Source organism: Nonomuraea sp. NPDC001699, assembly GCF_053596455.1.
This window is the reverse complement of record NZ_JBSFGF010000007.1, coordinates 1-450,367: the sequence shown is the minus strand read 5'-3', so window position 1 is coordinate 450,367 and position 450,367 is coordinate 1. Positions and strand designations below refer to the sequence as shown.

Genomic DNA, 450,367 nt, shown 5'->3' with positions numbered 1-450,367 from the left:
CGGCATCGCGAATGGATGTTCATGACGTCGGCTCGGCAGGTGGGCGAGCGGCGGGTGGAGGCCTACACCGGGGTGCGGCCGGTGGGGTTCCTGGACACGATGACGATCCTGGTGTGGGAGCCGCCGTCGTACGTGCTGATGGAGCACACCGGGCGGCTGGTGCGCGGCCGGGGCGCGATCCGGGTGCGGCCGTGGCGGGGCGGCAGCCGGGTGATCTGGGCCGAGGAGCTGCTGCTGCCGCTGGGCCCGGCCGGACGGGCGTTGTGGCCGGTGGCGCGGCCGATCGTGACGGCCCTGGCCCGGCTTTCGCTGCTCCGGCTGGCACGCCTGCTGCCGCCCGGCCCGGACTAGGTGGCGTCGTGGACGACCAGGGCCAGCTGCACCCGGTTGTCCAGGCCCGCCTTGGTCAGGATGCGGGAGATGTACCCCTTGACGGTGCCCACGCTCATGTGCAGCTCGCCGGCGATGACCGCGTTGGGCTTGCCCTGCCCGACCGCGAGCGCCACCTGCCGCTCGCGTGCGCTGAGGGCCGACAGCACGCGGCGGGCCTCGGCGCGCCGCCGGTCGTCCTCCTCGGGCATCAGGTGGGCGATCAGGCTGCGGGTGACGCTGGGCGACAGGCTGGGCTCGCCGGCCATCACCCGCCTGATCGCCTCGACGATGCCCTCGGGAGGGGTGTCCTTGAGCAGGAAGCCGCCGGCTCCGGCGCGCAGCGCCCGCAGGACGTGCTCGTCGGCGTCGAAGGTGGTCAGGATGATGACGTGCGGGGCGCCGGTGCGGGCGCGCAGACGCCGGGTGGCCTCGATGCCGTCGAGGCCGGCCATGCGGATGTCCATCAGCACCACGTCGGGGGCGTGCTCGCCGACGGCGGCCTGGACGTGGGCGCCGTCGGCCACGGCGGCGACCACGCGCAGGTCGGGGGCGCCCTTGAGCATCAGCGTCAGCCCGGTGCGGACGAGCGCGTCGTCGTCGACGATCAGCACCCGGATCGGGCCGGGCACACTCGGCGGCTCACTGGGCGGCTGGCTCACGGGGCCATGGTAGCCGTGCGGCCAGCCGGAACCCGCCGTCCGCGGCCGGTCCCCGTTCCAGCCGGCCGCCGGCCAGGGTGACGCGTTCCTCCAGTCCGGCCAGCCCGGCTCCGGCGCCGGTGGCGGCCAGCGCCGGAGCCGGCCCGGCGGGCGCGGGGTTGCGCACCTCGACGGTCAGCTCCCGGCCGGCGGCGCCGCCGACCTCGACGGTGACGGGACGGCCGGGGGCGTGCTTGCGGGCGTTGGTCAGGCCCTCCTGCACGACGCGGTAGGCGGTGCGCCGGGTCGCCTCGGGCACGTCGGCGAAGCGTACGCCGTCCTGGCGCAGGTCCACGCGCATCCCGGCCCGCCGTGACTCCTCCACCAGCGGCGCCAGGGCCGCCGGCGCCGGCGGCGTGGACGGGCTCTGCCGCAGCACCCCGATGACGCCGCGCAGCTCCTGCAACGCCTGGTGGGCGCTGGAGCGGATGACCTCGGCCGCCTCGGCGACCTCACCGGGGGTGGCGGCGGCGTTGAAGCCCAGCGCCCCGGCGTGCACGGCCAGCAGCGACAGCCGGTGGGCCAGCACGTCGTGCATCTCGCGGGCGATGTCCAGGCGTTCGGCACGGCGGGCCTCCTCGGCGCGGCGCCGCTGGTCGGCCTCGGCGCGGCGGGCGCGTTCGGCCAGCGAGGCCAGCAGTTGCCGCCGCGTCCTGGCCAGGATGCCCCAGCCGGTGACCGCCCCGCCGAACAGCACGGCGACCAGCGCCCACACCGGGTACGGCGCCAGCCCCGGCGGCCGCAGCGCGAACCTGGCCAGCGAGGCGGCCACCCACGCCAGCCCGACCGCGACGGCGGCGGGCGGGCGCCGGTGGAGCGCGACCAGGAGCGTGGCGATCCCGGCCGCCACCGACGCGGCGGCCGCCGGCACCGACAGCGCGACGGCGACCAGCCCGGCGGCCACCGGACTGCGGCGGCACCACCACAGCGCCGCGCACGCCGCCGCCCCGCCCGCCACATCCGCCCACAGGTACCAGCCGGGCGTGCCGGGGGTCAGGTCTCCCCCCACCACCGAGGCGGCCGCGGCCAGGGCGAGCACGATCCCGCCCGCGGCGGCCGCCCCCGCCCGCCACGACCGCCCGCCGACCTGCCCCACCAGCGCCCGTCTCCCCGCCGCCTGCCCGGCCTGATCCTCGCCGCCCGTCTGCGGGCCGCCCGCCCCGAACACCATGGCCGATCGTAGCCCGCGCCCGCCGAGCCGGCCGGCAACCCCGGTCACCGGCCATGACAACCAAAGTCACCTCCGGCTCGCGACCGCGGTGGCCACGGACCGGCCGCAAGGCAGCAGCGCCGAGCCCCCGCCGCGGGCGAGCGTGGGGTCATGGTCTCCCTTCGGGCACGCGGCCGGTGGGCCGCGCTTGTGCTGGCCGGGCTCACCCCGGTCCTCGCCGAGCTGACGCTCGGCAATCCGCCGCTGCGCCAGGCGTGGCTGCTGCTGGTGTGGACGCCCATCTACGGCGCCGGCACCCTGTTGATCCGCGACCTGGTACGCCGGGCCGGCCGCGGATGGGGGTCGGTGCTGCTGCTGGGGGCGGCGTACGGGATCGTGGAGGAGGGGCTGGCGCTGCAGGCCCTGACCAGCCCCACCCTGTACGGCGCCGCGGGCTGGGCGCCGCGCGTCCTGGGCCTCAACAGCGCCTACGCCGAGCTCAACATCCCCTACCACGCGGTGTTCAGCGTGGCGCTGCCGATCCTGCTGGCCGACCTGCTGTTCCCGTCGCTGCGTGAGCGCCCCTACCTGGGGCGGGCCGGGCTGGCGGCGACGGGTGTGGTGTTCGTCCTGGGCGGGCTGCTGCTGCGCTGGACGGCCACCTTCATGGACCCCGGCTACCTGGCGCCGTGGCCGATGACGGCGGGGCTGCTGCTGGCGGTCGCGGCGCCGGCCGTGCTCGCGCTGCGGGTCCTGCCGCCGACCGCACCCCCGCCCGCCGGGGTTGCGGGGGACGTTCCCGCCCCGGCGGTGGTCGCGGCCGGGGCCGCCGTCGTCGCGTTCGGGTACCTGGCGCTGCTGTTCCCCTTCGGCGGCGCCCGCCATCCGGCCTTCACCCAGGGCGGCTGGGTGGTGGCGCCGATGGTGGCCGCCGCGCTCCTGGCGGTGACGGCAGGGCTGCTGCTGCGGCGGTGGGCGGTGGGCGGCGCCTGGCGGGACCGCCACAGCCTGGCCCTGGCCGGTGGCGCGCTGGCCGGGCACACCGCGTTCGGGGTGCTGGCCAATGCCGAGACGGTCGCCGACCGGGCCGGGCTGGCCGTGCTCGGGCTGGCGGTGGCCGCCCTGCCGGCGCTCCTGGCCCGCCGCAGCCGCTGACCCGGCTGCGCTCAGGAGACGGGCACCGGCGGGTGGGCGTGGCGGCGTACGGCGGCGGCGAACGCGCCGATCAGCGGGTGCGGCCGCCGCCCGTCGCCGGCCAGCTCCGGCTGGAACAGCGTGCCGACGAAGAACGGGTGCCCGGGCAGCTCGGCCACCCGCACCATGCCGTCCTCGGCGTGGCCGGAGAAGACGAGCCCGTGCCCGGCCAGCGTCCGGCGGTAGGCGTCGTTGAGGCCGTAGGAGCAGCTGTAGGCCTCCACGACGGAGGTGGCCCCCATGATCTGCTCGACCCGCGAGCCGGGGGTCAGGCGCACCAGGCCCTCGTGCCCGACCAGCGAGCACGACAGCGGCTCCACCAGGAACGCCTGCGCGGCGCCGGGGGTGTTCTCGGCGTGGGCGACGTCCAGCCCGCACACGTTGCGGCCGTACTCCAGCAGCATGTGCTGGAAACCGCCGCACGTGCCCAGGAACGGGATGCCCAGCTCCCGGGCGGTGCGGGCGGCGTTGACCGCGCCGGCCTCGCTGACGTACGGGCTGCCGGGCACGATCCAGATGCCGTCGAAGCCGCCGAGGTCGTCGGCCTCGGTGCTGGGGATCCAGTACGGGTCCAGGGCGATGCCGTCACGCTCACGCAGCGCCTCGATCAGCCGGGGGATGCGGACATGCGAACGGACACTGGGAGAACGGTCTCCCACCAGGGCGATTCTCATGCCCCCATCGTGGCCCCCACCCCCGCTTAAGCGCCAACGATGATGTCTGCACCTGCTATAAGCATTACTGATGGACCCGAATCTGTTGCGCACCTTCGTGACCGTGGCCCGCCACCGGTCCTTCTCGGCCGCCGCCCACGAGCTCGGCTACACCCAGTCGGCGATCTCCCAGCAGGTCGCGGCGCTGGAGGCCGACCTGGGCCTGCCGCTGCTGAACCGCCGCCCGGTGGAGCCCACCGCGGCCGGCGAACGGCTGCTGGAGCACGCGGCGCCGCTGCTGCTGCGCCTGCGGGCGGCACGCGCCGACGTGTTGCGGGCGGCCGCCCAGCCGGCCCACCGCCTGCGCCTGGCCGCCACCCCGCTGGCCGTCAACGCCGTGCTGGCCGAACGGCTGGCCGCCGCGCGCGCGGCCCAGCCGCGCCTGCACGTGGTGGTGCGCACCTGCGGCCGGGAACACCTGGCCGAGCTGCTGGCCGAGGGCGAGGCCGACCTGGGGCTGGCTGATGGCATCGCCGCCCCCAGCGACCCGCTGCGCCTGCCGGAGTCGGGGCCGATGACCACGGTGGGGGTCGGCGAGGAGGACCTGGTGGTGGCGCTGCCGCCGGGCCATCCGCTGGCGGGCAGGCGGGCCCTGCGCCTGGCCGACCTCGTCGACGCCCGCTGGCTGCAGACGCCGCTGTGCCCGTTGCCGCGCCTGCGCGACCTGGCCGGTGACGGCTTCGCCGCCGCGATGGTCTACGAGGGCGACGACGTGCACACCGTGCTCAACCTGGTGGCCGCCGGGCACGGGCTGACGCTGCTGCCGGCCTCGGCCGGGCCGGGGGTGCCGCTGGTGGCGCCACGCCTGGTGCACCGGGTGGAACTGCTGCACGGCACGCTGCCGCCCGGCCCGGCCGGCGCCCTGGCCCGGGCGCTGGCCGGCCCGCCGGGCTGACGCCCTCCCCGACGGGCAGACGAGCCGAAGGGCTCAGGCGTGCCAGCCGGTCACGCCGCCCGGCACCGGCGCGGCCGGGTCGTAGGGTTCGCGGGTGAAGACGAACGTGTTGAGGTCGAGGTGGTCGGCGGCCACGCGCAGCGTCTCACCGGCGTAGTAGCCGTCCAGCCCCAGCCATGTCCCGTCGTCCTGGGGCACGAAGCGGGAGGCGCGCCCGCTGCCGTCGACGGGCGCCAGCGACAACCCGCGCCCGGGCAGCAGCCGCAGCGCGTACGGCTTGGGCCCCCAGTGCCACAGCCCGGTCAGCGCCAGCAGGGCGGGGTCGGCGGGGGCGGGCTGCCACTCCTCGGGCAGGCGCGGCTCGTGCTCGTCGAGGATGTCGAGCAGGTCGGTGGGCAGGGTGTAGCTCATGCCGCTGGTGGTGTTGGCCATGAACAGCACGCCCACGCCTTGGGCCGGGTCGGCCCACACGGTGGCCAGGAACCCGGGCATGGACCCGGTGTGCCCGGCCAGGCGGCGCCCGCCGGCGCGGGCCAGTTGCAGGCCGAGCCCGTAGCCGGCGGTCCAGGAGTCGCCGTCGGCGACGCCGGCCGGTTCGCGCATCTCGGCCAGCGTGTCGGGCGACAGCACGCCGCCGGTGTCGCCGCCGACGAAGGCGGCCCAGCGGGCCAGGTCGTGCGGGGTGGACCACAGCTGCCCGGCCGGCCCCATGGCCACCGCGTCGTGCTCGGGCTCGGTCAGCACGACGTCGGCCCACGGGTGGACGGCGTAGCCGGTGGCGTGCGGGGCGCGGGGACGGGCGGTGGTGGCGTTCATCTCCAGCGGCGCCAGCACCTCCTGCCGCACGGCCTGCTGCCAGCCGGTGCCGCGCAGCCGGGCCACCAGCTCGCCCAGCAGCGCGAACCCGACGTTGGAGTAGTGGTAGAGGCGGCCGGCCCGGTGCTTGACCTGGTCGGGGCCCACCTGCTTGAGCAGGTCGGGCACGTCGAGGCCGGGAGTGCGCTCCCACCATTCGGTCGGCGGCTCGGCGGTCAGGCCGGAGGTGTGCGACAGCAGCTGGGCGATGGTGGCCTGCCCGGCGGCGGTGCCGGGCACGTGGCGCTCCAGCGGGTCGGTCAGCGCGATCTTGCCCTCGTCGCGCAGCCGCATGACGGCCACGGCCACGATCGACTTGGTGATCGATCCCAGCCGGTACTGGGTGGCCTGGGTCGGCGGTCCGTCGCCGACGCGGCCCCGGCCGCCGAACCACACCGTCCGCCCGTCGCGGACGATCGCCGCCGTCAGCGACGGCACCCTGCACTCGGCCTGCTCGACGGCCAGCCTGCGCAAAAGCGCGCGGGCCGTCACCTGTCCCACCTGACTCATGGCGACAGACTAGCGGCGTCGACCGTCCACCCGGTGCGCACCCGTCGGCTCGCCCCCGTGGGCCTTTCCCCGGGACGGCCGGTGGGCGGTCAGTGGGCGGTCAGTGGGCGGGGGCGCGGTCGAAGGTGTCGAGGATGAGCCGGCTGGCGTCCAGGTCGCGGGCGGTGTGGCCGAGCCGGGGCACCTCGATGGGGCCGGGCCAGGTGTGGCCGCCGCCCTCGACCGTGTACAGGCGCAGTGTGGCCCCCCGCGGGCAGGACGCCCACACGCGCAGCCGGACGCGGGGCTGAGGGCTGGTGGTGGCGGGGGGCGAGCAGCGCTGGGCGGCGGCCCAGGCGTCCATGGTCTGCTCCACGGGGGGCAGCACGACGAGCGCGGCCAGGTTCCTGAGCTCGCCGCCGGTCTCGGGGTGGCCGCCGCCGTAGGGGACCAGGCGGTCGGCGGTGCCGTGGAAGGCGACCATCGTGGTGGGGGCGGGGGTGCGGCAGGGCTGGGCGATGGGGATGCCGGCCACGGCGGCCACCCCGCTCAGGCGGCCGTCCAGGGCGCAGACCAGGGAGGCGGCCAGGCCCGCGCCGTAGGACAGGCCGGCGGCGAACTCACGGCCGGGGTGGACGCACTGGCGGCCTTCGACCTCGTCGAGCAGGGCGGCCAGGTAGGCGGCGTCGTCGGGGCCGGCGGTGTGCGGCAGGGTCCAGGCCAGCCGTCCGGGGGCCGATCGGGGGGTGATGACGATGTAGCCGCGTTCGGGGCCGATCCGGGGCAGGCGGCTGTAGGCGGCCTGTTCGGCGGCGTCGGAGCCCAGGCCGTGCAGGTTGAGCAGCACCGGGTGGGGGCCGGGGGAGTCGGGGACGGCCAGCAGGTAGCGGCGGGTCAGGCCGGCGAAGGTGAGCTGGTGGGAGCCGGAGGTGAGCCGGTGCGCAGAGGCGGCGCACCCACGGCTCACCGTGGCCCGCAACCGCTCCCGCGCTCGGCCTTGTGCCTGGGCCGGCGCGGATGCCCGGCCCGGCAGCGAGGTGGCGGCCGGGGACCGCGGCCGGCCGGTGCCCGGCCGGGAGGGGGTCGCGCAGCCGGACGGCAGCACGCCCAGCAGGAGCATCAGCAAGGCCGTGGCGGCGGCGCTCCTGCCCATCTCGCCCCCTTGCGCGTGCCGATGGTCCTACCGCCAGTCTGCCTTGCGCCGCCGGCCGGTACGCGCGCGCCCCGAGGCCGGCCGCCCCCAGGGTGCCTGAGGGGACGGCCGGCCTCGCGGGCGGCTGGTCAGCACACGATGAAGATGCTCTTCCAGCCGACAGGCGTGCGCTGCTCGGCGTTGCGGTTGGAGGCCAGCTCGAAGTGCATCACGCCGGTGGCATTGGGCTGGTTGTACATGCGGCCGCTCTGGCCGTCGCCGTACCACTTGTAGGAGCCGTGGTAGGGGATGTTGGACACGCCGCAGGCGTCCAGGACGACCGAGCGGCCGGTGAAGCCCCGGCCTTCGTAGGCGACGTATTGGGAGGCGTACGCGGCGCCGGCCGAGGCCAGGACGAGACCGGCCGTGATCGCGGGGACGAGAAGGATCTTCTTCAACGTGTTCTCCTTCGGGGTTCCTGACGAATGCCTACGGCCAGTCATCGTATGGCAACCCTCCGTGCACGTCGAGGCGTTTTCGCTGATGGCGACGGCAAAGGCCGGCCCAGCACCGTTCGGCGGACCGCAAAACAACAGCCGCTCACCGCCGCGAATGGTTCGGCGGCGATGAGCGGCTGGAAGACGTCCCGGAGCCGGGGAAGCGAAGGGGAGCGAGGGGGAGCCGGCGGGAACGGGGGAGCGGTCAGGCCTTGGCGTTCAGGGCGCTGCCCTTCTTCCACTGCGAGAAGGGCATCTGCCAAAAGCCCCAGCCGTTGTTCCACTCCAGCTTGCGGTCGGTGCCGGAGATGTCGACGACGTCGCCGCGCTGGAAGTTGTCGTAGAACCACTTGGCCTGGTCGGGGCGGGAGTTGATGCAGCCGTGGCTGACGTTGCGCGTGCCCTGGGCCCAGACGTTGTCCTTGGCGTGGACGTACTCGCCGGAGTTGGAGATGCGCACGGCGTGGTCGATCATCACGTCGTAGTAGCCGGGGTCGCCCTTCTTGCGGCCGGGGGAGATCATGCGCACCGGGTTGCCGCGTTCCATCGTCAGATGGACGCCGGAGGTCGTGGTGTACTCGCGCGTGGTGGCCATGCCGGCGCTGATGCGCATGGTCTGCACGCGCTTGCCGTCCTTGTAGACGTACATCATGTGGGTCTTGGTGTCGACCTTGCTGATGACCTTGGCGCCGATCTTCAGGTTGGCGGTGTAGTCCTTCACACCGTACAGACCCTCGCCGGCCTTGACGCCGGTGATGCGGGCGTTGAGGGTGACCTTCTGGTGGGCGGGCCAGTACTTGGCGGTGCGGTAGATGACGGTGGTGTCGTTGATCCACCGCCAGGCGCCGGCGACGGGCTTGTCCGCCTCCACCTCAAGGGCGCGCTCGATGGCCGCCTTGCCCGTGACGGGCTGGTTGAAGGTGACGATGATCGGCGCGCCGACGCCGAGGGTCTCGCCCTTGGCGTTGGGGGTGACGTCGGCGACCTGCAGCTCCCGCGCGGGCTTGACCGTGGTGAAGGTGCTGGTGGCGTCGGTCGCGCCGGCCTTGGCCGAGACGTTGTAGTTGGTGGAGGGCTTCAACGGCGTCCGCGAGACCCACTTGGTCTTGTCGGCGTTGAATTTGCCCTCGACCGTGTGGCCGCCGCCCTCGACGGTCACCTGCTCCAGCGCGCCGCCGGCGGAGGTGACCACGACCTTCTTGTCGGGGCTGACCTTGGCACTGCCTTCGGCGGGGCTGATGGTGACGGTGGGCGCCTGCGGGGTGGCCACGGTGGTGGCATCGGGCGCCTCGGGCCCGCGCGAGGCGGCGTTGCCGCTCGAGCAGGCCGTCAGGGCCGCCACCGCCAGCAGCGCGAGGCCGGCGGCAGACTTCGTCCATGCGGGCGCAACGTTCAAGACTGTCCTCTCCCCCAGGGCGGCAAACCCACCCCAAAGACTTTAATGCTCCTGCATGTATGACGCAGAATCATTTAGGAGAGTTCGGTCACATTTGCATCACTAATTGCTGTCAACCCCAGGTCAACCGGGGTCAACGCGCCGATCAACACGGCGTCAGGGCCGCTCCAGCCGATGGGTCAGGCTCGTGTGCCGCCGCCCGGCCCCCTTGGTCCGTACGGCCTGGGCCAGCGCCCGCCGCGACCCCACGATCACCACCAGCCTCTTGGCCCGGGTGATCGCGGTGTAGAGCAGGTTGCGCTGCAACATCATCCACGCACTGGTGGCCAGCGGAATCACCACCGCCGGATACTCACTGCCCTGACTGCGGTGGATGGAGACGGCATAGGCGTGAGCCAGCTCGTCCAGCTCGTCGAAGGCGTAGTCGACCTCTTCGTCCTCGTCCGTGCGCACGGTGAGACTGTGGTCGTCGGGACGGATGCCGGTGACGATCCCCACCGTCCCGTTGAACACCCCCGCCGCACCCTTGTCATAGTTGTTGCGCAACTGGGTGACCTTGTCACCCACCCGGAAGACCCGCCCCCCGTAACGCCGCTCGGGCATGCCCTCCCGCGCCGGCGTCAACGCCTCCTGCAACGCCATGTTGAGCGCGCCCGCCCCCGCCGCACCACGATGCATCGGCGCCAGCACCTGCACCTCACGCCGGGCGTCCAGCCCGAACCTGGCCGGGATGCGCCGCGCCACGACATCCACCGTCATCGCCGCGATCTCCTCCGGCTCCTCACACGGAAACAGAAAGAAGTCCGACATACCGGCCAGCACCGGATGATGCCCGGTGTTCACCCGGTGAGCGTTGGTGACCACCCCCGACTCCTGCGCCTGACGGAAGATCTGCGTCAACCGCACCCGGGGCACGTCCGCGGCCGCCAGCAGATCCTTCAGCACCTCCCCGGCCCCCACCGACGGAAGCTGGTCCACATCACCCACCAGCAACAGATGCGTGCCCGGCGCCACGGCCTTGAGCAGCTTGTTGGCCAGCAGCAGATCCAGCATCGACGCCTCGTCCACCACCACCAGGTCCGCATCCAGCGGATTGTCACGATCGAACGTGGCCTCCCCACCCGGCCGCAACTGCAACAACCGGTGAACAGTGGTGGCCTCGTGCCCGGTCAGCTCCGACAACCTCTTGGCCGCCCGGCCCGTCGGCGCCGCCAGGATCACCCTGGCCCGCCTGGCCCTGGCCAGCGTCACGATCGACCGCACGGTGAAACTCTTGCCGCAACCCGGCCCGCCGGTCAGCACCGCCACCTTGCACGTCAGCGCCAGCCGCACCGCCTGACGCTGCTCCGGCGCCAGCTCCGCGCCCGTCCGGGCGGCCAGCCACCGCTCGGCCCGCTCCCAGTCGACCTCGGCGAAGGCCCGCAACCGGTCATGACCACTGTGCAGCAACGACAACAACCCCCCGGCCAGCGACACCTCGGCCCGATGGAAGGGCGGCAGATACACCGCCGGCACACTGTTGTCCCCGGCCGGCACCTGCTCACGCACCACCCCCTCCTCGGCCGCCAGCTCCTCCATGCACCGCGCGGCCAGCTCCGCCGGCACCTCCAGGATCTTCACCGCGTCGGCGACCAGATTGGGCGAGGGCAGGTAACAGTGACCGTCATCGGCCGCCTGCGACAACGTGTACCGCAGCCCCGCCTTGACCCGCTCAGGACTGTCGTGCGGGATGCCGACGGCCTGAGCGATGGTGTCGGCCGTCTTGAACCCGATACCCCACACCTCATCGGCCAGCCGGTACGGCTGCTCACGCACCACCGAGATCGACGACTCACCGTACTGCTTGAAGATCCGCACCGCGATCGAGGTGGACACCCCCACCCCCTGCAAAAAGATCATCACCTCCTTGATGACCTTCTGCTCCTCCCACGCGGCCGCGATCATCTTCGTCCGCTTGGGACCCAGCCCCTGCACCTCCACCAGCCGCTGCGGCTCCTGCTCGATCACCTCCAGCGTCCCGGTACCGAAATGATCGACGATCCGCTCGGCCATCTTCGGCCCGATCCCCTTGATCAGCCCCGACCCCAGATAACGCCGAATGCCCTGCACCGTGGCCGGCAACACCGTCGTGTAGGACCACACCTCGAACTGCCGTCCGTACCGAGGATGAGACGTCCACCGCCCCCGCAACCGCAGCGACTCCCCGACCTGCGCCCCCAGCAGCGGCCCCACCACCGTCAACAGCTCCGCCCCCGACCGCTCGGTGGCCACCCGCGCGATCGTGTACCCCGTCTCCTCACTGGCGAACGTGATGCGTTCCAGCACGGCGGAAAGCTCGGTACCGACGACACCAGACGCACTCTCGCCCACCGCTCGCCCCTCCCACCGATACACCTGCGGTGCCAGGGTAGAGGAATCACCACTTATGAGAACCGTGACCACCCGCCCCCCAGCCGCCGATCCCAAGGCGACCGCGAGACAGGGGAGAGGGCGCGACGACAGGCACACCCGGGGCACCGGTGATCGAGGCCGGAGGAGTGCACCCTGAGGGCCTCGACACGCAATCAGGACCCGACGACCACCCCGTCAGCACCCACCCCCGACGGCACCCCTTACAGTGACACCGGTGAAGATCAGACAAGGCCGCCCCGGCGACGACGCGCTCCTCCTGACCATGTTCGACAGCGCCGTGCAATGGCTCGTCAGCCAGGGACGCACCGGCCAATGGGGCACCCGCCCCTTCACCGGCGACCCCCGCCGCACCCAGCAGGCCACCGACTGGCTGGCCGGCGGCGGCATGCGCATCGCCGAACTCGACGGCGAGCCGGCCGGCTGCATCGTCGTCGGCGACGCCCTGCCCTACGTCACCCCCGCCACCGAACCCGAGCTCTACGTCCAGGTCCTCGTCATCGACCAGCGCCACTCCGGCCGAGCCGTCGGACGGCACCTGCTGCAATGGGCCTTCCAGGAAGCCCGCGACCGCGGCCTCGGACTCGTCCGCGTCGACTGCTACGCCGGCGACGACGGCCGCCTCGTCTCCTACTACGAAAGCTGCGGATTCACCCGCGAGGCGCCCTTCACCGTGGGGGAGTGGCCCGGCATGATCCTCCACCACCGCCCCTGAATCCCGCCCCCCGGCCCGACCCGGGCCAGGGCCTCACACCAGCGCCAGCTGCGCCGCCCGCGGCCCCCGCCCCACCGGCTCCGGCGCACCGCACCGCATCCCATAAACCCGGCACAACTGCGCGATCTGCCCCGTGATGCGCTGCTCATAGCCCGGGGAGGGCAAACCCGCCCGATCGTAGAGCTCCTCATAACGCTCCACCAGGTGCGGATGCGCCCCGGCCAACCACCGCAAATACCACTGACGCGTCCCCGGCGGCAACCGCAACACCACCGGCTCCACCGCCACCGCCCCCGCACCCGCGATCCGCCGCACCGTCGCCGTCAACTGATCAGCGGCATCACTCAGCAACGGCAACACCGGCCCCATCAGCACCCGGCACTCCACCCCGGCCTCCACCAGCGCCGACACCAACTCCAACCGCGCCTGCGCCCCCACCGCCCCCGGCTCCACCGCACGCCTGATCCGCTCGTCCACGAACGCGATCGACACCGCCACCCGCGCACCGGCCCCCGCCAGCACGGACGCGTCCCGCAACACCAACGCACTCCTGGTGTACACCGTGAACGGCACCCCCGCCGCCCCCAGCGCCCCCACCACCCCCGGCATCAACCGGTACCTCTCCTCAGCGGCCTGATAACAGTCGCCACCCACCCCCACCGCCAGCGGCTCACCCGCCCACCGCTCCAGCTCCGACCGCAACCGCTCCACCACGTTCGCCCGGACCACGATCCGCGTGTCGAAATCAGCCCCCGCGTCCAACCCCCACCTGCGATGACCGTCGCGCGCCCCGCACCCCAGACACGCATGCGCACAACCCCGATAAGGCGAGACCGCCCACCGCTCGGCGATGCCCGCACTCCCCGGCACCCGCTCGATCACCGTACGGGCCTGCGTCTCATAGAAACCGTCACGCACCACCGCACGCCGCTCGATCAGCGGCCGGTCGTCGACGGCCTCGACAAGCGCCAGCGCATCCCAACCCACCCGACCAGTGGAACACGCATTCGACTGCCTTTTCAAGCGGAACCCCCCCACTAAACTGGCACACCCGTCCCACTTACCCGCCCCCGAGGAACCCCCATGGCCTGGATCCTGCTCGCCTTCGCCATCGCCTCCGAAGTCCTGGCCACCACCGCACTCAAACTCAGCAACGGCCTCACCCACATCGGCTGGACCATCGCCGTCGCCACCGGCTACATCACCTCCTTCGTCCTGCTCGCCCGCGCACTCAAACTCCAACTCGACATGGGCACCGCCTACGCCATCTGGTCCGGCGCCGGCACCGCCGCCATCGCCCTCATCGGCGCCACCCTCATGGGCGAAACCCTCACCCCCCTCAAAATCGGCGGCATCCTCCTCATCATCGGCGGCGTCATCGTCCTCAACCTCGCCGGCAGCCACTGACAAGCAGACACCCAGGCCACCCGGAAAACGCGTTGAACACCCCCCACCCCCTCCCTACACTGCCCCCCGTGCTCACACCCGAATACCCCATCACCACCCCCCGCCTCCACCTACGCCCCTTCACCCCCGACGACCTCGACGCCCTCCACGCCTACGAATCCCGCCCCGACGTCGCCCGCTACCTCTACTGGGAACCCCGCGACCACCACACCACCGCCACCTTCCTCGACAAGAAGATCACCCGCCACAGCCTCCACGACGAAGGCGACGCCCTCGACCTGGCCATCACCCTGCGCACCACCGGCCAGCTCATCGGCAACACCCTGCTCATCTGGACCAGCAGACAACACCGCCAAGGCGAGATCGGCTACGTCCTGCACCCCGACCACCACGGCCACGGCTACGCCCCCGAAGCCGCCCGCCCCATGCTCGACCTCGGCTTCACCCACCTCGGCCTCCACCGCATCACCGGCCGCCTCGACGCCCGCAACAAACCCTCCGCCCGCGTCCTGGAAAAACTCGGCATGCGCCACGAAGCCACCCTCGTCGACAATGAGATCGTCAAAGGCGAATGGACCAGCGAAACCATCTACGCCATGCTCGAAACCGAATGGACCCCATGACCGTCCACCACCTCGCCCTGCGAACCGACTGGGAACACGCCCAGCAAGCGGGGGAGTACCGCATCTCCACCCTCGGCCACACCCTCGACGACATCGGCTTCATCCACCTCAGCCGCGACCACACCCAGCTGCGCACCGTCCACGACACCTACTACACCGCCGTCACCCAGCCGCTCCTCGTCCTCGACATCGACCCCACCGGCCTGGACATCCGCACCGAGAACGGCTACCCCCACCTGTACGGCCCCCTCCCGCTCACCGCCGTCACCGCCACCCACCCCTACACCCCCTGACCGCCCGTCCACCCCATCGACCGGAACAACCGCAACACATGCGGCGGCGTCCCCACCACCTGCGTACGCCCCGCCCGGCACGACAGCACCAGCAGCCGCGCCCCCTCCACCCCCAGGAAAGCCAGCCCGCTCACGTCCACCACCAGCGACTCGTCGATCCGCCGCGCCCGCTCCAGCGCCTCGGCCAGCGCCGCCTGGTTGGTCGCGTCCACCTCGCCCACCAGCGAGATGATCGACGGCCCGGGCATCGGGCAGCACGTGATGCGCAACTGGTGGTCGACGTAGAGGAGTTGGGGGAGGGACGCGCACCCGAGGGGGTCCGGGGTATTCACGACAAAGCCGCCATTCCCGGGCTCTCACATGCCCGGCTTCGCAAACAGGGGAGTGGACCGTGGACCGTGCGGCCGGTGAGCCCCACCGAGGCCGCCACCCCCCAAGGACCAAGGCAGCCCCACCGAGGCCGGAGGGGTTTCACGCCCCCCATTCACACACCCGCACCCCGACAGCATAGAGCAGCCGTCCGACCGCCGTGCGTAATCGCCGGGATCTCCAGAACGGGACGACCAGCGCTTTTTAAGGACGATTTACCCAAACCAAACAGAATCCACGTTCTGTACGGTATGAGCAGTTTGTCCAGCTAGAGGCGGTTCACGAAGCGGGAGGCGGCCCGCTGGCTCATGCCGGTCTCGCCGCGTACCAGGAAGACGGCTTCCTGGATCTGGCCGACCGCCTTCAGCTCGCGGGCCTGGTCGACCAGGTCGACACTGGGGTTGGGGCGATTTCGGGGGCTCTTGGTGAGCCGGACGGCCAAGATGATCAGCCAGATGACGGCGGCGACGACGACGGCGGTGAGTGCGACGAGGCCGGCCGTCGAGACCACCAGGGCCGTCGGCGCCGTGAGGATCCGGCTGGACGTCGTCAGGCTGGACATGGCAGGAATCTGCCCGGCGTGTGACCGTTCATGCGGGGTGTTTTTGCCGGGTCGTGGTGTGTGGCTGGTTGCTCGATAATGAACATTATGTCAAGTAGATCGGATGGAGGGCCTCCTCCGCCTTCCGGTCACGGCCCGGGGGCGGCCTCGGGCCGGCGGGCGTTGCCCGTGGGGAAGCTGTGAAGTTTTTTCTGCCGTTCCCGCCCCCGTCGTGATCTTGGCGGCCGGATCGGGGTGCGGCGTGATCTGGGGTTTCGTGGGTCCGGCGGTGCTCCCCTGGGTGCTGACGGGGTGTTTGACGCTGTGTTGATTCGCTGTCTTTGTCATGGTGGGTGGATTTAGGGTAGAGCTCCTGCCTATTCGCTCAGCGAGAGGAGCAGCACGTGGGGACCGAATCGGTTTTATGTCCGGTGTGTCAGGGGGTTCTGCCCGCTTCGGGCAGGGAGGCGTACACCCCGCTGCGGGGCCGGTTGATCGTGACGAACGGGTACTGCGCGGGCGGGCACGCCGAGGGGCGTGCCGAGGCGGCGCAGGTCGAGCAGGAGCAGACGCGGCAGGTGGCGCGTCCGATGCCGGCCCAGCCTGTGGTGCAGGGTGTGGTGGCGCCGGTGCCGATGGGGCGGCGCTGAGTTTCGGCTGAGCCTCGGCCGTGTCTCATCGGTGGCCGGGGGTGGTGTGCCAGTAGTCGCGGGTCTGTACGGCCAGCCCGTCGGGGTTGAAGCGGGCGAAGACGCAGCCTGCGAGGGTGACGGGGTGGCCGTTGTCGAGGGCGTGGACCCGGTATTCGATGGCGGCCCGATCGCCGTCGACGATGGGGGTGGTGAAGGTGACGTGGGGGTCGCTTTCGCCGGTGAAGGATTGCCGGATGTAGTCGGCGATGGCGTGTTTTCCGTGGTGGGGTGGGCGGAAGGGCATGCTGGTGTGGGTGGCGTCGTCGCTGTAGAGGGCGATGATGGCGGTGGTGTCGTGGTGGGTCCAGCCGTGTTGCCAGGTGTCGGCGAAGTGCTGGGCGGCTGTCTGGGTGTCCATGGGGACCATTGTGGGTGGGTTGGGGTTCCTGGTCGGGGTTGAGGTGCTCTCCCCCGCCGGGATTTTCCGGGCATATCAGGGCAATATGGCTGCTCAGCGCAGGTGTCTGTGGTGATTTGTCAGCATCGGTGGAAGATTCGTGTCAACATCTAGAGATGTCTGGGCCTCATGGGACTGCCGTTGACGGCGGTACTGGTGGTGTTCCTCCGGTCGCGACCGGTTGACACCCCCGCTCCCCCCTTGCCCGCTGCCCCCTTGACGTCTCCGCGAAGGAAGTTCCGCGTTGCGTATCCTGCTCCTTTGTTCCTCGTTCAACGGCCTGACCCAGCGTGCCTGGCTGGAGCTGCGGCGGGCCGGCCATGACGTGAGCGTCGAGCTGGCGGTCTCGGAACAGGCGATGGTGGAGGCGGCCGAGCTGGCCAAGCCGGATCTGGTCATCTGCCCGTTCCTGAAGGAGCGGGTGCCGCAGGCGTTGTGGCGCGGGCACCGTACGGTGATCATCCATCCGGGGCCGCCCGGTGACCGCGGGCCCTCCTCGCTGGACTGGGCGATCGCCGAAGGCGAGCGCGAGTGGGGGGTGACGGCGCTGCAGGCGGTGGAGGAGATGGACGCGGGCCCCATCTGGGGGTGGCGGACGTTCCCGATGCCGCCGGAGCCGCCGCGCAAGTCGGCGCTGTACAACGGGCCGGTGGCCGACGCGGCGGTGGAGCTGGTGGCGGAGGTGGCGGTCAAGGCGGCCGACCCGCTGTTCGCGCCGGTGCCGCTGGACTACCGCTCCCCCGAGGTGACGGGACGGTTGCGGCGTGCGATGCGGCATGCCGACCGGGAGTTCTCCTGGGAGCAGCCGGCCGAGGAGATCGTGCGGGTGGTGCGGGCGGCCGACGGTTCGCCGGGCGGGCGGGCGCGGTTGTGCGAGCTGCCGGTGCGGGTGTTCGACGTGCACCGGGGTCCCGATCTGGCGGGTGCGCCGGGGGCGGTGGCGGCGCGGCGTGAGGGGGCGGTGCTGGTGCACGCCGGCTCCGGGACGGTGTGGGTGGGTCATCTGCGCCTGGAGGAGGGCGGGGTGAAGCTGCCGGCGTCGATGGTGCTGGGTGAGCGGCTGACGGGGGTGGGTGAGCGGGCCGGTTACCGGGAGATCGCCTATGAGCGGGGCGAGGACGTGGGGGTGGTGAGTTTCGACTTCTACAACGGCGCCATGTCGACCGATCAGTGCCGGCGGCTGGCGGCGGCGTTGCGGTACGCGGCGGCGCAGGACACGCGGGTGCTGGTGGTGCGCGGTGGTGAGGTGTTCTCCAACGGCATCCATCTGAACGTGATCGAGGCGGCGCGTCATCCGGAGCTGGAGGCGTGGATGAACATCAACGCGATCAACGCGGTGTGCCGGGAGATCGTGGCGTGCACCTCGCAGCTGGTGGTGACGTCGATCGCGGGGAACGCGGGGGCGGGCGGGGTGATGATGGGCCTGGGGGCCGACCGGGTGATCGTGCGGGAGCCGGTGGTGCTCAATCCGCATTACCGGACGATGGGGTTGTTCGGCAGTGAGTTCTGGACGTACGTGCTGCCGCGGCGGGTGGGGGCCGAGCGGGCGCTGGAGCTGACCGGGCGGGCGTTGCCGGTGGGGGCGTCGGAGGCGGTGGAGCTGGGGCTGGCCGACCGGGCGGTGGGCGGGTCGCGGCAGGAGTTCGAGCGGCGGGTGCTGGATTACGCTCATCGGCTGGCCCAGGACTCCTCCTATGAGGGGTTGCTGGCGGCGCGGCGGCAGGTGCGGGAGGCCGATGACCGGCGTAAGCCGCTGGACGCCTATCGGGCCGAGGAGCTGGCGGAGATGAGCCGGGACATGTTCGACGATCGTCACGGGTTCCGGGCGGCGCGGCGGGCGTTCGTGGGGAAGGTGAAGGCGTCGGCCACTCCCCCGCATCTGGCGGGTGTTCGGGAGTTGTCCGGCGCGTCGGACCCCTCGGTCCCGTTCGCATCTCATATGTGAGATATGGTCTCGTGTTGTGGCAGATGATTATCTTGTGCGGATCGGCAGGCTCATCCGGGACGCGCGTCAGCATCGCGGTTGGACGCAGCTTCAGCTGGCTGACGCGCTGGCGACGAGTCAGAGCGCGGTCAACCGGATCGAGCGCGGCAACCAGAACATCAGTCTTGAGATGATCGCCCGGATCGGGGAGGCGCTCGACAGCGAGATCGTGTCCCTGGGGTATGCCGGTCCGATGCATCTGCGGGTGGTGGGCGGGCGGCGGCTGTCGGGCAGCATCGACGTCAAGACGTCCAAGAACGCGTGCGTGGCGTTGCTGTGCGCGTCGCTGCTGAACAACGGCCGGACGATCTTGCGTAAGGTGGCGCGGATCGAGGAGGTCTACCGGATCCTGGAGGTGCTGGCCTCGATCGGGGTGCGGGCGCGGTGGATCAACGAGGGCAACGACCTGGAGATCGTGCCGCCGGCCCGGCTGGAGCTGGAGGCGATGGACACCGAGGCGGCCCGCCGTACCCGTAGCGTGATCATGTTCCTGGGTCCGCTGATGCACCGTACGGGCCAGTTCCAGATCCCGTACGCGGGCGGCTGCGACCTGGGGACGCGTACGGTGCAGCCGCACATGTCGGCGCTGAAGCACTTCGGGCTGGACATCACCGCGACGGGCGGTTTCTACCACGCCAAGGTCGACGGCGGGGCGGCTCCGGCGCGGCCGATCGTGCTGACCGAACGCGGCGACACCGTGACGGAGAACGCGCTGCTGGCCGCGGCCCGTCATCCGGGGGTGACGGTGATCCGCAACGCCTCCTCCAACTACATGGTGCAGGACCTGTGCTTCTTCCTGGAGCAGCTGGGCGTGCGGGTGGAGGGCATCGGCACCACGACGCTGACGGTGCACGGGCTGGCCTCCATCGAGCGGGACGTCGACTACTCCCCTTCGGAGGACCCGGTCGAGGCGATGAGCCTGCTGGCGGCGGCGGTGGTGACCAGTTCGGAGCTGACGATCTGCCGGGTGCCGGTGGAGTTCCTGGAGATCGAGCTGGCGGTCCTGGAGGAGATGGGGCTCGACTGCGACCGGACGGGTGAGTACTGGGCGGCCAACGGGCGTACCCGGCTGGTGGACCTGACGGTGCGGCCCTCCAAGCTGGCCTCCCCCATCGACAAGATCCATCCGATGCCGTTCCCGGGGCTGAACATCGACAACGTGCCGTTCTTCGCCGCGATCGCGGCCGCGGCGCAGGGGTCGACGCTGATCCACGACTGGGTCTATGACAACCGGGCCATCTACCTGACGGAGCTGACCCGGCTGGGCGCCTCGGTCAAGCTGCTGGACCCGCACCGGGTGCTGGTGGAGGGGCCCACGCGCTGGCGCAGCGCGGAGATGATGTGCCCGCCGGCGCTGCGTCCGGCGGTGGTGGTGCTGCTGGCGATGATGGCGGCCGAGGGCACGTCGGTGCTGCGCAACGTGTACGTGATCAACCGCGGCTACGAGGACCTGGCCGAGCGGCTGAACGCGCTGGGGGCGCGCATCGAGACCTTCCGCGACATCTGATTTTCGTCGGTGGCGGCCGCTACCGTCTCCTCTGCAGGCAACATCATCTGCATGCGTCGCCAAGATGTGAGGAGGGGAGCCGGTGCGGCCCGCGGAGCTCGACAGGTTGACGGTGGGACAGGCGGCTGACCGCTACGTGGAGCTGGTGGTGGCCAAGACGTCCACGGGGGCGCTGTCCCCGGCCACGGCCGAGGTCTACGCGCGTGACGTGGCCACACTGGTGGCGCTGGCCGGCGCGGAGGTGGTGCTGGACGACCTGACCGGCGAGGACGTCGATGCGATCTTGCTGGCGTTCGCGCGCAAGCCCGACGCGCGGCAGGCGGCCGCCCCCAGGTCCGGTCCCGGGTCAGGGTCGGGGCAGTCGCCGTCCTCGCAGGCGCGGTTCCGGCGGTCGATCTCGGCGTTGTTCAAGCACGCCACGCTGGCCGGGTGGGTGCAGATCAACCCGATGACGGCGGCCACGGTGACGGCCAAGCAGCGGGGCGGGCTGCGTCCGGAGCGGCGGGCGCTGACGCGGGAGCAGGCCCAGGGGCTGATCGGGGCGGCCCGGCAGTTGCGGGAGGCGCCCGAGCAGGACGGCAAGCGGCGCGACCAGCGCACGCAGCTGCGTGACGCGGTGATCGTGCTGCTGTTGTCGACGGTGGGGCCGCGGGTGTCGGAGCTGGTGCGCGCCAACGTGGAGGACTTCTACACCAACGACGGGGTGCGCTACTGGCGGATCTTCGGCAAGGGCGGCCGTACGCGTGACGTGCCGCTGCCCGACGACGTGGCCGAGGTGTTGCAGGCCTATCTGGCGCGGGGCCGGGGGCAGGTGGCCGGCGCCGACGGTGACAAGGCGCTGCTGCTGTCGTGGCGGGGGCGGCGGCTGGCGCGGGGTGACGTGCAGGCGGTGATCGACCGGGTGCAGCGGCACGTCGATCCCGACCAGCGGCGTTCGGTGACCCCGCACGGGCTGCGGCACACCACGGCCACCCATCTGCTGGCCGACGCCGTCGACATGGACGCGGTGCGGCGGGTGCTGGGGCACAGCGACCTGTCGACGCTGGGGCGCTACCGCGACGAGCTACCCGGGGAGCTGGAGGTGGCCATGCGGTCGCATCCGCTGCTGCGTGACAAACCCTCCCGGTGAGCGGTCACCGGGACTTGCGCGGGCCGGTGATCGGGATGGTGATCGGGATGGTGATGGCGGCCATCGGTCCGGTGATTGGCCGGGAGGCGGGCGGGGCTGGTTGGCTCGGCGGCGTGAACGCACAGATCACCACCGGATGGGTGGACATCGCGGGCATGACGGCCTACACGGCCCTGCCCGTGGGAACGCGGCGGCCTGTGGGCGTGCTGGTCGCCGGTGAGATCTTCGGGGTGAGCCGGTACGCGCGGCGGATGGCCGACCGGCTGGCCGGGCTCGGGCACGCGGTCGTCGTGCCCGACTTCAACCACCGGCACGACCTGGGGCCTGCCGCCGATCCGGCGACGGACGTCCCGTGGGGGCGGGTGGTGGAGCTGCCCGCCGACGCCGCCGGTCGGGAGCGGGGTCTGGAGCTGGCCTGGCTGCTGCGACGCGATCAGGTGCTGGCCGACGCGCGGGCCGCGTCGGAACACCTGCGGAGCCTGGGGGCCTTCCCGGCGGCGGCCGTCGGGTTCAGCCTGGGCGGGCACGTCGTGTGCTCGGTGGCGGGCGAGCTGGGGTTGTCGGCGGCGGTGGCGCTCTACCCGGGCTGGCTGACGGGCACCGACCTGCCGCTCAGCCGGCCGGAACCGACACTGGAGCCGGCCGCGCGGGCGCCGGGACGGCTGGTGGTGCTGCTCGGCGCCGACGACCCCATCATCGACGCACGCCAGCAGGAGGCGATCGGCGAACGGCTGGAGACGGTGGTGTATCCGGGCGCCGGCCACGGGTTCGCCGCCGACGAGCGCGACAGCTTCCACCCGGCCTCGGCGCGCGAGGCCTGGCGGCTGATCGAGGACGTGCTGGACCAGGTGCGCCGCTCACCGCAGACGGCCGACTGACCTTTCAGGTGCGGGCGGGGGTGGCGCGCACGGCCAGACGGTCGAGGGAGATGCCCAGCACGTCGGCCAGCGAGGCGATGGTGAAGAACGCCGGCGTGGCGATGCGCCCGGTCTCGATCTTGCGGAGGGTCTCGGCGGACATACCGGCGGCGGCGGCGATCTCGACGATGCTGCGCTCGCCTCGGGCCTGACGCAGCATGTGGCCGAGCTGCTCGCCGCGCAGCCGCTCCTCGGGGGTCAGCGGGGATCGCACCATGCCCCCAGCCTACACCCCCGGGATACTTATACCGGTATTGTTATCGCCCCCGCGGGGGTCGGGTCAGGGGATGCGGGACACCTCCGGGAAACCACCACCCGACCCCTCGAACAGGCGCGTCGCCTTCCCCCGCAGGTGCAGATCGAAGAACGCCCCGACATAGGCGCGCTGAGCCGCCACCGACCGTCGCGCATCGATCGTCCCGACGAAATCGGCCACCGCCACCCCGCCCTTGGGCAGCGCCGCGGCGACCTGCGGCAGCAGCACCTGCAAGTCGGTGAACGAACCGTGCGCGGCGCCCTTGAACCGCAGCTCCCGCTTCCACCCGGTCGAGGCCCGCCAGAACGACCTCCAGCTCGGCTCGCTCTCGCGCGTGTGCGCCTCGGCCGCCAGCTGCAGGAACGGCCTGGCCACCCCGGTGACGGCCACCGGCCCCACATAACCGCCGTCCAGATTGACCCCCGCCACCACCCGCCGGTCGTCGTGGACGAGCTGGGCCGCCACCGACCCGCCCAGCGACTGCCCCAGCGCCCCCACCCGCGACAGATCCGGCGCACCCCGCAACCCGGCGGGCAACGCCACACCCCCGATCGCCTCCCCCCGCCCCAGAGCGGCGACCCGATCCAGCACGAACCGCATGTCGGCCAGCCGCGCCCGCGCATGCCGCTCCAGCAACCCGGCGATGACCCGCGGCGTCAGCTTGGCCGGCAACGGCAACGCCCGCACCACCCGCCCACCGGGGAACTCCACCTGATCGGCCTCAAAGGTGTGATCCACCGTGACGACGAGATAGCCGCGCGAGGCCAGATCCTGCACCAGCGCCGTGCCCAGCGTGCGCGGCCCGCCGTCCCCCGAACCGAACAGCACCACGGGCAGCCTGCCTCCGCCGCGCTCCACCGGCGCGCCGGAACGCGCCGCGGTGACGGTGGCGGCCCAGTCGACCGCCCCCTTGGCGATCCCCATGGGCGGCGCCGAACGACGATCCCAGTCGGCGGCGGCCAGCGGCGCCATGTGCGGGGCCGGCGGCAGCGCGCTGCGCACGGCCGGGTACCACAGGCTGACCATCAGCTCCCGATACCGCTTCGACCTCACCAGCGGGTCGGGACGCGACCGGTCGACCAGCCGCACGGCGACCGTCCCCACCGGGGAAGGACCAGCGGGTGCGGGCAGGGTGAGCGTGACCGCGGGCCGCCCTTGCTGCTCCTGCACGGCGGTGGCGGGCGCGAGGGCCAGGGCGGCGACGGCCAGATGAGCCGCGTACGTCATCACGGACATGCCGGTTCTCCTCCAACGGAACGACAACGGGGATGTGCGCCGACACTGGCAGCCGCGCCCGCCGACCGGCCAGCGGCCACAGGCTGACCTGCGGGTACGACTTTCGGATGAGAGCCCCCGATGTTCATCCCCGAGGAGGATGGGGGGCGCCACGGCCCGGCCTCTAGGGTGGGCGCATGAACCCGGCCGCCCGCCTGACCACGACGATCCGCTCGGTGCCGCCCACGGCCGCCGACGCACTGCTGGCCGCCGTCATCTTCACCGTCACACTGGGCCCCGGACGGGTGACCGAAGGCGGCCCGCACACGCTCGCGCTCCAGGTCGCCCTGGTGGCGCCACTGGCATGGCGGCGGCGCGCCCCGATACTCGTCCTGTGCGCCACCGGCGGCGCGGCCGCCCTCCAATGGGTTGCCGGCGTGCAACTCCCCGCCGACGCCGCCCTGCTGGTCGCGCTCTACACGGTCGCCGCCCACCGCCCCTGGCGGGCCGCGCTGGCCGCCACGCTCGCACTGGAGACCGGCGTCGTGCTGGCCGCCACCCGCTGGGCGCCACCGGGACAGACGCCGTTCACGGTGGCCGCGCTCAGCGCGATGTCGGCCGCCGCCCTGGCCGCCGGCCTGTGGACGCGGGCACGGCAGACCCACCTCACCTTCCTCGAACGCGACCGCGACCAGCGGGCCCGCCTGGCGGTCGCCGAGGAACGCGCCCGGATGACCCGCGACATGCACGACATCGTCACCCACAACCTGTCGGTCATGGTGGCCCTGGCCGACAGCGCCGCCTACGTCCACGACCGGGCACCCCACCAGGCCGCCGCCGCCATGACCCAGATCGCCGACACCGGCCGCCAGGCACTGCGCGACATGCGCCGCTCCCTCAGCGCCGACCACGGGGCCGACCAGGAGACCGGCCAGGAGAGCGACCAGGAGGAGGCCGCCCTCCACCCGGCGCCCGGCATCGCCCAGCTCCACCCCCTGGCCGACCGCATGCGCGCCGCCGGCCTGCCGACCCGCCTCCACATCACCGGGAACCCCGCCGACGTCCCCGCCGCCGCCCAGCTCACCCTCTACCGGCTGGCCCAGGAGGCGCTGACGAACACGCTGCGGCACGCCCCCGGCGCCCACGCCCACGTCCAGGTGCGCCTCACCCCCGCACGGGCCGACATCGAGGTCACCGACGACGGCCACCACCCCACCACCCCCCAACCCGCCGGGAGAGGACTGGCCGGGATGCGCGAACGCGTCACCGCCTACAACGGCACCCTGCACGCCGGCCCCGCCCCCGACGGCGGCTGGCAGATCACCGCCACCCTCGACCTGACCGCCCCGGACACGCCATGACCATCCGGCTGCTGATCGCCGACGACGAAGCACTCCTGCGCATGGCCTTCCGCATGATCCTGGACGCCGAACCCGACCTCCACGTCGCCGGCGAGGCCACCGACGGCGACCAGGCCACCCGCCTGGCCCGGCACCTGCGCCCCGACGTCATCCTCATGGACGTCCGCATGCCCGGCCTCGACGGCATCCAGGCCACCCGGCAGATCGCCCGCGACTGCCCCACCTCCCGCGTACTCATCCTGACCACCTTCGACCTCGACGAGTACGCCTTCGCCGGACTCAAAGCCGGCGCCGCCGGATTCCTGCCCAAGAACACCCCGCCCGCCGACCTGCTCAGCGCCATCCGCAACGTCGCCGCCGGCGAAGCCGTCCTGTCGCCACGCGTCACCCGCCGCCTGCTGGAGAAATTCGCCCCCCAGCTCACCCCAGACCCCCGCGAACAGGACCGGCGGCTACGACAGCTCACCGCCCGCGAACACGACGTCCTCGTCCAGGTGGCACGCGGACTGTCCAACGCCGAAGTAGCCGCCTCACTGCACCTGGCCGAAGCCACCGTCAAGACCCACCTCAGCCGCGTCCTGCTCAAACTCGGGCTGCGCCACCGCGCCCAGGTCGTGGTCTTCGCCTACGAGAGCGGACTCGTCCGCCCCTCCTCCTGACCCCGCTCCGCCCGCTCCACCAACGCGGCGATCCGCGCGCTCACCAGCGGCCACACCCCCGGCGGAAACCCATGCCCCATGCCGTCCACCAGCAGGAACTCCGCCCCCGCGATCGCCTGCGCCGTGGCCCGCCCACCGGCCGGATCGGCGACGGCATCAGCCGCGCCATGGATCACCAACGCCGGCACCGCCACCCCGCCCAACCCCTCCCGCCGGTCACCCGACCCGATCACCGAGGCCGCCTGCCGCAACATGCCCGCCAGCGACCAGCCCCGATCCCACACCCGCCCCGCCAACGCCCGAACCGCCTCCACATCGGCCGCCACACCACCGGTCACGGCCCCGGCCACCATCCGCTCCACATACAACTCCCGCGTCGTCGGCGGCGGCCCGGCAACAGGCGGCCGGGCACCCGGACGCGGCGGCGGCGTCATCCGGTCACCGGCGGTGGACATGATCGACGTCAGCGACCTGACCCGGCCCGGATGCCCGATCGCCACCGCCTGAGCGATCATCCCGCCCAGCGAGGCGCCCACCAGATGCACGCCGTCCAGCCCCAGAACATCCAGCAACCCCACCGTGTCGGCCACCAGATCGTCCAGCGTGTACGCCAGCGACGACAGATCACCCGCCAGCGCCGCCCCGAAATCCGGCTCCCCCGCACCGTCGAACCGCGTCGAGCGCCCGCAGTCACGACCGTCGAAACGGATCACCTGCAGGCCATGCCCCACCAGCGCCGCACACAACCCGTCAGGCCAGCTGATCAACTGCCCGCCCGCCCCCATGATCAGCAACACGGGCGGCGCGCCCCGATCCCCCAGCCGCTCGTACACGATCTCCACCCGGGAAGGCCCCACCCCGAACGCCCGCTCCTCATCCATCCGCTCCCCCCTCCTCCCGCACCGGAACCAGCAGATCCGTCACCAGCTCCTCAACCGGCGTGCACGCCGGATCCGACACGTACACCTCCCGCAAAGGCCCGCTCACCGCCAGCCCCCGCTCGGCACACCACGCCAGAACGGCATGCACCGTCAACGAGATCTGGTCATAAGGCCCCACATGAGTGGCACGCGCGAACACCCCACCCGGCAACACCCCCACCTCGGCCCCGCCACCGGGCTCGGCGTCACCTTCCAGAATCAACCCCACCCGGACCTGCACCACCTCGCCCACATCCACCGGGAACAACCCCACCAACCGAACCGGCCCCCGCACCCCTTCAAGCAACCGCGCCACCGCCGCGGACGTAGCCCGCCCCACATCCTCCAACCCCGCCGCCCGCTCACCCACGAACGCCGCCCGCCACCCCGGCTCCCGCACCAACCCCACCTCAGGCGCCGGCAACCCCTCAGCCAGCACCCGCTCCAACGACGCCAACGTCCGCCGCCGCCGCGCCAACTCCGCCTCCAACGACACCCGGACCGACTCCAGCGCCCCCGTCTCCCCCGACAACACCCGCCCCACCACCGGCAACGGCACATCCAACGACCGCAACAACCCGATCGACAACGCCTCCCGCGCCTGCCCAGCCCGGTAATACCGATAACCCGTCCCCGCATCCACATACGCCGGACGCAACAACCCCAACTCGTCGTAATGCCGCAACTGCTTCACACTCAACCGACCAAGCCGCGCGAACTGCCCAATCGACAGCAACTCCTCATCCACCAGCACACACCCTCACGTAACGTCAGACCCATGACCCTGTCCATCGGCCAAGTCGCCAAACTGGCCGGCATCACCGTACGAACCCTCCACCACTACGACGAGATCGCCCTCCTCACCCCCAGCCAACGCACCACCGCCGGCTACCGCCGCTACACCGACCACGACCTCCTCCGCCTCCAGCAAATCCTCCTCTACCGCGAACTCGGCTTCCCCCTCGAAGAGATCACCGACATCCTCGACCACCCCCACACCGACGAACTCACCCACCTCCACCGCCAACACGAACTCCTCACCCGCAAAGCCCAACGCCTCCACCACGTCATCACCAACGTCGAACGCGCCATCCACGCCCACACCCAGCGCATCACCCTCACCCCCCAAGAGCGCTTCGACATCTTCGGCGACTTCCACCCCGAAGACCACCAACCCGAAGTCCAACGCCGCTGGGGCCACACCGACACCTACGCCGAAAGCCGCCGCCGCGCCGCCACCCACACCAAAACCGACTGGCTCCACCTCACCACCCAAGCCGCCGCCATCGACGACGACCTGCAGGCCGCCCACACCCGCGGCCACGCCCCCGACAGCCCCCACGTCATGGACATCGCCGAACGCCACCGCGCCCACATCACCCGCTGGTTCCACGACTGCACCCCCGAACACCACCGGCGCCTCGGCGACCTCTACGCCACCGACCCCCGCTTCACCGCCCACTACGACCGCCTCGCCCCCGGCCTGGCCGCCTACTACCGCCAAGCCATCCACGCCAACAGCACCCGGCAGCAGAAGTAGCAGGGCCCGCGTGACCCCGCCGTCCGCCGGCCCGGGGAACGCGGCCGGCACTCCTCAACCACCAGGACTGCCGGCACAACAATGAGAACCCCGCGACGCACACCCCACAGACCGAGGAGCGCCGCCCTCCTGACCTCGGTGGTGGGTTTGTGTTGTTTACTTTATGATCTTGTGCAAGCCCATCAGCTTTACAATGTAGATTCCTAAGCTCCGAGATCCAGAGCCGCGGCCGTGAGCGCCCGTGCCCGGCGCGGTGAGGTCACCAGCTCCACCGTGTCCGACAACTGATCGATGCACCCCGCCACCGGCAACCCCCTGATCACCGGGTCCGTCACCGACTCCATCAACGCCCGCGCGAACCGCTCCCCGCCGATCACCTGGAACGGCCGGTCGAAGAACCCCCGCACCCCCTCCTCCAGCCGTCCCGTCAGCGCCATGCGGTTCTGCAGCGCGGCCAGCCGTCCGTAGGCCGCCGTCAGGCCCTGCTCGCGCTCCCGGAACGAGCGCGCCGCCATCGCCGCCTCCAGCGCCTCGCCCAGCTCGGCCGAGCCCGGCAACCGCGCCAGCGCACTGCCCAGCCATTTGGCGTACGGCGGATAGCGGCGCCGCAGCAGCAACGCCAGCCGCATCACCTCCCGCGCCAGCCGCGCCCCCACCACGGCAGAACCGAGCTCGTCCCCGACCTCCGCGCACCGCCCCGGGAACGGCTCCTCCTGGCCGATGCGCTGCCACTGACAGGCCAGGACGTAGCGCCACACGTCCTGCGGATACCAGCGCAACGCCTGCCGGACCGCCTCCAGCCCCTCGCCCGGCAGACCGTCGCAGAACACCTCGCCCCCCGTCACCTCGGCCAGGCTCTGCCACGGCACGGACAACCAGTCCAGCAGCGACACCCCCTGGCGCGGGTCGAACCCGAGCCGTCCCACCAGCCACTCCCCCAGCTCGGCGACCACGACGCCCGGCTGGCGGACCCCGTGATACTCGAAGACCGTGTCAAAACCGCCGAACCGGTCGGGCAGCCCCGCCGTGACACGCTCGCGTACCGGCTCCACCTGGCCGGCGGGCACGAACAGCAGGACCCGCGGCCCCCAGTCGTGGTCGGCCGAGCGGGCCGTGTCGAATTCGAGCACCTCCGACCCCGGGCCGATCAGCGCGGCGCTGTGCCGGACCCCGGGCAGCAGCGGCGCCACGACCTCGCCGTAGAAGGCGCGAGAAAGCTCAATACCAGGCACAAAGTTGGACATCACGCCGTCAACTCTGCACGAGCACCGCCCGAACCTCACCCGGTTTTCCCGCCGCCGGTGACAGCGTGGTCCGCGACCGGACACGCCAGGGGGAGGGACCCGTTGAGCAAGGTCGTCGCCGACATCTCCGTATCGCTGGACGGCTACGTCACCGGCCCCGACCCCGGCCTGGAGCACGGCCTCGGCACCGGCGGGGAACTCCTGCACGCCTGGGCCCGCCAGCCCACCGACGTCGACGCGCGCGTCCTGGGCGGCGCCGTCCGCGCCACCGGAGCGGTCATCATGGGACGGCGCACCTTCGACGTGGTCGACGGCCCCTACGGCTGGGGCGACCCGCTCGCCTACGGTTCGGCCCGCGACCAGCCGCAGGCGCCGCCCGTGTTCGTCGTCACCCACGTCCCGCCCTCGGCGGTGCGTCGGCCCGAACTGTTCACCTTCGTCACCGACGGCCCCGCCGCGGCCGTCGAGCAGGCCCGCACCGTGGCGGGGGACGGCGACATCGTCATCATGGGCGGCGCCGACCTGATCGGCCAGGCCGCCGACGAGGGGCTGCTCGACGAGTTGCGCCTGCACCTGGTGCCGTTGCTGCTGGGCGCCGGCACCCGTCTGTTCGCCCGGGTACGTCCGCGCCAGTGGGAGCCGGTCGAGACGCACTTCTCCCCGCTGGCCACCCACCTGACCTATCGCGCCATCATCTGAACCCCGGCGGGATCGGGGCCGGTCACCTGGCAGGCCAGCACCGGCCTGCGGCGGTACCCGATCCGCTCGTACACCTTGATCGCCGCGGTGTTGACGTCGTCCACCATCAGGGCCGCGCGTCCGTGCGTGGCCACGAGCTGGGACGACACCCACCCGCACACCCGCTCGGCCAGCCCCCGCCCGCGGAAGCGGGCGGCGGTGGCGACCCCGGCCAGCAGCCCCACCGACGGCGCGGACCACGCGTCGGCCGCCACCGCCGCCAGCTCGTGCCCCACGCGCACACCGGCCCACCGCCGCACGCCGGGCGCACCCGGCACCGCGTACGACGTGGGCGCGTCACCGGCCAGCAGGGCCGCGACCTCCTGGTCGGCCTCACCATCGAGCCAGCCGACCTCCGGCGGCGGCGCGGCGGGCGCGGCGGGCGCGGCCTTGAGGCTCATCCAGGAGAACGCGCCGCTCTCCCGCACGCCCTCCAGCCCCGCCGCCACCCGCCGCATGAGCTCGCGCTCGCCCAGCGGCCGGTAGGTGGGGCCCAGTTCGGCCAGCGCGTGCCGGACCAGTTCGACGGCGTCGTCCGGATCGTCCGGGTCGCCCCACACCGCCAGCCGGTCGTGCAGGGAGATGCGCGGCGCGCTGGCCACCACCGCGTTCCCCAGCGCCCAGGCGCGGGCCTGGCCGCGCAGGTCCTGGGCGGTCCACATGACCAGGTCGTCGTCGCCGCACGCGGCGCGCAGCCCGTCCAGGTCGCGCAGCCGGTGGATCACAAGATCTCGCCGGGCCGGTACGCGGCGGCCTCCGGGTGCTCGGTCACGACCTGGGACACCAGCCGCACCAGCTCCTCGACCTGCGAGGCGGCCGCGCCGGTGAAGGACACCCGGTCGGCCAGCAGCGCCTCCAGCTCGCCGCGGTCCAGCGGAAAGCGCTCGTCGCCGCCCAGCAGGTCCAGCAGCTCGTTGGACGCGCCCCGCGACCGCATCGCCAGCGCCGCGGCCACCGCGTGCTCCTTGATCAGCTCGTGGGCCTGCTCGCGCCCCACGCCGGCGCGGACGGCGGCCATCAGCATCTTGGTCGTGCCCAGGAAGGGCAGGTAGCGGCCCAGCTCGGCCGAGATCACCGCCGGGAACGCGCCGAACTCCTCCAGCACGGTCAGCATCGTCTCCACCAGCCCGTCGAAGGCGAAGAACGCGTCCGGCAGCGCGACCCGGCGCACCACCGAGCAGGACACGTCGCCCTCATTCCACTGGTCGCCGGCCAGCTCGCCCACCATGGAGGCGTAGCCGCGCAGCACCACGGTCAGGCCGTTGACGCGCTCGCAGGAGCGGGTGTTCATCTTGTGGGGCATCGCCGAGGAGCCGACCTGCCCCTCCTTGAACCCCTCGGTGACCAGCTCGTGCCCGGCCATCAGCCGGATCGTCTTGGCCAGCGAGGACGGCGCGGCGGCCAGCTGCACCAGCGCCGAGACCACCTCGAAGTCCAGGGAACGCGGGTAGACCTGGCCGACGCTGGTCAGCCGCCGCGAGAACCCCAGGTGGGCGGTGACCTTGTCCTCCAGCTCGGCCAGCCTGTCCTGCCGGCCACCCAGCAGGTCGAGCATGTCCTGGGAGGTGCCGACGGGGCCCTTGACGCCGCGCAGCGGGTAGCGCGCGATCAGCTCCTCCAGCCGGTGGTAGGCCACCAGCAGCTCGTCGGCTGCCGACGCGAACCGCTTGCCCAGCGTCGTGGCCTGCGCCGCCACGTTGTGGGAACGTCCGGCCATGACCGTGGCCGTGTGCTCCCCGGCCAGCGAGGCCAGGCGGGCCAGCAGCGCCACGACGCGGTCGCGTACCAGCAGCAGGCTGTCGCGGATCTGCAGCTGCTCGACGTTCTCGGTCAGGTCGCGCGAGGTCATGCCCTTGTGCACCTGCTCGTGCCCGGCCAGCGCGTTGAACTCCTCGATGCGCGCCTTGACGTCGTGGCGGGTGACGCGCTCGCGCGCCGCGATGGACTCCAGGTCGACCTGCTCGACGACCTTCTCGTAGTCGGCTATCGCGCCCTCGGGCACCGCCACCCCGAGCTCGGCCTGCGCCCGCAGCACCGCCAGCCACAACCGCCGCTCAGCGATGATCTTGTACTCGGGAGACCACAGGCGGGCCAGCCCGGGTGAGGCGTAGCGGGCGGCCAGGACGTTCGGGATGCGCGGCTTGGAAGTCACGTTGGACAAGTGTATTCACACCCCGTTACCGGCACCGCATCCAGTCCGCACGGCCCGTCCCGCGCCTGCGGTCACCGCGGGGGTCACCGGTTCCCATGCGGCCCCGCCGGCCTCGCGAACGGCCCCTGACCAGCACCGTTCTGCATACGGCCGGACCGGAACCATGTTTCCGCCTGTCCTGGCCGGTAAGTACAGGAGGTCGCGAGGAAACGACCAGAAAGGCATGAACATGAGCACCGACGACAAGATCCGTAACAAGGCCCAGGAGCTCAAGGGACGCGCCAAGAAGAACGTCGGCGACGCCACCGACAACGAACGGCTCCAGGCCGAAGGCCGCGCCGACCAGACCAAGGGCGGCCTGAAGCAGGCGGGCGAGAAGGCGAAGGACGCCGGCAAGAAGGTCAGGGACGCCTTCAAGAAGTGACCGCACGCTCCTGGCTGTGAACCGCGCCGGCCACCCGCCGCCGCCCGGGACGGACAGACACCGGACCCGCCGTGCCGCGATCGGCTGCCGCAGATCGGCTCGATGTTGCCGATCCGCAGCAGCCGACAGGCCGCACGGCGGGTCACGTCCACCATCCGGCAGGCGGCGGGGCCGCGTGCGGACGAACCCGCCGGCCTCTGACGCTGCCCGCCGGACGGGCGGCCCCTCGCTCAGCGGGCCGTGCCACCGATCGGCGGCACGGAGGGGGCGGCACGGCGGGTCACGCCGACTCCGCACCCCGCCTTCCGGCCTACGAGACCGTCGCCGGACGCCGGCTGTCGCACTCCGCTAGCTGTTGCACTCCCTGGACAGGACCTTGCCGGTCTTGGCGTCCGTGCAGGTCTTGCAGGTACGGTTCGGGCTCGCCGGGAGCGGTTCCTTGGTGGTCGTGCACTCGCGCTCGGTGGACTGCTCCTGCTTCTGGGTCTTCTGCTCGCAGTACTGCTTCTTGAACCCGCCGCCCTTCATGTCACGGCAGTAGTAGCACCTCTTGTTGCCCTCCTCCAGCCACTTGCACTTCGGAGCGCGACCGGTGGCACTGGCGGCGGCACAGTCGGCGAGCGCGACGGACGTGGTGGGCATGGTGGGTGTGGTGGCGCCGGTGTGGGCTTGGGCCCCCAGCGCCTGCGAGGCCATCGAAGGGGCGAGGGCGGCGGCGACAAGGGCGCTGACAGCGCATGCTTCCTTGAACACGTTTCCTCCCGCAGGACATCTTCCTCTGGCCCCTCCATCGTGGCCCGCCATTGTGGGGACGCGTCAATACACAAGCCCGGAATTTATTCTCCGCCGCCGAACGCATGTTTTCACCCGAAACGCTGAATCGCATTTCTCGTACGCCGCCGAAGCCGTCACCAGAAGCCTTCTTTGCTTTTCCTGGCCGCTTTATCTCGTCGCTCTGCCGTACGCTTCACACGTGTTTCCCCGCCCTGGCATGAGCCAGGCTCACTTACGCCTTCTCGTCCGGACAGCCGATGGGCTGGTCCGACATCCCCGTCAACGGCACCCCAGGGGCGGCCGGCGGCGCACAGCTGACCACCCGCGCCGTCATCCACGAGAGCCTCGCCCCCTTCAGGACGCTGTTCGACCAGAGCGTCACCTACAACGACGTGTAACACCGCCGCGCGAGATGTTCTCCGTACCGTCCGGCAGGTGGTGGTGATCGCCAGAAAATGGATCGAGGTCCGACGACTGATCCGCTAGCGTTTGTTTCGCAAGTCCCCCTCAGATCCGTCGGGTCTGGTGAGGGCACGGGTCGAAGTTCGTCGGTTACCACTTCTAATGGGGCGGTCGCAGGTTCGAGTCCTGCCCGGGGCCAACGCTCCGGTAGCTCAGTCGGCAGAGCACCTGAACGCCGGTGAACGTCCCACATCCGTGTCCTCTCCAGGCCTCGCCGGTCCGTCAAGTCAGCATGGCCCGGTGGCACGGGTCGAATCCGGTCGGTTACCACAGGGTTCGATTCCTTCCGGCCCCTCCTCATGGGGCCGGCCGCCCAGATCGGCTGGGCACCCGGTCGGAAACCCCACATCCGTGCCGTCGGCCGGCTGACGACGGATCGACGGCGGGTTCGTTCGGTCATCTCCGGCGCCGGCGGTCGCGGGGTTCGAGTCCCCGCTGCGCGAGTTCTCGCGCACAGCTCAGCGGTGGAGCTCCGGTCCTGACCCGGTCGACGCACCCATGTCCGCCGTTCCCTCACATCCGCCGCCTGGCGGGTCGAACACCCTTGTGGAGGCACATCCATGACCCGCAACCGCGACCCTCTGGCCGGCGTCTCCGCCATCGCGACGCCGCAGACCCGGCCCATCCCCGGTCGCCCCGACCAGGTTCGGAACGCGGCCGGCGGCCACGTCTTCGCCAAGGACGTGTGGCGCAAGCTGGAGGACTTCCTGATCCTCGGCACCACCGGCGGCACCTACTACGTGGGCGCGGACAAGCTGACCGCCGACAACGCCGGCGTGTTGTTCCAGGCGATCGCCGAGGACGGTCCCCGCGTGGTCGAGCTGCTGACCGCGATCTCCACGGCGCGTCCGCCCCGAGCGCCGAAGCAGCGTCCGGCCCTGTTCGCGCTGGCCGCCTGCTACGCCAAGGGCGACGCCGACACCCGCCAGGCCGCCAAGGTGGCCCTTGCCAAGGTCGCTCGCACGACTGACCATCTGGCCCAATTCTTCGGCTACTACAAGAACCTGGGCGGTAAGGCGACCGCCCGCGGTGTCGCGCCGACGGCGGGCCGTTCGCTGCGGACCGCGCTGGGCTCGTGGTTCCTGAACGGGACCGCCGACGACGTGGCCTTCAAGGCGTGCAAGGCCCGTCAACGCAGGACCCCGCAAGGTGAGGCGTTCGACCTGCGCGACGTTCTCCGCATCGCCCACCCGGCAGCGGACGGAGAGCAGCGCAGGACCCTGTTCGGGTGGATCGCCGGCAACGTCGGCGACGAGCGGGCGCGCGAGGCGCTGCCCGCGGTGGACCGGTTCCTGACCGCGAAGGCCGTCACGAGTCCGTCCGAGGCGGTACGGGTCGTGACCGCGGAGAAGGTGCCTTGGGAGTTCCTGCCCGACGCCATGCTGCGCGAGCCCGCCGTGTGGGAGGCCCTGATCGAGACAGTCGGCATGACGGCGCTCATCCGTAACCTGGCACGGATGACCCGCCTGGGCACGCTCACGCCGACGGCGGCGGCGACGTCGCGTGCGGTGCTGCGGCTCACCGACCGCCAGGCGGTCCTGCGGGCCCGCATCCACCCCATGGACGCCTGGCTCGCCCTGCGCGTCTACGCCTCCGGGCAGGCTCAGCCGAACCCGCGCGCGGGCCGCCAGACCTGGCATCCCGTCCCGGCCATCCTGGACGCGCTGGAGGAGACGTACGAGGCGGCGTTCGGCACGGTCGAACCGTCCGGGAGGCGACTGCTGGTCGCGGTGGACTCCTCCGGCTCGATGAGCTGGGGCGGCGGCGTCCGGCTGGGCGGTTCGCCGATCGGGTCGCCGTACGAGGTCGGCAACGCCATGGCGGTCATGCTCGCCCGCATCGAGCGCGGCAACGTGCACGTCATCGACGTCGACACCGGCGTCCACGCCTCGAAGGTGACCCCTCGCACCAACCTGCGTGAGATCGCCTCATGGCAGCCGTCCGGCGGTGGCACCGACCTGTCCCTGCCGTTCCGGTGGGCGCGCGAGCAGCGCATGCGGACGGACGGGATCGTCGTCTTCACCGACAACGAGACGTGGGCGGGCCGGGCTCACCCGTCGCAGGAACTGGACGCCTACCGCCGTACCGTGGCCCCGGAGGCCCGCGTGATCGTGGCCGCGATGACCGCGGCGGGTTACTCGATCGGCGACCCCCAGGACGACGGTGTGCTCAACGTGGCAGGCCTGGACGCCTCACTGCCACTGATCGTCAACGGCTTCCTCCGAGGCTGACCGAGTTCTGGCTCCTCCCCAGGGTCCGGCAGCGCCTGCACGAGGTGCTGCCGGACCGGTGCCGCGCGAGGAGATCGCGTCCATCACCATCACAGATCAAACGCACGACTGCTGCGGCAAGACCTTGACCGTTGTGCCGGTGATCCGAGCGACCTCATCGGGGGGATGCTCACGCACATTGCACACCTCCTTCATGGGGGTCACGGTCCCGTCACCCCACAACTGCCAGGCGCCTGGCACGCGCATCATCAGGCCTATGGCCAAGAAAAGCTCGAAGCGGTGGCCCCGACGGTGAGGCCCTCGTCGATCGTCGTGGCAGCGCTGGTGCTCCTGGCGGTCCCGACCTTGGTATGGATGCTCGGTCCGGGAGCTACCTGGGTGCTGGAGAACCTGGACGGCGTCACCCTGAACGACGACGTTTTCGCGCCGGCGACCCTGCCTCCCGATGAGCTGCTCGGCAAGGATTGGGCCGCTGCCGTCGCGGCCGTCCGCGGCAACGTCCTGGCCATCGCCACCGGCCTGGCCGCGCTCTTGGCGGTGTTCTACACCGCACGCAACGCCGACACCGCACGCCGCACCTTTCAGCTTGGCGAGCGCGGTCACGACACCGACCGCTTCAGCAAGGCGGTCGAGCAACTCGGCAGCGGCCAAGCCCCGGTCCGGCTCGGCGGCCTGTACGCCCTCGAACAACTCGCGGAGAACAACCCCGCGCTGCGCCAGACCATTGTGGACGTCATCTGCGCCTACCTGCGCATGCCGTGGAAAGCGCCGGACGTCCAGGACCGGTCCCAGCAGGTCCGCGCCGCCCAGCGCGCTGCCCGTACCTCGGCTTCGGGCCGTGCTCAGGCGCGGGCGGGCAGGGACCCGAACGAGGAACGACAGGTCCGGCTCACCGCCCAGCGTTTCCTCACCGACCACCTACGCTGCTACCGGCGCCGCTGGTGGCAGCGCCGCACCGCCGTCAACCCGCACTACTGGCCCGGCATCAGCCTCGATCTCACCGGTGCCGTGCTCATCTCCTTCAAGTTGACCTCCTGCCGGATGCATCGGGCGCACTTCAGCGAGGCGCTCTTCATTGGGGACGCCGACTTCATGGGGGCGACCTTCACCGGCGAGGCCACGTTCAACGGAGCGATCTTCGCGAGCCATACCGACTTCGACGGGGCGATCTTCGCCACCTACAGCCGCTTCAATGGGACCGCCTTCACTCGTGGTGCCACGTTCAGTCGGGTGAGCTTCGCTGACAACCCCGGGTTCAACCACACCCGGAACTCGCGCATCTACGTAGCGAATGCGCGGATTGGCAGGCAAGAGTGGGGAACAGCCTCGAACGTGGTGACCGGCCCCGCCGGTGAAGTACTGAAGCCCACCCACCCGCCCGCCGAGAAGGCCCCGCGCTCCCGGAGCCACGGCGAGGGGCAAGGTAACTCGCCGGCAACTTAGAGATTCCGGCTCGTGACGCCCTCTCCACAGCCGCCTGACGACCTGCCGTCCGCCGCCCGGGCCCGCGGCCGGATCGGGGGCCGGCCCACCGTGGTCAGGCCTGAACAGCTGCGGGCGGCCCGGACCCGCTGCCCGACCCCGAGCGCTCCATCACCTCGATCGCGCGCCTGCTCGGCGTGAGCCCCGGCACGCTCTGCAACCACCAGCCGACCGGCGGCGCTGGATCCGATAAGTCGCTGGATCTCCGGCATATGATCATGCGCCTATGAGCGACATCACCGAACCCCCGATCGCCCGGGTGGACGTCGTGCGCGAGACCCTCCACGGCCTCACACTTGAGGATCCCTACCGGTGGATGGAAACCGAAGGCGAGGAGTTCCACCACTGGCTGGACGGCCAGGCCAGGCACGCCCGCGAGCACCTGGACGCCCTGCCGCACCGCGCCGGCCTGCTGACCCGGATCCGCGAACTGGGCAGCGCGCTCACGCGCTACTTCGGCCTGGTGATGGCAGCCGACAAGGTCTTCGCCCTGGTACGCGAGCCGGACGCCCGCCTGCCGGTGCTGACGGTGACCGAGGCCGACGGAGCGAGCAGGGTCCTGTTCGACCCCGGCACGGTGCCCGGCGACGGGCATCACGCCATCGATTGGTACGTGCCCTCCCCCGACGGCCGCCACGTCGCCTGCGCCGTCTCCGACTCCGGGTCGGAGGACAGCTCCATCCACGTGATCGACGCCGACTCGGGGGTTCTCCGGGAGACGATCCCGCCCACGACCCGTTTCGCCTTCCTGAGCTGGCTGGAGGACGGCCGGTCGTTCGTCTACCACCGCTACGCGGAACAGCACCTCTTGGACAGCCGCTCCTTCCTGCATCGGCTGGGCGCCGACCCGGCGCAGGACACGGTGGTGTTGGCCCGCGGCCTCAACCCCCACGTCGAGCTGACCCCGCGGGACCGGCCTTTCCTGGTGGTGCCGCCGCACGGCGAGTGGATGCTGGCGATCATCTCCCACAGCGCGCTCAGCCCCTGGCCCTGGACCAGCGAGCAGCTGAGCGACTGCACGGTGTACGTGGCGCCGCGCGCCGGGCTGGCCGACCCGGCCGCCTGCCCGTGGCGGCTGGTCGCGGGCGTGGCGGACGGCGTAACCGCCTTCGCCACCAGCCACGACACCCTCTACCTGGTCTCCCATCGGGACGCGCCGCGCTCCCGTGTGCTGGCCGTTCCGCTTGCCGCACCCGATCTGTCCCGAGCCCGAGTGGTCGTACCCGCAGGTGAGCGGGTGGTGGAGTCGGTGCGGGTGGTGGGCGACCGGCTGCTGGTGCGCGATCTCGACGGCGGCGTCAGCCGGGTACGGCACGTACCCCTGTCCGGCGGCGAACCCGCCGACCTCCCGATGCCGGTGGACGGCGCCATCGTGGAGTGGACCACCCACCCGACGCGGCCCGAAGCCCTGCTGCTGGTGGCCGGCTGGACCCACGCGCCGCGGCTCTACCGCTACGACGGCCGGTCACTCCAGGACACCGGGCTGGCGCCCTGCTCACCGGTGCACTTCGGCGACGTGCACGTCCGTACTCTGCACGTGCCCGCGAGGGACGGGACGCCGATCCCGCTCACCGTCATCCACCACAAGGACCTGGAGCTGGACGGCGACAACCCTGCCGTGCTCACCGGCCACGGCTCCGGCGGGCTCATCGACCTGCCGGAGTTCCGTCCCGAGATGCTCGCCTGGTACGAGCGTGGCGGCGTCTACGCCGTCGCGCATCTGCGCGGTGGCGGCGCCTACGGCCGCGAGTGGCACGAGGCCGGGCGCGGCGAGCGCAAGGAGGCCACCATCACGGACTTCATCGACTGCGCCGAGCATCTCATCGCCCTCGGCTACACCCGTCCGGGTCGGCTGGCCGGCGAGGGCGTCAGCGCCGGCGGCATCCCCACCGGCGGCGCGTTGGTGCGGCGCCCCGATCTGTGGGCGGCCATGGCGATGCGGGTGCCGACGGTGAACGCCACCCGCAACGAGTTCACCGAGAGCGGGCCGGTCAACGTGCCCGAGTTCGGCAGCGTCACCACTGAGGAGGGCCTGCGTGCCCTCCTGATCATCGATGCCTACCTGCGGGTCCGGGACGGCGTGCCGTACCCGGCGGTGCTGCTGACCACCGGCCTGCGCGACGCGCGGGTGCCGCCGTGGCAGCCGGCGAAGCTGGCCGCCCGCCTGCAGGCGGCCACCGCCTCCGGCCGGCCGGTGCTGATGCGCGTCGAGGAGCACGGCGGGCACGGCGCCGGCTCGAACCGAGACCAGGAGCAGGCCCTGCTCGCCGATGTGCTGGCCTTCATCCTGCACGCGTCCGACGGGTCATGACGACGACAGACCTGTCAGGTACGGCACGCGCACGCCCCCTCAGCCACGTCGCGGCCCGGTCGATCCCGGGCTGTGGGTGACGCTCAACCTCCATCCCGACCGCCCGGTGGGCGAGTCGGCGATCCTCGACAGGCCGGCAAGGACGGCGTCTACCGGTCCCGGTTCGTCACTGAGACCGGCAACGGCGGCCTGACCGCCCATCCCGGCGGGGACAGGTGGCTCTGAGAGGGCCGCATCTTCGCGCGGGCGCCGACGACGAGGCGCCGCCGCGCGGCAAGGTTGAGCAGGCCGCCACCGCATGGGTGGCGGCGCGCCGTCACGACGTCGTCTACCACGGCAGAGCCGTCAAAGGGTCGCGGTGACGAGGACCAGGAGGAGCAGAAGATGCGGTCGGGCGACGCCGGTGAGGGCATCGACAGGGCAGGTGCTTGAGCAGTCAGAGCGCACCGGCGTGAACAGGCGTCTGACGTGGCGTGGTGCCCTGCTGGCTGTCGCAGCCGGACGGCAGGTCGTCGAGGGGAAGGCCCTGAGATGCGGTGAGGATGGGCCGCCTGGGGGAAACCTGGCGCGGGTGCACAGAGGGCAGGGTCGGACGGTCGCGTCCGGGGCCAGTTCATGCGAGTCCGGAGCCCGCTCGCCTCACCTGGGACCGTTTGCCCAAATATGAGCGCCAGCCCCTATTTGCTGCCGAATATCTGAAATGATGGCTTTTTTATTTGCCTTTCGATATTCCTTACCTTCCACAGAAAACTGACGCGCTTTATCGCTACATCGAAGGGGGTACCTCAAACGCGCAACCATTTAGGGCCAGCACTTGGCCCCTTTCGTTCGAATCTGGCATCTACAGGGGAAACACGTGGCTCAACACCAGAGCGGGCGCGCTTCGCACCCACTCAGCATCACACGTACGCTGGCGTTCGCCGTTGCCGCTACGGCGACCAGCGCACTCACGGCTCTTTCCATTCCAGCGCCGGCCTCTGCCGACGTCCAGACGACATCGGTCGTCAGCGGTCACGGCCTCGCGGATGCCAAGGTCGCGAAGGCAAACCATCACTCCTTCCCCCTCGGGGTGGACGACGACAACGCTGTCGCGATCGACTCGGCCTTCCAGGGGGACCCGGAGGACGAGGAGAGGCCCCCGACCAAGTTCGTGGGGGTCGTTCGGGAGGACAAGGTACTGATCAGGGATCCGCGGTCGACCCCACGGTGGCACGACCTGTCCTCGCGGCTGCCCAGGAACTTCGGCCGCCTGGTCGACATCACTCTGGCTGCGCCCGACGAGGGGACGACAGTGCACGTCACCGTGCTCAACGCACACTCCCGCATAGCGCAGAGCACGTGCGCCGTCTTCCCGCCTCCGGGCACCATGACGACGCGGCCCTGGCCTGCCAACTGCAGCCCCTTCGTCGACATCACGCCGCCCGCCTGAGTCGACCGGATCTGATCCGCTGACGCCACTTGCCGTGCCCTGGAACGTCCGGGGCACGGCATTCACGTTTACCTCTGTGGTGGCGGGCTGCTTGAGCTTGCAGACGATGCGGCGGGTGGCCTGCTCGATACTCGGGATCCTGGACGCGGAGCAGACCCGCGGCGAACCCCTGATCCACGACCTGACGAAGGATCGCCCCGGCGCCGCACGAGGTCGGCGCCGGGGCGATCCTGTCAGGAGGTGGGGGCGAGGACCCTGGCCTCGTGCTTGGGCGGCGACGGCCTGCGCCGCATCCGCCCCTTCGCCCGCTCCACCACCGTGTACAACGTCGGGACGCGCAGCCTTGCGTGCCTTGTACCAGTGATGTGATGTGTGGCAGGGCAGACCTTAGGCGGCCAAGGTTCCCAGTGTGACTATGTGTTGTTTGTGATAGAGAATTTCTCTATGGCCACACGTGACGAAGCCCTCGCCGCCGCCGGCCACGTGCCGGCCAGAGCGCGCGTCGCAAGGGATGCCCTCTCCCCCGAAGCCGCCGGGCGGCCCCTCCATCGACGAGCTCACGGGGTTGATCCGTGAGCAGCGAGCCTTGGCTGTCGATGCGGGTGTGGCAGCTTGATTCTTCGATGATCAAGATCCGGCCCCTCACCTTTACAATGTAGATCAGAGTCATCTGTCAGGTTGGTCGCTCGACTACCGGCGCTCCTGCTTGCGGGCGGCCTGCTCGGCCGCCCGCTGCTGCACCGACCATGGGGTGACGAGTTGTCCGGCGGGGATGATCCACACGGACAGGCGGTGTCGAATCCAGCCCGGCAGCCACTGTGTCCTGTGGGTGCGAATCCATGGGCTGCCGTCGGGCCGGTGATCGAGCGCGTGCCGGATGTCGCTGACGGTCGCGCCGAGGTCGAACGCGATCCGCAGCAGGGAGCGGAGATGCCGTGCTGACAGCTTCCGGAGCGGGGGCAGTTCCGCCCGCAGCCGTTCACACGCGGCGAGTCGGTCCTTCTTGGTGACCGGCGTGACGGTCGCCCGCCACTCACCGGTCGGTGTCGTGCGTGTGGCCGGTCGCGCCTCGCGCGCGTGGGGAGAGTCATCACCTACAGGAGTGGGTGGGGGTTGGGGGGTGAACGATCTTTCCACAGGGGTTTGGCCTGCGAAAACGACGTGGGGTGCGGGCGGGCGATGGGGGACGGTTTCACACGGCCACGGCACGTCTTCCTCATCGGCGGGAGCCACCGACGCGGCGGGAGCGACCTCGTGTTCGCTGTCGTCGGCCTCGAGGATCGCCTGCGGCACGATCAGCAGGTACTGGGCGGCTTCGTTGCCGCGCCCGTCGTCGTTCAGCCCGCACCGCGTGCCCTTGCGGTAGCGGACGGTCGTGCCGGGTGTGGCGCGGGCCAGCAGGCCGGCGTCGATGAACCACGCGTACAGCCTGGCGATGGTCCGCTGCGACAGGCCGAGCTCGGCCGCCAGGTGCTGCCAGGTGGCGCCCTTCTTCGGCGCGGTCAGCATCGCCCACGTGGAGCGGCGCATGACCTGCCAGGCGAACCGCAGCGCGTTGCGGGTCCAGTCAGCGCGCCGGTTCGCCGCCTGCACCAGGTAGTGAACGGCGTCATACCAGAGGGGGTGGGCGGGCGCCACGATGTGCTCGGCCGGGACCAGGGGGCCACTCCCCCGCCAGCCATGGGGGCGGGGGGTGGTGAGGGGGCGACTGTCTCGCACGCCGCGGATTCAGGTTCCGGGTATGCCGAGATGGCCGCTTGGCGGCGTACTGTGGTCGGCCCCAAGCGTCACGGTTTTGGCGCGCGAAAGCCCCCGCAACGCGCGCGAGAGCACCGTCAGGCACGTTGTGGTGTTGTGGAGGCCGGAACGGCGACTCGGCTGCTCAGCTCGATGAGGTTGACCGCCTGGAGCTGAGCGATCTGGTCGCGGGTCTCGACCTCGGGAAGGCCGCGCACTGCGCGGCTCTTCTCATCTCCGGGCCCGCTTCCCCCGCCGGACAGGCGGCCGGGGCTGGCGGCGGTAGGCCGAGACGGTTCTCTTCGGCGCGCGGGCGCATGGCGCACACCTCGCGACCTCGCCCACCAATGCGCCCGCTGTCCGCGACACGGATTTCCTTCTTCTTGGCCTGGGTACCCACCGCGGTGAGGTGGAACGTTCCGGTGGCCCAGCCTCCGGCGTCGTAGACGGCGTCCTGGCTGACGCGTGGTGGATGGTGAGCTGGAGCGCGGGCCTGGGTTGAACCGACCTCCACGTGAACGAGCTCGCGGCCACGTCGTAGGTCCAGTCCGGCTGCGGCCAGTCCTCGACGTCGTAGTGGCAGGTGACGGCCACGAGCTGGCGCTTACGGCGGCGGACCGCCTTCTGCGGGGCGTGCGAGGCGATCCGCGCGACCTGCCGGTCCACCACACTGGTGAACTCGTCGATCACGACCAGGTCCCTGGACTCGGCCAACGCCCGCGCGAGCCCGGCCCGGAACGCCTCGCCGTTCGAGAGCGTCGCATAAGGCCCGAGCCACGCTGGCGGCGAGTTCGGTCCGACCGCGCTGAGCAGCCCGACGACGTCCTTGATGGACATGGCAGTCGGGAAGTCGTCCACGAGCGCCCGATCGCTCCACTCCTGGGCGCCGACGAGCGCGTCCGGCCAGAGCCGGCGGGCGATCGTGGACTTGCCCGACCCGCTGGGGCCGACGAGCAGGCCGACATTCCACGGCCGCTCCTCGATCGACAGGTTCACGCTCCACGAACTGGCCAGTTTCTCGCTGACGGGCACGTCGAACAGGCCCTGAGGCTGGAGCACCCGTGCGCTGTACCTCACGAGTGTCGACAACGTGATCTCAGCTCGCATGCTGTCCCTCCAAAGGAGTGGTACGGCAACACGCCGGCGAAGGCGAACAGCACGGCCTTTTCGCGGATGCGATGTCGCTGTCCCACAAAAGCACCACAGCTTAGGCGCTTCGTGGATAAAAAGAACTCATTGCCGTTTCTGGGCGGCGAATATAGATATGTGGTAGTTGGTCTTGCGGCATGCGCAGGCAACTCGGAACACGGTCAACAAAGGAGACGGGCAATGACTGATACTGACTTAACTCATCGCAGTACCAAAAACTCGGCCGAGGCACGGGGCGCCACGGGTACGCCTACGCGAGGCGCCATTACCATCCGCCGAGCAGGCGCAATCATCGGCACCCTCCTGCTGAGCGCATCTCTGCTGGTCGGAGCGACCACCCCCGCTCAAGCGGCTGGCGGATGCACCGACAGGTCGCAGAACGACTGGGTTATCCGGCTCTGCGCGAATAGAGACGGTGCGGTCGTCACCTCGGATCTGTACATCATCGCCAAGGGGTGGACGGGCAACGGATGCAGAGGTAGTGGATACGGCACCATCAACGGCGGGCAAACATATGCCGACCTCACTGGCTGTTCCAACATCAACGTCAACAATTACTACCGCCCTGCCAGGGAGTGGGTGATTGGGAGTGCGCAAGTAACAACCCGTGTAGTGATATTTGAGGATGTCTGGCCCTTCCGGACCATCTTCGACCAGAGCGCTACGTACAACGACGTGTAACGGAAGGGGCTGCCCTCTCATGACTGGCAAGCGGGCAGCGTCAAACCAGCAGAGGTAGTTCTGGTCTACACGAGGGCGCGGACCTGCCGTCCTTCGTCGGCCAGGCTCTCCAGGAGGCGGGTCTGCTCGTCCTCGTTGTCGCAGGTGACGATGATGCCCCACACCTCGGGGCGGACGTCCTCGTCGGCGTCACCCGGCTCGGGTAGTTCTTCCTCGGGCCGGTGGTCGTCGGCCGCGACCATCCGGGTGAGGTCGTCGGCAGTGTAGCCGGTCGCCGCGAGCAGGTCCGGGGCGGCGTCGCGGACGTCGGCCAGGACCTCGGCGAGCATCCGCTCTTCCCAGCCGCCCTTCTCGCTGCTGCGGTTGTTCGCGATCAGGTACGCCTCGGCACCCGCGTCGCTGCGGCTCGACCAGCCGCGCACGATCGGCACCAGCCACGCCCCGTCGTCGTCGAGCAGGATGCCCTCGGGCGGGGACTCCTGCTCGGCAGCCATCTCCTCCAGGACCTGGAGGCGGCCGTGGCCGACAACGAGCCGCCCTGTCCGCTCATCCGGCTCGCCGGCGACGACGGCCCCGAACGCCTCGATCGAGGCGCGGATGCCGGGGAGGTCGTGCTCTTTGGGGTTGCGGACGGCACGCGGGATCGCGTGCAGGCGCATGTGCTCGATGCGGCGCATCAGCCCTCCGTGTTCTGCGCGCGGTAGCCGTACTGGGCTCGCTCGTCGCTGAGCTGGCGGGCGATGAGCGCGCACGCGAGCACGTCCCAGGTGTGGGTTTCGACGGCTTCGTCGAGGATGCTCACGGCCGAGACGGTGATCCGGTTCCGGCCGTCCGCCTTGGTGGGGATGCCGCCGTTCGGGGTCTTCCATTCCACGGTCCACGCCCACTTGGCCCGCTTCAGCCGGGGTCGGCCGAGGCGTTGCCGCTGGCGGGTGAGCTGCACCTGACGGGAGTCCCCCTCGGGCATCTTGATCCAGCCGAGCACCGGCCCGTCCACCGTCTCGTAGCTGTACCGCTTCGGGCCGAACAACTTCTCGACGAGGTCGAGGCTGATCCGGCCGCGCATCCACCACGGGTCGTCACGCGACCAGGAGTCTTCGCGCGCCCACCACTTCCAGCGGATCGCCCACTCGCCGACGGACATGTTGATGACGCGGGACTCGTAGCCCTCCGGGATGAGGCGGCGCTGCAACCACGCGCCGAACGCCTCAGTGTGGAGGTAGAGCGCGCCGAGCGGCCACACCCGCAGATGCCCGGACGCGGGGTGCTCGGCCCCGGCCGCGCCGATCGTGATCTGGGCGGAGAAGACGCCGAACGTCTTGCCGAGGACGAGCTCGCCGCCGAGGGGGCCGGTCGGTTGGTCGGGCCACGGGCCAGGTCCCCATGTTGTGGAGCCGAGAGCCTGCATGGCCTGGGTGAACTCAGGCGAGTACATCTTTGCCGGTGTAGGGCTGGCCGACGTCGTAGTGCGGCACGGGGAGGTTGCCTTTGCGGGTCGGGGCGGACACCGCACCGGTCGCAGGCCACCCAGCGGACCGCGTCGGTGCTGGGCGGGGTCGGCCCGTACCCGTCGACCACAGGCTTGTGGCCACGGAGCCGGCACCAGAGCATGAGGCGCGGCACCTGGTGCGCCCAGAACCCGCGGTGAACAAGCATGCCGCGCTGGCGGCCGTCCCGCTTGAGGTAGTCGGTCGAGTGCCACCACGTGATCAGGTCTCCGAGGGGTGAGAGGTGTCAGGCGCAGGGCAGCCAGTGCCAGGTGCCGGGCTGGTCGCCCTTGATCCGGCTGGTGACCCAGTAGAGGTCGTTGCCGTCCAGGTGGACCTGGAGGTTGGCGTGGGCGGTGCCGGACGTGCTCACGACCATGGCGGGGAAGACGTCGCCGGCCATGACTCGGGAGCCGTCGTGCGCGACGTGGCCGTCCCTTCCGGGCTGTCCGGGGAGTGCGGGCGTGCGGCCCCGCTGGAATGCCTCGTAGTCGTCGCGGCGCCGGTTGATGGCGTCGGCGTCTTCGTCGATGAGCTGGTAGTGGGCGATGCAGCCGATGATCGGCGCAGCGCTCATGCGGAGGGCTCCTGTGCTGGTTGAGGGCATGCGAAAGGCCCTGGACCGGGGAGTATCCAGGGCCTAGCTCGCTATCTTGAATCTGAGGGGGGTGACGTGCGGAGGGTACCCGAGGTATCGGGAGGGTTGCGTTTGCGCGGGAGAGACGCTCTCAGCGCGTCATCCAAACCGTGCACGCGGTCGGAAATCGGTGCGTACCTACACGAATTCCAGATTGATCAAGAGGCTACACACGGTCGTCAAGCCTGGCAAGTGGCCCGATGGAGCCTCTGAGCTGCGACTGTGTCGCCATGACTTCGCATGGCTCTTCTTGTGCCTCTCTCCAAGGCCGTACGCCTAGCAAGGACTGCCAACTAGCAAGTAGGTAACCTAGCCGCCCTCTAGTAGTGCCGATTGGCACTCCACTACAAGTGGTACTTCGCTAGTGCGTTGCCGCAAGCTCCCGAAGGAAGTCGTATAAGCCGGCCACTTTAGGTTCGAAGATGGAAGCCTATCTATCGCCAGCATTAAGATAGCCAGGAGTCTCGATATCACTTATGGATGACGACTGATAGCCGACCAAAGCAGTGCGGGATAGTTATCCTGTTGCTAGGATAAGAACGAAACCCCCGGAGAGAGGCCGGATGGCCTTCCGCCGGGGGTCCGAGACGATGGTCTCATGGCTGTTTCAGGTCATCCTGAGACCCATCGTCCGCTTCGTGCGGGGGCTCATATGAGCCCCCGCACCCTGAGATATATGTCGATCGAGAGCAGTAGCGCCTGCGTCAGCAACGCTAGTGTGCCCCAGTCAACAGAGTTCTCAGGTTCTTCTGGGCCGCTGGGCCCGTTAGTGCTCGGGGACATGATTGCCTCCCTTCGTGGATGGTCCCCCGATGACCACCCTCACGGGAAGCGTCTCAGCGACGAGCCTAGGTGCCATCGTAGCGCGTGAGTGGCGGCCCAGGTGCGTTTTTGCGCTTTTCAAGATTGTCGCATCAATGCGACAAGGCCGCGCATTGATGCGACAAATGCATAACGCTACTCGGGGGCCCTCACCAGGCTTTATGAATCGATGGCGCGCGGCCTACATAGCGACAGCTATCCCTTTTCATGCAGAAAGTCGCTTATGTGGAAACGGGTTCAATGGCTGCCGCCTCCTCTCCGCCGACTGCTACGGCGATCAGACGGAAGGGCCGTCATCCAGTCTCCTGGCGGCCGTCAGGTAGATGTCCGTGGTCGAGGACTGAGCGTGATCCAGCGCCTCCTGGATCTTCTTCACGCTGACGCCCGCCTCCTCGGCGAGCGTCGCAAACGTGTGCCGCAGCTTGTGCGGGTGCACTCCCTCGATCCCGGCCTGACGACCGACGCGCCGGACCAGCTCGTACACGTCCTTGCGGTCGAGCCGCCGCCCCGTGGCGGACGCGAACAGCGGGCCGGTCAGCTCCGCCACCGCCACCCCGGCCCGCTCCGCGCGGTCGGCCAGGTACACGTCGATCGCGTGCGCCGCCGCCGGCGGGACCTTGCGCGTCTTCGGCTTGTCGCCCTTGCCGACGATGCGCAAAGTGCGGTGACCGCGCTCGTACCCGAGGTCGTCGATCTGGGCGGCCAGGGCCTCGGTCTCCCGGATGCCGGTCTGCAGGAGCAGCCGGATCAGCGCCGCGGTGCGCAGGCGTTCCCGGCCGTGGTCGTGGTCGGCCGCATGGAGCACGTCGCGGGCTTCGGCGCGGGTGAGACCGACCGTCTCGGAGTACTGCCGGTTGACCTTCGGGCGCTTCACCCTGTCGAACGGGTTGAAGTCGGCCGCCTCCTCCTCGACCAGGTAGCGGTACCAGGACGACACGGTGGCCAGCCGCCGCGCGAGCGTCTTCGCTGGCAGGGGCTTGTGGGCTTGCAGGTCGAGCCACCGCTTGTAGACGTCGCCGTGCGGGCGTCGTACCTCGGCGATGTCGAGGTCGTGTTCGGTGAGGAAGTCGAACCACATCTCGATGTCGCGCCTGTAGGCGGCGCGGGTGTTCGCGGAGTTGTAGCTGAGGAGCCACGCCTTCGACAGGTCCTGGACGTACCCGAGCAGCTTGGGCGGGAACGCCACCTCGCCGCTGTGCCGCGGGGCCAGCTCGGCCGTCACGGCGCGTCTCCGAAGAAGTCTTCGGGGCGGTAATCGGCAACGATCACTCCCCTGTGCCGGATCTGCACAGCCTCGACCTGAACGTCGACGCGCATGAGATGTGACTTGGCCAAGAGTTCGGCAGGCCGGCGCATGGGCAAGGCGCAGACGATGGTCCAATCCCGCGTGCCGTCCTGGTGTTTTACCAGGACGGCAACCTCATGGAGGTCGTCGCGAGATGCAGGAGTTTCAAGAGTGGGAGGCCGAAGAGACGCATCTGCCTGTGGGGGTAGACCGTGAGGGTCGCTCATGATCAGTTGCTCTCTCGCGGGTATGCAACAGCGATCATGCTATACCCCCATAACGTGGATTATGAGGGGTCGAGAGGAATCATGAAGACACACCCCGACCACACAGCGCCATCCGCATGATCCCGGATCCCGGCTTCGATACGTGCGCATGCCGGACGGTGTTTGATCACAGCAAGCCCCGTTCCTCAGCAAGCAAGGCCGTCTGAAACCGAGTCCTGGCACCGAGCCGCTGCATTACATTCGCCACGGCGCCTCGATAGGTCCTCTAACTGACACCCAGCGCCTCACCCGACCTGACAGAGAATCGCAGGTCAGCGACAGATCGTTACCGGTCAAAGCTCCAACCGGTAACCTGCTGAGCTGCTGCAGAGCGGTCAGTCGCCGCCGTCGCCCCCATCGCCACCGAAGCCTTCGCCGCCCCGGCCCCCGCTGTATCCGGCGCCCCCCTCGGCCTGGCGGGACTTCCTCACAAGGTTGTCGATCTCCCGCGCGCGCTTCCGTTGGACCCGCCTCGCGTACCTGTTGGCGCTGCGGGTGCTGCCGACCGAGCTACCGCCGGAGCCACTGCCTGAGCCACTGCCTGAGCCGTCCATCGCCCAGATGACCAGACCGATCAACAGCAGTACCGCTAGAACTTCCACGGTCCACCTCCTCCAGCCACCAAGTCGGCGGCCTTGCACTGAGCTGGTATCCGCATCATCACACAGGCGTGCCTAGTACAGGGTTGGATCGCTCTCCACGGGGCGAACCCGCCGTAGGTTCGTTGCGGGGCGCGCAAGCCTCGCTGCTGCTGGTGAAGACCCCAACTCCTGGCCCAGCCGCCCCAGCTCGTCTGCGGCAGCACGCCGCTCCACATCATCCCGGCGCCGGAACTCCTCGACATCCGCCCGCGCCACCCGCCATTCACCGTCCTCCACCCGCGCAGGGATCACGCCCTCCTCCAACAACGTCACCGCGAACGCCGGCGACACGTCCAACATGTCCGCCGCCTGCTGCACCGACAGCTCTCCACGCACATCCGCCACCACAACACCCCCTCCCCTGCAGCGTCTTCCAAGACACGAGACAAACGCAACCACCCCCACCTGCCCCACGAAACGTGGCAGACTGGATGGCGCAGCACCAAATACCAAGGGCCAACGCCGTCCCTTCCAGAACCTGGAAGGGACCAGCATGCCCTCCGCTGTTCAGGCCACCCGCGAAGCCATCGACCAGCTCATGCTGCTCATCATCGCCATCGGCGGCCTCATCGCACTCACCCTCGTCATCACCCACCTGACGATCGGCACCTACCGCGCCCTCTTCCCCACCGGCCGCGCACCCCGATTGCAGCGCCGCGCCCGCACCGCACGCTCCACCTGCAACAACCGATCAACACGCACCACCCGCCGGCCCGACGCATGCAACCGCGTCGTCACCCGCCCAGCCGCGTCCGGCCCAAACCACCCCTCCCCCACCCACCGCCGAACCGATCCCACCGACACCCCACACCGCGCAGCCGCACCCACAAGATCCACCCACACACCACCAGCATGAACCAAAACTCGACACCAACTCCAGGCGGGGGGTGGGGGGTGGGGGGCTCGCCGACACCCGAAAGCCGCGCGGCCAAGGACCGCGCGGCTTCCGGTTTGGCACAGCTGGTCGGCGTAGCGCTTCACGCGTTGGATGGCGCGCTGCTGCGCGATCCCCTCGCGGCGGACAGCGAAGCGAGACAGTGTGCCGACAACTCCGGCCATCTCCGATGGCGGCGTCTCGTGGTTCTCGCACATGCGGATGAAGCCGGTGAATCTGCGCTCGGGATCATGGATGCGGAGCAGGCCGGCAGCGAACCCCTGATCCATGACCTGGCGAAGAGTCTCGGCGCTCCACGGCAGACCACCCTCGGAGGTGTACCCATCCCGGTTGAGCCTGTGGGCCAGGTAGGCGAAATTCTGATCCGCCATATTGTCTCGTAGCAGCCAGCTGATGCCTCTGCCGCTCCGGAGCCGATGTCGGGTACGTAGCGTTCTTCGCCATCGGCGGGGTTTCGCAGCGTGCGCTTCGGATCCAGCGGATGAGGCTGCCGGCCTCGGCGCACGTACCCGAAGTACTGAGCGCCGAACGGCGGCAGGCCGCGGGCGAGGCGGTTGTGGTACGCCTCAGCCCACTGCTCACCAGATCGGTCGTCTCGAACGCGGCCAACTCCATCAGCATGCCGCGGGTCAGCTTCCCAACCGCAGTGCTGGCGTCCACCTCTTCGGTCGCCGACAGCAGCTCGCCACCGGCGGTTTCCACCCTGGCGAGGTTGAGCTGATTGCCGGTCCGATTCCGGCCCAAACGCGAGTACTTCCAGACGAGGATCGCCTTGGCCAACCCCGATTCGACGTGGGAGACGGCCTCCATGATTGTCCGTTGGAAGCTCCTGCCGGACACGTCCAGGTCTTCAATCCAGCCGCCGTCCGGCCATGCGCCCGGCGGGATGTAGTAGCCCCGCCGGGCGGCTAATGCCTCAATGGCGTCACGCCGGATGGCCGGCGAGATCTTTTCCTCCAGCATCATCGACACTCTCACGTAGCCGATGGCCGGAATGAGTCGGGCGCGGTCCTCGATCGCGCTTCCGAGTTATAGCAACATAGAGGGTAGGCACCAGCACCAGCGTCAGCAGCGTCGACGACACCAGGCCGCCGATCACCACGATCGCCAGCGGCTGCGAGATGAACCCGCCCGACCCGGTCACCCCCAACGCCATCGGCGTCAGCGCGCAGATCGTGGCCACCGCCGTCATCAGGATCGGCCGCAACCTGCGCCGGCCGCCCTCGATCACCGCCTCCACCACGCCCAGCCCCTGCTCCCGATACTGGTTGATCAGGTCGATCAGCACGATCGCGTTCGTCACCACGATGCCGATCAGCATCAGCATGCCGATCAACGCCGGCACGCCCAACGCGGTGTCGGTCGCCACCAGCAGCCCCACCGCGCCGGTCGCCGCGAACGGCACCGACACCAGCAGGATCAGCGGCTGGACGAAGCTCCGGAACGTCGCCACCATGATCATGAACACGATCGCGATCGCCGCCAGCATCGCCATGCCCAGATCGGAGAACGCGTCCGCCTGGTCCGCCGACGCGCCGCCGATCTCGTACCGGGCGCCGGCGGCCAGCGCCACCGAGTCCAGCTTCGTCGTCAGCTCCTGCGTCACGGTGCCCAGATCGGCCGCTTCCACCTTGCCCGACACCGTCGCGGAACGCTCACCGTCGATCCTGGTCACCTGCGTCGGACCGGCCACCTGCTTCACCTCGGCCACCGACGACAACTTCACCAGACCCGCCGCCGTCGGCAGCTTCAGGCCCTCGATCGCCTTGAGGTCATCGGGAGCGTCACCACCGCGCAGCACCAGGTCGCTGCTGCGGCCGTCCAGGGTGATCTGGCCCAACGGCGCGCCACGGAACGCCTGCGCCACCGCCTGACCCACCTGCGCCTCCGACAGCCCCTTGGCCGCCGCCTTCTCCCGGTCGACCGCGACCTCGATGCGCGGCGCGCTGGCCTCCAGGTTCGACGACAGGTCACGCACACCCTTCACCTGACCCATCGCGCTCTTGACCGAGTCGGTCGCCGTGCGCAGCGTCTCGGCGTCGGGCGCCTGCACGATCACGCTCACCGTGTCGGAGGAGAACCCGCCCCCACCGGCGCCGCCGACGGTGACCTCACCGACCCCGGACAGGCCCGTGATCTTCTCCCGGAGCTGCTGCTCCACGGTCGCCGGCTCGACGCCGTCCTTGACCGTCACCGAGTACGACGCCCGGTCCGCGCCGCCGCCCACGCCACCCTGCATGGCGTTGCCGCCGCCCACGTTCACCTGGTACGTCTCCACACCGGCCAACCCCGACAGCACGCCCTCCACCTTCTCGGCGGCCTTGTCCGTCGTGGCCAGATCGGTGCCGACCGGCATCTTCTGCGTCAGCGAGATCGTGTTCTGCCCGGAGGAGTCCAGGAAGTTCGTCCGCAGACCGCCCGCCAGGCCCATCGTCCCGACGAACACCGCCACCCCGATCAGCACCGTCACCAGCTTGAACCGCGTGGCGAACCGCAGCACCGGCAGGTACGCCCGCTGCAACGGGCTGCGCAGCTCCTTGGCCTCGGCCTCCTCACGCTGGGCCCGCGCCTGCTCCGGCGACAACGCCGGCGCCTTGAGGAACCAGAACGCCAGCACCGGCACCACCGTCAGCGACACCACCAGCGAGGCCAGCAACGCCACCGCCACCGTCACCGCGAACGGCCGGAACAGCTCGCCCACCATGCCGCCCACGATCGCGATGGGCGCGAACACCGCCACCGTCGTCAGTGTCGAGGCCGTCACCGCCCCCGACACCTCCCGCACCGCGGTCAGGATCGCCTGCAGCTTGGCCTCGCCGTAACCCAGATGGCGCTTGATGTTCTCCAGCACCACGATCGAGTCGTCGACCACCCGGCCCACCGCGATCGTCAGCGCGCCCAGCGTCAGCATGTTGAGCGAGTAGTCACCCGCCCACAGCGCGAGCAGCGCGATCACCACCGACAGCGGGATCGACACCGCCGTCACCAGCGTCGAACGCACCGACAACAGGAACACCAGGATGACCAGCACCGCGAACGCCAGCCCCAGCAGGCCCTCGGTGGTGAGGTTCTCGATCGACTCCTCCACGTACGGCGCCTGGTCGAACACCACCGACACCTGCGTGTCGGAGGAGTCGCCCAGCGACCGTGTCAGCTCCGGCAGCTTCTCGCGGATCTCACGCGAGATCGTCACCGCGTTGCCGTCGGGCGTCATCGTCACCGACACGCCGAGGCTCGTCTTACCGTCGGTACGGGTGATCGTCGAGGCGTCGGCCAGGCCACGCTTGATCTCGGCCACCTCGCCCAGCTTGACCGGCTTGAGCGGCTTGGGACGCACCGCCTGCTGCGGCACCGCCGTCCGGCCCGTCTGCGCCGGCTGCCCGGCCTGCGGGCGGCCCTGCGTCTGAGGCTGCTGAGGCTGCGAGGGCTGGGCGACCTGCGGCTGCGCGGGCGTCAGGTAGAGGTTCTTCAGCTTCTCCAGCGAGTCGACCCGCGAACCCACCTGCACGGTCAGCGACCTGCCGTCGGCGGTCAGCGACCCGGCCGGGATCGGCGTGCCGTTCGCCTTGAGCACCTCGGGGATCTGCGCCGCCGACACCCCGGCCAGCGCCATCTTCTTCATGTCCGGCTCGATCGTGACGACCTCGTCGCGGGTGCCGGTGACCGCCGCCTCGCGCACCCCCTCGACACTCTGCAACTCCGGCACCATGATCCGGCGCAGCTTGTCGGCCATCGCCCGCTCGTCACCGCCGTCGCCCACCGCCAGCACCAGCACCGGGATGTCATCGGTGTTGCCCGCCACCACCTGCGGATCGACGCCCTGCGGGAGCGTGATCCTGGCGACGGCCTGCTGCATCTTGTTCAGCGACGCCTCGATGTCGGTGCCGTACTCGAAGGCCACCTGGATCTGGGCCAGGCCCTCCTTCGACGTGGAGGTCATCTGCTCCATTCCGGGAATCCCCTGGAAGGAGTCCTCGATCGGCTTCGTCACCTGATCTTCGACGATCTCCGGCGAGGCGCCGGGGAAGGGCGCGATGACGAACGCGCCCGGGAACGCCAACGACGGCAGGAGCTGCTGCTTCAACTGCGGAATCGTGAACGCGCCGAACGCGGTGATCACGACCGCCACCAAGATCACAAGACTGCGGTTGACCAGACTCAACCGGGCGAAAGCGGTCATAGGCTCCCCTCCAAGAGTTCGCCCCAGACTAACACTTTGCCTAATACGAATATTTAGCGTGACCTGACTTTCCTGATAACCTTCTCAGGAAGCGAGAGGTGAGCGTGGACGACGAACGCGAAGACCTGATCCGACGGATCACCGAGACACAGCGAGACCTGGGAAAACTGTTCACACAACAGCAGTCCCCCCTGTTCAGCTCCAATCTCACCATCCGCCAGCTCCACGTCGTCATGCAGCTGTCCACGCACGGCTCCGCCTCGGGCCAGGACCTCGCCCACACCCTCGGCGTCAGCCTGGCCACCGTCACCGGCATCGTCGACCGCCTGGTCGCCCAGGGCCTGGTCAGCAGGCATGAAGACCCCAACGACCGCCGGGTGCGCCGGGTCGAGCTCACCCCCGCCGGCGTCACCCTGATCGCCGAGATCAATGACGCCGGCCTCAGACACTACAAGCGCATCATGTCCCACCTGGACACCGAGGCCCTGCGCGCCCTCGACCACGCCACCCGCCGCATCCGCGAGGTCGCGGACAAGCTCTACAACGAATGACCCGCGCGGCGCGCTCCCGGTAGCCGCTGGATTTTCGGGGTGTTCGAGGTGAATTTCCACCAGCCCAGCGGCTTTACATTGTAGATTTTCAGGTCAGGCGGGACAACATCGCCGGAAGGTCGCCCTCGTAGGCCACCGTCAGCCGCCGCGTCGCCCGCGTCACCGCCACGTACAGGTCGTGGCCGCCCATCGGCGACTGCGCCAGGATCCCGGCCGGGTCGACCACCACCACCCCGTCGAACTCCAGCCCCTTGGCCTGCGTCACCGTCAGCACCACCAGCGGCGCGTCCAGATCCTCCGCCCCCGGGAACAGCGCCGCCACCCGCGCGTGCAGCCCGTCGGACGTGACGATCCCCAACCGGCCGCCCGCGCCCGGCCCGGACAGCTCCGCCAGCTCCGCCGCCACCAGCGCCGGCAGCTCCGCCACCGGCACCCGCACCGCGCGCGGCTCGTCGCCGCCGTCGCGCACCGACTCCGGCGGCTCCTGCCCCGGCGCCACCGCCGCCAGCACGTCGGCCGCCACCCGCATGATCTCCAGTGGCGTCCGGTAGTTGACCAGCAGCCGCTCCTCCCGCCAGCGCCCCTCCAGATACGGGTCGAGCACCTCGGCCCACGACCGCGCCCCCGCCGCCGACCCCGTCTGGGCCAGGTCGCCCACCACGGTCAGCGACCGCGCCGGAACCCGCCGCACCACCATCCGCCAGGCCATCGGCGACAGCTCCTGCGCCTCGTCCACGATCACGTGCCCGTACGCCCACGTGCGGTCGGCCGCCGCCCGCTCGGCCGTCGTCAGCCCCGTGCCGTCGTCGGCCTGCCGCTCGGCCAGCACGTCGGCCCGGTCGAAGACGCCGCCCTCCAGCAGGCCGGTGCTCTCCAGCACCTCGCGCGCGTACAGCTCCTGCTCGGCCCACTCCTCCCCCGCCCGCCGCGCCGCCACCCGGTCGGCCGAGTCGTCGTGGCCCAGCAGCTCGGCCGCCTCGTCCAGCAGCGGCACGTCGCCGACCGTCCACGGCGACTCGCGGGGGCGTACCAGCGGCGTCCAGTCCAGGCCCGGCGGGCACACCGACCACAACGTGTCCGGCGCCGAGAGCAGATCGGCGACCAGCTCCTGCGGCGTCAGCTCCGGCCACAGCTCCGCCACCGCCCGCCGCACCGGCTCCTCGCCCCACAGCCGCCCGGCCGCCAGCGCGATGTCCGTCTCGTCCAGGTCGCCCTCCAGATCCAGCGGCTCGGCCAGCTCCGGGTCGTCGACCGCCAGCTCCTCCAGGTGCAGCGACTCCTCCAGCGCCCGCGCCTCCGCCCTGGCCAGCTCCTTCAGCAGCTCGGTGACGTACAGCTTGCGCGCCATGTTGTGGGGCAGGCGCACCGCCCGCGCCCGCTCGCGCAGCCGCGCGCACACCGCGTGCGGCACACGCAGCCGCAGACCGTCGAGCTCCACCTCCAGATCCCCCACCGGCACCCGCTGCCGGTCGGCCACCGCCGCGGCCACCACCTCGGCCATCCGCAGGTCGCCCTTGACCACCGCGACCTCCGGCGGATCGGCGGCCACCGCCCGCACCCCCGGGAACAGCTCGCCCACTGTGGCCATCACCACCTGCGTCTCCCCCAGCGCCGGCAACACCTGCCCGATGTAGCGCAGGAACATCGGATTGGGCCCCACCACCAGCACCCCGCGCCGCTCCAGCGTGTCGCGGTGGGTGTAGAGCAGGTAGGCGGCCCGGTGCAGCGCCGCGACGGTCTTGCCGGTGCCCGGCCCGCCCTGCACCACCAGCGCCCCCTGCAACCCCGCCCTGATCACCCGGTCCTGCTCGATCTGGATCGTGGCCACCACGTCGCCCATCCGGCCGGTACGGCCCCGCCGCAGCGCCGCCAGCAGCGCCGCCTCGCCCACCAGCGTGCGCCGGTCGCCGTCGGACATGCCGTCCAGGTCGAACACCTCGTCGTCGATGCCGACCACCGTGCGGTCCTTCAGGTGCAGGTGCCGGCGCCGCACCAGGCCGCCCGGGTCGGTCGCGGTGGCCACGTAGAACGGGCGCGCCGCCGGGGCCCGCCAGTCGATCAGCACCGACTCGTGGTCCTCGTCCCGCAGCCCGATCCGGCCGACGTACGTGCTGAGGCCGCCGGAGCCGTCGATCCGGCCGAAGCACAGGCCGCGCTCGACCGCGTTGAGCTGGGCCAGCCTGCGCGCCTGCTCGGAGGCGGTCACCTCGCGCTCGACCCTGGCCTGCCGGCTGCCCAGCGCGCCGCCCCCGGCGTACACCTGGCGCAGCGTGGCCTGCGCCCGCTCCCTGGCCGCGTCGAGCCTGGCGTACAGCCACTGGACCGTACGCTGCTCGCTGTCAAGGGCTTCCGCGAGACCATCTTGACGATTAGCCATTAGCTGCTATACTCCTTTACGGGAGCTCTGTGGAGCCGCTTGCAGAATGTCGAGCTCACGAGCTTAGCCCTCCTTCGCCTGTCCGGCAACCGGCACCGCCCGTCCACCCCTGGACGGTTGCTGCTAGCTTGAACGGTCGTGTCGGACTATCTGCGTGACCTGTTCTCCCTGCACGGCCGCCGCGCCCTCGTCACCGGCGGCAGCTCCGGGATCGGCCTGGCCATGGCCGAGGCGATCGGCCGGGCCGGGGCCGAGATCGTGCTCGCCGCCCGCCGCCCCGCCGAGCTCGAACAGGCCGCCGACCGGCTGCGCGCCCACGGCGTCACCACCTCCGCCGTCAGCGCCGACCTGCACGACCGCGACGACCTCGCCCGCCTGTGCGCCGCCGCCGGCGAGATCGACATCCTGGTCAACGCCGCCGGCAACAACATCCGCAAACCCATGGCCGAGCTCACCCCCGGCGACTACGAGCAGACCATCGCCGTGCACCTGACCGCCCCCTATCTGCTCGGCCAGCACTTCGGCCCCCGCATGGCCGCCCGCGGCTGGGGACGCGTCATCAACATCGGCTCCCAGCAGACCATCAGCGCCTTCGGCCACAGCGGCGTGTACGGCGCCGCCAAGGCCGCCGTCGCCGGCCTCACCCGCTCCCAGGCCGAGGCGTGGTCGGCGCGCGGCGTCTGCGTCAACACGATCATCCCCGGATTCGTGCTCACCCCGCTGACCGAACCCGCCCAGGCCGTCCCGGGCCGCGTCGAGGAGCTGGCCGCCCGCCACATGACCGGCCGCAACGGCCTGCCGGCCGACTTCGCGGGCGCGGCGGTGTTCCTGGCCGGTGACGCCTGCGCGTTCGTCACCGGCCAGATGCTCTTCGTCGACGGCGGGTTCTCCGTGCACTGACGGTCCCGATCACGAGGGCCCAGCGCCTTTACGTTGTAGATCAGGTGCGGCGGCGGGCGCGGTAGGCGCTGGCCTTGGCACGGTTCTGGCAGGACAGGCCGCAGAACCGGCGCGAGGCGTTGCGGGTGACGTCGAAGAAGACCACGTCGCAGGACGCCGCCTCGCACGAGCGCAGCCGCACCCCCTGGCCGACGCCGATCACCATGGCCAGGGCCGTGCCCGTGTCGGCCGCCCAGGCGTCCACCAGGTCGGCGTCCGGGCTGTGGAAGGCCAGGACGGGCGGGTCGCCGTGCAGGTTGGGGACGGCGCCGTGCCGTATCAGAGCCTGGTTCAGCACGGCCGGAGCGGCGGGACCGGCGGCGAAGGCGGGGTGCAACTCGGCGGCCACTCCGGCCAGCCGGTCGGCGTCGGCGCCCGTCAGCGCCCTGCTGGGAACCCACCCGTGCTGGACGAACGCGGCGTCGAGCGCGGCACGCCGGTCGGCGGGCGGCATGACGGGACGGCCGCGCGCCTGGGTGACGGCCAGTTCGTTGACCAGCACGACGGCCAGATCCACCCACCTTCCGACATAACTGTCTATTTGCGATTGACCAGTGATGCGCCACGCGTCTATCGTCACTGGCGTAGCTTACCTAGACAGTGAGGTGTTCCGCCGTGAGCGCATGGTCCCGACTTTCCCGCCGCATGTGGCACCAGATCGAGCCGCTGCACGCCGTGCTGTACTTCGCGCCCGAGGCGTTCGCCGAGGCCGCCGCGCTGGGCTACGACGTCGAGTCGCGCTGGCCGAGCTATTTCGCCTACCGCACCGCGCCGCTCGGCCGGGCGGGGACGCACCTGGCGACGGCCGCGTACCACAGCTTCAGCCCGCGGACGGTCGGCGAGCACGTGCCGGGCGTGTGGCAGACCGCCTCCCCGGAGCAGGTGCTGCGGGCGCGGCTGGTGGCGATCGACCGCGTCTGCCGCGGGCTGCTGGGTGACCGGCTGGACGGTCCGGAGCTCGCCGAGGCGGCCGGGCTGGCCCGGCGGGCCGCCGAGAGCGTGACGGTGGCGGGACGGCCGTTCGCCGCCGCCAACCTCGACCTGCCCTGGCCCGACGAGCCGCACCTGGTGCTGTGGCAGGCCGCGACCGTGCTGCGCGAGCACCGCGGCGACGGGCACGTGGCGGCGCTGCTGACGGCCGGGCTGGACCCGTGCGAGTCGCTGGTGTCCTTCGCCGCCATCGGGGCCGCGCCGCCGGAGAACTTCGCCGGACGCGGCTGGAGCGGCCAGGAGTGGGCCGAGGCCGCCGAACGGCTGGCCGCGCGCGGCCTGGTGGATGCCGCCGGTCAGGCCACCGAGCGCGGCCGGGCACTGCGCGACCAGGTCGAACGCCTGACCGACGAACTGGCCGCGCAGCCCTGGCAGCAACTCGGCGAGGAACGCGCACAGCGGCTGGCCGACCTGTGCGCGCCGCTGCTGGGCGCGGTGTTCGGGGCCGGCCTGCTGCCCATGACCAGCACGCTCGGCATCACCACGGTCAAGGCCCCCGACTGATCCCGTGAGCGCGCGGGGGTCTCACTCGAAGCCGGGCGCGGGCTGCCACAGGCTGATCTCGGTGCCCTGGTCGTCGGTGCAGGTGCAGCCGCGTCCGGACTTGCTGTCGTAGACCTCGCCGGTCGTGCCGCCGAGCTCGCGCACCCGCTCCACCGCGGCGTCGATGTCCTCGACGTGGTAGTAGAGGTTGGGCTGCGAGGACGGGCCGAAGGCGTTCAGGCCCATGGGCACGGAGGTGTTGGTGACGTGCAGGTAACGCTCGTGCTCGCGCCTGAACTCCCAGCCGAACAGCGGCCCGTAGAAGGCCGCCGCCCGCTCCAGGTCCCGTACGGACAGGGTGTAGTAGCCCAGCTGGACACTCATGTACGCCCCCTCGCAATAATTGCCTCTACCGTTAAGGATCCACACCTTAACGGAAGGAGGCAAAGATTAACAATAACGTTAACGACCTGGACGCCACGCTGGCCGCCCTCGCCGACCCGACCAGACGCAAGGTGATCGACCTGCTGCGCGAGGGCCCGCGCCCGGCCGGCGAGCTGGCCCAGGCCGTGCAGATGAGCGCCCCCGCGCTCAGCAGGCACCTGCGCGTCCTGCGGGCCGGCGGCCTGGTCCAGGCGGAGGCGGGGGGCACCGACGCCCGGCTGCGGCTCTACACCCTGCGCCAGGAGCCGTTCGCGGCCCTGCAGGCGTGGCTGGACCAGGTGCAGGCGTTCTGGGCCGAGCAGCTCGGCTCGTTCAAGGACCATGTGGAGCGCAAGCGGTGAACGCCGTACGGGCGGCGGTCGTCGTGCCGGTCGATCCGGCGACCGCGTTCCGCATGTTCACCGACGAGATCGACCAGTGGTACGTGCGCGGCCGCCACAGCTGGGTCGACCCCGACCGCGCGGTGGCCATCCGCTTCCAGGACGGCTACCTGCGCGAGCTGTGGGACGACGGCGGCCACGCGGACATGGGCCGGATCGTGCGCTGGGAGCCGCCCCGCCGCCTGGTCTGGGCCGACCTGCTCAACCCGGGCGGCCGGATGGAGATCGAGGTGGCCTTCACCGCGGTCGAGGACGGCACCGAGGTGCTGCTCGAACACCGCGGCCTGGACACCCTGCCGCCCGAGGTGGCCGGGCGCATCCGCCGCGGCTACTCCTGGAACCTCGTGCTGGGCTGGTTCGCCGCACGGTGGCCGCGGGGGTGATCAGCGCCGGCCGTACTTCTTGTGCACGGCCTGCTTGCTGACGCCGATCGCGTCGGCGATCTGCGCCCAGGGCAGGCCCGCCACCCGGGCCCGCCGCACCTGGACGGCCTCCAGGCGCTCGATCTCGCGCCGCAGGGCGGTGGTGGCGTGCAGGGCGAGCAGCGGGTCGTCGTCCTGCGCCTGCCTCATCAGGGACGCCAGGTCGTTGGTCATGCCCTAAAGGTAGTCCACGATCTCCCGTCCGCTCAGTGGGTCTCAGTGGGTCTCAGTGGGTCATCGTGCGTCCAGGACCAGGCGCACGCCCAGGCCGATGAGCACGACGCCGGAGATCTGCTCCAGGCGGCGCCTGACGGCCGGGCGGCCGAGGAAGTCCTTGGCCTTGGCGACCGTCCAGATGAGCAGGCCGTACCAGACGGTGTCCACCAGCACCCACACGACGGCGAGGGTCACCAGCGTCAGGGGCACGTTCTGCCCGGACGGCACGAACTGCGGCAGGAACGACATCGCGAACACCGCGGCCTTGGGGTTGGCCAGGCAGGTGCCCAGCCCCGACAGGTACGACCCGCGCAGCCCGGCCACCGCCTCGCCCTCCGCCGGCGGCGACCCCTTGCGCGCCTGCCACAGCGCCTGGACGCCCATGACGACCAGCACGACGGCGCCCGTCACGCGCATGACGTCGTAGGCGACCTGCGAGGCCACCAGCAGCGCCGACAGGCCGAACGAGGCGGCCAGCGCCCACAGCAGGATGCCGGTCTCGTTGCCCAGGGTGGCCGCCAGGCCGGAGCCGCGGCCGGAGCGGAGCGTCTGACGCAGGATGATGGCGGTGCTCACGCCGGGGACCATGGCCACCAGAAAGCAAGCGCCGACGAAAGCCAGAAGGTACATGGTCGGCATGTTGACAGAGAAGACGTCGGGCTTTCCGCTGATTTATCGGGAGAGCTTGCGGAGGGCGTCATCCGTACAGCTTGCCGAGGCCGGCCACCGCCTCGGCCATCAGCACCCGCAGCTCGGCCGGCTCCAGCACCTCGACGTCGGCGCCCATGCGCAGCAGCAGCCAGCGGGCGTGCGTGAGCGACTCGACCGGCACGGTGAGCACCCGCCACCCCTCGGGGTCGGGCCCGCCCGCCGCGGCCAGCGCCGCGGCGACCACGTCGGACCCCATCGTGTACGCCAGCAGGTCTTCCTGGCCCGGAGCCAGCCTGATGACGGCCTCGGCGGTGTACATGCGCTCGCGGAACTCCTTGGCGTACGCCCGCCAGAACGCCGCCAGGTCGAAGTCTTCCGGCCTGAGGAACCGGCCGGGAAGCTGCTCGACGGTCAGGATGCGCGAGACCCGGTAGGTGCGCGGGGAGCCGTCGGGCGGCGCGGCGACGAGGTACCACGAGCCGCCCTTGAGCACCAGCCCGTACGGGTGGATCACCCGGTCGACCACCTGCCGGCCCCACCGGCGGTAGGTCATGCGCAGCGGCCGCCGCTCCCACACCCCGTCGGCCACGTCGCTCAGGTGCGGCACGTCGTCGGCCGAGCGGTACCAGCCGGGCACGTCCAGCAGGAAACGCTCGCGCATCCGGGAGGCGTGCGAGCGCGGCTCGGGCGGCAGCGCGGCCAGCAGCTTCAGCTCTGCGGCGGCCGCGACCTCGCCCAGCCCCAGCTCGGCGGCGGGCCCCGGCAGCCCGGCCAGGAACAGCGAGGACGCTTCCTCGGCCGTCAGCCCGGTGAGGCGGGTGCGGTAGCCGTCCAGGAGCTGGTAGCCGCCCGCCGGTCCGCGGTCGGCGTACACCGGGACGCCGGCCGCCGACAGGGCCTCCACGTCGCGGTAGACCGTGCGGATCGACACCTCCAGCTCGGCGGCCAGCTCGGGCGCGGTCATGCGGCCGCGCGCCTGCAGCAGCAGGAGGAGGGAGAGCAGACGGCTGGCGCGCATATCCGTCATTGTATTGCGCACATTGTCCGTGTTTGTATGAACACGTGGAACGTTTGACAGCCATCATGAACGCCCTGCGCGCCCACGACAGCGTCTCGGTGGCCGAGCTGGCCGAGGAACACGGCGTGTCGGAGATGACGATCCGGCGCGACCTGGACGAGCTGGCCCAGCAGGGCGTGGTCCGCCGGGTCAGGGGCGGGGCGCTGTCCCTGCTGCTGCGCGGCGAGGAGCCGCCGTTCGGGGTGCGCGAGCGGGAGGCGGTGGAGGCCAAACGGCGGATCGGCCTCCAGGTCGCGGCCCTGATCGCCGACGGGGAGGCGGTCGTGCTGGACGGCGGCACCACCGTGCTGGAGGTGGCCCGCGCCCTGACCGGACGGCGGCTGACCGTGCTGCCGCTGGCGTTGCAGGCGGTCTCGCTGCTGGCCGCCGCGCCGCGGGTGCGCCTGGTCCTGCCCGGCGGCGAGGTCCGCAAGGGCGAGCTGAACGTCATGGGCCCGCTCGCCGAGAGCTCCATCGCGGCGCTGCGCTTCGACACCGCGGTGATCGGCTGCTGCGGGCTGTCGGCCGAGCACGGCCTGACCGCGCACGACCTTCCCGAGGTCGCGGTCAAGCGGGCGGCCATCGCCGCCGCCCGGCGGGTGATCGTGGCCTGCGACTCGGGCAAGTTCTCCCGTACGGCCTTCGGCGCGGTCTGCCCGATCTCCCGCCTGGACGTCGTGGTGACCGACGAGGGTGTGCCGCCCGAGCAGCGTGACGCGCTCGTCGCGGCCGGGGTGAGCGTCAAGGAGGCCCGGTGAGACGCGAACGGACGGCCGTCTACCTGCTGTTCTTCCTGGCCGGCATGGCCATCGGCACCTGGACGGCCCGCATCCCCGCCATCAAGGAGGGCCTCGGCCTCGACGCGGGACGGCTCAGCCTGGCGCTGCTGGCCATCGCCGCGGGCGCCGTCGCGGGCATGACGACCGTCGGCCGCCTGGTGGACCGCTACGGCAGCAGCCGCGTCATGATCCCGGCCGCCCTGCTCCAGGGCGTGGTGCTGGTGCCGCCCGCCCATGCCCCGAACCTGGGCCTGCTGGCCGCCGCGCTGCTGGTCTTCGGCGTCGTCCACGGCATCCTGGACGTGTCCATGAACGCCAACGCCGTCGAGGTGGAACGCGCCTATGGGCGGCCGGTCATGTCGTCCTTCCACGCCGTCTACAGCATCGGCGGGTTCGTCGGGGCCACGACGGGCGGGGCGTTCGCGCAGGCCGGGCTGCCGCCGTCGGTGACGTTCGGATGCGTGGGGGCGGTGATCGTCGTGCTGGCGGTGTGGGCGTGGCGGTGGGCGCTGCGGTCGGTGCCCGCTCCCCTTCCGGCCGGCGGCACGGGGTCAGGCCGGCCCAAGGGCATCCTGTTCCTCGGCGTGCTGGCCTTCTGCTGCCTGGTGGGCGAGGGGGCGGCGGCCGACTGGAGCTCGGTCTACCTGCGCGAGAACCTGGCCTCCTCGGCGGGGTTCGCCGCCGCCGGATACGCCGCGTTCTCGATCATGATGACCGCGGGACGGCTGGCGGGGGATCGGCTGGCGGCCCGGTTCGGGCCCGTGGCGCTGGTGCGGTGCTGCGGGCTGCTGGCGGCGGCGGGGCTCGGGCTGGCGCTGCTCGGCGGGGGGCCGGTGGCCGGGGTGGTCGGGTTCGGCTGCTTCGGGGCGGGGTTGTCGTGCATCGTGCCGCAGGTGTTCTCGGCCGCGGGGCACCGGGACCCGGCCTTCGCGGGACGGGCGCTGGCGCGGGTGGCGTCCATCGGTTACCTGGGGTTCCTGTCGGGGCCGGTGATCATCGGAGGGGTGGCCCAGCTCGCGGGGTTGCCGCGGGCGCTGGCCGTACCGGCGCTGATGGCGGCGTTCGTCGCGATCACGGCCCCCGCCCTGCGCACCCCCGAGCCCGCCTGACCGCGCTGCGTGTTCACGCACCGGCCGCCTGATCCCTGGCCGCCTCTCGCGGTGGCGGCGTGGCGGAGGTCAGCCGAACTGCTGCCAGCCGAGCCTGACCACCATCGCCACCACCACGCACAACAGCACGACCCGGACGAACGCCGTGCCGCGCCTGATCGCCATCCTGGCGCCGAGCTGGGCGCCCGCCACGTTGCACAGCGCCATGCCGAGCCCGAGCGCCCACTGCACGTGCCCCTGCAGCCCGAACACCGCCAGCGCCCCGAGGTTCGTCCCCACGTTGATGATCTTCGCTGAGGCGGAGGCGGAGACGAAGTCCAGGCCGAGGATGGTGGTGAAGGCGATGATGAGGAACGTGCCGGTGCCCGGCCCCATGATGCCGTCGTAGAAGGCGATGCCCACGCCTGCCACGGCCACGGCCGTCACCACCCGGGCGTTCGTCCGCAGATGCGGCTGCGGCAGCGCGCCCATCGAAGGACGCAACGTGACGAACGCCGCCACGCCGAGCAGCACCACCATCACGACCGGGCGCAACACGTCGGCCGAGATCGCCGCGGCCGCCCATGCGCCCAGCCCGGCGCTCACCACGGCCAGCGCCGCCCCCGGCAACGCCACCTGACGGTCGGTCTTGGTGGAACGCGCGTACGCCACCGCCGCGGAGGCCGTGCCGAACACCGAGGAGAACTTGTTGGTCGCCATGGCCTGGACGGGCGGCATGCCGGTCATCAGCAACGCCGGCAGTTGCACCAGTCCGCCACCGCCGACGACGGCGTCCACCCACCCGGCGCCGGCCGCCGCCGCCAGCAAAACCACAACCTGCTCCAGCGGCACGCCAACCCCCTATTTCCCCCAAGAAACGCCCAGAAGACTACAACCCCTCCCCCACCACCCACCCCATAGCCATGCCACAACGGCAGCGGGAGACAGCGGGGACAGTGCCGCGACAGCCGCCCCGGAGCCGAACGAGGTCGGCGGCGAGGAGGTCAGGTGGCCAGGAGGCGGAGGAAGAGGTTGCGGGGACCCCGAAGCCCTGGCCGACTACGGCCTCGACAACCTCGACGCCTTCCTGCGCGACCTCGTCCACACCGTCTACCCACCGCAGGCATGAGCGACGAGGGCCCGCCCGGCTTCCGGCGGACCGCGTGACTGAGCGGCCCCCGAGGTCCGGCTCACCTCGCGCGGACGAAGACCGGCGGGCCGCACGCCCTTGACACCCGTGCCGTACGGCAGAGGCGGCAAGGGCGGGCAGCCCGCCGGCAGAGCCCCCGCGATCAGCGGGCGGGCACCAGGGAGCGCTTCCTGGAGGCGTAGATGTCGTCGATCAGCCGGTGGCTGCGCGCCTGCTCCGCGGTGAAGATGCGGTCGCGCTCGATGTCCTTCCTGATCTCCAGCACCCCGCGCCCGGTGTGGCGGGCCAGGATCTCCTCCTGCTGGTCGCGCATCCGCACGATCTCCCTGGCGTGGATCTCCAGGTCGCTCGACTGCCCCCGGCCGCCCTCGGTGGCCGGCTGGTGGAGCAGGACGCGCGCGTGCGGCAGGGCCGCCCGCTTGCCCGGCGTGCCCGCCGCCAGCAAGACGGCCGCCGCCGACGACGCCTCGCCGATGCAGACCGTGTGGATCTCCGGCCGGACGAACTGCATCGTGTCGTAGATGGCCGTCATCGCCGTGAACGACCCGCCCGGCGAGTTGATGTACATGTTGATGTCCTGATCGGGATCGAGCGACTCCAGCGTGAGGAGCTGGGCCATCACGTCGTTGGCCACCGTGTCGTCGATCGGGGCCCCGATGAACACCACCCGGTCCTCGAACAGCTTGTTGTACGGGTTCATCTCCCGCACCCCGTACGAGGTGCGCTCGGTGAAGGAGGGCAGCACGTAACGGCCGCTCATGGTCAGTTCATCCCTTCGGCGATGTGGTCGACGAACCCGTACTCCAGCGCCTCCTTGGCGGTGAACCACCGGTCGCGGTCGGAGTCGGCCTGGATGCGCTCCAGCGGCTGGCCCGTGTGGTGGGCGATGATCTCGGCCATCCTGCGCTTGGTGTAGAGCATGTTGTCGGCCTGGATCTGGATGTCGCTGGCCGAGCCGCCGATGCCGCCCAGCGGCTGGTGCATGACGACGCGGGCGTTGGGCAGGGCGTAGCGCTTGCCCGGCGCGCCCGCGGTCAGCAGCAGCTGGCCCATGGAGGCGGCGAAGCCCATCGCCACCGTCGCCACGTCGCACGGGACGAACTGCATCATGTCGTAGAGCGCCATGCCGGCCGTCACCGAGCCGCCCGGAGAATTGATGTACAGGGTTATGTCCCGCTTGGGGTCTTCGGCCGCCAGCAAAAGCAGCTCGCCACAGAGCCGGTTGCAAATCTCGTCGTCGACCTCCTGGCCGAGAACCACGATGCGTTCCTTCAGCAGGCGCTGACCGAGCTGTTCAGGCCAGGCCGCACGCTGGGTCTCCGTCATTGACGTCGCCTTTCTGTCGAAACTCATTCCGGGAAAAACGCTAGACCCGGCGACGGCGAATTCCGGCCCTTTTTCGCTGGGGGCGCATTTCACTCACGGCGCATTACTCCCAGCGCGAAAAAGCATCGACATACAATCCCGGATGTGAGAAGGAACCTCCCCCGCCGATGGGCATGCCTCATCCTGGGCGGCGCGCTGCTGATGCCGTACATGATGGCCGGGGTGCTGGTCGCCGGGGTGTGGAGCGGGGTGTCGGCCGACCTGCTGATGCCCATCCAGATCGGGGTGTTCGTCGCGGTGCTGCCGGTGGTGGCGGTGACCGGGCTGTTCCTGCCGGTGCGCGGCCTGGAGGTGAACGCCGCCCAGGGGCTGCTCGGGGCGCGCGTGGAGACGCCGCCGCGGCAGGCCCGCAGGTCCTGGCAGGAGCGGCGGCGCACCGCAGCGTGGTTCACGTTGCATCTGGCGGTCGGCGGCGTGGTGAGCGGGTTCACGCTGGCCGTGGTGCCGTTCACGGCGTTCACGCTGGCGTTGCCGTTCGTCGGGGAGCCGATGCCGGTGCTGGGCCTGACGGCCGAGCCGGGGTGGCCGTCCCTGCTGTGGGCGGCGGCGGGCGTGGCGGCGCTGGCGCTGCTGGTGGCGGGCGCGGCGGGCGCGGGCGCGCTGCTGGCCGCCCTGGCTCCCCCGCTGCTCGGCCCCACCCCCGCCGAACGGCTCGCCGCCGCCGAGGAGCACGCCCGTACGCTGGCCGAACGCAACCGGCTGGCCCGCGAGCTGCACGACTCGGTCGGGCACGCGCTCAGCGTCGTCACCCTGCAGGCCGCCGCGGCCGGACGCGTGCTCGACCGCGACCCGGCCACCGCCAGGACCGCCCTGGCGGCCATCGAGCAGTCGGCGCGCGCCGCGCTGGAGGACCTCGACCACGTGCTCGGCGTCCTGCGCGAGGACCGCCGTGAGAGCCACCATGAGGACGGCCAGGAGGTGGAGGCGCGGCGGGCGCCGCAGGCGACGCTGGCCGACCTCGGCGCGCTGGTGGCCGCCTCCGGCGCCGACGTGCGGCAGGAGGTGGGCGACCTGTCCGGGGTGCCGGCCGTGGTCTCCAGGGAGGCGTACCGCATCGTGCAGGAGGCGCTCACCAACGCGATCAGGCACGGCGGCGGCCCGGTGCGGCTGGCCGCCGCCGTCCAGGGGGACGACCTGCGGCTGGAGGTCAGCAACCCCGGCTCGGGACGCGGCGGGCGCCGCCCCCGGGGCGGCGGCCGGGGCGTGGACGGCATGCGCGAACGCGTGCGCCTGCTCCGCGGCGACCTGCGCACCGGCCCCGACGAAGGCGGCTGGACGGTGTCGGTCCGCCTCCCGCTACGGCCGAGCCCGTGACACCCGCACCGCAGCCGATCTCCTGACACGAGAAACCCCGCCGGTCCCCTCCCACCAGGATCGAGCCCGTGACACCCGCAACCCCCGGCCGGGCCGGCCACCTCTAAGGTCGTGCGCATGACACTCAAGGTCGTGATCGCCGACGACGAGGACCTCATCCGCGCCGGTCTGCGCGTCATCATCGACTCCGAGCCCGGCCTGGCGGTGGTCGGCGAGGCCGGAGACGGCGCCGCGGTCCTGCCGGTCGTGCGCCGCGAGCGCCCCGACGTCGTGCTGATGGACGTCCGCATGCCCGCCGTGGACGGCATCCAGGCCACCCGCCGGCTGCTGGAGCTCGACGACCCGCCCAAGGTCCTGGTCGTGACCACGTTCGAGAACGACGACCACGTCTACGACGCCCTGCGCGCCGGCGCCAGCGGCTTCCTGCTCAAACGCACCAGGCCGGACGACCTGATCCAGGCGATCAGGCTGGTGGCGGCCGGCGAGTCGCTGCTGTTCCCGGCCGCGATCCGCACCCTGGCCGGCCGCCGCCCGCGCGGCCACGTGCCGGGCATCGACCGGCTCACCGGCCGCGAGGGCGACGTGCTGCGGCTGATGACCAAGGGCATGTCCAACACCGAGATCGCCGCCGAGCTGGTCGTCAGCCAGGAGACCGTCAAGACGCACGTCGGCAACGTGCTGGCCAAGCTGGGCGCGCGCGACCGCACCCAGGCCGTGATCGCCGCCTACGAGTCCGGATTCGTCTCCCCCGGCTGAGAACGGCCCAGCAGCCGCGCGGCCGGCAGCAGGGTGGCCTCGGCGGCGCTCAGCCCGGTCTCGGCCAGGGCCCGGTCCACCAGCCGCAGCCCCACCGCGTAACCGGCCATGTCGGGAATGCCGCGGGGCTCCTGCCCGAAGAGCCGCATGGCGCTGTCGCCCAGCACGTACGCCGGCGTGTTCCCCATGCCCCGCACGTCGAACGCGTCCATGATCAGCTCGTGGGCGCGATCCAGCTCCGCCCCGGTCACCATCCGCGACCAGGGGCCCATGGCCTGCGGCCCCGACAGCTCCCGGACGAACGCCTCGGCCAGCCCCTCGGCCACCACGTGCTCGCCCACGGTCACCGTCCCGGGGTCCCACTCGACGTTGGCGTAACGCACGTTGTGGTGGAACTCGTGCACCGCGCAGTGCGCGATCCTGCCGATGACCTCCTCCGACGGCCAGCCCAGCAGGTAGAGCCAGCCGGGCGGGCCGCCCATCCCGTAGTAGCCGCCGCTGACCTTCATCAGGTGCTCGTTGCCCGGGTCGCCGAGCACGAACATCACCTGCAGCGAAGCAGCCTGCCTGGCCTCCTTCAGCGCGTGGGAGGCGCGTTCCAGCTCCCGGCGCACCTGGCCGAGCACGTCGGCCTCGATCATCGCCCGTACGGCGGGCAGGTAGCGGGGGTCGTCGGCGTCGACGCGGAAGCCGCCGCCCTGGTGGTGGATGTCGACGATGTCGCCGGGCATCGGGATCGCCGGCCGGATCGGCGCCAGCATCTCCCGCAGCGCCTCGGGCCGGTCGGCGAGCGGCCGGGCGAGCAGGTCGGCCATGGCCGTGAGGGTGTCGTGAACGATGAACTCCATGCCGCGGACGCTAAAGCCTCACGTAACGTCAGGCTCAACCGCATTTCAGAGCGGCGACTCGCCCAGTTCGTCACCCGGCGACCGCCCCGGCGTACCGGGACCGGTACGCGTCGGCAAGGAGGACTGCGACGGCGAGGGCTCCGGCACCGGCGTGGCGGGAGTGGGCGGCGGTGTGGGCACGAACACCGTCGGCGGGAGCTGCCGGGGCATCTGCTCGCTGTCGCGCCTGCCGAACAGCAGCAACAGCAGGATCGTCGTGACCAGCACCAGCAGCAGCGCCAGCGCCAGCGCGGCCAGCAGCACCCGCCGGCGCGTCTCGGTCAGCGGCAGCCGCCGCAGCAGCGGCCCCGGCAGCGCGGGCGCGCGGTCGGTCAGCCAGTACGGCACGAAGTCCGGCCCGTGCGCCTGCCCAATGAACGTCCCGCCCACCATGACCGGGTCCAGGAAGCGCTCGGCCCCCGGCTGCCCCGGCGCGTACGGCACCGCCACCCACGGCGCCGGCCCGTCGTGCACGTCGAGCACCTCGGGCGTCCCGTCGAGCACCGACGCGCGCGCCCGGCCGAGCCCCAGCCACCCGCGCCCGCCCGAACGCCCCGACGCCTCCTTGATCGCGGTCATGAACCGGTCGCGCGCGGCGGCGTCCAGGGCCGCGCCCCGCGTGAGCACGGCCAGCGACACCGCGCGCCCGTCGGGCCCCTGGCCCAGGTAGACGAACCCGGCCGGAGCCGTGTGCAGGCGGGCCTGCACGACGTAGCGCCCCAGCCGGGGCGGATCACCGTACTGCAGGGGACTTGCCACGTTTGCCATGAAAGCACAGACGTGGCGTCGTGCACGTTCGCGGCGCGTTTGGTGGAATGGCGTCATGAGCGTCGCCGAAGAGTTGCCAGGCGGAAACGACGCGGCACTGCTGCGTCAAAGTCTCGACGAGGTCCGGCGTGTCATCGTGGGACAGGAGCACATGGTCGAGCGGCTGCTCGTGGCCCTGCTCGCCCGCGGTCACTGCCTGCTCGAAGGCGTGCCGGGCGTCGCCAAGACCCTCGCCGCCTCCACCCTGGCCACCGTCGTGGGCGGCACGTTCGCCCGGATCCAGTTCACCCCCGACCTCGTGCCGAGCGACATCGTCGGCACCCGCGTCTTCCACCCCTCCAACGAGAAGTTCGACGTCGAGCTCGGCCCGGTGTTCGTCAACTTCCTGCTGGCCGACGAGATCAACCGCGCCCCGGCCAAGGTCCAGTCCGCGCTGCTGGAGGTGATGGCCGAGCGCCAGGTCACGCTGGCCGGCGTCACCCATCCGCTGCCCCGGCCGTTCATCGTGCTGGCCACCCAGAACCCGATCGAGTCCGAGGGCGTCTACCCGCTGCCCGAGGTGCAGCGCGACCGCTTCCTGTTCCGCGTCCGGGTGCCCCATCCCAGCGCGCACGAGGAGCTGGAGATCCTCCACCGCATGAGCGTCACGCCGCCCGTGGCCGACCGCGTGCTCGACCCCGGCCGGCTGCTGGCCCTGCAGCAGGCCGCCGAGCAGGTCTCGGTGCACCAGCTCGTGGCCGACTACGTGGTGCGCCTGGTCATGTCCACCCGCGCGCCCGCCGACTACGGGCTGGGCGACCTGACCGAGACCATCGAGATCGGCGTCAGCCCCCGCGCCACGCTCGGCCTGGTCTCTGCCGGGCGCGCGCTGGCCCTGCTGCGCGGCCGCGACTACCTGCTGCCCGACGACGTGCGCGACGTGGCGGTCGACGTCATGTCCCACCGGCTCATGCTGACCTTCGACGCGCTGGCCGACGGCGTCGATCCCGAGCAGGTGGTCAAGCAGATCCTGCACGCCGTGCCGCCGCCCCTCGTCGTCTGGAACCAGAACCGTTGAACACCGCCGAGCAGGCGCTGCGGCGGCTGGAGCTGACCGTCACCCGGCGGCTCGACGGCCTGCTGCACGGCGCCCACCAGGGCCTGCTGCCCGGCACCGGCAGCGAGGCCGGCGACAGCCGCCTGTACGTGCCCGGCGAGGACGACGTGCGCCGCATGGACTGGGCCGTCACCGCCCGCACGACCGTCCCCCACGTCCGCGACCTGATCGCCGACCGGGAGCTGGAGACGTGGGCGCTGGCCGACCTGTCGGCCAGCATGGACTTCGGCACCGCCGACACCGACAAGCGCGACCTGGTCGTGGCCGCCGTCGGCGCGATCGGCTTCCTGGCCAGCCGCATGGGCGACCGGTTCGGCGCGCTGGTGCTGCACGAGGAGTACATCCACCGCATGCCCGCCCGCACCGGCCGCCCGGCCCTGTACGGCCTGCTCAACTCCCTCATGGACGCCCCGCGCGGCCGGGTCGTGCCGGACGCCCCCGACCTGGCCGAGGGCATCGACGTGCTGGCGGCCACCCGGCGTCGCAGGGGCCTGCGCCTGGTCGTCTCCGACTTCCTCGACGCCCGGCCCGAGCTCGACCCCGACGCCGAACGCCCCTGGGAGCGCCCGATCAGGCGGCTGGCCTCCCGCCACCAGGTGCTGGCCGTGGAGGTCATCGACCCCCGCGAGCTGGAGCTGCCGGACGTCGGCCGGGTGGCGTTCACCGATCCCGAGACCGGGAACGTACGTGAAGTGCACCTTTCTCCCAAAGTCCGGCAAGCATATGCAGAAGCCGCCGCCCTCCAGCGTGAGGGCACCCGGCTGGCCCTGCGCCGCGCCGGGATCGCCCACCTGGTGCTGCGGACCGACAGGGACTGGGTGTTCGACGTGGCGCAGTTCGTCCTGCGCCAGCGCCGCATGAGCCACCTCGCCCACCGGAGACCCGTATGACGTTTCTCGCCCCCGGCTGGTTGTGGCTGCTCGTGCTGGTGGCGCTGCTGGTGGCCGGATACGTCGTGGCGCAGTTCGCCCGCCGCCGCTACACCGTGCGCTTCACCAACCTGGCGCTGCTCGACCTCGTGGCCCCCGCCGGGCCCAGCTGGCGCCGGCACGTGCCCCCCGCGCTGTTCCTCGTCATGATGTCGCTGCTGGTCGTCGGCGCCGCCAAGCCCGCCGACCAGGTACGCGTCCCCCGCGACCGGGCCACCATCATGATCGCCCTCGACGTCTCCCTGTCCATGGACGCCGGCGACGTCCAGCCCAACCGGATCAGCGCCGCCAAGGCCGCCGCCCAGGCGTTCGCCCGGGAGCTGCCCGACCGCTTCAACGTCGGCGTGGTCTCCTTCGCCCGCTCGGCCAACGTCGTCATCTCCCCCACCACCGACCACCAGGCCGTCGTCACCGCCATCGGCAACCTGACCACCCGCCCCGGCACCGCGATCGGCGAGGCCGTCTTCAACTCCCTCGACTCGGTGCGCTCCTTCGACCAGCAGGCCGCCACCGACCCGCCGCCCGCCGCGATCGTGCTGCTGTCCGACGGCGACAACACCTCCGGCCGGTCGGTGAACGAGGCCATCGACGCCGCCCAGCAGGCCCGCGTCCCGGTCTCCACCATCGCCTACGGCACCCAGGAGGGCACTGTCGACATCGACGGCAGGCCCGTGAACGTCCCGGTCAACAAGCAGACGTTGCAGTCGCTGTCCGACGGCACCAGCGGCCGCGCCTACACCGCCGAGTCCGGCAGCGAACTGCGCGACGTCTACGAGCAGATCGGCACCTCGCTCGGGTTCAAGCTGGTCAGCCAGGAGATCACCCAGTGGTTCATCGTGGCCGCGATCGTGATCGGGCTGCTGGTGGCCGGCGCCGCGGTCTTGTTCGGCACGCGCATCCCGTAACGTTTTCCCACGTGGCCCACTACTTCTCCGAACAACCCGAGACCGCGAGCAGGCCGGGCACGGTCGACCTGGTCCTGCCCGACCTGCATCTGCGGCTGGAGACCGACAGGGGCGTGTTCTCACCCGACCGGGTCGACGTCGGCACGCGCGCGCTGCTGGAGTCCGTCCCGCCGCCGCCGCAGGAGGGCGATCTGCTCGACCTGGGCTGCGGTTACGGGCCCATCGCGTTGACGATGGCCTCGCGGGCCCCTGAGGCGACGGTGTGGGCCGTCGACGTGAACCGGCGCAGCCTGGAGCTGACCGAGCGGAACGCCCAGGCCGCCCGCCTTTACAAAGTAAGACCAGTTCATGTCGATGAAGTGCCGGATGACGTGAAATTTCGGGCCATCTGGTCCAATCCCGCCATCCGGATTGGCAAGCCGGCTCTGCACGAGATGCTCACCAGGTGGCTCACCCGGCTGACGCCCGACGGCGTCGCCTACCTGGTCGTCCAGAAACACCTCGGCTCGGACTCCCTGCAGCGCTGGCTCGGCGAGCAGGGCTGGCAGGCCTCCCGAGAGGCCTCCCGAGCCGCCTACCGCATATTGAAGGTGGCCCGATGAGAAGGCAGCTGCGCCCCACCGACGTCAAGCGGCTCAACCGCACCTGGCGCAGGAACACCGACAACCGGCTCGCACTGATCCTCGAGTCGGTGACGGGCCCGTTCAACGTCGGCTCGATCTTCCGCAGCGCCGCGGCGTTCGGCGTCGACCAGATCTGGCTGGCGGGCAACGCCACGCCCCCCACCAACCCCAAGGCGGGCAAGACGGCGCTCGGCACCGAACGCCTGGTCACCTGGCACGAGCCGGTCCCGGCCACCGACGCGGTCAAGGCCGCCAAGGAGGACGGCTACACCGTGCTGGCCATCGAGCTGACCGGCGAGGCCCTGCCGCTGCACCGCGCCGACCTGGCCCGCGACGTGTGCCTGGTGGTCGGCAGCGAGGACCACGGCTGCTCCCCCGCCCTGCTGGAGGCCGTCGACGGCGTCTGCTACATCCCGCAGGTCGGGCGGGTCGGCTCGTTCAACGTGTCGGTCGCCGCGGCCATCGCGCTGGCCGAGGCCCGCCGCCAGGAGTGGGAGAATCTTCCCGAACCGTGACCGAACCATCCAGCTCCGGAAGGGACACCCCGGTCGTGCTCAGCCGTCGTTTCGCCTTTCTCGACCATCCGGGCCCGCTGGCCTTCGCCCACCGCGGAGGCGCGCTGGAGGGCGCCGAGAACTCCTTCGCGGCCTTCGAACGCGCGGTCGCGCTCGGCTACGACTACCTGGAGACCGACGCGCACGCCACCGCCGACGGCGTGCTGCTGGCCTTCCACGACCACACCCTCGACCGGGTGACCGACCGGCGGGGCCGCATCTCCGAGCTGCCCTACCGGGAGGTCCGGCAGGCCCGCATCGCCGGCGTGCACGAGATCCCGCTGCTGGAGGACCTGCTCGGCACCTGGCCGCAGGTGCGCTTCAACATCGACGTCAAGGAGGCCGCGGCCATCGCGCCGCTGGCCGAGGTGATCCGCCGCACCAACGCCTACGACCGCGTCTGCCTGACCTCCTTCTCCGACGAGCGCCTGGTCATGGCCAGGGCCGCGCTGGGCCGGGAGGTGTGCTCGGCGCTCGGGCCGCGCGGCGTGGCCGCGCTGCGGGCCGCCGCCACCACCTCCGGCTACGGCCGCCTGCTGGCCCGTCTGTCGCGCTCCGGCATCCCGTGCGCGCAGGTGCCGGTCGGCTTCCGCGGCCTGCGCGTCACCACCCGCCGCCTGGTCCGCACCGCCCACGCCATCGGCATGCAGGTGCACGTGTGGACGATCAACGACACCGTCCGCATGGAGCACCTGCTCGACCTCGGCGTCGACGGCATCATGACCGACAACGTCACCGGCCTGCGCGACGTCCTCGACCGCAGGGGCCTGTGGCACCCGCGCGGCATGGCGGCCTGAGCGGCCCGGCGGTCGTGACCTTCCTCTCATGAGGTGATCACTGTAAGGTCATGGGCACGACACGTGGATGTGACCCACGACCTGCGAAGACAGCCACTTCGTCAGGCTTGACCCCACCCCCCCGTTGCCGGGCAGCGCGAGGCCCGCCGGCCGCCCGGCCGCAGAGGAGCGACACGACACCATGGCCTCCACCGCATCCCCCGCGGAGCTCGACGACTCCCCCGCGGCCCGCCGCCGCGAACAGCGCGGCTGGTACTTCTACGACTGGGCCAACTCGGCCTTCTACACCACGGTCATCTCGGTCTTCCTGGGCCCGTACCTGATCCCGGTCGCCAAGACCGCCGCCTGCGCCAAGGACTTCCCGGCGCTGGCCTCCGACACGTGCGTGTCCCAGTTCGACACGCTGGTCCTGCGCCACCCCGGCCTGGGGTACGTCGACGTGCTCGGCGCCGACATCAGGCCCGCGGCCTTCTTCGGGCTGACGCTGACGGTGGCGGTCTTCCTGCAGATCGTGTTCCTGCCCATCGTGGGCGCGCTGGCCGACCACACCGGCCGCAAGCGGGAGCTGCTCGGCGGGTTCGCCTACGTCGGCGCGCTGGCCGCCATGTGCCTGTACTTCGTCGAGGGCGACCGCTACCTGCTGGGCGGCGTGCTGTTCGTGGTGGCCAACCTGGCCTACGGCTCCTCGGTGGTGGTCTACGACTCCTTCCTGCCGCAGATCTCCACCCCCGAGGAGCGCGACGGGGTCTCCTCGCGCGGCTGGGCGATCGGCTACCTCGGCGGTGGGCTGCTGCTCCTGCTCAACCTGGCGCTGTTCCTGCAGCACGACAGCCTCGGGCTGAGCGAGGGCATGGCGGTGCGCGTCAGCATGATGTCGGCCGGGCTGTGGTGGGCCACCTTCACGGTCATCCCGCTGCTGCGGCTGCGCAACCGTCCGGTGGCGGCGCACGAGACCACGACGCTGCGCTCGGTGGGCGGCAGCTTCCGCCAGCTCGGCCGTACGCTGGCCGAGCTGCGGCGTTACCCGCTGACACTGCTGTTCCTGGTGGCCTACCTGGTCTACAACGACGGCGTGCAGACGGTCATCGGCAACAGCGCGGCGTTCGCCTCCGAGGCGCTCAAGCTGGACAAGACCGTGCAGATCACGGCGATCCTGATGGTGCAGTTCGTGGCGTTCTTCGGGGCGCTGCTGCTGGGGTGGCTGGCGCGCGGCTTCGGCACCAAGCGCACGGTGCTGGCCAGCCTGGTGGTGTGGACGGCGATCGTGGTGGTGGCGATGTTCGTCGGCGAGGGGCAGGCGCTGCAGTTCTACCTGATGGCCTTCGCCATCGCGATCGTGCTGGGCGGCACGCAGGCGTTGTCGCGGTCGCTGTTCTCGCAGGTGATCCCGAAGGGGCGGGAGGCGGAGTACTTCAGCCTGCTGCAGATCAGCGACAAGGGGTCGGCGTTCATCGGGTCGCTGACCGTGACGATCGCGCTGCAGGTCACCAACAGCTACCGGATCGCCATCGTGTCCATGATCATATTCTTCGTGGCGGGCTTCGTGCTGCTCGCCCTGACGAACCTGCCCAAGGCCATCAGGGCGGCAGGCAACGAGGTCCCCTCCCGGATCTGACCCCCGTCAGGGGCCGTAGCGGCGCGAGAGCCAGTACGAGGTGCCCACCAGGGCGCCGGTGCCGAGGATGGCCAGCAGCACCATCGGGCCGACGTGCCCGCCGCCGGTCGTGGTGCCGCTCTCCAGCCGGATCTCGGCCTGCCTGGGGGCCTCCGCCGGGCCGCTGACGGGGGCGTGGGGCCGGGGGTCGCGCGCCTCCAGGCCGGGGATGCCCTCGACGTCGTCGTCGCCCCGTGGGGCGTGCGCCTGCCTCCTGGCCGGTTCGCCCCGTCCGGACCGAGGGGCGGCCTCGTCATCGTCATCGTCGTCGTCGCCCTCGTCGTAGGCGGCGGCCAGGACGAGGGCCGCGGAAGGCCCGGCCGCCGCCTGGGCGGGAAGGACCATCCCTCCCCCGCCGAGGACGAACGCGAGCGCGGCGGCCAACGCCGGCCACCGTGGCATGAGATCCATCTACGCCTCCTGATCGACGTCGCGGTCCCCTCAGCCTGCGGGGCCGCCGTGGGGCGGCCGTGAGCGGGCGATGAGAGTCCTCTCACGAAGGGTCGCGCGTCAAACACGGGACGTCACAGATCGGCGGCCAGGACCATGGTGCCCGGCCCCCGGGCGGCTCCCGGGCCGGGCAGCGGCAGCACGGTCTCGGCGGTGGCCTCGCCGCCGCAGTGGGGGCAGGTGACGACCGGCGTGAACTCCCGCCCGCAGGAGTGGACCAGCAGCGCGGGCGGCCCGCCGGGCGGGGTGGACCAGCGGTCGCCCCAGGCCATGAGGGTCAGCAGCGCGGGCACGACGTCACGGCCGGCCTCGGTCAGCAGGTACTCGTGCCGCACCGGACGCTCCTGGTAGGGCCGCTTCTCCACGACCCCCGTGGCGACGAGATGGTCGAGCCGGCGGGCCAGCAGGTTGCGCGAGATGCCCAGGTCCTCGGCGAGGTCGTCGAACCTGCGCAGGCCCAGGAACAGGTCGCGCAGGATCAGCGGCGTCCAGGGCTCGCCGATGACGCCGACGGCCTGGGCGATGGAGCAGTGCATCTCACCGAACCTGTTCATGCACCCACGATAGTGGGTGGATAAAGTGAACCCATGACAGTTCACATTCAGGACTCACCCGCCGCCGCCTACCGCCAGGCCGGCGAGGCACATGACGTCGAAGCGCTCAAGGCCACGCTCGCCGACGACGTGGTGTTCCACTCCCCGCTGAGCTACCGGGCCGGATTCAACGGACTGAAGCAGGTGGGGACGCTGTTCGAGGCCGTCTTCGACGTGCTGTCGGACCTGCGCTACCAGAGCGACCTCGGGGACGCCCGCACCCGCATGCTCACCGCGACCGCCCGGGTCGGCCGCCAGCCGCTGAACGAGGTCGCCCAGCTCGAACTGGACGAGGACGGCCTGGTCCGGGAGATCACGATGTGGATCAGGCCCCTGCCCGGACTGACCGCGCTGATGGCCGCCCTGGGCCCCCGCCTCGCCAGGGACAAAGGCAAGCCCGGCCTTCCGCTGCTGGTGGGGGCGGCCTCCGCGCCGCTGGCGGCGATGACCCGCCTCGGTGACCGGACGCTGGTGCCGCTCCTGGCCTGACATGCACGGAGGTAGGCGACGCTCTGAACAGAGAGCAGTGCTCTTGACACGGGGACCCCGTCACGAGAGCATTGCTCTCATCAAAGAGCAACGCCCTCCTCAAGGAGCATTGATGACCTCCCCCCGCCTCACCTCCGCCGCCTTCGCCCTCACCGGCGTCCTGCTGTTCGTGTATCCGGTGGTGCGGCCGTCCACCGACGACGCCGCCGCCATGGCCTCGCCCGAGTGGGTCGCCGGCCACCTGGCCGCGATGCTCGGGTTCGTGCTGCTCGGCCTGGGCGCTCTCGGGCTGCACAAGGTGCTCGGCGACCGCCTGTCCCTGCGCGCGGCCGCGGTGACCTGGACCGGCGCCGGCCTGACGCTCCCCTACTACGGCGCCGAGGACTTCGGCCTGCATGTCATCGCCGAACGTTCCCTGCGCGACGGCGCGCCCGCGCTGATGGAGCTGGCCACCCTGTTCCGCTACAACCCGCTCGCGATCACCATGTTCGCCGCCGGGCTGGCGCTGATGGGCGTCGGCGGGGTGATGGCGGCCGTGGCCGTGTGGCGCTCGGGAACCCTGCCCAAGGGGGCCGGGACGGCGCTCGCGCTGGGCCTGGCGCTGTTCATCCCGCAGTTCTTCAGCCCGTACCCGCTGCGGATCGCGCACGGCGCGCTCATCATGATCGGCGGGTTGTGGCTGGCGGCGAGCCTGCTCAGAGCCCCGCGGACGGCCTCCGCGGCCTGAGGACGCGGCCCCCGTAAGAGCGGGCTCGAATAACCGAGGCCCCAAGCGCGATTGGATCACCCCGCGGGTGGGAATCCCATCACGGTACCAAGCGTTAGACACCGTGGGAGACAGACCCCCCACGTATGGGGGCCCTGTAGGAGGCATTTAGACATGGGCGAGCGCGCGCTTCGTGGCACCCGGCTCGGGGCAACCAGCTACGAGAACGACCGTAACACGGATCTGGCCCCACGCCAGGAGGTGTCCTACACCTGTCCTAAGGGCCATCGCTTCGAGGTTCCGCTTGCCGCCGAGGCCGAGATCCCCGCGACCTGGGAGTGCCGCATGTGCGGCGCGACCGCGGTTCGGGTCGACGGTGAGCAGCCGGAGTCGAAGAAGACCAAGCCCCCACGGACCCACTGGGACATGCTGCTGGAGCGGCGGTCCATCGAGGACCTGGAAGAGGTGCTCAACGAGAGACTCGCGGTCTTGCGCGCCCAGCGACGCAAGAGCGCCTGACCACTTCTCACGGTGAAAACCCCCGGGCGACGCCCGGGGGTTTTGCTGTGCCCGCGACGGCTACCAGCGGTTGCGGGCCTCCTCGGCCCAGCCGGTCAGGCCGTCGAGGTCCACCCACACGCCGTCGTCGTCCTGGACGCGGCCGGAGAAGTGGCCGAAGCACTGGTGGGTCTCGCTGCCCACCACGACGAGCTGGGTACGGGCCACCTTCTCGTGGAAGGGCCGGAACTCCACTTCGACCCGCGGGCCGGTGATCCGCCACGGGCGCAGCCAGTCGCCGCGGTCGTAGGTCCACTCCAGCTCGTCACCGATCTTGTGCAGCCGGCCGCCGGTGAACAGGGCGTTCTCGGTGACGCCGGTGCCGTCGGTCCACTTGCCGCCGAGCTGGACGGCCCTGCCGGGCCCGCTGCCGGCCGCCCAGTTCCAGGTGACCGCGTACGGCCACTTCCCCCGGCCGTGGTCGAGCACGGCGAAGGAGTCCGCGTCGTCGATGGCGAACTCCTTCGTCCCGAGCCGCAGCCGGCCGCGCGCCGGGCGGCCGACGTCCTTGACCGTGTACTGGAACCGGTCGGGCCCCCAGGGCACCACGACGCCGAGCGACTCGTGCCCTTCCGGCAGCGGCACCTCCAGGTCGAGGCGCACGTCGGGGGCGGCGGCGCGGATCACGGTGCCTGCCGGGTCCTGCCGGATGTCGATCGCCAGCCCGGCCCCGCGCACGGACACCGTCCCGGCGCCGCTGCGGTCGGGGAAGACGGCGCCGCGGGCCAGCGGCACCACCACGTCCTTGGCGAACTCCACGCCGGTGGCCCGGTCGAGCACGTAGAGGCCGTGCACCCCGGCGTAGTCCAGCGAGGAGGCCACCAGGCCGATGATGTGGGAGGGGGTGACGACGCCCCAGTACTCCCAGCGCTTACGACGTCCCCAGCCGCGCAGGACGGCCCGGTGCAGCGGCGTACGGGTCCAGCCGACCGCGGCGGGGTTCAGCCGCCCGCCGGGCAGGCACAGGTCGGTCGGAGCGGTGATCTCCCGTTCATGGGTGGTCATGGAAGGCGAGCCTCCTGGTGACGGAGCGGACGAGGTCGGCGGGCAGCTTGAGCTCGGCCCTGTCGTAGGTGAGCAGGCCGTTCAGCTCGTCCTCGACGTCGGAGAGCTGGGTGTAGACGGTGGCGCTCAGGCCCTTGGCGATGGCCGGGACGATCTGCTCCTCGTGCAGCCGGACGAACGCCGCGCCCAGCTCCTCGGCCGTGCGGTGACGCCGGTAGCCGAACTCCTTCTCGCCCCAGGTGTGCCCCTCGACGGGCAGGCTGTAGCCACCGTACTCCGACAGCACCAGGACGCGGCCGTCCGGGCGGGGCGGGCGGAAGCGGCGGAAGTACACGTGCAGGCTGAGCAGGTCGCCCGCGCGCTGGTCGTGCCAGCCGCTGGCGTGGTCGATCGTGCGGGTGGGGTCGAGGCGGGCCAGCTCGGCGGCGATCCGGGCGGCGTCGAACTGGCCCCAGCCCTCGTTGAACGGCACCCAGACCGCCAGGCTCACCACGTTGCGCAGGTGCTCGACGGTCTCGCGCAGCTCGGCCTCGAACGCGGCCCGACCTTCGGCGTCGGCCCGGCCGAAGCGGTGGTGGCGGCGGTCGTCCAGGCGCAGCGGCAGCAGCGCCGGGGTGGTGATGACCAGCGGCCGGTAGGTCTCGCCGCCGTTGACCAGGTCCTGCCAGACGAGCATGCCGAGCCGGTCGCAGTGGTGGTACCAGCGCAGCGGCTCGATCTTGATGTGCTTGCGCAGCATGGTGAAGCCGAGCCGTTTCATCATGACGATGTCGTCGACCATGGCCTCGTCCGAGGGCGGCGTGTACAGGCCGTCCGGCCAGTAGCCCTGGTCGAGGATGCCGGCGTGGAAGTACGGCCGGCCGTTCAGCAGCAGCCTGGGCACGCCCTCGGCGTCGGGGCCGACGGAGAAGGAGCGCATGCCGACGTAGCCGCGGACGCGGTCGTCGCCGAGCGAGACGGTCACGTCGTACAGGAAGGGGTCCTCGGGGCTCCACGGTCGGGCGCCGGGCAGCGGGACGCGCACCGGCCGCCCGGCCGGGACGGTGGCGCGCGCCGCCACCTGCCCGCCGGCGAGGATCTCCACCTCGGCCTCGCCGCTCGCGGCGTGCACGGTCACCTCGACGCACTCCTCGGCGAGCACGGGCGTCAGCGTGAGCCGTTCCACGTGCAGGGCGGGCACGCGCTCGGCCCAGACCGTCTGCCAGATGCCCGACTGGGCGGTGTACCAGATGCCGCCGCGGCGCAGCCGCTGCTTGCCACGCGAGTGCCACCCGGTGTCGGTGTCGTCCCGCACGGCCACGTCGAGGGTGTTGGCGCCCTCGGTCAGGGCGTCGGTGACGTCGAAGGAGAACGGCAGGTAGCCGCCGCTGTGGCCGCCGACCTCGACGTCGTTGACCCACACCCGGCAGGTCTGGTCCACCGCGCCGAAGTGCAGGATCACCCGGCCGTCGGCGGGCCCGGGAGGCGCCTCGAACGAGCGGCGGTACCACAGCGTCTCCCCCGGCTGCAGCTGCCGGCCCACCCCCGACAGCGGCGCCTCCGGCGAGTACGGCACGAGGATGTCGCCGTCGTGGGTCTCCGGCCGCGAGCCGTCGTTGATCGCGTACCGCCAGCGGCCGTTGAGGTTGACGTAGCTGTCACGGACGAGCTGGGGGCGCGGGTACTCCGGCAGCGGGATCGGGTCGGCGGTCACGAGAGCCACACTGCCGTGTCGGCGGGCAGCGTGCCGCCGTCCAGGGGGCCGCTGGCCAGCAGGACGTCGTGGTGCGGGGGCAGCGGCACCGCGCCGGGGCCGAAGTTGACCATGAGGGTGAAGCCGGGCTCGCGGGTGAGGGCCAGCACGCCGGGCGGGGCGTCGAGCCAGGTCAGGTCGCCGTCGCCGAGCGCGGGGTGCTCGCGGCGCAGGGCGATCGCGCCGCGGTAGAGGGCGAGCGTGGAGGCGGGGTCGTCCCGCTGGGCGGCGACGGTGAGGGGGGCCCAGTCGGCCGGCTGGGGCAGCCAGGTGCCGCCCGTGCCGAACCCGTACGGCGCGGACGTGCCCGACCAGGGCAGCGGCACGCGGCAGCCGTCCCGGCCGATGAAGGCACGGCCGGTGCGCTCGAACATCGGGTCCTGCCGTGCCTCGTCCGGGATGTCCAGGTACTCGGGCAGGCCCAGCTCGTCGCCCTGGTAGAGGTAGGCGCCGCCGGGCAGGGCGAGCAGCAGCAGCGCGGCGGCGCGGGCGCGCCTGAGGCCGAGCTCGCGGTCGACGGCGATCCTGCCGAGCAGCACGTCGGCGGTGGGGGCGCGGACCAGCTCCTGGTCGATGCCGAACCTGGTCGCCATGCGCGGCACGTCGTGGTTGCCCAGCACCCAGGGGATCGAGCCGCCCGTCTCGCGGGCCAGCAGGTGGGACTCCTCGATGACCGCGCGGAACTCGCCGGCCGACCACGGCAGGGGCATCAGCCGGAAGTTGAACAGCTGGGCCAGGCCGTCGCCGGTGAGGTAGGGCCGGGCCTGGGCGGGGTCGCCGAACCAGATCTCGGCCACCGTGCCGCGCGGGCCAGGGTAGGAGGCCAGGATCTTGCGCCAGGACCGGTACAGCTCCAGCAGCTCGGGCTGGTGCTCGTACGGCACCGCCGACTGTCCGGGCGCCAGCGGGGCGCCCTGGCTGCCGGGGACGACGTCCGGCAGGCCGTCCTGCTTGAACAGCATGGCGGCCACGTCGATGCGGAAGCCGGACACGCCGCGGTCCAGCCAGAACCGCAGCACGTTCTCGAACATGGCGGTCACGCCGGGGTGCCGCCAGTTCCAGTCGGGCTGGGCGGAGTCGAACAGGTGCAGGTACCACTGGCCGTCGGGCGCCTGGGTCCAGGCGGGGCCGCCGAACATGGACTGCCAGTTGTTGGGCTCGTCGCGGAAGACGAACCACTCGCGTTCGGGGCTGCCGGGGCCGGCCGCCAGCGCCTGCTGGAAACGCGGGTGGGCCGAGGAGCAGTGGTTGGGCACGATGTCGATGACGACCTTGATGTTCCTGGCCGTGGCGGCGGCGACGTAGGCGTCGAAGTCGGCCAGGGTGCCGTAGCGGGGGTCCACGTCGGTGTAGTCGGCGACGTCGTAGCCGCCGTCGGCCAGCGGCGAGGGGTAGAACGGGCTCAGCCAGACGGCGTCCACGCCCAGGTCGGCCAGGTGGTCCAGGCGGGCCAGCGCGCCGGGCAGGTCGCCCTGGCCGTCGCCGTCGGCGTCGGCGAAGCTGCGGGGGTAGATCTGGTAGACGACGGCGTCGCGCCACCAGGCGTCGCCGTCGAAGGCGGCGGACACGGCTCTGTCGGATGCTGCGTTGTCGGTTGCTGCGGATTTATCGGACACTGCGGATTCTCCAGATGAGGCAGGCGCCGAGCGCGGCGAAGGCCGCCGCGACGGCGTACATGAGCGGGTAGCCGCCCGCGGAGGTGACGAGGGGCGCGGCGATCACCGGCCCGAGGGTGCTGGAGGCGGAGTTGGCCAGGCTGACGATGCCCAGGTCCTTGCCGCGGTCGGCGTCGGCGGGCAGGAGCTGGGTGACCATGGCCTGGTCCACGGCGGCGAACATGCCGTAGCCCGCGCCGAGCAGGACGCTGGCGGCCAGCGCGGCGGGCCAGCTCGTCAGGAACGCCAGCACGAGCCCGGAGGCGGCCATCGTGAGGCCGCCGATGAAGACGGCCGGCCGGCGGTTGCCTGACCGGTCCGACAGCCAGCCCGCCAGCAGCGTGGGCACGACGCTGCTCAGCGTGAAGACCGCCACCAGCACCACGACGCCCTGCTCGACGGTGGAGCCGGGGAAGAGCGCCTCGTAGCCGACGCCGTCGCGCAGGTAGTACTGCAGGTAGCCGATGGCCATGGCGAGGGTCAGCGTGATCAGGAAGCGGCTCAGCCAGGCCCAGGCGAAGTCGGGATGCCTGCGCGGGCTGATGCGGAAGCCGCGCAGGAGTGAGCGCAGGTCGAAGGGGGGCAGGTCGGCCGGCGCGGTGACGGGCTCCCTGGTGAACAGGCTGAACGGCAGCACCAGCAGCAGGATCAGGATCGCCATGGCCACGAACCCGGCCTGCGAGCCGGTCGCCACGACGGTGACGACGACCCCGCCGAGCAGCGGCCCGGCGAGCTGGCCCACGCCGGCCAGCGCCGAGGCCTTGCCCCGCTGCTGGATCGGCACCAGGTCGGGCACGGTGGCGATGGCGGTGGCGAGCGCGGCGGTGAAGGCGAGCTGGGCGACCGCCCAGCCGACGACCAGCCCGGCCAGCGAGTCCTGGCGGGACAGGAAGACCAGGGACGCGGCGCAGACCAGCGCGCCGCCCGCGACCCAGGGGCGGCGCCGGCCCATCCGGGAGCGGGTGCGGTCGGACAGGGCGCCGAACAGCGGGTTGGCCACGATCGTGCACACGGCGGCGACGGCGAACACCACCGCCAGGGACGCCTCCTTGTGCTGGGGGTCGATGCGCGCCACGTGGGAGGGGAGCAGGATCTGGTTTCCGACGGTCATCGCCATGATGACCCCCATTTGGGCCAGTGCCAGCAGGGACATCCAGCCTGCGGTGACCCGTTTCTCAGGCGCGAGGCGCATTTCGGCCATGCATGTCCTCCGGGGGGAACGTGAGAGGATGTCACGTTAGAACATGACAGGCCGTTATGTTAAGACTTGTCCGTGGAGAACCCGGGCATCCGGCGGCGGCCGGTCCAAAGGCGCAGCATCGACAGGGTCGAACGCATCCTCGACGCCTGCGCCCGCCTGCTGGACGAGGTCGGCCTGGACGCCCTCACGATCTCCGACGTCGCCAGGAGCGCCAAGGTGCCCGCCGGCACCATCTACCAGTTCTTCGACGGCAAGCCCGGCATGCTGCGCGAGCTGGCGCTGCGCAACCTGGAGGTCCTGCTGGCCCGGCTGCGCGCCCGGGTCGCCGAGGAGCCGCCGCTGACCTGGCCGCGGGCGGCCGAGCTGGTGCTGGCCGAGACGGTGGCGATGCGCAGGAGCGTGCCGGGCTTCACCGTGGTCGACTTCGCCGACACCCGGCCGGGCGGCGCGTCGTTCCTGCCCGCCGGGAGCGTGCAGGAGAGCGGGGACGTGCTCGCCGAGCGGCTCTACCAGTTCGCGCTGGAGGAGGCGGGGCTGCCGCCGCTGCCCGATCCGTACCGGGTGATGCGGCTGGCCATCCAGTGCACGGCGGCGGTGCTGTACCTGACGTTCTCGGCGACGCAGCAGGGCGATCCGGCCATGATCGAGCAGGGACGCACGCTGCTGCGGGCCTACTTCGTGGACGTGGCCTCAGAAACATTCCGGTAACAAGGATTGACCGTTCAAAACCGGACGAACTACCGTCTTCCACATTCTATAGAAAGCAGAATGCAGGAGGCGGTGCATGGACGCGACGGCACGCGCGGCGATCGTCACCGACGTCGCGGGAGCGGTGGAGGTGCGCGAGTACGCCCTGCCGGAACCCGGCCCGGGGCAGTTCGTCCTGGAGGTGGAGCTGTGCGGCATGTGCGGCACGGACGCCCACATCTACCGGGGACGGCTGGCCAGCGTGCGGTTCCCCGCGCTGCTCGGGCACGAGATCGTCGGCCGGCTGGCGGCGCTCGGCGACGGCGTCGGGACCGACCACGCCGGCCGGCCGGTGACCGTCGGCGACCGGGTCGGCGTCTTCCCGTCGCTGAGCTGCGGCCGGTGCTTCGAGTGCCAGGTACGCCGCAGGCCGGGGAACTGCCCGGACCGGCGGCCGTCCTACGGGTTCGCCTCCCCCGCCGACCGGCCGCCGTACCTGACCGGCGGTTTCGCCACCCACCTGTACGCCTCCAACGCGGGAACGGTGTTCTACCGGACCGACCTGCCCGCCGAGGTCGCCGTGCTGCAGGAGCCGCTGTCGGTGGCCCTGCACGGCGTGGAACGTTCCGCGATCCGGATCGGCTCCACCGTCGTGGTCCAGGGCGTCGGCGCGATCGGCCTGATGGCCGTGGTCGCCGCCCGCGCCGCCGGGGCGGCCAGGGTGGTCGCCGTCGGCGCGCCCGGCGCCCGCCTGGAACTGGCCGCGCTGCTCGGCGCGGACGCCGTCGTCGGCCTCGGCGAGGAACCCGCCGCGCGCCGCCGGGCGGTCTTCGACGCGCTGGGACGCGAGGGCGCCGACGCCGTCATCGGCACGGCGGGCTCGCCCGAGGCGTTCACCGAGGCGCTCGGTCTGGTCGCCGACGGCGGCGTACTGGCCGAGCTGGGCAACTTCACCGACCGCGGCGCCGTCCCCTTCAACCCGTACAGCGACCTGCTGAAGCGGGACCTCACGATCGCCGGCGTCTACGGCGCCGGCCCCGACATGCAGCGCCGCTACCACCAGGCGCTGACGATCCTGGAACGCGGCGGCAGCCCCTTCGAGCGCGTGGTCAGCCACCGCGTGCCGCTCGGCCGGGTCCGCGAGGCGCTCGAAGCCCTGGGCTCGGGCCACCCGCTGGACGGCCGGGACGTCGTCAAGCTCGCCGTCGCCCCCTCCGCCTGAAATCCCCCATTCCCCTCCGGGAGGACACAAGTGTTGAACAACACCCGGCTCGTCACGGCCGCGGCCGTGCTCGCGCTCAGCGTCGCCGCCTGCGGCTCGCCGTCGGAGGAGGTCGCGGCCGACGGCGGCGGCCTCGGCACGGCGCAGGCCCCGGTGTCGATCCGCGTGATCGCCAACGACGCGTTCGCCAAGCAGTGGCAGGACAAGCTCGTGCCGGAGTTCACCAAGAAGTACCCCAACATCAAGGTCACCGTCGACGGCGCGCCCTACAACGACCAGCTCCCCAAGACGATGCTGGAGCTGACCGGCACCACCGCCACCTACGACGTGGTGCTCGCCGACGACCCCTGGCTGCCGCAGCTCGCCAAGACCGGCGCCCTGTACGACCTCAAGGGCCCCGAGCTGGCCAAGTGGAACGATCCCGGCTACGACTGGGCCGACTTCAACGCCTCGCCGCTGGCCGCCGGGGAGTGGGAGGGCAAGCAGTACGCCGTGCCCGTGCGCTCGAACCTGCTGCTGATGTTCTACAACAAGGCGCTGTACAAGAAGGCCGGGGTGGCCGAGCCGACCGCGCAGACGACCTGGGAGCAGTACTTCAAGGACGCCCCCAAGCTCGTCCAGGACACCGACGGCGACGGCAAGACCGACTCCTGGGCCGTGGGCACGTACTTCACCAAGGACCCGCTCACCCCCACGGTGTGGCAGACCGTGCTCAACTCCGACGGCGGCAAGATCCTCGACGGGACGAAGGTCGCCTTCGGCACCCCCGCCGGCGTCAAGGCCCTGCAGACGCAGGTGGACCTGCTCAAGTACGCGCCGCCCGGCGCCAGCACGTACCAGTTCAACGAGCCGCTGGAGGCCTTCCGGCAGGGCAAGACGGCCACCATGTTCATGTGGGGCAGCGTCTTCAAGGGCACCGCCGTGGACAAGGAGACCACCACCCTGACCCCCGAGCAGGTGGGCATCACCACCCTGCCCGCCGGGTCGGCCGCCCCCGGCGCCCACCGCGGCATCTGGACGGCGGGCATCTCCAAGAAGTCCACGCACCCGGCCGCCGCCTGGACGTGGCTGCAGTGGGTGACCTCCAAGGAGGGCGAGCAGTTCACCGGCAAGGCGTTCGGCACCTTCCCCGCCCGCAACTCCAGCCTCGACGGCACGCCGCCGGCGGAGTGGGCCGGCCCGGTCTACAAGGCGCTCAAGGACGGCTACGACGTCGTCTCCAAGGGTGAGATGTGGCGGCCCAGGCTGCCCGAGTCCGACGCCGTGCAGCAGATCCTGGCGCTGCAGACCAGCCGGGCCATGTCCGGTCAGGCCACCGCGCAGCAGGCGATCGACCAGGCCGCCAAGGAGGTCACCGACCTGCTGAAGTCCAAGGGCTACAACCAGTGAGGCGTGCCCGACTGGGAGAGCCGGGCACGGCCTGGCTCTTCCTCGCCCCCGCCCTGCTCCTGCTGGCGGGCATGCTGCTCTACCCGGTCCTGTACACGGCCTGGGTCAGCGTGTCCGACTTCGACCTGGCCTCCTTCCAGCCGTCCGGATGGGTCGGCTGGCGCAACTACGAGGCCGTGCTGCACGATCCGGGCTTCCTGGACTCGCTCAAGGTCACCGGGGTCTACCTGGTGATCGCGCTGCCGCTGCAGATGGTGCTCGGGTTCGCCATCGCGTTCCTGCTCAACGTCGCCTGGCGGGGGCGGGGCGTGCTGCGCGCCCTGTTCCTCATCCCGATGGTGGTGGCCCCGGTGGTCGCCGGCGGCGTGTGGCGGATGTTGCTCGACCCGCTGTGGGGCGTGGTCAACTACACCCTCGGCCTGGTCGGCGTCGGGCCGGTGGAGTGGATCGGCGACCCGACGCTGGCCATGGTCAGCCTGATCGTCATCGACACCTGGCGGTGGACGCCGTTCGTGGTGCTCATCGCCTCGGCCGGGATCATGGCCCTGCCCGGCGACGTGTACGAGGCCGCCAGGTCCGACGGCGCCGGCCGCTGGGCGATCCTGCGGCGCATCACGCTGCCGCTGCTGGTGCCGGTGATGGCCGCCGCGTTCGTGGTGCGCTGGCTGGGCGCGGTCAAGATGTTCGACATCGCGCTGGCGGCCACCAGGGGCGGGCCGGGCAACTCGACCAACGTCATCAACCTCTACATCTACGAGAAGGGGTTCCGGAGCCTGGAGTTCGGCTCGGCCTCCTCGATGGCGACGATCGTGCTGGTCCTGACCATGCTGATCACCTTTGTCCTGTTCCGCGTGACCCGGCGTCTGGAGAACCGATGGTGAGACGGTACGCGGCCGTCACCGGGGCCGTCCTGGTGACGCTGGCCTTCCTGTTCCCCGTGCTCTACATGGTCTCGATCTCCTTCAAGCTGCCCAGGGACATCTTCACGGTGCCGCCGCGGTGGCTGAGCGAGTTCACCCTCGACAACTACGTCAGCTACTTCCAGCAGGCGCGCATCCTGCCCCGAATGATCAACACGGTCATCGTGGCGGCGGGCGCCTCGGCCATCTCCATGGTCGCCGGCTCGATGGCCGGGTACGCGCTGTCGCGGCTGCGGATGCGCGGCGCGGGCGTGGTGGGCGGCCTCATCCTGGCCTCCCGCGCGGTGCCGCCGATCGCGCTGGTGGTGCCGCTGTTCCTGGTGGCCAGGAAGCTCGGGCTGACCGACCAGTACATCACCGTGATCCTGGCGTACGTGACCTTCCTGGTGCCGTACGTGGTGTGGCTGATGCGGGCCTTCTTCCGCGGGCTGCCCAAGGAGCTGGAGGAGGCGGCGATGATCGACGGCTGCTCGCGCTTCGGCGCGTTCTTCCGCATCATCGTGCCGACGAGCCTGACCGGGCTGGTCTCGACGTTGATCTTCTGCATCATCCTGGCCTGGGAGGAGCTGCTGTTCGCGCTGATCCTCACCAACGACCGGGCGGTCACCATCCCCGTCGCCATCGCCGGGATCGCGGCCGACACCGAGAAGGGCGGGATGTGGGGGCCGCTGGCCGCGGTCGGCGTGCTGACCGTGCTGCCCGTGGTGGTCTTCGCGCTGCTGGTGCAGAAGTACCTGATCAAGGGTCTCGCGGACGGCGCGACCAAGGGGTGAGGAGCCGATGAGGATCACAGACGTCCGCGCGCGGGTCATCGAACTGCCCTACCCCAGGCCGTTCGTGCCGTCGTGGGCCCCGGAGGGCGCGCACCGGGCGATGTCGGCGGTCATCGTCGAGGTCGAGACCGACGAGGGCATCGTCGGCGTGTCCGGCGGCGACATGGGGCACGGCACCGGGCCGATGCTGCTGGAGGCGATCCACGGCTGGATCCGCCCGCAGCTCGTCGGCCTGGACGCCTTCGACACCACGCACGTCGCCAACCGGCTGCGGTACGTGGCCGAGTACGTCTTCCCCCGGCCGTGGGTCGTCGGCGTCGCCGTGTGGGACGCCGTCGGCAAGGCCTGCGGGCAGCCGCTGTACAAGCTCTGGGGCGGACACTCGGGAGCTGTCCGCGCGTACGCGAGCTTCGGCGAGCTCCGCGACCCGGCCCAGCGGGCCGAGGACGCCCTGGCCGCCGTCGAGCGGGGCTTTCAGGGGATCAAGCTGAGGGTGCACGCGGCCACCGTCGCCGAGGACGTGCGGCAGGTCGCCGCCGTGCGCGAGGCGGTCGGCCCCGACGTCGCGATCATGGTGGACGCCAACCAGGCGGCCGCCCGGTGGCGCTACGCCCCCGACGGCACCCGTCTCATCTGGGACTTCGAGCGCGCCCTCACCACGGCCAGGGAACTGGCTGGACTCGGTGTGGCGTGGCTGGAGGAGCCGCTGCCCCGGCACGACTACCGCGCCCTGTGCGAGCTGACGGCGGCCTCGCCGATCCCGATCGCGGGCTGCGAGCACAACCGGGGCATCGGCCAGCTCGTGCGCATGCTGGAGGATGGTTGCTTCGACATCTTTCAGCCCGACGCGAACGAGAGCGAGGAGATCGGCGCACTGCGCGACTTCGGCGCCATGGCCGCCGCCCGGCAGCGCAAGGTCATCCCGCACGCCTGGGCCACCGGGCTGGGCGTGGCGGGCAACCTGCAACTTTGCGCCTCCCTGCCGAACTGCGACTGGCTGGAGTACCCCTACGATCCGCCGGTGATCGTCCCGGAGGTGTTCCACGCCATGCTGACCGAACCGCTGCTGCCCGACTCCCGCGGTCTCGTCGCCGTTCCGACGGGGCCCGGAATCGGTGTAGAGCTGGACCACGCGGCGATCGAGCCGCTCACCGTCCAGCGGGTCTGAAGGGCTCCTCAACCATGGCCGAATCGCGTTCCCCCTTCCGCACCAAGGCGGATCTGGCGGCGGAGCACATCAAACATCTGATCATGAGCGGCGAGGCGCCTCCCGGCACGAAGATCACCACCCGGGTGGTGGCCGAGGCCGTGGGCATCAGCGAGACGCCCGTGCGCGAGGCGATCAAGCAGCTGTGCTCGGAGGACTGGCTGGTCGAGCGGCCGCACGTCGGCGCCGTGGTCGCCGAGCTCACGGTGGCCAACGTGCGCGAGCTCTACAGCGTCCGGGCCGCGCTCACCGCGCTGGCGCTGGAGCTGGGCGGCGTGCCGCTGGAGGGCGCGCGGCTGGCCGAGGTCGACGCGGTGCTCGCCGAGTGCGAGACCGCCGTCGCCCGCGAGGACGTCGCCGCCTTCGCCCGCCTCAACCGGCGCTTCCACTCCCTGCTGTGCGACACCGAGCACAGCAAGCTCACCCACCGCATGCTGCAGAGCCTGTGGTCCCGTACGGAGACCGCCCAGCGCGGCTTCCGCCTGGTGCCCTGGCGGCTGCCCAAGTCGCACGCCGAGCACATCGCCATCAGGAACGCCCTGGTGGCGGGCGACATCCCGCTGGCGGGCAAGCTGCAGCACGCACATGAGATGGCCGCCATGAAGGCGCTCATCGAAGGAATCCAGGAGACACATGGCTGACATCCGCAAGGCTCTCGTCGGAGCCGCATGGCAGGAGGCCGACCAGACCTTCACCGTCCGCTCGCCCGCCACCGGCGAGCCGCTGGCGCAGGTCGCCGACTGCGGTCCCGAGCTGGCCACGCAGGCGATCGACGCCGCCGCGGCCGCGCTGCCCGGGTGGCGGGCCATGCCCGCGCACGAGCGCGCCGACCTCATGCGGGCCGCCGCGCGCGAGCTGACCGAGCGGGCCGATCAGATCGCCGCGATCATGACGGCCGAGCAGGGCAAGCCGCTCGCCGAGGCGACCGGCGAGGTGCTCTCGGGCGCCGACCACCTGCTGTGGGCCGCCGAGGAGACCCGCCGTCTGTACGGCGAGACCGTGCCCGGCGCGCACGAGGGCAACCGCATCTGGCTGCTGCCCGAGCCGGTCGGCGTGGTGGCCGGCATCACCCCGTGGAACTTCCCGGTCTCGATGATCACCCGCAAGCTCGGCCCGGCGCTGGCCGCCGGGTGCACGGTCGTGCTCAAGCCGGCCGAGCAGACGCCGCTCTCCGCGATCGCGGTGGCCGAGGCGTTCGTCGCGGCCGGGCTGCCGCCGGGCGTGTTCAACCTGGTCACCACGTCCCGCCCGGCCGGGTTCGGCCAGGCCGTGATGGGCGACCCGCGGGTGCGCAAGGTGTCCTTCACCGGCTCCACCGAGGTCGGCCGCGAGCTGATCAGGCAGAGCGCCCACGACGTCAAGCGGCTCAGCGTCGAGCTGGGCGGGCACGCGCCCGTGCTGGTCTTCCCCGACGCCGACCCGGTCGCCGCCGCCCGCGCGGTGGCCCGCAGCAAGTTCCTCAACGCCGGGCAGGCCTGCACCTCGCCCAACCGCATCTTCGTCCACTCCTCGCTGGCCGCCGACTTCACCGCCGAGCTGGTACGCCAGGCGCGGGCGGCCGAGCTGGGCCCGCTCATCGACGAGGCGGCCGTGGCCAAGGTCGCCAGGCACGTCGAGGACGCCGTCGCCCGCGGCGCGGCCGTCCTGACCGGCGGGAGCCGTCCCGAGGGGGCGGGCACCTACTACCCGGCGACCGTGCTGGGCGGGGTGAGCGAGGACATGCTGGTCTGCCGCGAGGAGACGTTCGGGCCGGTCGCGCCGGTGCTGGAGTTCGACGACTGCGACAAGGTCGTCGAACGCGCCAACGCCACCCCGTACGGGCTGACCGCGTACGTATGGACCAACGACCTGACCAGGACCCTGCGGGTGGCCGAGGAGCTGCAGTTCGGCATGGTCACCGTGAACGGCGGCCCGCTGGCGCCGCCGCAGGCGCCCTTCGGCGGCATCAAGAGCAGCGGCTACGGACGCGAGGGCGGCCACCACGGGGTGGCCGACTACCTGGAGTACAAGTACCTCAGCGTGGGGCTGGGACGATGACGGAGAGCACGATGAAGACGAGCCCGCGCGCGGTCGCCGAGCGCGAGATCACCCGCCGGGTCGACCTGTGCCTGCCCGACGGCCGGCTCAACCCGGCCGCGGTCGGCTGGAGCCGCACCCCGCTCCACCGCGCCAACATCCGCGGCTGGGGCCGCACCATGCGCTGGGACTACTGGTGCGTCACCAGCCCCGGGCACGTGTTCGCCTTCAGCGCCAGCAGCCTCGACTACCTGGCCGGCGAGTCGGCGTTCTTCCTCGACCGGCGCACCGGCGAGCAGGTCTCCAGCCGGGGGCTGCTCGTCCCGGCCAGGGGCGTGTCCTTCTCCGAGCGCGGCGGCGAGGGCAGCGTGCGCATCGGCGCCGGGCCGGTGCGCATCAGCGTCGACGAGACCGCCGACGGCACCCGGCTGCGGCTGAAGTCCGCCGAGATCACCGCCGACGTGCTCGTGCGGCGGGTTCCGGGCCGCGAGAGCCTGTCGGTCGTGGTGCCCTGGAGCCGTCGCCGCTTCCAGTACACGGTCAAGGACGTCGGCCGGCCCGCCGAGGGCACCGTCCGCGTCAACGGGGTGACCCACGAGTTCGACCCCGCCGACGCCCTCGCCACGCTCGACCTCGGGCGCGGGCGCTGGCCCGGCGACATCCGCTGGAACTGGGGTGCCGCCGCCGGACGGCCCGGCGGCCGCGACGTCGCCCTGCAGATCGGCGGCAAGTGGACCGACGGCACCGGCAGCGTGGAGAACGGCCTCATCCTCGACGGCCGCCTGCACAAGATCAGCGAGGAGCTGGTCTGGCGGTACGACACCTCCGACTGGCGCGCGCCCTGGCACATCGTCGGCGACCGCGTCGACCTGGAGTTCGTGCCCGAGCACGTGCGCGAGGCCGACGTGCGGCGCGCGTTCTACATGCGCAGCCAGGAGGCCCAGGCGTTCGGCCACTACCGCGGCACGGTCGTCGCCGACGACGGCGAGAGCGTGACGGTCGACGGCCTGTACGGCTGGGCCGAGGAGGTCTACCGGCGCTGGTAGCGCAGGGTCAGGCGTCCTGGTCGTCGCGGATGACCTCGCCGTGCACGACCCTGCCGCCCTGCGGAGCCCGGTCCACGCCGGGCGACGACGGGAACAGGTTCGCGTACGGCGAGGCCGCCGCCATCCGCTTGACCCGCCGGTCGAAGAACCACGACGACAGCCGCCGCATCAGTGGCCGGGTGAACGGCAGCACGAAGACGAAGCCGACGAGGTCGGTGAAGAAGCCCGGAATCATCAGCAGCACGCCGCCGGCCAGCACCAGGCCGCCGTCGGCCAGCTCGCGCTCGGGCACCCGGCCCTCCGACAGGGCCGCCTGCAGCCGCCGCCAGGCCCGGCGGCCCTCGCGGCGCACCAGCCAGGCGCCCAGCAGGGTACCGGCGACGAGCAGGCCCACGGTCGGCCAGCCGCCGATCATCGATCCGACCTGGATCAGCAGCCAGACCTCCAGCACCGGGACGCCCAGCAAGGCCAGGAACAGCAGCAGCCGCATCGTTTCCTCGATTCCGCGCACACGTACATCAGGAACAACGTCCGGCGGGCCGCCCGCGTTCCTGGACGCGGATCCCGGTGCCGGTCAGCCGCGCGTGCGGCGCAGGCGGCGGGGCAGGCCGGTGACGCCCCACATGCCGATGCGCCACAACGCCTCGGACATGACCTTGCCGTTCATCTTGCTCTTGCCGACCGTGCGCTCGACGAACGTGATCGGCACCTCCACCACCCGCAGCCCGTGCCTGGACGTGCGGAGCGTGAGGTCGACCTGGAAGCAGTAGCCCTGCGACTCGACCCCGGACAGACCCACCTTCTCCAGCGTGGAGGCCCGGTAGGCGCGGAATCCGGCGGTGGCGTCACGCACCGGCAGGCCGAGCATCACGCGGGTGTAGACGTTGGCGCCCTTGGACAGCAGCTCGCGCCGGTGCGGCCAGTTGACCACCTTGCCGCCGGGCACGTAGCGGGAGCCGATCGCCAGGTCGGCGCCGTCTGCCAGCGCCTGCAGCAGCTTGGGCAGCTCCTCGGGCTGGTGGGAGCCGTCGGCGTCCATCTCGACCAGCACGTCGTAGCCCTCGCCCAGCCCCCAGCGGAACCCGGCGATGTAGGCCGCGCCCAGCCCCTGCTTGCCCGGCCGGTGGAGCACGTGGACGTGCTCGTCGGCCTCGGCCAGGCCGTCGGCGACCTCGCCGGTGCCGTCGGGGCTGTTGTCGTCGGCCACCAGCACGTGGGCGTCCGGCAGGGCGGCGCGGACGCGCTCGACGATCGCGGGCAGGTTGTCGCGCTCGTTGTAGGTCGGGACGACGACGAGCACCCGGCCGAGAGTCTCCATCATGAGCCGTTCCCCATTCGGTCGCCTCGCCTGCCGCGCAGTGCGGCGACTCCGACAGCCACCGCTCCCATCAACATCAATGCCCATTCAGGAAGCTCGCCCACCTTTGTGGCGATCGTTTCCTGGGTGCGTACGGGCACCGTGACCACGTTCATGTCGGGGACAAGTTCACGGGTCTGCCAGGAGACTTTACCGTCAGGCGTGACATATGCGGAGATCCCAGTCGTGGCGGCGGTCACGACGGCCCTGTTGTGCTCGACGGCGCGCAGCTTGGACATCGCGAGCTGCTGCGGCGGCAGGTTGGACAGCGCGTAGCTGGCGTTGTTGGTCTGCACCACCAGCGGGGTGCCGCCGGCGCGCACGGTGCCGCGCACGGTGTCGTCGTAGGCGACCTCGTAGCAGTTGACCGCGCCGATCGTGACCGGGCCGAGCTTCAGGTCGCCCGGCTTCGTGCCCGCGACCGACTGCCTGCCGACCAGGTTGGCCCGCTCCCACAGCGCCAGCACGATCTCCTTGAACGGCGTGTATTCCCCGAACGGCACCAGGTGCTGCTTGTCGTAGTAGGCGCCGGGACCGGTCACCGGGTCCCACACCAGGCTGCGCGTGGCCCGGTTCTCGTCGCCGATGGCCACGACGGCGCCGACCAGGGTGGGGACGCCGACGTACCTGACCGACTCGTCGATGACCTGGCGGGCGAAGGCGCTGGTGTAGGGGTCGATGTCGGTGGAGTTCTCGGGCAGGACGACGAGGTCGGGCCTGGGCAGGGTGCCGGCGCGCACGGCGTCGGCCAGGCGCTTGGTCTGCCCGGCGTGGTTGCGCAGGACGACGGCCGGCTCGTCGCCGAGCGGGTGCATGCCGCGCCCCGGGACGTTGCCCTGCACGATGCCCACGTTGATCGAGCGGCCCTCGTCGCCCGGCCTCGGCAGGACGAGCGTGAGCAGCGGCACGGCCAGCGCCAGGGCCACCGGGACGGCCCTGCGCAGGGCGGCCGCGGGGCGCACCAGGACGGCGTGGGCCAGCAGCGCGCCGCACAGGGCGACGGCGAAGGACACCAGCGGCGCGCCGCCCAGCGCGGCGTAGGAGGTGAACAGGGACTCGCCCTGGCTGAAGGCCACCCGCGCCCACGGGAAGCCGCCGACGGGCACCAGGCTGCGGGCCCACTCCATCATCACCCACAGCGCGCCGAACCACAGCGGCCACAGGCGCAGCCGGAACACCAGCGCCGCCAGGGCGGCCATGACGGCGTAGAACACGCTCTCGGTGGCCACCAGCATGACCCAGACGTCGTCGCCGATCGTGCGCACCCAGGCGAGGGTGGGGAACAGGAACACGGCGGCGCCCAGGTAGCCCAGCCACGCGGCCCGGCGGGGACGGGCGCGGTGGAGGGCGGCGACGATCAGGCCGATGCCGACGGGGGCGCACAGCCACCAGTCGAGCGGCGGGAAGGCGGTGTAGAGCAGCAGCCCGCCGGCGACCACGGCCACGACCCGCGCGGCCAGGACCCACCGGCTCTCGCCCTTGGCGGGCACGCCCTTGCCCGCGGAGGGGCCGGTGTCAGCGCCCCCTTCCGGCGCGGTGCTCTCGGGAGCGGCGCCCTCCGGCGCGGTGTTCTCCGGCGCGGTGTCGTTCAGGGCGGTGTCTTCCGGAGCGGTGTCGGAGGCGTTCGCCTCGGGAGCCGGTTCGCGCCCGGGGACGGGCGGAAGGCTCGTCTTGTCCTGAACCACGCCGGGTCTCCTCGCAAAATCGCACGCCTGCTTGCGAAAACGCTACCGCCCCGGGGCCGCGCTCAAGCCAGCGGCGCACACCGAGATCGAAAACAGCCGCTCGCAGGCGGTCGGGCGGCCGGCTGGGTGATCCCGTTCGGGACGGGATCACCCGGCGCGATCCGCGATCCAGCGCACGAGAGCGGGAAGAGGGCCCGGAAACCCTTCGGACCGGACCCGTCTCGTCGGCGGCGAGCGCGGAATTCCGTTGTCTACTGGGCTCCCGGACCCGTCCCGGGTCCAACCCCCCAACCGGTCGGGGTGCCCCGACTCGACGGACCGACGGCCCTGCACCTGGCTGTGTGGACGAAGTCACGCTCCGTCACGGACGCAGGATCCGACGATGTCAGAGACGGCCAACCGGCCAAGTCCCGTGCTGGACTGCGCAGCAAACTACCGACTCCACCTCAGATGTCAACCGTGTCCCGATCAGCGGGAACATCAAGTTTCCGCAGGTGGGGCATGTTCGGCCTGCCATCCTAAAGCGGGTCAAAGCCCATTTGCCGACGTCGAGGGCCTGCCCGGCAGCCCCGACAGAGCCTCCGACAGCGGGCCTTCGTGGACGACGCCCAGCCGCTGCGTGGACCGGGTCAGAGCGACGTACAGGTCGCTCGGGCCGCGTGGCGACTGGGCGGCGATGAGGTCCGGCTCGGCCACGATCACCGAGTCGAACTCCAGGCCCTTGGCGTCGGCCACGCCCATCACCGCCAGGGGCGCGTCCAGGGCGGCCGCACCGGCGGCGCGTCCGGCGCCGGGCGTGACCACCGCGGCGCCGTCCACGGCCGCCACCAGCCGCGCGCCGATGGTGTCCAGCAGCGCGTCGGGCACGACCACGGCGACCTTGCCGCCCTGCTCGACCTCCGCCCCGGCCAGCCCGTCCAGCGCGGCCAGCGGTGCCGTCCACGGCCGCGCGCCGAGCTCGCGCACGGACGCCGGCGCCTCCAGGGCGGGGTCGATGGTGGCCAGCACCCGTGCGGCCACCTCCATGAGCTCCACGGGCGTGCGGTAGTTGACCGTCAGCCGCTCCTGACGCCAGCGCCCGGCCACGTACGGGTCCAGCACCTGCGCCCACGACCGCGCCCCCGCCGCCGAGCCGGTCTGGGCGATGTCGCCGACGATCGTCATCGACCGCGTCGGGCAGCGCCGCATGACCGCCCGCCACGCCATCGGCGACAGCTCCTGGGCCTCGTCCACGATCACGTGCCCGTAGGCCCAGGTGCGGTCGGCGGCGGCGCGTTCGGCGGTGGTGAGGTAGGGGCCGTCGCCGCGCTGGCGCTCGGCCAGGCGCTCGGCCTCCATGACGTCGGACAGGCCGGTCAGCTCCAGCACCTCGCGGGCGTAGGCCAGCTCGGCCTCGCGCTGGTGCTCCTCGGCCTGGCGGGCCGCGGCCAGCTCCTCCTCGGCCTGCATCGCCGAGGCGCGCAGCACGTGCTCGTCGATGTCGCCGAGCAGTTCGGCGGCCTCGTCCAGGAGCGGGACGTCGGCGTCGGTCCACTCGGCCGACTCGCGGCGCAGCAACGCCCTCTCCGCGGGGCTGAGGACGCCCCCCGCCGCCTCCAGCCGGTCGGGCGACCCGTACAGGCCGAGCAGCAGCCGCTGGGGCGTCAGGTACGGCCACAGCCGGTTCAGGGCCGCCTTGACCACCGGCTCGGTGCGCAGTTCCTCGCGCAGGTCGGCCAGCTCGTCGTCGTCGACGAGCCCCTTGCCGATCTTGCGGGCCTGCTGCCTGGCCAGCGCGTTCAGCAGCGATCTGACGAACACCGCGCGCGCCTGGTTGTGCGGGCGACGCGAGCGCACGGCCTTGTTCCTGGCGGCGTCGAGCATGTTGCGGTCGACAGTGAGCGTCAGCCGGCCCACCGTCAGCTCGATGGGCTTGCGCGGCACCTTCTGCCGGTCGCGCACCGCGCGCTCGATCACCCCGGCCATCCGCGCGTCGCCCTTGACCGCGGCCACCTCCGGACGGTCGCGCCGGGTGGCGGTCACGCCCGGGTACAGCTCCCCCACGGTGGACAGCAGCACGTCGGTCTCGCCGAGCGAGGGCAGGACCTGCTCGATGTAGCGCAGGAAGGTGAGGTTGGGGCCGAGGATGAGCACGCCTCGGCGCTCCAGCCGCTCCCTGTGGGTGTAGAGCAGGTAGGCGGCCCGGTGGAGGGCCACCACGGTCTTGCCCGTGCCGGGGCCGCCCTGCACGACCAGGACGCCGTTGAGGTCGCCGCGGATGACGCGGTCCTGCTCGGCCTGGATGGTGGCGACGATGTCGCGCATGCGGCCGGTGCGGCGCTCGTCGAGGGCGGCCAGCAGCGCGGCCTCGCCGTTGAGGGTGGCGCGGTCGTCGTCGGTGAGCGCGTCGAGGTCGAGCAGGTCGTCGTCGACGCCGATGACGCTGCGTTCCCTGGTCTGCAGGTGACGGCGTCTGGTCAGGCCCATGGGCGCGGCGGGGGTGGCGCGGTAGAACGGCTGCGCGACCGGCGCCCGCCAGTCGATGAGCAGGCGGCGCTGCTCGTCGTCGGTGAGGCCGAGCTTGCCGATGTAGAGGCGCCCCTCGTCGACGTGGTCGAGCCGGCCGAAAACCAGGCCGCGCTCCACCGCCCAGAGCCGGGCCAGGCGGCCGGCGTACATGTCGGCGAAGGAGTCGCGCTCGGATCTGTTCTGCATCGTGCCGACGGCACCCGTGGCCAGCACCTCCTTGAGCCGGCGCTGGGTGCGCTCGCGCAGCTCGTCGAGGCGGTCGTAGAGACCGGTGACGTACGACTGCTCCTTGGCGAGCTCCGTTTGACGAGTTGCCGCCTGACCATTATTGTGGTTAATGGGACACTCCGGGCCATTCTGCTTGTTGTTGCGACAAACGATGACATTAGCACGCCTGTCGAGGCACTCCCATCTTCCCTTCCCCTTCCCGGGTCACGGCTTGGTTTCGCCCTCTTGACCAGCACGGGAGAACTCCCTATGTTCCGGAGTTAGGAAAGTTTCCTAACTTCGACGAAGGAGTCCACCTGATGACCGGTCCGGTTCCGGGAACGCCCAGCCTGCTGCGCGCGATCAACGACCGCGCGGCCCTGCGGGCGCTTCTTGAGCGCGGGTCGCTGACCCGTCCGGAGCTGGGCGCCCTGACGGGCCTGTCCAAGCCCACCGCCTCCCAGCTCCTGTCGCGCCTGCAGGAGGCCGGGCTGGTCGTGCTGGACGGCATCAGGGAGGGCCTGCCGGGCCGTACCGCCGAGGTCTACCGGATCAACCCGGCGGCCGCCTACGTGGGCGCGCTCGACGTCACCCCCGACCGCATCGAGGCCCGCGTCGCCGACATCACCGGCACGGTCGTGGGCTCGTACACGCTGCCGACGCCCCGGCGGCCGGGCGGCGAGCTGGTCGACCGCCTGGGTGCGGCGCTGTCCGGCGCGAACCCGCCGGACAAGCTGCGCCGGGTCGTGATCGGCGTGCAGGCGGCGATCGACCCGGCCACCGGCCGGCTCGGCTACGCCGCCGCCAAGGACGTGCCCGGCTGGCAGATCGACGACCTGGTGCCCACCCTCAGCGCGGGTCTCGGCGTGGCCGTGGACGTGGAGAACAACGTCAACCTCGTGGCCCTGGCCGAGCAGGCGCACGGCGCGGCGCGCGGGCATTCCGACTTCGTGCTGCTGTGGGCCGACGAGGGCATCGGCTCGGCCATCGTGCTCGGCGGGCGCATGCACAGGGGCGCGACCGGCGGCGCGGGCGAGGTCGGCTACATGCCGACGCCGGGCGCGCCGACGGCCCGCGAGGCCGGCCGCTACGCCAACCACGGCTACCAGGCGCTGACCGGCGGCCCGGCCGTGCTGCGGCTGCTGCGCTCCTACGGCGTGCACGGCACCGACTTCCGCCAGGCCATCGCCAAGGCGGTCCGCGTGGCGGAGGGCTCGGGGCAGAAGGCCGACGACGCCAAGGCGGGGCTGCGTGACATCGCCGCCCGCCTGGCGGTGGGCCTGGCGGCCATCACGTCCGTCATCGATCCCGGGCTGATCGTGCTGACCGGCGGCGTCGTGCTGTCGGGCGGCGAGACGCTGCGCGAGCTGGTCGAGCACGAGCTGCACGCGCTGACCATCCCGCGCCCGGTCGTGCGGCTGTCGCACGTGGAGGGCAACCCGGTGCTGGCCGGCGCGCTCGACCTGGCCCTGGACACCGTGCGCGACGAGGTCTTCAGCTCGACCGTCCCTTCGTGAGCCATCTCTTCCCGTTCCACCCTCACTTCATGATCCCCCCAGCGGCAGGAGGCACCCCCCGTGCGCTTCGTCCCCCTGGCGGCCGTCGCGATCCTCGCGCTCACCGCCTGCACCGCCGGCAGGGAGGCCGGGCCCTCGCTCGGCTCCCAGCCCAGGCCCTCGGGTTCGGCCTCCGCGGCCCTCCCGGCGGCCACGATCCAGCTCTGGCACGGATTCTCCACCGACGCCGAGGTCAAGGCGTTCGAGGAGGCCATCGCCGGGTTCCAGGCCAAGTTCCCGCAGATCACCGTCAAGGCCACCAAGGGCGTCCAGGACGACCAGATCACGCAGGCCATCCGGGGCGGCAACGCGCCGGACGTGGCGGCCTCGTTCACGACGGACAACGTCGCCCAATGGTGCAGGTCGGGATCGTTCCAGGACCTCACCCCGGTGATCAAGCAGGACGGCATCGACCTGTCGGTGCTGCCCGAGGTGGCACGTTCCTACACGGGCTTCGGCGGCCGGCAGTGCACGCTGCCGCTGCTGGCCGACGCGTACGGCCTCTACTACAACAAGGCCCTGATGAAGGGCAACCAGCCCCCCAGGACGCTGACCGAGCTGGCCGACCTGGCCAAGAAGCTGACCGTCCGGGACGCGAACGGCGACATCAAGGTGGCCGGGTTCGTCCCCAGCACGCAGTACTACGAGAACAGCCCCAGCCATCTGGCCCCCATGGTCGGCGCCACCTGGTACAACGCCGACGGCACCTCGGCCATCGGCACCGACCCGGCCTGGAAGGCCCTGCTGCGCTGGCAGAAGGACCTCATCGACTGGTACGGCTACGACAAGCTGGAGAAGTTCCGCAAGAGCCTGGGCGACGAGTGGAGCGCCGACCACCCGTTCTACAAGGGCAAGATCGCCATGGTCCTGGACGGCGAGTGGCGCAACGCCATGATCGCCAACGACGCCAAGAAGCTCGACTACGCCACCGCTCCCCTGCCGGTCGCCGACGACAAGCCCGACCTGTACGGCAGCGGCTTCACCGCCGGCACCGTCATCGGCGTCCCCAAGGGCGCCAAGAACCCCCAGCAGGCGTGGGAGCTGGTCAAGTACCTGACCACCGACACCAGCTCGCTGGTGACGCTCTCCAACGCCCTGCGCAACGTGCCCACGACCAAGGCCGCGATGGAATCGCCCGACCTGGCCAAGGACGCGAACTTCGCCACCTTCCTCGACGTCTTCGCCCACCCCAAGACCTCGACGCTGCCGCCGAGCGTCAACAGCGTCTTCAACCAGGAGGCGCTGGCGACCTTCGTCGTCAAGTGGGAGAAGGGCGCGGTCACCGACCTGGACGCCGGGCTCAAGGGCGTGGACAAGCAGATCGACGACAAGCTGAAGCTGTCCGGGGGCTGATCGGCGATGGTCTCCTCCCCCCGCGCCGCCCCCCATGCCGCCCCCCACGCCGCGCCGTCGAGGTGGCGGCGCGGCGAGGGCCTGCGCGCCCTGCTGTGGCTGTCGCCGTGGATCGCCGGAGTGTCCATCTTCTTCGTCTATCCACTGCTGTCCACGGTGTACTTCTCCTTCTACCGCTACGACATGACCAGCACGCCGGAGTTCATCGGGCTGGACAACTACGCGTACCTGCTGCACGACCCGCGGGTGGCGATGTCGGCGAAGAACACGCTGTGGCTGGTGGCGATCATGGTGCCGGCCACCGTGCTGTTCTCCCTGGCCCTGGCCCAGCTCGTGGTCAGGCTCAAGGCCGGGGTCGGCGTCCTGCGGACGATCTTCTACCTGCCGTCGCTGGTCCCGCTGGCGGCCGGGACGATCACGTTCGTCTTCCTGATGAACCCGGCCACCGGGCCGTGGAACAAGTTCCTGGCCCTGTTCGGGATCCACGGCCCCGACTGGTTCGGCGACCCGGCCTGGTCCAAGCCGAGCCTGACGCTGCTGTCGCTGTGGAGCTGCGGCCAGCTCGCCGTGATCTTCATGGCGGCGCTGCTGGACGTCCCCAGGCACCTGTACGAGGCCGCCGCCATCGACGGCGCCGGGGCCTGGCGGCAGTTCCGCAGCGTGACGCTGCCGACGATCGCGCCGGTGCTGATGTTCGCCCTGGTCACCAACGTCATCTACGCCCTGCAGTACTTCACTCAGGCGATGATCGCCTCCCGGGTGGCCTCGGGCGCGACCGACTCCCCCGGCTCGACCTTCACCCCCGGCTACCCGGACGAGTCGCTGCTGACCCTGCCGCAGTGGCTCTTCCAGTCCGGCTTCCGCGACTGGACGATGGGCTACGCGTGCGTGCTGGCGCTGCTGCTGTTCGCCACGTCCATGATCTTCACGTTGATCCTGCTGCGGCAGTTCCGCCGGGCCGAGGAGGCGATATGAGCGCGACCATGACCGCCCCCGCCCCGCCCGCGGCGCCCGCGCGGCGGCAGGGGGCCAGGGCCCGGCGGCGGCGCACGCTGGTGTGGATCGCCACGCACGCGGTGGCGATCGTGCTGGCCCTGATGTTCCTGGCGCCGGTGGTGTTCCTGACGCTGACCGCGCTGATGACCGACGAGCAGGCGCTGACCGGCGACCTGTGGCCGCGCACGTGGAACTTCGACAACTTCGTGGTGGTGTTCGAGAAGTCGAAGCTGCTGCGCTGGGGGATCAACACGCTGCTGTACGCCGGCCTCGGCACGGTGTTCACGCTGCTGTCCTCCGTCCCGGTGGCCTACGCCCTGGCCCGCTTCCGCTTCCGGGGGCGGCGGGCGGCCTTCCTCCTGGTGATCACCGCGATGATGCTGCCGCCGCAGGTCATCGCGGTGCCGATCTACCTGGTGTGGGCCCGGCTGGGGCTGACCGACAGCCTGTGGCCGCTGATCCTGCCGATGTTGTTCGGCGACGCGTTCTCGATCTTCCTGCTCCGCCAGTTCCTGATCACGATCCCGCGCGAGTACATCGACGCGGCGAAGGTGGACGGGTGCTCGGACTTCAGGACGCTGGTCCGGGTGATCCTGCCGATGGCCCGGCCGGCCGTGGCCGCCGTCGCCCTGTTCCAGTTCTTCTACTGCTGGAACGACTACTACGGGCCGCTGCTGTACGCCGGCGTCGAGCAGGAGGGCTGGACGCTCTCGCTCGGCCTGGCCACGTTCAAGGCGTTCCACAGCGTCCAGTGGAACCTCACCATGGCCGCCACCCTGCTGGTGACCGCGCCGGTGATCATCGTGTTCTTCTTCGCCCAGAGAGTGTTCATCGAGGGCGTGACCTTGACAGGAGTGAAGGGTTGAAACTCGCCGTGGTCGGGGGCGGCTCGACGTACACGCCGGAGCTGATCGACGGGTTCGCGCGGCTGCGTGACGAGCTGCCCGTGACGGAGATCGCCCTCATCGATCCGGATCCGTCCCGTCTTGAGCTGGTGTCGGGGATGTCGCGGCGCATGCTGGCGCACGCCGGGCATCCGGCGCGCGTGCTGGCCACCTCCTCGGTGGCCGAGGGGGTCGCGGGGGCCCAGGTCGTGCTGTTCCAGCTCCGGGTGGGCGGGCAGGCGGCCAGGAACGTGGACGAGACGCTGCCGCTGGAGTGCGGCTGCGTGGGCCAGGAGACGACCGGCGCGGGCGGCCTGGCCAAGGCGCTGCGCACGGTCCCGGTCGTGCTGGAGCTGGCCGAGACCGTACGCCGGGAGGCCCCCGACGCCTGGATCATCGACTTCACCAACCCGGTCGGCATCGTCACCAGGGCGCTGCTGGACGCCGGCCACCGGGCCATCGGCCTGTGCAACGTCGCCATCGGGTTCCAGCGCCGCTTCGCCGCCGGACTGGGCGTCGACCCCGGCCGCCTCTCGCTCGGCCACGTCGGGCTGAACCACCTGAGCTGGGAGCGTTCGGTCCATCTCGACGGCCGGGACGTGCTGCCCGAGATCATCGACCGGGCCGGCGAGGAGATCGCCGAGGCGCTCGGGCTGCGGGTGGAGCTGATCCGGCGGCTGGGCGTCATCCCGTCCTACTACCTGCGCTACTTCTACGCCCACGACGCGGTGGTGCGCGAGCAGCGCGCCAAGCCGTCGCGGGCGGCCGAGGTGGCGGCGATGGAGACGCGGCTGCTGGAGATGTACGGCGACCCGTCGGTGGTGACCAAGCCGGAGCTGCTGGACCAGCGGGGCGGCGCGTTCTACTCGGAGTCGGCGGTGGCGCTGATCGCCTCGCTGCTCGGCGACCGGGGCGACGCCCAGGTCGTCAACGTGCGCAACCAGGGCACCCTGCCCTTCCTGGACGACGACGCGGTCATCGAGGTGCCCGCCGCGATCACCGCGTCCGGCGCCGCGCCGCTGCCGGTGCCGCCCGTCGAGCCCCTGTACGCGGGGCTGATCGCGCACGTGTCGGCGTACGAGACCCTGGCCCTTGACGCGGCCCGCCGGGGCGGCGCCGACCGCGTGCGCGACGCCCTGCTGGCGCACCCGCTGATCGGCCAGGACGACGCCGCCGAGCAGCTGACCGGCCTGCTGCTGGAGGCCAACCGGGAGCACCTGCCCTGGACGGTGGGCTAGTGGCCCGCCCGCGCCTGCTCCTGGCCGTCGACGGCGGCAACAGCAAGACCGACGTGGCAGTGGTCGCGGACGACGGCGAGGTGGTCGCGACCGGCCGCGCGGGCCCCTTCGAGCCGCAGAGCGCGGGCGTGGCGGCGGCCGTGGACGTGGTGGCCGAGGCGGCGGCCCGCTGCGGCCTGCCGGTCACGGCGTTCGACCACGTCTCGGCCTGCCTGGCCGGGGCCGACTTCCCGGTGGAGGAGGAGGCGCTGGCCGCCGAGTTCACCGCCCGCGGGTTCGGCGACGTGGTGGTGCGCAACGACACCTTCGCGCTGCTGCGGGCCGGCACGTCGGCCCCGTGGGGGGTGGCGGTGGTGTGCGGCGCGGGCATCAACGCGATCGGCGTCTCCCCCACCGGGCAGGTCGCCCGCTTCCCCTCGCTCGGCCGCATCAGCGGCGACTGGGGCGGCGGCCAGGGCGTGGCCGAGGACGCGCTGTGGCACGCCGTGCGCGCCGAGGACGGCCGTGGCGCGCCGACGGCCCTGACGGACCTGGTCACGTCCCACTTCGGCACCGCGACCGTCGAGGAGCTGGTGCTCGGCCTGCACTTCGGACGGGTGGACGAGGGACGGCTGCACGAGCTGGCCCCCGGCGTGCTGGCCCTCGCCGCGGCCGGGGACGCGCTCGCCCGGTCGCTGGTCGAACGGCAGGCCGAGGAGGTCACCGTGATGGCGGAGGTGTGCCTGCGACGGCTCGGCCTGCTGGAGACGCCGGTCGAGGTGGTGCTCGGCGGCGGCCTGCTCACGGCCCGGGACCCGCTGCTGACGCCGCTGCTGGAGTCGGGGTTCGCGGCCAGGGCGCCGCAGGCCAAGCTCGTGGTGGCGGACCTGCCGCCGGTGGCGGGGGCGGCGCTGCTGGGGCTGGAGCACCTGGGCGCCCCGGAGCCCGCGCTGAGACGCCTGCGCGCCCACTTCGAGCTCCCGGTCACCCGCTGAGGCGGCGGACGGGTCAGGCGGAGGCGTTCTGGTCGGGCTCGGCCGGCGTGACGTCGGAGGCGACGACGGGGGCGCGGTGCTCGTAGGGCGTGCTCAGGACCACGGTGGTGCGGGTGGAGACGTTGGCCGAGGCGCGGATCTGCTGCAGCAGGTCCTCCAGCGCCACCGGGGAGGCCACGCGCACCTTGAGGATGTAGCTCTCGTCGCCGGCGACGCTGTGGCAGGCCTCGATGGCGCTCAGGTGGGCCAGCCGCTCGGGGGCGTCGTCCGGCGCGGCGGGGTCGATCGGCTTGATCGAGACGAACGCGGTCAGCGACAGCCCGATCGCGTCGTGGTCGATGACGGCGGCGTAGCCGCGGACGACCCCGCGCTTCTCCAGGCGGCGTACGCGCTGGTGGACCGCGGAGACGGAGAGCCCGGTCTCCCTGGCCAGGTCGGTGAAACTCATGCGGCCGTCGTGGGCGAGCAGCGTGACGATCCGGCGGTCGATCTCCTCCATCGGTCAAAGGTAGCCGGTGATGGTCACGACATGGTCCCGACGGGAGCGACCCCTCGGTTCATCGCGTGCTCGACCAGGGTGATGAGCACCTGGCGGCCGGAGTCGCGCCTGCGGGCGTCGCACAGCACGATGGGGACGTCCGGCTCCAGCCCGATGGCCGAGCGCACCTCGCCGACGGTGAAGGGCCTGGTGCCGTCGAAGCAGTTGAGCGCGATGATGAACGGCTGCTCGCGCTTCTCGAAGTAGTCGACCGCCGGGAAGCAGTCGGCCAGGCGGCGGGTGTCGGCCAGCACCACGGCGCCCAGCGCGCCCATGGCCAGCTCGTCCCACACGAACCAGAAACGTTCCTGGCCCGGGGTGCCGAACAGGTAGAGCATGTAGTCGTCGCGGATGGTGATGCGGCCGAAGTCCATCGCGACGGTCGTGGTGAGCTTGCGCTCGACGCCCGACAGGTCGTCGACGTGCGTGCCGACGTGGGTGAGCGCCTCTTCCGTGCGCAGCGGGCGGGTCTCGGAGACGGCGCCCACCATGGTGGTCTTGCCCGCGCCGAATCCGCCGGCGATCAAGATCTTGATCGCGGTCGGCAGCCGCCAACGGTCGACGCGACCGAATTCCATCCAGCACCGCCCGTACAGGTCCCGCGCACGTGCGGCCTTCGCGCTTGGTCAGTGTCATCTGTCAAGACGTGTGGTGAAGGCCGTTCGACGTGCCTGGCATCGAGCCACCCTAGCAACGCCACATTTTCCACTCAAGGTACAAACTTTTACAAGGAACAAAATGTCACGATTTATCGCCGCTAGTCCTATAAATCGCCTACGCCTTGCGCGGCGGTCAAGGGACTTGTCAGCTTATTCGACGGGATCGTTAGGTAGCGGGGTCGAAGTCCGAAATACCGGTGAAGCCGGCATTGAAGCCGATCCGTCGGCGCAGGTAGGCGGCCGTACGCGGGCTGCATCCGCGCAGCGTCTCGATCAGGCCGCTCGCCTCGCGGGCCAGGCCGGCCATCGCGTCGGCGACCTCGCCGCCGGCGACCCCGAGCGCGAGCGCGTTGAGGTCCCCCCAGCTCAGGTCCCTGCGGTAGGAGGCGAGGTCGCCGAGCAGGTGCAGGTAGCGCTGGACCCGGCGGCTGACCGCCCACAGCTCGTCCAGGTGACCCGTGGTCCAGCCGTCGCCGGTGTAGATCCAGTGGGACAGGTCCACGAAGCAGGAGCCGCGGCTGTCGGCGTTGTCGAGGTAGCGCTCCAGCGTGGGCACCGCCCGCGTGTCCCGCCACACCCAGGCCCTGGCCATCCCGGACAGCGTCCTGGCCAGCTGGTCGCGCCAGAGCCGCTGGGCCACGCCGAACCCCTCGGCGGTGGCCAGCTCGTCACGCAGGTCGGCCAGGAAGCGGGTGACCGGCGAGCGCGGCACCGCGCCGCCGGCGACCGCCAGGCACTCGCCCGTCAGCCGGTCGACCTGCTCGCGGGTGGTGGCGGCATGGTCCACCAGGCGGTCGACGGCCAGCACCCACAGGGCGCTCCGGTTGACCGCCCTCAGCCCGCCCGCGCCGGCCCAGGGGGCACTGAAGGCGGTGGCCAGGGTCAGGGCCTGGTAGAACTCGGCGTCGAAGGCCGCGCCGGGGAACAGGCCGTCGTACAGCTGGGCGCAGCGCCGCAGATCCCTGCCGCACTCGGCGGCCAGGGCGCAGGTGCGGCCGAGCCTGAACGCCTCGTCCAGCTCCTCGCCGGGCACCCTAGGGCCACCCGCACGGTACGCAGCTCATGGGCGACGCCCCCCCAACGGCCGGACGAATGCACCTGCCGGAGAATTGTTTCATGATCACGTAAGGCCGATCAAGGCGTCCCCGCCCTCACCCGCCCACCCCACCGATACCCACGAACGCCCTCCTGCCCTCGCACCCCCCTCCTGGGACGCCAACTCACGGCAGACAGGTGGGAGGCGGTCAGGGGGTGGGCGGGAAGGCGGCCCAGAGGGCGGTGGCGTCGTCGTGTCGTTTGCCGCGCACCGCTCCCCGCTCGACCTCCAGCCCCCGCACGGCCGCGATGAGCGCCCCCGGCCCCCCGCCGGTCAGCTCGGCCAGCACGGACTCCCAGCTCCACCCGTACCACTCCACGAGCCGGGTCACCCCGTCGGTGAACAGCCCGGCCCCCAGCAGCCCGGACGCCTCCACGACCCCGCTGACCGCCTGCCCGGCGGCCTCGGGACGGGTGGAGGCCACCCAGAACCCGCCCTCGGCGTTGCGCATGCGCCGCACCAGCTCCGGCGAGTACGGCCGCCCGCCCGGCAGCCGCTCGACCCGGTCGTCGCCGATGACCTCGGCCCCGCCGCCGGCCCGCGCGAGGACGACCGGGGAGTCACCCAGCACCAGGTACTCCACCACTCCCGCGCCGAAGCGCAGCATGGCCACGGTCGCGGACGGCGAGTCGGGGTCGCCCAGGTCGCACGTGCCGGAGTGGGCGCCCATGGTGACGGAGATGGCCTCGGCCAGGATCTCGCCCAGCGACGAGCGCCCGTCGGCGGCCAGCCCGGCCGCCAGCGCCCCGCCGAGCCGCCCGACCAGCCACGCGACGTCGTGGGCGCACCCGCCGCCGGCCCCGGGCGCCGCCGTGGCCCCGTCGAGCACGACCGCCCACGAGGGCCCGGCCACCGCCAGGTCCTCGTTGGGGTGCGCCGACCCGGGGCGGGTGGCGTACCTGACCTCGGTGAACACGACCGTTACGGCTGGACGATCACCAGCTCGCGCGGCGTGTTGTTCAGCCGCTCGCCGCCGGTCTCGGTGCACACGACGATGTCCTCGATCCGGGCGCCGTGGCGGCCGGGCAGGTAGATGCCGGGCTCGACGGAGAAGGCGAACCCGGCCTCCATCGGCTCGTCGTTGCCCGAGACGATGTAGGGCTCCTCGTGCGTCTCGATGCCGATGCCGTGGCCGGTGCGGTGGATGAAGTAGTCGCCGTAGCCCGCCTCGGCGATGACGTCGCGGGCCGCCGCGTCGATCGACTCGCACGACACGCCCGGACGCACCGCGGCGCAGGCGGCGTCCTGGGCCCGGCGCAGCACCTCGTAGTAGGCGGCGAACTCGGCGGGCGGCTCACCCACGCTGTAGGTGCGCGTGGAGTCGGAGCAGTAGCCGTTGTGGAGCTGGCCGCCGATGTCGACCACGACCGGCTCGCCGGCCTGGATCACCCGGTCGGACACGTCGTGGTGGGGACTGGCGCCGTTGGGCCCTGAGGCGACGATGACGAAGTCGACCGTGGCGTGGCCGGCGGCCAGGATCGCCTCGGCGATGTCGCGGCCCACCTCGCGCTCGGTACGGCCGGCGCGCAGCAGATCGGGCACCTGCCGGTGGACCGCGTCGATGGCCTCGCCCGCCTCGCGCAGGGCCGCCACCTCGGCCGGGGACTTGCGCATGCGCAGGTCGCGCAGCACCGTGCCGGCCAGCACCTGCTCGGCCTCCGGCAGCACCTCGCGGAAGCGCAGCGACGACATCGCCCACATGCGGTCGGCCAGGCCCACCTTGGCCACCCGGCCCAGCCGGGAGGCGGCGATGCGGTAGGGGTCGTCGGTCTCGTCCCAGGCCACGAACTCCAGCCCGAGCCGGGCGGCGGGCGAGGCCTGCGCGGCCGGCAGCTCCAGCCGGGGCACCATCATGTACGCCTCCCCCGAGGCGGGCACCACGAGGCAGGTCAGCCGCTCCAGCGGCTTGGCGTCGTAGCCGCTGACATAGCGCAGGTCGGGCCCGGGGGTGAGCAGCAGGGCGTCGAGACCGGCCTTGGCGGTGGCCTCCTGAGCGGCGGCAAGACGGGACACGGGATACAGGTCTGAGGACGTCACGAGCCAAATCTACTCGGACGGCCGGCGGCCTCACTCCAGCAGGCCGCTTGTCCGCCGAGGGCTAAAATCCGCGAAAACTTCTCACAACAAGAGAGCCCATGGCTACACTCCGTTGCACGTTGATCACGTATTGTGGGGTCAATTGTCCAGTTCCACTGCACTTTGAGAGTGAGGCCATGGTCGACTTCGCAGGCGCGGCAGAGCTGGTCAGGCAGGGAGCGCCGCACGGGCGGGCGCGCGGGGCCGGCGCTGAGCTGCTGGCCGTCCGGCTCGCCCACGCCGAGCGGCTGGGCAACATGGGCTGGGCCGAGTGGAACCTGCGCACCGGGGCGGCGCTCTGGTCCGACCAGGTCTACGCGATCTTCGGAAGGGACCGCGAGGAGGGGCCGCTGTCCCTTCCCGACCTGGCCGTCATGGTGGAGCCCGCCGACCTCGACGCGCTCGACCGGCTGCTGTGGCAGGTGGTGGAGGGCGTCGAGGCCGTGCACGCGGAGTTCCGCGTCCGGCGCGGCACGGGCGAGCTGCGCGACCTGCGCGTCGTGCTCGAACCGCTGATGTCCGCCGGCGGCCCGGTCGGCATGCACGGCGTCATCCAGGACATCACCGGCCGCCGCAGGGCCGAGCGCATGATGTCGGAGTCGCGCCGCCAGCTCCTGGAGGCCCGCGAGCAGGCGGCCGAGGAGCGCAACGTGATGCTGGCGCTGCGCGAGGCGATCCTGCCCGCGCCCACCGGCTGCCTCGACCTGCCGGGGGCCCGGATCGCCGTCCGCTACGTGCCGGCCGAGAAGACCGCGAGCCTGGGCGGCGACTGGTTCGAGGCCGCGACCACGCCCGACGGCCGCCTGCTGCTGGCCATCGGCGACGTGTCGGGCCACGGCCTGCCCGCCATCGCCCACATGGCCCACCTGCGCCACGCGCTCGTCGGCCTGACCATGACCGGCCGGCCCGCCGACCGCCTGCTGTCCTGGCTCAACGACCTGGTGCTCCACCAGCTCAAGGACACCACCGCCACGGCCGTCATCGGCCACCTCGACCCCGGCACGCTGCTGTTCACCTGGGGCCAGGCGGGCAACCTCGACCCCATCCTGGTGCGCGACGGCCGGGCGACCCCGCTGGGCAGGCCGCGGGGCGTGCTGCTCGGCGCGGTCTCCGGGCGGCCCTACGAGCTGGCCCACACCCGGCTGCGGCCCGGCGACCTGCTGCTGATGTTCACCGACGGGCTGGTCGAGCGGCGTACACGCGACATCGACGTCGGCCGGGAGCTGGTCCTGGCCGCCGCCGCCGGTCTGTCCGCCCACGACCTGGAGGCGGGGCTCGACCGCCTCCTGGCCGACATCGGCGGGCCCAACCCCGAGGACGACGCGTGCCTGCTGGCCGTCGCCGTCCCGGAGCCGGACGGGAGGGCGGCGGGAGTGCGACCATAGACGGGTGCTCATGCTTCTGGACACACCGTCCCTCTACTTCCGCGCCTTCTACGGCATCCCGGAGTCGATCAAGGCGCCCGACGGCTCCCCGGTCAACGCGGTGCGCGGCCTCATCGACATGATCGCCACCCTGGTCCGCCGGCACTCCCCGGCCGCGCTCGCCGCGACCATGGACGCCGACTGGCGGCCCGCCTTCAGGGTGGCGGCGATCCCGACGTACAAGGCGCACCGGGTGGCCCACGGCGACGCCGAGGAGGTGCCCGAGGCGCTGGTGCCGCAGATCGCCGTGATCAACGAGGTCCTCGACGCCGTGGGCATCGCCCGTCCCGAGTCGCCCGGCTTCGAGGCCGACGACGTGATCGGCACCCTCACCCACCAGGCCGAGGGCGCCGTCGAGATCGTCACCGGCGACCGCGACCTGTTCCAGCTCGTCGACGACTCGCGCCCGGTCCGCGTCCTGTACACCGCGCGCGGCATCCGCAACCTGCAGTTCGTGGACGAGGCGTTCGTCACCGCCAAGTACGGCATCCCCGGCCGCGCCTACGCCGACTTCGCCACCCTGCGCGGCGACCCCAGCGACGGCCTGCCCGGTGTGCCCGGCGTCGGCGAGAAGACGGCGGCGGCCCTGATCACCCGGTTCGGCTCGCTCGCCGCGCTGCTGGAGGCGCTCGACTCCGGCGTCACCGAGGGGTTCCCGGCCGGCAGCCGCAACCGCCTGGCCGCCGCCCGCGACTACCTCGACGCCGCGCCGGCCGTGGTCGAGGTGGCCTCCGAGGCGCCGCTGCCCGCCGCCGACCTGACGTTGCCGGACAAGCCGCGCGACCCGGAGGCCCTGGTGGCCCTGGCCGACCGCTACGGGCTCGACAGCCCGCTCAACCGCCTGCTGGAGGCGCTCAGGAGTTGAGGAACTCCCGCACGGCGTCCTGGGCCGCCTCGCGCAGGCGGCCGTGCACGGCCGCGTTCTCCTCGCGGTCGGTGCGCACCTCCACCACCCGCGGCCCCTCGCCGCGCATCGCCTTGGGCAGGTCGCCGACGTCCCCGAGCAGCGTGTACGGCGTCCCGGTCGCGGCGGCGGCGTAGGCCAGGTCCACGCCGTGCGGCGTGCCGAAGACCCGTTCGAACGAGTCGCGCACCGTCGCCTGCGGCAGCAGCGAGAAGATGCCGCCGCCGTCGTTGTTGACGACGACCAGGCACAGGTCGGGCCGGGGCTCGCGCGGGCCGAGGATCAGCCCGTTCTGGTCGTGCAGGAACGACAGGTCGCCGAGCAGCGCGTACGAGGGTCCGTTGTGCGCCAGCGCGGCCCCCATGGCCGTGGACACCAGCCCGTCGATGCCGGAGGCGCCCCGGTTGGCCATCAGCCTGATCCCGCGCCGCGGCCGCATGGTCTGGTCGAGGTCCCTGATCGGCATCGAGGAGCCGCAGAACAGCAGCGCGCCGTTGGGCAGCGCGTCGACCAGGTCGCGGGCCAGGCGCGGCTCGGTGGTGCCGGAGACGTCCAGGACGGCGTCGAGGCCCGCCCGGACGGCCGCGTCGGCCTGCCGCCAGGCGTGCAGCCAGCTGTCGTCGCCGGAGGCGACCGGGATCTCCACGGCCTGCGCGACCTGCGTGGCCGATCGGGTCGGGTCGGGCCAGCGGTCGAGGTCGGGAGCGACCACGATGTGCTCCTCGGCCCGCTTCAGCCACGACAGCAGCGGGCGCGACAGTCCGGGGCGACCCAGCGTGACGACCACGTCGGGGCGGTGGGAGTCGGCGAACTCGGGGGTGCCGAGCAGGTAGTGGTAGCTGGAGATGGAGTGGTCGCCGTAGCGGGCGCCGCCGTTGGGCTCCGACAGCACCGGCCAGCCCGCCATGCCTGCGGCGGCCACGTACCGCCGGACGTTGGCCGCGCCGTCGCCGACGACGAGCACGCCGCGCCGGGTGGGCGGGATGTGCAGGGCGATGGGCGGGGGCGCGACGCGGGCCCGCACCCAGGGGCCGTTCGCGCCGCCGTCGAGCGCCTCGGACCAGCTCGTGTCGCCGTCGGGGATCAGCGGCTCCCTGAAGGCCATGTTGAGGTGCACCGGGCCGGGGTTGGCCGGGCCGGAGGCGCGCTGGTAGGCGCGGCAGGCCAGCGAACGCCAGTAGGCGACCATGCCAGGACGGTCTTCGGGCACGCCGACCTCGGCGAACCAGCGGGTGGCGGTGCCGTACAGCTTGACCTGGTCGATCGTCTGGTTGGCGCCGGTGCCGCGCAGCTCGGGCGGGCGGTCGGCGGTCAGGACGAGCAGCGGCACGCCCGACTCGTTCGCCTCGATCACCGCCGGGTGGAAGTTGGCCGCGGCCGTGCCGGAGGAGCAGATCAGCGCCACCGGCCGCTCGGAGCGCTTGGCCAGGCCGAGCGCCAGGAAGGAGGCCGAGCGCTCGTCGACGCGCACGTGCAGGCGCACCCGCGACTCGGCGTGCAGCGCCAGGGCGAGGGGGGCCGAGCGCGAGCCGGGCGCGAGCACCACGTCGGTCAGGCCACAGCGCACCAGCTCGTCCACGAGCACCGTGGCCAGCGCGGTTGCGGGATTCAACGTGACGCCTCCTGCATCCGGCGAAGCCACTGGGGAGATTCGATCTCAAATTCCGACAAATGCTGAAAATTCACCGACGGGCGTCGTACCGGGAGCCAGCCGTCCACGGGCGTCAGCGAGTCCTCCACCACGTCGCCCGTCAGCAGCGACATCGTGCCGAGCCCGCACGCGTACGGCAGCGACGGCAGCGCCGCCGCCAGCGCGACCCCCGCCGCCAGCCCCACGGACGTCTCCACGGCGCTGGAGACCACGGCCGGCAGCCCGCAGGACTCCACCACCCGCAGCGCGGCGCGCACCCCGCCCAGCGGCTGCACCTTGACCACCGCGATGTCGGCCGCCTCGGCCGCCCTGACCCGCAGCGGGTCCTCGGCGCGCCGGATCGACTCGTCGGCCGCGATCGGCACGTCGACCGCCCTGCGCACCGCCGCCAGCTCCTCCAGCGTCGCGCACGGCTGCTCGGCGTACTCCAGGCCGAACCGGTCGAGGCGCTTGAGCCGGGTGACGGCCTCGTCGACCTCCCAGGCGCCGTTGACATCGATCCTCAGCAGCCCGGACGGCCCCAGCGCGTCGCGCACCGCCTCCACCCTGGCCAGGTCGTCGGTGAACGTCTGGCCGCGCTCGGCCACCTTGACCTTCGCCGTGCCGCAGCCCGAGCGTCTCACCAGCTCATGGGCCTGCCCGGCGTCGACCGCCGGGACGGTGGCGTTGACCGGGACGCGGTCGCGCACCGGCTCCGGCCACCCCTCGAAGGCGGCCTCGCGGGCGCACGCCAGCCAGCGGGCGCACTCGCGCGGGCCGTACTCGGGGAACGGGGAGAACTCCCCCCAGCCCGCCGGACCGTGCAGCAGCACGCCTTCTCTGACGGTCTGCCCGCGAAACCGCGTCCGCATCGGAATCCGGAAGACCACGGGAGAACGCGTCACGACCCTACCCTGCACCTGTGTCCGACCTGTCGCCATTAACCTTACGAGCATGTGGAGGAACCCGTCGCATCCGGACCGTCCGCTGCATGCCATTGTGCAGCCTCCGGGACCCGGCCTTTTCACCGCGATCCGCGACGCGCTCTCCGGCGACGGCCCCGCCGTCCTGCCGCTCCAGCCGGGCCACGAGCACCAGGTCCTCCAGGCACTGCGCCCCACGCACGTCGACGGCGAGCCGCGGCCCGGCGGCGCCGGCGTCCCGGACGACGTGGCGGTCGTGATCGCCACCAGCGGCAGCACCGGCGTCCCCAAGGGCGTGCAGTTGTCGGCGTCCGCGCTGCGCGCCTCGGCGTCGGCGTCGCTGAGCAGGATCGGGGCCGGCGAGGGCGACCGGTGGTTGTGCTGCCTGCCCGTCTCCCACGTCTCGGGGCTGCAGGTGCTGGTCCGCGCCCTGCTGTCGGGCAGTGAGCCGATCATCCACCCCGCCTTCGACATGCGGGCCGTGCTGTCCTCCGGCGCCGACCACGTCTCCCTGGTGCCGACGCAGCTCCACCGGCTGGTCGAGGCGGGCGCGGACCTGTCGGTGTTCCGCACGATCCTGCTCGGCGGCGCGGCGCCCCGGTCGGGGCTGGTCGAGCGGGCCGTGGAGCTCGGCGCGCGGGTGGTCACCACGTACGGGATGAGCGAGACATGCGGCGGCTGCGTCTACGACGGCGAGCCCCTTTACGATGTAGATCTCAAAATCGGCGAGGACGGCCTGATCAGGATCGCCGGGCCGGTGCTCTTCTCTGGCTACCGCTTCGCCGGCCAGACGCCGCTCGACGGCGACTGGTTCGTCACCTCCGACCTCGGCGAGCTGAGCGACGGCCGGCTGCGCGTCCTCGGCCGGGCCGACGACGTCGTCAACACCGGCGGCGAGAAGGTCGTGGCCGCCGTGGTGACCGCGGTGCTCGGCGCGCACCCCGAGATCGCCGACGTGGCCGTGGCCGGCCTGCCCGACCCGGAGTGGGGTGAGGCGGTCACCGCGTTCGTGGTGCCGTCCGACCCGGCCGCGCCGCCCACGCTGGCCGAGTTGCGCGCCTTCTGCCGCGACCGGCTGCCCGCCCACGCCGCCCCGCGCGGCCTGCGCCTTCTCCCCCGCCTGCCGCTGCTGCCCAACGGCAAGACCGATCTCGTACGGCTGCGTACAGGAACCTGACGCGCCGCGGCTGCGTCATAACGGGGAGAAGGAAGGGAGCCTTCATGAACCAGACCCGCAAGATGTGGGCGTCCGTGATCGTCGTCGGCGTGATCGTCGTCGGTGGCGCGTCGGTCGCGGCGGCCGCCTCGGCGGGCAGGCTCGACGCGGTCGCGAGGAAGACCCAGGCCGAGATCGAGCAGGCGCCGCCGACCGGCCGGCCGATCCCCGCGCCCGACCGCACCGAGGGCATCGTGGTCTCCACGGAGGTCAACCCCGACCCGCGCGAGGTCATCGACTACTGGACCGGCAACCGCATGGAGGAGGCCGAGCCGATGCCCATGCCCGAGGCGACCGGAAGCTTCGAGGTGGCGGAGTAGGTTTCCGCCTTCCCGAGGGGTGGCGCGCCCTGCGGGCGTTCCGCCCCTTTTTCATCACCCCGGGAACAAATAGCGATGAATGGCGTTATTGATACTGGTGCGCCGTGCGGAGTGACCACCGCCCCACCACAAACTGCCTGATCGCTTCGACTCCGTACGGAGGAGGTGTCCTCATGCCCAGAACCGCCGTGGCGACCCCGCCCGCGTCTCTCGACCAGCTCATTGAACGAGGGCGAGCCCAGGGTCACCTTTCTCTGGCGGAGCTGCGTGACGCGTTCGCCGAGGCCGGCATCAGCCCCTCTGAAGGCCGCACGATCCTGCGCGAGCTGTCGGAGGCCGGTGTGAGCCTGGCCGCCGAGAACGAGCCGTCCCTGGCCAAGACCGCTGCCAAGAAGACCACCCAGAAGAGCGCTCCGAAGCCGAGGAAGGCTTCTGGGGCAAAGGCTACCGGCCGTACCGCCGCCGAGGCAAAAAACCCGGCGGACGGCAAGCCGGAACACGAGGAGGACGTGGCCCCCGACGACCTCGAACTGACCGCCGAGGACGTCGAGATCGAGAACGACGCCAATGACCTGGACGACAACCAGTCCGTCATGGGCGACTCGGTGCACACGTACCTGAAGTCGATCGGCCGCCGGACGCTGCTCACCGCCGCCCAGGAGGTCGAGCTGGCCCGCCGGATCGAGGCCGGCCTGTACGCCGAGTACAAGCTGGACTCCGACCCCGACGTGCCGTCGTCCGTACGCGACGACCTGCACCTGGTCATCGAGGACGGCCGGCAGGCCAAGGACCACATGCTGGAGGCCAACCTGCGGCTGGTGGTCTCGGTGGCCAAGAAGTACACCGACCGCGGCATGTCCCTGCTGGACGTCGTCCAGGAGGGCAACCTGGGGCTGATCAGGGCCGTGGAGAAGTTCGACTACACCAAGGGCTTCAAGTTCTCCACCTACGCCATGTGGTGGATCCGGCAGGCCATCCAGCGCGGCTTCGCCGACTCCGCCCGGACGATCCGGCTGCCCGTGCACGTGCTGGAGATGCTCTCCAAGCTGTCGCGGGTCGAGCGTGACATGCACCAGAGGCTGGGCCGCGAGCCCACGCCCGAGGAGCTGGCCGTCGAGCTCGACAGGACGCCGGACCAGATCGAGGAGCTGCTGCGCACCAGCCGCCAGCCGATCTCGCTGAACGCGACCATCGGCGAGGACGGCGAGACCACGATCGGCGACCTCATCGAGGACGTCGACTCGCCGGAGGCGTCGGAGATCGTCGACCGCCAGCTGCTGGGCGACCAGCTGCGCGGCGTGCTCGACAACCTCTCGCCCCGCGAGGCGAAGATCATGGCCCTGCGGTTCGGCCTGGTGGACGGCAAGCCGCACACCCTGGACGAGATCGGCAAGCACCTCGGCCTGACCCGCGAGCGCATCCGCCAGCTGGAGAAGGAGTCGCTCTCCAAGCTGCGCCACCCGAGCAACACCCGCCCCCTGCTCGACTGGGCCAGCTGACCCACGACCGCCCCCGGCGCCTGCCCACAGAGCGCCGGGGCCGCACACGGAGCCCCGGCATGACGCCGGGCTCTGCTCAAAGCCCCGGCTTCCCACCGAGGGATCCGGAACGCACGAAGAGCCCCGGCGCGCGAGGCGCCGGGGCTTTCGTGTGCCTGTGCTCAGGCGGTGGCGGGCACCGGCCGGGGCACGCGCGGGATGCCCCACATGCGGTTCTCCTCGCGCAGCGTGCGCAGCCGGTCGACCTCGGCCGTCCACAGGGCCCCGGGGGGCGTGGCCTTGGCCTTGCGGCGCGCGATGCGGTCGTCGTAGGACCGCACGCCGAACGTGGCCCGCTGCCCGGCCTCCGCGGCCCGCAGCGCCTCGGTCAGCGCGACGTCGAACGCCCGGCCCGCCGCCAGCAGCTCGATCTCGTCGGCCGCGGCGGCCCGCAGGTCGCGCACGATCGCCTCGGCCTGCCTGGCCTTGTCAAGCAGCTGCGGGAAGCCCTTGGAGATCTCCTGGTCCGCGTGGTAGCGAACCTCGGCCTCACGGCTCACCCGCGGACGGAAAAACGCCATCGACCCTGCCCTTCACGCAGTCTTTGCTGTTCAACCCACAAGGGTACGCCGTCCGACACCGCCTCCGAACACCGGGCGACGGGCGGGGCCGCCCAGTAAGATGATCACCATGCCCGCAAAGAGACCGCCCGTCCCACTCTCCCGCGAGCGCATCATCGAGGCCGCACTCCACATCGCCGACAGCCAGGGGCTGCGCCGGCTCACCATGCGCCGGCTGGGCGACGCCCTGGAGGTGGAGGCCATGGCCATCTACCACCACCTGCCCCGCGGCAAGGAGGCGCTGATGGACGCGCTGGCCGAGCACGTCACGTCGGTGCACGTGGAGCAGGCGGCCACCTGGCAGGAGACGGCCAGGGCGTGGTGCCGGGCGGGCCGGGAGCTGCTGCGCGAGCATCCGGGCGTGCTCGCGCTGGCCCTGACCAAGCCTCCCAAGGGCGCCACCGCCGTCGCCATCAGGGAGCAGACCGAACAGCTCGCCGACGGAGGCCTGGGCGACGCCCCGGAGGCCGTACGGGCGCTGCGGGCGTTCGTGTTCGGCAGCGTGGCGGTCGAAGTCCAGCAATCAGGATGGGCTGACCCAGAAGTTGATGAATGGGTCAGGCGGGACGAAAGGGCTGATGTGGACTTCGAAAGAGGGCTCGACGCTTTGCTCAAGGGGTTGCAAACGTAGTGCGCGTGTCGCGCTTGGCCCGTTATCCTGCATAAGGCACGCTGTGTCGAAGGTCACACGACCGGGGGATCCTCCTGTAACAGTCCGAACGGGCTATGTCGGACCGTGTGACGCACGTCGCACACTTGCCAGAACAACAAACCCGAGCCGCTCCCGTCCCTCTCCCGGGAGCACCCACGAGATATCGGAGGCACGCCGATGTGCCCGCACGACCCGGCCTGTCCGTCTGCCGAGGCGCCGGACCGCGAGGCAGCACGCACCCTCGCATGCCACCCCGAGCAGGGGTGGAGCCTTCTCTGCAACGGCGTCGTCCTGTTCGAGGACACCGGGGAGCTCCTGCCCAGCGGCACCGTCATCGCGCCGCACCGGCCCGACCCCCTGGTGGGCGCCGCCTGACGGCGGCGTAACCACCGATCCACCGGGCCACGACCTCGCCCACCCGGGCGGGGTCCCGCTTCAGGTCGTGGCCCTCGCCCGGCAGCACCACCAGCCGGGCGCAGTCGGCGGGATCCGGCACTCCGAACGGATCCCGGTCCCCGTTGACCACCAGCACGTCCACCCCGGCCCCGCGCAGCTCCTCGGCCCTGGAACGCTCCGGCTTGCCCGGCGGGTGCAGAGGGAAGGCCAGCGCCACCACCGCCGCCGCGCCCACCGCCGAGGCCGTACGGCAGGCCACCCGGGCGCCGTTGCTCCGGCCGCCCTGCACCAGCGGCAGCCCCGGCCACCTGGCGCGCAGCTCGCCCAGCACGATCTCCCAGGCCTCGTCCTGCCTGGCCGCCGAGCCCGGCGCCCGCGCCCCCGCGACCCGGAACGCCTGCGACACCCTGGCCACGGTGGCCCCCGCCCCGAGCGCGGCGTCGCGGACGGCCAGCAGATCGGGCGCGTCCACTCCCCCGGCCGAGCCGTGGGTCAGCACCAGCAGCAGCCGCGGCTCGGCCGCCTCCTCGACCTGCACCAGCGCCGGCCCCCGCGGAGTCATGATCTCCATGGCAGCACCGTACCTGGGGAGGATGCGCCGTTGGCCCCCAGGTACGATGACGGCGCGCCGCACAACCGCCATGATGGTTCTCATGCCAGAGATGCGCCCCATCCGCGATGACCTGCAGGCCACCCTCGACGCCCGCCGCGACCTCGGCCCCGACTACGAGGCCGCGCTCGTCGAGTCCTTCGTCGAACGGCTCGACGCCACCATCGCCGCCCGCGTCCAGGCCGAGCTGGGCGGCCACGGCGTGGCCCCGGTCAAGCCCCGGCAGCGGCAGGGCAACGGCGCCGCCATGATCCCCATCGCGCTGGGCTCGATGGGCCTCGGCATCCCACTGACCGCCATCGCGGTCGGCAACTCGGGCCTGGTGGGCCTGACCATCACGTGGCTGGCCATCGTCGCCATCAACGTGGCCGCCGCCGTGGCCATCATGCGGCGCGGCTGAGCCCTCAGGGGGCCGGGGTCAGGCGTCGCGGTGGAAGCGCAGCCGCACCTCGGCGGCCATGGTCTCGTCCTCGTGTTCGAGGCCGTAGGTCCACACCTGGCCGGCGTCCTCGGTGCGCCCGCGCAGCGGCAGCGTGCGGGCCAGCAGCTCGATGGCCAGCGCTCCCGTCTGGGGGTCGGCCCCGCTCTCGACGGCCTCGGCGAACTCCGCGCAGGCCAGCTCCAGGTGCGCGATGCCGAGCAGCACCCGCAGCCCCGGCAGCTCCCGCGCCGGGGCGAACTCCAGCGCGTCCAGCAGCAGGCCGGCCGCCTCGCCCGGATCGCCGTGCTCCAGCATCGTCTCGGCGAGCTGGCGGGCCGCGTGCGCGGTGGCCTCGGCGTCGCCCACGTCGATGCCCGCGTCGAAGGCGGCGCGCAGCTCCTTGTCGGCCTCCTGCGGGCTGCCGGCCAGCCGGGCCAGCGCGAGGTGGGCCAGCGGCACGTAGGCCGGCGTGCCGACGCCGAGCACGGCCTGCCAGGCGGCCCTGGCCTGGTCGTCGCGGCCCTCACGCTCGAAGCCCTGGGCCAGGTGGCAGGCGGCCTGGGCGGCGTACTCGGGATGGCCGGTGGCCAGCGCGGTGCGGGCCGCGGCGCGGGCGGCGTCGGTGTCGCCGCGTTCGTCGAGCACCACGGCAAGCCCCACGGCCGCCTGGGCCCGGTCGGGGCTGTCGGGGTCGGCGACCAGCTCGGTCAGTATCGCCGCCGCACCGTCGAGGTCGCCGCCCTCGGCCAGGCGGCGGGCGGTGTCGAGAGGCGGGGTCTCCAGCTCTGAGAACGTCAAGAGAGCTCCTTCGGGCGACGGATCGCACCGAGCCTAACGGCTCGTCGCGATCATGTCTGCTCACTTGACGGTGTGGGACTGGGCCGTGCCGGAAGCGGGCCCCCGGGCGGGGACCCGCTTGCGGGATCAGTCCTCGTACGCCTCAAGAGGCGGGCAGGAGCACACCAGGTTGCGGTCGCCGTACGCCTGGTCGATGCGGCGCACCGGCACCCAGTACTTGCCCTCGCGCAGCGAGGCCAGCGGGTAGGCCGCCTCGGTCCGCGAGTACGGGTGCGGCCACTCGTCGGCGGTGACCGACTCGGCCGTGTGCGGCGCGTTGCGCAGCGGGTTGTCGGTCTTGTCGTAGTCGCCGGAGGCCACCTTGGCGATCTCGCCGCGAATGGCGATCATGGCGTCCACGAACCGGTCGAGCTCGTTCAGGTCCTCGCTCTCGGTCGGCTCGATCATCAGCGTGCCGGCCACCGGGAACGACATGGTGGGCGCGTGGAAACCGTAGTCGATCAGGCGCTTGGCCACGTCGTCGACGGTGACGCCGGTCTCCTTGGTGATCTGGCGCAGGTCCACGATGCACTCGTGCGCCACCAGGCCGCCGCGGCCGGTGTAGAGCACCGGGTAGTGCGGGGCCAGCCGCCTGGCCAGGTAGTTGGCCGACAGGATGGCCTGCTCGGTGGCCGCCGTGAGGCCCTCGGCGCCCATCATGCGCACGTACGCCCACGAGATCGGCAGGATGCCCGCCGAGCCGTACGGGGCGGCCGAGACCGGGCCGACCGGGCCGCCGTCGCGCAGCGGGTGGCCGGGCAGGTAGGCCGCCAGGTGGCCGCGGACCGCGACCGGACCGACGCCGGGGCCGCCGCCGCCGTGCGGGATGCAGAACGTCTTGTGCAGGTTGAGGTGGGACACGTCGGCGCCGAACTCGCCGGGCTTGGCCAGGCCGACCAGGGCGTTGAGGTTGGCGCCGTCGACGTAGACCTGGCCGCCGGCCTCGTGCACCTTGGCGCAGACCTCGGTGATCGACTCCTCGTACACGCCGTGCGTGGACGGGTACGTCACCATGATCGCGGCCAGCCGCTCGCGGTGCTTGGCGATCTTGGCGTCGAGGTCGGCCAGGTCGACGTTCCCGTCGCTGTCGCAGGCCACGACCACGACCCGCATGCCCGCCATGACGGCGCTGGCCGCGTTCGTGCCGTGCGCCGAGGACGGGATCAGGCACACGTCGCGCTCGGTGTCGCCGTTGGCCTGGTGGTAGGCGCGGATGGCCAGCAGGCCGGCGAACTCGCCCTGGGAGCCCGCGTTCGGCTGGATGGAGACCGCGTCGTAGCCGGTCACCTCGGCCAGCCAGCCCTCCAGCGTGCCGATGAGCTCCCGGTAGCCCTCGGTCTGGGCCTCCGGCGCGTACGGGTGCACGCCCGCGAACTCCGGCCAGGTGATCGGCTCCATCTCGGTGGTCGCGTTCAGCTTCATCGTGCAGGAGCCGAGCGGGATCATCGAGCGGTCGAGCGCGATGTCCTTGTCCTGGAGCCTGCGCAGGTAGCGCAGCATCGCGGTCTCGGAGCGGTGGCTGTGGAAGACCGGGTGGGTCAGGAAGTCCGACTCGCGCAGCAGGTCGGCCGGCAGCGCGTCGGCCGCCAGGTCCACGTCCGCGTCCGCGCGCTCGACGCCGAAGGCGGCCCACACCTTGACCAGCTCGGCCGCGCCGGTCTTCTCGTCACAGGCGACGGAGACGTGGTCGTCACCGGCCTGCCACAGGTTGACGCCCCGCTCGGCGGCGGCGGCGACCACCTCGGCGGCCCGGCCGGGCACGCGGACGAGCACGGTGTCGAAGAACTCGCCGTGCACGACCTCCAGGCCGGCCTCGCGCAGCCCGCCGGCCAGCGCGACGGCGTGCCGGTGCACCCGCCGGGCGATCCGGCGCAGGCCCTCGGGGCCGTGGTAGACGGCGTACATGCCGGCGATCACGGCCAGCAGGACCTGGGCGGTGCAGATGTTGCTGGTGGCCTTCTCGCGGCGGATGTGCTGCTCGCGGGTCTGCAGGGCCAGCCGGTAGGCGGGGTCGCCGTCGACGTCGACCGACACGCCGACCAGGCGGCCGGGCATCTGCCGCTGCAGGCCCTCGCGTACGGACATGTAGGCCGCGTGCGGCCCGCCGAAGCCGAAGGAGACGCCGAAGCGCTGGGAGGAGCCGACGGCGATGTCGGCGCCCAGCTCGCCGGGGGCGGCCACGAGCGTGAGGGCCAGCAGGTCGGCGGCGGCCACGACGAGCGCGCCCGCCTCGTGCGCCCTGGCGGCCACGTCGCGGAAGTCGCGCAGGCGGCCCGAGGCGCCCGGGTACTGCACCAGCACGCCGAAGCACTCGGGCAGGTCGCCGTCGAGGTCGTGCTCGACCAGCGTGATGCCGAGCGGCTCGGCGCGGGTGGCCAGCACGGCCTTGGTCTGGGGCAGCGTGTCGGCGTCGACGACGAACACGTCGCTCTTGGACCTGCCCGCCCGGCGGGCCAGCGTCATGGCCTCGGCCGCGGCGGTGCTCTCGTCCAGCAGGGAGGCGCCGGCGACGTCGAGGCCGGTCAGGTCGGAGACGACCGTCTGGAAGTTCAGCAGCGCCTCCAGGCGGCCCTGCGAGATCTCCGGCTGGTACGGCGTGTAGGCGGTGTACCAGCCCGGGTTCTCCAGCAGGTTGCGCCGGATGACGGCGGGCGTGACGGTGTCGTAGTAGCCCAGTCCGATCATGGAGGTCAGCACCCGGTTGCGGGAGGCCAGCTCGCGCAGCTCGGCGATGGCCTCGGTCTCGCTCGCGGCGGGCGGGAGCTGGAGCCGGTCCTTGGCCCTGATGGCCTCGGGGACGGCCACGGCCACCAGATCGCCGACGGACTCGAAGCCCACGGCCTCGAGCATGCGCTGCTGCTCGGACTCCGATGGGCCGATGTGCCGGGACGAGAACGGCGGAGCGGACAGGTCGGTCATGGAGGTTGCCTCCTGAGGCGTGGAGACCGGCGCCGGGGCGCGGGCGAGTGCCGGATCTCCCCCTCTGTCAGCGCGACGTCATCGCGACCTGAGAGCTTCACCCCGCCGTGGGGCTTGCACCGTCGGTGAGGTGCGCCTGGCGGACGCACCTGCTTTCCAGAGTTGCCTCGCCCGAGCGGTACGGGATGCCTGAGAGATTCCGGGGAGGGTTGCTCCTTCGGCGCCCCAGGACCGAGGCCCAGGGACTCTCCCGCACGGGGTCGTCAGCCTTACTCTGTCCTAGATTACTACGGTGTGTTCAGCGGTTCAGCTCACCCCGTGCGGCGTGCGCGGCGCCGCTTGGCGAGCTCGTCAGTGGGATGGTCGGCCGGGACGCTGTCCTCGACCGCCGCCCGTTCCCCCGGCAGCTCCGCGAGGGAGCCCTCGACCTCGCGCCAGACCCGGCCGAGCGCGATGCCGAACACGCCCTGCCCGCCCTGGAGGAGATCGATCACCTCGTCGGCCGAGGTGCACTCGTAGACGCTGACTCCGTCGCTCATGAGCGTGATCTGCGCGAGGTCGGCGACCCCGCGGTCACGCAGGTGCTGCACCGCGGTGCGGATCTGCTGCAACGACACGCCCGTGTCGAGCAGCCGCTTGACGACCTTGAGCACCAGGATGTCGCGGAAGCTGTAGAGCCGCTGCGAACCCGAGCCGTGCGCGGCTCTTATCGTGGGCTCCACCAGGCCGGTACGCGCCCAGTAGTCGAGCTGCCTGTAGGTGATGCCGGCCGCCGAGCAGGCCGTGGGCCCGCGGTATCCGATGTCGGCGGGCAGCGTCGTGGGCTGCTCGTCAAAGAGCAGGCCCTGCTCTCCGGCACGCTGCCGCGCGCTCTCGCGCCGCACCGGATCTTCCTGGCCGGCCGTCTTTCCCTCGCCGCTGCTGACCGCCACGCGGACCTCCGGCTTTCTCTCATCCCGCGGCCTGATCTGGGGGTTCGTAAAGGGCGACCACGGGTTTCACTTGCACCGTAGGACCGTGACCATGCTCAGTCAACGATCCGGCTCGGCGCGTCGTGAAGCGTAAATGCACTGAAATACCTACCCCGCCCTGCCGAAGTCCTCGGGAGTGATCGTGTCAAGGAACTCCCTGAACTTCTCCACCTCGTCCTCCTGGTCGTCCGGGATGATCACACCGGCCTCCTGGACCACCTCTTCGCTGGCGAAGATGCGGGCGCCGGTGCGCAGGGCCAGGGCGATCGAGTCGGACGGCCTGGCGCTCACCTCCACGCCGTTGGAGAACACAAGGTCGGCGAAGAAGATACCGTCACGCAGGGCCACGATGTTGACCGCGCGCAGCCCGACGCCGAGCGCGCTCAGCACGTCCCTGAACAGGTCGTGGGTGAGCGGCCGGGGCGGCGGCTCCTCGGCCTGCGCCAGGGCGATCGCGGTCGCCTCGGTCATGCCGATCCAGATCGGAAGGAACCGTTCCCCGTGTGCCTCCTTGAGCAAGACGATCGGCTGATTTGTGGGCATCTCAACTCGAACGCCCACGACCTCCATCTGCAACACGGGCTGCTCCGTATTCGACCGGCCGGTCGCCCGGCACAGCTGTTGACTGGGTCGCTTCTGCTACACGCTTATGCATTTCAACGTAACACCCGGCAGGCCTGGAATGTGCCCCGGCCTTCCAGCTCTGTGCCCTCAGCGGCCCAGGACAGACCTGACCCCGCTGCGCACCAGAGAGGCGTGCAGGTCGAGCAGGAGCTGGGACAGCTCCCTGGCGGCCTCGTCGGCCTCGCCGATGGCTCCGGGGGCGCGCCGCTTGAGTATGGGCGCGACGGTCTGCTCGACCAGGCCGCACTCCCGCTCGGCGGCGGCCTTGACCGCGCGCAGGTGGCGGGCGTGCAGGCCGAAGCGGGCCAGGGCGCCGACGCTGCGCGCGACCTTCAGCGCCTCCTCGTCGTAGCGCCTGGCCACGGGGGCGAGCAGGCCGTAGTCCTCCAGCTCGGCGAGGGTCTCCTCGTCGATGCCGGCGGCCTCCAGCAGCTCGGCCCGGTCGAACCGGATCTCCTGCGTCTGCTGCACCGCGCGCGGAAGGCCGAAGCTCTCCGCCATCCTGTCCTTGATCACCCGCAGCGGCAGGTAGTGGTCACGCTGCTCGGTCAGGATGAACCGCAGTTGCTCGACGTGAAGGTGGGTGAACTTGCGGTAGCCCGAGGGGCTGCGCTCGGGCTCGATGAGCCCCTCACCTTCCAGGAAACGGATCTTGGACACGGTGACGTCGGGGAACTCGCCCTGCAGCAGGGCGAGCACCTCCCCGATGCTCATGTGCGAGCGTGCCGCCTGTGAGCTCATGCGCCGGCGTTGACCCTCATCAGGAAGACGAGGCGGAACTTGCCGATCTGCACCTCGTCTCCGGAGTGCAGGGGGACCTCCTCGATGCGCTCCCGGTTGACGTAGGTGCCGTTGAGGCTGCCGACGTCGCGCACGGAGAACTGGCCGCCGCGGTGGCGGTAGAACTCGACGTGGCGGCGGGAGACGGTGATGTCGTCGAGGAAGATGTCGCTCTCCGGGTGGCGCCCGGTCGTGGTGAGGTCCTTGTCGAGCCGGAACCGGCTCCCCTGGTTGGGCCCCCTGGTCACCGAGAGCAACGCCGTGCCGGGCGGGAGCTGTTCGACCAGCGCCCGTTCGGCCAGGAGCATGTCGCCTGTCTCAGCCTCGTACGCCTCGATTCCCGCGACCGAGATCGTCGATGTGGTGTCCCCGGCGACCTCGGGTCTGGTCAGCGGTGACCCACAGCGGGAACAGAAACGGGCATCCTCGGGGTTGGCGTGCCCGCACTGCGTGCAGTAGACGCTCGGCATCGATCGGCTCGGCCTCCTACCGCGAAGACGCGGCGACGGTGCTGGGGACGCGCCTGCCTTCGCTCTTCAAGTTTGCGAATGCCGCAACTTACGCTGATCAGCGGCAAAGGTCAAGGCGGGGCGCTGGACTGTTGGTTCGGACGCTGACAAAGTTACCGCCGCCCCCACCCCGTGGTCCATGCCGCCGCGCGTTTCTACATTACGATCTTGCGGCACTCCGCGCGCACATCGCGTGCGAAGGGTTTTTCGCTACTCTACGTGATCAGACGGCTGCCTGTTCGACCACGCGGGCCCAGCGTTCGAGCAACGCCTGGGCGCCGTCCATGTCGGGGGCCTCGGCCCACAGGTCGGTGACGGGCTCGGCGGCGGCGGGCAGGATCAGCACCCACGAGCCGTCGTCGCGGGCGACCCGCACGCCGTCGGTGGTGTCCACGCGCCAGCCGCCGGGCTCGGCCTCGGCCGCCTCGATGACCGAGCGCATGACCGCGCCCTTGGCCGCCCACTGGGTGGGGACGCTCCGCCGGAGCAGTTTGACCTCGGGGATCCTGGCGTCGATCTGGCTGAGCGACAGCCGGGTGCGGGCCACCAGCCCCAGCAGGCGCATGAACGCGGCCAGGCCGTCGATGGCCGGGCTGAACTCCGGCACGACGAACCCGCCGCGCCCGTCCGCCGCGAAGATCATGTCGGGGCCCTGGGCGGCGGAGGTCAGGGCGTCCAGGGCGGTCGAGGTCCACTGCACCTGCACGCCGTGGAAGCGGCAGACCTGCTCGGCGACGCGCGTGGTGGTGACCGGCAGGGCCACCCGGCCGCCCCTGCGCTCGGCCGCCACCAGGTCCAGCACGACGAGCAGGGCACGTTCCTCGCTGATGAGCTGGCCGGTCTCGTCCACCAGCGCGATGCGTTCGCCGACCGGGTCGAAGCGCACGCCGAAGGCCGCCCGCGAGGAGCTGACCAGCTCCGACAGGCGTTGCAGGCCGCGGCGGCGCTCGGCCAGCGTCTCGGTGGGCGAGACGTCGTCCAGGCGGGCGTTGACGGTGAGCACCTCGACGCCGGCCCGGCTGAGCAGCGTGGGCATCACCAGGGAGGAGGTGCCGCCGGCGCAGTCGACCACGACCTTCATGTCCTTGACGCCGGTCACGCCGATGGCCCGCATCAGCTCGTGCGTGTAGCCCTCGACGGCCCTGGCCGGGTAGTGCAGCTCGGCGATCTCGCCGGGGAAGGCCCGCCGGTACTCCTGGCGGGAGAAGACGCGCTCCAGCTTGCGCTGGGCGGCCGGGGGCAGGTCGGCGCCGCGGTCGTCCATGATGACGATGTCGGCGCTCTGCGGGTCGCCCGGCGTGGTGCGCAGGGCGATGCCGCCGGCGGCCGACTCGCGGGCGGTGTGGAAGCGGGCCACCGGCAGCGGCGCGGCCTCCAGGTCCAGGACGTTGATCGCGGCGGCGGTCAGCGCGCCGATCACGGCCCGTTTGAGCGCCCTGGCGGCCAGGGAGCAGTCGCGGGAGGTGACGACGTAGGCGCCCTTGCGCAGGGTGGTGGCGTAGGCGCCGGCCAGCCGGACGCACAGCTCGGCGGTGATCTCGACGTTCACCAGGCCGCTGACTCCGCGGGGGCCGAACAGGTTGCGCTGGCCGCGCGACTCCCAGATGACGCTGGTGTTGACGACCGCGCCGGCCTCGATGGTCTTGAACGGGTAGACCTTGACGCCGCTGGAGACGTACGCCTCGGCCTCGATGACGCATTCGTCGCCGATGACGGCGTCCTCCTCGACGCGGGCGCCGCCCATGACGTCGGTGCTCTTGCCGATCACACAGCCGCGCAGGTGGGCGCCGGGGCCGAGGTAGACGTTGTCGTGGACGACCGCGCGGTGCAGGAAGGCGCCCTCACGCACGACCGCGTTGTTGCCGAGCACGGTGAACTCGCGCAGTTCGGCGCCCGCCTCCACCTTGGCGTAGTCGCCGATCAGCAGCGGGCCCTTCAGGACGGCGTCGGGGTCGACCGTGGCGGAGTCGGCCACCCAGACGCCCGGGGAGAGCTCGAAGCCGCCGATGTCGAGGCGGACCCGGCCAGACAGGGCGTCGGCCTGGGCCTTGAGGTAGCTGGCGTGGGTGCCGACGTCCTCCCAGTAGCCGTCGGCGACGTAGCCGTAGATGGGGGCGCCGCGTTCCAGGAGGGCGGGGAAGACGTCTGATGACCAGTCGACCGGTTCGCCGTCGGCCACGGCGTCGAGGACCTCGGGCTCCATGACGTAGATGCCGGTGTTGACGGTGTCGGAGAAGACCTGGCCCCAGGTGGGCTTCTCCAGGAAACGCTGCACGCGCCCGTTCTCGTCGAGGATGATGATCCCGAATTCGAGCGGGTTGGGGACGCGTTTCAGGCCGATGGTGACAAGAGCCGAATTTTCGCGATGAAAACGGATCATGTCGGATAAGTCGATATCCGTGAGGGCGTCGCCGGAGATGACCAGGAAGCGGTCGTCGCGGAGGCGGTCGGCGGCGTTCTTGACGCTGCCCGCGGTGCCCAGGGGCAGGTCCTCGGTGGCGTACTGGAGGTTCATGCCCAGCTCGTCGCCGTCGCCGAAGTAGTTGCGCACGAGGGCGGCCAGGAACTGGAGGGTGACGACCGTCTCGGTGATGCCGTGCCGTTTGAGCAGGCGCAGGACGTGTTCCATGATCGGGCGGTTGACCACGGGAAGCAGGGGCTTGGGCTGGTTGGCGGTCATCGGACGCAGCCGAGTACCCTCCCCGCCCGCCATGACGACCGCCTTCACCCGATCACTCCTTCGTGGTCGCGGTTACGAGTTGGCGCACCTGCACCACGTACAGGATCCCTGCCCACCAATACAGGCCCGTGCCCCACAACGCGAAGGCCCACCCGGCAATTCGCGCTATTTCGGCATACCACCCGGTGTGGGAGGCGAGGAAGAGCAGCGGGAAGGCGTACATGAGGTTGAACATGGCGGCCTTGCCCAGGAAATGCACCTGAAGTGCCTTATAGCCATGTTTGCGTAGTACGGGGAACGAACAGGCGACGAAGAGCTCCCGCGCCACGATGACGGCCACCAGCCACCACGGGATGACCTCCCGCAGCAGCAGCGCCAGGATGGTGGCGAAGACGTACAGCTTGTCGGCGGCCGGATCGATCACCCGGCCGAGCTTGCTGGTCTGGTTGAACGCGCGAGCGATCTTGCCGTCGAGCCAGTCGGTGAACCCGGCCACGATGAGGATGGCGATGGCCCACCCGTCCGCCCGGGGGCCCAGGACCAGCCAGAGGAACACGGGGACGCCCAGGAGGCGCAGGAAGCTCAGCAGGTTGGGAACCGTCCAGATCCGGTCCTCGGCGGAAGTTTCGCTCACGCAGAGACCCTACTGCGTGGAACTCCGGCACAGACGCCCCACCAGCGACCATTCCCCGCGCGCGGGGAGGGCGGGGCGGGAGGAGTGGGCGTTTCGCGGCTTGTGACGGCGGGAAAAGGCTGGGTGATCGATCCCCCCGCGGTGCCGGCCTGGCTTGGGGGGATCGGATGTGGCCCTGGGAGTCCGGCGTGCTGCGGGGCGCGCCGGAGATCGCCTTGTTCCTCTGCCTGGCCCTCGGGTTCGCCCTGGGCCGGATCAGGTTCCGCGGGGTGGCGTTCGGAGGCGTGGCCGGGACGCTGGCCGCGGCGCTGGCCGTCGGGCTGCTGACCGGCGGCGTCACGGTCCACCAGCAGGTGCGCGTGATCGCCTTCGCGATCTTCGCCTTCACCCTCGGCTACACCCTCGGGCCCGCCTTCTTCGCGGCGTTCGCCGGGCGCAACCTGCGGTACCTGTGGTTCACGGTCGCCGAGGTCGTGGGGGCGCTGGCGGTCACGGCGCTCGTGGCCGACGCGTTCGGGCTGGATCCGGGCACCACGGCCGGGCTGATCGCGGGGGCGGCGGCCGGGCCGGTGGCGCTGGGGACGTCGGCCGACGCCCTGCAGGCCGCCGGGGTCGCGCAGGGCGCGCTCGGGCCCGCGTACGTCCTGTCCTATCTCTTCGCCCTGGTCACGATCGCGCTGCTGACCGGCCGGGCCGCGCCTGCGGTGCTGCGGTTCGACCCCGGCGAGGAGGCCGCGGCGCTGTGGCGGCGGCTGGACGGCGCGGAGGAGACGCCGCCGCCGGCGGTGCTGGGCAAGGCCCACCAGGTCACCACCGGCGAGGGCAGGACGGTCGGGCAGGCGGAGATCGCGATGGGCACCCGCGTCTCGGTGGAGCGGCTGCGCAGGAACGGCCGGCCGATCCCGTTCGGCCCGGACACGCTGCTGCAGCGGGACGACGAGGTCGTGGTCGTGGGCGTGCGGCAGGACGTCGTCAACGCGGGCGCGGTGGTCGGGCCCGAGGTGCCCGGCGGGCGGGAGCTCGACCTGGATCTGGAGGTGGCCGACGTGACGCTCGCGGGCCGGCCGCCGGCGACCGTGCGGGACCTGCGCGCCGGGCTGTCCGGCCAGGGGGTGCAGGACCTGCACGTGTGCGAGGTGACGCGGGTGGGGTGCCGGTTGCCGGTCCGGCCGGGCACGGAGCTGTGCGCCGGCGACGTGGTGCGGGTGACCGGGATGAAACGGGACGTGGACCGGGCGGCCGCCTGGCTCGGGGCGCGGACGGACGCCGGACGCCGGGCCGACGTCGTCTACCTGGCCGCCGGGCTCGTCGCCGGGCTCGTGGCGGGGGTGGCGGGCGGCCTCACGGTGTCGATCGGCTGCCTGGTGGCCGGGCTGGTGTTCGGCCGGGCGCGGGCGGGACGGGCCCGCTTCGGGCAGTACGACGCGGGCGCGGCCCGGGTGGTGGGCGAGGTGTCGCTCGGCGTGTTCGTGGCGGCCCTCGGGCTGTCGGCGGGGCCGGCGGCGGTGGAGCTGGTGGGGCGGCACGCCTGGCAGGTGGCGCTCGGCGCGGTCGCCACGGCCGCGGTGCCCGTGGTGATCTCGCTGGCCATGGGGGCCAAGCTGATGATGTCGCCGCCGCCGCTGGTGCTCGGCGCGGTGACCGGGCAGCACGGCCTGACGACCGTCCTGGGCGCGGTGCGGCGGATGTCGGGGAACGGGACGCCGCTGCTGGCGTACACGGTCGTGCACGCGCTGTCGGGAGCCGTGCTGGCCCTGCTGGGCCCCGCCGCGGTGGCCCTGGCCCGCTCGGTGGGCGCCTGACCGGGCCGCCGGCTTCGCGGAAGGGTCAGGTGCGCAGGAAGGCGTGGGTGTGGCCCACAGGGACGAAACCGAGCCGGCCGTAGAACTCGCGCGGCCAGTCGTCGGCGTCGGCGACCAGGAACGTCAGCTCGGCGCCGGCCGTGGCGGCGAGCAGCGCGGTCAGCAGCGTGCGGGCGAAGCCCCGGCCCCGGTGGCGCTCGCCGGTGTAGACGTTCTCGATCTGGGCGACGCCCTCGTGGACGTAGAGGTCGGCCCGGGCGGCGACCTGCCCGTCGGGGGCGCGTACGGCGTGGAACTCGACCAGGTCGGCGCCGGCCGGGCGGGCCGCAGCGCGCGCGGCGAGCCCTTCGACCACGCCCTCCTCCGCCTGCGGCAGCGACTCGTGCCACTCCTCGCGCAGCACGGGCACCAGCTCGGCCAGGTCGAGCCGCTCGGTGGCGGCGGCGGGCGCGGCAGGGCGGGGGCCGTGGAAGGCCATGACGACGTTCGTCTCGTGCTGGTAGCCGGCGGCGCCGAACGCGGGCCGGAACTCCTGCCCCAGCCGGTCGTCGTCGACGCACACCAGCCGGTGGCCGAGCCCGGCGAGCCGCTCGTCGGCCGCCGCAAGCACCGGCCCGGGGGCGCCGCTCCAGACGATCAGCCTGTTGTCGTCGTGCGACATCGGGTAACGCTCGTCGAGCACCGCGAACCCGCCCGGGACCGGCGTGACGACGGGCGCCTTGCGGCGGGCGAAGTCGTGCACGAAGCCCAGGGCCCGCGACAGCTCGTCAGCCACCGCGGGCGGCCCGGAGGAAGGCCCTGATCAGGGCGGAGTCCTTGACCCCAGGCGCGGTCTCGACGCCGCTGGACACGTCGACCCCCCACGGGCCGGCGGCCTCGACGGCCTCGGCCACGTTCGACGGGTCGAGCCCGCCGGCCAGCATCCACCGGCCGGACGGGCGGCCGCGCACCGCCGCCCAGTCCCACGGCTCCCCCGAGCCGGGGCGCGGGGCGTCGACGATGAGCAGGTCTTCGTCGTGGGCGCCGCACCGCAGGTCGGCCGCGGCGTCGACGGCGCGCACGAGCGGGCGGCCGAGGTCTTTCAGCGCGGTGAAGTCGGCGTGGGGGTGGTTGCCGTGCAGCTGGACGGCGCGCACGCCCGAGGCCAGCGCCGCGGCCCGGACCGTCTCGGGGTCCTCCCCCCGGAAGACGCCCACGGTGAGCACGTGGGCCGGGATCGCCGCGGCCAGCTCGGCCGCCCGCTCCGGCGTCACCCTGCGCGGGCTCCGGGTGAGCACGAACCCGATGGCGTCGGCGCCGGCCTCGACGGCGGCCTCGACGTGCTCGGGCTCGCTCAACCCGCAGATCTTCACATACACACCACAGACCTTAGCGGCGCCGGGACGCCGACGGCGACCAGGACCAGATCAGCAGCGCACCGATGAGGCCGAACAGCAGCACCCCGTTGGGCACGTGGGCGCCCAGCCAGGACCAGGTGAAGTGCTGGAGGAGGCCGACGACGAGCAGTGCGACGCTGGCCCACACCGGCCAGCCGGCGCCGCGGCCCGGCCGCCAGACCAGGACGGCCAGCACGATCTGCACGAGCGCAACCAGGTGGACGACCATGCCCGCCATGACGTGCGTCTCGGACAGCGCGCCGCCGCCCGCCGCCACGGCCTGTCCGGCGAACGAGGCGGCCACGAGCAGCGCGGCGGCCTGGGCGATGATGACGACGCGCAGGCTGTACAGCAGCCCCGCCGGCACCTGTCGTGTCGTGCCGGGGCGCGGCATGACCTGAGTCTCCCCCATGATGTGCATCCTTTCTGCGAACGAAGGACCCACATCGTGTCGAGGGCGGCCCCACAAGGTCGTCAGCCTGCGGGATGACCCCCCGGTCCCCCACGTGGCGGACGGACCGGGCGGAAGGCGGCGTCCACCAGACCGGCGCGGTGGGCGACCACGGCGGCCTGGATGCGGTTGCGCAGGCCGAGCTTGTCCATGGCGGCGGCGATGTGCGTCTTGACGGTGGTGACGCCGACGTGCAGCTGCTCGGCGATCTCGGCGTTGGACAGGCCGGTGCCGACCAGGGCGAGCACCTCCAGCTCGCGTTCGGTCAGCCCGGACGGCGGCGGCACGGCGGCCTGCTCCTCGGAGGCGAGGAACCGTTCGACGACCCGGCGCAGCACCGAGGGGGCCAGCAGCTGCTCCCCCGCGGCGGCCCTGCGCACGGCGTCGACCATGCGTTCCGGCTCGTCGTCCTTGACCAGGAAGCCGACGGCCCCGGCGCGCAGGGCGGCGTGCACGTCGGCGTCCTCGGCGAACGTGGTGAGCACGACGACGCGGGCCGCCGGGCGGGCCGCCAGCACCCGCCTGGTCGCCTCCAGGCCGTCGACGCGGGGCATGCGCAGGTCCATGAGGATGACGTCGGGCACGTGGCGTTCGGCCAGGCGGACGGCCTCGGCGCCGTCCTCGGCCTCGCCCACGACCTCCATGTCGCCCGCAGCCTGCAGCAACATGCGCACGCCCGCGCGGACCAGCGCCTGGTCGTCGGCCACCAGCACGCGGATCACGCGGCGCTCCTGGCGGGCAGGCTGGCCAGCAGCAGCCAGCCGCCGTCGCCGTCGGGGCCGGCGCTGAGGGTGCCCCCGAGGGCGCGCACGCGCTCGCGCATGCCCGCCAGGCCGCGGCCGGAGGAGGGCAGGCGCTCGATGACGGTGGGCGGGCGGCCGTTGCGGATCTCGATGGACAACCCTTCCTCGGCGGGGGCCACGATGACCCGGACCCGGGTGCCGGGTCCGGCGTGTTTGAGCACGTTGGTGAGACCTTCCTGGACGATGCGCGCGGCGGAGGCGCGGGCGATGAGCGGGGCGCGGTCGCTGGCCGGGTCGAGGTCGAGGTCGACGACGAGCCCGGCGGCGGCCATGCGTTCGGCGGATTCGCGGACCACGTCGGCGGGGTTGGCCAGCAGGTCGGGGCCGCGGTCGGGGTCGCGCAGCAGGTCGAGCAGGTCGCGCAGGTCCTGGAGCACCTGGTGGCCGGTCTCGCGGATGTCGGACAGCGCGTCGGCGACCGGCCCGTCGGGCGCGGTGAAACGGGCGGCGCTGGCGCGCAGCACCATGGCGCCGACGTGGTGGGCCACGATGTCGTGCACGTCGCGGGCGATGCGCTCGCGCTCGGCGAGCTGGTCGGCGCGCACCTGGGCGACCGCGAGCCGGGCCGACTCCTCGGCGCGCAGGCGTTCGGCGGCGGCGGCGGCACGCCGCATCCCCAGGTAGCGGCCGATCGCGATGGGCGTGGCCACCAGGGTCATCAGCACGCCGACGCGGACAGGGGTGATCTCGGTGCCGTCCCCGACCACGGCGATGGCCGACAGCAGGCAGCCTGTCAGGTACGCGGCCGCCGTCCAGGCCCAGGAGGCCACGCGCATCGCGAACACGCCGATGGCGATGAGCGTGAGGATCAGGCAGGTGTTGACGGCGTCGTTCAGATAGCTGTCGGCGGCGATCAGCAGCACGGCCTGCAGCAGGAGGACCAGGCCGGGCAGGCGCCTGGCCACGCCCAGCGACAGCCCGCCGACCACGGCGAGCAGGCCGATCACCCACACCGGAAGGGCTCCGCTGTGCCAGGAGGTCCAGGTGCTGAGCACGGTGATCGCCACGCCTCCGGCGGCCAGCAGCGCGTCGGGCGTGACGTCGCGCTCCTCCAGCCGCTCGGCCGAGCTGCGCAGGTAGGCGCCGAGCACGGTGGGGAAGACGGGCAGCAGCACCGAGTAGATCCAGGTGTTGCCGGTCAGCGCGATGCCGGGGTCGGCGATGTTGACCGCGGTGGCCAGGACGGTGGCGCCCACGCCGAGCAGGGCGGGCTTCCAGGCGACGCGGAAGCCGACCACGCCGAGCGCGACGCAGATGAGGATCTGCGCGGTGTTGGAGGTGTAGGAGCCGAGCTGGTCGCTGAGGACGAGGAAGACGGCCAGGTAGAGGGTGACCGGCAGCGGCCATCGCCGTACCATCCCCATGGGCAGGCCCACCAGGAGGGCCATGGGGATGTTCATCGCCGCCGGCAGGTACGCGGTGTCGCCCGCGTGGGTCGTCGTCAACAGGTCCAGGCCCACACCTGATACCGCGAGCAGGACATCGAGCGGCACACCACGCCAACGCATGGGCTCACGCTATCCACCCTCGCCCCTTAGCTGATCCTCCGCGCGGAGGACCCCGTCTCCTCCTAGTGGCCGCCGGTTCGTCCAAAGGAGGGAGCACAGGGGGTGATCTTCCCTATACGTTCGGGGCCATGTCCAACGACACCGCAATGTTCCTCGGCCAGTTCCTGCGCGCCCCCGCCGTGATCGGCGCCGTCGCCCCGAGTTCGCGCCGGCTGGCCTCGGCCGTCTGCGCGCCGGTCCCGGAGCGCGGCGAGCCGACCGTGGTGGAGCTCGGCCCCGGCACCGGCCCGTTCACCGCGGAGATCCAGCAGCGGCTCGGCGGGCGTGGCCACCACCTGGCCGTCGAGGTGAACGGGCGGCTCGCGGCGCTGCTCGCCGAGCGTTTCCCCGGCGTGGACGTGGCCCACGCCGACGCGGCGCGCCTGGGTGAGCTGCTGAGCGGGCGCGGGCTGAGCCACGCCGACGTGGTGGTGAGCGGGCTGCCGTGGGCGGCCTTCCCCACGGGGCTGCAGCACGAGCTGCTGGACGCGGTGACGTCGGTGATGAGCCCCGGCGCGGCCTTCACCACCTTCTCCTACATCCACGCCATCCCGCTCAGCTCGGCCCGCCGGTTCCGGGCGTTGCTGGCCGAGCGGTTCGAGGAGGTCGTGCCCGGACGTACGGTGTGGCGCAACACCCCGCCGGCCTTCGTCTTCCACGCCCGCAGACCTCGACCCTGAACAGAACGAACTTCTACGATGGCGTGATGGATTTCACCCTTCCCGAGAGCGCCCAGGCCGTCCAGCGCGGTGTCGCCGAGATCTGCGCCCGCTACGACCTCGACTACTGGCAGCGGTGCGAGAGCGACAAACGCTGGCCGGAGGAGGTCTGGGCCGACCTCGCCAAGGGCGGCTGGCTGGGCCTGGCCGTGCCGGAGGAGCACGGCGGGGGCGGGCAGGGGCTGCTGGAGCTCGCGGTGGCCACCGAAACGCTGGCGAGCTCGGGCGCGGCGGGCGGCTCGGCCTTCACGTACGTGCTGACCCCCGGTTTCGGCGCGCTCACCCTGGCCCGGCACGGCACCGCCGAGCAGCGGGCCGAGCTGCTGCCCCGGCTGGCCACGGGCGAGATCGAGACGTGCTTCGCCCTGACCGAGCCGGACGCCGGCTCCAACTCCCTGGCGATCACCACCTCGGCCCGCCGCGACGGCGGCGACTACGTGCTCAACGGCCAGAAGATCTGGATCACCGGCGTGCAGCGGGCCACCTGGATGTTGCTGGTGACCAGGACGGTCCCGGCGTCGGACGCCAAACCGCGCACCCACGGGCTGACGGTGTTCCTGGTGAACGTGCCCGAGGCGGTCGCCGCCGGGCAGCTCTCCTACCGGCCGATCCCCAAGATGGGCGCGAACACCACGCCGTCCAACATGGTCTTCCTCGACGACCTGCGGGTGCCCGCCGCGAACGTGGTCGGCGAGGTGGACGGCGGCGCGGCCGTGCTGTGGGACATCCTCAACCCCGAACGGGTGCTGCTGGCCGCCTCCGCGCTCGGCGGCGCCGAGGTGGCGCTGCGGGTGGCGGTCGGCTACGCCAAGGAACGCGAGGTGTTCGGCCGCCCGATCGGCGCCAACCAGGCCATCGCGTTCCCGCTGGCGCAGGTCAAGGCCAAGATCGAGCTGGCGCGGCTGATGCTGTACAAGGCGGCCTGGTCCTTCGACCGGCGGCTGCCGTGCGGCACCGAGGCCAACATCGCCAAGCTGACCGCCTCCCAGGCCGCGTGGGAGGCGGCCGACGCCGCGTTCCAGACGCACGGCGGCATGGCGTACTCGCTGGAGTACCCGGTGGCCAGGCTGCTGGCCGACGCCCGTATCGGAAGGGTGGCACCCGTGACGGAGGAGCTTCTGCTCAACTTCCTCGCGACACAGGTGCTCGGGTTGCCCCGGAGTTTCTGACGGCTCTCAGGCCCTGCCCGTCGCCTTGCGGATCACGTCGCGGGCCCTGTCCATGATCGCGGCGGGCGGGCCCGCCAGCAGGTTCTCCGGCGCGGTCTCGACGCCGGCGTGCGGGTGCGTGGGCGCGATCGCCTCGGCGGCTTTGACCCCGAGCGCCATCGCGCGCAGCTCCTTCTCGCCGGCGGCCTGCCTCAGCCTGGGGAACTCCTCGCGCTCCTCGGCCTCGGCGTGCTCGACGACGGCCTTGCGCAGCGTGGCCAGGTCGGCCGCGAACTGCGGGTCGTCGACGCCCGCCCGCTCCATCTGGGTGAGCATGTCCTTGGCCGCGTTCTCCTCGGCCAGGCGCTCGTCCACCAGGTCGTCGCCGTCGTCGACGTGGCGGCGCGCGTACGGGTGGACGATCTCCTCCTCCGCTGTCTCGTGGACGGCCAGCAGGCGCACCAGCCTCTGGAAAGCCGCTGCTTTGTCCTCGGGGGCAGCGTTCTCGACCTCCGTGAACTGGCTCCTGATCTGCTCGTGCTGGCGCACCAGCAGGTCGACCACATCGTTGTCCGTCATGAGGGTGCGCCTACCCGAGGCCCGGACAAGCACACGCGCCCGCTCAGCCGAACGACGGCGGCCGCTTCTCGCGCACCGCGCGCACGCCCTCGACCACGTCGGGGCCGGTGAAGCCGAGGAACTCCATCGCCAGCGAGGCGTCGAAGGACGGGCCGGCCAGGCGCAGCCAGTTGTTGAGCGAGTACTTGGTCAGCCGGATGGCCTCCTGGGAGCCCTGGGCCAGGCGGACCGCGATCTCCATCGCCTTGTCGTGCACCTGGTCGTCGTCGACGCACAGGCTGACCAGGCCCATGCGCTCGGCCTGCTCGCCGGTGACGGGCTCGCACAGCAGCAGGTGGTACTTGGCCTTGGCCATGCCGCACAGCAGCGGCCAGATGATCGCGGCGTGGTCGCCGGCGGCGACGCCGAGCCGGGTGTGGCCGTCGATGATCCGGGCGGTGCGGCCGGCGACCGAGACGTCGGCCAGCAGCGCCACCGCGAGCCCGGCGCCCACGGCGGGGCCCTGGACGGCCGAGACGATCGGCTTGGAGCAGTTGAGCACGTTGTAGACGATGTCGCGGGCCTCGGCGAACACCCGCATGCGGGTGGCGTGGTCGCGGGTCATCTCCTCGATCATCGACAGGTCGCCGCCGGCCGAGAACGCGGTGCCCTCGCCCCGGACGACGATCGCCCTGACGGAGTCGTCGCGGTCGGCCTCGCGCCAGATCTCGCTCAGCTCGCGGTGGCCGGTCATGTCGACGGCGTTGAGCCGGCCGGGCTCGCTGATCGTGACGCGCAGCACGCCCTCGGCCGGGGTGTCGAGCTTGAGCTTGTCGAAGGTCACAGGTGCTCCCGCAGACGGTCGGCGATGTACTGCCTGGCCTCGGTCGCCTGGTCGAACAGGCCGGGCAGGCCGAAGAAGCCGTGGACGGCGCCGTCGAACCTGCGCGCCTCCACCGGCACGCCGGCGTCGGCCAGGCGGCGGGCGTAGTGCTCGCCCTCGTCCCTGAGCACGTCGCACTCGGCGGTCAGGACGGTGGCGGGCGGCAGGCCGGTCAGGTCGGCGATGCGCAGCGGGCTCAGCAGCGGGTCGGCCGGGTCGGCGCCGGAGGCGTAGCGCTCGGCGAACCAGGCCATCTCGGCGGCGTCGAGCCCGAAGCCCTTGGCGTAGGCGTGGTAGCTCGGGGTGTCCATGGCGGCGTCGAGCACCGGGTAGACCAGCGCCTGGTGGGCCAGCCGGATGCCGGACCCGGCGGCCCGCCAGGCGGCGACGGCGGCCAGGTTGCCGCCCGCGCTGTCGCCGACGACGGCCACGCTGCCGTTGCTCTGGTAGAAGGCGGGCCTGGCGAAGACGTCGCGCACGACGGTCCAGGCGTCGTCGGCGGCGGCCGGGAAGGCGTGTTCGGGGGCCAGCCGGTAGTCGGCGGAGACGACCACGGCGCCGGTGCGCAGGGCCAGGTCGCGGCCGAGGGCGTCGTTGCGCCTGACGCTGCCGAAGACCCAGCCGCCGCCGTGGAAGTAGACCACGACGGGCAGCAGGCCGTCGCCGGGGTCGGCGCGGTAGATGCGGATCGGCACGTCGCCGGCGAGCTCGTCGCGGACGAACGGGAGCGTGGTCAGGGGGCCCCGCTGGGCCGCGAAGCCGTCGTGCGCGCGCATCTCCTGGATGGTGGCCAGGTCGAGCGTGGCCAGGTCGGCGTTGAGGTCCGACGGGTAGAGGGCGACGTAATCCCGCGCCTGGGGGTGCAGCGGCATGAGCGCAGCCTAGCGGGCCGCCTCGACGAACGCAGCGAAGAGCCGATTGTCCCCGCCGCGTTCGGGATGCCACTGGAGGCCGACGGCGAACCGGTGGCCCTGCAGCTCGACGCCCTCGACGATCTGGTCCTCGGCCCAGGCCACCGCGAGCAGGCCGCCGCCCAGCCGGCGGACGGACTGCCGGTGCGGCGCGACGACCCGGACGTGGTCGCCGACGGCCTTGCCCAGCCTGCTGGACACGCTCACCCGGAGGTCGTGGACCCCGCCGGGCTGGCCGTGCCGGTCGTGGCCGAGCACCTCGGGCAGCCACGGGATCAGCGTGCCGCCCTGGGCGACGTTCAGGACGTGCATGCCGCGCGCGATCGCCAGGATCGGCAGGTCGGCCCGGATCGCGGCCCCGGCCAGGGCCAGCTCGAACCGGTCGCGGTGGGCCTGCGGCTCGGGGGCGCGTTCGTCCGGCTCGCCGCCGTAGGTGCCGGCGCCGAGGTCGACGCCCCCGGCCAGCAGGACGCCGGACAGGCCGCCGACGTAGTCGCCGATGCCTCGGGGGCCCAGCGGCGGCAGCACCACGGGCGCGCCGCCGGCCCGCTCGATCGCCTTGGCGTAGGAGGGCGGTGACAGCACGGCCTCGCGTACCCAGTCGCCCCAGCGGGCGGCCTCCAGGTAGGCGGTGATGCCGATCAGCGGTCGGGACATGCGGATCTCCAGGGGCGAGGTCAGGGCCGGCGGGTGCGCGCGCCTTCCCAGGTCACCCGCCTGGGGTGGAGGACCGCCATGGCGGGATGCTACGCCTCCGTCGCGCGGCGGGAAACAGCGGAAACAAAATGCGAAAATCACTTTTATTCGTTTTCTTCGCCAGAAAACCCCATACCGCATTTCGGGTGAATCGGTTGCGACGCATCAGAGGTGGTGTAAGGCTCATTTTCGAGCGCGCCGGAAGTGCCGGGGCACGCCGCGCGTTCACGACCCGGAGCTGCCAGGAGGTGGAGGAGGCGGCCGGAATCGAGTGTCCGGCCCAATAGCGTGGGGTTGAGTGCATGTCGTTGAATCCGCGACTGGTGAAGGAGAGCTTCTCACTCGTCGAGCCCGTGGCCGACAAGGCGACCGCGTACTTCTACGGACGGCTGTTCGCCGCGAGCCCGCACCTGCGAGGGATGTTCCCGCCCGCGATGGACGTCCAGCGCGACCGGCTGTTCGGCGCGCTGACCCGGATCGTGTGGAGCCTGGACAGCCCGGACGGCCTGGCCGCCTATCTGGGGCAGCTCGGCAGGGACCACCGCAAGTACGGCGTGGTCGCCGAGCACTACACGGCCGTCGGCAACGCCCTGCTGGCCACGATCCGGCGCTTCGCCGCCGAGGTGTGGAACGACGAGATCGAGGCGGCCTGGGTGTCGGCGTACACGGCGGCGGCCAATCTGATGATCGAGGCGGCCGACTCCGAGGCGGGGGTCTCCCCGGCCTGGTGGCCGGCCGAGGTCGTCGACCACGAGCTGCGGCGTCCCGACATCGCGGTGGTCACGCTGCTGCCCGCGCAGCCGCTGCCGTACACGGCCGGTCAGTACGTCACCGTGCAGACCGCGCGGTGGCCGCGGGTGTGGCGCACGTTCTCGATCGCCAACGCGCCGCGCCCGGACAACACGGTCAGGCTGCACGTGCGCTCGGTGCCGGGCGGCTGGGTGTCCACGGCGCTGACCAGGCACACCAGGATCGGCGACACGGTCATGCTCGGGCCGCCGATGGGCACGATGACACCGCGCGAGCACAGCGCCCGCGACCTGCTGTGCGTGGCCGGCGGCACCGGGCTGGCGCCGCTGAAGGCGATCGTCGAGCACGTCATCGCCTCGGGCCTACGTCCGCGGATCCACCTGCTGCACGGCGCGCACACCGTGGACGAGCTGTACGACCTGCCCGACCTGCTGGCGATGCAGGCGTCCTTCCCCTGGTTGCAGGTGCTGCCGGTGGTCTCCGGCGACCCCTCCTACACCGGGATGCGCGGCCGGCTGTCGGAGGTGATGGGACGCTTCCACTCCTGGTCCGAGCACGACGCCTACGTCTGCGGCCCGAGTGGCATGGTGGACGCGACCGTGCGCCGCCTCCAGGCCGACGGCGTGCCGCTGTCGCGCATCCACCGCGACGTCGTCCCCGGTGAGCGCTAGGAGGCCGCCGGGTCGCGGCGGAAGGCGGCGGCGGTCTCCTCGTCGGCCGGCCAGAACGTCTCGATGGCCAGCTCCGAGACCGTCACGTCCATGGGCGTGCCGAAGGTGGCGATGGTGGTGAACATCGACAGCACGCGGTCGCCGTCGGCGATGCGCAGCGGCAGCAGGATGTCGCCGGGGCCGGGCACGTGGGCCACGTTGAGGTTGACGCCGGGGTAGGTGTAGGCGGCCAGCTCGTCGTGCAGCTCGGCCAGGCGGCCGTCGGCCGACGCCTCGGCCTGCCTGCGCAGCTGGTGCAGGAGGTAGGCGCGGACCTCGGCCAGGTTCAGCAGCCTGCCGCCCATCGCGTCGGGGTGCAGCGACAGCCGCATCACGTTGACCGGCTCGGCCAGCAGCTCGGCGGGCACGCCGGCCATGAACATGGCGGCCGCCGAGTTGGCCGCCACCAGGTTCCACGCCGCGTCCACGACCAGCGCCGGGTACGGCTCGTGCCCGGCCAGGATCTTGTCCAGCGCCTGGCGTACGACGGCCATCTCCGGGGCGCGCACCTCGCGCTCGGGGAAGACCGGCGCGAACCCGGCCGCGACCAGCATCCTGTTGCGGTGGCGCAGCGGCACGTCCAGCTCCTCGGCCAGTCTCATCACCATCTCGCGGCTCGGCCGGGCGCGGCCGGTCTCCAGGAAGCTGACGTGCCGGGAGGAGACGTCCGCCTCGATGGCCAGGTCGAGCTGGCTCACCCGCCGCCGCTGCCGCCACGAACGCAACAAATCACCAAATGTCTCTTCTTGTATCGCAAGTGCTCCCATGCCGGAAAACCTACCGGTGACAGGGAAGCGTCACGATTACCTGCCGGGTAATGCCCGTCCTGTTCCCGTCGTCCACTGGCGGCGGGACGGTCGGCGTGCGGCAAATCTCCCAGTGCTCGGCACCGCCGCCGCCCGCGTGGCACGATGGCGGGAAGCGAACATGGGAGCGATGCTATGACTGACGCAGTCCTCGCGATCGGCACCCGCAAGGGCCTGTTCCTCGCCCGCTCGGCGGGCGGCGGCCCGTTCGAGATCGAGCCGATCCGGTTCTCCACGGTCGCGGTGCCCTCGGTGGCCATCGACACCCGGGGGCCCGCACCCCGGCTGCTGGCCGGCATCGAATACGGCCATTTCGGTCCGTCCGTGATGTATTCCGATGATCTCGGCGAGTCCTGGGGCGAGGCGCCTCAGCCGCCCATCGCCTTCCCCGACAAGACCGACACGACGCTGGCCCGGGTGTGGCAGCTCACGCCCTCGCCGTCGGAGCCGGGCGTGGTGTGGGCCGGCGTCGAGCCGGCCGCGCTGTTCCGCTCGGAGGACCACGGCGTCACCTACCGCCTGGTCGAGGGCCTGTGGGACCACCCGCACCGGCCGCAGTGGCAGCCGGGCGGCGGCGGGCTGTGCCTGCACACGATCGTCCCCCACCCCACCGACCCCGAGGTCATGGGCATCGCGGTCTCGGCGGCCGGCTTCTACCGCACCCGCGACGGCGGCATGTCGTGGGAGGCGGCCAACCAGGGCATCCGCGCGCCGTTCCTGCCGGAGGGGCAGCAGTACCCCGAGTTCGGGCAGTGCGTGCACAAGGTCTGCCTCGACCCCGCCCGGCCCGACCGGCTCTACCTGCAGCACCACTTCGGCGTCTACCGCAGCGACGACTTCGGCGGGAGCTGGCACGACATCGGCTCGGCCCTGCCCTCCGACTTCGGCTTCCCCATCGTGGTCCACCCCACCCGCCCCGACACGATCTTCGTGCTGCCGCTGACGGCCGACATCGACCGCACCCCGGTCGGCCACCGCTACCGGGTCTGCCGCAGCCAGGACGCCGGCGCCACCTGGCAGGAGCTGGGCGACGGTCTGCCCGAGGGCCCGGTCCACGCCACCGTGCTGCGCGACGCGATGACCGCCTCCCCCGCCGGGCTGTTCTTCGGCACCCGCGACGGCGAGGTCTACTGCTCGCGCGACGACGGCGAGAGCTGGTCGCAGGTCGCCCGCCACCTGCCCGACGTGCTGAGCGTGCGTGCGGCGGTGCTCTGACCGATGGCCAGGTCATTCACCAAGCCCGTGACGATGGTCGTGTTCGTGCTGCCCAGCTCGCTGCGGCGGTGGGTGAGCGGGCGCACCGAGGTGAAGGTGTTCGCGGTCGGCGCCGACCGCGACTCCCCGCCCACGCTCGGCTCGGCGCTCGACATGCTCCGGCGCACCCATCCGCTGCTGGAGGAGCGGCTGCGCGACGACTACGGCCGCATCCGCCGGCACATCAGCATGATCGTGTGCGGGGAGAACGCCCGCGGGCTCGGCGGCCTGGACTGTGCCCTGCCGCCGGGCGCCGAGGTCTACGTGCTGCCCGCCCTCGCCTGACGCCTCAGACCTTGCGCCACCCCGGGACCCAGGCCCCGTCCTCGACGACGTAGTCGCCGAACAGGGCGGGCGCCTCCTTGCGCATCAGCTCGCCGATGCGCTGGAACAGCAGGCGGATCTCCTCCTCCGCGCCGACGGCGGTGCGGGCCTCGATCGTGTGCCGCAGCGTGCGCACGTTGGCCGTCCAGACCAGGCCGGTGGCCAGCCCCTCGGGGGCGAACCTGCGCATGAACGAGGTGCGGTGCTTCTTCTCCGAGAACGGCACGCCCTCCTCGTCGAGCCCGAAGTGCCCGGCCATCCAGAGCTGGAACTGCTCCAGCTGCTCCAGCACGGCCGTGGCCCGCTTCATCAGCTCGGGGTCCTGCTGGGCCCACTCGGGGAACCAGAACGGCAGCTCGTCGAGCCGGACGAAGCGCAGCGACTCCTGGGAGATGGCCACGCCGGGCCGGTGGCGCACCAGCTCGTGCGTCAGGACGCGGCTGACGTTGTGCAGCACGAAGCTGAAGCTGACGTGTTCGAGGACCGAGCCGTGCGCGCTGGCCAGGATGTTGCGCAGGTAGTCGTCCTGGTTCTCCCTGATGCGCACCACGTTGGGGTTGAGGCCGGGCTCGAAGGACCGGTAGCAGAGCCGGCCGGCGAACTCGGCGAGGTTCTGGGCGTCGAGGTCGCCGCGGTCGAGCCGCTCCAGCCAGCTCTCGCCGCCGACCTCGCCCAGGTAACGGGCCAGCTCGTCGTAGTCAAGCTCGGGACGGGCGACGATGAAGACCTCGGGTTCGACACTGCGCATATGGGAGCCCCCCGCTCGGGTTCTGTGGTTTGTGACGGGCTCAAGCAAACCAGCTCGCGGGGCTGCGCGCGACTCGGCGCCCGCCGTCCCCCTCCGGAGGCACGGCGGGCGCCGAGCGGACACCCGTGGCAGGTCAGCAGCGGTGTGCGGGCCTGTCGCGAGTCACGAGGTCGGTGTCGCCGGCGGTCCCGTCGATCCACAGGACGCGGCCCGCCGAGCCGGCGGCGAACAGCGACTGCTCACCCCGGTTGCAGGAGTAGCGCTCCAGGGCTCCGCCGGTGACCGCCACCTGGTAGATCTTGGGCAGGTTCGCGTTCTCCAGCGTGGTCCCGCCCGGCTGCACGCCGACGGTCACCCGCGACTCGCTCGCGTCGAGCCAGTTCGGGTAGGGCGCCTGCGGCCCGTCCGCCACGACCGGCGTGCTGCCGGTGCCGTCCAGGGCGGCGCGCATGATGCCCATGCGGCCGTCGCGGTCGGCGTCGTAGAGCCAGACGACGTGCTTGGCGGTCAGCGCCGGGTAGATCGACATCGACGGGATCGTCCGGGTCGGCGGCACCTCGGGCACCACGACCTCGTTGCCGGTCGCCAGGTCGTGCACGACGGGCGTGCTGTGCGTGCCGCCGGTGCCGAAGCTCACCCGGACGTAGACGAGCCTGCCGCCGCTGACGGACGGCATGTACCCGCCCACGCCCTTGTCCGCGGTGAGGTTGACCGGGGCGGCGTTCCCGCGCTTGAGCCACAGCTCGGTCTCGCCGGTCGCCGGGTCCTCGCCGGACCAGGCCACGGCGTCACCGGAGACCACGACGGAGTAGACGTAGCCGGTGCTCTCGTGCAGGACGGTGGAGGGCGCCGAGGCGTCCAGCGGGCGGCTGCGGATCTGCATGACGCCCGCCGCGGGGTCGAGGGCGACCCAGACCGCGCGCCTGCCGTCGGTGGCGGGCGTCCAGTCCCAGCGGCCGTCGTCGGACACGACGGTGGCGCGGCCGCCGCTGACGCGTCCGGTCCGGATGGAGGTCGGGCCGCTCGCCTCGGGGGTGTTGTCGGTGACGACGTACCGGTCGCCGGCCAGGGCGGGCGGGTCGATGGCGTCGGTGAGCCCGTCGATGACGACGCGGCTGTCGGTGCGGATCAGCCGCTCCCAGCCCGGCCTGATGCCGTGCCGCTCGAAGGCCAGCGCGATCGCGAGCCGGTCACGCGCGGGCAGCCCGGCGGCGCGGGCGGCCGACTCGACGGCGCGGCGGCCGTCGGCGAAGTCGTCGAGCGGGGTCATGTACTCGGTCAGCGCCTTGTAGACGACCTTGTCGAAGCCGGCGCCGAGCTTCTCCCTGGCGTCCCACAGCGCGCCGGAGAAGATCGTGGAGTTGAGGTGCACGCCGCCGGCGTCACCGGCGACGGTGACGCCGAGGTAGTCCTCGGCGGCGTTCCGGTCGTCGTCGAGGTCGCGGGTGGCGCACTGGACGGGCGGGAGGCTCTTGCACAGGTCCTCGCCGAGCAGGCTGGCGTCCGGGTCGCTCATGGGGATGCCGAGCGCGCTCGTCTGGATGGCGTTGCCGAAGTAGTCGGCCAGGCCCTCGTTCATCGCGCCCGACTGGCCCTGGTAGACCAGGTCGGCGCTGTGGGTGATGACGCCGTGGGTCATCTCGTGGCCGACGACGTCGAGGCTGGCGGCGAAGGAGTGCAGGTCGGCGCCGCCGCCGCCGTAGACCATCTTGGTGCCGTCCCAGAAGGCGTTCTCGAACGGGCCGCCGTAGTAGGTGACGTTCACCACCGAGTACATGGTGCCGCCCTTGCCGTCTAGCCCGTCACGGCCGAGCGACTTGTAGAACTCGTAGACCTTGCCCGCGCCCCACTGGGCGTCCACGGCGCCGCTCTCGGTGTGCTCGGGGCCAAAGGCGGGCGTGGGCGACTTGGCGAGCTCGGTGCCCGCCGGCACGCCGGGGTCGAGGAAGTCCTGGACGTCGGCGCCGGCGGCGTCGTAGGTGAGGATCTCGCCGGTGGTGCCGTTCCACATCGGGCGGGCGCGGTCGCGCAGCTCGTAGGCGCCGTCGGCCCGCTGGTAGGCGTTGAGCGGGACGTTCTTGCCGTGCGCGGTCTGCCCGCTGCCGGCCGCCGGGCCCTCCATGCGCAGCCGGTCCAGGGCGAACAGCGGCTGCCCCGAGTGGGCGTCCACGTACGCGTCCAGCAGGACGGGCCGCTTCTTGACCGCGTCGGCGCCGGAGAGCGTGACGTGCCAGGCCAGCACGCCCTTGCCACGCGGGACCACGAGCAGTTCGCCGGGCGTGGCCTTGATCGTGCCGCGCACCTGGTCGTCGCGGACGAGCCGGGAGCGGGCCAGCTTGGCCGCCAGCGCGGGGGTGACCGTGGGCGTGGGGTTCACGTCGAGCTCGGTGAGGAAGCGGCCGCCGGCGCCGGTCACCTCGCGGCTTGCGCCGTCCGTGCGGAAGCGCACCAGGTACTGGGCGCCGAGGACGGGCAGGTTCCGGTAGCGCTGGGCGAACCTGACGGTCTCGTCCTGGCCGTTCACGACCGTGCGCAGCGGCACCAGGTCGGCGGGGTCGAGGTGGTAGCGCGGGTCGGCCAGGTGGGTCTTGGCCGCGGCGACGGGGTCTCCGGCGGCGGCGGGCTCGGCCAGCCCGCTCACCTCGGCGGGGGCCCGGGTGCCGGCCCGGGACTCGACCTGCGGCTGCGGCGGATCATCGGCCGCCGCGACACCGGGGACGGCCAGCGCGAGCGACAGAGCCGCGGCCGTGAGAACGAAGGGACGCCAGGACACGACACCTCCAGGTGTGGCGTAGGGGGTCTGGCGTCCTCGATCATCACAGCAATATTGACAAACAGACAAATCACAATTTGATTACCGGAAATGTAAATTTCCGATTAACGAAGGAAATATTGTGAATTAATGACTTTTTGTGTCGGCGTCGGCGTGCCGGCCCATTCCGCTGTGAGCGAGGTCAGAGCCGGTACACCCGGCGGGCGTTGCCCGAGCCGATCATGTGGGCGACCCTGGCCGCGTCGGACGGGCTCCACTCCCCCGCCTCCAGCCTCGCCAGCAGGGCCGCGCCCAGCGCCTGCCGGTAGTACAGCGCGCCGAGGTAGCCGGTCTCGGCCACGCCGTGGCAGTCGGAGCTGAACAACTGCTTGTGGAAGGGCGCCAGCTCCAGCAGCTCGTCCATGACGCGGGCCGAGGCGGCGGCCGTGCGCGGCAGGGCCAGGCCGACGTCGACGTAGACGTGCGGGTAGACGCCCGCCAGGTAGGCGGCGGTGCGGTGGTAGGGGTAGCAGTGGAGCAGGATGACCGGCACGCCGAGGGGCTGCAGCGCGTCCATGAGGGCGCTGAGCCTGGCCGGGTCCGTACGGTGCAGACCGGGGCCGCGCCCGCCGAACCCGGCCTGGAACTGCACCGGCAGCCCCCGCTCGCGGGCCACGTCGATCGCGCTCCACAGCAGGTGGCGCAGCAGCACCGGGTCGGTCAGCGTGCGCTTGGGGTCCGACAGGCGGCGGTTGGCGGCGGCGATGACCGAGCCGGTGCTCGGCCTGGCCGGGTCGAGGTCGAGCCCGCAGCGCGCGGCGATGACCGTCTTGAGCCCGACCGCCCTGGCGGCCCTGGCCGACAGCTCCTCGGCCAGGCCGTCGAGGTAGTCGACGGCGATCTGCGCCGACTCGGCGACGTCCTGCTCGATCTGCTCGATCCGCACGATCTCGTCGGCGGCGGCGCCGCCGTGGCGGCCCATCTCGGCCGCCGACAGCAGATCCATGTCCTCGTCGCCGGTGTCCACCAGGAACGCCACCACGCCGGCCCCGGCCAGCAGGCGCCGGTTGACCTCGCCGGCGCCCAGCTCGGCCCGGCGGGCGAGGTAGACCGCCGGGGGCGCGTGCGGCTCCAGGTCGAGCAGCGGCGCGCACCAGCGGCGCAGGCCCATGCCGAACGGCGAGTCGAAGTGCGTGGTGCCGGGCGGGGCCGCCGCGCCGCCGGCGTTGATCAGCGGCTCGAACCGGGCCCGGGTCAGGTCGTCCCGGTGCACCCCGTGGCAGTGGTGGTCGACGAGCGGGGCGAGCAGCGCGTCACGCACCGTGTCGGGCAGGGCTACGGGGAGCATGCGGAGACTCTAGGGGAGCTCCGCACGCCCCCGTGGACGTTTTAACCTACGACAGGAACACCCTGCCCGTTCCCAGACGAACCGGCCGGGTCAGCGCCGGGTGAGGCGCAGCACGTTCGCGATGATCTTCGCGCCCGCGCCGCCCTCCTGGGTGAGGATCGACTCCGGGTGGAACTGCACGGCGAAGCGCCGCCGCTCGACGTCCTCGATGGCCATGACGTTGCCGTCGGGCGTGAGCGCGGTCGGGGTGAAGCCGACCACGCCGGGCCGCTTGGCGTGCAGCGAGTGGTAGCGGGCCGCGGTGAACTCGTCGGGCAGCCCGTCCAGCAGTGCGCTGCCGCCGAGCCGGGCGACCTGGCCGCGCTTGCCGTGCTCGGGGTAGTCGAGCAGCTCCAGCGCGCCGCCGGCGTGCTCGACCATGGCCTGCAGGCCCAGGCACACGCCGAAGACGGGCAGGTCGCGGGCGTAGATCTCGTCGATGAGCGCCGCCATGCCGAAGTCGGACGGCCAGCCGGGGCCGGGCGAGAGCACGACCAGGTCGGGCGCGACGTCGTCGATGGTCTGGGCCGGGAAGCCGTGGCGCAGCGTCACCACGTCGGCCCCCTCCTGGCGGAAGTAGTCGGCCAGGGTGTTGACGAAGGAGTCCTCGTGGTCGACGAGCAGCACCTTCATGCCCGCGCCCGGCTGCTCCCTGACCACGGCGGGCGGGACGGCGTCGGGCTGGTTGACCGCGGCCAGGGCGCCGAGCAGGGCGCTGGCCTTGAGCTCGGTCTCGCGCTCCTCGGCCTCGGGGTCGGAGTCGAACAGCAGGGTCGCCCCGGCCCTGACGGTGGCCACGCCGTTCTTGATCTGGGCGGTGCGCAGGGTCAGGCCGGTGTTCATGGAGCCGTCGAAGCCGATGAAGCCGATGGCGCCGCCGTACCAGCGGCGGGTGGTGGCCTCGTGGTCCTCGATGAACTGCATGGCCCACGTCTTGGGGGCGCCGGTGACGGTGACGGCCCACATGTGGGTGAGGAAGGCGTCGAGGGCGTCGAACTCGGGGCGCAGGCGGCCCTCGATGTGGTCGACGGTGTGGATCAGGCGCGAGTAGAGCTCGATCTGGCGGCGGCCGATGACCCTGACCGTGCCGGGGACGCAGATGCGCGACTTGTCGTTGCGGTCGACGTCGGTGCACATGGTCAGCTCCGACTCCTCCTTGACGCTGCTCAGGAGGGTGCGGATGGCCTCGGCGTCCTCGACCGGATTGCTGCCGCGGGCGATGGTGCCGGAGATGGGGCAGGTCTCGACGCGGTCGCCGTTGACCCGGACGTACATCTCCGGCGAGGCGCCCACCAGGTGCTCGCCGTCGCCGAGGCTGATGATGAACTCGTACGGCGCCGGGTTGCTGTTGCGCAGGCCGCGGTAGAAGGCCGACGGGTCGGTGCAGACGGCGTGGAAGACCTGGCCGGGCACGACCTCGAACAGGTCGCCGCGCTTGAACCGCTCCTTGGCCGCGGCCACGACCTTGGCGTACTCGCCGCGCTCGGGGTCCTTCGGCAGCTCGCCGGGGACGACCTGCGGGACGGAGGAGCCGGTGCGCTCAAGGCCGCGGGTGGTGGCGCCGTCGACGGTGAACTCGTAGCGGTATTCGACGCTGGTCTCGCGCTGCCGGTCGATGACGACGATCCGGTCGGGCAGGTGGAGCACCAGGTCGCGCTGGTCGTCGGGACGGGCCAGCTCCTGCCGGATGGGCTCGAACTGGAAGGCCAGGTCGTAGCCGAAGGAGCCGTAGAGGCCCAGGTGGGGGTCGTCGCCGGCGAAGGCGGCGATGACCTCGCGGATCGCGGTGAAGACGGTGGGCCGGCGGCTGCGCATCTCCTCCGGCAGCAGGTCCTCCGACTCCGGGACGTGCACCTCGACGCGGTCGGGCGTCGGCTCGCTGACCGGCTTGCCCGCGGCGAGCAGGCAGGAGGCCACGGCGGGCAGCACGACCCTGCCGCGCTCGTTGAGCGCCGTCGCCGAGATGACCCGGCCCTTGGCGACCAGTTCCAGGCAGGGGTCGACGTAGCCGAAGGCCCATCGGCTGTAGCGGCCCGGGTAGTCCATGCCCGACGAGAAGGCGCCGCCGCGCCGCTCGCCGAGCGCGGTCACGATTTCTTCCAGCGCCTCCTCGGAGACATCGCGTGCCTCACGCTCGACGCCGACGCCCCCGGCGGTGGTATATCCGCTGCTCTCCACTTGCTGCCCCTTACCACGTCACATCATGAGGCCCCGGGGGCGGACACGAGAAAGGCCGCCATCCGGGGCGGCCGTCCTTTGAGAGGAATGCGAAAAACGCGCCGCTTAGGAGCGGCGCCACCACTGGATCTGAGGGCGATTTCGCATGCCCACAGGTTAACCGCCTGACCAAGATCGCGCAACGCGACATCCCGCTCGGGCAGTGACAGATCGAGAGGAAGGACCTAGCCTCTGCGTTCATGGAGCGGCCCTGGGCGTGGCGTCCGGTGACGGTGACCGCGGTGCTGACCGCCGGGGCGGCGCTCGCGCTGAGCCCCTGGTACGGCTACCACCGCGACGAGCTGTACTTCCGGATCCTGGCCGGCCATCCGGCCTGGGGGTACGTCGACCAGCCGCCGCTGACGCCGATGCTGGCCAAGGCCGCGCTCGGGCTGTTCGGCGACACGGTGACGGCGCTGCGGGTGTTCCCCGCGCTGGCCGCGGCGGTCGTGGTCGTGCTGGTGGCGCTGGTGGCGCGGGAGCTGGGCGGCGACCGGCTCGCCCAGACGATGGCCGCCGTGGGCGCGGCGACCGGGGCGTACACGCTGATCGCGGCGCACACGCTGCTGACGGTCAGCTTCGACCTGCCGCTGTGGACGGCGGCGATCCTGTTCGCGCTCAGGGCGTTGCTGCGCGGGCAGCCGCGCTGGTGGCTCGCGGCGGGCGCGGTGATCGGGCTGGCCACCTACAACAAGCACCTCATCGTGCTGCTGGTGCTGGGCCTGGCCGCGGGCCTGCTGATCGCCGGGCCGCGGCGGGCGCTGGGGAGCCCGTGGTTGTGGGCCGGGGCGCTGGTGGCCGCCGTGCTGGCCGCGCCGAACCTGCTCTACCAGGCCACGCACGGCTGGCCGCAGCTCACGATGGCCGCCGCGCTCAGCGCGGACAAGGGCGCCGAGATGCGGGTGATGTTCGTGCCGATGCAGCTCACGCTGTTCGGGCCGGTGGTGTCGGTGATCGCGGCGCTGGGGTTCGTCCGGCTGTGGCGCGACCGGCGGGTGCGGGCGGTGGCGGTGGCCTATCCGGTGACGGCGGTGCTGACGCTGGTCACCGGCGGCCGCTTCGACTACACCGCGGGGCTGATCGTGGCGCTGTTCGCGGCCGGGTGCGTGAGCGTGTCGCGGGCGCGGGCCGGACGGGTGCGCGCGGCGTGGGGCTTCCTCGCGGTCAACGCGCTGGCCTCGGCGGTGCTGGCGCTGCCGCTCGTGCCGGTGGGCGAGCTGGCGGGCACGCCGGTCCCGGCGATCAACGAGGTGGCCCGCGAGTCGGTCGGCTGGCCGGGCTTCGCCGCCGCCGTCGGCGGCGTGCTGCGGGCGCTGTCGCCGGACGAACGGGCCCGCGCGGTGGTCGTCACGGGCAACTACGGCGAGTACGGCGCCCTCGACCGGGCGGGCCTGACCCGCGTGTACTCCGGCCAGAACCAGCTCTGGGAGTACGGCCCGCCGCCGGACGACGGGACCGTGGCGATCCTGGTGAACGCGGGCGGCCGGGCCCGCGCGCTGTTCGGCTCCTGCGAGGAGAAGGCCCGCGTGGACAACGGCGTGGACGTCGACAACGAGGAGCAGGGCATGCCGGTGTGGTTGTGCCGCGACCCCCGGCAACCGTGGTCCACCACCTGGCCGATGTGGCGACACTTCAGCTGACCACATTACATTTCGGGATTTTTCCGAGCTTGTTAGGATCAGCGCCCTTGCTTTCCCGACAGGATCTCTTCACCCTTCTCGACAGAGGCGGAAAGATCACCTCTTCCTCACCGTCGTGAACGTCGTGAAGGAGAGCACGTGCGCAACACCCTCACCTGGCGTGCGATCCTGACCGGGATCGTCACCGCCGCCGCCCTGGCCGTCCCCCAGGCCCCGGCGCACGCGGCGCCCGAACCCGGCAAGATCTCCCAGGCCGTCCGGGCCGACCTGGACCAGGACGGCAAGGCCACCTTCTGGGTCCGGATGAAGGGCAGCGCCGACCTGGCCGCCGCCCGCCGGGCCGCCACCAAGCGGGCCAAGGCCGAGCTGGTCTACGAGGCCAAGACCGAGCGGGCGAAGACCTCGCAGGCCGGGCTGGTCAAGCTGCTGGACTCCCAGAAGGCCGACTACACCTCGTACTGGATCGTCGACGCCGTACGGGTGACCGCGGACGCCAAGCTGGCCGCGGCGATCAGCGAACTGCCCGAGGTGGACCGGATCGACCCGGTCACCGTCGTCTCGCTGCCCAAGCCCGCGCCCGGCCGGGCCGAGGCCAAGGCCGGCGCGGTCGAGTGGAACATCGACCGGATCGGCGCCCCGCGCGTGTGGAGCGAGCTGGGCGACCGGGGCGAGGGCATCGTGGTCGCCTCGATCGACTCCGGCGTCCAGTACGACCACCCGGACCTGGCCGCGAGCTACCGGGGCAGGAACCCCGACGGCTCCTACACCCACGACTACAACTGGTTCGACCCGGCGCGCATCTGCCCGTCGGCCGCGCCCTGCGACAACAACGGCCACGGCACGCACGTCATGGGCACGATGGCGGGCGCGAACGGCATCGGCGTGGCGCCCGGCGTGCGCTGGATCGCCGCCAAGGGCTGCGAGGTCAACACCTGCACGGACGCCTCGCTGCTGGCCGCGGGCCAGTGGGTGCTGGCCCCGACCGACCTCGCCGGCGGCAACCCGCGGCCCGACCTCGCGCCGGACATCGTCAACAACTCCTGGGGCGGCAACGGGTTCGACCCCTGGTACGTCGAGACCGTCCAGGCGTGGGTGGCCGCCGGCATCTTCCCCGCCTTCGCCAACGGCAACGAGGGCCCGGCCTGCCGGACCAGCGGCTCGCCCGGCCAGTACGCGATCAGCTACAGCGCGGGCGGCTTCGACGTCAACAACGCGCTGTACAGCAGGTCGAGCAAGGGCGAGGGCCAGGACGGCGAGATCAAGCCGAACATCGCGGCCCCGGCCGTGAACGTGCGCTCCTCGGTCCCGGGCGGCGGCTACGACTCCTACACCGGCACCTCGATGGCCTCGCCGCACGTGGCGGCCACGGTGGCGCTGATCTGGTCGGCCGCGCCCCGATTGCAGGGCGACGTGGCCGCCACCCGGCCGCTGCTGGACCGCACGGCGATCGACGTGGCCGACACGAGCTGCGGCGGCACCGCGGCCGACAACAACGTCTGGGGCGAGGGCCGGCTGGACGCCTACGCCGCCGTCCAGGCCGCCCCGGACGAGGGGCTGGGCGAGCTGCGCGGCACGGTCACGGCGGCCGGCGAGCCGGTGCCGGGCGTGACGCTCCAGGTCACCGGGCCGCTCGCGCGCACGGTCGTCACCGGCCAGGACGGCACGTACACGATCCCGCGCCTGCTGCCCGGCGAGTACACGATCACGGCCGCGAAGTTCGGCTACGACCGCGGGACCGCCACCGCGACCGTCACCGCCGAGCAGGTCACCACCGGGGACGTGACGCTCACCCGGCAGCCGTCCGGCACGCTGTCCGGCACGGTCACCACGGCCGGCGCCCCCGAGTCCGGCGCGACCGTGACCGCCGGCGGCACGCCGGTGAGCGCGGTCACCGACGCCTCCGGCCGGTACACGATGACGCTGCCGCGCGGGACGTACACGCTGACGGTCACGCCGGTCTCGCGCTGCTCCAGCGGGGCGAGCGCGCAGGTGGCCGTGGACGGCGACGTGGTCAGGGACGTCGAGCTGCCGCTGCGCGGCGACGGCTTCGGCTACACCTGCCGGGCGGCGGCGCAGCCGTACGTGGCCGGGACCGAGAAGCTGGCGCTGACCGGCGACGACGAGGCCGTGCAGGTGACGCTGCCGTTCGCGATCCCGTTCTACGGCGCCGGGCAGGCCAGGGCGTGGATCAGCACGAACGGGTTCGTCACCTTCGCCGCCGACCGGGTCACCACGGGCAGCAACAGCCGCCTGCCGGGCACCGGCACGCCGAACCACGCGGTCTACCCGTACTGGGACGACCTGAAGGTGGACGCCGAGGCGGGCGTCTACACCGGCGTGGTGGGCACGTCCCCGCACCGCCAGTACGTCGTGGAGTGGCGCAACGTCACCTTCTACAGCGAGGCCGGCGAGCGGGTGTCGTTCGCGGCGCTGCTCGGCGAGGACGGGTCGGTCTCCTTCCGGTACAAGGACATCGAGAGCGAGCGCGACCAGGGCTCCAGCGCCACGGTCGGCATCGAGAACGCCTCCGGCACCGACGCGCTGCTGTACTCCTACGAGGAGGCCGCGCTGGCCACCGGCCGGGGCGTGACGTTCACCGCGAGCCGGCACGGCCTGGTGACCGGCGTGGTCACCGACGCCAACGACGGCGAGCCGCTGGCCGGGGCGTCGGTGAAGCTGGGCGACGCGGCGTCGTTCACGACCGGCGCGGACGGGTCGTTCTTCGGGCAGGTCCCGGCGGGCGACCACGACGTGGTGGTGGCCAAGGAGAACTACGGGACCTTCACCAAGCCCGTCACGGTCACGCCCGGCACGCTGACCAGGATCGACACCGCCCTGGTCACCGGACGGGTGAGCGCCTCGGCCGCCGAGGTGACCGCGGTCATGCCGGCCGGGGCGACCCGGACGCGGACGCTGGAGCTGACGAACCTGGGCTCGCCCACCGCCTACACGGTGACCGGCGACGCCGCCTGGATGTCGGTCACGCCGCAGGCGGGCGAGCTGGCCAAGGGCCAGAAGGCGACGCTGAAGGTGACGGTCTCCGGCGCCGGGGTGACGCCCGGCGGGACGCGTACCGGCAAGCTGGTCGTCAAGTCCGCCAGCGGGCGGCAGCCGGCCATCGAGATCAAGGTGACCGTGGTGGTGCCCAAGTTCCAGGTGGCCGTCGACGCCGGCGGCTCGAAGGCGCTGACCGACGCCGACGGCGACGCCTGGACGCCCGACCGCCGCTACGCCCAGGGCGGGTACGGCTACGTGGCGACCTCGACCAAGACGGCGAGCACGTCCAGGACCATCGCGGGCACCGCCGACCAGGAGCTGTTCAGGACGGCCAGGGAGGGCATGCTGGAGTACCGGTTCGACGGCGTGCCCGCCGGGACGTACACGGTGGAGCTGGACTTCGCCGAGGTGAAGAGCACGCAGATGGGCAAGCGGGTCTTCGACGTGCTGGTCGAGGGGCAGCTCGCGATCCCGGCGCTGGACCTGGCGCTGGAGGCGGGCACGTACACGGCGGTGGCCAGGCAGTACACGGTGAAGGTGACCGACGGTCAGCTCAACGTGCGCTTCGCCGCCCGGCGGGGGGCCACGCTGGTCAGCGGCGTGCGCGTCTCCGAGCGCCCGGACAAGGCGCTCCCGTGACCGCCCGGGGTCCCGCCGTCCCTGGTGCGGCGGGTCCCCGGGTCTCCGCGCTCAGGCGGCTCGGCCGGGCGTCCCTGATCAGTGGTCAGTGGTCGGCGGTCGTCAGCGGGGCGAGGTCGGGGCGCTTGGGGAGGACCCCGTCGCCCGAGGAGCGCCGGTTGATGCGCCTGCCGATCCACGGGCCGAGGTAGGTCCTGGCCCAGCGCAGGTCCTCGCGGCGGGCGGCCGTCCAGACCGGCGGCCGCCTGACCGGGTACGCCTCGCGCCAGTCCTCGCCCACCGGCACGCCGAGCACCTCGGCGGCCCGCAGCGCCACCCGGCGGTGGCCGTCGGGGCTGAGGTGCAGGCGGTCGGCGTTCCAGGCGCGCGGGTCGCGCAGGACCGGCATCGGCCACAGGTCGACCAGCAGCGCGTCGTAGCGGCGGGCGATGTCGTGGATGTGCAGGTTGTAGACCTCGATCTTGGAGTGCGCCAGCCGCATCACCGGCACGTGCCGCAGGTCGAAGCCGGTGAACATGAGCACCCGGCTGCCCGCCTCGGTGAGCGTCCTGACGCCCTGTTCCAGCCGCCTGGCCACGGACGCGGGCCCGCTGCCCGGCCGCAGGATGTCGTTGCCCCCGGCGCACAGCGAGACCAGGTCGGCGCCCAGCTCGACCGCCTTCGGCACCTGCTCCGCCACGATCTGGTCGATCAGCCGGCCGCGGACGGCGAGGTTAGCGTAGCGCAGGCCGGGCTGCCGGGCCCCGAGGTCGCCGGACTCTGCGTTGTCGGCCGCGATGTGCTCGGCCAGCCGGTCGGCCCAGCCGCGGAAGCCGTACTCGGCCGGGTCTTCCAGTCCTTCGGTGAAGCTGTCCCCTAGGGCGACATACGAGGTGATTCGTCCCATGACCGGATAGTTTGCCAAGGAGGTTCTCCTTACGCGACCGTAACCCCCGGCTACCGCCTATCCGGCCCCATCTGTTACTGGTTATGACATGAGACGCGTGCGGCTCCGGCGGGACATCCCCGTCCCGATGCCCGACGGTGTGACGCTGCTGGCCGACCACTACGCCCCGGCTCACGGCCGGCCGGCCCCGGCGGTGCTGATCCGCTCGCCCTACGGCCGGCGCGGCCTGTTCGGCTGGATGTACGGCCGCGGCTTCGCCAGGAACGGCTTCCACGTGCTGATCCAGAGCTGCCGGGGCGGCTTCGGCTCCGGCGGCAGCCTCGACCCGCTCGGCGACGAGCACGACGACGGCCTGGCCACCATCTCCTGGCTGCGCGAGCAGCCCTGGTACGGCGGCTCGTTCGCCATGTTCGGCCCCTCCTACCTCGGTTACGCCCAGTGGGCCGTCGCCGCCGAGGCCGGGCCCGAGCTCAAGGCCATGGCCACGCAGATCACCGCCTCCCAGTTCAGGGACGCCGCGTACGTGGGCGGCGCGTTCGCGCTGGAGTCGACGCTGAGCTGGACCACGCTGACCGACACCATGACGCGCCGCTTCGTCGGCGGGGCCGCGATGCTCACCGCCCCCAGGGTGACCCGCCGGGCCGTGTTGTCGGGGCGGCCGGTGGCCGAGCTGGACGTGGCCTCGGCGGGCCGGCCGCTGCGGTTCTTCCAGGACCTGCTGGCCCACCACGCCGATCCGGCCGTGCCGTACTGGCACAAGCGGGACTTCTCTCCCAAGGTCGGCGAGGTGGAGGCGGCGGTCACCATGCTCGGCGGCTGGTACGACGTCTTCCTGCCCTGGCAGCTCAAGGACTACGCGGCGATGCGGGCGGCCGGGCGGCGGCCGTACCTGACGATCGGGCCCTGGTACCACGTCGACTCCCGGCACGGGCGGCCCTCGAAGGCCGAGGCGCTGGCCTGGTTCCGCGCGCACCTGATGGGTGACCCGTCCGGTCTGCGCCCGGACCCGGTGCGGCTCTTCGTCACCGGGTCCGGCGAGTGGCGCGACTACCCCGACTGGCCGGTGCCGGGCATGCGGGAGCAGCGCTGGCACCTGCGGTCCGGCGGTGGACTGGCCACGCGGGAGCCGGAGGAGGCCGGGACCGACCGGTTCCGCTACCACCCCGCCCATCCCACGCCGGCGATCGGCGGGCCCGTGCTGCTGGCCGACTCCAGGCCGCGCGACCAGCGGCGTCTGGAGGCCCGGCGCGACGTGCTGGTCTACAGCTCGGCGGCGCTGGAGTCGGACGTGGAGATGATCGGCCCGGTGCACGCCGACGTGTACGTGCGCTCCAGCACGCCGTACGTGGACGTGGTGGTCCGGGTGTGCGACGTGCACCCCGACGGCCGCTCGCTCAACCTGTGCGAGGGGGTGCGGCGGCTGGGCCCGCGGGCGACCGGCGACGGGGACGGCGACGGCGTGCGCCGCGTACGGGTGGAGTTGTGGCCGATCGGCCACCGGTTCCGCCGCGACCACCGGATCCGGGTGCACGTGGCGGCCGGCGCGTACCCGACGATCGCCCGCAACCCGGGCACCGGCGAGCCGGTGGGCGCGGCGGGCGGCCCGATGACGCCCGCCGACGTCGAGGTGTTCCACTCCCCCGCCCGTCCCTCGGCCGTGGTGCTGCCGCTGTGCGCGCCGCGCGGCTGATGTCGCTGGTCCTGCTGTTGCAGGCCAGGGGCGGGATGACGGCGGCCGAGCTGGCCAAGGAGCTGGAGGTCTCCGAGCGCACGGTGCACCGGGACGTGCTGGCGCTGTCGGAGGCGGGCGTGCCGGTCTACGCCGACCGGGGGCGCGGCGGCGGCTACCGGCTGCTGGACGGCTACCGCACCCGGCTGACCGGGCTGGACCGGGCCGAGGCCGAGGCGCTGTTCCTGTCGGGGGTGCCCGCGGCGCTGCGCGAGATGGGCATGCAGGAGGTGGCCGCGACGGCCCGGCTCAAGGCCGCCGCGGCGCTGTCCCCCTCGCTGCGCGACGCGCCCGCCACGGCCGCGCAGCGTTTCCACCTGGACGCGCCCGGCTGGTACGCCGCCGACGTGCCGCCGCCCCCGGCCCTGGCGCCGCTGGCCAGGGCCGTGTGGAACGACCTGCCGGTCACGGTGGTCTACAAGGAGCGCACGCGGGAGCTGGACCCGTACGGGCTGGTGCTGAAGGCGGGCGCCTGGTACCTGGTGGCCCGTCTGGGCGAGCGGTTCCTGATCTTCCGGGTGGACCGGATGGGCGACGTCCGGGCGCGCGAGCCGCGCTTCGAGCGGGCGGCCGGCTTCGACCTGGCCGCGTTCTGGGCCGGGCAGGCGGCCGAGTTCAGCCGCTCCCTGCTGAGGGACGTGATCACGTTGCGGCTGACCTCGGCGGGCCGGCGCATGCTGCGGTACGTCGCCGACCCCGCCGCCCTGGACGACGCGCTGGCCTCGCTCCGGCCCGACGGGACCGTGCGGCTGGCCGTGGAGTCGGTGGAGGTGGCCTACACGCAGGTGCTGCGGTTCGGCCCGGAGGCCGAGGTGCTGGCGCCCGCCGAGCTGCGCGCCCTGGTCGCCGACGCCGCCGCCCGCACGGCCGCGCTCTACGAACGCTGACCGGCGGGCGCCGACCGCCGGGCGCTCGACCGTGGGCGCCGAGGGGGATCGCCGTCCGGGGGCGCCGTGCGCGTCAGCGGTAGTTCTCCCAGCTGCCGTCGCCGCCCTTCTCGCCGACCTCGTCGAGGTAGCGCCACACCTGCGGCCGGCTGCCGTCCACGTCGGTGATCCCGTACGCCTCGGCCAGCTCGCCGCTGGTGACCGACGATCCCGACCACCGCCGCCGGTCGGGGTCCTGGGCCAGGGCGGCCACGCCGCGGCCGGCGTAGGCGGGGGTCTCGGAGACCATCCACGCGCCGTCCGCCTTGGCCTCGCGCCAGTTCTCCTCGGTGACGCCGAAGCCCTCCAGCATCGCCTCCGAACGCAGGAAGCCCGGCGTGACCGCCACCGCCGTCCCACCGTACGGGCGCAGTTCGTGGGACCAGGCGAAGGCCAGCCGGTTGACCGACACCTTGGCCAGGTCGTAGTAGACGTTCCCGCGGTAACGGGTCCGGTTGAACTCCCAGGTGCCGTCGGTGATCTCCACGACCAGGCCGCCCTCGTGCCGGATCAGCAGCGGCAACAGGTGCCGGGCGCTGACGAGATGGGTGTCGACGGCCAGCCTGAGCAGGCGCAGGCCGTCGTCCTGGTCCTGCTTCCAGACGGGGGTCTCCCACTGCCACAGGTGGTCGCCGCCCCACACGTCGTTGACCAGCACGTCCAGCCGGCCCTGCTCGCGCTCGACGCGGGCGGCCAGCTCCGCCACCTGCGCCGGGTCCAGGAAGTCGACGGGGACGGCGATGCCCGTCCCGCCCGCCGCGCTCACCAGCTCGGCGGTCTCCTCGATCGTCTCCGGACGGTTCATCTCCGAACGCCGCTCCCGCGTACTGCGTCCGGCGCAGTAGACCGTCGCCCCGGCCGCCCCGAGGGCGACCGCCATTCCTCGTCCCGTTCCGCGGGTCGCGCCCGCCACCACAACAATCACGCTGACGATCGTGTCCCGGATACTCGCCATCCTCTGTCATGTTTTACGCATGAACGCTGTGATAAGTAGTTGATTACTATGAACAGCGAATTCGAGCTCCGCGGGGTCAACCACATCGCCCTGGTCTGCTCGGACATGAAGCAGACCGTCGACTTCTACTCCGGCGTGCTGGGCATGCCGCTGATCAAGACGATCGAGCTGCCCCTGGGCTGGGGCCAGCACTTCTTCTTCGACTGCGGCGGCGGCAACGCGCTGGCCTTCTTCTGGTTCCCCGACGCCCCCGAGGGCGTGCCCGGGGTCTCCGCGCCCAGGAACCTGCCGGACCGGGGCGAGCTGCTGTCGGCGGTCGGCTCGATGAACCACATCGCCTTCGACGTGCCGCCCGAACGCATCGAGGAGTACCGCGACCGGCTGGTGGCCAAGGGCATCGACGTGGGCGTGCTGCTCAACCACGACGACAGCGAGTTCGGCGTGGCGGCCGAGATGCACGAGGGCGTGTTCGTCCGGTCCATCTACTTCAAGGATCCCGACGGGATCCTGGTGGAGTTCGCCGCCTGGACCCCCCCGGACGGACGGCCGGACGGGCGGCCCGGCGACGTCCGGCACGAGCCCAAGACGGCCGCCGACAGGACCGTCTGATGCCGCGCCTGCGCCGGGTGCCGCCCGAGGAGGTGACCGACCCCGTCGTCCGGTTCTTCCACGACCGGCTGCTGTCCCCCGACGGCACGGGGACCGCGACCGGCTCGCCGGGCGACTGGTGGACGGTGTTCGCCCTCGACCCCAAGATCTTCCGCCACTGCGTCAAGGGCTTCCAGATCTACCGCGAGTCACGGCTCGACCCGGTGCTGCGCGAGCTGGGGCAGACCAGGGCGGGCTGGGCGCGGCAGAGCCAGTTCGTCTACTCCCAGCACTGCAAGCAGCTCAGGGCGCTCGGCGTACCGGAGGAGAAGGTGCGGGCGGTCGCCTCCTGGCAGGTCAGCGACCGGTTCGGCGAGGTGGAACGGGCGGTGCTGGCCTACACCGACGGGCTGGTGCTGGACGGCGGCCGGGTGCACGACGAGGTGTTCGCCGTGCTGCGCGCCCACCTGCCCGACGAGCAGATCCTGGAGCTGACCTACATCGTCTGCCTGTACGAGATGCACGCCACCATGGCCCGGGCGCTGCGGCTGGAGTTCGACGACCGCCCCGACCCGATCACCGAGGTGCCCGCCCCCGAGGGCTACGGGACGCGCGACATCGCCGACGAAGTGACCGTTCATCGCGAGTAGCCGACCATTCGCCGATCGCCCGGTTCCGCGCGACGCGGTGGCGACTTAACGTGCCGGGTGCGAGGGGTGGGCTTTGGTCTCGCCTGCCGAGAGTTGATCTCGACATTTAGGCCAAACTGTGATGTTCCGGACATTGGGTTTAATACCACCGGAAAGCTAATCTCCCTCCATTGACTACGTTGTCAGGGGCCGGTCAACAAGCCGCCCCTGATCCCCCCAATCGGAGGGTCGATGACTACCGGGGAATCCGGGCAGCCGCCGCGTACCGACCGCAGCCCATGGAACTGGCTGCTGGTCGTGCCGATCGTGCTGCCGCTGCTGACGTTCCTGTTCAACTCCGACGAGCCGCGCCTGCTCGGCTTCCCGCTGTTCTACTGGCTGCAGCTCGCCTTTATCGTGATCGGCGTCGGCTGCACCACCATCGTCTACAGGATGACCAAATGAGCGGGCACGTGACCGAGCTGGTCGTCTTCGCGCTGCTGTTCGTCCTGGTCAGCGGCATGGGCTTCGTCGCGGCCCGCTGGCGGCGGCCCACCGACCTGGCCAGCCTCAACGAGTGGGGCCTGGGCGGCCGCAGCTTCGGCTCCTGGGTCACCTGGTTCCTGGTCGGCGGCGACCTCTACACCGCCTACACGTTCGTGGCCGTGCCCGCGCTGGTGTTCAGCTCCGGCGCGCTCGGCTTCTACGCGCTGCCCTACACCGTGGTGGTCTACCCGCTGGTGTTCCTGGTGCTGGCGCGGATGTGGTCGGTCTCGCACGTGCACGGGTTCGTCACGCCCGCCGACTTCGTCCGGGCGCGCTTCGGGTCGCCGACGCTGGCGCTGCTGATCGCCATCACCGGGCTGGTGGCCACGATGCCGTACATCGCGCTGCAGCTCGTCGGCATCGAGGCGGTGCTGAAGTCGATGGGCATCACCGGGCACCTGCCGATCATCATCGCGTTCGCGATCCTGGCGGCCTACACCTACCAGTCGGGCCTGCGCGCGCCGGCGCTGATCGCCTTCGTCAAGGACGCGCTGATCTACATCGTGATCCTGGCCGCGGTCATCTACATCCCGGCCAAGCTGGGCGGCTGGGGCAACATCTTCGACATGGCCCAGGCCAAGTTCGACAAGACCCCCGCCCCCGGCGACGGCATCCTGCTCAACGGCGCCAACCAGCTCCAGTACGTCACGCTGGCCTTCGGCTCGGCCCTGGCGCTGTTCCTCTACCCGCACAGCCTCACCGGCGTGCTGGCCTCCAAGAACCGCAACGTCATCAAGCGCAACATGTCGGCGCTGCCGGCCTACAGCTTCGTGCTCGGCCTGATCGCGCTGCTGGGCTTCATGGCCATCGCGGCCGGCACCAAGCCGGTCGACGGCGACCCGAACACGATCGTGCCGAACCTGTTCGACCAGCTCTTCCCCGACTGGTTCGCCGGCGTGGCGTTCGCGGCCATCGGCATCGGCGCGCTGGTGCCGGCGGCGATCATGTCGATCGCGGCGGCGAACCTGTTCACCCGCAACATCTACCGCGAGTACATCAACAAGCAGGCCACCGACGCCCAGGAGGCCAAGGTCTCCAAGGTCGTCTCGCTCGTGGTCAAGGTCGGCGCGGTGCTGTGCATCCTGCTGCTGGACCCGCAGTTCTCGATCGACCTCCAGCTCATCGGCGGCGTGATCATCCTGCAGACGCTGCCGTCGGTGGCGCTCGGCCTGTACACGCGCTGGTTCCACAAGGGCGGCCTGATGGCGGGCTGGGCCCTGGGCCTGGCGGCGGGCATGTGGATGCTCTACCTCATCCCCAACCCGGCCAAGGGCAAGGAGCACTTCGGCGGCTCGGCCTTCAGCATGGCGAACCTGGGCCTGGACACCAAGATGACGATCTACGCGGGCTTCCTCGCGCTCATCGTCAACCTGGTCGTGGCCGCGCTCGCCACGCTGATCTTCCGGGCGGCCAAGGTGGCCGACGGCACGGACACCACCCGGCGCGGCGACTACTTCGCCGACGAGGGCGACCCGGACGTCAAGGACCTGGACCTGGCCGGGTCGCACTGACGCTCACGGCCGCTGGAGGTAGCCGGGATCGGCCACCTCCAGCTTGGCCCGTACGGCCTGGACCAGCGCGGCGGTGAGCGCGTCGTCGCCGTCGAAGCGGCCCGCGCGGACGGCGGCGGCCAGCTCGGCGTCGTCGGCCACACCCAGGGCCGCCAGCCGCGCGGCGTGCTCGGCGGCCTGGTCCGGGCCCAGCTCGATCTCCCGCTCCACCATGGCCAGCACGTTGATCGCCACCCGCGTGTGGAAGCGCACCCGCCCCTCGGCCGCGGGCAGCACGTCGTCGCGCAGGAACTCGCGCACGGCCGCGACGAGCTGCGCGGCGGTGGGCACGTCATGGGGCTGCGCCATCGGCGGCACTCCCGTCACCTCGCTCCGGAGCCGTACGCCCGCGCACGGCCTGTCGTGAGCCCAGGCATAAAGATCACCGCCCTCCCTGTCAAGGCCCCGGCGCCCGGATGACCTTTCTCCACCCCCGGGACGACAGACCTCCCCCCGCGATCGGCGTGTCTCTACCGGACCGCCGACACCCCCGGTGGCGGGCCCGCGCGCGACGATGACACGCTTCTCGAGCGGCCCGGCCCTCCGGGGTCACGCGGACGGCCCGGACGGCTGGGAAAGTCGCCCGGCGCAGCTCCCAGGCCCCCGGACCCCCGGGCCGCTCAGCCGCAGTCAACCCGAGGGAGCGCAGCATGAACGACGACGTACGCGTCAAGGCCTGCCGCATCAACGACCACGTGGAGCTCATCCACGACTCCTCCCCTGACGTGGTCCTGGAGATCCCGCGCCGCGACTGGCTGCACTTCCTGGAGGCGGTCAGGTCGGGGGCGTTCGAGCTGGAGGTCCTGCCCCGCAAGGCCGAGGAGAACGCGGCCTGACCCCCCGTCCCCTCCGAAGGGCCCGGCGGCCGCTGCCGGGCCCTTTCCCGTCCCGCGCGCCGGCCGTTGACCGCGCAACGGATTTCGGTTGAGATCACCCCATGAGCTTCGCCGTACCCGGGCATGTCCGGCCGATCCGCGACGCCGTGCGCGCGTTCATGACCGAGCGCGTCGAACCGGCCGAGGAGGTGCTGCACGAGGGCGGCCCCCGAGCCGCCGCCACCCTGGCCGGGCTGCGGGACGAGGCCAGGAAGGAGGGCCTGTGGGCCCTCGGCCACCCGCGCGAGCTGGGCGGCGGCGGGCTGCCGTTCCTCGACTACGTCTACGTCAACGAGGTCCAGGGCCGCAGCGAGTACGGGCAGCTCGCCCTCGGCTCGTTCACCCTGCAGGACTCGCTCATGCTGCACGAGCACGCCTCCCCCGAGCAGCGCGAACGCTACCTGGAGCCGCTGGTGCGCGGCGACATCTCGCCCAGCTTCGCGATGACCGAGCCGGAGGCCGCCGGCAGCGACCCCACCCGGATCACCACCTCTGCCGTGCTCGACGGCGACACCTGGGTGATCAACGGGCACAAGTGGTTCACCACGGGCGCGTCGGCGGCGGCGTACACGACCGTGATGTGCCGGACCGAGCCGGACGCGCCGCCCCACCGGGCCTTCTCCATGATCCTCGTGCCGACGGACACGCCCGGCTACACGATCGTGCGCGAGACCCCGGTGCTCGGGCTCGGCGGCGCCCACTGCGAGGTGCGCTACGAGGACGTGCGGGTGCCCGCCGCGAACCTGCTGGGCGAGCGCGGGCGCGGCTTCGTCATCGCCCAGCAGCGCCTCGGGCCCGGCCGGATCTTCCACTGCATGCGCTGGCTCGGGCAGGCGCAGCGGGCCTTCGACCTGATGTGCCGGCGGCTGCACGCGCGCACCGCGTCCGGCGAGCCGCTGGCGGCCAAGCAGCTCATGCGGCAGCACGTGTTCGACTCCTACGCCGAGATCCAGGCCGCCCGCCTGCTCACCCTCCAGGCCGCCGAGGCCGTGGACGCCGGCTCGCAGGCCCGCGTCGAGATCGGCGCGATCAAGGTGGTGGGGGCGCGCATGCTGCACAACGTCATCGACCGGGCCGTCCAGGTGTACGGCGCGGCCGGCCTGACCCCCGACACCCCGCTGGACCGCATGTACCGGCACGCCCGCGCCGCACGCGTCTACGACGGCCCCGACGAGGTGCACGTGGACGCGGTCGGCCGCCGCCTCCTGGGCGAGTACGCGGCCGGCGGCAACTGGGAGTTCGGCCTGCGATGAACCGTGCCGAGACGATCGCCCGCCAGGTGTACGGCCCCGGCGCGGCCGTCCCGTACGCGGTCCGGCTGCCCGGCGGGGCCTCCAGGGAGACCTGGGCCCTGGACGTGGTCACCCCCGGCGGCGACCGGCACGAGCTGGTGCTCCGGCTCGACGGGCCGGGGGCCGTCCTGGAGGTGGGCGCCGGGCTGGCCGCCGAGGCGCGGCTGATGCGGGCGGCGGCCGACGCCGGGGTGCCCGTGCCGCACGTCGTGGCAGCCGCCGATCCGCCCGCCGATCCGTACATCCTGATGACGCGGGTCCCCGGCGAGACCATCCCGCGCAGGATCCTGCGTGACGAGGAGTACCGGGAGGCCAGGGCCGGGCTGGCCGCCGAGTGCGGCCGGACGCTGGCGGCGATCCACCGCATGCCGCTGTCCTGCCTGCCCGCCACCGACGCGGAGACCGGAGCCGGGGCGGAAGCCGGGGCCGGGCCCGGCGACCCGCTGCGGCGCTGGCGCGACGTGCTGGACCTGACCGGCGAGCCGCACCCGGTGTTCGAGCTGGCCCTGCGCAGGCTCGCAGCCGACCGGCCGCCCGCCGCCCCCACGGGCGTCGTGCACGGCGACTTCCGCAACGGCAACCTGATCGTCGGCCCGGAGGGCATCAGGGCCGTGCTCGACTGGGAGCTGGCCCACGCCGGCGACCCGCTGGAGGACCTGGGCTGGCTGTGCGTCAAGGCGTGGCGGTTCGGCTCGCCGCTGCCCGTGGGCGGATTCGGCGGCTACGCCGAGCTGACCGCCGCCTACGAGGAGGCCGGCGGGCGGCACGTCGACCTGGACGCGCTGCGCTGGTGGGAGACGTTCGGGGTGCTGAAGTGGGGGATCATCTGCGTCATGCAGACCATGCGGCACCTGCGCGGCGGCGCGGCGTCGGTGGAGCTGGCCGCCCTCGGCCGCCGCGTCTGCCAGACCGAGTGGGACCTGCTCGGCCTGCTGGCCTGACCGCGGCGCTCAGCCCCCGGCGACGGCCGCGCCCCGGCGGCCGGGGGCCATGGCCGCCGCGATCACGTCGACCAGCCCCTCCACCACCTGCGAGCGGTCGACCTCCGGATGCTCCAGCCACCAGTCGCCCGTCGCCTGCACCATGCCGACGAACGCGTGGCCGAGCACCTGCGCCCGCACCGGGTCGGGCACCACCCGCTCGGCCGCCAGCACCTGGCCCAGCTCCTCGCCCAGGCCGCGCACGAGCGAGGTCATGTGGGAGCGGATGCGGGTGTCCTCGGCGCCGGCCCGGTGGAACAGGAAGCGGTAGAGGTCGAGGTTGGCCGAGATCAGGTCGAGGTAGACGCCGATGGCGGCCCGTGCGCGGGCCCGCGGGTCGGCGCCGGGCCCGGCGAACTGGGGGCGGAGCCGGGCGATCACCGTGCGCACGTGGCGGTCGGCCAGCGCCTGGTAGAGGCCGCTCTTGTCGCCGAAGTGGCGGTAGAGGATGGGCTTGGTGACGCCGGCCTCGGCGGCGATGGCCGCCATCGACACCTCGGGGCCCTCGGCCAGGATGGCCCGGTCGGCGGCGTCGAGCAGCGCCCTGCGCCGGTCGGGGTCCCGTCTGCTCATCTGCTCAGGATAGATCGCAGGCGACGCGGCAGCAGCGCCGAGAAGACCAGTAACGCGCCGGTGTAGGCGTACAGGCCGGTCGCCCCGGCGAGGGTGCCGGGCGGCTCGGCCCACGGCGGCTCCCACAGCCCGGGGAGCACGCCCGCCAGGCCGATCGCGGCCCGCAGGTCGAGGGCGAACAGCACGCCCGCCACGGCCAGCGGCAGCCCGCAGGCCAGCGCCGCCGCGGGCCAGGCGGCCAGCACGGCGACGATCAGCGCCGCGGCCGCCAGGAAGCCGAGCCCGGCGGGGGCCGGGGCGAAGGCCGCCTGGCCGGTCCGCAGGGCTCTGGCGCCCGCCTCGGTCAGGTAGTAGACGGGGGGAACGGCGGTCAGGCCCGCGCCGACGCCGATCAGAGCTCGTACCTCACCGGTCACAGAGCCCATCGTCCCCCGCCTGCGCGCGGCTCACTCGGCGGTTAGGTTTTTCGTCATGAAGAACAGTGGCACAGGCCCAGGCGCCATCACCCCCGACGGATCCCCTGTCGACTTCTACACCCTCCTCCGGCCCGGCCGGGACGCCGACCTCGTGATCCAGGAGACCCCGCCCGGCGGGTCCGTCCTGGAACTCGGGGCCGGCGTCGGCAGGGTCACCCACGCCCTCGTCGAGGCCGGGTTACAGGTCGTGGCCGTGGACGAGTCCGCCGAGATGCTGGCGCACGTGCGCGGGGCGGGGACCGTGCACGCGCGGCTCCAGGAGCTGCGGCTCGACCGCCGCTTCGACACCGTCACGCTGGCCTCCCAGCTCGTCAACGTCGTCGACGGGGAGGTCAGGCGCGCCTTCCTGGCCGCGTGCGCACGGCACGTCGAGCCGGGCGGGGCGGTGCTCGTCCAGTGGATGCCGGCCGAGCGGCACGACTCCTGGCGGGCCGGCTCGGGCAGGGCCGACGGCGACGTCACGATCACGCTGGCCGAGGTCGAGGAGATCTCCCCCGGCGTGTTCGCGGCGACGATGCGCTACGAGCACGGCGACCGGGTGTGGACGCAGTCGTTCACCTCGCGGCGGATGACGGACGACGACCTGGCCGCCGACCTGGCCGCCGAGGGGTTGCGGCTGGAGCGGTTCCTCACCGAGGACCGCACGTGGTTCCTGGCCCGGCCCTTTACAAAGTAGATTTCAGTGTAAATACTGGGAAATACTGGAACTGTTGATACCCTCGCGCCATGAGTGACCGGCTGGACGAGCTGGAGCGGCGGATCGACGGGCTCCGGGCCGGCGTGCGCAAGGCCATGCGCGTCAAGGACGGCGCGACGGCCCGCGTCCTGCGCGCCGAGCTGCGCACCGCCGAGCGTGCCTGGGACGCCCTGGTGAGCGGCGAGCAGCCGCGCGGCAGGGCCGAGGGGCCCCGGCTGGTCACCGTGCGCGAGCAGGTGCACCAGGCGCTCGCGCTGCTCGGGGCCGCCGCGCAGCCGCGCCTGGTGGTGGCGGTCAGCGGCGCGTTCTTCGCCGGCACCATCCGCAGCGCCCAGCTCACCAGCCTGCGCCGCGACGAGGAACGCTCGTTCCGGTCCACACCGCACGGGCGGCCGTACTACCTGTGCGCGGCGCTGACCGACCGCCTCTCCCCCGCCCGCGGCCTGCTGACGCTCAGCACCTGGCCGCTGGAGCGGCGCGTCGTCGGCCCGCTCAGCCCCCGCGTCGACTTCCTGACCTGCGCCATCGCCGTGGCCTCGCACGAATGCGAGGACGAGCGGGCGCTGCGCTTACTGGCGCGGATGGCCAGGAACGTCCCCGGCGCCACGGCCGCCGACCTCGGCCCGCCCGACCGCCGGCGGATCGCCGAGGCGGCCGGGGCCGAGCTGGCCGTGCACGCGGAACGCGACACGCGCGACCGCGCCGAGCTGGCACGACGCGCCACATCCCAGCTCGGTGACGTGGCCAGGCTGTTCGGCGCCGCTACGCTGGGCACGATCAAGGAGGAGACAGCGACGTGAGCGGCTTGAGACGCGAGGACGGCCCGGCCCACCGGCTCGACGCCCTGCGCGGCACGACCCCGCCCAAGCCGCACGACGCCCGGGCGATCGCGGCCCTGGCCGCCAACCCCGGTTGCGCCCGCCGGGCCCTCATGGACGGCGCGGGCGTCGACAAGGACGCCGCCGCCCGCCATCTGGGCTTCCCCGCGCCGTTCGGCCAGTCGCCGTTCGCGATCACCCGCGGGAACGCGTTCGAGGCGCTGGTCAAGGCCGACGGCTGCGCCGAGCTGCTGCGCCTGCTGAGGGAGGTGCTCGGCCTGCCGGTCGCCGAGGTGGCCTACCACGACGTGGAGAACGTCGGCGCCCACCTGCGCCACACCCACACCCGGGCTCTGTTCGACCGGGCGGCGCGCGGCGACCAGGACGCCGGCACGCTGTTCGACCACCCGCTGCTCAGCCTGGAGATCGCCGGCCACACCGCCTTCCTCGAACCCGACGTGGTGGCCTTCCAGCTCGGCGGCCGCTTCCACGTGGTCGAGATCAAGTCGTTCGCGGTGGTGGACGGGCAGGCCGACCCCGGCGCGGTGGCCGCCGCCGCCCGCCAGGCCGCGGTCTACGTGCTGGCGCTGCGCACGATGCTGGAGGAGCTCGGGCACGACCCGCGTACCGTCTCCCACGACGTGGTGCTGGTGTGCCCCGAGAACTTCGCCAACCGGCCCGTGGCGACCCTGGTCGACGTGCGCAGGCAGCTCGCCGTGCTGCGCCGTCAGCTCACCCGGATGACCGGCCTCGACCGGCTGCTCGCGGCGCTGCCCGACGACCTCAGCTTCGACCTGCGGCCCGGCGAGGACGGCCGGCCCACCCGCCCGGTCGCCGAGCTGACCGACGCACTGCACAGGACGACCGCCCGCTACGCCCCCGACTGCCTGTCCACGTGCGACCTGTGCTACTTCTGCCGCGACGAGGCCCGCCAGGAGGGCGCCTCCGACCTGCTGGGCCGCCAGGTGCGCGACGAGCTGGGCGGGGTCGCCTCGGTGACCGAGGCGCTGGGCCTGGCCGACGGCCTGCGCGACCCGGCCGACGGCCAGGAGGAGATCGCCGGCCTGCTCCGCAACGCCGAACGCCTGCGCAGGGAGTGCCTCAGTTGAGCCTGCTCACCTCGCTCGCCCGGCTGCGCGCCCTGCAGGAGGGCATCGCCCAGCCCGTCGCCACGGTCCGCCACTGTCACGTGGGCGCTCGGCCGATGGTGTTCGTCCCGCTCAAGCTGTCGGGCGAGGCAGCCGCGCCGCTGGCCGCCATGCTCGGCACCGACCGCGACCGGCCGCGCCTGCTCGTCGTCACCCAGCCGCGCAACCGTGACCTGCGCTTCGCCTGGGCCGCCGAGCTGGCCGGGGTGCTGCTGCCGTACATCGAGTCGTTCACCGCCGACACCGAGACGGTGGAGCGCAAGAACGCCGACCCCTACGAGCGGGCCCTCGACGCGCCGCAGCTCGTCGTGCCGAACCAGGCGGGGGTCGCCTTCGCCAGGCTGCTCGGCCGCTCCACGCGCTTCCGCAGGCCCGACGGGCCCTACCCGGTGCCGCCGGAGGTGCCGCTGCTGGGGCGGTGGCTGACGTACTTCGGCGAGCGGGCCGCCTACCCGGGCTCGTCGCTGACGCCGGCCGTGACCGAGGAGCTGGGCCGCCACTGGGCCAGCGGGCAGAGCGCGCTGGAGGACGCCAACCTGGCCGCGCTGCTGTCCTGGATCACCCAGGGGCCCTCCGACGACGCCGAGGATCCGCTGATCTGGCCGCCCGCCGGGCCCGCGACCGATCCCGGCTTCGACGCCGAGGTGCTCGCCCCGGCCATCGAGAGCGAGTCGCCCGAACGGGTCGCCGAGGCGCTGCGCACCCAGCTCGAACCCACCTGGCGGCTGATGTGGCAGGCGCTCGACCTGCTGTCCGGGCTGGAGCCGGGCGCGAGCGTGGCCCAGCGCTGGGAGCAGGACCGCGGCTCGTTCAGCGCCATGGCCGCCCACATCGCCGAGGGCGCGCCGCCGCAGGCCAGACGCGACGGCGCGGTGGCCGCCGCGGCCAAGCTGGCCCGCATGGAACGCGCCCAGGCCGCCTACGACGTGCAGCGCGCCTACGACGACCCGCTGGTGATGGCCGAGTACCGGCTGACCGGTGAGGCGTTCGCCGGCGAGGTGGTCGAGACCGTGCCCGACAACGTCGAGGGCGAGGGCCGCTCGCGCAAGCTGCGTCCGCTGGTGGTGCTCAAGACCGACGACCCGGTGCGCCTGGCGCCCGGCGCCTCGCTCGGCACCCCGGAGCGCCGCGGCCAGGGCGCCGAGCTGGTGGAGGCCCGCGATGGCCTGGTCACCCTGAAGATCACCAAGGGCATGGGCCGGGGGAAGACGCCCGTTCCCGGCGCCGTGCCGGAGGTCGGCGAGCGCGTCTGCTACACCTCGCTGACCGACGACTTCCAGGGCTCGCCGACGCTGCCCGAGGCCGAGGCCACGCCGTGGACGCACGGCGGGCCGCCGCAGGAGTACATCCCCGACGACGAGGACGCGCAGGAGGAATGGTCGTGAGCGAGAGCCCGGAGCAGGTGATCGCGAACGTCCTGGCCGACCTGCCCAGGAACCGCGGCGTCGTGGTCGACTCCCCGCCGGGCGCGGGCAAGTCCACCCTGGTCGTGCGCGCCGCCGCGCACATCGCCGCCACCGGCGAGCCGCTGATGATCGTCGCCCAGACCAACGAGCAGGTCGACGACCTGGTGGCCCGCATCTCCGACAAGCACCCGCACCTGAAGGTCGGACGGCTGTCGGCCGGCGGGTACGTGCCCCACCCGCGCATGCTGGAGCTGGCGGGCGTCACGATCGGCACCAGGATCCAGGACCTGGGCGACCCCGACATCGTCATCGCCACGGCCGACAAGTGGGCGTGGATCTCCGGCCGGGTGTGGCCGTGGGCGATCGTGGACGAGGCGTACCAGATGCGCTCGGACAAGCTGCTGCGCATCGCGGGGCTGTTCGAGCGGGCGCTGTTCGTGGGCGATCCCGGGCAGCTCGACCCGTTCTCGATCGTCGACGGCGACCGCTGGTCGGGGCTGTCGTGGGACCCGTTGCAGAGCGCGGTGGCGGTGCTGCTGCGGCACAACCCGGGCCTGCCGGTCCACCGGCTGCCGGTGTCCTGGCGGCTGCCGGCCTCGGCCGCGCCGGTGGTGTCGCAGGCGTTCTACCCGTTCACCGGGTTCCGGTCGGGCACCTCCGAGGGCGACCGGCGGCTGGACCTGACCGCCGGCGGCATGGGCACCGTGCACGACCGGGCGCTGGAGGAGGCCGCCCGGTCGGGCTGGGCGCTGCTGGAGCTGCCCAACCGGCACACCGTGCGCACCGACGGCGAGGCCGTGCAGGCCGTGGCGCTGCTGGCGGCGCGGCTGCTCCAGCGCGGGGCCGTGGCCACCTCCGAGCAGGGCGAGCGGCCGGTGACCGCCGACCGGATCGCGGTCGGCGCGGCCCACCGCGACCAGGTCGCGGCGATCAGGAACGCCGGGCTGCCGCCGGAGATCACCGTGGACACCGCCAACCGCCTCCAGGGCCGCGAGTACGACGTGACGATCGTGCTGCACCCGCTGTCGGGCCGCCGCGACGCCACCGCCTTCCACCTGGAGTCCGGGCGGCTGTGCGTGCTGGCCTCGCGCCACCGGCACGCCTGCGTGATGGTGGCGCGGGCGGGCATCGCCGAGCTGCTGGACGCCCACCCGTCGGCCGAGCCGGTGCAGCTCGGCGTGCCGGTGAAGTTCCCCGACGGCTGGGAGGCCAACCAGTCGGTGCTGGAGCACCTGGCCCGCCACCGGGTCTGACCCCGGAGCCGCGCACGGGTCAGAGGCGGCGCCGCCACACGTCGATGGCCAGCACGCGGCGCATGCCCGCCGACTCGTACAGGCCCAGCGCGGGGGTGGTGTTGTTGCTGTCGACGTGCAGGATCGTGCCCTTGCGGCCTCTGGCGGCGTCGGCGGCGAAGGCGTGGCGGAGCAGGAAGCGGCCCAGGCCCCGGCCGCGGAAGCCCGGGTGCACGGCGAGCGTGGCGACGTAGCCGCAGTCCTCGTCGGAGACGAACTGGTTGCTGCCGATCAGCACGCCGGCGGGCTGCCCGTCGATCCTGGCCAGGGTGAGCTGGCTCCAGTCGGTGACGCTCTGGGCCTGGCGGCGCTCGTACCAGTGGTCGTAGTCGACCGCGACGAAGCCGAAGTGCTCGGCGAAGCCGAGCTGGTGCACCTGGTGCGCCGCGCGGCGCGTCTCCTCGCTCTCGCCCGTGTGCAGGGTGAGGCCGGGCAGCGGGACGGGCGGCTCGACGGGGGCCGCGTGGTCGACGCGCATGCGGTGGAAGCTGGTGCCGGGCTCGAAGCCCTGCTCCTTGGCGTAGGACTGCTTGTCCTGGTCGTCGCGGTAGATGCCGATGTCGATGGTGACGCCGTCGTGGCCGCGTTCGCCGCCCAGCTCGCGGGCGCGGTCGGTGACCGTACGCCACAGCTCCTCCCGCAGGCCCGTCAGGCCGGCGCGGGTGATGACCTCGATGTTGACCAGGTCGCTGTCGCCCACCCGGCACGCCCAGGCCCACCCGGTCAGCAGGCCGGTCTCGTCGCGGGCCAGCCAGCCGTCCCTGTCGAGGTCGAAGCCCGGCTCGACCAGCTCGTCGGCGACGTCGTCGAGGGTCATGTCGGGCGACCCGATGACCTCGGTGTCGTAGGACGCGACCAGCTCGTGGATGGCCGCGGCATCGTCCACCCGGGGGCGGCTGAAGGTGTGCATGGGGCCGATTGTGCACATATGCCCGCCCCCGCGCCTCCCATTTTTCCGGTGGTGGCTAAGCTGGGCGGGTGGTCGACAGAAAGCCGCTGCACATCGAGGTCGCCACGCCGGGCGCGACGACCGTCTCGCTCGCGCTCAGCGGCGACCTCGACTACGAGTCCGTGAGCCGGCTGGCCGAGCTCTCCGTCCCCGCGGGCTGCACCGCGATCGACGTCGACCTGTCCCGGCTGACCTTCGTCGACTCCTCCGGCCTGGCCGGGCTCGTCCGCCTCCAGTTGCAGGCCGCGGACGCCGGCGCCGTCGTACGGGTGGTGGCGCTGACGCCCTATCTGCGCAGCCTGTTCCTGCTGACGGCGATCGACCGGCTGTTCACCCTGCCGCCGGACTGACCGCCTCCGCCCTTAGTTGATCTTGCTTACTTGCCGACCGGCAAGCCTAGAATGGGCGGGACATCAACTTGCCGACCGTCAAGTCGAAACAGGTGGGAAGTGCGGGAAGACACGCGGGCGCGGATCCAGGAGATCGCGCTGAGGCTCTTCACGGAGCAGGGTTACGAGGCGACCTCGCTGCGCGAGATCGCGGAAGAGCTGGGCGTGACCAAGGCCGCGCTTTACTACCACTTCAAGACCAAGGACGACATCGTCGGCAGCTTGGTCGACCTCCGGGTGGCCGAGCTCCAGGAGCTGCTCGACTGGGCCAGGAGCATGCCCAAGACCCCCGAGACCCGCCGCGAGCTGCTGGCGCGTTACGCCGAACGCCTCCGTCAGCCCCGCTACCTGGCCGTCGCCCGCTTCCTGGACAGCAACCAGACGGCCATGCGCAGCCATCCCAAGCTCGCCAAGATGCGCGACACGATGATGGAGCTCACCGCCGAGATGAGCGGGCCCGGCGCCACGCCCACCGAGCGCGTCAGCCGGTCGCTGGCGCTGTTCGCGCTGCACGCGGGCAAGTGGCTGACCATGGCCGGCGAGGGGCTCACCGACGAGGAGATCGACAAGGCGTGCATGGAGGTGGCGCTGCGGCTTCTGGAGCAGTAGCCGCCCTCCCGGGCTCCTGATGCCACAACGGACGATTGGCGCCCGGGATCCGGGGAAGAAGGCTCGCACGCATCCAGACGGGAGGAGACGCAGTGGAGGCGACGATAGCGCTCCGACTGCCCAGGGATGCGGCGAGCGTCCCGCTGATCAGGAAGATGCTGGACGGCACGCTGCGGTCGCTCGGCGTCGAGGCCCAGGTACGCGACGACATCGAGCTGATGCTGACCGAGGCGTGCGCCAACGTGGTCAAGCACGCGGCTCCCAGTGACGACTACACCGTCAGCGCCTGCGTGCGCGACGATCTGTGCGTCATCAAGGTCGTCGACACCGGGGGCGGTTTCGACCCGCACAAGGTGCTCGAACCCGGCCCGGGGGCCGAGCACGGCAGAGGACTGCAGATCATGCGCGCGCTCGCCGACGACATCCGGTTCACCAACGTCCGCGAGAACGGCGCGATGGTCTGCCTGGAGAAGAGGCTGCGCTTCACCCCAGGGGCGGCGGGGCAGCATCTCATCGCCAGGTGACCCGCACGAAAGGGGCCGGGGCCGCCGCTCTTCGCGGCGGCCCCGGCCCCTTTCTCACTGTTCTCTCACTGTTGGCTGCCGGGAACGGCGGTCATCGTGAGGTGAGACCGGAGGGCCTGCGAAGGCGGGCGCTCCGGCCGGGACGGCTCACGTCGGGCCGCCGGTCGCCCCCGCGGACCACGGGGGCGAGGCGGATGCGGCGGCTCACCAGGGGCGTGCCGCCGCTCAGCTTCGCCCGCAGCCGCGCGGGCATCTCGGGGGCGCTGAACTTCAGCGGCAACCGTGCCCCGCGGCCGGACAGCCGCCGCCACAACGTGTGCCAGTCCACCAACGTTCCGGCCAGCGCCGCCAGCACCAGCATCGCGACCACCGCGATGACCAGGACGGCCAGGACGATGAGGACGAAGACGATCACCAGGGAGCCGATCGTACCGAGGACTGTCAACATTGGGCAAAAAGTGCCCGCTCACCAGCAAACTATGCCGATTTTCTGGGATATATCGGCCTTACTCGGCAATTCCAGTGGACTGGTCCAGTCGTCCCGGCAGGACGTCGAGCCGGCGCAGTATCACGCCCTCGCGCAGCGCCCACGGGCACACCTCCAGCCGGTCCACCTCGAACAGGTCCATCGCCGCGTCGGCCACCAGCGCCCCGGCGGCCAGCTGCGCCGCCCGCCCCTCGGACACCCCGGACAGCTCGGCCCGCTCGGCGGACGTCATGCCGGTCAGCCTGGCCGCCCAGCGGGCCATGTCCTCACGTGAGAGCGCGCGCGAGACGTACGCGCCCTCGCTGGTCGGCGCGGCCCCGGAGATCCTGGCAAGCTGCTTGAAGGTCTTGGAGGTGGCCACGGCGCGGTCGGGCTCGCCGTACCTGGCGACGTCGCCGACCGTGCGGGCGATCTCCGTACGGACGTGCCTGCGCAGCTTGCGCACCTCCTCGGCGGACGGCGGGTCGCCGGTGAACCAGTCGCGCGTCAGGCGTCCGGCGCCCAGCGGCAGCGACACGGCCACGTCGGGCTCCTCGTCCACCCCCGCGGCGATCTCCAGCGAGCCGCCGCCGATGTCGAAGGCCAGCAGCCGCCCGGACGACCAGCCGAACCACCGGCGCACCGCGAGGAACGTCAGCCGGGCCTCGTCACGCCCGGACAGCACCGCGATGTGCACGCCGCAGCGCTTGTCGATCTCGGCCAGCACCTGCTCGCCGTTGGCCGAGTCGCGCACCGCCGAGGTGGCGAAGGCGAGCAGGTCCTCCACCCCCTTGTCCTCGGCCAGGCGCACGGCCTCCTCGACGAACGCGCCGAGCCGCTCGATGCCTTCGGAGGCGAGCCTGTTGTCCGCGCCCAGGTACTGCGTGAGGCGCAGCTCTTCCTTGTGGGAGTAGGCGGGCATGGGCCGCGCGCCCCGGTGGGCGTCGACGACGAGTAAATGGACGGTGTTCGAGCCGATGTCCAGCACGCCTAGTCGCATGGGAAAACGCTACCGGTCTGCGGCTTTTCGGGCGAAGCCGACTCCGGCCCGGCCGAGCGGGGCGGACCCGGCCGGCCACGCGGCCCGGACCCGGGACGGCCGCGTCATCGTACGCATGTTCAGGGGACTACCCTTCCCATGGTGACATGACACGTTTGGGGGGTTTCGTGAGCGCGTGCTGTGGTCCGAGCAGAGGGGCCGCCGCCCCGCCGCGCCAGGTCGAGGTGATCACGCGGCGGACGGCGCCGCGCGGCATGGTGCGCATCCCCGGCGGCGCCTTCCTCATGGGCGGGGACGACCCCGACGGCCGCCCGGAGGACGGCGAGGGCCCGGTGCGCGAGGTACGCCTCGACCCGTTCATGATCGACCCGGCCTGCGTGACGAACGCCCAGTTCGCCACCTTCGTCAAGGAGACCGGGTACGTCACCGAGGCCGAGCGCATCGGCTGGTCGTTCGTGTTCGCGCAGTTCGCCAAGGCCGGGATCATGGACGCGAGCGTGCCGCAGGCCCCCTGGTGGACGGGCGTGGAGGGCGCGACGTGGCGCTCCCCCGAGGGGCCCGGCTCGACGGTCGGCGACCGGCAGAACCACCCGGTCGTGCACGTGTCGTGGAACGACGCCAACGCCTACGCCGCCTGGGCGGGCAAGCGCCTGCCGACCGAGGCAGAGTGGGAGATGGCCGCCCGCGGCGGTCTCGAACGCGCCCGCTACCCCTGGGGCGACGAGCTGACCCCCAAGGGACGGCAGCGGTGCAACATCTGGCAGGGCCACTTCCCGACCGCGCCGAGCAAGGGCACGATGCCGGTCAAGTCGTTCCAGCCCAACGGCTACGGGCTCTACAACGTCTCGGGCAACGTCTGGGAGTGGACGGCCGACTGGTGGGGCACGGCGTGGGAGCCGTCCGCCGACAACCCGGCCGGTCCGGCGGACGGGACGGCCAAGGTGATCCGGGGCGGGTCGTACATGTGCCACGATTCCTACTGCAACCGCTACCGGGTGGCCGCGCGCACGTCGAACACGCCCGACAGCTCGACCGGGCACACGGGCTTCCGCTGCGCGGCCATAGTCTGATCGCATGTCACGAACCCTGCGACTGTTGATCACCGGCGGCGGCACCGGCGGTCACACCTATCCGGCCCTGACGACCCTGTCGGCCGTCCAGCGACGTCAGGTGCCGCACGACGTGCTGTGGGTGGGCACCGAGAACGGCCTGGAGGCCCGCATCACGGCCGAGCACGGCATCCCGTTCAAGGCGATCACCACGGGCAAGCTGCGCCGCCGGCCGAACATCAAGGAGCTCGGCACCAACATCGCCGACGTGTTCCGCATCCCCGTCGGGGTGTTCCAGGCCGTGGGGCACGCCGCCCGCTACCTGCCCGACGTGGTGCTGTCCACCGGCGGGTACGTGGCGGTGCCGATCGGCGTGGCGGCCAAGCTGATCCGCCGTCCGCTGGTCATGCACGAGCAGACCACCGTGGTGGGCCTGGCCAACCGCATCCTGGCCAGGCTGGCGACCCGGATCGCGCTGTCGCACGAGTCGTCGCTGGAGTACCTGCCGCCCTCGGCGCGGGCCAAGGCCGTGGTGACGGGCAACCCGGTGCGGCCGGAGCTGCTGCAGGGCAACCGGGCGGCGGCCTACGACCTGTTCGGGCTGACGTTCGAGGTGCCGCTGATCTACGTGACCGGCGGGGCCCAGGGCAGCAAGCAGATCAACACGCTGATCGCCGAGATCCTGCCGCGGCTGCTGCCGCACGCGCAGGTCGTCCACCAGTGCGGGCCGGCCTGGATCGACCAGATGCGGGCGGTCGAGGTGCCGCCCGGCCTGGCCGACCGTTACCACCCGGTGCCGTACGTGGGGACCGAGCTGCCCGACCTGTTCGCCGCGGCCGACGTGGTGATCTCGCGCAGCGGTGCGGGCACGGTGTCGGAGCTGACCGCGATCGGCAAGCCGTCGCTGCTGATCCCGCTGATCCCGACCGGCGGCGACGAACAGCGCAAGAACGCCGGCTACCTGGTCTCGGCGGGGGCCGCGCGGGCGCTGCTGGAGCCGCGTCCGACGGCGGAGGACCTGCTGGCCGAGCTGATGCCGATGCTGGCCGATCCGGGGCTGCGCGCGGCAATGGGGCAGGCGGCGGGCAAGCTGGGCCGCCTCGACGCCGCCGACGCCCTGTGCGACCTGCTCCTGGAGGCCGCCCACGGCGGCCAGGGCGGCCACGGCGCCGGCGGGCCCGGCTTCGGAGGTCAGGGCGCGGGCGGGCAGGGCTTCGGAGGTCAGGGGACGGCCGGTCACGGGCCGGGCGGGCCGGGCTCCAGGTAGCGGAAGGCCTCGTGGGCGGAGCTGACGCTCCGCCTCAGCGCCTGGTCCAGGCGGTCGGCGTCCTCGGTCAGGCGGGTCAGCTCGTCCGTCGTGGCCTCGTCGGCGCCGGTCTCGGCGACGAGCTCCTCGTACTCGTGCAACCGCGCCCGCAGCTCGGCGATCTGCTGCCGGGCCCGGTAGGCGCGTTCGGCCTCGGCGACGTTGGCGGCGTACCGTTCCAGGGCCTCCACCCGGCCCAGGACGGCGTGCTCGCTGCTGTCCAGCGCCTTGGTGAGGGGTTCGGCCACGGCCGCCACCTCGGGCGTGCTCTCCCCCGACAGGGTCTGCCGGTGCCTGGCGCGCAGCCCGGACAGCTTGGCCAGCAGGCGGGCGATCTCCCACTCCTGGGCGGGCAGCATCACCGCGTTGCGCACGTCGTCCAGCAGCCCTTCGGCGTTGACCCGCGACTGCGACACCGCGGCGACCGCCCGCTGGGCCCGGCGCAGCAGCCTGCGCGAGGGCTCGTCGAGGTCGTCGATGAGCACGTACCGGCCCTCGTGGCGGACCGCCTGCGCGTGGACCCGCCGCTCGTGCTCGGCCTCCTCGCCCTCCGGCGTCTCGGTGCGGACGAACGTCACGATCATCAGCGGGACGGCGAGGAGCACGAGTAACAGCGGCCCCAGGGAACGGCCGAGCCCGCCGGCACCGAGCAGCAGGCCGAGGCAGACGGTCGCCCCGCACACCGCGCCGAGCCGCCAGTACGGCGCGGCGGCCAGGCTCGGGCCGGAACGGTCCGGGACCCACCCCCTGCGCGCCCTGATCAGCAGCCGCCGGTTGTCCCGCAGCAGCCGCGCGTCGGCCGGCGGCAGGGCGGGGTCGACGATCACGTCCGCCATGATGTCGGATCGGATGGGGATTCACCTCCTGCGAGGGCGGAGCACCTCCCGCGTGTGTCACATGGTCCGATGTCAGCTCTCCAGGTACCGGAACGCCTCGTGCGCCGACCGCACGCTGCGCCGCAGCACCTGCTCCAGCTGGTCGGCGTCCTCGGCGAGCCGGTCGATCTCCGGCACGGCCAGCGCGTCGGCGCCGGTCTCGGCCAGCAGCTCCTCGTAGCGCGGCAGGCGCGCGCGCAGTTCCTCGATCTGGCCGCGGGCGTGGTAGGCGCGTTCGGCCTCGGCGACGTGCTCGGCGTAACGTTCCAGGGCCTCGACGCGGGCGATCATGGCGGCCTCGCTGGTGGCCAGGGCCCGGTCCAGCGGCTCGATCACCGCGGCCACCTCGGGGGCGATGCCCCGGGACAGCAGGGCCTCGTGCTCGGCGCGTAAGGCCGACAGCTTGGCCAGCAGGCGGGCGATCTCCCACTCCTGGGCGGGCAGCATCACCGCGTTGCGGGCGCCGTCGAGCAGCCCCTCGGCGTTGACGTGCGAGCGCAGCACCGAGCCGATGGCCCGCTGCGCCCTGGTCAGCACGTCGGCGGCGTCCCGGTCGAAGTCCTCGGGCAGCAGGTAGCGGTCGCGGTACGGGCGGGCCCGCTCGTACACCTCGCGGTCGCGCGAGCGGTCGTGCTCGGGCAGCTCGCTCATCGAGGCGATCTTGACCAGGACGACGAAGACGAACGCCCCCAGCAACGTGAACCCGGCGGCCGGGTGCGACCAGGCCAGCAGCACGGTCATGAGCGCGACCACCGCGGGCGTGGCGGCCAGCAGCGCGACGCTGGAGACGTTCCTGAACCGGTCCGGACGCACGTCGGCCGGCGGCACCCAGCCCGACCGCATCCTGGACAGCAGCGGAGCGTTGGCCCGCAGCAACCCCGCGACCTCCGGAGGAACCCCCGGCTCGACGACCACACCCACGCTCTGTCCCGGCACCTTGGCGCCCCCAACGCTCGTGATGCAGTGGATATTACGTATTTTTTCGGAAGGATGTCAGCCTCCGCGGGGTCAGGACGGGAAACCACCAGGCCCGCTCCCCCAGCACCTCCATGACCGCGGGCACCAGCACCAGGCGCACCACCGTGGCATCGAGCAGCACCGCGACGGCCGACTACGCAGGTCCGCGGCGGGCAGCGCGATCGTCCTCATGCCGGGACGGTAGTGCCCTCCTGCTCCGCGCGACACCGCCGTCGCCGTACGCCGGCTACGGCGAGCGCGGCGGACACGCAGGCGAAGGGGATGGCCGGCAGGACGTAGCGGTGGTCGAAGTCGAGGGCGGCCACCGGGGCGAGGAGCAGGAACGCCGCCATCGTCCACGGCAGCAGGGCGGCGCGGCGGCGTCCGGCCGAGCCCAGGCCGCCGATCAGGAGCAGCACGCCGAAGGCCGTGCCGTGCAGGAACCACGGGTAGGGGTAGGCGGCCAGGATCGAGGCGTACGGCTCGACGGAGGTCATGCCGCGGATGCCGGGGTCGTACTCGGAACGCACCTTGGCGACGAGGGCCTGCTGCTCGGGCAGCGGCCAGGAGCCGCGCGGGAAGGTCGTGGACGGGCTCATCCGGCGCGGGTGGGCGACCGGCTGCCAGGTGAAGGCGAGTGAGGTGTCGCGGGCCACCTCGCGCAGGTAGTCCAGCGGCTGGGCGGCGATGGCGCGCAGGGCGAAGGACCTGGCCAGGTCGTTGTAGGCGAACCGGTCGCCGGGGAGCCGGTTGAGTGAGGCGCCGGGGGCCCAGACGTACTCGGAGGCGGCGTCGGCGACGGTGCCGTTCGGGCAGAGCGGGGCCTCGGCGGGCGGCGGCTCGATGATCGAGCAGTCGGCGAAGGTCATGGTACGGGCCCACAGGGCGACGCCGTCGGAGCCGCTGAGGGCGAAGCGGCCGTGATGCTGGGCGTACCAGCCGGCGTAGGCGGCCAGCGGGAGGGCGCCGGCCAGCAGCAGCGCGGCCACCCGCCGCCAGTGCGCGCGGCGCAGCACCAGCCACCCGGCGGCCAGGGCGATCAGCGGCACGGCCGCGGTCCTGGTCAGCCCGGCGAGCGCGAGCAGCAACCCCGCCACCGCCGCCGCCCGCACCGACGGCACACCCGGCCACAGCCCCCCGGACGGGCCGTGGCGCCACATGAGGACCGCCAGCGCGGCGGTGATCAGGAAGATGACCTGGAGGTCCGACAGCACGGCGTGCTCCAGCCGGAGGAGGGCGGGGTCGAACAGCACCGGCACGGTCGCCAGGGTCGCCCCCCAGCCGGGCAGCGAACGGCGGCGCAGCAGCGCGTAGATCATGACGCCGATCGCGAGGCCCATCGCGTGCTGCACCCCGGCGACCAGCTCGACGCTGTGGAAGGGCCGCAGCGCCCACAGGAACCACGAGTACCCGGCGGGGTGGAAGGCCGCCTGGGGCCGCAGGTGCACGGCGGTGTCGAGGTAGGTGAAGGAGTCGTACCAGTAGAGCTGCGCGGTGTCGTAGCCGAGCATGACCAGCACGCGCAGCGCGGCGGCCAGGGCCAGTGCGCAGGCGAACAGTCCGTGGCCGGGCAGGCGGCGCGCGGCGGGCGCGTGCGGGCGCGTCCGCGCCAGAGTGACTGCCATGGACTTCTCCCCCGTCGGCGACCGGGCCGGTCCCGGTCGTTCGGAGGGCAGTCCAGCGATCCGCCGATAACCTTGGCGTCACCTGAAATGGTTATGCCCGCGTTATGAGGTCTGGTCCAGACTTGGGGGCATTTCGTGATCTTGTTGGGGGCTACGAGTGCGGGTATTGATCGCCGAGGACGAGCGCATGCTCGCCGACTCGATCGCCGAGGGGCTGCGGGGCGAGGCGCTGGCCGTCGACGTCGCCTACGACGGGGAGGCGGCGCTGGAGCGGCTCGGGGTGCACGACTATGACGTGCTGATCCTCGACAGGGACCTGCCGGGGGTGCACGGCGACGAGGTGTGCCGGACGGTGGTGGAGCAGGATCGGCTGGTCAGGGTGCTCATGCTGACCGCGTCCGGGGACGTGCGGTCGCGCGTGGCGGGGTTGTCGCTGGGGGCCGACGACTACCTGTCGAAGCCGTTCGCGTTCGAGGAGCTGGTGGCGCGGGTGCACGCGCTCGGGCGGCGCGCCCGCCGGGCCGACCCGCCGATGCTGGAGCGGGCGGGCGTGCGGCTGGACTGGGCGCACCGGCAGGTGTTCCGCGACGGCGTGTACGTCCCGCTGGCCCGCAAGGAGTTCGGCGTGCTGGCCGAGCTGCTGCGCGCGCAGGGCGCGGTGGTCTCGGCCGAGGTCCTGCTGGAGAAGGTCTGGGACGAGCACATCGACCCGTTCACCAACACCGTGCGGACGACGATGATGAAGCTGCGCAAGAAGCTCGGCGAGCCCCAGGTCATCGAGACCGTGCCGGGATCGGGGTACCGCATCCCATGACCGTGCGCATGCGTTTCGCCCTGGCCTGCGCCGGGGTGTTCCTCTTTCTCGGCGGCCTGGCGGTGACCGGGGTGTACTTCGTCGTCCGGTCGCAGCTGGAGTACCGGATGGACCTGATCAAGCCCGACTTCCCCCGGGAGTACTACGGCGACTCCTACGACCGCGCCTACCTCAACGGGATGCGGGTGCGCGCGGCCTACCAGCGCGAGACGCTGAGCGGCGTGCGCACCGTCGGCGGGATCATCGTGCTGGCCGCCACCGCCGCGGCGTTCGGGCTGGGCTGGCGGGCGGCGGGATGGGTGCTGCGGCCGGTCAAGACGGTGACCGAGACCGCCCGCCGGGTCGCCCAGAGCCACGACCTCACCGAGCGCATCGCCTACGAGGGCCCGCGCGACGAGGTCAAGGAGCTGACCGAGATCTACGACACCATGCTCGGCCGGCTGGCGCGCTCGTTCGACGGGCAGCGCCGGTTCGTCGCCAACGCCTCCCACGAGCTGCGCACCCCGCTGACGATCAACCGTACGCTGGTGGACGTGGCGGTGCGCCGTCCCGACGCCACCGACGACGTCAAGCGGCTCGGCGAGTCGCTGCTGCTGGTCAACACCCGGCACGAACGCCTCATCGACGGCCTGCTGGCCCTGGCCGAGGGCGAGCAGGCGGTGCTGGACCGGCGGCCCTTCGACCTGACCGACGTCGCCGAGCACGTGCTCGACCAGGCCGGGGAGGAGGCGGCCGAGCGGGAGGTGACGATCCACCGGCTGCTGGACGCGGCGCCGACGACGGGCGAGGCGGTGCTGGTCGAGCGGCTGGTGCAGAACCTGGTGGAGAACGCCGTCCGGCACAACCACCCCAAGGGCGAGGTGTGGGTGACGACGCGGCGGCGGGCCGAGCAGGTCGAGCTGGTGGTGGCCAACACCGGGCTGCACGTGCCGCCGTACGAGATCGAGACGATCTTCCAGCCGTTCCGGCGGCTGCACGGCGACCGGCTGCGCTCGGAGCGGGGCAGCGGGCTCGGCCTGTCGATCGTCCGGGTCATCGCCGAGGCCCACGACGGCACGGTCACCGCCAGGCCGCGCGACGAGGGCGGCCTGACGATCACCGTGGAACTGCCGGTGGACCAGTCGGCCCCCTGACGATCACCGCGGAGCCGGTGGACCGGTCGGCGCCCTGAGGACCGTCGTGGAGCCGGTGGGTCAGTCGGCGCCCAGGCTGATCTGCCAGAGCTCCTCCTCCGGCACGCCCGCCCTGACCAGCTGCTCCCACGTGGCGACGCGCTCGGTCGGGTCAGCCAGCACCAGGACCAGCAGCGGGCGCAGCTCGGCGTGGTCGGCGCCGTCTTCGCGCCACAACGCGCCCAGCGCCCGGTGCACCGCCGGGGACCGCACCTCCCCGGCCTCCAGCAGCTCCCGCAGGACGGCCACCCGGTCGCGGAAGCGCAGGGCGCGCCCCTCCCCCACGGCGAGCATCAGCAGGTCGAGCAGCCTGCGGTGGCGGGGGGCGTGGCCGGTGGCGGCGGCGACGATCACGTCGCCCATGGCGGTGCCCTCGGTGCCGCCGAGGATCACCTCCTCCCGGCCCTGCCCGGCGACGCGGTGCGCCGACAGGGCGTTGACCAGGCCCGTCCAGCCCTCGTGCCCGAGCTGGCCCTTCCACAGGTGGCTGAAGGAGGCCCAGCGGCCCAGCGGGTCGGGCCCGCCCAGGATGTGCGAGACGGGGACGGGCTCCTGCGAGGCGGCCACGATGAGCAGCGCCAGGTTGGCCGAATAGGCGGCCAGGCGGCGGGTGACGGGATGGCGTACGGGCTCGAAGCCGGTGAAGCAGCGGCGGCGGCGCTCGTACAGGGACCGGCGCAGCAGCCCGGCCAGGTGGGTCACGCACCGGGCGCGTACGGCCGGCGGCACCTCGTCCAGCAGCTCCAGGATGAACCCGACCGTCGGCCCGCGCTCGGCCAGGCAGGAGAACGACGTGACCGCGTACAGCAGGTCGTCGTCCACGCTCTGGGCCAGGGCCAGCGGCTCGTCCCCGGCCAGGCGGCGGCGCCGGTCGAGGTCGCGCAGCGCGTACACGGTCAGCCACGCGGTCAGGAACTCGCCGAAGGTGGAGTGGAGGAAGGAGTGGCCGTCGCGGCGGATGAAGAAGAAGCGCTCGGTGGCCCGGCGGGCCCAGTCGACGGGCGGGCGCGGCTCTTCGGGCTCGTCCTCGCCGCCCTCGCACAGGGCGGGCAGGTCGCGGCCGAGGTCGTCCTCGGTGATGACCTGGCGGCCGCGGGCGAGCATGGACAGGGCGACCGTGCCGAGCAGGACGAGCTCGCCGTCGATCAGCACCCGTTGCGGGGTGGCGGTCTCGCGTTCGGTGAAGTCGCGCAGCAGCACCTCGTACAGGCGGGCGCGGCCGATCGGGCGGTGCTCGCGCTGGAGCGCGTTGCCGCCGGCGTCGTAGAGGGCGAGCAGCAGCAGGAGCAGCGGCTGCCTGGCCATCTCGCCGTGGGCCAGGGCGGTCGCCGCGGGCAGGGGCTTCAGGTCGCGCCGGGCCAGCAGGGCGCGGTTGGCCTGGTCCCAGATGTCCAGCCACTGGCGCACCTGGTCGTCCTCGAACGGCTGGAGCTGCAGCGCCAGCAGCCCGTCGGGGAACCTGATGCGGTCGGCCACCACGGTCCGGCTGGTCACGATCACCACGACGGGCCGCCCGAGCGCGGCCTCGCGGCGCTGGAACTCCTGGACGTGCCCGAGGTAGTCGTAGCGGTTGACGCCGCCCTGCAGCAGCTCGTCGAAGCCGTCGAGGAGGATCACCGGCAGCGCGCCGTCGCCCGCGGCGACCAGGTCGGCGTAGGCGACGTCCTCCTCCAGCACGGCGGCGACGGCCTGCTCGATCTGCTCGGTGACCGGCGCGCGCGGCGAGACGCGCGGCAGCTCCACCCTGATCGGCAGGAACTCCGACCTGGCCAGGCGGGCGCCCAGCACCTCGGTCAGCTTGGACTTGCCCGAGCCGGGCTCGCCGAGCACGAGCAGCGGCGCCTGGGTGGCGCGCAGCGAGGTGAGGTGGCCGACGAGGAACGCCTCGGCGTCGGGCAGCACGCGCTGGTCCCGCCACCAGCCCACGGAGGAGGGGTCGGACTCGTGGGTCAGCTCGGCGACCCGGCAGCGCGGGCTGAGATAGCCCTCGCCGAGCAGCGGGAGCGAGACGTCCTCGGGGAGCTTGCCCGCGGCCAGCAGGGGCCGGTCGAGGGCGTTCGCGGCCATCCTGGCCCGGTGGATCATGGGACGGTCGCCGACCCGCGGCGGGGCCAGCTCGGCCAGCAACCAGGCCACCCGCGACAGGCCGGTGCCCGGCGTCTGGCGGTCGGTGACCAGGCTGCGCACGCCGAACTCGTGGCTGTCCAGGGACAGCGAGCGGAAGTCCTCGTCGTAGATGCGCAGGGCGTGCGCGGGCGGGCCCTCGGCGAGCATCCGGGGTAACAGGAGCTGGTCGTCCACGGGCAGCTCGTCCCACACGCTGAGGCCGCCGACGAACCCGGCCATCACCTCCGACATGCGCAGGTGGGCGCGTTCGACGGCCTGGCGGGTCTCGGCGAAGGGCACGTGCGGCTCGGGGGTGGGCAGGCGTTCCATGAGGAGACCGGCCACCAGGCGGGCGAAACGCTCGGGGGTGGGCACGCCGTGGGAGATCTTGTCGGCCCGGTCGAGCTGCTCCAGGGTGAAGGGCAGCTTGGCCTCCCCGAGCGCCTCGAACCAGGCCGAGACGACGATCACGGCGTGCGCGGCGGCCAGGCGCTGGGTGCGGGTGTAACGGTCCACGCCGCCCTTCAGCTCGGGCATCCGGCGGATGACCTCCTCGCCGTAGCGCACGACGTCGGAACGCATGTCGGCCAGGCCCATGGTGAGCAGCCCGCCCCCGGCCAGCGCCCAGCCCGTACGGGCGGCCGCCGCGGCGAAGCCGACCACCTTGACGAGCCTGCCCTCCTTGCAGCCGAGCACCCTCAGGGCGTCGGCGTAACTCGGGGTCTCGATCATCAGCCTTCTCTCCGGGACCGGGAGGTCCCATCATGCGCCGGGCCGCGCCCCCGGCGCCGCCCTGATGCACGCTCCGCTATGGGCCTTTCACGGCGTCGGCGATCTCCGGCAGCACGCCGGGGTCCTCGATGGTGGACGGCGTGGCGTACGGCCGGCCGTCGGCGATGTCGCGCATCGTGGCGCGCAGGATCTTGCCCGAGCGCGTCTTGGGCAGCCGGGCGACCACCACGGCCCGGCGGAAGGCGGCGACCGGCCCGACGCGCTCGCGCACCAGGGCGGTCAGCTCGCGCTCGACGTCGGCCGGGTCGCGGGCGGAGCCGGACTTGAGCACCACGAACCCGACCGGGAGCTGCCCCTTGAGCGCGTCGGCCACCCCGATCACCGCGCACTCGGCGACGTCGGGATGGGCCGCGAGCGCCTCCTCCAGCGCGCCCGTGGACAGGCGGTGGCCGGCCACGTTGATCACGTCGTCGATGCGGCCCATGACGAAGAGGTAGCCGTCGGCGTCGATGTGGCCGCCGTCGCCGGTCAGGTAGTGGCCGGGATAGCGGGACAGGTAGGAGGCCGTGAAGCGCTCCTCGTCGCGGTAGAGGGTGGGCAGGCAGCCGGGCGGCAGCGGCAGCCGGACGGTGACCGCGCCCTCCACGCCGGGCGGGCACTCGCGGCCCTCGGCGTCGAGGACGCGCACGTCGTAGCCGGGGACGGGTTTCGTCGGCGAGCCCGGCTTGATCGGCAGGGTCTCGATGCCGACGCAGTTGGCCGCGACGGGCCAGCCGGTCTCGGTCTGCCACCAGTGGTCGATGACCGGGACGCCGAGCAGGTCGCTCGCCCAGTGGTAGGTGTCGGGGTCGAGGCGCTCGCCGGCGAGGAAGAGATGCCGCAGCCCGGACAGGTCCCACTCTTTCGCGAAGTTTCCGGCGGGGTCCTCCTTCTTGATGGCCCTGATCGCGGTGGGCGCGGTGAACAGCGTGCGCACGCCGTGCTGGGCGGTCACCCGCCAGAACGCGCCGGGGTCGGGCGTGCCGACGGGCTTGCCCTCGTACAGGACGGTCGTGCAGCCGGTCAGCAGCGGCGCGTACACGATGTAGGAGTGGCCGACGACCCAGCCGACGTCGGAGGCGGCCCAGAAGACCTCGCCGGGGGCGGCGCCGTAGACGTTGGTCATGCTCCAGCGCAGGGCGACGGCGTGGCCGCCGTTGTCGCGCACCACGCCCTTGGGCAGGCCGGTGGTGCCGGAGGTGTAGAGCACGTAGAGCGGGTCGGTGGCGGCCACGCTCACGCACCCGGCGGGCTCGGCGGCGCGTACGGACGCGTGCCAGTCGAGGTCGCGGCCCGGCGTGAGCCCGGCCGGGCACTGCGGGCGCTGGAGGATCACGCAGTGGGCGGGCCGGTGGGCCGACTGGTCGAGGGCGGCGTCGAGCAGCGGCTTGTAGGCGACGGTCCGGGCCGGCTCGACGCCGCAGGAGGCCGAGAGCACCACCTTGGGCTCGGCGTGCTCGATGCGCAGGGCGAGCTCCCTGGCCGCGAAGCCGCCGAACACCACCGAGTGCACCGCGCCGAGCCGCGCGCAGGCCAGCATCGCGACGACCGCCTCGGGCACCATCGGCATGTAGATCACGACGGTGTCGCCGGCCGTCACGCCGAGCGCCTTCAGCATGCCCGCCGTCCGGGCCACCTCGTCGAGCAGCTCGGCGTAGGTGATCGTGCGGACCGTGCCGGTGACCGGGCTGTCGTGGATCAGCGCCGCCTGCCCGCCGCGTCCGGCCGCGACGTGCCGGTCGACCGCGTTGTGGCAGGTGTTGAGCCGTCCGTCGGGGAACCAGCGGCTCCCGTCGGTGACCACGGCGGGCGCGACGTCCCAGTCGATGTCGCGTGCCGCCTCGGCCCAGAACTCCTCCGGGTGCGAGATGCTGCGCCGGTAAGCCTCGTCATAGCCGCCCACTTTTCGATCAGATCAGCCGCCGGCCCCCGAACGCAAGCCCCGTGGGAGGGTGTCCGGATGAACTCTGACCTCATCCTGTCCGTCGTGACGGGCTCCCGGGCGTACGGGCTGGAGACCGAGGGCTCCGACACCGACCGGCGCGGCGTGTTCGCCGCCCCCACCGCGGACTTCTGGCGGCTGTCCAAGCCGCCCACCCACCGCGACGGGCCGCTGCCCGAGCAGTTCTCCTGGGAGGTGGAGCGCTTCTGCGTGCTGGCGCTGGAGGCCAACCCGACGGTGCTGGAGTGCCTGTGGTCGCCGATCGTGGAGGTCGAGACCCCGGCCGGGCGGCGGCTGCGCGAGCTGCGCGGGGCGTTCGTGTCGCGGCGGGCGCGGCAGACGTTCGCCGGGTACGCCGACGACCAGTTCCGGCGGCTCGACCCGCGGGCGCCCAAGTGGAAGCAGGCCATGCACATGGTGCGGCTGCTGCTGAGCGGCCTGCACCTGGTCCGGCACGGCGAGCCGCTGGTCCAGGTCGGCCCCCACCGGGCACGGCTGCTGGCGGTCAGGCGCGGCGAGGTGCCGTGGGCCGAGGTGGACGCCTGGCGGGGGGAGCTGGCGGCGGAGCTGGCCGCCACGCCCTGCGTCCTGCCGGAGCGGCCGGACCGGGAACGTGTGGAGGACTTCCTGGTGGGCGTGCGGAAGGAGCACCTGTGAGCGCGTTGCCGTCCTGGCTGCCGGAGATCCCCGGCGAGCAGCCGTACCCGGTGGCGTTCGCCACGGTGAGCGGCGCCCACCTGTACGGCTTCCCGTCCGTGGACTCCGACGTGGACCTGCGCGGCGTGCACGTGCTGCCGGCCGAGGAGGTGGTCGGGCTGCGCACCGGGCCGCAGACGCTCGACCGGACGTGGACGCGCGACGGCGTCGAGGTGGACCTGGTCACGCACGACCTGGTCAAGTTCTGCCGCCTGCTGCTCGGCCGGAACGGATACGTGCTGGAACAGCTCCTGTCGCCGCTGGTGGTGACCTCCTCGCCGCTGCACGACGAGCTGGTGGCGCTGGCGCCCGGATGCGTGACGCGGCACCACGCCCACCACTACCTGGGGTTCGCCCGTACGCAGTGGCGGTTGTTCGGGCGTACCGGGGAGCTGAAGCCGCTGCTGTACACCTTCCGGGTGCTGGCGACGGGCACCCATCTCATGCGCAGCGGGGAGCTGGAGGCCGACCTGACGCGGCTGACGGCGTACGGGCCGGCGTACCTGCCGGAGCTGGTGGCGGCCAAGAAGGAGGCCGAGCACGGCCCCGCGCCCCAGGTGGCGGGCGTGGCCGACGACGTGGCGCGGATGACGGCCGCGCTGGAGGCGGCGTGCCAGGAGTCGGCGCTGCCCGAGCGGGCCGTCGCGGACGACGCCCTGCACGATCTGGTCGTACGGGCGCGCCTGGCGGCCCGTCCCTGACGGGGGACGCCGTCAGGGACGGGCCGGAGGGTCAGGCGGCGGCGGGATCGGCCGACAGGACGAGCCGGACCGAGACGTTCTCGTACCCGGCGCGCTCGAACGCCCGCGCCATCGGGACGTTGCCCGCGTCGGTGTCGGCCATGATGCCCGGCACGCCACGCTCGGCGTGGAAGCGGGTGATCTCGCCGAGCAGCTCGTCGACGTAGCCGCGGCCCCGGTGCGCGGGCACCACGCCGAGGTAGCCGACCACGGGCCCGGCGTCGTTGGCGGAGGGCAGCGCGACGCCCACCAGCTCGCCGCTCTTGTCGTAGGCCAGTCGCCACCAGGACCGCTCGCCCCGCATCGAGCGGTTGTCGCGGACGTCCTCGCGGGCCTGTTCCACGGGGTCCATGGTCATCAGGGCTTGGCGGGTGTGGAAGTCGAGGGTGCCCTCGGCGACCTGGCGGAAGGCGTCCACGAACACCTCGTCGTCGTCATCGCCGCGGAAGACCAGCCGGTCGGACGGCTCGGGCACCGGCGAGCCGGGCGTCCAGGCGTAGCGCAGGCGTTCCAGCTCCTCGGTCAGCCCGGCGCGGCCGGCGGCCTCCCAGCGCCAGGCGATGGCCGCCGACGCCTTCGGGTCCTCACGCCAGCCGTTGGAGACGAAGACGTGGTACTCCGGCGTCCGGCCGAACGCGGCGTGCGCGTGGCGCAGCAGCTCGGCGGCCAGGCCCACACGGTCCTCGACCGAGGGGTGGACGTAGACGCAGTCGAGGGCGAGCGGTCGCTCCTCGCCGGCGAAGCCCCACCAGACGGCGCGGGCCAGGATCTCGCCGTTCTCCTCGGCGACCCAGATGCGGTCGTAGCGGTAGTTACGGCTCTCCAGGAAGGAGAGCAGCCGGTCGGGATGGGCCCAGCTGATGGATTCGTCGACGACGCAGCTGAGCAGACGGTCGAGGTCAGCCTCGACCGCGGGACGGAAAAGCACAGTTCCTCCGAGAAATGAAAATCACACTTACACTGCGAAACATCTCAGTGCCTCCCTTCTCCCGACATTTCGCAGCACTCTAGCCCAGCTTGCCGTCGCCCGCCCACCGTTTTCCCGGACGTGATCTTTCCCTCGTGGCCGGAGGACGACGTGAGTACGCTGGACCGCGTCCAGTTTCCGGCGTTTCGCGATCCGGCGGGACGATTCCGATCCGGCCGACGATGAGGACAGGATGGGCTCCGTGAGGTCCTACGACGACGACACGCTGCCGCTGCAACCGCCGATCCGGCTCCCCGACGCCGCCACCCTGGCCGCCGCGGTCCGCGCCGCCCCGCTCTCGGGCGAGCTGAAGGCGCTGCTCGACAGGCAAGACGAGCGCGCGGGCGGGAGCGAGGGCGGGAGCGAGGGCGGGAGCGGCGACGACGCCCGGGTGCTGGAGGCGTGGGCCGAGGTGTGCCGGGCGCGGCTGGCCGCCGACCAGCGGCTGCTGCTGGAGCTCATCCGCATGTTCCTGTCCAGGGAGCCGGTCGCCGGGCGGGTGCCGCGGGCGCTGACCGATCTGGGGCTGGTCCGGCAGGCGGAGCCGTACACGCTGAGCTGGCTCGGGCTGTGGGTGGCGCGGCTGATCATCGCCGAGACCGCCGGGCAGGAGATCCCCGTCATGGGGACGCTCGCCGACGCCGACGCCGCCACGCTGCTGCACGGCCTGCGCTCCTACCCCGAGGCCGAGCGCGGCGAGGAGCTCGCGGGCTGGCTGGCCGGACGCGACCGCGAGCGGGCCGCGGCCGAGATCGCCGGGGCGCTGCCCGGTGTGAGCCCGCTGAGCAGGGCGGTCGGCGTGGAGCTGCTGTCGTCGGGCCTCGGTGAGGAGGGCCGCCGGGCGCTGCGCGGGCTGCTGGAGGAACCCCGCCTGGGCGCGGTGGTCGCGGCCAGGACGGGCCGCGAGGAACGGCGTCCCTCTCCCGACGAGATCGCCTGGGTGCTGGTGGACATGGCGGCGGCGCTGCTGGAGTTCGGCGGCGGCGAGGCGGGTGAGGTGATCGAGTCGATCGCCATGGGGATGGACGCCGAGGAGCAGGCGGGCACGATCGCGATCCTGGCCTTCGGCGACCACCCGTGGACGGGACGGGTGCTGCGGGTCATCATCGACCACCACCCGGACGAACGCGTCACGGCGTCCGCCCGCAAGGCCCTGCGCCGCCTGCACGGGCTCGCCGACGTCCGTGCCTGACGGGACGCGGGCCCGCGGAAGGGGCGGCCGGGGCCGGTAGAGTCGGCTTGATGACGAAGCATACGATCTCGCCGCAGAGCGGCATGCTGGGCGACGGCTTCGGCTGCGACTGCGGCGCGCTGCTGGCCGGACGGATGGCGGCCGAGCTGCACGCCGCCGAGAACGGCCAGTGCTCGGCCTGTCTCGGCTCGGCGGTGGAGCAGGTGGCCCCGGGCCTGACGCGGGGCTGCACGGTCTGCGCGGCGACCGGGGGCCGTAAGGAGCAGATCACCTGGCAGCTCGCCCACACCGAGGCCGAGGAACTGATCACGATGACCGTGGTGCGCGGCATCGTGGCGGGCCTCGACGGGCCGTTCCACCTGTCGGAGATCGCCGACACGGTGCGGGCCGGGTTCGGGCTGCCCGCCGGGCGGCTGCCGGTGGGGCCGCGGGTGCGCGACCTGCTGCTGCAGCTCCAGGCCGCAGGCGAGATCGCCATGCTGTCGGCCCCCGACGAACTGCTGGGCACCGACCAGGTGCTCTACCGCGACCCCCAGTGGCAGCGCACCCGCACCCTCGGCCTCTGACCCGACGGCCCGCCCGGTGGCCCGTCCGGCGGGTCAGGGGCGGCAGAGGATCTCGCCGTGCAGGACCGAGAGCCAGGCGTCGTCGTCGGCGGCCCATTCCCGCCAGCCGTCGGCCATGCGCCGCAGGTCGGACTCGGTGGCCGCGCCCGTGGCGAGCGCCTGCCGCGCCATGGCCGACTCCCGGACGCGGTCGGCCCACATGCCGCCCCACCACGCGCGGTCCTCGGGGGTGGCGAAGCACCAGGTGGAGGAGGTGGCGGTGACGTCCTGGAAGCCGGCGGCGCGGGCCCAGGACAGCAGGCGCCGCCCGGCGTCCGGCTCGCCGCCGTTCTCGCGGGCGAGCCTCTGGTAGAGGGCCATCCAGTCGTCCAGGGCGGGCAGGCGCGGGTACCAGGCGAAGGCCGCGTAGTCGCTGTCCCTGACCGCGACGTACCCGCCCGGCTTGGTCACCCGGCGCATCTCGCGCAGCGCCCGCACCGGGTCGCCGACGTGCTGGAGCACCTGGTGGGCGTGGACCACGCAGAAGGTGTCGTCGGGGAAGTCGAGGGCGTGCGCGTCGGCGACGGCGAAGTCCACGTTCCCCAGCCCCCGCGCGGCGATCTCGGCCCTGGACAGCGCCAGCGCCTCCTCGGTCACCTCCGACGCCGTCACGTGCGCCACCCGCGCGGCCAGGTCCGCGGTGATCGTGCCGGGCCCGCTGCCCACGTCGAGGACCTTCATCACGGGCTTGAGGTGCGGCAGCAGGTAAGCGGCCGAGTTCTCCGCGGTGCGCCACCGGTGCGAGCGCAGGACGGACTCGTGATGCCCATGGGTGTAGACGGCGTCCATCGAAAGACTCCTTCACGACGATGTGTACTCCGCACATTAGCGCGCATCTCATCGTTCGAGAGGATATGTCTTGTTATATGAGACTGGATCGACCGGCGCGGCGTCGCTCATAGACTGGTCGCGGCAAAGTCAGGTCAAAAGGAAGGCGTGGTCGTGGGAGAGGTCCGGCCGATCGTGCACGTGGGCGATCCGGTGCTGCACAATCCGTGCGAGCCGGTGACCCGGTTCGACGGCGAGCTGGCGGCGCTGGTCGACGACATGTTCGCGAGCATGTACGCGGCCGACGGCGTGGGCCTGGCCGCCAACCAGATCGGCGTGCCGCTGCGCGTGTTCGTCTACGACTGCCCCGACGCCGAGGGCGTCCACCACAAGGGCGTCGTGGTCAACCCCGCCCTGGAGCTGCCCGCTCTCGGCGAGCGCCGTCTCGACCCCGACGAGGAGGGCTGCCTGTCGGTCCCCGGGCAGTTCGCCCCGCTCCCCCGTCCCGACCACGCCGCCGTCCACGGCTTCGACGCCGAGGGCGCGCCCGTCACGGTCGAGGGCACTGGCCTGCTGGCTCGCTGCCTCCAGCACGAGACCGACCACCTCGACGGCTACCTGTACATCGACCGCCTGTCGGCCAAACGCCGCAAGCAGGTTCTCGCAGGCTACGAGGCAACGAAGTCCGCTAAAGAGGATATTTCTCCGCTATAGTGGAGGAATGCAAGGTGAAGGCATCCTGTCCGGCGGCCTGTCCCTGGCCGAACTGGGCGGGCGCATCCGCGCCGAGCGGCGCGGGCGCGGGCTGTCCGTCGAGCGGCTGGCCGAGCTGAGCGGCATCAGCCGGAGCATGGTCTCCGACGTCGAGCGCGGCGCCAAGTCGCCGACCGTGCTGGTGCTCGACCGCCTGGCCACGGCCCTCGGCACGTCGATCTCCCGGCTCCTCGACGAACCGGCGCACGAGGCCGTGCGCGTGCTGCGGCACGACCGGCAACGGGTGCTGCGCGACCCGTCGGGCTGGGAGCGGCGGGTGTTGTCGCCGGTGCTGGCCGACGTGGAGTTCGAGTTCATGCGGACCACGATCGGCCCCGGCGTGGACGCGGGCGAGTTCGCGCCGCACGCCCGGGGCTCGCGCGAGTACCTGGCCGTCGAGCGCGGCACGCTGCGCCTGACGATCGACGACCGCCCGTACGAGCTGGAGGCCGGCGACTCGGCCTCCTACCCCGGCGACCACCGGCACGCCTTCGCCAACGACGGGACCGCCGACTGCGTCTTCTACCTGGCCATGGAGCTGAGTGGCGGCGGCCACCACGAGACCTGGCACCACGAGACCCGGAGGGAATCCCCGCATGGATGAGCTGCGCCGCGCCGGCGTCAGGGCGGCCGAGATCGCGGCCGCCCACCTGGAGGGAGTCGCGGCCGGGCCGGTCTGGCAACCGGTGCCCGCCGCCGAACGCGCCTGGCTGGGCGAGCTGCCGCTGCCCGCCGCCGGGCGTCCGCTCGGCGCGCTGCTCGACGACGTGCGCGCCCACGTGCTGCCGTACCCGATGGGCAACGGGCACCCGCGCTTCTTCGGCTGGGTGAACTCGCCGCCCTCCCCCGCCGGCGTGGTGGTCGAGCCGCTGGCCGCCGCGCTCAACCCGAGCTGCGCGGGCGGCGACCACGCGGGCCCGCTGCTGGAGCGTACGGTGGTGCGCTGGCTGGCCGAGCTGGTCGGCTTCCCCCATCCGCCCGGCGGCGGCCTGCTGACCAGCGGCGCGTCCATGGCCACCATCGTCTGCCTGGCCACGGCCCGCCAGCACGCCGCGCTCGCCGACGGCTGGGACGCCCGCGAGGACGGCCTGCACGGCCGCCCGCCCATGATCCTGTACGTCACCGAGGAGGGCCACAGCTGCCTGCACAAGGCGGCCCAGCTCCTCGGCCTCGGCGCCCGGAACGTCCGCAAGGTCCCGGTGGACGCCTCCTTCCGCATGGACGTCGGCGCCCTGCGCACGATGATCGCCGACGACCTGGCGGCGGGCCTGCGGCCGTTCTGCGTGGCGGGCAGCGCGGGCACGGTCAACTCCGGCGCGGTGGACCCGCTCGACGCCATCGCCGACGTGGCCGCCGAGCACGGGCTCTGGTTCCACGTGGACGGCGCCTACGGCGCGCTCGGCGTGCTGGACGCGGTGTCGGCGCCCGCCTACGCGGGGCTGGACCGGGCCGACTCGCTGGCCCTCGACCCGCACAAGTGGCTCGGCGTGCCGGTCGGCTGCGGCTGCGCGCTGCTGCGCGACCCGGCCGCCGCGCGGGCCGCCTTCAGCCTGGTGCCGTCGTACCTGGTGGACGACAGCGCCGACGACCTGGGCTGGTTCGCCGAGTACGGGCCCGAGCAGACCCGGCCGTTCCGGGCGCTGAAGACGTGGGCGACGATGTCGTACCTGGGCAGGGAGGGCGTCACGCGGCTGGTGGAGCACACCAGCGGCCTGGCCCGCACGCTCGCCGCCATGGTCGAGGAGGCCGCGGACTTCGCGCTGCTCGCGCCGGTCGCCACCTCCATCACCGCCTTCCGGCACACGCCCACGACGACCGGGCCCGGCGGGCTCGACGCGCTCAACCGGGCCCTGCCGGGCGCGGTCCAGGCGCGCGGCAACGCCTTCCTCACCGGCACCCGTCTCGGCGGCCGGGACGCCCTGCGAGCCTGCTTCCTGCACCCGGACACCACCGAGGACGACCTCGCGATCCTGCTGGAGGAGATCCGCCTGGCGGCGAAGACGCTCTGAGGTCCGGTAAAGGGGTCCTCCACGGACGTACCGGACACGCATGGCCGGACGCCGGAATCCGACAAAACCCTGTGAATGGTTCACCGGCCCGGGTAGGTAGCCGCCGGGACGTGAGCATTCAGGAGGACCCCATGGCAGAGACCGTGGCAGACGTCATGACTTCCCACCCGGCGACGGTCGAGTGCGACCAGGCCGTTTCGGTCGCCGCGGCGCTCATGCGCGACAACGACGCGGGGGCGGTGATCGTCAACGAGAACGGGCGCATGAAGGGCATCGTCACCGACCGGGACATCACCATCCGCGTGGTGGCCGACGAGCGGGGGCCGGACACGCCGGTCAGGGAGGCGTGCAGCCCGTCGGTCGAGGCGGTCGGGCCCGACACGAGCATCGACCAGGCCGTGCAGATCATGCGGTCGCACGCGGTACGCCGCCTCCCGGTCGTCGAGGACGGGCGTCCGGTCGGCATCGTGAGCCTGGGCGACCTGGCGGTGGAGCGCGACCCGGACTCCGCCCTCGCCGACATCTCGGCCGCGGAGGGCAACCGCTAACGTGGCCGTGTGATCACCGTCGAGGACGTCCGGCGCTTCGCGCGCACCCTTCCGCGCTCGTCCGAGCATCTGATCCGGGACCGGGTCAAGTTCCGCGTGGGAAAGATCGTCTACGTGGCGTTCTCGCGGGACGAGACGCTGATGGGCTTCGGGTTCCCCAAGGAGGAACGCGAGGCCCTGGTGGCGGCCGAGCCAGGAAAGTTCCTCATGCCCGGCGAGTCCGACCTGCGCTTCAACTGGGTGGTCGCCCGCATGGACGCCCTCGACGCGGCGGAGATGCGGGAGCTGGTGCTGGAGGCGTGGCGCATGTGCGTGCCCAAGAAGGTCCGCCTGGAGCAGCAGCTCCAGACCGGCCCCTGAGCACCGGCCCCTGAGCACCGGCCCCTGAGCCTCGGCCACTGAGCACCGGCCCCCGCGGGCCGAGCCCACGCGGGCCGAGCCCACGCAGGCAGAGCCTTCGCGGCTACGACACCGAGCGGTGGAGCGCGGCCGTCAGGTCGGTGACGCGCTTGACCGAGCCGCTCCACGCGCTGCCCGCCGGGTGGGCGGTGAGCACCGCCATGACCAGGCGGTCGCCGGCGCCGGCCAGGCCCGTCGTGTGCAGCACGGGCCGCCCGTAGTCGGGCACGCCCGAACCGGTCGCCCGCTGCGCGATCCACGAGACGGGGGCGGCCACGCTCTTGGCGTCGCACTTGCCCGGCGGCGTCGTGCCGAACCCCGACCAGCCCTGCTTGACCGCCCACGGCCTCGGGACCGCGCGCGGGATGCCGAAGGTCTGGTCGAAGCCGTCGGTGCCGCACGGCGTGGAGGCGCGCAGGTGGCCGAGGACGAGGTCGCGCACCCGGGCGTCGGCGGTGTCGAGCAGGTAGCGGTAGGTCCTGACGACGTCGTACGCGCTGAGCGAGGTGTAGCCCCAGAAGCCGGGCTTGGAGGCGGGCGGCGGCGTGGTGTCGGACAGGCCGAGCCTGCGCGCCGTCCGGACGATGATCTGCCCCTTGCCGCCGCGGTCCCAGAACGCCGAGGCCGCGTCGTCGTCGCTGGAGCGCAGCATGATCTTCAGCAGCCGGGCGTCGGCCGCCGGGACGCTCTTGCGCCGTTCCAGGTAGTCGATCGCGATGAGGATCTTCACGACCGACGCCGAGCGGAACTTCCGATGGGCGTTCCGGACGGCGACGATCTTGCCCGCCTTGCGGTCGAACACCACCCAGGCCGCCGTGGTGCCCGCGGGCACGCGGATCGGCCGCGCGGCGGCGGCGTGGGCCGGCGTGGCCAGGGCGACGACGGGGACGACCGCCGCCACGGCGGCCAGAGGCTTCATTCGCACCCGCCTATAACTACCAGATTGTGCCGTCCCCCTCTTGACCGTCCCACGAAAGCGGGTATAAACACAGGAGAAACCAACCAGAAACGGCGGTGAACCAACATCATGTACGCCGAGGAGCGGCAGCAGGAGATCCTCCGCAGGGCGCGGAACGCGGGCCGCGTCGACGTGGTGACGCTGGCCGCCGAGCTCGACGTGACCACCGAGACGATCCGCCGCGACCTGACCGCGCTGGAGCGGGCGGGCGTGCTGCGCCGGGTGCACGGGGGCGCGATCCCCGTGGAACGGCTGGGGTTCGAGCCCGCGCTCGCCGCCCGCGACGAGGTGATGACCGCGGAGAAGGAGCGCATCGCCAAGGCGGCCCTGGCCGAGCTGCCCGAGGACGGCTCGGTCATCATCGACGCCGGCACCACCACGGGCCGCCTGGTCCAGGCGCTGCCCGCCGACCGCGAGCTCACCGTGATCGTGAACTCGCCGCCGCTGGCCACCGTCCTGGCCTCGCGGTCCAATCTGCAGGTGATCGTGCTGGGCGGGCGGCTGCGCGGCAAGACGCTGGCCACGGTCGACGACTGGGCGCTGCGCCCGCTGGCGCACCTCAACGTCGACGTCGCCTTCATGGGCGCCAACGGCTGCTCGCCAGCCCGGGGCCTGACCACGCCCGACCCGGCCGAGGCGGCGATCAAGCGGGCCATGGTCCGGGCCGCGCAGCGCAGCGTGCTGCTGGCCGACCACACCAAGTTCGGCAACACCTACCTGGCCACGTTCGCCGAGCTGGGCGAGATCGACGTGGTCATCACCGACGCCGGGCTCGACCCCGCCCTGGCCGCCGACATCGCCGCCGCCGGGCCGGAGGTGATCCGCGCGTGATCCTCACGCTGACGCTGAACCCGAGCCTCGACCGCACGATCGAGATCGCCGCCCTGGCCCGAGGAACGGTGATCCGCGCCGCACGGGCCCGGCTCGACCCGGGCGGCAAGGGCGTCAACGTCTCGCGGGCGCTGCTGGCCAACGGCGTCGCCGCCCGCGCGGTGGTGCCCTTCGCCGGGGACGAGGGCGCGCAACTCGTCCGCCTGCTGGCCGCCGAGGGGCTGGACATGGTCACCGTCCCCGTGGCGGGCACGACCCGGTCCAACGTCACGCTCGCCGAGCCCGACGGAACCGTCACCAAGATCAACGAGCCGGGTCCGGTGCTGTCGGCGGCCGAGCTGGACACGATCGCCGAGACCGTGCTGGCCGCGGCGCACGAGGCGGACCGGGTGGCGGACTGGGTGGTGGCCTCGGGCAGCCTGCCGCCCGGGGTGCCCGCCGACGTCTACGCCCGGCTGTGCCGCCGCTTCGCCGCCGCGGGCCTGCACGTCGCCGTGGACACCAGCGGCCCGGCCCTCGCCCGCGCGCTCGGAGCCGGTCCGGCCCTGGTCAAGCCCAACCTCGACGAGCTGGCCGCGGTGACCGGCGTGCCGCTCGTCCGGGTGGGCGACGTGGTCGAGGCGGCGGCCGAACTGCGCGCCGCGGGCGCCCGTACGGTGCTGGCCAGCCTCGGCCCCGACGGCGCCGTCCTGGTCGAGGACGGCGGCGTCTGGTACGGCGAGGCCCCGGTCACCGGGCCGCGCAGCTCCGTCGGCGCCGGTGACGCCATGCTGGCCGGATTCCTGTCCGCCGGCGGGCACGGCGTCACCGCCCTGGCCGAGGCGCTGGCCTGGGGCGCGGCGGCGGTCCGGCTGCCCGGCAGCAGGATGCCCGGCCCCGCCGACATCGACCGCGCCGGGGTGCGGACGGGAGTCCCCGACCCGGCCCGGCCGCTCACCGTCCCGCAGGCGCCGCCCGTCCCGGAGCCGGTCGCCCCCTCACCGCACGGCTGATCCACTGCTCATCCCCCCGAAGGAGCACGTCCATGGCCGACAGCTACACCCCTCCGGTCTACGGCACCGGAGTCAAGGCCACCATCCAGCGTTTAGGCGGCCACCTGGCCGGGATGATCATGCCGAACATCGGCGCGTTCATCGCCTGGGGCCTGATCACCGCGCTGTTCATCCCCACCGGCTGGCTGCCGAACAAGGAACTGGCCGCGCTGGTCGACCCGGTCATCAAGTCCCTGCTGCCGATCCTCATCGCCTACACCGGCGGCCGCATGGTCCACGGCCAGCGCGGCGCGGTCGTCGGCGCGGTGGCGGCGATGGGCGTCGTCGTGGGCTCGGACATCCCGATGTTCCTCGGCGCGATGATCGTCGGCCCGCTCGCCGCCGTAATCCTGAAATATGTGGACAAGTTCACTGAGCAGCGGACCAGGGCCGGGTTCGAGATGCTCGTGGACAACTTCACCGCCGGCATCGTGGGCGCCGCGATGGCCGTGGCCGGGGTGCTGGGCATCGGGCCGGTCGTCCGCGTCGTCACCGACGCGGCGGGCGGCGCGGTCGAGTGGCTGATCACCAACAACCTGCTGCCGGTGGCCTCGGTGCTGATCGAGCCGGCCAAGGTGCTGTTCCTGAACAACGCGGTCAACCACGGCGTGCTGGGGCCGCTGGGGGTGGCCGAGGCGGTGCGGCAGGGCAAGTCGATCCTGTTCATGCTGGAGTCGAACCCGGGGCCGGGACTCGGGCTGCTGGTGGCGTACCTGCTGTTCGGGCCGCGTCCGCTGCGGCCGAGCACGCCCGCCGCGATGATCATCCACTTCTTCGGCGGCATCCACGAGATCTACTTCCCGTACGTGCTGATGAAGCCGCGGCTCATCCTGGCCGTCATCGCGGGCGGGGCGGCCGGCGTCTTCACGTTCATGATCACCGGGGCGGGCCTGGTCGCCACGCCCTCGCCGGGCAGCATCTTCGCCTACCTCGCGGTGACGCCGCGCGGTGGCTGGCTCGGCTCGATCGCCGGGATCGCGGTGGCCACGGCCGTGTCGTTCGCCGTCGCCGCCGTGCTGCTCGGCTTCGGCCGGGGCGAGAAGGACGAGGAGCCGGACGCCCTCGGCCCGCAGGACACCGTCGCGGACCCGGCGGCCCCGGTCCCCGCGAGCAGCCCCGACCCCGCGACCAGTGACCCCGCGAGCAGCGAACCCGTCAGGACCGAACCCGTCAGCAAGGAGGCGTGAGCCGTGGCCGGCATCGACAGCAAGGACATCCACAAGATCGTCGTGGCCTGCGACGCGGGCATGGGCAGCAGCGTCATGCTCGCCTCCCAGCTCCGCAAGCAGCTCAAGGAGAGCGGCGTCACCGTCGAGCACACCCCGGTGAACTCCATCCCCGGCGACGCGGACGTCGTCGTGTGCCACTCCGGACTGGCCGCCAGGGCCAGGGCCGCCGCGCCCGGCAAGCCGCTGGTGTCCTTCCAGGTCTTCCTCGGCGACCCGGCGGTGACCAGGCTGGTGAACACCATCAGGAACGGCGGCACCGTCGATGCGTGAGGGGCTGCTCGACCGGCGGGCGATCCTGCTGCACGAGAGCGCGTCCTCGCGGGAGGAGGCCGTGCGCAGGTGCGGGCAGGTTCTGGTGGACGTGGGCGCGGTCGCGCAGCCGTACGTCGAGGCGATGCTCGAACGCGAGCGCACGATCTCCACCTACGTCGGCGAGGAGGTGGCCATCCCGCACGGCACGGCCGCCTCCAAGCAGGACGTCGCGCGCGACGCGATCTGCGTCGTGCGCTTCCCCGGCGGGATCGACTGGGACGGCGAGCGGGTCACGCTGTGCGTGGGCATCGCCGCGGCCGGCGACGGGCACGTGCCGCTGCTGGCGGCGCTGGCCGAGATCCTGCTCGACCCCGACCGGGCCAGGGCGTTGCGCGAGGCGACGGACCCGGCCCAGGTGCTGAAGGAGCTCACGTGAAGGTAGCCAGGTTCCATGCCCCCGGCGACATCAGGATCGAGGACGCGCCGGAGCCGCAGGCCGGGCCGGGCGAGCTGAAGATCCGGGTGCGCAACTGCTCGACCTGCGGCACGGACGCCAAGATCTTCCGGTACGGCCACCACCACATCAGGCCGCCGCGGGTGATGGGCCACGAGATCGCCGGCGAGGTCGTGGGCACGGGCGCGCGGGTCCAGGTGATCGCCGCCATCCCGTGCGGGACGTGCGCCGAGTGCCGCCGGGGCCGCCTGACCGTCTGCGCGAACCAGGAGTCGATGGGCTACCACTACGACGGCGGCTTCGCCGAGTACCTGATCGTCCCGGCCAAGGTGCTGGCCGTGAAGGGGGTCAACACGATTCCCGACGGTGTCGGGTTCGCCGAGGCGTCGGTGGCCGAGCCGCTGGCCTGCGTGCTCAACGGCCAGTCGCTGGCCGGGGTGGGCGCGGGCGACGACGTGGTGGTGATGGGCGCGGGCCCGATCGGCTGCCTGCACGTACGGCTGGCGCGGGCGCGCGGCGCGTCCCGGGTCTTCCTCGTGGACGTCAACGCCGAGCGGCTGGCGATGGCGGCCGAGCTGGTGCGTCCCGACGCGGTGATCGACTCCGACGCCGTCGGGCAGGTGCTCAAGCTGACCGGCGGCCGCGGCGCCGACGTCGTGATCACGGCGGCGGCCTCCGGCGCGGCCCAGGAGCAGGCGGTGCGGATGGCCGCCCGGCAGGGGCGCGTGAGCTTCTTCGGCGGGCTGCCGAAGGACGACCCGGTCATCGCGCTCGACGCCAACCTGGTCCACTACCGCGAGCTGACCATCGTGGGCGCAAACGGCTCCAGCCCCGCGCACAACGCCGAGGCGCTGCGCCTGGTGGCCGAGGGCGCCGTCGTGGTGTCCGACCTGATCACGCACCGGCTGCCGCTGCCCCGGGTGCTCGACGGGATCGATCTCGTCAGCACGGGCACGGCCATCAAGGTGACGATAGAACCCTGAGGAGGTTCGGGATGGCGAGTCGAACGGTGGCCGTGGCCTCTGCCAGTGGCCTGCACGCGCGTCCGGCGAAGGTGTTCGTGCGGGAGGCGGCCCGGCTCGGGGTGCCGGTGCGGGTGCGGCTCGGGGAGAAGTCGGTGCCGGCCGGCAGCATGCTGGGGGTGCTGTCGCTGGGCGCGGTGCGAGGCACGGTGGTGACGCTGGAGGCCGACGGCGCGGGGGCCGAGGAGGCGCTCGACACGCTGGCCGCCCTCCTCTCCCGCGACCTCGACGCCCCCGACGTCCCCGACGCGGCGGGGGCGGCTGGGCCTGCGGACGGTGGGGCGCTCGATGCCTGAGGCGACGCTGAAGGGGCTGGGGGTCAGCCAGGGCCGGGCCGCCGGGCCCGTGGTGCGGATGGCGGCCCCGCCCGTGCTGCCCGCCCCCCGCCGGGTGACCGATCCCGGCGCCGAGGCGGCCGTCACCGCCGAGGCCCTGGACGCCCTGGCCGCCGACCTCGGACGCCGCGCCGCCCACGCCACCGCCGAAGGGGCCGAGATCCTGGAGGCGCTGGCCATGATGGCCGCCGACCCGGTGCTGCGTGAGCAGGCCGAGACGCACGTGCGCGACGACGGCCTGGACGCCGCCCACGCCCTGGACGCCGCCTTCACCGCGCACCGGGAGGCCCTGGCCGCGCTGGGCGGCTACCTGGCCGAACGGGCCGCCGACCTCGACGACCTCAGGTCCCGGGCGGTGGCCGCCGCCCTGGGCCTGCCCATGCCGGGCGTCCCCGACCCCGGGCATCCGTTCGTGCTGGTGGCCGAGGACCTGTCCCCCGCCGACACCGTCGGCCTGGGCCCGCGGGTGCTGGCGCTGGTCACCGAGCGCGGCGGGCCCACCAGCCACACCGCGATCCTGGCCCGCGGCCGGGGCCTGCCCGCCGTCGTGGCGTGCGCGGGCGTCCTGGACGTCCCCGACGGGACGCTGGTCGGCGTGGACGGCGTCACCGGCGAGGTCACGGTCGGCCTCACCGGCGAGGAGGCCGACGGCGTACGGGAGTCCGACCGGCGCGACAGGGCCAGGCTGGCGGCGAGCACCGGTCCCGGCCGGACCGCCGACGGCCACCCGGTCAGGCTGCTGCACAACATCGGCTCGGCCGCGGACCTGCGTCCGGGCGCGGAGGGCGTGGGGCTGTTCCGCACCGAGTTCCTGTTCCTCGACCGCAGGCAGCCGCCCTCCCACGAGGAGCAGGTGGCCGCGTACGCGGAGGTGTTCGCCGCGGCGGGGCCGGTGACCGTCCGCACCCTCGACGCCGGCACCGACAAGCCGCTGCCCTTCCTCGGCCTGCCGCCCGAGCCCAACCCGGCGCTGGGCGTGCGCGGCCTGCGCGTCGACCGCGTGCTGCCCGGCGTCCTGGACGCCCAGCTCGACGCCATCGCCGAGGCCGCCCGCGCCACGGGCGCCGACGTGCTGGTGATGGCCCCGATGGTGACCACCGCGCGGGAGGCGGCCGACTTCGCCCGCCGCGTCCGCGAGCGCGGCCTCCCCCGCGCGGGCGTGATGGTCGAGGTGCCCGCCGCCGCCCTCCAGGCCGACGAGCTGCTGGCCGAGGTGGACTTCCTCAGCGTCGGCACCAACGACCTGGCCCAGTACACCTTCGCCGCCGACCGCCAGCATCACGGCCTGGCCGACCTGCTCGACCCGGCCCACCCCGCGCTGCTCCGGCTGGTCGGCATGTGCGCCGAGGCCGGGCTGCGGGCGGGCAAGCCGGTCGGGGTGTGCGGCGAGTCGGCCGGCGACCCGGCGGTCGCGCCGCTGCTGGTGGGGCTCGGGGTGTCGAGCCTGTCGATGGCCCCGGTGTGCGTGCCCGTCGTCCGCGAGGCCCTGGCGGCCCTCACCTTGGAGGAGTGCCGCGAGGCCGCCCGCCCGCCGCGGCCTTGACGGCGGGCCCTCGTGTTCTCAGCCGACCGGCTCCGGGTTGTGGGCCCTGAGCCGGAGTTCGTCGCCCTCGACGTCCACGGTGACCTTGCCGCCCTCGCCCACCTCGCCGGTCAGCAGCATCGTGGACAGGCGGTTGTCCAGTTCCCGCTGCACGGTGCGGCGCAGCGGGCGGGCGCCGAACTCGGGCTGGTAGCCGCGCCGGGCCAGCCAGTCCTTGGCCTCGTCGCTGACCTCCAGGGTGACGTCCTGGCCGCGCAGCCGCTGACGGGTGCGCTCCAGCAGCAGGTCCACGATCTGGCGGAGCTGCTCGCGCTCCAGCCGCTTGAAGACGATCACCTCGTCGATGCGGTTGAGCAGCTCGGGGCGCAGGGAGTGGCGCAGCAGGTCCATGAGCTGGTCCTGGAGCTGCGCGGAGTCGCCCTCGGCATCCAGGATGAGCTGGGCGCCGATGTTGCTGGTCATGATGACGATGGTGTTGGTGAAGTCCACCGTGCGGCCCTGGCCGTCGGTCAGGCGGCCGTCGTCGAGCATCTGGAGCAGGATGTTCATGACGTCGGGGTGGGCCTTCTCGATCTCGTCGAGCAGGATGACGCCGTGCGGGCGGCGGCGTACGGCCTCGGTGAGCTGGCCGGCCTCCTCGTAGCCGACGTACCCGGGGGGCGCGCCGATCAGCCGGGAGACGGTGTGCCGCTCCTGGAACTCGCTCATGTCGATGCGCACCATGTGGTCCTCGCCGCCGAACAGCGCGGCGGCCAGTGCCCTGGCCAGCTCGGTCTTGCCGACGCCGGTCGGGCCGAGGAACAGGAAGCTGCCGATGGGCCGGTTCGGGTCCGACAGGCCCGCTCTGGCCCTGCGCACCGCCTCGGCGATGGCGACGACGGCCTCGTCCTGGCCGATCACCCGCTCGTGCAGGTGCTCCTCCAGCCGCATCAGGCGCTCGCGCTCCTGCTCGGTGAGCTGGGTGACGGGGATGCCGGTACGCCGGGAGACGACCTCGGCGATGTCCTCCACCATGACCTGTGGGACGGCGTCGTGGCCCTGCCGGGCGCGGTCCAGCTCGGGGCGGAGTTTGTCGATCTGGACCGTGAGCTCCTTGGCGCGGTCGAAGTCGTCGGAGGTGACCGCCTGGTCCTTGTCGCGGCGCAGCGCGTCGAGGCGTTCCTCCAGCTCGCGCACGTCGCTGCCGGGGGTGCGCGAGCGCAGCCGGACCCGGGCCGAGGCCTGGTCCATCAGGTCGATGGCCTTGTCGGGCAGGAAACGGTCGGAGATGTAGCGGGCCGAGAGGTTGGCGGCGGCGTCCAGGGCCTCGTCGGTGATGCGCACCTGGTGGTGGGCCTCGTACGCGTCGCGCAGCCCGGCCAGGATCTCCACCGTCTGCTCGACGGTGGGCTCGCTGACCAGGATCGGCTGGAAGCGGCGTTCGAGCGCGGCGTCCTTCTCGATGTTCTTGCGGTACTCGTCGATGGTGGTGGCGGCGATGACGTGCAGCTCGCCGCGGGCCAGGGCGGGCTTGAGGATGTTGGCGGCGTCCATGCCGCCCTCGGCCGAGCCGGCGCCGACCAGGGTGTGCACCTCGTCGATGAAGACGATGGTCTCGTCGGCGTGCGCGCGCACCTCGTCGATGACCTTCTTGATGCGCTCCTCGAACTCGCCCCGGTACTTCGACCCGGCGACCATGCCGGTCAGGTCCAGCGCGACGACGCGGCGGTCCTTGAGCGTGTCGGGCACGCTGCCGTTGACGATGCGCTGGGCGATGCCCTCGACGATGGCGGTCTTGCCGACGCCGGGCTCGCCGATCAGGCACGGGTTGTTCTTGGTGCGGCGCGAGAGCACCTCGATGGCCTGCTCGATCTCGTCCTCGCGGCCGACGACCGGGTCGATCCTGCCCTGCCTGGCCTCCTCGGTCAGGTCGCGGCCGTACTCGTCGAGCGCGGGGGTGTCGGTGGGCTGCCGCCCGTCGCCGTGCTGCTGGCGGGAGGCGCCGGACATGATGGCCTGCTGCAGCTCGTTGGCCGAGACGCCCTGCTCCTGGAGCAGGCGGGCGGCGCCGGAGTCGGGGTTGGCGGCCACGGCGAGCAGCAGGTGCTCGGGGCCGATGTAGGACGACTGGAGGGCCCGGGAGATGCGCTGGGCGTCCAGGACGGCGCGTTTGGCCGCCGGGGAGAGCGTGGTCGGCGGCTCGGTCCCCGTGCCGGGCCCGGTCAGGGCGTCGATGCGGTCGCGCAGCCTGCCGAGGTCGATGCCCGCCGCCTGCATCAGCGGGCGGGTGGCGTCGGACTCGGTCAGCGCGTCGAGGATGTCGAGGACGTCCATGTCCTGCGCGCCGCGCTGCCCGGCCACCTCCAGCGCCCGGCTGAGCACTTCCCTCGCCGAGGCGCTGAGCAGCTTGCCCACGTCGACCCGCTGCACGCCGGGGCGCGACGGCGGCCAGCCTTCCATCCCGCCGAACACCCGCCCGGTGAGCTCCTCGAACCCCCTGAACGGATCTCCCCCGAAGAACGACCTGAACGGCATGTCCGACATTTGATCTCCCCCTAGTGCATCAGGGGGACATCTAGCCGAAGAAGCCGCAAGTCATAGCCAGCAATCGGCAAAAGGGACGCATTACTCAGTGGCCACCAGATCGATGACAGGGGTTTCGCCCGAAACAAGCTCCAGCGTCCGATGCGCGGTGCCCGGATTGTCCAGGAGCGCGAGGACGACGGCGGCCACGTCGTCGCGGGGCACCGAGCCGGGCGGCACCTCGGGGGCCAGCCGGACCAGGCCCGTGCCCGGCTCGTCGGTCAGGCGGCCGGGGCGCAGGATCGTCCAGGCCAGGCCGTCGCGGGCGCGCAGGTCGTCCTCGGCGGCGGTCTTGGCCTCGATGTAGGCGGCCCAGACCGCGTCGCTGCCCGGCGCGGGCGGGCGGCCGGCGCCCATGGAGGAGATCTGGATGAAGCGCCGCGCGCCCGCACGCTCGGCGGCGTCGGCCATCAGCACGGACGCGGCCCGGTCGACGGTGTCCTTGCGGGCCGCGCCGCTGCCGGGGCCCGCGCCGGCCGCGAAGATCACGGCGTCGCCGCCGCGCAGGATCTCCGTCACCTCGTCGGCCGTGGCCCTCTCCAGGTCGCACAGCACGGCCTCGGCCCCCGTGGCCTCGACGTCGGCCACGTGCGCGGGGTTGCGCACCAGGCCGACCGCGCCGGACCCGAGCCGCTCGGCCAGCCTCAACGCGATCTTCCCGTGCCCACCCGCGATGATGATCCGCATGCCTCCCATGGTGTCATGGACGTCGTGAACGACTTCCCGCAGGCCCCCACGCCCGCGTTCCTGTTCGACCTGGACGGCACCCTGATCGACAGCGTCTACCAGCACGTCATCGCCTGGCGGCAGGCGCTGTCCGGGATGGGGATCGACCTGTCGGTGTGGCGCATCCACCGGCGCATCGGCATGAGCGGCGGCCTGTTCGTCAGCGCGCTGCTGCGCGAGACCGGGTTGAAGCTGACCCCGGAGCAGATCGACGAGCTGCAGGTCACCCACGCCGAGGCGTACGAGCAGCAGGTGGAGTCCGTGCGGCCGCTGCCGGGGGCCGCCGAGCTGCTCGGCGAGCTGAGCTCGCGCGGCGTGCCGTGGGCCATCGCGACCAGCGGCTACGCCCGTACGGCCCGGCTCGCGCTGGGCATGCTCGGCCTGCCGGAGGACACCCCGATGGTCACCCGCGACCTGGTGCGGCGGGCCAAGCCGGACCCGGATCTGTTCCTGGCCGGTGCGGCGCTCGTCCAGGTGGACCCGCTGCATGCGATGGTGGTGGGCGACAGCGTCTGGGACCTGCTGGCCGCCCGCCGGGCGGGCGCGCTCGGCATCGGGCTGCTGTCCGGTGGATATGGCAGGGACGAGCTCGAACGCGCCGGGGCCTTCCGCGTGTACGCCGACCCGGCGGACATGCTCGACAGGCTGGACGAGCTCGGCGTGCGCTCCCCCTCCTGAGCGACGGGGGAATATCTCGCCGAGCCTCCCAGCTTGATCGTGCGTATCCCCCACAGAGGAGCATTGAGATGGATTTGGCAGACATCGGCGTCACCGGCCTGGCCACCATGGGGCGGAACCTGGCCAGGAACCTGGCCAGGCACGGGTACGCCGTCGCCGTGCACAACCGCACGACGGCCCGTACCCAGCAGTTGGTCAGGGAGTTCGGCGGGGAGGGCACGTTCCTGCCGGCCGAGGAGCTGGCCGCGTTCGTGGCGTCGCTGAAGCGGCCGCGGCGGGCGATCATCATGGTGAAGGCCGGTCCGGGCACCGACGCGGTGATCGACCAGCTCGCCGAGTTGATGGAGCCGGGTGACATGATCGTCGACGGCGGCAACGCGCATTTCCAGGACACCCGGCGGCGTGAGGCGGCGCTGCGCGAGCGTGGCATCCATTTCGTCGGCACCGGCATCTCCGGCGGCGAGGAGGGCGCGCTGCTCGGCCCGAGCATCATGCCGGGCGGCTCGAAGGAGTCGTGGGAGGCGCTGGGCCCGATCCTGCAGGACATCTCGGCCAAGGTGGACGGGGTGCCGTGTGCGGTGCACGTCGGCCCCGACGGCGCCGGGCACTTCGTGAAGATGGTGCACAACGGCATCGAGTACTCGGACATGCAGCTCATCGCCGAGTCCTACGACCTGCTGCGCCAGGCCCTGGGCGCGACGCCGGCCGAGCTGGCCGAGGTGTTCAGGGAGTGGAACCGGGGTGAGCTGGACTCGTACCTGATCGAGATCACCGCCGAGGTGCTGGAGCAGGTGGACGCGGCCACGGGCAAGCCGTTCGTGGACGTCGTGGTGGACCAGGCCGAGCAGAAGGGCACCGGCCGCTGGACCGTGCAGAGCGCGCTCGACCTGGGCGTCCCGGTGACCGGCATCGCCGAGGCGGTCTTCGCCCGCGCGTTGTCGGGCCACCCCGAGCAGCGCGCCGCCGCCGCGTCGCTGGAGGGCCCGAAGCTGTCCGGCGTCGGCGGGCGCGAGCTGATCGAGGACGTCCGCCAGGCCCTGTACGCGTCCAAGATCGTCGCCTACGCGCAGGGCTTCGACCAGATCGCCGCCGCCTCCAAGGAGTACGGCTGGGACGTCGACCCCGGCGCCATGGCCACCATCTGGCGCGGCGGCTGCATCATCCGGGCCAAGTTCCTCGACCGCATCCGCACCGCGTACGACGCCGACCGGCAGCTCCCGACGCTGCTGGCCGACCCCACCTTCGCCGCCGCGCTGAACGCCGCGCAGGAGGCGTGGCGGCGCGTGGTGACCACGGCCGTGCGGATCGGCGTGCCGACGCCGGGCTTCTCCTCCGCGCTGGCCTACTACGACGGGCTGCGCCGCGACCGCCTGCCGGCCGCGCTGGTGCAGGGACTGCGCGACTACTTCGGCGCGCACACCTACCACCGGGTGGACCGGGAGGGCGCCTTCCACACCGACTGGTCGGGCGACCGCACCGAGAGCCCCGCCTGACCTCGTTCGCCGGGAGCTCGCCGGAAGTTCGCCGGGTGGTCGCCGGGAGGTCAGCGGCCGGTCAGGGCGACCGGGTTGGCGACCGCCGTGACCACGCAGAACCCGATCGGGCCCGTCGTGTCGTGCAGGGTGACCTGGCCGGTCGCCACACCTTCCGCGCTGAGGTGGCCGCCGGCCTCGACGCCGATCAGCTCGCCCTCGGGCAGGCGGGCCAGGGTCAGCGTGTAGTCGGCGTTGATGAAGCTGACGCCCGCCGAGCCGACGTTGGCCAGCGGGCTGGCGAAGTCGGCGGCCAGGGCGGCGCGGGTGAGCGGCGTCAGCGGCTCGTCGTCCACCAGGGAGTGCGTCTCCCGCAGCCACACCCGGTCGCGCCCGCCCTGGCCCCAGTCGGTCAGCCGCCACAGGTCGAACGGCGGATTCCAGCCCTGCCCCTCGGCCGGGGCGCCGGCGGGCGGCGGCTCGTCCCAGGCGGGCGTGTGCGGCAGTCTGCCGCCGGGCTGCTCGCCCTGCCGGAGCAGCACGGCCGAGGCCCGGCCGATCACGCCCTGCGCGGTGGAGAGCACGGCGTCGGCGACCCGGATCCGCCGCCCGTCCCTGACCAGGGTGGTCTCCACCGTCACCGGCAGCATCGGGCTGTTGCGGAACAGGTCGACGGTCAGCCTGGCGAAGTGCAGGCCGGGCTCGGCGTGCCGCTCCTCCAGGGCGCTCGCGGCCAGGCCGCCGAGCAGGCGGCCGTGGAGCATGTCGGGGGACCAGGGGCTGCGCGCGTGCGGGGCGGGCACGAACTCGCCCTCCTTGCGCGTGAAGAACGCTGACGTCGCCATCACCGAATCATATTCTAGAAGAGAGCAGCCGCCGTCCCAGTGCGCGCAGGCGCTCCTTCAGCTCGGCCGGTTCGAGCACCTCGAAGTCGACGTCGAGGAAGGCCACGGCCACGGCCATCAGGTGCAGGTCGTCGCCGCGCATGGTGAGCACGCAGCGGGCCTCGTCCACGGGCTCGACCTGGCCGGCGACGCGGCCGGCCAGGTGTGCGGCGGGCGCGTGGATGAGGAAACGGGCCTGGACCGGCCACATCTCGTGCCCGAGCCGGTGCCGCACCCAGGCGGCGACGTCGGCCTCCGGCGGCTCGCGCGGGGCGAAGCGCGGGCCGTTCGGCGTGCGCACCTCGATCCGGTCGGCCCGGTACGTGCGCCAGTCCTGGCGGTCGACGTCCCAGCCGACCAGGTACCAGCGGTTGCCCTTGCTGACCAGGCTGTGCGGCTCGGCCTTCCGCAGCGTGACGGCGCCCTCGTGGTCGGTGTAGTCGAAGCGGAGCTGCTCGCGGTCGCGGCAGGCGGCGGTGATGCGGATCAGCAGCTCGGGATCGACCGTCGGGCCCTGCCCGCCGACGCGCACGGTGTGCGTCTGCAGGGCGTTCACGCGCTGCCGCAGGCGGGCGGGCAGCACCTGTTCGAGCTTGGCCAGGGCGCGCAGCGAGGTCTCCTCGATGCCGGTCACCGTGCCGCCCGCGGCCGTGCGCAGGCCGACCGCGACGGCCACCGCCTCCTCGTCGTCGAGCAGCAGCGGCGGCAGCTCCGCGCCCGGACCGAGCCGGTAGCCGCCGGCCACCCCCGGCGTGGAGCCCACCGGGTAGCCGAGGCCGCGCAGCCGTTCGATGTCGCGGCGCAGCGTGCGCGGGGCCACGCCGAGCCGGTTCGACAGCTCCGCGCCGGGCCACTCGCGCCGGGTCTGCAGGAGGGAGAGCAGGCGCAGGAGCCGCGCCGAGGTGTCGAGCACGCTGTCCATTGTGGCCCGTTCCTGACCGCAATGGTGCCTAGCGTGGGTGGCATGAACCGATTCGTCATCGACGTCCCACAGTCCGCGATCGACGACCTGCGGGCGCGGCTGGACCGTACGCGCTGGCCGGACGCCCTGGACGGGGTCGGCTGGTCCTACGGCGTGCCGCCCGAGGCCGTGCGCGAGCTGGCCGCGTACTGGCTGGACGGCTACGACTGGCGGGCGCACGAGGCGCGGCTCAACGAGCTGCCGCAGTACACGACCGAGATCGACGGCCAGCGTGTGCACTTCGCCCACGTACGCTCGCCGCGCCCGGACGCGCTGCCGCTGCTGCTGACGCACGGCTGGCCCAGCACGTTCGCCGACTTCTCCCGGGTGGCCGAGCCGCTCGCCCGGGACTTCCACCTCGTCATCCCGTCCGTGCCCGGCTTCGCCTTCTCCGGCCCCACCACCGAGACCGGCTGGGGCGTGCGCCGCGTCGCCGCCGCCTGGATCGAGCTCATGGACCGCCTCGGCTACGACCGGTACGGCCTCCAGGGCGGCGACTTCGGCTCGCTCGTCTCCCCCGCGCTGGCCCGGACGGCCCCCGACCGGGTGGTGGGCGTGCACCTGAACGCGCTCACGGCCTTCGTCTCCGACGACCTGTCCGGACTGACCGAGGCCGAGACCGAGCGCGCGCGGCGGATCGAGCGCTGGCACCGCGAGTTCTCCGGCTACGCCGCCGTCCAGGGCACCAGGCCGCAGACCCTGGCCTACGCCCTGGCCGACTCGCCCGCCGGCCAGCTCGCCTGGCACCTGGACGCGTTCGCGAGCTGGGGCCAGGACGTCGGCGGGGTCGCCCCCGACGACGTCCTGACCGATGTCACCATCACCTGGCTGACCGGCACCGCCGGCTCCTCGGCGCGCCTGTACCGCGAGAGCGGCGGCGACTGGGCGCCGCCCGCCGAGCCCGGCAGGACGCCGACGGCCGTGGCCGTCTTCCCGGGCGACAGCACGGTCCGCCGTTACGCCGAGCGCTCCCACAACGTGGTGCGCTGGTCGGAGCCGGCGCGCGGCGGTCACTACGCCGCCCTCCAGGCCCCCGATCTGCTGGCCGAGGACGTCAGGGCGTTCTTCGCCGGGCTCTAGCCGGCCATCACGCAGAACGGGTGACCCTCGGGGTCGAGCACCACCGTCCACTCGTCACCGCCCGGCTGCTGGGCGGGCAGGGTGGCGCCCAGGGCGACCAACGTCCGCTTCGCCTCCGCGACGTCGGGGACGGTGAGGTCGAGGTGCAGGTGCTTGCCGTCGTTCGGCCAGCCCGGTCCCTGGTAGCCGTCGATCCGCTGGAAGGCCAGCTGCACGGGGCCGCCGGTGACGGTGGCGTACTCGGGGTCGGAGTCGGCGACCTGCCAGCCGGTCGCCTTGGCGTAGAAGGCCGCCAGGGCGACGGGGTCGGCGCAGTCGACGACTATGGAGGAAATCATCGTTGTCATGTCGCCCACCTTGCCGGTGACGACGACACCGGGTCTTGAACATCCTTGCACCCCGCCCGCCCCCCCACCGCCGCACACGCGGCCGCCCCCCACCACACCTCCTCCCTTTCCGGAGTTGCCTCGCCCGATCCACTCCACGCCTCCACCCCTCCACCCCGTATCTCCGCCGATGCCATGCCCCCAGGCGCCACAGGCCCCGGGCCGTGGCGGGGGAGATTGTCGGAGGCGGCGCGTAACGTTCGGCGGGTGCGATCCTCCAGACAGCTGGCCCGTGGGAAGGGCTTCACCCTCGACCTGGTGACCTGCGTCGACGACCACCGAGGCTGGTCACGGCCCGAGGTCGGCCGCGCCCACCGCATGGTGCTGGTCCACCGCGGCGCGTTCCGCCGCATGGCCGACGGCCGCCCGGCCGCCGTGGACCCGACGATGGCCTACCTGGGCGCGCCCGGCGAGGAGGAGCGCTTCGCCCACCCGGCGGGCGGCGACGTCTGCACCTCCCTGTCCCTGTCCCCCGCGCTCTGGCGCACGCTGGCGGGCGACGGCACCCGGCTCGCCCGCCCGACCGTCTACGTCGACGCCCGCTTCGAGCTCGCGCACCGGCGCCTGCTGGCCGCCGCCCGCGCGGGAGATCCCGACTTCGCGCTGGTCGAGTCCCTCCTGTCGCTGACCAGCGCCACCCTCACCCAGCTGGCCGGGCCCGCCACCCCGGCCGCCGCGCCCACGCCCGCCCCCGGCCCTGCCGGCTCCCCTGCCGGCTCCCCTGCCCGCTCCCCCGCCCGTTCCCCTGTCCGTGCCCTTGTCCGCTCCCCCGCCGCCATCACCGAGGCCGCCCGCGAGGCGATCTCGGCCGATCATCCGGCGGCCGCCGGGCTGTTGCCGCTGGCGGAGCTCCTGGCCGTCTCCCCCTACCGGCTCAGCCGGGCCTTCACCCGCGAGCTGGGCGTCTCGCTGACCCACTACCGCAACCGGGTGCGCGTGAGCCGGGCGCTCGACCGGCTGGAGAGCGGCGAGACCGGCCTGGCCGCGCTCGCCGCCGACCTCGGGTTCGCCGACCAGGCCCACCTGACCCGCACGGTTCGCCGCCACGTCGGCCACACCCCGGCGGCCTTACGCCGTCTGCTGGCCTCCCCCGTTCCCTGAGGCCGGGTGGATTTCGGGCGGCCCGCCGCCGTAGGCTCCCACAATGCGTGATCTAGGTGAGGACCCCCGGCCCGACCGGGGCGTCGTACGCGAGGTCCACTCGCTCAACGGGCCCGTCACTCTGGCCTACTCCCCCGACCTCGACGGCCTGGCCGATCCGGGCGAGATCGTGTGGGCGTGGGTGCCGTACGAGGAGGATCCGGCGCGGGGCAAGGACAGGCCGCTGCTGGTCGTGGGCCGTACCGGGCGCAGGCTGCTCGGCATGATGTTGTCCAGCAAGGGCGACGACGGCCCCGACTGGCTGGAGGTCGGCGCGTGGGGCCGCGACGGGCGGGTGTCGTACCTGCGGCTCGACCGGGTCTTCGTGCTCGACGAGGCCGACATCCGCCGCGAGGGCGCGGTGCTCGACGGCGACCGGTTCGCGCGGGTGGCGTCCGTTCTCATGCAGACGCACGGGTGGGGCGTGGGCTGACCGCGCCGCCGGGTCCCTGACCCCATGGATGGGCGTGAGGGAGTATCCGGATGGTAAGCGCACGATCCGGTCATCGTCCGAGGTCACCCACGCCTGCGATCATGGGTCCATGCGTGTTGTGGTGATCGGCAGCGGGATCGTCGGAGCGAGCGCGGCCTACTACCTGAGCGGCCGTGGCGTGGCCGTGACCGTGGTGGACCGCGGTTCCCAGGGGCAGGCGACCCAGGCGGGCGCGGGCATCGTGTGCCCCTGGGTGGACCATCCGGAGGACGACGCCTGGTACCGGCTGACCAAGGAGGGCGCCCGCCACTACCCGGCGCTGGTCGAGGCCCTGGGCGAGGACATCGGCTACGCCAAGGTCGGGGCCCTGCTCGTGGCGGAGGACCCGGTCGACCTCGAACCGGTGCGCGCGCTGCTGCGCCGCCGCTACGCCGACGCGCCCGAGATGGGCGAGGTCACCGACGTGCTCACGCCGTCCGACCTGTTCCCGCCGCTGTCCGACGACCTCAGCGCGCTGCTCGTGCCCGGCGCCGCCCGGGTGGACGGCGGCGCCGTGCGTGACGCGCTGTTGCGCGCCGCCGTCGCCCAGGGCGCCGAGGTGCTGAGGGGCGACGCCGTCCTCACCCCCGACGGGCGGGTACGCCTGCACGCCGCCGACGAGGAGCCCCCGGCGGGCGACGGGCGGCAGTGGACCGGCCCCGGTGCCGAGGCGGCGGGCGGCGAGACCGCCTCCTGGCGGCAGGCCGCCCCTCTCACGCCGTCCTCCACCGGGGACCTGACCGAGAGCCCCCTTGAGGCGTCCGCCGAGGGGCCGGTCGCAGCGGCGGGCGACGCCCCCTTCGGCGGTCCCCCTGACGGCTCCCCGGAGGGCCCCGCGCCGATCCCGCCCGCGCCCGCCGAATCCGTCCAGCCTGCCGCGCCCGTCCGGCCCGCCCGTCCGGCCGAGCCCGCCGGGTTTCCCGCGGCCGATCGGGCGCCCGCCGACGAGGGCGTCCCGCTGGAGGCGGACGTCGTGATCGTGGCCGCGGGGGCGTGGACCGGCGAGGTGTGCCGTCCGCTCGGGGTGGAGCTCCCGGTGTTCCCCCGGCGGGGGCAGATCCTGCACGCCACGCTCGACGGCGTGGACACCGCGTTCTGGCCCATCGTGCTGCCCAGGAGCGGGCCGTACCTGCTGGGGTTCCCCGGCTCGCGGGTCGTGATCGGCGCGACCGTGGAGGACGTCGGGTTCGCGCCGCGGGTCACGATGGGCGGGCTCGACGAGGTGATCGCGGCGGGGTTGCGGGTGGCGCCCGGCCTGTTCGGGGCGACGGTGTCGGAGACCAGGGTCGGCCTGCGCCCGGTCAACGCCCCCGGCCCCGCCCTCATCGGCCGGCTCACCGCCCGGGTGGTGGTGGCGACGGGCCTGAGCGCGTACGGCCTGACGGCCGGCCCGTTCACCGGCGAGCTCGTGGCCAGGCTGGCCCTCGACGAACAGTCCCCCATCGACCTCACCCCCTACGCGCCGCCCGCCGTCTGACCCGCCCGCGAGTGACCGGCCGGACGCCGCATGCAGGACGGCCGGGAGGCCATTTGTGGCTGGGCCGCGTCCGGAAGGGGGTGTAGGCGGGTAGGCCGGCGTTGGCCGGACCCCGGCATGATCCATGCGGCACTGCGCGGATATGGTGGATTCCTCCCCATCGTGATCTCGTGGGGAGGCCGCGTTGCCGCTGCTCGCGCTGCTGATCATTGTGCTGCTGGCGGCCGGATGCGCCTCCGCCCCGGAACGAGCGGACGGGCCCGAGGGCTCTGGGAAGCGGACCACTCCCGCGCCGTCCGTCACGCCTCCGCCCCGTCCCTCCGTCCCCGCGCCGACTCCGCTTCCCGCGGAGCACGTCAAGGTGCCGTACGCCGCTTCGGGCTCGTACGCCGTGGTGCCCGGCGGCGCGGCCGCCCGGCCCGGAGAGGGTGAGGTGGTGCGCTACCTGGTGGAGGTCGAACGCGGCCTGCCGATCGACGGGGCCGTGTTCGCGGCGGCCGTGCACCGGACACTCAACGACCCGCGCGGATGGGCCCGCTTCCAGCGCGTCGACCACGGTCCGGTACGGGTCCGGGTGGCGTTGTCCAGCCCGGAGCTGACCGTCCGCCAGTGCCTGCCGCTGCGCACCGGCGGCACGTTGTCGTGCTGGAACGGGACCCGCTCGGTCATCAACGCGGTCCGCTGGGCGGACGGCGTCCCCCAGTACGACGGCGACCTGGCCGCCTACCGCGACTACGTCATCAGCCACGAGGTCGGCCACAGCCTGGGACACGGCCACCGCGCCTGCCCCGGCCCAGGCCGGCCGGCTCCGGTGATGGTCCAGCAGTCCAAGTCGCTGGGCCGCTGCCGTCCGAACCCATGGCCCCACCCCGAACGCCGGCCGGAGGAACGCCGCGACGCCCTGACCCGCAAACCCTGAGCGAAGCACGGCGGGCGACACGAGCACCGGGTCGACGGGCCACTCTCGGACGGGCTCAAAGCTCCCGCCAGCGGAAAGGCCAGGAGCCGCCCGGCCCGCCGGGCGGGCTCACCGCGGAGGAAGGGGGCGCGGTCGGGGCGGAGTCAGGGGGCGGGCGCGGTGGGGTCGGGCGCAGGGGGCGCGGTCGGGGTGGGCGCGGGAACAGAGGGCGCGGTGGGGGCGGGTGGGAGGCCGGGGCCTGGGCCCAGGCCCCGGAGCATGGTGTCCACCAGCCGCGCGGCCAGCGCCTCCGGCTCTCCGTCCCGGCTCTGCGCCGCCTCGTGGATCAGCGCGTAGTAGACCCGCCGGGCCCACTCCGGCTCCACGTCCTCCCGCAGCACCCCGGTGGTCCGCGCCTGCCGGAACAGCTGGTCGCACCTCGCCTCGACCTCGGAGTGCACCCGGGCCACCTCCGCCCCCGCCACTCCGGCCACCGACGCGCGGCTCATCGCGAACCCCCAGTCGATCTTCACCCGCAGCACGTTCGCCGTCACCTGGTAGAGCGCCACCAGCGGCGGCGCCTGCTCGGGACGGGCGGCGTCCACGGCGGCGGCGAACTGCCGGGTCGCCCACTCCGTCATCGCCTCCACCAGCGCGTCCCTGGAGGCGAAGCGCCGGTGGACGGTGGTGCGCGCCACCCCGGCCGCCTCGGCGATCTGCTCCATGCTGGCCGCCGGGTTCCTGCTGAGCACCCGTTCGGCGGCCTCCAGGATCGTCCTGACCGTCCGCTCCGCGTCGGACCGCAGGGCCCGCGTCGTCCCACTCACAGCTCAGAGGGTACAGGACAGTTCCCCTTCCAGCCGAAGTTGCGTCATCAGTGTTGCAAGTTCTAAAGTCATCGCATCACCGCTGATGCAAGAAAGGCGTTTCTCATGGACATGCGACTCACCGGCAAGACCGCCGTCGTCACCGGGGCGAGCAGGGGGCTGGGGCTGGCGATCGTCGAGGCGCTGAGCGCCGAGGGCATGCGGGTCGTGGCCGCGGCCCGCACGATCTCCCCCGAGCTGGAGCGCACCGGCGCGACCGTCGTGACCGCCGACCTGTCCACCGCGGCGGGCCCGGCCGAGCTGGTCGAACGGGCGCTGGCCGAGCTCGACGAGATCGACCTCCTGGTCAACAACGTGGGCGGCGGCGACAGCGGCCAGGGGCAGCTCGGCGGCTTCCTCGGCTTCGACGACGACGCCTGGCGCCAGGCCTACGACCTGAACTTCCTCAGCGCCGTGCGGGCCACCAGGGCCGCGATGCCCAGCCTGCTGCGCCGGCGCGGCACTGTGATCAACATCTCCTCCAACGGCGCCCGCGCGCCGCACATGGGGCCGATGGTCTACACCGTCGCCAAATCCGCGCTGACGGCGTTCGGCAAGGCCCTGGCCGAGGAGTTCGGCCCGCAGGGGGTGCGCGTCGCCACCGTCTCCCCCGGCGCCGCGCGCACCGCCCTGTGGGAGGCCCCCGACGGGTACGGCGCCGCCCTGGCCGCCTCGCTCGGCATGGAGCACGAGCAGTTGCTCGCGGGGCTGCCGTCGGTCACCGGAATGACGACCGGTAGGTTCGTCGAACCGGAAGAAGTCGCCACCTTGGTGACGTACCTGGCCTCGCCGCACGCCGGAAGCGTGAACGGCGCCGACTACGTCATCGACGGCGGAGCGATCAAGACGGTTTGAACTATCGCGATATATCGTAGAACGGGAACACCGGGGAATCCCGTCCGGTTGGGCGGGATGGACATCATCTCCAGGGGAGCGTGGGCAATGGCAGGAATGCGGACCGCACGGCGGATCCTGGCGGGCGGCGCGGTGGCCGCCGCGGCCGGATGGGCGTTGCGCGGGATACCGGCCGAGCTGGGTGTGCGGCCTTTGACGTCAGGGCCGGACCGGGCGGGCAGGATGCGGCGCTCGCCGCAGTTCAGGGGCGACACCTTCGTCAACCCCATGCCCGAGCCGACCACCTTGATGACCACGCCGCCCGTGGGGCTGCTCGCCGAGCTGGGCAGGAACAAGGAGCAGCGGCATCCGGCCGGGCCCATCCCGCTGCGCCTGCCCCCGTCCGGCCCGCCGCCCGCCGACGGCCTGCGCGCGGTCTGGTACGGCCACGCCTCCACGCTGGTGGAGATCGAGGGCAAGCGGGTGCTGTTCGACCCGGTGTGGAGCAACCGGGTCTCCCCCTCCCAGCTCGTCGGCCCCAAGCGGCACCACCCGCTGCCGGTCGACCTCGGCGAGCTGCCGCAGGTAGATGCGATCGCGATCTCGCACGACCACTACGACCACCTGGACATGGCCACCGTACGCTCGCTCACGCGCACCCAGAAGGCGCCGTTCCTGGTCCCGCTGGGCATCGGGGCGCACCTTGAGCGGTGGGGCGTGCCGCTGTACCGGATCATCGAGCTCGACTGGGACGAGGAGGCCGAGGTGGCGGGCCTGCGCTTCGTCGCCACCGCCGCCCGGCACTTCTCCGGACGCACCTTCACCAGGAACGACACCCTGTGGGGCTCGTGGGTGGTGGCCGGGGCGAACAAGCGGGTGTTCTACGCCGGCGACTCCGGATACTTCCAGGGCTACCGGGGCATCGGCGCCGCTCACGGGCCGTTCGACCTGACGCTGATGCCGATCGGCGCCTACAGCCCGGCCTGGCCCGACATCCACATGAACCCGGAGGAGGCGGTCAACGCCCACCTCGACCTGGGCGGCTCGCTGCTGCTGCCGGTCCACTGGGCGACGTTCACGCTGGCGCTGCACCCGTGGGCCGAGCCGGTCGACCGGCTGTGGCGGGAGGCGAAGGCACGAGACGTCGAGATCGTGGTGCCCCGGCCGGGCGAGGGCGTCGACGTGACCGCCGTCCAGGCCGTTGACGGCTGGTGGGAGACCCTGGGGTAACGGTCCGGGACGTGTAGGGGGTCGTACGGCCCCCTACAGTCATGGGGTGAGCAACATGGAACGCGACCCCCAGGAACTCCGCTGCGCCGCCGAAGCCGACGGCCGCGGCGAGGTGCTGACCGGGCGCGAGGTGCCCCTGGGCGGCCCGCGCGCGATGCGGGTCAGCAGGACGCTGCCCGGCGTGCACCGCCGGATGATCGGCGCCTGGTGCTTCGTCGACGCCTACGGCCCCGAACCGGCGCTGATGCGCGTGCCGCCCCACCCGCACACCGGCCTGCAGACGGTGACCTGGCTGGTCGCGGGCGAGGTGCTCCACCGCGACAGCGTGGGCAGCCTGCGCCGGGTGCGCCCCGGCCAGCTCAACCTGATGACGGCCGGGCGCGGCATCTCGCACTCGGAGGAGTCGCCGGGCACGACCCTGCACGGCGTGCAGCTCTGGGTGGCCCTGCCCGACGCCCACCGTCGGACGGCCCCCGCCTTCGAGCACCACGCCACCCTGCCCGTGCTGTCCGGCCCCGGCTTCGAGGCCACTGTGATCATGGGCGAGCTCGGCGGCGTGACCTCGCCCGCCACCGCCCACAGCCCCCTGGTGGGCGCCGAGATCGCGGTGGACGGCACGGGCGAGGTGCCCCTCGACCCCGGCTTCGAGCACGGACTGCTGCTGCTCGACGGCGAGGTCGAGCAGGCCGTGCCGGGCGCGCTGCGCTACCTGCCGCCGGGCCCCGGCACGCTGCGGCTGTCCGGGCGCGGAAGGGTGCTGCTGATCGGCGGCGAGCCGTTCGGCGAGGAGATCGTCATGTGGTGGAACTTCGTGGGACGCTCCCACGAGGAGATCGCCGCCTTCCGCGAGGAGTGGATGGAGGGCGAGGGCTTCGGCTCGGTCGAGGGCTTCGACGGCGACCCGCTCCCCGCCCCGGCGCTCCCCTCCATCCGGCTCAAGCCCCGCGGCCGAGTCCGCGCCGAGCACCCAGCCGGCCCCCAGAATCAGTAGACCCGAGCGCCCAGCCACCCTCGGAGAATCAGTGGGCGGAGCCCCCGGCCCCCGCGGATCAGTAGACCGAGATGTGCGGGTGGTCGAAGTGGTTGGCTGTCGTGCCGCCGCGGTTGGACATCGTGCGCCAGGTGCCGGTCCTGGAGTGCCAGATGCGCTGCCGGTAGATGATGTACATGATGCCCAGGCGCCGGGAGTTCTTGATCGCCCAGTTCGCGATCTCGTAGCCGCGCTTGACCTCGGCCGGCGAGGGCATCGCGCCGCCGTGGCTGAGCATGAAGTCGCAGGCCCGGCCGAGGGGGTGCTCGCCGCCGTCCTGGATCGTCCGGTAGCAGCCGATCCCCATCGGCACCGCGAACCGTTCCTTGATCAACGTCTTGACCAGGCGCATGCGCGGCGTGATGTTCTCGGAGCCGTCCGGGAGCTGCGGCACCCACGTACCGTCCGGACGCCGCACGCCCGGCGCCGTGTACAGCTCGTCGATCCGGTCCCTGATCCGCTCGATCAGCTTCTCGGCCTTCTCCTTGCGCCGTTCCAGGTCGGCCACCGCCGTCCCAAGCTCCTCGGAGCGGGCCGCGGCCTCCTCCTCTGCCTTGCGTCGCTCGTCCCTGACCTGGGCGTAGCCGCGCAGACGGGCGTCCTGGACGTCGATGAGGTGACGGCTGAGCGCCAGGCGGCGCAACAACCCGTCCGGGTCCTCGCTGGCGGTGAACAGGGCGACCTGGTTGGGTTCGCCGCCGATGTACTGGGCCACGGCCAGCGTCCTGAGCTGGAGCGACTCCCGGTCGTAGACCTCCTGGGCGGCGGCCAGCCGCTCGCGCGCGGCCTTCTCCGTCTTCTCGGCCTGCTGCTGGGCGCGGCGGCCGTTGTAGTACTCCTCGATCAGCCGGTCCGACTCCTTGCTCAGCGCGGCCAGCTCCTTCTTGAGCTGCTTCACGGAGGGCTTGGGGGCCGCGAGCCCCGCTGAGGCGTTGCCCGCCATCAGGACCAGCCCGGTCAGGACGGCGACCATGGCCCGCGCGACGTGACCCACGGCGGGGGAGGCGACCGCCACTGTCCTCCTTAGCCTGAGCCGCAGGGCAGGTTCCGGTCAGGAGCTAATCAGACTCCGGGACGCCCTCTATCCGACGCTGATAGTAGGGGATCAAGCATCCTTCCCCGCAACTTATGACTTTTCCTGACTACGGGATTTTCGTATGCGTCTGACCGCCATACGCCCTCCGACCAGCGCCGATCCGGGCACCACGAGCATGCCGAGCAGGCTGGACCCGAGCCCGACGTCGAGGTCGGCGTCCAGCAGCCCGCCTCCGCCACCGCCGAGCAGGGAGCCGCCGAGCGACAACCCGACCGAGACGGACAGGAGCGGCTTGTGGGTCTTGGCGGGAGGCGGCTCGGGAGCGGGCGCGCTCGTGGCGGGCGGCCTGGGCGCGGGGGCGCTCGTGGCGGGGCCGCCGGTGGCGGGCGGCCGGGTCGAGGGCGGGTCACCGGCGGGCGGACGAGTGGCGGGCGGACGGGTGGACGGCGGCGCCGAGCGCGTGGGCGGCGACCCGGTCTCCGTCCGCCTGCCGGTCGGCCTGCCGGACGGACCCGGCGGCCGGTCACCGGCGGTCGCCGAGGCGGGAGGCGTAGCAGGCGCGGACGAAGCAGGCGCGGACGAAGCCGGCGCGGACGACGCGGGCCCCGCCGTGGCGGGCGGCCCGGTCGGCTGCCCGCTGGGCCCGGCGGTGACGATCACCGGCGGCGAGACCGTCCCGGACCCGCTGGGCACGGGCGTCACCGGGGTCACCGGCTCCGGCGAGACGGGCGCCGTCATCGAGGCGGTCCCCGTGGACACGGGCGGCAGCGCGGTGCCGCTGTCGGTCGAGGGCGAGGGCGACCCGCTCCAGATCACGAACGTCGACGCCACCGCCGCCGCCGTCGCCAGCACCAGCCCGCCGGTCACCGCCGACTTGGCCGGCGCCCCCAGCGAACTGCGCACCACGCCGGTGGCCGTAGAGGCCCCGCTCGCCGCACCGCTGTCCACGCCGCCTTCCACGATGCCGCCCGCGCCGGTCCCGGCCGACGGGAGCAGCGCGGCGAACGGCATCGCCAGCACGGCCAGCCCCGACCGCCCGCGCAGCTCCCACCCCGCACCGTACGTCCCGTGCGCCACCTCCTCCAGCTCGGCCAGGAACGCCTCGGCCGAGGCCGGCCGGTCGGCGGGGTCCTTGGCCAGGCCGTGCTCGATCAGCCCGCGCAGCCGTCCGTCCACCTTCTCCAGCGGGGGCGGCATGTGCTGGTGCTGGAAGGCCAGGGCGGCCAGGTTCGCGGCGGTGAACGGGCGGCGGCCGGTGAGGCATTCGTAGCAGACCAGGGCGGCGGCGTACACGTCGGTGGCCGGGCCGGCCGGGGCGTCGTCCCACTGCTCGGGGGCCATGTAGGCGGGGGTGCCGGCCAGGGCGCCGGTCTCGCCGAAGCGGGCCGCCACGCCGAAGTCGACCAGCTTGCTGTCGCCGTTCGTGGTGACGATGACGTTCTCGGGCTTGAAGTCGCGGTGCACCACCCCGCGCCGGTGCGCCTCGGCCAGGCCGAGCAGCGCCCCCTTCAGCACGGTGAGCGCGGCCTCCACGCCGGTGCCGCCCTCCCCGGCGATCAGGCGGCGCAGCGTGACGCCGTCGACCAGCTCCATCACGATGGCGGACGCGCCCCCGGCCTCGACATAGTCCAGCAGGCGGGCGGTGTGGGGGCTGTCGATCTCGCCGATGACCCGGGCCTCGGCGCGGAAGCGGGCGGCGAACTCGCCGTCCTCGCGCAGGTTCTCGGACAGGTGCTTGATCGCGACCGGTAAGCCGTCGGAGTCGCGGACGGCGAGCATGACGCGGCCGGTCCCTCCGTGACCGAGTTCCCGGATCTCCGTGTAACCGGGAACAGCCATGTCGGGCCCTCCTGACCGGATATAGATCCTTATGTCAGGACGCTAGCCGAATGTAACACGCCGTGTCGAGCCCCTTCGCGGGAGTAACCAGACCCCTATCTCAATCGGTATTTTTCCTACTTCCTATAGTAGATCCGTGGCTCTTACCGATCATCTGCGCGAATGGCTCGGGGCCTGGCCCCCCACGGGAAACCTCGACGTCACAGGCTCGCCGCTGCGTACGCTCCCCGCCTGGGACGGCCGCGTGCACCCCGCCCTCGGCGTCGGCACCCCGGAGGGGGCGGTGTTGTCGGTGCCGCCCGAGCACGTCGCCCGGGTGAGCGCCGTACGCACGCTCCGGGAGATCCCCGCGCTGATCGGATATGGGGATCGCGGCTGGTTCGACGCCGTCTTCCGGTGGACCACCGAGCCCGCTCCCCTGCCCGACGCCGGGCAGTGGATCCCCGCGACGGACGACACCGTCCCCGGATGGCTGCGCGTGTTCGGCGGCGAGGTGCTGGTGGCCGTGGACCCCGAGACCGGCGATCACCTGGCCGGGGTGGGCATCAAGCGGCACGACCGCTGCGGACGGGAACTGTCGGTGGTCACCGCTCCTGAGGCCCGGGGGCGCGGCCTGGCCAGACGGCTGGTGGCGCAGGCGGCGCGGCGGGTGCTGGACGAGGGTGCGGTGCCGACGTACATGCACGGGGTCGGCAACACCGCCTCGGCCGCCGTCGCCAAGGCGGCGGGCTTCCCCGACCTCGGCTGGACCGCCTTCGGCGTCGCCGAGAACTGATCCCCGCGCCCGAGGGAGCGAGGGCGGGGCCGACGCCTCCGATGACCAGCCCCCAACCGATCCCCGCGCCTGAGGGAGCGAGGGTTCAGGCCGCCGGGAGGGCGGGGCGGGAGGCTAGCAGCGCCCGAATGTTGCGGGCGGCGGTGCGGCCGGCGCGGTTGGCGCCGACCGTGCTGGCCGACGGCCCGTAGCCGACGAGTTGCAGCCGCGGCTCCCTGACGACCCGCGTCCCGTCCACCTTGACGCCGCCGCCCGGCTCCCGCAGGCGCAGCGGCGCGAGGTGGTCGAGCGCCGACCGGAAGCCGGTAGCCCACACGACGACGTCCGCGGCCTGTCGCCGCCCGTCCGCCCACTCCACGCCGTACGGGGTGAGGCGGCCGAACATCGGCAGCCGCTCCAGCGCCCCCTTGGCCAGCGCCTGGCGCACGACGACGCTGTAGCCGAGCCCGGTGACGCCGACCACGCTCTGCGGCGGCAACCCGGCCCGTACCCGCGCCTCCACCAGGGCGACGGCCTCCCGGCGGGCGTCCTCGCCGAAGTCGCCGTCCCTGAAGACCGGCGGGCGGCGGGTGACCCAGACGGTCTGCGCCGCGACGTCGGCCACCTCCGACAACACGTGCATCGCCGAGGCCCCGCCCCCGACCACGACCACCCGCCGGCCCGCGAACGCCTCCGGCCCGCGATAGCCCGCGTAGTGCAGCTGCTCGCCCAGGAAGCCCGCGGCCCCCGGGTAGTACGGCCAGTACGGCCGGGTCCAGGTGCCGGTCGCGTTGACCACGGCCCCGGCCGCCCACTCCCCCGCGTCCGCCGCCACGACCAGCCGCCCGCCCTCACCCTCCCGTACGGCCGTCACCTTGACCGGCCGCAGGACCTCCAGCCCCACCCGCCGCTCGTAGTCGCCGTAGTACTCCGGGACGACCTCCGCCGCGGGCCGGTCACCGGCCGCCTCCAGGCCGCCCGGCGCGCCGGGCAGGTCGAAGACGCCGTGCACCTTGCCCATGGTCAGCGACGGCGACCGGTGCCGCCACGCTCCCCCGGGCCCCTGCGCCGCGTCGAGCACCAGCGTCTCGATCCCGAACCGCCGCAGGAAGTACGCACTGGACAGACCCGCCTGCCCGGCGCCGATCACCACAACCTCGGTCGTCTCCACGATCGACTGCAACCCCGCGCGACGCCCCGCTCTTCCCACCCCGGCCCGGGAGCCGGCGCCTACCGGGGACGCGGCTCCGTGAGCGCTTCGGCGAACAGGGCGCGGTGGCGCAGGACGTGCTCGCGGTCCACGCCGTACAGGACGTCGTCGCCGCGGGCGAGGTGCGCGGCGAAGGCCCGGTCGCCCGCCGCCGCCCGTTCGCGCATGTGCCGGACGAGGTGGTCCAGCCGTTCGGCGGCGACGGCGGGCAGCGCCGGACGGTCGCCCTCGGCCAGGGCGTAGGCGTCGGCGAACAGCCGCAGCCGGCGCGCCTGCTCAGCCACCGGACCGGCCCCTTCGTGCCGCGGGTCGCCCAGCGGGACGAAGCGGTAGGCGGCGTAGGCCACGTCCCACAGGCGCGGCCCCGGATGGGCGGTGTCGAAGTCGATCAGGGCCACCGGCCGCCCGTCGCGGAACACGCAGTTGTACGGCGCGACGTCACCGTGGCAGATCACCTCGGCGGGTTCGCGCGGCGGGAAGTACCAGGTGGCCGCGCCGTCGAGCGGGAAGTCCTCGGTGGCGTCGTGGTAGCCGCGCAGCAGCCGGGCGACGGCGCCGAGTGCCGCGTCGGACCGGGCGTAGCCGGGCAACGGATCATTGGGCACCTCGCCGGGGACGAAGTCGACCACCTCCCGGCCCTGGGCGTCGATCCCGTGCCCGGCCGGCGCGCCCGTGAAGCCGCGGGCGGCCAGGTGGCCGAGCAGCGCGTGCACGGCCGGTGTCCAGGGACCGGTCGGGCGGCGCACGGTGGCGCCCACCCGCACCACCAGGTTGACGCCGCCGCCGGTCAGCAACTCCTCGTCGCGCTCGCTCACGCCCGCCAGTCTCGCACCCCGGCGACGACGCCCGGCGTGACCGGTCAGCGCACCCTGAACGCGACCGCGGTCGTGGAGGCGATCGCCGTGACGAGGACCACCATGATCAGGACCGTGCCGAGCGGGTTCTTGCGTCGCGGCACAGCCTGGATCTGCGCGATCCGCCTGCGCGCCGCGACCCTCGGGGTCGGCGTGGGCGTCGGCGTCACCTTCGGGGAGGGCACCGGCACCATGCGTACCGGCCGAGGGGTGTGCCGAGGCACCGGACGCGGCGTGGAAGGCGGCACCGGCCGCGACGACCGAGGCGGCGGCGAAGGGGACGGCGGCGGGGGCGGCTTCGGGGACGGCGGCGGCGGGGACGGGCGCACATGGCAGTCGCCCACCTCCACACCGCCGCCCGGCCCGGACACACACACCGAGTCGGGGCCGATCGACACGTGCGGCACGGAGACGCCGGTCGTCGGCGCAGGACCGCCGGACCGCGTCGACGCCGACCCCCGTGGCCTCGGACCGTCGCCGATGCGCACGCCCGGCACCGACACCACCGGTCGCGGATCATCCCAGATCGCCACGCCCGGCACCGACACCACCGGCTCGGGACGCTCGTCGCTCACCGGCGACCCGTGGATCGTGATCCCCGGCTCCGGGACGTGCGGCGGACGTGCGTGCACGGTGCCGGGGGCCGGGGGTTGCAGGTCGGCCGCCGCCGGGCCGGCCGCGCCGGCGGCGAGCAGAGCGGCGGCCAGCAGCAGCGGCGCGCGCCTGGCGCCCACGGTCACATTCCCCCGGCGATGCGGGAGAACTCCTGCAGCGCGCCCTGGAACGCCTGCGGCCCGACCGCCAGCGGCCCGGCGAAGGCGTGGGCGATGTCCCAGGTCAGGTAGGTGCCGAAGCCGAGCATCGCGGCCATCGCCAGCAGCGGCAGCACCGCCAGGCCACGCGGCCGGGCGCCGGCCAGGTAGGGGAAGACGATGACCAGCAGGCCGGTGAGCACGGTCAGGAACAGCAGCCCTTGGGGCGGGGTGGCGGCGGCGTCCATGGAGCGCTGGGAACGGGCGGCGGCGATCGCGGCGACGCGTTCGAGCACGGCGTCACGGGCGTCCTTGTCGTCGTCGGTCTTGGTGACGACGGCGCTGACCCGGCTGCGCATGGCGTCGAGTCTGGCGGCGCCGACTGGGTCCATCCGGCCCTCGGCCATCAGCGGCCACTCGTCCCTGACCACGAAGGTGACGTAGTCGCGCAGCGCGGTGCGGACCGTCTGGGGGGCCGTGCCGGGCAGGTCGGCCGCGGCCCAGTAGGCGTCGATCGCGGCCTGGCCCTCGGCCTGGGCGTTCTGGCGGGCGGCGTCGGCGGTGGTCCAGGGCACGATGATCGCGATCGCGAACACCAGCAGGAACAGCGCCGACAACATGGACCCCGCATGACCGGCCGAGACCCCGTCGGGCTCGGCGTCGTCGCTGCCCTTCTTCGTGAGCCGGAACACCAGCGCGGTGAGCGCCACCACGCCCACGGCCGCCACGATCGAGAGCGTGTACGCCAGCATGAAGATCTCCCAAACCTTCTCGAATACACAGTGTTACATGACTATCACACTATGCAACGCTGGCGTCAGCTACCGGCAGGTAAAGTCGCGGGCGGGCGCGCGGGGCCACCGCCGTACGCCACCCGAGGTCGAGAACCTGCTCGCACGGCGGTCCCGGGCAGGGCCGGCGCTGGACGGATCGTTGATCATGACCGGCCGTTCTGACCAAACGTCCAGCCGGTCGGTGATGATCCGGGAAAACGGTGACTATGGACGGCGTGAATCTCAACGGCCGTAAATTCGTGATGGTGAGCTCGACGGCGAGCGCGGTGGACCCCGACAGCCCGACGGAGTTCCTGTACTGGGAGGCCGACGGCGTGGTGTGGGGCAGCTACACGGGCGACACCGTGACCCACGGCCGCTTCGTCGGGACGCGCGACGGCGCCGACGTCTCCATCTCCTACGCGCACGCGCTCAAGGCCGGCGGCAAGGCCGGCGGCCAGAGCAGCAGCCGCGTCGAGCAGGGCGAGGACGGGCTGCTGCGTCTGGTGGAGGAGTTCCGGTTCGACGGCGACGACACGCTGCACGTCAGCGTGTGCGCCGAGGTCGCGTCCTCCTGACGCCTCCTGGGGGGCGGGCGGGTCTCAGCCGTCCTTGCGCAGGGCGGCGCGTCCCTCGGCGGCTCCGACGAACCGCATCTTGCCGAGCGGAACGTCGCCCTGCGTCTCCTGCGGCGTCCGCCGGACGGGACGGGAGGCGTCCCGGTCGGACGGCAGCACGTACGGCCGTCTGAGCACTTCGTCCAGGATGAACACGGTCTCGGTGGCCTTGACCGCCGGGATGTTGGCCAGGCGGTCGGTCACCATGCTGTGCACGGCGGCCACGTCGGAGACCCGTACCTGGATCATGGCGTCGTGCTGGCCGGTGGTGATCGCGCAGTACTCGACCTCGGGCATCCGGGCCAGTTCGGCCCTGAACTGCTTCCACATCTGCTGGCGCACGGTCACGAAGATCAGCGCGGTGATGCCGAGCCCGGCCCGCACGTGGTCGATCTCCGCGGTGAAGCGCTTGATCGCGCCGTCGGCGCGCAGCGCCTCGAAACGCGTGTAGGCGTTCGCGCGGGAGATGCCCACCCGTTCGGCCAGCGCGGCGACCGAGATCCTGCCGTTCTCGCGCAGGACCTCAAGGATCTTCATGTGGACGTCGTCCAGTTCGAGACCGATGCCGATCCGTCCAGGCTGACCGCTACCGCTGGCACCATTTCTGGAAATATCACTCATCATTACACCTCGACCATTTATATCCGTCTCACGGACCGCACATGACCTGGACGTTCTGCCGGACAATCCTCGACAACCTTCTCCCGAACGTCCAATTTGGAGGACCCCATGGCGACCCGCTCGCAGACGGCGGCAGTGCTGCTCGCCGGTGCGCTCGCCCTTGCCGCCTGCGGAAGCGGCGGCACCTCGCAGACCCCGGCGGCCTCCGGTGGCGGTGGGAAGACGCTCGTCATCGACACGTCGTTCGACCTCAAGACGGCCGACCCCGGCCGCACCTACGAGCCGACCGGGCTCATCGTCGGCAAGGCCGTCTACGAGACGCTGCTGACCTTCGACGGCGCCGACGTGACCAAGCCGGTCCCGGCGCTGGCCGAGTCCTACGAGCTGAGCGAGGACGGCAAGACGCTGACGCTCAAGCTCAAGAAGGGCCCCACCTTCGCCGACGGCTCGCCGATCACCGCCGACGACGTGGTGTTCTCGCTCAACCGCGTGCGCGACATGAAGGGCACCCCGTCGTTCCTGCTGGACGGCGTCGAGGTGGCCAAGACCGACGACTCGACGATCACGCTGACGTCGAAGGCGCCGAACCCGGCGCTGCCCTACATCCTGCCGAACCCGGCGCTGGGCATCCTCAACAGCAAGGTCGCCAAGGAGCACGGCGCGACGGCCGACGCCCAGGACAAGGCCGAGCAGTACCTGAACTCGTCCTCGGCGGGCTCCGGGCCGTACACGATCGAGGCGTTCAACGTGAGCAGCCAGGTCACGCTCAAGGCGAACCCGAAGTACTACGGCACCAAGCCGGCCTACGACAAGGTCGTGATCCGCAACGTCGAGGCCGCCACGCAGAAGCTGAACGTGCAGCGCGGCGACAGCCAGGTGGCGCTGAACCTGTCCGGTGACCAGGTCACCAACATGCCCTCCACCCTGCAGGTCAAGAAGACCGCCTCGGCGAACGTCATCTTCCTGCTGGCCAACCAGGACTCGGGCGTCAGCAAGACCACGCCGAACGCCAAGTTCGTCGAGGCCGTGCGCAAGGGCGTGGACTACGCGGGCCTGCTGGAGCTGGCCGGCGAGGGCTCGACGCAGGCGCCGGGCATCATCCCGTCGCAGCTGCTCGGCGCACTGCCGCCGGAGCAGGCCCCCAAGCGGGACGTCGAGGGCGCCAAGGCGGCCCTGGCGGCCAGCGGCGTGTCGAACCCGACCGTCAAGCTGGAGTTCCCGAGCGAGCTGACCGTCAACGGCCTGTCGTTCCAGCCGCTGGCCGAGCGCATCCAGGCCAACCTCAAGGAGGTCGGCATCACGGTGGACCTCCAGCCCGCACCGGTGACGACCGCGCTGGACAACTACCGCAACGGCAAGGAGGAAATGGGCCTGTGGTACTGGGGCCCCGACTACCCGGACCCGAGCGACTACCTGGCGTTCGCGCCGGGCAAGACCGTGGGCCTGCGGGCCGGCTGGAAGGAAGGCGCGGCCAAGGAGATCGAGGCCGCCGCTGACAAGGCCGCGACCGCGATCGGCGACGAGCCGCGCAAGACGGCCTACGCCGACCTGCAGACCAAGCTCAACGCCTCCGGTCCGTTCGTGCCGCTGATCCAGCCGAGCCAGAACATCGTGTCGGCCGCGTCCGTGACGGGCCTGGAGTACCACCCGGTCTGGACCGTGGACGTCGCCGACCTCGGCGCGAAGTAAGGAGACCGGCAGGTGTCCGACAACCAGGGCGCGGCGGGCTCGCCGCCGCGCCCCGGCGCCGGCTCCCCGGGCGGCTCTCCGGCAGGGACGGCCGCCACGGCGGCGCCGCGGCGGCGGGGAGTGCCTCCGCTGGCGCGCTTCCTCGTCCGGCGCATCCTCATCGCCGTGCTGCTGGCCTGGGGCATCACGCTCGTCACGTTCCTGCTGACCAACCTGGTGCCCGGCGACCCCGTGGCCGCCAACCTGGGCCAGCGGGCGCTGGGCGACCCGGCCATCGTGGCGCAGTGGCGGTCCGAGCACGGCCTGGACAAGCCGCTGTGGCAGCAGTACGGGCTCTATCTGCAGGGCCTGGTCCAGGGCGACCTGGGCACCAGCCAGCAGAGCCACCGTCCGGTCAGCCAGGATCTGGCCGAGTTCGTCCCGGCGACGCTGGAGCTGGCGGGCGCGGCGATCCTGATCTCGCTGGTGCTGGGCGTGGCCTTCGGCGTGATCGCCGCGCTGCGCCGGGACCGGCTGTCCGACCACGTGCTGCGGCTGGTCAGCCTGATCGGCATCTCGGTGCCGACGTTCTGGCTGGCGCTGGTGGCGTTCTACGTGTTCTTCTTCCGGCTGCAGATCACGCCGGGCAGCGGGCGCGTGGACGCGGCGCTCGGCTCGGCGCCGGCGGTGACCGGGCTGCAGACGATCGACGCGCTGCTGGCGGGCCGGTGGGACATCTTCACCTCGGCCGTCGGCCATCTGATCACGCCGGCGCTGGTGCTGGCGCTGTACACGATCGGCCTGCTGACCCGCTTCACCCGTTCGGCGGTGCTGGAGGTGCTGGGTCAGGACTACGTCCGCGCGGCCCGCGCCAAGGGGCTGCCGGGCCGGGTGATCCTGTTCCGGTACGTGCTGCGTTCGGCGCTGGTGCCGATCATCACCGTGGCCGGTCTGGCCTTCGGCAGCCTGCTGTCGGGCACCGTCCTGGTCGAGGCGATCTTCGCCTGGCCTGGTGTCGGCCAGTACGCCTACAAGAGCGCCACCAGCCTCGACCTGCCCGCCGTGATGGGCGTCGGCCTGGTCGTGGGCGTGGTCTACCTGGTCATCAACCTGATCGTGGACGTGCTGTACGGCGTCATCGATCCCCGAGTGAGGCTGCAATGAGAGGCAAGGGGCTGCTGGGCAGGCTGCCCGAGGCGTGGCGGCAGCCGCTGGCCGTCGCGGGCGCCGTCCTGGCCGTGGCCTGGCTGGTGATCGCGCTGGCCGCGCCGTGGCTGGCGCCGCACGACCCGCTGGCCCAGGACCTGCCGCGGCTGGCGCCTCCGGGCCCCGGCCACTGGTTCGGCACCGACCAGCTCGGGCGCGACATCCTGAGCCGCGTCATGTACGGCGCGCGGGTGTCGATCCCGCTGACGTTGCTGCTGGTCGTGCTGTCGGTGCTGGTCGGCGGCCTGCTGGGGGCGTGCGCCGGGTACTTCGGCAAGTGGGTCGGCGAGACGATCATGCGGATCGCGGATCTGGTGTTCGCGTTCCCGACCGTGATCCTGGCCATGGTGGTGGCCGCGGCGCTGGGCGCGAGCCTGGGCAACGCGGTGCTGGCCGTGCTGGTGGTGGCCTGGCCCGCCTACGCCCGCGTCACCCGCGGGCTGGTGCTGGGCGTGCGCGAGCGGGAGTTCGTGCTGAGCGGGCGGCTGCTGGGCTTCTCGGTGTGGCGTTCGCTGCGGGTGGACGTGCTGCCGAACGTGACCGGCCCGATCCTGGTGCTGGCCACGCTCGACATCGGCACGGCGCTGCTGCTGCTGTCCGGCCTGTCGTTCCTGGGCCTGGGGGCCAAGCCGCCCTCGCCCGAGTGGGGCGCGATGGTGGCCTCCGGCGTCGAGGTGTTCGACAGCTGGTGGGTGGCGACGTTCCCGGGCCTGGCGATCCTGACCGTGGTGCTGGCGTTCAACTTCCTCGGCGACACGCTGCGGGACGCGCTCGACCCGCGGACGGCCCGCGCGATCAAGGAGCGTGCGTTGTGACGCTGGACATCACCGACCTGAAGGTGTCGATCGGCGGCAAGGAGATCCTGCGCGGCGTCGACCTGAAGCTGGCCGCCGGGCGCGTGCACGGCCTGGCCGGCGAGAGCGGGTCGGGCAAGACGATGACGGGCCTGGCCGTCCTGGGGCTGCTGCCGCACGGCGCGCGGGTCTCGGGCCGGATCGGGCTCGGCGAGCGGGACCTGCTCACGCTGCCGCCCAAGGAGCTCAACCAGGTGCGCGGCGGCGAGGTCGCCATGGTGTTCCAGGACCCGGCGACCAGCCTGCACCCGATGCTCACGATCGGCCGGCAGCTCACCGAGCACATGCGGCACCACCTCGGCCTGGGCAAGGCCGAGGCGAAGGCGCGGGCGGTCGAGCTGCTGGGCAAGGTGCGCATCCCGGGCGCCGAGGAGGCGTACGGGCGTTTCCCGCACCAGTTCTCCGGCGGCATGCGGCAGCGCATCGCGATCGCCGTCGCGCTGGCCTGCTCGCCGAAGGTGCTGATCGCCGACGAGCCGACGACGGCGCTGGACGTGACCGTGCAGGCGGGCGTGCTGCGGCTGCTGCGCGGGCTCTGCGACGAGCTGGGCCTGGCCGTGCTGCTGGTCACGCACGACCTGGGCGTGATGTCGGCGGTCGCGGACGAGGTGAGCGTGATGAAGGACGGCCTGGTCGTGGAGACCGGGCCGCGCGGGCGGGTGCTGCGCGACCCCGAGCACCCCTACACGCGCGCGCTGCTGGACTCGCTTCCTGATTCTGCTTCGGACGTGGAGGGCTGATGCTGGACATCGAGGACCTGGTCGTCGAGCACCGCTCCCCCGGGCGTCCGGTGGTGCGGGCGGTGGCCGGGGCGAGCCTGTCCGTACGGGCGGGCGAGGTCGTGGGCCTGGTCGGCGAGTCGGGGTGCGGCAAGTCCACCCTGGCGCGGGCGGTCTGCGGGCTGAACCCGGTCACGCACGGGTCGATCGCGTTCGAGGGGCAGCAGGTCACGCCGCTCGGCCTGCGGCGCAGGAAGCTGACCGGCATCCAGATGGTGTTCCAGGACCCGTACGCGTCGCTGAACCCGCGGCGCCGGGTGGGCGACCAGATCGCCGACGGCCTGCGCACCGCGAACGACACCGCCACCGACCCGGCCGACCTGCTGGAACGGGTGGGCCTGCCGCGCGCCTTCGCGGGGCGGCATCCGCACGAGTTCTCCGGCGGCCAGCGGCAGCGCATCGCGATCGCCAGGGCGCTGGCGGCCCGGCCGCGGCTGCTCATCGGCGACGAGCCGATCTCGGCGCTGGACGCCTCCGCGCAGGCGCAGGTGGCCCGGCTGATGCGCGACCTCGCGGTGGACTCGGGGGCCGGGCTGCTGTTCATCAGCCACGACCTGTCGGTGGTGCGGCTGATCGCCGACCGGATCGCCGTCATGTACCTCGGCAAGATCGTCGAGGTGGGCGGGACGGCCGAGGTGTGGGACGACCCGAAGCACCCGTACACCAGGGCGTTGCTGGGGGCCATCCCCAAGCCGGACGGGATGGGCGTGCTGCCCGCCGAGCTGGCCGGGGACGTGCCGGACCCGGCGAACCCGCCGGGCGGCTGCCGGTTCAACCCGCGTTGCCCGCTGGTGATGGAGGTGTGCCGCGAGAAGGAGCCGGACTTCGGTCCGGTCGCCTGCTGGCTGCACGAGCCGGCGTGAGCCGGGGCCACGCCGCGCGGGTGGCGGCCGTGCGGCGGGCGATGGCCGCGGAGGGCATCGACGTGCTGGTGCTGCGGCCGTCGCCTGACTTCCGGTTCCTCAGCGCCTCCCGCGCCTGGCCGGACGGCGGCGCCGGGGAGGGCGTGTTCCTCGTGGTGACGGCCGACGCGGTCGTCGAGACCCGCGATCCGGCGGGGCTGGTGCCCGCCTCCGCGCGCCGGGTGGGGGTGGACCCGGAGATGCGGGCGGGCGAGCTGTTCCGGCTGGCGATCGCCGCCGAGCTGGTGCCCGCCTCCGCGGTGCTGGCGCCGCTGCGGCTGCGCAAGGACCCCGCCGAACTGGCGGCGCTCGGCCGGGCGGTCGCGGCGGCGGAGTCGGTGCTCGCGCAGGCGGGCGAGCTGGCCTGGTTCGGCGCGACCGAGCGGGCGATGGCGCGCCGGCTGCGGCTGCTGGCGCTGGAGTCGGGCTGCGAGGAGGTGATCTCGCTGCGCGTGTCGGCGGGCGAGCACACCGCGCGGCCCGCGCACGTCCCGGGCGGGCGGGTGATCAATCCGGGTGACGCGCTGCTGGTGTCGCTGTGCGGGCGCTGGGACGGCTACTGCGCCGAGGTCGGCCGGGTGTTCGCGGTGGCCGAGCCGCCGGAGGACTACGAGGCGATGTACTCGGTGGTGCTGGCCGCCCACCGCGCGGCCCTGTCGGCGCTGCGGCCGTCCGTCCCGTTCGCGGAGCTGGCCAGGACGGTGAACGAGGTCATCGACGCCAGCGGGTACGGCCGCTTCGCCTCCCTGCACGTGGGCCGCGGGGTGGGCCTGGGGCACGACGAGGGGCCGCGGGCGGGCGAGGAGGCGGTGTTCGCCCCGGGGATGACGTTCTGCCTGGAACCGGCCATCTACGTGCCCGACCTGTTCGGCGCCCGGGTGGCCGACGTGGTGGCCTGCACGGCCGCCGAGCCGGTGCCGCTGGGCACGAGCCCGCACACCCTGCACGTCCTCGACCGCTGAGGCGGCCCCGCATACGCTGGGTGACGACGATCACCGGGGGGCGTCGTGGACCAGTTCGTGCTGCTCATGCTGGTGCTGCTGGGCGCGCTGATCACGGTTCCGCTGGGTGAGCGGCTGGGGCTGCCCGCGCCGGTGCTGATGACGCTGCTGGGCATCGTCATGGCGGTGCTGCCGTTCGTGCCGAACGTGGACATCCCGCCGGGCATCGTGCTGCCGTTGCTGCTGCCGCCGTTGTTGTACGCGGCAGTGCGGCGTACGTCGTGGCGGCAGTTCGCGGCGAACTGGCAGCCGATCTTCCTGCTCGCGGTGGCGCTGGTCTTCGTGACGACGGCGGCCGTGGCGGCCACGGCGCACGCGCTCGTCCCCGGCCTGCCGCTGGCGGCGGCGGTGGCGCTGGGCGCGCTGGTGGCGCCGCCCGATCCGGTGGCGGCCACGGCGGTGGCCGGGCGGCTGGGCCTGCCGCGGCGCATGGTGTCGCTGCTGGAGGGCGAGGGCCTGTTCAACGACGTGACCGCGATCGTGCTCTACCACGTGGCGGTCGCGGCGGTCGTCACCGGCGTGTTCTCCTGGCCGGGCGCGCTGGGCGAGTTCGTGCTGTCGGCGGTGGTGGCCGTGGCGGCGGGGTTCGCGCTGGGCTGGGCGGCCGGGCGGCTGATGGCGCTGCTGGGCGACGCGACGTTGCAGGTGGGGTTGTCGCTGGTGGTGCCGTTCGTGAGCTACGCGGTGGCCGACGAGCTGGGCGGGTCGGGCGTGCTGGCCGTGCTGACCACCGCCTTCTACCTCAGCGACCGCATGTCGGACGCCGACGACGTGTTCGGCCGCTTCGCCTCGGCGACGTTCTGGCAGGTGGTGGACACGCTGGTGACGGGGATCGCGTTCGGGCTGATCGGGCTGGAGCTGCACACCGTGTTCGGCACGGTCCACGGGCGGTTCGGGGAGGTGCTGTGGTGGAGCGCCGCCGTGGTGGTCGTCGTCGTGGGCGTGCGGCTGCTGTGGCTGCTGCCGGCGGCGTGGGTGGCCAAGAAGGGGCGGCGCGAGGACACCGAGGTGCCGATGAGCTGGCGCGAGACCGTCGTGATGTGGTGGGCCGGCATGCGCGGCGTGGCGTCGGTGGCGCTGGCGCTGGCCATCCCGCTGCGGACCCACGACGGTCAGCCGTTCCCGCAGCGGCCGGTGATCGTGTTCATCGCGTTCGCGGTCATCCTGGTGACGCTGGTGGTGCAGGGGCTGTCGCTGCCGTGGCTGGTGACGCGGCTCGGCGTCAAGGCCGACACGGCGGCCGAACGCGACCTGGAGAAGCGCCTGGCCGTCCGGGCCGCCCACGCGGCCAAGCGGCGGCTGCGGGAGATCGACGAGGCCGAGGACCTGCCCGAGGACGTCGTCGAGCTGCTGGGCAGGCGCATGATGGACCTCGGGCTGCGGATCAGTCCCGAGGCCGCCGACGACGAGCGGCGCGAGGCGTTCGAGCAGCGGGCGCAGCGGGCGCGGCTGGTCCGGCGGGTGCAGGAGGAGATGATGTCGGCCGCCCGGCAGGCCGTGCTGGACGCCCGCCGCGACCCGCGGGCCGACCCCCAGGTGGTCTCCCGGGTGCTGCGCGCCCTCGACGCCAGGAGCCTGCGCTGACCAGCGCGGATCCGTCCCGGACGGCGTTGACGGTGTGTGATCGGGGGGCGCGGAGGGTAGTCATGTCGATATGCTGCGGATCGGCACGCTGGGCTCCGCCCCGTCGGTCGGCGTCGTCGCCTGTGGATGGCACGACAGCGATCCAGGTCCTTTCACCACCGGCATCAAGCTGATCTACACCCTCGGCGGCCCGCTGCCGGAGCTGCCCGGGCTGCGGATCACGCCCGTGGCCCTGCGGGGCGCCGAGCAGATCGCCACCGCCCTGCTCCAGGGGCTCGACGTGGTGATCACCGAGCCCGCCTGCCCGGCCGCGCCCGTGGTGGCGGCCGGCATGTGGCACTACGGCTGGACCAGACGCGACGTGTCGGCCCTGGCCGGGGCGACGGTCGCCGGTCTGGCGCTGGCCACGCAGCCGGGCGCGTGCGTGGCGGAGATCGGGCGTGACGGCACCAGCGCGATCGACGGCCAGATCCCGGCCGCGTCCGTCCGGGCCCGCCTGGCGGCGGCGTTCTCCGGCGGCCGGTACCGCACGCCGGAGGTCACGGTGCCGCTGGAGGCCGTGCGGCTCAGTGAGGACACGCCGTGCCGGATCCGGATCGCCCGTACGCCGGGGATCGTCGTCTGAGGCCGTGGTGACCGCTCCAGGACGGTCCCGGACCGGCTTCTAGGACTCCGGGACGAAGAACCGCCCGCCTTTGTGGTGGCCCGGCACGAATCCCGGCGTCGCCGCATGTCGTACGGTCGCCAGGGAGCATCTGTGCGTCGACCGAGTTGGAGAGAGTGTGAAGATCACCGGAGTAGAGCTGCGCCGGATCGCGATGCCGCTGGTGTCGCCGTTCCGCACGTCGTTCGGCACCGAGACCGCCCGGGACGTCCTGCTGGTCAGGGTGGTGACCCCCGACGCCGAGGGGTGGGGCGAGTGCGTGGCCATGTCCGAGCCGCACTACTCCTCCGAGTACGTCGACGGCGCCGCCGAGGTGATCCGCCGGTTCCTGCTGCCGGCCCTGCCGAAGAACGTGGACGCGTACGGGGTCGGCCACGCCCTCGAACCGGTCAAGGGCCACCGCATGGCCAAGGCGGCGCTGGAGACCGCCGTGCTGGACGCGCAGCTCAGGGCGTCCGGCGAGTCGTTCGGCCACTTCCTGGGCGCGGTCCGCGACCGGGTGCCGTGCGGGGTGTCGGTGGGCATCATGGACTCGATCCCGCAGCTTCTCGACGCCGTGGCGGGCTACGTCGAGGAGGGGTACGTCCGCATCAAGCTGAAGATCGAGCCCGGCTGGGACGTCGAGCCGGTGCGCGCGGTGCGCGAACGCTTCGGCGACGACCTGCTGCTCCAGGTGGACGCCAACGCGGCGTACTCGCTGAGCGACGCCCGCCGGCTGGCCCGGCTCGACGCGTTCGACCTGCTGCTCATCGAACAGCCGCTGGCCAACGACGACCTCGTCCAGCACGCCCGCCTGGCCCGCCAGTTGCAGACGCCGATCTGCCTGGACGAGTCCATCGAGTCGGCCGAGCACGCGGCGGCCGCCATCGCGCTCGGCTCGTGCTCGATCATCAACATCAAGCCGGGCCGGATCGGCGGCTACCTGGAGGCGCGGCGCATCCACGACCTGTGCCGGGCCAACGGCGTGGCGGTGTGGTGCGGCGGCATGCTGGAGACCGGTCTCGGCCGGGCGGCGAACGTGGCGCTGGCGGCGCTGCCGGGGTTCACGCTGCCCGGCGACACCTCGGGGTCGCGCCGGTACTTCGCGACCGACGTGACCGAGCCGTTCGAGCTGGTGGACGGTCATCTTGAGGTGCCGTCGGGGCCGGGGCTCGGCGTCGAGCCGATCCCGTCCGTGCTGGAGGAGGTCACGACGTCCACGGAGTGGATCCCGTCGTAGGCCCAGCGGAATAATGCGTTGCGCGGGCGTGCTGAGCACCGCACCATGTTCTTCATGTTCCTGCACGCTCGCCGTCTCGCACCCGCCGCGCCGGGTGTGTTCGAGCGTGCCTGCGACGGCCTGGAGCGCTGACCTCTCCTCGTAAGTCCTGATGTGACCCGGCGGGGGGAGGTTGCCGACCCGACACGGGTCACACACGGTCCCAGGTCTTCAGGGAAGGAATCATGGCCAAGCAGGCCTATGTGCGGAACAAGCCGCATCTCAACATCGGCACGATGGGGCACGTCGACCACGGCAAGACCACGCTGACGGCGGCGATCACGAAGGTGCTCGCCGAGCGCGGGCAGGCGACGTACACGCCGTTCGAGCGGATCGACCGGACGCCGGAGGAGGCGTCCAGGGGGATCACGATCAACATCTCGCACGTCGAGTACGAGACCGACACCCGCCATTACGCCCACGTCGACATGCCGGGCCACGCCGACTACGTGAAGAACATGATCACGGGGGCGGCGCAGCTCGACGGCGCGATCCTCGTCGTGTCCGCGCACGACGGCATCATGCCGCAGACCAGGGAGCACGTGCTGCTGGCCCGGCGGGTCGGGGTCGGGCACCTGGTGGTCGCCGTCAACAAGGCCGACGGCGCCGACCCGGAGCTGACGGACCTGGTGGAGCTGGAGCTGGCCGACCTGCTGGCCGAGCAGGGCTACCGCGACGTCCCGATGGTCCGGGTGTCCGGGCTGCGGGCGCTGGAGGGCGACCCGGTCTGGACGGCGTCGGTCGAGGCGCTGCTGCGGGCCGTGGACGAGCACATCCCCGTCCCGGTCCGGTACGTGGACGCGCCGTTCCTGATGCCCGTGGAGAACGTGCTCACGGTCACCGGCCGGGGCACGGTCGTCACCGGGGCCATCGAGCGCGGCACCGTGCGCGTGGGCGACACGGTGGAGGCGGTCGGGTTGGGCGACGGGTTCACGGCGGTGGTGACCGGCGTGGAGACGTTCGGCAAGACGATGGAGCGGGGCGAGGCCGGGGACAACGCGGCCGTCCTGCTGCGCGGGGTGCGCCGCGAGCAGGTGCGCCGGGGCATGGTCCTGGCCGCGCCCGGCAGCCAGAGCGCCCGTACGTCGTTCACCGCCCGGGTGTACCTGCTGACCCCGGAGGAGGGCGGGCGGCGGCGTCCGATCGCCTCGGGGTACCGGCCGCAGTTCTACCTGCGGACCACCGACGTGCCCGGCGAGCTGGCGCTGCCCGCGCCCGCCGAGCCGGGCCGGACGGTGGAGGTGACGGTCGAGCTGGGCCGGGCGGTCGCGGTCGAGCCTGGTCTCGGGTTCGCCGTCCGCGAGGGCGGGCTGACCGTCGGCGCGGGCACCGTCCTCACGGTGCCACCCGCCTGACGGTGCCACCCGCCTGACCACCGGGAGGCCGGGGTCCTGAGGGACCCCGGCCTTCCGTGTGCGCGGTCATTCCTGAGGGCCCCGGCCTCTGGTGTGCGTGGTCAGGAGGGGGTGAAGCGGAGGTGGAGGGTGGCCGGGGCGGCGTGCAGGTCGTACCGGGGCAGGGTGCCGGGGCCGCAGGTGGCGGTGCCGATGCCCTGCTGGGCGAGGTCCAGGTGGAGGTGCACCCGGTCCCCGGCCACCAGGTCGGGGCGGTGACGGGCGGCCTCCAGCTCGGCGGTGCTCCACCGGCGCGCGGTCAGCCCGAACACCGGGTCACCCTGCACCCGGAACCCGGGCGTCCCGTCCGGGCCGCCGAACTCGGCCCACCGCACGTCGGCGCGGCGCCCGTTCTCCTGCGGGTAGACGTAGGGCGTCTGGAGGTCGTCGACGGTGGCGCTCCAGCGGCCCACGCGGGCGGCCATGCCGGTGTCGGGGTACGCCTCCCCCGGCCCCCGGCCGAACCAGGTGACGTGCGCGATCTCGCCGGGCAGCGTCAGGTGCACGCCCAGGCGCGGGATCGGGTCGGGCCACTCGCCCTCGGGCTCGACGTCCACGGTCAGGTCCAGGGTGTCGCCGGAGGTCGCGGTCCAGGTCCAGGTGGCGCGCATGCCGAGGTCGGTGGCCGCGGGGGCGACCCTGGTGCGGACGGTGAGGCCGTCGCCGGTCTCGACGCCGTCCACACGGTGGGTGAGACGGTGCAGGCCGAGCTGCCGCCAGGCGCGGCCCAGGCCGCCGTAGCGGTCGTTGTCGGTGGGGGCGCGGTAGAGGTCGAGGCGCGGGCCTTCGACGTCCAGGCCGAACAGGCGGGCCAGTCGGCCGGTACGCGCGTCGAACTCGCCGCCGCCCAGCACCAGCCGCCCGCCGTCCGCCGCCTGCCGGTGGGCGGCGGGAAGGGGGGCGAGCAACGGTCCCGCCCGGTCGGCCGGGCCGGGAGCCAGGTCAGAGGTCGGGCTGGAAGCCGGGCCGGGAGCCAGGCCAGGTGTCGGGCCGGAAACCGGGCCGGAAGCCGCGTCAGGAGCCGGGCCGGGGGTCGGGCCGGAGGCCGGGGTGGGCAGGGGGGTTTGGGACCAGGCGAGTTCGTGGCCTGCGGGGGCCCAGGGCTGGTCGGCGGTCAGGGTGGCGCGGATCGTGAGCCGGCGTTCCCCCGCGCCTTCCCCGGGCGGCAGGGCGGGCAGCTTCACCTCACCGCCGGACGCCGGCACCTCCAGCGGGAACTCCGCCACCGGGACCCCGTCCTCCTCGACGACGGCCAGGAAGCCGAGATGGGCGAGATCGCGGAAGTCGTACCGGTTGTCCACCCGGACCACGCCGTCGCCGAACGCGAACCGTACCGGCTCGAACACCTTCTTCAGGTCCAGCAGGCCCGGGGAGGGCGTGCGGTCGGGGAACACGAGCCCGTCGATGACGAAGTTCCCGTCGTGCACGGGCTCGCCGTAGTCGCCGCCGTAGGCGTACTCGTGGCGGGGATGGGTCAGGCCGTGGTCGATCCACTCCCACACGAACCCGCCGGCCAGCCTCGGGAAACGTTCGTACAGCTCCTGGTACTCGGCCAGGCCGCCGGGCCCGTTGCCCATGGCGTGGGCGTACTCGCACTGCAGGAACGGCATCGCGCGCCGCCGCGCGTCCAAGGCGGGGTCGTCGAGCGGGTCCTCCTCGCCGCGCCCGATGGCCTCGACCTCGGCGTGGGTGGCGTACATGCGGGAGTAGACGTCGGTGTGGGCGCACGACCAGTCGCCCTCGTAGTGCAGGGGCCTGGACGGGTCGCGCTCGCGTGTCCAGTCCGCCATGACGGCGAGGTTGCGGCCGACGCCCGCCTCGTTGCCCAGCGACCACATGATGACACTGGGGTGGTTCTTGTCCCGTTCGACCATGCGGCGCATGCGGTCGAGCAGGGCGTCGGCCCAGCGCGGGTCGTCGGTGGGGTTGCGCCGCCAGCCGACCTGGCCGAAACCGTGCGTCTCCAGGTCGCATTCGTCGATGACCCACAGGCCCAGTTCGTCGCACAGGTCCAGGAAGTCGGGGTGCGGCGGGTAGTGGCTGGTCCTGACGGCGTTGACGTTGTGCCGCTTCATGAGCAGCACGTCCTCGCGCATGGTCTCGTACGGGACCGCGCGGCCGTGGCGGGGGTGGAACTCGTGCCGGTTGACGCCCTTGAGCAGCAGCGGGCGGCCGTTGGCCAGGAGCACGCCGTCCTCGACGGAGACGGTGCGGAAGCCGACGCGCAGCCGTACGGTCTCGTGCGGGGTGGTGAGGACGGCCTCGTAGAGGCGGGGTGTCTCGGCGGTCCACGGTTCGGCCTCGACGGTGATCTCGACGCCGGGTTCCAGGTCCCGTACGCCCAGCTCGGGGACGCTCAGGCGGCCCTCGGCGGCCTCGAAGCTCAGCCTGCCGTCGTGGGAGGCCCGCACGAACACGTCGGCGGCCGAGCGGGTGAGGGTGACGTCCCGGAAGATGCCGGGCAGCCACCACATGTCCTGATCCTCCAGGTAGCTGGCGGCCGACCACTGGTGCACGCGCACGGCCAGCACGTTGCGTCCCGGACGCAGCCACGGCCCCGCGTCGAACTCGACGGGCAGCCTGCTGCCGGTGGAGAAGCCCAGCTCGTGGCCGTTCAGCCAGACCCTGGCGAAGGAGTCGACGCCCTCGAACCGCAGCCGGCCGCCGCTCCAGCCGTCCGGCAGGTCGAAGGCGCGCCGGTAGTCGCCGGTCGGGTTCTCGACGGGGACGTGCGGCGGGTCCACGGGGAAGGGGTAGGAGACGTTGGTGTAGGCGGGGGCGCCGTGGCCGTGCAGGGGCCAGTGGGCGGGCACCGGCAGCTCGTCCCAGGCGGCGTCGTCGAAGCCGGGCCGGGCGAAGTCGTCGGGGACGTCGGCCACGGGCGAGAGGCGGAAGCGCCACAGGCCGTTGAGGTCGAGGGCGGGGGCGTCGGAGCGGAGTGCCGCGCGGGGTTCGAGACGGCCCGAACCGGGGGCGAAGGTTTCGAGATCCATCCCTTTCGACACTAGAGGCCGTCGGCGGTTTCGTCAGCGATGCCCCTTCTGGGGGTGCTTGGACTTCCCTGACGCGGTTGTTGGAGGAATGGACGCGACAGGGTGGCAGGGGTTCAGGCGTTCCTGGAGAACAACATCCCGTTCACTCCGGCGGGGCCGGGCAGCGCGGAGGCCGCCGCCAGGTAACCGGCCAGCAGGCTCTCGGCCACCGCGCCCACGGCGGCGTCGCCGGGCAGGAACTCGGGGCTGTGCAGGCCGGCGGCGGTGTCCACGCCGACGAACATCATGAGCGACGGCGCCACCGAGGCGTAGTGGGAGAAGTCGTCGGCCCCGCACGAGCGCAGGCCGCCGTCGACCGTCCAGCCCTGCTCGCGCAGCAGTCCTCCCGCGCGTACGGCCAGCCCGGCGTCGTTGACCAGCACCGGCTCCCCCGGCAGGATCGTCACCTCGGCCACGCAGCCGCACGCCCTGGCGACGTCCTCGACCACCTGGGTGAACCGTTCGTGCAGCTCCTGGCGCCAGGCCTCGGACATGGCCCGGAGCGTCCCCCTGGCCACGGCCTCGCCCGGCACGGCGTTGGGCGCGGTGCCGGCGTTGACCGTGCCGAAGGTGACCACGGTGGGCATCATCGGGTCGGCGGACCGGCTGACGACCTGCTGGGCGGTCACGATGACCTGCGCCATGGCCACCACCGGGTCCCTGGTGAGGTGGGGGTAGGCGGCGTGGCCCTCCGCTCCCCTGACGACCACCCTGAACTCGTCGGAGGAGGCGTTGACCGCCCCCGGCACGGAGGCGACCACGCCCTCCGCCAGGAGGGGCTGCACGTGCGCGCCGATCATGGCGCCGACCCGGTGGCGGTGCAGCGCGCCCGACGCCACGACGTCGGAGGCCCCGGAGGGGAAGCCCTCCTCGCGCGGTTGCAGCACGACCAGCAGAGGCGGGTCGGCGCCGAGCCGGTCGAGGGTCCTGGCCAGGGCGACCACGGCCGCCATGTGCACGTCGTGCCCGCAGGCGTGCATCGCGCCGCCGCCGGCGGCCCACTCGACGCCGGTGCGCTCGACCAGCGGCAGGGCGTCCAGCTCGCCGCGCACGCCCACGGCCGGGCCCGGACCGCCGACGCGCAGCACCGCGCCGGTGCCGGCCACGTGCTCGACCGTCCCGGCGGGCAGCGCGTCCAGCAGCCGCGCCCGCGTCGGGCCCTCCTGGCCCGACAGGCGGGGCGCGGCGTGCAGCTCGCGGCGCAGCGCCTGCGCGGCGGGCAGCTCCCGCCACAGCCCTTCCCGCAGCACCGCGTACGCGGTGCTCTCCGTCGTGCCATTCCCGATGACGGCTCCGTCGACGGGCCCGTTGATCGTACGGCCCCCGAGGTCGTTCACCCCGTGCTCTCCTCCCGTGTTCCCAGTCCGTAGACGCGTCGCGCGTTGTCCGCGCCGACCATCGCCGCCACCCGCATCGCCTGCGCGGCCGACCACTCGCCGTCGAGCACGAGCCGGCCGAGCACCCGCGCCATCGCCCGCCGCCACAACACCGCGCCCAGATGGTGCAGCTCGGCCGGCCCCCACCCGTCGGACGAGAACAGGACCTTGGCGAACGGCGCCACCTCCAGGCTCTCGGCCACCAGCGCCACGCTGCGGGCCCCGGTGTAGGTCACCCCGAGCCCCACGTCGAAGAAGACGTGGGGATAGGCCTGCGCGAGGAACCCCGCGTGCCGCTGGAACGGGTAGCAGTGCAGCAGCACCAGCGGCACTCCGGACGGCTCGGCGCGTTCGACGAGGCCGCGCAGCAGCAGCGGGTCGGCCCGGCGAAGGTCGAGGTCGGGGTCGCCGAGGCCGGTGTGGAACTGGATCGGCAACCCTCGCTCGATCCCGGTCCAGATCACGTGTCGCAACAGCACCGGGTCCGTCAGCTTACCGCCGCCTGAGCCCAGCCAGCGCCCGGCCGCCTCGGTGACCTCGGCCCGGCTCGGCGGCTCGGGGTCCAGGTCGAGGCCGTGACGGTAGGCGGCGACGCTCTTGAGCCCGCGCGCGCCGCCGGTGCGCGCCCACAGCTCGCGCGCGAATGCGTCGGCGAACGAGGACGCCTCGCAGCCGCCGGCCGCGACCTGCTCGGCCACCGTCTCCAGCCGCACCACCTCGTCGGCGGGCACGCCGGTGAGCTCCGCCATGCCGGACGGGCCCACCAGCTCCTCGCTCCGGTAGCCGGTCTCGACCAGATAGTGGGCCACGCCCGTGGCGCCCAGCAGCAGCCGGTTCACCTCACCGGCCCCCAGCCGGGCCCTCCTGGCCAGGTACTCCTCCGGCGTGCAGTGCGGTTCGAGGCCGAGGACGGGCGCGCAGTGGCGCAGGATGGCGTACCCGGTCTGGGAGTCGAACTGCGTCATCCACTCCGGCACCGGCCGGTCGGACTCGGTGATCAGCTCCTCGAACGCGCTGCGCGACAGGTCGCGGGCCACCACGCCGTGGGTGTGGTGGTCGACCAGCGGCAGCTCCTCGATGGCCCGGACGAACCCGGCCGGGGCGAGGTCGAGCTCGGCGGTGGCGTACACGTCGGTCACGGAGAGAGCTCCTCCCCCGTGGGCGCGAGGATGAACCACCCCGTCCCGGTCCGGCCCCTCGTCTAGCGGGCCGTGGCGGGCTCGGCCAGCTGCTGGACCAGCCACGGCAGCGCCTGCGGCAGCTCCCGGTTCCAGGTGTTGAAGTTGTGGCCGCCGCTGGGCAGGATCAGCGACGAGGCCCGCATGGGCGGTTTGACCGCGTTCAGGAACCGCTCGGTCGGCAGGTAGTCGGCCTCGCCCTTCCTGCTGCTGGTGACGAGCACGTCCACGGGCGGGGCGGGCAGGTGGGCCAGGCGCCACATCAGGTCGTTGCGGTCGGCGAGCCCCTTGTCGCCGTGGAACAGGTCGCCGGTGGTGCCGTCCACGATCGTCTTGTAGTAGCCCGACAGGGAGACCGCGGCGGAGAACGCGTCAGGACGGCTCATCGCCAGCTTCAGCGCGCAGTAGCCGCCGGTCGAGCCGCCGAGGACGCCCCAGGAGTCGCCGCCGGGCGCCGCCCGGTAGTGCGCGGTCACGGCCTGCCGGACGTCGGTGGCGAAGTACGTCAGCACCTGCGGGCCGCCCGGCACGTCCACGCACTCGGTGTCGCGCGGCAGCACCACGCTCGGCCGCATCATGACCAGGACGGCCGGGTTGACCTGGTGCAGGGCGATGGCGTGCGCCAGCCGTCCGGGCAGGTCCATCCGGGTCATCAGGTTGCGCGGGTCGCCGGGGTAGCCGGTGAGGGCGAGGATCGCCGGGAACCTGCGCCGCGGGTCCTTGAAGTAGGCCGACGGCAGGAACACGTACGCCTCCTCGCTCAGGTGCGTGGTCGCGCCCGGCAGGACGACCTCCTCGACGCGCCCGCCGGGGACCGCCCGGCTGTCCAGCACCCGCAGCCCGGCCGCGGCCCCGGCGGCGGTGATCTGGGCGGTGCCGGTGTCGGAGCCGAGCAGGTCGGCCCAGGAGCCGTAGAAGCCGAAGTAGTAGTTGACCAGCAGCGCGAGCGCCGCCACGGTGAACGTCTGGCAGGCGGCCAGCAGGCCCGCCCGGCCCAGCACCGGCGGCAGCCCCCGCCCGGCCAGCCGCGGCCACACCCAGACGGTGCCCGCGAGCGCGGCCACCGCGAGCACCGCGGCCGCCGCCAGCAGCGCGATCGAGGTCAGTCCCATGAACAGCAGGAATATCCCGGACGGCGTAAGCGCGTGGTTAACGGCGAGATTAACCGGCAGGAGTTTCAATCAGTATTTGTGAAGCGTCCTTGGATCCCCGCGCTGGCGGGTTACGCGTCGCTGGTCATCGGCCTGCTGGACATCCTCAAGGCCGTGGCGCCGCGGCTGGAGCACACGCGGATGGGGCAGTGGTCGGACCTGCTGCCCGGGACGGTGACGACCGTGGCGCGGGCGACGTCGCTGGTGGTCGGCATCATGCTGGTGATGATCGCGCACGCGCTGCGGCGCGGGAAGGTGCGGGCCTGGCGGGCGGTGGTGGTGCTGCTGCCGCTGAGCGCCGTCATGGGCGTGCTGCACCTGCGCCCGGTGACCGCGGCGATCAGCGTCGTGCTGCTGGCCGTGCTGGTGGCGGGCAGGCGGGAGTTCACGGCGCTGCCCGACCCGCGCTCGCGCTGGCGGGCGCTGTGGAACCTGCTCGTGCTCGGCGCGATCGACCTGGGGCTCGGGTACGTGATCGTGAGCGCCCGGCCGGGCGCGCTCGTGGACCATCCGGGTGTGGCCGACCGGCTGGAGCACGTGGCGCTGGGGCTGGCGGGCATCGAGGGGCCGGTCACGTTCAAAGTGGAACGCGTCTCCGACCTGGTCTACTTCTCCCTCGTCGCGCTGGGCGCGCTCACCGCCGTGACGACGCTCTACCTGGCGCTGCGTCCCGAGCGGCCGGTCGCCGAGCTGACCGCCGACGACGAACGCCGCCTGCGCGCCCTGCTGGCCGTCCACGGCGAGCGCGACTCGCTCGGCTACTTCGCGCTGCGCAGGGACAAGAGCGTGATCTTCTCGCCGTCGGGCAAGGCGGCCGTGGCCTACCGCGTCGTCTCCGGCGTGATGCTGGCCAGCGGCGACCCGATCGGCGACCGCGAGGCGTGGCCGGCGGCGATCGGCGCGTTCATGGCCGAGGCGCGGCGGCACGCCTGGGTGCCCGCCGTCATCGGGTGCGGCGAGACGGGCGGCGAGGTCTGGACGCGGGTGGCGGGGTTGTCCGCGCTGGAGATCGGCGACGAGGCGATCGTCGAGGTCGCCGACTTCACGCTGGAGGGCCGCGCGATGCGCAACGTCCGCCAGATGGTCAACCGCACCCTCCGCGCCGGGTACGTCTGCCGGGTGCGTCGCGCCCGCGACGTGCCCGAGGAGGAGAAGGAGCAGATCCGTCACGCCGCCGGCCTGTGGCGCGGCACCCAGACCGAACGCGGCTACTCGATGGCGCTCGGCCGCTTCGGCGATCCCGCCGACGCCGAGTGCCTGGTGGCCACCGCCTGCAAGGACGGCGACCTCAAGGCCGTGCTGCACTTCGTGCCGTGGGGGACGCGGGGCGTCTCGCTGGACCTGATGCGCCGCGACCGCGACGCCGACCCGGGGCTCAACGAGCTGCTGATCGCCGAGACCCTGCGCGCCGCGCCGTCGCTGGGGATCACGCAGGTGTCGCTCAACTTCGCGATGTTCCGCGCGGCGCTGGCCCGCGGCGACCGGCTCGGCGCGGGGCCCGTGCTGCGGGCCTGGCGGTCGGTGCTGGTGTTCCTGTCGCACTGGTTCCAGATCGAGTCGCTGTACCGGTTCAACGCCAAGTTCCGCCCGATCTGGGAGCCGCGCTTCGTCGTCTACCCGAACGCCCGCGACCTGCCCAGGATCGGCGTCGCGGCGCTCCAGGCCGAGGCGTTCATCCCCTCGGGCCTCCCGCTGCGCGCCCGCCTCCGCCTCCCCCGCCCCTTCCACCACGACCCCGCCACCGCCGCCCCCCAGACCCCGTGAGCCGCTCGGTTCAGAGCGAGGTGGCGGTGCCCGGGGCGGGCCACATGGTGTTGAGGCGGCCGGCGGTGGCCTGGTAGGCGCGTTCGGCGTCCGGGGTGAGGACGATGTCGGCGCCGGGGCCGGCGGCGGCCAGGCGTTCGCGCAGGACGATGGAGTCGGCGGTGTCGGCCAGGTCGAGCAGGCCGGTGAAGCGGGCGGCCGCCGAGACCAGCTCGGTGGCGGGCAGGTCGGTGCCGACCGCGTCGAGGGCCTGGCGGACGACGCCCTTGCCGACCGCGCCGAGGCCGAGCGCCACGGCGGCCGCCGACAGGGTGGCCACGTCGAGCGGGTCGACGTCGACCAGGCGCAGCGGCACGTGCTCGACCCGGCCGCCGGGGGCGTACAGGCGGCCGGCGAGGCGGGAGGCGGCGGCGCGCCTGCCCTGCGTGGGGCCGATCACGCGCCAGAGCCGGCGCAGCGCGCTCAGGGCGATGCCGCCGGCGAGCGGGCCGGGCAGCGGCGAGCCCACGGACTCGGCGGCGCGCAGCACCAGCAGCAGCCTCTCCAGCTCACCCACCGCGCGGGCCAGTTCCTCGCCCAGGTCGGGGACGAGGACCGCGCGCGGGCCGAGGCCGGTCATGTGGGGCTCCTCACGGAGCCCTCGTCGTCGAGCGGTCGTCAGGCGGCGGAGCAGTCAACCGGAGGGTCACCATCGGAGCGTACGCCGCCCCGCCGACGCCGCACACCCCAGCGGGAGACACGTCCCCGGCCGCACCCCGCACCCCGGTGAGAGGCCCGCGACGAGTACGCCGCACATCCCGGTGGGAGACGCGTCCCCGGCCGCACCGCACACCCCGGCGGAAGGCACGCCCTCGCGGGAGGTGCGCGGGCCCCGTGCACGCGGCACCCCATGAGAAGCGGGCGGCCCGGGCGTGTGGGAGGATCTGGCCTCGATGGGTCCGTGGTCGGTGGTGCGGTGGCTGCGTGCGGCGAGCTTCGCCGGCACGTGTGCCGCCCTGGCCGCGCTCGCCCACCTGGCGGGCGGCGGCTGCTTCGACCCCGGGGCGCTGCTGGCGGGGTTCCTGCTGGTCCTGGCTCCGGCCCTGGCGCTGACCGGGCGGGAGCGCACGTTGGCCGCCATCGTGCCCGCGACGGGCGCCTCGCAGATCGTCCTGCACGTGCTGCTCTCCTTGAGCTGTGACCATCCCGCCCCCGCGCCCGCCCCGGACGCCGCGAGCCTGGGTCACCTGCACGACACGGGCGTCCCGGGGTTCGGGATGCTGCTCGTGCACGCGGCGAGCGTGCTGCTGACGTCGGTCTGGCTGCGCTGGGTGGAGTCGGGGCTGTGCGCCCTGGTCCGCGAGCTGGCCGGACGGGTGCTGCGCCCGCTGCTGGTGCTGTTCCTGGCCGTGACCGGGTGGGCCGCGCCGGCGCGCACGCCGGTGACCGGGCGCGACGACGTCACCGCGCGCGTCCGGCTGTTCCTGCGGCACGTGCTGGTGCTGCGGGGGCCGCCCGCCGCCGGACCGGAGCCGTGGTGCCCGGTCCGTCCGACGGTCGTGGGCCTGCCCGCCTGAGAGCGCGCCCGCGGTCCTTCGCGCGCCCGTCCTCCGCGGTTCCTCCGACGACATTCCCGGCTCGCCGCCGTGCCCGCCCCCTGGCCGGGGGCCGATGCGGCGTGCGCGCCTCCGGACCCGACTCTGAGGACATCACCCATGAGACCTTCCCGTACCCGCGGGGCCTCGGCGATCGCGCTGGTGCTGCTGGCCGCGGCCTGCGGCGCGCCCGCGGCGACCGGCGGCGAGACGGCCACCGTCGCGCCGGCGTCCGCCGGCCGGACCGTCTACCCCCTCACCTTTGACAACTGCGGCACGCGGGTCACCTTCCGCCGCCCGCCGCAGCGCGTCCTGATCCTGAACGGCACCAGCGTGGGCGAGGTGGAGAGCTTCCTGCTGCTCGGGCTGGACCGCAGCATCCTGGCCAACGCCCAGAGCTACGGCGTGTCCGACGACCCGTCCATGACCGCCCGCATCAAGGCGCTGCCGACCGGCGGGCTGACGATGAACAAGAACTTCGACGTGCCCGCCGAGCAGGTGCTCAGGCTCAAGCCGGACCTGGTGGTGTCCACCTGGTCGGGCGGCTTCGACCCGGCCAGGGGCTTCGCCACCCGCGAGCAGCTCGCCGCGGCCGGCATCACCTCGCTGGTCAACCCGGTCAACTGCGCGATGGGCAAGCCGGAGGCGACCGAGCAGGAGAAGCGCGCCTACCGCAACCAGTCGATCAACTCCTCGCTGGAGTTCCTCAGCCTGCTCGGGCGGGTGTTCGACGTGCAGCGCAAGGCGTTCGACCTGATCGGCGAGCTGCGGGCGCGGGTGGAGTCCGTACGGGCCCGCGTCGCGGCGCTGCCGCCCAGGAAGGTGCTGGTCGCCTATCCCGGCATGGCCATGATGAACGCCAACGGCCTGCCCGCCGTGATGACCGGGGGCATCTACGACGACGTCATCAGGGCGGCCGGCGGGGTCAACGCCTTCGCCGGCCAGACCGCCGACATGACCCGCACCCTCAACCGCGAGCAGCTGGCCACCGCCCAGGTGGACGTGCTGGTCGTCGGGCTGTTCACACCCGAGGAGAAGGGCGAGGAGGCGGCGGCGAAGCTGTTCGCCGCCTACCCCCACTGGGCCGCGGCCAAGTCCAGGACCTTCACGGTCGTCTCCGACGGCGTCTACCTCGGGCCGCTCAACGCCTGGGCCGTGGAGAAGATCTCCAAGGTGGTGCATCCCGGTGGCTGACGCGCTGATCGCCCCGCCGCGCCGGACGGCGCCCGTCCCGCCGCGGCGGCCGCACGCGGTGTCCGGGCGGGGAACCGGGTTCCTGCTGGCCGGTCTCGGGGCCGCGCTGGTCGTGGCCCTGGTGATCGGGATCTCCGCCGGGTCGGTGAACCTGCCGCCGGACCAGGTGTGGGGGGTGGTGTGGGCGTACCTGACCGGGCGGGGCGGGCAGGCCGATCCGCTGCTCGCGCAGGTCGTGTGGGAGATCCGCACGCCCCGGGCGCTGCTGGCCGCGCTGGCCGGGGCCGCTTTGTCGGTGGCCGGGGTGGCGTTGCAGGCGCTGGTCCGCAACCCGCTGGCGGACCCGTACGTGCTGGGCGTGTCGTCGGCGGCCTCGCTGGGGGCCGTGCTGGTGCCCGCGCTCGGCGGCGGCGCGCTGGCCGGGCTGACGGGGGCGCTCGGTGTCACCGGGGCCGCCTTCGCCGCCGCGCTGCTGTCGGCGCTGGTGGTGTACGTCCTGTCCCAGCGTTCCGGGCGGCTGCTGGACTCGTGGCTGGTGCTGACCGGCGTGGCCGTCGGTTACCTGTGCTCGGCGGCCACCACGTTCGTGCAGCTCCAGCTCAACCCGACCGAGCTGCAGGGCATGATGTTCTGGCTGATGGGCAGCGTCGCCGGGGCGTCCTGGGCAGATCTGGGCGTGCCCGCGCTGCTCGTCGTGTGCTGCGTGGCCTGGCTGTCCTCGCAGGCGCGGGCGCTCAACGCGCTGTTGGCCGGTGAGGAGGCCGCCGTCGCGATCGGCGTGCCGGTCGCCGCGCTGCGGATCGGGCTGCTGGCGGCCGGGTCGCTGCTGACGGCGACGGTGGTCAGCGTGGTCGGCGGCATCGGGTTCATCGGGCTGATGGTCCCGCACATGGTCCGGTTCGTGGTCGGGGCCGACCACCGCCGGGTGCTGCCGGTCTCGCTGCTGGCGGGCGCGGTGTTCCTGGTGCTGGTCGACCTGGCGGCGCGGGTGGCCGACCGGCCGAACGAGCTGCCGGTGGGGATCTTCACCACGGGGCTCGGCGTGCCGTTCTTCCTGTGGCTGCTGCGCCGGCGACGGACGGGCGGAGGCGGCGATGCGGCTTGACCTCGCGGGCGTCAGCGCGAGCATCGACGCGCGGCCCATCGTCACCGACGTCACGCTGAGCGCCGGGCCCGGCGAGTTCGTGGCGCTGGTGGGGCCCAACGGCAGCGGCAAGTCCACGCTGCTGCGCACCGTCTACCGGTCGCTGCGCCCGTCGGGCGGCGTCGTCCGGCTGGACGGCGACGACCTGTGGCGGATGCGGCCCCGGCACGCCGCGCGGCGGCGGGCGGTCCTGCCGCAGCACAACCCGGCCGGGGACGGGTTCTCCGTGGCCGAGGTCGTCGCGGCCGGGCGGCACAGCCACAAGGGGGCGCTGGACCGGGAGAGCGCGGGCGACCGGGCGGTGGTCGCCACGGCCCTGGAACGGGTCGGCATGGACTGGGCGGCCGACCGGCTGATGACCACGCTGTCCGGCGGCGAGCGGCAGCGGGTGCTGCTGGCCCGCGCGCTGGCCCAGGAGGCGCCGCTGCTGATCCTGGACGAACCGGGCAACCATCTGGACGTGGGCTCCCAGCTCCTCCTGCTGGACCTGATCCGCTCGCTGGGCCTGACGCTGCTGGCCGCGCTGCACGACCTGGACCAGGCCGCCGCCTACGCCGACCGGATCGTCGTCCTGCGCGACGGCCGGGTCGCCGGGCAGGGGCCGCCTCTGGAGGTGCTGACCCCGGCGTTCATCGAGGAGGTCTTCGGCGTGCTGGCGCACGTCGGGCCGCATCCGATCACCGGGCGGCCGCACGTCGCGGTGGCGTCGAGGGCGGGAGGTAAGCGCCTGCCCTAGGGCCGGTCAGCAGTCGTCCCCTGGTGCGGAGCCGTACCCGGCGCCGTCCGTCCGCCCGGCTATAAACGGAACGGAGTGGATCTTCGTCGTGAAGGGGCCGGGAGACCGTGTCGATCAGCAAAGTAGGACGAATGGCAGCCGGTGTCGGCCTGCTCGCGGCGGTGTGCGTGCCGGAGCGGGCCGTCGCCGTCCCGGCGCGGCCCCCGCTCCAGGCCCCGGTCGGGGCTCCGGCTGCGGCGCCGGTGCTGAACCTGGTGCTGGACGGCGGCCGGTTCGCGCTCCGCGACGCCTTCGCGATCCTGGCGGGCCGTCCGGTGCTCGCGCGGGTGTCGGACGCCGCGCGGGCCCGGATGGCCCAGTCGCGGACGGGGGCGCTGGCGGCCCTGAGCGGCCAGCGGGTGTACGGCTGGAACCAGGCGCTCGGCCCGTTGAAGGACCGGCCGCTCTCGCCGGATGAGGCCGAGCAGTTCCAGCGCAACGTGCTGCGCTCGCACGCGGCGGGCGTCGGCCCGGCGTTCCCGGACGACGTGGTCAGGCTGGCCCTGGTCCTCAAGGCCAACCAGCTGGCCAGGGGGAAGACGGGCGTCCGGCCGGAGGTTCCGCAGCGGTTGTTGTCCCTGGTGAACGCCGGGGTCGTGCCGGTGATGCCGCAGATCGGCTCGCTCGGCACCGGCGACCTGCAGCCGCAGGCGGCGGCCGGGCTGGCCGCGCTGGGCGAGGACGCGCCGGTGCGCTACCGGGGCGAGGTGGGGCCGGCCTCGGCGATGTTGCCACGGGCCGGGCTGCCCGCGAGCTTCACCTTCGAGGCCGGGGAGGCGCTGCCGATCGTCAGCGGCAGCACGGTGGTGGCGGCCACGCTGCTGCACGCCGTGCACCGGGCCACGATGCTCGCCGACCAGGCCGAAGGGGCCTTCGCGCTGTTCATGGAGGCGACCAGGGCCGAGCGCGGCTCGCTGGACGCGCGGACGCACCGCGAGCGGCACATCCCGGAGGAGGACGCGATCGCGACGCGGCTGCGGGCCATGGTGGCGGGCTCGGGGTGGATGACCGAGGAGGGCCGCAGGCGGCTCGACCCGGCCGGTTACACCCCGCGCGTGCAGGACGCGGTGTCCGTGCGCGCGGCCCCGCACATCATGGCCGGGCTGCGGCAGGTGCTCGCCGCCACCCGCCGGACGCTGGCCCGCGAGGCCAACTCCTCGACCTCCAACCCGCTGGTCTTCCGGCGCGAGCGCGGCCCCGGCTACGAGTTCGTGATGGGCGGCAACTGGGACGGCTCGATCATGGGCCACCTCGCCGACAGCCTGAACGCCGAGATCACCGACCTCGGCATCCTGTCCCAGGAGCTGTCGGGACGCCTGCTGTCGCCCCGCTGGAGCTACGGCCTGCCGGCGAACCTGGCCGGCGGCAGCGTGGGCCTGAACTCCGGGATGGTCCAGGCCCAGTCGGTGGCCGCGGCGGTGGTCCCCGAGATGCAGGTCAGGGCCCACCCCGCGGGCACGTTGTCGCGTCCGGTCAAGGACGGCCAGGAGGACCACAACACGATGGCGATGGCCTCGGTCCGCGACCTGCACGAGAACCTCGACCGCCTGGAGATCGTGCTGGCGGTGCAGTACCTGATGGCGGCGCAGGGCATCGACCTGATCGCGGCCCGGATGACCGGCCTGCCGCTCGGGACGGTGACCCGCGCCCTGCGCGACGAGCTCAGGCAGTACGTCGCGCCGCTGGGCGACGACCGCTACCTGACCCCCGACCTGCAGCGGACGATCTCGCTGGTGCACGAGGGCCGGCTCACCCCGTACCCCGCTCGCTGACGCCGCCTACGGCCGCCTGTACGCGGACGGGCGGCCCGCCGGGGTGGGCCTGCGGGACGTGACGTACGTGCCGCGGTTGACCGCGTCGCGAGCCGTGCCGCGGGCTGCCGTGTCACGGGCGGTCACGTCCTGGGCCGCGGGAGCGCCCTGGGCCACGGTGGCGTCCTGGGCCGTCGTGGCGTCGTCGGTCCTGACGGTGGTCACCAGGACCGGCTCGATCTCCTCCAGGTAGCCGTTCGCCAGCAGCCAGCTCACCGGAACCTCGTCGCTGGTCTGCGGGGCCTCCGGAATGTACCTGCTGACCACGTGGTACTGCGTGCCGCCGCCCTGCTGCTCGAACGCGGGCGCCGCCGGGCCCACCTCGACGCGGAACGACTTGAGCACCCGGAACGCGTGGTAATTGCACAGGTGCTGCGGATCCTGCGGATTGGTGTTCAGGTTGCGCGGCGGCAGTGCGCGCTTGATGAACTGGTCGCCCAACGGCGACAGGAACGCTCCGGTGTACCCGCCGAAACGGTCGAGCCTCATGCCGATCTGCAGAAACGTCGTCTTGAGCAGGAGTCTTCCGTTGGGGTAATTACCGGAACGGGCGAATCCGGAGTCGGGCGGGAATCGGTAATTGCCCGTGGCGTAGTCCCAGTAGCGCGAGAGGAAGTGCTGCGGGTTGAGGCCGCCCAGCGGCACGTAGTCACGCAGCAGGGCGCCGAGGTAGCCGGTCCTGGGCAGGATCGTCGGCCCCAGGTCCGGGTCGCCGGTCACGTACGGAGGCCCGCAGACCAGCCCGCCGATCTCCGCGCTTCCCGTGCCGGGAGGAGGCGCGGGCTGGGCGGCCACCGGCCGGATGAGCGGGGCGGTCTGCCGAGGCGTGCTGTCGGCATGCGCGGGCACGCCACCCAGGGCGTCGGCCACCAGGGAGATCGCGGCGGCCAGGACGGCGCTTCGTCGAAGATATCGCATGACTTTTCCCGTTGATTCGTGCGGAAGAAGCGAATGAAGAGAGATCACGAGCGATTCAATGACACCCACGACGGCGGCCTGGACGCTATGTCCGGATATTCATCAATAATGTCCGCGCGTGCGTAAGTCAGGTGTCGAATGCGTTGATCGACAGCTACATTCCCCATCGTCGCCCATATCGCATCTTCGGCATCGCCAGAGAAGAGCAAAGAGTGCAGCCGCGAAAGCGGCTATTCTCGCCAAAGGCGAAATATCCCCGAATGACGCGCTACGCGACTTCGCCGGGCCGAGCCCGACATCGCTTCGCCGCTATGCGCGATCCTCCCTTCGCCGCTCCGGGCCCGATCAGCCCTTCGCCGGAGGCGCGGCGGGCAGCAGGCGTACCGCGTCCAGGGCCAGGGCGAGGTCCACGATGTCGCGTGGGCGGGTGAGCGAGCGCCCGGTGAGCTGCTCGATCCTGCGGACCCGGTTGATGATCGTGTTGCGGTGGCAGAACAGCCGCCCGGCGGCCCTGGCGGCCGAGCCGTCGCAGGCGAGCCACGTCTCCAGGGTGCTCAGCAGCGTGTCGCGGTCGGCCGGGTCGAGCGCGAGCAGCCGCCCGAGCGCGCCGTCGACGAGATGCCGGGCGACGCCGGGCTGGCCGATCATCAGCACGGCCGGCACCCGCTCGTCCAGGCGGGCGATCTCGGGGCCGCCGTCGGCGCAGGTGCGCATGGCGAGGGAGGCCAGCTCGTGCGCGGTGCCCAGCTCGTCCAGGCCGGTGACGACGGGGCTGACGCCGGCGACGCCGCTGACGATCAGGCTCAGCTCCTGGCACAGGTCGTCCAGGGTGGCCCGGCCGAGCGCGACGACGGCGACCTCGTGCCCGGTGCGCATGCGCCACAGCAGCCGCAGCGCGCCCAGGGTCGCCGGCAGCCGGACGTCGTCGTGGTGCCGCCCGCCGGGGAAGCGCACGGTGACGACGGCGTAGCGGGCGCGTTCGGGCAGGTCGAGGGAGTCGGCGGCGGCGCGGACGACCCCCGCGTCGGCGGCGCCGTCGAGCAGGGCGTCCAGCAGCGCGTTGACGCGTTCCTTGCTGCGGCCGAGGATCTCCTGCTCGCGCCTGCCGTAGACGTCGCAGGCCACCAGCGACTGCCGGTCGATCGCGTGCCAGACGTGGCCGGCGGCGCGGACCAGGACGTCGAGGCGGTCGGGCCGCTCGCGTTCCATGTGGTCCACGATCGCCGACCAGGTGACCTGGCCGGCCAGGCGGTACATGCGCAGCAGCGACTCCAGCGGGAGCCCCTGCTCGGCCCGGCGCTGGGCCATCGCCCGGGTGAAGACCAGGTCGCGCCGCTCGGACGGCTCCTGGAGGATCGCGGTCAGCCCCAGGCGCACGCCTTCGAGGGTGCTCTTCCAGTGCTCGTCGTAGGGGACGCAGGCGCTGTAGACGTCGTCGCCGCCGCGCGTCCTGGCGACCAGCTCGCCGGTCAGCTCGGGCAGGCGTTCGAGCAGTGCCCTGGCTGCGGTGCGTAACGTCTGGCGGACGTCCTCGTCCACGACCGTAGGGGGACGCATTCCCCGAGGCTGCCACCGGCCGCCGTACCAGAACAAGGCTCTGTAGCGTTTTGTGACCTCGCGTTGTGCGGCTGCACAACGGGCCCCCGGCCGCGGTGGGCAGGGAGCCCGACTTCGCCGCCGACTCTGGACGGCGGCCCCGGACGCCGGTTTGGGTGGGCCGCCATGGGGTCCTGCGAGGAAGACGAATGGCCGAGCTGAGGGTGGACGGTCTCGTGGTGGACTACGGTCCCGTCCGCGCCCTGGACGGCGTGTCACTGAGCGTGCCGTCCGGGGCGGTGGTGGCCGTGCTGGGCGCGAACGGCGCCGGGAAGTCGACGCTGCTGCGGGCGGTCTCGGGCACGCTGCGGTTCCACCGGGGCCGGATCGCTGCGGGCGGCGTCACCGTGGCCGGGACGCGCGTGGACGGGCAGGCGGCCTCGGCCGTGGTGCGGCGCGGCGTCACCCACGTGCCCGAGGGCCGCCGGGTGTTCGCCCGCATGACGGTGGAGGAGAACCTGCGGGCCGGCGGGCTGGGCACGCCGCGCGCGGCCGCCGCGCGGGCCAGGGAGCGGGTGCGCGAGCTGTTCCCCGTGCTGGCCGAGCGGGCGCACCAGCGCGCCGGGCTGCTGTCCGGCGGCGAGCAGCAACTGCTGGCCATCGGCCGGGCGCTGATGGCCGCGCCGTCGGTGCTGCTGCTGGACGAGCCGACGCTCGGCCTGGCTCCCCGGGCGGCCGCCACGATCGCCGCCACGATCCGGGCGATCAACGCCGCCGGCACCTCGATCCTGCTCGTCGAGCAGAACGCCGCCACGGCCCTGGCGCTGGCCTCCCACGCGTACGTGCTGGAGGTCGGCGCGGTCGCGCTGGAGGGACCGGCGGCCGAGCTGGCCCGCGGCGACGAGGTGCGCCGCCGCTACCTGGGCGTGGACGACGCGGCCCCGGTGGCGCGGACCAGGGCCGGGCTGTCGAGGTGGTCCGCGTGACCCCCACATACCAACCGGATGGTATGCCCGCTCTGGAGGTGAGCGACGTGACCGTGCGCTTCGCCGGCCTGACGGCGCTGGACGGCGTCGGCTTCACGGTCGCGCCCGGCACCGTGCACGCGCTCATCGGCCCGAACGGCGCGGGCAAGTCCACCTGCTTCAACGTGCTGTCCGGCGTCTGCCGGGCGGCCTCCGGCAGCGTCAGGTTCGGCGGGAGCGAGCTGACCGCGCTGCGCCCGCACCGGATCGCCGCGCTCGGCGTGGCCCGCACGTTCCAGAACCTCGCGCTCTCCCCCGGCCGGCCGGTGCGGGACAACCTGCTGCTGGGCCGCCACCGGCTCACCCGGGCCGGGTTCGTCTCGGCCGGGCTCGGCCTGCCGGGCGCGCGCCGCGAGCAGCGCGCCCACGCGGCCAGGGTCGCCGAGATCGCCGCGTTCGCCGGCCTGGCCCCGGTGCTGGACACGCCGGTCGGGCTGCTGCCGTACGGGGTGCAGAAGCGGGTCGAGCTGGCCAGGGCCCTGGCCATGGAACCGCGCCTGCTCCTGCTGGACGAGCCGGTCGCCGGGATGAACGGCGGCGAGCGGTTGGAGATGGCCGAGCTGATCAGGTCGGTACGGGAGAGCCTGGGCATCTCCGTCCTCCTGGTCGAGCACGACATGGGCCTGGTCATGCGGCTGGCCGACCGGGTGACCGTCCTGGACTTCGGCCGCCGCATCGCCGACGGGCCGCCCGCCGAGGTGCGGGACGACCCGGCGGTCGTCGGCGCGTACCTGGGCGTGGAGGAGACGCGGTGATCACCTTTGTGGAGCTGCTGGTCAACGGGCTGTCCCTCGGGGCCGTCTACGCGCTGATCGCGCTCGGCTTCGTCGTCATCTTCAAGGCCACCGAGGTGGTGAACTTCGCGCACGCCTCGCTACTGCTGGCCGGCGGGTACGTGGTGGCCCGGCTGCACCCCCACCTCGGCTTCTGGCCCGCGCTGCTGGCCGGGGTCGCGTCGGCGGCGGTCCTCGGGGCGCTGGTGGAGTTCCTGGTCATCCGCCGCTCGAAGGCGGGTTCGCACAGCGTGCTGGCCATCGTCACCATCGGCGTGGACATCGTGCTCACCACCGAGCTCACCCGGCGGATCGGCGCCGAGGTGCTGGCGATGGGCGACCCGTGGGGGTCGCGGGTGCTGCGCGTCGGGGCGGTCACGGTCGCCGAGACCAGGGTCGTCGCGCTGGCCGTGGCGGGGGTGCTGATCACGGCGTTCCTGCTGGCGTTCAAGTACACCGGGTGGGGGGTGGCGATGCGGGCCACCGCCGAGGACGCCGAGACGGCCGCGCTCATGGGCGTGCGGCTCGGCCGGGTCTCGGTCGGCGCGTGGGCCGTGGCCGGGGCACTGGCGGCGGTGGCCGCGCTGTTCCTGTGCGTCTTCCCGACGCCCGGCCTGGACCGCGGCACCTCGGTGGCCGCGCTGAAGGCCTTCCCCGCCGCGATACTCGGCGGCCTGGACTCCACCACGGGCGCCCTGGCCGGCGGCCTGATCGTCGGCGTCACCGAGGCCCTGACCACCGGCTACCAGAACGACCTGGACTTCCTCGGCCGCGGGATCGGCGACGTGGCGCCGTTCCTCGTCATGGTCGTCGTGCTGCTGCTGCGGCCCGCCGGGCTGTTCGGGACGAGGGAGCGGGCCCGTGTCTAGGACCGTCGTGTCACTGGCCGCCCTGGCCGCCTTCGTCGCCGTGCCCTTCTACCTGGAGGGATTCTGGCTGCAGGCGGGGCTGTTCGCCATGGCGGCCGCGATCGGCGCGATCGGCGTCAACCTGCTGACCGGGGCGACCGGGCAGCTGTCCATGGGCCACGCGTTCTTCCTGGCCGTGGGCGCCTACGCGTACGTGTACCTGGCCGCCGAGCCCACCGCGTCGCTGGGCGGCCTGGGCCTGCCGCCGCTGCCGTCCGCCGTGCTGGCCGTGGCGCTGGCGGGGGTCGCCGGCGGGCTTTTCAGCCCGATCGCCGGGCGGCTCAAGGGCGCCTATCTGGGCATCGCCACGCTGGCGCTCATCTTCGGCGGGCAGCACCTGCTGTTCAACGCCGGGCCGGTCACGGGCGGCTTCAACGGGCGGGCCGTGCCGGCGATGGAGGTCTTCGGGTTCGCCTTCGCCGACGGGCCCGAGCTGGTCGTCCTGGACGTGCCGTTCGGCGCGCTGGAGCGGCTGTGGTTCCTGGGCGGCCTGGCGCTGCTGGGGGCGGCGCTGTTCGCCCGCGGCGTGCTGCGCGGACGGCCGGGCCGGGCGCTGAACACGATCCGCGACCACGAGATCGCGGCCGGGGTGATGGGGGTGCCCGTCACCCGCTACCGGGCCGGCGTGTTCGTGCTGTCGTCCATGTATGGCGGCCTGGCCGGCGTGCTGCTGGCCCTGGTCTTCCAGCGGACCGTGCCGGACCACTTCGGCATGCTGCTCTCCCTCGACTACCTGGCGATGATCGTCATCGGCGGCCTGGGCTCGGTGGGCGGCGCGGTGCTCGGCGCCGTCTTCGTCTCCCTGCTGCCGCAACTGCTCACCCGTTACGGCGACGCCATCCCCCTGGTGTCCCCGCCCGGCTCCGGCGGCGGCCTGTCCCCCGCCGAGGCCGCCCGCATCCTGTACGGCGCCGCCGTCGTCGCCGTCGTCCTCTTCCTCCCCGGCGGCCTGCTCGGCCTGCCGCGCGCCCTGCGCCGCGGATCACCGGGCCGCCCATCGACGTCCCCGGAACCGTCCCCCGAGACCAGGAGCTCACATGTCACGTAACCGAACGGCCGTCCTAGCCGCGCTGCTGGCGCTGGGGCTGGCGGCCACCGCGTGCGGCAGCGGCAAGGCCACCGGCGGCGGCCAGGCGTCCACCGCCGCCGGCGGCGACGGCGTCAGGACCGGCCCCGGCGTCACCGCCGACACCATCACCCTCAGCCTGCTCACCGACCTGACCGGCCCGTACGCCTCGCTCGGCAAGAGCCTCACCCAGGCGCAGCAGCTCTACTTCGAGCAGGTCAACCAGGGCGGTGGCGTCTGCGGCAGGAAGATCGAGACCATCGTCCGCGACCACGGCTACGACGCGCAGAAGGCGATGGCCGCCTACGCCGAGGTCGCGCCGAAGACGGCCGCCATCCCGCAGTTCATCGGCTCGCCGATGGTCACCGCGCTCAAGGACAGGATCACCGCCGACAAGATCCTCACCCTGCCCATGGCGTGGGCCACCGGCCTGCTCGGCAGCGAGGCCATCCAGGTCACCGGCACCACCTACGACGTGGACATGATCAACGCCGTCGACTTCCTGGTGAAGGAGAAGGGCGTCAAGGCCGGGGACCGCATCGGCCACCTGTACTTCGAGGGCGACTACGGCGAGAGCGCGCTGGCCGGGTCCAAGTACGCCGCCGGCGAGCTGGGGCTCACGCTGGTCGAGCAGAAGATCAAGGCGACCGACCAGGACATGACCGCGCAGGTGGCGGCGTTCAGGAAGGCGGGCGTCAAAGCCGTGCTGGTGTCGGTCGGCCCGCGTCAGACGGCCTCGCTGGTCGGCGTGGCCCTGGCCGCCGGGATGGACGTGCCGTTCGTGGGCAGCAACTCGGCCTACAGCCCGCAGCTCCTGGCCACCCCGGCCGCCCCGGCGCTGCTGAAGGACTTCTTCTACGTGACCGCGGGCGCCCCCATCAGCGCGCCGCTGCCGGCCTACGCCAAGCTCATCGCCGACTACCGGGCCAAGTACGCCGGCCAGCCCCTGGACAGCGGCGTCGCGGCCGGCTGGACCGCGGCGGTCATCGTCGGCGACGCGCTGCGCAAGGCGTGCCAGGCCAAGGACCTCAGCCGGGCGGGCATCGTGGCGGCCCACCGGTCGCAGAAGGCGTGGGAGGCCGGGCTGGGCGGCACGCCGATGGACTTCAGCGTCTTCGACCGGCCCGCCTCGCGCGCCTCCTACGTCGTCAAGCCCGACAGCAAGGCGGTGGGCGGCGCCGTCGTCCTGAAGGAGGCGGCGGTGTCGGAACCGGCCGGGAAGTACACCGTGCCGGCGGCCGGCTGACCGGGGCCGGCGGGCTCACCGCCCCTCGTCGGTGAGCCGCACCGGGCGGGGGGCGGCCAGCAGGCGGCGGTAGACCGCCTCGTAGGCCGCGGCCATCGCCTCCACGCCGAAGTGCCGCTCGACGTGGTCGCGGCAGGCCCGCGGGTCGAGCCGCCCGGCCGCCTCGATCGCCGCGGGCAGCTCGGCCGCCTCCCGCAGCACGAACCCCGTCACCCCGTCCACGACGATCTCCGGCACCGCACCCCGGCCGATGGCGACGACGGGCGTGCCGCAGGCCATGGCCTCGATCACCACCATCCCGAACGGCTCCTCCCACTGGATGGGGAAGACCATGCAGCGGGCGGCGGCCAGCAGCTCGCGCTTGCGCTCGGCGTCGGCCTCGCCCACGTAGGAGACGCCGGGGCCCAGCCGGGGCCGTACGTGCTCGTCGAAGTAGTCCCGCTCGCACGGCTCGGTGAGCTTGCCCGCCAGCACGATGGGACGGCCCGCCGCGCGGGCGGCGTCGATGGCCAGGTCCGGCCCCTTGCTGTGGCTGAACCGGCCCAGCCACAACACCCAGTCCTCCTTGTGCTCCCGGAAGGGGAAGGAGGCGGCGTCGAGCGCGTTGTGCACGGTGGCGACCCAGTTGAGGTCGGGCGCGTCGGCGCGCTGGGCGTCGGAGACCGCGATCAGGTTGACGTGCTCGCCGAGCGCCCGGTACACCTCGCCCAGCTCGCCGCCGGCCGGGCCGTGGCAGGTGACCACGGTCGGGGTCGCCCGGCCGAGCGCGGTGAGCGGCCCGGCCAGCGAGTGGTCGTGCACGATGTCGGCGGGCAGCCCTTCGAGCGCCCGCCAGGCGTGGGCGGCGTGCAGCACCTCGGGCAGCGACTCGCCGATCCGCTGCGAGGGCGCCTCTGGGTAGGTGGCCAGGAACTTGGCCGGGACCGCCGTGCTGCCCGAGCCGATCAGCGTCACCTCGTGGCCGCGTGCGGACAGGCCCGTGATCAGGTCGGCGAGCATCTGCTCGATCCCGCCGTAGGCCCGTGGCGGCACCTCCTCCCAGGGTGGGGCGACCATCACGATGCGCAGCGCGCCTGCCCAGTCGTCCTCGGAATCCGTCATCCCGGCACCTCCCCGTGTCGATCCGGTCGTCACAGCGCCGTGTCATCGCGCCGGCAGGTCGTGTGCTCCGCGGCCGGAGCCGCAGGGGCCGCTGATCGGGCGGCGCGGTTCGGTGACCAGCTCGACGCCGTCGGGCAGGCCGGACACCATCGGCGTGCCGCCGTCCCCCCTGACGCGGATGCCGACTCTGGAGCCCCCCACCGGCATGCCCTTGATCGTCACGTCCCCGAACCCCTCGGGCAGCGCCGGGACCAGCCACAACTTGCCGTACGGCACCCCCGGGTCCAGCCGCAGCAACGTGCGCACGAGCTGGATGGGCGCGGCGGCGGCCCACGCCTGCGGCGAGCACGACGTCGGGTACGGCACCGGCCGCCGGTACTCCTCCTTGCCGAACCCGCAGAACAGCTCCGGCAGCCGCCCGCCGAAGGAGTGCGCGGCCTCCAGCAACCCGACGGCGATGCGCTGGGCCTCCTCGACGTGGCCGTAACGCATCAGCCCGGCGGCGACGATCGCGCTGTCGTGCGGCCACACCGAGCCGTTGTGGTAGCTCATCGGGTTGTAGGCCCCCATGGACGAGGCCAGCGTGCGCACCCCGAACCCGGTGAACATCTCGGGCGAGAGCAGGTGGCGGGCCACCTGCTGCGCCTTGTCCTCGTCGGCGATGCCGGCCCACAGGCAGTGGCCCATGTTGGAGCCCAGGCCGTCGATGGGCCGGCCGCGCCCGTCCAGGCCCATGGCGTAGTAGCCGGGGCCGGGCAGCCAGAACCGCTCGTTGAACGCCTCCCTGATCGCCTGCGCCCGCTGCGCGTAGCGCCGCTCGCCGGCCTCGTCGCCCTGCTGGCAGGCGAAGCGGGCGCGGGCCAGGTAGGCGGCGTAGACGTAGCCCTGCACCTCGGCCAGGGCGATCGGCGGGCGGGCGATGGTGCCGTCGGCGAAGTTGACGCCGTCGAAGGAGTCCTTCCAGCCCTGGTTGACCAGGCCGCGGTCGGTCTTGCGCTGGTACCAGACGAAGCCGTCGCGGCTGCCGTACTGCTCGATCCAGTCGAGCGCGGCGTCGGCGTGCGGCAGCAGTTCGTCGACCGCCTCGCCGTGCACGCCCCAGCGGCGCAGCTCGCCGAGGAGCATGACGAACAGCGGGGTGGCGTCCACCGAGCCGTAGTAGGCCCGTCCCCCGTACGGCGAGGAGCCGTCGTGGACGCCGAAGCGCAGCTCGTGCATGATCTTGCCGGGCTCCTCCTCCGACAGCAGGTCTACCTTCTCGCCCTGGAGCCGGGCCAGCCTGCGCAGGGTGCCGAGCGCGAGCGTCTGGTCCAGCGGCAGCGCCATCCAGGAGGTCAGCAGCGAGTCGCGGCCGAACAGCGTCATGAACCAGGGCGCGCCCGCGGCGATGGCGGGCGGCTCGTCGGGGTGGTCGCGGTCGAACAGGCGCAGGCTGCCCAGGTCCTGGCGCGAGCGGTCGAGCGCCTCGACGAGGCCGGCGTTCGTGCTCTCCAGGGTGGGGGTGCCGGCGGTCCACTCGGCCAGGCGGCGGGCCGGCTCGGCGTTGTGGGCGGGACGGGCGACGGGGAACCAGGCCGAGGTCTCCTCGCCGTCGTGGATCGGCGTCACGAGCACGGTGGCGTGCCATTCGCCGCGGGCGGGGACCACGATGTCGAAGGTGAGCAGCCCCTGCGCGGTGACGACCGGCGTGCCGGCCGGCTCGACGGCGATCTTGGCGCCGCGGGCCCGGCTCGACGAGTGGATCTCGATGCCGTGCTCGCCGGGGTTCACCTCGACGTCGTCGGCGGGCCAGATGCGTTCGGACTTCACCTCGAACAGGTCGGCCAGGTCGGCGCCGGCCTGCACGCACACGACGCAGCCCGCGGCCTCCTCGGACATGTTGCGCAGCGTGAGGTCCTCGCGCAGCCCGACGCCGACGAAGCGGTCGCGCACCACGAGCAGCGTGCTCTCCGCCCACCCGGGACGCGGCCTGGCCTTGCCGAGGAATGTGGCGTGGTAGGGCTCGCCCATGATCACTTGCAGCGGTTCGACGGGATGGTCGTCCACCCGCAGCATCCAGCGGGACAGCAGCCGGGTGTCGGAGTGGTAGACGCCCTGCGCGCCGCCGGGGACGATGTCACCGCAGTGCTGGGACACGCAGAAGGAGGCGCCCTCCACGAGCGTGACCGTGTCCCCCAGCGCGCCGGGTTGTCCCTCGAAGGTCCATGCGTTCACCGACGAGCCCCCCAGTCCTTCCCCCGGCCCCGTGGCCTGCGGGGGCGGGTCCCCGCACGTCAGGAGTGCTATCCGGGGGAAGAATGGGGAATCCCATGGCTATCTAGATTCTTAACACTTCATCCCGATATTTCGGGATTCAGGGGGTTTTCGGCCAGGGAGGGTGGTCCCTCCCTGGCCGGGGGCTCAGGCCGCGGCCTTGGCGGTGATCGCCACGCTCGCCTGGCGGGTGACCCCGCTGACGGTGACGGCGACCGTCACCTGTCCGGCCCGCAGGGCCGTGATCGTGCCCGTGTCCGGGTCGAGCACCGCCACGTGCCACGGCTTGGCCGTCTGACGGGTGCCGACGTGCAGGTTGGGCGAGCCCGACCAGGAGACCGAGACCGGGTAGGCGGCCGGCACGGTCCGGTCGTCCTGCCGGATCGCCGCCGTGACCGGCGCGGGCGCGCCGACCGCGAGGGTCGCGGGCATGGTGAGCGTCAGCTCGTCCACGTGCGGCCGCACCTGCGTGCCGATCCAGCCGGGCGCGTCGATGAACCAGTTGCGCCGTACGTGCTCGGCCTCGGCGGGCGTCACGGGGTCCACGCCCCACAGCGACCAGCCGGTGAAGCCGCCGTCGTCGGGGGCGGTGGCCGGGTTCTTGCCGGAGTTGCCGTTGACGAAGTACGGCACCGCGTCCACGCGCGAGGCGTTGAACGTGCCCACGTGCCCGCCGATGTAGGCCGCGCCCTTGCCGGTGTCGCGCTGGAAGTCGGCCAGCCAGCCCTCGACCAGCGCGGCCTCCTTCCGGTCGCCGAGCTGGCTGCCCTTGCCCGGCGTCGGGTCGCGCGGCGGCACGTGGAACAGCACGGTGACCGACCCGACGGAGGCGTCCTCGGCCGCCTTGTCGAGCTCGGAGCGGAGCATCGCCACCTGGTCGTAGTCGCCGCCGCGCAGGTTCAGGCGGGAGGTGTCCAGGGTGATGAAGCGGGTGCCCTTGTGGTCGAACGTGCCGTACGTGTCGCCGAAGACGGCCTTGAAGTTGTCGATCTTGCCGCCCATGACCTCATGGTTGCCGGGGATGTAGCGATATTTCAGCTCTCCTCCCAGCTCCTCGTCGAGGATCTTCTTCGCCAGCGCGAAGTCCTCCGGCGACGCCTCGTCCACCAGGTCGCCGTTGATCAGCAGGAAGTCGGGCTTGGCGGCCTTGATCTCCTTGAGCGTGCGGCGGGCGTTCCTGACGAGGTCGCTGTCGGGGTTCCGGGCCACGAACTGGGCGTCCGACATGACCGCGAACCGCCAGGGCGCCTTGGCCACGTCCGCCTTGACGACGGGGTCGGCGACCTTGGGCACGGCCGGCGCGGTGATCGACGGCGACACCTTGGCCACCAGGCCGTCGATCAGGATGTCGTTGCCGTACTTGGCGTCGGCCCTGGTCTCGGCCACGTAGAAGCGCCGGAGCTTGAGCGGGTAGTTGACCCCGGCGGGCACCGGGAACTCGACGTACTGCCAGCCGGTCCACGTCATGTACGGCCCACGCAGGATCTGCGACTGGCCGAGCGCGTCGTAGAACTCCAGGCTGGGCCACTCCCCCTTGCCGGTGGAGTTGATCCATAGCCCGAACGCCTGCGGCTGCCCGTCCACCACGATCTGCTGCGGCGGGCTGGCGTAGGCGGCCCGGGTGGCGGTCGAGGTGGTGAAGTCGTAGGACAGCTTGAGCCCGCCGCCGCTCTGGCCGGGCGCGGCCGACAGCGAGCCGGTGGCGCGGGCGGCGGCGAAGGTCCACTTGGCCGCGTCCTCGAAGTCGGCGACCGGCTTGGACTCGAAGCCGACCGTCACCGGGACGGCCGTGGTGATCTTCCCGACTTTGGCGGTGATCAGCCCGGAGCCGGTGGCCTGCCGGGCCTTGACGGTGAAGTACCCGTGCTCGGCCGGGGTGACCTCGAACAGGTTCCGGTCGTAGTCGAGGGTGAGGTCGTCCGGCTCGATGGGCGCGGAGTTGCCGTTGTGGTCGTAGCCGACGACGCCGAAGGCGGCGCTGCCGTCCGCGCCCGAGATGCCGAGCCGGTCGGCCGTGGCGCCGAGCCGCTGCAACGGCTGGAGCACGGTCAGGCCGATCGTGCCCTTCGCGCCGCCGCGCGAGGCGGTGACGGTGGTCTGGCCGGGCACCAGAGCGTGGAACCTGCCGTTCCTGATCACGCCGTGCACGGCCGGGTTGGCCCGCCACGACGGCGTGCCGGCCGCGGGCCCGTACGTCTCGTCGTAGCCGGCGGCGGTCAGCCGCCTGGTGAGGCCGGGGAAGACGCGGTCGGGACGGCCGCCCGCGACGGGCCCGACGCCGGGCGCCTTGGCCGGGTCGCTCGCGGTCTCCAGCCAGAAGCCCTTGAGCTTGCCGCTGCCCTCGGGGGCGTACAGCGCCAGGCCGTTGGGCACGTGGCGCTCGCCGCCGTCGGAGGGGCTGTTCTCCACCTGCACCTCGGCCGAGCCGGGCTCGCGCGCCAGCAGGGTGGAGGAGCCGCCGCCGTCGAGGTTGAGCGCGTTGGCCGCCCCCAGGTCCACCATCATGGCGGCCAGCTCGTTGAGCGTGACGCCGCGGCTGTCGGCCTGGCGGCCGTCCACGGTCAGCAGGTACATCTTCCTGCCGTCGGCGGAGAAGCCCACGGCGGTGCGCGGGTGCGCGGCCGGGTCGGCGCTGTTCTGCACGACGCCGTCCTTGACCAGGACGTAGTTGCCGCCGACGGCCGCCTTGACGGCGGAGCCGTCCGACGCCTTCGGCTGGTACTTCACGTCCACCCGGTCGCCGGCCTTCAGGGCCGACAGGGCGGCGGCGCCGGCGTCCCGGCCGAGCAGGATCGTGGTCCCGGCGGGGATGGGCCCGCTGCCGGCGGCGGCGCGCACCTCGGTGACGACGCCGTCCACCAGCACGACCTCGGCGACCGTGGCGGCGCCCTCGACGGCGCGGGCCCGGTTGTAGGAGCCCCACAGCGGCGTGAACAGGCCCACGCCGCCGTTCTGCACCATCTGGTTGAACTGGGTGAGCGCGATCGGCGCGCCGCCGGAGGGCGTGGCGGTGCCCTCGAAGTACATCTTGAGCACCCGCCCGACGCCGTCGCCGGTGACGGCGACCGCGTTGTCGTGCCCGGCGACCGGCGACTGGACCAGCGTGCCGTCCTGCACGCCGATGCCCTGGGCGGCGCCGGAGTTGTTGATGTCGAAGAAGTCGCCGTTGACCGCCGCCACCGCGCGTGAGCGCCCGGCGGGGCCGGACAGCGGCTCGGTCCTGGTCACCTCGCCGGAGAAGACGTAGTCGGCCTTGGGACCGCCCTTGCCGCCGCCGAGGTCGGCGGTCAGCGCGTCGGCGCGCAGCCAGCCCAGCGCGTCATAGGTGTCGAACGAGGTCAGCGAGAGGCCCGGCGCGACCGGCCGGGTCCTCTTGGCCGTCTCCAGCCGGGGCTGCCCTGCGGCGGCCTGGCTGATCAGCGTGGAGGGCGGCGGGTAGGAGGACGCCGTCAACGCGTCCTCGGCGGGCGTGGTCGGGTCGGCCTGCGCGGGCGCGCTCAGGGCCACCGGCCCTAAAACGAGCGCGGCGGCGGCCAGGAAACGGAGGGTCTGCACGACCGAACTCAATCGCTCGTGGATATAAGTTTCAAGACTTGAGAGTGAACTAAAAGAAAATTTCAGATCTTGTCGCGTCCCCGGCCACGCCGGACGATGGGACGCGTGGATCGACAGGCGCTCTACCGCGACCCGTACCCGCTCTACGCCCGTGCCCGCGCCGCCCCCGGGCTGACCTTCGCCGAGGAGCTGGACGCCTGGCTGGTGGCCCGGCACGACGACGTGCGCGAGGTGCTGTCCAGGCCGGACGACTTCTCCTCCAAGGGCGCCCTGCGGCCGGACGTGATCCCGAGCCCGCGGGCGTTCGCCGAGCTGGCCGGGGTGCCAGGCGGCGCGCCCGTGGTGCTGAGCACGGACGGCGAGGCGCACCAGCGTTACCGCAGGCCGCTCACCCGCGGCCTGTCGCCCGCCCGGGTGGCCGCCGCGCTGCCGTTCGTCACCGCCACGGCCGCCGAACTGGTCGCCGGGCTCGTCAAGACGGGTGGAGGCGAGTGGATGTCCCGCTACGCCAGGCCGCTGCCCGCCGCCGTGATCGGCCACCTGCTGGGCCTGGACCCGGCCGACGTGCCGGCCGCGATCAGGGGCGGCTTCCGGGCCGAGGAGCTGCTGTTCACCCCGATGCCCGAGGAGCGGCAGATCGCCGCCGCCCGCGAGGTGGCCGCGCTGCGGCGCCTGCTGGCCGCCCACGCCGGCCGCTCAGCCGGGGCCGCCGACCTGACCGGCGAGGTGGTGCGCGGCCTGGCGCCCGGCCCCGGGGAGCCGACGGCCGCCCAGCGCGACGAGATCGCCTCCAACGTCGAGAACGTCATGCTCGCCGGGCACCTCACCACGACCGCGCTGCTCGGCTCGGTCGTGCACCGCCTGCTGCGCGACCGCCGCCAGTGGGAGCTGCTGTGCGCCGCCCCGGCCGAGCTGATCCCGGCCGCGATCGAGGAGGCCGCCCGGTACGAGGCGCCCGTCCAGGGCTTCCGCCGCCGTGTCACCAGGCCGCTCACCCTGGCCGGCACGCCTTTGGAGGAGGGCGCGACGGTGTTCGTCTCCTTCGCCTCGGCGGGCCGCGACGAGGCGGCGTACGAGCGGCCCGACGTCTTCGACATCACCCGTCCGCGCGCCCGTCACCTGGCGTTCGGTCACGGCGTGCACGGCTGCCCCGGCGCGTTCCTGGCCCGCGAGCAGCTCCGGGTGACGCTGGAGCTGCTGGTGGCGGAGCTGCCCGGCCTCCGGCTGGCCCGCGAGGACGTGGTGATGGCCGCCACCCTCATCCACCGCGCGCCCGAGGAACTCCATCTGACCTGGTGAGCCGGGCAAGGGTCTCCTCGTAGGCGGGGTCGAGCCAGTAGTCGGAGTGCCAGCGCGCCTCGGGCAGCGGCTCGCCCGGCCCCGGCTGGAGCGGGTCCCAGCAGAACCGGTCGACGGTCTCCTCACCCTCGCCCGCCGGACGGGGGCCGAACGGGTCGACCCGGCGGAAGACGGGCCCGCCGATGGGATCGCTCAGCCGGTAGAGGTTCCGCCAGCGGACGGCGTCGCGCATCGCCGACAGGCCGGGGGTGCCGAAATAGGCGGGGAAGAAGGCGGCGTACAGGCGGCGCAGCGGCGAGCCGTGGGTGAGCAGCCGGACCCGGGGCCGCAGCTCGGGCCGCACCTGGAGCACGAGCGCGGCGGTGAGCACGCTGCCCTGGCTGTGCCCGGACAGCACGACCTCGTCGTCGGCCGTCCTGGTCAGGATCTTGACGCGGGCCAGCAGCTCGGGGATCACCCGCTCGGTGTAGCAGGGCGGCGCGAGCGGGTGGATGGCCCGGGGCCAGAAGGTCGAGACGTCCCAGAGGATGCCGACCGTGCGCCGCAGCCGCGTGTCGCTGTACGTGCGGCGGCCCAGCAGGACCAGGCCCACGACGATCGCCGTCATGGCCCAGCTCCCGACCGAGGCCAGCAGTCCGGCCAGCCCGCCCACCGGGGCGAACAGGTGGAACCGGTAGATCACGGTCACCGCGGCGGACCCGGCCACGCCGAGGCCGGTGAGCACGGCCAGCACGAGCCCGGCGCGGTCGGTGAGCGAGGCCAGCGCCCACTTGCCCGCCACGTCACGGTCGTAGGCGCCGTAGTAGGGGGTCAGCTTGGGCGTGAGCGCGGCGGCGGCGGACCCGCGGACCATCCACAGCTCGGCCGCCACGGCGACGAACCCGATCACCAGCAGCGGCACGAGCGCGGCCGTCCACCAGACCGGGTCGTCGAGGTAGAGCCTGCGGTCGACCGGACCGGGCTCGGCGACGGAGGCCGGCACGCCGAAGAAGGTGGCGGTCCAGAACAGCAGGCCGAGGGCGAGCACGTTCGCGCTGCCGGCCGCCACCATCAGCGTGAACCAGGCCGCCACGCCGCACAGCGCCCGCCGCTCGATCGGGTCGCCGGTCTCGGCCGGCCGGTCCATGCGGGCCAGGACGATCGACGCCACCAGGATGAACAGCCCGAGCCCGAGCGTCAGCCCGAACTGGAACGCTCCCACGCCGATGCCGGGAAGCTGCCGCCCCGGCAGCGCGGGCGACATCCCGGCGAGGGCGGCGGCGATCGTGGCCACGAAGGTCAGCGGCCCGGCCACCCGCAGCACCCGGCACGCGCCGGTGAGCCAGGACGGGACCGCCTCCCCCGGGGCCAGCCGCCTGGCGATCCCGGGCAGCGCCGCCAGCACGGCGGCGGCGACCTGGACGGCGACGTTGGCCAGCGTCAGCGCCAGCCCCCGCGGGTCGCCCACGAACGGCGCCGACACCGCCAGGCTCACCGAACCCAGCGCGAAGGCGACGTGCACGGCCCGCAGCCGCCACACGGGCGCGCCGCCGTGCCACAGCCGCGGCCGGGCCAGCAGCGGCCCCGGACGCGAGCCGCCGCCGGGCGGGACCCCGGTCTGCTCGTCGCGCTCCCAGGTGCGCCGCGCCAGCCACCACAGCAGCACGACCACCGCGAACGGCGCCAGCGCGGCGACGGCCAGCCGCCGCGACGGCTCGGCCCCCCACAGCTCGCTCATCCAGTGGACCCAGGCCGGCGCGCTCTCGCGGGCGCAGGCCCGGCCGGCCGCGGTGCACTGCCAGCCGATGAGATCGACGCTCGCCCGGGTGACGGCGCCGACGAGGGTGCCGGTGAGCAGCAGCGCGAACAGCCGCTGCGCCGCCTCGGCCACGTGCCGCAGGCGGGCGCCGGCCGGCGGCCTCGGCAGCATGAAGTAGGACAGGTTGGCCAGGGAGAAGGGCAGCAGGAGCAGCCAGAGGGCGATGGTCCGGCCGCCCGAGGTGAGGCCGCCCCAGGCGTAGGCCTCGCGGTGGCGGATGCCGGGCAGGTCGTCCTGGTCGCCGTCGGGCCGGCCGCCCGGCCACCAGCGGCGGTAGAAGCCGGTGGTGGCGTCGCCGGCGATCTGGCGGGGGTGGGGGTGGTTGAGGATGCTCGCCGGCGGGGTGCCGGAGACGCCGTGCACACGTAGTTCGGTAATGCCTCCGCAGGTGGGGTCCAGGAATCCGTCCATGAGATCAGGATCACGCAAAGTCACCGATTACGCAAAGTAATGGCATGGTCACTCGAATGGGATGCCGCTTCGACCCTCTCTTTCCGGCCAGAGCCCAGTGGGGAAAGCCGCATTTCCCCACGAAAACACCTTGCCGGGCGTACATCTGAAGCCAGGGCACTGTGCGGGTGAAGCGAGGCATGATGACGACGACGCTGCCGCCGCAGAATTCTTCGGGGCCGAACGAGCAGATCCGCACCGCGCGGATCAACGGCTGGTACACCGTGCTCGCGGCGGCGCTGGCGGCCGTGGTGACGTTCGTGGGCACGGTCGCCTACCAGGAGGCCGCCAAGGAGCGGCAGGGGTGCGCCGCGACTCCGAGCCGCGACAACTGCGACAAGAAGTACGCGAGCGTCACCGGCTGCGAGAAGGACGCGATCACCGTTCCCGGCGGCACCGCCGTCCGGACGGTTCCCGCCGGGCGGATGGTTCTGGAGCTTCGCTGGAGCCGTACCTGCCAGACGTTGTGGGCCCGGGCGCAGCCGCAGAACGACGTCTTCTTCCTCCAGCCCTGGATAGAGCCCGACAGGAAGGACGCCACCCGCTTCTTCGCCGCGGGTGAGCGCACCCGGGGATGGCTGGAGTCGCCGATGGCCTTCATCCCGGGAGGGAACGTCGCCGCCAAGGCGTGCTCGTTCGCGGGGCGCGGCCGGCCGGACGCCCAATACGCGTGCACGGCCATGCTGATGCCGGACGGCACCGACGTCACCGAGAGCTAGGACCTGCGCCGCACCGGGGCGATGTCCGGCCGTCCGGCGCGGCGTCCTGGCGTGGGCCGCCCGCGGACGGGCACCATGATCTACGTGACCGCGGACGGCGACGGCGAGGCGCGGGCCCACTGGATCGACAGGGAGACGGTCGCCTGGACGGTGGATCCGTCGCTGACGCACGCGCTGGCCTGCGCCCCCGACGGCGGCATCGCCTGCCGTGACGGCCGCCTGACCGGCCACACCCTGACCATCCCGCTCACCCCGGGCCCACTGGACGACGAGCGGCGGCGGGCCTGGCCGCACCTGGCCGACCGCGCCGCGCTCAAGCTGCCGTCCGCGGACGTCGGGCTGGTGAGGGAGGCCCTGCGCGGCCAGGTCCTGGCCGTGGCGCGCGACGGGTCCGGCGCGGTGGCCGCCGCGACGGGCGTGCAGCTCCCGGGCGTGCTCGACGACGTCTACGCCGCAGCCACGCGGGCCCGGCTCGGGCCGTCGGGACGGCTGCTGCCCCGGCTGGCACTCTGGGCGCCCACCGCCCGGCGGGTGGAGCTGGCGCTCGGCGGCCGGGTCCACGCGATGCGGCTGGACGAGGAGACCGGCGTGTGGTCGATCCGCGGCCTGCCCACCTGGTACGGCAGGGACTACACCTATCTCGTCACCGTCTACTCCCCCGCCGCGGGCCGCGTCGTCACCCGCGAGGTCACCGACCCCTACAGCCTGGCCGCCGCGCCCGACGGCGTGCGCAGCAGGCTGGTCAGCCTGGACGACCCCGCGCTCAAGCCGCCCGGCTGGGACCGGCTGGCCAAGCCCGAGCCGGTCCCGCTGGACCGCGCGGTCGTCTACGAGCTGCACGTCCGCGACTTCTCCGCCTCCGACGCGACCGTGCCGGAGGAGCTGCGCGGCACGTACGCGGCCTTCTGCCGGGACGGCGACGGCATGCGCGAGCTGCGCGCGCTGGCCGCGGACGGGCTCACCCACGTGCACCTGCTGCCGGTGTTCGACCTGGCCACGGTCCCCGAGCGCCGCGCGGACAGGACCGAGCCGGAGCACGACCTCGCCGCCCTGCCGCCCGACTCCGAACGGCAGCAGGAGATCGTGGCGCTCACCGCGGACCGCGACTCCTTCAACTGGGGCTACGACCCGCTGCACTACACCGTCCCGGAGGGCTCGTACGCGACCGACCCGGACGAGCGGATCAGGGAGTTCCGCGCCATGGTCGCCGCGCTGAACGAGGCCGGCCTGCGCGTGGTCATGGACGTGGTCTACAACCACACCCACTCGGCGGACGTGCTGGACCCGATCGTCCCCGGCTACTACCACCGCCTGCTGGAGGACGGTTCCCTGGCCACCTCCACCTGCTGCGCCAACACCGCGCCCGAGCACGCCATGATGGGCCGGCTCGTGGTCGACTCGGTGCGCACCTGGGCCAGGCAGTACAAGGTGGACGGCTTCCGCTTCGACCTCATGGGCCACCACCCGAAGGCCAACATCCTGGCCGTGCGCGCCGCCCTCGACGCGCTCACCCCCGAGCGCGACGGCGTGGACGGCCGCTCGATCATCCTGTACGGCGAGGGCTGGAGCTTCGGCGAGGTGGCCGGCGACGCCAGGTTCGAGCAGGCCACGCAGTCCAACATGGCCGGCACCGGCATCGGCACGTTCGACGACCGGCTGCGGGACGCGGTGCGCGGCGGCAGCCCGTTCGACGCCGACCCGCGGGTGCAGGGGTTCGGCTCCGGCCTGGCCGGCGCGCCCAACGGCGCCGCGGCCAACGGCCCGGAGGAGCAGCAGCGTGAACGCCTGCGCCACTGCACCGACCTGGTCATGCTCGGCCTGGCCGGCGGCCTGCGCGACTACGTGCTGCCCTCGGGCCGCAAGGGCTCGGAGGTCGTCCACAACGGCGGTCCCGCCGGTTACGCCGCCCGCCCGGACGACGTCGTGACGTACGTGGACGCGCACGACAACGAGACGCTGTTCGACGCGCTGGCCTACAAGCTGCCGGCGGGCACGCCGATGGCCGACCGGGTGCGCATGCAGGTGTTGTCGCTGGCCACGGTGCTGCTGGGGCAGGGGGCGGCGTTCGTGCACGCGGGCAGCGAGCGATTGCGCTCGAAGTCGCTGGACCGCAACTCCTACGACTCCGGCGACTGGTTCAACCGGCTGCTGTGGGACTGCTCGGCGGGCAACGGGTTCGGCGCGGGCCTGCCGCCGAGGGCGGACAACGAGGCCGCCTGGCCGTACGCCCGGCCGCTGCTGGCCGACCCCGCGCTGCGTCCCGGCTGCGCGGCGATCGGGGCGGCGCGGGCGGCGTTCGGGGAGCTGCTGCGGATCAGGGCCTCGACCCCGGCGTTCGCGCTCGGGACGGCGGAGGAGGTGCGGCGGCGGCTGTCGTTCCCGGCCTGCGACGAGGGCGTGATCGTGATGCGCGTGGACACCGCGGGGCTGGACCCGCGCTGGGACGCGGTCGTCGTGGTGTTCAACGCCACCCCCTCACCCGGTACGCGGGCGGTGGCGGCCCCGCCCGGCCGCCGGGTGGCGCTGCATCCCGTTCAGGCCGCCTCGGCGGACGAGGTGGTCAGGCGGTCGTCGTACGACCCGGCGGGCGGCACGCTGACGGTTCCGGCCCGCACAGCAGCCGTTTTCGTAATAAGTGCCGAAAATCCCTCTTAAATCGAATTTCTGGTGCCATAACCGTGAATAGCGGTTGAGGAATGATCGCCTCGCCTGGGGGAACCATTGCCTGTGGAAGATGCCCGATCACTGGCTTTGACGCGCACGACAGCGCAAACTGGATAGACGGCGATCGCGTGGAGCATGGAGCACCCGTGGACAATCACCTTGATCACATGCCGGTCCTGTCCCGCGGCAGGCATCGCAACCCGAAACGCGGCGCCTGTTTCATGGAACTGGCGTCCTATCTGGCCGGAGAGCGGTGGAGCGACCATCCGGCCTGCACCCATCCGCTGCTGGCCGCACTCGCCCGCCTGGTCAACGACAACACCGGCGACGAGAGCCGCGCCGAGCTGGTCGGGCTGGTGCCGTCCATCATCGGGCTGGCGGGCGACGACCTGCGGATCGACGCCCACATCGCGCTGCGCTGCGCGACCACGGCCCTGCCGGTCGCGGCCGCCGAACGCCAGCTCGCGCTCGCGGTGTCGGTGCTCGCGGCCGAGGAGATGCTGGCCAGGCTCGACGGCGCGCCGTCCGGGCGGCTGAGCGAGGCGAGCCGCAGGGCGATGGAGGAGGTGCCGCACGCGGCCGAGCAGGCCAGGCGCTTCAGCCGGGCGGCCAAGATCACCGAGAAGGGCTTCCGCCGGTACGCGGCGCCCAATGCGGTGCAGCTCGCCGTGGTCGGCATCGTCCAGGCGTGCATCAAGGACCCCGACGCGCTGCTGCGCAGGCTGCTGGAGGAGACGATCGCCGACTGCGAGGCGCTCATCCGCCGCCCGAAGGCCACCCGTCCGGCCGCCACGCCCGATTCCACTGTGCCCGATTCCACTGTGCCCGATTCCACCGTGCCCGATTCCACCGCGCCGGCGCACGCCTGACCCGGTGACGTCCCTCCGGCGCCCGCTCGACGGGTTCCGGGGGGCGTCCGCGTGCCCGTCCCGGAAGGGGGGAACGTGGGTGCGGGGCGGGAAAACCGCAGATCAGGCTAGCCTCTCCTTCGTTGCGGATCATGCCGGAAGGGCCTAGATTCCGTGGCGAATTGCCATTAAGGGGAGGATTGTCATGACTGTCGAGCTTGTTAGGCCCTACTCTCCTGAGAAGCACCACAGCCACCGTGACGTCACCGGCGGCTGGTTGCGTCCGGCGGTGTTCGGGGCGATGGACGGGCTGGTCTCCAACGTGGCGCTCATCGCCGGAGTCGTGGGGGCCGCGGGCGCCGGGCGCGGCGCGGTGCTCGCCGGGTTCGCGGGCCTGGTCGCGGGGGCGTGCTCGATGGCGGCGGGCGAGTACACGTCGGTGAAGTCCCAGACCGAGCTGATGCGGGCCGAGATCGCCGTGGAGCGGCGCGAGCTGGCCCGCAACCCCGACGGCGAGCGGGCCGAACTGGCCGCCCTCTACCGGTCGCGCGGCCTGGACGCCGACCTCGCGCGCCGCGTCGCCGAGGGCCTGTCGGCCGACCCGGAGCAGGCGTTGCGCGTGCACGTGCGCGAAGAACTGGGCGTGGACCCCGACGACCTGCCCTCGCCGTACCTGGCGGCGGGCTCGTCGTTCCTGGCCTTCGCGATGGGGGCGCTGGTGCCGCTGGCGCCGTTCCTGTTCGGGGCGTCGGGGCTGTTCCTGGCGCTGGCGCTGAGCATGGTGGCGCTGTTCGGGTTCGGCGCGGCGGTGGCCGTGATGACCGCGCGGCCGTGGTGGCTGGGCGGCCTGCGCCAGCTCGGGCTGGGCGCGGGAGCCGCCGCCGTCACCTTCGGCCTCGGGCACCTGCTCGGCGTCGCCGTCTCCTGACGCCGGCCCGCCCGCCCAAAAGCGCCCGCCCAGGAGCGGCCCCCCGGGAGGCCGTTCAGGGGCGGCCGGCGACGGCCAGGTTGACGCCGAGGGCGATGAGCGCGGCGCCGGTCAGCCCGTCCACGGCCTTGCGCACGCCGGACCGGGCGAACACCCGGCGCAGCGTGCCGACCACGTTCGCCACCGTGAGGAACCAGACCATCGTGCCGGCCAGCGCGACCGCCGACAGCGGCAGCGTGCCGCCGAGCGCGGTGCCCTCCCCCACGAACTGCGGTACCAGGGCCACGAAGAACAGCGCGGCCTTGGGGTTGAGCACGTTGGTCAGCAGCCCTTCGGCGAAGGCCGCCCACGGGCCGTTGTCCGCGGGGCCCGGCAGGCCGAGGTCGAGCGGGCCGCCCTTGCGCAGGGCCGCGCGCAGCGCCTTGACCCCCAGGTAGAGCAGGTAGGCGGCGCCGACCACCTTGACCACGGTGAAGGCCATGGCCGAGGCCGCCAGCAACGCGGCCACGCCGGTGCCCGCGGCCACCACCCAGACGGCCACGCCCACGGCGATCCCGGCCGCCGCCGCCATGCCGTGCCCCCGGCCCGACAACGCCGAGCGGCGGACCACGACCGCGAAGTCGGGGCCGGGCGACATCGCCCCGAGCATCACCAGGGCACCGAAGGCCACGAAGTGCGGCAAAGAGATCATCATGGCGTCCACCTTACGAGGACCCGGCCCTCCGGGACCAAGGTGGAGACCTCCCACGTCCAGCTCGGCACAGTGATCATCTCGGCGGGCTGGTCGAGCGTGACGGGCGTGTCCAGCAGGACGGAGTGAGGCGTGAGCGGCAGCCCGCCGCCGGGGATGACGACGGTGCACAGCGGGGTGCGCAGGCTGGGCCCGTCGGGCTCGTCCGCGTCGCTGGACACCCAGGTGGGCTCGCCGTCGAAGAACGTGCACACCAGCGCCCCCGCCGGCGCCGCGCAGGAGTGGCGCAGGGCACCGGCGGGCAGCCAGGCGTGCTCCCCCGGCAGGTACGTCACTCCTGACACCCGCAGCTCGCCCTCCAGCAGCACGAACTCCTCCCCCGCCAGGTAGTGGCCGCGGCCGGGCCGGCTCCACCGGGGTGGGAGGCGGACCAGCGACGTGCCGCCGCCGAGCGGGGTGACGCGCACCGGCAGGTTGGAGCCGGGCAGCAGCGCGTCGTGTCCGGGCAGCCCGGCGTCGAGCAGATCGATCAGCACATCAGTGGATGTGCCCGTTACCTCCTGCGATGCCACTTCTTGAAGATGGTCCGGATCGTCAGCACCAGGGCGAGCCCGACGAGCTGGCCGCCGAGCACGATCCGGTTGACGTCGACGGCCGGACGCCACCGCACCTCGCCGTCCTTGATCACGAACACCCCGGCGGGGGTGGCGCTGTAGCCGAAGCCGCCACCGCCGCCGCTGCCTCTCTCCTCACCCTTCTCGTCGAGGCCCTGCCCGTGGCCGGCCCCGCCGCCCTGGGCGACCCGGGCGACGGGGACGACCAGGACGTCGCCGTGGCGGATCGGCTCGCCGAAGACGCGCCTGACCGTGACGACGTCCTTCGACTGCTCCAACAGCTCCTTGATGTCCATGGCCCTCATCGTTCACCCGGATCGGCCGCTAGTCGAACGTGGTGGAGATCTCGTGCCAGCCGCCCGGCGCGATCTTCTCGGCCGGCTCCGGCCCCCAGGTGCCCTTCTCGTACGGCATCGGCCGGTCGGGCAGGTCGAGCAGCCGGCCCACGATCCGCCACGACTCCTCCACCAGATCGAACCTGGCGAAGCGCCGCGGATCGCCGCTGACGGCGTCGGTCAGGATGCGCTCGTAGGCGGCCTCCATGGGCCCGAGCACCTTGGTGAAGTCGACGCTCACCGGCACCGGGATCGTCCGCTGCCTGCCCGGCTCCTTGGCCAGCACGTCGAAGGTCACCCCGGCGTCGGGCTGCAGCCGGAACCTGATGAGGTTCGGCCCCGGCGGCACGTCGCCGCCCCGGAACATCGTCACCGGCGGCCTGCGCAGCTCGGCCACGATCTCCAGGTCGGTGGTGGGCAGCGCCTTGCCCGAGCGGATGCACCAGGGCACACCCGCCCACCGCCAGCTGTCGATGTAGAGCCGCATGGCGACGAACGTCTCGGTGGTGGAGCCGGGCCGGACGCCGGGGGTGTCGAGGTAGCCGTCGTACTGGCCGCGTACGACGTGGGCCGGGTCGATGGCCTGGACCGCGCGCAGCACCCGCCACTTCTCGTCGAGCTGGGCGCGGGCGTCCATGGACGGCGGCGGGTCCATCGCCAGGATGGCCAGCAGCTGCAGCAGGTGGTTCTGGACCACGTCGCGGACCGTGCCGTTGGCGTCGTAGAAGCCGCCGCGGTCGGCGACGTCGAAGTCCTCGGCCATGGTGATCTGCACGCTGCGCACGTAGTTCCGGTTCCACAGGGGTTCCAGCAGCATGTTGGCGAAGCGGAACACCATGAGGTCCTCGACCGGCTCCTTGCCCAGGAAGTGGTCGACCCGCCGCAGGTGGTCCTCGTCGAAGTACTTCAGCAGCTCGTCGTTGAGCCTGCGCGCCGAGTCCAGGTCGTGCCCGAACGGCTTCTCCACCACGAGCCTGGCGTCGTCGTTGAGCCCGGCCCCGGCCAGCCCCTCGGCGACGACGGAGAACAGCGCGGGCGGCACCGCCAGGTAGTGGACGAGGAACCCCTTGCCCGCCACCTCCGCCTTCAGCTTCGCGAACGTCTCGGGATCGCGGTAGTCGCCCGCCACCAGCCGCAGGTTGCCCGCCAGCTTCTCGAACGCCGCGTCCTGGACGCCGCCGCAGGCCTCGCGGGCGTGCTCGCGCAGCCCGTCGAGGTCCATGTCGGTCTTGGCGACGCCGATGATCGGCAGGTCGAGCCTGCCGTCGGCGCTCAGGTGGTAGAGCGCGGGAAGCAGCATCTTGCGCGCGAGGTCACCGGTGACGCCGAACAGGACCAGCGCGCCCGCCTTCCCCTCCCCCATCTCAGACCTGCCTTCCGCGCAGCTCCCGGTACCTGCGGACGAGCTGTTCGGTCGAGGAGTCGGGGAAGGTCTGCGGCGGCTCCTCGGAGGTGAGCGCGGGCGCCACGTCGAGCGCCATCTTCTTGCCCAGCTCGACGCCCCACTGGTCGAAGGAGTCGACGCCCCAGATCGTGCCCTCGACGAACACGATGTGCTCGTACAGCGCGACGAGCTGGCCCAGCGTGGACGGCGTGAGCTTGGTCACCAGGATCGTCGAGGTGGGCCGGTTGCCCGGCATCACCTTGTGCGGCACGATCTCCGGCGGCGTGCCCTCGGCCGCGATCTCCTCGGCGGTCTTGCCGAAGGCCAGCGCGCTGGTCTGGGCGAGGAGGTTGGCGGTGAGCTGGTCGTGCATGCCCTCGCGGTCCTCGAACGGCTCGGCGAAGCCGATGAAGTCGGCCGGGACGAGCCGGGTGCCCTGGTGCAGGAGCTGGTAGAAGGCGTGCTGGCCGTTGGTGCCGGGCTCGCCCCAGAAGATCTCGCCGGTCGGGACGGTGACCGGGCTGCCGTCGGCGCGCACCGACTTGCCGTTGGACTCCATCGTGAGCTGCTGGAGGTAGGCGGGGAAACGGTGCAGCCGCTGGCTGTAGGGCAGCACGGCGCGGGTCTCGGCGCCGAAGAAGTCGGTGTACCAGATGCCGAGCAGGGCCATCAGGACCGGCATGTTGGCGTTGAACGGCGCGGTGCGGAAGTGCTGGTCCATGCTGTGGAAGCCGGACAACATCTCGCGGAACCGCTCGGGCCCGACCGCGATCATCAGGGACAGGCCGATGGCGCCGTCGTAGGAGTAGCGGCCGCCCACCCAGTCCCAGAAGCCGAACATGTTGTCGGTGTCGATGCCGAACTCGGCGACCTTCTCGGCGTTGGTGGAGACGGCCACGAAGTGCTTGGAGACGGCGTCCTCGCCCAGCGCGCCGACCAGCCAGGAGCGGGCGACCCTGGCGTTGGTCAGCGTCTCCAGCGTGGTGAAGGTCTTGGACGCGACCACGAACAGCGTGGTGGCCGGGTCGAGGTCGCGCAGGTTGCCGAGGATGTCGGCGGGGTCGATGTTGGAGACGAACCTGGCCTCGACGCCGGCGTCCACGTAGTCGCGCAGCGCCTCGTAGGCCATGGCCGGGCCGAGGTCGGAGCCGCCGATGCCGATGTTGACCACGGTCCTGATCGGCTGCCCGGTGGCGCCCTTCCACTCCTTGGACCTGACCCGGTCGGCGAAGGCGCTCATCTTGTCCAGCACCGCGTGCACGTCGGCCACGACGTCCTGGCCGTCCACGACCAGCTCGGCGTTCTTCCGCATGCGCAGCGCGACGTGCAGGACGGCGCGGTCCTCGCTCACGTTGATGTGCTCGCCGCCGAACATCGCGGCGATGCGCTCGCGCAGGCCCGACCGCTCGGCCAGGGCCACCAGCAGGCCGATCGTCTCCTGGGTGGCGCGGTGCTTGGCGTAGTCGAGGTAGAGGTCCCCGGCGCTCACCGTCATCCGCCCGGCCCTGCCCGGGTCCTCCGCGAACAGCTCACGCAGCTGCTTTCCCGCCAGCTCCTCGTGATGCTTGCCCAGAGCCGCCCACTCCTGGCTCTGGCTGATGTCGCCGTTCACCGCTTCCTCCTCATGTGTCGCCAAACCTGATCACATCGTCCCGTACTCGCGGGAGATCCGCTGAGCCGGGCTCCCGACAGGGAACCCCGTACCCCACGGGGATGATTCCGCGCACGGCGGCGGTCACTCTTTGCCTTCAGTGGGACTCGCGGCCGACGGCGTCGCCGGAGGAGCCCGTCAGGAAGTCGAGATCGGCGCCCTGGTGGGCCTGGGTGACGTGGTCGACGTACAGGCGCTCCCAGCCGCGGGCCGGGCGGGCGTGGCCGGTCATGACCGGTTTCCTGGCGGCCAGCTCGGCCTCGGGGACGTCCACGTCGAGCCTCCTGGCGGCCACGTCGAGCACGATCGGGTCGCCGGTGCGCACCCTGGCCAGCGGGCCGCCGGCCGCCGCCTCGGGCGAGGCGTGCAGGACGACCGTGCCGTACGCGGTGCCGCTCATCCGGGCGTCGCTGACCCGCACCATGTCGCGCACGCCCCTGGCCAGCAGCTTGCGCGGCAGCGGCAGGTTGCCGACCTCCGGCATGCCCGGGTAGCCCTTGGGCCCGCAGCCGCGCAGCACCAGCACCGAGGTCTCGTCCACGTCGAGGTCGGGCGAGTCGAGCCGGGCGCGGGCGTCCTCGACGCCGTCGAAGACGATCGCCCGGCCGCGGTGCCGCAGCAGCTCCGGCGAGGCGGCCGCGGGTTTGATCACGGCGCCGTCGGGCGCGAGGTTGCCGCGCAGCACGGCGATGCCGGCGTCGGGCAGCAGCGGGTCGGAGCGCCGCCTGATCACGGTGTCGTCCCAGATCTCGGCGCCGGCCAGGTGCTCGACCAGCGGCCTGCCGGTGACGGTGATCGCCGCCGGGTCGAGCAGGTCCTCGACCTCCCGCAGCAGGGCGGTCAGCCCGCCGGCCCTGAACAGGTCGTCCATCAGGTGGCGTCCGGCCGGCTGGAGGTCGGCCAGCAGCGGCACGCCGGAGCCGGCGCGGTCGAAGTCGTCGAGGCCCAGCTCGACGCCGAGCCGCCCGGCAACGGCCAGCAGGTGCACGACCGCGTTGGTCGAGCCGCCGATCGCGGCCAGCGTCACGATGGCGTTGAGGAAGGAGGCCCTGGTCATCACATGGCTGGGCCGCCGGCCCGCGCGGACCAGCTCGACGGCGAGCCTGCCGCTCTGGTGCGAGCGCTCCAGCAGGCGGCTGTCGGGGGCGGGGGTGCCGGCCGTGCCGGGCAGCGTCATGCCCAGCGCCTCGGCCATGCAGGCCATGGTGGAGGCGGTGCCCATCGTGTTGCAGTGGCCGCGGCTGCGGATCATGGACGACTCGGAGGCGAGGAACGCCTCGCGGGAGAGCGTGCCGGCCCGCACCTCCTCGCTGAGCCGCCACACGTCGGTGCCGCAGCCGAGCGGCACGCCGCGGAAGTGCCCGGTCAGCATCGGGCCGCCGGGCACCACGAGCGCCGGCAGGTCGACGGAGGCGGCGGCCATGAGCAGCGCGGGAATGGTCTTGTCGCAGCCGCCGAGCAGCACCACGCCGTCGATCGGGTTGGCCCGCAGCAGCTCCTCGGCGGCCATCGCGGCCAGGTTGCGCCAGAGCATCGCGGTCGGGCGCACGTTCGTCTCGCCCAGGGACAGGACGGGCAGGTCGAGAGGCACGCCGCCGGCCTCCCACACGCCGTTGCCGACGCTGCGGGCTATCTCGTCGAGGTGGGAGTTGCACGGCGCGAGGTCGGAGGCGCTGTTGGCGATCGCGATGTGCGGCCGCTCACCCTCGAACGCCTCGCGCGGCAGGCCGCGGCGCATCCAGGCCCGGTGGATGTAGGAGTTCCGGTCGTCACCCGCGTACCAGAGGGAACTGCGCAGTGCCATGTGACGGCACATTATCGGCAGTCCGGGGGATTCAGCATCGCCTGTAGAGGAATGGGCAGGGCATGGACCACATAGACGCGTACTGGCGGGCGGCCAACTACCTGTCCGTCGGGCAGATCTACCTGCTGGACAATCCGCTCCTGGCCGAGCCGTTGCGTCCCGAGCACATCAAGCCGCGCCTGCTCGGCCACTGGGGCACCACCCCGGGGCTGAACTTCTGCTTCGCCCACCTCAACCGGGTGATCTCCGAGCGCGACCAGGACATGATCTACATCGCCGGGCCCGGGCACGGCGGACCGGCCGCCGTGGCGCACGCCTGGCTGGAGGGCACCTACACCGAGCGTTATCCGGACGTCTCGCAGGACGTCGAGGGCATGCGGCGGCTGTTCCGCCAGTTCTCCTTCCCCGGCGGCATCCCCAGCCACGTCGCGCCCGAGACCCCCGGCTCCATCCACGAGGGCGGCGAGCTGGGCTACTCCCTGGCCCACGCCTACGGCGCCGCGTTCGACAACCCCGGCCTGGTGGTGGCCTGCGTCATCGGCGACGGCGAGGCCGAGACCGGCCCGCTGGCCGCGAGCTGGCACTCCGGCAAGTTCCTCGACCCCCGGCACGACGGCGTCGTGCTCCCCATCCTGCACCTGAACGGCTACAAGATCGCCAACCCCACCGTGCTGGCCCGCATCCCCGAGCAGGAGCTGTTCAAGCTCATGGAGGGGTACGGCTACCGCCCCCACCTCGTCGGCCCCTCGCACGAGGAGATGGCCGCCACCCTCGACACCGTCTTCGACGAGATCGCCGAGTACAAGGACGGCCAGGACCGGCGGCTGCCGATGATCGTCCTGCGGACGCCGAAGGGCTGGACCGGCCCGCGCGAGGTGGACGGCAAGCCGGTCGAGGGCACCTGGCGGGCCCACCAGGTGCCGCTGTCGGCGGTCCGGGAGAACCCGGCGCACCTGGCCATGCTGGAGGAGTGGATGCGCTCGTACCGGCCGGAGGAGTTGTTCGGCTCCGGCGGGAAGCCGGTCGAGGAGGTGCTGGCGACGGTGCCGCGGGGGCCGCTGCGGATGAGCGCCAACCCGCACGCCAACGGCGGCGAGCTGCTTCAGCCGCTGCGGCTGCCGGACTTCCGCAGGCACGCCGTCGAGGTCAAGTCACCGGCCGACCGGCTGACCGAGCCGACGCGGGTGCTCGGCGGGTTCCTGCGGGACGTGATCGCCGGGAACCCGCGCAACTTCCGGCTGATGGGCCCCGACGAGACCGCCTCCAACCGGCTGCAGGACGTGTTCGAGGTCACCGACCGGGCGTGGGAGGCCGAGCTGCTGCCCACGGACGAGAACCTGGCCCCCGGCGGCCGGGTGATGGAGGTGCTGAGCGAGCACCTGTGCCAGGGCTGGCTGGAGGGTTACCTGCTGACCGGCCGGCACGGGCTGTTCAACTGCTACGAGGCGTTCATCCACATCGTGGACGCCATGTTCAACCAGCACGCCAAGTGGCTGGAGTCGTCGCAGAAGATCTCGTGGCGGCGGCCGGTGGCGTCGCTGACGTACCTGCTGTCGTCGCACGTGTGGCGGCAGGACCACAACGGCTTCAGCCACCAGGACCCGGGCTTCCTGGACGTGGTCGTCAACAAGAAGGCGTCGGTGGTGCGGGTCTACCTGCCGCCGGACGCCAACACCCTGCTGTCGGTGGCCGACCACTGCCTGCGCTCGCGCGACTACGTCAACGTGATCGTGGCGGGCAAGCAGCCGGTGCTGGACCTGTTCACGATGGAGGAGGCGATCGCGCACAACACGCGCGGCCTGGGCATCCTGCCGTGGGCCTCCACCGACCAGGGCAGCGAGCCGGACGTGGTGCTGGGCTGCGCGGGCGACGTGCCGACGCAGGAGACGCTGGCCGCGGCGGCGCTGCTGCGCGAGCACCTGCCCGAGCTGAAGGTGCGCGTCGTGAACGTGGTGGACCTGATGCGGCTGCAACCGCGGTCGGAGCATCCGCACGGCATGCCCGACGCCGAGTTCGACACGCTGTTCACCGTGGACCGGCCGATCATCTTCAACTTCCACGGCTATCCCTCGCTCATCCACCAGCTCGCCTACCGCCGGCGCGGCCACGCCAACCTGCACGTGCGCGGCTACAAGGAGGAGGGCACCACGACCACGCCGTTCGACATGGCCATGCTCAACGACATCGACCGCTACCACCTGGTCATCGACGTCATCGACCGGGTGCCGGGGCTCGGTTCCAAGGCGGCGCACCTGCGGCAGCGGATGAGCGACGCGCGGCTGCGGGCCCGCGCGTACACCAGGGAGCACGGCGAGGACCCGGCGGAGATCAGGTCGTGGACATGGCCGGCCGAATTCTCGTCCTGAACACCGGCTCCTCCTCGATCAAGTACGAGCTGGTGGACCTGGGCACCGGCGGGCGTCCGGCGCGCGGGCTGGTGGAGCGCATCGGCGAGGAGCGCGGGCGGCTGACGCACCGGACGGGCGGCGGGCCGCCGTACGTGCGGGAGGAGCGCTTCCCGGGGCACGCCGAGGGGCTGGAGGCCATGCTGAAGGCGTTCGCGGAGGCCGGGCCCGGGCTGGATCCGGACGCGGTCGGGCACCGGGTCGTGCACGGCGGCACCCGCTTCACCGGCCCGGCGCTCGTCGACGACGACGTGATCGCCGCGATCGAGGACCTGGCGCCGCTCGCGCCGCTGCACAACCCGGTGAACCTGGCCGGGATCCGGGTGGCGCGGGCGGCCTTCCCCGGGGTGCCGCAGGTGGCGGTGTTCGACACGGCGTTCCAGCTCACGTTGCCGCCGCAGGCGTACACGTACGCGGTGCCGCGGAACTGGCGGGAGCTCGGCGTGCGCCGCTACGGCTTCCACGGCACCTCCTGCGCCTACGTCTCCCGCCGCGCCGCCGCCTTCCTCGGCCGCGACCTCGACGGCCTCGACCTCGTCGTGCTGCACCTGGGCAACGGCGCCAGCGCGACGGCGATGTCCGGCGGGCGCAGCGTGGACACCTCCATGGGGCTGACCCCGCTGGAGGGGCTGGTGATGGGCACCCGTTCCGGCGACGTGGACCCCGCGATCGCCGGCTACCTGGCGCGGGTGCGCGGCATGGGCGGCGAGGAGGTGGAACGCGCGCTCAGCCACGAGGGCGGCCTGCGCGCCCTGGCCGGGACGCTCGACATGCGCGAGGTACGGGCCCGCGACGACGAGGAGGCCCGGCTGGCCCTGGAGGTCTACACCCGGCGCATCCGCAAGTACGTCGGCGCCTACTACGCGCTGCTCGGCCGCCTGGACGCGATCGTGTTCACCGGCGGGGTCGGCGAGCACGACGCGGCCACCCGCGCGGAGTCCCTGGCCGGGCTCGACCGGCTCGGCATCACCGTGGACCCGGAGCTGAACGCGGCGGGCCCGGACGGGGAGCGGGCGGTGTCACCGCCGGGCGCGGAGGTGGCGGTGCTGGTCATCCCCACCGACGAGGAATGGGAGATCGCCCGCCAGGCCCTGGAGGTCCTCCCCCGCTCGTGAACCTCGTGCGGTCAGGGCCGGTGGGGGACGGCGGGGACCCAGAAGTCGACCGTGGTCCCGCAGCCGGGGCGGCCGCTCAGGCTCCACCAGCCGCCCGCGATCTCGGCCCGCTCGCGCATCTCGACCAGCCCGAAGTGCCGCAGCGGCCCCTCCGCGTGCGGCGGCGGCCCGGCGCCGTCGTCGGCGACCCGTACGTGCACGCCGCGGTCGAGCGAGACCAGCGAGAGCCGGATCGAGGTGGCGCGGGCGTGCTTGCGCACGTTCGTGATCGCCTCCTGGCAGATCCGGAAGATGGTGACGGCGGCCTCGGGCGGCGGGTCGGCGTCGAGGCGATGGGTGATCTCGAACGTCAGCCCGGTGCCGGCCGTCACCTGCCGCAGGTAACCGGCCAGGCCCTCGACCAGGCCCTCCTGGTCGAGGGCCGGCGGGCGCAGCTCGAAGGTCAGGTCGCGCAGGCGGGCGACGGCGGCCTCGACCGCCTCGCCGACGCCCCGGAGCTCGGCGGCCTGCTCGCGGCCGAGGCCGCCCTCCATCGCGCGCAGGCGCATGCCGACGGCGACCATGGTCTGGATCGTGTCGTCGTGCACGTCGTAGGCGATGCGCCGGCGTTCCATCTCCTGGGCCCGCACCAGGTGGGCCAGCAGCATGCCGCGCTCGTCGAGGGCGCGGGCCACGTTGCGGCGCTCGGTCAGGTCGCGGGTGACCTTGCCGAACCCGCGCAGCTCGCCTCGGTCGTCGTAGAGGGCGGTGATGACCACGCTGGCCCAGAACCTGGTGCCGTCCTTGCGGACGCGCCAGCCCTCCTCCTCCCACCGGCCGTCGGCGACGGCGACCTCCAGCTCCATGGCGGGCTTGCCGGCCGCGACGTCCTCGGGCGGGTAGAAGACCGAGAAGTGGGTGCCGAGGATCTCCTCGGCGCGGTAGCCCTTGATGCGTTCGGCGCCGGCGTTCCAGCTCACGATCCGGCCCTGGTCGTCGAGCATGAAGATGGCGTAGTCGACGACGTTCTGGACCAGCAGGCGGAAGCGCTCCTCGCTGTCGCGCACCGCCTGCTCGGCCAGGCGGCGCTCGGTCAGGTCGCCGGTGACCTTGCCGAACCCGCGCAGCAGGCCCCGCTCGTCGCGGAGGGCGGTGATGACCACGCGGGCCCAGAATCTGGCGCCGTCCTTACGGATCCGCCAGCCCTCGTCGGCCACCCGGCCGACGGCCGCCGCACGGCCCAGCAGTTGCTCGGGCCGGCCGGCCGCGACGTCCTCGGGCGGGTGGAACACGGAGAAGTGCCTGCCGATGATCTCCTCGGCCCGGTAGCCCTTGATGCGTTCGGCGCCGGCGTTCCAGCTGGTCACGTGGCCGGAGGAGTCGAGAAGGCAGATCGAGTAGTCGACGATGCTTCGGACGAGCAGCTGAATGTCGTCTGACTGCCTGTCTTGACCGGGCATACTGCAGCTTCGCACGGTCCGGCGGAAGACCGGAACCCGGTCAGGCCCGGGAGTGCTCCTGGGCGGGCGCGCCGACGTGCTGCGCCATCTCGCACCACACCACCTTGCCGCCGTCCTCGCCGTCGTCGCCGTCCTCGGCGCGGGAGAAGCCCCAGCCGGTGGACAGCAGCTCGATGACGTGCAGACCCCAGCCGTTGTCCGGTCCGGGCTCGCGCGGCTCGGGCAGGCCGGCGCCGGAGTCGCGCACCTCGATCCGCACGTGGGAGGAGGTGCAGCGGATGCGTAAGGCGGGCGGGCCGTCGCCGTGGACGAGCGCGTTGGTCACCAGCTCGGAGACGACGAGCAGGACGTCCTCGCGACGTCCGCGGTAGCCGCACTCGGCCAGCGCCTCGCGTGCTCTCTGACGCGCCGCGGTGATGCTGCCCATTTCCTCCGGCAGCCGGGTGTCCACCTGGTACGGCGCAGCGAAACTGCCCATTCTCCAACTGTCGGGCAGTACAGGGTCGATCACGAGACGCAGTGGAACCAGCGCGTCCGGTGCGGATGCGGGACGTGTACTGGTGCATCTGCGTCAGTCGAGCAGCCCTTCCCTGCGCGCGACGGCCACGGCCTCCAGCTTGGACCGGGCCCCGAGCTTCTCCAGGACGTGCTGGACGTGGTTGCGCGCGGTGTTGCGGGCCACGCCGAGCCGCGCGCCGATCTCGATCGTGCTCGCCCCTTCGGCCAGCAGCCGCAGCGTCTCGCGCTCGCGCGCGGTCAGCGCCGCGCCGGGGCTGCGCACCCGGCCGGTCAGCCGGTCGAGCACGCCGGGCAGCAGGCCGGGCGCGAAGACCACACCACCGGCGGCCACCTCGCGCACCGCCGACTCCAGCTCCTCCAGCCTGGACGACTTCACCAGCAGGCCCGCGCCGCCCGCCTCCACCACCCGGGCGGCGACGGAGGCGGTGGCCTCGCCGGTCAGCACCAGCACCCGGGCCATGGGCGCGGCGGCCCGGAACCGGCCGATGGCCTCGACGCCGTCGCCGTCGGGCAGCCGCCGGTCGAGCACCACGACGTCGGGCCGGCGGCGGGCGGTCTCGGCGAGGGCGGCGGCGACGGTGCCCGCCTGCGCCACGACCTCGATGCCCGGCGCCCGGCCGAGCGCCAGGCCGATGGCCTCGGCCACCATCGCGTGGTCCTCCACGAGCAGCAGCCGGATGGAGGCGGTGGTCGGCATCGCTTCGTCTCGCTTCTCCCGCGGCAACGTCCCCAGCAGTCTGCCACCCGCGTCCGGCCGCTGCTTCCCGTTCGCCTCCCGTTCGCGCCGCCCGTTCCCCCAGGCCGGACGGGCGGAGCGACGCCGCGCGCGTTCCCCGCCGGGCGGGGGCGGGCGGGATTCGAGGAGGTCGGAGGGCCGGGAGCGTTGGTAGTGTTGTCCAGAAATATGCGCATTTTTTAGATGGGTGGGATAGGTGGAGGTTGAGCAGACAGCGTTGCCGGGCATCGGGCTTCGGCACGATTTCACCACCCGCGCCGGCCAGCGGGTAGGCATCGTCTCGCACCGCACCGGCCGCCGGGACCTGGTGATCTACGACAAGGACGACCCCGACCGCGCCTGTCAGACGGTCAAGCTGAACGACGAGGAGGCCGACGCCCTGGCCGAGCTCCTCGGCGCCCCCCGGATCGTGCAGCGGCTCAACCAGCTGCACCAGCAGGTCGAGGGCCTGGTCAGCGTCCAGCTCCCGATCCCGTCGGGCTCCCCCTACGCCGGGCGCACCATGGGCGAGGCCCGGGTCAGGACCCGTACCAGCGCCTCCATCGTCGCCGTCGTACGCGGCGGCCAGGTGTTCGCCAGCCCCGGCCCCGACTTCGTCTTCCGCGAGGGCGACGTCGTGGTCGTGGTGGGGAGCGCGGACAGCACCGCGGACGTCGCCGGCATCCTGGCTGACGGGTAGGACCGCGGGTGCACGAAACCGCGGTCATCTTTCTGGAATTCGGTGCTGTTCTTCTGGGTCTGGGGGTTCTGGGCGCGCTCGCGCTGCGCGTCGGCATCTCCCCGATCCCGCTCTATCTGATCGCCGGTCTGGCGTTCGGCACGGGCGGTGTGCTGCCGCTGGCCACCAGCGAGGAGTTCATCTCGGTCGGCGCGGAACTGGGCGTCGTCCTGCTGCTGCTGACGCTCGGTCTGGAGTACAACGCCGACGAGCTGGTCACCAGCCTCACGAGCAACGCGCGGGCCGGGATCGTCGATCTCGTGCTCAACGCCGCCCCCGGCGCGATCTGCGCGTTGCTGCTGGGCTGGGGGCCGGTCGCGGCCGTCGCCATGGCCGGCGTCACGTACGCCACCTCCTCGGGCATCACCGCCAAGGTGCTGTCCGACCTCGGGTGGATCGGTAACAGGGAGACGCCGACGGTGTTGTCCCTGCTGGTGTTCGAGGACCTGACCATGGCGGTCTACCTGCCGGTCCTCACCACGTTGCTGGCGGGCCTGAGCCTGGTCAGCGGGGCCATCTCGGTCGGCATCGCGCTGGGCACGGTGAGCGTCGTGCTCGTCGTGGCGCTGCGGTTCGGGCGTTTCATCGAGGCGTTCGTGTCGAGCCCCAACTCCGAGGTGCTGCTGCTCAAGGTGGTCGGGCTGGCGCTGCTGGTGGCCGGGCTGGCGCAGCAGCTGCAGGTGTCGGCGGCGGTCGGCGCGTTCCTGGTCGGGATCGCGCTGTCGGGGCAGCTCGCGCACGACGCGCAGGCCCTGCTCGCGCCGCTGCGGGACCTGTTCGCGGCGGTGTTCTTCGTGTTCTTCGGGTTCCAGACCGACCCGGCGAAGATCCTGCCGGTGGCGGGGCTGGCCGCGCTGCTGGCGCTGGTCAGCATGGTGACCAAGCTCCTGACGGGCGCGTACGCGGCCAGACGGGCGGGCATCGGCAAGGCCGGTCAGGCACGGGCGGGCATCGCGCTCATCCCGCGCGGTGAGTTCAACATCGTCATCGCGGGCCTGGCGGTGGGCGCCGGCGCCCATCCCGACCTCGGGGCCCTGGCGGCCGCGTACGTGCTGATCCTGGCGGCGTTCGGTCCGCTGGCGGCCAAGCTCGTCCAGCCGCTCATCACGGCCATCGCGAGCAAGGCGTGATCCGCTAGTTTGTTCGCATGGCCGACCGCAAGCACGGGGTGCCCGCGCCCCCGATCGAGACGACGATCCACGCCGACGACTGGGACAGGACGGAGATCACCGGTGAGACCTTCCACCGGGTCCTGTTCCAGGGCGTCGACCTGACCGAGCTGGTCGACCAGGGGTCGTCGTTCGAGGAGTGCACGTTCAGGAACGTGCGGCTCAACGTCTCCACGCACGAGGACGCGCGGTTCCTCAACTGCCTCTTCAGCCGGTGCTCGCTGTTCGACGCCACGTTCAAGGGCTGCAAGCTGACCGGCAGCATGTTCGACGGCTGCACCTTCGGGCTGCTGAAGGTCGACGGCGGCGACTGGTCCTACACCGGGCTGCCCGGCGCCGACCTGCGCGGCAGCGCCTTCCACGGCGTCCGGCTGCGCGAGGCCGACCTGACCGGGGCCCGGCTCGCGGGGGCCGAGCTGCGCCGGGCCGACCTGTCGGGGGCCTGGCTGCACGGCGCCGACCTCACCGGGTGCGACCTGCGCGGCAGCGATCTCGGCACGCTCGACCCGCACGCGGTCACCCTCAAGAAGGCGGTCATCGACCCCTTCCAGGCCACGGTCATCGCCGAATCCCTGGGCCTGGAGGTCCGCTCCTGACCCCAGGCCGTGACCGCGGGCGGTTCGGTCGCGGGGTGGGGTCGGGGATGATGGCGGTGTGCCGATCGCCGATCTCAACGACGCCGAGCGGGCCGTGGCCGCCGCGCTCGCGCACGGCCGCGCGGTCGACCTGCGCGCCGGCGACCCCGCCGCCGACGACCCCGCCGCCGCCGCGTCCTGGGACACCGGGCGTACGGTCCGGGGCGAGGTGCTGGCCGGGCTGCTGCTCGGCGGGTTCGACGAGCCCGCCGCCAAGCCACGGCTGATCCTGGCGGGGGCGCGGATCACGGGCGTGCTCCAGCTGGCGTTCGCCGAGCTCGCCTTCCCCGTCACCTTCCAGGGCTGCGCCTTCGACGCCGCCCCCGACCTCTACCACGCCCGCACCCGCTTCCTCAGCTTCAGCGGCTCGCTGCTGCCCGGCCTGACCGCCTCGAACGTCCAGGTCGAGGGCAACCTGCGGCTGGCCGGCACCCGCGTCACCGGCGAGTTACGGCTGCCCGGCGGCCGGATCAGCGGCAACCTCGTGCTCAACGGCGCCCACCTGAGCCATCCGGCGGGCACGGCGTTCAACGGCGAGCACCTCGACGTGGCCGGCCACCTGCGCGCCCAGGACGGCTTCGCCTGCGACGGCACGCTCGTCCTGTCCTCCGCCCGCATCGGCGGCGCGGTCGAGCTGGACCGGGCCCGCCTGAACACGCCGGGCGGCACGGCCCTGGAGGCGTCCAACCTGATCGTCCAGGTCGGGCTGTTCGCGCGGAAGATCGAGGCCGACGGCGAGGTCAGCGTGCGCTTCGCCCGCGTGTCCGGCCCGCTGACGCTGCGCGGCTCGCACATCCGGCGGCCGGGCGGGCTCGCGCTGCGCGCCACCGGGCTCAACGCCGAGGCGGGGCTCTTCCTGGCCGGGCTGACGACCGAGGGCCAGGTGCGCCTCAACCGCTCGGTCATCGTCGGCACCCTCGGCCTGGAGGGCGCGCGGCTGAGCGCCCCCGGCGGGCTGGTGGTCGGCGCCGACGGGATCACCGTGAACGGCTCGCTGCTGGCCTGGCGGGGGCTGCGCACCGAGGGCGAGTTCCGCCTGCTCGACGCCACGGTCACCGGCCCGGTCCACTTCGAGGGCGCGACCCTGGTCAACCCCGGCGGGGCCGCCCTGTCGGCCAACGGCCTGTCGGTGGGCAAGGTGCTCAACCTCTGCGACGGCTTCTCCGCCCACGGCCGGATCAGGCTGACCAGCGCCCAGATCGGCAGCCGCCTGTGCCTCGACGACGCCACCCTGGCGGCGCCGGGCGAGGTGGCGCTGAAGTGCTGGCGGCTGGAGGTCCGCGAGCTGGCGCTGCGCCCGGCCGCGCCGGTCGAGGGGCTGGTGGACTTACGTTACGCGCGGATCGGCGTCCTGCGGGACGACCCCGGCGGCTGGCCGCGGGCGACGCGCATGGACGGGCTGTCGTACGAGGTGCTCGACCCCATGCTGCCGGCCGCGCGGCGGCTGCGCTGGCTGCGTACCGACGCCGACGGCTACCTGCCGGGCGCCTACGAGCAGCTGGCCTCCATGTACCGGCGGCTCGGCGGCGACGCCGACGCCCGCGAGACCCTGCTGGCCGGCCAGCGGCAGCGCCGCGCGGCCCTCCCCTGGTACGCCCGCTCCTGGGGCCACCTCCAGGACGTCACCGTCGGCTACGGCTTCCGCCCCCTGCGCGCGGCGGCCTGGCTGCTCGCGCTGCTGGCCGCGGGCACGGCCGTGTTCGGGCTCGACGTGCCGCCGCCGCTGAAGGCGGGTGAGGCGCCGCCGTTCCACGCGCTGATCTACACCCTCGACCTGCTGCTGCCGATCATCGACCTCGGCCAGGAGAAGGCCTACAACCCGCAGGGCGGCGCGCAGTGGCTGGCCTGGGGGCTCATCATGGCCGGCTGGGTGCTGGCCACGACGATCGCCGCCGGCCTGACCCGCTCGCTGCGCCGGACCTGACCCGCGCGGTCTTCCCGGACCGGCCCACGGCGGTCGGCCGCCGTCGGCACAGCGCCCTCGGGCCGGTCAGCACAGTGCCATGGCCGTCTGCCACAGGCTGGGGAGGGCGGCCAGCACGTGGTCGCCGCGGCGGCGCCGGTCGGCGAACGTCGCGGCTCCGAGGTCGGCCAGCAGCTCCTGGAAGCCCTCCTCGTACCCGGGCGGCGCGCCGGCGGCGGCGCGTTTGTCCAGGCAGCGGGCGTATGTGGCGACCAGCCAGAAGACCGCCTCCCGGTGAAGACCGGCGTCGACCAGCTCGCGGCTGCCGTCGATGGCCACCGCCCGCGCCTCCGGCGTGATGTCGGAGGTGAAGCGGTAGGAGGGCGCCCGCAGCCCGGAAGTGGCGTCGAAGACCTTCTCCAGCGCCGCCAGGTGCCGCTCCACCCGCTCGACGGTCATCCGCGCGCAGCCCAGCAGGTCGAGCAGGTGCTCGTGCCAGTCGAGGCGGCCGTGCCCGGCCAGCAGGTCGCGCACGGCGGCGTACCGGCGGCGCACGGTCGGGTTGCGCAGCCCGGCGACCAGCAGGACGTGCGTGGTCACGCCGGTGCCGAACAACCAGGCCGCCACCTGCTCGGGGACGGGCGCGTTCTCGTCCATGGAGTTGATCCAGCCACGCACCCGGTCCATCGCCTGCGTGCAGCGGGCGATGATCCAGGGCCGCTCGGCGAAGTCGCGGGCCACCAGGCGCTGGATCTCGGCCAGCCGCCCGGTCGGGTCGGCCAGCACGCTGGGCAGGTGGAAGCTGCCGGCCAGGTGGTAGTCGCTCAGCACCTCGTGGGTGGTGCCGACGCGGGCGATGCCTGAGACCTCCAGCAGGACGCCCTCGTAGCGGAACTTGCCGATCGCGGGCGGCGGGTCGGCGACCACCATCACGTCCACGTCGGAGGTGGGGCCCAGCTCCGTGCCCGGGGCCGCCCACAGCGCGGACCCGGTCAGGAACGCCCCTTCGAACCCCGGCAGGCCGACGCCCTCGTCGAGCACCCACTGCCGCGCGAGCTGCCTGGCGCGCTCAACCAGCATCCACGTCCTCCCGGTCAGGGCCGCGGCGCGCACCCCTGATCAGGAGGAACGCGCCCAGCACGACGAGCACCGCCAGCCCGCCCCAGATCCAGCCGGGGACGCCCGTCGCGGCGGGCGGTTCCCCGACGGTCGAGGGCGCCGCTGCCGGTTGCGAAACTGATCCTTTCATGACGAACGGGATTTCGCCTTCGATCGGATGTCCGTCCGAGGACACGACACGCCAGGCGATCACGTACGAACCGGGCGCGGGCGGGCGGGGCACGTCGGCGAACACCTTGGGCCCGTCGAGCCGGGGCTTGCCGACCTCGACGGCCTTGCCCGCCGCGTCGTGCAGCACGACGAACGGGAACTGGACGTGGGCGTTGAACTCCAGCTCGATCTGCTCCAGCGTGGCGAGCTGGGCGTTCTTGGCCGGCGAGCTGCTCTTCAGCGCGTCGTGGGCGAGCGCCGCGGTGGACGGCAGCACCGCCAGGAGGGCGGCGCAGGCGAGCGAGGCCAGGCGGACGGGCCAGGAGGACTTCATGGAGACTCCGATGCGGACGGCCGGACCGGCGCCGGGGCGCCGTCCGGGCACGGACAGGCGGGAGAACGCGTCGTGAGCGGACGCGGGACTTCAGCGGAGGCGGAGCCGCCGGGGTGGTCCTCGCCGGGTGAGCGTGCGGCAGGCGATCCTGCCCGTCGGAGTGGGGACGTCGGCGTGCGCCGGGGGACGCCGCGGCGGGATCGTCACCTCGACCGGCGCGAGGAGCAGCAGGCCGATGACCGGAGGCGGCGCGGCGTACAGGCGGATCATGAGCCACAGCGCGCGCTCGCCGCGGTGCAGCCACCACGCCGTCAGCGCCGCCACGGTGAGGTGGACCAGCGCCATGGCGGGCGCGGGATGGCCGTGCCCGGAGGCGGGGCCGGCGGCGGGCGCGAGGTGTTCGAAGAGCTGGTGCAGCACGAGCTGGGTGACCGTGGTGGCGGCCAGGACGGCCGCGGGGCCGCGCTCGCGCCCGTCGACCAGGACGGCGGCGGCGAGGGCGGCCAGCACCCCCAGCGCGCAGCCCCACAGCGGGACGGCCCCGCCCCCGGCCAGCAGGTGCCCCGCCGCGGACACGAAACCGCAGACCGTCGCGAACACGACGGCCCGCGACAGGCGCAGCCAGATTGACGCGGCGGTCACAGCCGCCATCCTTACACAACCGCCACACTTCCGAAGCGGCGCGTTCGGCGCGCGCCGCAGGGGGCAGCGGACTCTGATGGACTTCGCCCGAGGCGATGGGCCGGATCTGGAAGTCGTGGTCCGGCAGGAACTGACCGAGGCGGGCTTCAGCGTCGAGCCGTCCCCGATGCCGGTCGACGGCGGTCTGACCGTCTGGCTCGACCCGTCCCGGGGTGTGGTGGTCGTCTGGGGTCCGGCAGGCAGTACGACGGCCGCGCACCTGGTGAAGTACGAGACCATCCGCACCGCGGTCCTGCTCGCGCTGCGGATGGTCCTGGCCGGGGCCGGCCATGAGATCCGGGAGGATCAGGAGGGGCTGGAACTGGTGGTCACCTCCTGAGGGGCGCGCAGCGGCGCTCCGACGGCGTGCAGGTGGCGCATGGCCTGGGCCCACGACTCGACGAGCCCGCACTCGGCGTACTCGACGCCCAGCTCGCGGCAGTACTCGCGGACGACGGGCCGGGCGCGGCGCAGGTTGGCCGACGGCATGCCGGGGAACAGGTGGTGCTCGATCTGGTAGTTGAGCCCGCCGAGCGCGACGTTCATCAGCCGGCCGCCGCGCACGTTCCTGGAGGTCAGCACCTGGCGGCGGAGGAAGTCCAGGGAGTCCTCGGCGGTGAGCACCGGCATGCCCTTGTGGTTGGGGGCGAACGTGCACCCCAGGTAGACGCCGTAGCACGCCTGGTGCATGGCGAGGAAGACGAGCGCCTTGCCGGGCGGCAGCACCGCGAACACCCCGGCCAGGTAGGCCAGGTTGTGCGCGACCAGCAGCAGCCCCTCGGTACGGCCGCCCTTCACCCTGGGCAGCGCGCGGAAGCCGGCCACCTTCAGGTTCAGCCCCTCAAGGGTGAGCAGCGGGAAGAACAGGAACGCCTGCCAGCGGCCGATGAAACGGGGCAGCCCGCGGCTGACCTCGGCCTGCCGCCGTGACCAGATGAGGATGTCGGGCGCGACGTCGGGGTCGTGGTCCTCGTGGTTGGGGTTGGCGTGGTGGCGGGTGTGCTTGTCCATCCACCAGCCGTAGCTGAGCCCGACGGTCAGGTTGCCGACCAGCAGCCCGGCGATCCTGCTCCGGCGCCGCGACCGGAACACCTGGCCGTGCGCCAGGTCGTGGGCCAGCAGCGTGACCTGGGCGAAGGCGACGGCCAGCAGCGCCGCGACGCCGAGCTGCCACCAGGAGTCGCCGACCGTGGCGAACAGCGTCCACCCTCCGGCGAACAGGGCGGCCACCAGGCCGATCCTGATCACGTAGTAGGCGGGCCGCCGCTCCATCAGCCCCGCCTGGGCGATGCGGCGCGACAGGTGCGCGAAGTCGCTCCCCCGGGACGCGGCGCGAGGGGTTTCCACCACGGTCAAGGTTCTCTCCGATGCTGACGATGCCGGTGTGATCACTCATCAGCATCGCGGCGGCGGCGCTCCGGCGGACCCCCGCTGTCACCCTTCCTCGTGGTGGTGCAGGCCCTACCATCGGGGGCCGCCGCCGGGGCGGGCGGTCAGCGGTAGTAGCCCTCCAGCGGGGCGGTGGCCTCGGCGTACAGCGCCGGGCCGTCCTGGGGCACGTGCGGCCAGCCGGGGCCGGGTTTGAGGCCGGCGAGCTGCTCGTTCGACAGGGCGTACACCACGCGGCCGAGGCCGGAGCGTTCGATGGCGCCCGCGCACATGCCGCACGGCTGGCAGCTCGTGTACATGGTGGTGGCCGCCGCGGTCCCGGGGTCCAGCTCGCGGGCGGCCCAGCGGGCGAGCTTCAGCTCGGGGTGGGCGGAGATGTCGCGGTCGCCGAGGACCGTGTTGTGCTCCTCGGCCAGCACGTCGCCGCCGGGGCCGACCAGCAGCGAGCCGAAGGGGGCCTCGCCGCCCGCGCGGGCGCGGGCGGCGAGCTCGATGGCCCGGCGCAGGAAGGTCTCGTCATCGGGTGTCATGGTCGTTCTCCTTGGACGGGTCGCGGGGGTCGCGGGGGTCGAGGTCCCAGTGGTCGGCGACGGTGGCGAGCGCGTGCCAGGCCGTCTGGGGGTGCAGCGTCTCGGCGGGGTCCCCGGCGAACGGGTCGAGCACGACGGTGTCGGCGCCGAGCAGCCGTAGCTCGTCGAGGTCGGCCAGGACCTGGTCGAGGGTGCCCTCCCCGGCGTGGCGGCGGGGGCCGGTGACCGGCTCGGCGGTCAGGCGCAGGAGGATGCGGGGGGCGAACGCGGGCGCCGGGCGTCCCAGCTCGTCCGCGGTGTCCGCCAGCCGCCCGGCGGCCTCCCGCAGCCAGGGCAGGGTGTTGCGCAGGGGGTGCCACGCCTGGCCGAGCCGTACGGCGCGGCGCAGGCCGGCCTCGCCGTTGCCGCCCACCCAGAAGGGGATCGGCCCGGCGCGGTAGTCGTCGGCGGCCGACCAGGCGGCGCGCATGGCCTGGAGGTGGTCGTCGGTCAGCCGCCCGCGCCGCTCGAACGGCACCCCGAGCGCGTCGAACTCCTGCCGCGCCCAGCCGACGCCGACGCCGAGCACCAGCCGCCCGCCGCTGAACCGGTCGAGGTTGGCCGCCATCCTGGCCATGACCAGGGGATGCCGGTACGGCACGATGAGCACCGAGGTGCCGAGCCTGATCCGCGTGGTGATCCCGGCCAGCCAGGCGAGCGTGGTGAACGGCTCGTAGAAGGGGGGCGGGTACTGCTCGGCGACGTCGGGCGTGATCGCGACGTGGTCGGAGATCATCAGCAGGTCGTAGCCGAGGGACTCGGCGGTCAGCGCCCATCGTCGCAGCGTGGCGGGGTCGGTGCCGGGCCCGAAGTTCGGTACGTTCACGCCGATTCTCATGACACCGAGGCTATCCAGGCCGTCCTGCCCGGCTGAAGGCCCTGCTCACGGCGTACGGCGGGGTTCGCCGGGGATCTACCGGTATATTCGCCGGATGGCCGAGGATCTCGACGAGACCGACTGGGCGATCCTGGTGGAGCTCCAGCGCGAGGGCCGGGTGCCCCTGACCGAGCTGGGCCGCCGGGTCAATCTCAGCGCCTCGGCGACGACCGAGCGGGTCAGGCGGCTGGAGGCGCTGGGCGTCATCGCCGGCTACCGGGCCGAGGTCGACCTGGGCAAGGTGGGGTTCGGCGTGCTGGCCGTCGTGCGCCTGAAGTACCCCGGCAGCCGGCACGAGCCGCTGCGCCGCCTGCTGGGCGAGCGTCCGGAGATCCTTGAGTGCCTGCGCACCACGGGCGAGGACTGCTACACGCTGAAGGTCGCCGCGGGCTCGATGCCGCACCTCGAACGGGTCATCGACGAGCTGGCCCGGTTCGGCGGCACCACGACCAACATCGTCTACAGCCAGACCCTGCCCTACCGGGGCCCGGCCGCGCCGCCCGCCGGACTCTGACCCGGCGGGGGCGCGGTGACCTCCTCCGGAGGCCGGAGGGGGTCAGATCGGCTGGAGCGCGGGGGTCGTGCGCGGGGCGGCCTCGTCGCCGTAGATGTGCAGGTCGGCGCGGAAGGCCCGCAGGTACGCCCGCCGGTCGTGGAAGGTGGTGGCCAGGGCGTCGCCGTAGTCGATGAGCTGGCGGTGCGCCTGGCGGCGCGGCTCGTAGCGGGCCTGGAGCAGCTTGTCGAGCAGCGGCAGGTCGCCGTCGGCCGCGGAGATGACGTCGGCCAGGATCTCGGCGTCGTACAGGGTGTAGCTCATGCCCATGCCGGTCATGGGGTGGCAGGCGAAGGCGGCCGAGCCGAGCAGCGCGGCGTTGCCCCGGTGGTACGCACCCACCCGCAACGACGAGACCTTGATCGGCTGCCAGGCGGCGGCCTGGAGGGAGCCGAAGGCGTCGGTGCTGTCGGTGACGAAGCCCTTCAGCATGTCGGGCAGGCTGGTGGCGCCCCGGCCGAAGACCTCGTCGTCCTGCTCGGGGGGCAGGCCGACGAACACCCGGGCCTGGTCCCGGTCGAGCGGGTAGAGGTAGGCCAGCCAGCCGCCGGAGCTGAAGTAGAGCCGGTTGAGCTGGGCGACGCTGGCGCTCAGCGGCACGGTGGCCACCCGCATCAGCAGCCGGTCGTACGGCATGGCGACCTGGTCGATGTCGAGCGCCCGGCGCACGGCCGACTTGGTGCCGTCGGCGCCCACGACCACGTCGGCGCGCAGCCGGCCGCCGTCGGACAGCGTCAGCAGCTCGATGCGGTCGCCGTCGCGCTCGACGTGCTCGATGGCGGCGTCGAAGACGAACTCGACGCCCTCCATCGCGCAGCAGGCGTAGATGAGCTCGACCAGCTCGCGGTAGGGGCGGATGAGGAAGCCGCCGTCGGGGAAGCGGCACTCCCTGATCGGCTCGCCGTCGTGGTAGTAGCGGATGAGGTCGCGCCGCAGGCCGTGGCGCTCGACGAGCTCGGCCAGCCCGTGGCGGGCCAGCACCCGCAGGCCGGGGGGCTTGAGGAAGTCGGCGCCCGCGCTCGGGATCGAGGGTCCCTGCTCGATGACGACGACGCGCTGTCCGCGGCGGCGCAGCAGCAGTGCGAGGAAGCAGCCGCCGAGCCCGGCGCCGACGATGGCCACGTCGCACGATGTGGTTGCCATGACGAGAGCCCTTCTTGAGGTTGAACTAGACGTGCGTGGTTCCGTAGGTCTCCGAGCTCTCGGCGGCCCGGGGCCTCGGGATGTGATCCCTGGGGGTCGTGCGGGTCTCGGCAGGCAGCAGCGCGTCGGCCTCCGCCGCGACGGTGGCGAGGGTCATGCGCAACTCCAGCAGCAGCCGGCGCGGCACCTTGATCATGTCGTCGCCCGGGTCGGTCCGCAGCCGGGTGATCTTGGTGAGGGCGATGGCCCCGATGAACACCGAGATGGCCACGCACATGGCGAGCGCGCCGGCCAGCCCGGCCAGCGGGCCGGTGAGGATGAACGGGTGGTCGATGACGAGGGACACCACGGCGATGCCGACGGCCCCGCCGACCATGCGGGCCATGGTGGCCGCGCCCACGGCGGAGGCGTACTGGCTGGGGTGGGCGGCCAGGGTGGTGGCCACGGAGGTGCCCGGCGCCAGCGCGCCGACGCCCATGCCGACCACGACGCTGGCGATCAGGCCCCACACGGTCGGCCCTGACTGGGTCAGCACGAGCACGCACGCGCCGCCGCAGAGCAGCGAGCCCGCGTAGATGAGGCCGTACGCGCCGATGTGCTTGAGCAGCTTGCCGGCCAGGTAGCTGGTCACGACGACGGCCACCGAGGTGGGCGTCAGCCACATGGCCACCTCCAGCATCGGGTAGCCCAGGTGCAGCAGGTACAGCGGCTGCACGGTGAGCAGCCCGTACGACAGGGCGCCGAAGAACCAGGTGGCCAGCCAGCCCCAGACGAACTTGCGCTGCCGCCACAGCGCCAGGTCGATGGCGGGCAGGCGGTGGTGCCTGGCCTGGGCCAGCGCGCCGCCGAGCAGCGCGAGGGCCGCGACGGCCAGCCACACGACGTCCAGGCCCCAGGCCATGGCCTTGGAGATGGCCAGCACGATCACCGCGATCCCGGCGGCCAGCAGCCACGCGCCGAGCACGTCCGGCACGCCCTTGGCCGTGGTGCGCCTGCCGGACGGCAGAGCGGCGCAGGCGATCAGCAGCGCGATGCCGATGACGACGTCGGGCACGAACAGGGCGCGCCAGTCGACGGTGGCGGCCAGCCAGCCGCCGCCGGCCTGCATGAGCAGGCAGCCTAGCCCGGAGGCCGAGCTCCACAGGGCGATCGCGCCCCGGCGCTGCGACTCGGGCAGTTCGCCGAGCAGCAGCCCCAGGCTGGCCGGGATCATCGCCGCCGCGCCCGCGCCCTGCACCGCCCGCGCGGCCAGCACGAACGACCAGGACGACGCGGCCACGGTGGCCACCCCGCCGGCCACGAACACCACCAGCCCGAACGCCAGCACCCGGCGGCGGCCGAACAGGTCGGCCCACCGCCCGGCCGTGGCCAGCAGCGCGGCGATCGGGATGAAGGCGGCGCTGGTCAGCCAGACCAGGTCGCCGAGCGGCATGCCGGCGCCCGCAGGGGTGTAACGCAGCACGCCGACGGCCAGGGTGGTGGCCGTGGTGTCGGCCATCACGGTCAGCATCACGCCCGCGCCGACCAGCCGCAGCATGACGGCGTGACGGCGGGTCACGCCGGTTCCCCTGACGGCCACTGGTGTCTCACGCACTCGGTCCTCCTCGCAGGAAAGCCTCGGGTTCCACGCCGGCCGGCACACTCCGGTGGTGCGACCGGCGTGGTGGTGGTTCGGGGTCAGGCGCCGTAACGGCCGGGGGAGATCAGGCCGTCCGGGTCGAGAGCGGTCTTGAGCCGGTGGAGCATGCCGAGGCCGGCGGTGCTGGTCTCGGACCAGACGTCGGCGGCGGCGTGGTCGATGTCGGAGCGGTAGATGGCGCAGCCGTTGCCGCGCAGCAGGTTGCCCGCTTCGTTGCGGAGCTGGTGGGCGCGGTGGGCGGCGTCGGGGTCGGCGCCGTGGAAGAAGATCTGGATGACGGCGTTGGCCATGTGCGGGCTGACCAGGTTCCACTCCACCATCAGGCCGGTGCCGTAGGTGTCGACCGCGGACTGGAGGGCGTCCATGATGCGCTCGGTCCTGGCGGCGTGCAGCGGCATCAGCGGCAGCAGCACGAGGAAGCCCATGCGGCCGGCGTCGATCTGCTCGCACGACGTGACGCCGAGCGCGTTGCGCACGCCCTGGCAGGTCGGGATGCCCTGGGCGGTGAGCGCCCTGGTGTAGAGCGGGTCGTCGGGGCCGACCGCGGCGGCGTCGAGCACGCGCAGCGTCTCGCCGCCCTCGACCTCGATGAGCGCCTTGCGCAGCATCTCCTCGGCCAGCTCGACGGCGGCGTCGGTGCCGAGCAGCGGCCCGAGGACGGTGAACTTGCCGGTGTCCACGCCCGCCGGCAGCAGCCAGCCGTTGTCGCGGGCGGGCGCGAGGGCGAGCTCGCGGATCCGCATGAGCCCGTCGGCGGGGTTGCCGCGGCGCAGGAACCCGGCCATCGCGCCGATCGCGGCGCCGATCTGGTCGCGCCGGATGCGCGCGTGCACGAGCCCGATCGTCTCCGGACGCGGCACCAGCGCGACGGCCATGGCGGTGACGACGCCCAGGTTGTGCTGGACGAACGCGGCCGTCAGGTCGGGCCCGGCCACCCGGCCGTGGTAGACGCCGGTGGGGTCGAGCCCGCCGGTGGTGATCACGCTGCCGTCGGCCAGCACGACCTCCAGCCCGGCCATGTCGTGGACCCGGGAGCGGAAGCAGCCGTCGCCGCGTTCGAGGGCGTTGCCGATCACGGAGGTGTCGGCGCAGGAGGCCGTCACGTTGAGCATCCAGGGGGTGTCCCGCAGCGCCTCGGCGAGCTGGGCCTGGGTCACACCGGGCTCGATGACGGCGTGGCCGGTCTCCAGGTCGAGGCCGCGGATGCGGTTCATCTGGCTGAGGTCGACGACGACGTTGTCCTCGGTGACCGGCAGCGCGGAGCCCATGCCCCAGTTCCTGCCGGTGCTGACCGGGTAGAGGCGGCTCTTGCTCACCATGGCCCGGCGGACGAGGGCGCGTACCTCGTCCAGGGTGTGCGGGGTCTCGGTGCCCGCCAGCGAACGCGGTCGGTGGGCGCCCACGTCACGCGGCCGCAGTTCCACTCGCGATAGTCCCTGCATGGCTCTCCTCGGGGGATGCGATATCACGTCAGGCGGTGTGCTGGAGGAGGTCGTCGATGGAGCCGATGGCCTGGGTGGACATCTCCCTGATCTCACGCAGCCGCTGCTCGGTGAACGCCTCGAAGGGCGCCGGCGGGACGGCCGTGGGGGCGGGGAAGTCGAGTGAGCCGCGCGGCGCGGCCTGCACGGGCACCTCGTGCGGGCCGTAGGGGTGGCGGCGGGCGCGGGTGCGTTCGGTGTCGGATGACTCGTGCCGGACGAGCGCGGGCAGATGCGGTGGGGTTCGCATGACGGGAGCTCTCCTACAGGGTTCGTACGGGTTGTGCGTGCTGCCGCCCGCCGTGGAGCGGCACCTGGGTCGTCACGTGCCCTCCTGGTGGCCGGAGCGGGGGATGACGGCCGTGGGGGTCGCCCTCGGCATGCCGTGGTTGATGACGCTCGCGGCGATCCGGCGCTCGGTCAGCCCCATGTGCGGACGGGGCACGCCGGCCGGCCGTACGGTGGCCGTGCCGCGGATGATCGAGCTGGCGTGCACCCACCGGCGGGTCTCGGCCAGCACCTCGCGCTGTGCCCTGGGCAGGTCGCCGTGGGCTGAGTAGTGCTCGCAGACGGCCCACGCGAGGGCGCGGGCCATGATCAGGTGTTCTTCGCAGGCCGTGGCCACCTTCGACTCCAGCCCGACCACCTGGGCCAGGAGGAGTTGCAGGTGGGCCAGGCCCGAGCTGCGGTCGAACCCGTCGAGCTCGGCCAGCCGGGCCGGCCAGCGCAGCCGCCGCTCGACGGCGGCGCGGGTGGCGGCGGCGACCTCGGCCGCGGTGCGGCCCCGCGGGTCCTCGCCCTCCAGTTGCACGGCCCGCTGCGCGGTGTGCTCGAAGTCGCCCAGCCGCTTCAGGCCGCTCTGCAGCAGCCGGATGCGGTTGTGCAGGCAGGCGGCGCTCCAGCCGAGCACCAGCAGCCGGTCGCTGTCGGCCTCGCAGTGCCAGCCGACGAGGCTGACCTCGCGGGCCATGCGGTGGTACAGCACCCATGACTCGCGCGGGTCGACGTGGACGGGGGCGTCGATCCACACCTGCAGGCCGCCGGGCGGCAGCTCGCCGACGCCGACCTCGACCCCTCCGGGGGCCACCCTGGCGCAGATGCGCTGGACGACCTTCTGCTGCGCCGCCGTCTCCGGCGCCACCGGCGCCGGGTCCGCCTCCCAGACCGGCGGCACGCGCTCGGGGGCGACTCGCGCCCTGGGCTCGATGCTCATCTGAGGCCACCTCCAGACCCGAGGGTCCCTGCTACGTAAATTGCCACTTAATCCTGCAGCTCCGATCCTCGGCTCGCGCCCCCTCGCTGTCAACTGACACTTAACGAATACCTATGGGAACCGCTGTTGGCAACCCTGGGACGCAGGTGAACGAAGGGACGCGAGCAAATGAACAGGGGCTGAAGGGGGCAGAGATAAGGCAGAGCCCTCGCCCGTCGCGAGGCGGCCGCGCACGAGCGGCGACGACAGAGAGGAGTGCCCGGTGGCGATGCCCAGAGCCGCGCTGGCGGCGGTGTTCCTGGCCGCCGGCCTGCCCGCGGTCCACGGGGTGGCGCACGCCCCGGAGACGTTCTGCCGCCTGCCGGAGTTCACCGGCAAGTCGGTTCCGGAGGGGCCTTACCTGACCGACACTGATGTCTCACCGCGCTGGATTTATCCGTATCCGACGCCGGCCGAGCGCGAGCCGTCGTCGGAGCAGCGGCTCGACTTCGCCGGGTTCCCGAGCGTGGCGGCCCTCGACACGGTGGGCCGGGGCGGCGCGCCGGTGCGCAAGCTCCTCGTCACCTACGCCACGAACGTGGACAAGGTCGTCACCCTCTCCAGCGAGTCGGCGACCTCCGAGGACGGCGGCGTCACGTTCGGCGCGAGCAACCGGACCCCGCTGCGGGAGGCGCCGATCGAGCTGCGCGACGGCACGCTGCTCGCCCTGGAGTACTACCTGCGGCGCTCCGGGCCGGGCACCGCCAAGCTCGGCGTGCTCTCCTCCCGCTCCCCCGACAGCGAGAGCTGGGTGCGCTGGGAGGCGACGGTCTCCTCGCCGGACGCCGAGGCCGCCGGCGGCGCCGCGCACGGCCTGCCGATCCAGCTCGCCGACGGCACGATCCTGTTCACGGCCTACATCCGCCAGGGCGAGTCCGAGACCTACCAGCCGGAGGTGTTCGCCAGCGACGACGGCGGCCGCACGTTCGCCCGGCGCGGCGTGATCGCCCCTCCCCAGGCGCCCTTCGTCTACAACGAGACCGCCCTCGCCCAGACGCTCGACGGCTCCCTGCTGGCGGTGCTGCGCAGGGACGGCGAGCCGCCCTCCACGCTGCACCAGAGCCGCTCGTCCGACGGCGGCCGCACCTGGTCGCCGGTCCGGCCGCTGCGCATCGACGGCCAGGACTGCCTGGTGCGCGGCGTGGCGCCGCGGCTGCTGCTGATGCCCGACGGCGTGCTCGTGCTCAGCGCCGGGCGTCCGCACAACTGGCTGGCGGTCGCCCCCGACGGGATCGGCGAGGAGTGGCGGCAGCAGACGGTGACGTACCGCAACAGCGACGGCGTGCGGGACGTGCACGGCTCCTCCGGCTACACCGCCGTGGCCGCGATCGGCCCGCACCGGCTGATCCAGGTGTTCGACAACTGCAAGCTGCCCGGCGTGCGCCCCGACGGGCTGCTCAACGAGTCGGCCTGCCCGGCTCACGGCAAGTTCGAGAACGGCGGCTGGTACGCCATCAAGCGCCGCCTGTTCACCGTCACCGCCCCCGGCCCCGACCTGATCGACCTGTCGGGCCTGTACCACCGGGGCTCGCTCACGGTGGACACCGACATGCGCTGGACCGCCGCCGGCCACCGGCGCACCGGCCCGGTGGGCGCCTTCGACGGCAGCACCGACTACTGGTCCAGCGCCGTCGCCGCCGGCCCCGGCCGGTACGTCCTGCATCTCGACCGCCCGTACGCGATCAACCGCGTCGGCATCAGCCTGCGCCCCGGGCACGCGGCCGGCGCCCGCGTGTACGTCTCCGCCGACGGCCGCACCTGGGGCGAGCCCGTCGTCACCATCGAGGACCGGACCGACTACGCCATGCGCTACCACACGGTGGCCCGCACCGGCGCGCACGTCATGATCGTCACCGAGCCGACCGACGACTGCGACGCCGAGATCGGCGACTCCTGCAGCATGCTGAACGAACTCGAACTCTACGGACGGTGAACCCGGGCGGGAATTTCGCATTATCAGGCGGGCCGAAAAAGCGCCGCTCCCGGGAAATGTGACGCCGGATCCAGCGAAAGGGACCGGCCGTTTATCGTGGCCGGAATTTCCCTGTCGGACGGCTCGGTTACTGTGACTTGCGTTCCTCTCTGCCCGCCTTCCGGCCCGCCACGGTGACGCATGGTGACGCACGGCCGGACCGATGCTCCGGAGAGCCGAGACATTGCCGCCCTACTCCCCCGGCGCCGAGGCGCCGCCGTGCGCCTGATCCCCTCCCGTCCCTTCGACAGCGCCGCCGTGTGCGGCGTGGCGGGCACCGTCATGCTGCTGTGCGCCGCCGAGGCGGCCGGCCGTCTCGGGCTGGTCTCCCAGCTGGAGCTGCCGCTCGTCTCGGCGGTGCTGGTCACCGCCGCCGGGCTCGCCGCCGACCCCGCCTTCCTGGCCGACGTGCTGGCCACGTGCGGCGCGTGGGCGCTCGGCCTGCTGACCGCCGTGGCGGTGGCCGTGCCCGCCGGGCTGCTGCTGGGCAGCGTGCCGCCGGTCGAGCGGGCCCTGCGTCCCGTGCTGGAGTTCCTGCGGCCCATCCCCTCGGTGGCGCTCATCCCCCTGGCCGCGTTCGTCTTCACCGGCCGGCTGGAGACGGAGGTCGCGATGATCGTGTACGCCGCCACCTGGCCCGTCCTGCTCAACACCATGTACGGCCTGCGCGAGGTCGACCCGCTGGCCAAGGAGACGATGCGGGCCTTCGGGTTCGGCCCGCCGGCCGTGCTGTGGCGGGTCAGCCTGCCGAGCGCGGCCCCGTTCGTGGCGACCGGCGTACGGGTGGCCGCGGCCATCGCCCTGATCCTGGCCGTCAGCACCGAGCTGCTGGCCGGGACGAGCGGCATCGGGCACTTCATCATCGTGGCCGAGAGCAGCCCGGACGGCCTGCGCCTGACCATCGCCGCCACCCTGTGGGCCGGCGCGCTCGGCCTGCTCACCAACACGCTGCTCGCCCACGCCTCCCGGCGGCTGCTGCGCTGGCACACGGCCCTGACGGGAGCGGCCCGGTGATCAGGTCCCTGGCACGGCTGTGGGCCGTCCCGGTCGTCGTGGCCCTCTGGGAGCTGGCCACCAGGGCGGCGGGCAACCCCTACTTCCCGCCGCCGTCCACGATCGCGCTGCGCCTGGGCGACCTGTGGATCAGCCGGGCGGCCCTGGACGACCTCTCCCGCAGCCTGGGCCGGCTGCTGACCGGGTGGGTGGTGGCCGGCGTCGCGGGTGTGGCGGCCGGGGTCGCCATGGGCCGTTCGCCGTTGCTGGCCAGGTTCGTGGACCCGGCCGTGCAGTTCTGCCGGGCGCTGCCGCCGCCGGCGCTGCTGCCGGTGTTCCTGGCGCTGTTCTCGACGGGCACGCTCATGCAGGTCGCGACCATCGCGTGCGGCATCGTCTGGCCGGTGCTGATCAACGCCGCCGACGGCGCCCGCAACGTCGACCGGCTGCACCTGGACACCGCGCGGGTCTTCAGGCTGTCGGCCGGTCAGCGCCTGCTGCGGGTCGTGCTGCCGTCGGCGGCCCCGAAGATCCTGGCCGGGTTGCGGCTCAGCCTGTCGCTCGCGCTGATCCTCATGGTCATCGCCGAGTTCTTCGCCACCGACGGCGTCGGTTTCCGATTGCGCGCGGCGCAGCGTTCCTTCGACCTGCCGGGCATGTGGGCCGCCGTCACCGTGCTCGGCGTTCTCGGTTATCTGCTGAATCAGGTGTTCCTGATGGTCGAACGCCGGATGGCGGCGAATTATGGCGCGTCCGAATAAAGCCGCCCGGGAATGAAGGAGATTACTCGGCGGCTGTTCCTCTCGCGTTTCCCCGGCACGCTTTCGTTCACGAACCCACTCCTTGGAGCGTTCATGCGTCTGTTACTCGCGGCGGTCGCCCTCGCCCTCGCCATGACCGGGTGCGGCGGGGCGGACCCCCGGCCGTCGTCCGGCGGGCCGGAGAAACCCGTGCTCAACCTCGGCATGCTAGCCCTTCCCGAGGTCGCCCCCATACAGATCGCCATCGACAAGGGCTACTTCGCGGCGGAGGGCCTGACCGTCAAGCCCGTCGTGATCCAAGGCGGGGCCGCCGCGATGCCCGACCTGATCAGCGGCAAGCTGGACGTCCTGCACAGCAACTACGTCTCGGCGATGCTGGCCGCCTCGCGCGGCGTGGGCCGGTTGAAGGTCGTCGGCGAGGCGTACGTGGCCAAGCCCGGCAACTTCGTCCTCATGACGAGCAAGGACTCGCCCGTCACGGAACTGGCCGACCTCAAGGGCAGGAAGGTGGGCGTCAACACCCTCGGCAACGTCGCCACCCTGGCCGTGAGCGCGCTGCTCAAGCCCGCCGGCGTGACACCCGCCGACATCACCTTCGTCGAACGGCCGTTCCCGCAGATGGCCGGCGCGCTGGCCAACGGGGACGTGGACGCGGCCGTCCTGCCTGAGCCGTTCTGGCAGACCGCGGCCGCCACGAACGGGGCCCGCTCCCTGTCGGACCTGTTCACCGGGGCGACCGCCGACTTCCCGATGGCGGGCTACCTGACCACCGAGGGCTTCGCGGCCGACAATCCGCGCACGGTGGCCGCCTTCCAGCGCGGCCTGCGCAAGGCGGTGGACCTGGCGATCGCCGACCCGGCCCAGGCCAAGGCCGCGCTGCTGAAGTACACCAAGATCGACAAGGCCACGGCCGACCGGATGGCGCTGGGCGGCTACTCCACCGCCGTCGACAAGGCCCGGCTGCAGCGAGTGGCCGACCTCATGCTCCAGTTCAAGGGCAGCGGCTACCTGGAGGCGCCGTTCGACGTCTCCGCCCTGCTCCTGCCCGGAGGCTCCTCATGACGGGGTTCGCGGCGCGGCGTCCGAGGCGGGTGGTCATCGCCGGAGCGGGCATCGCCGGGCTCACCGCGGCCCTGTCCCTGCACGCCGCGGGCATCACCGACGTGACCGTGCGCGAGGCGGTCAAGGACGTCCGCCCGCTCGGCGTGGGCATCAACCTGCTGCCGCACGCCGTGCGCGAGCTCGTCGAACTGGGCCTGGGCGAGCGCCTGGCCCGCATCGGCGTCGAGACGGCCGACCTGACCTTTCTCACCCGGCGCGGGCAGCACATCTGGTCCGAGCCGCGCGGCCGGGCCGCGGGCCACGCCTGGCCGCAGTACTCGATCCACCGCGGCCGATCACAGCTCATGCTCCTGGACGCCGTACGCGAGCGCCTGGGCCCGGACGCCGTGCTGACCGGCTCCCCCGTCACTGGGCTCGACCACGACGGCGACCTGCTCGTCGGCGCCGACGGCATCCGCTCCGCCGTCAGGGCCGCGCTGTTCCCCGGCGAGGGCGACCCGCTCTGGGGCGGTCACGTGCTGTGGCGCGGCACGTCCCGAGCCCGGCCGTTCCTGACCGGCCGATCCATGATCATGGCGGGGGACGGCACGCAGAAGATCGTCATCTATCCGATCGCGCCGCCGGACCCCGACGGCACCCAGCTCATCAACTGGGCCATCCAGCACCGGGCCCCCGAGACCACGCCCCGGGGCGACTGGAACCGCGAGGTCGAGATCGCGAAGTTCCTCCACCACGTGGCGGACGTGCGCTCCGACGCCCTCGACATCCCCGCCCTCATCGCCTCGGCCGACCAGGCGTACGAGTACCCGCTCGTGGACCGGGACCCGCTGCCGCGCTGGTCGTCGGGGACGGTGACGCTGATGGGCGACGCCGCGCACCCGATGTACCCGACCGGGTCCAACGGCGGCACGCAGGCCGTCATCGACGCCCGCGTGCTGGCCTACGCCCTGGCCACCGGTCAGGGGCTGGAGTTCTACGAGAGCCGGCGGCGGCCGGTCACGAACCAGATCGTGCTGGCCAACCGGGAGGACGGGCCCGAGGTCGTCCTGAAACTGGCGCACGAACGCGCCCCGGACGGGTTCGCCGACATCGAGGAGGTCGTCCCCCGGGACACGCTGGAGAAGATCTCGCTGCACTACCAGCAGCTCGCGGGCTTCGAGCCGGCCGTCCTGAACGCCCGCCCGAGCTGGTCCGTCCCCCCGGACACCGGCCGGGGCTGAGCGGGGCCGGCGGTGGGCGCGTGGTGGGCATGTGGTGGACCTGGTGGGCGTGGTGGGCGCGGTGAGGCGGGGGCGCGTGGGCGCCCCCGCACGGGACCCGGAAGGGCCTCCTACCGCTTCGGCGGGAGGTCGTCCCCGCGGTTGCGGGTGTGCTCGCGCGCGTTGCCGTCCTCGTCGACCTCCAGGCGTTCCCTCCTGACCTGGCCCTCGACGGTCTCTTCGTGCTGGACGGTCTCCTTGTGCACGCGGATGTGCTCGACCGGCCTGGTCTCCTTGCCGATCACCGGCCGTTCCTCGTGCAGGGTGATCTGCTGCTCGTCCTCGCCGATCTCGTACGTGCCGGGCTGGCCGTCCCTGATGGGCTCGCGCTCGATCACGACCTCCTCGTGCGAGAGCGGCACCCTCTCCTGGACGTTCTCCGTCTCGACGTACTTGCGCAGCCGGACGTGCCCGGTCTCGCGGCTCTCCTTGCCGACGCGCAGCCGTTCCTCGGACGTGGTCATGTCGATGTCGCGGTCGCCCACGTCCCGGCCGCGCGGCTTGCCCGGCTGTCCGGTCGGGACCGCCTGGCCCGTCTGTCCGGTCATGCCGGTGCGCCGGCCGCGCTCCTCGGCCGTCCGCGACTCCCCCATGGGCCGCTGGGCCTGCCGCTCCCCCGCGGCGGGCGAGCGCTGGGACGGGATGGTGGACGGCTGCATCCCGTAGTACCGGTAGAGCTCGGCCTCCTCCTCCAAGGAGAGGCGGCCGTCCACGTCGATGTTGGGCGCGCCCTTGATCATCTCCTTGTCGAAGGGGACCCTGATCTCGTCCCCGGCGCGGCGGGCGTTGGCCAGCGGCACGAAGGTCTGCCTCATGCCGAAGAACCCCGTGCGAACCGTGACCCACTCCGGCTCGCCGGTGCGGTCACTGAGGTAGACCTGGCCCACCTTGCCGATCGAATGTCCGTCCGACCCGATCACATGGCACTCGAGCAGGCTTCGGATCTCTGTTTGCATAGCCACGACGATCCCCCCGATTGTTCGTCCTGGTTCAAACAGGACAAATACCCCAGAACGTCGCATATGCACACATGGGTCGGCCAGTCTTTGCCATAAACGGTCTAGGGCGGAGGCACGCCGCGGCCCTGCCGGGAGCCCTCGTAGGCGGCCCGCCGCAGCCGGGCCGTCCATCCGGCCGGACGCAGGCAGGGATGGCTGTTGAGCACCGGGTCGAACGTCAGGTCCTCGCCGGGCAGCGCGGCGTGCAGGCGCAGGCGGGCGAGGTAGCGGCCACCGGCCCACAGATGGAACAGCAGCGGGCCGCGGGCCAGCGCGCCGGGCAGCAGCGCGGGGTCGGCGGGCACGCGCTCACCCTCGGGGCGGGCGACCAGCCGGTACCGTCCGGTTCCGTACACGTAGGGCGTCAGGGTGGAGTACGGCCCCGACATGAAGGTGCGGCGCGGCACCGGCAGGCCGCCCACGCCGGTGGACAGCAGCAGATCGACCCCGTTGGGCAACCGCACGGCCAGCCCCAGCACGTCGGGCAGCCGTCCCGGCAGGGACAGCCCCTTGGACAGCCGGGCCCGCACCTCGTGCTCGCCCGGCTCACCCAGCGGCGCCGCCTCGACCGTCAGCGTGCCCGCCAGGAGCAGGCCGCGCCGGTGCAGCGCGCGGCCGTGCCGGAGCCCGGCCACCTCGCGCGCGGCGGCGCGGGCCAGGGAGGCGACCGCGTCCGGCCCGCCCGCGCCTTCAGGCATCGCGGGCACCTCCGCCGGTCCCGCGCCTTCGGGCATCGCGGGCGTCTCCGTCAGTCCTGCGCCTTCTTCAGCGCCTTCAGGTGCTCCTCCAGCGTCGGGGTCGCGGACTCGGCCAGGGCCACCACCGCCGGCGAGGAGCCCTTGGAGATCTCCTCCTTGGTGGCCTCGATCGCCGTCTTGTGGGCCTTGAGCATGCTCGCGACGAACTCCTTGTCGAACTCCTTGCCCTTGGCCTCCTGCAGGCGCTTGGCCATGGCGGCCTGCTCGGAGGTCAGCCCGGCGGGAAGCTGGATGGCGAGCTGGCTCGCGGTCTGGGTCACCTTCTTGTCGAACTGGGTGTGGTCGTCGACCAGCATCCGGCCGATCGACTTGACCTGGTCGGTGGCACCCTTCTTCTCGGCCAGGCGGCCCGCCTCGATCTCGGCCAGGTTGCCCCGGTGGATGGTCGCCATCCAGGTCCTGTCCTGCTCGGACGGCTGAGCGTCGGTCCGCGGCGCCAGCCCCGCGGTGTTGGTGGTGGCGCTTTCGCCGCACCCCGACAGGGCGACGACGGCCGCGGCGGCCAGCAGCATGGTCAGACGAGTACGCATAAGTTTTCCTATGACATGGTGATACATCTCCGTCACAGAGCGTAACCATGTGGTCGTGACTTCCCCCTCAGGCGCGCCGCGCCATATGCCGGTCAGGCGGCGAGGGGGTCGCTGTCGCGCTCCTCCGCCGGGAGCCGTCATCATGTGACGGACGCGACAAGAGTGCGAGGAGAAGAATGACGCCACCGGCCCGTTCACCGGAGCAGCGCAAGCAGGACACGCTCGACCGGCTCGAACACGACGTCGACGCCTGGGTGGCCACGGCGGGCGACGGCGGCCCGTACATGACGCCGCTGTCGTTCCTGTGGGACGGGCACACGCTGCTGCTGTCCACCGCGGACGCCACGCCCACCGGCCGGAACCTGCTGGCCGGCGGCACCGTCCGGCTCGGCCTGGGCCTGACCAGGGACGTCGTCCTGATCGAAGGCACGGTGACCGCGCAACCGGCCGGCACGATCCCGGACGACATCGGCGACGCGTTCGCGGTCAAGACCGGGTTCGACCCGCGTGAGTCGCGCGGCCCGTACACCTACTTCCGGGTGACGCCGGTGCTGGTGCAGGCGTGGCGCGAGGTCAACGAGCTGGCGGGCCGCGACCTCATGCTCGACGGCAAGTGGACCGTCTGACCGGAACCCGTGTCACGACGACGAGCCCGGCCCCCGAAGGTAAAGAAAACACCAAGGAGGGTTGGGTCCCGGCATCGGGGGAATGGCAGGCAACTCTCTGTACGTCGACCGTGAGGAGGAGCCGTAGTGCTCACCCTGACAGCCAACGCAGCCCAGGCGATTCGCGACCTGACCGCGTCCGCGCCGGAACCCGCGCAGGGCGGGATCCGCATCTCGTCGCAGGGCGACGGCGCGAATTCGCTCACCCTTTCCCTGGCCACGGCCCCGGAGCCGGCGGACGAGGTCGTCGAGACCGAGGGCGCCCGGGTCTACCTCGACCCCGTGGCCGCCACCGTGCTGGACGACAAGGCCCTGGACGCCGGGGCCGACGCGCAAGGGAGCGTGTCGTTCATGGTGACGCCGCAGGCGGTGTGACGGGAGCCGCCGTACCGGCGATCACGCCGGTACGGCGGCCACCCACCGGGTCAGCCGGCCAGGAGCTTGTGCAGGTAGCGGACCTGCTCCTCGGTCTGGTAGCCGGACCCGCCCTCGTGCCCGTTCCAGGGCCAGACGTTGATCTCCTTCGGTCCCTGCCAGTGGTTGTAGGCGGCGAAGACCGTGGAGGGCGGGCAGACGGAGTCCATGAGCGCGACCGAGTACAGCGCGGGCACCCGGCCGCGCGCGGCGAAGTTGACGCCGTCGAAGTACGACAGCGTGCGGAACACCTGGTCGGCGCCGTCCCTGCGGGAGGCGAGGAAGCGCACCAGCTCCTGGTACGGATACTCGTCGGTGATCTCGACCGCCCGCCGGAAGTGCGTCAGGAACGGCACGTCCACCAGCGCCGCCCGCACTGACGGGCGCAGCGCGGCCGTGGCCTGCGCGATCGCGCCGCCCTGGCTGCCGCCCGAGACCACGATGCGGCTCGCGTCCACCGCCGGGTGGGCCGCGGCCACGTCGACCGCCCTGGCCGCGTCGGTGAACACGCGGCGGTAGTAGTAGTCCTCGGGGTCGAGGATGCCGCGCGTCATCATGCCGGGCGCCTGCACGTTGGCGCTGCCGTGCGGGTCGCCGGTCACGCCGGGGCTGCCCGGGCTCGCGCCGCCGTGCCCCCGGGTCTCCATCACGAACACCGCGTATCCGGCCGTGGGCCACAGCAGGTGGTCCTTCGGGAAGCCGCGCCCGCCGCTGTAGCCGATGTAGTGCATCACGCACGGCACCGGCTCCTGAACGCCGCGCGGCAGGATGAACCAGCCGCCGATGCGGTGGCCGCCCCAACCGGCGAACGACACGTCGTAGACGTCGACGCCGCTCAGCGGCAGGTCGTAGGGCACGAACTCGGCGGCCGGGTCGAACCTGCCTGCCTCGGCCAGCGTACGGGACCAGAAGTCGTCGAAGTCGGCGGGCTCGTCGCGGTCGGGGAGGTAGCCGCGCAGCTGCTCGATCGGCAGGTCGAACAAGGACATGAGGGGAACTCCAGCCTGTAGGTAACCCTGATATTTCACCTCATCGGCCCAGGTAAGCGCTATCCTCCGCGGGCCGGAAGCTGAAAGCGCGCGAGCGGGGTAGTGGCGAGCGCGTGAGCGAATACGTGATCGAGGTCCCCTCCTCCCATCTCTATCCCGGCCTGGTGCTGGAGGCCCCCGCGCACGCCGAGGACTTCCTCGTGCTGTTCGCCGACGACTCCGAGTCGCGGGCCCAGCTCCTCGGCGACGCCTCGGGCCGTCCGGTGCTGCGGGTCGGCGGCTACATGACCACGAACGGCACCGTCATCGACGAGCGGGTGTGGACCGTGCGCGAGACCCTGCGCGCCGGCGACCGCCTGCGCATCCGCCTCGGGCGCTCGCTCCCCTCCCCGGTCGGGGGCTAGCGTCCCCCTGTGAGGTCTTTCACCGGGATCGTGGCGGGCGCCGCGGTGCTCGCGCTGTCGCCCGTGGCCGGGCTCGCCGCGCTGGCCGGGACGGCGATGGTCGGCGCGCGGCCCGGGGTGTTCACGGGGACCGGCCTCGCCGTGTTCGCCTCGCTGTTCTTCCTCGGGCTGCTGCTGTGCGTGCCCCGGCCGGGCCCGGCGTGGGGACGGTGGTTACGGGCGGCGCTGATCCTGACCGTGGAGGCGGCGGTGGTCTGGCAGGTCGCGGGCGCGACGCTGACGCCGCCGCCGGTGCCGGTCGCGGCCGGGCCGCCGGTGGCCGGGCAGCGCGAGTGGCGGCTGGCGACGGGGTCGCGGCTGGCGTACGTGCGGGTCGCGCCGAAGCGGGTCACCCGGCCCGAGCCGGTGGTGTTCCTGTCCGGCGGGGCCGGCATGGCGGACGTGGCCACCGATCCTGCGTTCTACCGGCGGCTGGCCGCCGACGGGTACGAGGTCTACGTCTACGACCAGGTGGGCACGGGACGGTCGGCGCGGTTGCCGGACCCGGCCGTGTACGGGCTGGGACGGGACGTGGCGGACCTGGAGCAGGTGCGGCAGGCGATCGGCGCCCGCCGGCTGAACCTGGTCGCGCGCGGCGGCGGTACCCGGCTGGCGGCGGCCTACCTGTCCGCCCATCCGGACGGGGTCGCCAGGGCGGTGCTCGCCTCCCCCGCCGGGCTCGACGAGGTCCGTACCGCGTCGCTGCTGGACGACGGGCCGCCCGGCCCCCGGCTGCTGGCGGTGTACACGCTGCTGCGGGTCGAACCAGCGGCGGCGCACGCGTTCGCCGGCGACGCCGAACTCGACGCCCGCACGGCCGCGACCTCGGGGTCCGGCGACGACACCCCGGCCCCCTGCCCACCACCACCGCCGCTCCCCGCGAGCCCGAGGACCGCGAGTACCCCGGCCGCAGCGGACGGTTCGGGGGGATATGCGAGCCTGGTGGAGCGGCCGTCGCCGCCGGGGCTGCGGGAGGGGCTGGCCCGGGTGACGGCGCCCGTCCTGGTGGTCAAGGGGCCGTGCGACGGGGAGAGCTGGTCGGCGGCCACCGACGTCCGCCGGGCGATCCCCGGTTCCGGGTTCGCCTACGCCGAAGGGCGGGCGGCGTACCTGGGGACGTTGCGGGCGTTCCTGGCGGGCCGGGCGGTGCCCCCGTACGAAGGGGCCGCGCCGCCGCCCGGATATCTCGGCCCTTGGTGATTCGGCCCGCTCACCGGCGGGCGCGGGCGCAGGAGCCCGCCGTGGCCGCCGCCACCTTCCAGTCCGGCCCCGGGAACGGCGACATGAAGTGGGTCAGCAGGTCCACCGCGTAGTCCGGGGTCTGCCCGCCGGGGTCGAGGAAGGACACCATCTGCGGGCCGTCGGCGCCGCGCAGGGTGACCGAACCGCCCCTGCCGACGGCGGCGAAGCCGGGTTTGGCGTCCACCGTGAGGCAGGCCAGCCCGATCCCGGCGGCGGCGATCTCCTGGCGGGCGCCGATGCGGCGCATGCGCTGGTCGTAGCGGCGCAGGGCGAGCGAGGTGGCCCGGGTGAGCCGGAGCGAGCCGGTGAAGACGTCCTCGCCGATCTTCCTGCTCAGCCTGACCCGGAGGGAGACGTCGGGCCGCAGGTCCACGCCCTTGGCGGCCAGGTCGAGGCGGTCGTAGGCGCCTTCGAAGCCGGGCGCGAGGAACCCGGCCGCCGCCGGAGCCTTCAGCCCGAACGGGATGCGTCCCGGCCGCACCCGCAGCCAGGACATCCGCCGGACCGTCATCGACACCTCCCGAACCGCGCTCGCGCCCAGCGCGAAGTCCCCGCCGACCGCGTAGGTGAGGAAACCCGTGGTGTACGGGACCTCCTTGGACACGGCGATCCGCTGCCTGGCGACCGGGCCCGCGCGCAGCCCGGCGGCCACCGCGATCCGGCCCGTGGGCCCGGGTTTGGAGGCCAGGTCGAGCGACTGGTCGGGGTTGAGCCTGATCGTGGTGTCGGCGGCCAGGTCCTCGACGGTGAGCGAGACGGCGCCGAGCCGCCCGGAGGGGTCGACCAGGCCGCCGTCCACGCCCAGGTGGCCGTCCAGGGTGCTCGCGCCGCCCCGGTAGGTGATCGCCGGGACGCTCAGCCCGGCGGACGAGGCGTCGGCGTCCAGGCCGAGCACCGCCGGCACGTCGGTCAGCCGCAGCGCGCCGGTGCCCCGGCCGGGCAGGGTGACCTCCGCGGTCAGGCGCTCGACCGGCGCGGAGTTCCGTACGCGCACCCGGGTCCTGGCCCCGTACGCGGCCCGCACGTCCACGGCGGCGGGAACCGGGTCGAGGGCGACGTGGCCGCGCAGCCCGCCCGCCTCGGCCCGTACGTCGAGCGCGCCCAGGGTGGCGGACGGCTCGACGCGGTAGGCGACGTGCCCGGCGTCGAACGGCCCCAGCGACAACCGGGTGATCCTCGACGGCAGCCGGGTCAGCGTGGCCCGTGCCTTGACCGGGACCGGCGCGAGCACGCTGCTGGCCAGGTAGAGGGCGAGGGTGCGGCGCCTGGGCGCGAACCCGGCGAAGGCGAACGTGCCGCCCGCCGGGTCGATCGTCACCTGGCTGGGCAGGCCGGTGACGTCGAGGTAGCCCTGGAGGCCGTAGCAGCCGCGCCCCGCCGTGCAGAACGGGCCCTGTGCGCAGCCCTCGGTTCCGGCCGGGCAGCCGCCGTCCACCAGCGAGAGGCCGTCCCGCACGGCGGGGGCGGGCCGCATGCGGGCCAGCGCGGCGGTCCTGCCGAGCCAGGCGCGGGCGGTCACGCCGAGCCGGGAGCCGGAGTAGCTGAGCCTGCCCTCGGGCGTGGCGGCGACGGTCAGGTCGCCCGGCACCGGTCCCACCCTGCCGAGGACGCCGAAGCGCACGTCGCCCAGGACGATGTCGGCGTCCACGGCGAGCCGCTGCCGCGCGGCGCGGAACCCGGCACGGAAGCCCTGCCCGGACGGGCCGATCTCGACTCTCCGCAGGCCCTTGACCAGCACGCTCGCGTCCAGGTCGCCGGTGGCGCGGTCGTAGTGGGCGGCCAGGTGCGGGCCGTCGGGGGACGTGGCGCCGTCGTGGTTGGCCACGGCCAGGGCCGCCGATCCCACCGGGCCGGACAGCCCGCGGAAGCGGTAGCCGCCGTCCTTCCAGGCGGCCTCGAAGCGGGCCGGCACGCCGGTCACGTCGGCGGCGGCCCGCAGCCCCCGGCCGCCCGTCCTGATCCTGGCCAGCGCCGACACTTTCGCCACGGGGGCGCTCGCGGTCCAGGCGAGGGTGCCGGTCGAGGTGTCGGCGACCAGCTCGGCCCGTTTCCGCACCCCTTGCACCGCCACCCGCACGTCGTCCCCGCCCGCGGCGCGGCCGGCGTTCCCGAGGGTGGTGACGTACGACCTGGCCGCGTACAGGCTGAGGTCGCGGAGGCGGCCGGACGTGGTGACCTCGACCGACGAGCGCGCGCCCAGCGTCCACGCGGTCCGTACGTCCTCGCGCACGCCGCGGACCGTGCCGTCGATCGTCGGCCCGTTCCGTACGTCGGCGTAGGCGGCCCTGGCCCGGTCGATCACGCCGCTGGCCCGGTAGACGGCCCGTCCGGCGGCGGGGTCGAGGGAGAGGTCGACCTCGGCGGGCGTGTTGGAGATCTCCAGTCGTGCCAGGCGCGTCCCGTCGACGCCGGCCGCGCCCACGAAGGACCGGCGGCTCGCCCTGGCCTTCAGGTGCGCGTGCGGCGCCGCGCCGTACGTGACGTCGAACGCCGACAACCCGGACAGCAGCGCCGAGATCCCGACCGCGTCGCCGTCCTTGATCATGGTGACGTGGCCGCCGGAGGGGCTGGAGACCGCGCCGCCGCCACGTTGCAGGACCGCGGCGAAGCGGCCGATCGGCGAGCTGGCCGTCTGGGTGACGCGCCGCGCGGCCGGGTCGTTCTCCATGCGGACCCGGGCGGGCAGCCCGCTCAGCTCGGCCCGCAACACGGTCCTGGACGCGGCCCGGTCGTAGTAGAGCACCTCGGCCGAGCCCGTCCGCGCGGGCCGGGACGACTCGACGGTCAGCGTCTGCCCGCCGCCGGTCGAGGCGTAGGCGGCGGTGAAGGAGCGGGGCACCTCGCGCAGCCCGGCGCTCACCACGGTGGCCAGGCGGCCGTCGCGGTAGAGGTGGCTGTGCAACTCGGCGCGGGCGATCGGGGCGGGGGCGGTGAAGCGGATCCGTCCGCCGGACAGGCGCACCCGGGCGCGGGTGGGCATGCGGTCCAGTACGGCCTGCGTGTAGCGGGTCCGGGAGACGGCGATCGCGTCGAGCCTGGCGGGCCGGGAGGCGGTGACGTCCAGCTCGACGGCCCCGGGCTTGGAGGTGGCCTCCGACGCGGGTGAGCCGAGTGCGGCCTCGACGGTGAGCCGTTCGGTGGCGGGGGTCTGGCGCAGGCTCACGGTGGTGCGCCCGGTCAGCCCCGCCAGGGTGACGGCGGACGCTCCCGGGTCCTTCCTGGTGACGCTCGCCCTGACCGTCCCGCCTTCCTGGTCGAGGGTGAACGTCCCGCGGTCGAGCACCGAGAGCGACGCGCCGGCGCGCAGGCCGTCGAACCCGACGGTCACCCTGTCGTCGTACTCGGCCCAGACCAGCGCCTTCACCTTCTGCCCGGACAGGCTCCTGACGGCGAACCCGAGCCCGACGTCCCCCTTTCCGGGGTTCGCGGCGGGCACCAGGTCGGCCGCCAGGTCGGGGAGGCCGTCGCCGGTGACGTCCGCGGCGACCGGCACGGCGACGGGCCTGCGCGCCGAGCACGCCACCGTCCGCGCCACCCCCATCACACACAACCGGTACGTCAGCGCCTGCCCCTTCACCATCCGCCCGCCCTGGGCCAGGGGGGTGTTCAGGCGCAGGGCGTCCAGAGCCCTGGTCACGGCGGAAGGCGGGCGCAGGAGGGTCAGCGGCGCGGCGCCGGTCGTGTCGGGCAGCAGGGCGGCGGGGTCGGGGGCCTGCCGCCCGAGCCCCTGCCGTTCCTGCCGCCGCGCGGCCAGCGCGGCGATCCCGTCGGCGAGGGACGTTCCGGCGGGCGTGGTGATCTCCGGTCGTTCCGGCCCCACCGGCCCCTCCCCCATCGGCCGGACGGCGGGTGACGGCCCGGAACGAACGGTCACCACGGCCGGCGGCGGCTCCTTCACCGCGGGCACCACCACCTGACCAGGCGCTGAAGCCCGAACGGCGGCCGTCGTCGCGGCATGGCTGGAGACGGCGAGCGGCCCACCCGCCAGCGCGGTGGCTGCGATGGACGTCGAAGCGAGCACGCGCAGGAGGGCGTGCGGCATGAAGCGTTCCCCCGGACCGGTCTAACTCATCCCATCAGAAACAATGGTCACGAGATGACCATATTTCCTCACTAATCGTCAAACTCGCCCCGACATGGAACTCCAGTTTCCGCCCCCTCGCCGGGCCACTACGCCGCCCGGCGGGCCCCCGTCCGGCTCACGGCCGTGACCACCGTGGCCGCCACGGCGAGCACCAGCAGGACGGTCACCGCCAGCCGGTAACCGTCCTGCAGCACGTCGGCCACGCCGGACAGCCGGGACGGGTCGGCGGCGTAGACCAGGTGCCGCTCGGCGGCCGGCACGGACGCGGCGACGATGGCCAGCGACATGGCGGTGCTGATCACGGTCGAGACGTTGACCAGCATGAGCCGTACGCCGTTGACCACGCCGAGCCGGTTCTGCGGCGCGTCCATCATGATCGCGGTGGTGTTGGCCGTGATGAACAGCCCGCTGCCCGCGCCCACCAGCCCGAGCGCCGTCCCGAGCCAGGCATACGGCACGGACGGGTCCAGCGCGGCCAGCATGACCGCCATGCCCGCCGCGCTCAGCGCCGATCCGGCCACGGCCACCGTACGCGGATGGAAGCGTCCGGTCAGTGCCCCGGCGACCAGCGAGGTCAGGGCCGAGGCGGCCGAGACGGGCAGCACGGCGAGCCCCGCCTGGGCGGGCTCGAACTGCCGGGTGGACTGCAGGAACAGCGAGATCACCAGCACGATCGAGAACTGCCCGAGCGAGTTGAGCACGGCCGCCAGGTTGGCCAGCGCGAAGCCGCGGTCGCCGAACAGCCGCAGGTCGAGCAGCGGCGTGCGGCTGCGCCACTCGACCAGCGCGAACACCGGCGCCGCCGCCGCGAACGCCACCCCGCCCGCCACCACCCACGGGCTCAGCCAGCCCAGCGAGCTGCCCTGCGACAGGGCCAGCAGCAGCCCGCTCAGCCAGGTGAACAGCAGGACGATCCCCGGCAGGTCCAGCCGCTCGCGCGGCCCCCTCGGCACCGGCCGGAGGGTGACGGCGCCCCAGACGATGGCCGCGACGCCGACGGGCACGTTGAACCAGAAGACCCACCGCCAGCCCGCCGCACCCGCCAGGAACCCGCCGAACGACGGCCCGACCAGCCCCGCCACGGAGATGATGGCCATGTAGACGGCCATGCCGCGGCCCAGCCGCGCCGGCGGGAAGGCGCCGGCCAGGATGGCCGAGCTGTTGGCGAGGATCATGGCCGAGCCGCACGCCTGGGCGACGCGGGCGGCCAGCAGCAGCTCGATCGAGGGCGAGAACCCGGCCGCCAGGCTCGCCGCGGTGAACACCATGAACCCCAGCAGGTACGTGCCGCGCCTGCCGAACAGGTCGGCCACCCGTCCGAACACCACCAGCCCGACCGAGCTGACCAGCATGTAGGCCAGCAGCACCCAGCTCGCCAGGAAGGCGTCGGCGTGGAAGTGCGCGACGACGGCGGGCAGGGCGACGTTGAGCGAGCTGGAGTTGAGCCCGGTCAGGAACATGCCGAGGCTGGTGACCGAGACGGCTCGCCAGGCGTACCGCAGCCGGGCGGCCTCGTCCTCCTCCGCCGCCGCCCCCACGACCGGCTCCGACACGACGGCCTTGGACGGGCACTCAGTCACACCGGACCGCCTGAAGGTTCATGCGCCACTCTTTCTAGAATCTTCCTCTAGGAAAGAGGGCGGCCAGTCGATTGTCAAGATCCCGTCCGCGCACAGGCATGTCGGTGCCCCCGGTCAGGCGCGGCCTGGGGCGCTCAGTTCAGGGCGCGCAGGGCCTGCTCCAGGGTGTCGCCGGTGCCGACGGCCACTTCGCCGCCGTCGCGGTCACGGGCCACGGCGATCACGCCGGACCCGGTCGGATGGCGGCTCAGGGTGACCGTGCAGCCGTCGCGCAGCAGCGCGTCGGCGCCGCCCGCCCCCGGCGGCGCGACCTGCTCGCCCACCCGGGGACCGAGCAGGCGGGTGGCCGCGATCAGCGCGGCGACCGGCGTCCGGTGCCGGGCCAGCAGCACGGGACTGTCGTCGTACGGCTCGGCGACCTGCCGGACGAGGTCGCCGAGCTTGGCCTTGCCCGTGGACAACGACACCACCGGCAACCCGGCCAGCACCCCCGAAACCTTGGACAGCGGCACCAGGGCGGCCCACTCCCAGCGCTCCCGGGTGATCAGCGTGACCTGCCCCTCGCCCGCCGCGCTCACCAGCGCCCCCCATCGGGACCGCGCCTCCTCGACCCCGATCGGGACGCCCAGTCTTTCCTCCAGCTCGCTGTAACTGATCATGAGAATATCGTAAGGCGCCTTACGACCGCCCGCGTCTCCCCCCGACCTGCCCGGTCGCCGTCGCGGGTCAGCCCCTCCGGCCGAGGCGCACTCTCCGGACGAGCTCCTCGGCGGCCTCCGGCCACTCGGGGTGCTCGAAGGCGAAACCCGCCTCCAGGAGCCGGCCCGGGACGACCCGGCGGCTCTTGAACAGCAGCTCGGTGTCGGACCGCAGCGCGTACGCGCCCAACTCGGCCATCCACCGCGTCGCGGGCAGGCCCACCGGCACGCCCCAGGCGGACCGCAACGCCCGCATGAACGCGGCCTGCGGCAGCGGCCCAGGGGCGGCCAGGTTGACCGGTCCGCTCAGGTCGTCCCGCCCGGCCAGGAACTCGACCGCGCGGACGAGATCGCGGTCGTGGATCCAGGACACGTACTGGGCGCCGCCCGCGACCGGCCCGCCGAGGCCGAGCCGGGTCAGGCGCAGCAGCACGTCGAGGACGCCGCCACGATCGGGGCTCATCACCATGGCGGTGCGCAGGCCGACCTTGCGCGTGTACGGGGTCTCGGCCCGTTCCTGCTCCCGCTCCCACGCCTTGGCGATCTCGACGCTGTAACCCCAGTAGCCCGGCACGCCGGGCTCGTCGCCGCCGATCAGGCCGGTCGCCTCGTCGTTGGGCGCGTCGAAGCGGTGGGCGTAGACGGTGGCGGTGCTCATCTGCAGCCAGACCCGGGGCGGGCGCCCGGCGGCGGCGATCGCCCGGCCGACGGCCCGGGTGGAGCGCACCCGCGAATCCATCATGGCCCGCAGGTTGGCCGGGGTGTAGCGGCAGTTCACGCTCCGCCCGGCCAGGTTGATCACGAGGTCGCTGCCGTCGATCTTCCGCGTCCACGCGCCCGGGGTCTCGCCGTCCCAGGCGACCTCGCCCGGACGGGCCGGCCGCCGGGTCAGGATCACGACGTCGTGTCCGGCCGCGGTCAGCGCCCGGCGGAGGATCTCGCCGACCTGCCCGGTGCCTCCGGGAATCACCGTCTTCACCCGGTCGACACTACTCCGGGCTTTTGAACGCGTTCAGCGAGGGGGCCCGCGCGGTCGGGACGGGCTCGGCCGGCGTGTGCCCGGCCTCGGGTGGATCACTTCAGGGCGTGCATGTCCTCGTCGGTTAGGGCGAGGTCGGCGGCGTCCAGGTTCTCCTCCAGGTGAGCGGGCGAGCCGGTGCCCGGCGTGGGCAGGACGACCGGGGAGCGGTGCAGCAGCCAGGCCAGCGCCACCTGCCCGGACGTCGCGCCGTGCCGGGCGGCCACCCGTTCGATCGCCGTGCCCGCCCCGGTGGCGAGGGAGCCGTTGCCGAGGGGGAACCAGGGCAGGAACGCGATGCCCAGCTCCTCGCACCGCGCCAGCACCGGCTCCGACTCCCGGTCCAGCACGTTGAAGCGGTTCTGCACGGACGCCGGCCGCAGGATCGTCAGCGCCTCGTCGAGCTGGCCGAGGGTGACGGTGTCGAGCCCGATGTGCCGGATCTTGCCCTCTTCGCGCAGCTCGGCGAGCGTGCCGAGCTGATCGGCGAGCGGCACCGCGGGGTCGATGCGGTGGAGCTGGTAGAGGTCGATCGTCTCGGTGCGCAGGCGGCGCAGGCTCGCCTCGCACATGGCGCGCAGGTCCTCGGGACGTCCGGCGGGATGCCACGTGTCCGGCCCCGTACGGACCACGCCGCCCTTGGTGGCCAGCACCAGCTCGCCGGGGTACGGATGAAGGGCCCGCGCGATCAGCTCCTCGGCGACGCCGGGGCCGTAGTTGTCGGCGGTGTCCAGGAGCGTGACGCCGCGCTCGACGGCCCGGCGCAGCAGCGCGACCGCCTCGGCGGACGGCAGACGCGGGCCCCAGTAGCCGGGGCCGGTGAGCTGGGCGGTGCCGTAGCCGAGGCGGCGTACCCGCAGCTCACCGGCGATCTCGAACGTCGTGCCCACCCCTGTGCCCGCCACTGTGCCCGCCCCTCTCCTGACGAAGGGGCCCATCGTAAGGCCGCCGCCACCGCTGTGTTCCGCGCACCCCTCCGACACCCGCTCAGAGCATCGCCACCACCGCGTAGCGTTCGTCGGTGATCTCCTTGCCCCACAGGGCCGGGTCGGGAAGGGGATGCACCTGAAGGTCGCCGACCAGGGGGCGGAGGGCGGCGGTCAGGTTGACGGCGGTGACGCCGCCCATCCAGGGCAGGCGCTCGCCCGGCACGTAGCCGGACTGCTCGCCGGAGCTCTGCCAGCGGCCCTCCACCAGCACCAGCCGGCCGCCGGGGCGCAGCAGCGACACCCAGCGGGTCAGCGCCGCCTCCGGGTCGGGGATGGTCCACAGCAGGTGACGGGCCAGCACGACGTCGAAGCGGCTGTCGCCGACGGGCGGGTCGGCCGCGTCGCCGGTCAGCACCACGGCGTCGGTGGCGGCCAGCTTGGCGCGGGCCCGCCCGACCATGCGCGGGGCGAGGTCGACGGCGGTCAGGCGGTGGCCCCGGGCGGCCAGGAGCAGCGACAACGAGCCCGTGCCGCAGCCGAGGTCGAGCACGTCGAGCGGCCCTGCGGGCACCCACTCGGCCAGCCGCGCCGCCCAGGCGGCCCTGGTCGCGGGGTCGCGGAGCCCGTGGTCGGCTTCGTCGTCGAAGGAGTCGGCGGCGGCGTCCCAGAAACCGGCGATGGTCGTCATGGCCCGCATCCTGACAGGCGGCACCGACGGTTCCGCGACGTGCGGGCGGACGGGATCGGCGGAACCTGGTGTACTGGTCTGACCAGTCGCTAGTGTTCTCCAGCATGACGGGATATGACGCGCTGTTCCGCCTCGACGGGCGGCGGGCCGTGGTGATCGGGGCCGGGAGCGGGATCGGCAGGGAGGCGGCGTCCGCCCTGGCCGCGCATGGGGCCTCCGTGGTGTGCGCGGACCGGGACCTGGCCGCCGCCCAGGAGACCGCCGCCGGGTGCGACGGCCGGGCGCGCCTGCTCGACGTGCTGGACGCCGACGCCGTACGGGCGGCCGCCGCCGAGGAGCCGGCCGACGTGCTGGTGTTCACCGCGGCGACGAACGTGCGCAAGCGGCTGCTCGACTACACCGGCGAGGAGTTCGACCGGGTGGTGGGGCTGAACCTGCGGGCCTCGTTCGACGTGGTGCGGGCGTTCGGCGCCGGGATGGTGGAGCGGGGGCGCGGGTCGATCATCGGGTTCGCCTCGATCCGGGCGTCGGTGACCGAGCCGGGGCAGGGCGTCTACTCCGCCACGAAGGCGGGGCTGGTGCAGTTGCTGCGGACGGCGGCGGCCGAGTTCGGCCCCCACGGCGTGCGCGTCAACGCCATCGCGCCCGGCGTCGTGGAGACCCCGCTGACCAGGCAGATCAAGGACAACCCCGACTGGTACGCCGCGTACGCCGCCAAGAGCGCCCTCGGCCGGTGGGCCACCGCGCCCGAGATGGCGGGCGCGGTGGTCTACCTGGCGAGCGACGCGGCGAGCTTCGTGACGGGCTCGGTGTTGTACGTGGACGGCGGCTGGACCGCCGTGGACGGCCGTTTCGATCCTCCGAATTGAGGTGAATACTCCCGACCGAAGGGGGCAGCAGGCACGGGTCCCATTGAAGGGAGGGACTCATGAGAACAGCACGGAGCCACTTAGCACCCGCGGGAATCGCGGCCGTGCTGGCGTTGACCGTGTCCGCCACCACCCCCACCGCGGCCCAGGCCGCGACCGGGCCCACGGCGGCCCAGGCCGCCGGCGCCGTCCGGCCGGTGGCCGCGCCAGGCGCCGCGACCGCCCTGTCCGTCCAGGCGTTCCACGCCTCGGCCCAGGACCGGGCGTACCTGCGGCAGGCGCACCGCGGCAATCTCGCCGAGATCGCGGCCGGCCAGGCCGCGCTCCGCAGGGCGCACGACAGGGACGTGCGCGCGATCGCCTGGCGGCTGATCCGTGACCACCGCAAGCTCGACGCCCGGCTGCGCGAGGTCGCCCGGCGGCTGCGCGTCGGCCTGCCGGACGCGCCGAGCGCCGCCCAGCGCGACAGCCTGGACGCGGTGCTCGCCCGCCGTTCCGGTCACCGGTTCGACCGGGCGTGGCTGCGTCTCCAGACCGAGGCGCACGAGCAGACGCTCACGCTGATCAGGCGCGAGCTGCGGCACGGTCACTCCGGCTGGGTGCGGGACCTGGCGCGCGACGGCGCCCCCGTGGTCCGGCACCACCTGGACGAGGTCCGTACGGAACTCGACCACCACACCCGCTGACCGGCGCGCGACGTCACGTCCGATGAGCGGCGTGCGACGTCACGTCCGTCGAGCGGCGTGACTCATCGCGTCCGTTGGGCGGCGTGAAGCGGCCCGTGGTCGGGACGTGTGGCGTCCCGGCCACGGGTGGTGAGCGCCCGGGCGGGGGCGGCCCCCCGCCTCCGTCCGGGTCAGGTCGCGGGTTCCAGCCGCACCTGCACCGGCTGCCCGTGCACGGTCTCGAACTCCAGGACCGTGCGCGGCCCGGTGATCCTGGCCCGGCACGGCAGGCCGGCATCGACCCGCCATCGCCCGTCCAGGGTCACCCGCATCCGGTGCGGGTGGCTGGGGCTCGCCAGCCAGGGCCGCGACCACGGGCTGTAGTGCCCGACGTAGCGGCCCTTCTCGTACTGGTCGTGGTCGATCCCGCCGTAGAGGCGCAGGTCCGGATCGCAAACCGCGAGGACCAGCGTCTCGCCCTCCGTCCGGACGAGCAGCATCGAAGGCGTGTCGACCTCGCGTACCGGACCTTCCAGGCTGGTGCGCTCGAACACCGCGTACCCGGTGATGCCGGTCTCGCGGTCCCGGACGACGTGGGCGGCCGTGTCGGCGCGCAGCACCTGGTACGGAGCCCGCGCGGCGTCCCCCATCGCGGCGGCGAAGCCGGCCATCCGCTCGGCCGTGGCGTTCACGACCATCGCGTACTCGTACGTCCCGTTCCGAGGGGCGGTGCCGTGCCTGATCCAGGCCGTGGCGAAGTCTCCGCCGGTGGGCTCTTCCGTGGCGTTGTTGCGGGAGGTCTGGGCCGAGCGGGTCAGGGCCACCTTCTGCCCGGCGGCCAGGTAATAGCCGATGCCCTTTCGTCCAGCAGCCAGCGCGGCCCGCCGTCGAGCGCCTGGTGGGGGAAGGCGGTGACCGGCGTGCCGTCCACCACGGTGGGCGCTGTCCTGTTCGGGAGCCGGGTCTGGAAGAGCGTGGTCTCGGTCTCGTCCGCGGTGTCGTCGTTGGTGATGCCGGTGCCCAGGGCCACGACGCGGTCGTCGAACAGGAACACCGACTTGCGGGCCCGGTGGGTGCCGTCGTACTTGGGGTGTCCGTGCAGGTCCATGGCGAACAGGGCGTTGCGTCCGTCGATGGTGCAGGCTCCGGCGAAACGGGAGTCGGTGAGGAGCATCTCCTCGATCGCCCCGGTCAGGTCGCCCTTGAGCTGTTCGAGCGGTTTGTGGATGACTGTGGTGCCGGGGCGGCGGTTCCAGTCCCAGCCGGGCTGGGCGTAGCCGCTGTCCTGGTTGGTGACGGGGTTTCCGCGGTGCAGGACCTGGATCTGGCCGTAGGTGTTGTAGCGGCCGTACCAGTTGGCGCCGACGTAGATCTCGGTGCTCCACAGGTAGCGGTTGTGGCCGCGTACCGTGATCTGCCATTCGTCGCGGCGGTGGACGGCGAGCGCGGCGTAGTTGAGCGCCCAGGCGCCGGTCGGAGCCGGTTCCGCGACGATGCCGCGCGCGGCGAGCCGGGCCGCGAGCTCCTTCTGCCGCTCGGTCGGGCTGCCGGGCAGCAGGCGCAGGAAAGCGCCGGCGATCTCATCGTCGATCGGGGCAAGCCACTCGAACGGGACGATCGACAGCGCGGTCGTGCCGCCGGGGTTGCGGCCGCTGATCGAGATCGGCCAGTGGTTCTTGTTGGCGTAGACGCGCTGTGCGAGCAGCGCCTTGCGCAGCCACCCGTACGCCTCCTCCGAGATCGCGAACGAGCCGCCGTGCAGCACGTAGACCAGCGGCGCGAGCCCGGCGAAGCCGTCGCGGACGTAGTCGGGGAAGAAGCCGACGTGGTGGAAGGCGGTGCCGTCCACCTTGATGCCGTCCTGGATGCCGTCGGTGGGCAGGAGGGTGGCGTTCAGCCAGTCGCGCAGCGCCCGCAGGTACGCCACCTGCCCGGCCTCGTCGTCGCGCAGCAGCACGGCCGCCAGCATGCCGCGGACCGTGGTGTTGTACAGGTCCATCATGCTGCCCCGGGCCATCCGGAAGCCGAAACCGCGGAAGATCCGGCCGAGTCCGCTCAGCCATTCCAGGTCCGCTCGTACCCGCTGCAACTCCCCCGCCTCGCGCAGGGCGTCCCGCATGAGGTAGACGGAGTCGTAGAAGCCGCGGACGTCGTAGCCGAGGTGGTGGATGGTGCCCTGGCAACTTCCCTTCGTCCAGCCCTGTTCCCGCAGGTGGGCGACCAGGCGCAGGTAGAGCGCGGCCAGCGCCGGACGGTCGGCGGGGGCGGCCTGGTGGGCCTGGGCGATCGTCTTCATCAGGTCGGTGCAGGCGCGCAGCGTGACCGGGTTCACGAACGCCTTGAGCTCGGCGGCGATCCCGGCCGGGTAGATCTGCGACTGGTAGGCGTGCGTGGGACGGCCCTCCAGGGCGGCCACCTGGGCCGTCAGCCCCGGCAGGTCCGGCTTGACCTGGGCGATCAGGTACTCGTCGTGGTAGCGGGTGTGCAGGGCGCGCAGCGAGGCCAGCTCGCCGGCGGACGGGGGCGAGGCGTCGGGCCTGACGGTCTCCAGGAGCCGGTCGAAGCGGTGGAGCGCCTGCCAGTGCTGATTGTCGTACTCGTCGCCCTCGGGGGCGATGTCCGGGAGCTGGTGGTCGCGGCAGGGGGCGTCGGGGCGCAGCGGCACGTTGAGCATGAGCTGGTCGAGGTGCAGGGTCCCGGCCCTGCGGGGCGCGACGATCCGCAGGGTGTCCATGTCGGGGTGCGGCCAGCCGTGCATGTCGTAGGCGTACCGCACCCACGCCGTACGCCACCCGCTGAACCCGAGCCGGAACTCGAACCACAGGTCGGTGCGCTCACCCCGGCCGAACTCGAACCTGAGCACGTCGTCCACCGGCTCGGCGTTGTGCACCCACACGCAGAACGCGTCCACCAGCCCCTGCCACGCCTGGTCGTCGCCGAGCCGGTAGGGGTCGGGCGCCCACCGCAGCGGCGCGCGCACGGTGATCACGTCGCGGCTCGCGTGCTCCCACCGCAGCGACCTCGTCCCGCACACGGCGACCCGGTCGCTGATCGACAACGTGGAGCCGGTCCCGGCGGCGAAGTGCGGCGGGACGGCGCTCTCCAGCAGGAACACCGGCGGGTCCATCGCCATGGCCCGCTGCTCCAGCGCCTCGCCGGTCATCCCCTCGCCGACCGGCCCGTCCGCCGCGGACGCGGCCGCCATCGGGCCGCCGGCCGTCAGGAAAGCGCTTGCCGCACCTGCCTTGAACACCGCTCTGCGCGTGATCTCCACCATGCGCGCCATACAACGCGACCGATGCCAGAACGTAAAGACATTCCGTCAAACTGTTACTCGCGTCCCGGCCGTCAGGGGCGGATGATCGCCATTCTGGTCACCGTCAGTTCCTCGATGGCGAACCTCGGGCCCTCGCGGCCGGTGCCCGAGTCCTTGACGCCGCCGTACGGCATGTTGTCGGCCCGGAAGCCGGGCACCTCGTTCACCACCACGCCGCCGGCCTCGATGCGGTCTATGGCGGTGAAGGCGGTGGCCAGCGAGCGGGTGAAGACGGAGGCGTGCAGGCCGTAGCGGGAGCGGTTGACGGCCTCGAAGGCGGCGTCGAGGCCGGGCACCGCGCGTACGCACACCACCGGGCCGAAGATCTCCTCGTCCCAGGCCGCGGCGCCGTCGGGCACGCCGGAGAGCACCGTCGGCGCGATCGCCCGGCCCTCCCGCACCCCGCCGGCGACCACCTCGGCGCCCGAGGCGATGATCCACTCCAGGACGCGGTCCGTGGCGGCGGCGTCGATCAGCGGGGCCACGCGGGTCTCGGGCAGGCGCGGGTCGCCGACGGTGACGTCCTTGACGCGGGCGGCCAGCAGCGCCAGGAACTCCGCCCGTACGGGCTCCTCCACCAGCACCCGCTGCACCGCGATGCACGCCTGGCCGGAGGCGTAGTAGCCGCCGCGCACGACGGCGTCGGCGGCGGCCTCCAGATCGGCGTCGGCGGCGACCACGAGGGCGGCGTTGGAGCCGAGTTCGAGCAGCACCTTGGTGGGGGCGGCGGCACGGGCGATGGCGTGCCCGGCGGCGGCCGAGCCGGTGAAGGAGACCGCGCCGATCCGCCGGTCCTCGACCAGCGTGCGGCCGACCTCGACGTCCCCGGTGACGAGCTGCACCCCGGCGGGCGGCAGGCCGCCCTCGCGGAGCAGGTGCACCAGCCGGAGCGTGGCCAGGGGTGTCGCCGGGGCGGGCTTGACGATCACCGGGCAACCCGCCGCGACCGCCGGGGCGATCTTGTGGGCGGCCAGGAGCAGCGGGTAGTTGAAGCCGGTGATCCCGACGACGACGCCGATCGGCCGCCGCGTCCAGAACCCGACCAGCCCCTCCCCCGACGGCAGCAGGTCCAGCGGGACGGTCTCGCCGTGCAGCCGGGCGACCTCCTCGGCGGCCGTGGCGAGGGTGACGAGCGTCCTGGCCACCTCGACCCGGCAGTCGACCAGCGGCTTGCCGGTCTCCAGGACGAGCAGCCGCTCGAACTCCTCGCGGCGGGCGGCGAGCGCGTCGTGCGCCGTCATGAGCGCGGCGCGGCGGGCGTGCGAGGGCAGCGCGGCCATGGCGGGCGCGACGGCCAGCGCGGCCTCCAGGGCGCGGACGGCGTGGGCGGGGGTGCCCAGCGGGGCGCGGGCCACCACAGAGCCGTCGTAGGGGAAGACCACGTCGGTGGCGTCTTCGGTGGTGACCCATCCGTCGCCGATGGGCAGGCCGTCCGGCCAGGTCATCTGTCTCCCCCCAGAGCGCTCGGGAACACGTCGAGGTACGCCGGTGCGCCCTCGCGGCCGGTGGCGGCGAGCATGGCGTGGGCCACCGCCCGGCTGAAGACGTCGGCCGCGGCGGCCAGGACGTCCTGGAGGCCGTCCGGGCCGGGGGCCGGGCGGGCGCAGGTGGCCAGGCCGAAGACGGTGTCGCCGTCGACCATGGTGTGGGCCGGCCGGATGGCTCTGGCCAGGCCGTCGTGGGCCACCCCGGCCAGCTTGCCGCACTGGGCCTTGGTGAGGGTGAGGTCGGTGGCCACCACGCCGATGGTGGTGTTGAACGAGGTCACCTTGTCCGGACGCCACGCCCCGGCCTCGGCGGGGTCCGGCGCGCTGAGGTGGCCGAACTCGCCGGGCAGTCCGTAGCGGACGCCGGCCAGGGTGGCGCCCGCGGGGTCGAGGACGGATCCGGCGGCGTTGACGACGGCCAGGGCGGCCACGGTGACGCCGTCGGGCAGGACGGCGCTGGCGGTCCCGGCCCCGCCGGCCAGGCCGCCCGCCATCGCCCCGGCGCCGGCGCCGATGGAGCCGCCGGCCGTGGGGGGCGCGGTCGCGTACGGAGCGGCGCCGCCGTCGCCCGTCCCCCGGGAGAAGGAGGCGGACGCGGTGCGCGGGGACGGATCGTCCGCGGCGGGCCGGGGCAGGGGGAAGACCGGAGGGGCGAGGCGGGCGGCGTCGTAGGCGGCGGCGCCGAGGGCCGCGTCGGGGGTGGCGCGGAAGTCGCCGCCACGCCCGAGGTCGTAGATGACGGCCGCCGGAACGATGGGCACCACCCCGCCCGCCACCGGGAACCCGATGCCCGCGTCGGCCAGCCGTTCCATCACCCCGCACGCCGCGCTCAGCCCGTACGCGCTGCCGCCCGACAGCACGACGGCGTGCACGCGCTCGACCAGGTTGCGCGGGTCGAGCAGCTCGGTCTCGCGGGTGCCGGGAGCGGCGCCGCGCACGTCGACGCCGGCCACCACGCCGTCCGGAGGGGCCAGCACCACGGTCGTGCCCGTCCGGTAGCCGCCGCCCACCCGATGCGCGTGCCCGACGCGCAGCCCGGCCACGTCCACCAGGGAGTTCGTCGCCCCGGGACGCATCCCGGGTGCGGGCTCGGCGAGCATCAGAAGTCCCGGTGCAGGAAGCGCCGCGCCGCCTCGGCGAACACCCGGGTGCACCGGACGATCTCCGCGACCTCGACGTACTCGTCCGCCTGGTGGGCGATCCACTTGCCGCCGGGGCCGTACACGACCGAGGGGATGCCGCCCCAGTGGGTGAGCACGGTCCCGTCCGTCGAGCCGGGCACGCCACCGTAGACCGGCTCCTCCCCCGTCACCGCGCGGTGGGCCGCCGCCAGCGCGGCCACCACCGGGTCGGTCACCGGCACGTCCACCGGCGGCCGGTCCACCAGGACCGACACCGACGCCTCGATCCCGTCGGAGGCGGCGGCGAGGGCGGCCACCCGGTCGGCCACGACCTTGTGCTCCAGCCCGGGGACCGTCCGCACGTCGACGAAGACGGACGCGGTGGCGGGGATGACGTTGACCTGCTCCTCGCTGCCCGCCCGGACCACGGTCGGGGTCACGTACACCTCGCCGAGGTGCTCGTGGGCCGGATGCCGTTCCTGGAGCTCCCGCTGGAGGGAGCTCAGGGCGACCAGCAGCGTGCCGGCCGCCTGGACCGGGTTGCGGCCGTGCTGCGGCATCGCGCCGTGGGCCATCTTGCCGGTGAGGTCGACCCGCAGCCGCAGCGCGCCCTTGGCCACCGCGCAGATCTCCCCGGCCTCGGGCTCGGCGACGATCGCGCCGTCCACGCCGGCGGCCAGCCCGGAGGCGACGAAGTGGTGGGCGCCGATCATCAGGCCCTCCTCGTCGGCCAGCGCGCACACCTTGATCCGCCCGGGGAACGGGCCGGCGAGCTGGAGGGCGCGGGTGGCGTAGAGGGTGGCGGCCAGGCCGGACTTCATGTCGGCGCTGCCCCGGCCCCACAGCCGCCCGTCGCGGATCTCGCCGCCGAACGGGTCGACGGTCCAGGTGGACAGGTCGCCCTCGGTGACGACGTCGGTGTGGCCCTCGAACATCAGCGTCGGCCCGTCGCCGCCGCCGCCCTCGACCACCGCGACGACGTTGGGGCGTCCGGGGGCGGCCTCGCTCACGACGGGGTCCCAGCCCCACTCGCGCATCCTGGCCTCGACCAGCGCGGCGGCGGGCCGCTCGGTGCGCCCGCGCGCGGGGTCGTTGGTGCTGGGGATGCGCACCAGGGCCTGCGTGAACTCCACGACTCCCCGCTCGTCGACGTCGATCACAACAATCCCTCCAGGGTCGGTACGGCCTGCAGCAGGTCACGCGTGTAGGGGTGGCGCGGCGCGGCCCAGACGTCGTCCACCGGGCCGGTCTCGACGATCTCGCCGCCGCTCATGACGGCCACGGTCTCGCACACGTGCCGCACCACCGACAGGTCGTGCGAGACGAACACGAGCGTCAGGCCCAGCTCGTCCACCAGGTCGGCGAGCAGGTTGAGGATCTGGCCGCGGACGGACACGTCCAGGGCGCTGACGGGCTCGTCGGCGACCAGCACCTTCGGCCGGGGCGCGAGCGCGCGGGCGATGGCGATGCGCTGCCGCTGCCCGCCGGAGAACTGGTGGGGGTAGCGGTCGGCGGCCGAGGCGGGCAGGCCGACCTCCTCCAGCAGCTCGGGCACCCGCGTGCCGACCGGCAGGCCGAGCGCGACCAGCGGCTCGGCCACCAGGTCGCGCACGCGCATGCGCGGGTCGAGTGAGCTCATCGGGTCCTGGAAGACGATCTGGAGGTTCTCCCGCAGGAAGCGCAGCCGCCGCTCCGGCAGGCCGGTGATCTCCCGTCCGTCGAAGGCGACGGACCCGGAGGTGGGCCGGTCGAGGCCGCACAGCAGGCGCAGCAGCGTGGACTTGCCGGAGCCGGACTCGCCGACGATGCCGAACCGCTCGCCGCGGCGGACCGTCAGCGACACCTCGCGCAGCGCGTGGACGGGCGCGCCCGGCCTGGTGAGCGAGGTGCGCGGGCGGTGGTAGACGCGGGTGAGCCGGCGGGCCTCGATCAGCGGCCCGTCCGGCGGCTCGATCGGCGGCTCGATCGGCGGCTCGATCGGCGGCCCAGTCGGCGGCCCAGTCGGCGGCTCAGTCGGCGGGGTGCCAGCATGCGTGGGCATGGCCGTCTCCTGTCAGCGCCGGCGGGGTCTCGCACCGCGGGGTGGCGTGCGGGCAGCGGTTGCGGAACACGCAACCCTCGGGGAAGGCGCCCGCGGGCGGCACGCTGCCCTTGATGGTGGGGAGCCTGGTGCCGCGCGGGGTGAGCCGGGAGGCGGCCAGCAGGCCCTCGGTGTAGCGGTGGCGGGGGCGAGTGAAGACCTCGCGGATGGGCCCGGTCTCGACGACGCGGCCGCCGTACAGGACGATCACCCGCTCGCAGACGGAGGCCACGACCGCCAGGTCGTGCGTGATGAACAGCAGCGCGGGGGCGACCTCGGCGATCAGCTCCAGCATCTGCCTCTGCACGGTGACGTCGAGCGCGGTGGTGGGCTCGTCGCAGATGAGCAGCCCAGGCTCGTTGGCCAGGGCGATGGCGAGCATGACGCGCTGCCGCTGGCCGCCGGAGAGCTGGTGGGGGTAGGCGCGGGCGATCTGTCCGGGTTCGGGGAGCCGGACGCGTTCCAGGAGGACGAGCGCGCGCCGCCCGGCCTCGGCGCGGGGGACGCCGTGCAGGGTCATGACCTCGGCGACCTGGGCGCCGACGCGCATGAGCGGGTTGAGCGCGGTCATCGGCTCCTGGAAGACCATCGACAGCTCGCGTCCGCGCAGGTCCTTCAGCCGCTTCTCGGGTACGCCGACCAGGTCGCGCCCGCCGAGCCTGGCCACGCCGGAGGCGGTGACGCCCTCGGGCAGCAGGCCCATGAGCGACAGCGCGGTCAGCGACTTGCCGGACCCGGACTCGCCGATCAGCCCGACCCGCTCGCCCGGCCCGATCGCGAACGACACGTCGTGCACGAGCCCCACCCCGCCGGCCCGTACGGACAGCCCTTCAACGCTCAGCACGGATCCTCCTGAGCTTGGGGTCGAGGTGGTCGCGCAGGCCGTCGCCGAGCAGGTTGAACCCGAGGACGGCGAGCGCGATCGCCAGGCCCGGCCAGAGCGCCAGGCGCGGGGTGGAGAAGAGCAGTTCCTGGGACTCCTGCAACATCCGCCCCCACGACGGGGTCGGCGGCCGGGTGCCGAACCCGAGGAACGACAGCGCCGCCTCGGCCAGGATCGCGATCGCGAACGACACCGAGGCCTGCACGATCAGCACGGACGCGATGTTCGGCAGCACGTGCCGTACGGCGATCGCGCCCCGGCGGCGGCCGGCGGCGCGGGCGGCCAGGATGTAGTCGGTCACCATGACCTGGAGCGTCGCGGCGCGGGCCACCCGCGCGAACGCGGGCACGGTGGCCACCCCGATCGCGATCATGGCGGTGAGCGTGCCGGCCCCGTAGACCGCGCCCAGCATGACGGCCAGCAGCAGCGCCGGGAAGGCGAACACGAGGTCGTTGACCCGCATGATCAGCTCCGACAGCCAGCCGCGCGGCGTCATCCCGGCGACCACGCCGAGCGGCACGCCGAGCACGGCGGCGATGCCGACGGCCACCACGCCGACGTAGAGGGTGGTGCGCGCGCCGACCATGAGCTGGCTGAGGGTGTCGCGGCCGAACTTGTCGGCGCCCAGCAGGTAGCCGCCGCCCGGGTCGCGCAGCTTGCGGGCGGCGTCGACGAGGGTGGGGTCGTGCGGCGTCCAGACGAACGAGGCCAGCGCGGCCACCGTCACCAGCCCGACCAGCACGCCGCCGGTCAGCAGCGCGGCGTTCACCCGGCCCGTCATCGCAGCCTCGGGTCGAGCAGGCGGTAGGCGACGTCCACCACGAAGTTGATCAGCAGGACCGCGGCCACCAGCACCATCACCACACCCTGGACGAGCAGCAGGTCGCGCCCGGCGACGCCGTTGAGCAGGAGGTCGCCGAGCCCGGGCAGGACGAAGACGCGCTCGACCACGACCGCCCCGATCAGCAGGGTGGCCAGTTGCAGGCCGAGCACGGTGACCACGGGGATCGAGGCGTTGCGCAGGCCGTGCCGCCACAGGGCGCCGGTGCTGCCGCGGCCCTTGGCGCGGGCGGTGCGCAGGTAGTCCTCGCGCATGACGTCGAGCACGGCGCTGCGCACGTAACGGGTGAGCACGGCCCCCTGGACGAGCCCGAGCGACAACCACGGCAGCAGCAGCGAGCGCAGCCACTCCTGGGGGCTGTCGGAGATCGGGACGTACCCGCCGGAGGGCAGCGCCTGCGCCTTCACCGCGAACACGAACACCAGCAGGATGCCCGCGAGGAAGGCGGGGACGGCGATGCCGAGCTGGCTGACCGCGCTGACGGCCGCGCCGAGCGGGTTGCGGTGGTGCACGGCGGCGAACGTGCCGAGCGGCACCGCGACGGCGAGCGCCAGCACCATGCCGCCGAGCACCAGCACGGCCGTCACGCCGAGCCGTTCGCCGATCTGCGGGCCGATCGGCGCGCTGGTGACGTAGGAGACGCCGAAGTCGCCGTGGGCCAGGCCGCCGATCCAGTCGAGGAACTGTGCGGCGGGCGGGCGGTCGGTGCCGAACTGCCGGCGCAGCGCGGCGACCGCGTCGGGGGTGGCGTTGACGCCGAGCGCGATCTCGGCCGGGTCGCCGGGCAGCAGCGCCATGAACGCGAACACCGCGACGGCGGCGACGGCGGCGCTCACGATCAGCACCGCCAGCCGTTTGAGCAGGTAGAGCGTCACTGCTTGGCGAGCCCGGTGAAGTCGAAGGACTCCGCGATGGCGTTCTTCGGCAGCCCGGTGACGCCCTTCTTCGCCACGATCAGGTTGGGGAACAGGAACAGCCAGTCGGCGGCGGCGTCGTCCGAGAGCAGCTTGGCGGCCTTCTTGAGGTCGTCGGTCTGCTGCTGTTCGGTGCCGGCGTCGGCGGAGGCGAGGAGTTTGCCGAACTCGGGATTGTCATAGTGGAAGTAATACGATTTATCGGCAAAAATCCCCATGTCGCGGGGCTCGACGTGGTTGATGATGGAAAGGTCATAGTCGCCCTGCTTGAACACCACGTCCAGCCAGCGGGCCGGGAACTCCAGCGGCTCGATGTCGGCCGTGATGCCCACCTGGGCGAGCTGCGACTTCACGACCTGCGCGCTCGCCACCGCGTACGGCAGGTTGGGGATGCGCATCTTGACCGTCAGCGCCTTGCCGCCCAGCAGTTCCTTGGCCTTGGCCGGGTCGTAGGGGTAGTCGCCGGTGCGGTCCTCGTACCAGGGGTCGGTGGGCGGCACCATCGAGCCGATGAGCTGGCCGCGGCCGGCCCACGCGGTGTCCAGCAGCGCCTTGTGGTCGATCGCGTACCGGACCGCCTGGCGGGCCTTGACGTCGTCGAACGGCGGCCGGGCGTTGTTCATCGACAGCACGACCTCGCCGTTGGTGGTGCCCTCGACCGTCTGGAAGCGGTTCGGGTCGGCGAACTGCTGCAGCGACTCGGGCGCCTGCACGGCGGAGATGACGTCGATGCCGCCGGTCAGCAGCGCGTTGTTCATCGCCGTGGCGTCCTTGAAGTACTTGAGCGTGATCGCCGACAGGGCCGGCTTGGCGCCCCAGTAGGAGGGGTTGGCGGCGAGCTGGATCGACTCGCCGCGCTTCCACGCCCCCAGCGTGTACGGCCCGGTGCCGACGGGCTTGTTGGCCAGGTCGGCCACGCCGGTGCGGCTGAACATGGCGCCGAGGCGGGTGGCCAGGGCGTAGAGGAAGCCGTTGCTCGGCCGCTTGAGCGTGACGACGGCGGTGGAGTCGTCGGTCTTTTCCACCTTGTCGATGACGTCGAGCTGGGACTTGATCTTGAGCTTCCAGTCGGTGCCGACCCGGCCGAGCGAGAACACCACGTCGTCGGCCGTGAACGGCGCGCCGCCGCTGAACGTGACGCCCTTGCGCAGGGTGAAGGTGTAGGTCTTCCGGTCGTCGGAGACCGTCCACCTCTCGGCGAGCAGCGGCTTGATCGAACCGTCCTGGTCGAGCTTGACCAGGCCCTCGTAGACGTTGACCAGCAACGCCTGCGGGATGGCCGCGCCCTCGGTGGCGGTGAAGTCGAGGTTGGCCGGCTCGGCCACGAACCCGACGGACAGGGACTGCGCCTTGGGGGCGCCTCCGGTGCCGGAACCTCCCGAGCCGGAACCGCCGCCACAGGCGGCTGTGACCAGCAGGAGACCGCCCACGGCGATCCAGATTCCGATTCGCCTCATGTCTTACAGCCTCCTGGCTAGTGCACTGGTCTGACCAGTAGGCTACGCACATTGCCAGTCCGCGACGGCCCGGGTCAAGGGGGCTCCCATGGGTGCACGGTTCGAGCCGGTGCGCGCCGTACGCGCCTACGAACGGGTCGTGGAACAGGTCGAGGAGGCCATCGAGAGCGGGGCCCTGGGCCCCGGTGCGCGGCTGCCCAGCGAGCGCGAGCTGATGGTGCAGTTCTCGGTGGGGCGCTCCACGATCCGGGAGGCGCTGCGCGTGCTCCAGGCGCGCGGCCTGGTGCGTTCCCGGCCGGGCGATCCCAACGGCGCGGAGGTGCTGCCGTTCTCCCCCGCCGCCTTACACAAGTCGATGACCACCCTGGCACGGGTGGCCGAGCTGTCACTGGCCGAGCTGGTGCAGTTCAGGATGGTGCTCGACGCCTCGGCCGTGCTGCTGGCCGCGCGGCTGCGCACCGAGGAGCAGCTCGCGCAGATGGAGACGGCCATCGCCGGCATGCGCGCCGCCGTGTCCTCCGATCACGACGCCTTCAGCGCCGCCGACGTGGCCTTCCACGACGTGATCGTGGCGGCCAGCGGCAACACGCTGATCCAGGTCTGCACCGACGTCGTGCGCTCGGTCGTGCTGGGGCTGATCTCCGGGAAGATCGCCGACGCGCCCGACCGCGGGTCGCTGATGCGGCGGAGCATCCGGCATCACGAGGAGGTGCTGGCCGCCGTACGGGCCGGCGACGGGGCCTCGGCCGCGCGCCTGCTCCGCCGGTCCATGTACGACTACTACGCCGTCCACCTGCCCGAGGCCGAGCGGCCCGCCCTGCGCGCCCTCCTGGAGTGACGCCCGCCACAGGGTGTTATGTTGCACGCGTGTCACGCGAGGACGCGGACGGGGTGGCGGAGGCGTTCCTGCGCGCACCGCGCCGCTACACCAGCCACCAGGTGGCCCACATGGCCGGGGTCCCGGTCTACCGCGCGCGCCGGCTGTGGCGGGCGCTCGGGTTCGCCAACGTGGCCGACGACGCGGTCGAGTTCACCGACTCCGACGTCGAGGCGCTGCGCACCATGCTCGCGATGGTCAGCTCCGGCGCCTACGACGAGGAGCACATGCTGCTGATGGCCCGCTCGATCGGCCGGGCCACGGCCCGGCTCGCCGAGTCGCAGGCCGAGCTGGGCGCCGAGGCGCTCGACCAGGCGGGCGTGCCGCTGGCCGAGCGTCCGCGGGCCTGGCGGCGGCGGGCCGAGCGGGTGGTGCCCGACCTGGCGCGGCTGCTGGTCTACGCCTGGCAGCGCCAGCTCGCCGCCGCCGCCGGACGCCTGGCCGACCAGGACATGAGCGCCGTGCGCATGGCGGTGGGGTTCGCCGACCTGGTGGCCTTCACCCGGCTCAGCAGGCAGATCACGGCGACCGAGCTGGCCAGGCTGGTCGACAGGTTCGAGGGCCGCTCGGCCGACGTCGTGACGTCCTCGGGCGGGCGGGTGGTCAAGACGCTCGGCGACTCGGTGCTGTTCGTGGCCGACAAGGCGCACGTGGCGGCCGAGATCGCGCTGCGCCTGGTGGAGACCCATCGCGGCAGGGACATGCCCGAGCTGCGGGTGGGTCTGGCCGCCGGCCCGGTGATCTGGCGCATGGGCGACGTGTTCGGCACCACCGTCAACCTGGCCAGCCGGCTCACCGCGTTGTCCCTGCCGGGAACGATCCTGGCCGACCCCGAGATGGCCGAGGAGCTGGAGGGCGACCGGGCCTTCCGGCTGCGCGCGGTCGACCGGCTGTCGGTGCGCGGGCTGGGCGAGCTGGCGCCGTTCACGATCATGCGCGCCGGGGCAACCTGACGTCGCCGACGATGCGTCAGTACCGGTGTGCCTGACAGAAAGCTCTTCCACGACTTCGTGGCCTCCCGGTCCGAGCGGTTGCTGCGGACCGCGTACCTGCTGACCCATGACTGGGGGACGGCCGAGGACCTGCTGCAGGAGTCCCTGGCCAAGGCGTGGTTCGCCTGGCCGCGCATCGACGAGCCCGAGGCGTACGTGCGGCGCGTGCTCGTGACGACGTACACGTCGTGGTGGCGGCGGCGCTGGCGGACGGAGCTGCCGAGCGACGCCCTGCCCGAGAAGGGCGCCAAGGCCGACCGGCACGGGCCCGACGAGCTGTGGGAGGCGGTGGGCAGGCTGCCCGCCAGGCAACGCGCGGTGATCGTGCTGCGTTTCTACGAGGACCTGACGGTGCAGGAGGTGGCGCGGATCCTCGGGTGCCAGGACGGGACGGTCAAGAGCCAGACCGCCAAGGCGCTGGCCAAGCTGCGCGTGGACGAGTCGATCGTGAAGGAGTACCGATGAGCGTGCAGGACCTGCGTGACGTGCTGCGGGAGCGGGCCGAGGGTCCCGCCCCGGCGAACCCGGCCCGCCCCGAGCACATCCGCCGCCGCGTGCGCCGGACCCGGCGGCGCAGGGGCCTGACGGCCGCCGCCGCGGCGGTGGTGGCGGCCGTGACCGTGTTCTCCCTGCTGCCGGGGGACGCCGCCCCCCCGCAAGAGGCGGCGACCCCGGCCGTCAAGGCGGCGCGCGAGCTGCCGGAACGGTTCGCCGCCCACGACGGCACCGGCTACCGGCGGCTGGCCACGGCGACGATCAGGACGGAGGGGACGACGAAGGCGTCGGTCACGATCCCGGTCTCGGGCAAGCCGCTGGACGTGGCCGCGCTGTGCGAGGGCGGCCCCAGGGCCCGTCCGCCGGCGATCTCTGTGACCGGTGGCGACGTCGCGCCCTTCCAGTCCCTCTCCTCGTGCCCGAAGGACATGGAGCTGGTCCCGCTCGTCGTGCCCGGCGGGGCCGGCCGGATCACGGTCACGTTCGACACGGCCACCAAGGGCTGGGGGTGCGTCCGCGAGGGCAAGGACGGGCCGTGCGTGCCCCAGAAACCCGACGAGGCGGTCTGGAGCCTGGCCGTCTACGAATGGACCCCGCCCGGCCGGCCGGTCGAGCCCGGGCCGCTGAAGCCGTTCCCCAAGCGGCTGGCGGGCTGGGACCTGGCCGGCGCCACCCGGCAACTGGTGTGGCCTCAGGCCAGGACGTTCACGGTCACGGCCCGGGGCGACGGCGGCCGGATCGGCATCGAGGCGCTCTGCGCCGGTGACCTGGCCCGGCGGATGTGGTTCAGGTACCTGATCGAGGGCGGGGAGGGCGGCGAGGTGACCTCGACCTGCGGCCAGTGGGAGAGCGGCCCGTATCCGATGGCGATGAACGAGTTCTCCGTCCCCGCGGGCAAGCCGGTGAAGGTCACCGTCAGAGCGGGCATCTGGGGCCCGGACAGCAACCGCCCGGTCCGCTGGTCCGTGGCCGTCTACCGCAAGGGGTAACGTCGCTTCCGTGATCGTACGAGCGGTGGTCGAGGGCAGGGCGGTCGACGCCGACGCGCGCTTCGCGCTGGAGGCCCGCTACGGGCACTTCACCGCCATGCAGGTCAGGGGCCGGCGCACCCGCGGCCTGGCCCTGCACCTGGAACGGCTGGCGGCGGCCAACCTGGAGCTGTTCGGCGCCCGGCTCGACACCGCGGCGGTGCTCGCCTCGGTGCGGGCGGTGCTCGGCGACGACCTGCGCGACGCGGGTGTACGCGTCTACGTCGTCGAGCACGACGGCCGCCCGCACGTGGTGGCCACCGCGGCCCCGCCCACCGAGGTCGCCACGCGCCCGCAGCGCGTCACGGCCGTCGCGTTCCAGCGTTACCTGCCGCACATCAAGAAGGCGGCCGGGTTCGCCCAGGCGCACATCCGGCGCGCCGCCGAGCCGCTGGGCTTCGACGAGGCGCTGCTGACCACCGGCGACGGCCTGATCAGCGAGGGCGCGATCACGAACGTCGGCTGCTTCTCCGGCGGCCGCCTGCTGTGGCCGGATGCGCCCATGCTGCACGGCACGGCCATGGGCCTGCTGGAGGGCATGGACGTGCCCCAGGAGCGCCGCCCGCTGAGGGTCGCCGACCTGCCGGGCTTCGACCTGGTGTTCCTGTGCAACTCCCACGGCGTGGTCCCGGTCGGCGAGGTCGACGGCGTCCCGCTGCGCCAGGACGCCGGTACGCTGGCCCGGCTGCTCGCCTTCTACGACGCCACCCCGTGGGACCCGCTGGACTGATCCCGGGCGTGACCGCCCCGACAATGCCGACGAGGTGGCGCCATGGCGATGCTCCGCAGGCGATGGCGCAAGAATCGCAACGGCCGTTCCCGCTCTTTGCGGCGGGAAACAAAGGCCCCGGCATCAAACGACGCCGGGGCCTTGATGCGAAAAGCTACGAACGTGACCTACGGGGCATTGCAGTATTGATCACATATGGCGCCTGTATCGCTGCAGGATCCGATGCGCCAGCCCCTCAAGAGGCACTTGCTCGCGTCCGCCGTGCCGCTTGCCGCACAGGGCCCCTCATAGGTGGCACCGCCGGAGATGGAGACCATGCACGTTCTGCTCTGAAGATCGAACACGAAACTGTAGGGGCCGTACGTCTTCCACTCGCCGCCGCCGGTCGCACTTGCCGCCGGAGTCACGGCTGAGAGAGTGGCACCCGGGGCTCACCCGCCGGTGCTGGGGTAGAAGTCGTCCTTGGCGGCTGCCGGGCCGGCGGTCAGGGCGAGTCCGGGTGCGGTCAGTTTGATCATCGTCTTGGGCATGCTGTCACCTCTCGTCACTCTTGATGGGTGATCTCCGGTCCGGTGTCCGGGGCGGACACAAGTCCAGTGCACAACGCGAGGTCGCCGCCCGTCCCCCTGTTCCGGCCTGGACAGGAACCGGCAGTTCACAGCCCCGCCCAGGTCAGCGGCTGCATCGGCACGGACCGCCGATTGTCCGACAGCCCTTTTCGCCAGTTCAGACAATCGGTGGCGGGCCTGCCTTCGATCGCGCTCGCGCCGGGTGCGTCGATCGCCGCGTGGTGGGGGTCTCCGGGGCCGAGGAGGTGCTGGTCACGATGAACGCCTACGACCCGGACCGGCGGCTGGAGACGTGCCGGCGGCCGGCCGTCCTGATCTGATCACCAAATCCGCCGTGGTTTGTTGGCAAATGCCCCTATTGCGCGCGTCAAACGGGTTCCGGTAATTACCGGATGTCACCCCTGTTCCATCCGGGCAACACCCATACCTAGGGGGTTCAATGGCGCGCACCCGAATCATCGGAATCGCTGCCGCACTTCTCTTACTGCCCACGCTCGCCGCGATACCCGCGTCGGCCGAAACCACGCAGGCGGCCGCCGCGACCGCGTCGCCGCCGAGCGACGTCAAGGAGCTCACCCGCAAGGACTTCACCCTGGACGGCAAGCCCGTCAAGGTCCCCGCGAAGTACGAGGCCCGCGCCACGGCCAAGGCCGCCGCCGAGACGCCGCCGGTCGGCACCGTACGGCAGTGGCTGGCCACGGACGACTACAACGGCCGCCTGTACCGCAAGGACTACACGCTGCGCGGCGTCGGGGACAAGATCGAGGTCTGGGTCGCCAACGACCTGGCCTTCCCGGCCGGTGACTGCCGCATGCAGGTGCCCGGGACCACGGAGATCACCGACGCGCAGGTCACGAACCTGGTGCAGCAGTTCGACACGAACATGTTCCCGAAGGAGACCGCGACCTTCAGCACGCCGCCGGACCGGGACGGCACGAACGCCGTGCTCGGCCCCGACGCCAACGGCAACGGCGGCGTCTACACCGGCGCCGGCGACCGCACGGTGACGCTGATCGACAACGTCCGGGACGACAACTACTACACCTTCCCGGCCGCGACCACGTACATCGCGGGCTTCTTCTCCTCCCAGTACAACGAGCTGCTCGACCGCAACGTGATGACGATCGACGCGTTCGACTGGCTGCACAGGACCGGTGCGAACCCGCCGGACAACCCGACCTCCGACGTGTGCACCTCGCGCTCGGCCCGGCCCTTCCAGTACGAGGGCGTCTTCGCCCACGAGTGGCAGCACCTGCTGCACTACTACACCGACCCGCTCGAGACCACCTGGATGAACGAGGGCCTGTCGGACTTCGCGATCTCGGTGACGGGTTACGGCAACCCCAAGGCGACGGTGTTCGAGAAGGGCTTCGACAACCACATCAACTGCTTCCAGGGCTTCGGCATCGTCCAGACGCCGTACAACCCGAACCCGCGCAACTGCGGCGGCCCGCAGAACTCGCTCAACCTGTGGGGCGACGGCGGCAACCCGGACGCGGTGCTGGCCGACTACGGCAACGCGTACTCGTTCATGTTGTTCCTGTACGACCGGTACGGCGCGGACTTCCTGTCCAAGCTGCACCGTGACGGCGCCCTCCAGGGCCTGGCCAGCGTCAAGGCCGCGCTCGGGACGACGAACCTGTACCAGGTGATCCACGACTACCAGACCATGGTCCTGGTGGACAAGGTCGTCGGGAGCCGCGGCGTGGTGCTGGGCGTGCCGAAGAAGCGGGTGACGACCGCGAGCCTGAACTCGACGGTCAACCTCGCCAACCCGGCCGCGTACAACACCCCGGGGGCGGCCCCGAACGGCGCCGACTACGTGCAGATCCGCAAGCCCGGCGGCGCGGCGCCGACCTCGCTGTCGTTCCAGGGCGCCAAGACGCTGCCGCCGATCCCGCTGGCCTGGACCGTCGTCTCCGACGATCCCGACCGTGCGGGCAACCCGGTGCTGTGGTCGGGCAACTCCAGCAACCTCAACGTCGCCGCGGTCACCAAGGTGACGGTCCCGGCCGCCGACCCGACGCTGCGCTTCCTCGCCAAGTACGGCGCGGAGTCCGGCTTCGACTACGGCTACGTGATCGTCTCCGCGGACGGCGGCAAGACCTACACCGCGATCACCGGTGACAGGACGGTGGCCGGCCCGCTCGGCCCGGCCGTCAACGGCACCACCACCGGGTTCGAGCCGCACTCCTACAGCCTGTCCGCCTACGCGGGCAAGGAGATCCTCGTCGGCTTCCAGTACGTCAGCGACGGCGGGGTCAACGAGGGCGGCTGGAAGGTCGACGACGTCACGGTGGGCGGCACGGCGGTGAGCGACGGCGCCAGCCTGGAGCCGTTCGACTCCCCGACCGAGATCTCCCCGACGCCGGTCAGCAACTGGAACGTGCGCCTGGTCGGTCTGGACGAGCGGCACTCGGTGGTGCTGCAGGCCCAGTTCGACGGCAAGGGCTCGATCAGCCTCAACCGGCTGCAGCTCGCGCCGTTCGCGGTCTTCCCGTCGGTGGTCGCGATCGTGGCCTATGACGAGCCGACCGAGCAGGTCCAGCAGTACGCGCCGTACACGCTGAAGGTCAACGGCGTCACCCAGCCCGGGTGATCCCGAGGAGGCGTCCGCCGGGGTCTCGGCGGGCGCCTCCTTCGTCGGGTACGATCGCCGAACATCATTCGGCATGGGGGTACCCTGCATGACCACGCGCCAGCACACGATCGGTGACCTCCTGCGGCGCTCGGCCGCCAGGTTCCCCGGCAAGACCGCCGTGATCTACGGCAACATCCGCCAGAGCTATGCCGACCTCGACCTGGAGGTCAACCGCACGGCCAACGCGCTGGCGGCGCGGGGCGTGGCCAAGGGCGACCGGTTCGCCCTGTTCAGCCATAACAACCACGCGTTCGTGCTGGCCTACTTCGCGCTGGCCCGCCTGGGCGCGATCTCCGTGCCGATCAACTTCATGCTCGGGCCGCGCGAGGTGGCCTACATCCTGGAGCACTCCGGCGCGACCGGCATGCTGGTCGAGGAGGCGCTGCTGCCGGTGGCCGAGGCCGCCGCCGGGCCGGCCGTGCGGGTGCGCGGCGTGATCGGCGCGGCCGAGGGCTGGGAGTCGTTCTCCACCTGGCGCGGCGACGACGCCGAGCCCCAGGTGGAGATCGCCGCCGACGACCCGATCCAGATCATGTACACCAGCGGCACCGAGTCGCGTCCCAAGGGCGCCACCCTGTCCGGTGGGGGCCTGCTGGCCCAGTACGTGAGCTGCGTCGTCGACGGCGAGATGAGCTCCGACGACGTCGAGGTGCACGCGCTGCCCCTCTACCACTGCGCCCAGCTCCACTGCTTCCTGACGCCCGGCATCTACCTGGGCGCCACCAACCTCGTCCTGCCGGGCGCCGACCCGGCCTCGATCCTGGCCACCATCGAGGGCGAGCGGGCGACCAAGCTGTTCTGCCCGCCCACGGTGTGGATCGGCCTGCTGCGCCACCCCGACTTCGACCGCCGTGACCTGTCCTCGCTGCGCAAGGGCTACTACGGCGCCTCGATCATGCCGGTCGAGGTGCTGAAGGAGATCTCGACCCGGCTGCCGGACGTGCGCCTGTTCAACTTCTACGGCCAGACCGAGATGGCCCCGCTGGCCACCATCCTGCGGCCGGAGGAGCAGCTGACCCGGCTGGGCTCGGCCGGGCGGCCCGCGCTCAACGTCGAGACCAGGATCGTCGACGACGAGGACCGGCCGGTGGCGCCGGGCGTGGTCGGCGAGATCGTCCACCGCAGCCCGCACGCCATGCTCGGCTACTGGGACGACCCGGACAAGACCGCCGAGGCCTTCCGCGGCGGCTGGTTCCACAGCGGCGACCTGGGCGTCATGGACGCCGACGGCTACCTGTCGGTGGTCGACAGGAAGAAGGACATGATCAAGTCCGGCGGCGAGAACGTGGCCAGCCGCGAGGTGGAGGAGGTCATCTACCAGCATCCGGCGGTCGCCGAGGCGGCCGTGTTCGGCGTGCCGGACGAGCGGTGGATCGAGGCGGTGACGGCCGCCGTCGTGCTGCGCGAGGGCGCCGGGCTGACCGCCGCCGAGCTGAACGCGTTCCTGCGCGAGCGGCTGGCCTCCTTCAAGACGCCCAAGAACGTGGTGTTCGTGGACGCGCTGCCCAAGAACGCCTCCGGCAAGGTGCTCAAGCGGGAGCTGCGCGACGCCTTCTGACCCCGGAGCCGCCTCCGGGGGTCACTTGCCGAGCAGGTCGGCGGCCAGTTGCCGGAGCACCACGCGCTGGACCGTCCCCGTCGGCGTCTTCGGCAGCTCGTCCAGGACCAGCACCTCGCGCGGGCACTCGGCGTCGGCCAGTGCCTCGCGGCAGAACCCGATCAGCTCATCGGCGTCGATCGGGCGGCCGGGCGCGGGCACCACGCAGGCGACCGGCCGCTCCGGCCCGCCCGCGGCGACGTGGGCGACCACCGCGCACTCGGCGACCGAGGCGTGCTCCAGCAGCCGGGACTCCACCTCCATGGGCGACACCCGGACGCCGCCCACCCTGATCAGGTCGTCGGCGCGGCCCAGGAACCGGTAGGAGCCGTCGGCGTCGCGGGCGCAGGTGTCGCCGGTGCGCAGCCACTCGCCCTGGAACGCCTGGCGGGTGGCGGACGTGCGGCACCAGTAGCCGGTGGCGATCGAGTCGCCGCGCACGTACAGGTGGCCGGGCTCGCCGTCGGGGACGGGCGTGCCGGAGTCGTCCAGGAGGCGCAGCTCGTAGCCGGGCACGGCGGTGCCGGAGCCGGCGGGGCGCGCCTGGCCCGGGCGGCCGGAGAGGAAGATGTGCAGCGCCTCGGCCGAGCCCAGGCCGTCGACGACGTCCACGCCGAAGCGGGCGGTGAGGCGGCGGTGGAGCTCGGGGGCCAGGGTCTCGCCCGCGGAGACGGCCAGGCGGACCGAGGCGAAGGCGTCCTCCGGGGCCTGGGCGGCCAGCAGGGCGGCGTAGAACGACGGCCCGGCGAAGAACAGGGTGGGACGCTCCTCCAGCAGTCGTTCGACGACGCCGCCCGGGGTGGGCCTGGCGGGGTCGAGGATCGTGGTGGCGCCCGCGGCGAGCGGGAAGATCATGGAGTTGCCGAGCCCGTAGGCGAAGGACATCCGGGCCACCGAGAGGCACCGGTCCTCGGGGCGGAGGCCGAGTACCTGCCGCCCGTACGCCTCGTGGACGTCGCGCAGCGCGCCGTGGCGGTGCACGACCGCCTTGGGCGCGCCGGTGGTGCCGGAGGTGTGCAGCCACAGCGCGGGCGAGTCCGGGCAGGTGTCGTACGGGCCGGTCACGCCCCGCCCGGCCTCCAGCAGGTCCGACCACGGGCAGACCGGCACCCCGGTCTCGACCGCCGCCGCCTGGCCCGCTCCCGTCACAGCAGGGCCGCGCGGGAGGTTGCCGGGGCCCGGGGGGCTCGCGTCGGTGAGCACGAGCGCCACGACCTCGGGGGCCGACAGCAGCGCCTCCTGGACGGCCGGCTCGAACTCGGGCGCGGAGACCACGACCCGCGCCCGCGAGTCCCGGATCAGGTGGCCCAGCTCGGCCCCGTCGTACAGGGGGGACACCGGGACGGCGACCGCGCCCATCCGCATCACGGCCAGGATGGTGATCAGCGTCTCGGGCCGGTCGGGCAGGACGAGCAGCACGCGCTCCTCCGGCCGTACGCCCATCACCCGCAGCCCGCCGGCCAGCTCGGCGACGTGGGCGGCCAGCTGGGCGTACGTCATGGTGCCCATGGGACCGGCGACGGCGACGCGGTCACCGTGCCCGGTCTCGACCAGGCGGTCCACGAGAAAGACACTGGCGTTGAACGACTCGGCCGGCATGGTCGTCCCCATCCGCAGGCGGGCGTGCGTAGCTGAATCCTCCATACAGAATGGATGAGCCGTCAACTACTTCCGGCAGGACGGGTGTCAGCGGGGACGCAGCCCCGGCCCGACGTCGGCGGCGCCGGAACGCACGTGGTCCAGGAAGGCGCGCACGGCCGGCGTGAGCCGGGTCCCGGCGGGCCAGCACGCCCCGATCGTCCGGAACACCGGGGGCGACAGCGGGATCTGCACGACGCCCTCCGCGGCCGTCAGGCGGGGCAGCACGGCCACGCCCAGCCCGGCCGCCACCAGGCCGCGCACGGTCTCCGACTCCTGCCCCTCGAAGGCGATCCTGGGCGTGAACCCGGCCGCCGCGCACAGGTCGTCGGTGATCTGGCGGACGCCGTAGCCGTGTTCGAGCGTCACCAGCTCCTCCCCCGCCAGCTCGGCGGGCCGTACCCGGGCGCGTCCGGCGAAGCGGTGGCCGGGCGGCACGGACAGCACCAGCTCCTGGTCGGCCAGCGGATGCCCGGCCAGGCCCGGGTCGCCGTCAGGCAGGGGCGCGACGAACACCAGGTCGATCTCGCCCTCGCCCAGCGCGCGCAGCATGTCCTGGCGCGAGCCCTGCGCCAGGCTGAACCGCACGCCCGGATGGCGCTCGCGGAAGCCGCGGATGAGCGAGGGGACGAGCGTGCGGCCCAGCAGGTGCAGGAACCCGAGCACGATCCGGCCGCTGCCGGGGTCGATCTCCTCGCGCACCTCGCGGGCGGCCGACTCCATGGTGGCCAGCGCCCGGCCGGAGGCGGCGGCCAGGACGCGCCCGGCCCTGGTCAGCCGGATGCCCCGCCCGTACGGGACCACGAGGGGCGCCCCGACCAGGTCGGCGAGCGCGGCCAGGCGGCGGCTGGCGGTGGGCTGCGGCATGCCGAGCAGCTCGGCGGCCCGCGTGACGTGCCCGGTCTCCCCGACGGCGGCCAGCAGGGCGAGCGTGGGAGCCAGCCCGGCGGCCAGCCGCTCGTCCACGGACTCGTATTCATCCAGCACAGCATGAATTATTGCCCATTTCCGCATTGGACGTATTTATTAGCCTTGCTTAGCGTTTCCTGGCGTGGCGGTCATCGAAGCTCAAGAGGCTCAACGTGTCGGCACCCGGCGGGCCGGTCCGGCCGTGGCGGCGGCCGGCGTGTCCTCCTTCGCCCTGCTGTACGCCCCGCAGCCCGTCCTGCCGCAGCTCGCGGCCGCCTTCCAACTGGACCCGGGCGGCGCGTCGCTGGCCGTGGGCGTGCCCACGGCGGCGCTGGCGGTGGCCGTGCTGCCGCTGGCCGCGCTGGCGGAGGTCGTCGGGCGGCGGCGGATGATCGTGTGGTCCGTGCTGGCCTCGGCGCTCATCGGGCTGGCGCTGCCGCTGGCGCCGACGTTCCCCGTGCTGGTCGCGATGCGGGCGGCGCAGGGGGTGGCGGTCGCCGGGTTCGCGGGGGTCGGGGCGGCGTACCTGGCCGATCTGGTGGGGGCGACGCGGCTGGCCGGGGCGGTGGGCGTGATGATCGCCGGGAACTCGGTGGGCGGGATGCTGGGCCGGCTGGGCGCCGGGTTCGCCGCCGGGCCGTGGGGGTGGCGGGGGGCGCTGCTGGTGGTGGCGGGGGTGTCGCTGCTCTGCTCGGCGTACGCGGCCCGTACGCTGCCCGCTCCCCCGCCCGCCGTGCCGCCCGCCGTACGCCCTTCTGGCCGCGTGCGGATCGGGACCGGGCTGCTGGCGCCGTACGCGGTGGGCGCGCTGGGCGTCGGCGCGTTCGTCGCCCTCTACAACGCCGCCGGCTTCCGCCTGTCCGCGCCGCCGCTGTCGCTCTCCCCCGCCGTCGCCTCCCTGGTGTTCCTCTCCTACGCCCTCGGCACCGCCTCCTCGGCCGCCGCCGGCCGCCTGGCCGACCGCCTGGGACGCCGTACGGCCCTGGCCGCCGCCCTCGCCGTGACGGCCGCGGGCGCGGCGCTGACCGCGCTGGACCCCCTGGCCGCGGTCGTGGCCGGGTTCGCCGTGCTGACCGCCGGGTTCTTCGCCGCGCACGCCGTGGCCAACGCCTGGGTCGCCGCGCAGGCCCCGCCCGCCGCCCGAGGACGCGCCGCCGGGCTCTACACCCTGTGCTACTACCTCGGCAGCGGCGCCGGCGGCACGGCCGGCAGCGCCGTGTACGGCCACGCCGGATGGACCTGGCTGATCGCCCTGACCTCGGGCTGGCTGCTGCTGGCGATCGTGGCCGTGCTCGTCGCGGGCCCACGACGGTGAGGACTGTCGCGGGCCCGCGACGGTGAACACTGTTGCCAGGCGGCCCCGGCGGGAGTACGCCTGACATCACAGGGGTGGGCTACTTCCAGGAGGGGAAGACGATGGCCGACCAGTTCATCGTGTTGCGTGATCTGAGCAGGACCCGCATGGCCGCGCCGTTCGAGCCGGGCGCCGCCGCGGTCGAGACGCCGGGCGAGCCGCACGTCGAGGTCACCGGGCTCGGCAAGCGCGAGGTGGCCGACCTCGCGCGGGACCCTTCGGTGGCCGCGGTCGCCCGGCCGATGCCGACCACCGTCCCGGGCGCGCCCGAGGACGTCGACGCGCCGCCGCCGGGGCCGGAGGCCGGCGCCCAGGTCACGTGGGGGGTGCGGGCGCTGGGCGCCGACGCCTCCCCCCGTACGGGGGCGGGGACGGTGGTCGCCGTCCTGGACACCGGGATCGACGCCGCCCACCCGGCCTTCACCGGGGTGACGCTGGTGGAGCAGGACTTCACCGGGTCGGGCCTCGGGGACAAGGTCGGCCACGGCACCCACTGCGCCGGCACCGTCTTCGGCCGCCCGGTGGACGGCATGCGCATCGGCGTCGCGCCCGGCGTCGAGCGCGCGCTGATCGGCAAGGTGCTCGGCGACGACGGCAAGGGCTCGACCGCCGCGACGGTCAAGGGCCTGCTCTGGGCGCTGGGGAACGACGCCGACGTCATCACCATGTCGCTCGGCATCGACTTCCCGGCCGCCATCCGCCAGCTTGAGGATCGGGGGTTGCCGCAGTTCCTGGCGACGTCGATCGCGCTGGAGTCGTACCGGGCGACGTTGCGGCTCTACGACTCGCTGATGCGGATGATCGCGGCCAGGGCGGCGTTCGGCACGGGCACGATCGTCGTCGCGGCCACGGGCAACGCCAGCCACCGGGAGCTGCGGCCGGACTTCGAGGTCGGGCCGGAGCTGCCGTCGGCCGCCGAGGGCATGATGGCCGTGGGCGCGGTGCAGCGGCAGCCGTCCGGGCGGCTGGCGGTCGCGCGCTTCTCCAACACCTTCCCGCAGGTGTGCGCGCCTGGCGTGGACGTGGTCTCGGCCCGTACCGGAGGGGGGCTGACCAGCAAGAGCGGCACCAGCATGGCCGCCCCGCACGTGGCGGGGGCGGCGGCGCTGTGGTGGCAGGAGCTGCGGGCGCGCAGCGACGGCGCGCGGGCCGCGGCCGTCACCGGGCGGTTGCTGCTGACCGCGGCGACGGACGTGTTCGTCCCGGACGCCGACGCCGAGGACCTGGGCGCGGGCCTGGTCCAGGCGCCGCGCTGAGAGCGGGAAGGCGGGGGCGTCAGGGCCCTTCGGGGTCCACCGTGTCGGCGTCGGCCCAGAACGGCGCGGCCAGCTCGCGCAGCCGCGCCGGGCCGACCCGGTCGAGCAGGGCGAGCGCGCCCGCGTTGTCGGCGAGCTGGGCCCTGCTCGTGACGCCGAACAGCACGCTGGCCACCGCCGGATGGGTGAGGCAGAACGCCACGCACACCTGCGCGGGCGTCGCCCCCAGCCCGGCCGCCACCTCGGCCAGCCCGGCGGCGGCCGTCGCCGCCCGCTCGCGCACGCCGCCGGGGTCGGGGAAGACCGGCCGGGCGGGCGTCTCCCTGCCCGCCAGCAGCCCGCCTTCGAGCACGTCGCTGGCCTGCAACGACACGCCCGCGTCGAACACCTCGGAGAACGGCACCCCCTCCGGGATCGAGCGGCGGCACGGGTTGTACTTGAGCTGGGCCAGCTGCGGCCCCGGCGAGCCGAGGTCGCGGGCGTGGTTGCGGATGGTCAGGATCGAGGTGGCCGACCAGTTGTTGACGCCCCAGCAGCCCAGCAGCCCCTCCGCCTCCAGCGCGGCCAGTTCGCGGGCCAGCCGGCGCAGGTCGAGGTCCTCGCGGTGGACGTCGCCGACCACGGCCAGGTCGGCGTGGTCGGTGCCGGCCCGCAGCAGCGCGCGTTCGAGCTGCTCGCGCAGCGGACGTCCGGGGTGGTCGTCGAGCCAGAGCTTGACCGAGAGCAGGTAGTCCTCGCGGGCCAGGCCGGCGGCCCTGACCATGGCCGAGAACAGCACGTCGGTGAAGACCGGCCGCTGTCCCGGCAGGCCGTAGACGCCCACGTCGAACAGGTTGACCCCGATCTCCACGGCGTGCCGCAGCAGCTCGACGGCCGCGCCGAAGTCCATCCGGTCGTAGGTGTGCCAGGACCCCAGGGACAGCACCGACGCCTCGGGGCCGTGCGCGCCGATCTGGCGCTGGGGGACCTTGACGGTCATACGTTCGCCTCCGAGTCCCAGACCTGATGGCGGCTGCGCCACCACAACAACGCCACCATGACCAGGAACGGCAGCACCCCCCGGTACTGCTGGACCGCCTCCAGCGAGGCCGTCACCCCCTCCAGGCAGCCCAGCAGCAGCCCGCCCGCGAGCGTCAGCCACAGGCTGCTGAACGCCCCCACCATGGCCACCGCCAGCGCGGTCGTGACGAGGTTGCCGAGGGTGGAGAAGTCGCCGCCGAGCCGGGGCGCGACCAGGACGATGACCAGCGTGCTGACCGCCCCGATGGCCACCCACACGGCCAGCGCGAGCCGGGGGGCGGGGATGCCGACGACCTGCGCGGTGGCCGGGCGCTCCGACAGCGCCTGGAGCCGCAGCCCCACCCGGGTGCGCCCGAGCAGCAGCCCCACGCCGACGGTGATGAGCACCGCGAACGACAGCGACACCAGCACCGCCTGCGGCACGACCACCTCGCCCACGGTGAAGGCGGGCGCGTCGAAGGGCTGCGGGAAGCGCCGCGCGCCGCTGGTGTTGTTGCCGAACAGCCGCAGCCCGACCGACATCAGCGCGACGAACACCGCCACGGTGACGGCCGCCTTCGTGCGCAGGTCGTGCTCGCCGAACCAGCGCACCAGGCCGAGGCCGAGCAGCGCCGAGACCAGCCCGCCGGCCAGCGCCCCGAGCGGGAGCGCAAGCCAGACGTTCAGACCGGCGTCGGTGAGGGTGACCATGACGAAGGCGCCCATCGCGCCCACCGCCGCCATCGCGAAGTTGACCACGGCGACCAGCCGGTAGGTCAGGACCACGCAGAGCCCGAGCAGCGCGTACACGCCGCCGCTGGTCAGGCCCGCGACCACGGAGTCGAGCATCAGCCGTTCCGCTTCGGGACGATGAAGCCCTCGGGCAGCACCGTCCACTTGCCGTTCTCGGCCTTGACGAAGCGGCTGCCCTCGATGGGGTTGTGCGTCTGGCCGGGGCCGAACACCCAGGGCGTGCCGACCATGGGGTAGGTGATGGGCTGCATCTCCTTGAACGCCTTGGTCACCGACTCCCGGGTGATGTCCCCCTTGATCGTCTTGAGGACCTGGACGAACACGTCGGCCGCCATCACGCCGCCCTGGCTGAACGCGGTCTTCTGGATCTTGTTGTCGTTGACGATCTTCGCCCACCGGTCGTTGCCCGGCAGCGTCTCGTCGGTGTACGGCTGCCACTCGGTGCCCGCCTGGGCGTTCATGCCGGCCGGGATGAGGGCGGCGTTGGCGTCGGTGTAGGCGTTGGCCATGAGGATGAAGTCGACGTCCTGCATGCCCTGGGTCTTGGCCTGGGCGAACCACGGCCCGACCTGGGCGTTGTAGATGACCGCCTGGCAGCCGGCGCCCTTGAGCTTGACCAGGTACGGCGTCGGGTCGCCCTGCCCGACCGAGGTGTCCTTGACCGTCAGCGTCTTGCCGGTGATGTCGCTCCACTCCTTGACGGCCGCGTCGATGCCGCCGCCGCTGCCCGGCAGGACGGTGAAGGCCAGGCACACCTTGTCGCGCTTGAGCGTCTCGGAGGCGTAGTAGAGCATCGCGGTCAGGAGCTTGAACGGGCCGGGGTTGACCGGGGCGATGTTCGGGCTGGTGAAGCAGGCCGGGTCCACGCCGACGGCCGGGATGGAGACGATCTGCGACTTGCTGTAGGTGGCGCGGTTGAGCCCGCAGTCCACGGCGCTGGAGGAGCCGACCAGCGCGACGACCTCCTCGGAGTCGATCAGATCGCGCGCCGCCTCCGTGGAGCGCTGCGGGTTCATCGCGTCGTCCTTGCTGATCAGCTCGATCTTGCGGCCGTTGATCCCGCCGGCCTTGTTGACCTCCTCGAAGACGGCCTTGACCGCCTGCGGCACCTCGGGGGTCTGGAACAGCCCGGTGACGCCGTTGATCGCGCCCACCTTGATGGGGCCGTCGGTGCCCGAGCCGCCGGAACAGGCCGTCAGAGCGGTCAACAGGCCGAGGACGGGCAGAGCCACGAGTACGCGTTTCATGATGTCTCCTCCAAGACGGTCCCGAGGTAGGCGGCCCTGACGGCCGGTGCGTCCAAGACGTCGAGCGTCGGCCCCGAGGCGATCACGTGCCCGAAGTCCAGCACGGTGACCTGGCCGCAGGCGGCTCGTACGAGATCCATGTCGTGCTCCACCAGCAGGATCGACACGCCGAAGCGGGCCGGGACCTGGGCCAGGCGGCGGCCGAGCCGCAGCGACTCGGCGGCGGACTGGCCGGCGGCCGGCTCGTCGAGCAGCGCGACCTTCGGCCTGGCGGCGATCGCGGCGGCCACGTCGAGCAGCCTCCTGGTGCCCGCGTCGAGGATCGAGACCGGCACCTCGCCGGGCGGGCAGCCGAAGAAGCGCAGCACCTCCTCCGTCTCGGCGGCGGGCAGGCGCCGCCCGGCGACGATCGCCAGGTACTCCTCCTGCGTCAGCTCCGAGGCGATGGCGGTGGTCTGGAACGTGCGCCGCAGCCCGCGCCGGGCCCGGACGCTCGGGCTGAGCCGGTCGAGGGGCTGCCCGGCGAGCACGACCGAGCCCTCGTAGCGGGCGGCGAAGCCGGTGACCGCGGAGATCAGCGTGGACTTGCCGGCGCCGTTCGGGCCGATCAGGCCGCAGACGCCGAGCGCGGGCACGGTCAGGTCCACGCCGTCCAGGGCGACGACCTGGCCGAACCGCACGCTCAGCCCGCGCACCTCCAGCACGTTCCCCTCGCCGGCGGCCGGGGGAAGGGGGGCGGGCTCCTCGGCGGGGGCGGCGGCCTCCAGCAGGGGGCGCGCGGCCCGTTCGCGCCTGCGCGCCCGGGTGAAGTCGGTCTGGCTCACCCCGCTGCGCAGGGCGAAGATCGCCATGACGCCGAACAGGATGCCGCCGAGGTCCTGCGGCAGGCGCAGCTTCTCCAGGATCGTGGCCATGACCGCGCCGAAGATGCCGCCCAGGACGGCGCCCTCGGTGTTGTGCGGCCCGATGAGCACGGCGACCGCGAACAGCGCCAGCGACTGCATCATCGCGAAATTTCCGGATACGACGAGGCCGAGCTGCCCCGCCATCAGCCCGCCCCCGATACCGGCGATGAACGCGCTGATGGCGAAGGCCGTGAGCTTGCTGCGCGCCACGGAGATGCCGTGCGCCGCCGCCGCCCGCTCGGAGTGCCGCAACTCCAGCCAGGACCGCCCGATCCTGGTCCGGTTGACCAGCGCGAGCCCGGCGGCGATCAGCACGAACACGGTCATGGCCAGCACGAAGTACGCGGCGTCGGAGGAGAAGGGCCCCGGCCGCACGACGGTCTTCAGCTCGGCCGTGCCGGGGAACTGGTTGGCGTTGAGCACGATGTCGGTGGAGACGGCGAAGCCGAGCGTGACGACGGCGAGGTTGACGCCCCGGATGCGCAGCGCGGGCAGCCCGATCGCGACACCCACCGGCACGGCCGCCAGGCCGCCGAGCACCAGCCACAGCAGGAGGCCGCCGGGCGCGTCGGCCAGGTTCAGCCGCAGCACCACCCAGGCCCCGATCGCCGCGAACGACATCTGGCACAGCGACATGACCCCGGCCCGCCCGACGATCACGCCGTAGCTCTGCATGAGCACGCCGCTGACGACGGCCGCGATCGCCAGGTAGATCCAGTACGGCGGCAACACCCACGGCAGCACCGCGCACGCCGCCACGGCCAGCCCCAGCCCGGGACCCCAGGTTTTCAGCAGCGCGTTCATCAGCTCCCGCCTTCCGTGCCGGCCGCCCGCGCGAGGCCGTCGTCGGTGACGGCGCCGAAGTAGAACTCGTGCAGCCGGTCCTCGGCCCCGCGCAGCTCCTCGCACGGGCCCTCGAAGACGACCCGGCCCTTGCGCAGCACGTACGCGCGGGTGCCGATCTCCAGCGCCAGGTTGGCGAACTGCTCGACGAGCAGCACCCCGATGCCGCGCTCGGCCAGCTCCCGCACCGAGCCCATCAGGCGGCGGACCACGACCGGCGCGAGCCCGAGCGACATCTCGTCGATGAGGACGACCTTGGGCCCGGCGATCAGCGCCCGGCCGATGACGAGCATCTGCTGCTCGCCACCGGACAGGTTGGCGGCCGGCAGCGTGCGCCTGCGGTCCAGCTCGGGGAAGAGGTCGTAGACCATGGCCGGGTCGCCGTCGCCGGAGACCAGCAGGTTCTGCTCCAGCGTGAGGGTGCGGAACACGGTGCGGGCCTGCTCGGCGTACCCGAGTCCGGCCTGGGCGCGGCGGTAGGTGGGCAGGCCGGTCAGCGGCGTGCCGGCGAGCGTGACCGTTCCGGCGGCGGCGGGGGCCAGGCCCGCGATGCCGTCGAGCAGGGTGGTCTTGCCCGCGCCGTTCGCGCCGAGCAGCACGGTGACCGTGCCGGGCGCGACGCCCAGGCTGACCTCGTGCACGACGGGGACCTCTCCCCTGGAGACGCTGACGCCCCGCACGTCGAGGACATCGTCCGCGGGAGCGTTCATCAGCGGCTCCGGCGGCGGTCGCCGGCCGCGTCGGGCGACGGCGCGTGCGCCGGTCCGCGACGGGCTCGATCGATGATGCGCCGTGCCTCGAAAGGTAGAGGCATCGTCACCTCCCGGCACGAAATCGTATCTGATTCCATGTACGTTATGCGGATGGAAATGAGAGTGTCCAGAGCGGAGCGGATATGAAATCTGCGGCTGACAACAGGTCGGCGGATCTGGTCATGACCGGCGGCGTCGTCCACACGATGAACCCGGCCGGCCACCTCGCGTCCGGCATCGCGATCAAGGACGGGCGCATCGTCAGGGTCGGCACTCCACTGCAGGTCCAGGCCATGGTCGGCCCGGGGACGCGGGTCGTCCGCCTGCGCGGCAGATCGGTGCTGCCCGGCATCAACGACACCCACCTGCACGGCGCCTGGCTCGGCCTGCGCTGGCCCGACCTCCTGCTGGACCGCCTGACCGGCGCCGGCGACCTCGTGCCCGACTCCCGATTAGGGAAGGCGGAGGAACGCCGGGCGGCGATCCAGCGCGCCGGCGACCTGCTGGCCTCCCTGGGCATCACCAGTTACACCGAGCCCGGGCTCGGCCCCTGCGAGCACGAAGGCGGCGGGCGGTTCGGCGTCGAGCTCCTGCGCGAGTACGCCGGGATGGCCGCCCGGGGCGAGCTGAAGGCGCGGGTGAGCGCGTTGCTGCTCTTCGCCGAGGTGGGCGGGCGCAGCTCGCTGCCCGACCTGGTCTCCGGGCTGCGCGACCTGACGCCGCCCGCCGAGGTGCCGGGCTGGTTCAAGGTCGCCGGGGTGAAGATCTTCGCCGACGGCATCCCGCCGATGCGCACCGCCTGGAGCGACGAGCCGTACGAGGACGGCACGCACGGCGCCCCGCTGGTCGAGGGCGGCTCGGAGGACGAGCGCGAGACCGCGCTGACCACCATGATCAAGACCGCCGCCGCTGCCGGGCACCAGGTCGCGGTGCACGCCACCGGCAGCCGCGCGACCAGGACCGTCACCCGCGCCCTGGCCGGGGCCCCCGGGCGGCGCCACTACCTCGTCCACGGCGACGTCCTGCATCCGGACACCCTCAAGACGATGGCCGCGGCCGGCATCGGCCTGACCACCCAGCCGGGCATCGCCGCCGCCGCCTCCCCCATGCTCCGCGACGCCCTGGGCCAGGCCGCGCTCGGGCACGCCTGGCCGGTGCGGGACGCGCTGGCCGCCGGCGTACGGCTCAGCCTCAGCTCCGACGCCCCCATGCTCACCCCCGACTGGCGGCACGGCGTGGCGGCGGCCGCGACCCGGTGGGCCGTCGAGGGCGCCCGCGACCAGCGGCTCGCGCTCGACCAGGCGCTGCGCGCCTACACGGTCACCCCGGCCTGGCAGGAGGGCGCGGAGTCGTGGAAGGGCTCGCTGGAGCCGGGCAAGGTCGCCGACCTGTGCGTGCTGGACGACAGCCTGCTCGACGCGCACCCGGCCGACCTGCCCGCGGTGCCGGTCACGATGACGATGGTGGACGGCAGGATCGTCTACGAACGCTGACCCGCGCTACAACTCCACGTGGTGGTCGGGGTCGCCGCCGAGCCGGCTGCCCGCGCCGCCCAGGGCCGAGATGCGCGCCATCTCCTCGGCCGACAGCTCGAAGTCGAAGACCTCCAGGTTGTGGCGCATGCGCCCGGGGTCGGCGGACTTGGGGATCGGCACGGCGCCGAGCTGCACGTGCCAGCGGAGCACGACCTGCGCGGGGGTGCGGTCGTGCGCGGCGGCGACCTCGGTGACGGCCGGGTCGTCGAGCAGCTTGCCGCCGGCTCCGAGCGGGCTCCACGACTCGGTGACGACGCCGTGCCCGGCGTGCCAGGCGAGCAGGTCGGGCTGGGGGAACCCGGGGTGCAGCTCGACCTGGTTGACCGCGGGCCACACGCCGGTGGCCTCGACCACCCGCTCGATCTGCTCCGGGGTGAAGTTGGAGACGCCGATCGAGCGGGCCAGACCCTCCTCGCGCAGCCGGACGAACGCCTTCCAGGTGTCGACGAACAGGCCGTGGCCGGGCAGCGGCCAGTGGATCAGGTAGAGGTCGACGTGGTCGAGGCCGAGGCGGGAGCGGCTCTCCTCGAACCCGCGCAGCGCCAGGTCGTAGCCGTGCTGGGCGCCGCGCAGCTTCGTGGTGACGAACAGCTCCTCGCGCGGCACGCCCGACTCGGCGACGGCCGCGCCCACCCCCTTCTCGTTGCCGTAGCTGGCGGCGGTGTCGATCAGCCGGTAGCCGAGCGAGAGCGCGTGGCCGACGGCCTGGCGGGCCTGGCGGTCGTCCATCGGCCAGGTGCCCAGGCCCAGGCGCGGCATGGGGCGGCCGTCGGAGAGCACGAGGGTCGGCGCGGTCGTCATGGCTGGTCCTCTTCCGGGTGCGGGCAGGTGACGTACCTACCCGCCGGCGACGCGGCCAACCCGGAGGCGTCCGTGCCCCCCGGACGGACGGTCGGCATCGTGGAAGGCCGCACGGCGGCGTACGATCCGAGACGTGATCATCGCTCCCCGTCTGCTCGCCGTCAGCGACCTGCACGTGCACCATCCCGACAACCGCAGGTTCGTCGAGGAGCTGCGCCCAGGGTCGGACGGCGACTGGCTGCTCGTGGCGGGTGACGTCGGCGAGCTGACGACCGACATCGCCTGGGCGCTGCGCCTGCTGGCCGGCCGGTTCGCGAAGGTGGTCTGGGCGCCGGGCAACCACGAGCTGTGGACGCCCGCCCGCGACCCGGTGCAGCTGCGCGGCGAGGAGCGCTACCAGTACCTGGTGGAGCTCTGCCGCGACCTGGGCGTCCTGACGCCCGAGGACCCGTACCCGGTCTGGGAGGGGGCGCGCGGCCCGGTCACGGTGGCGCCGCTGTTCGTCCTGTACGACTACACCTGGCGTCCGGAGGGCGCGACGACCAAGGAGGAGTCCCTGGCGACGGCCTACGAGGCGGGGATCGTCTGCACCGACGAGGTCATGCTCCACCCCGACCCCCACCCCGGCCTGGACGCCTGGTGCGCGGCCAGGGCCGAGCTGACCGAGGCGCGACTGGCCGCCCGGCCGCCGGGGCTGCCGACCGTGCTGGTCAACCACTATCCGCTGGTCCGCGAGCCGACCCGGATCCTGCGCTATCCGGAGTTCGCCCAGTGGTGCGGCACCGAGCGCACCGCCCGCTGGCACCTCGACTACGACGCCGCCGCCGTCGTCTACGGTCACCTGCACATCCCGCGCCTGACCCACCACGACGGCGTGCCGTTCATCGAGGTCTCGCTCGGCTACCCGCGCGAGTGGCAGCCGCGGCCGAACCCTCCGGCGCTGCCCCGCGTGATCGAGGTCTGAGGCCCGGTCTCCGGGTCAGCCCTCCAGGTAGCGCAGGATCGCCAGCACGCGCCTGCTGTAGCCGGTGTCGCGCGGCAGGTCGAGCTTGTCCATGATGGCGTTGACGTGCTTCTCCACCGTGGACGCCGAGACGTGCAGGCGCTCGGCGATGGCCGCGTTGACCAGCCCCTGGGCCAGGTGCGCCAGCACCTCGGACTCGCGCGGGCTCAGCCGGCTCAGCGGGTCGGCGTGACTGGTGCGGGCCAGGAGCTGCCGCACGACCTCGGGGTCGAAGGCCGTGCCGCCGGCGCGTACGCGGTCGAGCGAGCCGAGGAAGTCGGCCACCTCCGAGACCCGGTCCTTCAGCAGGTAGCCGAGCCCTTCGGCGGGCCCGGCCAGCAGGGTGGCGGCGTAATGGGGCTCGACGTACTGGGACAGGACGAGCACGCCCACCTCGGGCCACCGCGCGCGGATCTCCAGGGACGCCCGCAGGCCCTCGTCCTTGTGGCCGGGCGGCATGCGCACGTCGACCACCGCCACGTCGGGCCGCTGATCGGCGACGGCGGCCAGCAGCGCGGACGCGTCGCCCACGGCCGCGACGACCTCGTGCCCGGCCTCGGCCAGCAGCCGGGTCAGGCCCTCGCGCAGCAGCACGGAGTCGTCGGCCAGGATCAGCCGCACGGCGGCTCCTTCGGCAGCGTGGCGACGATCTTCGTGGGCCCGCCGGGCGGGCTGTCCACGGTGAACACGCCGTCGAGCGCCAGGACGCGGCGGGCCAGCCCGGACAGGCCGCCGCCCGCGGGGTCGGCGCCGCCTTCGCCGTCGTCGGAGATCGCCACGCTCACCGTCCGTTCGTCCTCGCTCACGACGACCAGGATGTCACGGGCGCGGGCGTGCTTGACCGCGTTGGTGATCGCCTCCCTGGTCACGAAGTACAGGGCGGTCTCGATCTCCGTGGCGGGCCGGGCCGCCGGCCCGTAGTGGACGGTGACCGGCACGGCGGCGCGTTCGGCCACGCCGGCGAGCGCGGCCTTGAGCCCCAGCTCGTCCAGGGCGGTGGGGTAGATGCGCCAGGCGACGCTGCGCAGCTCGTCCAGGAGGCGGCGGGACTCGGCGTAGGCCTGGTCGACCAGCTCGGCGCTCCTGGCGTGGTCCTGGCCGTGGCCGTGACTGTGCCTGGCCCGGCCGAGCAGCATGGCCAGGGCCACGCCGCGCTGCTGGACGCCGTCGTGCAGGTCGCGTTCGATCCTGCGGCGCTCGTCGTCCACGGCCCGGACGATGCCCGAGCGGGTCGCGGTCAGCTCGGCGATGCGGCGGCGCATGAGCTCCCGGCCGCCGGGGCCGAGGAAGTGGGCGGCCAGCCGGCGTTCCAGGACGCCGACGGCCAGGGCGAGCAGCGCGGTCACCGCCAGCAGGGCCACGCCGCCGGTCAGGCCGAGCATGCCGCCGGTGGTGACGATCTTGACGCCCGGCAGCTCGACGGGGACGGCGTCCGAGCCGCCCCTGATCAGCTCCCACGCGCCGCCCGCGAGCAGCAGGAGGCCGACGAACAGGGCGGTGGCGCAGCCGTACCCGCCGAGCACGCCCAGGGCGGCGCGGGCGGCGAGGTAGGCGTAACCGCCGTCGCGGGTGGGGGCGGGGTGGTCGAACCACCTGGTCAGCCGGAGGCGTTCGAGCGCCAGGAGCCCGGCCACGCCGCGCCTGACCTGCGGGCGCGCCGCCGGGACCAGCGACATGGGCCAGGCCACGCAGAGGAAGGCCAGCTCGACCGCGCCGAGCGCCATGCCCGCCAGCACCCCCACCAGCGCCTTCGCGGCCCTGCTGCCCGCATTCTCCCGCTTGTCCACCACAGGCCCGAAGCCTAGGCGTCCCGGCGTCTTGCCCGGCACAGGCCCGAAACCTACGCGTCCCGGCGTCTTGCCCGGCACAGGCCCGAAGCCAAGGCGTCGTGGCACGGGCCCGCCGCCTACGCGTCGCGGCGGCGCAGGACGGTGTAGCCCGCCGCCAGCGCCGCCGCCGTCCAGGCCAGCAGCCAGGCCAGCCCCTCCCCCGCCGGGTACGGGACGGGCCCGCCGGTCAGGTTGTCCACGCTGCCCATGAACGCCAGCCCGGCGAACGTCGGCATGCGCAGCGAGGCGTCCAGCGCCGCCTGGCTCCCGGTCATCAGCAGCACCAGCGGCAGGCCCAGGAGCAGCATGAACACCACGGTCAGCGTGCCCGCCGCGCTGCGCATCGCGGCCCCGACGCCGAGCGTCATCACCGACACCAGGGCGAAGAACGCGCCCGCGCCCGCCACGTCCCGCACGACCTCGCCGAACGGCAGCACGACGACCCCGCCGAACGCGTCGGCCTGCAGCACCAGGTAGACCGCCGCCGTCGCCACCGCCCCCGACAGCACCCCGGCGGCGAACATCACCGGCGCCACCACCAGCGCCTTGGCGGCCAGCACCAGCCCGCGCACGGGCGTGGCCAGCAGGGTGACCCTGATGCCGCCGGAGGAGTACTCCGCCGTGATCGCCAGCATGGCCAGGGCGACCAGCGCGAACTGCACGAACGACGTGGCCGACACCACGGACTCGCTCGCCGTCACCCGCACGCCGGGAGCCCCGTCGCGCACCGCGTCGGTGGCGGCGGCCGCGGCCAGCGTCACGGCGGTCAGCACCATGAGCGCCGCGGCGCCGGCCAGGCACCACCACGTGGACCGGACCGACCACAACTTCCCCCACTCGGCCCACGCCGCCCGCCACAACGTGCTCGTCACGCGCCCGCTCCCGTCGTCCCGTATTCCACGCTGCTCTCCGTCAGCTCCTGATAGGCCTGCTCCAGGGACGCCTCCCGGGCGCGCAGCCCGTGCAGCCTGATCCCGGCCTCGTGCGCCAGGTCGCCCACCCGCTCGACGGACGCGCCGGTGGCGACGACCTCGTTCTCGGCGACGCGCTCGGCGGCGATCCCGGCGGCGCGCAGGCGTTCGGCCAGCTCCCCGGCGTGCGGGGTGCGTGCCAGCACGGCCGTCAGCGAGCTGCGCCCGATGACCTCGGCCAGGGGCGCGTCGGCGATCAGCCGGCCCTTGCCGATGACCACCAGGTGGTCGGCCGTGAGCTGCATCTCGCTCATCAGGTGGCTGGAGACGAACACCGTGCGGCCCTCGGCGGCCAGCGACCGCATGAGCTGCCGCACCCACCGCACACCGTCGGGGTCGAGCCCGTTGACGGGCTCGTCGAACAGCAGCACCTCCGGGTCGCCGAGCAGCGCGGCGGCGATGCCGAGCCGCTGGTTCATGCCGAGCGAGAGGGCCCCGGCGCGGCGGCCCGCCGCGCCGGCCATGCCGACGCTCTCCAGCACCTCGGCCACCCGCCGCGCGGGGATCCCGTTGCTGCGGGCCAGCGCCGTCAGGTGTGCCCGCCCGCTGCGCCCGGGGTGCGGCGCCCGCGCGTCGAGCAGCGCGCCGACCGTCCGCAGCGGGTTCCTGATCCGGTGGTACGGCAGGCCGCCGATGAGCGCCGTGCCCGCCGAGGGCCGGTCCAGCCCGAGGACGAGCCGCATGGTGGTGGACTTCCCCGCGCCGTTGGGCCCGAGGAACCCGGTCACCGTGCCCGGCCTCAGCTCCAGCGACAGGTCGTCCACGGCCGTCCGGTCGCCGTACCGTTTGGTCAAACCGTCGAGACTGATCACGGGGTCAACGCTAGGCAGGCGGGAAGCGGGCCACCATGGGGCTCGGCCGCCGACCTCGATGGCGGAAAACCGGAACAGACCAGGTGAGGGCGCCGGGCCGGCGGGGCGACCCCGCCCAAACAAGACGGTGCCGTTGCCCCGCGTTGACGTGCGGCTCACTACGGTTGCCGAGCATGACCGAAGACAAGAGCCGGAACCGGCGGCGGATCAGCATCGACGAGGCGGGCCTGGAGAAGCGCAGGTCCGCGATCCAGGCGCTCATGGAGCAGCCGCCGTCACCGGCGTCCGAGCAGGTGGGCGTCTTCGCCGAGGCGAACGCCCCGGGCGCGTCACAGGCCGACCTCGGCTGAGCCCGCCCGGCGCGGCCCCGGGTTCGGCAAAGCGGCGGCGCGGCGCGCCGCCGCTCCCGGGTCCGGGATGTCACGCTCGCCGGGAACGAGGAGCACCGCCATGAGCACAGCCATACAAGGGCCCGAGGCGCATCCTCTCCTGGTCAAGCTGCTCCAGGAGGGTTCCCCGGACACCATGACGTTCTGGGGCTACGTGGGCCCGCCGTACCAGGATGGATTCGTCACGCTGTATCCCAGCCTGGAGGATCTGAACTCGGCCCTCGACATCCCGCTGAGCGACGTCCTGCACATCGAGAACGTGCCCGAGAGCATCCTGCTCTTCGGCGCGAAGGTGTTGTGGGTACGCCGGGACGCCAAGGTCGTCCGCCGGCAGGCCGGCACGGCGGAGGCCTCGCTGACCTCGGAGGTCGCCGAGGACGCCGGGGAGATCCGGACGGGCCGGCTGCACCTGCGGGTCAAGACCGAGCGCGCCGACTGCCACAGCCCCTGCATGACCTGCCGGGACTGCAGCAGCGTGTGCCTCTCGTCCTGCCGCAGGAAGTCGACGCCGGAGTAGGGGAACCGCCATGATCACCGACACCCCGCTCGCCGCGCTCGACCACCAGGCGCCCTACCTCCTCGAACGGCTCGTCAAGGAGCGCGTCGCCGCGACGGAGGAGGAGGCCGATGAGCTGTTCGCCGAGGCGAAGAAGTACCTGGTGCTCACGCAGGTCGACCGGTCGCGGATCTGGATGATGCACTCGACCCGCGTCGACGACGCCTGGCATCACTTCATCCTGTTCACCGGCCTGTACACCGAGTTCTGCCGCACCTACTTCGGCCGGTACGTCCACCACAGCCCGAGCAACGACCCCGGCGTGCGGGACGAGCCCGCCGAGGAGACCCCGGTGGCCACGTTCGCCGAGTTCCGCGACCGCTACAAGGAGCTCTTCGGCTGCCCGCTCCCCGACGTCTGGTACGACCATCGCACCGTCACGCTGACCCGCCGCGTGGTGAACGACAGCGCCGGGCTGCTCACCACCCGCCGCGACGGGAACCAGGTCGAGCTGCTCTCCCCGTCGGGCGAACCGCTGGTGGGCGCCAACATGATCGCCGCACCCGCGCTGGAGTTCGTGGCCCGCACCGGCGCCTTCTACGTGCGGGAGCTGCCCGGCGGCCTGACCGGGGAGGAGCGGGTCGCCCTGGCCGAGGTGCTGGTCGAGCAGCGCGTCCTCAAGGTGAGCGGCTAGCGGCGGCGTGACCTACGCCTCCCTGCGGGCGGGGCGGGGGCCCAACGCGCTCGTCGTCGAGGCGCTGGGCGTGCTCGGCGGCGTCCGCGGTCGTGCGCTGGACATCGGCGCGGGCCCGCTCAACGACACCCGCTTCCTGCTGGAGCTGGGCTTCTCGGTCGAGGCCGTGGACACCGACCCCTGCACCCTCGCGTTGGCCGCGGCCTGGCGGCACCCGCGGCTGCGGGTCGTGCACGCCGACGTCCGTGACGTGCCGGTCGCGGCGGGGGCCTACTCGTTCATGGTCGCGATCCACGTCCTGCCCTTCTTGCCCAGGGCCGACGTCCGCCGGGTGACGGCCGCGATGGCCGGCGGCCTGGCCGCGGGCGGCGTGCTGTGCTGCACGTTCTTCGGTCCCGAGGACGCCTGGGCGGGGCGGCCGGGGCGCACGTTCCTGCGCGCCCCCGAGGCCGGCGCGCTGTTCCCCGGGCTGGAGCCTGTTGTCCTGCGCGAGGACCGCTACGACGGCATCGACGCCAGGGACGAGCCCAAACACTGGCACGTGGTGCGCTGCGTCTTCCGCAGGCCCGCCGGGTCAGCCTGACGTCGCCAGGGTCAGGAACCCCTCCTCGACCAGGCGGCGTACCAGGGCGAGGCCGTCCTCCCCCGGCAGACCGGCCGCCGTGAAGGGCTCGCCGTCCGCCATGCGCAGGAAGGCCGCCTCGTGCCGGGCCGGCAGGCTGAGCCGTTTGCCGTGGAAGGCGAGGACCAGCGTGCCGGCGTCCCGCCTGCTCTCCCAGCGCAGGCCGGGGCGGCATCGGACGGCGGTGCCCGCGTCGAGGCGGGCCAGGCCCGCGAGGTCGAGCAGATGGCCGTCCAGCCGGTCGCCCTCGGCGAGCAACGCCATGTCCACCGCGTCGTCGGCCAGCCTCTCCGGGGTGAGGGCGGTTCCCAGGCGGGCGGTCAGCTCCCGGATGCGCTCGCATACGGCGGCCCGGCCGCCCATCGTACGGGCGAAGCCGAAGGGCAGCGGCTCCTGGAAGGCGGAGTCGGCGGAGACGGCCGCCTCGCACCCGGCCAGCAGCACGTCGGCCCAGGTCAGGGGATGGACGCCGACGCTCAGGTGCAGGGACGCGCCCTGCGCCGAGGCGGCCTCGTGCGGCAGGCCGCGCGGCAGGTAGAGCAGGTCCCCTTCGCCCAGGTCGAACTCGTGGCAGGCGTCCTCGTGGATCCGCCAGCGTTTGGCCCCGGCCACCTGCAGCACGAACACGTCGTGGGAGTCGCGGTGGACGCCGAAACCGCGTGCCCGCGGCGGTGTGAGGTAGGCGTTGACCCGGCACTCCGCGCTGAACTCGCCCGCCAGCCGCCGGCACAGCTCCCGCAGCGGCGGCCACCGTTCGTGGACCGAGGGCAGGATCAGGGTCGAGCCGTCGCGGTAGCGGGCGTAGAGGTCCTCCAGCCCGGCCGCGCCGCCGTCGGCGTGGCCGTCGCGGACCACGCGCACGGCCCCGGCGTGCAGGCCGGAGCCGGACAGCAGCTCGTCGAAGCGGGCCAGCGAGAACAGCTCGCCGTAGTGGCCGGGCGACCGCCTGCGCAGCAGGAGATGCCGCCGCCCCTGGTGGTCCCGCAGGAACTCCTCGCGGGACACCGGGCCGAGCAGCCAGTCGGTGGCGGGCGTGACGTCCGCGCCGTCCCGCTCGTCGATCATCATCTCCGGTGCGTACCCGTGGCGTCCGCGCGCCACGCCCCGGGCCGCGCGGCGGCGGCCCAGGAGGCCCGGAAGGCCCGGGGGCGCGGTCAGTCGGTGCCGAGTTCCATGGCGGCGCGGTCGAGCAGCTCCTCGTCCTCGGAGACCTCGCCGCGCGAGGCGATGGCCTCGGCGCCGCCCTGCGGCATCGCGCCGATGAGGCCGGTCGAGGCCGCCTGGGCGGCGCCGATCAGCGCGGGGTGGGTGGTGCCCACCATGCCGAGCGTGGCGTACTGCTCCAGCTTGGCGCGCGAGTCGGCGATGTCCAGGTTGCGCATGGTGAGCTGGCCGATGCGGTCGACCGGGCCGAACGCGGAGTCCTCGGTGCGCTCCATCGACAGCTTGTCGGGGTGGTAGCTGAAGGCCGGGCCGGTGGTGTCGAGGATCGAGTAGTCCTCGCCGCGCCGCAGCCGCAGGGTGACCTCGCCGGTGATCGCCGTGCCGACCCAGCGCTGCAGCGACTCGCGCAGCATGAGCGCCTGCGGGTCGAGCCAGCGGCCCTCGTACATGAGCCGGCCGAGCCGCCGGCCCTCGTTGTGGTACGTGGCCAGGGTGTCCTCGTTGTGGACGGCGTTGACCAGGCGCTCGTAGGCGGCGTGCAGCAGCGCCATGCCGGGGGCCTCGTAGATGCCGCGGCTCTTGGCCTCGATGATGCGGTTCTCGATCTGGTCGGACATGCCCAGGCCGTGCCGGCCGCCGATCGCGTTGGCCTCCATGACCAGGTCGACCGGGGAGCCGAACTCCTTGCCGTTGATCGTGACCGGGCGGCCCTGGTCGAAGCCGATGGTGACGTCCTCGGGGAGGATCTCGACCTCGGGGTCCCAGAAGCGCACGCCCATGATCGGGTCGACGGTCTCGATGCCGGTGTCGAGGTGTTCGAGGGTCTTGGCCTCGTGGGTGGCGCCCCAGATGTTGGCGTCGGTCGAGTACGCCTTCTCGGTGCTGTCGCGGTAGGGCAGCCCGTGGGCGAGCAGCCACTCCGACATCTCCTTGCGCCCGCCGAGCTCGGTGACGAAGTCGGCGTCGAGCCACGGCTTGTAGATGCGCAGGTGGGGGTTGGCCAGCAGGCCGTAGCGGTAGAACCGCTCGATGTCGTTGCCCTTGAACGTGGAGCCGTCGCCCCAGATCTGCACCTCGTCCTCGAGCATGGCCCGCACCAGCAGGGTGCCGGTGACGGCCCGGCCGAGCGGCGTGGTGTTGAAGTACGCCCGGCCGCCCGAGCGGATGTGGAACGCGCCGCAGGTGAGTGCGGCCAGGCCCTCCTCGACCAGCGCGGCGCGGCAGTCGACCAGGCGTGCGAGCTCGGCCCCGTAGGCCAGCGCGCGGCTGGGCACCGAGGCGATGTCGGGCTCGTCGTACTGGCCGATGTCGGCGGTGTAGGTGCACGGGACGGCGCCCTTGTCGCGCATCCACGCGACGGCCACCGAGGTGTCGAGACCGCCTGAGAAGGCGATGCCGACCCGCTCGCCGGTGGGCAGGGAGGTGAGAACCTTGGACATAGAAGAAGATTATGCATCGCAACGCATGAACATGCAAAGCCACCCCCTCATCCGGGTGCGGGCCGCGATTCCCGGCGGAGGGTGGACAACCGGGCGGGGACGTGATCTGACGGAGTAAGGACCGCTGACGATCACGAACAGGAGCACCGGGACATGAGCGACAAGCCGCGACTGCACTCAGCCGGCCCCCACCACCTGGACCGCGCCCGCGACCTGCGCCCGCTGATCGAGAGCGAGGCGGCCGAGGCCGAGGCGCTGGGCAGGCTCACCGAGCCCGTCGTGACGGCCCTGCACGAGGCGGGGCTGTTCGACGTCTGGCTGCCCGCGCCGCTGGGCGGCGCCGAGCTGTCGCCGCCGGAGCTGCTCGCCGTCTTCGAGGAGCTGTCCTACGCCGACCCCTCGACCGGCTGGGTGGTCATGGCCACCACCCTGGAGAACGGCACGGGCGGCGCCTACCTGGGCGACGAGGCCGTCGAGGACATCTTCCGGGGCCCCCGTACGCCGCTGTTCGCGGGGCAGGGCACCCGGCCGGGCACCGCCGTGCCCGAGGACGGCGGCTTCCGGCTGACCGGCCGGTGGAGCTTCGCCTCGGCCATGCCGCACGCCCGGTACGTGCACAGCCTGGGCGTCGTGGAGGGCACCGGCGAGGAACGCATCTTCATCACCCCGGTCGAGGACGCCAAGCTGCTCGGCAACTGGGACGTCCTGGGCCTGCGCGCCACGGGCAGCGTCGACTACGCCATCGACGGCGCCTTCGTGCCGGAGTCGCGGACGCACCCGTTCGCCCAGCGGGAGCCGCTGCGCGGCGGCGCGATCTACCGGCTCGGCCTGCTGGACCAGGCGCTGATCTGCCACTCCGCCTGGGCGCTCGGCGTCGGCCGCCGCCTGCTGGACGAGCTGGTCCGGCACGTCGCCGCCCGCGCGGGACGGCCGGGACAGCTCGCCGACAGCGACACCTTCCACGCCGGTCTCGCCCGCGCCGAGGCGGCCCACCGGGCGGCCCGCGCCCTGGTCCGCGAGACGTGGGACGACACCGCACGCACCCTGGACGCGGGCGGCCCGCTGTCCACCCGCCAGGAGACGATGGTGCGGCTCGCGCTCAACCACGCCACCTCGACGCTCACCGACGTGGCCGGGTTCGCCTACACCTCGGGCGGCACGACGGCGCTGCGCGACGGCCTGCTCCAGCGCCTGTTCCGGGACGCGCACGCCGGCGCCCAGCACATCACCTCGGGCCCGCAGGCGCTGCGCGAGTGCGGGCGCGAGCTGGCGGGGCTCGCGCCCGGCGAGGAGTGGGCGGTCTTCAGCCTGGAGCCCCGCCGCCCCTGAGGCCCGCCACCAGACGTCAGTGCCGCGAGATCAGTGCTGGCGGGAGACCTGGGCGGTGTGCAGGGCGTCCGCGGTGGCGATCTTGTGGTTGCGGGCCGCCTGCTCGATCACCTCCGCCTCGGCGTCGCCCTCGATCAGGCTCAGCAGACGGTCGTGCTCCTCCACCGACTTGCGCGCCCGCCCCGGCACGTACGTGAAGCTGGAGCGGCGCATGTGGTCGAGCCGGGCCCACTCCGACTCCAGCAGCGCGTTGAGGTGCTCGTCGGGACAGTGGCGGTAGAGCGAGAAGTGGAACTCGCGGTTGAGGGCGGTGAAGGAGGTGGGGTCGAACTCCTCCAGCGCCTCCTTCATCCGCTCGTTGATCTCCCGCGACTCCTGGATCTTGGCCGCGTCCATGTGCGGCGCGCAGATGGCCGTGGCGTAGCCCTCCAGCCGGGCCAGCACGTTGAGGGTGTGCTCGACCTGCACCGAGTCGAAGACGGCGACCCGGGCGCCGATGTTGCGCACGACCTCGACCAGCCCGTCGGACTGCAGCCTGCGCACGGCCTCGCGCAGCGGGATCGTGCTGACGCCGGTCTCCCTGGCGAGCTGGTCCATGACCAGGCGGTAGCCGGGGCCGTACGTGCCGTCGAGGATGCGGGCCCGCAGGAGGTCGTAGCTGATCTCGGCCTTGGAGCCCTTGGGCCGCTTGGCCTGGGCCGGTTTTCTCGTGCTGCTCACCATCACCTCTGCAGGACCTTCACGATGGCGCCGCGCGGGCCCGCGCCCGCCGGCACTCCGACGTGACCGCCCGGAGCCCTCACCGGCCCCGCCCCCGGGGTCACCTCGACGATACGCTGGATGCCCGCTGTCATCCCATCATCTTGCCCGACGACGAGCGCGGACGACGCCTTTCGCGGCCACGCGCGCGCCGGGAAAGCCGCCCCCGTCAGCCCTTCCGGGCGCAGGCGGCGCGCGGGCCCCGCGGCCCGGCCCGCGACGGCCGGGACGCAAGGGTCGGATGGCTGCCTTCCCCCGCGGACGGCCCGTCCGCGCGGCCCGCCGGAGGGACGGAGGCCGGGCCACCGGGAGAACAGCCTCGCCACAGAACCTCCGTCTGTCCTATTTCACATATGATTTCAGATCTTATCGTACGCCGGCACGGGAAAATCCACGACCACCTGACCGGTTCCGGTCGAGCCGAAATACGGGCACAACTGCTCCCCCCGTCCCTTGTACGACCGCCACCCCAGCACGCCGAACAACATCGCCGTGTCCGCCATCGCGCCCTCTCCCGTGCACCGCACGTTGTAGTCGGGCAACATGTCCAGGAACTCGCCGATGCGCCCTTCGGCCCACATGTCCAGGACGGCCATGTCGATCTTGCGGTTCAGCGGGCTGCTGACCTCGTTGAGCAGCGACTCGGCGCTCTCGTTGGAGGGGAAGGCGTGCGAGAGCGAGCCGCTGGCCAGGAACGCGACCCGGCGGTCACTCTGCCGGATGCCGCGCAGCAGCGCCTCGCCGATGCGCCGGTTCTCGTCGATCGAGGAGTAGACGTTGCAGCCGATCGGCAGCACCCGGATGGCGGAGTCCTCGTTCATGAAGTGCATCGGGACCAGCGTCGCGTACTCCAGGCCCAGGTCGCGGTAGGTGTGCACGAGCGCCTTCTGGCCCCCGGCGACGATCTCGGCGCGGATCAGCTCGGCCAGCACGGGATCGCCCGGGTAGTCGTAGTCCAGGTCGTGGATGAAGTGCGGCAGCTCGTGGCTGGCGTAGGAGTCGCGGTGGCGCTCCTTGCCGTTGAGGTGGAAGCCGATGCTGTTCATCCAGTGGGTGTCGGCGATCAGGAACGTGTCCACCTCCAGCTCGCGCGCCCGCCTGCCGATCTCGGTCAGGGCCAGCTCGGCGGGCCGGCGGATGCCGAAATGCCTGCCCGGCTGGATCGACAGCCAGATCGACGGCACATGCGTGATCTTGGCTGCCAGGACGAGCTCTCCCATCACACCCTCCCCAGGTGTGTCCAGACGCCCTTGACCTCGGTGTAGGCGTCGATGGCGTACGGGCCCATCTCCCTCCCCCACCCGCTGGCCTTGTAGCCGCCCCACGTGGTGGCGGCGTCCGGCACATGGATCATGTTGATGAACACGGCTCCCGCCCTGATCCGGGCGGCCAGGCGGTGGGCGGTCGACAGGTCGTCGGTCCAGATGGAGGCGGCCAGGCCGTACTCCAGTCCGTTGGCGCGGCCGACGAGCTCCTCGGGGTCGTCGTAGGCCAGCACCGGGATGACGGGTCCGAACACCTCCTCGCGGGCCACGGCCATGGTGTCGGTCACCTCGGCGAACACGGTCGGCCGGTAGAAGAAGCCGGGGCCGTCGGCGCGTCTGCCGCCGGTGACGAGTTGCGCGCCATCGTACAGCGCGCCGCGGACGTGGGTGTCCACGGCCATCAGGTGGTCCTCGCTGATCAGCGGGCCGAGGTCGGTGGCCGGGTCGAGGCCCGGTCCGACCTTGAGCGCCTCGGCCGCGGCGGCCATCTTCGAGGTGAACTCGTCGGCCCGCTTGCGGTCCACGTAGAAGCGCGAGTACGCGGCGCAGACCTGGCCGCTGTTGAACAGCGCGCCCTGGACGTTGCCCGCCACGGCGGCGTCGATGTCGGCGTCGGCGGCGATGATGCTGGGGGCCTTGCCGCCGAGCTCCAGCGTCAGGCGCTTGAGGTTGCCCGCGCTGGCGTGCACGAGCGAGCGGCCGACGGCGGTCGAGCCGGTGAAGGAGACCTTGTCCACGCCCGCGTGCCCGGCCAGGGCCGCGCCGGTCTCCGGGCCGCCGGTCAGCAGGTTGACCACGCCGGGCGGGAAGCCCGCGAGCTCCATCAGCTCCACCAGCCGGACGGTGGTCAGCGGGGTCTGCTCGGCGGGCTTGACGATCACGGTGTTGCCGCAGGCCAGGGCGGGGGCGAGCTTCCAGGCGGCGATCATCAGCGGGAAGTTCCACGGGGTGATGAGCGCGCACACGCCGACGGGCTCGCGCCGGGTGTAGTGCAGGGTGTCGGGGTACGAGACGGGCAACACCGAGCCCTCGATTTTCGTACACCATCCTGCGAAATATCGGAAATGTTCGGCGGTGCCGGGGACCGTCACGTTCCGCGCCACCGCCAGCGGCTGGCCGTTGTCCCTGGTCTCCAGCTCGGCCAGCTCGTCGGCGTGCTCCTCCACCAGGTCGGCCACCCTCCACAGCAGCCGGGCGCGGGCGGCGGCGGGCATCTCGGCCCAGGCCGGGTCGTCGAGCGCGGCCCTGGCCGCCGCCACCGCGCGGTCCACGTCGGCCGGGCCCGCCTCGGCGCACTCGGTGATGACGGTGGCCTCGGCCGGGTCCAGCGTGGCGAACGTCGCGCCGTCCGCGGCCGGGCCCCAGGCGCCGCCGATGTACAGGCCGGTCATGAGCCGATCTCCTCTCGCACCATGTCCGCGCACCGCTCGCCGATCATGATGGCGGGCGCGTTCGTGTTCCCTGACGTGACGGCGGGCATCACCGAGGCGTCGGCGACGCGCAGCCCGTCGATGCCGTGGACTCTGAGCCGCTGGTCCACGACGGTTCCCATGGCGCAGGTCCCGACCTGATGGTGGTAGGTCACCAAGGTCCTCTCTATGTGCTCGGACAGTTCACGATCACCGGGGTAGAGCTCCGGTCCCGCCCATTCCCGCAGGGCGGCGGCGTGGGCCAGCTCCCGGCACAGCCCGACGGCCGCGCGCATGCACGCGCGGTCGGCGGCCGTGTCCAGGTAGGCGGGGTCGATGTGCAGCGGCGCGTCGGGATCGGCCGAGGTCAGCGCCAGGTGGCCCCTGCTCTCGGGACGGACGATCCCGGCCATGAGGGTGAAGGCGTCCGGCGGGCCGGTCATGCCCTCGTCGTACAGGGGGACGTGGAAGAACAGCGGCTGCACGTCGGGACCGGGCAGGCCGGGGCGGCTGCGCCAGAAGAGCTGGCTGTGCATCGGCTGGAGGCCGGGCAGCGCGGGCGGCACGGGACGGCGGGCGGCCACGATCACCGGGACGAGCGCGTGGTCGTGCAGGTTGCGTCCCACGCCGGGCAGGTCCTCCACCGCTTTGACGCCGTGCCGGCGCAGTTCGGCGGCGTCGCCGAGGCCGCTCAGCAGGAGCAGGCGCGGCGACTCGACGGCCCCGGCGCTGAGCACGACCTGGCGGGCGGCCCCGACCTGGTGCAGCCTGCCGTCCTGGGTGTACTCGACGCCGACGCACCGCCGGCCGCGCAGGAGCAGCCGCCGGGCGCGGGCCCGGGTGCGGATCTCCAGGACGGGCCGGTCGCAGCGCGGGCGCAGGTAGGCGTCGGCCGTGCTGTGCCGGCGGCCGTGCCTGATCGTGAGCTGGCAGAACCCGGCGCCGTCGGGACGGCCGCCGTTGCAGTCGGGGTTGAACGGCATGCCCTGCTCCACGGCGGCGGCCACGATGGCCGCGTTGACCTGGTGCGGCGCGTAGTCGGCGATCACCCGTACGGGCCCGCCCACGCCGTGGTGGTCATCGGCCCCCCGGTCGAAGTCCTCCAGCCGCCTGAAGTACGGCAGCACCTCGGGGTACGACCAGCCGGGCCCCCAGGCGTCGTAGTCGGCCGGCGCGCCCCTGACGAAGATCATGCCGTTGAGCGAGGACGAGCCGCCCAGGACCTTCCCGCGCGGCCAGTGCGGACGCCGCCCGCCGAGCCGCCGCTGCGGCGCCACGCGGTAGTCGTAGTCCTCCGGTCCGCCCCACAGCCGGAACACCCCGCCGGGGTCGTGGATGTCGGGGTTGACGTCGGGGCCGCCCGCCTCCAGCAGCAGCACGCGCAGCGCGTCGTCGTCGGCCAGCCGGCGGGCCACCGCGGCGCCCGCCGAGCCCGCGCCGACCACGACGACGTCAAAGGTCTCCATCGCCCTCTCCCAGATAGGCCGAGCCCAGCCGTCCGCGCAGCTCGTCCGGCGTGCCGCGCAGGACGATCCGGCCCCGGTCCAGCACGTGGACGCGGGTGGCCAGCTCCAGGGCGAGCCGGGTGTACTGCTCGATGAGCAGCACTCCGGCGCCGGCTTCGGCGAGCGCGGCCAGGGCGGGGACGAGCCTGGACACCACGGCGGGCGCCAGGCCGAAGGACAGCTCGTCCACCAGCAGGTAGCGCGGCCCGCCGGCGATGGCCTGGGCCAGGGCGAGCATCTGCTGCTGGCCGCCGGACAGCGTGCCGGCCCGCCGGTCGCGCAGCTCGTCCAGCTCGGGGAAGGCGGCCAGGGCCGGCGCGGGGTCGGGGCCGGCCAGGCGCAGGTTGTCGGCCACGCTCAGCGAGCGCAGCACCCGGTGCCCCTCGGGGACGGCGGCGACGCCCAGCGCCCGGACGCGTTCGGGGCGCAAGCCGGTCAGCTCGTCCCCGTCGGCGCTCACGCCGCCCGACTCGACCGGCAGCAGCCCGGCCACGGCGAGCACGAGCGTGCTCTTGCCCGCGCCGTTCGCGCCGAGCAGCGCGGTGATCTCGCCGGGCGGCACGTCGAGCGCCACGTCGTGCAGCACCTCGCGCCCGGCCCTGCGCACGCGCAGGTCGCGCACCTCCAGGCTCACGGCGCCTCCCCCAGGTACGCGGCGCGCACCCGCTCGTCGGCCAGCACCTCCGCGGTCGGGCCGGCAGCGACCAGGCGGCCGAAGTCCAGCACGGCCGTGGTCGCGCAGACCTCGCCGACCAGGGCCACGTCGTGCTCGATGAGCACCACGAGCGCGCCGAACCGGTCCGGCACGGCCGTCACCACCTCGGCCAGCGACCTCGACTCGGCCTCCGACAGCCCGGCGGCCGGCTCGTCCAGCAGCACGATCCTGGGCGTGCCGACCAGGGCGCGGGCCAGTTCCAGCCGCCGCCGCTCCGGCAGCGTCAGCTCGCCCGCCGGGCGTCCCGGGTCGCGCAGGCCGCAGAAGGCGAGCAGGCCCTCGTCCGGGCCGCCCAGGTGGTCGGCGGCCAGGCGCAGGTTGCCCGCCGCGCTCAGCTCGGCGACCACCTGCTCCTGCTGGAACGTGCGGCGCAGCCCCCACCGGGCCCTGCGGTGCGGCGCGAGCGCCAGCAGGTCCGCGCCGCCGGCGGTGACGCGCCCGGAGACCGGCCGCACGAAGCCGGACAGCACGTTGAACAGGGTGGTCTTGCCCGCGCCGTTGGGCCCGATGAGGCCGCACAGCCCGGACTCGAAGGTCAGGGTGACGCCGTCCAGCGGACGCACGCCGCCAAACCGCACGCGCAGGTCCTCGATCTCCAGCCTCATGCGGGCCGCCGCAGGTCCTCTAGCGTCCCGCCGATGCCGCGCGGCGCGGTGACCAGGGCGTGCACGGTGCCCGCGCCGAACACGACGAGCATGAGGTTGCCGTCGAGCCCGGCGGCGTCGAGGGCGGCCGGGACGACCTGGCCGACCACGCCGGACAGGACCACGCCGGTCAGCCCGTACGCGCCGCCGACCAGGACGACGGCGAACAGCAGCACCGAGTCCGAGGCCCGGAACGAGATCGGGTCCAGCCGCCCGGTGTTGGCGGCCAGCAGCGCCCCCGCGGTGCCGGTGACGAACGCCGCCAGCGCGAACGCCCACACCTTGTACTTGGTCAGGGCCACGCCGACGGCCAGCGCGCCGGCCTCGCCGCTCCTGATCGCCGCCCACGCCCGGCCCGGCCGTCCGCGCTGGTGCAGCACGACCAGGACGAGCGCGAGCACGGCGCACAGGACCGCGAACCGGAAGAAGCCGGTGTCGGAGGACGCCATCGAGGGCCGCGGCATGGCCTGCTGCGTCCCGCTGCCCGCGACCCGGCCGAGGAACCCGGGGCCGCCGTCGGGGAACCCGGTCGCCGAGAACGCCACCTGGAACGCCCCGCCGGCCATGAGCGTCACCAGGGCCAGGTCCACGCCGGACAGGCGCAGCGCGGGCAACCCGTATACGATGCCGACCAGGCACGTCACCGCCCCGGCCGCCAGCACGACCACCGGGAACGGCCACCCGGTGGCGAAGGCCAGCCGCAGCGCCACCCAGCCGCCGACGCCGAGCAGCGCCACCTGGCCGAGCGAGACCAGGCCGAGCCGCGCGTACAGCAGGGCGATGCCGGCGGCGGGGATCACGAAGATGACCGCGGAGGTGAGCACCCGCACCCAGTAACCGTCCACGACCAGGGGCACCAGCACCGCCAGCAACGCCGCCCCGGCGGCCAGCCCGAGCACCACGCGCAGCACCGAGCGGACGTCGCCGGGCGGCAGCGGCCGGGCCCGGGCCGACAGCGCGGGTTCGGCCGCGCGCACCTCGACCGTGCCGCCCCGCCTGGCCCTCGCCCTCCCGCGCTGCAACCACAGGATCGCCACGACGGCCACCGCGAACGGCGCCACCGACCGGTACGGCGCGGTCTGCTCCCACGCCCCGCCCAGGGCCTCGGCCAGCCCGATCGCCAGCCCGGCCGCCAGCGTGACCGGCAGCGACCTGAACCGGCCCACCACGCCGGCCGACAGCGACGCGATCACCAGGAAGGTCAGGGTGCCCGCCTCCAACCGGGTGAGCGACCCGAGCACCAGCCCGGTGAGCCCGGCCACCGCGCCGCCCGCCACCCAGGTGACGGTCTCGACCCGGCGGATGCGCACGCCGAGCAGCGCGCTGATCTCGCGGTCGTCGGCCAGCGCGCGCATGGCGGTGCCGAAGGCGGTCCGGCGCAGCAGCACGGCGGTCCCGCCGGTCAGCGCCACGGCCAGGACCAGGGCGAGCGCCTGGGTGAGCGTGACCCGCGAGCCGCCCACGTCGAACCCGGCCGTGTCGGTCGGCAGGGTGAGCGTGCGCGGGTCGTCGCTCCACGTCCAGTAGCACAGGCCGAGCAGCACGAGCGCGAAGCCGAGCGTGCAGACCGCCTTGACCAGCGGGTCGCGGGCGGCGACGAGCGGGCCGATCAGTCCGCCGTACAGGCCGGACAGCAGCGCCGACAGCAGCGGCGCGGCCATCAGGGCGGGCGCGACCGGCCAGCCGTCCTGGAGGAGTTGCCAGGACAGCAGCGCGCCGATCGCGCCGATCGCGCCGTAGGCCAGGTTGAGCACGCCGGTGGCGCGGTAGAGCACGACGATGCCCACCCCCGACAGGGCGTAGACGGCGCCGAGGGCGAGCCCGCTGATGACGAACGGCAACATCAGCCGGTCAGCCCCGACTGTTTCTCCTCCCGCAGGAGCGGCGCGAGGTCGGGGTCCTGGGTCGGGGTGCAGTCCTTGACCTTGGACCAGCCGCCGCCCTTCATCGTGACGTAGCGGGTGTCGTGGTTGGCGTTGTGGCGGGCGGCGCGGCCGAAGTACCAGGGGGCGCAGAGCAGGTCGCTGCGGTAGCCCTTGATCTCCGACAGGGCCCGGCTCACCGAGGCGCGGTCGATCGTGCCGCCGGCCTTGGCCAGGGTGTCGACGAAGATCTTGGCGGCCAGGAAGCCGCCCTGGGCGAAGGAGTCGCGGGGGGCCTTGTCGTCGGCGTACTCGTCCATGACCCGGCGCCACAGCTTGTTGTCCGGGGTGCCGGCGTCGAGCAGGGTGAACTCGGAGTTGGACACGAAACCCTCCCAGTAGGAGCCGACCTGGCCGGGGAAGGTGGTGTCGTAGCAGGGCGTCAGGCAGACGAAGGTGACCTTGTCCTTGAGCCCCTGCGCCTGGGCGGCCTTGAGGATGGCGGCGTCGTCGGGGGCGGGATCCTGGAGGATGATCGCGTCCGGGCGGCCCCGCATGGCTTCGAGCAGCACGGCGGTGGCGTCCTTGATGCCGGGGTCGTGCAGCACGTCGCCGGCCGAGGTCAGGCCCTTGGTCCTGAGGTAGGCGCGCACGCCGTCCTGGGTCCAGTCGCCGACGCCCGGCACCCGGTTGCTGATCTGGGCGACCCTTCTGGCGCCCTTGACCTCCACGGCGTACTGGGCGGCGGCCACGGCGCTGACCCTCGGTCCGGCGTTGACCGGGGCGATGCGCGGCGACTCGAAGCACGCCCTGGGCACGCCGACCGCGAGCACGTCGAACAGCCCGTTCTGCTCCCAGATCGGGCCGGACACACCGCAGGCCACGAAGCTGGAGCCGCCCACCAGGGCGACCAGGTCCCGGTTGCCGGCCAGCTTGGTGGCCAGGGCCGAGGCCTTCTGCGGGTTGAGGCCGTCGTCCTCGACCAGGTACTCGACCGGCCGGCCGCCGATGCCGCCGCCGGCGTTGACGCAGTCGAAGTACGCCTTGGCCGCCTTGGTGGCCGAGCTGAAGTCGATGCCGCCGCTCGCGGTGACGATCGCGCCGACGGTGATCGGAGTCCCGGTGGCGGGCGCGCCCGTGCCGCAGGCCGTTCTGGCGGCGCCTCCGTCCTGGCCCGTCCCGCAGGCGGAGACCACCAGAGCCATGGCGGCCGCCCACCACACCAGGCGTCGTGGACATCGCATTCGCACCCCTCCTCGAAGCGCCGTGCGTCCTGCCCCGATGGACAAATCATGTACGACATCAGATATTTCTGTCCATAGGTTCCCCATGTATCATCGACGATGTCCTATACGATTTGACGGGGTTGCGAGGGGCCTACCGCTGGGCCTTCCACCTGGGAAATCATCGTGGCGGGGCGGAGGAGTGCCATGAGCTGGCAGGCCGGCCGCACGTCCGACAGGGGATCGATCGCACCCGTGGCCGGGGAGCCGCCGTCCCAGTGCAAGGAGATCTCCCGTTGAACCTTGAGCACTACATCGACGGGGCCCACGTGCCCAGCGTGTCCGGCGAGACCTTCACCTCGCTCGAACCCGCGACCAACCGCCCCGCGCTGACCGTCGCCTCAGGGGACGCCGAGGACGTCGGCCTCGCCGTGCGCGCCGCGCTCAAGGCGTTCACCGACGGGCCGTGGCCGCGCATGACGGGCGAGGAGCGGGCGGCGGTGCTGCGCGGGATCGCGGCGGCCATCGAGTCACGCGACGAGCGCATCGCCGATCTGGAGTGCGGTGACACCGGCCTGCCCATCACCCAGGCCAGGGGCCAGGCCCGCCGCGCGGCGCACAACTTCCGCTTCTTCGCCGACGTCATCAGCAACCTGGGCGAGGACGTCTACCGCGTCGGCTCGGCCCAGCTCAACTACGTCGTGCGCAAGCCGGTCGGCGTGGCCGGGCTGATCACGCCGTGGAACACGCCGTTCATGCTGGAGACCTGGAAGCTCGCGCCCGCGCTGGCGGCCGGCTGCCCGGTGGTGCTCAAACCGGCCGAGTGGTCGCCGCTGTCGGCCAGCCTGCTGCCGGAGATCATGGAGGAGGCCGGGCTGCCCGCGGGCGTGTTCAACCTCGTCCACGGCATCGGCGAGCGGGCCGGGGCGGCGCTGGTGGCCCATCCCGACGTGCCGGTGATCTCCTTCACCGGCGAGACCGCCACCGGGCAGGCCATCATGCGCGACGCCGCCACCGGCCTGAAGACGCTCTCCATGGAGCTGGGCGGCAAGTCGCCGCTGCTCGTCTTCGACGACGCCGACCTGGAACGGGCGCTCGACGCGGCCGTCTTCGGCGTCTTCTCGCTCAACGGCGAGCGCTGCACGGCCAGCTCGCGGGTGCTCGTCCAGGACACCGTCTACGAGGAGTTCGTGGCCCGGCTCGCCGAGCGCGCCGCGCGGGTCCGCGTCGGCCCGCCGCACGACCTGGCGACCGAGCTGGGCGCGCTCATCCATCCCGAGCACTACGAGCGGGTCATGTCGTACGTGCGGGCCGGCGTCGAGGAGGGCGCCCGCCTGGTGGCCGGCGGCGGCCGCCCGGACGGCCTGCCCGAGGGCAACTTCCTGGCCGCCACGGTCTTCGCCGACGTGACGCCCGCCATGCGGATCTTCCAGGAGGAGATCTTCGGCCCGGTCGTCTGCGTCACCCCCTTCTCCACCGAGAAGGAGGCCCTGGAGCTGGCCAACGCCACCCGGTACGGCCTGGCCGCCTACGTGTGGACCAGCGACCTGCGCCGCGCCCACCGCCTGGCCCGGTCCGTCGAGGCCGGCATGCTCTGGATCAACTCCCAGAACATCCGCGACCTGCGCACGCCCTTCGGCGGCGTGAAGGCCAGCGGGCTCGGCCGGGAGGGCGGACGGTACAGCATCGACGTCTACACCGAGGCGCACATCGTGCACGTCGCCACCGAGGACCTGCCGATCCCCCGTTTCGGTCTCGGCTGAACCCGTCCTGCACTGTGCGCCCAGGCGTAACGTCCGGGCCACCTCGGCGGTCTAACGTGCCCGCATGACGACGCGCAGGTTGTTCGCGAGCGCGCTGGCCGCCCTCCTGGCCGGCGGTACGGTCGCTGTCGTGCTGACCCAGACGCCCTCCGCCACGGCCGAGCGCCGCGGCCAGGCCCCCGTCGTGATCGGGCACCGGGGCGCCAGCGCCCACCGGCCCGAGCACACGCTGCCGTCCTACGAGGCGGCCATCGCGATGGGCGCCGACTACATCGAACCCGACCTGGTCTCCACCAAGGACCACGTGCTGGTCGCCCGGCACGAGAACGAGATCTCCGGCACGACCGACGTGGCCGCCCACCCCGAGTTCGCCGGCCGGCGCGCCACCAAGACCGTGGACGGCCGGCCGGTCACCGGCTGGTTCACCGAGGACTTCACGCTGGCCGAGCTGAAGACGCTGCGGGCCAAGGAACGCGTGCCCGACCTGCGGCCCGACAACACCGCCTTCGACGGGGTCGCCGAGATCCCGACGTTCGAGGAGGTCGTCCGGCTCGCGCAGCGGCACGGCGTCGGGGTCTACCCCGAGACCAAGCATCCGACGTACTTCGACTCGGTCGGGCTGTCGCTGGAGGAGCCGCTGCTGGAGGTGCTGAACCGGTACCACGTGCGCAAGGCGTACATCCAGTCCTTCGAGACGGCGAACCTGCGCGAGCTGCGCGAACGCACGCGTTTGCCGCTCATCCAGCTCATCACCTCCGGCGGCGCGCCCTACGACTGGGTGGCCTCCGGCAGCACGCGCACCTACGACGACATGGTGACGCCCGAGGGGCTGCGCGAGGTGGCCCGGTACGCCGCCGGGATCGGCGTGGACACCCGCCGCGTGGTCCCGGTGGACGCCGCGGGCGCGACGCTGCCCCCGACCACGCTGGTCCAGGACGCCCACCGCAGGCGGCTCGACGTGCACGTGTGGACGATCCGCAACGAGAACTCCCAGCTCCCGGCCGACTACCGCAGGGGGGACCCGGCAAGCCCGGTCTACGGGCGGGCCACCGGTGACGTGGCCGGCTGGCTGGCCAGGCTCATCGAGCTCGGCGTCGACGGCGCGTTCTGCGACGACCCGGCGATGGGACGCGCGGTGGTCGCCGGCCGCCCGGCCTGACCGGACCGCCCCCTCGGACACACCCGAGCGGCGGGCCCCGCCCGGGGACCCGCCGCTCGCGCACGCGACCAGGGTGCCGCCAGGTGCGGCGTCCGGGCGCGCGGCCGGGGTGGCGTCAGGTGCGGCGCCAGCGGGACTCGCCGAAGCAGTAGCCCGCGAACAGCAGCAGCCCGAGCGCCACCACCGCGAGCAGCCACGGCCCCGCCGGCGTGTCGGCGAAGCGCCGCAGGGTGGCGTCGATGCCGCCCGCCTTGTCGGGGTCGAAGGTGATCGCCGCGTAGCCGACGAAGAGGCCGGCGCCGCCGGTGATCACGCCGCGGGCGATGTAGCCGGCCTGGCCGAGCCGTTCCATCACCTTGCGGGCCTTGGGCGACATGCGCCCGAGGTCGAGCTCGCGCTCGAACTTCCTGGTGGCGCCCTCGTAGATCCAGTAGATGCCGAGGGCGACGATGCCGAGCCCGATCAGGCCGACGATGACCTGGCCGCCGGGCAGGTCGAGCAGCTTGCTCGTCAGGTTCTGCGACTGCTTGTCGTCGGACTTGGCCTGGCCGGCCAGCAGCACGCTCAGCAGGGTCACGCAGATCAGGACGTACACGCCGGTGCGGAAGCCCGACTGGGCCCGGTCGGTGGCCTTGCGGTGGCTGAACAGCGCCTCCGACGCCTGCCACAGCGCCAGCCCGGCGAAGCCGACCGTCATGATCCACAACAGCACCTGGCCGAAGGGCAGTCCGGCGATGGTGGTGATGGCGCCCGACTTGTCGGCCTGACGCGAGCCGTCACCGAAGGCGATCTGCAACGCCAGCACGCCGATCAGCGCGTACAGCACGCCGCGGCAGGCCAGGCCCACGCGGGCCAGCGTGGTCATCGCCGGGCTGTCGGCCGCTCTGCGGGCCGCGTCCTTGGCTTCGCGGCCCGCGTCCATGGCCCCGCGGCCCGCGCTATGTGCGGTGCTCACCGTTCCTCCTGGGGGTTTGCGTAAGAACTCCCCTTTGCCCAGGAACTGGCGGCCTAGGCGTCGATGATCAGTCGAAGGCGAGGGTGGGCAGGTCAACGGCGGTCGCGCCGCCGTCGGCCACGACGACGCTGCCGGTCATGACGGCACTGTCGGACGAGGCGAGGAACAGGCAGATCGCGGCGATCTCGTCGGCGGTGGCCGGACGGCGCAGCGGCACGTCCTTGGTGACCAGCTCGTACGCCGCGTCGCGGGTGATGCCGTCCCGGCCGACCAGCACGTCCATCTCCTCGTCGGCCATCGGCGTGCGGACCCAGCCGGGGCACAGGCAGTTGGCCCGGACGCCCTGGGGCCCGTAGTCGCGGGCGATCGAGCGGGTCAGGCCGATGAGCGCGTGTTTCGTAGTGACATATCCGGACACGGCCGGGCCGGCGGCCAGGCCCGCGATCGACGACACGACGACGATCACGCCCTTCGACCGCACCAGCGCCGGCAGCGCCTCCCGGCAGGTCACGAAGCAGGTGTTGAGGTTGGCGTCGAGGCTGAGCCGCCAGGACGCGTCGTCGGTCTCGCCGACCGGCCCTCCCCCGTGGCCGCCCGCGTTGGCCACCAGCACGTCGAGCCCGCCGAAGCGGCCCAGGCACGCCTCGACCGCCTCCCGCGCCTGGACGGTGTCGGACATGTCCGCGCAGGCCACGGCCGCCGCGTCGCCCAGGTCCGCGGCCACCTCGGCCAGCGGCCCGGGACGGCGGCCGGTCAGCATCACCGAGGCCCCCTCGGCGGCGAACCTGCGGGCGGTCGCCGCGCCGATGCCGGTGCCCGCCCCGGTGATCAGCGCGACCTTTCCCTTGAGCCTCATCGCCTACTCCTTTACAACGGGAAGCTATATGATTTCATAGACGAATTCGTGGAGGAAGGAGCCCGTTCATGACCGATCGCCCTGCCGGTTGGAAGAACATGGACGATTTCGCGCCCGGGATCGCCACGAACCGCCTTCCGGCCACCTACGCGCTCGCGGGCACCGAGGTGGACCTCACCTTCGACGACGGCAGCAAGACGTCCCTGGCCTTCGCGAGCCGTTACAAGGTGCACGCCGACGGCGGGCCCGCCGAGGCGTACGAGGCCGTGGCCATGCGCGAGGACCTGTTCTACGTCGGCCGCGCCCACACCGGGCGGCCCCGGGAGTACACGGTCACCGTCCTGCACACGACCACGGGCCGGGCGCTGCGCGTCGTCTCGGTCATCGCGCCCGAGCCGGTCCCGGGGCAGCCGCGGGTGTCGCAGACGTTCACGCCCGGCGTGATCGAGGGCCGGGAGGTCACCGGCGAGCCGCCCGCGCCGACCCGCGAGCTGATCGGCCGGCGGGCCCTGTACCGCTACAGCCCCGAGCACCTCTACGAGCACGTCTACCTCAGCTCCGAGCGCTACGCCTGGCAGTGCCTGGCCGGCGCGCAGCGTGGCCACGGCGACGTCGACCTGGCCACCGCCTGGAAGATCGCCGACGACCTGTACGTGTTCACCTTCCGGGAGTTCCGCATCCCGGTGGCGGCCACCTGGCTCTACGACTGGACCGCCCTGCGCACCGTCGGCACGTTCTTCGGCCTGTCGGGCGAGGGCGAGATCCACCACTCCCCCGGCGGCGCGTACATCGAGCCGCTGGGTCAGGTCACCTATCCGGCCGGTGAGGAACCGGTCTGAGGAGAAACACAGATGAGCGACAATCTCGACGCCGTACGCGCCTCCTACGCGGCCTCGGCGGCCGGCGACGTGAACGGCATCGTGTCCCTGCTGGGCCCGCAGGCCCGGTGGACGGAGATGGCCGGCTTCCCGTACGGGGGCACGTACGTGGGGCCGGAGCAGGTGCTGTCGGAGGTGTTCGCCAAGCTGGGCAGCGAGTGGGACGGCTACCAGGCCGAGCCGGAGGAGTTCGTCGACGGCGGCGACGTGGTCGTGGCGATCGGCCACTACAGCGGCACCTACCGGGCCACCGGCAAGTCGATGAAGGTGCGCTTCACCCACGTCTGGCACCTGGAGGACGGCGTGGCCACCCGCTTCGAGCAGTTCACCGACACCGCCCTGGTGCGGGAGGCGCTGGCCCCATGATCCCGTCGCGCGGCCGGATGAGGGCCGGCCGCGCGACGTCCTCACCCGGTCAGCTCGCCCACCCGCCGCATGACCTCGCGGCAGAACGCGCCCACGCCGTCCGGGTCGTCGACGAACTGCGACGGCTTGATGCAGAAGGTGGTGTAACCCTCGGCCATCCGGGCCGGGATGTGCTCCAGGGCCGGGCCGAGCGGCGCGCAGGAGACGGCGTCGGGGAAGACGGCCCGCGTGCCGCCGGCCAGCTCCAGCTCGCCGATGTCGCGACCGGCCGCCTTCATGCCGTCGGCCAGCGCCTTCATGTCCTCGGCGGGCGGGTAGCCGAGCGGGTTGAACCCGCTGCCCCACCGGGTCATCCGGCGCAGCAGGTGGGCGCTCATCCGCGCGCCGCCGAACCACAGCGCCGGCCCGCTCTCCCGGTACGCCTTCGGCTCGAAGTACACCTCGTCGAACCGGTAGTGCCGTCCGTGGTAGGTGACCGGCGAGTCCCGCCAGAGCAGCTCCCAGATCTCCAGGTGCTCGTCGAGCAGTTGCCCGCGCCGCTCGAAGGGCACGCCGAGCGCGGCGTACTCGTCGCGGCTCCAGCTCACGGTGGGCAGCACGATCAGCCGGCCCTCCGAGAGCAGGTCGAGCGTGCCGAGCTCGCGGGCCAGCGCCAGCGGGTGGCGCAGCGGGGCGAGCACCGCGGCGGCGGCCAGGCGCAGCCGGGTGGTGACCGAGGCGACGGCGGCCAGCAGGCCCAGCGAGTACGGCCACGGCGTGAACGGGTCCTGGTTGCCGGGCAGCGCGTACTCGCGGGGATTGGCCATGCGGCCCCGGGCGCCGGCGTCGGGGCCGAGCGCCAGGTGCTCGCTGACCATGACCGAGTCGAACCCGGCGTCCTCGGCCTCGCGCGCCCACCGGACCAGCACCGGCAGGTCGCGGGCCGAGGTCATCGTCCAGTTCTCGGACAGCACGAGTTGCATGCGCGGTTGCTTCATTTTTCTTTCATACCCGAACGATCTTAAACAAGCTAGCTCTTGAACCAGCTCGTTTGGCACCTTACGATCCCTCCACAATCCGCAGAGAGGTCGCCCATGATCCCCATGAGGGCACGCGCCGTCCCGCTCGCCGTCCTGCTCGCCTTCCCGCTGTCGGTCGCCGGGTGCGGCCTGTCCGACGAGCCGCCGTCCGCCTCGTCCGGCGGCGCCGGGAACGTCATCAAGGTGGGCGGCGTCAGCTCGCTGAGCGGCGCGGTCACCTTCCCCGACTCCTCGGCCGCGGCCAAGGCCGTCTTCGACCGGGTCAACGAGCAGGGCGGCGTGAACGGCCACAAGATCGAGTACGTCAGCGCCGACGACAAGGGCGACCCGGCCGCCGCCGCCCAGGCCGCCAGGGACGTCGTCACCAACCAGGGCGTCGTGGCGCTGGCCGGCTCGGCCAGCCTGCTCGACTGCGCCGTGAACGCCCCCTTCTACCAGCAGTCGGGGATCGTCTCCGTCCAGGGCACCGGCGTCGACCCGACCTGCTTCGAGTCCCCGGCGGTCTCCCCGGTGAACACCGGCCCGTACCTCAACATGGCGATCAACCTCTACTACGCCTCTGAAGTGCTCAAACGGGACAAGGTCTGCATGTTCCTGGCGATCCTCGGCAACACCAACGACGCCTACGGCGGGGCCGTGAAGAGCTGGACCGCCCTGACCGGCAAGAAGCTCACCCTGGACGACCGCACGGTCAAGCCCGACTCCGACCCCACGCCGTTCGTGCTGCGGGCCCGGCGGGATGGCTGCCGGGCGGTCCTGTACAACGGCACCGAGCCGATGGCGATCGCCTGGATGAAGGTCGTCAAGCAGCAGGACGTCACCGGCATCGACTGGCTGATGACCACCGCGCCCTACACCGAGGCCGTCGCCAAGGCCCTCGGCCCCGACGGGGACGGCATGTACGCCAACGCCGAGTTCGAGCCGTTCACCGAGGCGGACTCGCCCGCGCTGAAGGACTGGCGCGAGCTGATGACTTCGAAGAACGTGCCGCTCACCTCCTTCGGGCAGGGCGGCTACCTGGCGGCCACCTACGTCGTGGACACGCTGAGGACGATCAAGGGGCCGATCACCCGCGAGTCGGTGACGGCGGCGTTCAGGGCGCTCAAGCCCGTCCAGACCCCGATGACCGGCACCCCGTACGAGTTCGGGCAGGCCGCCCGGCACTTCTCCAACCGGGCCGGGAAGATCGTCCGGCTCAAGGACGGCGCCTGGCACGTGGTCACGCCCGAGTGGGTGCGCTACCCCGGGACGCTCGGCTGATGTTCCAGGGCCTGGTCTCCGGGCTGGCCGCGGGCGGCACGTTCGCCGCCCTCGGCCTCCTGCTCACCGCCATGTACCGGCTGACCGCGACGGTGAACCTGGCCGTCGCCGCGACCGGCGTGGCCGGGGTGTACGTGATGGCCGCGCTCGCCGGGGCGGGGTGGCCGTACTGGGCGGCGGCCCTGGCCGGGGTGGCGGCCGGGGCACTGGTGTCGGCCGGGTGCGGCCTGGTGATGACGCGGTGGTTCGCCGAGAGCGGGCCGCAGACCCGTACGGCGGTGTCGATCGCGCAGCTCATCGGGATCATCGCGCTGGCCTACATCGCCTTCGGCGACGAGCCGCGGGTGCTGCCGAACCCGGCCGCGGGCCGCGTCGCCACGCTGGCCGGGGTCGTGGTGACGCAGGGGGCGGTCGTGCTGCTCGCCCTGGCCGTCGTGATCGGCGCGGGCACCTCGCTGCTGCTCACCCGGACGCCGCTGGGCCTGCGCCTGCGTGCCATGGCCGAGCGGCCGGTCACCACCGAGCTGCTGGGCATCGGCACCCGCGCGCTCACCGTGACCGTGTGGGCCCTGGCCGGCGCGCTGTCGTCGCTGGTGCTGCTGGTGGTGGCGCCCGTGCGGTCGAGCGACATCCTGTCGCTGAGCATGCTCATCGTGCCCGCCTGCGCGGCGGCGCTGCTGGGCGGGCTGCGGCGGCTGGCCGGGGCGCTGGCCGGCGGGCTCGCGCTCGGGCTGCTGGAGGGGGTGCTCGCGGGGTCGGCGGTGGTGCAGCAGTACCGGGACGTGGTGCCGTTCGCGGCCATCCTGCTGATCCTCGTGTGGAGCCGGCGCAGGGAGGTGTGGGATGCGTCGCGCTGACGGGCCGGTGACGCGGCGGACGGTCGCGGGCGTTCCGCCGGACGGGCCGGCGACGCGGCGGACGGTCGCGGGCGTCCCGCTGGACGGGCCGGTGGCGCGGTGGGCGGTCGCGGGCGTCCTGGCGGCGGCGGCCGCCTACGGTCTCGCCGCCGGGCTGCCGGCGTACTGGGTGTTCCTGGCGATGTCGGCGGTCATCTCCGGGGTGCTGCTGCAGAGCCTCGGGGTGGTGGCCGGGCAGGCCGGGATGGTCTCCCTGTGCCAGATGGCCTTCGCCGCCATCGGCGCCTGGACCACCGCCCAGCTCAACGTCTGGGGCGTCCCCGGCGGCCTGTACGTCTGGCTGCCGCTCGCGGGCCTGGCCGCCGTGCCGTTCGGGCTGCTCATCGGCCTGCCCGCGCTGCGGCTGCGCGGCGTGCACCTGGCGATCGTCACGCTGGGCTTCGCCGCGACCGTGGACGTCGTCATGGCCGCCAACTCCTTCCCCGGCGTGAGCCAGGGCGTCGTGGTGGGCCGTCCGGCGGGGCTGACCTCGGACCGCCAGTACTTCCTGCTGTGCTGCGGCGTCTTCGCGCTGGTGGCGATGGCGCTGGCGCTGGTGCGGCGGACCCGGCTCGGGGCGTCGTGGCGGGCGCTGAAGGAGTCGGAACGGGCCACGGCGGCGGCCGGGACCAGCGTGCCCGGCGCCAAGCTGAGCGCCTTCGCGGTGAGCGCGTTCATCGCGGGCGTGTCCGGGGCGTTGCTGGCCGGGCAGCTCGCCATGGTGGTGTCGCGCAACTTCGACCCCGGGCAGTCGCTGGTGGCCTACGCGGTGGCCGTGATGGCGGGCGCCCACCACGCGGAGGGCGCGCTCGTCGGCGGGGCGCTGGGCGTGCTGGTGAGCGAGCTGCTGCGGCGGCTCGGCGTACCGCAGCAGTGGGCGAACGTCGTGTTCGCGGTGGGCGCGGTGCAGGCGATGACGCAGGGGTCGGGCATGAGCGACGGCTTCCGCGCCGCCCTGCGCGCCCGCCGCGCCCGCCGCTCCGACGCCCGTCACGCCGACACCGGACGCGCCGACACCGGACCGGGCGTGTCCGCGGTGGCCGGACCCGAGACTCCGGCCCTCGCCGCGGACGGGCGGCGCGCGGCGCTGCGGATCGAGCGGGTGAGCGTGCGGTACGGCCGGGTCGTCGCCGTGGACGACGTCGGCCTCACCGTGCTCGCCGGCGAGGTGCACGGGCTGGTCGGCCCGAACGGCGCGGGCAAGTCGTCCCTGGTCGACGCGATCAGCGGGTTCGTCCCCGCCGGAGGCGGCCTGGTCGAGGTCGGCGGCGTCGCCGTCGCGGACGCCCGGGGCGGCGCGGCGGTCCACCGGCGCGCCAGGGCCGGGCTGCGCCGCACGTTCCAGCAGGACCGGGTGCCGGTGGGCCTGTCGGTGCGCGAGTACCTGCGGTTCGCCGCGCGCCGCGCGCTGAGCGACGCCGAGCTGGAGGAGGGCCTGGCCGGGCTGGTGACGGCCGCGCCCGGCGACCCGATCGCCGCGCTCGACGTGGGCGCCAGGCGGCTGCTCGAAGTGGCCGGCACGCTGCTGGCCCGTCCGGCGATCGCGGTGCTGGACGAGCCCGCCGCCGGCCTCGGCCACGCCGAGAGCGAACGGCTGGGCGCCTGGCTGCGCCGGGTCCCCGCCCGGTACGGCGCCGCCGTCCTGCTCATCGAGCACGACCTGGACCTGGTCCGGGCGGCGTGCACGGGCGTGACCGTGCTGGACTTCGGCCGCGTCGTCGCCCAGGGCCCGCCCGCCGAGGTGTTCGCCGAGCCCCGCGTCCTGCGGGCCTACCTGGGCGAGGAGCCTGCCGCGTGAGCGGGCGGACGGGAGGCGCCCCCATGGATCTGGTGCTGCGCGACGTGACCGTGGCCAGAGGCGGCCGGCCGGTGGTCAGGGACGTGACGCTGACCGCCGCGCGGGGGCAGGTCACCGTCCTGCTCGGCCCGAACGGCGCGGGCAAGACGACGCTGCTCGAAGCGGTCTCGGGCGTGGTGCCGGTCGCCGGGGGCGAGATCGTCCTGGGCGGGGCCGCGCTGACCGCCCGGCCGCGCACCCACCGGGCCAGGCACGGCCTGGCGCACGTGGAGCAGGGCCGCGCCGTGTTCGGCACGCTCACCACCCGCGAGAACCTGTCCCTGGCCGGCGACCCCCGGCGCGGCCTGGAGCTGTTCCCCGAGCTGGAACGGCGGCTCGACGTGCGGGCCGGGCTGCTGTCCGGCGGCGAGCAGCAGATGCTCGTCCTGGCCAGGGCCATCGGGACCGGTCCCGTGGCGCTGCTGCTCGACGAGATGTCGCTCGGCCTGGCGCCGGGCGTCGTCCGCCGGCTGCTGCCGGTGATCCGGCGGCTGGCCGACGACGGTTGCGCGGTGCTGCTGGTCGAGCAGTTCGCGCACGCGGCCCTGGCCCTGGCCGACAGCGCGTACGTGCTGTCCCACGGCACGATCACCTACGGCGGCGACCCCACGCCGCTGCGCGAGTCGGATGCCGCGCTCAAGCGCGCCTACCTTGGAGACGATTCATGACTGACGCCGATCTTCTGCTGGTCAACGGGCGGGTGCTCACGATGGACCCGGCGCGGCCGTACGCGACGGGCGTGGCGGTGCGCGACGGCGTGATCGCGCACGTCGGCGACGCCGCCGGCTGGACCGCGGCCGAGGTCGTGGACCTGCGGGGCCGCGTCCTGCTGCCCGGGATCAACGACTCCCACCTGCACGCCTGCGGCTACGGCCTGACCCGCCCGCCGTTCTGCCTGGACGTGGCGGTGGGGTCGATCGCCGAGGTGCGGGACCGGGTCGCCGCCGCGGTGCGCGCCGCCGGGCCCGGCGAATGGGTGCGCGGGATCGGCTGGAACCCCGGTCGGCTGGCCGAGGGCCGCCTGCCCTCGAAGGCGGACCTGGACGACGTCGCCCCCCACCATCCCGTCCTCCTCCAGGACTTCTCCGGCCACACGACGTGGACGAACTCCGCCGCGCTGCGCCTGGCCGGGCTGCCCGAGGACGGCGACGGCCTGCTGCACCACGGGGACCAGGGCGTCGTCCAGCGCCTGGTGCCCCCTCCGCCGGGCGGCCTGACCCGGGTGCTGCGCGAGGTGGTGGCCGAGCTGAACCGGGCCGGGATCACCAGCTTCACCGAGCCGGGCCTCGGGCCGGGTGGCGGGGAGGCGTTCGCGGGCGGCATGGGGCCGGGGGTGCTGGGCGCGTACGGGGAGCTGGCGCGGGCGGGCGGGCTGACCGCGCGGGTGAGCGTCCTGGGCCTGCCGAGCCCGATGTCGGGCGCCTCGGTCGCCGACACCGCCGCCTACCTCGACCGCCTGCCGGACGACCTGGACGGCGTGGACGAGCGGCTGGTCCGGCTGCTGGGCGTGAAGGTGTTCGCCGACGGGATCCCGCCGTCGGAGACGGCCTGGATGCGGGAGGCGTACCCGTCGGGCGGGCACGGCTCGCTGTGCACGCACGGCGGCACGGACGCCGAGCGGGTCGCCGAACTGGACGAGATCCTGCGCCTGGTGCACGTCGCCGGCCTCCAGGCGGGCGTGCACGTGGTGGGCAGCCGGGGCGTCGACGCCGTCGCGGACGCGCTGGCCGCGATCTCCCGCGAGCACCCGAGGGCCGACCCCCGCCACTACGTGATCCACGGCCAGTTCGCCTCCGAGCAGGCGCTGGCCACGCTCGGCGAGCTGGGCTACGGCATCAACCTGCAGCCGGTGCTCCAGCGCGTCGAGTCGGGCACCACGCGCGAGCTGTTCGGCGCGCGGGCGGCCGAACGGGAGTGGCCGGCGCGCTCGGCGCTCGACGCGGGCGTGCTGACCGCGTGCAGCTCCGACGCCCCGGTGACCGCGCCGGACTGGCGGGCGGGCGTGGCGGCGCTGGTCGACCGCGACGGCGAGGGCATCTCGCTGGAGGAGGCCCTGGCCACCTATACGATCGCCGGAGCACGGCAGGACTTCGCCGAGGGCTGGAAGGGCACGCTCACCCCGGGCAAGGTCGCCGACCTGTGCCTCAGCGCGGCGACGGCGGACGAGGACGTCGTGGCGGCCCCGGTGGACCTGACGATGTTCGGCGGCCGGGTCGTTTGGGCCCGTTCGTGAATGGCCAGCGCGAAGATTGTTAGGTACCGAATATACTTTCGTGCCATGACGGGACACCACACGCTGCGCCAGACCGAGGAGGCCATCGGCCAGCGGCTGGGCGACCTCAACATCGACTTCGAGGCCATGTGGGCGGTGTCCAACGTCTACCGCGCCTCCTCGGCCATCCGCAACCACCTGGAGCAGACCGTCCTGCGCGACACCGGCCTGACCTGGACGGGGTTCGTGGTGATGTGGGTGGTGTGGATCTGGGGCGAGAGCGAGACCCGCCACGTCGCCGCCGAGGCGGGCATCTCCAAGGGCACCCTCACGGGCGTGGTCAAGACCCTGGAGTCCTACCGCCACCTGCGGCGCTACCCGCATCCCACGGACGGCCGCCGGGTCATGCTGGCGCTCACCGCGACCGGCGAGCGGCTGATGCGCGAGCTGTTCCCGGAGTTCAACCGGCAGGAGGCCTTCGTGGTCAAGGAGCTCGACAGCGATCAGCGGCGCGAGCTGGCCGGCTCGCTCAAGCGCGTCATGGAGCACCTGGAGAGCATCTGACCGGCAGCTCCTTGATGCCGTTGACGAAGTTCGAGCGGATCCTGCGCACCTCGCCGGCGGGCTCGATCGACGACAGGCGCGGCAGCAGCTCCTCGAACAGCACCCGGATCTCCAGCCTGGCCAGCGCGCCGCCGAGGCAGTAGTGCGGGCCTCCCCTGCCGAACGTCAGGTGCTCGTCGGCGTCCCTGCCCACGTCGAACCGGTACGGGTCGGGGAAGACGCGCTCGTCCCTGTTGCCCGAGGCGTACCACATGACGACCTTGTCGCCGGCGGCGACGCGGCGGCCGTTCAGGGTGACGTCGCGGGTGGCGGTGCGGCGGAAGTGGTAGACGGGTGAGGCCCAGCGCAGGAACTCGTCCACGGCGCGCGGCATCAGCGCCGGGTCGGCGCGCAGGCGGTCGAGCTGGGCGGGGTGCTCCATGAGGGCGAGCATGGTGTGCGAGATGGCGTGCCGGGTGGTCTCGTTCCCGGCCACGACCAGCAGCAGGAAGTAGTTGTCGAAGTCGCGGTCCGACAGCGGCAGGCCGTCCGCGGGGGCCTGGTTGACGAGCCGGCTGACCAGGTCCGCGCCGTCGCCGCCGCGCCGGCGGGCGGCCAGCTCCCGGCCGTACTCGAAGACCTCCAGGGAAGCGGGGCTGCGGAAGGGCAGGTCCTTGTACTTCTCGCTCTCGCGCAGCCGGTCCGGGTCGGTGTTCTCGATGATCTGGTTGCCCCAGTCGATGAGCCGCCGGGTGTCGGGCACGTCGAGCATGCGGGCCAGCACGTTGATCGGGAAGTCGGCGGCGACCTCCTTGACGAAGTCGAACTCGCCCTTGGGCAGGGCGGCGTCCAGGGTCGTGGCGGTCAGGCCGCGCAGGAAGACCTCGTAGCCGGCCACCGCCCTGGCCGAGAAGTCGCGCAGCAGCAGCCGCCGCAGCGCGTGGTGGCGGGGGCCGTCGGTCTCCAGCATGGAACGCCGGATCGCGGCCTGCCGCTCGTCCACCTCCTCCAGGTTGGTGAAGCCTTCGGAGGTGAACGTCTCCGGGTCGCGGCCGACGGCCACGATGTCGGCGTGCCGGGTGACCGCCCAGAAGCCCTTGCCGTGCCCGTGCTCGTCCTGCCAGTGGACGGGGGACCGCTCGCGCAGCACGTCGAACATCCGCCACGGGGTCACGCCGTCGGCGAACCTGCCGGGGTCCGCGAGGTCGACGTCGGCCAGGCGCATGGGCTCTCCTCCTCGGTCGTTCGGCATCAAACATTACGTATGCGGGTTAGGGGCGACAAGTGTTCTCTTCGTTCGTATGGCCCCTAATGACGGGCCGCGCGTCAGGCGGTCGTCCTGAATCGGGACCGGCGGCGTGGTTACAGTGATCGGGTGACCACCGACGAGCACGGCCTGGCCATGACCGGCGCGAGCACCGCCGCCGCCCGCCACTACGACCGGGCGATCCACGAGCTGCTGCACTTCCGGGCCGAGGTCGACGCCGAGGCGACCGCCGCGCTGGCCGACTCCCCCGGCTTCCCCATGGGCAACGTCCTGGCCGCCTACCTCGATCTGCTGACCACCGAGGCGGCGGACGCCCGTAGCGCGCGCACCCGGTTCGACGCCTTCCGCCGCCAGGCCGACGAGTCGTCGCTGCTGCCCCGCGAGCGCGCGCACCTGGCAGCCGTCCAGGCGCTGCTCGACGGCGACCTGACCGCCTGCGGCGCGCTGCTGGCCGAGATCACCGTCGCCCACCCGCGCGACGCGCTGGCCCTGGCCGCCGGGCACCAGATCGACTTCTTCACCGGCGACGCCCGCTCGCTGCGCGACCGGGTCGGCGGCGCGCTCACCGCCTGGCACGACGACGACCGGCACTACGGCAACCTGCTCGGCATGTACGCCTTCGGCCTGGAGGAGGCCGGCCACTACGACCGCTCCGAGGAGGTCGGCCTGCGGGCCGTCGAGCTGAACCGGCGCGACGTGTGGGGCATCCACGCGGTCGTGCACACCTACGAGATGCAGGGCCGTTTCGGCGAGGGCGTGCGCTACCTCGACGCCCGCCTGGACGACTGGTCCACCGGCACGTTCTTCAACGTCCACACCTGGTGGCACTACGCCCTCTACGCCCTGGAGACCGGCGACACGTCCCGGGCGCTCGGGGTGTACGACGCGGCGCTGGCCGGCGGGCGCACGTCCATGGAGCTGCTGGACGCCGCCGCGCTGCTCTGGCGGCTCCTGCTGGAGGGGTCCGACCAGCCCGGACGCTGGCGGGCCCTGGCCGACGCGTGGCCGCCGCTGGTGGCCGAGCCGTTCTACGCCTTCAACGACGTGCACGCGGTCATGGCGTACGTGGGGGCCGGGCGGATCGGGGAGGCGGAGAAGCTGGTCGCCTCGCGGGAGGCGTACGCGCTGGAGTCCCGTCCCGGGGTCACCAACGTCGCGATGACGTCGCGGGTGGGGTTGCCGGTGTGCCGGGCCCTGGTGGCGTACGGGCGGGGCGACTTCGGGGCCGTCGTCGACCTGCTGTACCCGATCCGGCACCGGGTCAACGAGTTCGGCGGCAGCCACGCCCAGCGGGACGCCGTGCAGAAGACGCTGCTGGAGGCGGCGCTGCGGGGCGGGCGGCACGAGGTGGCGCGGGCGCTGGTGAGCGAGCGGATCGGCGTACGGCCGTGCAGCCCGTTCAACTGGCTCAAGCAGGCCGCGCTGGCCGACGCCCTGGGCGACCGCGCCACGGCCGCCGCCGCCCGCCGACGCGCCACGACCTTGACCACCACCGCCTGACGCGCCCGTCCCCCACCCCGTCCCCCACCCCGTCCCCCGCCCCGTCCATCGTCCGCCGTCGCCGCGCACGCGCGGGCCGAAGTGTCGGGCGCGCCGAGTAGGGTTCCCTTCATGGATCGGGAACTCACCTTGATGGTCGTCCACGCCCACCCCGACGACGAGTGCCTGAGCACCGGCGGCATCCTCGCCCGCTACACCGACGAGGGCATCCGCACCGTGCTGGTCACCTGCACCAACGGCGAGCAGGGTGACGACACGGGCGGCGTCAAACCGGGCGAGGAGGGTCACGACGCCGCCAGGGTGGCCGAGAAGCGCCTGGGCGAGCTGCGCGAGTCCGTCGCGCACCTGGGCATCGACCACGTGGAGCTGCTCGGCTACCGCGACTCCGGCATGGACGGCTGGGACACCAACCATCACCCCAACGCGTTCGCCAACGTCCCGGTCGAGGTGGCCGCCGCCAAGCTGGGCGAGCTGATGGAGCGCTACCGCCCGCAGGTGGTCATCACCTACGACGAGACCGGCGGCGGCGGTTACGGCCACCCCGACCACGTGCAGGCCCACCGCATCACGGTGGCCGCCGTCGAGGCGACCGGCATCCCCGACAAGTTCTACTACACGGCGATCCCCCGGGCCGCGATCAAGCGCATGTTCGAGCTGATGCGCGACAGCGGCGTCGACCTGGGCGGCTTCGAGCCGTCCGACGACTTCGGCACCCCCGACGAGCAGGTCACCGCGGTCGTCGACGTCACCCCCTACGTCGAACGCAAGCTCAAGGCCCTCCAGGCCCACGAAAGCCAGGGCGAGAACATCTTCCTCCTCCGCATGCCCGAGGAGGCCCAGCACCAGGCGTTCTCCCACGAGGCCTTCGAACGGAAGCTGAACAAGGTCGACGCCCCCGACCACGAGGAAGACCTCTTCACCGGCCTCCGCCCCTGACCCTTCACCGCGACAACACCCCACCGGGTTGCTAGAGGCCCGCGATGTCGATGGCCCGGTCGAGGTGTGTCTCGGTCTGGCCGGGCCAGAAGCGTTCGCAGGTGAGGTAGTCCAGTGGGTCCCGGTGCCCGTCCGTCAGGAATTCGCGGGCCGCACGGGGGTGGTTGGCCAGGGCGGCCATGACGGCTGCCATGGGGTCCCGTTCGTCCAGGGGAATGGCGCACATCGGCAGCGAGTCCGGACGAAGGTTCCGCCAGTACGGAGACCCGGGCGGCTGGCTTCGTTCATGGTCGTAGACCTTGAAGGCCAGGTCGCGCAGGAACGTGTCGGCGAACCGCCCGTACCGCAACAACTGCCCGAGCGCGAAACCGGTTTCCGGGTCGTCGAGGTTTTCGAGCAGGCGGTGGGCGTAAGGGGTCGAGATCCTGGCCGCGCAGGGGGCGCGGGAGGCGGTGCCGAGCAGCGTGCTCAGCGCCCTGGCCAGCCGGTCGAGGCTGGTGGACTGGATGGCATGCGCGCGGCGCAGACCGGCCAGAAGGCTTTTGAGCTGCCGTGGCGGCATCACGGAGGCGAACGCCACGGCGAAGTCGGGATCGTTCCGGCGCTTTTCGAGTTCGGCCAGATCGTGGGAATCGATGGCGCCCTTCTTCCCCTTCGCTCCGCAGAACGACTGGACGAAGGAATCGTAACCACAAGGATGATCGGGCAGCGCTGGCCCCAAATTTCCCAATAAAGACGAAAAATCGGGCAGCCAATCTCCTCTACACACGCCCTCTCTGTACAAATCACCCGCCAGCGACGCACATCACGAAGAGATAACTTTAGCGAGCCCTCGGACGGACACGAAAAAACCACATGACCGACCGGAATCCTCACCCCCGGGCATCCGCCGAGGCGAGACCCCCCGAATGACCCTCCCGCCAAGGTCAACGGCAGAACAGGACAAGCGTGATGGAATCGGTCCTATGACCATCGAGTACATCCCCGTCTCCGGCGGCGGCAGCCTGTGGGCCGAGAAGACCGGCGGCGGAGCCCCCATGGTCCTGCTGCACGGCTCCGTGCACGACAGCCGCCTCTGGGACGGCGTTCTCCCTGACCTCGCGCGCCACCACACCGTGATCCGGTACGACGCGCGGGGCCTGGGCCGTTCGACGTCGCCGACCGCTCCGTTCCGCTACGAGGACGACCTGCTCGCGGTGCTCGACCACTTCGGCATCGAGCGCGCCGCGCTGGTCGGGCTGAGCATGGGCGGCGAGGTCGCGCTCGACTTCACCTTGGAGCACCCGGAACGGGTGCGCTCCCTGGTCCTGGTCGCGGCGTCGGCCAGTGGCCACGACTGGCCGGACTCTCCCGAGACGGACGCCTACATGGCGGCGGACCGCGGGAACGACGCCGGCCGCCTGGCCGAGACGGAGCTGACGGTGTGGGCCTCGCTGGGTGACCGGGCGCCGGGATGGGCGGCGATCGAGGGCATGGTCACCGAGAACGCCAAGGTGCGGGTGGCCTCGGAGAAGGGCCACGTCCGCTTCTCCGAGGTGGGCGCCGTCGAGCTGCTTGAGCGGGTCGCGGTGCCCACCACCGTCGTCGTCGGCGATCATGACCATCCGGAGATCGGCGTGATCGCCCGCCGGCTCGCCGAGGGCATTCCCGGCGCGCGCCTGGAGATCGTCGCCGCGGCCGATCACTATCTGCCGCTGCGTGCGCCGGAACGGCTCACGGAGATCATCATCCAGCGCTGAAGGAACAGGCGGCTATATTCCTTGACAGGCATATACCTCCAGCGGAATATAGAGGCATGTCCGTCGACGCGTTCTCCGTGCTCTCCGAGCCGACCCGGCGTCGCATCCTCGATCGGCTCCGGGTGTCCGAGAGCAGCGTGAACGAGCTGGTCGAGGCGCTCGACGTCAGCCAGCCCACGGTGTCCAAGCAGCTGAAGGTGCTCAGGGAGGCGGGTTTCGTCACCTGCCGCACCGCGGCGCAGCGGCGGATCTACCGCATCCACGCGGGCCCCCTGCGGGCGCTGGACGACTGGCTTCAGCCGTACCGGGCCCTGTGGGACGGGCATCTCGACGCTCTTGAGCGGCATCTCGACAACCTGGAGCAGTGATGACCTCTGACGTGTACCGCCCGAGCCCGCCGGCCCAGGTCGGCGGCGAGGCGACGGGAGATCGCTGGACCCTCGTCTTCGTCCGCGACCTGCGTCACCCGCCGGAGAAGGTGTGGCGGGCGCTGACCGAGCCGGGGCAGCTCTCCGCCTGGGCCCCGTACACCGCCGGCCGGGATCTGTCCGGGACGGGCGGCGTGACGCTCACGATGATCGACGACGAGAACCCCCTGGACATGGCGGCCGAGGTCGTCCGCGCCGAGCCGCCGACGCTGCTGGAGCACACGTTCGGCACCGACCTGCTGCGCTGGGAGCTGGCGGCGACCGGCGGCGGCACCCGTCTGACGTTGCGGCACACCGTCCAGGACCGCGACATGCTGCCGAAGGCGGCGGCCGGTTGGCACATCTGCCTCGACGTGGCCGAGAAACTGCTCGACGGGCGGCCGATCCCGCCGATCCGGGGCGCCGCGGCGGTCGACTTCGGCTGGTCGGAGCTCAACGACCGGTACGCGCGAAGGCTCGGCGTCCCGGACACCGGCCTGCCCCGCCACCTGAAGGACGGGAACGGCACCGCCTGACGCGAGCCCAGGACGGAGGGTGAGTGCGGGCGTGATCGCGGGCTGCGATGATGAGCTCCCATTCGGAGACGTCGATGCCGCCTCGGGCGTACGGCATCGGCGGCGCGCGCCAGGAAGGCAGGCTCGATGATCGCTGTTCTGGGCGAGTGCGTCGCCGACGGCTTCACCGCCTCCGAGGGCGCGGCCGGGCAGGGCGAGCTGGGGTTGCGGGTGCTGCCGGGAGGCGGCCCGGCCAACACCGCGGTGGCGCTGGCCCGGCTCGGCACGCCGGCCCGTTTCCTCGGGCGCATCTCCGGCGACGTGTTCGGGACGCTGTTCCGTGAGCGTCTGGCGTCCTCGGGCGTGGACCTGTCGGCGGCCGTCGAGGCCGCCGAGCCGAGCACCCTCTCGGTCGCCGCGCTCGACCGCGACGGCCGGGCCGCCTACACCTTCTACGCGGGCGGCACCGCCGACTGGCAGTGGAGCCCGGACGAGCTGGCCCCGGCCAGGCTCGGCCCGGCCGCCTGCCTGCACACCGGGTCGCTGGCGCTGGTCAGGGAGCCGGGCCGGGCGGCGGTCGAGGAGTTCGCACGCGAGGCCGCCGCGCGGGTCACGGTCTCGATCGACCCCAACGTGCGTCCCACCCTCGCCGCCCGCGAGGACTACCGGGTCGAGCGCTGGTGCGGGTGGGCCGACGTGCTCAAGCTCAGCGACGACGACCTGCGCTTCCTGCTGCCCGGCGCGTCGGTGGAACGGGCCTGCGACACCTGGCACGCGGCCGGCGCCCGGCTCGTGGTGGTGACACGCGGCGCGGCGGGGGCGCTGGTGTCCCTCGACGGGGAACGGGCGGAGGTGCCCGCGCCGGAGGTCGACGTCGTCGACACGGTCGGCGCGGGCGACTCCTTCACCGCCGGGCTCCTGCATGATCTGGGCGCGCGTGGCCTGCTCGGCGGGCGGCTCGACGGCCTCGACCTGGACACGGCCGTGGCCGCCGCGTCGTTCGCGGCCCGGGTGTCGGCGCTGACGTGCTCGGTGGCGGGCGCGAACCCGCCCTGGGCACACGCGCTGACCGGCCCCTGACGGGGCCCGGGTCAGGGGAGAGGGATCGTGGTGGTGGGGACGTTGTAGCCGCGTACCCGTACCGACGGCTGGTGGCCGGTGAGGTCGGACGTCCGGTACGTGGCGGTGATCGTCGTGGACTCCCCCGGCCACAGCGTGACGTAGTTGTCGGTGTAGGTGACCGGGACGACCTCGCGCCCGTCCGCGACCACCTCCGGGCGTACGAGGAAGGCCAGGCCGGAGGGGTTGGTCAGGGTGATCGTGACGGTCTCGGTCCCGGCGGAGACGGCGCGGACGGCGGTGGCCGTGACATTGGCCGTGGGCAGGGCGTTCAGGCCGGTGAGGTCGGCGTACGTCTTCGGCGTGGTGCGGTACCAGTTGCTCTTGTTGCCGAGCGTGTCGGGCGAGGTGGAGTACCAGTAGACGTTGTCGCTGACCTTCGCGCCGGCCGCGTCCTTGAGCTGGAGCCTGATCAGGTACGTCCCTGACAGCCCGGTCAGCGCCGGGACGGTCAGGACCTGGACGCCGGCGTTGGCGGTCGCGGTGACCGGCGCCGAGGCCGTGTACTTCTGGGCCAGGTCCGGCAGGTTGTGCACGGAGACCGTGGCGGTCAGCCCGGACCTGGTGGCGAGGGTGGAGTTGACCACGTGGACGGCCCGGGTGAGGTAGTCGTAGGCGATGTGCACGGGCTCGGTGGCCTTCTTGGTCCCGAAGTAGCCGCCGCCGGGCTTGAGGTAGTAGTCGTAGAGGTTCCAGTGGACCGACGGCCAGGCGTTGTTCAGCATCCAGAAGATCGAGCCGAACGAGCGGACGTGCTGCCTGGCGCTCCACGCCTCGAAGAAGGCGCGGGCGTTCTCGTAGTTCTGCGCCTCGGACTTGCGCGACTGGTCGGCGGCGGAGGTCGGGGTGCCGTAACGCCTGGTCAGGCCGGTGGTGTAGGGGGCGATGGTGTCGAACACGCTGCCCGGCTTGCCGGCGTGGTAGTTGTACGCCGTGCCGATGGGCCAGATGTCGGCGGGCGCCAGGAACCGCTGGAGGGTCTCCAGGGGCGGCGGCGCCTCGGTGCCCTCCTCCCCCGTGCTGCCGAACGCGCCGCCGCTGCGGCTCTCGTCCCACCACAGCACCGGCGGCTCCCACACGTACGGGCCGTCCATCTTCATGCCGGCGTCGGCGTTGGACCAGGTGGCGACGTTGTCCAGGGTCGGGTTCTGCCAGTGCAGGGCGGCGGCCACGCCCTTGTAAGCCGCCAGGTGCGCGGCCGTCGGCGGCTGGTCGCTGCCGTAGGTCCACAGGAACACCGAGGCGTGGTGCCGCAGCGAGCGCAACTGACTGTCCAGCGACGCGCGGGCGACCTGCTCCTGCTCGGCGGTCCAGGCGCTGTCGTCCTCCCAGGCGCTGCAGCAGACGAAGCCCGGCATGACCAGGATGCCTGCCTTGTCGGCCAGGTCGTACAGTTCCTCGTTGCCGAGGGTGCCCTCCAGCCTGATGGTGTTCAGGCCCATGTCCTTGACGTAGTTGATGTGGGCGGCGTTCGTCCTGGTGTCCCAGCGCTGCATCAGGTCCCACACGTACCCGCCGCCGCGCAGCAGGATCGGCCGGCCGTTGATCTTGTATCCGGCGAACGAGGTGCCGTTGACGGTGGTGCGGTAGTCGGTGACCTGGCGGATGCCGAAGTCGATCGACTTGCTGTCGGAGGCGCCCGCGGTGACCGTCAGCCGGTACAGCTCGGGGCTGCCGAACTGGTAGGGCCACCACAGCACCGGATCGCTCACGTGGAGGGGCGCGAAGGCGACCTCCTTGCGCTCGCGGGCGGCCAGCGTGACGTCCTGGGAGAAGGTGAGGTCGGGCCGGCCCGCCTTGGCGATCGTGCCGCTGACCGTGGTGGTGACGGGGGCGTTCGTGGCATTGACGGCGTCCACGTAGACGTTCAGGTCGGCGGCGGTGCCCGACAGGGTCGTGCGCACGTACGGGTCGCGCAGGGCCACCGGGCCCGTGGTGTCCAGCAGGGTCGTGTTCCAGATGCCCGCGTTCATGTCGGGGGCCTCGGGGTTCCAGTCGACCGTGCAGGCGGACAGGTCCTTGCAGTCGTGGCGCGGCGGGGTGACCCGGACGGCCAGCGCGTTGGCCGCGCCGGGCCTGATCGCGGCGGTCGCGTCGTACTCGTGGCCGACGAACGTGCCCACCGCCGCGGCGTCGAGCTGCACGCCGTTCAGCCAGATCTGGGCGCGGTAGCTGAGGCCCTTGAACCGCAGCCAGTAGACCTGCCCGGGGGCCGTGGCCGGGGCGGTGAACTCGCCGCGGAACCACCAGTCCTGGGTGGTCAGGTCGGGCACGTTCTTGAGGTTCTGGCCGAAGTAGACGTCCTGGTAGACGCCGTTGGCGACCAGGCCGGCCAGGACGGTCGAGGGCAGGGTGACCGGGTTCCAGCCGCTGGTGGCGTACCCGGGCGTGGAGATCGCCGCGCCGGTGTCGGCGAGGCCGGTGGCCGGGCGCAGCGCCCAGCCCGAGGCCAGCTCGGTCGAACCGGCCGCCGCGACGGCGCTGCCGGCGCTCACCACCCCCGAGGCGAGCAGCAGGACGAGCACGGCGAGGACGCATCTGATCGATCGGGACATGCGCAGCTCCTGAGGGGGGCTCCTACGAACCGGAGGGCCAGGCGATCTGGGTGGAGCGGTAGTAGGCGATCCCCATGACGCGCCAGCGCGGGCCCTGCGCGCCCAGCCGCTGCCGGAACGCGGTCCAGTCGTGCGTGGCGGACGGGGACCAGCCCAGTTCGGCGAGCGCGGGCAGGCGGGGGAAGGCCATGTACTCAAGGTCGGCCGACGTCCTGAGCGTCTCGGTCCACAGCGGCGCCTCGACGCCGAGCACCTGCTCGGGCGGGAGCCTTCTGAGGTAGGCGCCGGGATCCCAGCCGTAGGCGTCCTTGACCTCGATCGTGCCCGCCCAGGTCTGGCCGAGCGGGGTGCGCCGGTTGTACTTCATGTCCAGGTACGCGCGGCTCGCCGGGGACATGACGACCTTGCGGCCCGCCGTCGAGACCGCCGTCTCGGTGGGGTCGCTGCCCCAGTACTGGACGACCGTGGAGGGCAGCGGGGTGGCGTTGACGACGTCGTGCCAGCCGATGACGGTCTTGCCGTGGGCGGCCACGATGCCCTGCGCCCGGTCGACGAACGCCTTGTAGTCGGCGGGCGTCGTGGAGGACGCCTCGTCCCCGCCGATGTGCAGGTACGGGCCGGGGGTGAGCGCGGCCAGCTCGCCGACCACCTGGTCGAGGAAGGTGTAGGTGATCTCCTTGGACGTGCACAGCGTGCTGAACCCGACCTCGGTGCCGGTGTAGAGCGGCGGGGCGACGCCGTCGCAGGTCAGCTCGCCGTAGGAGGCGAGGGCGGCGTTGGTGTGCCCCGGCGTGTCGATTTCCGGAACGATGGTGATATTTCGGGCGGCGGCGTAGGCGACGATCTCCTGGTACTGGGCCTTGGTGTAGAAGCCGCCGGGATCGCCCCCGACCGCCGTGCCGCCGCCGTAGGAGGCCAGCCGGGGCCAGGAGTCGATCGCGATGCGCCAGCCCTGGTCGTCGGACAGGTGCAGGTGCAGGTAGTTGATCTTGTAGAGCGCGATCTGGTCGAGGTACCGCTCGACCGCGTCCACCGGGAAGAAGTGCCTGGCCACGTCGAGCATCGCGCCCCGGTACGGGTAGCGCGGCCGGTCCACGACCCGCCCGCCCGGCACCGGCCACGGCCCCGGCTGCACGGTGGCGGCCTCGGCCGCGTACGGGAGCAGCTGCCGGAGCGTCTGCACCCCGTCGAACAGCCCGGCGGCCCGGTTGGCCAGCACGACGATCCCGGTGGCGGTCACGTCGAGCTGGTACGCCTCGTCCCCGCCGGCCACCGTGCCCAGCCGCAGCGCGATCCCGTCCGCCGGCGGGGCGGACACGATCGGGACCGGGTAGCCGGTGGAGCGGCGCAACCGCCCCGCGAGTTGCTCGCCCAGCTCGGGCACGTCGGAGTACAGGGCCGTCGCGGCGGTGATCGGGTACGTCACCCCCGCCGCCGGGACCGCGCTCACCGGGGCGGGCACGATCGTCCCGAAGGCGACGGCGGCCGCCGCCGTCGCGCTGGGCGAGACGGTTACCGACGCCGAGACCGAAGTGGCGAGCAGGGTCGTCAGCACGACCGCAGCGGTGCGGATCTTCATGACCGCCTCCCGAGGGTTGCCCCCACCATACGGACGCGTCCCCTGGTAGTAAAGAACCTTTCTAATCAAAGGTCTCGGTGGGGACCGTCCGGTAGCCGTTCCACACGAAGCGGGCCGTGGTCACGGCGTCGTCGCCGTCGCCGGTGATGAGCTGGTGGATGGCGATGCCGTCAAGCTCGCGGTATTCGCACCACTCGTGGTCGGAGGTGAGCACGAGGTCGAGGCCGAGGTTCACCAGCAGGTCGAAGACCTGGCCGCGGTTGGTCCGGTCGACGCCCACGAACACCTCGTCCAGCAGGATGAACCGGGGGCAGCCGGGGTCGGTCCGGTAGTGGGCGGCCACGGCCGCGAACAGCGGCAGGTGCAGGGCGATGGCCTTCTCGCCGCCGGACAGGGCGCCGTGCAGCTTCCTGGTCAGGTCCTGCCAGCCCTGGCCGTCGCCGCGGTCGAGGCGCACCACGAACCGGTGCCAGGCCGTGTAGTCGAGCACCTTCATGAGCTGGTCCTCCCAGCCGGCCGAGGAGTCGTCGGCGCGGGCCTCCTCGACGCGGTCCCTGAAGAAGGCGTACAGGGCCTCGCGGTCGGCCTCGCCCAGCCCGGCCGGGTCGCGCAGCAGCAGGTCTCGGGCCGCGCGGGTGGCCGGGGACTGGGTGGGGTCGACCTGCCAGACCAGGCGCACCGCGACCCGCGAGGCCGTGCGGACGCGTTCGAGCCGCTGGTTCATGCCCTCGACCAGCGCGGCGGCCTGGCGGATGCGGTCGGCCAGGTGCCGCCGCGTGTCCCCGGCCAGCGTGCGGTCGAACAGGTCGCGCTCGGCCTCGGTGATGTCGCCGCGCCGATCGTCGCGCTCGTCGCGCAGCGCCCTGCCGAGCGCCGCCGCGCCCGCCCGCATGCCGCCGGCGGTGGCGGTCAGCACCTGGGCGTCCTCGTCGGGGACCAGCTCCAGCTCGGCCCGGCCGACCAGGACCTCCCTGGCGTGGTGGAAGGCGTCCCGCAGGCGCGCCTCGGCCTCCCTGACGTCGCGCCGCTCGTACGGCACCGCCGCCAGCCGCCCGGCCACGTCCCCGGCGGCCTCCAGCACCGCCCGCACCCCGGCGTCGGGGGCGAGCCCGGCCGGTACTCCGGCGTCGGCGGGCAGGTGGCCGGTCATCAGGCGGCGGAAGCGCGCGCAGACCGCCTCGCGGGCGCGTCCGGCCTCCGCGTGCTTCTCCTCGGCCCGGCCGAGCTCGCCCTTGAGCCGTCCGAGGCGGGCGTTGAGCCGGGCCGTGTCGTCGTGGACCGTCCGGATGAGGCGGCGGCAGCCCTGGTAGGCGGTCTGGACGTCCTGGAGCCGGCCGAGCACGTCCAGGTCCCCCGCGCCCGCCGTGGACTCGACGATGGCCAGCTTCTCGGCCAGCACCACGGCCGCGTCGGCCGCCTCCTCGGCCCGTTCCATCGCGCGTACGGCGAGGTCCTGGTACTCGCGGGCGGTCTCGGCCGCCTGCCCGGCGCGTTCCCTGGCCGCGCGCGCGTCGCCGCGCCGGTCGTGCCAGACGCCGCCGGTGGACTCGGCGGCGCGCAGGGCCGCCTCCAGCTGGTCGAGCGCGGGCCGGGCGGCGGGCAGGGCGTGCCGGGCGGCCAGTTCGGTCAGCCGGCGCAGCGACCTGGCCGCCTCCTTCTCGCGCTCGTGCAGGCGCCGCTCGTGCGCGCGGAGCTGGTCCTCCAGCAGGGCGACCTTGCCCACGGCCTCGTCGAGGGCCCGCGCGGCCCCGGCGTACGGGCCGCGGTCCGGCCGCCGCCGCAGCTCGGCCGCGAGCGTGTCGCGGTCGCCGGCCAGCACCCTGAACAGGTGGTCGCACTCGGCGATCGTGCCGGCCAGGTCGGACAGCCGGTCGTCCAGCTCGGCGACGCGGCGGCGCAGGGCGCGCTCGCGGGCGGCGTCGCCGATGTAGGAGGGCTCCGGCTTGACCCAACGCCCGGCGGCCGGGCCGAGCCGCCAGGTGCCGTCGGCGCCGACGGCCGCGGGGTGGTCGAGGCCGAGCGCCGTGGGGGCGAAGGCGACGCCCGCGAGCACCCGGCCGGCCGAGACGGGCGCGCCCGGCTCCGCCGACAGCACGTCGGCCAGGCTCTGGCCGGGCGCGGGCCGGGCCAGAGCGGAGGCGGCGAAGGCGTCGTGCTCGCCGGGATCCATGCCGCCGTCGGGCAGCAGCCACACGTCGAGCAGGCCCGAGGCTTCGAGCGCCGCCTCGACGCCCGCCTGGGTGACGGGGTCGACGCCGGACCGGAAGGCCAGCGCCCGCCACAGCGGCATGCCGGGCCGTCCCGACCGGGAGGCGGGGCGGGCGGGCGAGGGGGGCGGCTCCAGCGCGGTCAGCTCGGCCAGGCGTTCGCGTTCGCGGGCCGGCTCGGCGCGTTCGGCGTGCAGCCGGTCGCGCAGGCCGGTCAGGTGGTGCTCGCGGGCGGCCAGCCGGACCTCGGCCGCCGTGCGGGCCGCGCCGACCAGCTCGTCGGCCTGCTCCGGCCGGTCGGCGAGGGCCGCCAGCTCCTCGGGGTCGAGCCGGAGCTGGACGCAGCCGCGGGCCCACTCCTCCAGGGCGGCGGCCAGGTCGCGGGCGCGCTCGTCGCGGGTGGCGCCGGCCAGGTCGTGGGCGGCGCTCGCCGCCGCCAGGTCGTCGCGGGCGCGGTCGCGGTCGTGCTCGGCGGTGGTGCGGCGGCCGATCGCCTCCTCGTGCTCGACGGCCGCCACGCTGACCTCGCGGATCTGGCTGGCGCGGCTGGTGACGGCGGCGCGCAGCAGCTCACGGGCGCGGCGTACGGCCTCCTCGCCGTCGTCGCCCCGCTCCCCCTCCTCCAGGACGCCGCCGCCCTCGGGCTCGGGGACCGGGCGCTCGCACTCCAGGTGGACCGCGAGCAGCCCGGCGCGTTCGGCGGCCCGGCGGGCCTCGGCGCGGGAGCGGTCGGCCAGGCCGGTGGCGGCGCGGGCGACGGCCGCCGCGCGCAGCGACAGCTCCTGCCTGCCCGACGCGGCGCGGGCCGCCGCCCCGGCCTGGTCGCGCAGCCGGGCCGCCGACTCGTGCGCCTCCTGCGCCTGCGTGCGCAGCCGGTGCAGGTCGCGCCCCGCCCGGTACGCCTCGCTCTCCTTGAGCCCGTCGATCTGCGCGGCCAGGGCCAGCTCCTGGGCCTCCTCCTCCGACAGCCGGACGGCGGCGGCGGCCAGCTCGTCGTCGGCCTGCCGCAGCGCCTCGCGTCCGGCCTTGACCTCGGCGGCCAGGGCGTCGACGGCCTGCCCAGCGGACAGGGCCGCGGCGGCGGCCGCCCGCAGCACCTTCTGGGCGTAGCCGCGCTGGACGCCGGCGAGCCGGTCGGCCTCCTCCACGTCGCGGTCGAGCACGCGCAGCTCCTCGCGCCGCCGGTCGAGCCGCTCGAACCCGTCGGCGATCTCGTGGAGCTCGCCCTCGCCGAGCGGCGGCAGGGCGCTGGACAGCAGGTCGGACAGCAGGCCGGGGTCGAGGCGTTCGGAGAGCTTGGGGGTGCGCAGCTGGCGCAGCGCGGTGAGCAGGCAGTCGTAGCGCTGCTCGTTGAGCCCGGCGTAGAGCGTGCGGCGCACGACGGCGCGGTAGACCTCGGCGGACTCGTGGACCGTTCCCGTCTCGCCCAGCTCGTCGGTGAGCTGGGCCCTGGTCAGCGGCTGGCCGCCGTCGCCGGTGAGCCGGACGCCGCCGGGCAGGCCGACGCGGGAGCCGGTGGTGAAGTAGGCGGCGGTGACGTTCTTGGTGTGGGCGGTGGCCTGGAGGCGCGCGCCGCAGGTGAACCAGCGGCCGTCGGGGTGCTGGAACTCCAGCCACACGTAGCCGACGCGGGTGACGCCGTTCGCGCCGTCGCCCATGAGGTTCCAGTGCATGGTCCGCTCGGTGCCGCCGAACGTGGACAGCCTGCTGGGCTTGAGGCTGGCGTCCAGCACGTACGGCAGCAGCAGTTCGAGCACCTTGGACTTGCCGCTGCCGTTGGGCCCGCGCAGCAGCAGCCTGCCCCGGTGGAACTCGAACACCTCGTCGTAGTAGCGCCACACGTTGAGGATCCCGGCGCGTACGGGGATCCAGCGCCGCTCCGTGCCCGGGGCGGTGCGCGCGGGCGTGGGCTCGGTGAGGGTCATGCGTCCTCCGTGTCGGCCGGGCCGCGATCGACCCGGTAGCGGGCTCCGGCGGGCAGGGCGGCCACCCGGTCGCCGGTACGGCGGGCCAGCCCGAACAGCGCGAGAACCTCCAGCGCGTCGGCCGCCAGCCGGGCCGCGCCCCCGTCCGACCGGTACGCCTTGGCCCAGTGGGGGAAGCGCCGCAGCAGTTCGGCGGCCTCCTCGTCGAGGCGGGCGGCGGCCAGCGGCCCGGCGGTGACCAGCAGGTCGAGCAGGAGCAGGGCGGCGACCTTGGCGTGGCTGCCGTCGTCGGGGAACCGCGTGTCGGTGGCGGTGGCCTCGGTGTCGACCAGCAGGAAGCCCTCGGCGCGCTCCTCCAGCACGAACCCGGCCTCCTCGGCGGCCCTGCGGATCATCCGGCGGCCGGTGGGCGAGGCGGCGTAGGCGGCCTGGGCCGGGGTCAGCTCGTCGCGGTAGACGACGGGCTCGTCCAGCAGGCGGCGGACGAGGGAGTGGCGGACCCACAGGGCACGCTGGGTCTCCGTGGGTTCGTCACCGCCGTAACGGGCCTCAAGGGTGAGAGCGGTCGTGTCCGCCCCGGGCAGGCGGGAGGGCGGGACGGGGGCGGCGAGGAGCCTGATCACGCGGGTGGTGTCCACGCGGTAGAGCACCTTGGCCTCCTCGTCGCCGAGGTAGGCGTCGGTCGCGCCGTCCGTGGGGGTGATCGCGCCGTGCTGTTCGAGCAGCTTGAGCGCGTCGACGAAGGCGGCCCGCTCGTCGGCGCCGACGGGGTCGAACGCCGGCACGCCCGCCTCGACCGCCGCCGCCCGCGCCACCCGCCTGGCCAGCATGCCGATCGTGGTGACCGGCGCGGCGAGCAGCTCGGCCGCGCACAGGCACAGCAGCGTGTAGCGGCGGCGGTCGAACGGCGCCCCGCCCGCGCGGCGTCGGCGGGCCGGACGGGTGGCCGTCGGCCGCGACCCGACCTTGACCAGGCGGGCGTAACCCTCGCGGGGCTCGACGACCAGCCGCCAGCCGCAGAAGTAGTCGAACCACCGGGTCAGCGGCTCCCGCCGTTTCCTGATCACCGCGAAGGCGGCGGGCTCGTCGTCCGCCGACAGGAACGGGCGGGCGAGGAGGGTCCTGATCGCGCGGGCGATCTCCTCCTTCTCCGCCCTGACGAGCTGGTTGGCCAGGCGGCTCATGCCCCTTCCGCCCTCCCGTGGCCGGGTACGCCCGGGGAGCGCACGTCGAGCAGGTAGTCGGGGCCGCGGAACCAGCCCTCGGACGTGCGCAGCACCGCGACCGCGCCGTCGCCGGGGGCCCGCAGCACGACCTCGACCCGGCCGTCGGAGGTAACGGCCCGGCGCAGGCCGGTGGCGTCGGGGCGGGCGGCCAGGGCGCGGCCCAGCAGGTCGAGCAGCCTGCCCAGGGTGTCGTGGTCGAGCGCGCCGAGCTGGGACAGGCGTACCGAGCCGGTGGTGGCCAGCGCCTGCCAGGCCGCCTCCAGCCCGGCGTGCTCCTTCTCGGCGCGGGCGCGGCGCTCGGCGCGCAGGGCGGCCACGTCCCGGACCCGCCCGGTGCGGCCCATGCGCTCGGTCCTGCCCCGCGAGCGCAGCAGCGCCGAGACCGCCACCGGCCCGGCCTCCGCCCACGGTGTCCCGGCCGGGACGAGCTCGGCGTCGGCGTGCCCGAGATGGGCGTGCCGGGACGGGCCGAGGCCGAAGGCGGCGTCCCAGAGCCGGTGGGCGTCGTCCTCGCCCGGCGCGGTGGCGAACCAGCGGGCCAGCGCCCGGAAGTCGGCGGCGGCGCCGGAGGACGGGAGCCGGGCGGCGGTGACGCGGTCGAGCAGCCCGAGCAGGGTGGCGATGGCCTCACTGGCCACGTCGTGCAACCGCCGCAGCCGGGGCCCGACGCCACTCCCCGCGCCGCTCTCAGGGGTGCCCGGGGCGGTCGGGTCGAACCATTGGCGCAGGTCGGCCCAGGCGGCGGCGCGGGCGGCCAGCCAGGGGGTGGCCAGGTCGGCGCCGGGGACCCGGGGCAGGTCGGCGCCGGCCAGCGCGCGGGTGTGCAGGACGCCGACGCCGCGCCCGGCCACGCCGCGCAGCGCCCGCGCCACGGTCTCGCCGCGCTGCTCCAGCCCGGTCACCAACTCCTGGAGGTAGGCCACCGTGGCCGCCTGGGCCTCGTGGAACGTGCCAAAGTCGGCGCCGTCGGCGCGCAGCAGCCCGCGCAGCTCGCCGTTGAGCCGAACGGTGTCCCGGCGCAGCCCTTCGAGGTGGCACTCCAGCTCCCGCAGGCAGGTGAACACCCGCCGGTCACGGCCGGGGTCGGGGTCGGCCAGCAGCGCCTCCAGCTCCTCCAGCCGGTCGGCGACGGCGTCGAGCACGGCGGTGTGGAAGGCTCCCGCCGAGGCGGGCGCCGACGACGCCTGCCGCAGCCCGGCGTGGGCGGCCTCGCCCCGGGCGGTCAGCGCGTACCGCAGGTTCCGGCGTTCGTACTCCTCGGCGGTCGCGAACGCGCCGGCGTGGTCGAAGACCACCTCGACCAGCCCCCAGCCGGCGAGCTGCCCGAGCGCGCCGGTGAGGTCGTGGTCGCCGACGGGGGCGTACCAGCCGCGGGCGCGCAGGCGGTCGCGGACCTCGTCGGCGGTCGGCGCGGGCTCCAGGTTCTCGGCCGCCGTGCCGAGGACGTCGAGGAGGGCCGTGTGCAGATCCGCCCGTTCCGTGGTGGCGAACCGGAACAACTCCGGCGGCACTCGTGGCAGCTCCGTCATCGCGCCGTTCTCCCCTCTCGCCACGGTTTCACCGGAGCCACCGTAGCTGGAGAGACGGGCCCCGCGAGGGCCTGTTTGCGAGCGGATGCCACGGGTATGGTCGCCGCGTTCGGCTGCCGGCGGCAGGCGGCGCGGTCCGCGCCCGGTACGGCGGCATTCGGGGGGAACGGGGGCCTGTGATGGCGGAGTTCGAGGCGACGCGCGGGATGCCGGCCGACAGCATGATCGTGTTCGGGGTGGCGTCCGACGTCGAGCTGATGGACCGGTGGCTGCCTCGGGGGCTGTGGGTCAACGACAGCGGGGCCGGCACCGTCGAGGCGGGCGGCGACCTGGTCCCCGGCAGCGGGCGGCACGAGGGGCTGTTCCGCGCCCAGGAGGACCAGCTCCGGGTGGAGTGGGGCGGCCGTGACCACCCCGACTACGCGGGCTGGCTGCAGGTGAGCGATTCGGCGGCCGGCACGAGCGAGGTGACCGTCCACCTGTCGCTGCTCGACGAGCCCGGCACGAGCGCCAGGTCCGACGAGGTGCGCGAGCTGCTCGGCCGCTCGCTCGACCGGCTGGCCGACGAGGTGACCCGCCGCGTCTCCGAGGGCGGCTGAACGGCGGGCTCCTCCAAGGGCGGGGGCGGGCCCGCCCTCCGGCGTCAGGCGTCCTGGCGGTCCGGGTTCTCCAGCCGGAAGAAGTTGCTCTGCCGGCCGTCCTTCTTGTGCTCCTGGTAGATGAAGTTCAGCTTCCGCTGGTCGAAGGTCTCCAGCCACTCCTCCCAGGTGATCTCCGCCAGGTCGCCCCCGCCGTAGCCGGGGAAGTCGAAGCGCAGCACGCCCGCCCTCCCCTGGTGCTCGGTGCCGGGCACGGTCGCGGGCCTGGCGCCGCGCTCGTGCGCCCATTCGCGGATCACGTCGTGGTCGGTGGTGACGAGGCTGCGGCCGGGCCGCTCTTCGTGCTCGCCGGTCGAGGTGACGTGCTGCTCGTACGTGTGCTCGCCCTCGACGGGACGGTTCTGCTGCGACATGGCGGCCTGTTCCCCCTGGTAGTCGTGCGGATGACCTGCTCGATACCCAGCCCGGCGCGCTTCTTGCAAATGATCTGTTCCACCCTGCTTAAAGGGGCTCGCAAGGTATTCCCGTCAATTTTTGATTATGCGACGTTTAATCACGATTCTCTCGCCCGTCCTCGCCGGTCTGATCGCCGCCGCCGGCCTGGCGGGCACCGCGGACGCGGCCACGCCCGGCGGGGTCAACGCCTACTACGGTCAGCGCCTGGCCTGGTCGGGGTGCGGCAGCGGGTTCCAGTGCGCGAAGCTGGCGGTCCCGCTGGACTACGCCAGGCCCGGCGGCAGGCGGATCAGCATCGCCATGGTCCGGCTGCCGGCGACCGGCCGGAAGATCGGCTCGATCGTGCTGAACTTCGGCGGGCCGGGCGGCGCCGGAACGACCATCTTGAAGTCCGACAAGAGCGTCATGTCGGCCGCCGTCCGGCAGCACTTCGACGTGGTGAGCTTCGACCCGCGCGGCGTGGGCGCCTCGGCCCCCGTGCGCTGCCTGTCCCCCCTCGGCCTGGACGCCTACTTCGCCGCCGACCCCACCCCCGACAACGCGGCCGAGGTCAAGCGGGCCAAGGCGTGGGCGAAGATCTTCGCCCAGGGTTGCGCGGCCAACTCGGGCAAGCAGCTCCTGGCGCACGTCGGCACCGGCGAGGTCGCCCGCGACCTGGACGTGATGCGGGCCGCCCTGGGCGAGGCCCGGCTGACCTACTTCGGCTTCTCCTACGGCACCTACCTGGGCGCCCGCTACGCCGACCTGTTCCCCACCCGGATCCGCGCCATGGTGCTCGACGGCGCCGAGGACCCCGGCCAGACGCTCGCCGAGTTCGGCGCGGCGCAGGAGCGCGGGTTCCAGGTGGCGCGCGAGTCGTTCCTGCGCGACTGCTTCGGGGCCGCGGACTGCCCGTTCCCCCGGCACACCGTCGCCGCCGCGACCAGGCGGCTGGAGGCGCTCTACAAGCGGGCCGACCGCGCGCCGCTGCGCAACGACGGCGACAGCAGGCAGGTCGACGAGGCCATCCTGCGCGCCGGCGTCACCCAGGCCATGTACGCCAAGGACAGCTGGCCCTACCTGCGCCAGGCGCTCACCCTCGCCTTCAAGGGCGACGGCACGGCCATGCTCGCCCTGGCCGACGTCAACCACGGACGCCGTCCCGACGGGAGCTACGACAACAGCACCGAGGCGCTGGCGGCCGTCAACTGCCTGGACCATCCCGAGCAGCGCTGCGCGTACTGGCCGGTCAAGGGCAGGCGGTTCACCAGGAAGGTGCGCGCCCACGGGTCGCCGCCGATCGTGGTGGTGGGGACGACGCGTGACCCGGCGACGCCGTACGAACTGGCCAGGCGGCTGGCCGGGCAGCTGGAGCACGGCGTGCTGCTGACCCACGACGGTGACGGGCACACGGCGTACAAGGGCAGCTCGTCCTGCCTGGACCGGCAGATCGACCGCTACGTGATCACCGCCCGCGCGCCGCGCCCCGGCGCCTGCGCGAAGGTCTGAGTCCTCCACCCGCTCATGGGCGGGTGTGGGACTGGTGACGTTCGGGTCAACCCTGGCCGCGCCTGCGCGGCCGGGCACGGCCGAGCGGGAGAGATTGGGCGGACGTAGCCGGAAATTCCCGCCCGAGGAGCCCATGGAGTCGCTGCTGATCCTGCACGCGCTCGCGGCGGTCTGCGCTCCCTGGCTGGCCCGGCGCATGGGACGGGCCTCCCTCCTGCTGCCGGCCGTGGCGCCCGGCGCCGGTTTCGCGTACACGGTGTGGCTGGGCGTGCGGGGGCTGCCGGCGCGGGAGGACACCTCCTGGGCGCCCGCGCTCGGGCTGGAGCTGTCCTTCCGGGCCGACCCGCTGACCGTGCTGATGATGGCGCTGGTCACCGGCGTGGGCGTGCTGGTCCTGGTCTACAGCTCGCGCTACTTCCCGGCGGACGAGGAGGGGCTGGGCCGCTACGGCGGCGCGATGACCGCCTTCGCCGGGTCGATGCTGGGGCTCGTCACAGCCGACAACCTGCTCCTGCTGTACGTGTTCTGGGAGCTGACCACCGTCTTCTCCTACCTGCTGATCGGTTACCACCCGGAGAGCCGGGCCGCCCGCCGGGCCGCGATGAAGGCCCTGACGGTGACCACGCTGGGCGGGCTGGCGATGCTGGCCGGGTTCGTGGTGATCGGGCAGGCGGCGGGCACGTACGAGCTGTCGGGGGTCGTCGCCCGGCCGCCGCAGGCCGGCCCGCTGGCCGCCGGGCTGGTGCTGGTCCTGACCGGGGCGCTGGCGAAGTCGGCGATCTTCCCGTTCAGCACGTGGCTGCCGGCCGCGATGGCCGCGCCGACACCGGTGTCGGCGTACCTGCACGCGGCGGCCATGGTCAAGGCCGGGGTGTACCTGGTGGCCAGGCTCGGGCCGGCGTTCGGGGACGTGCCGCTGTGGCGGGCGGTCGCGGTGCCGCTCGGGGTGCTGACCATGCTGCTGGGCGGCTGGCGGGCGCTGCGCGAGACGGACCTGAAGCGGCTGCTGGCCTTCGGCACGGTCAGCCAGCTCGGCTTCCTGATGACGCTGTTCGGCTCGGGCACCCAGGGCGCGGCGCTGGCCGGGGTGGGCATGCTGGCGGCGCACGCGCTGTTCAAGGCCGCGCTGTTCCTCGTCGTGGGCGTCGTGGACCATTCGACCGGCACCCGCGAGCTGCGCGAGCTGAGCGGGGTCGGCCGGTCGATGCCGTGGGTGTGCGCGGTCGCGGTGCTGGCGGGGGCGTCGATGGCGGGGCTGCCGCCGTTGGCGGGGTTCGCCGGCAAGGAGGCGGCGCTGGAGGCGCTGCTGGACCGGCCGCTCGTGCTGGCGGGGGTGGTGGCGGGGTCGGCGCTGACGGCGGCGTACACGCTGCGGTTCCTGTGGGGGGCCTTCGCCGCCAAGCCGGGCGTGCCGGCCACGCCGGTGCACCGGACGGCGGCGGCCATGTTCGGGCCCGCCGCGCTGCTGTCGGCGCTCGGCCTCGCGCTGGCGCCCTTCGCCCCCTGGTACGGCGGCGCGATGTCGGGCTACACCGGCACCTTCCGCGACCCCGGCCACGCCGCGCACCTGGCGATGTGGGCCGGGTTCTCCCCCGCGCTGCTGCTGTCGGCCGTGGCTCTGGCGGGCGGCGTGCTGCTGTTCCTGGCCAGGGAGCCGGTGGCCAGGGCGGGCGCGGCACTGCACGTGCTGGACTCGACGCAGATCTACTGGTCCGTCGTGCGCCGGCTGGACCGCTTCGCCATCCAGGCGACCGGTTTCGTCCAGCGGGGCTCGCTGCCCGACTACCTGGTGCTCACGCTGGTCGCCACGGTCGGCGTCGGGCTGTTCGCCGTCACGTACGGCGGCATGCCGCACCTGACCGTGCCCGTCGTCGCCTGGGAACGCGTGGAGCAGCCGGTGCTCGCGGTGCTGATCACCGCGGCGGCGGCGCTGGCGCTGTTCGCCCGCGCCTACATCCTGCTGGCCGCGGTCGTCGGCGTCATCGGGTACGGCACCGCGCTGCTGTTCCTCGCGCACGGCTCGCCCGACCTGGCGCTGACCCAGTTCCTCGCCGAGACGCTGGTCCTGGTGGTGTTCGCGCTGGTGCTGCGGCGGCTGCCGGTCAGGCCGGTCAGGGCCCGGCTGCCGCGCCTGTTCCGGTTCGGGCTCGGGCTGGCCGTCGGGGTGGTGGTGACGGGGGCGGGCCTGCTGGCCACCAGCGCGCGCGGCACCTGGGCCGCCGGGTCGCTGATGCCCGCCGCGGCGCGCGAGGCCGGGGCGCGCAACATCGTCAGCGCGATCATCCTCGACATCCGGGCCTGGGACACGCTGGGCGAGAGCACGGTGCTGGTCGTGCTGACGCTGGGCGTGACGAGCCTGGTGTTCCTGCGGCGCAGGACGTACGAGATCGAGCGGGACGACCGCGGCCGGGTGCCCGCCGAGCGCACCCGCTGGCTGTCCTCGACGCTGCCGCGCGGGCAGCGGGCCGTCGCCTTCGAGGTGGTGGCCCGGCTGACCTTCCACACGGTGCTCGTGCTCTCGGTGTTCCTGCTGTTCGTCGGGCACAGCGGGGTCGGCGGCGGGTTCGCCGGCGGCATCGTGGCCGGGCTGGCGATCACCGTGCGCTACCTGGCGGGCGGCCGGTACGAGCTGGCCGCGGCGCTCCCGGTGCACGCGGGCGTGCTGATGGGCGTCGGGCTGACCATGTCGACCGGCACGGCGCTGGCCGGGCTGCTGTTCGGACGGGCCGCGCTGGACATGCTGGCGACCGATGTGCACCTGCCGCTGGTCGGCACCCTGCACGTGTCCACGGGCCTGGTGTTCGACCTCGGCGTGTACGTCTCGGTCACCGGAATGGTCCAGGACGTGCTGCGCGGTCTCGGCGCCGAGCTGGACCGGCAGATCGAGGCGGAGGAGAGCTCGTGACGATCTCCCTGGCGCCGCTGCTGTGCTGCTGCGTGATGATCACGACGGGCGTGACGCTGCTGCTCGAACGGAGCCTGGTGCGGGTGCTGGCCGGGGTCGTCGTGCTGGGAAACGGCGTGAACCTGCTGATCATCACCGCGGGCGGCAACGCGGGCGGGCCGCCCATCCTCGGCAGCACGCCGGTGCGGGCCATGGCCGACCCGCTGCCGCAGGCGATGGTGCTCACCGCCATCGTGATCACCCTGGGCGTGACGGCGTTCGTGCTGGCCATGGTGCATCGGTCGTGGCAGCTCACCGGCAGCGACGAGGTCCAGGACGACACCGAGGACCGGCGCGTGCGGCTGCGGGCCAGGCGCGGCGAGCTGAGCCACGCCCTGCGCACCCGCCAGGACGACTACCGGCGGCTGGTCGTGGAGCAGCGGGCCGAGCTGGCCCGGCTGGAGGCCGAGCAGGCCGAGCGGGAGCGGCTCCAGGAGGCCGACCTGGAGCGGCGGATCGCCCGGGTGCACACCGAGCTGGAGGAGTGGATGCGCACCCGGATGGCCGAAGGGCTGTCGGAGGAGGAGCTGCAGCGCGGCTTCGAGGAGGCCGGGCTGCGCGAGGAGGCCTCGGCCGGGGACAACGCCGAGCGCATCGAGGAGCTGCGGCGCGAGCACACCCGGCGGCGGGCCGAGCAGGCGGCCGGCGAGAAGGAGCTGCGGCAGCGCATCAGGGCCAGGCAGCGCGACGCCCGCAGGCAGATGCGCTCGGCGATGCGCGCGGAGCGGGCCCGCCAGGCGCTCGCGAACGACCCCGAACTGGAGGGCGACGACTAGTGACGGGCAGGGGCGGAGCCCATGGGTGACCTGGTCGAGCTGCGCGGGCTGGTGTGCGTGCCGGTGCTGCTGCCGCTGCTGGCCGCCGGGATCAAGCTGGCGATCGGCGGGCGGCTGCGGCACCTGCAGTCCGCCATCAGCGTGACCACGCTGGGGATCTCGCTGGCGGTGTCGGTGCTGCTGCTGGCGCACGCCGACGCGCACGGCCCGCTGGTGACCCAGCTCGGCGGCTGGCCCTCGCCGGTCGGGATCTGCCTGGTGGCCGACCGGCTCTCGACCCTGGTGCTGGTGGTGTCGTCGGCGGTGACGTTGTGCGTGATGGTGTACTCGATCGCCAACGCCTACGACGAGGCGGAGCACGACGCGCCGATGGCGATCTTCCATCCGGCGTTCCTGGTGATGGTGGCGGGCGTCGCGGACGCGTTCCTGGCCGGTGACCTGTTCAACCTGTTCGTGGCGTTCGAGATGCTGCTGAGCGGCTCGTACGTGCTGCTGACCTTCGGCGGGACCGAGTCCAGGATGCGGGCGGGGGCCACGTACACGCTGATGGCGCTGGCGTCGTCGATGTTGTTCCTCATCGCGCTGGCGGTGGCCTACGGCGCGACGGGCACGCTGTCGCTGGCGCAGCTCGCCGAGCGCTTCGGCACGCTGCCCCCGCAGGTCAAGCTGCTGGTCGAGCTGACGCTGCTGCTGGCGTTCGCGATCAAGGCGGCGATCTTCCCGGTGTCGGCGTGGCTGCCGGACTCCTACCCGACCGCGCCCGCGCCGGCCACGGCCGTGTTCGCCGGGCTGCTCACGAAGGTCGGCGTGTACTCGATCATCCGGCTGGAGGCGCTGCTGTTCCCCGGCGGGCCGGTCTCCACGCTGCTGATGTGCGTGGCGCTGGCCACGATGCTGGCCGGGGTGCTCGGCGCGGTGGCGCAGACCGACATCAAACGCATGTTGTCCTTCACGCTGGTCAGCCACATCGGTTACATGGTGTTCGGGGTGGCGCTGTCGACGGTGGCGGGCCTGGCGGGCGCGGTGTTCTACATCGTCCACCACATCACCGTGCAGACGAGCCTGTTCCTGGTGACGGGGCTGATCGAGCGGCGCACCGGCACCACGTCGGTCAACCGGCTCGGCGGGCTGATGAGGACCGCGCCGCTGCTGGGGGTGCTGTTCTTCGTGCCCGCGATGAACCTGTCGGGCATCCCGCCCATGTCGGGGTTCCTGGGCAAGCTGCTGCTGGTGCAGGCGGGCCTGGCCAAGGGCGGGCCGGCGGCGGTCGTCCTGGTGGCGGGCGGCCTGGTCACGAGCCTGCTGACGCTGTACGCGATCGCCAAGACGTGGGGCAAGGCGTTCTGGCGGGCGCCGCGCGAGGAGCGGGCCGGCCAGGTGATGGAGAGCGAGGAGGCGACGGGTGAGGAGCCTGTGGTGACGACGACCGCGCTGCCGCCCGTGCTGCTGGGCGCGACGGCGGCGCTGGTGGCGTTCGGGCTGTCGTTCACGGTGCTGGCCGGGCCGCTGGCGGCGCTGACGCAGCGGGTGGCCGCGGAGCTGAGCGAGCGGCAGACGTACATCGCCGCGGTGCTGGGGACGCCGCGGTGAGCGCGAACCCGCTCGCGCCGCGGCTGTTCGGCCGCCGGGTGCCGCTGCCGCTGGTGGCGTGGCTGACGCTGGTGTGGGTGACGTTGTGGGGGGAGGTGTCGGCGGGCAACGTGCTGGGCGGGCTGGCGACCGCGCTGGTGGTGGCCTGGCTGCTGCCGCTGCCCGTCCTGGACCCGGGGATCAGGGTGCGGCCGCTGCCGCTGGTGCGGTTCCTGCTGTGGTTCGGGTGGGACCTGGTGCTCTCGACCGCGCGGGTGGTGCTGTGGGTGGTGCGTCCGGGCGAGCCGCCCACGCGGCTGGTCCTGGTGCCGCTGCGCACGTCGTCGGAGTCGATGACCGTGATGATCATGGTGGCGCTGTCCACGGTGCCGGGGAGCCTGGTGGTGGAGGCGTACATGGACAGGAGAGAGCTGATGCTGCACGTGCTCGGGCTGGCCGGCGAGGGCGTCCCGGACGCGGTCCGCAGGGACGTGGCCGGGCTGGAGTCGCGCATCGTGGCCGCGTTCGGGACCCGCGCCGACCGGGAGGAGCTGCTGTGACGGCGGTGTACCTGGTGACGATGGCGCTGCTGGCCTGCGGGGCGGCGGCCGCGTTGTGGCGGGTGGGACGCGGGCCCTCGATGCTGGACCGCGCGGTCGCCCTGGACGTGCTGACGTCCTTGTCGATGTGCGCGGTGGGCCTGTTCGCGGTGGTCAGGGACGACTACTCGGACCTGCCGGTGTTGCAGGTGCTGTCGTTGCTGGGCTTCGTGGGGTCGGTGTCGCTGGCCCGGTTCTTCCCGGGGCGGTCGCGGTGAGCGGGATGGACGTCGCGGCGGCGGCCTGCCTGGTGCTCGGGGCCGGGCTGGCGCTGTCGGCGGGCGCCGGGCTGGTGCGCTTCCGCACGACGCTCGACCGCATGCACGCCGGGACCAAGCCGCAGGTGCTCAGCGTGCTGCTGGTGCTGGTCGCGATGTGGCTGCACCGGCCCACCTGGTGGAACGCCGGGCCGCTGCTGATCGTGGGGGCCTCGCAGGTGATCACCGTGTCGGTGGCGGCGTACATGGTGGCGCGGGCGGCCTATTCGCGTCAGTCGTCGCGGGACGAGACCGAGATGCCGCCCTCGGAGGAGGACTGATCGTTCCTGCGGTCGAGGGCGGGCTGGCCGAACCAGGTCCAGGCGGCCAGCCCGGCCAGGATGCCGGCGGTGATCCAGGCCAGGGTGGAGTGGAACAGGTAGTCGATCACCAGCATGGTGGCCGTGGTCATCGACACGACCAGGGCGAGCGCGCCTAACAGGCCGTAGGTGTTGGACCGGCGTACCAGGGTCTCCTTGTGGCCCTGCCGGAACAGCACGCGGTGCTGGGCGGTCGGCGCGATGTAGCAGATCGACGCGATCGCGGCGCTGACCAGCGCGGCGAAGTAGAGCCAGCGGTCGGTCTGGTCGAGCTTGACGAAGCCGGGCGAGAAGGGCACGGTCAGCAGGAACGCGAACAGCACCTGCACGCCGGTCACCGCGACGCGGGCGCCCTGCAGCAGCTCGACGAAGTTGCGGTCGGCGCGCTCCTCGTGCGACTCGTTCTTCACTCGGCCTCCTCGTTGGATGTTCTCCTCTTCCTTGGCGGAGGCCGGTCGAAACCTGCTTCGCGAGGATCAGGCGAGGATCTTGGCGGGCGTGATGGGCAGGTCGCGCACCCGCCTGCCGGTGGCGTGGTGAACGGCGTTGCCGATCGCGGCGGCGGTGCCCACGATGCCGATCTCGCCGATGCCCTTGGAGCCCATCGGGTTGAGCAGGCCGTCCTGCTCGTCGATCCAGACCGCCTCGATCTCCGGCACGTCGGCGCAGGCCGGCACATGGTACTGGGCCAGGTCGCGGTGCAGGAAGCCGCCGAACTCGTCGTCGGTCAGTGTCTCCTCCAGCAGGGCCATCCCCATGCCCATGGTCATGCCGCCGACGAACTGCGACCTGGCCAGCTTGGCGTCCAGGATGCGTCCGGCGGCGAACACGCCGAGCAGCCGCGAGAGGCGGATCTCGCCGGTCACGGAGCTGACCCTGACCTCGGCGAACTGGGCGCCGAAGGCGTGCCGGGCCAGCTCCTCGTCGGCCTTGACCTCCTTGGCGGTGTCGGCGGTCCCCTCGCCGCCGTCGGCCCGCAGCGCCTCGCAGGCCCGGACGACGGCCGACCCCCACGACGCCGTGCCCATCGACCCGCCCGCGACGGGGGCCTGGGGCAGGTCGCTGTCGCCGAGCTCGACGTGCACCCGGTCAGGGGCGACGCCGAGGCAGTCGGCGGCGATCCTGGTGAGCACGGTCCTGGCGCCGGTGCCGATGTCGGCGGCGGCCACGCGGATGACGAAGTCGCCGTCGCGCACGGTCGCGGTGGCCCGCGACGGCCCGCGCCTGGCTGGGTAGGTGGAGGCGGCCACGCCGGTGCCGACCAGCCACTCCCCCTCCCGCCTGACGCCGGGCGCCGGGTCGCGGCGGTCCCAGCCGAAACGGCGGGCGCCCTCGCGCAGGCAGGTCACCAGGCTGCGGGAGCTGAACGGCAGCCCGCTCTCCGGCTCGGTCGTGGGCTCGTTGACGATCCGCAGCTCGACGGGGTCGATCCCGGCCGCCTCGGCCAGCTCGTCCATCGCCGACTCCAGGGCGTACATGCCGGGGCACTCGCCGGGGGCGCGCATCCAGGACGGGGTGGCCACGTCGAGGCGGACGACCCGGTGGGCGGTGCGCAGCGCGGGCGTGGCGTACATGACGCGGGCGGGGGCGGCGGCCTGCTCGGCGAACTCCACGAGCCTGCTGGTCTGCACGTACGCCGTGTGCTCGACCGCGGTGAGCCGGCCGTCGGCGTCCGCGCCGAGCCGCAGCCGCTGGACGGTGGGCGTGCGGTAGCCGGTGAGGTCGAACATCTGCTGCCGGGTGAAGGCGACCTTGACCGGGCGGCCGGCGGCCCTGGCGGCCAGGGCGGCGAGCACGGCGTTCGGCCTGGTGGTGCCCTTGGAGCCGAAGCCGCCGCCGACGTGCCTGGACACCACCCGCACCCGCTCGGCGGGCAGGCCGAAGGTGGCGGCGATGGTGTCCCGGTCGCCGCTGGTGCCCTGGGTGGCGTCGTAGACCAGCAGCCGGCCGTCCTCGGCCCACAGGGCCACCGCGGCGTGCGGCTCCATCGGGTTGTTGTGCAGGGGCGGCGTCGTGTACGTCACGTCGACGGTCGCCGCGGCGGCGGCCAGCCCGGCGTCCACGTCGCCCTTCTCGGTGTCCGGTGCGAGGTCCGGGTTGACGACGTCCGGCCGGTACAGGTCCGGATGGTCGGCGCGCAGCCGTACGTCGTGGGCCTGCGGCTCGTAGGTCACGCGTACGGCGTCGGCGGCGGCGCGGGCCTCGTCGTAGGTGCCGGCGACGACGGCGGCCACGAGCTGGCCCCGGTAGACGACGTCCCGGCCGCGGAACAGCGCCAGCTCGGGGTCGGCGTCCCCGGACAGGCCGGGCGGGTCCTCGACGGACAGCACGGTGAGCACGCCCGGCATGGCCAGCGCCGCGTCCGCGTCCACCCGCGCCACCCGGCCCCTGGCGATCGTGGCCTGCACCGGGTAGCAGTGGGCGACCCCCTCGACCGGGTACTCGGCGGCGTACGTGGCCAGCCCCGTGACCTTGACGCGCCCCTCGATGCGGTTCACGGCGTCAGCTCCTCCAGCGTGCGGACGATCAGGTTGCGCGCCAGCGGCAGCTTGAACGCGTTGCGCGGCAGCGGGCGGGCCTGGTCGAGCTCGGCCTCGGCGGCCCGCAGGTACGCCTCGCCCGTCGCCGGGCCGCCGATGATCGCCCGTTCGGCGCGTTCGGCCCGCCAGGGCGCGTGGGCCACGCCGCCGAGCGCGATGCGGCACTCGGTCACCACGCCGTCCCAGCGCACGTCGAGCACGGCGGCGATGGACACCAGCGCGAACGCGAACGAGGCCCGCTCGCGGACCTTGCGGTAGAGGGAGGCGCCCGGGGGCGGCGCGGGCAGCTCGACGGCGGTGATCAGCATGCCGGGGTCGAGCACGGTGTCGCGCTCGGGCGCGTCGCCGGGCAGGCGGTGCAGGCCGGGCATGGGGATGATCCGGTCGCCGGCCGGGCCGGTGACGTGCACCTCGGCGTCGAGCGCGGCCAGCGCCACGGCCATGTCGGAGGGGTGGGTGGCCACGCAGGCGTCGGAGGCGCCGAGCACGGCCAGGTTGGCGTGGTCGCCCTCGATCGCGGGGCAGCCGGTGCCGGGCTCGCGCTTGTTGCACGGCCTGGTCACGTCCTGGAAGTAGGGGCAGCGGGTGCGTTGCAGCAGGTTGCCGGCCACCGTGGCCATGTTCCTGATCTGGCCGGAGGCGCCGGTCAGCACGGCCCGGGAGAGCATCGGGTAGCGGCTGCGGACGAGCGGGTCGGCCGCCAGGTCGCTGTTGCGCACGGCCGCGCCGATCCGCAGCCGGTCGCGTACGGGCTCGATGGCGTCCAGCGGCAGGCGGCTGACGTCCACGAGGTGGTCGGGGGCGGCCACGCCCAGGCGCATGAGGTCGACCAGGTTGGTGCCGCCGCCCAGGTACATCGTGCCGGGGCCGTACCTGCTGACCGCGTCCGACGGGCTCTGGGCGCGGGCGTAGTCGAACGGCTTCACGGGGCCACCTCGCCGATCGCGGCCACGATGCCGGGGTAGGCGCCGCACCTGCACAGGTTTCCGCTCATGCGTTCCCTGATCTCCTCGGGTGTCAGGCCGGGATCGAGGAGCAGATCGGCGGTGACGGCGCTCGGCCCCGGCTCGCCCAGCATGCCGACCGCCGAGCAGAGCTGGCCCGGCGTGCAGTAGCCGCACTGGAAGGCGTCGTGCTCGATGAACGCGGCCTGCAGCGGGTGCAGCTCCTCGCCCGAGGCCAGCCCCTCGACGGTGGTGATCTCGCAGCCGTCCACCGCCACGACCAGCGCCAGGCAGGAGTTGGCCCGGCGTCCGTCGATGAGCACCGTGCACGCGCCGCACTGGCCGTGGTCGCAGCCCTTCTTGGAGCCGGTCAGGCCGAGCCGCTCGCGCAGCAGGTCGAGCAGGGAGATCCTGGGATCGACGGCCACGGTGTGCGGCACGCCGTTGACCTGCACGTCTACCTGCACGCCTACCTGCTCGGTGATGTCCATAGGCGCTCGCCTACCCGGCCGCCGCCCCGGACAATCACGGGCTCGGACATGTGGCGGTAAAGGTGACGGTGTCCAGGTGTCGGCCCCCTGGCGGCGGGTAGCCGGGAGGAGGAGTCGGGCCGCGGAGGGGTGCATGGGGCGAGCGTTCGACGAGTTCGACGAGCAGGTGGCGGAGTCCGAGGCGGTGCTCACCGTCAACGCGGGGTCGTCGAGCCTGCGTCTCGACCTCGTGCAGGGCGGTTGCGTGCTGGACAGCGCGCACGCCGAGCGGGCCGCCGACCCGGGCTCGGCGCGCGAGGAGCTGGCGGCCTTCCTCGGCGGCCACTTCGACCGCGACATCCGGGCGGTGGCGCACCGGCTGGTGCACGGCGGCGACGTCGTACGCGCGCCCACGCTCGCCGACGACGAGACCGTCGAGGCGCTGCGCGGCGTCGTGAGCCTGGCGCCGCTGCACCTGCCGCCCGCGCTGGCGCTGCTGGAGGCGGCCCGCGAGCAGCTTCCCGCCGTGCCGCACGTGCTCTGCCCCGACACCGCCTTCCACGCCGGCCTGCCCGACGCCGCCGCGGTCTACGCCCTGCCGCGTGAGTGGCGCGACCGGTACGGCCTGCGCCGCTACGGCTTCCACGGCCTGTCCTACGCCTGGACCGCCGACCGCGTGGCCGAACTGCTCGGCCGGCCGCTCGCCGAGCTGGAGCTGGTGCTGGCCCACCTGGGCGGCGGCTCGTCGGTGTGCGCGGTGTCGGGCGGGCGCAGCCTGGACACCTCGATGGGGTTCACCCCGCTGGACGGCGTCCCCATGAGCAAGCGCTCGGGCAGCGTCGATCCCGGGATGCTGATGTGGCTGCTGTCGCAGGGCCACCTGTCGGCCGACGAGCTGGGCGAGGGCCTGCAACGCCGTTCCGGGCTGCTCGGGCTGTCCGGCGGCCGGTCGGGCGACACCCGCGAGCTGGTCGAGGCGGAACGCGCCGGCGACGCCGAGGCCGCCCTGGCCCTGGAGGTGTTCTGCCACCGCGTGAGCCGGGAGATCGCCGCCGCCGCCACGTCGCTGCCCAGGATCGACGCGCTGGTGTTCACCGGCGAGATCGGGTGGGACCAGCCCGAGGTGCGCGAGGCGGTCTGCCGCCGTCTCGGGCTGCTCGGCGTGCGGCCGCCCGAGCTCGGCAACCGGCACGACGACGGCCCGGTCAGCGGGCCGGACGCCGCCGTGCCCGTCCTGGTCGTCCAGGTGCGCGAGGAGCTGGAGCTCGCCCGCGAATGCCTGGGCGTCTTCCGGCCGGCAGAGGAGGACGGCTATGGATGACGTCACCCGCTCGGCGCTGCGGCTGTCGGGCGAACAGGACCTCGACCCGCTGCTGGACCGCGTCGGCGAGGCCGGTCTCGTGCTGATCGGCGAGGCCAGTCACGGCACGCACGACTTCTACACCTGGCGGGCCGCCCTCACCCGCCGCCTGATCGCCGAGAAGGGCTTCGGGTTCGTCGCCGTCGAGGGCGACTGGCCCGACTGCGAGCGCGTCGACCGCGCGGTCACCCGCGACGGCGAGGACCCCTTCGACGCCCTGTACGCCTACCGGCGCTGGCCCGCGTTCATGTGGGCCAACGAGGAGGTCGCCGAGTTCTGCCGCTGGCTGCGCCGCTGGAACTCGGCCCTGCCGCCGCCGGAGCGCGTCGGCTTCCACGGCCTCGACGTCTACAGCCTGTGGGAGTCCCTGCGCGCCGTGCGCCGCTACGCCGCCGACAACCTGCCCGACCAGCTGGACACGGTGATGGAGGCCCTGTACTGCTTCGAGTCCTACGGCCACGACCCGCAGCGGTACGGCCTGGAGACCCGCCTGGTCCCCGACTCCTGCGAGAACGAGGTCGTGCAGCTGCTCAGGGCGCTCGTGGCGGCCGCGCCCGCCGACGACGACGGCTTCGCGGCCCGGCAGAACGCCGAGGTCGTGGCCGGGGCGGAGAGCTACTACCGCGCCATGGTCGGCGGCGGCCCCGACTCGTGGAACATCAGGGACGTACACATGGCCGACACCCTGGACCGGCTGACCGCCTTCCACGAGGCCAAGGGCGTGGTGTGGGCGCACAACACGCACGTCGGCGACGCCCGCGCCACCGACATGGCCGCCGCGGGCATGACCAACCTCGGGCAGCTGGCCCGCGAGCGGCACGGCGAGGACGTCGTCCTGGTCGGCTTCGGCGGCTACCGGGGGACGGTCGTGGCCGGGGCGGGCTGGGGCACGCGGGCGCACGTCATGCCCGTCCCGCCGGCCAGGCCCGGATCGCTGGAGGCGCTGCTGCACGACGCGCTCGGAGGCGAGCGCGCCCTGTTCGTGACGCCTCCTCGGCCCCGTCCGCACTGGTTCGACCAGCCGCTGGACCACCGGGCGATCGGCGTGGTCTACCGGCCCGAGCGCGAGAAGTGGGGCAACTACGTGCCCACCGCGCTCGGCGACCGCTACGACGCCTTCATCTATCTGGACGTCACCGAGGCCCTGCACCCGCTGCACACCGAGCCGTGGGACGACGTCGAGCCGGAGACCTATCCCAGCGCCATGTGACGGACTGTCGGTGGCAGGTGGTTTGATCGCTGCTGTGGAGGCCTCGGTCGAGCAGCTCGTCTACGTCAGGGACGACGAATACACCGTCGCGCGCATGAGCGCCGAGGGCGTGCCCGACTTCGTGGCCACGGGCCGGGCGCTGTCGGGCGCGCAGCCGGGCGAGACACTCCGGCTCACCGGCGACTGGAGCCACCACGCGCGCCACGGCAGGCGCTTCGCGGTGGCCTCCTGCGAGCGGGTGGTGCCGGCGACGGTCCGGGCGATCCGCGTCTATCTGGGGTCGGGGCTGATCCGGGGCATCGGGCCGCGGCTGGCGTACGCGATCGTCGACCACTTCGGCGAGGAGACGCTCAAGGTCATCGACGCCGAGCCGGGGCGGCTGACCGAGGTCGTCAACATCGGGCCGCTGCGGCAGGCGCAGATCGTCCAGGCGTGGCAGGAGCAGAAGGCCGTCGCCGCGCTGATGGTGACGTTGCAGGGGCTGGGCGTCAGCCCGCTGCTCGCGGCCAAGATCCACCAGGTGTTCGGCGGCGAGGCCGAGGAGGTCCTGGCCACCGATCCCTACCGGCTGATCGGCCGGGTCAGGGGCATCGCCTTCCGCGTCGCCGACCGCATCGCGCTCCAGCGGGGGGTGCCCGAGCGCAGCCCCCAGCGGATCAAGGCGGCGCTGCTCGACCGGCTGGAGTCGGCGGCCGTCCGCGACGGCCACTGCTTCGTGCCGGTGCCCCATCTGGTGGCGCGGGCGGCCGAGCTGATCGAGCTCGATCCCGAGGCGGTCGGGCCGATGGTCGACGCCCTGGTGGCCGAGCGGCGGGTGGTGGTCGAGGCCGACGAGGAGCAGCCGGGGCGGGCGGTGGCCTACGCCAACTACGTCCACGCCCGCGAGCGGCAGCTCACCGAGCAGCTCACCAGGCTCATGCGGGCCCCCTCCACGCTGCCGCTGCGCCCCTTCCGCGAGGACGAGAGCCTCCACGACGACCAGCGCGCGGCCGTCAACATGGCGCTGACCTGCACGGTCTCGATCGTCACCGGCGGGCCCGGCTGCGGCAAGAGCCACACGGTCAGGGCCGTGGCCACCACGGTCAGGGCCTCGGGCGGCACGGTCACCCTCACGGCCCCCACCGGCAAGGCGGCCAAACGCCTGTCGGAGCTGACCGGCCTGCCCGCGATGACCATCCACCGCATGCTCGCCCACCAGCCCGACCCCGATCCCTCGACGCTGTTCGAGGAGGCGCCCGCGCAGGCCGACCTGATCGTGGTCGACGAGGCGTCGATGCTCGACCTCCACCTGGCCACGCGGCTCACGGCGGCCGTCCCGCCGGGCAGCCATCTGCTGCTCATCGGCGACAGCGACCAGCTGCCCAGCATCGGCGCCGGCGACGTGCTGGCCGACCTGCTGCGCGTGGAGGCCATCCCCCGCGTGCGGCTCACCCACGTCTTCCGCCAGGCGGGCGGTAGCGGCATCGTCGAGGCCGCCCACCTGATCCGGGCCGGCCGGATGCCGGCGACGCCGGGGCGCGGCGGGTTCTGGTTCGAGGAGCTCGACGATCCGGCGCGGGTCGCCGAGCGGGTGGCCCATCTGGCCATGGAGGCGATCCCCCGCAAGCAGGGCGTCTCGCCCGACCAGGTGCAGGTGCTGTGCCCGATGCGCAAGGGCGAGACGGGCGCGGTGACGCTCGGCCGGCTGCTGCAGGACCGGCTCAACCCGGCGGCCGACGACAAGGCCGAGCACTGGTCGGGGGCGTCGGTGTTCCGGGTGGGCGACCGGGTCATGCCCATCCGCAACAACTACGACAAGGGCGTCTTCAACGGGGAGACCGCCACGGTCACCGCCGTCCTCCCTCAGGACCGTGTGGTCGAGGTCCGCACCGACGACGGCGAGACCGTCCAGTACGGGTTCGGCGAGCTCGACGACCTCACCCACGCCTACGCGATCAGCGTGCACCGCTCGCAGGGCAGCGAATACCCGTTCGTGGTGGCGCCGATCGTGGCCGAGGCCGGCGGGATCATGTTGCGGCGCAAGCTGCTGTACACGCTGGTGACGCGGGCCAAGGCGTGGGTCGTGCTGGTGGGGCAGCGCGAGGCGCTGGAGCTGGCCGTCCACCGCGTGGGCCGCCCCCGCAACACCGGCCTGCCCCGCCGCCTGTCCCAGAGCCTGGCAGACTGACGGCGGGCCGTCCCCGGCCGGGTCAGGGCCTGGCGGGCTGATGGCGGGTGTGCCCGGCCGGGTCAGGGCCGGTGGACGAGGGCCGTGGCGAGGAGTTCGGCCAGATGGCGGCCCTGGCGTCCGGTGCCGGCGGCGGCGATCTGGGTGCGGCAGGAGAAGCCGTCGGCGAGCAGTTCGTCGTCCGGCTCCGCCGACCGTACGGCCGGCCAGAGCCCCTGCTCGGCGCACGCCTGCGCCACCTCGTGATGCCCCCGCTCGAACCCGAAGTTCCCGGCCTGCCCGCAGCAGCTGGAGTCGAGCACGCTGGTCCGGATGCCGAAGCGGTCGAGCACGGCCCGGTCGGCGTCGTACCCCATGACGGCGCTCTGGTGGCAGTGCACCTGCGCGATCGCCTGCCCGCCGGCCGTGTCGGGCCGCCAGTCGGCCGCCCGCGTCTCCAGCAGCTCGGCCAGGGTCAGGAACCTCTCTGACAGCAGCCGGGTCTCGGGCGTGTTGAGCAGTTCGGGCCCGTCGGAGCGGAACACGGCCGCGCAGCTCGGCTCCAGGCCCACCACCGGCACCCCGGCCTCGGCCCACGGCGCGAGCGCCCCCACCGTACGCGCCAGCACCCGCCGCGCGATCCCGAGCTGCCCGGTGCTGATCCACGTCAGCCCGCAGCACAGCGTCACGGGCGGCACCACCACCTCGAACCCGGCCGCCTCCAGCACGTCCACGGCGGCCCGCCCGATGTGCGGGTCGAAGTGGTCGGTGAACGTGTCGGCCCACAGCACCACCCGCCCCCGCGTGCCGGGCCCGCCCCGGGGGCGCCGCCGGAACCAGTCGGTGAACCGCTGACGGGCGAACCTCGGCAGGTCGCGCTCCGGCGTGATCCCCGCGACGGCCTTGACCAGCCGCGACAGCCCGGGCGCGGAGCCGGCGGCGTTGACCAGGCCGGGCGCGGCCGAGGCGAGCGCGGCCCACACCGGCAGCCAGCCCATCGAGTAGTGGGAGCGCGGCCGGACGCGGCGCCGGTAGTGGTGGGCGAGGAACTCGGCCTTGTAGGTGGCCATGTCCACGTTCACCGGGCATTCGGAGCGGCAGCCCTTGCAGGACAGGCACAGGTCGAGCGCGTCGCGCACGGCGGCCGAGCGCCAGCCGTCGGTGATGACGTCGCCGCGCACCATCTCCTCCAGCAGCCGGGCGCGCCCGCGCGTGGAGTGCTCCTCCTCGCGGGTCACCTGGTAGCTGGGGCACATCACGCCGCCCTCGAAGGTGTGCTTGCGGCAGGTGCCGGTGCCGACGCAGCGCGTGGCGGCGTGCCCGAAACGTCCGTGGTCGTTGGGGTACTGGAAGAACGTCTGCCGTGGTTCGAGCGGGTAGAAGCGGTGCTGGGCCAGGTTCTGGTCCAGGTGGCGGGGGTGGACGACCTTGCCCGGGTTCATCCGGTCGCGCGGGTCGAAGATGGCCTTGAAGCGGCCGAACACCTCCACGACCTGCTCGCCGAACATGACGGGCAGCAGCTCGGCCAGCGCCTGGCCGTCGCCGTGCTCGCCGGACAGCGAGCCGCCGTAGGAGGCGACCAGTTCGGCGGCCTCCCGGGCGAAGGCCCGGTACCTGGCGATGCCGTCGTCGGTGTGCAGGTCGAGCGGGAGCCGGCCGTGCACGCAGCCCTGGCCGAAGTGGCCGTACAGGGCGGAGTCCTGGTAGTCGTGCGCGCGCAGCAGCCGCTCGTAGTCACGCAGGTAGGCGCCCAGCCGCTCGGGCGGCACGGCCGCGTCCGACCAGCCTTCGTACGTCTGCCGCCCGGTCGGCGGGTACGCCTCCACGCCGAGCCCCGACTCCCGCCACCGCCACAACCGGTCCTCCCTGGCCGGGTCGCCGAGGAAGGCGTGCGTGGGCGTGGGCGCCTCGGCCCGCTCCCCCACGTCGCGCATCATCGTCTCGGCCCGCTCGCGCGCCTGCTCGGGCGTGTCCCCGCCGAACTGCACCAGCAGCCAGCCGCCGCCCTCGGGCAGGTCCTGGAGCGCCGCGTCGCCGGGGTGCTCCAGCTTGGCCAGCCGGTACATGGTCTCGTCCATGGCCTCCAGCGCGATCGGCGCGTGCCGGGCCACGGCGGGGACGGCGTCGGCGGCGGTGAAGACGTCCTCGAACCCGAGCACGGCCAGCGCCCTGGCGGGCGGGGAGGGCACGACGCTCAGCTCGGCGCGCAACACGGTCACCAGCGTGCCCTCGCTGCCGACCAGGGCGCGGGCCAGGTCGAACCCGTTCTCGGGCAGCAGCCGGTCGAGGTTGTAGCCGGAGATGCGGCGTTCCAGCCGGGGGTAGCGGGTGCGGACCAGTTCCATGGTCTCGTCGCGCAGGTCGCGCACCTGGCGGTAGATCTCGGCCAGGCGGCCGCCCTGGGCCTGGATGCGGTCGTACTCGGCGTCGCTGGTCGGCCCCACCCAGGCGCGCACCCCGTCGTAGGTGAGGATCTCCAGGCGGAGCACCGACTGCGACATCTTCCCGTACGCCTGCGCGGAGGCCCCGCACGAGTTGTTGCCGATCATGCCGCCGATCGTGCAGGCCCGATGGCTGGACGGCCTGGGCCCGACCATCAGCCCGTGCGGCTCCAGCTCGTGGTCCACCTGGTCGAGCACGGCCCCGGCCTGGACGACGATCCGGCGGGCCGCCACGTCGACGGACTCGACCGCGCCGCAGTGCTTGGACCAGTCGATCACCACCGCCGCGTTGCAGCACTGCCCGGCCAGGCTGGTGCCGCCGCCGCGCGAGAGCACGGGGACGTCCCTGGACCGGCACACGGCCACCGCCGCGACCCCGGCGTCCAGGTGGCGCGGCACGACGACGCCGATCGGGACCTGCCGGTAGTTGGAGCCGTCGCGCGCGTAGGCCGCGCGGCTGCCCGCGTCGAAGCGCACCTCGCCGTCCACGGCCTCGGCGAGGCGGCGGCTCAGCGTCGCGACGTCGATCTCACGGGACGGCGGCGTGTGCGTGACGGGCGCGTTGACCAGGCTCTTCATGCCCGGCCCTTACCCTGGCCGGCTCACGGGCCGCCCAACGGCCGCCCAAGCCAGGTTCTAGACCCCGAGCAGGTCGGTGAGGTCGTCGGCGTGCTCCTCCTCCTCTTCCAGGATCGACTCCATGAGCCGGCGGGTGGTGGGGTCGCCCTCCCCGAGCCAGCGGATGATCTCCTGGTAGGTGGAGATGACGATGCGCTCGGCCCACAGGTTGGCCTCCAGCAGCGCCTTGAGGTCGGTGTCGGCGGGCACCTGGTAGTCGGTGTGCGAGCGCTGGACGAGCTTGGCCGGGTCGAAGTCGGGCTCGCCGCCGAGCTGGCTGACGCGTTCGGCGGCGCGCAGCGCGTGGTCGAGCTCCTCCTTGGCGTGCTCGGTGAACTCCGCCGCCACCTGCGCGCGGTCGATGCCCTTGGCCGAGATGGCGTGCCTGGTGTACCTGAGCCAGCACACCACCTCGGTGGCGATCACGTCGTTGAGGATCTCGATGACCTTCGCCGGGTCGCGGCCGAAGGTCTGCGTGATCGGCCCTTCGTCCATCTTCTGGCGCACCTGCTCGCGGATCCTGGTGACGTCGAGCACGAAGTCGTCCGTCTGCGTCATGATGTGTCCTTCCCCCGGCGTTTTCCCCTGGTCAACGGTATCTTCGCCGGACCTTCCCCAGAGGTTGCGACACGGGCGGACCGCAGGCGGGGCGCCAGCGCGAGGGTGATCGCCGCCGAGGCCGCCGCCAGCACGGCCATGGCCGTCCCCGGCGAGGTGCGCTCGGCCAGGGCGCCGGCGAGCGCGGCGGCCACCCCCTGCGTGGCGATCATGCCGGAGGAGTGCAGCCCGAGCGCGTGCCCGCTCAGCTCCGGGGGCGTGAGCGCCATCAGCCGGTCCTGGAGCAGCAGGGTGGCGGCGAACCCGGCCGAGGCGAGCGCGACCAGCACCGGCGACGGGTAGGCCACGAACGCCAGGTACGGCAGCGCGAGCAGCAGGTACAGCGGCGTGACCAGCCGCGCCCGCCAGCGCGCCGGCACGTACCGGCCGGCCAGCACGTCGCCGGCGAGCATCCCGGTGGCGGCGCAGGCGAACAGCAGCCCGGCCCGTTCGGGCGCGAGCGGCACGAACAGCGACTCGCAGCCGACGATCAGGCCGTTCGGCAGCCAGAGGGCGAGGTAGACGTTCCTGCGCGGGCGGGAGGACCACAGGCGGGCGTTGTCGCGCCAGGTCTCGGCGGGCGAGGGCCGTCCGGCCGCGCGCGGGCGCCGCCGTCCGAGCCCGAACCCGGCCAGGGCGGCGGCCAGGTGGAGGGCAGCCGCGGCGAGCAACGTCCCGCGTGGCGACAGGACGGTCACGAGCACGCCGCCCGCGCCGAACCCGGCGATCTGCACGATGCCGGAGGACATGTTGAGCAGCGACCGGCCGAGCAGGTATCCGTCCTGGTCGAGCAGCTCGTTGAGCAGCCCGTACCGGACGCCGCCGCCGAGCGCGGACAGCGCGCCGAGCGCCAGCACGACGGCGAGCATCCCCCACACGGGCAGCCCGGGGACGGCCAGCACGGCGGCGGCGAGCGCGGACACCAGCGCCAGCCCGGACAGGGCGGCGCGCGGCGGCAGCCGGTCGGCCGCCGACAGCAGCGTCGCCGCCCCCGCCACCTGGGCCAGCGCCGGGCCGAACATGGCCAGCCCCGACAGCAGCGGCGATCCGGTGTCGGCGTAGACGAGGGTGCCGAGGGCGAGCCCGCTCACCGTCTGTCCCGCCACCTGCCCGGACGAGACCAGGAAGAGCGGGGTGAATCCGGACCTGCCGAACAGATCCCGGTACGTACGCATGGAACGGCAGTCTCCGTGACCGGCGGCGGCGGGCGATACTGTTTCGCGCACCCGCGAAACAACGTCCGGCAGGCGGCGAGAGGAGGGGATGGCGTGGATTTCTGGCAGGTGGACGCCGACGCCCTCGCGGGCGGCCGGTTCGTCCTGTCGCCGCTGGCCGAGACGATCGCCGCGCTGAAGACGCTGGACCGCGGCGTGGCCGCCCACCCCGGTGAGGACGCCTGGCTGGCGGCCCACCTGCCCGCCTACCGCGCGGAGCAGGCCGCCGACCCGGTCACGGCGCTGCTCGTCCGCGCCGCGCTGGGCCGTACGTGGAACGCGACGTTCCTCACGCCGACGCCCGAAGGGGAGGGTGAGGCCGCCTTCGAGGAGGAGGTGGCGAGCGTCCGCGAGACCCCGCCCGAGCGGGCGCGCGAAGACCTGACCGAGTCGCTGGGCGGCCCCGTGCCCTCGGCGCTGCGCCGCGACGACCTGCCCGAGCGCATGGCCGCCCGGCTGGAGTGGGTGTGGCGGGAGACGGTGCTGCCCACCTGGGCGCGGCGCCGCCGGATCATCGAGGCCGACGTCACGGCCCGCACCGCGCGGCTGGGCCGGGGCGGCTGGGCGGCGGCCCTGGACGGCATGCGTCCCGGCCTGCGCTGGCTCGGCGACGGCCGGTTGCGGGTCAGCGTCCACGACAACCCGCCGCGCGACCTGCCGGGCGCCCGGCTGATGTTCGTGCCGGTGACGCCGCGCCAGGGCTGGGTGAGCTGGCACGGCTCCCGCCGCTGCGCGATCGTCTACCCGTGCTCGGGGCCGCTGGCCGACGTCGGCCCCCCTCCCGCGCCGGACGCGCTGGGCAGGCTGCTGGGCGGGGCGCGGGCGGGCGTGCTGGTGCTGCTGGAGACGCCTATGAGCACCACGCAGCTCGTCGCGCTCACCGGCCAGGGCCTGGGCTCGGTCGGCCGCCATCTCAAGGTGCTGCTCGACGCGGGGCTGGTCGGCCGCGTCCGGGCCGGCCGTTCGGTCCTGTACCGCCGTACGGAGCTCGGCGACGCACTCGTACGGGCACAAACCTGCGCAGCGCCAACGGCGTCCGGCTGACCGTCCACGTCCCGCCCGGCTATCTGCGTCTCCCTTCCTGACCCCGGCCCCCACGACAGCGGGAGGGGGGTTGGCTAGGCTGTGGGCCGGAGGAACGATCACCCATGCGCGCACGCGATCTCGTCGCGGACTTCCCGACGGTCACGCTCGACACGTCGGCGCTCGACGCCGCCCGGCTGCTGGCCGAGCGCGACCTGCCCGGCCTCATCGTGATCGACGACGACGGCCGCCCCCACAGCATCCTCCCCGGCACGCAGGTGCTGCGGCTGGCCGTGCCGCCCTACTGCCAGGACGACCCGGCGCTGGCCCGGGTGGTGGACGAGGCCCACGCCGACCGGTTCCTGCACCGGCTCGGCACCCGTACCGTCCGCGAGTGCCTTCCGGAGCGGCCGCGCGAGCTGCCGGTGGCCGACATGAAGGCGACGGTGCTCGAACTGTCGGCGCTCATGGCCCGCACCCGCAGCCCCCTGGTGGCGATCGTGGACGGCGGCCGAGTGGCCGGAGCCGTCACCCTCCAGTCCCTCCTGGACCACGCCCTCACCCTCTGACCGGCCGGTCCGTGGCCGGTGACGCGCCGGAGGGCGCCGCCGAACTCCGGCCTCGGGCGTCGTAGGCTGGTGCGCATGGGGAAGACCGCCGCCCGACAGCCCGTCCCTGCCCGGCGCGCCGACGCCGAACGCAACATCGCCGCCATCCTGGAAGCCGGGACGCGGCTGCTCAGCGACGACCCGGGCGCGAGCGTCGCGGAGATCGCCAAGGCCGCCGGCGTCGGCCGGGTCACCCTGTACGGCCACTTCCCCTCCCGCGAGGCCCTGGTGGACGCCGTCCTCGATCACACCGTCGGGCTGGCGGACGCCGTGCTGGCGGACGAGTCCCTCGACACGGCCCCCGCCCCCGAGGCGATGGCCGGGCTGCTGCACTCGTCGTGGGAGATCCTCGACCGCCACCGCCGCCTCTTCGTGGCCGCCGACCGGGTGCTGCCCACCGAACGCATCCGCGAGCACCACGACCGCCCGCTGCGCCGGGTGGAGCGACTGATCGCCCGCGGCCAGGACGACGGCGACTTCCGTACGGACCTGCCGCTGGAGTGGCTGGTGACGACGTTCTTCGCGATCATCCACAGCGCGGCCCAGGAGCGGGAGGCCGGGCGCCTGGCCGCCGAGCAGGTCGAGCCGGTCCTGACCCGCACCATGCTCTCCCTCCTCGCCGCGCCCGCTTCGGCATAACCTCCCGCCCTTCCGGCTCCCCGCACGTCCCCGGCCGCCGGGACACCCTACCGGCGTACCGTTTTCTTGTGCTTAACTTGAACACCAGTGTTCGAGTTAAGGAGTCACGGGATGAGTCATCACGTCGGGACGCGGGCTGCCGCGCCCGTTCGGAGCAAGGGCTGGGCGGTGCTGGTGCTGTTGTGCCTGGCGCAGTTCATGCTGATCATCGACATCACCGTCGTCCAGGTGGCGCTGCCCACCATCGGCGCCGACCTCGCGCTCGGACGTGAGGCGCTCACCTGGGTGGTGACCACGTACACGTTGTGCTTCGGCTGCCTGATGGTGCTCGGCGGGCGGCTCGCCGACGCGGTCGGCCCCCGCCGCACGCTGCTGGCCGGGCTGGCGCTGTTCACCGCGGCCTCGCTGGCCTGCGGCCTGGCCGGCGACGGCACCACGCTCATCGCCGGACGGGCCCTCCAGGGGGTCGGCGCGGCGCTGCTGTCCCCCGCGGCCCTGGCCGTCGTCACCACCGTCTTCCAGGGCGAACGCCGGGCCCGCGCGCTCGCCGTCTGGGCGGCCGTCGGCGGCTCGGGCGCGGCCATCGGCGTGCTCCTCGGCGGCGTCCTCACCGACGGGCCCGGCTGGATGTGGGCGTTCTTCGTGAACGTGCCCGTGGGCCTGCTGGTCCTGGCCGCCGTCCCGGCCGTCGTCCCGGCCGCCCGCCACGTCCCGGGGGCTCACGGTGGCGGGGGCGTGGACGTCGTGGGCGCCCTGCTCGTCACCCTGGCGACCGCCCTGTTGATCTACGGGCTCGTCGCGGCCGGCGACGGCGGCTGGGGCGCCGTGGGAACCGTGCTGCCGCTGGCCGGGGCCGCGCTCTCGTACGTGGCGTTCGTGCTGGTCGAGCGGTCCGTGCGGGCGCCGCTCATGCGGGTGGAGACCCTGGCCAGGCGGCCCGTCGTCTCGGGTGCGTTCGTCATGCTGGTCGCGACCGGCCTGATGCTGGGCCTGTTCTTCCTCAGCTCCCTCTACCTCCAGCACGTCCTGGGCTTCAGCCCGCTGCGGACGGGGCTCACGTTCCTGCCCGTCGCCGTCGCCATCACGCTCGGCGCGCACCTCGGCGGCCGGCTCATCGGCAAGGTCGGCGGCCGGCCGGTGGCCGTGGCGTCGTTCGCGCTGACCGCCGTGGGGGCGGCGCTGATGACGCGGGTCACCCCCGAGGCGGGGGCGTTCACCACTCTGGTGCCGGGGTTCGTGCTGGCCGCCGTGGGGATCGGGCCGGCGTTCGTGACCGCCACCACGACGACGATGGCCAACGTCCCGCCCGGCGAGAACGGCGTCGCCTCCGGGGTGATCAACACCTTCCACGAGCTGGGCGGCTCGATCGGGGTGGCGGTGGTGTCCACGGTCGCCGCGTCCAGCCTGGGGCCGGGCGCGGGCGTCGGCGGCTTCACCTCGGGGCTCGTGCTGTGCGCGGTCGTCGCGGGGGTGGCGGCCGTGATCTCGCTGGGCCTCGTGCCGCCCGGCAAGCCGGCGGGCGCGTTCGTCGGCCACGGCCACGGTCACTAGCACGGTCACCAGCACGGCCACTGGGCACTGGCGCGGTCACCGACGGGATGTCCCCGGCGACTCCGGGAGGCTATTCTGCTTGCGTGACTGCTCCGCCCCCCGCGGGACGCGGCTTCTCGACACCTCCGGCCTCCGCCGGGGCCGGTCATGGCCTGGCGCCGGGCGGCGCGCCTCCTCCGCCGGCGGCGTCCCGCCGGACGCGCGGCGGGCCACGGCGATGCCACCGCTGACGCTCCTGCGCCGGGAGCGGCCGGGCGTGACCGTGATCGTGGTGTCCGGCGAACTCGACGCCACCAACCGGGGCCAGTTCGAGAGCTTCCTCAGGGAACGTCCCGAGCCCGGCCACGTCGTGTTCGACCTGGCGCGGGTGCCGTTCGTGGACAGCTCGGGCCTGCACGTCCTGCTGGCCTTCGCCACCGACCAGCTCAGGAGGTCGGGCGCGGTGCGCCTGGCCGCGGTGCAGCCCCTTCCCGCGCGGTTGCTGGACATCACCGGGGTGCTCGCGCACGTCCCGGTGCACGACACCGTCGAGGAGGCGGTGGCCGCCGCCGCCAGGGCCGCCGCGGAACGTTCCGTGTGACCGGCGGGCGCGCGGGGGCATTCTTGGCTAACTTCGGGGCTAGCGCGCGTCTGGGCGCAGGCGGCTACTCTTCCGCTACCCAGGGTTGAAGTTCTTCCATGCCGGGCGAGCACGGAACGAGGAACACGACATGAGCGACCCCACGGTCGGCACCGCACGTTCGGGCGGGCGCGGCAAACGCGTCCGGGGCCCGTCGGAGGTGGGTGAGACGGAGCTGCGTCAGCTGCTCGGCGGGCTGACGGCGGTCCGGGACGGCGACTTCCGCACCCGTCTGCCCGAGGACGCCGACGGGCTGCTCGGTGAGATCG

At 72.9% G+C, this 450,367-nt stretch carries 419 protein-coding genes and 2 riboswitches (1 of these 421 cut by a window edge); of the genes, 218 read left to right on the top strand and 201 right to left on the bottom strand.

All coding sequences use genetic code 11. The features are described 5' to 3' along the window. Positions 1 to 351 carry the 3' portion of an SRPBCC family protein gene (locus tag ACWCSU_RS23880; protein WP_449937552.1) on the top strand. Its footprint begins 81 nt before the window's first position, so the window shows 351 of its 432 coding nt (coding positions 82-432); its start codon lies off the left edge, out of view; the stop codon is at positions 349 to 351. Here ACWCSU_RS23880 and ACWCSU_RS23875 read toward each other — a convergent pair. Together ACWCSU_RS23875 and ACWCSU_RS23870 are read right to left on the bottom strand one after the other, a co-directional pair. After that, complete coding sequence (locus tag ACWCSU_RS23875) at positions 348 to 1,031, bottom strand: response regulator transcription factor (RefSeq protein ID WP_449937550.1); 684 nt, start codon at positions 1,029 to 1,031, stop codon at positions 348 to 350. The genes ACWCSU_RS23880 and ACWCSU_RS23875 overlap by 4 nt on opposite strands. Next, on the bottom strand, positions 1,012 to 2,301 hold the full coding sequence (locus tag ACWCSU_RS23870) for a sensor histidine kinase (protein ID WP_449937549.1): 1,290 nt from the start codon (positions 2,299 to 2,301) through the stop codon (positions 1,012 to 1,014). Before ACWCSU_RS23870 ends, ACWCSU_RS23875 begins: the two co-directional genes overlap by 20 nt. Positions 2,302 to 2,391: 90 nt before the next feature. On the opposite strand from ACWCSU_RS23870, the gene ACWCSU_RS23865 reads away from it, so the two are divergent. Next, on the top strand, positions 2,392 to 3,375 hold the full coding sequence (locus tag ACWCSU_RS23865; protein WP_449937547.1) for a hypothetical protein: 984 nt from the start codon (positions 2,392 to 2,394) through the stop codon (positions 3,373 to 3,375). An 11-nt stretch (positions 3,376 to 3,386) separates the two neighbouring features. On the opposite strand, the gene ACWCSU_RS23860 is transcribed toward ACWCSU_RS23865, so the two are convergent. Further along, on the bottom strand, positions 3,387 to 4,088 hold the full coding sequence (locus ACWCSU_RS23860; protein ID WP_449937545.1) for a CTP synthase C-terminal region-related (seleno)protein: 702 nt from the start codon (positions 4,086 to 4,088) through the stop codon (positions 3,387 to 3,389). Positions 4,089 to 4,158: 70 nt separating this feature from the next. On the opposite strand from ACWCSU_RS23860, the gene ACWCSU_RS23855 reads away from it, so the two are divergent. Then, positions 4,159 to 5,022: a LysR family transcriptional regulator gene (locus ACWCSU_RS23855; RefSeq protein ID WP_449937543.1), complete on the top strand. Its 864-nt coding sequence runs from the start codon at positions 4,159 to 4,161 to the stop codon at positions 5,020 to 5,022. A 33-nt stretch (positions 5,023 to 5,055) separates the two neighbouring features. Here ACWCSU_RS23855 and ACWCSU_RS23850 read toward each other — a convergent pair whose 3' ends face one another. The 5 genes from ACWCSU_RS23850 to recD2 (ACWCSU_RS23830) all read right to left on the bottom strand — a co-directional run bounded on the left by ACWCSU_RS23850 (position 5,056) and on the right by recD2 (ACWCSU_RS23830) (position 11,716). Continuing rightward, the gene (locus ACWCSU_RS23850; protein WP_357699763.1) at positions 5,056 to 6,387 is read right to left on the bottom strand and encodes a serine hydrolase domain-containing protein; all 1,332 of its coding nucleotides are present in this window, start codon (positions 6,385 to 6,387) and stop codon (positions 5,056 to 5,058) included. Positions 6,388 to 6,487: 100 nt separating this feature from the next. Next, the gene (locus ACWCSU_RS23845; RefSeq protein ID WP_449937541.1) at positions 6,488 to 7,519 is read right to left on the bottom strand and encodes an alpha/beta hydrolase family esterase; all 1,032 of its coding nucleotides are present in this window, start codon (positions 7,517 to 7,519) and stop codon (positions 6,488 to 6,490) included. Positions 7,520 to 7,647: 128 nt separating this feature from the next. Further along, entirely contained in the window at positions 7,648 to 7,956 is a 309-nt protein-coding gene (locus ACWCSU_RS23840; protein ID WP_357699767.1) for a MiAMP1 family antimicrobial peptide, read from the bottom strand. A gap of 244 nt (positions 7,957 to 8,200) precedes the next feature. Continuing rightward, positions 8,201 to 9,391 carry an Ig-like domain-containing protein gene (locus tag ACWCSU_RS23835; protein WP_449937540.1) on the bottom strand — a complete coding sequence of 397 codons (1,191 nt, stop codon included), beginning with the start codon at positions 9,389 to 9,391 and terminating at the stop codon, positions 8,201 to 8,203. A gap of 156 nt (positions 9,392 to 9,547) precedes the next feature. Continuing rightward, positions 9,548 to 11,716: an SF1B family DNA helicase RecD2 gene (gene recD2 / locus ACWCSU_RS23830; RefSeq protein ID WP_449937538.1), complete on the bottom strand. Its 2,169-nt coding sequence runs from the start codon at positions 11,714 to 11,716 to the stop codon at positions 9,548 to 9,550. 301 nt (positions 11,717 to 12,017) lie between these two features. Between recD2 (ACWCSU_RS23830) and ACWCSU_RS23825 the strand changes: the two genes are divergently transcribed. Further along, complete coding sequence (locus ACWCSU_RS23825; RefSeq protein ID WP_357699773.1) at positions 12,018 to 12,515, top strand: GNAT family N-acetyltransferase; 498 nt, start codon at positions 12,018 to 12,020, stop codon at positions 12,513 to 12,515. 33 nt (positions 12,516 to 12,548) lie between these two features. Here the strand turns inward: ACWCSU_RS23825 and ACWCSU_RS23820 are convergent, their stop codons facing one another. Continuing rightward, positions 12,549 to 13,502 (bottom strand): radical SAM protein, encoded by a 954-nt coding sequence (locus ACWCSU_RS23820; RefSeq protein ID WP_357699775.1) that lies wholly within the window; start codon positions 13,500 to 13,502, stop codon positions 12,549 to 12,551. 96 nt (positions 13,503 to 13,598) lie between these two features. Here ACWCSU_RS23820 and ACWCSU_RS23815 point away from each other — a divergent pair, with 96 nt between their 5' ends. From ACWCSU_RS23815 to ACWCSU_RS23805, 3 genes are all read left to right on the top strand, one after another. Continuing rightward, positions 13,599 to 13,922 (top strand): DMT family transporter, encoded by a 324-nt coding sequence (locus ACWCSU_RS23815; RefSeq protein ID WP_449937536.1) that lies wholly within the window; start codon positions 13,599 to 13,601, stop codon positions 13,920 to 13,922. Positions 13,923 to 13,990: 68 nt separating this feature from the next. Further along, positions 13,991 to 14,545 (top strand): GNAT family N-acetyltransferase, encoded by a 555-nt coding sequence (locus ACWCSU_RS23810; protein WP_449937534.1) that lies wholly within the window; start codon positions 13,991 to 13,993, stop codon positions 14,543 to 14,545. Further along, positions 14,542 to 14,838, top strand: a complete 297-nt coding sequence (locus tag ACWCSU_RS23805) for a DUF952 domain-containing protein (RefSeq protein ID WP_449937532.1) — start codon at positions 14,542 to 14,544, stop codon at positions 14,836 to 14,838. The genes ACWCSU_RS23810 and ACWCSU_RS23805 overlap by 4 nt, the downstream gene beginning before the upstream one ends. Here the strand turns inward: ACWCSU_RS23805 and ACWCSU_RS23800 are convergent. Continuing rightward, positions 14,826 to 15,170, bottom strand: coding sequence for an STAS domain-containing protein (locus ACWCSU_RS23800; protein WP_357699783.1), 345 nt, complete (start codon positions 15,168 to 15,170; stop codon positions 14,826 to 14,828). The two genes, ACWCSU_RS23805 and ACWCSU_RS23800, sit on opposite strands and share 13 nt — an antisense overlap. A 305-nt stretch (positions 15,171 to 15,475) precedes the next feature. After that, complete coding sequence (locus ACWCSU_RS23795) at positions 15,476 to 15,769, bottom strand: hypothetical protein (RefSeq protein ID WP_449937529.1); 294 nt, start codon at positions 15,767 to 15,769, stop codon at positions 15,476 to 15,478. A 410-nt stretch (positions 15,770 to 16,179) separates the two neighbouring features. Here ACWCSU_RS23795 and ACWCSU_RS23790 point away from each other — a divergent pair, with 410 nt between their 5' ends. Then, positions 16,180 to 16,398: a hypothetical protein gene (locus ACWCSU_RS23790; RefSeq protein ID WP_449937528.1), complete on the top strand. Its 219-nt coding sequence runs from the start codon at positions 16,180 to 16,182 to the stop codon at positions 16,396 to 16,398. A 25-nt stretch (positions 16,399 to 16,423) separates the two neighbouring features. On the opposite strand, the gene ACWCSU_RS23785 is transcribed toward ACWCSU_RS23790, so the two are convergent. Continuing rightward, a complete protein-coding gene (locus ACWCSU_RS23785) occupies positions 16,424 to 16,798 on the bottom strand; it encodes a nuclear transport factor 2 family protein (RefSeq protein ID WP_449937526.1) in 375 nt (124 codons plus the stop codon). A gap of 283 nt (positions 16,799 to 17,081) precedes the next feature. Here ACWCSU_RS23785 and ACWCSU_RS23780 point away from each other — a divergent pair, with 283 nt between their 5' ends. The 4 genes from ACWCSU_RS23780 to ACWCSU_RS23765 all read left to right on the top strand — a co-directional run bounded on the left by ACWCSU_RS23780 (position 17,082) and on the right by ACWCSU_RS23765 (position 22,335). Further along, the gene (locus ACWCSU_RS23780; protein WP_449937523.1) at positions 17,082 to 18,782 is read left to right on the top strand and encodes an enoyl-CoA hydratase-related protein; all 1,701 of its coding nucleotides are present in this window, start codon (positions 17,082 to 17,084) and stop codon (positions 18,780 to 18,782) included. A 34-nt stretch (positions 18,783 to 18,816) separates the two neighbouring features. After that, entirely contained in the window at positions 18,817 to 20,328 is a 1,512-nt protein-coding gene (locus tag ACWCSU_RS23775; RefSeq protein ID WP_357699793.1) for a helix-turn-helix domain-containing protein, read from the top strand. 82 nt (positions 20,329 to 20,410) lie between these two features. Then, a complete protein-coding gene (locus ACWCSU_RS23770; RefSeq protein WP_357699795.1) occupies positions 20,411 to 21,457 on the top strand; it encodes a tyrosine-type recombinase/integrase in 1,047 nt (348 codons plus the stop codon). A gap of 113 nt (positions 21,458 to 21,570) precedes the next feature. Next, complete coding sequence (locus ACWCSU_RS23765; RefSeq protein WP_449937521.1) at positions 21,571 to 22,335, top strand: dienelactone hydrolase family protein; 765 nt, start codon at positions 21,571 to 21,573, stop codon at positions 22,333 to 22,335. Between the two features lie 4 nt (positions 22,336 to 22,339). Here ACWCSU_RS23765 and ACWCSU_RS23760 read toward each other — a convergent pair whose 3' ends face one another. Further along, entirely contained in the window at positions 22,340 to 22,591 is a 252-nt protein-coding gene (locus ACWCSU_RS23760; RefSeq protein WP_357699799.1) for a helix-turn-helix domain-containing protein, read from the bottom strand. Positions 22,592 to 22,654: 63 nt separating this feature from the next. Further along, positions 22,655 to 23,866, bottom strand: coding sequence for an alpha/beta hydrolase family protein (locus tag ACWCSU_RS23755; protein WP_449937519.1), 1,212 nt, complete (start codon positions 23,864 to 23,866; stop codon positions 22,655 to 22,657). 176 nt (positions 23,867 to 24,042) lie between these two features. Between ACWCSU_RS23755 and ACWCSU_RS23750 the strand changes: the two genes are divergently transcribed. Together ACWCSU_RS23750 and ACWCSU_RS23745 are read left to right on the top strand one after the other, a co-directional pair. Continuing rightward, positions 24,043 to 25,206: a sensor histidine kinase gene (locus tag ACWCSU_RS23750; protein ID WP_449937517.1), complete on the top strand. Its 1,164-nt coding sequence runs from the start codon at positions 24,043 to 24,045 to the stop codon at positions 25,204 to 25,206. Beyond that, positions 25,203 to 25,865: a response regulator gene (locus ACWCSU_RS23745; protein WP_449937515.1), complete on the top strand. Its 663-nt coding sequence runs from the start codon at positions 25,203 to 25,205 to the stop codon at positions 25,863 to 25,865. The genes ACWCSU_RS23750 and ACWCSU_RS23745 overlap by 4 nt, the downstream gene beginning before the upstream one ends. Here ACWCSU_RS23745 and ACWCSU_RS23740 read toward each other — a convergent pair. Continuing rightward, positions 25,832 to 26,746: an alpha/beta fold hydrolase gene (locus ACWCSU_RS23740; RefSeq protein ID WP_449937514.1), complete on the bottom strand. Its 915-nt coding sequence runs from the start codon at positions 26,744 to 26,746 to the stop codon at positions 25,832 to 25,834. The genes ACWCSU_RS23745 and ACWCSU_RS23740 overlap by 34 nt on opposite strands. After that, a complete protein-coding gene (locus ACWCSU_RS23735) occupies positions 26,739 to 27,533 on the bottom strand; it encodes a MerR family transcriptional regulator (RefSeq protein WP_364088570.1) in 795 nt (264 codons plus the stop codon). Before ACWCSU_RS23735 ends, ACWCSU_RS23740 begins: the two co-directional genes overlap by 8 nt. A gap of 30 nt (positions 27,534 to 27,563) precedes the next feature. Between ACWCSU_RS23735 and ACWCSU_RS23730 the strand changes: the two genes are divergently transcribed. Next, positions 27,564 to 28,325 carry a MerR family transcriptional regulator gene (locus ACWCSU_RS23730; RefSeq protein ID WP_449937512.1) on the top strand — a complete coding sequence of 254 codons (762 nt, stop codon included), beginning with the start codon at positions 27,564 to 27,566 and terminating at the stop codon, positions 28,323 to 28,325. 203 nt (positions 28,326 to 28,528) lie between these two features. On the opposite strand, the gene ACWCSU_RS23725 is transcribed toward ACWCSU_RS23730, so the two are convergent. Then, complete coding sequence (locus ACWCSU_RS23725; RefSeq protein ID WP_357700089.1) at positions 28,529 to 29,569, bottom strand: DUF4037 domain-containing protein; 1,041 nt, start codon at positions 29,567 to 29,569, stop codon at positions 28,529 to 28,531. Positions 29,570 to 29,671: 102 nt separating this feature from the next. On the opposite strand from ACWCSU_RS23725, the gene ACWCSU_RS23720 reads away from it, so the two are divergent. Then, positions 29,672 to 30,268, top strand: a complete 597-nt coding sequence (locus tag ACWCSU_RS23720) for a dihydrofolate reductase family protein (protein ID WP_449937510.1) — start codon at positions 29,672 to 29,674, stop codon at positions 30,266 to 30,268. Here the strand turns inward: ACWCSU_RS23720 and ACWCSU_RS23715 are convergent. Then, a complete protein-coding gene (locus ACWCSU_RS23715; RefSeq protein WP_449937507.1) occupies positions 30,250 to 31,032 on the bottom strand; it encodes a GNAT family N-acetyltransferase in 783 nt (260 codons plus the stop codon). The genes ACWCSU_RS23720 and ACWCSU_RS23715 overlap by 19 nt on opposite strands. Then, the gene (purB, locus tag ACWCSU_RS23710) at positions 31,029 to 32,459 is read right to left on the bottom strand and encodes an adenylosuccinate lyase (protein WP_397043490.1); all 1,431 of its coding nucleotides are present in this window, start codon (positions 32,457 to 32,459) and stop codon (positions 31,029 to 31,031) included. The genes ACWCSU_RS23715 and purB overlap by 4 nt, the downstream gene beginning before the upstream one ends. A 229-nt stretch (positions 32,460 to 32,688) precedes the next feature. Between purB and ACWCSU_RS23705 the strand changes: the two genes are divergently transcribed. Beyond that, the gene (locus ACWCSU_RS23705; RefSeq protein WP_357699819.1) at positions 32,689 to 32,883 is read left to right on the top strand and encodes a CsbD family protein; all 195 of its coding nucleotides are present in this window, start codon (positions 32,689 to 32,691) and stop codon (positions 32,881 to 32,883) included. A gap of 348 nt (positions 32,884 to 33,231) precedes the next feature. Here the strand turns inward: ACWCSU_RS23705 and ACWCSU_RS23700 are convergent, their stop codons facing one another. Continuing rightward, the gene (locus ACWCSU_RS23700) at positions 33,232 to 33,636 is read right to left on the bottom strand and encodes a hypothetical protein (RefSeq protein WP_449937502.1); all 405 of its coding nucleotides are present in this window, start codon (positions 33,634 to 33,636) and stop codon (positions 33,232 to 33,234) included. A gap of 278 nt (positions 33,637 to 33,914) precedes the next feature. On the opposite strand from ACWCSU_RS23700, the gene ACWCSU_RS23695 reads away from it, so the two are divergent. The 5 genes from ACWCSU_RS23695 (at position 33,915) to ACWCSU_RS23675 (ending at position 41,572) form a co-directional block, all read left to right on the top strand. Further along, positions 33,915 to 34,055 (top strand): hypothetical protein, encoded by a 141-nt coding sequence (locus tag ACWCSU_RS23695; RefSeq protein WP_449937500.1) that lies wholly within the window; start codon positions 33,915 to 33,917, stop codon positions 34,053 to 34,055. Between the two features lie 624 nt (positions 34,056 to 34,679). Then, positions 34,680 to 36,350, top strand: coding sequence for a TROVE domain-containing protein (locus ACWCSU_RS23690; protein ID WP_449937499.1), 1,671 nt, complete (start codon positions 34,680 to 34,682; stop codon positions 36,348 to 36,350). A 165-nt stretch (positions 36,351 to 36,515) separates the two neighbouring features. Beyond that, entirely contained in the window at positions 36,516 to 37,793 is a 1,278-nt protein-coding gene (locus ACWCSU_RS23685) for a pentapeptide repeat-containing protein (protein ID WP_449937497.1), read from the top strand. Between the two features lie 265 nt (positions 37,794 to 38,058). After that, positions 38,059 to 40,143 carry a prolyl oligopeptidase family serine peptidase gene (locus tag ACWCSU_RS23680; RefSeq protein WP_449937495.1) on the top strand — a complete coding sequence of 695 codons (2,085 nt, stop codon included), beginning with the start codon at positions 38,059 to 38,061 and terminating at the stop codon, positions 40,141 to 40,143. An 856-nt stretch (positions 40,144 to 40,999) separates the two neighbouring features. Then, on the top strand, positions 41,000 to 41,572 hold the full coding sequence (locus ACWCSU_RS23675; RefSeq protein WP_449937493.1) for a hypothetical protein: 573 nt from the start codon (positions 41,000 to 41,002) through the stop codon (positions 41,570 to 41,572). Between the two features lie 690 nt (positions 41,573 to 42,262). Here the strand turns inward: ACWCSU_RS23675 and ACWCSU_RS23670 are convergent. Beyond that, a complete protein-coding gene (locus ACWCSU_RS23670) occupies positions 42,263 to 43,210 on the bottom strand; it encodes a hypothetical protein (protein ID WP_449937492.1) in 948 nt (315 codons plus the stop codon). A gap of 330 nt (positions 43,211 to 43,540) precedes the next feature. After that, entirely contained in the window at positions 43,541 to 44,386 is an 846-nt protein-coding gene (locus tag ACWCSU_RS23665; RefSeq protein WP_449937491.1) for a hypothetical protein, read from the bottom strand. Positions 44,387 to 44,638: 252 nt separating this feature from the next. On the opposite strand from ACWCSU_RS23665, the gene ACWCSU_RS23660 reads away from it, so the two are divergent. Beyond that, the gene (locus ACWCSU_RS23660) at positions 44,639 to 45,139 is read left to right on the top strand and encodes a hypothetical protein (RefSeq protein ID WP_449937489.1); all 501 of its coding nucleotides are present in this window, start codon (positions 44,639 to 44,641) and stop codon (positions 45,137 to 45,139) included. Between the two features lie 65 nt (positions 45,140 to 45,204). Here ACWCSU_RS23660 and ACWCSU_RS23655 read toward each other — a convergent pair whose 3' ends face one another. The 5 genes from ACWCSU_RS23655 to ACWCSU_RS23635 form a co-directional block, all read right to left on the bottom strand. Further along, the gene (locus tag ACWCSU_RS23655; protein ID WP_449937487.1) at positions 45,205 to 45,816 is read right to left on the bottom strand and encodes a hypothetical protein; all 612 of its coding nucleotides are present in this window, start codon (positions 45,814 to 45,816) and stop codon (positions 45,205 to 45,207) included. Continuing rightward, a complete protein-coding gene (locus ACWCSU_RS23650; RefSeq protein ID WP_449937485.1) occupies positions 45,816 to 46,574 on the bottom strand; it encodes a hypothetical protein in 759 nt (252 codons plus the stop codon). The genes ACWCSU_RS23655 and ACWCSU_RS23650 overlap by 1 nt, the downstream gene beginning before the upstream one ends. Before the next feature lie 299 nt (positions 46,575 to 46,873). Next, positions 46,874 to 47,203, bottom strand: a complete 330-nt coding sequence (locus ACWCSU_RS23645; protein ID WP_449937483.1) for a hypothetical protein — start codon at positions 47,201 to 47,203, stop codon at positions 46,874 to 46,876. Positions 47,204 to 48,362: 1,159 nt separating this feature from the next. Further along, on the bottom strand, positions 48,363 to 49,307 hold the full coding sequence (locus ACWCSU_RS23640) for a tyrosine-type recombinase/integrase (RefSeq protein ID WP_449937482.1): 945 nt from the start codon (positions 49,305 to 49,307) through the stop codon (positions 48,363 to 48,365). Between the two features lie 1,003 nt (positions 49,308 to 50,310). Next, a complete protein-coding gene (locus tag ACWCSU_RS23635) occupies positions 50,311 to 50,622 on the bottom strand; it encodes a helix-turn-helix domain-containing protein (protein ID WP_449937480.1) in 312 nt (103 codons plus the stop codon). Between the two features lie 148 nt (positions 50,623 to 50,770). Here ACWCSU_RS23635 and ACWCSU_RS23630 point away from each other — a divergent pair, with 148 nt between their 5' ends. Next, a complete protein-coding gene (locus ACWCSU_RS23630) occupies positions 50,771 to 51,133 on the top strand; it encodes a hypothetical protein (RefSeq protein WP_449937478.1) in 363 nt (120 codons plus the stop codon). 267 nt (positions 51,134 to 51,400) lie between these two features. On the opposite strand, the gene ACWCSU_RS23625 is transcribed toward ACWCSU_RS23630, so the two are convergent. Both ACWCSU_RS23625 and ACWCSU_RS23620 read right to left on the bottom strand, forming a co-directional pair. Further along, positions 51,401 to 52,138, bottom strand: coding sequence for a recombinase family protein (locus ACWCSU_RS23625; protein WP_449937475.1), 738 nt, complete (start codon positions 52,136 to 52,138; stop codon positions 51,401 to 51,403). After that, positions 52,098 to 55,352: an efflux RND transporter permease subunit gene (locus tag ACWCSU_RS23620; RefSeq protein ID WP_449937473.1), complete on the bottom strand. Its 3,255-nt coding sequence runs from the start codon at positions 55,350 to 55,352 to the stop codon at positions 52,098 to 52,100. The genes ACWCSU_RS23625 and ACWCSU_RS23620 overlap by 41 nt, the downstream gene beginning before the upstream one ends. Positions 55,353 to 55,450: 98 nt before the next feature. Between ACWCSU_RS23620 and ACWCSU_RS23615 the strand changes: the two genes are divergently transcribed. Then, positions 55,451 to 55,903, top strand: coding sequence for a MarR family winged helix-turn-helix transcriptional regulator (locus ACWCSU_RS23615; RefSeq protein ID WP_357709741.1), 453 nt, complete (start codon positions 55,451 to 55,453; stop codon positions 55,901 to 55,903). Positions 55,904 to 55,991: 88 nt separating this feature from the next. Here ACWCSU_RS23615 and ACWCSU_RS23610 read toward each other — a convergent pair whose 3' ends face one another. Continuing rightward, positions 55,992 to 58,280, bottom strand: coding sequence for a HelD family protein (locus ACWCSU_RS23610; RefSeq protein ID WP_449937471.1), 2,289 nt, complete (start codon positions 58,278 to 58,280; stop codon positions 55,992 to 55,994). Positions 58,281 to 58,418: 138 nt separating this feature from the next. On the opposite strand from ACWCSU_RS23610, the gene ACWCSU_RS23605 reads away from it, so the two are divergent. Beyond that, positions 58,419 to 59,180, top strand: coding sequence for an SDR family NAD(P)-dependent oxidoreductase (locus ACWCSU_RS23605; protein ID WP_449937469.1), 762 nt, complete (start codon positions 58,419 to 58,421; stop codon positions 59,178 to 59,180). 40 nt (positions 59,181 to 59,220) lie between these two features. Here ACWCSU_RS23605 and ACWCSU_RS23600 read toward each other — a convergent pair whose 3' ends face one another. Next, positions 59,221 to 59,736, bottom strand: a complete 516-nt coding sequence (locus ACWCSU_RS23600; RefSeq protein ID WP_449937467.1) for a CGNR zinc finger domain-containing protein — start codon at positions 59,734 to 59,736, stop codon at positions 59,221 to 59,223. Between the two features lie 128 nt (positions 59,737 to 59,864). Here ACWCSU_RS23600 and ACWCSU_RS23595 point away from each other — a divergent pair, with 128 nt between their 5' ends. Beyond that, on the top strand, positions 59,865 to 60,713 hold the full coding sequence (locus ACWCSU_RS23595; protein WP_449937654.1) for an SCO6745 family protein: 849 nt from the start codon (positions 59,865 to 59,867) through the stop codon (positions 60,711 to 60,713). Positions 60,714 to 60,734: 21 nt separating this feature from the next. On the opposite strand, the gene ACWCSU_RS23590 is transcribed toward ACWCSU_RS23595, so the two are convergent. Next, entirely contained in the window at positions 60,735 to 61,076 is a 342-nt protein-coding gene (locus ACWCSU_RS23590) for a VOC family protein (RefSeq protein WP_357709729.1), read from the bottom strand. Positions 61,077 to 61,141: 65 nt separating this feature from the next. On the opposite strand from ACWCSU_RS23590, the gene ACWCSU_RS23585 reads away from it, so the two are divergent. Both ACWCSU_RS23585 and ACWCSU_RS23580 read left to right on the top strand, forming a co-directional pair. Beyond that, the gene (locus ACWCSU_RS23585; protein ID WP_357709766.1) at positions 61,142 to 61,477 is read left to right on the top strand and encodes an ArsR/SmtB family transcription factor; all 336 of its coding nucleotides are present in this window, start codon (positions 61,142 to 61,144) and stop codon (positions 61,475 to 61,477) included. After that, entirely contained in the window at positions 61,474 to 61,899 is a 426-nt protein-coding gene (locus ACWCSU_RS23580) for an SRPBCC domain-containing protein (protein WP_364088506.1), read from the top strand. The genes ACWCSU_RS23585 and ACWCSU_RS23580 overlap by 4 nt, the downstream gene beginning before the upstream one ends. Here ACWCSU_RS23580 and ACWCSU_RS23575 read toward each other — a convergent pair whose 3' ends face one another. The 3 genes from ACWCSU_RS23575 to ACWCSU_RS23565 form a co-directional block, all read right to left on the bottom strand. Next, entirely contained in the window at positions 61,900 to 62,112 is a 213-nt protein-coding gene (locus tag ACWCSU_RS23575; RefSeq protein ID WP_352328267.1) for a hypothetical protein, read from the bottom strand. It lies immediately after the preceding gene. Positions 62,113 to 62,172: 60 nt separating this feature from the next. Then, positions 62,173 to 62,742, bottom strand: coding sequence for a LysE family translocator (locus tag ACWCSU_RS23570; RefSeq protein WP_449937650.1), 570 nt, complete (start codon positions 62,740 to 62,742; stop codon positions 62,173 to 62,175). Between the two features lie 109 nt (positions 62,743 to 62,851). Further along, positions 62,852 to 63,823 (bottom strand): helix-turn-helix transcriptional regulator, encoded by a 972-nt coding sequence (locus ACWCSU_RS23565; protein ID WP_449937463.1) that lies wholly within the window; start codon positions 63,821 to 63,823, stop codon positions 62,852 to 62,854. A gap of 44 nt (positions 63,824 to 63,867) precedes the next feature. Here ACWCSU_RS23565 and ACWCSU_RS23560 point away from each other — a divergent pair, with 44 nt between their 5' ends. Together ACWCSU_RS23560 and ACWCSU_RS23555 are read left to right on the top strand one after the other, a co-directional pair. Next, positions 63,868 to 64,620 carry a DeoR/GlpR family DNA-binding transcription regulator gene (locus ACWCSU_RS23560; RefSeq protein WP_357709719.1) on the top strand — a complete coding sequence of 251 codons (753 nt, stop codon included), beginning with the start codon at positions 63,868 to 63,870 and terminating at the stop codon, positions 64,618 to 64,620. Further along, positions 64,617 to 65,750, top strand: a complete 1,134-nt coding sequence (locus tag ACWCSU_RS23555) for an MFS transporter (protein WP_364088498.1) — start codon at positions 64,617 to 64,619, stop codon at positions 65,748 to 65,750. Before ACWCSU_RS23560 ends, ACWCSU_RS23555 begins: the two co-directional genes overlap by 4 nt. Before the next feature lie 69 nt (positions 65,751 to 65,819). Here the strand turns inward: ACWCSU_RS23555 and ACWCSU_RS23550 are convergent, their stop codons facing one another. From ACWCSU_RS23550 to ACWCSU_RS23540, 3 genes are all read right to left on the bottom strand, one after another. Further along, entirely contained in the window at positions 65,820 to 66,581 is a 762-nt protein-coding gene (locus ACWCSU_RS23550) for a TSUP family transporter (RefSeq protein ID WP_357709713.1), read from the bottom strand. A 440-nt stretch (positions 66,582 to 67,021) separates the two neighbouring features. Further along, the gene (locus ACWCSU_RS23545) at positions 67,022 to 67,639 is read right to left on the bottom strand and encodes an ATP-dependent Clp protease proteolytic subunit (RefSeq protein ID WP_449937459.1); all 618 of its coding nucleotides are present in this window, start codon (positions 67,637 to 67,639) and stop codon (positions 67,022 to 67,024) included. Positions 67,640 to 67,641: 2 nt separating this feature from the next. Continuing rightward, a complete protein-coding gene (locus ACWCSU_RS23540; protein WP_449937456.1) occupies positions 67,642 to 68,205 on the bottom strand; it encodes a ClpP family protease in 564 nt (187 codons plus the stop codon). 144 nt (positions 68,206 to 68,349) lie between these two features. Here ACWCSU_RS23540 and ACWCSU_RS23535 point away from each other — a divergent pair, with 144 nt between their 5' ends. Together ACWCSU_RS23535 and ACWCSU_RS23530 are read left to right on the top strand one after the other, a co-directional pair. Beyond that, complete coding sequence (locus ACWCSU_RS23535; protein WP_449937454.1) at positions 68,350 to 69,579, top strand: sensor histidine kinase; 1,230 nt, start codon at positions 68,350 to 68,352, stop codon at positions 69,577 to 69,579. Between the two features lie 117 nt (positions 69,580 to 69,696). Continuing rightward, entirely contained in the window at positions 69,697 to 70,335 is a 639-nt protein-coding gene (locus tag ACWCSU_RS23530) for a response regulator transcription factor (RefSeq protein ID WP_357709702.1), read from the top strand. On the opposite strand, the gene ACWCSU_RS23525 is transcribed toward ACWCSU_RS23530, so the two are convergent. Both ACWCSU_RS23525 and ACWCSU_RS23520 read right to left on the bottom strand, forming a co-directional pair. Then, the gene (locus ACWCSU_RS23525) at positions 70,305 to 71,183 is read right to left on the bottom strand and encodes a DUF2268 domain-containing protein (RefSeq protein WP_449937451.1); all 879 of its coding nucleotides are present in this window, start codon (positions 71,181 to 71,183) and stop codon (positions 70,305 to 70,307) included. The two genes, ACWCSU_RS23530 and ACWCSU_RS23525, sit on opposite strands and share 31 nt — an antisense overlap. A gap of 45 nt (positions 71,184 to 71,228) precedes the next feature. Next, positions 71,229 to 71,990 (bottom strand): hypothetical protein, encoded by a 762-nt coding sequence (locus ACWCSU_RS23520; protein ID WP_449937448.1) that lies wholly within the window; start codon positions 71,988 to 71,990, stop codon positions 71,229 to 71,231. Between the two features lie 55 nt (positions 71,991 to 72,045). Between ACWCSU_RS23520 and ACWCSU_RS23515 the strand changes: the two genes are divergently transcribed. The 7 genes from ACWCSU_RS23515 (at position 72,046) to ACWCSU_RS23485 (ending at position 78,509) form a co-directional block, all read left to right on the top strand. Beyond that, positions 72,046 to 73,047 carry an AAA family ATPase gene (locus ACWCSU_RS23515; protein WP_364088480.1) on the top strand — a complete coding sequence of 334 codons (1,002 nt, stop codon included), beginning with the start codon at positions 72,046 to 72,048 and terminating at the stop codon, positions 73,045 to 73,047. Further along, complete coding sequence (locus ACWCSU_RS23510; RefSeq protein WP_357709690.1) at positions 73,044 to 73,976, top strand: DUF58 domain-containing protein; 933 nt, start codon at positions 73,044 to 73,046, stop codon at positions 73,974 to 73,976. The genes ACWCSU_RS23515 and ACWCSU_RS23510 overlap by 4 nt, the downstream gene beginning before the upstream one ends. Next, on the top strand, positions 73,973 to 74,920 hold the full coding sequence (locus tag ACWCSU_RS23505) for a VWA domain-containing protein (protein ID WP_357709687.1): 948 nt from the start codon (positions 73,973 to 73,975) through the stop codon (positions 74,918 to 74,920). Before ACWCSU_RS23510 ends, ACWCSU_RS23505 begins: the two co-directional genes overlap by 4 nt. An 11-nt stretch (positions 74,921 to 74,931) precedes the next feature. Continuing rightward, the gene (locus ACWCSU_RS23500) at positions 74,932 to 75,522 is read left to right on the top strand and encodes a class I SAM-dependent methyltransferase (RefSeq protein WP_357709684.1); all 591 of its coding nucleotides are present in this window, start codon (positions 74,932 to 74,934) and stop codon (positions 75,520 to 75,522) included. Further along, positions 75,519 to 76,058: a TrmH family RNA methyltransferase gene (locus ACWCSU_RS23495; protein ID WP_357709681.1), complete on the top strand. Its 540-nt coding sequence runs from the start codon at positions 75,519 to 75,521 to the stop codon at positions 76,056 to 76,058. The genes ACWCSU_RS23500 and ACWCSU_RS23495 overlap by 4 nt, the downstream gene beginning before the upstream one ends. After that, positions 76,055 to 76,894: a glycerophosphodiester phosphodiesterase gene (locus ACWCSU_RS23490; protein WP_397041385.1), complete on the top strand. Its 840-nt coding sequence runs from the start codon at positions 76,055 to 76,057 to the stop codon at positions 76,892 to 76,894. The genes ACWCSU_RS23495 and ACWCSU_RS23490 overlap by 4 nt, the downstream gene beginning before the upstream one ends. Positions 76,895 to 77,075: 181 nt before the next feature. Then, the gene (locus ACWCSU_RS23485; RefSeq protein ID WP_449937442.1) at positions 77,076 to 78,509 is read left to right on the top strand and encodes an MFS transporter; all 1,434 of its coding nucleotides are present in this window, start codon (positions 77,076 to 77,078) and stop codon (positions 78,507 to 78,509) included. Between the two features lie 6 nt (positions 78,510 to 78,515). Here the strand turns inward: ACWCSU_RS23485 and ACWCSU_RS23480 are convergent, their stop codons facing one another. Both ACWCSU_RS23480 and ACWCSU_RS23475 read right to left on the bottom strand, forming a co-directional pair. Next, entirely contained in the window at positions 78,516 to 78,959 is a 444-nt protein-coding gene (locus tag ACWCSU_RS23480; RefSeq protein WP_449937439.1) for a hypothetical protein, read from the bottom strand. Between the two features lie 113 nt (positions 78,960 to 79,072). Further along, positions 79,073 to 79,552 (bottom strand): winged helix-turn-helix transcriptional regulator, encoded by a 480-nt coding sequence (locus ACWCSU_RS23475; protein WP_357709670.1) that lies wholly within the window; start codon positions 79,550 to 79,552, stop codon positions 79,073 to 79,075. Between the two features lie 33 nt (positions 79,553 to 79,585). Here ACWCSU_RS23475 and ACWCSU_RS23470 point away from each other — a divergent pair, with 33 nt between their 5' ends. The 3 genes from ACWCSU_RS23470 to ACWCSU_RS23460 all read left to right on the top strand — a co-directional run bounded on the left by ACWCSU_RS23470 (position 79,586) and on the right by ACWCSU_RS23460 (position 81,305). Beyond that, complete coding sequence (locus ACWCSU_RS23470) at positions 79,586 to 80,080, top strand: nuclear transport factor 2 family protein (protein ID WP_357709665.1); 495 nt, start codon at positions 79,586 to 79,588, stop codon at positions 80,078 to 80,080. 112 nt (positions 80,081 to 80,192) lie between these two features. After that, positions 80,193 to 80,807: a hypothetical protein gene (locus ACWCSU_RS23465; RefSeq protein WP_357709663.1), complete on the top strand. Its 615-nt coding sequence runs from the start codon at positions 80,193 to 80,195 to the stop codon at positions 80,805 to 80,807. A 153-nt stretch (positions 80,808 to 80,960) separates the two neighbouring features. Next, the gene (locus ACWCSU_RS23460) at positions 80,961 to 81,305 is read left to right on the top strand and encodes an RNA polymerase-binding protein RbpA (RefSeq protein WP_043625492.1); all 345 of its coding nucleotides are present in this window, start codon (positions 80,961 to 80,963) and stop codon (positions 81,303 to 81,305) included. Positions 81,306 to 81,365: 60 nt separating this feature from the next. On the opposite strand, the gene ACWCSU_RS23455 is transcribed toward ACWCSU_RS23460, so the two are convergent. From ACWCSU_RS23455 to ACWCSU_RS23440, 4 genes are read right to left on the bottom strand one after another with little or no spacing between them, the layout of a single operon-like run. Beyond that, positions 81,366 to 82,349, bottom strand: a complete 984-nt coding sequence (locus tag ACWCSU_RS23455) for a DUF2804 domain-containing protein (RefSeq protein ID WP_364088462.1) — start codon at positions 82,347 to 82,349, stop codon at positions 81,366 to 81,368. Further along, positions 82,336 to 84,042 carry a glycoside hydrolase family 2 protein gene (locus ACWCSU_RS23450; protein ID WP_449937433.1) on the bottom strand — a complete coding sequence of 569 codons (1,707 nt, stop codon included), beginning with the start codon at positions 84,040 to 84,042 and terminating at the stop codon, positions 82,336 to 82,338. Before ACWCSU_RS23450 ends, ACWCSU_RS23455 begins: the two co-directional genes overlap by 14 nt. Further along, complete coding sequence (locus ACWCSU_RS23445) at positions 84,039 to 85,649, bottom strand: glycoside hydrolase family 13 protein (protein WP_449937431.1); 1,611 nt, start codon at positions 85,647 to 85,649, stop codon at positions 84,039 to 84,041. The genes ACWCSU_RS23450 and ACWCSU_RS23445 overlap by 4 nt, the downstream gene beginning before the upstream one ends. Positions 85,650 to 85,686: 37 nt before the next feature. Beyond that, entirely contained in the window at positions 85,687 to 86,937 is a 1,251-nt protein-coding gene (locus tag ACWCSU_RS23440) for an MFS transporter (RefSeq protein WP_357709651.1), read from the bottom strand. A gap of 72 nt (positions 86,938 to 87,009) precedes the next feature. On the opposite strand from ACWCSU_RS23440, the gene ACWCSU_RS23435 reads away from it, so the two are divergent. The 9 genes from ACWCSU_RS23435 to ACWCSU_RS23395 all read left to right on the top strand — a co-directional run bounded on the left by ACWCSU_RS23435 (position 87,010) and on the right by ACWCSU_RS23395 (position 96,197). Then, a complete protein-coding gene (locus ACWCSU_RS23435; protein ID WP_364088803.1) occupies positions 87,010 to 87,645 on the top strand; it encodes a TetR/AcrR family transcriptional regulator in 636 nt (211 codons plus the stop codon). 76 nt (positions 87,646 to 87,721) lie between these two features. Next, positions 87,722 to 88,846 (top strand): zinc-binding dehydrogenase, encoded by a 1,125-nt coding sequence (locus ACWCSU_RS23430; protein ID WP_449937427.1) that lies wholly within the window; start codon positions 87,722 to 87,724, stop codon positions 88,844 to 88,846. 30 nt (positions 88,847 to 88,876) lie between these two features. Further along, complete coding sequence (locus ACWCSU_RS23425; RefSeq protein ID WP_357704935.1) at positions 88,877 to 90,235, top strand: ABC transporter substrate-binding protein; 1,359 nt, start codon at positions 88,877 to 88,879, stop codon at positions 90,233 to 90,235. After that, positions 90,232 to 91,116: a carbohydrate ABC transporter permease gene (locus tag ACWCSU_RS23420; RefSeq protein ID WP_357704933.1), complete on the top strand. Its 885-nt coding sequence runs from the start codon at positions 90,232 to 90,234 to the stop codon at positions 91,114 to 91,116. Before ACWCSU_RS23425 ends, ACWCSU_RS23420 begins: the two co-directional genes overlap by 4 nt. Continuing rightward, positions 91,110 to 91,928: a carbohydrate ABC transporter permease gene (locus ACWCSU_RS23415; RefSeq protein WP_357704931.1), complete on the top strand. Its 819-nt coding sequence runs from the start codon at positions 91,110 to 91,112 to the stop codon at positions 91,926 to 91,928. The genes ACWCSU_RS23420 and ACWCSU_RS23415 overlap by 7 nt, the downstream gene beginning before the upstream one ends. Positions 91,929 to 91,935: 7 nt before the next feature. Then, positions 91,936 to 93,096: a mandelate racemase/muconate lactonizing enzyme family protein gene (locus tag ACWCSU_RS23410; RefSeq protein ID WP_357704928.1), complete on the top strand. Its 1,161-nt coding sequence runs from the start codon at positions 91,936 to 91,938 to the stop codon at positions 93,094 to 93,096. 14 nt (positions 93,097 to 93,110) lie between these two features. Beyond that, positions 93,111 to 93,776 (top strand): GntR family transcriptional regulator, encoded by a 666-nt coding sequence (locus ACWCSU_RS23405; RefSeq protein WP_125637421.1) that lies wholly within the window; start codon positions 93,111 to 93,113, stop codon positions 93,774 to 93,776. Next, positions 93,769 to 95,172 (top strand): NAD-dependent succinate-semialdehyde dehydrogenase, encoded by a 1,404-nt coding sequence (locus tag ACWCSU_RS23400; RefSeq protein WP_364088446.1) that lies wholly within the window; start codon positions 93,769 to 93,771, stop codon positions 95,170 to 95,172. Before ACWCSU_RS23405 ends, ACWCSU_RS23400 begins: the two co-directional genes overlap by 8 nt. A gap of 11 nt (positions 95,173 to 95,183) precedes the next feature. Then, positions 95,184 to 96,197: a DUF2804 domain-containing protein gene (locus ACWCSU_RS23395; protein WP_364088441.1), complete on the top strand. Its 1,014-nt coding sequence runs from the start codon at positions 95,184 to 95,186 to the stop codon at positions 96,195 to 96,197. Between the two features lie 7 nt (positions 96,198 to 96,204). Here ACWCSU_RS23395 and ACWCSU_RS23390 read toward each other — a convergent pair whose 3' ends face one another. From ACWCSU_RS23390 to ACWCSU_RS23375, 4 genes are all read right to left on the bottom strand, one after another. Continuing rightward, the gene (locus tag ACWCSU_RS23390) at positions 96,205 to 96,687 is read right to left on the bottom strand and encodes an FxsA family protein (RefSeq protein WP_449937421.1); all 483 of its coding nucleotides are present in this window, start codon (positions 96,685 to 96,687) and stop codon (positions 96,205 to 96,207) included. Positions 96,688 to 96,771: 84 nt separating this feature from the next. Next, positions 96,772 to 97,518: a polyprenol monophosphomannose synthase gene (locus tag ACWCSU_RS23385; protein WP_357704917.1), complete on the bottom strand. Its 747-nt coding sequence runs from the start codon at positions 97,516 to 97,518 to the stop codon at positions 96,772 to 96,774. After that, positions 97,515 to 99,239, bottom strand: a complete 1,725-nt coding sequence (gene lnt / locus ACWCSU_RS23380; protein WP_449937419.1) for an apolipoprotein N-acyltransferase — start codon at positions 99,237 to 99,239, stop codon at positions 97,515 to 97,517. The genes ACWCSU_RS23385 and lnt overlap by 4 nt, the downstream gene beginning before the upstream one ends. Positions 99,240 to 99,767: 528 nt before the next feature. Further along, positions 99,768 to 101,933 (bottom strand): HelD family protein, encoded by a 2,166-nt coding sequence (locus ACWCSU_RS23375; protein WP_449937417.1) that lies wholly within the window; start codon positions 101,931 to 101,933, stop codon positions 99,768 to 99,770. 341 nt (positions 101,934 to 102,274) lie between these two features. On the opposite strand from ACWCSU_RS23375, the gene ACWCSU_RS23370 reads away from it, so the two are divergent. The 6 genes from ACWCSU_RS23370 to ACWCSU_RS23345 are packed head-to-tail and all read left to right on the top strand — an operon-like array spanning position 102,275 to position 108,955. After that, entirely contained in the window at positions 102,275 to 103,471 is a 1,197-nt protein-coding gene (locus ACWCSU_RS23370; protein WP_449937415.1) for an ROK family transcriptional regulator, read from the top strand. A gap of 60 nt (positions 103,472 to 103,531) precedes the next feature. Continuing rightward, on the top strand, positions 103,532 to 104,863 hold the full coding sequence (locus ACWCSU_RS23365) for an ABC transporter substrate-binding protein (protein WP_397041374.1): 1,332 nt from the start codon (positions 103,532 to 103,534) through the stop codon (positions 104,861 to 104,863). A 6-nt stretch (positions 104,864 to 104,869) separates the two neighbouring features. Next, entirely contained in the window at positions 104,870 to 105,838 is a 969-nt protein-coding gene (locus tag ACWCSU_RS23360; RefSeq protein ID WP_449937412.1) for a carbohydrate ABC transporter permease, read from the top strand. Next, positions 105,835 to 106,725, top strand: coding sequence for a carbohydrate ABC transporter permease (locus ACWCSU_RS23355; protein WP_449937409.1), 891 nt, complete (start codon positions 105,835 to 105,837; stop codon positions 106,723 to 106,725). Before ACWCSU_RS23360 ends, ACWCSU_RS23355 begins: the two co-directional genes overlap by 4 nt. Then, positions 106,722 to 107,981 carry a 6-phospho-beta-glucosidase gene (locus ACWCSU_RS23350; protein WP_357704901.1) on the top strand — a complete coding sequence of 420 codons (1,260 nt, stop codon included), beginning with the start codon at positions 106,722 to 106,724 and terminating at the stop codon, positions 107,979 to 107,981. Before ACWCSU_RS23355 ends, ACWCSU_RS23350 begins: the two co-directional genes overlap by 4 nt. After that, complete coding sequence (locus tag ACWCSU_RS23345) at positions 107,981 to 108,955, top strand: N-acetylglucosamine kinase (protein ID WP_449937406.1); 975 nt, start codon at positions 107,981 to 107,983, stop codon at positions 108,953 to 108,955. Before ACWCSU_RS23350 ends, ACWCSU_RS23345 begins: the two co-directional genes overlap by 1 nt. A 13-nt stretch (positions 108,956 to 108,968) precedes the next feature. Here the strand turns inward: ACWCSU_RS23345 and ACWCSU_RS23340 are convergent, their stop codons facing one another. The 5 genes from ACWCSU_RS23340 to ACWCSU_RS23320 form a co-directional block, all read right to left on the bottom strand. Further along, positions 108,969 to 109,454, bottom strand: coding sequence for an Lrp/AsnC family transcriptional regulator (locus ACWCSU_RS23340; protein ID WP_364088427.1), 486 nt, complete (start codon positions 109,452 to 109,454; stop codon positions 108,969 to 108,971). Between the two features lie 23 nt (positions 109,455 to 109,477). Then, positions 109,478 to 110,071: a GTP-binding protein gene (locus ACWCSU_RS23335; RefSeq protein ID WP_357704895.1), complete on the bottom strand. Its 594-nt coding sequence runs from the start codon at positions 110,069 to 110,071 to the stop codon at positions 109,478 to 109,480. A gap of 247 nt (positions 110,072 to 110,318) precedes the next feature. Then, positions 110,319 to 111,185 (bottom strand): terpene synthase family protein, encoded by an 867-nt coding sequence (locus tag ACWCSU_RS23330; protein WP_449937402.1) that lies wholly within the window; start codon positions 111,183 to 111,185, stop codon positions 110,319 to 110,321. Positions 111,186 to 111,396: 211 nt separating this feature from the next. Continuing rightward, a complete protein-coding gene (locus tag ACWCSU_RS23325) occupies positions 111,397 to 112,164 on the bottom strand; it encodes a protein phosphatase 2C domain-containing protein (protein WP_449937400.1) in 768 nt (255 codons plus the stop codon). Positions 112,165 to 112,169: 5 nt separating this feature from the next. After that, on the bottom strand, positions 112,170 to 113,285 hold the full coding sequence (locus ACWCSU_RS23320; protein ID WP_357704889.1) for a M24 family metallopeptidase: 1,116 nt from the start codon (positions 113,283 to 113,285) through the stop codon (positions 112,170 to 112,172). A gap of 176 nt (positions 113,286 to 113,461) precedes the next feature. Here ACWCSU_RS23320 and ACWCSU_RS23315 point away from each other — a divergent pair, with 176 nt between their 5' ends. Next, positions 113,462 to 114,709: a PP2C family protein-serine/threonine phosphatase gene (locus ACWCSU_RS23315; RefSeq protein ID WP_364088419.1), complete on the top strand. Its 1,248-nt coding sequence runs from the start codon at positions 113,462 to 113,464 to the stop codon at positions 114,707 to 114,709. Positions 114,710 to 114,719: 10 nt separating this feature from the next. Next, complete coding sequence (locus tag ACWCSU_RS23310; protein ID WP_357704951.1) at positions 114,720 to 115,613, top strand: 5'-3' exonuclease; 894 nt, start codon at positions 114,720 to 114,722, stop codon at positions 115,611 to 115,613. On the opposite strand, the gene menD is transcribed toward ACWCSU_RS23310, so the two are convergent. After that, positions 115,603 to 117,264: a 2-succinyl-5-enolpyruvyl-6-hydroxy-3-cyclohexene-1-carboxylic-acid synthase gene (menD, locus tag ACWCSU_RS23305; protein WP_357704885.1), complete on the bottom strand. Its 1,662-nt coding sequence runs from the start codon at positions 117,262 to 117,264 to the stop codon at positions 115,603 to 115,605. The genes ACWCSU_RS23310 and menD overlap by 11 nt on opposite strands. Next, positions 117,261 to 118,154, bottom strand: coding sequence for an o-succinylbenzoate synthase (locus ACWCSU_RS23300; RefSeq protein WP_449937647.1), 894 nt, complete (start codon positions 118,152 to 118,154; stop codon positions 117,261 to 117,263). Before ACWCSU_RS23300 ends, menD begins: the two co-directional genes overlap by 4 nt. Positions 118,155 to 118,236: 82 nt before the next feature. Here ACWCSU_RS23300 and ACWCSU_RS23295 point away from each other — a divergent pair, with 82 nt between their 5' ends. From ACWCSU_RS23295 to ACWCSU_RS23285, 3 genes are all read left to right on the top strand, one after another. Next, positions 118,237 to 119,382, top strand: a complete 1,146-nt coding sequence (locus ACWCSU_RS23295; RefSeq protein WP_449937397.1) for an AMP-binding protein — start codon at positions 118,237 to 118,239, stop codon at positions 119,380 to 119,382. Positions 119,383 to 119,426: 44 nt separating this feature from the next. Then, positions 119,427 to 119,741, top strand: coding sequence for a hypothetical protein (locus ACWCSU_RS23290; RefSeq protein WP_449937395.1), 315 nt, complete (start codon positions 119,427 to 119,429; stop codon positions 119,739 to 119,741). 173 nt (positions 119,742 to 119,914) lie between these two features. Then, entirely contained in the window at positions 119,915 to 121,240 is a 1,326-nt protein-coding gene (locus ACWCSU_RS23285; RefSeq protein ID WP_364088408.1) for an RNA polymerase sigma factor, read from the top strand. A gap of 161 nt (positions 121,241 to 121,401) precedes the next feature. Here the strand turns inward: ACWCSU_RS23285 and ACWCSU_RS23280 are convergent, their stop codons facing one another. Continuing rightward, positions 121,402 to 121,779, bottom strand: coding sequence for a hypothetical protein (locus tag ACWCSU_RS23280; protein WP_357704876.1), 378 nt, complete (start codon positions 121,777 to 121,779; stop codon positions 121,402 to 121,404). Positions 121,780 to 121,909: 130 nt separating this feature from the next. Between ACWCSU_RS23280 and ACWCSU_RS23275 the strand changes: the two genes are divergently transcribed. Both ACWCSU_RS23275 and ACWCSU_RS23270 read left to right on the top strand, forming a co-directional pair. After that, positions 121,910 to 122,470: a TetR/AcrR family transcriptional regulator C-terminal domain-containing protein gene (locus tag ACWCSU_RS23275; RefSeq protein ID WP_357704874.1), complete on the top strand. Its 561-nt coding sequence runs from the start codon at positions 121,910 to 121,912 to the stop codon at positions 122,468 to 122,470. A gap of 198 nt (positions 122,471 to 122,668) precedes the next feature. Next, on the top strand, positions 122,669 to 122,866 hold the full coding sequence (locus tag ACWCSU_RS23270) for a DUF5999 family protein (RefSeq protein ID WP_125637444.1): 198 nt from the start codon (positions 122,669 to 122,671) through the stop codon (positions 122,864 to 122,866). On the opposite strand, the gene ACWCSU_RS23265 is transcribed toward ACWCSU_RS23270, so the two are convergent. Then, on the bottom strand, positions 122,823 to 123,458 hold the full coding sequence (locus tag ACWCSU_RS23265; protein WP_357704871.1) for an alpha/beta hydrolase family protein: 636 nt from the start codon (positions 123,456 to 123,458) through the stop codon (positions 122,823 to 122,825). The genes ACWCSU_RS23270 and ACWCSU_RS23265 overlap by 44 nt on opposite strands. Positions 123,459 to 123,540: 82 nt before the next feature. Between ACWCSU_RS23265 and ACWCSU_RS23260 the strand changes: the two genes are divergently transcribed. Next, positions 123,541 to 123,897: a hypothetical protein gene (locus tag ACWCSU_RS23260; protein ID WP_364088401.1), complete on the top strand. Its 357-nt coding sequence runs from the start codon at positions 123,541 to 123,543 to the stop codon at positions 123,895 to 123,897. A gap of 18 nt (positions 123,898 to 123,915) precedes the next feature. On the opposite strand, the gene ACWCSU_RS23255 is transcribed toward ACWCSU_RS23260, so the two are convergent. From ACWCSU_RS23255 to ACWCSU_RS23220, 8 genes are all read right to left on the bottom strand, one after another. Continuing rightward, complete coding sequence (locus ACWCSU_RS23255) at positions 123,916 to 124,716, bottom strand: hypothetical protein (RefSeq protein WP_449937391.1); 801 nt, start codon at positions 124,714 to 124,716, stop codon at positions 123,916 to 123,918. Positions 124,717 to 124,842: 126 nt separating this feature from the next. Next, complete coding sequence (gene gcvP, locus ACWCSU_RS23250) at positions 124,843 to 127,674, bottom strand: aminomethyl-transferring glycine dehydrogenase (RefSeq protein WP_449937389.1); 2,832 nt, start codon at positions 127,672 to 127,674, stop codon at positions 124,843 to 124,845. Between the two features lie 54 nt (positions 127,675 to 127,728). Continuing rightward, a riboswitch (glycine riboswitch) is annotated at positions 127,729 to 127,840 on the bottom strand. Further along, positions 127,841 to 127,937: riboswitch (glycine riboswitch) on the bottom strand. Positions 127,938 to 127,985: 48 nt separating this feature from the next. After that, entirely contained in the window at positions 127,986 to 128,606 is a 621-nt protein-coding gene (locus ACWCSU_RS23245) for a MerR family transcriptional regulator (protein ID WP_357704863.1), read from the bottom strand. Positions 128,607 to 128,753: 147 nt separating this feature from the next. Continuing rightward, the gene (locus tag ACWCSU_RS23240) at positions 128,754 to 129,224 is read right to left on the bottom strand and encodes a bifunctional nuclease family protein (RefSeq protein WP_090771501.1); all 471 of its coding nucleotides are present in this window, start codon (positions 129,222 to 129,224) and stop codon (positions 128,754 to 128,756) included. 132 nt (positions 129,225 to 129,356) lie between these two features. Beyond that, the gene (gene ftsR, locus ACWCSU_RS23235; RefSeq protein ID WP_357704861.1) at positions 129,357 to 129,983 is read right to left on the bottom strand and encodes a transcriptional regulator FtsR; all 627 of its coding nucleotides are present in this window, start codon (positions 129,981 to 129,983) and stop codon (positions 129,357 to 129,359) included. A 23-nt stretch (positions 129,984 to 130,006) separates the two neighbouring features. Next, positions 130,007 to 130,519, bottom strand: a complete 513-nt coding sequence (locus ACWCSU_RS23230; protein WP_357704859.1) for an FHA domain-containing protein — start codon at positions 130,517 to 130,519, stop codon at positions 130,007 to 130,009. Between the two features lie 262 nt (positions 130,520 to 130,781). Next, positions 130,782 to 133,286 (bottom strand): mannose-1-phosphate guanyltransferase, encoded by a 2,505-nt coding sequence (locus ACWCSU_RS23225; protein ID WP_357704857.1) that lies wholly within the window; start codon positions 133,284 to 133,286, stop codon positions 130,782 to 130,784. A 4-nt stretch (positions 133,287 to 133,290) separates the two neighbouring features. Continuing rightward, positions 133,291 to 133,872, bottom strand: a complete 582-nt coding sequence (locus tag ACWCSU_RS23220; protein ID WP_449937384.1) for a CDP-alcohol phosphatidyltransferase family protein — start codon at positions 133,870 to 133,872, stop codon at positions 133,291 to 133,293. Positions 133,873 to 134,039: 167 nt separating this feature from the next. On the opposite strand from ACWCSU_RS23220, the gene ACWCSU_RS23215 reads away from it, so the two are divergent. Then, positions 134,040 to 135,674 carry an aspartate-alanine antiporter-like transporter gene (locus tag ACWCSU_RS23215; RefSeq protein WP_449937382.1) on the top strand — a complete coding sequence of 545 codons (1,635 nt, stop codon included), beginning with the start codon at positions 134,040 to 134,042 and terminating at the stop codon, positions 135,672 to 135,674. 25 nt (positions 135,675 to 135,699) lie between these two features. Here the strand turns inward: ACWCSU_RS23215 and ACWCSU_RS23210 are convergent, their stop codons facing one another. From ACWCSU_RS23210 to ACWCSU_RS23190, 5 genes are all read right to left on the bottom strand, one after another. Next, on the bottom strand, positions 135,700 to 136,449 hold the full coding sequence (locus tag ACWCSU_RS23210; RefSeq protein ID WP_449937379.1) for a GNAT family N-acetyltransferase: 750 nt from the start codon (positions 136,447 to 136,449) through the stop codon (positions 135,700 to 135,702). After that, on the bottom strand, positions 136,442 to 137,032 hold the full coding sequence (locus ACWCSU_RS23205) for a phosphoribosylanthranilate isomerase (protein ID WP_449937377.1): 591 nt from the start codon (positions 137,030 to 137,032) through the stop codon (positions 136,442 to 136,444). The genes ACWCSU_RS23210 and ACWCSU_RS23205 overlap by 8 nt, the downstream gene beginning before the upstream one ends. A gap of 10 nt (positions 137,033 to 137,042) precedes the next feature. Further along, on the bottom strand, positions 137,043 to 137,462 hold the full coding sequence (locus ACWCSU_RS23200; protein ID WP_357704847.1) for a hypothetical protein: 420 nt from the start codon (positions 137,460 to 137,462) through the stop codon (positions 137,043 to 137,045). A gap of 62 nt (positions 137,463 to 137,524) precedes the next feature. Then, complete coding sequence (locus ACWCSU_RS23195; protein ID WP_357704845.1) at positions 137,525 to 138,223, bottom strand: response regulator transcription factor; 699 nt, start codon at positions 138,221 to 138,223, stop codon at positions 137,525 to 137,527. After that, the gene (locus ACWCSU_RS23190; protein ID WP_449937374.1) at positions 138,220 to 139,812 is read right to left on the bottom strand and encodes a sensor histidine kinase; all 1,593 of its coding nucleotides are present in this window, start codon (positions 139,810 to 139,812) and stop codon (positions 138,220 to 138,222) included. Before ACWCSU_RS23190 ends, ACWCSU_RS23195 begins: the two co-directional genes overlap by 4 nt. Positions 139,813 to 139,940: 128 nt before the next feature. Here ACWCSU_RS23190 and ACWCSU_RS23185 point away from each other — a divergent pair, with 128 nt between their 5' ends. Then, positions 139,941 to 140,531: a class I SAM-dependent methyltransferase gene (locus ACWCSU_RS23185; protein ID WP_357704841.1), complete on the top strand. Its 591-nt coding sequence runs from the start codon at positions 139,941 to 139,943 to the stop codon at positions 140,529 to 140,531. Positions 140,532 to 140,557: 26 nt separating this feature from the next. Continuing rightward, complete coding sequence (locus ACWCSU_RS23180) at positions 140,558 to 141,739, top strand: acyl-CoA dehydrogenase family protein (protein ID WP_357704839.1); 1,182 nt, start codon at positions 140,558 to 140,560, stop codon at positions 141,737 to 141,739. 6 nt (positions 141,740 to 141,745) lie between these two features. Here the strand turns inward: ACWCSU_RS23180 and ACWCSU_RS23175 are convergent, their stop codons facing one another. Genes ACWCSU_RS23175 through ACWCSU_RS23160 form a run of 4 tightly spaced genes read right to left on the bottom strand, consistent with a single transcriptional unit; the run spans position 141,746 to position 144,727 of the window. Continuing rightward, entirely contained in the window at positions 141,746 to 142,297 is a 552-nt protein-coding gene (locus tag ACWCSU_RS23175; protein WP_364088377.1) for a hemerythrin domain-containing protein, read from the bottom strand. A gap of 43 nt (positions 142,298 to 142,340) precedes the next feature. Further along, a complete protein-coding gene (locus ACWCSU_RS23170) occupies positions 142,341 to 143,120 on the bottom strand; it encodes an enoyl-CoA hydratase/isomerase family protein (protein WP_364088374.1) in 780 nt (259 codons plus the stop codon). After that, positions 143,117 to 144,031, bottom strand: coding sequence for an alpha/beta hydrolase (locus tag ACWCSU_RS23165; protein WP_357704833.1), 915 nt, complete (start codon positions 144,029 to 144,031; stop codon positions 143,117 to 143,119). Before ACWCSU_RS23165 ends, ACWCSU_RS23170 begins: the two co-directional genes overlap by 4 nt. 9 nt (positions 144,032 to 144,040) lie before the next feature. Then, a complete protein-coding gene (locus tag ACWCSU_RS23160; RefSeq protein ID WP_449937370.1) occupies positions 144,041 to 144,727 on the bottom strand; it encodes a gamma-glutamyl-gamma-aminobutyrate hydrolase family protein in 687 nt (228 codons plus the stop codon). Positions 144,728 to 145,068: 341 nt separating this feature from the next. On the opposite strand from ACWCSU_RS23160, the gene ACWCSU_RS23155 reads away from it, so the two are divergent. Further along, positions 145,069 to 146,187, top strand: a complete 1,119-nt coding sequence (locus ACWCSU_RS23155; protein WP_357704829.1) for a globin domain-containing protein — start codon at positions 145,069 to 145,071, stop codon at positions 146,185 to 146,187. On the opposite strand, the gene ACWCSU_RS23150 is transcribed toward ACWCSU_RS23155, so the two are convergent. Next, positions 146,184 to 146,954, bottom strand: coding sequence for a helix-turn-helix domain-containing protein (locus ACWCSU_RS23150; RefSeq protein WP_364088367.1), 771 nt, complete (start codon positions 146,952 to 146,954; stop codon positions 146,184 to 146,186). The genes ACWCSU_RS23155 and ACWCSU_RS23150 overlap by 4 nt on opposite strands. A gap of 213 nt (positions 146,955 to 147,167) precedes the next feature. Between ACWCSU_RS23150 and ACWCSU_RS23145 the strand changes: the two genes are divergently transcribed. Beyond that, positions 147,168 to 148,247, top strand: a complete 1,080-nt coding sequence (locus ACWCSU_RS23145) for a WD40/YVTN/BNR-like repeat-containing protein (protein ID WP_357704825.1) — start codon at positions 147,168 to 147,170, stop codon at positions 148,245 to 148,247. Positions 148,248 to 148,250: 3 nt separating this feature from the next. Further along, a complete protein-coding gene (locus ACWCSU_RS23140; protein ID WP_352330107.1) occupies positions 148,251 to 148,571 on the top strand; it encodes a ubiquitin family protein in 321 nt (106 codons plus the stop codon). Between the two features lie 4 nt (positions 148,572 to 148,575). Here ACWCSU_RS23140 and thyX read toward each other — a convergent pair whose 3' ends face one another. From thyX to ACWCSU_RS23120, 4 genes are all read right to left on the bottom strand, one after another. After that, positions 148,576 to 149,358, bottom strand: coding sequence for an FAD-dependent thymidylate synthase (gene thyX, locus ACWCSU_RS23135; RefSeq protein ID WP_352350875.1), 783 nt, complete (start codon positions 149,356 to 149,358; stop codon positions 148,576 to 148,578). Between the two features lie 133 nt (positions 149,359 to 149,491). Continuing rightward, on the bottom strand, positions 149,492 to 152,131 hold the full coding sequence (locus ACWCSU_RS23130) for a M4 family metallopeptidase (protein ID WP_449937364.1): 2,640 nt from the start codon (positions 152,129 to 152,131) through the stop codon (positions 149,492 to 149,494). A 181-nt stretch (positions 152,132 to 152,312) separates the two neighbouring features. After that, a complete protein-coding gene (locus ACWCSU_RS23125; RefSeq protein WP_449937361.1) occupies positions 152,313 to 153,458 on the bottom strand; it encodes an amidohydrolase family protein in 1,146 nt (381 codons plus the stop codon). A gap of 90 nt (positions 153,459 to 153,548) precedes the next feature. Next, a complete protein-coding gene (locus ACWCSU_RS23120; protein WP_364088355.1) occupies positions 153,549 to 155,675 on the bottom strand; it encodes an anthranilate synthase component I in 2,127 nt (708 codons plus the stop codon). A gap of 239 nt (positions 155,676 to 155,914) precedes the next feature. Here ACWCSU_RS23120 and ACWCSU_RS23115 point away from each other — a divergent pair, with 239 nt between their 5' ends. After that, a complete protein-coding gene (locus ACWCSU_RS23115) occupies positions 155,915 to 157,354 on the top strand; it encodes a glycosyltransferase family 39 protein (RefSeq protein WP_449937359.1) in 1,440 nt (479 codons plus the stop codon). 138 nt (positions 157,355 to 157,492) lie between these two features. Continuing rightward, positions 157,493 to 160,990: a S8 family serine peptidase gene (locus ACWCSU_RS23110; RefSeq protein ID WP_449937357.1), complete on the top strand. Its 3,498-nt coding sequence runs from the start codon at positions 157,493 to 157,495 to the stop codon at positions 160,988 to 160,990. Between the two features lie 85 nt (positions 160,991 to 161,075). Here the strand turns inward: ACWCSU_RS23110 and ACWCSU_RS23105 are convergent, their stop codons facing one another. Further along, the gene (locus ACWCSU_RS23105) at positions 161,076 to 161,876 is read right to left on the bottom strand and encodes an SGNH/GDSL hydrolase family protein (RefSeq protein ID WP_449937354.1); all 801 of its coding nucleotides are present in this window, start codon (positions 161,874 to 161,876) and stop codon (positions 161,076 to 161,078) included. A gap of 88 nt (positions 161,877 to 161,964) precedes the next feature. Between ACWCSU_RS23105 and ACWCSU_RS23100 the strand changes: the two genes are divergently transcribed. Together ACWCSU_RS23100 and ACWCSU_RS23095 are read left to right on the top strand one after the other, a co-directional pair. Further along, entirely contained in the window at positions 161,965 to 163,566 is a 1,602-nt protein-coding gene (locus ACWCSU_RS23100; RefSeq protein WP_449937351.1) for a CocE/NonD family hydrolase, read from the top strand. After that, on the top strand, positions 163,548 to 164,492 hold the full coding sequence (locus ACWCSU_RS23095) for a helix-turn-helix transcriptional regulator (RefSeq protein ID WP_449937349.1): 945 nt from the start codon (positions 163,548 to 163,550) through the stop codon (positions 164,490 to 164,492). The genes ACWCSU_RS23100 and ACWCSU_RS23095 overlap by 19 nt, the downstream gene beginning before the upstream one ends. A 73-nt stretch (positions 164,493 to 164,565) precedes the next feature. Here ACWCSU_RS23095 and ACWCSU_RS23090 read toward each other — a convergent pair whose 3' ends face one another. After that, positions 164,566 to 165,486: an SDR family oxidoreductase gene (locus ACWCSU_RS23090; RefSeq protein WP_449937347.1), complete on the bottom strand. Its 921-nt coding sequence runs from the start codon at positions 165,484 to 165,486 to the stop codon at positions 164,566 to 164,568. Positions 165,487 to 165,534: 48 nt separating this feature from the next. Here ACWCSU_RS23090 and ACWCSU_RS23085 point away from each other — a divergent pair, with 48 nt between their 5' ends. The 4 genes from ACWCSU_RS23085 to mctP all read left to right on the top strand — a co-directional run bounded on the left by ACWCSU_RS23085 (position 165,535) and on the right by mctP (position 168,760). Next, positions 165,535 to 166,095, top strand: a complete 561-nt coding sequence (locus ACWCSU_RS23085; RefSeq protein ID WP_449937344.1) for a VOC family protein — start codon at positions 165,535 to 165,537, stop codon at positions 166,093 to 166,095. Beyond that, entirely contained in the window at positions 166,095 to 166,724 is a 630-nt protein-coding gene (locus tag ACWCSU_RS23080; RefSeq protein WP_449937342.1) for a carboxymuconolactone decarboxylase family protein, read from the top strand. The genes ACWCSU_RS23085 and ACWCSU_RS23080 overlap by 1 nt, the downstream gene beginning before the upstream one ends. 231 nt (positions 166,725 to 166,955) lie before the next feature. Continuing rightward, a complete protein-coding gene (locus ACWCSU_RS23075; protein WP_357704800.1) occupies positions 166,956 to 167,168 on the top strand; it encodes a DUF3311 domain-containing protein in 213 nt (70 codons plus the stop codon). Then, positions 167,165 to 168,760 carry a monocarboxylate uptake permease MctP gene (mctP, locus tag ACWCSU_RS23070; RefSeq protein ID WP_357704798.1) on the top strand — a complete coding sequence of 532 codons (1,596 nt, stop codon included), beginning with the start codon at positions 167,165 to 167,167 and terminating at the stop codon, positions 168,758 to 168,760. The genes ACWCSU_RS23075 and mctP overlap by 4 nt, the downstream gene beginning before the upstream one ends. A gap of 3 nt (positions 168,761 to 168,763) precedes the next feature. Here the strand turns inward: mctP and ACWCSU_RS23065 are convergent, their stop codons facing one another. After that, positions 168,764 to 169,108: a DUF6285 domain-containing protein gene (locus ACWCSU_RS23065; RefSeq protein ID WP_357704796.1), complete on the bottom strand. Its 345-nt coding sequence runs from the start codon at positions 169,106 to 169,108 to the stop codon at positions 168,764 to 168,766. A 341-nt stretch (positions 169,109 to 169,449) separates the two neighbouring features. Here ACWCSU_RS23065 and ACWCSU_RS23060 point away from each other — a divergent pair, with 341 nt between their 5' ends. The 3 genes from ACWCSU_RS23060 (at position 169,450) to ACWCSU_RS23050 (ending at position 171,907) form a co-directional block, all read left to right on the top strand. Further along, positions 169,450 to 169,635 (top strand): hypothetical protein, encoded by a 186-nt coding sequence (locus ACWCSU_RS23060; RefSeq protein ID WP_357704794.1) that lies wholly within the window; start codon positions 169,450 to 169,452, stop codon positions 169,633 to 169,635. A gap of 101 nt (positions 169,636 to 169,736) precedes the next feature. Beyond that, positions 169,737 to 170,927 carry an acyl-CoA dehydrogenase family protein gene (locus tag ACWCSU_RS23055; RefSeq protein WP_449937340.1) on the top strand — a complete coding sequence of 397 codons (1,191 nt, stop codon included), beginning with the start codon at positions 169,737 to 169,739 and terminating at the stop codon, positions 170,925 to 170,927. Continuing rightward, a complete protein-coding gene (locus tag ACWCSU_RS23050) occupies positions 170,924 to 171,907 on the top strand; it encodes a phosphotransferase family protein (RefSeq protein ID WP_449937339.1) in 984 nt (327 codons plus the stop codon). Before ACWCSU_RS23055 ends, ACWCSU_RS23050 begins: the two co-directional genes overlap by 4 nt. Before the next feature lie 9 nt (positions 171,908 to 171,916). Here ACWCSU_RS23050 and ACWCSU_RS23045 read toward each other — a convergent pair whose 3' ends face one another. Further along, the gene (locus tag ACWCSU_RS23045) at positions 171,917 to 172,519 is read right to left on the bottom strand and encodes a TetR/AcrR family transcriptional regulator (RefSeq protein WP_357704788.1); all 603 of its coding nucleotides are present in this window, start codon (positions 172,517 to 172,519) and stop codon (positions 171,917 to 171,919) included. Further along, entirely contained in the window at positions 172,516 to 172,935 is a 420-nt protein-coding gene (locus ACWCSU_RS23040; protein ID WP_357704786.1) for a hypothetical protein, read from the bottom strand. Before ACWCSU_RS23040 ends, ACWCSU_RS23045 begins: the two co-directional genes overlap by 4 nt. 55 nt (positions 172,936 to 172,990) lie before the next feature. Here ACWCSU_RS23040 and ACWCSU_RS23035 point away from each other — a divergent pair, with 55 nt between their 5' ends. The 5 genes from ACWCSU_RS23035 to ACWCSU_RS23015 are packed head-to-tail and all read left to right on the top strand — an operon-like array spanning position 172,991 to position 178,317. Further along, positions 172,991 to 173,671 (top strand): class I SAM-dependent methyltransferase, encoded by a 681-nt coding sequence (locus ACWCSU_RS23035; protein WP_357704784.1) that lies wholly within the window; start codon positions 172,991 to 172,993, stop codon positions 173,669 to 173,671. A gap of 50 nt (positions 173,672 to 173,721) precedes the next feature. Further along, positions 173,722 to 174,492 (top strand): hypothetical protein, encoded by a 771-nt coding sequence (locus tag ACWCSU_RS23030; protein WP_357704782.1) that lies wholly within the window; start codon positions 173,722 to 173,724, stop codon positions 174,490 to 174,492. Beyond that, positions 174,489 to 175,619 (top strand): hypothetical protein, encoded by a 1,131-nt coding sequence (locus ACWCSU_RS23025; protein WP_449937337.1) that lies wholly within the window; start codon positions 174,489 to 174,491, stop codon positions 175,617 to 175,619. Before ACWCSU_RS23030 ends, ACWCSU_RS23025 begins: the two co-directional genes overlap by 4 nt. Then, positions 175,616 to 177,043: a hypothetical protein gene (locus ACWCSU_RS23020; protein WP_357704778.1), complete on the top strand. Its 1,428-nt coding sequence runs from the start codon at positions 175,616 to 175,618 to the stop codon at positions 177,041 to 177,043. The genes ACWCSU_RS23025 and ACWCSU_RS23020 overlap by 4 nt, the downstream gene beginning before the upstream one ends. Then, positions 177,034 to 178,317, top strand: coding sequence for an AAA family ATPase (locus tag ACWCSU_RS23015; RefSeq protein ID WP_357704776.1), 1,284 nt, complete (start codon positions 177,034 to 177,036; stop codon positions 178,315 to 178,317). Before ACWCSU_RS23020 ends, ACWCSU_RS23015 begins: the two co-directional genes overlap by 10 nt. Positions 178,318 to 178,336: 19 nt before the next feature. Here ACWCSU_RS23015 and ACWCSU_RS23010 read toward each other — a convergent pair whose 3' ends face one another. Further along, positions 178,337 to 179,266: a GNAT family N-acetyltransferase gene (locus ACWCSU_RS23010; protein WP_449937335.1), complete on the bottom strand. Its 930-nt coding sequence runs from the start codon at positions 179,264 to 179,266 to the stop codon at positions 178,337 to 178,339. 68 nt (positions 179,267 to 179,334) lie between these two features. Between ACWCSU_RS23010 and ACWCSU_RS23005 the strand changes: the two genes are divergently transcribed. The 3 genes from ACWCSU_RS23005 (at position 179,335) to ACWCSU_RS22995 (ending at position 180,827) form a co-directional block, all read left to right on the top strand. Beyond that, positions 179,335 to 179,655 carry an STAS domain-containing protein gene (locus tag ACWCSU_RS23005; RefSeq protein WP_357704772.1) on the top strand — a complete coding sequence of 107 codons (321 nt, stop codon included), beginning with the start codon at positions 179,335 to 179,337 and terminating at the stop codon, positions 179,653 to 179,655. A 99-nt stretch (positions 179,656 to 179,754) separates the two neighbouring features. Further along, a complete protein-coding gene (locus ACWCSU_RS23000) occupies positions 179,755 to 180,303 on the top strand; it encodes a TetR/AcrR family transcriptional regulator (RefSeq protein WP_357704770.1) in 549 nt (182 codons plus the stop codon). A gap of 92 nt (positions 180,304 to 180,395) precedes the next feature. Then, entirely contained in the window at positions 180,396 to 180,827 is a 432-nt protein-coding gene (locus tag ACWCSU_RS22995; protein WP_357704768.1) for an ATP-binding protein, read from the top strand. 91 nt (positions 180,828 to 180,918) lie between these two features. Here the strand turns inward: ACWCSU_RS22995 and ACWCSU_RS22990 are convergent, their stop codons facing one another. Both ACWCSU_RS22990 and ACWCSU_RS22985 read right to left on the bottom strand, forming a co-directional pair. Further along, on the bottom strand, positions 180,919 to 181,275 hold the full coding sequence (locus ACWCSU_RS22990) for a hypothetical protein (RefSeq protein ID WP_357704766.1): 357 nt from the start codon (positions 181,273 to 181,275) through the stop codon (positions 180,919 to 180,921). A gap of 58 nt (positions 181,276 to 181,333) precedes the next feature. Beyond that, positions 181,334 to 182,293, bottom strand: a complete 960-nt coding sequence (locus ACWCSU_RS22985; protein WP_449937331.1) for a Ppx/GppA phosphatase family protein — start codon at positions 182,291 to 182,293, stop codon at positions 181,334 to 181,336. Positions 182,294 to 182,439: 146 nt separating this feature from the next. On the opposite strand from ACWCSU_RS22985, the gene ACWCSU_RS22980 reads away from it, so the two are divergent. Together ACWCSU_RS22980 and ACWCSU_RS22975 are read left to right on the top strand one after the other, a co-directional pair. Beyond that, on the top strand, positions 182,440 to 183,363 hold the full coding sequence (locus ACWCSU_RS22980) for a formylglycine-generating enzyme family protein (RefSeq protein ID WP_449937329.1): 924 nt from the start codon (positions 182,440 to 182,442) through the stop codon (positions 183,361 to 183,363). A 4-nt stretch (positions 183,364 to 183,367) separates the two neighbouring features. Further along, positions 183,368 to 184,609: a UDP-N-acetylglucosamine--N-acetylmuramyl-(pentapeptide) pyrophosphoryl-undecaprenol N-acetylglucosamine transferase gene (locus tag ACWCSU_RS22975; protein WP_449937327.1), complete on the top strand. Its 1,242-nt coding sequence runs from the start codon at positions 183,368 to 183,370 to the stop codon at positions 184,607 to 184,609. Here ACWCSU_RS22975 and ACWCSU_RS22970 read toward each other — a convergent pair. The 3 genes from ACWCSU_RS22970 to ACWCSU_RS22960 form a co-directional block, all read right to left on the bottom strand. After that, complete coding sequence (locus ACWCSU_RS22970) at positions 184,579 to 185,484, bottom strand: hypothetical protein (RefSeq protein WP_449937324.1); 906 nt, start codon at positions 185,482 to 185,484, stop codon at positions 184,579 to 184,581. The genes ACWCSU_RS22975 and ACWCSU_RS22970 overlap by 31 nt on opposite strands. A 72-nt stretch (positions 185,485 to 185,556) precedes the next feature. Then, positions 185,557 to 186,444 carry a hypothetical protein gene (locus ACWCSU_RS22965; protein WP_449937323.1) on the bottom strand — a complete coding sequence of 296 codons (888 nt, stop codon included), beginning with the start codon at positions 186,442 to 186,444 and terminating at the stop codon, positions 185,557 to 185,559. A 224-nt stretch (positions 186,445 to 186,668) separates the two neighbouring features. Beyond that, complete coding sequence (locus tag ACWCSU_RS22960; RefSeq protein ID WP_449937321.1) at positions 186,669 to 188,105, bottom strand: hypothetical protein; 1,437 nt, start codon at positions 188,103 to 188,105, stop codon at positions 186,669 to 186,671. 157 nt (positions 188,106 to 188,262) lie between these two features. Between ACWCSU_RS22960 and ACWCSU_RS22955 the strand changes: the two genes are divergently transcribed. Together ACWCSU_RS22955 and ACWCSU_RS22950 are read left to right on the top strand one after the other, a co-directional pair. Further along, positions 188,263 to 188,919, top strand: coding sequence for a response regulator transcription factor (locus ACWCSU_RS22955; protein ID WP_357704752.1), 657 nt, complete (start codon positions 188,263 to 188,265; stop codon positions 188,917 to 188,919). After that, positions 188,916 to 190,052 carry a sensor histidine kinase gene (locus ACWCSU_RS22950; protein WP_364088288.1) on the top strand — a complete coding sequence of 379 codons (1,137 nt, stop codon included), beginning with the start codon at positions 188,916 to 188,918 and terminating at the stop codon, positions 190,050 to 190,052. The genes ACWCSU_RS22955 and ACWCSU_RS22950 overlap by 4 nt, the downstream gene beginning before the upstream one ends. A 60-nt stretch (positions 190,053 to 190,112) precedes the next feature. Here ACWCSU_RS22950 and ACWCSU_RS22945 read toward each other — a convergent pair whose 3' ends face one another. Continuing rightward, positions 190,113 to 192,929: an NACHT domain-containing protein gene (locus ACWCSU_RS22945; RefSeq protein ID WP_449937318.1), complete on the bottom strand. Its 2,817-nt coding sequence runs from the start codon at positions 192,927 to 192,929 to the stop codon at positions 190,113 to 190,115. Between the two features lie 76 nt (positions 192,930 to 193,005). Beyond that, positions 193,006 to 194,871 (bottom strand): propionyl-CoA synthetase, encoded by a 1,866-nt coding sequence (locus ACWCSU_RS22940; RefSeq protein ID WP_449937315.1) that lies wholly within the window; start codon positions 194,869 to 194,871, stop codon positions 193,006 to 193,008. A 57-nt stretch (positions 194,872 to 194,928) separates the two neighbouring features. Here ACWCSU_RS22940 and ACWCSU_RS22935 point away from each other — a divergent pair, with 57 nt between their 5' ends. Further along, on the top strand, positions 194,929 to 195,567 hold the full coding sequence (locus ACWCSU_RS22935) for a nucleotidyltransferase domain-containing protein (protein WP_449937314.1): 639 nt from the start codon (positions 194,929 to 194,931) through the stop codon (positions 195,565 to 195,567). Continuing rightward, positions 195,564 to 196,307 carry a nucleotidyltransferase domain-containing protein gene (locus tag ACWCSU_RS22930; protein ID WP_449937312.1) on the top strand — a complete coding sequence of 248 codons (744 nt, stop codon included), beginning with the start codon at positions 195,564 to 195,566 and terminating at the stop codon, positions 196,305 to 196,307. The genes ACWCSU_RS22935 and ACWCSU_RS22930 overlap by 4 nt, the downstream gene beginning before the upstream one ends. Before the next feature lie 31 nt (positions 196,308 to 196,338). Here ACWCSU_RS22930 and ACWCSU_RS22925 read toward each other — a convergent pair whose 3' ends face one another. Then, complete coding sequence (locus ACWCSU_RS22925) at positions 196,339 to 197,274, bottom strand: GNAT family N-acetyltransferase (RefSeq protein WP_449937310.1); 936 nt, start codon at positions 197,272 to 197,274, stop codon at positions 196,339 to 196,341. 241 nt (positions 197,275 to 197,515) lie between these two features. Between ACWCSU_RS22925 and ACWCSU_RS22920 the strand changes: the two genes are divergently transcribed. Both ACWCSU_RS22920 and ACWCSU_RS22915 read left to right on the top strand, forming a co-directional pair. Continuing rightward, a complete protein-coding gene (locus tag ACWCSU_RS22920) occupies positions 197,516 to 198,505 on the top strand; it encodes a hypothetical protein (protein WP_449937307.1) in 990 nt (329 codons plus the stop codon). Between the two features lie 50 nt (positions 198,506 to 198,555). Continuing rightward, a complete protein-coding gene (locus tag ACWCSU_RS22915) occupies positions 198,556 to 199,071 on the top strand; it encodes a hypothetical protein (RefSeq protein WP_449937305.1) in 516 nt (171 codons plus the stop codon). 33 nt (positions 199,072 to 199,104) lie between these two features. Here the strand turns inward: ACWCSU_RS22915 and ACWCSU_RS22910 are convergent, their stop codons facing one another. Then, positions 199,105 to 199,899, bottom strand: a complete 795-nt coding sequence (locus ACWCSU_RS22910) for a class I SAM-dependent methyltransferase (RefSeq protein ID WP_449937303.1) — start codon at positions 199,897 to 199,899, stop codon at positions 199,105 to 199,107. 153 nt (positions 199,900 to 200,052) lie between these two features. On the opposite strand from ACWCSU_RS22910, the gene def reads away from it, so the two are divergent. The 5 genes from def to ACWCSU_RS22885 all read left to right on the top strand — a co-directional run bounded on the left by def (position 200,053) and on the right by ACWCSU_RS22885 (position 203,548). Continuing rightward, positions 200,053 to 200,592 (top strand): peptide deformylase, encoded by a 540-nt coding sequence (gene def / locus ACWCSU_RS22905; protein ID WP_449937301.1) that lies wholly within the window; start codon positions 200,053 to 200,055, stop codon positions 200,590 to 200,592. A 7-nt stretch (positions 200,593 to 200,599) separates the two neighbouring features. Then, positions 200,600 to 201,235, top strand: a complete 636-nt coding sequence (locus ACWCSU_RS22900) for a helix-turn-helix domain-containing protein (RefSeq protein WP_357704730.1) — start codon at positions 200,600 to 200,602, stop codon at positions 201,233 to 201,235. Next, a complete protein-coding gene (locus ACWCSU_RS22895) occupies positions 201,228 to 202,640 on the top strand; it encodes a pyridoxal phosphate-dependent decarboxylase family protein (protein WP_449937299.1) in 1,413 nt (470 codons plus the stop codon). The genes ACWCSU_RS22900 and ACWCSU_RS22895 overlap by 8 nt, the downstream gene beginning before the upstream one ends. Positions 202,641 to 202,771: 131 nt before the next feature. Continuing rightward, on the top strand, positions 202,772 to 203,188 hold the full coding sequence (locus ACWCSU_RS22890; RefSeq protein WP_357704726.1) for a CBS domain-containing protein: 417 nt from the start codon (positions 202,772 to 202,774) through the stop codon (positions 203,186 to 203,188). Between the two features lie 9 nt (positions 203,189 to 203,197). Then, positions 203,198 to 203,548, top strand: a complete 351-nt coding sequence (locus ACWCSU_RS22885) for an MmcQ/YjbR family DNA-binding protein (protein WP_364088265.1) — start codon at positions 203,198 to 203,200, stop codon at positions 203,546 to 203,548. A 103-nt stretch (positions 203,549 to 203,651) separates the two neighbouring features. Here the strand turns inward: ACWCSU_RS22885 and ACWCSU_RS22880 are convergent, their stop codons facing one another. Continuing rightward, positions 203,652 to 204,506, bottom strand: a complete 855-nt coding sequence (locus ACWCSU_RS22880; RefSeq protein WP_357704722.1) for a D-alanyl-D-alanine carboxypeptidase family protein — start codon at positions 204,504 to 204,506, stop codon at positions 203,652 to 203,654. Positions 204,507 to 204,614: 108 nt separating this feature from the next. Between ACWCSU_RS22880 and ACWCSU_RS22875 the strand changes: the two genes are divergently transcribed. From ACWCSU_RS22875 to ptsP, 8 genes are read left to right on the top strand one after another with little or no spacing between them, the layout of a single operon-like run. After that, complete coding sequence (locus tag ACWCSU_RS22875) at positions 204,615 to 205,376, top strand: DeoR/GlpR family DNA-binding transcription regulator (protein ID WP_357704720.1); 762 nt, start codon at positions 204,615 to 204,617, stop codon at positions 205,374 to 205,376. Further along, positions 205,373 to 206,368, top strand: a complete 996-nt coding sequence (gene pfkB, locus ACWCSU_RS22870; RefSeq protein ID WP_449937295.1) for a 1-phosphofructokinase — start codon at positions 205,373 to 205,375, stop codon at positions 206,366 to 206,368. The genes ACWCSU_RS22875 and pfkB overlap by 4 nt, the downstream gene beginning before the upstream one ends. Positions 206,369 to 206,400: 32 nt before the next feature. Continuing rightward, positions 206,401 to 207,594: a mannitol-specific PTS transporter subunit IIC gene (gene mtlA / locus ACWCSU_RS22865; protein ID WP_449937292.1), complete on the top strand. Its 1,194-nt coding sequence runs from the start codon at positions 206,401 to 206,403 to the stop codon at positions 207,592 to 207,594. Between the two features lie 3 nt (positions 207,595 to 207,597). Further along, positions 207,598 to 207,906 (top strand): PTS lactose transporter subunit IIB, encoded by a 309-nt coding sequence (locus ACWCSU_RS22860; protein WP_357704714.1) that lies wholly within the window; start codon positions 207,598 to 207,600, stop codon positions 207,904 to 207,906. After that, positions 207,899 to 208,324 (top strand): PTS sugar transporter subunit IIA, encoded by a 426-nt coding sequence (locus tag ACWCSU_RS22855; protein ID WP_357704712.1) that lies wholly within the window; start codon positions 207,899 to 207,901, stop codon positions 208,322 to 208,324. The genes ACWCSU_RS22860 and ACWCSU_RS22855 overlap by 8 nt, the downstream gene beginning before the upstream one ends. Next, entirely contained in the window at positions 208,321 to 209,325 is a 1,005-nt protein-coding gene (locus tag ACWCSU_RS22850) for a zinc-dependent dehydrogenase (RefSeq protein ID WP_357704710.1), read from the top strand. Before ACWCSU_RS22855 ends, ACWCSU_RS22850 begins: the two co-directional genes overlap by 4 nt. A gap of 11 nt (positions 209,326 to 209,336) precedes the next feature. Next, on the top strand, positions 209,337 to 209,660 hold the full coding sequence (locus ACWCSU_RS22845) for an HPr family phosphocarrier protein (RefSeq protein WP_357704708.1): 324 nt from the start codon (positions 209,337 to 209,339) through the stop codon (positions 209,658 to 209,660). Continuing rightward, a complete protein-coding gene (gene ptsP, locus ACWCSU_RS22840) occupies positions 209,653 to 211,242 on the top strand; it encodes a phosphoenolpyruvate--protein phosphotransferase (RefSeq protein ID WP_449937287.1) in 1,590 nt (529 codons plus the stop codon). Before ACWCSU_RS22845 ends, ptsP begins: the two co-directional genes overlap by 8 nt. An 18-nt stretch (positions 211,243 to 211,260) precedes the next feature. Here the strand turns inward: ptsP and ACWCSU_RS22835 are convergent, their stop codons facing one another. Together ACWCSU_RS22835 and ACWCSU_RS22830 are read right to left on the bottom strand one after the other, a co-directional pair. After that, complete coding sequence (locus ACWCSU_RS22835) at positions 211,261 to 213,765, bottom strand: ATP-dependent Clp protease ATP-binding subunit (RefSeq protein WP_357704704.1); 2,505 nt, start codon at positions 213,763 to 213,765, stop codon at positions 211,261 to 211,263. 81 nt (positions 213,766 to 213,846) lie between these two features. Continuing rightward, a complete protein-coding gene (locus tag ACWCSU_RS22830) occupies positions 213,847 to 214,491 on the bottom strand; it encodes an SDR family oxidoreductase (protein WP_357704702.1) in 645 nt (214 codons plus the stop codon). A 15-nt stretch (positions 214,492 to 214,506) separates the two neighbouring features. Here ACWCSU_RS22830 and ACWCSU_RS22825 point away from each other — a divergent pair, with 15 nt between their 5' ends. After that, the gene (locus ACWCSU_RS22825) at positions 214,507 to 215,208 is read left to right on the top strand and encodes an HAD family hydrolase (protein WP_449937283.1); all 702 of its coding nucleotides are present in this window, start codon (positions 214,507 to 214,509) and stop codon (positions 215,206 to 215,208) included. Positions 215,209 to 215,276: 68 nt separating this feature from the next. After that, on the top strand, positions 215,277 to 216,701 hold the full coding sequence (gene gndA, locus ACWCSU_RS22820; RefSeq protein ID WP_357704700.1) for an NADP-dependent phosphogluconate dehydrogenase: 1,425 nt from the start codon (positions 215,277 to 215,279) through the stop codon (positions 216,699 to 216,701). A gap of 50 nt (positions 216,702 to 216,751) precedes the next feature. On the opposite strand, the gene ACWCSU_RS22815 is transcribed toward gndA, so the two are convergent. Next, positions 216,752 to 217,525 (bottom strand): thioesterase family protein, encoded by a 774-nt coding sequence (locus ACWCSU_RS22815; RefSeq protein ID WP_449937281.1) that lies wholly within the window; start codon positions 217,523 to 217,525, stop codon positions 216,752 to 216,754. A gap of 7 nt (positions 217,526 to 217,532) precedes the next feature. Continuing rightward, positions 217,533 to 218,477, bottom strand: a complete 945-nt coding sequence (locus ACWCSU_RS22810; protein ID WP_449937279.1) for a helix-turn-helix transcriptional regulator — start codon at positions 218,475 to 218,477, stop codon at positions 217,533 to 217,535. 51 nt (positions 218,478 to 218,528) lie between these two features. Here ACWCSU_RS22810 and ACWCSU_RS22805 point away from each other — a divergent pair, with 51 nt between their 5' ends. Then, a complete protein-coding gene (locus ACWCSU_RS22805) occupies positions 218,529 to 219,605 on the top strand; it encodes an epoxide hydrolase family protein (protein ID WP_449937276.1) in 1,077 nt (358 codons plus the stop codon). Here ACWCSU_RS22805 and ACWCSU_RS22800 read toward each other — a convergent pair. After that, a complete protein-coding gene (locus tag ACWCSU_RS22800; RefSeq protein WP_449937274.1) occupies positions 219,602 to 219,952 on the bottom strand; it encodes a VOC family protein in 351 nt (116 codons plus the stop codon). The two genes, ACWCSU_RS22805 and ACWCSU_RS22800, sit on opposite strands and share 4 nt — an antisense overlap. Before the next feature lie 246 nt (positions 219,953 to 220,198). On the opposite strand from ACWCSU_RS22800, the gene ACWCSU_RS22795 reads away from it, so the two are divergent. The 4 genes from ACWCSU_RS22795 to ACWCSU_RS22780 all read left to right on the top strand — a co-directional run bounded on the left by ACWCSU_RS22795 (position 220,199) and on the right by ACWCSU_RS22780 (position 223,999). Then, a complete protein-coding gene (locus ACWCSU_RS22795; RefSeq protein WP_449937272.1) occupies positions 220,199 to 221,092 on the top strand; it encodes a helix-turn-helix transcriptional regulator in 894 nt (297 codons plus the stop codon). Positions 221,093 to 221,135: 43 nt separating this feature from the next. Further along, entirely contained in the window at positions 221,136 to 221,564 is a 429-nt protein-coding gene (locus ACWCSU_RS22790) for a type II toxin-antitoxin system PemK/MazF family toxin (protein ID WP_364088237.1), read from the top strand. A 109-nt stretch (positions 221,565 to 221,673) separates the two neighbouring features. Beyond that, entirely contained in the window at positions 221,674 to 223,080 is a 1,407-nt protein-coding gene (locus tag ACWCSU_RS22785; protein WP_449937270.1) for an FAD-dependent oxidoreductase, read from the top strand. A gap of 184 nt (positions 223,081 to 223,264) precedes the next feature. Continuing rightward, complete coding sequence (locus tag ACWCSU_RS22780; protein ID WP_364088232.1) at positions 223,265 to 223,999, top strand: DUF3152 domain-containing protein; 735 nt, start codon at positions 223,265 to 223,267, stop codon at positions 223,997 to 223,999. 143 nt (positions 224,000 to 224,142) lie between these two features. Here ACWCSU_RS22780 and ACWCSU_RS22775 read toward each other — a convergent pair whose 3' ends face one another. Further along, positions 224,143 to 224,805 (bottom strand): TetR/AcrR family transcriptional regulator, encoded by a 663-nt coding sequence (locus ACWCSU_RS22775; RefSeq protein WP_449937268.1) that lies wholly within the window; start codon positions 224,803 to 224,805, stop codon positions 224,143 to 224,145. A 105-nt stretch (positions 224,806 to 224,910) separates the two neighbouring features. On the opposite strand from ACWCSU_RS22775, the gene ACWCSU_RS22770 reads away from it, so the two are divergent. The 3 genes from ACWCSU_RS22770 to ACWCSU_RS22760 all read left to right on the top strand — a co-directional run bounded on the left by ACWCSU_RS22770 (position 224,911) and on the right by ACWCSU_RS22760 (position 227,899). Beyond that, complete coding sequence (locus tag ACWCSU_RS22770; RefSeq protein WP_357704682.1) at positions 224,911 to 225,699, top strand: SDR family oxidoreductase; 789 nt, start codon at positions 224,911 to 224,913, stop codon at positions 225,697 to 225,699. 87 nt (positions 225,700 to 225,786) lie between these two features. Next, the gene (locus ACWCSU_RS22765; protein ID WP_357704680.1) at positions 225,787 to 226,908 is read left to right on the top strand and encodes an MBL fold metallo-hydrolase; all 1,122 of its coding nucleotides are present in this window, start codon (positions 225,787 to 225,789) and stop codon (positions 226,906 to 226,908) included. 46 nt (positions 226,909 to 226,954) lie between these two features. Further along, on the top strand, positions 226,955 to 227,899 hold the full coding sequence (locus ACWCSU_RS22760) for a pirin family protein (RefSeq protein ID WP_449937266.1): 945 nt from the start codon (positions 226,955 to 226,957) through the stop codon (positions 227,897 to 227,899). A gap of 58 nt (positions 227,900 to 227,957) precedes the next feature. Here ACWCSU_RS22760 and ACWCSU_RS22755 read toward each other — a convergent pair whose 3' ends face one another. Both ACWCSU_RS22755 and ACWCSU_RS22750 read right to left on the bottom strand, forming a co-directional pair. Beyond that, on the bottom strand, positions 227,958 to 228,953 hold the full coding sequence (locus ACWCSU_RS22755; RefSeq protein WP_449937264.1) for a coiled-coil domain-containing protein: 996 nt from the start codon (positions 228,951 to 228,953) through the stop codon (positions 227,958 to 227,960). Positions 228,954 to 229,064: 111 nt separating this feature from the next. After that, positions 229,065 to 230,813 (bottom strand): protein kinase domain-containing protein, encoded by a 1,749-nt coding sequence (locus ACWCSU_RS22750; RefSeq protein ID WP_449937262.1) that lies wholly within the window; start codon positions 230,811 to 230,813, stop codon positions 229,065 to 229,067. A 136-nt stretch (positions 230,814 to 230,949) separates the two neighbouring features. Between ACWCSU_RS22750 and ACWCSU_RS22745 the strand changes: the two genes are divergently transcribed. Next, positions 230,950 to 231,588 carry a GNAT family N-acetyltransferase gene (locus ACWCSU_RS22745; RefSeq protein WP_449937260.1) on the top strand — a complete coding sequence of 213 codons (639 nt, stop codon included), beginning with the start codon at positions 230,950 to 230,952 and terminating at the stop codon, positions 231,586 to 231,588. A gap of 85 nt (positions 231,589 to 231,673) precedes the next feature. Here the strand turns inward: ACWCSU_RS22745 and ACWCSU_RS22740 are convergent, their stop codons facing one another. Genes ACWCSU_RS22740 through ACWCSU_RS22725 form a run of 4 tightly spaced genes read right to left on the bottom strand, consistent with a single transcriptional unit; the run spans position 231,674 to position 235,135 of the window. Continuing rightward, positions 231,674 to 232,738, bottom strand: coding sequence for an FAD-dependent oxidoreductase (locus ACWCSU_RS22740; RefSeq protein WP_364088220.1), 1,065 nt, complete (start codon positions 232,736 to 232,738; stop codon positions 231,674 to 231,676). Between the two features lie 59 nt (positions 232,739 to 232,797). Beyond that, positions 232,798 to 233,592, bottom strand: coding sequence for a phosphotransferase enzyme family protein (locus ACWCSU_RS22735; protein ID WP_449937258.1), 795 nt, complete (start codon positions 233,590 to 233,592; stop codon positions 232,798 to 232,800). A 44-nt stretch (positions 233,593 to 233,636) separates the two neighbouring features. Then, complete coding sequence (locus ACWCSU_RS22730) at positions 233,637 to 234,365, bottom strand: hypothetical protein (protein ID WP_357704668.1); 729 nt, start codon at positions 234,363 to 234,365, stop codon at positions 233,637 to 233,639. Between the two features lie 2 nt (positions 234,366 to 234,367). Then, positions 234,368 to 235,135, bottom strand: coding sequence for a bestrophin-like domain (locus ACWCSU_RS22725; protein WP_357704666.1), 768 nt, complete (start codon positions 235,133 to 235,135; stop codon positions 234,368 to 234,370). Positions 235,136 to 235,392: 257 nt separating this feature from the next. Between ACWCSU_RS22725 and ACWCSU_RS22720 the strand changes: the two genes are divergently transcribed. Beyond that, positions 235,393 to 235,734, top strand: a complete 342-nt coding sequence (locus ACWCSU_RS22720) for a hypothetical protein (RefSeq protein WP_364088211.1) — start codon at positions 235,393 to 235,395, stop codon at positions 235,732 to 235,734. A 24-nt stretch (positions 235,735 to 235,758) separates the two neighbouring features. Here the strand turns inward: ACWCSU_RS22720 and ACWCSU_RS22715 are convergent, their stop codons facing one another. Next, a complete protein-coding gene (locus ACWCSU_RS22715) occupies positions 235,759 to 236,310 on the bottom strand; it encodes an Lrp/AsnC family transcriptional regulator (RefSeq protein WP_357704662.1) in 552 nt (183 codons plus the stop codon). Between ACWCSU_RS22715 and ACWCSU_RS22710 the strand changes: the two genes are divergently transcribed. From ACWCSU_RS22710 to tuf, 11 genes are all read left to right on the top strand, one after another. Beyond that, entirely contained in the window at positions 236,311 to 236,439 is a 129-nt protein-coding gene (locus ACWCSU_RS22710; protein ID WP_449937252.1) for a hypothetical protein, read from the top strand. Between the two features lie 63 nt (positions 236,440 to 236,502). Further along, positions 236,503 to 238,083 carry an ABC transporter substrate-binding protein gene (locus ACWCSU_RS22705; protein ID WP_364088209.1) on the top strand — a complete coding sequence of 527 codons (1,581 nt, stop codon included), beginning with the start codon at positions 236,503 to 236,505 and terminating at the stop codon, positions 238,081 to 238,083. 12 nt (positions 238,084 to 238,095) lie between these two features. Beyond that, positions 238,096 to 239,226 carry an ABC transporter permease gene (locus ACWCSU_RS22700; protein ID WP_357704656.1) on the top strand — a complete coding sequence of 377 codons (1,131 nt, stop codon included), beginning with the start codon at positions 238,096 to 238,098 and terminating at the stop codon, positions 239,224 to 239,226. Beyond that, the gene (locus tag ACWCSU_RS22695) at positions 239,223 to 240,083 is read left to right on the top strand and encodes an ABC transporter permease (protein ID WP_352328927.1); all 861 of its coding nucleotides are present in this window, start codon (positions 239,223 to 239,225) and stop codon (positions 240,081 to 240,083) included. Before ACWCSU_RS22700 ends, ACWCSU_RS22695 begins: the two co-directional genes overlap by 4 nt. Next, entirely contained in the window at positions 240,080 to 240,862 is a 783-nt protein-coding gene (locus ACWCSU_RS22690; RefSeq protein ID WP_357704654.1) for an ABC transporter ATP-binding protein, read from the top strand. Before ACWCSU_RS22695 ends, ACWCSU_RS22690 begins: the two co-directional genes overlap by 4 nt. Beyond that, positions 240,862 to 241,764, top strand: a complete 903-nt coding sequence (locus ACWCSU_RS22685; RefSeq protein WP_397041325.1) for an ABC transporter ATP-binding protein — start codon at positions 240,862 to 240,864, stop codon at positions 241,762 to 241,764. The genes ACWCSU_RS22690 and ACWCSU_RS22685 overlap by 1 nt, the downstream gene beginning before the upstream one ends. Beyond that, positions 241,761 to 242,765 carry a M24 family metallopeptidase gene (locus tag ACWCSU_RS22680; protein WP_449937246.1) on the top strand — a complete coding sequence of 335 codons (1,005 nt, stop codon included), beginning with the start codon at positions 241,761 to 241,763 and terminating at the stop codon, positions 242,763 to 242,765. Before ACWCSU_RS22685 ends, ACWCSU_RS22680 begins: the two co-directional genes overlap by 4 nt. A 45-nt stretch (positions 242,766 to 242,810) precedes the next feature. Next, positions 242,811 to 244,388, top strand: coding sequence for a Na+/H+ antiporter (locus ACWCSU_RS22675; RefSeq protein ID WP_449937244.1), 1,578 nt, complete (start codon positions 242,811 to 242,813; stop codon positions 244,386 to 244,388). Positions 244,389 to 244,458: 70 nt separating this feature from the next. Continuing rightward, entirely contained in the window at positions 244,459 to 245,013 is a 555-nt protein-coding gene (locus ACWCSU_RS22670; RefSeq protein WP_449937242.1) for an acyclic terpene utilization AtuA family protein, read from the top strand. Between the two features lie 157 nt (positions 245,014 to 245,170). Continuing rightward, entirely contained in the window at positions 245,171 to 246,271 is a 1,101-nt protein-coding gene (gene menC, locus ACWCSU_RS22665) for an o-succinylbenzoate synthase (protein ID WP_357706446.1), read from the top strand. Positions 246,272 to 246,495: 224 nt separating this feature from the next. Beyond that, a complete protein-coding gene (gene tuf / locus ACWCSU_RS22660) occupies positions 246,496 to 247,665 on the top strand; it encodes an elongation factor Tu (protein WP_449937239.1) in 1,170 nt (389 codons plus the stop codon). A gap of 101 nt (positions 247,666 to 247,766) precedes the next feature. Here the strand turns inward: tuf and ACWCSU_RS22655 are convergent, their stop codons facing one another. From ACWCSU_RS22655 to ACWCSU_RS22640, 4 genes are all read right to left on the bottom strand, one after another. Beyond that, a complete protein-coding gene (locus ACWCSU_RS22655) occupies positions 247,767 to 250,697 on the bottom strand; it encodes a glycoside hydrolase family 2 TIM barrel-domain containing protein (RefSeq protein ID WP_449937237.1) in 2,931 nt (976 codons plus the stop codon). 113 nt (positions 250,698 to 250,810) lie between these two features. Further along, on the bottom strand, positions 250,811 to 252,073 hold the full coding sequence (locus tag ACWCSU_RS22650; protein ID WP_449937235.1) for a M20 metallopeptidase family protein: 1,263 nt from the start codon (positions 252,071 to 252,073) through the stop codon (positions 250,811 to 250,813). Beyond that, positions 252,070 to 253,251, bottom strand: coding sequence for an amidohydrolase family protein (locus ACWCSU_RS22645; RefSeq protein WP_364088177.1), 1,182 nt, complete (start codon positions 253,249 to 253,251; stop codon positions 252,070 to 252,072). Before ACWCSU_RS22645 ends, ACWCSU_RS22650 begins: the two co-directional genes overlap by 4 nt. A gap of 62 nt (positions 253,252 to 253,313) precedes the next feature. Beyond that, complete coding sequence (locus tag ACWCSU_RS22640) at positions 253,314 to 254,402, bottom strand: alpha/beta hydrolase (protein WP_364088175.1); 1,089 nt, start codon at positions 254,400 to 254,402, stop codon at positions 253,314 to 253,316. Between the two features lie 78 nt (positions 254,403 to 254,480). On the opposite strand from ACWCSU_RS22640, the gene ACWCSU_RS22635 reads away from it, so the two are divergent. Beyond that, the gene (locus tag ACWCSU_RS22635) at positions 254,481 to 256,205 is read left to right on the top strand and encodes a phosphatidylglycerol lysyltransferase domain-containing protein (RefSeq protein ID WP_364088172.1); all 1,725 of its coding nucleotides are present in this window, start codon (positions 254,481 to 254,483) and stop codon (positions 256,203 to 256,205) included. A gap of 10 nt (positions 256,206 to 256,215) precedes the next feature. Here the strand turns inward: ACWCSU_RS22635 and ACWCSU_RS22630 are convergent, their stop codons facing one another. Next, on the bottom strand, positions 256,216 to 256,824 hold the full coding sequence (locus tag ACWCSU_RS22630) for a hypothetical protein (RefSeq protein WP_449937233.1): 609 nt from the start codon (positions 256,822 to 256,824) through the stop codon (positions 256,216 to 256,218). Positions 256,825 to 257,137: 313 nt separating this feature from the next. Here ACWCSU_RS22630 and ACWCSU_RS22625 point away from each other — a divergent pair, with 313 nt between their 5' ends. The 5 genes from ACWCSU_RS22625 (at position 257,138) to ACWCSU_RS22605 (ending at position 262,664) form a co-directional block, all read left to right on the top strand. After that, entirely contained in the window at positions 257,138 to 257,761 is a 624-nt protein-coding gene (locus ACWCSU_RS22625; RefSeq protein ID WP_357706456.1) for an MFS transporter, read from the top strand. A 138-nt stretch (positions 257,762 to 257,899) separates the two neighbouring features. Next, positions 257,900 to 258,973: an ABC transporter substrate-binding protein gene (locus tag ACWCSU_RS22620; protein WP_449937232.1), complete on the top strand. Its 1,074-nt coding sequence runs from the start codon at positions 257,900 to 257,902 to the stop codon at positions 258,971 to 258,973. Then, positions 258,966 to 260,078, top strand: coding sequence for a FecCD family ABC transporter permease (locus ACWCSU_RS22615; RefSeq protein WP_449937231.1), 1,113 nt, complete (start codon positions 258,966 to 258,968; stop codon positions 260,076 to 260,078). Before ACWCSU_RS22620 ends, ACWCSU_RS22615 begins: the two co-directional genes overlap by 8 nt. Then, positions 260,068 to 260,853: an ABC transporter ATP-binding protein gene (locus ACWCSU_RS22610; RefSeq protein ID WP_357706460.1), complete on the top strand. Its 786-nt coding sequence runs from the start codon at positions 260,068 to 260,070 to the stop codon at positions 260,851 to 260,853. The genes ACWCSU_RS22615 and ACWCSU_RS22610 overlap by 11 nt, the downstream gene beginning before the upstream one ends. A 131-nt stretch (positions 260,854 to 260,984) precedes the next feature. Further along, positions 260,985 to 262,664 carry an HAL/PAL/TAL family ammonia-lyase gene (locus ACWCSU_RS22605; protein ID WP_449937230.1) on the top strand — a complete coding sequence of 560 codons (1,680 nt, stop codon included), beginning with the start codon at positions 260,985 to 260,987 and terminating at the stop codon, positions 262,662 to 262,664. Between the two features lie 6 nt (positions 262,665 to 262,670). Here ACWCSU_RS22605 and ACWCSU_RS22600 read toward each other — a convergent pair whose 3' ends face one another. Then, positions 262,671 to 263,621, bottom strand: a complete 951-nt coding sequence (locus ACWCSU_RS22600) for a TNT domain-containing protein (protein WP_449937229.1) — start codon at positions 263,619 to 263,621, stop codon at positions 262,671 to 262,673. A 345-nt stretch (positions 263,622 to 263,966) separates the two neighbouring features. Continuing rightward, positions 263,967 to 265,178, bottom strand: a complete 1,212-nt coding sequence (locus ACWCSU_RS22595) for a PucR family transcriptional regulator (protein WP_357706463.1) — start codon at positions 265,176 to 265,178, stop codon at positions 263,967 to 263,969. A 188-nt stretch (positions 265,179 to 265,366) separates the two neighbouring features. Between ACWCSU_RS22595 and ACWCSU_RS22590 the strand changes: the two genes are divergently transcribed. The 5 genes from ACWCSU_RS22590 to ACWCSU_RS22570 are packed head-to-tail and all read left to right on the top strand — an operon-like array spanning position 265,367 to position 270,175. Then, positions 265,367 to 266,143, top strand: a complete 777-nt coding sequence (locus ACWCSU_RS22590; RefSeq protein ID WP_364088157.1) for an ABC transporter ATP-binding protein — start codon at positions 265,367 to 265,369, stop codon at positions 266,141 to 266,143. A gap of 23 nt (positions 266,144 to 266,166) precedes the next feature. Further along, entirely contained in the window at positions 266,167 to 266,937 is a 771-nt protein-coding gene (locus tag ACWCSU_RS22585) for an ABC transporter ATP-binding protein (protein ID WP_449937228.1), read from the top strand. Beyond that, on the top strand, positions 266,934 to 267,824 hold the full coding sequence (locus ACWCSU_RS22580) for a branched-chain amino acid ABC transporter permease (protein ID WP_449937226.1): 891 nt from the start codon (positions 266,934 to 266,936) through the stop codon (positions 267,822 to 267,824). The genes ACWCSU_RS22585 and ACWCSU_RS22580 overlap by 4 nt, the downstream gene beginning before the upstream one ends. Next, positions 267,817 to 268,911, top strand: a complete 1,095-nt coding sequence (locus ACWCSU_RS22575; protein WP_357706473.1) for a branched-chain amino acid ABC transporter permease — start codon at positions 267,817 to 267,819, stop codon at positions 268,909 to 268,911. The genes ACWCSU_RS22580 and ACWCSU_RS22575 overlap by 8 nt, the downstream gene beginning before the upstream one ends. Next, entirely contained in the window at positions 268,901 to 270,175 is a 1,275-nt protein-coding gene (locus tag ACWCSU_RS22570; RefSeq protein WP_449937225.1) for an ABC transporter substrate-binding protein, read from the top strand. The genes ACWCSU_RS22575 and ACWCSU_RS22570 overlap by 11 nt, the downstream gene beginning before the upstream one ends. A gap of 15 nt (positions 270,176 to 270,190) precedes the next feature. Here the strand turns inward: ACWCSU_RS22570 and ACWCSU_RS22565 are convergent, their stop codons facing one another. The 3 genes from ACWCSU_RS22565 to ACWCSU_RS22555 all read right to left on the bottom strand — a co-directional run bounded on the left by ACWCSU_RS22565 (position 270,191) and on the right by ACWCSU_RS22555 (position 277,084). Next, entirely contained in the window at positions 270,191 to 271,276 is a 1,086-nt protein-coding gene (locus ACWCSU_RS22565; RefSeq protein ID WP_364088147.1) for a glycosyltransferase family 4 protein, read from the bottom strand. Between the two features lie 42 nt (positions 271,277 to 271,318). Then, a complete protein-coding gene (locus ACWCSU_RS22560) occupies positions 271,319 to 273,490 on the bottom strand; it encodes an amylo-alpha-1,6-glucosidase (RefSeq protein ID WP_449937224.1) in 2,172 nt (723 codons plus the stop codon). Between the two features lie 186 nt (positions 273,491 to 273,676). Then, complete coding sequence (locus tag ACWCSU_RS22555; RefSeq protein WP_449937221.1) at positions 273,677 to 277,084, bottom strand: phosphodiester glycosidase family protein; 3,408 nt, start codon at positions 277,082 to 277,084, stop codon at positions 273,677 to 273,679. 105 nt (positions 277,085 to 277,189) lie between these two features. On the opposite strand from ACWCSU_RS22555, the gene ACWCSU_RS22550 reads away from it, so the two are divergent. After that, complete coding sequence (locus ACWCSU_RS22550; RefSeq protein WP_449937218.1) at positions 277,190 to 278,383, top strand: cytochrome P450; 1,194 nt, start codon at positions 277,190 to 277,192, stop codon at positions 278,381 to 278,383. Here ACWCSU_RS22550 and ACWCSU_RS22545 read toward each other — a convergent pair. Further along, positions 278,343 to 280,592 carry a hypothetical protein gene (locus ACWCSU_RS22545; RefSeq protein WP_449937216.1) on the bottom strand — a complete coding sequence of 750 codons (2,250 nt, stop codon included), beginning with the start codon at positions 280,590 to 280,592 and terminating at the stop codon, positions 278,343 to 278,345. The two genes, ACWCSU_RS22550 and ACWCSU_RS22545, sit on opposite strands and share 41 nt — an antisense overlap. Positions 280,593 to 280,771: 179 nt before the next feature. Here ACWCSU_RS22545 and ACWCSU_RS22540 point away from each other — a divergent pair, with 179 nt between their 5' ends. The 4 genes from ACWCSU_RS22540 (at position 280,772) to ACWCSU_RS22525 (ending at position 285,790) form a co-directional block, all read left to right on the top strand. Then, positions 280,772 to 281,350 carry a hypothetical protein gene (locus ACWCSU_RS22540; RefSeq protein ID WP_357706484.1) on the top strand — a complete coding sequence of 193 codons (579 nt, stop codon included), beginning with the start codon at positions 280,772 to 280,774 and terminating at the stop codon, positions 281,348 to 281,350. 75 nt (positions 281,351 to 281,425) lie between these two features. Beyond that, the gene (gene pulA / locus ACWCSU_RS22535; RefSeq protein WP_449937215.1) at positions 281,426 to 284,005 is read left to right on the top strand and encodes a pullulanase-type alpha-1,6-glucosidase; all 2,580 of its coding nucleotides are present in this window, start codon (positions 281,426 to 281,428) and stop codon (positions 284,003 to 284,005) included. 155 nt (positions 284,006 to 284,160) lie between these two features. Continuing rightward, positions 284,161 to 284,883: a hypothetical protein gene (locus ACWCSU_RS22530; RefSeq protein WP_449937213.1), complete on the top strand. Its 723-nt coding sequence runs from the start codon at positions 284,161 to 284,163 to the stop codon at positions 284,881 to 284,883. A 184-nt stretch (positions 284,884 to 285,067) separates the two neighbouring features. Beyond that, a complete protein-coding gene (locus ACWCSU_RS22525) occupies positions 285,068 to 285,790 on the top strand; it encodes a VIT1/CCC1 transporter family protein (protein WP_364088132.1) in 723 nt (240 codons plus the stop codon). A gap of 55 nt (positions 285,791 to 285,845) precedes the next feature. Here ACWCSU_RS22525 and ACWCSU_RS22520 read toward each other — a convergent pair whose 3' ends face one another. The 6 genes from ACWCSU_RS22520 to ACWCSU_RS22495 form a co-directional block, all read right to left on the bottom strand. Further along, on the bottom strand, positions 285,846 to 286,484 hold the full coding sequence (locus ACWCSU_RS22520) for a LysE family translocator (protein ID WP_449937210.1): 639 nt from the start codon (positions 286,482 to 286,484) through the stop codon (positions 285,846 to 285,848). Further along, positions 286,481 to 287,017: a hypothetical protein gene (locus tag ACWCSU_RS22515; RefSeq protein ID WP_449937208.1), complete on the bottom strand. Its 537-nt coding sequence runs from the start codon at positions 287,015 to 287,017 to the stop codon at positions 286,481 to 286,483. Before ACWCSU_RS22515 ends, ACWCSU_RS22520 begins: the two co-directional genes overlap by 4 nt. 17 nt (positions 287,018 to 287,034) lie before the next feature. Further along, the gene (locus ACWCSU_RS22510) at positions 287,035 to 287,391 is read right to left on the bottom strand and encodes a spore germination protein GerW family protein (protein WP_357706492.1); all 357 of its coding nucleotides are present in this window, start codon (positions 287,389 to 287,391) and stop codon (positions 287,035 to 287,037) included. Between the two features lie 28 nt (positions 287,392 to 287,419). Next, the gene (gene zwf / locus ACWCSU_RS22505; RefSeq protein WP_449937206.1) at positions 287,420 to 288,793 is read right to left on the bottom strand and encodes a glucose-6-phosphate dehydrogenase; all 1,374 of its coding nucleotides are present in this window, start codon (positions 288,791 to 288,793) and stop codon (positions 287,420 to 287,422) included. A gap of 1 nt (position 288,794) precedes the next feature. Beyond that, positions 288,795 to 290,426 carry a glucose-6-phosphate isomerase gene (gene pgi / locus ACWCSU_RS22500; protein WP_397041294.1) on the bottom strand — a complete coding sequence of 544 codons (1,632 nt, stop codon included), beginning with the start codon at positions 290,424 to 290,426 and terminating at the stop codon, positions 288,795 to 288,797. Positions 290,427 to 290,562: 136 nt separating this feature from the next. Next, positions 290,563 to 292,269 carry an IlvD/Edd family dehydratase gene (locus ACWCSU_RS22495; RefSeq protein ID WP_364088123.1) on the bottom strand — a complete coding sequence of 569 codons (1,707 nt, stop codon included), beginning with the start codon at positions 292,267 to 292,269 and terminating at the stop codon, positions 290,563 to 290,565. A 62-nt stretch (positions 292,270 to 292,331) separates the two neighbouring features. Here ACWCSU_RS22495 and ACWCSU_RS22490 point away from each other — a divergent pair, with 62 nt between their 5' ends. Further along, positions 292,332 to 294,635 (top strand): phosphoketolase family protein, encoded by a 2,304-nt coding sequence (locus ACWCSU_RS22490; RefSeq protein ID WP_449937203.1) that lies wholly within the window; start codon positions 292,332 to 292,334, stop codon positions 294,633 to 294,635. After that, positions 294,611 to 295,789: an acetate/propionate family kinase gene (locus ACWCSU_RS22485; protein WP_449937202.1), complete on the top strand. Its 1,179-nt coding sequence runs from the start codon at positions 294,611 to 294,613 to the stop codon at positions 295,787 to 295,789. Before ACWCSU_RS22490 ends, ACWCSU_RS22485 begins: the two co-directional genes overlap by 25 nt. A gap of 11 nt (positions 295,790 to 295,800) precedes the next feature. On the opposite strand, the gene ACWCSU_RS22480 is transcribed toward ACWCSU_RS22485, so the two are convergent. The 3 genes from ACWCSU_RS22480 to ACWCSU_RS22470 all read right to left on the bottom strand — a co-directional run bounded on the left by ACWCSU_RS22480 (position 295,801) and on the right by ACWCSU_RS22470 (position 298,444). After that, positions 295,801 to 297,228 carry a PAS domain-containing sensor histidine kinase gene (locus tag ACWCSU_RS22480; RefSeq protein WP_449937199.1) on the bottom strand — a complete coding sequence of 476 codons (1,428 nt, stop codon included), beginning with the start codon at positions 297,226 to 297,228 and terminating at the stop codon, positions 295,801 to 295,803. 40 nt (positions 297,229 to 297,268) lie between these two features. Beyond that, on the bottom strand, positions 297,269 to 297,706 hold the full coding sequence (locus tag ACWCSU_RS22475) for an ATP-binding protein (protein WP_449937196.1): 438 nt from the start codon (positions 297,704 to 297,706) through the stop codon (positions 297,269 to 297,271). Positions 297,707 to 297,799: 93 nt separating this feature from the next. After that, positions 297,800 to 298,444 (bottom strand): response regulator transcription factor, encoded by a 645-nt coding sequence (locus ACWCSU_RS22470; RefSeq protein ID WP_357706505.1) that lies wholly within the window; start codon positions 298,442 to 298,444, stop codon positions 297,800 to 297,802. A 235-nt stretch (positions 298,445 to 298,679) separates the two neighbouring features. On the opposite strand from ACWCSU_RS22470, the gene ACWCSU_RS22465 reads away from it, so the two are divergent. Genes ACWCSU_RS22465 through ACWCSU_RS22450 form a run of 4 tightly spaced genes read left to right on the top strand, consistent with a single transcriptional unit; the run spans position 298,680 to position 302,929 of the window. Further along, positions 298,680 to 299,162: a cation:proton antiporter regulatory subunit gene (locus ACWCSU_RS22465; RefSeq protein WP_352351134.1), complete on the top strand. Its 483-nt coding sequence runs from the start codon at positions 298,680 to 298,682 to the stop codon at positions 299,160 to 299,162. Between the two features lie 8 nt (positions 299,163 to 299,170). Then, positions 299,171 to 300,331, top strand: a complete 1,161-nt coding sequence (locus ACWCSU_RS22460; protein WP_357706507.1) for a cation:proton antiporter — start codon at positions 299,171 to 299,173, stop codon at positions 300,329 to 300,331. Between the two features lie 17 nt (positions 300,332 to 300,348). Then, positions 300,349 to 300,966: a pentapeptide repeat-containing protein gene (locus ACWCSU_RS22455; protein ID WP_364088109.1), complete on the top strand. Its 618-nt coding sequence runs from the start codon at positions 300,349 to 300,351 to the stop codon at positions 300,964 to 300,966. Positions 300,967 to 301,024: 58 nt separating this feature from the next. After that, positions 301,025 to 302,929 carry a hypothetical protein gene (locus tag ACWCSU_RS22450; RefSeq protein WP_449937191.1) on the top strand — a complete coding sequence of 635 codons (1,905 nt, stop codon included), beginning with the start codon at positions 301,025 to 301,027 and terminating at the stop codon, positions 302,927 to 302,929. 66 nt (positions 302,930 to 302,995) lie between these two features. Here ACWCSU_RS22450 and ACWCSU_RS22445 read toward each other — a convergent pair whose 3' ends face one another. The 3 genes from ACWCSU_RS22445 to ACWCSU_RS22435 form a co-directional block, all read right to left on the bottom strand. Continuing rightward, on the bottom strand, positions 302,996 to 303,988 hold the full coding sequence (locus tag ACWCSU_RS22445) for a hypothetical protein (RefSeq protein WP_449937189.1): 993 nt from the start codon (positions 303,986 to 303,988) through the stop codon (positions 302,996 to 302,998). Next, positions 303,978 to 304,511: a copper resistance CopC family protein gene (locus tag ACWCSU_RS22440; protein ID WP_449937186.1), complete on the bottom strand. Its 534-nt coding sequence runs from the start codon at positions 304,509 to 304,511 to the stop codon at positions 303,978 to 303,980. Before ACWCSU_RS22440 ends, ACWCSU_RS22445 begins: the two co-directional genes overlap by 11 nt. Positions 304,512 to 304,601: 90 nt before the next feature. Next, positions 304,602 to 305,153: a hypothetical protein gene (locus tag ACWCSU_RS22435; RefSeq protein ID WP_449937183.1), complete on the bottom strand. Its 552-nt coding sequence runs from the start codon at positions 305,151 to 305,153 to the stop codon at positions 304,602 to 304,604. Between the two features lie 76 nt (positions 305,154 to 305,229). Here ACWCSU_RS22435 and ACWCSU_RS22430 point away from each other — a divergent pair, with 76 nt between their 5' ends. Then, positions 305,230 to 305,532 carry a hypothetical protein gene (locus ACWCSU_RS22430; RefSeq protein WP_357706517.1) on the top strand — a complete coding sequence of 101 codons (303 nt, stop codon included), beginning with the start codon at positions 305,230 to 305,232 and terminating at the stop codon, positions 305,530 to 305,532. Here the strand turns inward: ACWCSU_RS22430 and ACWCSU_RS22425 are convergent. The 3 genes from ACWCSU_RS22425 to ACWCSU_RS22415 all read right to left on the bottom strand — a co-directional run bounded on the left by ACWCSU_RS22425 (position 305,499) and on the right by ACWCSU_RS22415 (position 307,988). Next, positions 305,499 to 306,464, bottom strand: a complete 966-nt coding sequence (locus tag ACWCSU_RS22425) for a fatty acid desaturase family protein (protein ID WP_364088784.1) — start codon at positions 306,462 to 306,464, stop codon at positions 305,499 to 305,501. The genes ACWCSU_RS22430 and ACWCSU_RS22425 overlap by 34 nt on opposite strands. Before the next feature lie 221 nt (positions 306,465 to 306,685). Next, positions 306,686 to 307,111 (bottom strand): nucleoside deaminase, encoded by a 426-nt coding sequence (locus ACWCSU_RS22420; protein WP_357706518.1) that lies wholly within the window; start codon positions 307,109 to 307,111, stop codon positions 306,686 to 306,688. Beyond that, a complete protein-coding gene (locus tag ACWCSU_RS22415; protein WP_449937180.1) occupies positions 307,098 to 307,988 on the bottom strand; it encodes an LLM class flavin-dependent oxidoreductase in 891 nt (296 codons plus the stop codon). Before ACWCSU_RS22415 ends, ACWCSU_RS22420 begins: the two co-directional genes overlap by 14 nt. A 94-nt stretch (positions 307,989 to 308,082) precedes the next feature. Between ACWCSU_RS22415 and ACWCSU_RS22410 the strand changes: the two genes are divergently transcribed. Beyond that, complete coding sequence (locus tag ACWCSU_RS22410) at positions 308,083 to 308,541, top strand: Lrp/AsnC family transcriptional regulator (protein WP_357706523.1); 459 nt, start codon at positions 308,083 to 308,085, stop codon at positions 308,539 to 308,541. Between the two features lie 42 nt (positions 308,542 to 308,583). On the opposite strand, the gene ACWCSU_RS22405 is transcribed toward ACWCSU_RS22410, so the two are convergent. The 5 genes from ACWCSU_RS22405 to ACWCSU_RS22385 form a co-directional block, all read right to left on the bottom strand. Then, positions 308,584 to 309,723: an FAD-dependent oxidoreductase gene (locus ACWCSU_RS22405; RefSeq protein WP_357706525.1), complete on the bottom strand. Its 1,140-nt coding sequence runs from the start codon at positions 309,721 to 309,723 to the stop codon at positions 308,584 to 308,586. A 25-nt stretch (positions 309,724 to 309,748) separates the two neighbouring features. After that, positions 309,749 to 311,317, bottom strand: coding sequence for an MFS transporter (locus ACWCSU_RS22400; protein ID WP_357706528.1), 1,569 nt, complete (start codon positions 311,315 to 311,317; stop codon positions 309,749 to 309,751). Positions 311,318 to 311,400: 83 nt separating this feature from the next. Further along, the gene (locus ACWCSU_RS22395; RefSeq protein WP_449937175.1) at positions 311,401 to 312,804 is read right to left on the bottom strand and encodes an FAD-binding oxidoreductase; all 1,404 of its coding nucleotides are present in this window, start codon (positions 312,802 to 312,804) and stop codon (positions 311,401 to 311,403) included. Between the two features lie 28 nt (positions 312,805 to 312,832). After that, a complete protein-coding gene (locus ACWCSU_RS22390; RefSeq protein WP_357706531.1) occupies positions 312,833 to 313,093 on the bottom strand; it encodes a hypothetical protein in 261 nt (86 codons plus the stop codon). A gap of 72 nt (positions 313,094 to 313,165) precedes the next feature. After that, positions 313,166 to 314,056, bottom strand: coding sequence for a hypothetical protein (locus ACWCSU_RS22385; protein WP_449937172.1), 891 nt, complete (start codon positions 314,054 to 314,056; stop codon positions 313,166 to 313,168). A gap of 268 nt (positions 314,057 to 314,324) precedes the next feature. On the opposite strand from ACWCSU_RS22385, the gene ACWCSU_RS22380 reads away from it, so the two are divergent. The 5 genes from ACWCSU_RS22380 to ACWCSU_RS22360 all read left to right on the top strand — a co-directional run bounded on the left by ACWCSU_RS22380 (position 314,325) and on the right by ACWCSU_RS22360 (position 320,103). Continuing rightward, positions 314,325 to 316,028, top strand: coding sequence for an exo-alpha-sialidase (locus ACWCSU_RS22380; RefSeq protein ID WP_449937645.1), 1,704 nt, complete (start codon positions 314,325 to 314,327; stop codon positions 316,026 to 316,028). A 258-nt stretch (positions 316,029 to 316,286) separates the two neighbouring features. Next, a complete protein-coding gene (locus tag ACWCSU_RS22375; RefSeq protein ID WP_364088089.1) occupies positions 316,287 to 317,081 on the top strand; it encodes an ABC transporter permease in 795 nt (264 codons plus the stop codon). Beyond that, on the top strand, positions 317,078 to 317,821 hold the full coding sequence (locus ACWCSU_RS22370) for an ABC transporter permease (protein ID WP_449937170.1): 744 nt from the start codon (positions 317,078 to 317,080) through the stop codon (positions 317,819 to 317,821). Before ACWCSU_RS22375 ends, ACWCSU_RS22370 begins: the two co-directional genes overlap by 4 nt. A 93-nt stretch (positions 317,822 to 317,914) precedes the next feature. Next, on the top strand, positions 317,915 to 318,883 hold the full coding sequence (locus ACWCSU_RS22365) for an ABC transporter substrate-binding protein (RefSeq protein ID WP_364088085.1): 969 nt from the start codon (positions 317,915 to 317,917) through the stop codon (positions 318,881 to 318,883). After that, a complete protein-coding gene (locus ACWCSU_RS22360) occupies positions 318,880 to 320,103 on the top strand; it encodes a flavin-dependent oxidoreductase (RefSeq protein WP_449937168.1) in 1,224 nt (407 codons plus the stop codon). Before ACWCSU_RS22365 ends, ACWCSU_RS22360 begins: the two co-directional genes overlap by 4 nt. Before the next feature lie 110 nt (positions 320,104 to 320,213). On the opposite strand, the gene ACWCSU_RS22355 is transcribed toward ACWCSU_RS22360, so the two are convergent. From ACWCSU_RS22355 to ACWCSU_RS22345, 3 genes are all read right to left on the bottom strand, one after another. Next, positions 320,214 to 321,098 carry a DUF2382 domain-containing protein gene (locus ACWCSU_RS22355; protein ID WP_449937167.1) on the bottom strand — a complete coding sequence of 295 codons (885 nt, stop codon included), beginning with the start codon at positions 321,096 to 321,098 and terminating at the stop codon, positions 320,214 to 320,216. A gap of 104 nt (positions 321,099 to 321,202) precedes the next feature. After that, complete coding sequence (locus ACWCSU_RS22350) at positions 321,203 to 321,838, bottom strand: hypothetical protein (RefSeq protein WP_449937164.1); 636 nt, start codon at positions 321,836 to 321,838, stop codon at positions 321,203 to 321,205. A gap of 50 nt (positions 321,839 to 321,888) precedes the next feature. Beyond that, the gene (locus tag ACWCSU_RS22345) at positions 321,889 to 322,428 is read right to left on the bottom strand and encodes a DUF4142 domain-containing protein (protein WP_449937161.1); all 540 of its coding nucleotides are present in this window, start codon (positions 322,426 to 322,428) and stop codon (positions 321,889 to 321,891) included. Positions 322,429 to 322,604: 176 nt separating this feature from the next. Here ACWCSU_RS22345 and ACWCSU_RS22340 point away from each other — a divergent pair, with 176 nt between their 5' ends. Together ACWCSU_RS22340 and ACWCSU_RS22335 are read left to right on the top strand one after the other, a co-directional pair. Continuing rightward, positions 322,605 to 323,054, top strand: a complete 450-nt coding sequence (locus ACWCSU_RS22340) for a pyridoxamine 5'-phosphate oxidase family protein (protein ID WP_364088075.1) — start codon at positions 322,605 to 322,607, stop codon at positions 323,052 to 323,054. 126 nt (positions 323,055 to 323,180) lie between these two features. Continuing rightward, positions 323,181 to 323,468: a HesB/IscA family protein gene (locus ACWCSU_RS22335; RefSeq protein ID WP_357706551.1), complete on the top strand. Its 288-nt coding sequence runs from the start codon at positions 323,181 to 323,183 to the stop codon at positions 323,466 to 323,468. Positions 323,469 to 323,518: 50 nt separating this feature from the next. Here the strand turns inward: ACWCSU_RS22335 and ACWCSU_RS22330 are convergent, their stop codons facing one another. After that, positions 323,519 to 324,496, bottom strand: a complete 978-nt coding sequence (locus tag ACWCSU_RS22330; protein ID WP_449937159.1) for an acetylxylan esterase — start codon at positions 324,494 to 324,496, stop codon at positions 323,519 to 323,521. 113 nt (positions 324,497 to 324,609) lie between these two features. Here ACWCSU_RS22330 and ACWCSU_RS22325 point away from each other — a divergent pair, with 113 nt between their 5' ends. After that, on the top strand, positions 324,610 to 324,900 hold the full coding sequence (locus tag ACWCSU_RS22325) for a hypothetical protein (RefSeq protein WP_357706557.1): 291 nt from the start codon (positions 324,610 to 324,612) through the stop codon (positions 324,898 to 324,900). A gap of 9 nt (positions 324,901 to 324,909) precedes the next feature. Further along, the gene (locus ACWCSU_RS22320) at positions 324,910 to 326,139 is read left to right on the top strand and encodes an alpha/beta fold hydrolase (protein ID WP_449937156.1); all 1,230 of its coding nucleotides are present in this window, start codon (positions 324,910 to 324,912) and stop codon (positions 326,137 to 326,139) included. Positions 326,140 to 326,149: 10 nt separating this feature from the next. Here the strand turns inward: ACWCSU_RS22320 and ACWCSU_RS22315 are convergent, their stop codons facing one another. From ACWCSU_RS22315 to ACWCSU_RS22290, 6 genes are all read right to left on the bottom strand, one after another. Continuing rightward, positions 326,150 to 330,223, bottom strand: a complete 4,074-nt coding sequence (locus ACWCSU_RS22315) for a hypothetical protein (RefSeq protein ID WP_449937154.1) — start codon at positions 330,221 to 330,223, stop codon at positions 326,150 to 326,152. Between the two features lie 128 nt (positions 330,224 to 330,351). Beyond that, a complete protein-coding gene (locus ACWCSU_RS22310) occupies positions 330,352 to 331,845 on the bottom strand; it encodes a DHA2 family efflux MFS transporter permease subunit (RefSeq protein WP_449937153.1) in 1,494 nt (497 codons plus the stop codon). A gap of 134 nt (positions 331,846 to 331,979) precedes the next feature. After that, positions 331,980 to 332,504 carry a type II toxin-antitoxin system Phd/YefM family antitoxin gene (locus tag ACWCSU_RS22305; protein ID WP_357706565.1) on the bottom strand — a complete coding sequence of 175 codons (525 nt, stop codon included), beginning with the start codon at positions 332,502 to 332,504 and terminating at the stop codon, positions 331,980 to 331,982. Positions 332,505 to 332,571: 67 nt separating this feature from the next. Continuing rightward, positions 332,572 to 333,522, bottom strand: coding sequence for a TIGR01777 family oxidoreductase (locus ACWCSU_RS22300; protein ID WP_449937151.1), 951 nt, complete (start codon positions 333,520 to 333,522; stop codon positions 332,572 to 332,574). Between the two features lie 95 nt (positions 333,523 to 333,617). After that, complete coding sequence (locus ACWCSU_RS22295; RefSeq protein ID WP_449937150.1) at positions 333,618 to 334,466, bottom strand: aldo/keto reductase; 849 nt, start codon at positions 334,464 to 334,466, stop codon at positions 333,618 to 333,620. 82 nt (positions 334,467 to 334,548) lie between these two features. Beyond that, positions 334,549 to 335,178 carry a class I SAM-dependent methyltransferase gene (locus ACWCSU_RS22290; protein WP_449937149.1) on the bottom strand — a complete coding sequence of 210 codons (630 nt, stop codon included), beginning with the start codon at positions 335,176 to 335,178 and terminating at the stop codon, positions 334,549 to 334,551. A gap of 104 nt (positions 335,179 to 335,282) precedes the next feature. Here ACWCSU_RS22290 and ACWCSU_RS22285 point away from each other — a divergent pair, with 104 nt between their 5' ends. Together ACWCSU_RS22285 and ACWCSU_RS22280 are read left to right on the top strand one after the other, a co-directional pair. Then, positions 335,283 to 336,047: an SDR family NAD(P)-dependent oxidoreductase gene (locus tag ACWCSU_RS22285; RefSeq protein WP_357706571.1), complete on the top strand. Its 765-nt coding sequence runs from the start codon at positions 335,283 to 335,285 to the stop codon at positions 336,045 to 336,047. A 59-nt stretch (positions 336,048 to 336,106) separates the two neighbouring features. After that, entirely contained in the window at positions 336,107 to 336,733 is a 627-nt protein-coding gene (locus ACWCSU_RS22280; RefSeq protein ID WP_449937148.1) for a DUF4142 domain-containing protein, read from the top strand. Positions 336,734 to 336,903: 170 nt separating this feature from the next. Here the strand turns inward: ACWCSU_RS22280 and ACWCSU_RS22275 are convergent, their stop codons facing one another. The 10 genes from ACWCSU_RS22275 to ACWCSU_RS22230 form a co-directional block, all read right to left on the bottom strand. Then, positions 336,904 to 337,536: a polysaccharide lyase beta-sandwich domain-containing protein gene (locus tag ACWCSU_RS22275; protein WP_449937147.1), complete on the bottom strand. Its 633-nt coding sequence runs from the start codon at positions 337,534 to 337,536 to the stop codon at positions 336,904 to 336,906. After that, positions 337,527 to 339,989 (bottom strand): chondroitinase family polysaccharide lyase, encoded by a 2,463-nt coding sequence (locus ACWCSU_RS22270; protein ID WP_449937145.1) that lies wholly within the window; start codon positions 339,987 to 339,989, stop codon positions 337,527 to 337,529. Before ACWCSU_RS22270 ends, ACWCSU_RS22275 begins: the two co-directional genes overlap by 10 nt. Before the next feature lie 71 nt (positions 339,990 to 340,060). After that, positions 340,061 to 341,473: an aldehyde dehydrogenase family protein gene (locus ACWCSU_RS22265; protein WP_449937144.1), complete on the bottom strand. Its 1,413-nt coding sequence runs from the start codon at positions 341,471 to 341,473 to the stop codon at positions 340,061 to 340,063. Next, positions 341,470 to 342,615, bottom strand: a complete 1,146-nt coding sequence (locus ACWCSU_RS22260) for a P1 family peptidase (RefSeq protein WP_357706581.1) — start codon at positions 342,613 to 342,615, stop codon at positions 341,470 to 341,472. The genes ACWCSU_RS22265 and ACWCSU_RS22260 overlap by 4 nt, the downstream gene beginning before the upstream one ends. Further along, positions 342,615 to 343,796 (bottom strand): M20 family metallopeptidase, encoded by a 1,182-nt coding sequence (locus ACWCSU_RS22255; protein WP_357706583.1) that lies wholly within the window; start codon positions 343,794 to 343,796, stop codon positions 342,615 to 342,617. Before ACWCSU_RS22255 ends, ACWCSU_RS22260 begins: the two co-directional genes overlap by 1 nt. Further along, positions 343,793 to 344,677: an ATP-binding cassette domain-containing protein gene (locus ACWCSU_RS22250; RefSeq protein ID WP_449937141.1), complete on the bottom strand. Its 885-nt coding sequence runs from the start codon at positions 344,675 to 344,677 to the stop codon at positions 343,793 to 343,795. The genes ACWCSU_RS22255 and ACWCSU_RS22250 overlap by 4 nt, the downstream gene beginning before the upstream one ends. Then, on the bottom strand, positions 344,646 to 345,560 hold the full coding sequence (locus tag ACWCSU_RS22245) for an ABC transporter ATP-binding protein (protein ID WP_357706587.1): 915 nt from the start codon (positions 345,558 to 345,560) through the stop codon (positions 344,646 to 344,648). The genes ACWCSU_RS22250 and ACWCSU_RS22245 overlap by 32 nt, the downstream gene beginning before the upstream one ends. Continuing rightward, positions 345,547 to 346,380: an ABC transporter permease gene (locus ACWCSU_RS22240; RefSeq protein ID WP_357706590.1), complete on the bottom strand. Its 834-nt coding sequence runs from the start codon at positions 346,378 to 346,380 to the stop codon at positions 345,547 to 345,549. Before ACWCSU_RS22240 ends, ACWCSU_RS22245 begins: the two co-directional genes overlap by 14 nt. After that, on the bottom strand, positions 346,377 to 347,315 hold the full coding sequence (locus tag ACWCSU_RS22235) for an ABC transporter permease (RefSeq protein WP_449937139.1): 939 nt from the start codon (positions 347,313 to 347,315) through the stop codon (positions 346,377 to 346,379). The genes ACWCSU_RS22240 and ACWCSU_RS22235 overlap by 4 nt, the downstream gene beginning before the upstream one ends. Further along, positions 347,312 to 348,811: an ABC transporter substrate-binding protein gene (locus tag ACWCSU_RS22230; RefSeq protein ID WP_364103231.1), complete on the bottom strand. Its 1,500-nt coding sequence runs from the start codon at positions 348,809 to 348,811 to the stop codon at positions 347,312 to 347,314. The genes ACWCSU_RS22235 and ACWCSU_RS22230 overlap by 4 nt, the downstream gene beginning before the upstream one ends. Positions 348,812 to 348,899: 88 nt before the next feature. Here ACWCSU_RS22230 and ACWCSU_RS22225 point away from each other — a divergent pair, with 88 nt between their 5' ends. From ACWCSU_RS22225 to ACWCSU_RS22195, 7 genes are all read left to right on the top strand, one after another. Beyond that, positions 348,900 to 349,649 (top strand): FadR/GntR family transcriptional regulator, encoded by a 750-nt coding sequence (locus ACWCSU_RS22225; protein ID WP_449937136.1) that lies wholly within the window; start codon positions 348,900 to 348,902, stop codon positions 349,647 to 349,649. A 29-nt stretch (positions 349,650 to 349,678) separates the two neighbouring features. Next, on the top strand, positions 349,679 to 350,641 hold the full coding sequence (locus tag ACWCSU_RS22220; protein WP_357706599.1) for an adenylate/guanylate cyclase domain-containing protein: 963 nt from the start codon (positions 349,679 to 349,681) through the stop codon (positions 350,639 to 350,641). Between the two features lie 27 nt (positions 350,642 to 350,668). Beyond that, positions 350,669 to 351,145: a SigE family RNA polymerase sigma factor gene (locus tag ACWCSU_RS22215; RefSeq protein WP_189645413.1), complete on the top strand. Its 477-nt coding sequence runs from the start codon at positions 350,669 to 350,671 to the stop codon at positions 351,143 to 351,145. Continuing rightward, the gene (locus tag ACWCSU_RS22210; RefSeq protein ID WP_449937134.1) at positions 351,142 to 352,164 is read left to right on the top strand and encodes a hypothetical protein; all 1,023 of its coding nucleotides are present in this window, start codon (positions 351,142 to 351,144) and stop codon (positions 352,162 to 352,164) included. The genes ACWCSU_RS22215 and ACWCSU_RS22210 overlap by 4 nt, the downstream gene beginning before the upstream one ends. A gap of 10 nt (positions 352,165 to 352,174) precedes the next feature. Continuing rightward, on the top strand, positions 352,175 to 352,933 hold the full coding sequence (locus ACWCSU_RS22205; protein ID WP_449937133.1) for an aminotransferase class IV: 759 nt from the start codon (positions 352,175 to 352,177) through the stop codon (positions 352,931 to 352,933). A gap of 1,008 nt (positions 352,934 to 353,941) precedes the next feature. Further along, complete coding sequence (locus ACWCSU_RS22200; protein ID WP_357706608.1) at positions 353,942 to 356,101, top strand: hypothetical protein; 2,160 nt, start codon at positions 353,942 to 353,944, stop codon at positions 356,099 to 356,101. 88 nt (positions 356,102 to 356,189) lie between these two features. Next, positions 356,190 to 357,701 (top strand): acyl-CoA synthetase, encoded by a 1,512-nt coding sequence (locus tag ACWCSU_RS22195; RefSeq protein WP_449937131.1) that lies wholly within the window; start codon positions 356,190 to 356,192, stop codon positions 357,699 to 357,701. 21 nt (positions 357,702 to 357,722) lie between these two features. Here the strand turns inward: ACWCSU_RS22195 and ACWCSU_RS22190 are convergent, their stop codons facing one another. Both ACWCSU_RS22190 and ACWCSU_RS22185 read right to left on the bottom strand, forming a co-directional pair. Then, positions 357,723 to 359,384 carry a benzoate-CoA ligase family protein gene (locus ACWCSU_RS22190; RefSeq protein WP_449937129.1) on the bottom strand — a complete coding sequence of 554 codons (1,662 nt, stop codon included), beginning with the start codon at positions 359,382 to 359,384 and terminating at the stop codon, positions 357,723 to 357,725. 42 nt (positions 359,385 to 359,426) lie between these two features. After that, entirely contained in the window at positions 359,427 to 360,365 is a 939-nt protein-coding gene (locus tag ACWCSU_RS22185) for a LysR family transcriptional regulator (protein ID WP_364103208.1), read from the bottom strand. A 64-nt stretch (positions 360,366 to 360,429) separates the two neighbouring features. Here ACWCSU_RS22185 and ACWCSU_RS22180 point away from each other — a divergent pair, with 64 nt between their 5' ends. Then, positions 360,430 to 361,602 carry an MFS transporter gene (locus ACWCSU_RS22180; protein WP_449937128.1) on the top strand — a complete coding sequence of 391 codons (1,173 nt, stop codon included), beginning with the start codon at positions 360,430 to 360,432 and terminating at the stop codon, positions 361,600 to 361,602. Positions 361,603 to 361,703: 101 nt separating this feature from the next. After that, complete coding sequence (locus ACWCSU_RS22175) at positions 361,704 to 362,897, top strand: S8 family peptidase (RefSeq protein ID WP_357711145.1); 1,194 nt, start codon at positions 361,704 to 361,706, stop codon at positions 362,895 to 362,897. A gap of 19 nt (positions 362,898 to 362,916) precedes the next feature. Here the strand turns inward: ACWCSU_RS22175 and ACWCSU_RS22170 are convergent, their stop codons facing one another. Genes ACWCSU_RS22170 through ACWCSU_RS22150 form a run of 5 tightly spaced genes read right to left on the bottom strand, consistent with a single transcriptional unit; the run spans position 362,917 to position 368,354 of the window. Beyond that, a complete protein-coding gene (locus ACWCSU_RS22170) occupies positions 362,917 to 363,876 on the bottom strand; it encodes an aldo/keto reductase (protein ID WP_449937125.1) in 960 nt (319 codons plus the stop codon). Beyond that, positions 363,873 to 364,745, bottom strand: a complete 873-nt coding sequence (locus ACWCSU_RS22165; protein ID WP_357707625.1) for a branched-chain amino acid ABC transporter permease — start codon at positions 364,743 to 364,745, stop codon at positions 363,873 to 363,875. Before ACWCSU_RS22165 ends, ACWCSU_RS22170 begins: the two co-directional genes overlap by 4 nt. Further along, positions 364,745 to 365,896 carry an ABC transporter substrate-binding protein gene (locus tag ACWCSU_RS22160; RefSeq protein ID WP_357707623.1) on the bottom strand — a complete coding sequence of 384 codons (1,152 nt, stop codon included), beginning with the start codon at positions 365,894 to 365,896 and terminating at the stop codon, positions 364,745 to 364,747. Before ACWCSU_RS22160 ends, ACWCSU_RS22165 begins: the two co-directional genes overlap by 1 nt. Further along, positions 365,893 to 367,605 (bottom strand): branched-chain amino acid ABC transporter ATP-binding protein/permease, encoded by a 1,713-nt coding sequence (locus tag ACWCSU_RS22155; RefSeq protein WP_449937124.1) that lies wholly within the window; start codon positions 367,603 to 367,605, stop codon positions 365,893 to 365,895. Before ACWCSU_RS22155 ends, ACWCSU_RS22160 begins: the two co-directional genes overlap by 4 nt. Continuing rightward, positions 367,605 to 368,354: an ABC transporter ATP-binding protein gene (locus ACWCSU_RS22150; protein WP_449937123.1), complete on the bottom strand. Its 750-nt coding sequence runs from the start codon at positions 368,352 to 368,354 to the stop codon at positions 367,605 to 367,607. Before ACWCSU_RS22150 ends, ACWCSU_RS22155 begins: the two co-directional genes overlap by 1 nt. Before the next feature lie 185 nt (positions 368,355 to 368,539). Between ACWCSU_RS22150 and ACWCSU_RS22145 the strand changes: the two genes are divergently transcribed. Further along, positions 368,540 to 369,889, top strand: a complete 1,350-nt coding sequence (locus ACWCSU_RS22145) for an amidohydrolase (RefSeq protein WP_449937121.1) — start codon at positions 368,540 to 368,542, stop codon at positions 369,887 to 369,889. Between the two features lie 6 nt (positions 369,890 to 369,895). Here the strand turns inward: ACWCSU_RS22145 and ACWCSU_RS22140 are convergent, their stop codons facing one another. After that, the gene (locus ACWCSU_RS22140) at positions 369,896 to 370,732 is read right to left on the bottom strand and encodes an aldo/keto reductase (protein WP_357707615.1); all 837 of its coding nucleotides are present in this window, start codon (positions 370,730 to 370,732) and stop codon (positions 369,896 to 369,898) included. 136 nt (positions 370,733 to 370,868) lie between these two features. Between ACWCSU_RS22140 and ACWCSU_RS22135 the strand changes: the two genes are divergently transcribed. Further along, the gene (locus tag ACWCSU_RS22135; RefSeq protein ID WP_449937642.1) at positions 370,869 to 371,696 is read left to right on the top strand and encodes a metallophosphoesterase family protein; all 828 of its coding nucleotides are present in this window, start codon (positions 370,869 to 370,871) and stop codon (positions 371,694 to 371,696) included. Positions 371,697 to 371,711: 15 nt separating this feature from the next. On the opposite strand, the gene ACWCSU_RS22130 is transcribed toward ACWCSU_RS22135, so the two are convergent. The 4 genes from ACWCSU_RS22130 to ACWCSU_RS22115 all read right to left on the bottom strand — a co-directional run bounded on the left by ACWCSU_RS22130 (position 371,712) and on the right by ACWCSU_RS22115 (position 375,347). Then, entirely contained in the window at positions 371,712 to 372,356 is a 645-nt protein-coding gene (locus tag ACWCSU_RS22130; protein WP_449937120.1) for a response regulator, read from the bottom strand. After that, a complete protein-coding gene (locus tag ACWCSU_RS22125) occupies positions 372,347 to 373,525 on the bottom strand; it encodes a sensor histidine kinase (RefSeq protein ID WP_449937119.1) in 1,179 nt (392 codons plus the stop codon). Before ACWCSU_RS22125 ends, ACWCSU_RS22130 begins: the two co-directional genes overlap by 10 nt. Before the next feature lie 116 nt (positions 373,526 to 373,641). Further along, positions 373,642 to 374,436 (bottom strand): ABC transporter permease, encoded by a 795-nt coding sequence (locus tag ACWCSU_RS22120; RefSeq protein WP_357707611.1) that lies wholly within the window; start codon positions 374,434 to 374,436, stop codon positions 373,642 to 373,644. Further along, positions 374,433 to 375,347 (bottom strand): ABC transporter ATP-binding protein, encoded by a 915-nt coding sequence (locus ACWCSU_RS22115; RefSeq protein WP_449937118.1) that lies wholly within the window; start codon positions 375,345 to 375,347, stop codon positions 374,433 to 374,435. The genes ACWCSU_RS22120 and ACWCSU_RS22115 overlap by 4 nt, the downstream gene beginning before the upstream one ends. A gap of 173 nt (positions 375,348 to 375,520) precedes the next feature. Between ACWCSU_RS22115 and ACWCSU_RS22110 the strand changes: the two genes are divergently transcribed. From ACWCSU_RS22110 to ACWCSU_RS22095, 4 genes are all read left to right on the top strand, one after another. Then, the gene (locus ACWCSU_RS22110) at positions 375,521 to 375,697 is read left to right on the top strand and encodes a hypothetical protein (RefSeq protein ID WP_357707609.1); all 177 of its coding nucleotides are present in this window, start codon (positions 375,521 to 375,523) and stop codon (positions 375,695 to 375,697) included. Positions 375,698 to 375,797: 100 nt separating this feature from the next. Beyond that, the gene (locus ACWCSU_RS22105) at positions 375,798 to 376,253 is read left to right on the top strand and encodes a hypothetical protein (RefSeq protein ID WP_357707607.1); all 456 of its coding nucleotides are present in this window, start codon (positions 375,798 to 375,800) and stop codon (positions 376,251 to 376,253) included. A gap of 10 nt (positions 376,254 to 376,263) precedes the next feature. Beyond that, positions 376,264 to 376,926, top strand: a complete 663-nt coding sequence (locus tag ACWCSU_RS22100) for a glycine-rich domain-containing protein (RefSeq protein ID WP_449937114.1) — start codon at positions 376,264 to 376,266, stop codon at positions 376,924 to 376,926. A gap of 7 nt (positions 376,927 to 376,933) precedes the next feature. Further along, positions 376,934 to 377,509 (top strand): class I SAM-dependent methyltransferase, encoded by a 576-nt coding sequence (locus ACWCSU_RS22095; protein ID WP_364103498.1) that lies wholly within the window; start codon positions 376,934 to 376,936, stop codon positions 377,507 to 377,509. On the opposite strand, the gene ACWCSU_RS22090 is transcribed toward ACWCSU_RS22095, so the two are convergent. Both ACWCSU_RS22090 and argG read right to left on the bottom strand, forming a co-directional pair. Beyond that, positions 377,501 to 378,616: a cupin domain-containing protein gene (locus ACWCSU_RS22090; RefSeq protein ID WP_449937113.1), complete on the bottom strand. Its 1,116-nt coding sequence runs from the start codon at positions 378,614 to 378,616 to the stop codon at positions 377,501 to 377,503. The genes ACWCSU_RS22095 and ACWCSU_RS22090 overlap by 9 nt on opposite strands. A gap of 86 nt (positions 378,617 to 378,702) precedes the next feature. Continuing rightward, positions 378,703 to 380,151: an argininosuccinate synthase gene (argG, locus tag ACWCSU_RS22085; protein WP_357707601.1), complete on the bottom strand. Its 1,449-nt coding sequence runs from the start codon at positions 380,149 to 380,151 to the stop codon at positions 378,703 to 378,705. Between the two features lie 153 nt (positions 380,152 to 380,304). On the opposite strand from argG, the gene ACWCSU_RS22080 reads away from it, so the two are divergent. Next, complete coding sequence (locus tag ACWCSU_RS22080) at positions 380,305 to 381,480, top strand: acyl-CoA dehydrogenase family protein (protein WP_449937111.1); 1,176 nt, start codon at positions 380,305 to 380,307, stop codon at positions 381,478 to 381,480. A gap of 30 nt (positions 381,481 to 381,510) precedes the next feature. Here ACWCSU_RS22080 and ACWCSU_RS22075 read toward each other — a convergent pair whose 3' ends face one another. The 8 genes from ACWCSU_RS22075 to ACWCSU_RS22040 all read right to left on the bottom strand — a co-directional run bounded on the left by ACWCSU_RS22075 (position 381,511) and on the right by ACWCSU_RS22040 (position 390,883). After that, a complete protein-coding gene (locus ACWCSU_RS22075; protein WP_449937110.1) occupies positions 381,511 to 382,203 on the bottom strand; it encodes a GntR family transcriptional regulator in 693 nt (230 codons plus the stop codon). Positions 382,204 to 382,598: 395 nt separating this feature from the next. Further along, a complete protein-coding gene (gene hpaD, locus ACWCSU_RS22070) occupies positions 382,599 to 383,459 on the bottom strand; it encodes a 3,4-dihydroxyphenylacetate 2,3-dioxygenase (protein WP_357707597.1) in 861 nt (286 codons plus the stop codon). Next, entirely contained in the window at positions 383,459 to 384,895 is a 1,437-nt protein-coding gene (locus tag ACWCSU_RS22065; protein ID WP_449937108.1) for an aldehyde dehydrogenase family protein, read from the bottom strand. The genes hpaD and ACWCSU_RS22065 overlap by 1 nt, the downstream gene beginning before the upstream one ends. Further along, positions 384,892 to 386,379, bottom strand: coding sequence for a GMC family oxidoreductase (locus ACWCSU_RS22060; RefSeq protein ID WP_449937106.1), 1,488 nt, complete (start codon positions 386,377 to 386,379; stop codon positions 384,892 to 384,894). Before ACWCSU_RS22060 ends, ACWCSU_RS22065 begins: the two co-directional genes overlap by 4 nt. After that, entirely contained in the window at positions 386,366 to 387,052 is a 687-nt protein-coding gene (locus ACWCSU_RS22055) for an ABC transporter ATP-binding protein (RefSeq protein WP_449937103.1), read from the bottom strand. Before ACWCSU_RS22055 ends, ACWCSU_RS22060 begins: the two co-directional genes overlap by 14 nt. Further along, a complete protein-coding gene (locus ACWCSU_RS22050) occupies positions 387,049 to 387,738 on the bottom strand; it encodes an ABC transporter ATP-binding protein (protein WP_357707592.1) in 690 nt (229 codons plus the stop codon). Before ACWCSU_RS22050 ends, ACWCSU_RS22055 begins: the two co-directional genes overlap by 4 nt. Next, positions 387,735 to 389,621: an ABC transporter permease gene (locus tag ACWCSU_RS22045; RefSeq protein WP_449937102.1), complete on the bottom strand. Its 1,887-nt coding sequence runs from the start codon at positions 389,619 to 389,621 to the stop codon at positions 387,735 to 387,737. Before ACWCSU_RS22045 ends, ACWCSU_RS22050 begins: the two co-directional genes overlap by 4 nt. After that, entirely contained in the window at positions 389,621 to 390,883 is a 1,263-nt protein-coding gene (locus ACWCSU_RS22040) for an ABC transporter substrate-binding protein (RefSeq protein WP_357707588.1), read from the bottom strand. The genes ACWCSU_RS22045 and ACWCSU_RS22040 overlap by 1 nt, the downstream gene beginning before the upstream one ends. Positions 390,884 to 391,158: 275 nt before the next feature. On the opposite strand from ACWCSU_RS22040, the gene hpaE reads away from it, so the two are divergent. After that, positions 391,159 to 392,625 carry a 5-carboxymethyl-2-hydroxymuconate semialdehyde dehydrogenase gene (gene hpaE, locus ACWCSU_RS22035; protein ID WP_449937099.1) on the top strand — a complete coding sequence of 489 codons (1,467 nt, stop codon included), beginning with the start codon at positions 391,159 to 391,161 and terminating at the stop codon, positions 392,623 to 392,625. Between the two features lie 64 nt (positions 392,626 to 392,689). Continuing rightward, positions 392,690 to 393,784, top strand: a complete 1,095-nt coding sequence (locus tag ACWCSU_RS22030) for a glycerophosphodiester phosphodiesterase (RefSeq protein WP_364103524.1) — start codon at positions 392,690 to 392,692, stop codon at positions 393,782 to 393,784. 115 nt (positions 393,785 to 393,899) lie between these two features. On the opposite strand, the gene ACWCSU_RS22025 is transcribed toward ACWCSU_RS22030, so the two are convergent. Together ACWCSU_RS22025 and ACWCSU_RS22020 are read right to left on the bottom strand one after the other, a co-directional pair. Continuing rightward, positions 393,900 to 394,739 (bottom strand): DUF1206 domain-containing protein, encoded by an 840-nt coding sequence (locus tag ACWCSU_RS22025; protein WP_449937098.1) that lies wholly within the window; start codon positions 394,737 to 394,739, stop codon positions 393,900 to 393,902. A 67-nt stretch (positions 394,740 to 394,806) separates the two neighbouring features. Further along, positions 394,807 to 395,595 (bottom strand): SDR family NAD(P)-dependent oxidoreductase, encoded by a 789-nt coding sequence (locus tag ACWCSU_RS22020; protein ID WP_449937095.1) that lies wholly within the window; start codon positions 395,593 to 395,595, stop codon positions 394,807 to 394,809. Positions 395,596 to 395,663: 68 nt separating this feature from the next. Here ACWCSU_RS22020 and ACWCSU_RS22015 point away from each other — a divergent pair, with 68 nt between their 5' ends. Both ACWCSU_RS22015 and ACWCSU_RS22010 read left to right on the top strand, forming a co-directional pair. Next, the gene (locus ACWCSU_RS22015; RefSeq protein WP_357707578.1) at positions 395,664 to 396,434 is read left to right on the top strand and encodes a MoaF C-terminal domain-containing protein; all 771 of its coding nucleotides are present in this window, start codon (positions 395,664 to 395,666) and stop codon (positions 396,432 to 396,434) included. A gap of 12 nt (positions 396,435 to 396,446) precedes the next feature. Further along, the gene (locus ACWCSU_RS22010; RefSeq protein ID WP_357707576.1) at positions 396,447 to 396,839 is read left to right on the top strand and encodes a nuclear transport factor 2 family protein; all 393 of its coding nucleotides are present in this window, start codon (positions 396,447 to 396,449) and stop codon (positions 396,837 to 396,839) included. Positions 396,840 to 396,880: 41 nt separating this feature from the next. Here ACWCSU_RS22010 and ACWCSU_RS22005 read toward each other — a convergent pair whose 3' ends face one another. Next, positions 396,881 to 397,816, bottom strand: coding sequence for a TIGR03619 family F420-dependent LLM class oxidoreductase (locus ACWCSU_RS22005; protein WP_449937094.1), 936 nt, complete (start codon positions 397,814 to 397,816; stop codon positions 396,881 to 396,883). A gap of 96 nt (positions 397,817 to 397,912) precedes the next feature. On the opposite strand from ACWCSU_RS22005, the gene ACWCSU_RS22000 reads away from it, so the two are divergent. The 6 genes from ACWCSU_RS22000 to ACWCSU_RS21975 are packed head-to-tail and all read left to right on the top strand — an operon-like array spanning position 397,913 to position 404,627. Further along, positions 397,913 to 399,118, top strand: a complete 1,206-nt coding sequence (locus ACWCSU_RS22000) for an ABC transporter substrate-binding protein (protein ID WP_449937092.1) — start codon at positions 397,913 to 397,915, stop codon at positions 399,116 to 399,118. Then, a complete protein-coding gene (locus ACWCSU_RS21995; protein WP_449937091.1) occupies positions 399,118 to 399,975 on the top strand; it encodes an ABC transporter permease subunit in 858 nt (285 codons plus the stop codon). The genes ACWCSU_RS22000 and ACWCSU_RS21995 overlap by 1 nt, the downstream gene beginning before the upstream one ends. Continuing rightward, a complete protein-coding gene (locus ACWCSU_RS21990) occupies positions 399,962 to 401,812 on the top strand; it encodes a branched-chain amino acid ABC transporter ATP-binding protein/permease (RefSeq protein ID WP_449937089.1) in 1,851 nt (616 codons plus the stop codon). Before ACWCSU_RS21995 ends, ACWCSU_RS21990 begins: the two co-directional genes overlap by 14 nt. Further along, the gene (locus ACWCSU_RS21985) at positions 401,809 to 402,519 is read left to right on the top strand and encodes an ABC transporter ATP-binding protein (RefSeq protein WP_449937088.1); all 711 of its coding nucleotides are present in this window, start codon (positions 401,809 to 401,811) and stop codon (positions 402,517 to 402,519) included. The genes ACWCSU_RS21990 and ACWCSU_RS21985 overlap by 4 nt, the downstream gene beginning before the upstream one ends. Then, positions 402,516 to 404,084: an amidohydrolase gene (locus tag ACWCSU_RS21980; protein ID WP_449937086.1), complete on the top strand. Its 1,569-nt coding sequence runs from the start codon at positions 402,516 to 402,518 to the stop codon at positions 404,082 to 404,084. Before ACWCSU_RS21985 ends, ACWCSU_RS21980 begins: the two co-directional genes overlap by 4 nt. A 45-nt stretch (positions 404,085 to 404,129) precedes the next feature. After that, a complete protein-coding gene (locus ACWCSU_RS21975) occupies positions 404,130 to 404,627 on the top strand; it encodes a MarR family winged helix-turn-helix transcriptional regulator (RefSeq protein WP_357707562.1) in 498 nt (165 codons plus the stop codon). Here ACWCSU_RS21975 and ACWCSU_RS21970 read toward each other — a convergent pair. Next, positions 404,602 to 405,831, bottom strand: coding sequence for a cytochrome P450 (locus ACWCSU_RS21970; protein ID WP_449937085.1), 1,230 nt, complete (start codon positions 405,829 to 405,831; stop codon positions 404,602 to 404,604). The genes ACWCSU_RS21975 and ACWCSU_RS21970 overlap by 26 nt on opposite strands. Positions 405,832 to 405,981: 150 nt before the next feature. Here ACWCSU_RS21970 and ACWCSU_RS21965 point away from each other — a divergent pair, with 150 nt between their 5' ends. Together ACWCSU_RS21965 and ACWCSU_RS21960 are read left to right on the top strand one after the other, a co-directional pair. Next, positions 405,982 to 407,373, top strand: a complete 1,392-nt coding sequence (locus ACWCSU_RS21965; protein WP_449937084.1) for a tetratricopeptide repeat protein — start codon at positions 405,982 to 405,984, stop codon at positions 407,371 to 407,373. Positions 407,374 to 407,484: 111 nt separating this feature from the next. Continuing rightward, entirely contained in the window at positions 407,485 to 408,309 is an 825-nt protein-coding gene (locus ACWCSU_RS21960; RefSeq protein ID WP_449937083.1) for a PIG-L family deacetylase, read from the top strand. 31 nt (positions 408,310 to 408,340) lie between these two features. Here the strand turns inward: ACWCSU_RS21960 and ACWCSU_RS21955 are convergent, their stop codons facing one another. Next, on the bottom strand, positions 408,341 to 409,030 hold the full coding sequence (locus ACWCSU_RS21955) for a hypothetical protein (RefSeq protein WP_449937081.1): 690 nt from the start codon (positions 409,028 to 409,030) through the stop codon (positions 408,341 to 408,343). Positions 409,031 to 409,274: 244 nt separating this feature from the next. Between ACWCSU_RS21955 and ACWCSU_RS21950 the strand changes: the two genes are divergently transcribed. The 4 genes from ACWCSU_RS21950 (at position 409,275) to ACWCSU_RS21935 (ending at position 412,050) form a co-directional block, all read left to right on the top strand. After that, complete coding sequence (locus tag ACWCSU_RS21950; RefSeq protein WP_449937080.1) at positions 409,275 to 410,048, top strand: alpha/beta fold hydrolase; 774 nt, start codon at positions 409,275 to 409,277, stop codon at positions 410,046 to 410,048. A gap of 56 nt (positions 410,049 to 410,104) precedes the next feature. After that, positions 410,105 to 410,416 carry an ArsR/SmtB family transcription factor gene (locus tag ACWCSU_RS21945; protein WP_357707549.1) on the top strand — a complete coding sequence of 104 codons (312 nt, stop codon included), beginning with the start codon at positions 410,105 to 410,107 and terminating at the stop codon, positions 410,414 to 410,416. Then, positions 410,416 to 410,991 (top strand): SRPBCC family protein, encoded by a 576-nt coding sequence (locus tag ACWCSU_RS21940; RefSeq protein ID WP_449937079.1) that lies wholly within the window; start codon positions 410,416 to 410,418, stop codon positions 410,989 to 410,991. Before ACWCSU_RS21945 ends, ACWCSU_RS21940 begins: the two co-directional genes overlap by 1 nt. Before the next feature lie 126 nt (positions 410,992 to 411,117). Next, positions 411,118 to 412,050 (top strand): carbohydrate kinase family protein, encoded by a 933-nt coding sequence (locus tag ACWCSU_RS21935; protein WP_449937078.1) that lies wholly within the window; start codon positions 411,118 to 411,120, stop codon positions 412,048 to 412,050. Between the two features lie 11 nt (positions 412,051 to 412,061). On the opposite strand, the gene ACWCSU_RS21930 is transcribed toward ACWCSU_RS21935, so the two are convergent. From ACWCSU_RS21930 to ACWCSU_RS21910, 5 genes are all read right to left on the bottom strand, one after another. Beyond that, positions 412,062 to 414,644, bottom strand: a complete 2,583-nt coding sequence (locus ACWCSU_RS21930) for a glycosyl hydrolase 2 galactose-binding domain-containing protein (RefSeq protein WP_449937076.1) — start codon at positions 414,642 to 414,644, stop codon at positions 412,062 to 412,064. 22 nt (positions 414,645 to 414,666) lie between these two features. Further along, positions 414,667 to 416,223 (bottom strand): family 20 glycosylhydrolase, encoded by a 1,557-nt coding sequence (locus tag ACWCSU_RS21925; protein WP_449937075.1) that lies wholly within the window; start codon positions 416,221 to 416,223, stop codon positions 414,667 to 414,669. Positions 416,224 to 416,284: 61 nt separating this feature from the next. Then, entirely contained in the window at positions 416,285 to 420,355 is a 4,071-nt protein-coding gene (locus ACWCSU_RS21920; RefSeq protein WP_449937073.1) for a TIGR02680 family protein, read from the bottom strand. Continuing rightward, entirely contained in the window at positions 420,352 to 421,539 is a 1,188-nt protein-coding gene (locus tag ACWCSU_RS21915; protein ID WP_449937072.1) for a TIGR02678 family protein, read from the bottom strand. The genes ACWCSU_RS21920 and ACWCSU_RS21915 overlap by 4 nt, the downstream gene beginning before the upstream one ends. Beyond that, positions 421,536 to 423,110, bottom strand: a complete 1,575-nt coding sequence (locus ACWCSU_RS21910) for a TIGR02677 family protein (RefSeq protein WP_449937070.1) — start codon at positions 423,108 to 423,110, stop codon at positions 421,536 to 421,538. The genes ACWCSU_RS21915 and ACWCSU_RS21910 overlap by 4 nt, the downstream gene beginning before the upstream one ends. 179 nt (positions 423,111 to 423,289) lie before the next feature. On the opposite strand from ACWCSU_RS21910, the gene ACWCSU_RS21905 reads away from it, so the two are divergent. After that, complete coding sequence (locus tag ACWCSU_RS21905; protein ID WP_357707529.1) at positions 423,290 to 423,709, top strand: SRPBCC family protein; 420 nt, start codon at positions 423,290 to 423,292, stop codon at positions 423,707 to 423,709. Between the two features lie 44 nt (positions 423,710 to 423,753). Here the strand turns inward: ACWCSU_RS21905 and ACWCSU_RS21900 are convergent, their stop codons facing one another. Beyond that, positions 423,754 to 424,122 carry a hypothetical protein gene (locus ACWCSU_RS21900; protein WP_449937068.1) on the bottom strand — a complete coding sequence of 123 codons (369 nt, stop codon included), beginning with the start codon at positions 424,120 to 424,122 and terminating at the stop codon, positions 423,754 to 423,756. A gap of 127 nt (positions 424,123 to 424,249) precedes the next feature. Here ACWCSU_RS21900 and ACWCSU_RS21895 point away from each other — a divergent pair, with 127 nt between their 5' ends. The 7 genes from ACWCSU_RS21895 (at position 424,250) to ACWCSU_RS21865 (ending at position 432,079) form a co-directional block, all read left to right on the top strand. Then, positions 424,250 to 425,653, top strand: a complete 1,404-nt coding sequence (locus ACWCSU_RS21895) for an alpha/beta hydrolase (protein WP_449937067.1) — start codon at positions 424,250 to 424,252, stop codon at positions 425,651 to 425,653. A 133-nt stretch (positions 425,654 to 425,786) separates the two neighbouring features. Continuing rightward, positions 425,787 to 428,558 carry a Na+/H+ antiporter subunit A gene (locus tag ACWCSU_RS21890; protein WP_449937064.1) on the top strand — a complete coding sequence of 924 codons (2,772 nt, stop codon included), beginning with the start codon at positions 425,787 to 425,789 and terminating at the stop codon, positions 428,556 to 428,558. Then, positions 428,555 to 429,373: a Na(+)/H(+) antiporter subunit C gene (locus ACWCSU_RS21885; RefSeq protein WP_449937062.1), complete on the top strand. Its 819-nt coding sequence runs from the start codon at positions 428,555 to 428,557 to the stop codon at positions 429,371 to 429,373. Before ACWCSU_RS21890 ends, ACWCSU_RS21885 begins: the two co-directional genes overlap by 4 nt. A gap of 21 nt (positions 429,374 to 429,394) precedes the next feature. Next, positions 429,395 to 430,963, top strand: coding sequence for a Na+/H+ antiporter subunit D (locus tag ACWCSU_RS21880; protein WP_357707517.1), 1,569 nt, complete (start codon positions 429,395 to 429,397; stop codon positions 430,961 to 430,963). Next, entirely contained in the window at positions 430,960 to 431,502 is a 543-nt protein-coding gene (locus tag ACWCSU_RS21875; RefSeq protein ID WP_357707515.1) for a Na+/H+ antiporter subunit E, read from the top strand. Before ACWCSU_RS21880 ends, ACWCSU_RS21875 begins: the two co-directional genes overlap by 4 nt. Further along, positions 431,499 to 431,759, top strand: a complete 261-nt coding sequence (locus ACWCSU_RS21870; protein WP_357707514.1) for a monovalent cation/H+ antiporter complex subunit F — start codon at positions 431,499 to 431,501, stop codon at positions 431,757 to 431,759. The genes ACWCSU_RS21875 and ACWCSU_RS21870 overlap by 4 nt, the downstream gene beginning before the upstream one ends. Before the next feature lie 5 nt (positions 431,760 to 431,764). After that, positions 431,765 to 432,079, top strand: coding sequence for a cation:proton antiporter (locus ACWCSU_RS21865; RefSeq protein ID WP_357707629.1), 315 nt, complete (start codon positions 431,765 to 431,767; stop codon positions 432,077 to 432,079). Here the strand turns inward: ACWCSU_RS21865 and ACWCSU_RS21860 are convergent. From ACWCSU_RS21860 to ACWCSU_RS21845, 4 genes are all read right to left on the bottom strand, one after another. After that, complete coding sequence (locus tag ACWCSU_RS21860; RefSeq protein ID WP_357707512.1) at positions 432,031 to 432,528, bottom strand: DUF6328 family protein; 498 nt, start codon at positions 432,526 to 432,528, stop codon at positions 432,031 to 432,033. The genes ACWCSU_RS21865 and ACWCSU_RS21860 overlap by 49 nt on opposite strands. A gap of 66 nt (positions 432,529 to 432,594) precedes the next feature. Next, positions 432,595 to 434,616 (bottom strand): xanthine dehydrogenase family protein molybdopterin-binding subunit, encoded by a 2,022-nt coding sequence (locus ACWCSU_RS21855; protein WP_449937060.1) that lies wholly within the window; start codon positions 434,614 to 434,616, stop codon positions 432,595 to 432,597. After that, on the bottom strand, positions 434,613 to 435,584 hold the full coding sequence (locus tag ACWCSU_RS21850) for an FAD binding domain-containing protein (RefSeq protein ID WP_357707506.1): 972 nt from the start codon (positions 435,582 to 435,584) through the stop codon (positions 434,613 to 434,615). The genes ACWCSU_RS21855 and ACWCSU_RS21850 overlap by 4 nt, the downstream gene beginning before the upstream one ends. Further along, positions 435,581 to 436,093, bottom strand: coding sequence for a (2Fe-2S)-binding protein (locus ACWCSU_RS21845; RefSeq protein WP_449937058.1), 513 nt, complete (start codon positions 436,091 to 436,093; stop codon positions 435,581 to 435,583). Before ACWCSU_RS21845 ends, ACWCSU_RS21850 begins: the two co-directional genes overlap by 4 nt. 133 nt (positions 436,094 to 436,226) lie before the next feature. Here ACWCSU_RS21845 and ACWCSU_RS21840 point away from each other — a divergent pair, with 133 nt between their 5' ends. From ACWCSU_RS21840 to recD2 (ACWCSU_RS21830), 3 genes are read left to right on the top strand one after another with little or no spacing between them, the layout of a single operon-like run. Beyond that, positions 436,227 to 437,393: an acetate/propionate family kinase gene (locus ACWCSU_RS21840; RefSeq protein ID WP_357707503.1), complete on the top strand. Its 1,167-nt coding sequence runs from the start codon at positions 436,227 to 436,229 to the stop codon at positions 437,391 to 437,393. After that, positions 437,386 to 438,642, top strand: coding sequence for an erythromycin esterase family protein (locus ACWCSU_RS21835; protein ID WP_449937056.1), 1,257 nt, complete (start codon positions 437,386 to 437,388; stop codon positions 438,640 to 438,642). The genes ACWCSU_RS21840 and ACWCSU_RS21835 overlap by 8 nt, the downstream gene beginning before the upstream one ends. Positions 438,643 to 438,676: 34 nt before the next feature. Then, on the top strand, positions 438,677 to 440,809 hold the full coding sequence (recD2, locus tag ACWCSU_RS21830; RefSeq protein ID WP_449937055.1) for an SF1B family DNA helicase RecD2: 2,133 nt from the start codon (positions 438,677 to 438,679) through the stop codon (positions 440,807 to 440,809). 62 nt (positions 440,810 to 440,871) lie between these two features. Here the strand turns inward: recD2 (ACWCSU_RS21830) and ACWCSU_RS21825 are convergent, their stop codons facing one another. The 3 genes from ACWCSU_RS21825 to ACWCSU_RS21815 are packed head-to-tail and all read right to left on the bottom strand — an operon-like array spanning position 440,872 to position 445,619. Beyond that, a complete protein-coding gene (locus ACWCSU_RS21825) occupies positions 440,872 to 443,808 on the bottom strand; it encodes an FAD-linked oxidase C-terminal domain-containing protein (protein ID WP_449937053.1) in 2,937 nt (978 codons plus the stop codon). A 57-nt stretch (positions 443,809 to 443,865) separates the two neighbouring features. Further along, entirely contained in the window at positions 443,866 to 444,405 is a 540-nt protein-coding gene (locus ACWCSU_RS21820) for a DUF892 family protein (RefSeq protein WP_357707494.1), read from the bottom strand. Continuing rightward, positions 444,402 to 445,619: an MFS transporter gene (locus ACWCSU_RS21815; RefSeq protein WP_449937051.1), complete on the bottom strand. Its 1,218-nt coding sequence runs from the start codon at positions 445,617 to 445,619 to the stop codon at positions 444,402 to 444,404. The genes ACWCSU_RS21820 and ACWCSU_RS21815 overlap by 4 nt, the downstream gene beginning before the upstream one ends. Positions 445,620 to 445,712: 93 nt before the next feature. Here ACWCSU_RS21815 and ACWCSU_RS21810 point away from each other — a divergent pair, with 93 nt between their 5' ends. The 5 genes from ACWCSU_RS21810 (at position 445,713) to ACWCSU_RS21790 (ending at position 450,059) form a co-directional block, all read left to right on the top strand. Beyond that, positions 445,713 to 446,702, top strand: a complete 990-nt coding sequence (locus ACWCSU_RS21810) for an ArsR/SmtB family transcription factor (protein WP_449937049.1) — start codon at positions 445,713 to 445,715, stop codon at positions 446,700 to 446,702. 104 nt (positions 446,703 to 446,806) lie between these two features. Beyond that, positions 446,807 to 447,250, top strand: coding sequence for a CBS domain-containing protein (locus ACWCSU_RS21805; RefSeq protein WP_357707488.1), 444 nt, complete (start codon positions 446,807 to 446,809; stop codon positions 447,248 to 447,250). 75 nt (positions 447,251 to 447,325) lie between these two features. Further along, on the top strand, positions 447,326 to 447,928 hold the full coding sequence (locus tag ACWCSU_RS21800) for a TetR/AcrR family transcriptional regulator (RefSeq protein WP_449937047.1): 603 nt from the start codon (positions 447,326 to 447,328) through the stop codon (positions 447,926 to 447,928). Between the two features lie 111 nt (positions 447,929 to 448,039). Beyond that, positions 448,040 to 449,479: an MFS transporter gene (locus ACWCSU_RS21795; RefSeq protein ID WP_449937044.1), complete on the top strand. Its 1,440-nt coding sequence runs from the start codon at positions 448,040 to 448,042 to the stop codon at positions 449,477 to 449,479. Between the two features lie 79 nt (positions 449,480 to 449,558). Beyond that, positions 449,559 to 450,059, top strand: a complete 501-nt coding sequence (locus tag ACWCSU_RS21790; RefSeq protein ID WP_449937041.1) for an STAS domain-containing protein — start codon at positions 449,559 to 449,561, stop codon at positions 450,057 to 450,059. Positions 450,060 to 450,367 lie beyond the last annotated feature (308 nt).

Bases quoted from the DNA above. Each gene is read 5' to 3' on its own strand.
- ACWCSU_RS23045 (WP_357704788.1), bottom strand. From the start codon at position 172,519: ATGAGCAGACGGGACCCCGACCGGCGCAGGGCGCTGCTCGACGCCGCC.
- ACWCSU_RS22380 (WP_449937645.1), top strand. From the start codon at position 314,325: ATGCCCAGAGCCGCGCTGGCGGCGGTGTTCCTGGCCGCCGGCCTGCCC.
- ACWCSU_RS23180 (WP_357704839.1), top strand. From the start codon at position 140,558: ATGGATTTCACCCTTCCCGAGAGCGCCCAGGCCGTCCAGCGCGGTGTC.
- gcvP (WP_449937389.1), bottom strand. From the start codon at position 127,674: ATGACCGACCTGTCCGCTCCGCCGTTCTCGTCCCGGCACATCGGCCCA.
- ACWCSU_RS22855 (WP_357704712.1), top strand. From the start codon at position 207,899: ATGCGTGAGGGGCTGCTCGACCGGCGGGCGATCCTGCTGCACGAGAGC.
- ACWCSU_RS22080 (WP_449937111.1), top strand. From the start codon at position 380,305: ATGAGCGACAAGCCGCGACTGCACTCAGCCGGCCCCCACCACCTGGAC.
- ACWCSU_RS22020 (WP_449937095.1), bottom strand. From the start codon at position 395,595: ATGAGGCTCAAGGGAAAGGTCGCGCTGATCACCGGGGCGGGCACCGGC.
- ACWCSU_RS23745 (WP_449937515.1), top strand. From the start codon at position 25,203: ATGACCATCCGGCTGCTGATCGCCGACGACGAAGCACTCCTGCGCATG.
- ACWCSU_RS22750 (WP_449937262.1), bottom strand. From the start codon at position 230,813: ATGGCTGTTCCCGGTTACACGGAGATCCGGGAACTCGGTCACGGAGGG.
- ACWCSU_RS22050 (WP_357707592.1), bottom strand. From the start codon at position 387,738: ATGAGGCTGGAGATCGAGGACCTGCGCGTGCGGTTTGGCGGCGTGCGT.
- ACWCSU_RS21910 (WP_449937070.1), bottom strand. From the start codon at position 423,110: ATGACGGAGCTGCCACGAGTGCCGCCGGAGTTGTTCCGGTTCGCCACC.
- ACWCSU_RS23575 (WP_352328267.1), bottom strand. From the start codon at position 62,112: ATGACCAACGACCTGGCGTCCCTGATGAGGCAGGCGCAGGACGACGAC.
- ACWCSU_RS23165 (WP_357704833.1), bottom strand. From the start codon at position 144,031: ATGCCGCTGCACCCCCAGGCGCGGGATTACGTCGCCCTCTACCCGTCG.
- ACWCSU_RS21990 (WP_449937089.1), top strand. From the start codon at position 399,962: ATGCGTCGCGCTGACGGGCCGGTGACGCGGCGGACGGTCGCGGGCGTT.
- ACWCSU_RS21825 (WP_449937053.1), bottom strand. From the start codon at position 443,808: ATGAAGAGCCTGGTCAACGCGCCCGTCACGCACACGCCGCCGTCCCGT.
- ACWCSU_RS23060 (WP_357704794.1), top strand. From the start codon at position 169,450: ATGAACGACGACGTACGCGTCAAGGCCTGCCGCATCAACGACCACGTG.
- ACWCSU_RS23295 (WP_449937397.1), top strand. From the start codon at position 118,237: ATGTGGAGGAACCCGTCGCATCCGGACCGTCCGCTGCATGCCATTGTG.
- ACWCSU_RS21880 (WP_357707517.1), top strand. From the start codon at position 429,395: ATGGGTGACCTGGTCGAGCTGCGCGGGCTGGTGTGCGTGCCGGTGCTG.
- ACWCSU_RS23010 (WP_449937335.1), bottom strand. From the start codon at position 179,266: ATGCACACCTTCAGCCGCCCCCGGGTGGACGATGCCGCGGCCATCCAC.
- ACWCSU_RS22090 (WP_449937113.1), bottom strand. From the start codon at position 378,616: ATGATGATCGACGAGCGGGACGGCGCGGACGTCACGCCCGCCACCGAC.
- ACWCSU_RS21900 (WP_449937068.1), bottom strand. From the start codon at position 424,122: ATGTCGCAGCAGAACCGTCCCGTCGAGGGCGAGCACACGTACGAGCAG.
- ACWCSU_RS22200 (WP_357706608.1), top strand. From the start codon at position 353,942: ATGGCGCGCACCCGAATCATCGGAATCGCTGCCGCACTTCTCTTACTG.
- ACWCSU_RS23140 (WP_352330107.1), top strand. From the start codon at position 148,251: ATGGCCAGGTCATTCACCAAGCCCGTGACGATGGTCGTGTTCGTGCTG.
- mctP (WP_357704798.1), top strand. From the start codon at position 167,165: ATGAGCGGGCACGTGACCGAGCTGGTCGTCTTCGCGCTGCTGTTCGTC.
- ACWCSU_RS23065 (WP_357704796.1), bottom strand. From the start codon at position 169,108: ATGGCGCAGCCCCATGACGTGCCCACCGCCGCGCAGCTCGTCGCGGCC.
- ACWCSU_RS22100 (WP_449937114.1), top strand. From the start codon at position 376,264: ATGATCACCGACACCCCGCTCGCCGCGCTCGACCACCAGGCGCCCTAC.
- ACWCSU_RS21890 (WP_449937064.1), top strand. From the start codon at position 425,787: ATGGAGTCGCTGCTGATCCTGCACGCGCTCGCGGCGGTCTGCGCTCCC.
- ACWCSU_RS21960 (WP_449937083.1), top strand. From the start codon at position 407,485: ATGGATCGGGAACTCACCTTGATGGTCGTCCACGCCCACCCCGACGAC.
- ACWCSU_RS22585 (WP_449937228.1), top strand. From the start codon at position 266,167: ATGCCCGCTCTGGAGGTGAGCGACGTGACCGTGCGCTTCGCCGGCCTG.
- ACWCSU_RS22225 (WP_449937136.1), top strand. From the start codon at position 348,900: ATGGGTGCACGGTTCGAGCCGGTGCGCGCCGTACGCGCCTACGAACGG.
- ACWCSU_RS21820 (WP_357707494.1), bottom strand. From the start codon at position 444,405: ATGACGCAGACGGACGACTTCGTGCTCGACGTCACCAGGATCCGCGAG.
- ACWCSU_RS21930 (WP_449937076.1), bottom strand. From the start codon at position 414,644: ATGTCCCGATCGATCAGATGCGTCCTCGCCGTGCTCGTCCTGCTGCTC.
- ACWCSU_RS22345 (WP_449937161.1), bottom strand. From the start codon at position 322,428: ATGCGTACTCGTCTGACCATGCTGCTGGCCGCCGCGGCCGTCGTCGCC.
- ACWCSU_RS23080 (WP_449937342.1), top strand. From the start codon at position 166,095: ATGCCGCGCCTGCGCCGGGTGCCGCCCGAGGAGGTGACCGACCCCGTC.
- ACWCSU_RS23740 (WP_449937514.1), bottom strand. From the start codon at position 26,746: ATGGATGAGGAGCGGGCGTTCGGGGTGGGGCCTTCCCGGGTGGAGATC.
- ACWCSU_RS23035 (WP_357704784.1), top strand. From the start codon at position 172,991: ATGAAGAACAGTGGCACAGGCCCAGGCGCCATCACCCCCGACGGATCC.
- ACWCSU_RS23155 (WP_357704829.1), top strand. From the start codon at position 145,069: ATGTCGTTGAATCCGCGACTGGTGAAGGAGAGCTTCTCACTCGTCGAG.
- ACWCSU_RS23610 (WP_449937471.1), bottom strand. From the start codon at position 58,280: ATGGCTAATCGTCAAGATGGTCTCGCGGAAGCCCTTGACAGCGAGCAG.
- ACWCSU_RS23630 (WP_449937478.1), top strand. From the start codon at position 50,771: ATGCCCTCCGCTGTTCAGGCCACCCGCGAAGCCATCGACCAGCTCATG.
- ACWCSU_RS22015 (WP_357707578.1), top strand. From the start codon at position 395,664: ATGACCGATCGCCCTGCCGGTTGGAAGAACATGGACGATTTCGCGCCC.
- ACWCSU_RS23285 (WP_364088408.1), top strand. From the start codon at position 119,915: ATGCCCAGAACCGCCGTGGCGACCCCGCCCGCGTCTCTCGACCAGCTC.
- ACWCSU_RS22770 (WP_357704682.1), top strand. From the start codon at position 224,911: ATGGACATGCGACTCACCGGCAAGACCGCCGTCGTCACCGGGGCGAGC.
- ACWCSU_RS22845 (WP_357704708.1), top strand. From the start codon at position 209,337: ATGGCGAGTCGAACGGTGGCCGTGGCCTCTGCCAGTGGCCTGCACGCG.
- ACWCSU_RS22640 (WP_364088175.1), bottom strand. From the start codon at position 254,402: ATGGGACTGACCTCGATCGCGCTGCTGGCGGCGGCCGCGGTGCTCGCG.
- ptsP (WP_449937287.1), top strand. From the start codon at position 209,653: ATGCCTGAGGCGACGCTGAAGGGGCTGGGGGTCAGCCAGGGCCGGGCC.
- ACWCSU_RS22455 (WP_364088109.1), top strand. From the start codon at position 300,349: ATGGCCGACCGCAAGCACGGGGTGCCCGCGCCCCCGATCGAGACGACG.
- ACWCSU_RS22000 (WP_449937092.1), top strand. From the start codon at position 397,913: ATGATCCCCATGAGGGCACGCGCCGTCCCGCTCGCCGTCCTGCTCGCC.
- ACWCSU_RS23655 (WP_449937487.1), bottom strand. From the start codon at position 45,816: ATGCGCCGCATCGAGCACATGCGCCTGCACGCGATCCCGCGTGCCGTC.
- ACWCSU_RS21995 (WP_449937091.1), top strand. From the start codon at position 399,118: ATGTTCCAGGGCCTGGTCTCCGGGCTGGCCGCGGGCGGCACGTTCGCC.
- ACWCSU_RS21940 (WP_449937079.1), top strand. From the start codon at position 410,416: ATGACCTCTGACGTGTACCGCCCGAGCCCGCCGGCCCAGGTCGGCGGC.
- ACWCSU_RS22190 (WP_449937129.1), bottom strand. From the start codon at position 359,384: ATGGAGGATTCAGCTACGCACGCCCGCCTGCGGATGGGGACGACCATG.
- ACWCSU_RS22670 (WP_449937242.1), top strand. From the start codon at position 244,459: ATGCTGCGGATCGGCACGCTGGGCTCCGCCCCGTCGGTCGGCGTCGTC.
- ACWCSU_RS22385 (WP_449937172.1), bottom strand. From the start codon at position 314,056: ATGAGCATCGAGCCCAGGGCGCGAGTCGCCCCCGAGCGCGTGCCGCCG.
- ACWCSU_RS22075 (WP_449937110.1), bottom strand. From the start codon at position 382,203: ATGGTGAGCAGCACGAGAAAACCGGCCCAGGCCAAGCGGCCCAAGGGC.
- ACWCSU_RS22595 (WP_357706463.1), bottom strand. From the start codon at position 265,178: ATGCGTCCCCCTACGGTCGTGGACGAGGACGTCCGCCAGACGTTACGC.
- ACWCSU_RS23315 (WP_364088419.1), top strand. From the start codon at position 113,462: ATGGTCGACTTCGCAGGCGCGGCAGAGCTGGTCAGGCAGGGAGCGCCG.
- ACWCSU_RS23115 (WP_449937359.1), top strand. From the start codon at position 155,915: ATGGAGCGGCCCTGGGCGTGGCGTCCGGTGACGGTGACCGCGGTGCTG.
- ACWCSU_RS23030 (WP_357704782.1), top strand. From the start codon at position 173,722: ATGAGTGACCGGCTGGACGAGCTGGAGCGGCGGATCGACGGGCTCCGG.
- ACWCSU_RS22060 (WP_449937106.1), bottom strand. From the start codon at position 386,379: ATGGAGACCTTTGACGTCGTCGTGGTCGGCGCGGGCTCGGCGGGCGCC.
- ACWCSU_RS22305 (WP_357706565.1), bottom strand. From the start codon at position 332,504: ATGATCAGTTACAGCGAGCTGGAGGAAAGACTGGGCGTCCCGATCGGG.
- ACWCSU_RS23525 (WP_449937451.1), bottom strand. From the start codon at position 71,183: ATGGAGTTCATCGTTCACGACACCCTCACGGCCATGGCCGACCTGCTC.
- ACWCSU_RS22280 (WP_449937148.1), top strand. From the start codon at position 336,107: ATGAGAACAGCACGGAGCCACTTAGCACCCGCGGGAATCGCGGCCGTG.
- ACWCSU_RS22165 (WP_357707625.1), bottom strand. From the start codon at position 364,745: ATGCTCGACTCCGTGGTCGCGGGCCTGACCAGCGGCGGCGTGTACGCG.
- ACWCSU_RS23650 (WP_449937485.1), bottom strand. From the start codon at position 46,574: ATGTACTCGCCTGAGTTCACCCAGGCCATGCAGGCTCTCGGCTCCACA.
- ACWCSU_RS21935 (WP_449937078.1), top strand. From the start codon at position 411,118: ATGATCGCTGTTCTGGGCGAGTGCGTCGCCGACGGCTTCACCGCCTCC.
- ACWCSU_RS23390 (WP_449937421.1), bottom strand. From the start codon at position 96,687: ATGCGGCTGCTGCTGTTCCTGGCCTTGCTGGGCGTCCCGGTGCTGGAG.
- ACWCSU_RS21845 (WP_449937058.1), bottom strand. From the start codon at position 436,093: ATGGACATCACCGAGCAGGTAGGCGTGCAGGTAGACGTGCAGGTCAAC.
- ACWCSU_RS23185 (WP_357704841.1), top strand. From the start codon at position 139,941: ATGTCCAACGACACCGCAATGTTCCTCGGCCAGTTCCTGCGCGCCCCC.
- ACWCSU_RS22445 (WP_449937189.1), bottom strand. From the start codon at position 303,988: ATGCTGGTTGAGCGCGCCAGGCAGCTCGCGCGGCAGTGGGTGCTCGAC.
- ACWCSU_RS21840 (WP_357707503.1), top strand. From the start codon at position 436,227: ATGGGGCGAGCGTTCGACGAGTTCGACGAGCAGGTGGCGGAGTCCGAG.
- ACWCSU_RS23795 (WP_449937529.1), bottom strand. From the start codon at position 15,769: ATGTCCAGCCTGACGACGTCCAGCCGGATCCTCACGGCGCCGACGGCC.
- ACWCSU_RS22695 (WP_352328927.1), top strand. From the start codon at position 239,223: ATGAGAGGCAAGGGGCTGCTGGGCAGGCTGCCCGAGGCGTGGCGGCAG.
- ACWCSU_RS23455 (WP_364088462.1), bottom strand. From the start codon at position 82,349: ATGACCACCCATGAACGGGAGATCACCGCTCCGACCGACCTGTGCCTG.
- ACWCSU_RS23265 (WP_357704871.1), bottom strand. From the start codon at position 123,458: ATGGAGATCATGACTCCGCGGGGGCCGGCGCTGGTGCAGGTCGAGGAG.
- ACWCSU_RS23475 (WP_357709670.1), bottom strand. From the start codon at position 79,552: ATGAACAGGTTCGGTGAGATGCACTGCTCCATCGCCCAGGCCGTCGGC.
- ACWCSU_RS23290 (WP_449937395.1), top strand. From the start codon at position 119,427: ATGAACCAGACCCGCAAGATGTGGGCGTCCGTGATCGTCGTCGGCGTG.
- hpaD (WP_357707597.1), bottom strand. From the start codon at position 383,459: ATGGGAGAGCTCGTCCTGGCAGCCAAGATCACGCATGTGCCGTCGATC.
- ACWCSU_RS23175 (WP_364088377.1), bottom strand. From the start codon at position 142,297: ATGACGGACAACGATGTGGTCGACCTGCTGGTGCGCCAGCACGAGCAG.
- ACWCSU_RS22030 (WP_364103524.1), top strand. From the start codon at position 392,690: ATGACGACGCGCAGGTTGTTCGCGAGCGCGCTGGCCGCCCTCCTGGCC.
- ACWCSU_RS23850 (WP_357699763.1), bottom strand. From the start codon at position 6,387: ATGAGTCAGGTGGGACAGGTGACGGCCCGCGCGCTTTTGCGCAGGCTG.
- ACWCSU_RS23545 (WP_449937459.1), bottom strand. From the start codon at position 67,639: ATGAGCGGCCGTTACGTGCTGCCCTCCTTCACCGAGCGCACCTCGTAC.
- ACWCSU_RS23230 (WP_357704859.1), bottom strand. From the start codon at position 130,519: ATGCCGAGCGTCTACTGCACGCAGTGCGGGCACGCCAACCCCGAGGAT.
- ACWCSU_RS22390 (WP_357706531.1), bottom strand. From the start codon at position 313,093: ATGCGAACCCCACCGCATCTGCCCGCGCTCGTCCGGCACGAGTCATCC.
- ACWCSU_RS23335 (WP_357704895.1), bottom strand. From the start codon at position 110,071: ATGGAATTCGGTCGCGTCGACCGTTGGCGGCTGCCGACCGCGATCAAG.
- ACWCSU_RS23815 (WP_449937536.1), top strand. From the start codon at position 13,599: ATGGCCTGGATCCTGCTCGCCTTCGCCATCGCCTCCGAAGTCCTGGCC.
- ACWCSU_RS21795 (WP_449937044.1), top strand. From the start codon at position 448,040: ATGAGTCATCACGTCGGGACGCGGGCTGCCGCGCCCGTTCGGAGCAAG.
- ACWCSU_RS22705 (WP_364088209.1), top strand. From the start codon at position 236,503: ATGGCGACCCGCTCGCAGACGGCGGCAGTGCTGCTCGCCGGTGCGCTC.
- ACWCSU_RS22395 (WP_449937175.1), bottom strand. From the start codon at position 312,804: ATGCAGGGACTATCGCGAGTGGAACTGCGGCCGCGTGACGTGGGCGCC.
- ACWCSU_RS23375 (WP_449937417.1), bottom strand. From the start codon at position 101,933: ATGCAGAACAGATCCGAGCGCGACTCCTTCGCCGACATGTACGCCGGC.
- ACWCSU_RS23085 (WP_449937344.1), top strand. From the start codon at position 165,535: ATGAACAGCGAATTCGAGCTCCGCGGGGTCAACCACATCGCCCTGGTC.
- ACWCSU_RS23075 (WP_357704800.1), top strand. From the start codon at position 166,956: ATGACTACCGGGGAATCCGGGCAGCCGCCGCGTACCGACCGCAGCCCA.
- ACWCSU_RS22610 (WP_357706460.1), top strand. From the start codon at position 260,068: ATGCGGCTTGACCTCGCGGGCGTCAGCGCGAGCATCGACGCGCGGCCC.
- ACWCSU_RS22915 (WP_449937305.1), top strand. From the start codon at position 198,556: ATGACGAAGCATACGATCTCGCCGCAGAGCGGCATGCTGGGCGACGGC.
- ACWCSU_RS22605 (WP_449937230.1), top strand. From the start codon at position 260,985: ATGGCAGCCGGTGTCGGCCTGCTCGCGGCGGTGTGCGTGCCGGAGCGG.
- ACWCSU_RS22230 (WP_364103231.1), bottom strand. From the start codon at position 348,811: ATGAGGCGAATCGGAATCTGGATCGCCGTGGGCGGTCTCCTGCTGGTC.
- ACWCSU_RS22145 (WP_449937121.1), top strand. From the start codon at position 368,540: ATGAAATCTGCGGCTGACAACAGGTCGGCGGATCTGGTCATGACCGGC.
- ACWCSU_RS21925 (WP_449937075.1), bottom strand. From the start codon at position 416,223: ATGAAGATCCGCACCGCTGCGGTCGTGCTGACGACCCTGCTCGCCACT.
- ACWCSU_RS23160 (WP_449937370.1), bottom strand. From the start codon at position 144,727: ATGTCCCGACCGCTGATCGGCATCACCGCCTACCTGGAGGCCGCCCGC.
- ACWCSU_RS22315 (WP_449937154.1), bottom strand. From the start codon at position 330,223: ATGCCGCACGCCCTCCTGCGCGTGCTCGCTTCGACGTCCATCGCAGCC.
- ACWCSU_RS22285 (WP_357706571.1), top strand. From the start codon at position 335,283: ATGACGGGATATGACGCGCTGTTCCGCCTCGACGGGCGGCGGGCCGTG.
- ACWCSU_RS23595 (WP_449937654.1), top strand. From the start codon at position 59,865: ATGTGGCACCAGATCGAGCCGCTGCACGCCGTGCTGTACTTCGCGCCC.
- ACWCSU_RS22210 (WP_449937134.1), top strand. From the start codon at position 351,142: ATGAGCGTGCAGGACCTGCGTGACGTGCTGCGGGAGCGGGCCGAGGGT.
- ACWCSU_RS23430 (WP_449937427.1), top strand. From the start codon at position 87,722: ATGGACGCGACGGCACGCGCGGCGATCGTCACCGACGTCGCGGGAGCG.
- ACWCSU_RS23145 (WP_357704825.1), top strand. From the start codon at position 147,168: ATGACTGACGCAGTCCTCGCGATCGGCACCCGCAAGGGCCTGTTCCTC.
- ACWCSU_RS23520 (WP_449937448.1), bottom strand. From the start codon at position 71,990: ATGGCAAACGTGGCAAGTCCCCTGCAGTACGGTGATCCGCCCCGGCTG.
- ACWCSU_RS22685 (WP_397041325.1), top strand. From the start codon at position 240,862: ATGCTGGACATCGAGGACCTGGTCGTCGAGCACCGCTCCCCCGGGCGT.
- ACWCSU_RS22540 (WP_357706484.1), top strand. From the start codon at position 280,772: ATGATGACGACGACGCTGCCGCCGCAGAATTCTTCGGGGCCGAACGAG.
- ACWCSU_RS23275 (WP_357704874.1), top strand. From the start codon at position 121,910: ATGCCCGCAAAGAGACCGCCCGTCCCACTCTCCCGCGAGCGCATCATC.
- tuf (WP_449937239.1), top strand. From the start codon at position 246,496: ATGGCCAAGCAGGCCTATGTGCGGAACAAGCCGCATCTCAACATCGGC.
- ACWCSU_RS23755 (WP_449937519.1), bottom strand. From the start codon at position 23,866: ATGTCCGTGATGACGTACGCGGCTCATCTGGCCGTCGCCGCCCTGGCC.
- ACWCSU_RS23100 (WP_449937351.1), top strand. From the start codon at position 161,965: ATGAGACGCGTGCGGCTCCGGCGGGACATCCCCGTCCCGATGCCCGAC.
- ACWCSU_RS22365 (WP_364088085.1), top strand. From the start codon at position 317,915: ATGCGTCTGTTACTCGCGGCGGTCGCCCTCGCCCTCGCCATGACCGGG.
- ACWCSU_RS21865 (WP_357707629.1), top strand. From the start codon at position 431,765: ATGGACGTCGCGGCGGCGGCCTGCCTGGTGCTCGGGGCCGGGCTGGCG.
- ACWCSU_RS22725 (WP_357704666.1), bottom strand. From the start codon at position 235,135: ATGCTGGCGTACACGCTCTCGATCGTGGCGGCCGTGGGCGTGGTGGCG.
- ACWCSU_RS23495 (WP_357709681.1), top strand. From the start codon at position 75,519: ATGAGAAGGCAGCTGCGCCCCACCGACGTCAAGCGGCTCAACCGCACC.
- ACWCSU_RS22175 (WP_357711145.1), top strand. From the start codon at position 361,704: ATGGCCGACCAGTTCATCGTGTTGCGTGATCTGAGCAGGACCCGCATG.
- ACWCSU_RS23260 (WP_364088401.1), top strand. From the start codon at position 123,541: ATGCCAGAGATGCGCCCCATCCGCGATGACCTGCAGGCCACCCTCGAC.
- ACWCSU_RS23855 (WP_449937543.1), top strand. From the start codon at position 4,159: ATGGACCCGAATCTGTTGCGCACCTTCGTGACCGTGGCCCGCCACCGG.
- ACWCSU_RS23570 (WP_449937650.1), bottom strand. From the start codon at position 62,742: ATGGTCCCCGGCGTGAGCACCGCCATCATCCTGCGTCAGACGCTCCGC.
- ACWCSU_RS22880 (WP_357704722.1), bottom strand. From the start codon at position 204,506: ATGAAGCCTCTGGCCGCCGTGGCGGCGGTCGTCCCCGTCGTCGCCCTG.
- ACWCSU_RS22170 (WP_449937125.1), bottom strand. From the start codon at position 363,876: ATGACCGTCAAGGTCCCCCAGCGCCAGATCGGCGCGCACGGCCCCGAG.
- ACWCSU_RS23705 (WP_357699819.1), top strand. From the start codon at position 32,689: ATGAGCACCGACGACAAGATCCGTAACAAGGCCCAGGAGCTCAAGGGA.
- ACWCSU_RS22355 (WP_449937167.1), bottom strand. From the start codon at position 321,098: ATGCAAACAGAGATCCGAAGCCTGCTCGAGTGCCATGTGATCGGGTCG.
- ACWCSU_RS23340 (WP_364088427.1), bottom strand. From the start codon at position 109,454: ATGGAGGAGATCGACCGCCGGATCGTCACGCTGCTCGCCCACGACGGC.
- ACWCSU_RS23190 (WP_449937374.1), bottom strand. From the start codon at position 139,812: ATGCGTTGGCGTGGTGTGCCGCTCGATGTCCTGCTCGCGGTATCAGGT.
- ACWCSU_RS23050 (WP_449937339.1), top strand. From the start codon at position 170,924: ATGAACCGTGCCGAGACGATCGCCCGCCAGGTGTACGGCCCCGGCGCG.
- ACWCSU_RS22800 (WP_449937274.1), bottom strand. From the start codon at position 219,952: ATGACAACGATGATTTCCTCCATAGTCGTCGACTGCGCCGACCCCGTC.
- ACWCSU_RS22405 (WP_357706525.1), bottom strand. From the start codon at position 309,723: ATGGCAACCACATCGTGCGACGTGGCCATCGTCGGCGCCGGGCTCGGC.
- mtlA (WP_449937292.1), top strand. From the start codon at position 206,401: ATGGCCGACAGCTACACCCCTCCGGTCTACGGCACCGGAGTCAAGGCC.
- ACWCSU_RS22890 (WP_357704726.1), top strand. From the start codon at position 202,772: ATGGCAGAGACCGTGGCAGACGTCATGACTTCCCACCCGGCGACGGTC.
- ACWCSU_RS23395 (WP_364088441.1), top strand. From the start codon at position 95,184: ATGAAGACGAGCCCGCGCGCGGTCGCCGAGCGCGAGATCACCCGCCGG.
- ACWCSU_RS22980 (WP_449937329.1), top strand. From the start codon at position 182,440: ATGACACGTTTGGGGGGTTTCGTGAGCGCGTGCTGTGGTCCGAGCAGA.
- ACWCSU_RS22590 (WP_364088157.1), top strand. From the start codon at position 265,367: ATGGCCGAGCTGAGGGTGGACGGTCTCGTGGTGGACTACGGTCCCGTC.
- ACWCSU_RS22970 (WP_449937324.1), bottom strand. From the start codon at position 185,484: ATGGCGGACGTGATCGTCGACCCCGCCCTGCCGCCGGCCGACGCGCGG.
- ACWCSU_RS23200 (WP_357704847.1), bottom strand. From the start codon at position 137,462: ATGGGGGAGACTCAGGTCATGCCGCGCCCCGGCACGACACGACAGGTG.
- ACWCSU_RS22065 (WP_449937108.1), bottom strand. From the start codon at position 384,895: ATGACCGGCCTGTACATCGGCGGCGCCTGGGGCCCGGCCGCGGACGGC.
- ACWCSU_RS22950 (WP_364088288.1), top strand. From the start codon at position 188,916: ATGACCGTGCGCATGCGTTTCGCCCTGGCCTGCGCCGGGGTGTTCCTC.
- ACWCSU_RS22835 (WP_357704704.1), bottom strand. From the start codon at position 213,765: ATGTCGGACATGCCGTTCAGGTCGTTCTTCGGGGGAGATCCGTTCAGG.
- ACWCSU_RS23685 (WP_449937497.1), top strand. From the start codon at position 36,516: ATGCTCACGCACATTGCACACCTCCTTCATGGGGGTCACGGTCCCGTC.
- ACWCSU_RS23400 (WP_364088446.1), top strand. From the start codon at position 93,769: ATGGCTGACATCCGCAAGGCTCTCGTCGGAGCCGCATGGCAGGAGGCC.
- ACWCSU_RS22565 (WP_364088147.1), bottom strand. From the start codon at position 271,276: ATGACGGATTCCGAGGACGACTGGGCAGGCGCGCTGCGCATCGTGATG.
- ACWCSU_RS22240 (WP_357706590.1), bottom strand. From the start codon at position 346,380: ATGACGGGCCGGGTGAACGCCGCGCTGCTGACCGGCGGCGTGCTGGTC.
- ACWCSU_RS21835 (WP_449937056.1), top strand. From the start codon at position 437,386: ATGGATGACGTCACCCGCTCGGCGCTGCGGCTGTCGGGCGAACAGGAC.
- ACWCSU_RS22420 (WP_357706518.1), bottom strand. From the start codon at position 307,111: ATGACACCCGATGACGAGACCTTCCTGCGCCGGGCCATCGAGCTCGCC.
- ACWCSU_RS23385 (WP_357704917.1), bottom strand. From the start codon at position 97,518: ATGATGGAGACTCTCGGCCGGGTGCTCGTCGTCGTCCCGACCTACAAC.
- ACWCSU_RS22495 (WP_364088123.1), bottom strand. From the start codon at position 292,269: ATGGCACTGCGCAGTTCCCTCTGGTACGCGGGTGACGACCGGAACTCC.
- ACWCSU_RS23415 (WP_357704931.1), top strand. From the start codon at position 91,110: ATGGTGAGACGGTACGCGGCCGTCACCGGGGCCGTCCTGGTGACGCTG.
- ACWCSU_RS23015 (WP_357704776.1), top strand. From the start codon at position 177,034: ATGGTCGTGAGCGAGAGCCCGGAGCAGGTGATCGCGAACGTCCTGGCC.
- ACWCSU_RS23440 (WP_357709651.1), bottom strand. From the start codon at position 86,937: ATGGCCGAAATGCGCCTCGCGCCTGAGAAACGGGTCACCGCAGGCTGG.
- ACWCSU_RS21905 (WP_357707529.1), top strand. From the start codon at position 423,290: ATGGCGGAGTTCGAGGCGACGCGCGGGATGCCGGCCGACAGCATGATC.
- ACWCSU_RS23730 (WP_449937512.1), top strand. From the start codon at position 27,564: ATGACCCTGTCCATCGGCCAAGTCGCCAAACTGGCCGGCATCACCGTA.
- ACWCSU_RS22480 (WP_449937199.1), bottom strand. From the start codon at position 297,228: ATGCCCGGTCAAGACAGGCAGTCAGACGACATTCAGCTGCTCGTCCGA.
- ACWCSU_RS23760 (WP_357699799.1), bottom strand. From the start codon at position 22,591: ATGGTGCGATCCCCGCTGACCCCCGAGGAGCGGCTGCGCGGCGAGCAG.
- ACWCSU_RS23625 (WP_449937475.1), bottom strand. From the start codon at position 52,138: ATGATGCTGGAGGAAAAGATCTCGCCGGCCATCCGGCGTGACGCCATT.
- ACWCSU_RS22715 (WP_357704662.1), bottom strand. From the start codon at position 236,310: ATGAAGATCCTTGAGGTCCTGCGCGAGAACGGCAGGATCTCGGTCGCC.
- ACWCSU_RS23540 (WP_449937456.1), bottom strand. From the start codon at position 68,205: ATGACGGAGACCCAGCGTGCGGCCTGGCCTGAACAGCTCGGTCAGCGC.
- ACWCSU_RS23470 (WP_357709665.1), top strand. From the start codon at position 79,586: ATGACAGTTCACATTCAGGACTCACCCGCCGCCGCCTACCGCCAGGCC.
- ACWCSU_RS22830 (WP_357704702.1), bottom strand. From the start codon at position 214,491: ATGCGGATCATCATCGCGGGTGGGCACGGGAAGATCGCGTTGAGGCTG.
- ACWCSU_RS22425 (WP_364088784.1), bottom strand. From the start codon at position 306,464: ATGGAGCGGCGGCCCGCCTACTACGTGATCAGGATCGGCCTGGTGGCC.
- ACWCSU_RS22360 (WP_449937168.1), top strand. From the start codon at position 318,880: ATGACGGGGTTCGCGGCGCGGCGTCCGAGGCGGGTGGTCATCGCCGGA.
- ACWCSU_RS22010 (WP_357707576.1), top strand. From the start codon at position 396,447: ATGAGCGACAATCTCGACGCCGTACGCGCCTCCTACGCGGCCTCGGCG.
- ACWCSU_RS23515 (WP_364088480.1), top strand. From the start codon at position 72,046: ATGAGCGTCGCCGAAGAGTTGCCAGGCGGAAACGACGCGGCACTGCTG.
- ACWCSU_RS21950 (WP_449937080.1), top strand. From the start codon at position 409,275: ATGACCATCGAGTACATCCCCGTCTCCGGCGGCGGCAGCCTGTGGGCC.
- ACWCSU_RS22260 (WP_357706581.1), bottom strand. From the start codon at position 342,615: ATGCTCGCCGAGCCCGCACCCGGGATGCGTCCCGGGGCGACGAACTCC.
- ACWCSU_RS21915 (WP_449937072.1), bottom strand. From the start codon at position 421,539: ATGAGCCGCCTGGCCAACCAGCTCGTCAGGGCGGAGAAGGAGGAGATC.
- ACWCSU_RS21805 (WP_357707488.1), top strand. From the start codon at position 446,807: ATGCGCGCACGCGATCTCGTCGCGGACTTCCCGACGGTCACGCTCGAC.
- ACWCSU_RS23460 (WP_043625492.1), top strand. From the start codon at position 80,961: ATGGGCGAGCGCGCGCTTCGTGGCACCCGGCTCGGGGCAACCAGCTAC.
- ACWCSU_RS23660 (WP_449937489.1), top strand. From the start codon at position 44,639: ATGACTGATACTGACTTAACTCATCGCAGTACCAAAAACTCGGCCGAG.
- ACWCSU_RS21975 (WP_357707562.1), top strand. From the start codon at position 404,130: ATGACGGGACACCACACGCTGCGCCAGACCGAGGAGGCCATCGGCCAG.
- ACWCSU_RS23090 (WP_449937347.1), bottom strand. From the start codon at position 165,486: ATGGCGAGTATCCGGGACACGATCGTCAGCGTGATTGTTGTGGTGGCG.
- ACWCSU_RS22625 (WP_357706456.1), top strand. From the start codon at position 257,138: ATGGGTCCGTGGTCGGTGGTGCGGTGGCTGCGTGCGGCGAGCTTCGCC.
- ACWCSU_RS23805 (WP_449937532.1), top strand. From the start codon at position 14,542: ATGACCGTCCACCACCTCGCCCTGCGAACCGACTGGGAACACGCCCAG.
- ACWCSU_RS23690 (WP_449937499.1), top strand. From the start codon at position 34,680: ATGACCCGCAACCGCGACCCTCTGGCCGGCGTCTCCGCCATCGCGACG.
- ACWCSU_RS22415 (WP_449937180.1), bottom strand. From the start codon at position 307,988: ATGAGAATCGGCGTGAACGTACCGAACTTCGGGCCCGGCACCGACCCC.
- ACWCSU_RS22005 (WP_449937094.1), bottom strand. From the start codon at position 397,816: ATGAAGCAACCGCGCATGCAACTCGTGCTGTCCGAGAACTGGACGATG.
- ACWCSU_RS22935 (WP_449937314.1), top strand. From the start codon at position 194,929: ATGAACTCTGACCTCATCCTGTCCGTCGTGACGGGCTCCCGGGCGTAC.
- ACWCSU_RS22470 (WP_357706505.1), bottom strand. From the start codon at position 298,444: ATGCCGACCACCGCCTCCATCCGGCTGCTGCTCGTGGAGGACCACGCG.
- ACWCSU_RS22960 (WP_449937321.1), bottom strand. From the start codon at position 188,105: ATGGCAGTCACTCTGGCGCGGACGCGCCCGCACGCGCCCGCCGCGCGC.
- ACWCSU_RS22040 (WP_357707588.1), bottom strand. From the start codon at position 390,883: ATGCGATGTCCACGACGCCTGGTGTGGTGGGCGGCCGCCATGGCTCTG.
- gndA (WP_357704700.1), top strand. From the start codon at position 215,277: ATGGATTTGGCAGACATCGGCGTCACCGGCCTGGCCACCATGGGGCGG.
- ACWCSU_RS23485 (WP_449937442.1), top strand. From the start codon at position 77,076: ATGGCCTCCACCGCATCCCCCGCGGAGCTCGACGACTCCCCCGCGGCC.
- ACWCSU_RS22520 (WP_449937210.1), bottom strand. From the start codon at position 286,484: ATGATGATCTCTTTGCCGCACTTCGTGGCCTTCGGTGCCCTGGTGATG.
- ACWCSU_RS22270 (WP_449937145.1), bottom strand. From the start codon at position 339,989: ATGGTGGAGATCACGCGCAGAGCGGTGTTCAAGGCAGGTGCGGCAAGC.
- ACWCSU_RS22825 (WP_449937283.1), top strand. From the start codon at position 214,507: ATGGACGTCGTGAACGACTTCCCGCAGGCCCCCACGCCCGCGTTCCTG.
- ACWCSU_RS22510 (WP_357706492.1), bottom strand. From the start codon at position 287,391: ATGGACATCAAGGAGCTGTTGGAGCAGTCGAAGGACGTCGTCACGGTC.
- ACWCSU_RS22440 (WP_449937186.1), bottom strand. From the start codon at position 304,511: ATGAAGTCCTCCTGGCCCGTCCGCCTGGCCTCGCTCGCCTGCGCCGCC.
- thyX (WP_352350875.1), bottom strand. From the start codon at position 149,358: ATGCGCAGTGTCGAACCCGAGGTCTTCATCGTCGCCCGTCCCGAGCTT.
- ACWCSU_RS23645 (WP_449937483.1), bottom strand. From the start codon at position 47,203: ATGAGCGCTGCGCCGATCATCGGCTGCATCGCCCACTACCAGCTCATC.
- ACWCSU_RS23530 (WP_357709702.1), top strand. From the start codon at position 69,697: ATGACACTCAAGGTCGTGATCGCCGACGACGAGGACCTCATCCGCGCC.
- ACWCSU_RS22805 (WP_449937276.1), top strand. From the start codon at position 218,529: ATGAACCGATTCGTCATCGACGTCCCACAGTCCGCGATCGACGACCTG.
- ACWCSU_RS22340 (WP_364088075.1), top strand. From the start codon at position 322,605: ATGACGCCACCGGCCCGTTCACCGGAGCAGCGCAAGCAGGACACGCTC.
- ACWCSU_RS22525 (WP_364088132.1), top strand. From the start codon at position 285,068: ATGACTGTCGAGCTTGTTAGGCCCTACTCTCCTGAGAAGCACCACAGC.
- ACWCSU_RS21970 (WP_449937085.1), bottom strand. From the start codon at position 405,831: ATGCGCCTGGCCGACGTCGACCTCGCGGACCCCGGCAGGTTCGCCGAC.
- ACWCSU_RS23620 (WP_449937473.1), bottom strand. From the start codon at position 55,352: ATGACCGCTTTCGCCCGGTTGAGTCTGGTCAACCGCAGTCTTGTGATC.
- ACWCSU_RS22910 (WP_449937303.1), bottom strand. From the start codon at position 199,899: ATGGACGCCGTCTACACCCATGGGCATCACGAGTCCGTCCTGCGCTCG.
- ACWCSU_RS23860 (WP_449937545.1), bottom strand. From the start codon at position 4,088: ATGAGAATCGCCCTGGTGGGAGACCGTTCTCCCAGTGTCCGTTCGCAT.
- ACWCSU_RS23590 (WP_357709729.1), bottom strand. From the start codon at position 61,076: ATGAGTGTCCAGCTGGGCTACTACACCCTGTCCGTACGGGACCTGGAG.
- ACWCSU_RS23370 (WP_449937415.1), top strand. From the start codon at position 102,275: ATGACCGGTCCGGTTCCGGGAACGCCCAGCCTGCTGCGCGCGATCAAC.
- ACWCSU_RS22545 (WP_449937216.1), bottom strand. From the start codon at position 280,592: ATGGACGGATTCCTGGACCCCACCTGCGGAGGCATTACCGAACTACGT.
- ACWCSU_RS22815 (WP_449937281.1), bottom strand. From the start codon at position 217,525: ATGGCGACGTCAGCGTTCTTCACGCGCAAGGAGGGCGAGTTCGTGCCC.
- zwf (WP_449937206.1), bottom strand. From the start codon at position 288,793: ATGGGGGAGGGGAAGGCGGGCGCGCTGGTCCTGTTCGGCGTCACCGGT.
- ACWCSU_RS22140 (WP_357707615.1), bottom strand. From the start codon at position 370,732: ATGACGACCGCGCCGACCCTCGTGCTCTCCGACGGCCGCCCCATGCCG.
- ACWCSU_RS23355 (WP_449937409.1), top strand. From the start codon at position 105,835: ATGAGCGCGACCATGACCGCCCCCGCCCCGCCCGCGGCGCCCGCGCGG.
- ACWCSU_RS22655 (WP_449937237.1), bottom strand. From the start codon at position 250,697: ATGGATCTCGAAACCTTCGCCCCCGGTTCGGGCCGTCTCGAACCCCGC.
- ACWCSU_RS23785 (WP_449937526.1), bottom strand. From the start codon at position 16,798: ATGGACACCCAGACAGCCGCCCAGCACTTCGCCGACACCTGGCAACAC.
- ACWCSU_RS21980 (WP_449937086.1), top strand. From the start codon at position 402,516: ATGACTGACGCCGATCTTCTGCTGGTCAACGGGCGGGTGCTCACGATG.
- ACWCSU_RS23105 (WP_449937354.1), bottom strand. From the start codon at position 161,876: ATGGGACGAATCACCTCGTATGTCGCCCTAGGGGACAGCTTCACCGAA.
- ACWCSU_RS22195 (WP_449937131.1), top strand. From the start codon at position 356,190: ATGACCACGCGCCAGCACACGATCGGTGACCTCCTGCGGCGCTCGGCC.
- ACWCSU_RS23410 (WP_357704928.1), top strand. From the start codon at position 91,936: ATGAGGATCACAGACGTCCGCGCGCGGGTCATCGAACTGCCCTACCCC.
- ACWCSU_RS22945 (WP_449937318.1), bottom strand. From the start codon at position 192,929: ATGATCGAGACCCCGAGTTACGCCGACGCCCTGAGGGTGCTCGGCTGC.
- argG (WP_357707601.1), bottom strand. From the start codon at position 380,151: ATGTCCAAGGTTCTCACCTCCCTGCCCACCGGCGAGCGGGTCGGCATC.
- ACWCSU_RS22265 (WP_449937144.1), bottom strand. From the start codon at position 341,473: ATGACCTGGCCGGACGGCCTGCCCATCGGCGACGGATGGGTCACCACC.
- ACWCSU_RS22765 (WP_357704680.1), top strand. From the start codon at position 225,787: ATGGCAGGAATGCGGACCGCACGGCGGATCCTGGCGGGCGGCGCGGTG.
- ACWCSU_RS23465 (WP_357709663.1), top strand. From the start codon at position 80,193: ATGACCTCCCCCCGCCTCACCTCCGCCGCCTTCGCCCTCACCGGCGTC.
- ftsR (WP_357704861.1), bottom strand. From the start codon at position 129,983: ATGAGCATCGGGGAGGTGCTCGCCCTGCTGCAGGGCGAGTTCCCCGAC.
- ACWCSU_RS22250 (WP_449937141.1), bottom strand. From the start codon at position 344,677: ATGCCCACGCATGCTGGCACCCCGCCGACTGAGCCGCCGACTGGGCCG.
- ACWCSU_RS22045 (WP_449937102.1), bottom strand. From the start codon at position 389,621: ATGTTGCCGTTCGTCATCAGCGGGCTCGCCCTCGGCGCCGTCTACGCC.
- ACWCSU_RS22570 (WP_449937225.1), top strand. From the start codon at position 268,901: ATGTCACGTAACCGAACGGCCGTCCTAGCCGCGCTGCTGGCGCTGGGG.
- ACWCSU_RS21945 (WP_357707549.1), top strand. From the start codon at position 410,105: ATGTCCGTCGACGCGTTCTCCGTGCTCTCCGAGCCGACCCGGCGTCGC.
- ACWCSU_RS23695 (WP_449937500.1), top strand. From the start codon at position 33,915: ATGGGCTGGTCCGACATCCCCGTCAACGGCACCCCAGGGGCGGCCGGC.
- ACWCSU_RS22985 (WP_449937331.1), bottom strand. From the start codon at position 182,293: ATGCGACTAGGCGTGCTGGACATCGGCTCGAACACCGTCCATTTACTC.
- ACWCSU_RS22410 (WP_357706523.1), top strand. From the start codon at position 308,083: ATGGCCGAGGATCTCGACGAGACCGACTGGGCGATCCTGGTGGAGCTC.
- ACWCSU_RS22490 (WP_449937203.1), top strand. From the start codon at position 292,332: ATGGACCACATAGACGCGTACTGGCGGGCGGCCAACTACCTGTCCGTC.
- ACWCSU_RS23565 (WP_449937463.1), bottom strand. From the start codon at position 63,823: ATGCGCGCCAGCCGTCTGCTCTCCCTCCTCCTGCTGCTGCAGGCGCGC.
- ACWCSU_RS22330 (WP_449937159.1), bottom strand. From the start codon at position 324,496: ATGTCCTTGTTCGACCTGCCGATCGAGCAGCTGCGCGGCTACCTCCCC.
- ACWCSU_RS23310 (WP_357704951.1), top strand. From the start codon at position 114,720: ATGCTTCTGGACACACCGTCCCTCTACTTCCGCGCCTTCTACGGCATC.
- ACWCSU_RS23845 (WP_449937541.1), bottom strand. From the start codon at position 7,519: ATGGGCAGGAGCGCCGCCGCCACGGCCTTGCTGATGCTCCTGCTGGGC.
- ACWCSU_RS23055 (WP_449937340.1), top strand. From the start codon at position 169,737: ATGAGCTTCGCCGTACCCGGGCATGTCCGGCCGATCCGCGACGCCGTG.
- ACWCSU_RS22900 (WP_357704730.1), top strand. From the start codon at position 200,600: ATGCAAGGTGAAGGCATCCTGTCCGGCGGCCTGTCCCTGGCCGAACTG.
- ACWCSU_RS23480 (WP_449937439.1), bottom strand. From the start codon at position 78,959: ATGGATCTCATGCCACGGTGGCCGGCGTTGGCCGCCGCGCTCGCGTTC.
- ACWCSU_RS22600 (WP_449937229.1), bottom strand. From the start codon at position 263,621: ATGCGATATCTTCGACGAAGCGCCGTCCTGGCCGCCGCGATCTCCCTG.
- ACWCSU_RS22160 (WP_357707623.1), bottom strand. From the start codon at position 365,896: ATGAAACGCGTACTCGTGGCTCTGCCCGTCCTCGGCCTGTTGACCGCT.
- ACWCSU_RS23725 (WP_357700089.1), bottom strand. From the start codon at position 29,569: ATGTCCAACTTTGTGCCTGGTATTGAGCTTTCTCGCGCCTTCTACGGC.
- pulA (WP_449937215.1), top strand. From the start codon at position 281,426: ATGATCTACGTGACCGCGGACGGCGACGGCGAGGCGCGGGCCCACTGG.
- ACWCSU_RS22430 (WP_357706517.1), top strand. From the start codon at position 305,230: ATGGACTTCGCCCGAGGCGATGGGCCGGATCTGGAAGTCGTGGTCCGG.
- ACWCSU_RS22350 (WP_449937164.1), bottom strand. From the start codon at position 321,838: ATGCCTGAAGGCGCGGGCGGGCCGGACGCGGTCGCCTCCCTGGCCCGC.
- ACWCSU_RS23865 (WP_449937547.1), top strand. From the start codon at position 2,392: ATGGTCTCCCTTCGGGCACGCGGCCGGTGGGCCGCGCTTGTGCTGGCC.
- ACWCSU_RS22110 (WP_357707609.1), top strand. From the start codon at position 375,521: ATGACCGAAGACAAGAGCCGGAACCGGCGGCGGATCAGCATCGACGAG.
- ACWCSU_RS23215 (WP_449937382.1), top strand. From the start codon at position 134,040: ATGTGGCCCTGGGAGTCCGGCGTGCTGCGGGGCGCGCCGGAGATCGCC.
- ACWCSU_RS21920 (WP_449937073.1), bottom strand. From the start codon at position 420,355: ATGACCCTCACCGAGCCCACGCCCGCGCGCACCGCCCCGGGCACGGAG.
- ACWCSU_RS22475 (WP_449937196.1), bottom strand. From the start codon at position 297,706: ATGGGCAGTTTCGCTGCGCCGTACCAGGTGGACACCCGGCTGCCGGAG.
- ACWCSU_RS22895 (WP_449937299.1), top strand. From the start codon at position 201,228: ATGGATGAGCTGCGCCGCGCCGGCGTCAGGGCGGCCGAGATCGCGGCC.
- ACWCSU_RS23300 (WP_449937647.1), bottom strand. From the start codon at position 118,154: ATGCGGACGCGGTTTCGCGGGCAGACCGTCAGAGAAGGCGTGCTGCTG.
- ACWCSU_RS22290 (WP_449937149.1), bottom strand. From the start codon at position 335,178: ATGACGACCATCGCCGGTTTCTGGGACGCCGCCGCCGACTCCTTCGAC.
- ACWCSU_RS22105 (WP_357707607.1), top strand. From the start codon at position 375,798: ATGAGCACAGCCATACAAGGGCCCGAGGCGCATCCTCTCCTGGTCAAG.
- ACWCSU_RS22620 (WP_449937232.1), top strand. From the start codon at position 257,900: ATGAGACCTTCCCGTACCCGCGGGGCCTCGGCGATCGCGCTGGTGCTG.
- ACWCSU_RS22790 (WP_364088237.1), top strand. From the start codon at position 221,136: ATGCGTGATCTAGGTGAGGACCCCCGGCCCGACCGGGGCGTCGTACGC.
- ACWCSU_RS22155 (WP_449937124.1), bottom strand. From the start codon at position 367,605: ATGAACGCGCTGCTGAAAACCTGGGGTCCCGGGCTGGGGCTGGCCGTG.
- ACWCSU_RS23360 (WP_449937412.1), top strand. From the start codon at position 104,870: ATGGTCTCCTCCCCCCGCGCCGCCCCCCATGCCGCCCCCCACGCCGCG.
- ACWCSU_RS22875 (WP_357704720.1), top strand. From the start codon at position 204,615: ATGTACGCCGAGGAGCGGCAGCAGGAGATCCTCCGCAGGGCGCGGAAC.
- ACWCSU_RS22785 (WP_449937270.1), top strand. From the start codon at position 221,674: ATGCGTGTTGTGGTGATCGGCAGCGGGATCGTCGGAGCGAGCGCGGCC.
- ACWCSU_RS21800 (WP_449937047.1), top strand. From the start codon at position 447,326: ATGGGGAAGACCGCCGCCCGACAGCCCGTCCCTGCCCGGCGCGCCGAC.
- ACWCSU_RS22630 (WP_449937233.1), bottom strand. From the start codon at position 256,824: ATGACCGGCCTCGGCCCGCGCGCGGTCCTCGTCCCCGACCTGGGCGAG.
- ACWCSU_RS23270 (WP_125637444.1), top strand. From the start codon at position 122,669: ATGTGCCCGCACGACCCGGCCTGTCCGTCTGCCGAGGCGCCGGACCGC.
- ACWCSU_RS22975 (WP_449937327.1), top strand. From the start codon at position 183,368: ATGTCACGAACCCTGCGACTGTTGATCACCGGCGGCGGCACCGGCGGT.
- ACWCSU_RS23750 (WP_449937517.1), top strand. From the start codon at position 24,043: ATGAACCCGGCCGCCCGCCTGACCACGACGATCCGCTCGGTGCCGCCC.
- ACWCSU_RS23680 (WP_449937495.1), top strand. From the start codon at position 38,059: ATGAGCGACATCACCGAACCCCCGATCGCCCGGGTGGACGTCGTGCGC.
- ACWCSU_RS23505 (WP_357709687.1), top strand. From the start codon at position 73,973: ATGACGTTTCTCGCCCCCGGCTGGTTGTGGCTGCTCGTGCTGGTGGCG.
- ACWCSU_RS22485 (WP_449937202.1), top strand. From the start codon at position 294,611: ATGGCCGGCCGAATTCTCGTCCTGAACACCGGCTCCTCCTCGATCAAG.
- ACWCSU_RS21895 (WP_449937067.1), top strand. From the start codon at position 424,250: ATGCGACGTTTAATCACGATTCTCTCGCCCGTCCTCGCCGGTCTGATC.
- ACWCSU_RS21815 (WP_449937051.1), bottom strand. From the start codon at position 445,619: ATGCGTACGTACCGGGATCTGTTCGGCAGGTCCGGATTCACCCCGCTC.
- ACWCSU_RS23405 (WP_125637421.1), top strand. From the start codon at position 93,111: ATGGCCGAATCGCGTTCCCCCTTCCGCACCAAGGCGGATCTGGCGGCG.
- ACWCSU_RS22990 (WP_357704766.1), bottom strand. From the start codon at position 181,275: ATGTTGACAGTCCTCGGTACGATCGGCTCCCTGGTGATCGTCTTCGTC.
- ACWCSU_RS23125 (WP_449937361.1), bottom strand. From the start codon at position 153,458: ATGCTCCCCGTAGCCCTGCCCGACACGGTGCGTGACGCGCTGCTCGCC.
- ACWCSU_RS22150 (WP_449937123.1), bottom strand. From the start codon at position 368,354: ATGAACGCTCCCGCGGACGATGTCCTCGACGTGCGGGGCGTCAGCGTC.